433 protein-coding genes, 8 tRNA genes, 8 pseudogenes and 2 riboswitches (2 of these 451 running past the window's edge) are annotated in these 454562 nt (G+C 73.2%); of the genes and pseudogenes, 209 read left to right on the top strand and 240 right to left on the bottom strand.

The window, feature by feature from the left end:
* Positions 1–683, bottom strand: partial view of an aminofutalosine synthase MqnE gene (gene mqnE / locus AB0F68_RS02755; RefSeq protein WP_357332434.1) — the 5' portion only. 487 nt of this gene lie to the left of the window's left edge; 683 of the gene's 1170 nt are visible here — the first part of the coding sequence; the start codon lies at positions 681–683; its stop codon lies beyond the left edge, outside the window.
* Positions 684–924: 241 nt separating this feature from the next.
* On the opposite strand from mqnE, the gene AB0F68_RS02750 reads away from it, so the two are divergent.
* The 4 genes from AB0F68_RS02750 (at position 925) to AB0F68_RS02735 (ending at position 7042) form a co-directional block, all read left to right on the top strand.
* On the top strand, positions 925–2514 hold the full coding sequence (locus AB0F68_RS02750) for a C40 family peptidase (protein ID WP_357332431.1): 1590 nt from the start codon (positions 925–927) through the stop codon (positions 2512–2514).
* A gap of 109 nt (positions 2515–2623) precedes the next feature.
* On the top strand, positions 2624–4120 hold the full coding sequence (locus AB0F68_RS02745) for a hypothetical protein (RefSeq protein WP_357332429.1): 1497 nt from the start codon (positions 2624–2626) through the stop codon (positions 4118–4120).
* Positions 4121–4307: 187 nt separating this feature from the next.
* Entirely contained in the window at positions 4308–6302 is a 1995-nt protein-coding gene (locus AB0F68_RS02740) for a DEAD/DEAH box helicase (protein ID WP_357332427.1), read from the top strand.
* Between the two features lie 119 nt (positions 6303–6421).
* On the top strand, positions 6422–7042 hold the full coding sequence (locus tag AB0F68_RS02735) for a putative glycolipid-binding domain-containing protein (RefSeq protein ID WP_357332878.1): 621 nt from the start codon (positions 6422–6424) through the stop codon (positions 7040–7042).
* Positions 7043–7046: 4 nt separating this feature from the next.
* Here AB0F68_RS02735 and AB0F68_RS02730 read toward each other — a convergent pair whose 3' ends face one another.
* From AB0F68_RS02730 to AB0F68_RS02720, 3 genes are read right to left on the bottom strand one after another with little or no spacing between them, the layout of a single operon-like run.
* Positions 7047–8138: a PLP-dependent cysteine synthase family protein gene (locus AB0F68_RS02730; protein ID WP_357332425.1), complete on the bottom strand. Its 1092-nt coding sequence runs from the start codon at positions 8136–8138 to the stop codon at positions 7047–7049.
* A gap of 10 nt (positions 8139–8148) precedes the next feature.
* Positions 8149–8991 carry an SDR family oxidoreductase gene (locus tag AB0F68_RS02725; RefSeq protein ID WP_357332423.1) on the bottom strand — a complete coding sequence of 281 codons (843 nt, stop codon included), beginning with the start codon at positions 8989–8991 and terminating at the stop codon, positions 8149–8151.
* Positions 8992–9037: 46 nt separating this feature from the next.
* Positions 9038–9496, bottom strand: coding sequence for an Lrp/AsnC family transcriptional regulator (locus AB0F68_RS02720; protein WP_357332421.1), 459 nt, complete (start codon positions 9494–9496; stop codon positions 9038–9040).
* A 268-nt stretch (positions 9497–9764) separates the two neighbouring features.
* On the opposite strand from AB0F68_RS02720, the gene AB0F68_RS02715 reads away from it, so the two are divergent.
* On the top strand, positions 9765–10031 hold the full coding sequence (locus AB0F68_RS02715) for a BldC family transcriptional regulator (RefSeq protein ID WP_357332419.1): 267 nt from the start codon (positions 9765–9767) through the stop codon (positions 10029–10031).
* Positions 10032–10061: 30 nt separating this feature from the next.
* Here AB0F68_RS02715 and AB0F68_RS02710 read toward each other — a convergent pair whose 3' ends face one another.
* On the bottom strand, positions 10062–10706 hold the full coding sequence (locus AB0F68_RS02710) for a UbiX family flavin prenyltransferase (RefSeq protein WP_357332417.1): 645 nt from the start codon (positions 10704–10706) through the stop codon (positions 10062–10064).
* A 158-nt stretch (positions 10707–10864) separates the two neighbouring features.
* Here AB0F68_RS02710 and AB0F68_RS02705 point away from each other — a divergent pair, with 158 nt between their 5' ends.
* The gene (locus AB0F68_RS02705) at positions 10865–11830 is read left to right on the top strand and encodes a terpene synthase (RefSeq protein ID WP_357332877.1); all 966 of its coding nucleotides are present in this window, start codon (positions 10865–10867) and stop codon (positions 11828–11830) included.
* A gap of 9 nt (positions 11831–11839) precedes the next feature.
* On the opposite strand, the gene mqnP is transcribed toward AB0F68_RS02705, so the two are convergent.
* The 3 genes from mqnP to AB0F68_RS02690 all read right to left on the bottom strand — a co-directional run bounded on the left by mqnP (position 11840) and on the right by AB0F68_RS02690 (position 14952).
* A complete protein-coding gene (mqnP, locus tag AB0F68_RS02700; protein WP_357332415.1) occupies positions 11840–12751 on the bottom strand; it encodes a menaquinone biosynthesis prenyltransferase MqnP in 912 nt (303 codons plus the stop codon).
* Positions 12751–14211, bottom strand: a complete 1461-nt coding sequence (locus AB0F68_RS02695; protein ID WP_357332413.1) for a menaquinone biosynthesis decarboxylase — start codon at positions 14209–14211, stop codon at positions 12751–12753. The genes mqnP and AB0F68_RS02695 overlap by 1 nt, the downstream gene beginning before the upstream one ends.
* A gap of 180 nt (positions 14212–14391) precedes the next feature.
* Entirely contained in the window at positions 14392–14952 is a 561-nt protein-coding gene (locus tag AB0F68_RS02690) for a carboxymuconolactone decarboxylase family protein (protein WP_357332411.1), read from the bottom strand.
* A 64-nt stretch (positions 14953–15016) separates the two neighbouring features.
* On the opposite strand from AB0F68_RS02690, the gene AB0F68_RS02685 reads away from it, so the two are divergent.
* Complete coding sequence (locus AB0F68_RS02685) at positions 15017–15487, top strand: MarR family winged helix-turn-helix transcriptional regulator (protein ID WP_357332409.1); 471 nt, start codon at positions 15017–15019, stop codon at positions 15485–15487.
* A 5-nt stretch (positions 15488–15492) separates the two neighbouring features.
* On the opposite strand, the gene AB0F68_RS02680 is transcribed toward AB0F68_RS02685, so the two are convergent.
* From AB0F68_RS02680 to hemL, 7 genes are all read right to left on the bottom strand, one after another.
* On the bottom strand, positions 15493–16974 hold the full coding sequence (locus tag AB0F68_RS02680; protein WP_357332407.1) for an ATP-binding protein: 1482 nt from the start codon (positions 16972–16974) through the stop codon (positions 15493–15495).
* A 133-nt stretch (positions 16975–17107) separates the two neighbouring features.
* A complete protein-coding gene (gene ccsB / locus AB0F68_RS02675) occupies positions 17108–18091 on the bottom strand; it encodes a c-type cytochrome biogenesis protein CcsB (RefSeq protein ID WP_357332405.1) in 984 nt (327 codons plus the stop codon).
* Entirely contained in the window at positions 18091–19713 is a 1623-nt protein-coding gene (locus AB0F68_RS02670; protein WP_357332403.1) for a cytochrome c biogenesis protein ResB, read from the bottom strand. The genes ccsB and AB0F68_RS02670 overlap by 1 nt, the downstream gene beginning before the upstream one ends.
* Entirely contained in the window at positions 19713–20552 is an 840-nt protein-coding gene (locus tag AB0F68_RS02665; RefSeq protein ID WP_357332401.1) for a cytochrome c biogenesis protein CcdA, read from the bottom strand. Before AB0F68_RS02665 ends, AB0F68_RS02670 begins: the two co-directional genes overlap by 1 nt.
* A complete protein-coding gene (locus tag AB0F68_RS02660; RefSeq protein ID WP_357332399.1) occupies positions 20552–21118 on the bottom strand; it encodes a TlpA disulfide reductase family protein in 567 nt (188 codons plus the stop codon). The genes AB0F68_RS02665 and AB0F68_RS02660 overlap by 1 nt, the downstream gene beginning before the upstream one ends.
* The gene (locus tag AB0F68_RS02655) at positions 21118–21765 is read right to left on the bottom strand and encodes a histidine phosphatase family protein (protein WP_357332397.1); all 648 of its coding nucleotides are present in this window, start codon (positions 21763–21765) and stop codon (positions 21118–21120) included. Before AB0F68_RS02655 ends, AB0F68_RS02660 begins: the two co-directional genes overlap by 1 nt.
* Before the next feature lie 4 nt (positions 21766–21769).
* Entirely contained in the window at positions 21770–23107 is a 1338-nt protein-coding gene (hemL, locus tag AB0F68_RS02650; protein ID WP_357332395.1) for a glutamate-1-semialdehyde 2,1-aminomutase, read from the bottom strand.
* 150 nt (positions 23108–23257) lie between these two features.
* On the opposite strand from hemL, the gene AB0F68_RS02645 reads away from it, so the two are divergent.
* The gene (locus AB0F68_RS02645) at positions 23258–23590 is read left to right on the top strand and encodes an STAS domain-containing protein (RefSeq protein ID WP_091261368.1); all 333 of its coding nucleotides are present in this window, start codon (positions 23258–23260) and stop codon (positions 23588–23590) included.
* 89 nt (positions 23591–23679) lie between these two features.
* Here AB0F68_RS02645 and AB0F68_RS02640 read toward each other — a convergent pair whose 3' ends face one another.
* On the bottom strand, positions 23680–25272 hold the full coding sequence (locus AB0F68_RS02640) for an ABC transporter permease (protein WP_357332392.1): 1593 nt from the start codon (positions 25270–25272) through the stop codon (positions 23680–23682).
* Complete coding sequence (locus AB0F68_RS02635; RefSeq protein WP_357332390.1) at positions 25269–26171, bottom strand: ABC transporter ATP-binding protein; 903 nt, start codon at positions 26169–26171, stop codon at positions 25269–25271. The genes AB0F68_RS02640 and AB0F68_RS02635 overlap by 4 nt, the downstream gene beginning before the upstream one ends.
* 67 nt (positions 26172–26238) lie before the next feature.
* On the opposite strand from AB0F68_RS02635, the gene AB0F68_RS02630 reads away from it, so the two are divergent.
* The gene (locus tag AB0F68_RS02630) at positions 26239–26766 is read left to right on the top strand and encodes a MarR family transcriptional regulator (RefSeq protein ID WP_357332388.1); all 528 of its coding nucleotides are present in this window, start codon (positions 26239–26241) and stop codon (positions 26764–26766) included.
* A 4-nt stretch (positions 26767–26770) separates the two neighbouring features.
* Here AB0F68_RS02630 and AB0F68_RS02625 read toward each other — a convergent pair whose 3' ends face one another.
* Together AB0F68_RS02625 and AB0F68_RS02620 are read right to left on the bottom strand one after the other, a co-directional pair.
* Positions 26771–27328 (bottom strand): response regulator, encoded by a 558-nt coding sequence (locus AB0F68_RS02625; RefSeq protein WP_357332386.1) that lies wholly within the window; start codon positions 27326–27328, stop codon positions 26771–26773.
* Entirely contained in the window at positions 27325–31689 is a 4365-nt protein-coding gene (locus AB0F68_RS02620) for a HAMP domain-containing protein (protein ID WP_357332384.1), read from the bottom strand. The genes AB0F68_RS02625 and AB0F68_RS02620 overlap by 4 nt, the downstream gene beginning before the upstream one ends.
* A gap of 180 nt (positions 31690–31869) precedes the next feature.
* On the opposite strand from AB0F68_RS02620, the gene AB0F68_RS02615 reads away from it, so the two are divergent.
* Positions 31870–33942, top strand: coding sequence for a SpoIIE family protein phosphatase (locus AB0F68_RS02615; protein ID WP_357332382.1), 2073 nt, complete (start codon positions 31870–31872; stop codon positions 33940–33942).
* A 153-nt stretch (positions 33943–34095) separates the two neighbouring features.
* On the opposite strand, the gene AB0F68_RS02610 is transcribed toward AB0F68_RS02615, so the two are convergent.
* Positions 34096–35571 (bottom strand): FAD-binding oxidoreductase, encoded by a 1476-nt coding sequence (locus AB0F68_RS02610; protein ID WP_357332380.1) that lies wholly within the window; start codon positions 35569–35571, stop codon positions 34096–34098.
* A gap of 100 nt (positions 35572–35671) precedes the next feature.
* Between AB0F68_RS02610 and AB0F68_RS02605 the strand changes: the two genes are divergently transcribed.
* Positions 35672–37768, top strand: a complete 2097-nt coding sequence (locus AB0F68_RS02605) for a S9 family peptidase (RefSeq protein ID WP_357332378.1) — start codon at positions 35672–35674, stop codon at positions 37766–37768.
* A 34-nt stretch (positions 37769–37802) separates the two neighbouring features.
* On the opposite strand, the gene AB0F68_RS02600 is transcribed toward AB0F68_RS02605, so the two are convergent.
* A complete protein-coding gene (locus AB0F68_RS02600) occupies positions 37803–38744 on the bottom strand; it encodes a threonine/serine dehydratase (protein WP_357332376.1) in 942 nt (313 codons plus the stop codon).
* Between the two features lie 62 nt (positions 38745–38806).
* Between AB0F68_RS02600 and AB0F68_RS02595 the strand changes: the two genes are divergently transcribed.
* Entirely contained in the window at positions 38807–38971 is a 165-nt protein-coding gene (locus AB0F68_RS02595) for a hypothetical protein (RefSeq protein WP_357332374.1), read from the top strand.
* Positions 38972–38993: 22 nt separating this feature from the next.
* Here the strand turns inward: AB0F68_RS02595 and AB0F68_RS02590 are convergent, their stop codons facing one another.
* From AB0F68_RS02590 to AB0F68_RS02565, 6 genes are all read right to left on the bottom strand, one after another.
* Positions 38994–41111 carry a bifunctional polysaccharide deacetylase/glycosyltransferase family 2 protein gene (locus AB0F68_RS02590; RefSeq protein ID WP_357332372.1) on the bottom strand — a complete coding sequence of 706 codons (2118 nt, stop codon included), beginning with the start codon at positions 41109–41111 and terminating at the stop codon, positions 38994–38996.
* 2 nt (positions 41112–41113) lie between these two features.
* On the bottom strand, positions 41114–41530 hold the full coding sequence (locus AB0F68_RS02585) for a hypothetical protein (protein ID WP_357332370.1): 417 nt from the start codon (positions 41528–41530) through the stop codon (positions 41114–41116).
* 107 nt (positions 41531–41637) lie between these two features.
* Positions 41638–43161, bottom strand: a complete 1524-nt coding sequence (locus AB0F68_RS02580) for an ABC transporter permease (protein ID WP_357332368.1) — start codon at positions 43159–43161, stop codon at positions 41638–41640.
* Complete coding sequence (locus tag AB0F68_RS02575) at positions 43158–43859, bottom strand: ABC transporter ATP-binding protein (RefSeq protein ID WP_357332366.1); 702 nt, start codon at positions 43857–43859, stop codon at positions 43158–43160. The genes AB0F68_RS02580 and AB0F68_RS02575 overlap by 4 nt, the downstream gene beginning before the upstream one ends.
* Positions 43856–44392: a PadR family transcriptional regulator gene (locus AB0F68_RS02570; protein WP_357332364.1), complete on the bottom strand. Its 537-nt coding sequence runs from the start codon at positions 44390–44392 to the stop codon at positions 43856–43858. The genes AB0F68_RS02575 and AB0F68_RS02570 overlap by 4 nt, the downstream gene beginning before the upstream one ends.
* Before the next feature lie 75 nt (positions 44393–44467).
* Positions 44468–45034, bottom strand: a complete 567-nt coding sequence (locus AB0F68_RS02565; RefSeq protein ID WP_357332362.1) for a TIGR03086 family metal-binding protein — start codon at positions 45032–45034, stop codon at positions 44468–44470.
* A gap of 32 nt (positions 45035–45066) precedes the next feature.
* Here AB0F68_RS02565 and AB0F68_RS02560 point away from each other — a divergent pair, with 32 nt between their 5' ends.
* Entirely contained in the window at positions 45067–45900 is an 834-nt protein-coding gene (locus AB0F68_RS02560) for an AraC family transcriptional regulator (protein WP_357332360.1), read from the top strand.
* A 10-nt stretch (positions 45901–45910) separates the two neighbouring features.
* Here AB0F68_RS02560 and AB0F68_RS02555 read toward each other — a convergent pair whose 3' ends face one another.
* The 6 genes from AB0F68_RS02555 to AB0F68_RS02530 are packed head-to-tail and all read right to left on the bottom strand — an operon-like array spanning position 45911 to position 51506.
* Positions 45911–47449, bottom strand: a complete 1539-nt coding sequence (locus AB0F68_RS02555; protein WP_357332358.1) for a SpoIIE family protein phosphatase — start codon at positions 47447–47449, stop codon at positions 45911–45913.
* Positions 47450–47451: 2 nt separating this feature from the next.
* The gene (locus tag AB0F68_RS02550; RefSeq protein WP_357332876.1) at positions 47452–48780 is read right to left on the bottom strand and encodes a sensor histidine kinase; all 1329 of its coding nucleotides are present in this window, start codon (positions 48778–48780) and stop codon (positions 47452–47454) included.
* Between the two features lie 32 nt (positions 48781–48812).
* On the bottom strand, positions 48813–49826 hold the full coding sequence (locus tag AB0F68_RS02545) for an ATP-binding SpoIIE family protein phosphatase (protein WP_357332875.1): 1014 nt from the start codon (positions 49824–49826) through the stop codon (positions 48813–48815).
* Positions 49823–50242: an ATP-binding protein gene (locus AB0F68_RS02540; RefSeq protein ID WP_357332356.1), complete on the bottom strand. Its 420-nt coding sequence runs from the start codon at positions 50240–50242 to the stop codon at positions 49823–49825. The genes AB0F68_RS02545 and AB0F68_RS02540 overlap by 4 nt, the downstream gene beginning before the upstream one ends.
* Complete coding sequence (locus AB0F68_RS02535; RefSeq protein ID WP_357332354.1) at positions 50239–50649, bottom strand: STAS domain-containing protein; 411 nt, start codon at positions 50647–50649, stop codon at positions 50239–50241. Before AB0F68_RS02535 ends, AB0F68_RS02540 begins: the two co-directional genes overlap by 4 nt.
* The gene (locus AB0F68_RS02530; RefSeq protein ID WP_357332352.1) at positions 50649–51506 is read right to left on the bottom strand and encodes an STAS domain-containing protein; all 858 of its coding nucleotides are present in this window, start codon (positions 51504–51506) and stop codon (positions 50649–50651) included. Before AB0F68_RS02530 ends, AB0F68_RS02535 begins: the two co-directional genes overlap by 1 nt.
* A gap of 161 nt (positions 51507–51667) precedes the next feature.
* Here AB0F68_RS02530 and AB0F68_RS02525 point away from each other — a divergent pair, with 161 nt between their 5' ends.
* Complete coding sequence (locus AB0F68_RS02525) at positions 51668–52024, top strand: STAS domain-containing protein (RefSeq protein ID WP_091315546.1); 357 nt, start codon at positions 51668–51670, stop codon at positions 52022–52024.
* A 10-nt stretch (positions 52025–52034) separates the two neighbouring features.
* Here the strand turns inward: AB0F68_RS02525 and AB0F68_RS02520 are convergent, their stop codons facing one another.
* A complete protein-coding gene (locus AB0F68_RS02520) occupies positions 52035–53327 on the bottom strand; it encodes an MFS transporter (RefSeq protein ID WP_357332350.1) in 1293 nt (430 codons plus the stop codon).
* Between the two features lie 49 nt (positions 53328–53376).
* Between AB0F68_RS02520 and AB0F68_RS02515 the strand changes: the two genes are divergently transcribed.
* From AB0F68_RS02515 to AB0F68_RS02495, 5 genes are all read left to right on the top strand, one after another.
* Positions 53377–54060, top strand: coding sequence for an FCD domain-containing protein (locus AB0F68_RS02515; RefSeq protein WP_357332348.1), 684 nt, complete (start codon positions 53377–53379; stop codon positions 54058–54060).
* Positions 54061–54099: 39 nt separating this feature from the next.
* Positions 54100–54570, top strand: coding sequence for a large conductance mechanosensitive channel protein MscL (gene mscL, locus AB0F68_RS02510; protein ID WP_357332346.1), 471 nt, complete (start codon positions 54100–54102; stop codon positions 54568–54570).
* A 77-nt stretch (positions 54571–54647) separates the two neighbouring features.
* On the top strand, positions 54648–54896 hold the full coding sequence (locus tag AB0F68_RS02505; protein ID WP_357332344.1) for a hypothetical protein: 249 nt from the start codon (positions 54648–54650) through the stop codon (positions 54894–54896).
* Positions 54897–54925: 29 nt separating this feature from the next.
* Positions 54926–55291 carry a hypothetical protein gene (locus tag AB0F68_RS02500; protein ID WP_357332342.1) on the top strand — a complete coding sequence of 122 codons (366 nt, stop codon included), beginning with the start codon at positions 54926–54928 and terminating at the stop codon, positions 55289–55291.
* A 22-nt stretch (positions 55292–55313) separates the two neighbouring features.
* Entirely contained in the window at positions 55314–55589 is a 276-nt protein-coding gene (locus tag AB0F68_RS02495) for a hypothetical protein (protein WP_357332340.1), read from the top strand.
* Here the strand turns inward: AB0F68_RS02495 and AB0F68_RS02490 are convergent, their stop codons facing one another.
* Positions 55590–56798, bottom strand: coding sequence for a benzoate/H(+) symporter BenE family transporter (locus tag AB0F68_RS02490; RefSeq protein ID WP_357332338.1), 1209 nt, complete (start codon positions 56796–56798; stop codon positions 55590–55592).
* 59 nt (positions 56799–56857) lie between these two features.
* Between AB0F68_RS02490 and AB0F68_RS02485 the strand changes: the two genes are divergently transcribed.
* The 5 genes from AB0F68_RS02485 (at position 56858) to AB0F68_RS02465 (ending at position 61573) form a co-directional block, all read left to right on the top strand.
* A complete protein-coding gene (locus tag AB0F68_RS02485; protein WP_357332336.1) occupies positions 56858–57421 on the top strand; it encodes an XRE family transcriptional regulator in 564 nt (187 codons plus the stop codon).
* 93 nt (positions 57422–57514) lie between these two features.
* Positions 57515–58234: a protein phosphatase 2C domain-containing protein gene (locus AB0F68_RS02480; protein ID WP_357332334.1), complete on the top strand. Its 720-nt coding sequence runs from the start codon at positions 57515–57517 to the stop codon at positions 58232–58234.
* A gap of 50 nt (positions 58235–58284) precedes the next feature.
* The gene (locus AB0F68_RS02475; RefSeq protein WP_357332332.1) at positions 58285–59484 is read left to right on the top strand and encodes a GNAT family N-acetyltransferase; all 1200 of its coding nucleotides are present in this window, start codon (positions 58285–58287) and stop codon (positions 59482–59484) included.
* 39 nt (positions 59485–59523) lie between these two features.
* Positions 59524–60273, top strand: a complete 750-nt coding sequence (locus tag AB0F68_RS02470) for a ZIP family metal transporter (RefSeq protein ID WP_357332330.1) — start codon at positions 59524–59526, stop codon at positions 60271–60273.
* Between the two features lie 112 nt (positions 60274–60385).
* Complete coding sequence (locus AB0F68_RS02465; protein WP_357332328.1) at positions 60386–61573, top strand: hypothetical protein; 1188 nt, start codon at positions 60386–60388, stop codon at positions 61571–61573.
* A gap of 61 nt (positions 61574–61634) precedes the next feature.
* Here AB0F68_RS02465 and AB0F68_RS02460 read toward each other — a convergent pair whose 3' ends face one another.
* Positions 61635–62717 (bottom strand): NAD-dependent epimerase/dehydratase family protein, encoded by a 1083-nt coding sequence (locus tag AB0F68_RS02460; protein WP_357332326.1) that lies wholly within the window; start codon positions 62715–62717, stop codon positions 61635–61637.
* 36 nt (positions 62718–62753) lie between these two features.
* Entirely contained in the window at positions 62754–63053 is a 300-nt protein-coding gene (locus AB0F68_RS02455) for a hypothetical protein (RefSeq protein WP_357332324.1), read from the bottom strand.
* 181 nt (positions 63054–63234) lie between these two features.
* Here AB0F68_RS02455 and AB0F68_RS02450 point away from each other — a divergent pair.
* Positions 63235–63306: transfer RNA gene (locus tag AB0F68_RS02450), tRNA-Lys, on the top strand.
* A 523-nt stretch (positions 63307–63829) separates the two neighbouring features.
* Here AB0F68_RS02450 and AB0F68_RS02445 read toward each other — a convergent pair.
* Positions 63830–64495: a DUF4396 domain-containing protein gene (locus AB0F68_RS02445; protein ID WP_357332874.1), complete on the bottom strand. Its 666-nt coding sequence runs from the start codon at positions 64493–64495 to the stop codon at positions 63830–63832.
* A gap of 224 nt (positions 64496–64719) precedes the next feature.
* Positions 64720–64809: pseudogene (locus tag AB0F68_RS02440) on the bottom strand (IS6 family transposase); the annotation flags it as partial.
* A gap of 1162 nt (positions 64810–65971) precedes the next feature.
* On the opposite strand from AB0F68_RS02440, the gene AB0F68_RS02435 reads away from it, so the two are divergent.
* The 6 genes from AB0F68_RS02435 (at position 65972) to AB0F68_RS02410 (ending at position 70975) form a co-directional block, all read left to right on the top strand.
* The gene (locus AB0F68_RS02435) at positions 65972–66502 is read left to right on the top strand and encodes a GNAT family protein (RefSeq protein WP_357332322.1); all 531 of its coding nucleotides are present in this window, start codon (positions 65972–65974) and stop codon (positions 66500–66502) included.
* 196 nt (positions 66503–66698) lie between these two features.
* Positions 66699–67163, top strand: coding sequence for a hypothetical protein (locus AB0F68_RS02430; protein ID WP_357332320.1), 465 nt, complete (start codon positions 66699–66701; stop codon positions 67161–67163).
* A gap of 141 nt (positions 67164–67304) precedes the next feature.
* The gene (locus tag AB0F68_RS02425) at positions 67305–67733 is read left to right on the top strand and encodes a hypothetical protein (RefSeq protein WP_357332318.1); all 429 of its coding nucleotides are present in this window, start codon (positions 67305–67307) and stop codon (positions 67731–67733) included.
* Between the two features lie 232 nt (positions 67734–67965).
* The gene (locus tag AB0F68_RS02420) at positions 67966–69780 is read left to right on the top strand and encodes a protein kinase (protein WP_357332316.1); all 1815 of its coding nucleotides are present in this window, start codon (positions 67966–67968) and stop codon (positions 69778–69780) included.
* Positions 69765–70361: an FHA domain-containing protein gene (locus AB0F68_RS02415; RefSeq protein ID WP_357332314.1), complete on the top strand. Its 597-nt coding sequence runs from the start codon at positions 69765–69767 to the stop codon at positions 70359–70361. The genes AB0F68_RS02420 and AB0F68_RS02415 overlap by 16 nt, the downstream gene beginning before the upstream one ends.
* Before the next feature lie 131 nt (positions 70362–70492).
* Positions 70493–70975: a hypothetical protein gene (locus tag AB0F68_RS02410; protein WP_357332312.1), complete on the top strand. Its 483-nt coding sequence runs from the start codon at positions 70493–70495 to the stop codon at positions 70973–70975.
* Here AB0F68_RS02410 and AB0F68_RS02405 read toward each other — a convergent pair.
* Complete coding sequence (locus AB0F68_RS02405; RefSeq protein ID WP_357332310.1) at positions 70948–73332, bottom strand: glycosyl hydrolase family 65 protein; 2385 nt, start codon at positions 73330–73332, stop codon at positions 70948–70950. The two genes, AB0F68_RS02410 and AB0F68_RS02405, sit on opposite strands and share 28 nt — an antisense overlap.
* 136 nt (positions 73333–73468) lie before the next feature.
* Between AB0F68_RS02405 and AB0F68_RS02400 the strand changes: the two genes are divergently transcribed.
* Complete coding sequence (locus AB0F68_RS02400; RefSeq protein WP_357332308.1) at positions 73469–74098, top strand: phosphatase PAP2 family protein; 630 nt, start codon at positions 73469–73471, stop codon at positions 74096–74098.
* A gap of 21 nt (positions 74099–74119) precedes the next feature.
* On the opposite strand, the gene AB0F68_RS02395 is transcribed toward AB0F68_RS02400, so the two are convergent.
* Positions 74120–74827, bottom strand: a complete 708-nt coding sequence (locus tag AB0F68_RS02395) for a prepilin peptidase (protein ID WP_357332873.1) — start codon at positions 74825–74827, stop codon at positions 74120–74122.
* A gap of 657 nt (positions 74828–75484) precedes the next feature.
* Between AB0F68_RS02395 and AB0F68_RS02390 the strand changes: the two genes are divergently transcribed.
* From AB0F68_RS02390 to AB0F68_RS02335, 12 genes are read left to right on the top strand one after another with little or no spacing between them, the layout of a single operon-like run.
* Positions 75485–76051 (top strand): hypothetical protein, encoded by a 567-nt coding sequence (locus tag AB0F68_RS02390; protein WP_357332306.1) that lies wholly within the window; start codon positions 75485–75487, stop codon positions 76049–76051.
* Complete coding sequence (locus AB0F68_RS02385) at positions 76045–77013, top strand: hypothetical protein (protein WP_357332304.1); 969 nt, start codon at positions 76045–76047, stop codon at positions 77011–77013. The genes AB0F68_RS02390 and AB0F68_RS02385 overlap by 7 nt, the downstream gene beginning before the upstream one ends.
* 55 nt (positions 77014–77068) lie before the next feature.
* Entirely contained in the window at positions 77069–77731 is a 663-nt protein-coding gene (locus AB0F68_RS02380; RefSeq protein WP_357332302.1) for an SAF domain-containing protein, read from the top strand.
* Complete coding sequence (locus tag AB0F68_RS02375) at positions 77731–78564, top strand: ParA family protein (protein ID WP_357332300.1); 834 nt, start codon at positions 77731–77733, stop codon at positions 78562–78564. Before AB0F68_RS02380 ends, AB0F68_RS02375 begins: the two co-directional genes overlap by 1 nt.
* Positions 78554–80086: a CpaF/VirB11 family protein gene (locus AB0F68_RS02370; protein WP_357332298.1), complete on the top strand. Its 1533-nt coding sequence runs from the start codon at positions 78554–78556 to the stop codon at positions 80084–80086. Before AB0F68_RS02375 ends, AB0F68_RS02370 begins: the two co-directional genes overlap by 11 nt.
* Before the next feature lie 55 nt (positions 80087–80141).
* Positions 80142–81041, top strand: a complete 900-nt coding sequence (locus AB0F68_RS02365; protein WP_357332296.1) for a type II secretion system F family protein — start codon at positions 80142–80144, stop codon at positions 81039–81041.
* A 55-nt stretch (positions 81042–81096) separates the two neighbouring features.
* Positions 81097–81957: a type II secretion system F family protein gene (locus AB0F68_RS02360; protein WP_357332872.1), complete on the top strand. Its 861-nt coding sequence runs from the start codon at positions 81097–81099 to the stop codon at positions 81955–81957.
* A gap of 24 nt (positions 81958–81981) precedes the next feature.
* On the top strand, positions 81982–82191 hold the full coding sequence (locus tag AB0F68_RS02355) for a hypothetical protein (protein WP_357332294.1): 210 nt from the start codon (positions 81982–81984) through the stop codon (positions 82189–82191).
* Complete coding sequence (locus tag AB0F68_RS02350; RefSeq protein WP_357332292.1) at positions 82191–82679, top strand: TadE family protein; 489 nt, start codon at positions 82191–82193, stop codon at positions 82677–82679. Before AB0F68_RS02355 ends, AB0F68_RS02350 begins: the two co-directional genes overlap by 1 nt.
* Before the next feature lie 5 nt (positions 82680–82684).
* A complete protein-coding gene (locus tag AB0F68_RS02345) occupies positions 82685–83152 on the top strand; it encodes a TadE/TadG family type IV pilus assembly protein (protein ID WP_357332290.1) in 468 nt (155 codons plus the stop codon).
* A gap of 53 nt (positions 83153–83205) precedes the next feature.
* Complete coding sequence (locus AB0F68_RS02340) at positions 83206–83580, top strand: hypothetical protein (protein WP_357332871.1); 375 nt, start codon at positions 83206–83208, stop codon at positions 83578–83580.
* A 15-nt stretch (positions 83581–83595) separates the two neighbouring features.
* Positions 83596–84642, top strand: a complete 1047-nt coding sequence (locus AB0F68_RS02335) for a LysM domain-containing protein (protein ID WP_357332288.1) — start codon at positions 83596–83598, stop codon at positions 84640–84642.
* Between the two features lie 71 nt (positions 84643–84713).
* On the opposite strand, the gene AB0F68_RS02330 is transcribed toward AB0F68_RS02335, so the two are convergent.
* Both AB0F68_RS02330 and bluB read right to left on the bottom strand, forming a co-directional pair.
* Positions 84714–85565 (bottom strand): Rieske 2Fe-2S domain-containing protein, encoded by an 852-nt coding sequence (locus tag AB0F68_RS02330; RefSeq protein WP_357332286.1) that lies wholly within the window; start codon positions 85563–85565, stop codon positions 84714–84716.
* 51 nt (positions 85566–85616) lie between these two features.
* A complete protein-coding gene (gene bluB / locus AB0F68_RS02325; RefSeq protein ID WP_357332284.1) occupies positions 85617–86258 on the bottom strand; it encodes a 5,6-dimethylbenzimidazole synthase in 642 nt (213 codons plus the stop codon).
* A 34-nt stretch (positions 86259–86292) separates the two neighbouring features.
* Positions 86293–86492: riboswitch (cobalamin riboswitch) on the bottom strand.
* Positions 86493–86585: 93 nt separating this feature from the next.
* On the opposite strand from bluB, the gene AB0F68_RS02320 reads away from it, so the two are divergent.
* On the top strand, positions 86586–87350 hold the full coding sequence (locus tag AB0F68_RS02320) for a crotonase/enoyl-CoA hydratase family protein (protein ID WP_357332282.1): 765 nt from the start codon (positions 86586–86588) through the stop codon (positions 87348–87350).
* A 3-nt stretch (positions 87351–87353) separates the two neighbouring features.
* Here AB0F68_RS02320 and AB0F68_RS02315 read toward each other — a convergent pair whose 3' ends face one another.
* Positions 87354–88835, bottom strand: coding sequence for an FAD-dependent oxidoreductase (locus AB0F68_RS02315; protein WP_357332280.1), 1482 nt, complete (start codon positions 88833–88835; stop codon positions 87354–87356).
* A 93-nt stretch (positions 88836–88928) separates the two neighbouring features.
* Between AB0F68_RS02315 and AB0F68_RS02310 the strand changes: the two genes are divergently transcribed.
* Entirely contained in the window at positions 88929–90029 is a 1101-nt protein-coding gene (locus AB0F68_RS02310) for a serine hydrolase domain-containing protein (protein WP_357332278.1), read from the top strand.
* A 262-nt stretch (positions 90030–90291) separates the two neighbouring features.
* Here AB0F68_RS02310 and AB0F68_RS02305 read toward each other — a convergent pair whose 3' ends face one another.
* Complete coding sequence (locus AB0F68_RS02305; protein WP_357332276.1) at positions 90292–91218, bottom strand: phytoene/squalene synthase family protein; 927 nt, start codon at positions 91216–91218, stop codon at positions 90292–90294.
* Between the two features lie 63 nt (positions 91219–91281).
* Between AB0F68_RS02305 and AB0F68_RS02300 the strand changes: the two genes are divergently transcribed.
* From AB0F68_RS02300 to AB0F68_RS02260, 9 genes are all read left to right on the top strand, one after another.
* Positions 91282–92439, top strand: a complete 1158-nt coding sequence (locus AB0F68_RS02300; RefSeq protein ID WP_357332274.1) for a polyprenyl synthetase family protein — start codon at positions 91282–91284, stop codon at positions 92437–92439.
* Between the two features lie 29 nt (positions 92440–92468).
* The gene (gene crtI, locus AB0F68_RS02295) at positions 92469–94007 is read left to right on the top strand and encodes a phytoene desaturase family protein (protein ID WP_357332272.1); all 1539 of its coding nucleotides are present in this window, start codon (positions 92469–92471) and stop codon (positions 94005–94007) included.
* Complete coding sequence (gene idi / locus AB0F68_RS02290; protein ID WP_357332270.1) at positions 94004–94609, top strand: isopentenyl-diphosphate Delta-isomerase; 606 nt, start codon at positions 94004–94006, stop codon at positions 94607–94609. Before crtI ends, idi begins: the two co-directional genes overlap by 4 nt.
* Positions 94599–95546 (top strand): MerR family transcriptional regulator, encoded by a 948-nt coding sequence (locus AB0F68_RS02285; RefSeq protein WP_357332268.1) that lies wholly within the window; start codon positions 94599–94601, stop codon positions 95544–95546. The genes idi and AB0F68_RS02285 overlap by 11 nt, the downstream gene beginning before the upstream one ends.
* Positions 95547–95622: 76 nt before the next feature.
* A complete protein-coding gene (locus AB0F68_RS02280; RefSeq protein ID WP_357332266.1) occupies positions 95623–96417 on the top strand; it encodes a polysaccharide deacetylase family protein in 795 nt (264 codons plus the stop codon).
* Positions 96418–96572: 155 nt separating this feature from the next.
* A tRNA-Glu gene (locus AB0F68_RS02275) sits at positions 96573–96645 on the top strand.
* Positions 96646–96678: 33 nt separating this feature from the next.
* Positions 96679–96752, top strand: a tRNA-Asp gene (locus AB0F68_RS02270).
* A 75-nt stretch (positions 96753–96827) separates the two neighbouring features.
* A tRNA-Phe gene (locus AB0F68_RS02265) sits at positions 96828–96901 on the top strand.
* 364 nt (positions 96902–97265) lie between these two features.
* Entirely contained in the window at positions 97266–97418 is a 153-nt protein-coding gene (locus AB0F68_RS02260; RefSeq protein WP_357332264.1) for a hypothetical protein, read from the top strand.
* A 123-nt stretch (positions 97419–97541) separates the two neighbouring features.
* Here the strand turns inward: AB0F68_RS02260 and AB0F68_RS02255 are convergent, their stop codons facing one another.
* Entirely contained in the window at positions 97542–98231 is a 690-nt protein-coding gene (locus tag AB0F68_RS02255) for an HAD family hydrolase (RefSeq protein WP_357332262.1), read from the bottom strand.
* A 300-nt stretch (positions 98232–98531) separates the two neighbouring features.
* On the opposite strand from AB0F68_RS02255, the gene AB0F68_RS02250 reads away from it, so the two are divergent.
* From AB0F68_RS02250 to AB0F68_RS02215, 8 genes are all read left to right on the top strand, one after another.
* Positions 98532–99401, top strand: a complete 870-nt coding sequence (locus tag AB0F68_RS02250; protein ID WP_357332260.1) for a replication initiator — start codon at positions 98532–98534, stop codon at positions 99399–99401.
* Entirely contained in the window at positions 99398–99796 is a 399-nt protein-coding gene (locus tag AB0F68_RS02245; protein ID WP_357332258.1) for a replication initiator, read from the top strand. Before AB0F68_RS02250 ends, AB0F68_RS02245 begins: the two co-directional genes overlap by 4 nt.
* Entirely contained in the window at positions 99781–99924 is a 144-nt protein-coding gene (locus tag AB0F68_RS02240; protein WP_357332256.1) for an excisionase family DNA-binding protein, read from the top strand. The genes AB0F68_RS02245 and AB0F68_RS02240 overlap by 16 nt, the downstream gene beginning before the upstream one ends.
* Positions 99925–99990: 66 nt before the next feature.
* Positions 99991–100308, top strand: a complete 318-nt coding sequence (locus AB0F68_RS02235; RefSeq protein ID WP_357332254.1) for a hypothetical protein — start codon at positions 99991–99993, stop codon at positions 100306–100308.
* Positions 100309–100402: 94 nt separating this feature from the next.
* Positions 100403–101116, top strand: coding sequence for a site-specific integrase (locus AB0F68_RS02230; protein ID WP_357332252.1), 714 nt, complete (start codon positions 100403–100405; stop codon positions 101114–101116).
* 668 nt (positions 101117–101784) lie between these two features.
* Entirely contained in the window at positions 101785–102360 is a 576-nt protein-coding gene (locus AB0F68_RS02225) for a TetR family transcriptional regulator (RefSeq protein ID WP_357332250.1), read from the top strand.
* A gap of 50 nt (positions 102361–102410) precedes the next feature.
* The gene (locus AB0F68_RS02220; protein ID WP_357332248.1) at positions 102411–103199 is read left to right on the top strand and encodes an SDR family oxidoreductase; all 789 of its coding nucleotides are present in this window, start codon (positions 102411–102413) and stop codon (positions 103197–103199) included.
* 271 nt (positions 103200–103470) lie between these two features.
* Positions 103471–104370, top strand: a complete 900-nt coding sequence (locus AB0F68_RS02215) for a hypothetical protein (protein ID WP_357332246.1) — start codon at positions 103471–103473, stop codon at positions 104368–104370.
* Between the two features lie 9 nt (positions 104371–104379).
* Here the strand turns inward: AB0F68_RS02215 and AB0F68_RS02210 are convergent, their stop codons facing one another.
* Complete coding sequence (locus AB0F68_RS02210; RefSeq protein ID WP_357332244.1) at positions 104380–105642, bottom strand: hypothetical protein; 1263 nt, start codon at positions 105640–105642, stop codon at positions 104380–104382.
* 230 nt (positions 105643–105872) lie between these two features.
* On the opposite strand from AB0F68_RS02210, the gene AB0F68_RS02205 reads away from it, so the two are divergent.
* On the top strand, positions 105873–106388 hold the full coding sequence (locus AB0F68_RS02205; protein ID WP_357332242.1) for an SRPBCC family protein: 516 nt from the start codon (positions 105873–105875) through the stop codon (positions 106386–106388).
* A gap of 10 nt (positions 106389–106398) precedes the next feature.
* Here AB0F68_RS02205 and AB0F68_RS02200 read toward each other — a convergent pair whose 3' ends face one another.
* Together AB0F68_RS02200 and AB0F68_RS02195 are read right to left on the bottom strand one after the other, a co-directional pair.
* On the bottom strand, positions 106399–107106 hold the full coding sequence (locus AB0F68_RS02200; RefSeq protein WP_357332240.1) for a DUF2786 domain-containing protein: 708 nt from the start codon (positions 107104–107106) through the stop codon (positions 106399–106401).
* A gap of 55 nt (positions 107107–107161) precedes the next feature.
* Positions 107162–107551 (bottom strand): hypothetical protein, encoded by a 390-nt coding sequence (locus tag AB0F68_RS02195; protein ID WP_357332238.1) that lies wholly within the window; start codon positions 107549–107551, stop codon positions 107162–107164.
* A gap of 166 nt (positions 107552–107717) precedes the next feature.
* On the opposite strand from AB0F68_RS02195, the gene AB0F68_RS02190 reads away from it, so the two are divergent.
* The gene (locus tag AB0F68_RS02190) at positions 107718–109067 is read left to right on the top strand and encodes an ABC transporter substrate-binding protein (protein WP_357332236.1); all 1350 of its coding nucleotides are present in this window, start codon (positions 107718–107720) and stop codon (positions 109065–109067) included.
* 56 nt (positions 109068–109123) lie between these two features.
* On the opposite strand, the gene AB0F68_RS02185 is transcribed toward AB0F68_RS02190, so the two are convergent.
* Complete coding sequence (locus AB0F68_RS02185) at positions 109124–109867, bottom strand: enoyl-CoA hydratase/isomerase family protein (protein ID WP_357332235.1); 744 nt, start codon at positions 109865–109867, stop codon at positions 109124–109126.
* A gap of 60 nt (positions 109868–109927) precedes the next feature.
* The gene (locus AB0F68_RS02180; protein ID WP_357332233.1) at positions 109928–110776 is read right to left on the bottom strand and encodes a 3-hydroxyacyl-CoA dehydrogenase family protein; all 849 of its coding nucleotides are present in this window, start codon (positions 110774–110776) and stop codon (positions 109928–109930) included.
* Between the two features lie 165 nt (positions 110777–110941).
* Here AB0F68_RS02180 and AB0F68_RS02175 point away from each other — a divergent pair, with 165 nt between their 5' ends.
* Positions 110942–111229 carry a hypothetical protein gene (locus AB0F68_RS02175; RefSeq protein WP_357332231.1) on the top strand — a complete coding sequence of 96 codons (288 nt, stop codon included), beginning with the start codon at positions 110942–110944 and terminating at the stop codon, positions 111227–111229.
* 45 nt (positions 111230–111274) lie between these two features.
* On the opposite strand, the gene AB0F68_RS02170 is transcribed toward AB0F68_RS02175, so the two are convergent.
* Complete coding sequence (locus tag AB0F68_RS02170) at positions 111275–112051, bottom strand: class I SAM-dependent methyltransferase (protein WP_357332229.1); 777 nt, start codon at positions 112049–112051, stop codon at positions 111275–111277.
* Between the two features lie 113 nt (positions 112052–112164).
* Here AB0F68_RS02170 and AB0F68_RS02165 point away from each other — a divergent pair, with 113 nt between their 5' ends.
* Positions 112165–112542, top strand: coding sequence for a PPOX class F420-dependent oxidoreductase (locus AB0F68_RS02165; RefSeq protein WP_357332227.1), 378 nt, complete (start codon positions 112165–112167; stop codon positions 112540–112542).
* 96 nt (positions 112543–112638) lie between these two features.
* On the opposite strand, the gene AB0F68_RS02160 is transcribed toward AB0F68_RS02165, so the two are convergent.
* Together AB0F68_RS02160 and AB0F68_RS02155 are read right to left on the bottom strand one after the other, a co-directional pair.
* Positions 112639–112848: a BldC family transcriptional regulator gene (locus tag AB0F68_RS02160; protein ID WP_007073996.1), complete on the bottom strand. Its 210-nt coding sequence runs from the start codon at positions 112846–112848 to the stop codon at positions 112639–112641.
* Positions 112849–113104: 256 nt separating this feature from the next.
* A complete protein-coding gene (locus AB0F68_RS02155; protein ID WP_357332225.1) occupies positions 113105–113944 on the bottom strand; it encodes a hypothetical protein in 840 nt (279 codons plus the stop codon).
* Between the two features lie 176 nt (positions 113945–114120).
* On the opposite strand from AB0F68_RS02155, the gene AB0F68_RS02150 reads away from it, so the two are divergent.
* Together AB0F68_RS02150 and AB0F68_RS02145 are read left to right on the top strand one after the other, a co-directional pair.
* Entirely contained in the window at positions 114121–115203 is a 1083-nt protein-coding gene (locus AB0F68_RS02150) for a Glu/Leu/Phe/Val dehydrogenase (RefSeq protein WP_357332223.1), read from the top strand.
* A gap of 301 nt (positions 115204–115504) precedes the next feature.
* Entirely contained in the window at positions 115505–115723 is a 219-nt protein-coding gene (locus tag AB0F68_RS02145; protein ID WP_091315761.1) for a DUF3073 domain-containing protein, read from the top strand.
* Between the two features lie 142 nt (positions 115724–115865).
* On the opposite strand, the gene amcA is transcribed toward AB0F68_RS02145, so the two are convergent.
* From amcA to AB0F68_RS02120, 5 genes are all read right to left on the bottom strand, one after another.
* The gene (amcA, locus tag AB0F68_RS02140; RefSeq protein WP_357332221.1) at positions 115866–116102 is read right to left on the bottom strand and encodes a multiple cyclophane-containing RiPP AmcA; all 237 of its coding nucleotides are present in this window, start codon (positions 116100–116102) and stop codon (positions 115866–115868) included.
* Positions 116071–117174, bottom strand: a complete 1104-nt coding sequence (gene amcB, locus AB0F68_RS02135; protein ID WP_357332870.1) for a cyclophane-forming radical SAM peptide maturase AmcB — start codon at positions 117172–117174, stop codon at positions 116071–116073. Before amcB ends, amcA begins: the two co-directional genes overlap by 32 nt.
* 124 nt (positions 117175–117298) lie before the next feature.
* Positions 117299–118453 carry a phosphoribosylformylglycinamidine cyclo-ligase gene (purM, locus tag AB0F68_RS02130; protein WP_357332219.1) on the bottom strand — a complete coding sequence of 385 codons (1155 nt, stop codon included), beginning with the start codon at positions 118451–118453 and terminating at the stop codon, positions 117299–117301.
* A 59-nt stretch (positions 118454–118512) separates the two neighbouring features.
* Entirely contained in the window at positions 118513–120042 is a 1530-nt protein-coding gene (gene purF, locus AB0F68_RS02125; protein ID WP_357332217.1) for an amidophosphoribosyltransferase, read from the bottom strand.
* A 167-nt stretch (positions 120043–120209) separates the two neighbouring features.
* A complete protein-coding gene (locus AB0F68_RS02120; protein WP_357332869.1) occupies positions 120210–120533 on the bottom strand; it encodes a sterol carrier family protein in 324 nt (107 codons plus the stop codon).
* A 187-nt stretch (positions 120534–120720) separates the two neighbouring features.
* Here AB0F68_RS02120 and AB0F68_RS02115 point away from each other — a divergent pair, with 187 nt between their 5' ends.
* Positions 120721–122787 carry a carboxypeptidase regulatory-like domain-containing protein gene (locus tag AB0F68_RS02115; RefSeq protein WP_357332215.1) on the top strand — a complete coding sequence of 689 codons (2067 nt, stop codon included), beginning with the start codon at positions 120721–120723 and terminating at the stop codon, positions 122785–122787.
* A gap of 121 nt (positions 122788–122908) precedes the next feature.
* Here the strand turns inward: AB0F68_RS02115 and AB0F68_RS02110 are convergent, their stop codons facing one another.
* The 4 genes from AB0F68_RS02110 to purS form a co-directional block, all read right to left on the bottom strand.
* On the bottom strand, positions 122909–123658 hold the full coding sequence (locus tag AB0F68_RS02110) for a 2-phosphosulfolactate phosphatase (RefSeq protein WP_357332868.1): 750 nt from the start codon (positions 123656–123658) through the stop codon (positions 122909–122911).
* 10 nt (positions 123659–123668) lie between these two features.
* Positions 123669–126371: a phosphoribosylformylglycinamidine synthase subunit PurL gene (gene purL, locus AB0F68_RS02105; protein WP_357332213.1), complete on the bottom strand. Its 2703-nt coding sequence runs from the start codon at positions 126369–126371 to the stop codon at positions 123669–123671.
* A gap of 67 nt (positions 126372–126438) precedes the next feature.
* A complete protein-coding gene (purQ, locus tag AB0F68_RS02100; protein WP_357332211.1) occupies positions 126439–127122 on the bottom strand; it encodes a phosphoribosylformylglycinamidine synthase subunit PurQ in 684 nt (227 codons plus the stop codon).
* Positions 127119–127382 carry a phosphoribosylformylglycinamidine synthase subunit PurS gene (gene purS / locus AB0F68_RS02095; protein ID WP_030332194.1) on the bottom strand — a complete coding sequence of 88 codons (264 nt, stop codon included), beginning with the start codon at positions 127380–127382 and terminating at the stop codon, positions 127119–127121. Before purS ends, purQ begins: the two co-directional genes overlap by 4 nt.
* A 470-nt stretch (positions 127383–127852) precedes the next feature.
* On the opposite strand from purS, the gene AB0F68_RS02090 reads away from it, so the two are divergent.
* Together AB0F68_RS02090 and AB0F68_RS02085 are read left to right on the top strand one after the other, a co-directional pair.
* Entirely contained in the window at positions 127853–128536 is a 684-nt protein-coding gene (locus tag AB0F68_RS02090; RefSeq protein WP_357332209.1) for a DUF1986 domain-containing protein, read from the top strand.
* Positions 128537–128665: 129 nt separating this feature from the next.
* Positions 128666–129127 carry a YbjQ family protein gene (locus AB0F68_RS02085; protein ID WP_357332207.1) on the top strand — a complete coding sequence of 154 codons (462 nt, stop codon included), beginning with the start codon at positions 128666–128668 and terminating at the stop codon, positions 129125–129127.
* 10 nt (positions 129128–129137) lie between these two features.
* Here the strand turns inward: AB0F68_RS02085 and purB are convergent, their stop codons facing one another.
* The 4 genes from purB to AB0F68_RS02065 form a co-directional block, all read right to left on the bottom strand.
* The gene (gene purB / locus AB0F68_RS02080) at positions 129138–130559 is read right to left on the bottom strand and encodes an adenylosuccinate lyase (RefSeq protein WP_357332205.1); all 1422 of its coding nucleotides are present in this window, start codon (positions 130557–130559) and stop codon (positions 129138–129140) included.
* Positions 130560–130618: 59 nt separating this feature from the next.
* On the bottom strand, positions 130619–131383 hold the full coding sequence (locus AB0F68_RS02075) for a hypothetical protein (RefSeq protein WP_357332203.1): 765 nt from the start codon (positions 131381–131383) through the stop codon (positions 130619–130621).
* Positions 131380–131898, bottom strand: a complete 519-nt coding sequence (locus AB0F68_RS02070; protein WP_355664689.1) for a SigE family RNA polymerase sigma factor — start codon at positions 131896–131898, stop codon at positions 131380–131382. Before AB0F68_RS02070 ends, AB0F68_RS02075 begins: the two co-directional genes overlap by 4 nt.
* Positions 131899–131959: 61 nt before the next feature.
* Positions 131960–132208, bottom strand: a complete 249-nt coding sequence (locus tag AB0F68_RS02065; RefSeq protein ID WP_357332200.1) for a hypothetical protein — start codon at positions 132206–132208, stop codon at positions 131960–131962.
* Positions 132209–132363: 155 nt separating this feature from the next.
* Between AB0F68_RS02065 and AB0F68_RS02060 the strand changes: the two genes are divergently transcribed.
* Positions 132364–134682, top strand: coding sequence for a PKD domain-containing protein (locus tag AB0F68_RS02060; RefSeq protein WP_357332198.1), 2319 nt, complete (start codon positions 132364–132366; stop codon positions 134680–134682).
* 61 nt (positions 134683–134743) lie between these two features.
* On the opposite strand, the gene AB0F68_RS02055 is transcribed toward AB0F68_RS02060, so the two are convergent.
* Complete coding sequence (locus AB0F68_RS02055) at positions 134744–136036, bottom strand: acetyl-CoA C-acetyltransferase (protein WP_357332196.1); 1293 nt, start codon at positions 136034–136036, stop codon at positions 134744–134746.
* Between the two features lie 53 nt (positions 136037–136089).
* Here AB0F68_RS02055 and AB0F68_RS02050 point away from each other — a divergent pair, with 53 nt between their 5' ends.
* From AB0F68_RS02050 to AB0F68_RS02020, 7 genes are all read left to right on the top strand, one after another.
* Positions 136090–137448 carry a 3-oxoacyl-ACP reductase gene (locus tag AB0F68_RS02050; RefSeq protein WP_357332194.1) on the top strand — a complete coding sequence of 453 codons (1359 nt, stop codon included), beginning with the start codon at positions 136090–136092 and terminating at the stop codon, positions 137446–137448.
* Positions 137449–137774: 326 nt separating this feature from the next.
* Positions 137775–138665 carry a MaoC/PaaZ C-terminal domain-containing protein gene (locus AB0F68_RS02045; RefSeq protein ID WP_357332867.1) on the top strand — a complete coding sequence of 297 codons (891 nt, stop codon included), beginning with the start codon at positions 137775–137777 and terminating at the stop codon, positions 138663–138665.
* A gap of 85 nt (positions 138666–138750) precedes the next feature.
* Positions 138751–139503 carry an NUDIX domain-containing protein gene (locus AB0F68_RS02040; protein ID WP_357332192.1) on the top strand — a complete coding sequence of 251 codons (753 nt, stop codon included), beginning with the start codon at positions 138751–138753 and terminating at the stop codon, positions 139501–139503.
* Positions 139500–140483 carry a serine/threonine protein kinase gene (locus AB0F68_RS02035; RefSeq protein ID WP_357332190.1) on the top strand — a complete coding sequence of 328 codons (984 nt, stop codon included), beginning with the start codon at positions 139500–139502 and terminating at the stop codon, positions 140481–140483. The genes AB0F68_RS02040 and AB0F68_RS02035 overlap by 4 nt, the downstream gene beginning before the upstream one ends.
* A gap of 10 nt (positions 140484–140493) precedes the next feature.
* Positions 140494–141450: a hypothetical protein gene (locus AB0F68_RS02030; RefSeq protein WP_357332188.1), complete on the top strand. Its 957-nt coding sequence runs from the start codon at positions 140494–140496 to the stop codon at positions 141448–141450.
* Positions 141447–142697, top strand: a complete 1251-nt coding sequence (locus AB0F68_RS02025; protein WP_357332186.1) for an adenylosuccinate synthetase — start codon at positions 141447–141449, stop codon at positions 142695–142697. Before AB0F68_RS02030 ends, AB0F68_RS02025 begins: the two co-directional genes overlap by 4 nt.
* A 24-nt stretch (positions 142698–142721) precedes the next feature.
* On the top strand, positions 142722–143339 hold the full coding sequence (locus tag AB0F68_RS02020) for a DedA family protein (protein WP_357332184.1): 618 nt from the start codon (positions 142722–142724) through the stop codon (positions 143337–143339).
* Positions 143340–143348: 9 nt separating this feature from the next.
* Here AB0F68_RS02020 and AB0F68_RS02015 read toward each other — a convergent pair whose 3' ends face one another.
* The gene (locus tag AB0F68_RS02015) at positions 143349–143996 is read right to left on the bottom strand and encodes a response regulator transcription factor (protein WP_357332182.1); all 648 of its coding nucleotides are present in this window, start codon (positions 143994–143996) and stop codon (positions 143349–143351) included.
* Entirely contained in the window at positions 143993–145147 is a 1155-nt protein-coding gene (locus tag AB0F68_RS02010) for a histidine kinase (RefSeq protein ID WP_357332180.1), read from the bottom strand. Before AB0F68_RS02010 ends, AB0F68_RS02015 begins: the two co-directional genes overlap by 4 nt.
* Before the next feature lie 158 nt (positions 145148–145305).
* Here AB0F68_RS02010 and AB0F68_RS02005 point away from each other — a divergent pair, with 158 nt between their 5' ends.
* Positions 145306–145971 (top strand): DedA family protein, encoded by a 666-nt coding sequence (locus AB0F68_RS02005; RefSeq protein WP_357332178.1) that lies wholly within the window; start codon positions 145306–145308, stop codon positions 145969–145971.
* Here the strand turns inward: AB0F68_RS02005 and AB0F68_RS02000 are convergent.
* A complete protein-coding gene (locus AB0F68_RS02000) occupies positions 145946–146584 on the bottom strand; it encodes a TetR/AcrR family transcriptional regulator (protein WP_357332176.1) in 639 nt (212 codons plus the stop codon). The two genes, AB0F68_RS02005 and AB0F68_RS02000, sit on opposite strands and share 26 nt — an antisense overlap.
* 77 nt (positions 146585–146661) lie before the next feature.
* Between AB0F68_RS02000 and AB0F68_RS01995 the strand changes: the two genes are divergently transcribed.
* The 4 genes from AB0F68_RS01995 (at position 146662) to AB0F68_RS01980 (ending at position 151737) form a co-directional block, all read left to right on the top strand.
* Positions 146662–147114, top strand: coding sequence for an SCP2 sterol-binding domain-containing protein (locus AB0F68_RS01995; RefSeq protein WP_357332174.1), 453 nt, complete (start codon positions 146662–146664; stop codon positions 147112–147114).
* A 1-nt stretch (position 147115) separates the two neighbouring features.
* Complete coding sequence (locus AB0F68_RS01990) at positions 147116–148330, top strand: acyl-CoA dehydrogenase family protein (RefSeq protein ID WP_357332172.1); 1215 nt, start codon at positions 147116–147118, stop codon at positions 148328–148330.
* Positions 148331–148513: 183 nt separating this feature from the next.
* Positions 148514–150079 carry an AMP-binding protein gene (locus AB0F68_RS01985; protein WP_357332170.1) on the top strand — a complete coding sequence of 522 codons (1566 nt, stop codon included), beginning with the start codon at positions 148514–148516 and terminating at the stop codon, positions 150077–150079.
* 95 nt (positions 150080–150174) lie between these two features.
* Positions 150175–151737 (top strand): N,N-dimethylformamidase beta subunit family domain-containing protein, encoded by a 1563-nt coding sequence (locus tag AB0F68_RS01980; RefSeq protein ID WP_357332168.1) that lies wholly within the window; start codon positions 150175–150177, stop codon positions 151735–151737.
* Between the two features lie 112 nt (positions 151738–151849).
* On the opposite strand, the gene purD is transcribed toward AB0F68_RS01980, so the two are convergent.
* The 3 genes from purD to AB0F68_RS01965 form a co-directional block, all read right to left on the bottom strand.
* On the bottom strand, positions 151850–153097 hold the full coding sequence (purD, locus tag AB0F68_RS01975) for a phosphoribosylamine--glycine ligase (RefSeq protein WP_357332166.1): 1248 nt from the start codon (positions 153095–153097) through the stop codon (positions 151850–151852).
* A 38-nt stretch (positions 153098–153135) separates the two neighbouring features.
* On the bottom strand, positions 153136–154065 hold the full coding sequence (locus AB0F68_RS01970; RefSeq protein ID WP_357332866.1) for a type IV toxin-antitoxin system AbiEi family antitoxin domain-containing protein: 930 nt from the start codon (positions 154063–154065) through the stop codon (positions 153136–153138).
* 209 nt (positions 154066–154274) lie between these two features.
* On the bottom strand, positions 154275–155564 hold the full coding sequence (locus tag AB0F68_RS01965) for an adenylosuccinate synthase (protein WP_357332164.1): 1290 nt from the start codon (positions 155562–155564) through the stop codon (positions 154275–154277).
* Positions 155565–155686: 122 nt separating this feature from the next.
* Between AB0F68_RS01965 and AB0F68_RS01960 the strand changes: the two genes are divergently transcribed.
* The gene (locus tag AB0F68_RS01960) at positions 155687–156685 is read left to right on the top strand and encodes a diacylglycerol kinase family protein (RefSeq protein WP_357332162.1); all 999 of its coding nucleotides are present in this window, start codon (positions 155687–155689) and stop codon (positions 156683–156685) included.
* A gap of 74 nt (positions 156686–156759) precedes the next feature.
* Positions 156760–158748 (top strand): chromosome partitioning protein, encoded by a 1989-nt coding sequence (locus AB0F68_RS01955; RefSeq protein ID WP_357332160.1) that lies wholly within the window; start codon positions 156760–156762, stop codon positions 158746–158748.
* Positions 158749–158796: 48 nt separating this feature from the next.
* On the opposite strand, the gene AB0F68_RS01950 is transcribed toward AB0F68_RS01955, so the two are convergent.
* A complete protein-coding gene (locus AB0F68_RS01950) occupies positions 158797–159225 on the bottom strand; it encodes a DUF3151 domain-containing protein (RefSeq protein ID WP_357332158.1) in 429 nt (142 codons plus the stop codon).
* Between the two features lie 262 nt (positions 159226–159487).
* Between AB0F68_RS01950 and AB0F68_RS01945 the strand changes: the two genes are divergently transcribed.
* Positions 159488–160702: a hypothetical protein gene (locus AB0F68_RS01945; protein WP_357332156.1), complete on the top strand. Its 1215-nt coding sequence runs from the start codon at positions 159488–159490 to the stop codon at positions 160700–160702.
* 53 nt (positions 160703–160755) lie between these two features.
* Here AB0F68_RS01945 and fbaA read toward each other — a convergent pair whose 3' ends face one another.
* Positions 160756–161778: a class II fructose-bisphosphate aldolase gene (gene fbaA, locus AB0F68_RS01940; RefSeq protein ID WP_107077057.1), complete on the bottom strand. Its 1023-nt coding sequence runs from the start codon at positions 161776–161778 to the stop codon at positions 160756–160758.
* 131 nt (positions 161779–161909) lie between these two features.
* The gene (locus tag AB0F68_RS01935) at positions 161910–162293 is read right to left on the bottom strand and encodes a phage holin family protein (protein ID WP_262283517.1); all 384 of its coding nucleotides are present in this window, start codon (positions 162291–162293) and stop codon (positions 161910–161912) included.
* Positions 162294–162432: 139 nt separating this feature from the next.
* Between AB0F68_RS01935 and AB0F68_RS01930 the strand changes: the two genes are divergently transcribed.
* Positions 162433–162645, top strand: a complete 213-nt coding sequence (locus AB0F68_RS01930) for a hypothetical protein (RefSeq protein WP_262283518.1) — start codon at positions 162433–162435, stop codon at positions 162643–162645.
* Positions 162646–162679: 34 nt separating this feature from the next.
* On the opposite strand, the gene AB0F68_RS01925 is transcribed toward AB0F68_RS01930, so the two are convergent.
* Complete coding sequence (locus AB0F68_RS01925) at positions 162680–163729, bottom strand: LCP family protein (RefSeq protein WP_357332153.1); 1050 nt, start codon at positions 163727–163729, stop codon at positions 162680–162682.
* On the bottom strand, positions 163729–164211 hold the full coding sequence (locus tag AB0F68_RS01920; protein ID WP_357332151.1) for a SigE family RNA polymerase sigma factor: 483 nt from the start codon (positions 164209–164211) through the stop codon (positions 163729–163731). The genes AB0F68_RS01925 and AB0F68_RS01920 overlap by 1 nt, the downstream gene beginning before the upstream one ends.
* A 180-nt stretch (positions 164212–164391) precedes the next feature.
* Here AB0F68_RS01920 and AB0F68_RS01915 point away from each other — a divergent pair, with 180 nt between their 5' ends.
* From AB0F68_RS01915 to AB0F68_RS01900, 4 genes are all read left to right on the top strand, one after another.
* Positions 164392–165993 carry an LPXTG cell wall anchor domain-containing protein gene (locus AB0F68_RS01915; RefSeq protein WP_357332149.1) on the top strand — a complete coding sequence of 534 codons (1602 nt, stop codon included), beginning with the start codon at positions 164392–164394 and terminating at the stop codon, positions 165991–165993.
* Between the two features lie 116 nt (positions 165994–166109).
* Positions 166110–167555 (top strand): 3' terminal RNA ribose 2'-O-methyltransferase Hen1, encoded by a 1446-nt coding sequence (locus AB0F68_RS01910; RefSeq protein WP_357332147.1) that lies wholly within the window; start codon positions 166110–166112, stop codon positions 167553–167555.
* Entirely contained in the window at positions 167552–170074 is a 2523-nt protein-coding gene (locus AB0F68_RS01905; RefSeq protein ID WP_357332145.1) for a polynucleotide kinase-phosphatase, read from the top strand. The genes AB0F68_RS01910 and AB0F68_RS01905 overlap by 4 nt, the downstream gene beginning before the upstream one ends.
* 22 nt (positions 170075–170096) lie before the next feature.
* On the top strand, positions 170097–170936 hold the full coding sequence (locus AB0F68_RS01900; RefSeq protein WP_357332143.1) for a DedA family protein: 840 nt from the start codon (positions 170097–170099) through the stop codon (positions 170934–170936).
* A 180-nt stretch (positions 170937–171116) separates the two neighbouring features.
* Here AB0F68_RS01900 and AB0F68_RS01895 read toward each other — a convergent pair whose 3' ends face one another.
* The 15 genes from AB0F68_RS01895 to AB0F68_RS01825 all read right to left on the bottom strand — a co-directional run bounded on the left by AB0F68_RS01895 (position 171117) and on the right by AB0F68_RS01825 (position 184639).
* Positions 171117–171494 carry a metalloregulator ArsR/SmtB family transcription factor gene (locus tag AB0F68_RS01895; RefSeq protein WP_007073957.1) on the bottom strand — a complete coding sequence of 126 codons (378 nt, stop codon included), beginning with the start codon at positions 171492–171494 and terminating at the stop codon, positions 171117–171119.
* A gap of 57 nt (positions 171495–171551) precedes the next feature.
* Positions 171552–172091 carry an orotate phosphoribosyltransferase gene (gene pyrE / locus AB0F68_RS01890; RefSeq protein ID WP_355634566.1) on the bottom strand — a complete coding sequence of 180 codons (540 nt, stop codon included), beginning with the start codon at positions 172089–172091 and terminating at the stop codon, positions 171552–171554.
* A gap of 166 nt (positions 172092–172257) precedes the next feature.
* Positions 172258–173067 (bottom strand): SDR family NAD(P)-dependent oxidoreductase, encoded by an 810-nt coding sequence (locus AB0F68_RS01885; RefSeq protein ID WP_357332141.1) that lies wholly within the window; start codon positions 173065–173067, stop codon positions 172258–172260.
* The gene (locus AB0F68_RS01880; protein ID WP_357332139.1) at positions 173064–173834 is read right to left on the bottom strand and encodes a hypothetical protein; all 771 of its coding nucleotides are present in this window, start codon (positions 173832–173834) and stop codon (positions 173064–173066) included. Before AB0F68_RS01880 ends, AB0F68_RS01885 begins: the two co-directional genes overlap by 4 nt.
* 72 nt (positions 173835–173906) lie before the next feature.
* Positions 173907–174689 carry a hypothetical protein gene (locus AB0F68_RS01875; protein WP_357332137.1) on the bottom strand — a complete coding sequence of 261 codons (783 nt, stop codon included), beginning with the start codon at positions 174687–174689 and terminating at the stop codon, positions 173907–173909.
* 111 nt (positions 174690–174800) lie between these two features.
* Positions 174801–175814 (bottom strand): hypothetical protein, encoded by a 1014-nt coding sequence (locus tag AB0F68_RS01870; protein ID WP_357332865.1) that lies wholly within the window; start codon positions 175812–175814, stop codon positions 174801–174803.
* A 69-nt stretch (positions 175815–175883) separates the two neighbouring features.
* Complete coding sequence (locus tag AB0F68_RS01865) at positions 175884–177452, bottom strand: polyamine aminopropyltransferase (RefSeq protein WP_357332134.1); 1569 nt, start codon at positions 177450–177452, stop codon at positions 175884–175886.
* Positions 177449–178276 carry a hypothetical protein gene (locus AB0F68_RS01860; RefSeq protein WP_357332132.1) on the bottom strand — a complete coding sequence of 276 codons (828 nt, stop codon included), beginning with the start codon at positions 178274–178276 and terminating at the stop codon, positions 177449–177451. The genes AB0F68_RS01865 and AB0F68_RS01860 overlap by 4 nt, the downstream gene beginning before the upstream one ends.
* On the bottom strand, positions 178276–178698 hold the full coding sequence (locus AB0F68_RS01855) for a DUF350 domain-containing protein (protein ID WP_357332130.1): 423 nt from the start codon (positions 178696–178698) through the stop codon (positions 178276–178278). The genes AB0F68_RS01860 and AB0F68_RS01855 overlap by 1 nt, the downstream gene beginning before the upstream one ends.
* 33 nt (positions 178699–178731) lie before the next feature.
* Complete coding sequence (locus tag AB0F68_RS01850; RefSeq protein WP_107077381.1) at positions 178732–179157, bottom strand: DUF4247 domain-containing protein; 426 nt, start codon at positions 179155–179157, stop codon at positions 178732–178734.
* On the bottom strand, positions 179154–179645 hold the full coding sequence (locus AB0F68_RS01845) for a DUF2617 family protein (protein ID WP_357332128.1): 492 nt from the start codon (positions 179643–179645) through the stop codon (positions 179154–179156). The genes AB0F68_RS01850 and AB0F68_RS01845 overlap by 4 nt, the downstream gene beginning before the upstream one ends.
* Position 179646: 1 nt before the next feature.
* A complete protein-coding gene (locus tag AB0F68_RS01840) occupies positions 179647–180264 on the bottom strand; it encodes a DUF4178 domain-containing protein (RefSeq protein ID WP_357332126.1) in 618 nt (205 codons plus the stop codon).
* An 83-nt stretch (positions 180265–180347) separates the two neighbouring features.
* Positions 180348–180734: a hypothetical protein gene (locus AB0F68_RS01835; RefSeq protein WP_357332124.1), complete on the bottom strand. Its 387-nt coding sequence runs from the start codon at positions 180732–180734 to the stop codon at positions 180348–180350.
* Between the two features lie 101 nt (positions 180735–180835).
* Entirely contained in the window at positions 180836–183427 is a 2592-nt protein-coding gene (gene clpB, locus AB0F68_RS01830) for an ATP-dependent chaperone ClpB (protein WP_357332122.1), read from the bottom strand.
* Between the two features lie 108 nt (positions 183428–183535).
* The gene (locus tag AB0F68_RS01825) at positions 183536–184639 is read right to left on the bottom strand and encodes a hypothetical protein (protein ID WP_357332120.1); all 1104 of its coding nucleotides are present in this window, start codon (positions 184637–184639) and stop codon (positions 183536–183538) included.
* Positions 184640–184670: 31 nt separating this feature from the next.
* Here AB0F68_RS01825 and AB0F68_RS01820 point away from each other — a divergent pair, with 31 nt between their 5' ends.
* From AB0F68_RS01820 to AB0F68_RS01810, 3 genes are all read left to right on the top strand, one after another.
* On the top strand, positions 184671–185171 hold the full coding sequence (locus tag AB0F68_RS01820; RefSeq protein WP_357332118.1) for a TrkA C-terminal domain-containing protein: 501 nt from the start codon (positions 184671–184673) through the stop codon (positions 185169–185171).
* A 7-nt stretch (positions 185172–185178) separates the two neighbouring features.
* Entirely contained in the window at positions 185179–186387 is a 1209-nt protein-coding gene (locus tag AB0F68_RS01815; RefSeq protein WP_357332116.1) for a cation:proton antiporter, read from the top strand.
* 170 nt (positions 186388–186557) lie between these two features.
* Positions 186558–186986: a hypothetical protein gene (locus tag AB0F68_RS01810; protein WP_151465805.1), complete on the top strand. Its 429-nt coding sequence runs from the start codon at positions 186558–186560 to the stop codon at positions 186984–186986.
* Between the two features lie 61 nt (positions 186987–187047).
* Here the strand turns inward: AB0F68_RS01810 and AB0F68_RS01805 are convergent, their stop codons facing one another.
* The 5 genes from AB0F68_RS01805 to dnaK all read right to left on the bottom strand — a co-directional run bounded on the left by AB0F68_RS01805 (position 187048) and on the right by dnaK (position 191835).
* A complete protein-coding gene (locus tag AB0F68_RS01805) occupies positions 187048–187257 on the bottom strand; it encodes a hypothetical protein (protein WP_357332114.1) in 210 nt (69 codons plus the stop codon).
* A 181-nt stretch (positions 187258–187438) separates the two neighbouring features.
* Entirely contained in the window at positions 187439–187879 is a 441-nt protein-coding gene (locus tag AB0F68_RS01800) for a MerR family transcriptional regulator (RefSeq protein ID WP_357332112.1), read from the bottom strand.
* Between the two features lie 31 nt (positions 187880–187910).
* Positions 187911–189092 carry a molecular chaperone DnaJ gene (dnaJ, locus tag AB0F68_RS01795; RefSeq protein ID WP_357332110.1) on the bottom strand — a complete coding sequence of 394 codons (1182 nt, stop codon included), beginning with the start codon at positions 189090–189092 and terminating at the stop codon, positions 187911–187913.
* Between the two features lie 79 nt (positions 189093–189171).
* Positions 189172–189921 carry a nucleotide exchange factor GrpE gene (grpE, locus tag AB0F68_RS01790; protein WP_357332108.1) on the bottom strand — a complete coding sequence of 250 codons (750 nt, stop codon included), beginning with the start codon at positions 189919–189921 and terminating at the stop codon, positions 189172–189174.
* 48 nt (positions 189922–189969) lie between these two features.
* Positions 189970–191835: a molecular chaperone DnaK gene (gene dnaK / locus AB0F68_RS01785; protein ID WP_357332106.1), complete on the bottom strand. Its 1866-nt coding sequence runs from the start codon at positions 191833–191835 to the stop codon at positions 189970–189972.
* A 208-nt stretch (positions 191836–192043) separates the two neighbouring features.
* Here dnaK and AB0F68_RS01780 point away from each other — a divergent pair, with 208 nt between their 5' ends.
* From AB0F68_RS01780 to AB0F68_RS01740, 9 genes are all read left to right on the top strand, one after another.
* Positions 192044–193882 (top strand): ABC transporter, encoded by a 1839-nt coding sequence (locus tag AB0F68_RS01780; RefSeq protein WP_357332104.1) that lies wholly within the window; start codon positions 192044–192046, stop codon positions 193880–193882.
* A 17-nt stretch (positions 193883–193899) separates the two neighbouring features.
* Positions 193900–195558, top strand: coding sequence for a GTPase (locus AB0F68_RS01775; RefSeq protein WP_357332864.1), 1659 nt, complete (start codon positions 193900–193902; stop codon positions 195556–195558).
* Positions 195559–195625: 67 nt separating this feature from the next.
* A complete protein-coding gene (locus AB0F68_RS01770; protein ID WP_357332101.1) occupies positions 195626–196846 on the top strand; it encodes a hypothetical protein in 1221 nt (406 codons plus the stop codon).
* An 11-nt stretch (positions 196847–196857) separates the two neighbouring features.
* Entirely contained in the window at positions 196858–197508 is a 651-nt protein-coding gene (locus tag AB0F68_RS01765; protein ID WP_357332097.1) for a hypothetical protein, read from the top strand.
* A gap of 615 nt (positions 197509–198123) precedes the next feature.
* Positions 198124–199302 (top strand): pyruvate dehydrogenase (acetyl-transferring) E1 component subunit alpha, encoded by a 1179-nt coding sequence (pdhA, locus tag AB0F68_RS01760; RefSeq protein ID WP_357332094.1) that lies wholly within the window; start codon positions 198124–198126, stop codon positions 199300–199302.
* Positions 199302–200291: an alpha-ketoacid dehydrogenase subunit beta gene (locus tag AB0F68_RS01755; RefSeq protein WP_357332091.1), complete on the top strand. Its 990-nt coding sequence runs from the start codon at positions 199302–199304 to the stop codon at positions 200289–200291. Before pdhA ends, AB0F68_RS01755 begins: the two co-directional genes overlap by 1 nt.
* 5 nt (positions 200292–200296) lie before the next feature.
* Positions 200297–201742, top strand: coding sequence for a dihydrolipoamide acetyltransferase family protein (locus tag AB0F68_RS01750; RefSeq protein WP_357332863.1), 1446 nt, complete (start codon positions 200297–200299; stop codon positions 201740–201742).
* Positions 201743–201965: 223 nt separating this feature from the next.
* Positions 201966–202103, top strand: a complete 138-nt coding sequence (locus AB0F68_RS01745) for a hypothetical protein (RefSeq protein WP_165823299.1) — start codon at positions 201966–201968, stop codon at positions 202101–202103.
* 350 nt (positions 202104–202453) lie between these two features.
* A complete protein-coding gene (locus tag AB0F68_RS01740; RefSeq protein WP_357332089.1) occupies positions 202454–205204 on the top strand; it encodes a hypothetical protein in 2751 nt (916 codons plus the stop codon).
* 50 nt (positions 205205–205254) lie between these two features.
* Here the strand turns inward: AB0F68_RS01740 and AB0F68_RS01735 are convergent, their stop codons facing one another.
* Positions 205255–205830 (bottom strand): TIGR03086 family metal-binding protein, encoded by a 576-nt coding sequence (locus tag AB0F68_RS01735; protein WP_357332087.1) that lies wholly within the window; start codon positions 205828–205830, stop codon positions 205255–205257.
* Positions 205831–205917: 87 nt separating this feature from the next.
* On the opposite strand from AB0F68_RS01735, the gene AB0F68_RS01730 reads away from it, so the two are divergent.
* Both AB0F68_RS01730 and AB0F68_RS01725 read left to right on the top strand, forming a co-directional pair.
* Positions 205918–206568 (top strand): TetR/AcrR family transcriptional regulator, encoded by a 651-nt coding sequence (locus tag AB0F68_RS01730; RefSeq protein WP_357332085.1) that lies wholly within the window; start codon positions 205918–205920, stop codon positions 206566–206568.
* Positions 206569–206639: 71 nt separating this feature from the next.
* The gene (locus AB0F68_RS01725) at positions 206640–208472 is read left to right on the top strand and encodes an NHL domain-containing thioredoxin family protein (RefSeq protein WP_357332083.1); all 1833 of its coding nucleotides are present in this window, start codon (positions 206640–206642) and stop codon (positions 208470–208472) included.
* A gap of 16 nt (positions 208473–208488) precedes the next feature.
* Here AB0F68_RS01725 and AB0F68_RS01720 read toward each other — a convergent pair whose 3' ends face one another.
* Genes AB0F68_RS01720 through AB0F68_RS01710 form a run of 3 tightly spaced genes read right to left on the bottom strand, consistent with a single transcriptional unit; the run spans position 208489 to position 210756 of the window.
* Entirely contained in the window at positions 208489–209238 is a 750-nt protein-coding gene (locus tag AB0F68_RS01720; RefSeq protein WP_357332081.1) for a 5-oxoprolinase subunit PxpA, read from the bottom strand.
* Positions 209222–210148 (bottom strand): biotin-dependent carboxyltransferase family protein, encoded by a 927-nt coding sequence (locus tag AB0F68_RS01715; RefSeq protein WP_357332078.1) that lies wholly within the window; start codon positions 210146–210148, stop codon positions 209222–209224. The genes AB0F68_RS01720 and AB0F68_RS01715 overlap by 17 nt, the downstream gene beginning before the upstream one ends.
* Complete coding sequence (locus AB0F68_RS01710) at positions 210145–210756, bottom strand: allophanate hydrolase subunit 1 (protein ID WP_357332076.1); 612 nt, start codon at positions 210754–210756, stop codon at positions 210145–210147. Before AB0F68_RS01710 ends, AB0F68_RS01715 begins: the two co-directional genes overlap by 4 nt.
* Before the next feature lie 76 nt (positions 210757–210832).
* On the opposite strand from AB0F68_RS01710, the gene AB0F68_RS01705 reads away from it, so the two are divergent.
* Positions 210833–211510 carry a hemolysin III family protein gene (locus AB0F68_RS01705; protein WP_357332074.1) on the top strand — a complete coding sequence of 226 codons (678 nt, stop codon included), beginning with the start codon at positions 210833–210835 and terminating at the stop codon, positions 211508–211510.
* Positions 211511–211580: 70 nt separating this feature from the next.
* Here AB0F68_RS01705 and AB0F68_RS01700 read toward each other — a convergent pair whose 3' ends face one another.
* On the bottom strand, positions 211581–211871 hold the full coding sequence (locus tag AB0F68_RS01700; RefSeq protein WP_357332072.1) for a DUF6458 family protein: 291 nt from the start codon (positions 211869–211871) through the stop codon (positions 211581–211583).
* A 116-nt stretch (positions 211872–211987) separates the two neighbouring features.
* On the opposite strand from AB0F68_RS01700, the gene AB0F68_RS01695 reads away from it, so the two are divergent.
* A complete protein-coding gene (locus AB0F68_RS01695) occupies positions 211988–212524 on the top strand; it encodes a histidine phosphatase family protein (RefSeq protein ID WP_357332070.1) in 537 nt (178 codons plus the stop codon).
* Between the two features lie 26 nt (positions 212525–212550).
* Here the strand turns inward: AB0F68_RS01695 and AB0F68_RS01690 are convergent, their stop codons facing one another.
* The 4 genes from AB0F68_RS01690 to AB0F68_RS01675 all read right to left on the bottom strand — a co-directional run bounded on the left by AB0F68_RS01690 (position 212551) and on the right by AB0F68_RS01675 (position 216849).
* Entirely contained in the window at positions 212551–212820 is a 270-nt protein-coding gene (locus AB0F68_RS01690; RefSeq protein ID WP_013283345.1) for a DUF6458 family protein, read from the bottom strand.
* A 174-nt stretch (positions 212821–212994) separates the two neighbouring features.
* Positions 212995–214851 carry an acyl-CoA dehydrogenase gene (locus AB0F68_RS01685; protein WP_357332068.1) on the bottom strand — a complete coding sequence of 619 codons (1857 nt, stop codon included), beginning with the start codon at positions 214849–214851 and terminating at the stop codon, positions 212995–212997.
* Positions 214852–214991: 140 nt separating this feature from the next.
* The gene (locus AB0F68_RS01680) at positions 214992–216119 is read right to left on the bottom strand and encodes a PP2C family protein-serine/threonine phosphatase (RefSeq protein WP_357332066.1); all 1128 of its coding nucleotides are present in this window, start codon (positions 216117–216119) and stop codon (positions 214992–214994) included.
* Positions 216120–216219: 100 nt separating this feature from the next.
* Positions 216220–216849, bottom strand: coding sequence for a septal ring lytic transglycosylase RlpA family protein (locus AB0F68_RS01675; protein WP_357332064.1), 630 nt, complete (start codon positions 216847–216849; stop codon positions 216220–216222).
* A gap of 197 nt (positions 216850–217046) precedes the next feature.
* Here AB0F68_RS01675 and AB0F68_RS01670 point away from each other — a divergent pair, with 197 nt between their 5' ends.
* The 3 genes from AB0F68_RS01670 to AB0F68_RS01660 all read left to right on the top strand — a co-directional run bounded on the left by AB0F68_RS01670 (position 217047) and on the right by AB0F68_RS01660 (position 219246).
* Entirely contained in the window at positions 217047–217595 is a 549-nt protein-coding gene (locus tag AB0F68_RS01670) for a phosphoribosyltransferase (protein ID WP_357332062.1), read from the top strand.
* Positions 217596–217635: 40 nt separating this feature from the next.
* Positions 217636–218655 (top strand): hypothetical protein, encoded by a 1020-nt coding sequence (locus AB0F68_RS01665; protein WP_357332060.1) that lies wholly within the window; start codon positions 217636–217638, stop codon positions 218653–218655.
* Positions 218656–218811: 156 nt separating this feature from the next.
* The gene (locus AB0F68_RS01660) at positions 218812–219246 is read left to right on the top strand and encodes an ASCH domain-containing protein (protein WP_357332058.1); all 435 of its coding nucleotides are present in this window, start codon (positions 218812–218814) and stop codon (positions 219244–219246) included.
* Between the two features lie 4 nt (positions 219247–219250).
* Here the strand turns inward: AB0F68_RS01660 and AB0F68_RS01655 are convergent, their stop codons facing one another.
* Both AB0F68_RS01655 and AB0F68_RS01650 read right to left on the bottom strand, forming a co-directional pair.
* The gene (locus AB0F68_RS01655) at positions 219251–220129 is read right to left on the bottom strand and encodes an LLM class flavin-dependent oxidoreductase (protein ID WP_357332056.1); all 879 of its coding nucleotides are present in this window, start codon (positions 220127–220129) and stop codon (positions 219251–219253) included.
* A 49-nt stretch (positions 220130–220178) separates the two neighbouring features.
* Positions 220179–221234, bottom strand: a complete 1056-nt coding sequence (locus AB0F68_RS01650) for a MerR family transcriptional regulator (RefSeq protein ID WP_357332054.1) — start codon at positions 221232–221234, stop codon at positions 220179–220181.
* Positions 221235–221375: 141 nt separating this feature from the next.
* On the opposite strand from AB0F68_RS01650, the gene AB0F68_RS01645 reads away from it, so the two are divergent.
* Together AB0F68_RS01645 and AB0F68_RS01640 are read left to right on the top strand one after the other, a co-directional pair.
* Positions 221376–221696, top strand: a complete 321-nt coding sequence (locus tag AB0F68_RS01645; protein ID WP_357332052.1) for a helix-turn-helix transcriptional regulator — start codon at positions 221376–221378, stop codon at positions 221694–221696.
* A 50-nt stretch (positions 221697–221746) separates the two neighbouring features.
* Positions 221747–222835 (top strand): hypothetical protein, encoded by a 1089-nt coding sequence (locus AB0F68_RS01640; RefSeq protein ID WP_357332050.1) that lies wholly within the window; start codon positions 221747–221749, stop codon positions 222833–222835.
* Here the strand turns inward: AB0F68_RS01640 and AB0F68_RS01635 are convergent.
* Positions 222822–223382, bottom strand: coding sequence for an NUDIX domain-containing protein (locus tag AB0F68_RS01635; protein WP_357332048.1), 561 nt, complete (start codon positions 223380–223382; stop codon positions 222822–222824). The two genes, AB0F68_RS01640 and AB0F68_RS01635, sit on opposite strands and share 14 nt — an antisense overlap.
* Positions 223383–223413: 31 nt before the next feature.
* Positions 223414–224304, bottom strand: coding sequence for a LysR substrate-binding domain-containing protein (locus AB0F68_RS01630; protein ID WP_357332046.1), 891 nt, complete (start codon positions 224302–224304; stop codon positions 223414–223416).
* A 116-nt stretch (positions 224305–224420) separates the two neighbouring features.
* On the opposite strand from AB0F68_RS01630, the gene AB0F68_RS01625 reads away from it, so the two are divergent.
* The 12 genes and pseudogenes from AB0F68_RS01625 to AB0F68_RS01570 form a co-directional block, all read left to right on the top strand.
* Positions 224421–224777 (top strand): DUF1801 domain-containing protein, encoded by a 357-nt coding sequence (locus tag AB0F68_RS01625; protein WP_357332044.1) that lies wholly within the window; start codon positions 224421–224423, stop codon positions 224775–224777.
* A complete protein-coding gene (locus AB0F68_RS01620; RefSeq protein WP_357332042.1) occupies positions 224774–225160 on the top strand; it encodes a VOC family protein in 387 nt (128 codons plus the stop codon). Before AB0F68_RS01625 ends, AB0F68_RS01620 begins: the two co-directional genes overlap by 4 nt.
* Positions 225161–225246: 86 nt before the next feature.
* Complete coding sequence (locus tag AB0F68_RS01615; protein ID WP_357332040.1) at positions 225247–226245, top strand: aldo/keto reductase; 999 nt, start codon at positions 225247–225249, stop codon at positions 226243–226245.
* Positions 226245–226724 carry a GNAT family N-acetyltransferase gene (locus tag AB0F68_RS01610; RefSeq protein WP_357332038.1) on the top strand — a complete coding sequence of 160 codons (480 nt, stop codon included), beginning with the start codon at positions 226245–226247 and terminating at the stop codon, positions 226722–226724. The genes AB0F68_RS01615 and AB0F68_RS01610 overlap by 1 nt, the downstream gene beginning before the upstream one ends.
* Positions 226725–226805: 81 nt before the next feature.
* On the top strand, positions 226806–227531 hold the full coding sequence (locus AB0F68_RS01605; RefSeq protein ID WP_357332036.1) for a DUF899 family protein: 726 nt from the start codon (positions 226806–226808) through the stop codon (positions 227529–227531).
* Positions 227532–227562: 31 nt separating this feature from the next.
* Positions 227563–228339, top strand: a complete 777-nt coding sequence (locus AB0F68_RS01600) for a nucleotidyltransferase domain-containing protein (protein WP_357332034.1) — start codon at positions 227563–227565, stop codon at positions 228337–228339.
* Positions 228340–228436: 97 nt separating this feature from the next.
* Complete coding sequence (locus tag AB0F68_RS01595; RefSeq protein ID WP_357332032.1) at positions 228437–228853, top strand: hypothetical protein; 417 nt, start codon at positions 228437–228439, stop codon at positions 228851–228853.
* The gene (locus tag AB0F68_RS01590) at positions 228853–229437 is read left to right on the top strand and encodes a hypothetical protein (protein WP_357332030.1); all 585 of its coding nucleotides are present in this window, start codon (positions 228853–228855) and stop codon (positions 229435–229437) included. The genes AB0F68_RS01595 and AB0F68_RS01590 overlap by 1 nt, the downstream gene beginning before the upstream one ends.
* A 384-nt stretch (positions 229438–229821) precedes the next feature.
* Positions 229822–230418, top strand: a complete 597-nt coding sequence (locus tag AB0F68_RS01585; protein WP_357332028.1) for a Clp protease N-terminal domain-containing protein — start codon at positions 229822–229824, stop codon at positions 230416–230418.
* A gap of 348 nt (positions 230419–230766) precedes the next feature.
* On the top strand, positions 230767–231141 hold the full coding sequence (locus AB0F68_RS01580; RefSeq protein WP_357332026.1) for a hypothetical protein: 375 nt from the start codon (positions 230767–230769) through the stop codon (positions 231139–231141).
* Between the two features lie 689 nt (positions 231142–231830).
* Positions 231831–232403: a GNAT family protein gene (locus AB0F68_RS01575; protein ID WP_357332024.1), complete on the top strand. Its 573-nt coding sequence runs from the start codon at positions 231831–231833 to the stop codon at positions 232401–232403.
* Between the two features lie 47 nt (positions 232404–232450).
* Positions 232451–232673 (top strand): annotated as a pseudogene (locus tag AB0F68_RS01570) (site-specific integrase); the annotation flags it as partial.
* 165 nt (positions 232674–232838) lie between these two features.
* On the opposite strand, the gene AB0F68_RS01565 reads toward AB0F68_RS01570, so the two are convergent.
* The 4 genes from AB0F68_RS01565 to AB0F68_RS01550 all read right to left on the bottom strand — a co-directional run bounded on the left by AB0F68_RS01565 (position 232839) and on the right by AB0F68_RS01550 (position 236432).
* The gene (locus tag AB0F68_RS01565; protein WP_357332022.1) at positions 232839–234131 is read right to left on the bottom strand and encodes an IS110 family transposase; all 1293 of its coding nucleotides are present in this window, start codon (positions 234129–234131) and stop codon (positions 232839–232841) included.
* Positions 234132–234549: 418 nt separating this feature from the next.
* Positions 234550–235482, bottom strand: a complete 933-nt coding sequence (locus tag AB0F68_RS01560) for a GNAT family N-acetyltransferase (RefSeq protein ID WP_357332020.1) — start codon at positions 235480–235482, stop codon at positions 234550–234552.
* Positions 235483–235648: 166 nt separating this feature from the next.
* On the bottom strand, positions 235649–236104 hold the full coding sequence (locus AB0F68_RS01555) for a DUF3592 domain-containing protein (protein ID WP_357332018.1): 456 nt from the start codon (positions 236102–236104) through the stop codon (positions 235649–235651).
* Positions 236105–236358: 254 nt separating this feature from the next.
* A tRNA-Gly gene (locus tag AB0F68_RS01550) sits at positions 236359–236432 on the bottom strand.
* Positions 236433–236674: 242 nt separating this feature from the next.
* Here AB0F68_RS01550 and AB0F68_RS01545 point away from each other — a divergent pair.
* Positions 236675–237657, top strand: a pseudogene (locus tag AB0F68_RS01545) (zinc metalloprotease).
* 69 nt (positions 237658–237726) lie between these two features.
* Here the strand turns inward: AB0F68_RS01545 and AB0F68_RS01540 are convergent.
* Complete coding sequence (locus tag AB0F68_RS01540; protein ID WP_357332016.1) at positions 237727–238272, bottom strand: pyridoxamine 5'-phosphate oxidase family protein; 546 nt, start codon at positions 238270–238272, stop codon at positions 237727–237729.
* A 78-nt stretch (positions 238273–238350) separates the two neighbouring features.
* On the opposite strand from AB0F68_RS01540, the gene dcd reads away from it, so the two are divergent.
* Positions 238351–238929, top strand: coding sequence for a dCTP deaminase (gene dcd / locus AB0F68_RS01535; protein WP_355666607.1), 579 nt, complete (start codon positions 238351–238353; stop codon positions 238927–238929).
* A 60-nt stretch (positions 238930–238989) separates the two neighbouring features.
* Here dcd and AB0F68_RS01530 read toward each other — a convergent pair whose 3' ends face one another.
* Positions 238990–239970: an NlpC/P60 family protein gene (locus AB0F68_RS01530; protein ID WP_357332013.1), complete on the bottom strand. Its 981-nt coding sequence runs from the start codon at positions 239968–239970 to the stop codon at positions 238990–238992.
* Positions 239971–240038: 68 nt separating this feature from the next.
* Positions 240039–240176: riboswitch (cyclic di-AMP (ydaO/yuaA leader) on the bottom strand.
* 224 nt (positions 240177–240400) lie between these two features.
* Here AB0F68_RS01530 and AB0F68_RS01525 point away from each other — a divergent pair.
* The 3 genes from AB0F68_RS01525 to AB0F68_RS01515 all read left to right on the top strand — a co-directional run bounded on the left by AB0F68_RS01525 (position 240401) and on the right by AB0F68_RS01515 (position 247794).
* A complete protein-coding gene (locus tag AB0F68_RS01525; protein WP_357332011.1) occupies positions 240401–242434 on the top strand; it encodes a peptidoglycan recognition family protein in 2034 nt (677 codons plus the stop codon).
* A 287-nt stretch (positions 242435–242721) separates the two neighbouring features.
* Positions 242722–247179 (top strand): hypothetical protein, encoded by a 4458-nt coding sequence (locus AB0F68_RS01520; protein ID WP_357332009.1) that lies wholly within the window; start codon positions 242722–242724, stop codon positions 247177–247179.
* A 177-nt stretch (positions 247180–247356) separates the two neighbouring features.
* Complete coding sequence (locus tag AB0F68_RS01515) at positions 247357–247794, top strand: hypothetical protein (RefSeq protein ID WP_357332007.1); 438 nt, start codon at positions 247357–247359, stop codon at positions 247792–247794.
* Positions 247795–247859: 65 nt separating this feature from the next.
* Here AB0F68_RS01515 and AB0F68_RS01510 read toward each other — a convergent pair whose 3' ends face one another.
* From AB0F68_RS01510 to AB0F68_RS01490, 5 genes are all read right to left on the bottom strand, one after another.
* Positions 247860–248876, bottom strand: coding sequence for an NlpC/P60 family protein (locus AB0F68_RS01510; protein ID WP_357332005.1), 1017 nt, complete (start codon positions 248874–248876; stop codon positions 247860–247862).
* Between the two features lie 164 nt (positions 248877–249040).
* Complete coding sequence (locus AB0F68_RS01505) at positions 249041–250045, bottom strand: hemolysin family protein (RefSeq protein ID WP_357332003.1); 1005 nt, start codon at positions 250043–250045, stop codon at positions 249041–249043.
* Entirely contained in the window at positions 250038–251345 is a 1308-nt protein-coding gene (locus AB0F68_RS01500; RefSeq protein ID WP_357332001.1) for a hemolysin family protein, read from the bottom strand. The genes AB0F68_RS01505 and AB0F68_RS01500 overlap by 8 nt, the downstream gene beginning before the upstream one ends.
* 128 nt (positions 251346–251473) lie before the next feature.
* A complete protein-coding gene (locus AB0F68_RS01495; RefSeq protein ID WP_357331999.1) occupies positions 251474–253672 on the bottom strand; it encodes a (Fe-S)-binding protein in 2199 nt (732 codons plus the stop codon).
* 204 nt (positions 253673–253876) lie between these two features.
* Positions 253877–254140 (bottom strand): cell division protein CrgA, encoded by a 264-nt coding sequence (locus AB0F68_RS01490; RefSeq protein ID WP_091264673.1) that lies wholly within the window; start codon positions 254138–254140, stop codon positions 253877–253879.
* A gap of 230 nt (positions 254141–254370) precedes the next feature.
* On the opposite strand from AB0F68_RS01490, the gene AB0F68_RS01485 reads away from it, so the two are divergent.
* From AB0F68_RS01485 to AB0F68_RS01470, 4 genes are read left to right on the top strand one after another with little or no spacing between them, the layout of a single operon-like run.
* Positions 254371–255177, top strand: a complete 807-nt coding sequence (locus AB0F68_RS01485) for a DUF881 domain-containing protein (RefSeq protein WP_357331997.1) — start codon at positions 254371–254373, stop codon at positions 255175–255177.
* Complete coding sequence (locus AB0F68_RS01480) at positions 255174–256805, top strand: class E sortase (protein ID WP_357331995.1); 1632 nt, start codon at positions 255174–255176, stop codon at positions 256803–256805. Before AB0F68_RS01485 ends, AB0F68_RS01480 begins: the two co-directional genes overlap by 4 nt.
* Positions 256806–256808: 3 nt before the next feature.
* Positions 256809–257084, top strand: a complete 276-nt coding sequence (locus AB0F68_RS01475; RefSeq protein WP_357331993.1) for a hypothetical protein — start codon at positions 256809–256811, stop codon at positions 257082–257084.
* A gap of 5 nt (positions 257085–257089) precedes the next feature.
* Positions 257090–257740, top strand: a complete 651-nt coding sequence (locus AB0F68_RS01470) for an aminodeoxychorismate/anthranilate synthase component II (protein WP_357331991.1) — start codon at positions 257090–257092, stop codon at positions 257738–257740.
* An 82-nt stretch (positions 257741–257822) separates the two neighbouring features.
* Here the strand turns inward: AB0F68_RS01470 and pknB are convergent, their stop codons facing one another.
* The 7 genes from pknB to AB0F68_RS01435 all read right to left on the bottom strand — a co-directional run bounded on the left by pknB (position 257823) and on the right by AB0F68_RS01435 (position 266725).
* Positions 257823–259640 carry a Stk1 family PASTA domain-containing Ser/Thr kinase gene (gene pknB, locus AB0F68_RS01465; protein WP_357331989.1) on the bottom strand — a complete coding sequence of 606 codons (1818 nt, stop codon included), beginning with the start codon at positions 259638–259640 and terminating at the stop codon, positions 257823–257825.
* On the bottom strand, positions 259637–260983 hold the full coding sequence (locus AB0F68_RS01460; RefSeq protein ID WP_357331987.1) for a protein kinase: 1347 nt from the start codon (positions 260981–260983) through the stop codon (positions 259637–259639). Before AB0F68_RS01460 ends, pknB begins: the two co-directional genes overlap by 4 nt.
* A gap of 1 nt (position 260984) precedes the next feature.
* Positions 260985–262487 carry a penicillin-binding transpeptidase domain-containing protein gene (locus AB0F68_RS01455; protein ID WP_357331985.1) on the bottom strand — a complete coding sequence of 501 codons (1503 nt, stop codon included), beginning with the start codon at positions 262485–262487 and terminating at the stop codon, positions 260985–260987.
* Positions 262484–263866, bottom strand: coding sequence for an FtsW/RodA/SpoVE family cell cycle protein (locus AB0F68_RS01450; RefSeq protein WP_357332862.1), 1383 nt, complete (start codon positions 263864–263866; stop codon positions 262484–262486). Before AB0F68_RS01450 ends, AB0F68_RS01455 begins: the two co-directional genes overlap by 4 nt.
* A gap of 139 nt (positions 263867–264005) precedes the next feature.
* Positions 264006–265451, bottom strand: coding sequence for a PP2C family serine/threonine-protein phosphatase (locus AB0F68_RS01445; protein ID WP_357331983.1), 1446 nt, complete (start codon positions 265449–265451; stop codon positions 264006–264008).
* On the bottom strand, positions 265448–265933 hold the full coding sequence (locus tag AB0F68_RS01440) for an FHA domain-containing protein (protein ID WP_357331981.1): 486 nt from the start codon (positions 265931–265933) through the stop codon (positions 265448–265450). The genes AB0F68_RS01445 and AB0F68_RS01440 overlap by 4 nt, the downstream gene beginning before the upstream one ends.
* Positions 265934–265939: 6 nt before the next feature.
* Entirely contained in the window at positions 265940–266725 is a 786-nt protein-coding gene (locus AB0F68_RS01435) for a DUF3662 and FHA domain-containing protein (protein ID WP_357332861.1), read from the bottom strand.
* 209 nt (positions 266726–266934) lie between these two features.
* Here AB0F68_RS01435 and AB0F68_RS01430 point away from each other — a divergent pair.
* From AB0F68_RS01430 to AB0F68_RS01420, 3 genes are all read left to right on the top strand, one after another.
* A tRNA-Leu gene (locus tag AB0F68_RS01430) sits at positions 266935–267020 on the top strand.
* Between the two features lie 88 nt (positions 267021–267108).
* The gene (locus AB0F68_RS01425) at positions 267109–268200 is read left to right on the top strand and encodes an NAD-dependent epimerase/dehydratase family protein (RefSeq protein WP_357331979.1); all 1092 of its coding nucleotides are present in this window, start codon (positions 267109–267111) and stop codon (positions 268198–268200) included.
* Positions 268197–269003 (top strand): WecB/TagA/CpsF family glycosyltransferase, encoded by an 807-nt coding sequence (locus AB0F68_RS01420; RefSeq protein WP_357331978.1) that lies wholly within the window; start codon positions 268197–268199, stop codon positions 269001–269003. Before AB0F68_RS01425 ends, AB0F68_RS01420 begins: the two co-directional genes overlap by 4 nt.
* Positions 269004–269067: 64 nt before the next feature.
* On the opposite strand, the gene AB0F68_RS01415 is transcribed toward AB0F68_RS01420, so the two are convergent.
* Positions 269068–271077, bottom strand: coding sequence for a S8 family serine peptidase (locus tag AB0F68_RS01415; protein ID WP_357331976.1), 2010 nt, complete (start codon positions 271075–271077; stop codon positions 269068–269070).
* A 220-nt stretch (positions 271078–271297) separates the two neighbouring features.
* On the opposite strand from AB0F68_RS01415, the gene AB0F68_RS01410 reads away from it, so the two are divergent.
* A complete protein-coding gene (locus AB0F68_RS01410; protein ID WP_357331974.1) occupies positions 271298–271900 on the top strand; it encodes a hypothetical protein in 603 nt (200 codons plus the stop codon).
* Here the strand turns inward: AB0F68_RS01410 and AB0F68_RS01405 are convergent.
* From AB0F68_RS01405 to AB0F68_RS01395, 3 genes are all read right to left on the bottom strand, one after another.
* Entirely contained in the window at positions 271868–272269 is a 402-nt protein-coding gene (locus AB0F68_RS01405) for a hypothetical protein (protein WP_357331972.1), read from the bottom strand. The two genes, AB0F68_RS01410 and AB0F68_RS01405, sit on opposite strands and share 33 nt — an antisense overlap.
* A 154-nt stretch (positions 272270–272423) precedes the next feature.
* Positions 272424–272645 carry a DUF397 domain-containing protein gene (locus tag AB0F68_RS01400; RefSeq protein ID WP_357331970.1) on the bottom strand — a complete coding sequence of 74 codons (222 nt, stop codon included), beginning with the start codon at positions 272643–272645 and terminating at the stop codon, positions 272424–272426.
* The gene (locus AB0F68_RS01395; RefSeq protein WP_357331968.1) at positions 272615–273496 is read right to left on the bottom strand and encodes a helix-turn-helix transcriptional regulator; all 882 of its coding nucleotides are present in this window, start codon (positions 273494–273496) and stop codon (positions 272615–272617) included. The genes AB0F68_RS01400 and AB0F68_RS01395 overlap by 31 nt, the downstream gene beginning before the upstream one ends.
* A gap of 629 nt (positions 273497–274125) precedes the next feature.
* On the opposite strand from AB0F68_RS01395, the gene AB0F68_RS01390 reads away from it, so the two are divergent.
* Positions 274126–274413: a hypothetical protein gene (locus tag AB0F68_RS01390; RefSeq protein WP_357331966.1), complete on the top strand. Its 288-nt coding sequence runs from the start codon at positions 274126–274128 to the stop codon at positions 274411–274413.
* A 99-nt stretch (positions 274414–274512) separates the two neighbouring features.
* Positions 274513–274956: a hypothetical protein gene (locus AB0F68_RS01385; protein WP_357331964.1), complete on the top strand. Its 444-nt coding sequence runs from the start codon at positions 274513–274515 to the stop codon at positions 274954–274956.
* A 3-nt stretch (positions 274957–274959) separates the two neighbouring features.
* Here the strand turns inward: AB0F68_RS01385 and AB0F68_RS01380 are convergent, their stop codons facing one another.
* A complete protein-coding gene (locus tag AB0F68_RS01380; RefSeq protein ID WP_357331962.1) occupies positions 274960–275775 on the bottom strand; it encodes a PASTA domain-containing protein in 816 nt (271 codons plus the stop codon).
* A 101-nt stretch (positions 275776–275876) separates the two neighbouring features.
* The gene (locus AB0F68_RS01375; RefSeq protein WP_357331960.1) at positions 275877–276566 is read right to left on the bottom strand and encodes a PASTA domain-containing protein; all 690 of its coding nucleotides are present in this window, start codon (positions 276564–276566) and stop codon (positions 275877–275879) included.
* A gap of 115 nt (positions 276567–276681) precedes the next feature.
* Here AB0F68_RS01375 and AB0F68_RS01370 point away from each other — a divergent pair.
* Positions 276682–277560, top strand: a pseudogene (locus AB0F68_RS01370) (hypothetical protein); the annotation flags it as partial.
* Positions 277561–278288: 728 nt separating this feature from the next.
* Here AB0F68_RS01370 and AB0F68_RS01365 read toward each other — a convergent pair.
* Complete coding sequence (locus tag AB0F68_RS01365; RefSeq protein WP_357331958.1) at positions 278289–279767, bottom strand: glutamate--cysteine ligase; 1479 nt, start codon at positions 279765–279767, stop codon at positions 278289–278291.
* Between the two features lie 253 nt (positions 279768–280020).
* On the bottom strand, positions 280021–280602 hold the full coding sequence (locus AB0F68_RS01360) for a YceI family protein (protein WP_357331956.1): 582 nt from the start codon (positions 280600–280602) through the stop codon (positions 280021–280023).
* Positions 280603–280703: 101 nt separating this feature from the next.
* Here AB0F68_RS01360 and AB0F68_RS01355 point away from each other — a divergent pair, with 101 nt between their 5' ends.
* Positions 280704–281207, top strand: a complete 504-nt coding sequence (locus tag AB0F68_RS01355) for a MarR family transcriptional regulator (RefSeq protein WP_357331954.1) — start codon at positions 280704–280706, stop codon at positions 281205–281207.
* A 226-nt stretch (positions 281208–281433) separates the two neighbouring features.
* On the opposite strand, the gene AB0F68_RS01350 is transcribed toward AB0F68_RS01355, so the two are convergent.
* The 6 genes from AB0F68_RS01350 to AB0F68_RS01325 form a co-directional block, all read right to left on the bottom strand.
* Complete coding sequence (locus AB0F68_RS01350; protein WP_357331952.1) at positions 281434–284217, bottom strand: helix-turn-helix domain-containing protein; 2784 nt, start codon at positions 284215–284217, stop codon at positions 281434–281436.
* Between the two features lie 124 nt (positions 284218–284341).
* Positions 284342–285496 carry an acyl-CoA dehydrogenase family protein gene (locus AB0F68_RS01345; protein ID WP_357331949.1) on the bottom strand — a complete coding sequence of 385 codons (1155 nt, stop codon included), beginning with the start codon at positions 285494–285496 and terminating at the stop codon, positions 284342–284344.
* Between the two features lie 82 nt (positions 285497–285578).
* Complete coding sequence (locus AB0F68_RS01340) at positions 285579–287111, bottom strand: acyl-CoA carboxylase subunit beta (RefSeq protein ID WP_357331947.1); 1533 nt, start codon at positions 287109–287111, stop codon at positions 285579–285581.
* A 147-nt stretch (positions 287112–287258) separates the two neighbouring features.
* Entirely contained in the window at positions 287259–288179 is a 921-nt protein-coding gene (locus AB0F68_RS01335; RefSeq protein ID WP_357331945.1) for a hydroxymethylglutaryl-CoA lyase, read from the bottom strand.
* 148 nt (positions 288180–288327) lie between these two features.
* Positions 288328–289695, bottom strand: a complete 1368-nt coding sequence (locus AB0F68_RS01330; RefSeq protein WP_357331943.1) for a biotin carboxylase N-terminal domain-containing protein — start codon at positions 289693–289695, stop codon at positions 288328–288330.
* Positions 289696–289784: 89 nt separating this feature from the next.
* Complete coding sequence (locus AB0F68_RS01325) at positions 289785–290411, bottom strand: helix-turn-helix domain-containing protein (protein WP_357331940.1); 627 nt, start codon at positions 290409–290411, stop codon at positions 289785–289787.
* A gap of 113 nt (positions 290412–290524) precedes the next feature.
* Between AB0F68_RS01325 and AB0F68_RS01320 the strand changes: the two are divergent.
* Positions 290525–291661: pseudogene (locus AB0F68_RS01320) on the top strand (MFS transporter); the annotation flags it as partial.
* 82 nt (positions 291662–291743) lie between these two features.
* Here AB0F68_RS01320 and AB0F68_RS01315 read toward each other — a convergent pair.
* Positions 291744–292898, bottom strand: a complete 1155-nt coding sequence (locus AB0F68_RS01315; RefSeq protein ID WP_357331938.1) for an FAD-dependent monooxygenase — start codon at positions 292896–292898, stop codon at positions 291744–291746.
* Between the two features lie 104 nt (positions 292899–293002).
* Here AB0F68_RS01315 and AB0F68_RS01310 point away from each other — a divergent pair, with 104 nt between their 5' ends.
* Complete coding sequence (locus AB0F68_RS01310) at positions 293003–293578, top strand: TetR family transcriptional regulator (RefSeq protein WP_357331936.1); 576 nt, start codon at positions 293003–293005, stop codon at positions 293576–293578.
* A 75-nt stretch (positions 293579–293653) separates the two neighbouring features.
* On the opposite strand, the gene AB0F68_RS01305 is transcribed toward AB0F68_RS01310, so the two are convergent.
* The 3 genes from AB0F68_RS01305 to AB0F68_RS01295 form a co-directional block, all read right to left on the bottom strand.
* Complete coding sequence (locus AB0F68_RS01305; protein ID WP_357331934.1) at positions 293654–294556, bottom strand: sulfurtransferase; 903 nt, start codon at positions 294554–294556, stop codon at positions 293654–293656.
* A gap of 128 nt (positions 294557–294684) precedes the next feature.
* The gene (locus AB0F68_RS01300; protein WP_357331932.1) at positions 294685–295131 is read right to left on the bottom strand and encodes a hypothetical protein; all 447 of its coding nucleotides are present in this window, start codon (positions 295129–295131) and stop codon (positions 294685–294687) included.
* A gap of 4 nt (positions 295132–295135) precedes the next feature.
* Positions 295136–295906: an SGNH/GDSL hydrolase family protein gene (locus tag AB0F68_RS01295; protein ID WP_357331930.1), complete on the bottom strand. Its 771-nt coding sequence runs from the start codon at positions 295904–295906 to the stop codon at positions 295136–295138.
* A gap of 262 nt (positions 295907–296168) precedes the next feature.
* On the opposite strand from AB0F68_RS01295, the gene AB0F68_RS01290 reads away from it, so the two are divergent.
* Together AB0F68_RS01290 and AB0F68_RS01285 are read left to right on the top strand one after the other, a co-directional pair.
* The gene (locus tag AB0F68_RS01290; protein ID WP_357331928.1) at positions 296169–297716 is read left to right on the top strand and encodes a hypothetical protein; all 1548 of its coding nucleotides are present in this window, start codon (positions 296169–296171) and stop codon (positions 297714–297716) included.
* Between the two features lie 22 nt (positions 297717–297738).
* Positions 297739–299283: a PQQ-binding-like beta-propeller repeat protein gene (locus AB0F68_RS01285; RefSeq protein ID WP_357331926.1), complete on the top strand. Its 1545-nt coding sequence runs from the start codon at positions 297739–297741 to the stop codon at positions 299281–299283.
* Between the two features lie 80 nt (positions 299284–299363).
* On the opposite strand, the gene AB0F68_RS01280 is transcribed toward AB0F68_RS01285, so the two are convergent.
* Positions 299364–299690, bottom strand: a complete 327-nt coding sequence (locus AB0F68_RS01280; protein ID WP_357332860.1) for a hypothetical protein — start codon at positions 299688–299690, stop codon at positions 299364–299366.
* Between the two features lie 223 nt (positions 299691–299913).
* On the opposite strand from AB0F68_RS01280, the pseudogene AB0F68_RS01275 reads away from it, so the two are divergent.
* Together AB0F68_RS01275 and AB0F68_RS01270 are read left to right on the top strand one after the other, a co-directional pair.
* Positions 299914–300718, top strand: a pseudogene (locus tag AB0F68_RS01275) (helix-turn-helix transcriptional regulator).
* Positions 300709–300891 (top strand): DUF397 domain-containing protein, encoded by a 183-nt coding sequence (locus tag AB0F68_RS01270; RefSeq protein ID WP_357331924.1) that lies wholly within the window; start codon positions 300709–300711, stop codon positions 300889–300891. Before AB0F68_RS01275 ends, AB0F68_RS01270 begins: the two are co-directional and overlap by 10 nt.
* Before the next feature lie 23 nt (positions 300892–300914).
* Here AB0F68_RS01270 and AB0F68_RS01265 read toward each other — a convergent pair whose 3' ends face one another.
* On the bottom strand, positions 300915–301682 hold the full coding sequence (locus tag AB0F68_RS01265) for a class I SAM-dependent methyltransferase (protein WP_357331922.1): 768 nt from the start codon (positions 301680–301682) through the stop codon (positions 300915–300917).
* Positions 301683–301710: 28 nt separating this feature from the next.
* Positions 301711–302085, bottom strand: coding sequence for a VOC family protein (locus AB0F68_RS01260; protein WP_357331920.1), 375 nt, complete (start codon positions 302083–302085; stop codon positions 301711–301713).
* Between the two features lie 127 nt (positions 302086–302212).
* Here AB0F68_RS01260 and AB0F68_RS01255 point away from each other — a divergent pair, with 127 nt between their 5' ends.
* The 4 genes from AB0F68_RS01255 (at position 302213) to AB0F68_RS01240 (ending at position 305604) form a co-directional block, all read left to right on the top strand.
* The gene (locus AB0F68_RS01255) at positions 302213–303979 is read left to right on the top strand and encodes a proline--tRNA ligase (protein ID WP_357331917.1); all 1767 of its coding nucleotides are present in this window, start codon (positions 302213–302215) and stop codon (positions 303977–303979) included.
* A gap of 56 nt (positions 303980–304035) precedes the next feature.
* A complete protein-coding gene (locus AB0F68_RS01250; RefSeq protein WP_357331915.1) occupies positions 304036–304455 on the top strand; it encodes a CBS domain-containing protein in 420 nt (139 codons plus the stop codon).
* 70 nt (positions 304456–304525) lie between these two features.
* On the top strand, positions 304526–304951 hold the full coding sequence (locus AB0F68_RS01245; protein WP_357331913.1) for a SufE family protein: 426 nt from the start codon (positions 304526–304528) through the stop codon (positions 304949–304951).
* Positions 304952–304971: 20 nt separating this feature from the next.
* Positions 304972–305604: a DsbA family oxidoreductase gene (locus tag AB0F68_RS01240; RefSeq protein ID WP_357331911.1), complete on the top strand. Its 633-nt coding sequence runs from the start codon at positions 304972–304974 to the stop codon at positions 305602–305604.
* A 36-nt stretch (positions 305605–305640) separates the two neighbouring features.
* Here AB0F68_RS01240 and AB0F68_RS01235 read toward each other — a convergent pair whose 3' ends face one another.
* From AB0F68_RS01235 to AB0F68_RS01215, 5 genes are all read right to left on the bottom strand, one after another.
* Positions 305641–306189: a YbaK/EbsC family protein gene (locus tag AB0F68_RS01235; protein ID WP_357332859.1), complete on the bottom strand. Its 549-nt coding sequence runs from the start codon at positions 306187–306189 to the stop codon at positions 305641–305643.
* Positions 306190–306272: 83 nt separating this feature from the next.
* Positions 306273–306467 carry a hypothetical protein gene (locus tag AB0F68_RS01230; RefSeq protein WP_357331909.1) on the bottom strand — a complete coding sequence of 65 codons (195 nt, stop codon included), beginning with the start codon at positions 306465–306467 and terminating at the stop codon, positions 306273–306275.
* A gap of 37 nt (positions 306468–306504) precedes the next feature.
* A complete protein-coding gene (locus AB0F68_RS01225) occupies positions 306505–307284 on the bottom strand; it encodes an NAD(P)H-binding protein (protein ID WP_357331906.1) in 780 nt (259 codons plus the stop codon).
* A gap of 118 nt (positions 307285–307402) precedes the next feature.
* Positions 307403–308785: an MFS transporter gene (locus AB0F68_RS01220; protein WP_357331904.1), complete on the bottom strand. Its 1383-nt coding sequence runs from the start codon at positions 308783–308785 to the stop codon at positions 307403–307405.
* Between the two features lie 55 nt (positions 308786–308840).
* A complete protein-coding gene (locus AB0F68_RS01215; protein ID WP_357331902.1) occupies positions 308841–309101 on the bottom strand; it encodes a hypothetical protein in 261 nt (86 codons plus the stop codon).
* A gap of 225 nt (positions 309102–309326) precedes the next feature.
* Between AB0F68_RS01215 and AB0F68_RS01210 the strand changes: the two genes are divergently transcribed.
* Together AB0F68_RS01210 and AB0F68_RS01205 are read left to right on the top strand one after the other, a co-directional pair.
* Complete coding sequence (locus AB0F68_RS01210) at positions 309327–313889, top strand: HAD-IC family P-type ATPase (protein WP_357331900.1); 4563 nt, start codon at positions 309327–309329, stop codon at positions 313887–313889.
* Positions 313879–314667, top strand: coding sequence for an MBL fold metallo-hydrolase (locus AB0F68_RS01205; RefSeq protein WP_357331898.1), 789 nt, complete (start codon positions 313879–313881; stop codon positions 314665–314667). The genes AB0F68_RS01210 and AB0F68_RS01205 overlap by 11 nt, the downstream gene beginning before the upstream one ends.
* Positions 314668–314728: 61 nt before the next feature.
* Here AB0F68_RS01205 and AB0F68_RS01200 read toward each other — a convergent pair whose 3' ends face one another.
* Complete coding sequence (locus AB0F68_RS01200) at positions 314729–315148, bottom strand: CBS domain-containing protein (protein WP_357331895.1); 420 nt, start codon at positions 315146–315148, stop codon at positions 314729–314731.
* A gap of 119 nt (positions 315149–315267) precedes the next feature.
* Here AB0F68_RS01200 and AB0F68_RS01195 point away from each other — a divergent pair, with 119 nt between their 5' ends.
* A complete protein-coding gene (locus AB0F68_RS01195) occupies positions 315268–315726 on the top strand; it encodes a GNAT family N-acetyltransferase (protein WP_357331893.1) in 459 nt (152 codons plus the stop codon).
* Between the two features lie 4 nt (positions 315727–315730).
* Here the strand turns inward: AB0F68_RS01195 and AB0F68_RS01190 are convergent, their stop codons facing one another.
* Positions 315731–316678 carry an L-threonylcarbamoyladenylate synthase gene (locus tag AB0F68_RS01190; protein WP_357332858.1) on the bottom strand — a complete coding sequence of 316 codons (948 nt, stop codon included), beginning with the start codon at positions 316676–316678 and terminating at the stop codon, positions 315731–315733.
* A 74-nt stretch (positions 316679–316752) separates the two neighbouring features.
* Here AB0F68_RS01190 and AB0F68_RS01185 point away from each other — a divergent pair, with 74 nt between their 5' ends.
* The 3 genes from AB0F68_RS01185 (at position 316753) to AB0F68_RS01175 (ending at position 318570) form a co-directional block, all read left to right on the top strand.
* Positions 316753–317301 carry a hypothetical protein gene (locus AB0F68_RS01185; protein WP_357331891.1) on the top strand — a complete coding sequence of 183 codons (549 nt, stop codon included), beginning with the start codon at positions 316753–316755 and terminating at the stop codon, positions 317299–317301.
* Positions 317302–317353: 52 nt separating this feature from the next.
* On the top strand, positions 317354–318244 hold the full coding sequence (locus AB0F68_RS01180; RefSeq protein WP_357332857.1) for an aminoglycoside phosphotransferase family protein: 891 nt from the start codon (positions 317354–317356) through the stop codon (positions 318242–318244).
* Positions 318245–318312: 68 nt separating this feature from the next.
* Positions 318313–318570: a hypothetical protein gene (locus AB0F68_RS01175; RefSeq protein WP_357331889.1), complete on the top strand. Its 258-nt coding sequence runs from the start codon at positions 318313–318315 to the stop codon at positions 318568–318570.
* Here the strand turns inward: AB0F68_RS01175 and AB0F68_RS01170 are convergent.
* Positions 318564–319163 (bottom strand): helix-turn-helix domain-containing protein, encoded by a 600-nt coding sequence (locus AB0F68_RS01170; protein WP_357331887.1) that lies wholly within the window; start codon positions 319161–319163, stop codon positions 318564–318566. The two genes, AB0F68_RS01175 and AB0F68_RS01170, sit on opposite strands and share 7 nt — an antisense overlap.
* A gap of 63 nt (positions 319164–319226) precedes the next feature.
* On the opposite strand from AB0F68_RS01170, the gene AB0F68_RS01165 reads away from it, so the two are divergent.
* Entirely contained in the window at positions 319227–319817 is a 591-nt protein-coding gene (locus AB0F68_RS01165) for a dienelactone hydrolase family protein (protein WP_357331885.1), read from the top strand.
* 51 nt (positions 319818–319868) lie between these two features.
* Here the strand turns inward: AB0F68_RS01165 and AB0F68_RS01160 are convergent, their stop codons facing one another.
* Together AB0F68_RS01160 and AB0F68_RS01155 are read right to left on the bottom strand one after the other, a co-directional pair.
* A complete protein-coding gene (locus AB0F68_RS01160) occupies positions 319869–320369 on the bottom strand; it encodes a DinB family protein (protein ID WP_357331883.1) in 501 nt (166 codons plus the stop codon).
* A gap of 61 nt (positions 320370–320430) precedes the next feature.
* Positions 320431–320952, bottom strand: coding sequence for a hypothetical protein (locus AB0F68_RS01155; RefSeq protein ID WP_357331881.1), 522 nt, complete (start codon positions 320950–320952; stop codon positions 320431–320433).
* 200 nt (positions 320953–321152) lie between these two features.
* Here AB0F68_RS01155 and AB0F68_RS01150 point away from each other — a divergent pair, with 200 nt between their 5' ends.
* The 3 genes and pseudogenes from AB0F68_RS01150 (at position 321153) to AB0F68_RS01140 (ending at position 323770) form a co-directional block, all read left to right on the top strand.
* Complete coding sequence (locus AB0F68_RS01150) at positions 321153–322334, top strand: low temperature requirement protein A (protein WP_357331879.1); 1182 nt, start codon at positions 321153–321155, stop codon at positions 322332–322334.
* A gap of 169 nt (positions 322335–322503) precedes the next feature.
* A pseudogene (locus AB0F68_RS01145) lies at positions 322504–323403 on the top strand (low temperature requirement protein A); the annotation flags it as partial.
* A 121-nt stretch (positions 323404–323524) separates the two neighbouring features.
* Complete coding sequence (locus AB0F68_RS01140; RefSeq protein ID WP_357332856.1) at positions 323525–323770, top strand: hypothetical protein; 246 nt, start codon at positions 323525–323527, stop codon at positions 323768–323770.
* A gap of 326 nt (positions 323771–324096) precedes the next feature.
* Here AB0F68_RS01140 and AB0F68_RS01135 read toward each other — a convergent pair.
* From AB0F68_RS01135 to gyrB, 6 genes are all read right to left on the bottom strand, one after another.
* Positions 324097–324169: transfer RNA gene (locus AB0F68_RS01135), tRNA-Ala, on the bottom strand.
* A gap of 45 nt (positions 324170–324214) precedes the next feature.
* Positions 324215–324343, bottom strand: a complete 129-nt coding sequence (locus AB0F68_RS01130) for a DLW-39 family protein (protein ID WP_357331877.1) — start codon at positions 324341–324343, stop codon at positions 324215–324217.
* A gap of 43 nt (positions 324344–324386) precedes the next feature.
* A tRNA-Ile gene (locus tag AB0F68_RS01125) sits at positions 324387–324460 on the bottom strand.
* A gap of 150 nt (positions 324461–324610) precedes the next feature.
* Entirely contained in the window at positions 324611–325519 is a 909-nt protein-coding gene (locus AB0F68_RS01120; RefSeq protein ID WP_357331875.1) for a DUF3566 domain-containing protein, read from the bottom strand.
* A gap of 3 nt (positions 325520–325522) precedes the next feature.
* Positions 325523–328048 (bottom strand): DNA gyrase subunit A, encoded by a 2526-nt coding sequence (gyrA, locus tag AB0F68_RS01115; protein ID WP_357331873.1) that lies wholly within the window; start codon positions 328046–328048, stop codon positions 325523–325525.
* A 130-nt stretch (positions 328049–328178) separates the two neighbouring features.
* Positions 328179–330125, bottom strand: a complete 1947-nt coding sequence (gene gyrB / locus AB0F68_RS01110; RefSeq protein WP_357331871.1) for a DNA topoisomerase (ATP-hydrolyzing) subunit B — start codon at positions 330123–330125, stop codon at positions 328179–328181.
* Between the two features lie 527 nt (positions 330126–330652).
* On the opposite strand from gyrB, the gene AB0F68_RS01105 reads away from it, so the two are divergent.
* Complete coding sequence (locus AB0F68_RS01105; RefSeq protein WP_357331869.1) at positions 330653–331207, top strand: hypothetical protein; 555 nt, start codon at positions 330653–330655, stop codon at positions 331205–331207.
* On the opposite strand, the gene AB0F68_RS01100 is transcribed toward AB0F68_RS01105, so the two are convergent.
* Positions 331192–331683, bottom strand: a complete 492-nt coding sequence (locus AB0F68_RS01100; protein ID WP_357331867.1) for a MarR family transcriptional regulator — start codon at positions 331681–331683, stop codon at positions 331192–331194. The two genes, AB0F68_RS01105 and AB0F68_RS01100, sit on opposite strands and share 16 nt — an antisense overlap.
* 98 nt (positions 331684–331781) lie before the next feature.
* On the opposite strand from AB0F68_RS01100, the gene AB0F68_RS01095 reads away from it, so the two are divergent.
* On the top strand, positions 331782–332009 hold the full coding sequence (locus tag AB0F68_RS01095; RefSeq protein ID WP_357331865.1) for a hypothetical protein: 228 nt from the start codon (positions 331782–331784) through the stop codon (positions 332007–332009).
* A 3-nt stretch (positions 332010–332012) separates the two neighbouring features.
* On the opposite strand, the gene AB0F68_RS01090 is transcribed toward AB0F68_RS01095, so the two are convergent.
* From AB0F68_RS01090 to dnaA, 5 genes are all read right to left on the bottom strand, one after another.
* Positions 332013–332624, bottom strand: a complete 612-nt coding sequence (locus AB0F68_RS01090; RefSeq protein ID WP_357331863.1) for a DciA family protein — start codon at positions 332622–332624, stop codon at positions 332013–332015.
* Positions 332614–333747 (bottom strand): DNA replication/repair protein RecF, encoded by a 1134-nt coding sequence (gene recF, locus AB0F68_RS01085; RefSeq protein ID WP_357331861.1) that lies wholly within the window; start codon positions 333745–333747, stop codon positions 332614–332616. The genes AB0F68_RS01090 and recF overlap by 11 nt, the downstream gene beginning before the upstream one ends.
* 16 nt (positions 333748–333763) lie before the next feature.
* Positions 333764–334636: a phosphogluconate dehydrogenase (NAD(+)-dependent, decarboxylating) gene (gene gnd, locus AB0F68_RS01080; protein ID WP_357331859.1), complete on the bottom strand. Its 873-nt coding sequence runs from the start codon at positions 334634–334636 to the stop codon at positions 333764–333766.
* 40 nt (positions 334637–334676) lie between these two features.
* Positions 334677–335810, bottom strand: a complete 1134-nt coding sequence (gene dnaN, locus AB0F68_RS01075) for a DNA polymerase III subunit beta (RefSeq protein ID WP_357331857.1) — start codon at positions 335808–335810, stop codon at positions 334677–334679.
* Between the two features lie 760 nt (positions 335811–336570).
* Positions 336571–338406, bottom strand: a complete 1836-nt coding sequence (dnaA, locus tag AB0F68_RS01070; protein ID WP_357331854.1) for a chromosomal replication initiator protein DnaA — start codon at positions 338404–338406, stop codon at positions 336571–336573.
* Between the two features lie 575 nt (positions 338407–338981).
* Here dnaA and rpmH point away from each other — a divergent pair.
* From rpmH to AB0F68_RS01025, 9 genes are all read left to right on the top strand, one after another.
* A complete protein-coding gene (rpmH, locus tag AB0F68_RS01065; protein WP_117668129.1) occupies positions 338982–339119 on the top strand; it encodes a 50S ribosomal protein L34 in 138 nt (45 codons plus the stop codon).
* Positions 339120–339153: 34 nt separating this feature from the next.
* Positions 339154–339567, top strand: a complete 414-nt coding sequence (gene rnpA / locus AB0F68_RS01060) for a ribonuclease P protein component (RefSeq protein ID WP_357331852.1) — start codon at positions 339154–339156, stop codon at positions 339565–339567.
* A gap of 41 nt (positions 339568–339608) precedes the next feature.
* Positions 339609–339848 (top strand): membrane protein insertion efficiency factor YidD, encoded by a 240-nt coding sequence (gene yidD / locus AB0F68_RS01055; protein ID WP_357332855.1) that lies wholly within the window; start codon positions 339609–339611, stop codon positions 339846–339848.
* The gene (gene yidC / locus AB0F68_RS01050) at positions 339849–340850 is read left to right on the top strand and encodes a membrane protein insertase YidC (protein WP_357331849.1); all 1002 of its coding nucleotides are present in this window, start codon (positions 339849–339851) and stop codon (positions 340848–340850) included.
* A gap of 216 nt (positions 340851–341066) precedes the next feature.
* Positions 341067–341648 carry a R3H domain-containing nucleic acid-binding protein gene (locus AB0F68_RS01045; RefSeq protein ID WP_357331847.1) on the top strand — a complete coding sequence of 194 codons (582 nt, stop codon included), beginning with the start codon at positions 341067–341069 and terminating at the stop codon, positions 341646–341648.
* 419 nt (positions 341649–342067) lie between these two features.
* Positions 342068–342793: a 16S rRNA (guanine(527)-N(7))-methyltransferase RsmG gene (rsmG, locus tag AB0F68_RS01040; RefSeq protein ID WP_357332854.1), complete on the top strand. Its 726-nt coding sequence runs from the start codon at positions 342068–342070 to the stop codon at positions 342791–342793.
* Positions 342794–343040: 247 nt separating this feature from the next.
* Entirely contained in the window at positions 343041–344408 is a 1368-nt protein-coding gene (locus tag AB0F68_RS01035) for an AAA family ATPase (RefSeq protein ID WP_357331845.1), read from the top strand.
* A 27-nt stretch (positions 344409–344435) separates the two neighbouring features.
* Positions 344436–345491: a ParB/RepB/Spo0J family partition protein gene (locus AB0F68_RS01030; protein WP_357331843.1), complete on the top strand. Its 1056-nt coding sequence runs from the start codon at positions 344436–344438 to the stop codon at positions 345489–345491.
* Between the two features lie 2648 nt (positions 345492–348139).
* Positions 348140–348907 (top strand): hypothetical protein, encoded by a 768-nt coding sequence (locus AB0F68_RS01025; protein ID WP_357331841.1) that lies wholly within the window; start codon positions 348140–348142, stop codon positions 348905–348907.
* 2 nt (positions 348908–348909) lie between these two features.
* Here AB0F68_RS01025 and AB0F68_RS01020 read toward each other — a convergent pair whose 3' ends face one another.
* Positions 348910–349878, bottom strand: a complete 969-nt coding sequence (locus tag AB0F68_RS01020; protein WP_357331839.1) for a D-alanine--D-alanine ligase — start codon at positions 349876–349878, stop codon at positions 348910–348912.
* 37 nt (positions 349879–349915) lie between these two features.
* The gene (locus AB0F68_RS01015) at positions 349916–351229 is read right to left on the bottom strand and encodes a PLP-dependent aminotransferase family protein (RefSeq protein WP_357331837.1); all 1314 of its coding nucleotides are present in this window, start codon (positions 351227–351229) and stop codon (positions 349916–349918) included.
* Positions 351230–351519: 290 nt separating this feature from the next.
* Between AB0F68_RS01015 and AB0F68_RS01010 the strand changes: the two genes are divergently transcribed.
* Entirely contained in the window at positions 351520–352185 is a 666-nt protein-coding gene (locus tag AB0F68_RS01010; RefSeq protein WP_091265574.1) for a GNAT family N-acetyltransferase, read from the top strand.
* 12 nt (positions 352186–352197) lie between these two features.
* On the opposite strand, the gene AB0F68_RS01005 is transcribed toward AB0F68_RS01010, so the two are convergent.
* The 7 genes from AB0F68_RS01005 to murJ all read right to left on the bottom strand — a co-directional run bounded on the left by AB0F68_RS01005 (position 352198) and on the right by murJ (position 360558).
* Positions 352198–353358 carry an N-acetylmuramoyl-L-alanine amidase gene (locus tag AB0F68_RS01005; RefSeq protein WP_357331834.1) on the bottom strand — a complete coding sequence of 387 codons (1161 nt, stop codon included), beginning with the start codon at positions 353356–353358 and terminating at the stop codon, positions 352198–352200.
* A 180-nt stretch (positions 353359–353538) separates the two neighbouring features.
* Positions 353539–353862 (bottom strand): thioredoxin, encoded by a 324-nt coding sequence (gene trxA, locus AB0F68_RS01000; RefSeq protein ID WP_154229253.1) that lies wholly within the window; start codon positions 353860–353862, stop codon positions 353539–353541.
* A gap of 38 nt (positions 353863–353900) precedes the next feature.
* On the bottom strand, positions 353901–354854 hold the full coding sequence (gene trxB / locus AB0F68_RS00995; RefSeq protein WP_357331831.1) for a thioredoxin-disulfide reductase: 954 nt from the start codon (positions 354852–354854) through the stop codon (positions 353901–353903).
* A 178-nt stretch (positions 354855–355032) separates the two neighbouring features.
* Entirely contained in the window at positions 355033–356004 is a 972-nt protein-coding gene (locus AB0F68_RS00990; RefSeq protein WP_357331829.1) for a hypothetical protein, read from the bottom strand.
* A complete protein-coding gene (gene sigM, locus AB0F68_RS00985) occupies positions 356001–356672 on the bottom strand; it encodes an RNA polymerase sigma factor SigM (RefSeq protein WP_357331827.1) in 672 nt (223 codons plus the stop codon). Before sigM ends, AB0F68_RS00990 begins: the two co-directional genes overlap by 4 nt.
* 103 nt (positions 356673–356775) lie before the next feature.
* Positions 356776–358389 (bottom strand): protein kinase family protein, encoded by a 1614-nt coding sequence (locus AB0F68_RS00980; RefSeq protein ID WP_357331825.1) that lies wholly within the window; start codon positions 358387–358389, stop codon positions 356776–356778.
* A gap of 429 nt (positions 358390–358818) precedes the next feature.
* Positions 358819–360558, bottom strand: coding sequence for a murein biosynthesis integral membrane protein MurJ (murJ, locus tag AB0F68_RS00975; protein ID WP_357331822.1), 1740 nt, complete (start codon positions 360556–360558; stop codon positions 358819–358821).
* Between the two features lie 130 nt (positions 360559–360688).
* Here murJ and AB0F68_RS00970 point away from each other — a divergent pair, with 130 nt between their 5' ends.
* Positions 360689–362149 carry a CCA tRNA nucleotidyltransferase gene (locus AB0F68_RS00970; RefSeq protein WP_357331820.1) on the top strand — a complete coding sequence of 487 codons (1461 nt, stop codon included), beginning with the start codon at positions 360689–360691 and terminating at the stop codon, positions 362147–362149.
* A gap of 177 nt (positions 362150–362326) precedes the next feature.
* Positions 362327–364369: a S8 family serine peptidase gene (locus AB0F68_RS00965; RefSeq protein WP_357331818.1), complete on the top strand. Its 2043-nt coding sequence runs from the start codon at positions 362327–362329 to the stop codon at positions 364367–364369.
* A gap of 61 nt (positions 364370–364430) precedes the next feature.
* Here AB0F68_RS00965 and AB0F68_RS00960 read toward each other — a convergent pair whose 3' ends face one another.
* Genes AB0F68_RS00960 through AB0F68_RS00945 form a run of 4 tightly spaced genes read right to left on the bottom strand, consistent with a single transcriptional unit; the run spans position 364431 to position 368110 of the window.
* Positions 364431–365936 carry an SPFH domain-containing protein gene (locus AB0F68_RS00960; protein WP_357331816.1) on the bottom strand — a complete coding sequence of 502 codons (1506 nt, stop codon included), beginning with the start codon at positions 365934–365936 and terminating at the stop codon, positions 364431–364433.
* 27 nt (positions 365937–365963) lie between these two features.
* Positions 365964–366506, bottom strand: coding sequence for a hypothetical protein (locus AB0F68_RS00955; protein WP_357331814.1), 543 nt, complete (start codon positions 366504–366506; stop codon positions 365964–365966).
* Positions 366507–366524: 18 nt separating this feature from the next.
* The gene (locus AB0F68_RS00950) at positions 366525–367604 is read right to left on the bottom strand and encodes a hypothetical protein (protein ID WP_357331812.1); all 1080 of its coding nucleotides are present in this window, start codon (positions 367602–367604) and stop codon (positions 366525–366527) included.
* Entirely contained in the window at positions 367601–368110 is a 510-nt protein-coding gene (locus tag AB0F68_RS00945; protein ID WP_355636906.1) for a SigE family RNA polymerase sigma factor, read from the bottom strand. The genes AB0F68_RS00950 and AB0F68_RS00945 overlap by 4 nt, the downstream gene beginning before the upstream one ends.
* A 70-nt stretch (positions 368111–368180) precedes the next feature.
* On the opposite strand from AB0F68_RS00945, the gene AB0F68_RS00940 reads away from it, so the two are divergent.
* Positions 368181–368660: a methylated-DNA--[protein]-cysteine S-methyltransferase gene (locus AB0F68_RS00940; RefSeq protein WP_357331810.1), complete on the top strand. Its 480-nt coding sequence runs from the start codon at positions 368181–368183 to the stop codon at positions 368658–368660.
* A 64-nt stretch (positions 368661–368724) separates the two neighbouring features.
* Here AB0F68_RS00940 and AB0F68_RS00935 read toward each other — a convergent pair whose 3' ends face one another.
* Both AB0F68_RS00935 and AB0F68_RS00930 read right to left on the bottom strand, forming a co-directional pair.
* A complete protein-coding gene (locus AB0F68_RS00935; RefSeq protein ID WP_357331808.1) occupies positions 368725–369804 on the bottom strand; it encodes an inositol-3-phosphate synthase in 1080 nt (359 codons plus the stop codon).
* A gap of 24 nt (positions 369805–369828) precedes the next feature.
* Complete coding sequence (locus tag AB0F68_RS00930; protein ID WP_357331805.1) at positions 369829–370467, bottom strand: PadR family transcriptional regulator; 639 nt, start codon at positions 370465–370467, stop codon at positions 369829–369831.
* Between the two features lie 174 nt (positions 370468–370641).
* On the opposite strand from AB0F68_RS00930, the gene AB0F68_RS00925 reads away from it, so the two are divergent.
* The 3 genes from AB0F68_RS00925 (at position 370642) to AB0F68_RS00915 (ending at position 375760) form a co-directional block, all read left to right on the top strand.
* Positions 370642–371088, top strand: a complete 447-nt coding sequence (locus tag AB0F68_RS00925; protein ID WP_357331803.1) for a DUF5318 domain-containing protein — start codon at positions 370642–370644, stop codon at positions 371086–371088.
* A gap of 194 nt (positions 371089–371282) precedes the next feature.
* Complete coding sequence (locus tag AB0F68_RS00920; protein WP_357331801.1) at positions 371283–374108, top strand: transglycosylase domain-containing protein; 2826 nt, start codon at positions 371283–371285, stop codon at positions 374106–374108.
* 119 nt (positions 374109–374227) lie between these two features.
* Positions 374228–375760 (top strand): glycosyltransferase 87 family protein, encoded by a 1533-nt coding sequence (locus AB0F68_RS00915; RefSeq protein ID WP_357331798.1) that lies wholly within the window; start codon positions 374228–374230, stop codon positions 375758–375760.
* 13 nt (positions 375761–375773) lie between these two features.
* Here AB0F68_RS00915 and AB0F68_RS00910 read toward each other — a convergent pair whose 3' ends face one another.
* A complete protein-coding gene (locus AB0F68_RS00910; RefSeq protein ID WP_357331796.1) occupies positions 375774–377924 on the bottom strand; it encodes a hypothetical protein in 2151 nt (716 codons plus the stop codon).
* The gene (locus tag AB0F68_RS00905; RefSeq protein ID WP_357331794.1) at positions 377921–378703 is read right to left on the bottom strand and encodes a deoxyribonuclease IV; all 783 of its coding nucleotides are present in this window, start codon (positions 378701–378703) and stop codon (positions 377921–377923) included. The genes AB0F68_RS00910 and AB0F68_RS00905 overlap by 4 nt, the downstream gene beginning before the upstream one ends.
* Before the next feature lie 645 nt (positions 378704–379348).
* Here AB0F68_RS00905 and rpsF point away from each other — a divergent pair.
* From rpsF to rplI, 4 genes are all read left to right on the top strand, one after another.
* Positions 379349–379639, top strand: a complete 291-nt coding sequence (rpsF, locus tag AB0F68_RS00900) for a 30S ribosomal protein S6 (RefSeq protein WP_046563719.1) — start codon at positions 379349–379351, stop codon at positions 379637–379639.
* A gap of 80 nt (positions 379640–379719) precedes the next feature.
* Positions 379720–380253, top strand: a complete 534-nt coding sequence (locus tag AB0F68_RS00895) for a single-stranded DNA-binding protein (RefSeq protein WP_357331792.1) — start codon at positions 379720–379722, stop codon at positions 380251–380253.
* A gap of 41 nt (positions 380254–380294) precedes the next feature.
* Complete coding sequence (gene rpsR / locus AB0F68_RS00890; RefSeq protein WP_013289355.1) at positions 380295–380534, top strand: 30S ribosomal protein S18; 240 nt, start codon at positions 380295–380297, stop codon at positions 380532–380534.
* A gap of 14 nt (positions 380535–380548) precedes the next feature.
* Positions 380549–380995: a 50S ribosomal protein L9 gene (gene rplI / locus AB0F68_RS00885; protein ID WP_357331790.1), complete on the top strand. Its 447-nt coding sequence runs from the start codon at positions 380549–380551 to the stop codon at positions 380993–380995.
* An 85-nt stretch (positions 380996–381080) separates the two neighbouring features.
* Here the strand turns inward: rplI and AB0F68_RS00880 are convergent, their stop codons facing one another.
* Positions 381081–382625 carry a hypothetical protein gene (locus AB0F68_RS00880; protein ID WP_357331788.1) on the bottom strand — a complete coding sequence of 515 codons (1545 nt, stop codon included), beginning with the start codon at positions 382623–382625 and terminating at the stop codon, positions 381081–381083.
* Between the two features lie 393 nt (positions 382626–383018).
* On the opposite strand from AB0F68_RS00880, the gene dnaB reads away from it, so the two are divergent.
* Complete coding sequence (gene dnaB / locus AB0F68_RS00875; protein ID WP_357331786.1) at positions 383019–384422, top strand: replicative DNA helicase; 1404 nt, start codon at positions 383019–383021, stop codon at positions 384420–384422.
* Positions 384423–384586: 164 nt separating this feature from the next.
* Positions 384587–385357 (top strand): hypothetical protein, encoded by a 771-nt coding sequence (locus AB0F68_RS00870; protein ID WP_357331784.1) that lies wholly within the window; start codon positions 384587–384589, stop codon positions 385355–385357.
* Between the two features lie 17 nt (positions 385358–385374).
* On the opposite strand, the gene AB0F68_RS00865 is transcribed toward AB0F68_RS00870, so the two are convergent.
* The 5 genes from AB0F68_RS00865 to AB0F68_RS00845 form a co-directional block, all read right to left on the bottom strand.
* Complete coding sequence (locus AB0F68_RS00865; RefSeq protein WP_357331782.1) at positions 385375–386058, bottom strand: maleylpyruvate isomerase N-terminal domain-containing protein; 684 nt, start codon at positions 386056–386058, stop codon at positions 385375–385377.
* A gap of 81 nt (positions 386059–386139) precedes the next feature.
* Positions 386140–386514, bottom strand: coding sequence for a zf-TFIIB domain-containing protein (locus AB0F68_RS00860; RefSeq protein WP_357331780.1), 375 nt, complete (start codon positions 386512–386514; stop codon positions 386140–386142).
* A 23-nt stretch (positions 386515–386537) separates the two neighbouring features.
* Positions 386538–387170, bottom strand: a complete 633-nt coding sequence (locus AB0F68_RS00855; protein WP_357331778.1) for a phosphoribosyltransferase — start codon at positions 387168–387170, stop codon at positions 386538–386540.
* Positions 387171–387225: 55 nt separating this feature from the next.
* Positions 387226–388521: a glycosyltransferase 87 family protein gene (locus AB0F68_RS00850; RefSeq protein WP_357331776.1), complete on the bottom strand. Its 1296-nt coding sequence runs from the start codon at positions 388519–388521 to the stop codon at positions 387226–387228.
* Between the two features lie 62 nt (positions 388522–388583).
* Positions 388584–391106 carry a bifunctional diguanylate cyclase/phosphodiesterase gene (locus tag AB0F68_RS00845; RefSeq protein ID WP_357331774.1) on the bottom strand — a complete coding sequence of 841 codons (2523 nt, stop codon included), beginning with the start codon at positions 391104–391106 and terminating at the stop codon, positions 388584–388586.
* 600 nt (positions 391107–391706) lie between these two features.
* On the opposite strand from AB0F68_RS00845, the pseudogene AB0F68_RS00840 reads away from it, so the two are divergent.
* The 6 genes and pseudogenes from AB0F68_RS00840 to AB0F68_RS00815 all read left to right on the top strand — a co-directional run.
* A pseudogene (locus AB0F68_RS00840) lies at positions 391707–393932 on the top strand (BTAD domain-containing putative transcriptional regulator); the annotation flags it as partial.
* A gap of 8 nt (positions 393933–393940) precedes the next feature.
* Positions 393941–394660, top strand: coding sequence for a tetratricopeptide repeat protein (locus tag AB0F68_RS00835; protein WP_357332853.1), 720 nt, complete (start codon positions 393941–393943; stop codon positions 394658–394660).
* A gap of 245 nt (positions 394661–394905) precedes the next feature.
* The gene (moaC, locus tag AB0F68_RS00830) at positions 394906–395397 is read left to right on the top strand and encodes a cyclic pyranopterin monophosphate synthase MoaC (protein ID WP_357331772.1); all 492 of its coding nucleotides are present in this window, start codon (positions 394906–394908) and stop codon (positions 395395–395397) included.
* Positions 395394–395864, top strand: coding sequence for a MogA/MoaB family molybdenum cofactor biosynthesis protein (locus AB0F68_RS00825; RefSeq protein WP_357331770.1), 471 nt, complete (start codon positions 395394–395396; stop codon positions 395862–395864). The genes moaC and AB0F68_RS00825 overlap by 4 nt, the downstream gene beginning before the upstream one ends.
* Positions 395865–395913: 49 nt before the next feature.
* Positions 395914–397173: a molybdopterin molybdotransferase MoeA gene (locus AB0F68_RS00820; RefSeq protein ID WP_357331768.1), complete on the top strand. Its 1260-nt coding sequence runs from the start codon at positions 395914–395916 to the stop codon at positions 397171–397173.
* Between the two features lie 56 nt (positions 397174–397229).
* Positions 397230–397649 carry a molybdenum cofactor biosynthesis protein MoaE gene (locus AB0F68_RS00815; RefSeq protein WP_357331766.1) on the top strand — a complete coding sequence of 140 codons (420 nt, stop codon included), beginning with the start codon at positions 397230–397232 and terminating at the stop codon, positions 397647–397649.
* A gap of 3 nt (positions 397650–397652) precedes the next feature.
* Here AB0F68_RS00815 and AB0F68_RS00810 read toward each other — a convergent pair whose 3' ends face one another.
* A complete protein-coding gene (locus AB0F68_RS00810) occupies positions 397653–399089 on the bottom strand; it encodes a glycosyltransferase 87 family protein (RefSeq protein WP_357331764.1) in 1437 nt (478 codons plus the stop codon).
* Between the two features lie 204 nt (positions 399090–399293).
* Positions 399294–399839 carry a DoxX family protein gene (locus tag AB0F68_RS00805; RefSeq protein ID WP_357331762.1) on the bottom strand — a complete coding sequence of 182 codons (546 nt, stop codon included), beginning with the start codon at positions 399837–399839 and terminating at the stop codon, positions 399294–399296.
* Positions 399840–399974: 135 nt separating this feature from the next.
* On the opposite strand from AB0F68_RS00805, the gene AB0F68_RS00800 reads away from it, so the two are divergent.
* Positions 399975–400520, top strand: coding sequence for an N-acetyltransferase (locus tag AB0F68_RS00800; RefSeq protein WP_357331760.1), 546 nt, complete (start codon positions 399975–399977; stop codon positions 400518–400520).
* Between the two features lie 6 nt (positions 400521–400526).
* On the opposite strand, the gene AB0F68_RS00795 is transcribed toward AB0F68_RS00800, so the two are convergent.
* Both AB0F68_RS00795 and AB0F68_RS00790 read right to left on the bottom strand, forming a co-directional pair.
* Positions 400527–401762, bottom strand: a complete 1236-nt coding sequence (locus tag AB0F68_RS00795) for an ATP-binding protein (protein ID WP_357331758.1) — start codon at positions 401760–401762, stop codon at positions 400527–400529.
* Positions 401763–401896: 134 nt separating this feature from the next.
* Entirely contained in the window at positions 401897–402700 is an 804-nt protein-coding gene (locus AB0F68_RS00790) for a flagellar basal body protein FliL (RefSeq protein WP_357331756.1), read from the bottom strand.
* A gap of 86 nt (positions 402701–402786) precedes the next feature.
* Between AB0F68_RS00790 and AB0F68_RS00785 the strand changes: the two genes are divergently transcribed.
* Together AB0F68_RS00785 and AB0F68_RS00780 are read left to right on the top strand one after the other, a co-directional pair.
* Positions 402787–403794, top strand: coding sequence for an EamA family transporter (locus AB0F68_RS00785; protein ID WP_357331754.1), 1008 nt, complete (start codon positions 402787–402789; stop codon positions 403792–403794).
* An 11-nt stretch (positions 403795–403805) separates the two neighbouring features.
* The gene (locus AB0F68_RS00780) at positions 403806–404513 is read left to right on the top strand and encodes an A24 family peptidase (RefSeq protein WP_357331752.1); all 708 of its coding nucleotides are present in this window, start codon (positions 403806–403808) and stop codon (positions 404511–404513) included.
* 35 nt (positions 404514–404548) lie between these two features.
* Here the strand turns inward: AB0F68_RS00780 and AB0F68_RS00775 are convergent, their stop codons facing one another.
* The 5 genes from AB0F68_RS00775 to AB0F68_RS00755 all read right to left on the bottom strand — a co-directional run bounded on the left by AB0F68_RS00775 (position 404549) and on the right by AB0F68_RS00755 (position 411405).
* Positions 404549–407740, bottom strand: a complete 3192-nt coding sequence (locus AB0F68_RS00775; RefSeq protein WP_357331750.1) for a UvrD-helicase domain-containing protein — start codon at positions 407738–407740, stop codon at positions 404549–404551.
* A 94-nt stretch (positions 407741–407834) separates the two neighbouring features.
* Entirely contained in the window at positions 407835–409208 is a 1374-nt protein-coding gene (locus AB0F68_RS00770) for a metallophosphoesterase (protein WP_357331748.1), read from the bottom strand.
* A gap of 20 nt (positions 409209–409228) precedes the next feature.
* A complete protein-coding gene (locus AB0F68_RS00765) occupies positions 409229–409474 on the bottom strand; it encodes a MoaD/ThiS family protein (RefSeq protein ID WP_357331746.1) in 246 nt (81 codons plus the stop codon).
* Positions 409475–409477: 3 nt separating this feature from the next.
* Positions 409478–410494: a GTP 3',8-cyclase MoaA gene (gene moaA, locus AB0F68_RS00760; protein WP_357331744.1), complete on the bottom strand. Its 1017-nt coding sequence runs from the start codon at positions 410492–410494 to the stop codon at positions 409478–409480.
* Positions 410491–411405 carry a fructosamine kinase family protein gene (locus tag AB0F68_RS00755; RefSeq protein WP_357331742.1) on the bottom strand — a complete coding sequence of 305 codons (915 nt, stop codon included), beginning with the start codon at positions 411403–411405 and terminating at the stop codon, positions 410491–410493. Before AB0F68_RS00755 ends, moaA begins: the two co-directional genes overlap by 4 nt.
* 162 nt (positions 411406–411567) lie before the next feature.
* On the opposite strand from AB0F68_RS00755, the gene AB0F68_RS00750 reads away from it, so the two are divergent.
* Positions 411568–412695, top strand: coding sequence for a DUF4192 domain-containing protein (locus tag AB0F68_RS00750; protein ID WP_357331740.1), 1128 nt, complete (start codon positions 411568–411570; stop codon positions 412693–412695).
* Positions 412696–412700: 5 nt separating this feature from the next.
* Here AB0F68_RS00750 and fdhD read toward each other — a convergent pair whose 3' ends face one another.
* On the bottom strand, positions 412701–413555 hold the full coding sequence (fdhD, locus tag AB0F68_RS00745) for a formate dehydrogenase accessory sulfurtransferase FdhD (protein ID WP_357331738.1): 855 nt from the start codon (positions 413553–413555) through the stop codon (positions 412701–412703).
* A 65-nt stretch (positions 413556–413620) separates the two neighbouring features.
* On the opposite strand from fdhD, the gene AB0F68_RS00740 reads away from it, so the two are divergent.
* The 3 genes from AB0F68_RS00740 (at position 413621) to AB0F68_RS00730 (ending at position 415663) form a co-directional block, all read left to right on the top strand.
* The gene (locus tag AB0F68_RS00740) at positions 413621–414220 is read left to right on the top strand and encodes an NTP transferase domain-containing protein (RefSeq protein WP_357331736.1); all 600 of its coding nucleotides are present in this window, start codon (positions 413621–413623) and stop codon (positions 414218–414220) included.
* Positions 414217–414474 (top strand): DUF6457 domain-containing protein, encoded by a 258-nt coding sequence (locus AB0F68_RS00735; protein ID WP_357331734.1) that lies wholly within the window; start codon positions 414217–414219, stop codon positions 414472–414474. Before AB0F68_RS00740 ends, AB0F68_RS00735 begins: the two co-directional genes overlap by 4 nt.
* A gap of 88 nt (positions 414475–414562) precedes the next feature.
* Positions 414563–415663 carry a hypothetical protein gene (locus AB0F68_RS00730; protein ID WP_357331732.1) on the top strand — a complete coding sequence of 367 codons (1101 nt, stop codon included), beginning with the start codon at positions 414563–414565 and terminating at the stop codon, positions 415661–415663.
* 6 nt (positions 415664–415669) lie between these two features.
* On the opposite strand, the gene AB0F68_RS00725 is transcribed toward AB0F68_RS00730, so the two are convergent.
* Positions 415670–416626, bottom strand: coding sequence for a zinc-binding dehydrogenase (locus AB0F68_RS00725; RefSeq protein ID WP_357331730.1), 957 nt, complete (start codon positions 416624–416626; stop codon positions 415670–415672).
* A gap of 63 nt (positions 416627–416689) precedes the next feature.
* Positions 416690–417148 (bottom strand): Lrp/AsnC family transcriptional regulator, encoded by a 459-nt coding sequence (locus AB0F68_RS00720; protein ID WP_357331728.1) that lies wholly within the window; start codon positions 417146–417148, stop codon positions 416690–416692.
* A gap of 59 nt (positions 417149–417207) precedes the next feature.
* Between AB0F68_RS00720 and ddaH the strand changes: the two genes are divergently transcribed.
* On the top strand, positions 417208–418041 hold the full coding sequence (gene ddaH / locus AB0F68_RS00715) for a dimethylargininase (RefSeq protein ID WP_357331726.1): 834 nt from the start codon (positions 417208–417210) through the stop codon (positions 418039–418041).
* 60 nt (positions 418042–418101) lie between these two features.
* Here the strand turns inward: ddaH and AB0F68_RS00710 are convergent, their stop codons facing one another.
* Positions 418102–419331 carry an ABC transporter substrate-binding protein gene (locus AB0F68_RS00710; protein ID WP_357331724.1) on the bottom strand — a complete coding sequence of 410 codons (1230 nt, stop codon included), beginning with the start codon at positions 419329–419331 and terminating at the stop codon, positions 418102–418104.
* Positions 419332–419380: 49 nt separating this feature from the next.
* Complete coding sequence (locus tag AB0F68_RS00705; RefSeq protein WP_357331722.1) at positions 419381–420208, bottom strand: alpha/beta hydrolase; 828 nt, start codon at positions 420206–420208, stop codon at positions 419381–419383.
* Between the two features lie 84 nt (positions 420209–420292).
* Between AB0F68_RS00705 and AB0F68_RS00700 the strand changes: the two genes are divergently transcribed.
* Positions 420293–420895 (top strand): bacterial proteasome activator family protein, encoded by a 603-nt coding sequence (locus AB0F68_RS00700; RefSeq protein WP_357331720.1) that lies wholly within the window; start codon positions 420293–420295, stop codon positions 420893–420895.
* Positions 420896–420947: 52 nt separating this feature from the next.
* Here AB0F68_RS00700 and AB0F68_RS00695 read toward each other — a convergent pair whose 3' ends face one another.
* The 3 genes from AB0F68_RS00695 to AB0F68_RS00685 form a co-directional block, all read right to left on the bottom strand.
* Positions 420948–421760 carry an HAD family hydrolase gene (locus AB0F68_RS00695; protein WP_357331717.1) on the bottom strand — a complete coding sequence of 271 codons (813 nt, stop codon included), beginning with the start codon at positions 421758–421760 and terminating at the stop codon, positions 420948–420950.
* Entirely contained in the window at positions 421760–422581 is an 822-nt protein-coding gene (locus AB0F68_RS00690; RefSeq protein WP_357331715.1) for an HAD family hydrolase, read from the bottom strand. The genes AB0F68_RS00695 and AB0F68_RS00690 overlap by 1 nt, the downstream gene beginning before the upstream one ends.
* Positions 422582–422815: 234 nt before the next feature.
* Positions 422816–423559 carry a hypothetical protein gene (locus AB0F68_RS00685; protein ID WP_357331712.1) on the bottom strand — a complete coding sequence of 248 codons (744 nt, stop codon included), beginning with the start codon at positions 423557–423559 and terminating at the stop codon, positions 422816–422818.
* Positions 423560–423678: 119 nt separating this feature from the next.
* Here AB0F68_RS00685 and AB0F68_RS00680 point away from each other — a divergent pair, with 119 nt between their 5' ends.
* The 3 genes from AB0F68_RS00680 (at position 423679) to AB0F68_RS00670 (ending at position 425357) form a co-directional block, all read left to right on the top strand.
* Positions 423679–424107: an OsmC family protein gene (locus AB0F68_RS00680; RefSeq protein WP_357331709.1), complete on the top strand. Its 429-nt coding sequence runs from the start codon at positions 423679–423681 to the stop codon at positions 424105–424107.
* A gap of 88 nt (positions 424108–424195) precedes the next feature.
* Positions 424196–424540 carry a metallopeptidase family protein gene (locus AB0F68_RS00675; RefSeq protein WP_357332852.1) on the top strand — a complete coding sequence of 115 codons (345 nt, stop codon included), beginning with the start codon at positions 424196–424198 and terminating at the stop codon, positions 424538–424540.
* Between the two features lie 94 nt (positions 424541–424634).
* The gene (locus tag AB0F68_RS00670; RefSeq protein WP_089011966.1) at positions 424635–425357 is read left to right on the top strand and encodes an AIM24 family protein; all 723 of its coding nucleotides are present in this window, start codon (positions 424635–424637) and stop codon (positions 425355–425357) included.
* A gap of 43 nt (positions 425358–425400) precedes the next feature.
* On the opposite strand, the gene pheA is transcribed toward AB0F68_RS00670, so the two are convergent.
* The 5 genes from pheA to AB0F68_RS00645 all read right to left on the bottom strand — a co-directional run bounded on the left by pheA (position 425401) and on the right by AB0F68_RS00645 (position 428857).
* Positions 425401–426357 (bottom strand): prephenate dehydratase, encoded by a 957-nt coding sequence (gene pheA / locus AB0F68_RS00665; RefSeq protein WP_357331704.1) that lies wholly within the window; start codon positions 426355–426357, stop codon positions 425401–425403.
* A 10-nt stretch (positions 426358–426367) separates the two neighbouring features.
* Positions 426368–426889 carry a hypothetical protein gene (locus tag AB0F68_RS00660; protein WP_357331701.1) on the bottom strand — a complete coding sequence of 174 codons (522 nt, stop codon included), beginning with the start codon at positions 426887–426889 and terminating at the stop codon, positions 426368–426370.
* A gap of 82 nt (positions 426890–426971) precedes the next feature.
* On the bottom strand, positions 426972–427361 hold the full coding sequence (locus AB0F68_RS00655; protein ID WP_357331698.1) for an ACT domain-containing protein: 390 nt from the start codon (positions 427359–427361) through the stop codon (positions 426972–426974).
* 75 nt (positions 427362–427436) lie between these two features.
* On the bottom strand, positions 427437–427892 hold the full coding sequence (locus AB0F68_RS00650; RefSeq protein ID WP_357331695.1) for a hypothetical protein: 456 nt from the start codon (positions 427890–427892) through the stop codon (positions 427437–427439).
* A gap of 227 nt (positions 427893–428119) precedes the next feature.
* A complete protein-coding gene (locus AB0F68_RS00645; protein ID WP_357331692.1) occupies positions 428120–428857 on the bottom strand; it encodes a hypothetical protein in 738 nt (245 codons plus the stop codon).
* Between the two features lie 163 nt (positions 428858–429020).
* Between AB0F68_RS00645 and AB0F68_RS00640 the strand changes: the two genes are divergently transcribed.
* The gene (locus tag AB0F68_RS00640; RefSeq protein ID WP_357331690.1) at positions 429021–430232 is read left to right on the top strand and encodes an arginine deiminase; all 1212 of its coding nucleotides are present in this window, start codon (positions 429021–429023) and stop codon (positions 430230–430232) included.
* 48 nt (positions 430233–430280) lie between these two features.
* Here the strand turns inward: AB0F68_RS00640 and AB0F68_RS00635 are convergent, their stop codons facing one another.
* The 12 genes from AB0F68_RS00635 to AB0F68_RS00580 all read right to left on the bottom strand — a co-directional run bounded on the left by AB0F68_RS00635 (position 430281) and on the right by AB0F68_RS00580 (position 442318).
* A complete protein-coding gene (locus tag AB0F68_RS00635) occupies positions 430281–431165 on the bottom strand; it encodes a DUF5926 family protein (protein WP_357331688.1) in 885 nt (294 codons plus the stop codon).
* Positions 431166–431306: 141 nt separating this feature from the next.
* A complete protein-coding gene (locus tag AB0F68_RS00630; protein ID WP_357332851.1) occupies positions 431307–431723 on the bottom strand; it encodes an ATP-binding protein in 417 nt (138 codons plus the stop codon).
* Between the two features lie 65 nt (positions 431724–431788).
* On the bottom strand, positions 431789–433243 hold the full coding sequence (locus tag AB0F68_RS00625; RefSeq protein ID WP_357331686.1) for an ATP-binding protein: 1455 nt from the start codon (positions 433241–433243) through the stop codon (positions 431789–431791).
* Positions 433244–433319: 76 nt separating this feature from the next.
* Positions 433320–434111, bottom strand: a complete 792-nt coding sequence (locus tag AB0F68_RS00620; RefSeq protein WP_357331684.1) for a glycerophosphodiester phosphodiesterase family protein — start codon at positions 434109–434111, stop codon at positions 433320–433322.
* Positions 434112–434125: 14 nt separating this feature from the next.
* Complete coding sequence (locus AB0F68_RS00615) at positions 434126–434461, bottom strand: rhodanese-like domain-containing protein (RefSeq protein ID WP_357331682.1); 336 nt, start codon at positions 434459–434461, stop codon at positions 434126–434128.
* Between the two features lie 29 nt (positions 434462–434490).
* On the bottom strand, positions 434491–435408 hold the full coding sequence (locus tag AB0F68_RS00610) for an LCP family protein (protein WP_357331680.1): 918 nt from the start codon (positions 435406–435408) through the stop codon (positions 434491–434493).
* 208 nt (positions 435409–435616) lie between these two features.
* A complete protein-coding gene (locus tag AB0F68_RS00605; protein ID WP_357331678.1) occupies positions 435617–436825 on the bottom strand; it encodes an LCP family protein in 1209 nt (402 codons plus the stop codon).
* Positions 436826–437033: 208 nt separating this feature from the next.
* Positions 437034–438269 carry an LCP family protein gene (locus AB0F68_RS00600; RefSeq protein ID WP_357331676.1) on the bottom strand — a complete coding sequence of 412 codons (1236 nt, stop codon included), beginning with the start codon at positions 438267–438269 and terminating at the stop codon, positions 437034–437036.
* A 74-nt stretch (positions 438270–438343) separates the two neighbouring features.
* Positions 438344–439324 carry an NAD-dependent epimerase/dehydratase family protein gene (locus AB0F68_RS00595; RefSeq protein WP_357331674.1) on the bottom strand — a complete coding sequence of 327 codons (981 nt, stop codon included), beginning with the start codon at positions 439322–439324 and terminating at the stop codon, positions 438344–438346.
* Positions 439325–439398: 74 nt separating this feature from the next.
* Entirely contained in the window at positions 439399–441072 is a 1674-nt protein-coding gene (locus tag AB0F68_RS00590) for a cation acetate symporter (protein ID WP_357331672.1), read from the bottom strand.
* Positions 441050–441418, bottom strand: a complete 369-nt coding sequence (locus AB0F68_RS00585) for a DUF485 domain-containing protein (protein ID WP_107074910.1) — start codon at positions 441416–441418, stop codon at positions 441050–441052. The genes AB0F68_RS00590 and AB0F68_RS00585 overlap by 23 nt, the downstream gene beginning before the upstream one ends.
* A gap of 159 nt (positions 441419–441577) precedes the next feature.
* Complete coding sequence (locus AB0F68_RS00580; RefSeq protein WP_357332850.1) at positions 441578–442318, bottom strand: flavin reductase family protein; 741 nt, start codon at positions 442316–442318, stop codon at positions 441578–441580.
* Between the two features lie 291 nt (positions 442319–442609).
* On the opposite strand from AB0F68_RS00580, the gene AB0F68_RS00575 reads away from it, so the two are divergent.
* Both AB0F68_RS00575 and AB0F68_RS00570 read left to right on the top strand, forming a co-directional pair.
* Positions 442610–443395 carry a helix-turn-helix transcriptional regulator gene (locus AB0F68_RS00575; RefSeq protein WP_357331669.1) on the top strand — a complete coding sequence of 262 codons (786 nt, stop codon included), beginning with the start codon at positions 442610–442612 and terminating at the stop codon, positions 443393–443395.
* The gene (locus tag AB0F68_RS00570; RefSeq protein ID WP_357331667.1) at positions 443392–443601 is read left to right on the top strand and encodes a DUF397 domain-containing protein; all 210 of its coding nucleotides are present in this window, start codon (positions 443392–443394) and stop codon (positions 443599–443601) included. The genes AB0F68_RS00575 and AB0F68_RS00570 overlap by 4 nt, the downstream gene beginning before the upstream one ends.
* A gap of 30 nt (positions 443602–443631) precedes the next feature.
* Here AB0F68_RS00570 and AB0F68_RS00565 read toward each other — a convergent pair whose 3' ends face one another.
* From AB0F68_RS00565 to AB0F68_RS00520, 10 genes are all read right to left on the bottom strand, one after another.
* Positions 443632–444120: an SRPBCC family protein gene (locus tag AB0F68_RS00565; protein WP_357331665.1), complete on the bottom strand. Its 489-nt coding sequence runs from the start codon at positions 444118–444120 to the stop codon at positions 443632–443634.
* Positions 444120–445817 (bottom strand): ABC transporter permease, encoded by a 1698-nt coding sequence (locus AB0F68_RS00560; protein WP_357331663.1) that lies wholly within the window; start codon positions 445815–445817, stop codon positions 444120–444122. Before AB0F68_RS00560 ends, AB0F68_RS00565 begins: the two co-directional genes overlap by 1 nt.
* Positions 445802–446566, bottom strand: coding sequence for an ABC transporter ATP-binding protein (locus AB0F68_RS00555; protein ID WP_357331661.1), 765 nt, complete (start codon positions 446564–446566; stop codon positions 445802–445804). The genes AB0F68_RS00560 and AB0F68_RS00555 overlap by 16 nt, the downstream gene beginning before the upstream one ends.
* 85 nt (positions 446567–446651) lie before the next feature.
* The gene (locus AB0F68_RS00550; protein ID WP_357331659.1) at positions 446652–448292 is read right to left on the bottom strand and encodes a cation acetate symporter; all 1641 of its coding nucleotides are present in this window, start codon (positions 448290–448292) and stop codon (positions 446652–446654) included.
* Positions 448292–448738 (bottom strand): hypothetical protein, encoded by a 447-nt coding sequence (locus tag AB0F68_RS00545; RefSeq protein ID WP_357331657.1) that lies wholly within the window; start codon positions 448736–448738, stop codon positions 448292–448294. The genes AB0F68_RS00550 and AB0F68_RS00545 overlap by 1 nt, the downstream gene beginning before the upstream one ends.
* A 225-nt stretch (positions 448739–448963) precedes the next feature.
* Complete coding sequence (locus tag AB0F68_RS00540; RefSeq protein ID WP_357331654.1) at positions 448964–449626, bottom strand: DUF5701 family protein; 663 nt, start codon at positions 449624–449626, stop codon at positions 448964–448966.
* 81 nt (positions 449627–449707) lie between these two features.
* The gene (locus AB0F68_RS00535) at positions 449708–450469 is read right to left on the bottom strand and encodes a LytTR family DNA-binding domain-containing protein (protein WP_357331652.1); all 762 of its coding nucleotides are present in this window, start codon (positions 450467–450469) and stop codon (positions 449708–449710) included.
* Positions 450466–451689: a histidine kinase gene (locus AB0F68_RS00530; RefSeq protein WP_357331650.1), complete on the bottom strand. Its 1224-nt coding sequence runs from the start codon at positions 451687–451689 to the stop codon at positions 450466–450468. The genes AB0F68_RS00535 and AB0F68_RS00530 overlap by 4 nt, the downstream gene beginning before the upstream one ends.
* A 33-nt stretch (positions 451690–451722) precedes the next feature.
* Positions 451723–453234: a sugar transferase gene (locus AB0F68_RS00525; RefSeq protein ID WP_357331648.1), complete on the bottom strand. Its 1512-nt coding sequence runs from the start codon at positions 453232–453234 to the stop codon at positions 451723–451725.
* A gap of 325 nt (positions 453235–453559) precedes the next feature.
* The gene (locus AB0F68_RS00520; RefSeq protein WP_357331646.1) at positions 453560–454420 is read right to left on the bottom strand and encodes a DNA-formamidopyrimidine glycosylase family protein; all 861 of its coding nucleotides are present in this window, start codon (positions 454418–454420) and stop codon (positions 453560–453562) included.
* 80 nt (positions 454421–454500) lie between these two features.
* On the opposite strand from AB0F68_RS00520, the gene AB0F68_RS00515 reads away from it, so the two are divergent.
* Positions 454501–454562 carry the 5' end (the start) of a glycosyltransferase family 4 protein gene (locus AB0F68_RS00515; RefSeq protein WP_357331643.1) on the top strand. The gene runs 1204 nt beyond the window's last position, so only the first 62 of its 1266 coding nucleotides appear in the window; its start codon is at positions 454501–454503; its stop codon lies beyond the right edge, outside the window.

Raw genomic sequence — 454562 nt, 5'->3', positions numbered from 1 at the left:
ACCCGGTGCCGGGGCTCCTCGATGTGGCCGTACAGCATCGTCGCCGGGGTCTGCATGCCCTTGCTGTGCGCCAGGGCGTGGATCCGCGACCAGTCCTCCCAGTGGCAGGCGTGGTCGACGATGTGCTGCCGGACCTCCCAGTCGAAGATCTCCGCGCCACCACCGGTCAGCGACTCCAGGCCGGCGTCCATCAGCTCGTCGAGGAGCTCGTCGGCGCTCAGGCCGCTGATCTTCTCGAACCACTGCACCTCGGTCGCGGTGAAGCACTTGAGCTTGACGTTCGGCAGCGCCGCCTTGAGCTCGCGCAGCACCTTCGGGTAGTAGCGCCAGGGCAGGGTCGGGTGCAGGCCGTTGACGATGTGCAGCTCGGTGAGCTGCTCGTCCTCCATCTCCTTGGCCTTGCGGACCGCCTCGTCGATGCGCATCGTGTACGCGTCCTTCTCGCCCGGCTTGCGCTGGAACGAGCAGTACGCGCACGAGGCGGAGCAGACGTTGGTCAGGTTGAGGTGCCGGTTGACGTTGAACATCACCCGGTCGCCGTTCATCTCGGTGCGCTTGTGGTGGGCCAGCCGCCCCAGCCACGCGAGGTCGTCGCTCTCGTAGAGGGCGACCCCGTCCTCGCGGGTCAGCCGCTCCCCCGCGTAGACCTTCGCTTCGAGCTCGCGCTTGAGTCCGGCGTCCATCGAAAGCCACGTCCCTTCCACCTGCGGTCCCGGTCGAGCGTACGTCGCGCGTCGGACGAACCGGCGACCCGGTCGACCGCAGCGGCCTGTTCACCGGACTCCCGGGCGGTCGTCACCCTCCGCGCATCGACATAGCTGCGCTGGTGAGGTAAGACAGGATGGGGCGGAACACACACCGGTACCGTCCTGGCTCACCGCGCCCACCTCGCGCGGAACGCACCAGAACCGGACGGGGAGCGGAATGGTCGACAGCACCCAGGGCCGACGCCGACGAGGCCGGCATCCGGTCATCTCGCCGGTACTGCGTCCGGCGCTCTGGTCCGCCCTGCTCGGGGCGGTCGCGGCCGCGGCGCTGGCCACCCCGGCCTGGGCCGACCCGCTGCCCGACACCGTTCCCGACACCGGCTTGCGCCCCCGGGTCGTCGGCTCGCTCCAACTCCCCACCGTGCCCGGTGCCGTTCCGGGCCTGCCCGGCACGGTCAGCGGCACCCCGGGCCTCCCCGGCGCCACGACCGGCGCCACAACCGGCGTCACCAACCCGGCCGACGGCCCGCTGATCGCCCAGATCAACCAGGTCGACGCCCTGGTCGCCCAGCTCGGCGACCAACTGCTCAGCGTGAAGGGCGAGCGGGACACCGCCCGGGCGGACCTGACCCTCGCCGCCACCCGGTTGAAGGAGGCCCAGGACGCGCTCCTCCGGGCCCAGGAGAACGCGAAGACCGCCGCCGCCGACGCCGTCAAGGCCGACGCCGCGCTGCCGCCCGGCGAGTTCGGGGCCAACCTGCGCGAGCTGGCCAACCTCCAGCGGATCACCCGGGGCGACAAGGCCGAGGGGGCCACCACCGCGGTGACCGGCGAACTCGCCCGGGCCACTGCCGCCGAACAGGTCGCCCGGGAGGCGCACGCCTCGGCCCAGCGGCGGGCCGCCGAGAAGTCCGCGGAGTACGCCCGGGTCGAGACCGACCTGCACAAGCAGGAAGCCACGCTGCTCAAGCTCCGCAGGGACAACGCCGCCAAGCTGCTCGAAATCGAGCGCCGCGCGGACGCCGCCGAGCAGCAGCTCGGCAGCTCGTTCGTGGTCAACCAGAGCGTCAGCGGGCGGGTCGCCGACCCGAGGGCCCTGGCCGCGGTGCGGTACGCCCTCGCCCAGCTCGGCGACCCCTACCTCTGGGCGGCCGAGGGGCCGGACCGGTTCGACTGCTCCGGCCTGGTGCTCGCCTCCTACCAGGCGGCCGGCTACCAGGGGCTGCCCCGGGTCTCCCGGGACCAGTACTACGCGACCCGCTCCCGCACCGTCGACCCGAACGCGCTCCTCCCCGGCGACCTGCTCTTCTTCGCGTCGGGCAGCAGTTGGGCGAGCATCCACCACGTCGCCATGTACATCGGCAACGGCAAGATGGTCGAGGCGCCGCGGACCGGCGACGTCGTCAAGATCTCGGTGGTCCGGTGGTCCCGGCTCTATGCGGCCACCCGGGTGATCGGCGCGGTCCCCGCCCCGGCCACCCCGGCGCCGGCCCCGACGCAGGCGACCACCCCGCCGAAGCCCAGCCCGACGCCGAAGCCCACCAAGACGGCCACGCCCAAGCCGACCAAAACGGCCACGCCGAAGCCGACGTCGAGCACGCCCAAGCCGACGCCGAGCACGTCGAGCCCGACGCCCAGCCCGTCGACCCCGTCGACCTCGCCGAGCACCTCGCCGTCGCCGACGCCGAGCCCGTCCGACTCGCCGAGCCCGTCGCCGACCGAGGCCGCCAGCACCGCGCCGACCGCCGCCGACCCGTCGGGCAGCGCGGCCGAGAGCACCAGCGCCAGCCCGAGCACCACCGACTGACCAACCGTCCACTCCGACTGTGCTCCCGGGCCGGAATGTGGCACGGTGAGATCCAGGCACGCCCGACCGGCGCCACGGTCGGGGGCGAGCGTGGGCGCGGAGGGGCGAGATGGGCGAGCAGGACGTTCCGGCGGAGACGGTCCACCCCGGATCCGCGCCCGACGCCGCTGACCGGCCGGCCGGCGCCGCCGACGAGCCGGACCAGGCGGCCCCGGTGTCCGTCGCCCGCGCTCGGGTGAGCGTCGCCGGCACCGCCGTGCCGCCCCCGGCCGAGGAGCGGCCGAGCGGGCCGGCCGCCGGCACCACCTACCGGGCGGGTGGCCCGACGGACGCCGTCCCCGCGCTGGACCGGCGCCGGCCGGGTGCCTCCATCCCCCCGCCCTCGACCTGGTCCGCCTTCGCCGCCGCCGAACGCTCTTCCGACCCCGCCGACAGCGCTGCCTCGACGGGCGAGGCCGGCCTGGAAGCGGCGCCGGGCGTGAACGACGCCGTCCACGCCGGGCCCGAGTCCTCGGACCTCGGAGCGGGTCCGGTGGGCACCCCGTCGGCGCCTCGGGTCGCCGGGTCCGCGCGGGTCCCCGCGCCGGCCGCGGAGGCGGCTGCGGCGCCCGCGCTGCCCGCGCCGCGCGCGGAGGCGCCGGGTTCGGACGCCGGCCAGCCGCAGGTCATGAAGGCCCCGGTGCCCGCCCAGGGACACGCCCGGGCCAGCGCCTCCGTGCCCGGGCTGAGCCGCGTCTCGGCCGACGAGGTCGCCGCCGCGGTCGCCGGCACGTCCGGCAGCGCCAAGGTCTACCGGGCGGGCCCGGTCAACCCCGAGCCCCCCGAGCCGGCCCAGCCGCCGGAGCCGGCCCAGCCCCCGACGCCGCCCGTGCCGGAGCCCGAGCCGGCGCCGACCCCCGTACCGGGTCCGACGCCGCCCTCCCCGGCACCGCCCGTGCCGGCCCCGGAGCCCCCGTTCCGGCCGACGCCGCCGGTGCCCGCACCGCCGCCGGGCCCCACCCCGCCGGGGCCCGTGCCCCCGCTTCCGGGGCCGCCGGCGCCACCGCCCGGACCGCCGGTGCCCCCGCCTCCGCCGCCACCCGGGCCCGCGCCGGCGCCGCCGTTCCCGCCGCCGCCCGCCATGGCCGGCGCACCCGGTTCGACGCCGTTCACGGGCGCGGTTCAGCGGGGCCCGGCCGCCGCGCCGCCGCTCCCCACCGCGCCGTCGATGGTTCCGGGGCCGGCCCTGCCCACCTGGCCGCCGTCGGCCAACCCCACCGAATACCGGAGCGGGCCGCCCGGCCACGGCCCCGCGCCGAGCCACCCGGTGGGCCGCCAGCCGGGCGGTCCCGGCCCGGCCGGCAGCGGGTACGGCGGCACCGACGGGCCGGGCTTCGCCACGGTCTCCTTCCCGCAGGGCAACCCGCTGGAGAACTCCGGCTCGCTGACCGGGCACATCCTGGCCCAGGGCTGGGCCGAGGACGCCCCGGCCACCCGGTCCAGCAACACCAAGGTGGTGATCGTGCTGGCCGTCGCACTCGCGCTGCTGGTCTCGATCAGCCTGCTGGTGGTCTTCCTGGCCGACGACGCGCTGAGCGGCATCACCGGCACCGTCCTGACCAGGTGACGGGGGTGAGCCCGCCCACTACGCCCTCGCGCTGCGGTGGCAGGTTCGCCGCATCGCCGTACACTTGTGGAGATCACTGACCCGGCGCGCCCGTTGCGCGCCCATGGGCGATCTTGCGGGCGAATCGGCGGCGTGACCAAGCCGCGGCGGGCCATCGCGAAGATGCGCCCCGCTCGAAAGGCATTTCTTGACCACGTTCGCTGTCTCCGGCACGTCCCCGTCCGCCGACCCGACCATCGACATCCCCGACTTCGCCGCGCTCGGCCTGCCCCGGCAGCTGGTCGAGGCGCTCGCCCGGCAGGGCATCACCACCCCGTTCGAGATCCAGCGGGCCACCGTGCCCGACGCCCTCGCCGGCCGCGACGTGCTCGGCCGGGGTCAGACCGGCTCGGGCAAGACCCTCGCCTTCGGCCTGCCGGTGATCGCCCGGCTCGCCGACCGGAACCGCGCCCGGCCGCTGCGCCCGCGCGCCCTGGTCCTGGTGCCGACCCGTGAGCTGGCCATGCAGGTCAACGACGCGCTGATGCCGCTCGGCAAGGCGGTCGGCATCTTCCTGAAGACCGCCGTCGGCGGCGTCCCGTACGACCGGCAGGTCGACGCGCTGCGCCGCGGCGTGGAGATCGTCGTGGCCACCCCGGGGCGGCTCGGCGACCTGATCGAGCGGGGCGTCTGCAAGCTCGACGACGTCGAGATCACCGTGCTGGACGAGGCCGACCAGATGGCCGACATGGGCTTCCTGCCCGAGGTCACCGAGCTGCTGGCGAAGACGCCGGCGGACGCCCAGCGACTGCTCTTCTCGGCCACTCTGGACAACGACGTCGACTCGCTGGTCAAGCGGTTCATGACCGACCCGGTCACCCACTCGACCGCGCCAGCGACCGCCGCCGTGTCCACCATGGACCACCACCTGCTGCTGATCCCGCCGCACGACAAGTTCGCCGTCGCGGCGTCCATCGCCGCCCGCGAGGGTCGCACCATGCTCTTCGCGCGTACCCAGCTCGGCGTCGACCGGCTGGTCGAGCAGCTCGCCGCCGTGGGTGTGCGGGCCGGCGGCCTGCACGGCGGCAAGACCCAGCGGATGCGTACCCGGACCCTGGCCGAGTTCCGCGAGGGCCGGACGAACGTGCTGGTCGCCACCGACGTGGCGGCCCGGGGCATCCACGTCGACGGCGTGACGCTGGTGCTGCACGTGGACCCGCCGAAGGACCCGAAGGACTACCTGCACCGGGCGGGTCGCACCGCGCGGGCCGGGGAGTCCGGCGCGGTGGCGACCCTGGTGCTGCCGAAGCAGCGCCGGACCACGCTGGCCATGCTGGAGAAGGCGGGCGTCGAGCCGGCCGAGACCCGGGTCCGCGCCGGCGATGCGGAGCTGGCCGAGCTGACGGGCGCCCGCGAGCCCAGCGGCGTGCCGGTCCGCAACGAGCCGGAGCCGCGCCGGGGCGACCGCGACGGGCGCGGCGAGCGCCGCTTCGGCGACCGGCCGACCGGCCGGAGCTACGACCGGGGCGACCGCCGCGACGGCGACCGCCCGACCGGCGGCCGCGGCCACGACCGGCCCTTCGGCGAGCGGCGCTTCGACCGCGAGGACCGGGGCTTCGGCGAGCGGCGTCAGGCCGACCGGGGCGGGTTCGACCGGGACGGGCGCGGTGAGCGTCGCTTCGGCGACCGTGACGAGCGCGGCTCCGGCCGGCCCTCGGGCGACCGCCCCTTCGCCGAGCGGGCCGGGCGGGACCAGCACCGGCCGACCGGCGCGGGTCGCGGCTACGACCGGGACGCGCGTGGCGACCGGCGGCACGACGACCGGCCCACCGGCGGGCGCGCCTACGGCGACCGGCCCACGGAGGGCCGCGGCTACGGCGACCGGCCCACCGGGGGCGGCTACGGCGACCGGGACGGCTCCCGCCGCTACGGTGACCGGCCCACCAGCGGCCGCGGCTACGGCGACCGGGACGGCTCGCGGACCTACGGCGACCGGCCCACCGGCTCCCGCGGCTACGGCGACCGGGACGGTGCCCGCCGTTACGAGGACCGCCCGCAGGGCGAGCGGCGCTTCGGCGAGCGGGGCGAGTTCCGTCCGGCCGAGCGCCGGGGCGGTTTCCGGCCGGAGGCGCGGGGCCGCGAGGACCGGCCGCGCGACGACCGGCGCGGCTTCGGCGGCCGGCCGCCGGCCCGCACCCACTGACCGGGCCGGGTCCAGCCACGCGAACACCGACGCCGCCGTCGAGCCACCGCTCGGCGGCGGCGTTCGCGCATCCTCTGCCGGTGTCCGCCCGTTGGCGTAACGTCCGCTTCATGCCGACCATGCCGAAGTCGCTCTTCTGGACCCGGACCGACACCGCCGGCTCGGAGCACGTGCTGCTCGACGACCGGCAGGGCCTCACCGCGCAGGGCGTGGCGATGGCCGTCGACCCGATCCCCTACACCTGCCGCTACCAGCTGACCGTGGGAGCGGACTGGTCGACCAGCCGGCTGGAGGTCGCCGCCGAGGGCGCGGGCTGGGCGCGGAGCGTACGCCTGGAACGGGCCGGGGACGGGTGGCGGGTGCGCACCGGCGAGGAGGGCGACCTGGACGCGGCGCTGCGCGCGGCCGGGCATCCGCCCGCCGGGCTGCCGGGCACCGACGACCCCGGCCGGCTGGCCGAGGCGCTCGACGTCGACCTGGGCGGCTCGCCGCTGACCAACACCCTGCCGGTACGCCGGCTCAATCTGGCCAAGGCCCCCGCCGACCAGGGGCGGACCATCACCGCGGCCTGGGTGCTGCTGCCCGGCCTGGCGGTGCTCCCCGCCGAGCAGGTCTACACCTCGCTGGGCCCGGGCCGGGTCCGCTACGCCAGCGACTCCTTCACCGCCGACCTCGACGTGGACCCGGAGGGCTTCGTGGTGCGCTACCCGGGGCTGGCCGAGCGGGTCGGCCCGCGCTGACTCCTCAGGCCGGCCAGGCGCCGGTGGCGAGGAAGCGGTCGATGGTGGCCAGGTGCGGGGCGAGGTCGAGGCCCTGGCCGGCCACCCACTCGTCGGCGTAGTAGGTATCCACGTAGCGGTCGCCCGGGTCGCAGATCAGGGTGACCACCGAGCCGGTCCGGCCGGCGGCGAGCAGCTCCGCGATCAGCCCGAACGCGCCCCAGAGGTTGGTGCCGGTGGAGCCGCCCACCCGGCGGCCGAGCACCGCCGAACCGGCCCGCATGGCGGCCAGCGACGCGGCGTCCGGCACCTGCATCATCCGGTCCACCACGCTGGGCAGGAAGGACGCCTCGACGCAGGGCCGGCCGATCCCCTCGATCCGGGAGCCCTTGTCGGTGCGCACCGACCAGTCGCCGGCCTGCCAGGCCGGGTAGAACGCGGAGTTCTCCGGGTCGACCACGCAGAGCTTGGTGGGCAGGCGGCGGTAGCGGGCGTACCGGCCGATGGTGGCACTGGTGCCGCCGGTGCCGGCGCCCACCACGATCCAGGCCGGCACGGGGTGCCGCTCCAGGGCGAGCTGCGCGTAGATCGACTCGGCGATGTTGTTGTTGCCCCGCCAGTCGGTGGCCCGCTCGGCGTAGGTGAACTGGTCCATGTAGTGCCCGCCGGTGTCCTCGGCGAGCCAGCGCGCCTCGATGACGACCTTGGCCGGGTCCCGCACCAGGTGGCAGCGGCCGCCCTGGAACTCGATCTGGGAGATCTTCTCGGGCGAGGTGGAGGCGGGCATGACCGCGATGAAGGGCAGCCCGAGCATCCTCGCGAAGTAGGCCTCGGAGACGGCGGTCGAGCCGGACGACGCCTCGACGATCGTGGTCCGCGGGCCGATCCAGCCGTTGCAGAGCCCGTACAGGAACAGCGAGCGGGCCAGCCGGTGCTTGAGCGAGCCGGTGGGGTGCACCGACTCGTCCTTGAGGTAGAGGTCGATGCCCCACTCGCGGGGCAGCGGGAAGGGCAGGAGGTGGGTGTCGGCGGAGCGGTTGGCGTCCGCCTCGACCGTGGCGATCGCCTCGGTCACCCAGCTCCGGCTGGCCTCGTCACACCGGTCGAGATGAGTCACGACGGCAACGTTACAAGCGAGGCCGGCTCGCGTCGGGACGGACCCGGCGCGCCTGCCGGCGCTGCCCGGCCCGGCCGGCGGCCCGGACCACCGGGGTGAGGGCCAGGGCGAGCCGGGGGAAGGCGTCCAGGAGCCGCACCTGGGCGCCGCGCCAGCGCGGCAGGCTGACCACCGGCCGGGGCCGCCGGGCCAGCCGCACGGCCCGCGCGGCGACCCGTTCGGGGGTCAGCAGCGACCCGGTGAAGGAGGCCAGGGCACCGGGGTCGTCGAGCTTGTCGTGCAGCATCGGCGTCCAGATCCCGTCCGGGCAGAGGCACGACACGTGTACGCCCCGGACGCCCGCCATCCGCAGGTCGGCCAGGGTGCCGAGGCTGAACGCCAGCAGGGCGTGCTTGCTGGCCGCGTAGACGGTCTCGCCGGGGGCGGCGATCAGCCCGGCCAGCGAGACGACGTTGAGCACGTGGCCGTGGGCCTGCGCCCGCATCACGGTCAGGGCGGCGTGCGTGCCGTTCATGGCGCCCAGCGCGTTCACCTCGACCAGCCGGCGCCGGGTCGCCGCGTCGTGCGTCCACGACGCCCCGGTGGCCAGGATGCCGGCGTTGTTGACCCAGAGCCCGAGCCCGCCCGGCGACCCGGCCGCCTCGGCGGCCACCTCCGCACAGGCCGCCTCGTCGCGGACGTCGAGCGCGCGGGACCAGCCGCCCAGCGGCGCGGCCGCGGTGGCGACGGCTTCGGCGTCCACATCGGTGAGCAGCACCCGCCAGCCGTCGGTGTGCAGCGCGGCGGCGATCGCCCGGCCCAGCCCGCCGGCCGCCCCGGTCACCACGGCCGCGCCCCGCCCTGAGGTCGTCATCGGCGCACCGTAACGCCCGGCGCCGGCCGGGGCCAGAGCGTGGCGTTCAGGAGGCGGCGGGCACGAGCGGCTGGGGGCGGTTCTCCCACTTGGTCGACAGGGCGATGCCGGTGCGGGTGGAGGCCACCCCGGGGGTCCGGTTCAGCCGGACGATCAGCTGCTCCAACTCGGCGATCGTGCCCACCCGGGCCTTCAGCAGGAAGGACTCGACGCCCGCCATGAAGTAGCAGGACTCGATCTCGGGCATCTGCCGGAACGCCGCCAGCACGTCGTCGGTGTCCGCGGTCGAATCCTCCACGATGCCGATCAGCGCGGTGACCCCGAGCCCGACCGCCTCCGGCTCCACCTCGGCCCGGTACGCCCGGATGACGCCACCCGACTCCAGCTTGCCGACCCGCTCGTGCACGGCGGGAGCGGAGAGGCCGACCTGGCGGGCCAGCTCGGCGTACGACAGGCGGGCGTTGCCCCGCAGCAGCTCCACGAGGCTCAGGTCGATCGCGTCCACGGAGAGTGACCCTATCCTTTCGCACGTAACGCCGGACGGTCGGCATCAGTTGAACATGACGTCGCGTTGCCATTCACAAACGTGCCGTCACGGGGGTTCTGCGCCGGTAGCATTTACTAACTTCTGACTGTGTGCGTTTTTCGCGTTTGGCGGACACGCCAGGTCGCTGGTGCTGTAATTGCCATACGTCCCTCATGACGGCTCTGGGCTCGCACCGGCCGGGGGCAGTGTGTTCAGCCGGGGGCTTCGTCGACGCGAGGAGGGGGCTGTGGACACTGGAGATCGCCTGCTGACACCGGGTGAGGTCGCCGCGCTGTTTCGGGTTGACCCGAAGACCGTGACCAGGTGGGCAGCGGCCGGCCGGATCGGCAGCATCCGGACTCCAGGCGGGCATCGCCGGTTTCGGGAATCCGAGGTGCGGGCCCTGCTTGAGGGGGAGGGCATGCTGGACGAGGCGGAGGACATGGGCAGGCCGCGCAACATGGGCCCGACCGCCTCGACCGGCCCGGGGCCGGCGAACGCCGGAATGTACTGAGGCGCCACCGATCGGGACGCGGGCCGGCCCTCAGATCCGGTCCGCGTCCCGACGGGCCGCGGCCAGCTCACCGGACCAGCGCCGGAACAGGGTGTGCGGCACGCCGAGCGCGTCCAGCACCTTGCCGGCCACGAAGTCGACCAACTGCTGGGCGGAGGCCGCCGCCCCGGCCCCGTAGAAGCCGGGGCTGGCCGGCAGCACCACGGCGCCGGCGTCGTGCAGCGCGATGAGGTGCTCCAGGTGACTGCGGGTCACCGGGGTCTCCCGCGGCACCACGACCACCGGCCGCCGCTCCTTGAGGTTCACCTCGGCGGCGCGCTGCAGCAGATCCTTGGAGAGCCCGATCGCGATGCCGGCGCAGGCGGCCGTGCTGGCCGGGACGACGGCCATGCCGCGTACCCGGTAGGAGCCGCTGCTCGGGCCGGCGGCCAGGTCACCGGCGGGCCAGTGCCGCAGGTCCGCGCCGGACAGGTCGCGGCCCAGCCAGGCGGCCAGGTCCTCGGCCCAGTGCCCGTCCCGGAAGGCCCTTCCGGTCTCGTCGAGGATGGTCAGCCGGGCGGCCCGGGAGACGATCAGGTCCACCGCCTGGCCGGCGTCGAGCAGGCCCCGGACGACCGCGGCCGCGTACGGCGTGCCGGAGGCGCCGGAGACGCCGACCACCCATGGTTCGCGCATACCGTCCAGCCTGCCTGGTCGACCCGGGCGCCGGGCGGCCACCCCCGGCAGAGCGTCCCGCTTGTCCCGCGACCAGCGGCGTTGTCCGCCGGGTAGGCGGCCGTCCCGGGAACGTGCGATTCTTCGGTCGGCGATCCATGTCCATGGAAGGGACCGGTATGACGGCGGCGGTGCTGCGGGCGTTGCGCTCCGAGTGCCCGATCCCGCCCCGGCTCTCCCCGCACGCCGACGCCGTGCAGGAGTGGCTGATCGACCAGCTCGACCGACTCGGCCTGCCGCTGGACCCGGCCACGCGGGAACGGCTGGCCCGGGCCGGCTTCGCCCGCTACGCCGGCCGCCTCTACCCGGACGCCTCCGAGCCCGACCTGCGCGCACTGGCCGCCCTGTTCACCTGGTTCTTCCTGGTGGACGACGCCTGCGAGGGGCCGGACCGGCTGGCCCCGGCGCAGATCCGGGCGCTGCGCGACGGGGCGCTGGCCCTGCTCCGGGAGGGTCCCCGGGCCCGCCATCCCGGCTTCTCCGGTCCGCTGCGCCGGCTGCTGGTCCAGGCGTGGCGGGAGCCCCGGCGCCGGATGCCGGCCCGCTGGCGGCTGCGCTTCGCCGACGCCGTGGCCGACCACCTCGACGGCGCCTGGCGGGAGGCGGTCGCCACCTTCGCCGGCCGGCCACCGGGCGTCGCCGAGTACGTGGAGCTGCGCCGGGCCACCTCGGCGGCGTACGTGTCGTACCCCCTGATCGAGTTCGCCGCCGGGCGGCCGCTGCCCGACGCGGTCTACCACCATCCCGCGCTGCGCCGGCTCGCCGACCTCGCCAACGACCTGCTCTCCTGGTACAACGACCTGGCCTCGCTGGAGCGCGACCGGGCCGCCGCCGGGGGGCACAACCTGGTGCTGGCGGTGGCCGCCGAGCAGGACGTGCCGGTGCCGGCCGCGGTGGACCTGGTCGCCGCGCGCTGGCGCGCGGAGATGGCCCGCTTCATGGCGTTGCACGGCGCGGTGCCGTCGTTCGGCCCCGCGCTGGACGAGTCGGTCACCGCCCACCTCGACGGCCTGGCCAACGCGGTCCGGGGCACGGTCGACTGGACGCTGGAGAGCGCCCGCTATCCGACCGCCGCGACCGGCTGACCCGGCCGCTCAGGGGCGCAGGTCGAGGCGGACCACCAGATCCAGCAGGGCGAAGACGAACAGCGCGATGCCGACGAAACCGTTGGCGGTGAAGAAGGCCCGGTTGACCTTGCTCAGGTCGGTCGGGCTGACCACCAGGTGCTGGTAGCCGAAGGCGACCGCGGTGAACGCCAGCCCGATCCACCAGAGCCAGCCGAAGTCGACCAGCGCGCCGAACCAGATGAACAGCGCGAAGGTCACCACGTGCGCGACGGTGGAGGCGTGCAGCGCGAAGCGCCGGCCGTAACGGGCCGGGACGCTGTGCACCCCGATCTCCCGGTCGATCTCCGAGTCCTGGCAGGCGTAGATCAGGTCGAAGCCGCCGATCCAGAGGCCGACGGCCGCGCCGAGCAGCCAGGCCGGCCCGGAGCCGGCGAGGGTGCCGGTGACCGCCAGCCAGGCGCCGACCGGGCCGACCGCCTGGGCGATCGCCAGGATGGCGTGCGGCCAGTTGGTGAACCGCTTGCCGTAGGGGTAGACGACCAGCGGCACCACGGCGAGCGGGGCGAGCGCCAGGCAGAGCGGGTTGAGCAGGGCGGCGGCGGCCAGGAAGACCACCAGGGCGACGGCCGCGCCGGTCCAGGCCGTCCGCACGCTCACCGCCCCGGTCACCAGTTCCCGGTTGGCGGTACGCGGGTTCCGCGCGTCGATCCGCCGGTCGAGGATCCGGTTGGCGGCCATGGCGAACGTCCGCGCCCCGACCATCGCCACCGTGATCAGCAGCAGGTCGAGCCAGCGCACCCGCCCGCCGTCGACCTGCATGGCGGTCAGCGCCGACAGGTACGCGAACGGGAGCGCGAAGACCGAGTGCTCGATCGTGACCAGCTTGAGGAAGGACTTGACCCGTCCCGGGCGTTCCGCCGGGGCCTCCGTGACGGCCATCAGATCCCGTACTCCTTCCAGCGCTTGTCGACCAGCGAGACCACCTCGGGCGACATGGTCATCTCCTCGGGCCAACCCCGGGTGTAGCCCTCGGTGGGCAGCTTGCGGGTCGCGTCGAGGCCCGCCTTGCCGCCCCAGAACTGCTGGTACGAGGCGTGGTCCAGGTGGTCCACCGGCCCCTCGGTGATCAGCAGGTCGCGGGCGTAGTCGACGTTGCCGAAGGCGCGGAACGCGACCTCGTTGTAGTCGTGCACGTCGCAGTCCTCGTCGACGATCACGATCAGCTTGGTCAGCGACATGAGGTGCGCGCCCCAGATCGCGTTCATCACCTTCTGCGCATGCTTCGGGTAGCGCTTGCGGATGGAGACGATCGCGCAGTTGTGGAAGACGCCGGCGGCCGGCAGGTCGTAGTCGACGATGTCCGGGATCATCAGCTTGAGCAGCGGCAGGAAGATCCGCTCGGTGGCCTTGCCGAGGCCGTGGTCCTCCTGCGGCGGCTTGGAGGTGATGATCGAGTGGTAGACCGGGTCGCGCTGCATGGTCATGGTCTCGACGTGCAGCACCGGGAACGGCTCGACCGGGGTGTAGAAGCCGGTGTGGTCGCCGAACGGGCCCTCGGGCAGCCGTTCGCCGGGCTCCAGGTAGCCCTCCAGCACCACCTGGGCGTGCGCCGGCACCTGCAACGGCACGGTCAGGCAGTCGACCATCTCCACCCGCTCGCCGCGCAGGAAGCCGGCGAACAGGTATTCGTCGATGTCGCCGGGGAGCGGCGCGGTCGCCGCGTACGAGACGACCGGGTCGCAGCCGATGGCGATGGCGACCGGGAGCCGCTGGCCGAGTCGCTCGGCGACGGCGTGGTGCGCGGTGGAGTCCTTGTGGATCTGCCAGTGCATGCCGAGGGTGTTCCGACTGTGCTGCTGGAGCCGGTAGAGGCCGAGGTTGCGCTTGCCAGTCTCCGGGTGCCTGGTGTGGGTCAGCCCGAAGTTGTGGAAGATCCCGCCGTCGCCGGGCCAGACCTGGAGGCCGGGCAGCCGGTTGAGGTCGACGTCGTCACCGGAGTAGACCACCTGCTGGCAGGGCGCGGTCTTGACCTTGCGCGGCGGCACCGACTTGAGCTGCATGACCTTGCCCAGGCCCTCGCGGATGCCGGACCAGCCGACCGGCAGCTCCGGCTTGATCAGCCCGCCGATCCGCTCGCCGATCTCGTCCAGCGTCCCGACGCCGAGCGCCATGGCCATCCGCTTCTCGGTGCCGAACAGGTTGATCGCCACCGGCATCTCGCCGCGGGTGGGCCGCTCGAAGAGCAGCGCCGGGCCGCCGTCGCGGACGGTCCGGGTGACCACCTCGCTGATCTCCAGCGTCGGGTCGACCGGGACGCTCACCCGCCGCAGCTCGCCCGCGGCCTCGAGGGCCGCGAGGAAGTCCTTGAGATCGGTGTACGGGAAGCCACGAGCCGCCATGCCCGCCAGTCTCCCGCACGGCTTCCCGCGCTGCCCACGCCGGGTCGGCGTGACGGCTGTGGGCCTGCCCACGCGTCCCTCCCGTGGCGGCGCCCTCGCCGGCCGGCCGCCGACGGGCCGGCGAGGGCACGCGGGTCGCGGCCGTCCGGGGCGGGACGGCCGGCGAGTGCCGCCGGCCGCTCAGGCGGCCGGTGCCCAGGCGTAGCGCGCCAGCGGCGGGTCGAGCGGGGCGTCGGTGAGGCGGTTGGCGAAGGTCGAGATCGTGTAGGTGCCGACGCCGAGCACCACGTCCAGCGCGTGCCGCGGCTGCCAGCCGGCGGCGAGGAAGCCGTCCAGCTCGTCGTCCGGGACGGCGCCCCGGTGGTCGAGCACGGCGACGGTGAACCGGCGCAGCGCCTCCAGGCGCGGGTCGGGCAGGGCGGCGCCGGCCCGGAGCGCCTCGATCAGCACGGGCGCCGCGTCGTGCCGGGTGAGCGTCGCGGTGTGCATGGCCACGCAGAGGTGGCACTCGTTGCGGGTCGCCACCGTCAGCACGACCACCTCCCGGGCGATCGGGTCGAGGTCGGTGGACTCGAAGACGGCGTTGGCGGTGAGGAAGCCCTTGAGCAGCTCGGGCGACTCGGCCATCAGAGCCACCGCCCCGGGCAGGTGGCCGAGCTTACGGTGGACGGTGGCCATCGTGGAACGGGCGGCGGCGGGTGCGGTGTCGGGCGTGTGGGCGGTGAAGACCGAGCGGGACATGACGGGTACCCCTCACGTAAGATAGTCAACGTGGTTGACGAGATAGTAAACGGGGTTGTCGAACATGGCAACGCCTGATCGCCCGGGCTTCGCGCTCCCGCTGCTCCTGCTCGCCGGCTTCCGCACGCTCATCGACGACCTGCATGCCGAGCTGGCCCGACAGGGGCACCCCGAGCTGCGCCCGGCCCACGGCTTCGTGCTCCAGGCCGTCGGCCCCGCCGGCACCACCGCCTCCGACCTGGGCCAACGCCTCGGCGTCTCCAAGCAGGCGGCCGGCAAGACGGTCGACCGCCTGGTCGCGCTCGGCTACCTGGAACGCGCCGACGACCCCGCCGACGCCCGGCGCAAGCTGGTCCGCATGACGGCGAAGGGCCACGACGGGCTGCGGCGGTCGGCCGTCGTCTTCGACGAACTGCGCGACCGCTGGGCGGCCACCCTGGGCGCGGACCGGGTCGCCGCGATCGAGGACGACCTGCGCCGGATGGTCCCGGCCGACGTCTTCCGCCTCGACGTCCCCGGCTGGTTCGGCGGGTGAGCGCCTCAGCCGCCGTAGAGGCGGGCGGGATCGAGCAGGACCACGTCCGACCGGACCGAGGCCGCCTCGACCAGCGCGTCGGCGAAGCCCTGGCCGCTCGCCAGCAGCAACCGGGTGTCGGTCGTGTCGAATCCCGGCCTCCGTACGAGCAGCGCCCTGATCCTCTCCAACCGCTCCAGATCCGCCCTGCCCAACTGCCGGCCCCACTTGACCTCACCGATCGCCAGCAACGGGCGTGGCCCGTCCCCCAGCGGTGGTTCGCCGAGTGCGACCAGGTCAAGTTCGTGGCTCGTCCGGCTGGCCGGGTCGGTGAGCGTGGCGGCGCTCGCCTCCGCGACGAGCCCACCCAGCAGGTCGGGATCGGCGAAGCGCAGTGACCACTGTCGGACGATCTCCTCGAAGCGGGGGCCGAGGACCGCGCTGGCGTACCGCCGCTGGGACCGACGCCAGACGTCCCCGCCCCGGCGTTGCTCGAGTGCCGTCCAGGCCGGGCGCATGATCGCCTGGTAGAAGGTGATCAACGGTTCGGTGATCCGGTAGCTGCTGCGGCCGCTCCGGAGCGGATCCGGCTCTCGGAGCAGCAGGCCGGCGTCCTCCAGCACAGTCAGCGGATGCTGGAGATCGTTGGCCTTCCGCCCGATGTAGCCCGCGATGCCACCGCGGCTGGCGTTGCCCTCCGCGACGGCGGCGAGGACCGAGTGGTACAGCGCGGTGTCGCGGAGGTCCGGATCCTCCGCCAGCAGGTAGCGAGCCTCGCGGAACAGCGGACGGGCGGGATTCAACACCGCCCGCACGACCCAGTCGTCGAAGTCGTCCGGCCCGGCGGGCGCGTCGTCCTGGACGTACTCCCGTCGGTAGGCAGGGGTGCCGCCGACGATGGCGAAGATCCGGACCGCCAGCAGGGGATCCTCGATCTGCCAGAAGGCGGCGGCGGCCCGATAGTCCAAGGGCTGCACGGGCAGTTCCAGCCCGGCCCGTCCGCGAAGTGGCGCCGATCCGGCGAGCAGGCCACCCATGAATGAGAGCGCCGACCCGCAGAGCAGCAGCCGCGTGCGGGACTCCGTGCGCTCCGGACGTCCGGGGGTCAGCGCGTGCTGGATGATCGAGGGCAGATCACGGGCAGCACGCACCAGGTACGGAAACTCATCGAGAACGACGGTTACCGGGCGGTCCCGCCCCAGCGCGAGCAGAGCGTCGACCGCGCTTCCCCAATCGGCCAGATGGACCGGACCGGGAGCGTTCGTGTAGGCGCCCAGCGCTTCCCCGAGCCGGCGGAGCGACTCGGTCTCCGTGGCTTCGGTGGCACCGAAGTAGAAACCTCTGCTGGCCCGTGCCAGTTCGTAGAGCAGCAGCGTCTTGCCCTGACGCCGGCGGCCGCTGACCACGCCGAGGGTGGCCCCGGGCCGCTCATCGGCGATGAACCGGGCCAGCTCGCCCCATTCGACGTCTCGATCGAAGATCCGCGTCGGCTTGGTCGGAAGCGCCACGCTGTCACCACAATTCATAGAACTACAGTTCTTAGAAGTGTAGTCCTACATTCCGCGTCACCGAACGGTTGCCTACCAGATCACCCTGCGCGCTGACGGGTGCTGACCGGCCGGCGCCCCACCGGCTGAGTGGTCAGTTGACGCCGGCGTACGAGTGCAGGCCGGTGAAGAAGAAGTTGACCCCGAACAGGTTCATCAGCATGGTCAGGAAGCCCACGACGGCGATCCAGGTGGCCACGTTGCGCTTGACGCTCGGGGTGGCCCGGGCGTGCAGGTAGCCCGCGTAGACCACCCAGGAGATGAACGCCCAGGTCTCCTTCGGGTCCCAGCCCCACGCTCGGCCCCAGGCCGCCTCGGCCCAGATCGCCCCGGCGATCACCGCGAAGGTGAAGACCGGGAAGGCGAAGGCGTGCAGCGTGAAGGTCAGCCGCTCCAAGCCGGCCGCCGCCGGCAGCCGCCGGGCCAGGGTGTACGGGAAGCTCCGCTTCCCCCGCTCCCAGCCGGCCCGCATCAGGTACGCCACGGCCGGCACCACGCCGAACAGGAAGATGCCGGAGGCGAAGATGATCGTCGACACGTGGATGACGAACCAGTACGACTGCAGCGCCGGCATCAGCGGCACGACCTGGACGTAGAGCTTCAGCTCGGCGAACGCCAGCAGCAGCACCATGACCAGGGTCAGGAACAGCCCGAGCCGGCGCAGCGACGGCTGCTTCCAGAGCACCGCGAGCCAGGCGGCCGCCCCGATCCAGGTGACCGTCAGCACGAACTCGTACATGTTGCCCCAGGGCATCCGCTCGGCGGCGAGACCCCGGGTGGCCACCGCGCCGAGGTGCAGCGCGGCGGCGAGCGTGGTGATCCAGGCGGCGATCCGCCCGGCCAGCACGGCTCGGGCGGCGGAGCGGCCAGCGCGGGTGTCGGCCGGCGCGGCCGGGGTGACCGGCTCCTCGACCGTCCCGCCGGGGCCACCGACGCCGGCGCCGACCAGTTCCCGGGCCGGGGCGGCCGCCGGCACCTTCCGGGCGTTGCCCAGGGCGTACTCGACGGCGTGGCTGATCATCGCGACCAGGTACGCCAGGATCGCGAACGTGACCAGCTGGTCGGAGAGTGCGGACATCACTCGTCTCCTTCTCGCGCCTGCCGGTCGTCCCGCCCGTCGTCGCTGACCGCGGCGACGAGCTGCGCGAACTCGTCGGCGAACCCCGGATGCTCGGTGCGCGGCAGCCCACCGGCCTCCACCAAGCTACTACCGCTCGTCGGAGATCCACCGTCCGGGGGCGTCACCCGGAACCAGACCCGGCGCCGCCGGGCGAAGAGCGAGCCCATCAGGCCCAGCAGCAGCGTCCCGCAGGCGAACAGCATCATCGTCTGGCCGGGGGCGTGCCGGACCGAGATGGTGATGTACGGCTGGGTGCCCACGAACTCCAGCGTGCTGCCGTCGTCCAGGGTCCACTTCTCGCCGAGGCCCAGCTTTTTGTCGCCGATCTGCTTCAGCTTGCCGCTGGTGATCTGCCGCTGGTCGAGCTGGTAGACCGAGCCGGGGATGCCGGCGTCCAGCCCCAGGTTGCCCCGGTACGCGGCCAGCACCACCGCCGGGTTCCGCTCGGCGGGGAACCGGGACGAGACGAACGGCGCGCTGTCCGGGGCGGTCGGCAGGTAGAGCCCGTCGAAGGCGACCTGCTGGTCCGGGGCGCGCTTCCCGGTCTTCGGGTCGACGTTCGCGTCCGGGAAGGCGGCGACCCCCTCCTCGGTGGCGTTCGCGTCGCCGGTCCGCAGGAACGGCACCGTGCTGGTCTGGGTGCGGCCGTACCTGTCGGTGTACCTCAGGATCGGCGCGTACCCGTTGCCGAGCAGGTAGACGTTGGCCGGGCCGAGCCGCAGCGGCGAGTTGACCGAGAAGCCGGCGGTCCGCGTCGACCCGTCGTCCAGGTGGTCCACGGTCACCGTGGCCCAGTAGCGGGACGCCTGCCCGGACGCCAGGTAGTCCGCCTCGAACCGGTCCAGGGTGAGGCAGAACGGCGGCAGGTCGGCGCTGTCCACCCGCGGGCCGAGCGACGCCTCGGCGTACTGCTGCCGGGTGTTGCAGAAGGCGTTGTCCGCGCCCGACACCAGCAGCCGGTTGCCGTGCCAGCCGTACCAGGAGCCGACCGCGACCCCGAGCAGGACGGCGACCAGCGAGACGTGGAAGAGCAGGTTGCCGGTCTCCTTGAGGTAGCCCTTCTCGGCGGAGACCTCGTTGCCGCGGACGGTGACCCGCCAGCGACGCCGGCGCAGCACCGCCGCGATCGCCTCGGGGTCGGCGGCGGCCGGGGCCTCCAGCACCGCGTGCTGGGGCAACCGCTCCAGGCGCTTCGGGGCGGCGGGCGGCCGCATCCGCAGCGCGCGGACGTGGTCGCGGGCCCGGGGCAGGACGCAGCCGACCAGCGAGGTGAAGAGCAGCAGGTAGATCGCCGAGAACCAGACCGAGCCGAAGACCGCGAACATGCCGAGCTGGTCGAGCCGGGGCGCCAGGTCGGGGTGGTCGACGAAGTACTCGTTGACCTTCTCGGGGTTGACCCCTCGCTGCGGCAGCACCGAGCCGGGGATGGCGGCGATCGCGAGCAGGAAGAGCAGGATCAGCGCGGTACGCATGCTGGTGAGCTGCCGCCACGAGTTGCGCACCAGAGCCAGCACCGGGTTGACCCGTCGCCGGGGCGCTCCGGCGGGCGGCGCGGCCGGCCGGTCGTCCACGGTCGTCATCAGATGCTCACCTCGCCCACGCCCACGTGCGTCTGCAGCCAGATCACGAAGTCCTGCCAGCCGCCGGTGACCAGCGCCACGCCGATCAGGATCAGCAGCGCGCCGCCGATCCGGGTGACCCAGCGGCTGTTGCGCCGGACGGCGCGGAACACCCCGAGCAGGCGGTGGAAGCCCAGCCCGAAGACGACGAACGGTACCCCCAGCCCGAGGCAGTACGCCACGGCGAGCAGCACCGCCCGGTCGGTCCGCCCGTCGACGGTGGCCATGCCGAGCACCGCGCCGAGGGTCGGGCCGGTGCACGGCATCCAGCTCAGCGCGAAGACCGCGCCGAGCACCGGGGCGCCGAGCAGCCCGGCGGCGGGGAGCCGGTGGATGCGGAACTCGCGCTGCATCCCGGGGACCACGCCCAGGTAGCCGAGCCCGAGCACCACGATCAGCGCGCCGATGACGATCTCCAGCGTGCGCTCGTGCGCGAAGAAGAGCTTGCCGACGCCGGAGAAGAGGATCGCGGTGGCGGTGAAGACGGCGGTGAAGCCGGCGATGAAGAGCATGGTGCCGGCCAGCACCCGCCCCTTCACGGCGGCCGCCGGCCGGACCACTGGGGGCGCCGCGACCGCCACGCCGCCGCCGTTCGGCTCGTCCGCGACGGGCGCTGGGGCCTCCGTGCGGGCCCGACCCTCCAGGTCCGCCCCGGCCAGCCCGGTGACGTACGACAGGTAGCCGGGCATCAGCGGCAGGACGCACGGGGAGAGGAAGCTGACCAGCCCGGCGAGCGCCGCAGCCCCGACGGCCAGCAGCAGCGGACCGGACTCGGCGAGCTGGCGGAACGTCTCGCCCATCAGCGGGATCCGGGCTGCTCGGCCGCGACCCGCTCGACGACGGGCTGCAACTCGTCCCGGGTGATCGCTCGGCGGATCACCACGGCGACTCGGCCGTCCCGGTCCAGCACGACAGTCGCCGGGGTGGTGTTGGGCGGGATGTCGAAGTTGAGCGCCTGCCGGCTGGCCGGATCGAAGAGGCTCGGGTAGGTGACCCGGCCCTCCTCGAAGGCGATCGCCTTGTCCTTGCTGTCCTGCACGTTGATGCCGAGGAAGGTCACCCGTGAGGCCTTGGTGGCCTGGTAGGTGGCCTCCAGGTCGTCGACCTCGGCCCGGCAGGGCGCGCACCAGGAGCCCCAGAAGTTGACCACGACCACCTGGCCGCGGGCCTGGGAGACGTCGTAGCTGTCGCCGGTGAGCAGCTCACCGCTCACCTTCGGCGTCTTCGACCGCTGGTCGGGCGCGCAGGTGATGGTGACGCCGTCGCTCGCGCAACGGCTCTCCTCGCTGCCGGAGGAGCAGCCGACCAGCGCCGTACCGGCGGTGACGGCGGCGAGCAGGGCGGCGGCGAGCCTCCGGGTGCGCATCAGGCTCCCTTGGCCGTCCGAGCGGTCGGCGAGATCGCGATCAGGTGGGCCGCGGGCTCGGAGTAGCCGATGCCGACGATCTTGGCGCCGTCGAAGTGGAACGAGGTGAGGCTGGCCAGGCCGCACTGCCGCTTGCGCGGGTCGTGCCAGAGCCGCTTGCGCTCGACGTAGCGGCGCAGGGTCCAGATCGGGAGCTGGTGGGAGACGAGCACGGCCTCGCGCCCCTCGGCGGCGATCCGGGCGGCGTGCAGCGCCCCGAACATCCGCTCGGCGATCTGCCGGTAGGCCTCGCCCCAGGACGGGGTGACCGGGTCGCGGAGCACCCACCAGTTGCGCGGGTCGCGGAACGAGCCGTCGCCCGGGGAGACCTTCTTCCCCTCGAACCAGTTCGCGCTCTCGATCAGCCGCTCGTCCACCCCGACCGGAAGGCCGAACTGCGCGGCGATCGGCTCGGCGGTCTGCTGGGCGCGCTCGAGAGGGCTGGCCACCACGTGCACCACGGTCCGCTCGGCGAGCGCCTGGGCGGCCGCCTTGGCCATCTGCACGCCCAGCTCCGAGAGGCGGAAACCGGGCAGCCGGCCGTAGAGGACGCCGTTCGGGTTGTACACCTCGCCGTGCCGCAGCACGTGGACCACCGTCTCGCTCACGTTGTTACCCCCCGTGTCCTGCCGCTGCCGCCGCCGTCGCCGCCCCGCGCAGCGCCTCGGCGATCTGCTCCAGGGCGGCGTCGTCGATCGCCGCCGACACGAACCACGACTCGAAGGCGCTCGGCGGCAGGTAGACGCCGGCGGCGAGCATGGCGTGGAAGAACGCCTTGAACGCGGGCACCTGCTGGGTGCGGGCGCTGTCGTAGTCCGTTACGTCGGCGTCGGTGAAGAAGATCGAGAACATGTTGCCCGCGTACGACAGTCGGTGTGGGACCCCGGCGGCGGCCAGCGCCTCGGTGGCGAGCTTGCCCACCGTGGCGGCCGTCTCGTCGAGCCGGCGGTAGAGCGCGTCGTCGGCCAGCCGCAGCGTGGCCAGGCCGGCGGCGCAGGCGAGGGGGTTACCGGAGAGCGTGCCGGCCTGGTAGACCGGACCGACCGGGGCCAGCTTCGCCATGATCTCCGTGCGCCCGCCGAACGCCGCGGCGGGCAGGCCACCGCCCATGACCTTCCCGTACGTCCACAGGTCGGCGTCGGACGGGTCGAGACCGTGCCAGCCGGCGCGGGAGACCCGGAAACCGGTCATCACCTCGTCGACGATCAGCAGCGCGCCGTGCGCGTGGGCGATCCGGGCGAGCTGCTGGTTGAAGTCGTCGCGCGGGGCGATCACGCCCATGTTGCCGGCGGCCGCCTCGGTGATGACCGCCGCGATGTGCGGACCCTCGGCGGCGAAGGCCTCCTCGACCGCGCGCAGGTCGTTGTACGGCAGCACGATGGTGTCGCCGGCGGCCGCGCCGGTGACGCCCGGCGAGTCGGGCAGGCCGAAGGTGGCCACGCCGGAGCCGGCGGCGGCCAGCAGCGCGTCGGAGTGGCCGTGGTAGCAGCCGGAGAACTTGATGATCTTGGCGCGGCCGGTGAACCCGCGGGCCAGCCGGATCGCCGACATGGTCGCCTCGGTGCCCGAGTTGACCAGGCGGACCTGCTCGACCGGGGTGCGCGCGACGATCTCCGCGGCCAGGTCGACCTCGCCCGGGGTCGGCGTGCCGAAGCTGGTGCCGAGCGCGGCGGCCTCGCGCAGCGCCTCGACCACCGCCGGGTGGGCGTGACCGAGGATCAGCGGGCCCCAGGAGCAGACCAGGTCGACGTAGCGACGACCGTCGGCGTCGAAGAGCCAGGGACCCTCCCCCCGGACCATGAAGCGCGGGGTGCCGCCGACGGCACGGAACGCGCGCACAGGGGAGTTGACCCCGCCGGGCACGATGGCCTTGGCGCGGTCGAACAGGGCCTCGGAGGCCGGTGCGTCGGCCGGGTAGCGGCCGGATCCGGCGGAAAAGGTGTCGGTCACGATGCCGCCATTGTGTCAGCGCCGGGCGGCTGATCGGCAGGCACCCCGCAGCGGGGGTTACCCGGCTCACGCCTCGTCCGTTCGGCGCGGCGCACCGACCGGCGGGTTGCTCGACGGGCCCGTTGGTCGAGATCGCGATAGGCTGACCGGGTGGATCGTGCCGAACTGTCCATCACGCTACATCGGACCGGAGACGAAGCGGTGCTTCGCCTCGCCGGTGAGATCGACATGCTCACGGCCGCCCAGCTGTCGACAGTCGTCAACGAGGTGCTGGCCGATCCCCCGCCGCGCATCGTGCTCGACCTGGGCGGGGTCACCTTCTGCGACTCGCAGGGCCTCGGCACCCTCGTGGTGCTCAGCCGCAAGGCCAGCCACGCCCAGAGCCTGCTGGTCCTGAGCAACGTCGGCGACTTCCTCCTCCGCGTCCTGGACATCACCGGCCTCCGCTCAGCCCTGATGATCCGCAACGAAACCGCCCCCTGACCCCACCGCTCCGGCGATCATGAAGTTGACGGCGATGTGGATCTCCTCGGGTGCCGTCAACCTCATGATCGACCAGGGCTGGTGCGGGGTCAGGTGATCGGGACGTCGCGGCGGCGGAAGGCCGTCAGTCCGGCCGCTGCCAGGGCCAGGGCCAGGGCGGCGAGGGTCCAGAGCGGGGTGGCGCTCCAGGTGTCGCGGAGGACCTGGGGGGTGTGCGTGAACGGGGAGAGGTCCAGCAGCCACTGGTCGAGTTCGAGCACCGCGCCGAGCTGGCCGAGCAGCACGCAGACCGCCAGCAGCGCCCAGGCCACCGGGGCGAGCCGGGGCAGCAGGCCGTAGAGCAGCACGGCAAGACCGGCCAGCACCCAGGCGGCGGGCGCCTGGGCCAGCCCCGCGCCGAGCATCCGGGGCAGCTCCCGGGGCACGTCCTGCACGCTCAACCCGTAGGTCAGGCCGGTGGCCAGGCCGGTCACGGCGAGCACCACGACCGGGCCGAGCAGCGCGAACACCACGTGCGACAGCAGCCAGGTCGAGCGGTGTATGCCGGTGGCGAGCACCGGTTCGGCGTGCCCGGCGGACTCCTCGGCGCGCATCCGCAGCGCGGCCTGGATGCCGTAGCCGGCCGCGGCCAGCCCGGCCAGGCTGAGCGTGGCGCCCAGGTAGGCGTCGGCCAGTCCGGAGGCCCCGCCGATCCGGGACATGATCTGCTCCAGCTGCGGGTTCCCCTCGACCGAGCGGCCGGCCGCCTCCGCGGCGCCGCCGAGGATCAGCCCGAGCAGGCCGAAGCCGACCGACCACCAGAGGATCTGTCCCCGGTGCAGCCGCCAGGCCAGCCCGAACGGTCCGGCCAGCCCTCGGCCGGCGGTGGCCGGCCCGAGCCGGGGCGGCAGCACCCCCGCGCCCAGGTCGCGGCGCACCGAGACCGGGTACGCGACCGCGGCGAGCAGCGCCGACGCGAGCAGCGGCAGGGCCGGCACCCACCAGCGCTCCCCCTCGTAGGGCCGGATCCGGGGGGCCCAGCCCAGCGGGGAGAGCCAGCTCGGCCAGTCGTTGCCGGCCGTGTCCCCGACCATCCGCAGCGCGAACGAGGCGCCGAGGACGGCGATCCCGATGCCCCGGGCCCCGCCGGCCGTCTCGGTGAGCTGGGCGGACAGCCCGCCGAGGGTGGCGAAGACCACGCCGGTCAGCGCGGCGCCGAGGCCGTACGCGTACGAGCCGGCGGCGGGCAGCCCGGTGGACGCCAGCCCGGCCGCGGTGAGCAGGCCGAGCAGCAGGTCGGCCGCGTAGGTGACGAGCAGCGCGGCGGTCAGCCCGGCGTGCCGGCCGAGCACCCCGCCGCCGAGCAGTTCCCGCCGGCCGGCCTCCTCCTCGACCCGGGTGTGCCGGATGACCGTGAGCAGGCTGGCCAGCGCCACGATGACCAGCAGGAAGCCGCCGCGCTGGGCGGTCAGCGCGCCGACGCTCTCGCCGTAGACCGGGCCGAGCAGCGCGACGATCGAGGGGTTGCGGGCGGTGCCGGCGGCGTACGCGGCGCGCTCGGCGTCGGTGGGGAACAGCTCAAAGAAGCTGGTCGCGTACGTCATCGGCAGCACGGCGAGGACCAGCACCCAGAGCGGGAGCAGGACCCGGTCCCGGCGCAGGATGAGCCGGGCCAGGTGGCGGGTTCCGGTGAGCGTGCTCATCGGGTCAGCTCCTCGGGGACCGCCTCGTAGTGGCGCAGGAACAGTTCCTCCAGCGTCGGCGGCGTGCTGACCAGGCTGCGTACGCCCAGTTCGGTGAGGCGATGCAGGGCGGCGTCCAGCGCGGCGGAGTCGACGTCGAAGCGCACCCGATTGCCGTCCACCCGCAGGTCGTGCACGCCGGGCAGGTCGGCCAGCCCGTTCAGCGGGGCGGCGACCTCGGCGTCGATCGAGGTGCGGTGCAGGTGGCGCAGTTCGGTGAGGGTGCCGGACTCGACGGCCCGGCCGTTCCGGATGATCGTCACCCGGTCGCAGAGCGCCTCGACCTCGGCCAGGATGTGACTGGAGAGCAGCACGGTGCGGCCGTCCTGCTTGGCCCGGCGTACCCAGTGCTGGAAGACCTCCTCCATGAGCGGGTCGAGCCCGGAGGTCGGCTCGTCGAGGATGAGCAGCTCGACGTCGGAGGCGAGCGCGGCCACCAGGCCGACCTTCTGCCGGTTGCCCTTGGAGTAGGCCCGGCCCTTCTTGCGCGGGTCCAGCTCGAAGGACTCCAGCAGCTCGGCCCGGCGCTTCGGGTCGAGCCCGCCGCGCAGCCGGCCGAGCAGGTCGATCACCTCACCGCCGCTCAGGTTGGGCCAGAGGGTGACGTCGCCCGGCACGTACGCGAGCCGGCGGTGCAGGGCCACGGCGTCCCGCCACGGGTCGCCGCCGAGCAGCCGGACGGCCCCCGCGTCCGCCCGCAGCAGACCGAGCAGCACCCGGATCGTGGTCGACTTGCCGGCGCCGTTGGGGCCCAGGAAGCCGTGCACCTCGCCGGCGCGGACGGTCAGGTCGAGTCCGTCGAGCGCTCGGGTCCGGCCGAAGGTCTTCACCAGGCCGGACACCTCAATGGGAGTTTCCATACTTCGGAAGCTACGCTCGTTTCACAAACTTGTGAAGACAGTGAGATCTGAGAGACGATCGGACGCGATGAGCACCGAGGAGATGACGCCGATGACCCCGCCACCCCGCCCCGACGAGGAGGAGGTCCACCTCTTCGTCGAACGGATGGCGATGGCCTTCGCCGACGTCGGCTTCCCCCGGATGGCCGGCCGGGTGCTGTTCACCGTGATGAGCGCGGACGAGCCGCTGACCGCCGCCGAGATCGGCGAGCGGCTGGGGGTCAGCGCCGCGGCCGTTTCCGGCGCGGTGCGCTACCTGACCCAGTTCGGCATGCTGGTCCGCGAGCCGGTCAAGGGCTCCCGCCGGGACCGCTACCGGATGCCGGCCAACCCCTGGTACGAGGCCACCATCACCAAGACCGGCCTCTACAAGAACTTCATCGACATCGCCAACGGCGGGGTGGACGCGCTACAAGGGCGGAACACCCAGGCGGGCGAGCGGGTGGCCGAGATGCGGGACTTCTTCCTCTTCGTACAGGAGGAGATCGACGCCCTCGGCGAACGGTGGCGGGCCCGGCGCGCCGCGACGGGACACGGCGACCGGGCCGGCGCCTGAGCACTCAGGCGGTGTTGCCCCAGCGGGCCTGCTCCAGCAGGTCCACCGCCCGCTCCCGGGATTCCTGGTCGTCGTCGGCGCGCAGCAGCGCGGTCGCCTCGTCCACCGCGTCGGTGAGCACCCGCCACTGGGCGTCGCGCTCCCGCACCAGGTCCGACTGGGCGGCGAGCTGCCGGGTCTTCACCCACAGCTCGACGAAGACCGACACCTTGGCCCGCAGCACCCAGGGGTCGAAGGGCTTGGTCAGGTAGTCGACCGCGCCGACCGCGTAACCCCGCAGGGCGAGCTGGGCGTCCTTGTCCGCCGCGGTCAGGAAGATGATCGGCACGTGCCGGGTCCGCTCCCGCCGCTTGATGTGGGTGGCGGTCTCGAAGCCGTCCATGTCCGGCATCTGGGCGTCCAGCAGGATCACCGCGAAGTCGTCCACCAGCAGTTGCTTGAGCGCCGCCTCGCCGCTCTCCACAGCGACCGACTGCACCGGAAGCCCCTGGAGGATCGCCTCCAGAGCCATCAGGTTCTCCCGCCGGTCGTCGACCAGCAGCGCCTTGGCCATCTGGGTCACGGATTCTCCTCGCCTCGGCTCCGGCCGATCCAGGACGCCATCATCTCGATGAGCTCGTCCAGGTCCACCGGCTTGGTGATGTAGTCGCTGCCCCCGGCCGCGATCGCCGACTCCCGGTCACCGGGCATCGCCTTCGCGGTCAGGAACACGATCGGCAGGTCCGCGAAGCGGTGGTTGCGCCGGATCTGCGCGGTCGTCTCGTAGCCGTCCTGGTCCGGCATCATCGCGTCCATCAACACGATGTCCACCTCCGGATGCTCGGCCAGTTGGCGGACGCCGTCCGCCCCGTTGTCCGAGTACAACACGGTCATCCCGTGAAGTTCCAACGCAGAGGTCAGCGCGAACACGTTCCGGACGTCGTCGTCGATGATCAGAACGGTCACGCCCTCCAGCCGGCGGGTGGCCGGCGTCTCCTGCGGCTGCGGCAACTCCATGGGCATGAGCAGGGACGACGGCAGGCCCGCGCGCTGCGGCGAGGGCGGCGCCGGCGCCACCACCGCGTCCGGCGCCAGCACATCGGGTACGAAGAGGGTGAACGTCGACCCCTGCCCCGGCGCGGAGGCCACCGTGATCGTGCCGCCGAGCAGGCGGGCCAGGTCCCGGCTGATGGACAGGCCCAGGCCGGTGCCGCCGTAGCGCCGGCTGGTGGTGCCGTCGGCCTGCTGGAACGCCTCGAAGATCAGCGAGAGCTTGTCGTCCGAGATGCCGATGCCGGTGTCGATCACCGTGAACGCGATGACCTGCCGAGCGTTGGTCAGCGCCGGCACGTCGAAGACCGCGTTCTCGGCGGCCGGTGCGATGCGCAGGGTCACCGCCCCGTTGTCGGTGAACTTCACCGCGTTGGAGAGCAGGTTGCGCAGGATCTGCTGCAGCCGCTGGGCGTCGGTGACCAGCGCCGGCGACAGGTCCTTGCTGATCCGGACCTGGAAGTCGAGCCCCTTCTCCTCGGCCTGCGGCGCGAACGCCTGCTCGACGTAACCGCGGATCTCGGAGAAGTGGATCTCGGTGGGCTCCACGTCCATCCGGCCCGCCTCGATCTTCGACAGGTCGAGGATGTCGTCGATCAGGGAGAGCAGGTCCGACCCGGCGCTGTGGATGGTCCGGGCGAACTCGATCTGCTTCGGGCTCAGGTTCTGCTCCGGGTTCTCCGCGAGCAGCCGGGCCAGCAGGAGCAGCGAGTTCAGCGGTGTACGCAGCTCGTGGCTCATGTTGGCCAGGAACTCCGACTTGTACGCCGACGCCCGGGTGAGCTGCTGCGCCTTCTCCTCCAGGCCGAGCCGGGCCAGTTCGATCTCCCGGTTCTGCGTCTCGATGTTCGTCTTCTGCTCGGACAGCAGCTTCGCCTTGTCCTCCAGCTCGGCGTTGGTGCGCTGAAGTTCCGCCGACTGCTCCTGGAGCTCGTGCGCCAGCCGCTGCGACTGCGCGAGCAGCTCCTCCGTACGCCGGTTGGCCTGGATGGTGTTGACCGCGACGCCGATGGTGAGCACCAGCCGCTCCAGGAACGCCAGGTGCAGCTCGGAGAAGGTGGTCACACCGGCGAACTCGATCACGCCGAGCAGCTCGCCCTCGAAGAGGACCGGCAGCACCACCAGGTCGGCCGGGGGTGTCTCGGCCAGGCCGGAACGGAGCACCAGGCGCCCGTCGGGCTGGGCGTTGACCCGGATGGTCCGCCGGGACAGGGCGGCCTGACCGACCAGCCCCTCGCCGGGCCCGAAGGTCACGTCGTGCCCGCGGGCGACGTAGCCGTAGGAGGCGGTGAGCCGCAGCCGCACGCTCCCCTCGGAGCTGTCCGCCAGGAAGAACGCGCCGAGCTGCGCGTCGACCAGCGGGGTCACCTCCATCATGATCATGCGGCAGACCTCGCCGAGATCCCGCTGGCCCTGGAGCAGGCCGCCGATCCGGGCCAGGTTCGAGTCGAGCCAGCCCTGCTCGGCGTTCTTCTTGGTCGTCTCCCGGAGGGTGACGATCATCTGGTTGATGTTGTCCTTCAGCTCGGCGACCTCGCCCTGCGCCTTCACGCTGATCCGCTGGGTCAGGTCGCCCCGGGTCACCGAGGTGGAGACCTGGGAGATCGCCCGGAGCTGGGTGGTCAGGGTGGAGGCGAGCTGGTTGACGTTCTCGGTGAGGTCGCGCCAGGTGCCGCTGACCCCCTTCACCTGGGCCTGACCGCCCAGCTTGCCCTCGATGCCGACCTCGCGGGCCACCCGGGTCACCTCGTCGGCGAACGAGGAGAGCTGGTCGACCATCGTGTTGACCGTCGACTTCAGCTCCAGGATCTCGCCCTGCGCGTCCACGGTGATCTTCTGTGACAGGTCACCCTTCGCAACGGCGGTGGTGACCGAGGCGATGTTCCGCACCTGACTGGTGAGGTTCGACGCCATCGAGTTCACGTTGTCGGTCAGGTCACGCCACGTGCCGCTGACCCCCTTCACCTGGGCCTGACCGCCGAGCTTCCCCTCGGTGCCCACCTCGCGGGCCACCCGGGTCACCTCGTCGGCGAACGACGAGAGCTGGTCGACCATCGTGTTGACCGTCGACTTCAGCTCCAGGATCTCGCCCTGCGCGTCCACCGTGATCTTCTGCGACAGGTCACCCTTGGCCACCGCCGTGGACACCTGCGCGATGTTCCGCACCTGGGCGGTCAGGTTCGACGCCATCGAGTTCACGTTGTCGGTCAGGTCACGCCAGGTGCCGGCGACGCCGCGTACCTGGGCCTGGCCGCCCAGCTTGCCCTCGGTGCCCACCTCGCGGGCCACCCGGGTCACCTCGTCGGCGAACGACGACAGCTGGTCGACCATCGTGTTGACCGTCGACTTCAGCTCCAGGATCTCGCCCCGGGCGTCCACCGTGATCTTCTGGCCCAGGTCGCCCTTGGCGACCGCGGTGGTGACGGAGGCGATGTTGCGCACCTGGCTGGTCAGGTTCGACGCCATCGAGTTCACGTTGTCGGTCAGGTCACGCCACGTGCCGCTGACCCCCTTCACCTGGGCCTGCCCGCCGAGCTTGCCCTCGGTGCCCACCTCGCGGGCCACCCGGGTCACCTCGTCGGCGAACGACGACAGCTGGTCGACCATGGTGTTCACGGTGTTCTTCAGCTCCAGGATCTCGCCCTGGGCGTCCACCGTGATCTTCTGCGACAGGTCACCCTTGGCCACCGCCGTGGACACCTGCGAGATGTTCCGGACCTGGCTGGTCAGGTTGCCGGCGAGCTGGTTCACGTTCTCCGTGAGGTCGCGCCAGGTGCCGGAGACCCCGCGCACCTGGGCCTGACCGCCCAGCTTGCCCTCGATGCCCACCTCGCGGGCCACCCGGGTCACCTCGTCCGCGAACGACGAGAGCTGGTCCACCATCGTGTTGACGGTGTCCTTCAGCTCCAGGATCTCGCCCTGCGCGGCCACCGTGATCTTCTGGGAGAGGTCGCCGCGGGCCACCGCGGTCGAGACCTGGGCGATGTTGCGCACCTGGCTGGTCAGGTTCGACGCCATCGAGTTGACGCTGTCGGTCAGGTCCTTCCAGGTGCCGGCCACGTTCGGCACCTCGGCCTGGCCGCCGAGCTTCCCGTCGGTGCCCACCTCGCGGGCCACCCGGGTCACCTGCTCGGCGAAGAGCCGCAGCGTGTCGGTGAGCGAGTTCATCGTGTCGGCCAGCTCGGCCACCTCGCCGCGCGCGCCGACCGTGATCTTCTGCGACAGGTCGCCCTTCGCCACCGCCGTCGCCACTTGGGAGATCGACCGCACCTGGCCGGTGAGGTTCGACGCCATGGTGTTCACCGAGTCGGTGAGGTCCTTCCAGGTGCCGGCGACGCCCCGGACGTCGGCCTGGCCGCCCAGCTTGCCCTCGGTGCCCACCTCCCGGGCCACCCGGGTCACCTCGTCGGCGAACGACGAGAGCTGGTCGACCATGGTGTTCACGGTCCGCCCGATGCGCAGGTACTCACCGCGCAGCGGCCGGCCGTCGATCTCCAGCGCCATGTGCTGGGACAGGTCGCCGTCGGCCACCGCCACGATCACCCGGGCGATCTCCGTGGTCGGGCGGCCCAGGTCGTCGATCAGCGAGTTGACCGCCCGCTGCCCCTCCGCCCAGGAGCCGTCCAGGCCCTCGTCGTCGAGGCGCTCGGTCAGCCGGCCGTCACGGCCGACGACCCGGCTGATCCGGCGCAGGTCGAGGTGCTGCCGCTCCTGGAGCGACACCACGTCGTTGAAGGTGTCCGCCACCTCGCCGGCCAGGCCGGCCCGTCTGGGCAGCCGGACCCGGAGGTCGCCGCGACGTACCCGCCCCAGCGCCTCGACCAGCTCGCCGAGGAGCGCCTCGTGGTCGGAAGCGGACGGGTCCGCGGCTACCGACTGTTTCGCCGTGGTCATCATTCCTCGCTCAGCTCGGGGGCCATCCGGCTCGTTGCCGACACGCGGCCATCCCACCATTCTGCCGCGTGTCCCGTCGAGGCCCCGGACGTCGAGCCCCGCCGCGCCCGATCTGTCCCGCGCCGACCGGATCGGCGGAGCGGGTTGGCACCCGGGGTGGCGGCGGTGGAGGATACGAAGGTGTCAGCGGAGGCGGGGCCGGCTCTGAACGGCGGCTCGGACGAGCACGTCCGGCGGGTCCGCCTCCCCGCCGACCGGCGCACGCCCGCGGCGGCCCGGGCGCTGGTGCGGTCCGTGCTCGCCGAGGCGGACCTGCACGAACTGCTCAACGAGGCGCTGCTGCTCACCACCGAACTCACCACCAACGCGGTCGAGCACGCGCGCACCGAACTGGACATCGAGGTCGAAGCCGACCCGGAGGGGCTCACCGTCACGGTGACCGACTTCGCCTCCGGCCCCGTCGACGAACTGCTCGTCGGCGTCCGGAACACCACCTCCGACATCGCCGAGGTGGCCGAGCGAGGGCGCGGGCTGCTGCTGGTCGACCACTTCTCCAGCCGGTGGGGCACCACCTACCTGCCCACCGGGAAGGGCGTCTGGTTCCGGCTCGACCGGGCCGGCCGGGAGGCGGCCACCCCGGCGGCCGGCGCGGCCGAGACCCGCGCGGCCCTGGCCACCCCGGGCGGCACGGACGCGGGCACCCCGAGCGCCGCCGCGATGAGCGAGCTGATGCAGACCACCCCCGACCCGTACGCGGACGACCCGCTGCCCGAGTTCGCCGCCGGGCTGCTGACCCGGGTCGCCGAGATGGTCGGCGCGGCCGGAGGCGTGGTGCGGCTGGACCGCGGGGACGGGCAGGGCAGCCAGGTGCTCGCCCGCTACGGCCGGCAGCCCCGGGAGGGCAACGAACTGCTCCGGGTCCCGCTCGCCGTGCACCGCCCGTACGCCGGTGAGCTGGAGCTGGACGCGGCACCCTCGGCGTACGCCCGGCCGCTCGCGGTGCTGGCCGCCGAGCGGCTCTCCCTGCACCTGGAGAACGACCGGCTGCGCCGGGCCGACGTACGCCGGTCGGCCTGGCTGACCTTCCTCGCCGAGGCGAGCGAACTGCTCGCCCAGTCGCTGGACGTCGAACTGACCATGGCGCTCATCCCGCAGCTCGTGGTGCCCCGGCTGGGCCAGTGGTGCGCGGTGCACACCACGGACGAGTGGGGCCGGCTGCGGCTCGCCGCGGCCAGCCACGCCGACGAGGCGGTGCTGCCGCAGCTGCACCGGGTGCTCCAGGAGACCGGGCCGGACTCGATCCAGGCCCGGCTGCGGGAGGCGTCCCGGAGCGCGGCGCAGGTGCCGCTGAGCGGGCCGATGGAGGGCTTCGCCGTACCCCTGATCGCCCGCGGGCAGCGGCTCGGCACCCTGGCCGTCGGCCGCCACCAGCGGCACCGGCACGACCCCGACGAGGTCTCGGTGCTGGAAGACGTGGCCCGGCGGGCCGCGCTGGCCATCGAGAACGCCCGGATCCACGCCGAGCGCCGGCGGGTCGCGCAGACCCTCCAGCAGTCGCTGCTGCCGCCGGTGCTCCCGGTGGTCGAAGGCATCGGCTTCGCCGCCGAGTACGTCCCGACCGGCGACGACGCCGACGTCGGCGGCGACTTCTACGACGTGGTGCCGCTGCCGGACGGCCGGTGGCTGGTGGTGGTCGGCGATGTCTCCGGCAAGGGCGTCCAGGCCGCGGCGGTGACCGGCCTGGTCCGGGACGTCATCCGGGTGCTAGTCGGCGACGGCAAGCCGCTGCCGGAGGTGCTCGGTCGACTCAACGAGACGCTGGTCGAGCGGGGCGGCGGCCGCTACTGCACGCTGGCGCTGGCAGCGGTCAGGCCGGGCGACGGCGACCAGCTGGAGGTCTCCCTGCACCTGGCCGGACACGACCGGCCGGTGCTGCTGCACGGCGGCGGCGGGGCGGGCTTCGTCGGCACCGGCGGCACCGCGCTCGGCCTGCTCGACTCGATCGCCACCCCGACCGCCGAGATCGCGCTCAAGCCGGGCGACGCACTGATCTTCTACACCGACGGGGTCACCGAACGGCGGCGCGGCCGGGAACTGTTCGGCACCGACCGCCTGCGCGAGGCCGCGGCGCCCCTGGCCGGCTACTCGGCCGACGTGATCGCCGCCCGCCTCCGCGCCACCGCCATCGCCTTCTCGGTGGAACCGCCCCGGGACGACATAGCCGTCCTGGTCCTCCGCAACGACGCCCTGTAACCCGCCACCCGGCCTGCCTCCGCCCGGCGCGCCTCCACGCCGCGCCTCCGCGCCGTGCGCCTGCCCCGCGCGCCTGCCCGCGCCTCCGCCTGGCTTTCCCGACCCAAACTTCTTGATCAAGAACGGAGAGCGGCGGAGGGCGGTGGGGTGGGGTTAGAGGCCGCCGGGGAGGCGGCCGGGGGCCAGGCGGTGGTGGGGGTCGAGGTGGGCCTTGGCGGTGCGGAGGCAGGGCAGGGTGGGCAGCTCGCCCCAGAGGTCGACGGCGCGGCGGACCGCCGCGGGCGCGGACACCACCACGCAGCGGCCCTGCCGGGCCAGGAGCACGCCCCGGACGGCGGCGAGGATCGAGGCCACCCGCTCCGGGGGCAGCGAGCCGGGCAGCGCGGCGTGCACGGCGCCGATCCCGGCGGAGCCGCGTACCGGCACCGGGGTGCCGGCCGCGTCGCGCAGCGCGTAGACGGCGGCGTGCAGGTCGTTGATGGGCACCTCGATCCGCAGCGCGGTGTCGCCGGGGGCGAACGGGTAGCGGCCCCACCACTCGGGGGCGGCGTGGTTGACCACGGCCTCGGGGCCGAGCAGCGCGGTGAGGCGGCCGGCCCGCTCCGCCACGTCGGCGGGGCCACCTTCCAGCAGCACCACGAGGCTGCCCGCGGCGGCGGGTCGGGCCGGCCGCCCGGTCACCGCCGGGTGGTCGGGGCGACCGGCCACGGACGGGTGTGACGCGGGGATCCGCCGGCGCGGCAGCGCCACCGGGACGGGCAGGTCCAGCTCGACGGCCGCCGGGTCGAGCCGGGCGGCGAGCACCGCCCGGACCAGGTCGTGCACCTCCAGCGGGGTCCACACCGGACGGGACACCCAGACCCGGCCGGCCGGCACGGCCTGCACGCGCATGGTGGCCGAGACGAGCACCCCGAGGCCGCCCTGCGAGCCGCACAGCAGCCGGGCCACGTCGAGCCCGGGCACCTCGGCCCCGCCGAGGACGGCCGAGGCGCCACCGGGCGCCGCACCGCCACCAGGCCCGGCCGCCGCGCTCCCGCCCCGCCGGGCGGACGGGGCCGCCTGCCCGAACTGGGCCGTGCCGGGCACCCCCACGCTGACCAGCTCGCCGTCGGCGTCGAGGTAGCGCACCCCGACGAGCTGGGCGCACGGGCTGCCGTGCCGGTGCCGCAGCGGGCCGGCCTCGTCGGCGGCCAGCACCCCGCCGAGGGTCGCCCCCGGGGAGGGCGCGTCGACCGGGAGGCGCCGGCCGGTGCGCTCCAGGGTGGCCTGCACCGCCCGCAGCGGGGTGCCGGCGCCGATCTCGGCCACCCCGGAGCCCTGCGGCTCGTGCCAGACCCCGGCCAGCCGGCCGGTGTCGAGCATGATGTCGACCTGCGCCGGGGCGGCGCCCCAGTCGATCTTCGTGCCGGCGCCGCGCGGCACCACGGTCAGGTCGTGCGCCGCGGCCAGGCGGAGCACCTCGGCCGCCGCGTGCGGGCCGCCGGGCACTGCCACCCAGCGGGCCGCCCGGCCGGCCACCTCGTCGGCAGGGCCGGCGAAGCGGGCGAAGGGCCGGCCGCAGATCTCCGCCAGCTTCCGGGTTATCTCGAGGGCTCCTGGTCGATCGGTCGAACGCGCTGCAGCCGCCATGGCGGTTATCGTACACATGTTCGAAAGGCCTGGCGGCGAGTCGCCGGATTCCGGCGGCGCACGCCCGCGGCGGCGCCCCACCGGCCGGTAACGTGACGCCGTGACCACCGAGACCCCTGTCCCCGTCGCCAAGCGTGTTCCGGCTGACCGGACCCATCACGGCGACACGGTCGTCGACGAGTACGCCTGGCTCGCCGCCAAGGACGACCCGGAGACGATCGCCTACCTGACCGCGGAGAACGCGTACACCGAGGCGCGCACCGCGCACCTGGCGGGGCTGCGCGCCGAGCTGTTCGAGGAGACCCGCCGGCGCACCCAGGAGACCGACCTGTCGGTGCCGACCCGCAAGGACGGCTACTGGTACTACACCCGCACGGTCGAGGGCCAGCAGTACGGCGTGCACTGCCGCCGGGCCGTCCGCGACGGCGAGACCGTGCCGCCGGTCAGCGCTGACGGCGCCCCGCTCGACGGCGAGGAGGTGCTGCTCGACGGCAACCGGCTCGCCGAGGGGCACGACTTCTTCGCCCTCGGCGCGTTCGACGTCAGCCCGGACGGGCGCTGGCTGGCCTACTCCACCGACTTCTCCGGCGACGAGCGCTTCACGCTGCGGATCAAGGACCTGCAGACCGGCGAGGTGCTCCCCGACGAGATCCCGGACACCTTCTACGGCACCGCCTGGTCCAGCGACGCCTCGACGCTGTTCTACGTCACCGTCGACGAGGCCTGGCGGCCCAACCGGGTCTGGCGGCACACCGTGGGCACCCCGTCGAGCGCGGACGTGGTGGTGCACCAGGAGGACGACGAGCGGTTCTGGGTGGGCGTCGAGCTGACCCGCTCCGAGCGGTTCGTGGTCATCGACATCCACAGCAAGATCACCAGCGAGGTACGGGTCATCCCGGCCGCCAACCCGACCGGCGAGCCGGCGATCGTCGCGCCGCGCCGGCAGGGCATCGAGTACGCGGTGGAGCACCACGGGCACCGCTTCCTGATCCTGCACAACGACGGCGCGGAGGACTTCGCGCTGGCGTACACCTCGGCGGACGCGCCGGGCGACTGGACGCCGCTGATCCCGCACACCCCCGGCACCCGGCTGGAGGCCGTGGACGCGTTCGAGAACCACCTGGTCGTCTCGCTGCGCAGCAACGGGCTGACCGGGCTGCGGGTGCTGCCGGTCGGCGGCGGGGACAGCTTCGACATCGACTTCCCTGAGCCGATCTACAGCGTCGGGCTCGACGCCAACCCGGAATACCGCACCGCGGAGGTGCGGCTGCGCTACACGTCGCTGGTCACCCCGGACTCGGTCTACGACTACGACCTGGTCACCCGGCAGATGGTGCTGCGGCGGCGGAAGCCGGTCCGGCCCGGCCCGGACGGGCGGGCGTACGACCCGGCCGACTACGAGCAGCACCGGGACTGGGCGCTCGCCGACGACGGGACCCGGGTGCCGATCTCGCTGGTCTGCCGCACGGGCACCCCGCGCGACGGCTCGGCCCCCGCCGTCATCTACGGCTACGGGTCCTACGAGGCGAGCATGGACCCCTGGTTCTCGATCGCCCGGCTCAGCCTGCTCGACCGGGGCGTGATCTTCGCGGTGGCGCACATCCGCGGTGGCGGCGAGCTGGGCCGGCGCTGGTACGACGAGGGCAAGCTGCTGGCCAAGAAGAACACCTTCACCGACTTCGTGGCCTGCGCCCGGCACCTGGTCAAGGCCGGCTGGACGGCGAGCGACCGGCTGGTCGCCCGGGGCGCCTCGGCCGGCGGCCTGCTGATGGGGGCGGTGGCCAACCTGGCCCCGGACGCCTTCGCCGGGATCGTCGCGCAGGTGCCGTTCGTGGACGCGCTCACCTCGATCCTCGACCCGTCGCTGCCGCTGACGGTGACCGAGTGGGAGGAGTGGGGCAACCCGCTCGACGACCCCGAGGTCTACGCCTACATGAAGTCGTACACCCCGTACGAGAACGTGACCGCGGTGGACTACCCGGCGATCCTCGCGGTGACCAGCCTCAACGACACCCGGGTGCTCTATCACGAGCCGGCCAAGTGGATCGCCCGGCTGCGGGCGGTCGCCCCGCAGGGCGACTATCTGCTCAAGACCGAGATGGGCGCCGGCCACGGCGGCCCCAGCGGCCGGTACGACGCCTGGCGCGAGGAGGCGTTCGTCAACGCCTGGACCCTGGACCGGCTGGGCCTCGCCTGACCGGCGGGCGGAGGGGCCGCGCCGGCCCCTCCGCTCAGCCGAGCAGCGGCGCCAGCACGTGCGGGTCGGCGTTGCCGCCGCTGACCACCGCGACGGTACGCCCCGACGGCAGCTCGTCCCGGTGGAACAGCCGGGCGGCCAGCGCGACCGCGCCGCTCGGCTCGGCCACCAGCCGGGCCTCGCGGAGCAGCCGCCCCGTCGCCGCCAGGATCTCGTCCTCGGTGACCGTGACGATGCCGTCGAGCCGGTCCCGCAGGTGGGCCAGGGTCAGCTCGGACAGGCTGGTGCGCAGCCCGTCCGCGCAGGTCCGGTAGGTCCGTTCGACCTCCCAGACCACCACCTCCCCGGCCGCGAGGGAGTCCCGGGCGTCGGCGGCGAGCAGCGGCTCCACCCCGACCACGGCGGCGGACGGGCGCAGCGCCTTGACCGCGGTGGCCACGCCCGAGGAGAGCCCGCCGCCGCCCACCGGCACCAGCACCACGTCCACGTCGGGCAGGTCGGCGACGATCTCCAGCCCGACGGTGCCCTGCCCGGCGATGATCCACGGATGGTCGAAGGGCGGCACCAGCGCGGCCCCGGTGTCCACCACGACCTGCTCCGCCTCGGCGAGCCGGCGGGCCGGCGGGACGAGCCGCACATCGGCGCCGAGCGCCCGCATCCCCGCCACCTTGACCTGCGGCGCGCCCTCCGGCACGACCACGGTGCACGGCACGCCGAACGCCCGGGCCGCGTACGCCAGGGCCTGGCCGTGGTTGCCCGACGAGTGCGTCACCACGCCCCGGGACCGGGCGGCCGGGTCCAGCCGGGCCACCGCGTGGGTCGCCCCGCGCAGCTTGAACGACCCCACCGGCTGCAGGTTCTCCGGCTTGAGCCACAGCTCGTCGTCCCAGAGCGTCGGCAGCAGCGGGGTACGCACCACGGTGCCCGCGACGTCCTCGGCGGCGGCCCGGACGTCGGCGATCGAGACCAGCTCCATCGCCCCATCCTGCCGCGCCGCGGGACCGGCCGCCGCCCCGCGCCGGCACCTAGACTGCCCGGGTGGGCGAAGACGAGCAGCGGGCGGAGGCCGCACCGGGTGCGGCGCGCCGCGCGCCCGCCTGGCTGATCCTCGGGGTGGTCGCCTCCGCCCTGGTGGTCTGCTGCTGCTCCGCGCTGATCGGCCTGGCCGTCTCCTGGTCCGCCGGGCTGCTCGGCTCGCACTGACCGCCGGGCCGGAGCGGCCGGATCAGCGGGCCGGGGCCCCACCGACCAGGGCCGCCGCCTCACCGGTGCGGACCATCCGCTGCCAGCGCAGCCGGTTGCCGACCACCGCGGTCACCACCGACTGCACCACCACCAGGTACATCACCTGCCGGTAGACGAGCTGCTGGAGCGGCAGCGTCCAGAGCGGGCCGAAACGTTCCCGGTCCAGGCGCAGCGCGTACGCGGCGGTGCCGGCCTGGAGCAGGAGCAGGCCCAGCCAGGCCAGCGCCAGCTCGGACCAGGGCAGGAAGAGCAGCCCGTAGAGGGCGAAGATGTCGACGGCCGGCGCGGCCAGCGGCAGCACGATCTGGAACACGGCCAGGTAGGGCAGCCCGCGCCGGCCCAGCTTCCCGCCGGCGCCCGGCTCGCGCAACGCGTGCCGGTGCTTCCACATCGCCTGCATGGTGCCGTAGCACCAGCGGTAGCGCTGCCGCCACAGCTGGCGCAGCGACGAGGGCGCCTCGGTCCAGGCGATCGCGGCCTCCTCGTACACCACCCGCCAGCCGGCCCGGAGCACCTTCATGGTCAGGTCGGTGTCCTCGGCGAGGGTGTCGGCGGGCACGCCGCCGACCGCGAACAGCACCTGGCGGCGGAACGCGCCGATCGCGCCGGGGATGGTCGGCATGCACTCCAGCACGTCGTACATCCGGCGGTCGAGGTTGAAGCCGATCACGTACTCCAGGTGCTGCCAGCGGCCGAGCAGCCGGCGCCGGTTGGCCACCTTGGTGTTGCCGCTGATCGCTCCCACGGCCGGGTCGGCGAAGCCCTGGACCAGCCGGCACACGGTGTCCGGCTGGAAGACGGTGTCGCCGTCGACCAGCACCAGCAGGTCGGCGCGGGCGGCCCGGATCCCGGTGTTCAGCGCGGCCGGCTTGCCGGCGTTGGCCTGCCGGATGACGCGCACCCCGCGCAACCCCATCCGTTCGACGATGTCGGCGGTGCCGTCGCTGGACCCGTCGTCCACCACGATCACCTCCAGCGCCGGGTAGGCGCTGGAGACCAGGGACTGCACGGTGGCCGCGATGTTGGCGGCCTCGTTGTACGCCGGCACGATCACCGACACGGGCGCGACCACCTCGGGCAGCCGGCGCCGCGGCCGGCGTACCCGGCGGACGTGCCGCTGGGCGCAGACCACCTGCACCGCGAGGCGGACCACGCCGAGCACCAGGGCCAGCCCGAGCAGCAGGTTCATCGCCGAGGCCAGCCCGTCGGCCCCGGTCTGCGCCCAGCGCAGCGCGGTGCCGCTCCACCGGGCGCCGGTGGTGGCCGGGACCATCGACTCGGGCGCGCCGATCCCGGCCGAGACGGTCGTGAACCGGTAGCCCTGGCCGGCCAGCCGGGGCAGCAGCTGGTCCAGGGCGGCCACGGTCTGGCTGCGGTCTCCGCCCCCGTCGTGCATCAGCACCACCGCGCCGGCGCCGCCTTGCGGGGTGGCCGCCCGGACGATGGCCGGCACGCCGGGACGCTGCCAGTCCTTGGCGTCCCGATCGGCGAGCACCGCCACGTGACCGCTGCCGGCGGCGTCCCGCAGCGCCCGGTACTGGGCGTCCGTCGTGGCCGCGGTCGTCGACGAGAAGGGCGGCCGGAACAGCGTCACCTCGCGGCCGGTCACACCGGCGATCGCGTTGCGGGTCCAGGAGAGCTCGGCCCCGGCGCGCCAGCCCGGCGCGGTGGTCAGGTCGGCGTGGGTGAAGGTGTGCGACCCGATCTCGTGCCCCTCGGCGAGGATCCGCCGGACCAGTTCGGGGTGCTCGTCCACCCGTGCGCCGACCACGAAGAAGGTGGCGTGGGCGTGGTGCCGGCGCAGCACGTCGAGGATCTGCGGCGTCCAGCGTGGGTCGGGGCCGTCGTCGAAGGTGAGCGCCAGGGTGCGCGCCGGCAGCCGCCGGCTGACCGGCGTGGGGCCGTCCAGCCGCAGCACCGGCCCGCCGGTGGCGACCGCGCGCGGCGCGGGCGAGGCGGGCGCCCGGTCCGGGCCGGAGCCGCCGCCGACGGCGCTGACCAGGCCGTGGAAGCTCAGCGCGGCGAGCAGGGCGACGAGGCCCAGCAGGAGCAGCACCCAGTGCGCCCGAGGGTCGGGGCGGGCGACGTGTCTCGCCATGGTCAGGGCTTGCCCGGCGTCCTGCTCGGCTTGCCGGTGTTGCGCCGATCGTCGCCCTGCCCCGGCACGCTGCCGCTCGGGCGGGGCGCCGCCGAGGTGGTGACCCGGGCGGGGGCGGTCGTGCGGGCGGCGGCCGGCGCCGCCGACGGGCTGGTGCTGGTCACGGACGGGGGCCGGGGGCTCGGGCTGGTCCGCTCGTCCCGGTGCGGGGCGTCGACCCCGGCCTCGATCGGCGGCACCTTCGTGTCCGACCAGCCGGGGAGCGGCACCGTGGAGTCGAAGAACAGCCCGGCCAGGATCAGACCGAGGCTGGTGAGCAGGCCGAGGCCCATCGCCGTGCCGGCGATCACGGTCAGCCGGCGACGCCGGCCGGTCCGGTCGACGAACACCGGCGGCGCGCCGCCCGGCTGGTTCTGCATGGTGCTGGTCTCCTGTTGTCGCGCTCGCGCCGGCCGGTCCGCCGGCTCGGGAGACCCGCCCCAGGCCTCCCGAGGCAAACAGCGCCGGTGGCGCCCCCCGCGTCACGTCAGGTCGTGCGCAACTCCTCGACCGTCGTGCTGGCCCGCAGGAAAAGCAGGCCGAGACCGACGGTCAGCAGCACCGCGGCCAGCCCGCCGGCCGCGAACCAGGCCAGCTGCTCCCACGGTACGTCCGGCGGGACGATCACCTCGGGCACCCACTCCGTGCGGGTGTAGCGGGCACTGGTGGCCGGATCCCCGCAGAGCCGCTCGCCCGCGTCGCAGACCTCCTCTGCGTAGCCCCCGCCCCTCGGTGCCGAAAACAGGCCCCGGACGAGCAGGTAGCCGACGGTCAGCGCGAGGCCGATCGCGGGTACCGCCGGGGCGAGCGACTGCCAGAGCAGCGAACGGCCGATGGTGGCGCGGGGCACCCCGGTCGCCACCAGCGCCGCGTACGCCCGGCGCCGGGCGGTGATCCCCTCGACGACCGCCACCAGCAGCCCGCCGCCCGCGATCGCCAGGGACACCGCGACCGCCAGGTCGACCAGGTCCATCGCGCCTAGGTAGAAGGAGTCCGAGGCGGCCATCCCGGCACCGGTGCGGCGGTTCAGCTCGATGGTGGCCAGGAAGTCGGCGCGGATGCCGGCGGCGCCCGCGCCGAAGATCAGCGCCGCCAGCAGCGCCGCGAAGGTGCGGCTGCCCGCCCACGGATCGGCGGTCAGCCGGCGCGCGGCGAGCAGCGCGGCCGGGTGGCGGCCGTACCGGTGCAGCAGGCGGCCGGTGGCGTGGGAGAGCCAGCCGGTGCCGGCGACCACGCCGATCATGGCGGCCAGGGCGCCGAGGATCAGCAGCGTCGGCAGCAGCCAGGGCGGCGGCACGGCGTGCCGCCGCTCGTACCAGAGGCCCACCGGCCGGAACGCGACGAACAGGCCCAGCCCCACGAGGATCAGCAGGCCCGGCCACGGCCAGGGTGCCCGGGTCCGGACCCGGCGGACCACACCGAACGGGGTGGTGGTGACCCGGCGCAGCAGCACCGCGCCGATCAGGGCGGCGAGCAGCGGCAGGCCGAGCACCACGGCCAGCACGGCCGGTGGGGTCGGGTGGACGTCGGTGGGCAGCGACAGCCGCCCGTCGGGGCCGGGCCGATGCAGCAGCCGGTGGCCGGCCAGGAAGACGGCGAGGCCGCCGACGGTGCCGAGCAGGCCGGCCAGCCCGGTCTCCGCGGCCGCGATGCGGGTGACCTGACGCGGGGTGGCCCCGGCCAACCGGAGCGCGGCCAGCCGGCGGTCCCGGGCCGGCGCGCCGAGCCGCGCGCACTGCCCGGCCAGCCCGAGTACCGGCACGACGAGCAGCAGCAGGGCGAACGCCACGCCGCCACGCAGGCCCGGCTCGCGCAGCAGCCCGTTGGTGTACTGGAGGGACCAGCGGACGGAGTTGCCGTCGGTGGCCGGCGGGGTGGGTATGGCCAGCACGGTCAGCGCGGCCAGCACGGTCAGCGTGGCCAGGGCGGCGCTCAGCGCGGTCAGCGCGACCCGGGCGGTGTCGGTGCGGGTGCCGGCCCGGGCGAGGCGGAACAGCGCGCCGGGCCTCACCGGGGGCCACCGAGCACCGGCGCGTCCAGACCGAGGCCGGACTGGTCGACCGCCCCGTCGCGTAGGGTGACCTCACGGTCGGCGTACGCGGCGATCCGCGGCTCGTGGGTGACCAGCACGACGGTGGTGCGCTGCTCCCGGGCCAGCCGGACAAGCTGGGTGAGCACCTGCTCGCCGGTGAGCGTGTCCAGCGCGCCGGTGGGCTCGTCGGCGAAGAGCACCCGCGGCTCGGTGACCAGGGCCCGGGCCAGGGCGGAGCGCTGCTGTTGCCCGCCGGACATCTCGCCGGGCGGGACGTCGGCGACCTCGGCCACACCCAGCCGCTCCAGCCAGGTGAGCGCCGCCGTCCGCGCCTCTCGCCGCCCCGTGCCGGCGAGAAGCAGCGGCAGGGCGACGTTCTCCGCCGCGGTCAGCTCGGCGACGAGCTGGCCGAACTGGAAGAGCACCCCGAACTCGGTGCGCCGCAGCCGGGACCGGGCCGACTCCGACCACTCGTCGACCCGCTCCCCCCGCCAGGTGACCTGCCCGGCGTCGGGGCGCAGGATGCCGGCGAGGCAGTGCAGCAGGGTGGACTTGCCGCAGCCGCTCGGGCCGGTGACGGCGAGGATCTCGCCCTCGGCCACGTCGAGCGTCACGCCGCGCAGGGCCGGCGTCCTCCCGTACGCCCGGACCACGCCGCGCGCCTGAAGAAAGCTCACGAGTGCACCTCCCGGTGCCAGTCGGCGACCCGCTCGAGGGTGGTGTGCAGCCACCGCAGGTCGGCGTCGAGATGGGCGATGGCGAAGTCGGCCGCGACGACCTCGTCGAGGCCGGCCGCGGGGGCGGTCTTCACCGCGGTCAGCTCGCGCAGCCGCTCGGTGTGCGCCCGGCGCTGGGCGATCAGGTAGGCGCGGGCCCGTTCGGCATCGGCGACCATGAGCGCGACCACCACCTTGGCGAAGAGGGTGCTCGCCACGTACGGCATGGGCGGCTCGACGGTGGCCAGCCACCGGTCGAGCGTGGCCCGTCCGTCCGCGGTCAGCGCGTAGGCCGTGCGGTCCGGGCCGCCCTCGCGGGCCTGTCCGGCCGGGGCCACCAGGCCGTCCCGCTGGAGCCGGGCCAGGGTGGCGTAGACCTGCCCGAAGGCGAGCGGCCGGGCCCGGGGCAGCCGCTCGTCGTGGGCGCGCTTCAGCTCGTAGCCGTGCCGGGGACCGCCCGCGAGCAGCCCGAGCAGAACGTGCTGAGTGGACACGCGCCTCACTATTCATTGAGTGAATAGTGGTGTCAAGAGCGGCCGTACGGCGCGTCGCCGCACGGGCCGGTCGGGTCAGGGGGTCCAGGCGGGGTCGCGGCCGGTCCGGCCGAGCAGGGCGTCCAGCGTGGTCGGCTCGGCACTGGTCGGGACGGGCTGGCCGAAGGCACCCATCTTCTGCCCGGTGTCGCCCATCCGGTCCATGAAGCCGTGCCCCGCCGCCAGCACCGGCGGGTCGGCCTCCAGCCGCTGGCCGGTCGCCCGGGCCAGGTCCCAGCCGTGCACGACGAGGTCGATCAGGGCCATCCGGCCGACGGTCTCCTGGGGCAACCCCATGCCGGGCGAGACGCCCTCCAGCGCCGCCGGGTCCGACCACGCCTTCGTCAGGCGGACGGTCTCGGTCACGAACCGGTCCCGCCAGCCCTCGGTCAGGTGGTCGGTCTTGGCCGACCAGTCGACCTCCCGCCGGTGGGCCAGGTCCTGGAAGTTCACCACCACGTCGAAGAGGTGGTTGAGCAGGTCGCGCACCGTGTAGTCGGGGCACGGGGTGGGCAGGCCGAGCTGGTCGTCGGCGATGCCATGGACCACCGCCGCCGTCCGGGGCGCGGCGACGGCCAGCAACTCACTAGTCTTCGTGGTCATAGTGACCAGCGTATGAGGGCGGTCTTGAAGAAATGCGACACGAGCCGCGGCGGGACAACCGGGGGATCCTCGACCCCGGCCGGCTCCGGCGGCGGGTCGACTTCCGGCGCCGGCTGCCCACCCCGGCACTGCGCCCCTGGGTCGAGCATTACTGGCTGATCGACTGGGCGCTGATCGAGCCGTTCGACCAGCGGATCGTCCCGCACCCGGCGGTCAACGTGGTGTTCCAGGTCCAGGTCGGCGAGGCGGAGCACGGCGAGATCGCCGGCGTGGACACCGGCCTGTTCACGGTCACCCTGCACGGCACCGGCCGGGTCACCGGCGTGCAGTTCCGCCCGGGCGGCTTCCGTCCCTTCTGGAAACGCCCGGTCTCCGAGCTGACCGGCCGGCGGCTCCCGCTGCCGCCCGGGCCGCCACCGTCCGGCGCGGCCCTCACCGGACCGTTCGCCGCCGGGCCGGTCTGCGCGGGCACCGACGGGCAGCGGTGCCGCCGGCTGGACGACCTGCTCACCGCCTGGGAGCCGGTGCCGGACCCGCTCACCGCCGAGGCCACCGCCCTGGTCGAGGAGATCCGCACCGACCGGAGCGTGCTGCGCGTCGACGACTTCGCCCGGCGGCACGGGGTGTCCGCCCGGCGGCTCCAGCGGCTCTTCCTGGAGCACGTCGGCATCGGTCCGAAGTGGGTGATCCGCCGCTACCGGCTCCAGGAGGCGATCGAGCAGGCCGCCGCCGGGCCGCTGGACTGGTCCCGGGTCGCCGCCGACCTGGGGTACGCCGACCAGGCCCACCTGGTCCGCGAGTTCACCGCGGTGGCCGGGGTGTCGCCGGCCGCGTACGCCCGCTCGCTGGCGTCGCGCGGCGGGTGACCCCGGGGCTTCAGCGGCGGCGGACGGCGACCACCGCGACGTCGTCGTGGATCTCCGGCGGCGCCAGCTCGACCAGCAGCCGCTGGCAGAAGTCGTCGAGGTTGTCGTCGACCCGGGCGGCGACCGCCCCGAGCGCGGCCATGCCCTCGTCGATGGTGGCGTCCCGCCGCTCGATCAGCCCGTCGGTGTAGAGCACCAGCGTGGCCCCGGCCGGCAGCACGAACTCCAGGTCCGGCGGGCGGGGCGCGCGCACCCCGAGCAGCGGGGCGGGCTGCTGCACGAACTGGATCCGCCCGTCGCTGCTGATCAGGGCCGGCAGGTGCCCGGCGCTGGCCAGCCGGATCAGCCCGCTGCCCGGGTCGAGCAGCAGTACGCAGATGGTGGCCAGCTCGGCCGGCAGCAGGGTGCGCATCAGCTCGTTGACCCGGTCCAGGATCACCCCCGGCGGATGCCCCTCGACCGCGTACGCGCGCACCGCGTGCCGCAGCTCGGCCATCACCGTGGCCGCGTGCAACGAGTGCCCGGCCACGTCGCCGATCGCCACCAGCAGGTGACCGTCGAGCATCACCAGCTCGTAGAAGTCGCCGCCCACCTCGGTCTGGGCGCTCGCCGGCTCGTAGCGGACGGCCAGGTCGAGGCCGGCCACCTCGGGCAGCCGGCGGGGCAGCAGGCTGCGCTGGAGGGTCACCGCGATGCGGTGCTCCTGGTCGAAGGAGCGCTGGGCCTCGACCGCCGAGGCGACGGCCTGGGCGAGCTGCACCAGCACCGGGGTCCGCACGGTCTGGGTGGCGGTCGGCACCACCACGTAGAGCGGGGCCCGGTCCTCCCGTAGCCGGGCGGCGGCCACGGTCACCGTGTCGCCCGCGGGCCAGGCGGTCAGGTCCCAGGCGCCCGGTTCGTCGACCCTGACCCGGGTGCCGATCGGCAGCCCGGTGTCGTCCACCGACCACGGCACGATCACCGGCGGCGCCTCCGGGCCGGCGGTCACCCCGGCCAGGCAGTCGCCGTCGAACGTCTCCGCGACCACCGCGGCCGGGCTCTTGAAGATCCGCGCCGCGCCGGCCGCCGCCGCCTCCAGCAGCCGGACGAAGTTCGGCGCCGCGTGCATCTGCACGGTGGCGTCGGCCAGCGCGGCCAGCCGCTCGGCGAGCAGTTCGGCCCGCTGCCGGGCCTGGTAGTAGCGGAGCACGGCGTTGGCGGTGGCGACCAGTTCCTCGGGCTCGATCGGCTCAGCGAGGTACGCGTCGGCGCCCCGGGTCAGCCCCTGCGCCCGGTCCACCACATCCACGGCGTGCGCCGAGACGTGGATGACCGGGGTCGACGGGCGGGATTCCTTGATCAGCTCGCAGACCTCGGAGCCGCTCATGTCCGGCAGCCGCACGTCGAGCACCACCAGGTCGACCCGGTCCTTGCGCACCCGGTCCAGCGCCTCGGCGCCGTTCTCCGCCTCGATCGTCGCGAACCCGGCCCGGGTCAGCCAGCTCACCAGCAGGTACCGCTTCGGCCTGCTGTCGTCGACCACCAGCACGGTCGCCGGGCCGCCCTCCACCGTCAGGCTCCGCCCACGGGAAGGACAACGGTGAAGGTGCTGCCCCGGCCGGGTTCGCTGGTCAGCTCCAGCGTCCCACCGAGCAGCGTGACCAGCCGGCGCGCGTACGGCAGGCCGAGGCCGATGCCGCCGACCCGGGTCGTGCCGGGCACCTGGTAGAACTCCTCGAAGATCCGCTCGTGCAGCTCAGGCGGGATGCCCGCGCCGGTGTCGGTGACCGACAGCGACCAGAGGTCGCCCCGGCGTTCGGCCCGCAGCCGCACCTCACCCCGCTCGGTGAACTTCAGGCCGTTGTGCAGCAGGTTGCGCAGCACCTGGGCGAGCAGCACCTCGTCCGAGCGGAGCGTCGCCGGGGCCGGCGGCTCCTCCACGACCAGCTCCACCTCCGGCCGGGTGGCCAACGCGCGCAGCGTGCCGCGGAGCTGCCCGAAGAGCCCGCGCAGGTCCACCTCGACCCAGTTCGGCTCGAGCCGGCCCGACTCGGCCTTGGCCAGGTCGAGCAGCTCGTTGACCAGGCCGAGCAGGTCGGCCGCGGACGACCGGATCAGCCCCACCTGCCGGGCCTGCTCGGCGGTGAGCGGGTCGGAGGCGGAGTCGCCGAGCAGGCGGCCCAGCCCGATGATCGCGGTGACCGGTGCGCGCAGCTCGTGGCTCACGTTGGCCAGGAACCGGCTCTTCGACTCGCTGGCCGCGCGGAGCTGGGCGGACTTCTCGTCCAGCTCGGCGTAGAGCGCCACCACACCGCGGTTGGTCTCCTCCAGCTCCTCGGTGAGCTGGTTGTAGAGCGCCATCACGCCCCGGTTGGTCTCCTGGAGCTCGGAGTTGAGCACCTCCAGCTCGTCGCGATGGGTGCGCACCTCGTCGAGGGCGGCGATGAGCTGGGCGTTCTGCGCGGCCAACTCGTCCAGGGCGGTGCCCGGAGCGCTGCTCGCCAGCTCGGTCCGGAGCCGGTCGAGACGCTCCGGCGTCAGCGGCGGCGCGTGGGCCGGGACTCGTCGGGACATCCTCACGACCGTATCTTCCCCGTCGGTCACCACACCGAGCATGTCCACCAGACGCGCCACCGCACCGGACTGCGGCTCGTACCGGCCGTCGGGCAGGGGGCGGGCCGGGGCCAGGTCGACCCGGAGCACCGGCCAGCCGGTGGTGACCTCCCGATCCAGCACGAAGGCGACGTCCGCGCCGCCGACGATGCGCAGCAGGTCCCGGGCCACCTCGCTGAGCGCGGTGGCGAGGCGTACCTGGTCCTGGTGCTCCAGTCCGACGGCGCCGGCCACCTCCCGGCCGCGCTGCCGGACCAGGAAGATGTCGTGCTCCACCCGGAGCGCCATCTGCAGCAGCGGGTCGGTGGCGGACGAACCGGTCACGGTTCCGCCCGGGCGACCAGGACGCAGGCGTCGTCGCGGCGGACCCCGGCGTCGCGGAGCAGGGTAGCGGCGACCAGCAGCGGCGGGCGGCCGGTCAGGCCGGGATAGTCGGCCAGGTCCCAGCGGTCCACCACGCCGTCGCTGTGCATCACCAGGGTCGCCCCGGACGGGAACGGGTAGTCGTACTCCCGCACCGAGGGGCGCTGGTGTCCGGCGATGCCGGGCAGCGAGACGAGGCCCCGCCGCCGCTCACCCGCGGCCACGATCATGGCTGCGATGTTGCCCAGCCCGGCGTAGCGCAGCAAGCCCGACACGACGTCCGGTTCGGCCACCGCCAGCGCGGCGCCGCGGGTGTGCGAGATGGCCCGGTGCAGGTGCTGCACCACGGTGCCCGGCGGGCCGGCCGGCGCGGCCCGGAACGCGGCCAGCGCGGCCCCGGTGGCGGCGGCGGCCAGCGGGCCGTGTCCCAGGCCGTCGCAGACCAGCACCTGCCGCCGGCCGTCGGCCACCCGCACCGCGTAGCCGTCGCCGCTGACCTGCTCGCCGGTGATCGGCCGGGCCAGCGCGCCGGCCCAGTCGGGCTCGGGGGCCGGACCGTCCCAGACCTGGACGGCCAGCACCGTGCCGCGGCCGGGCAGGGAGTAGCCGTCGAACCGGCTCGCCTGCCGGGCGATCGCGCCCAGGCCGATGCCGAGCGTGCCGGTGGTGGAGTGCCCGTCCGCCGAAGAGAGCGCGAGGTCGGCCATGCCGGGGCCGGAGTCGATGGCCACCAGCTCCACCCCGGCCCGTCCGCCCCGGCGTACCGGGCGGAGCAGCAGGGTGCCCTCGCGGGCGTGCTTGACGAGGTTGCTGGTGATCTCGGCGGCGACGATGGCCAGGTCGGCGACCCGCTGCTCGCCGAGTCCCAGCTGCCGGCCGAGCCGCTCGGCGGCCCGGCGCATGCCGCTCGCCGTGGCGCCGTTCTCCAGCCGGAACCAGAGCCCGTGGTCGGTGACCACGTCGGCGTTCATCGGGACCACTTGGTGACGGTGATCCGGGTGCCCTCACCCACGGTGGTCCAGATGTCGAAGTCATCGACCAGCCGCCGGGCGCCGCTGAGCCCCAGGCCGAGCCCGCCGCCGGTGGTGAAGCCGTCGGTGAAGGCCTGGTCGAGGTCGGGGATGCCGGGCCCCTCGTCGGCGAAGACGATGCGGACCCCGCGCCGGCGGCCGTCCTCGACGGTGGTCACCTCGGCGCTGCCCCCGCCGCCGTAGATCAGCGTGTTGCGGGCCAGCTCGCTGGCGGCGGTGACCAGCTTGGTCTGGTCGACCAGCGAGAGCTTGGCCGCGACGGCGGTGGTACGCACCAGTTGCCGCACCCGGACCACGTCCTCGTCGCTGCGGATCGCCTGGGTCGCCGACACCCCCAGGTCGACGCCGGTGGTCATGACGTGGCCGTCGTCTCGGCGTCCTCGTCGACGTCCCCGTGGTCCCACTCGTCGCCGCGGGTCGCCGCGATCAGCTCCATGCCGCGCTCGACGTTCAGCGCGGTGCGGATGCCGTTGAGCGACAGCCCCAGCTCGACCAGGGTGATGGCGACGGCGGGACGCATCCCGACCACCACCGTCTCGGCGTCCAGCACCTTGGAGATGGAGGCGATGGTGGAGAGCATCCGGCCGACGAAGGAGTCGACGATGTCCAACGCCGTGATGTCGATGATCACACCGTGCGAGCCGGTGGCGACGATCCGCTCGGCCAGGTCCTCCTGGAGCTGGACCGCCGTCTGGTCGGACATGTCGACCTGGATGGAGACCAGCAGGATGTCACCGATCTTGAGGATCGGCACCCGCTCCATCAGGACTCCCGGCGGGCGCGACGTGAGGTCTCGACGCCGGTCAGGCGCAGGACGTGGCGCAGCGCGTCGGCCAGGCTCGCCTTGGTGGCGATGTCGCCGAACTCGATGCCGAGGGCGACGATCGTCTGGGCGATCTGCGGCCGGATGCCGGAGATGATGCAGTCGGCGCCCATCAGCCGGGCGGCCACCACGGTCTTGAGGATGTGCTGGGCGACCTGGGTGTCCACCGCCGGCACGCCGGTGATGTCGATGATCGCGTACGGCGAGCCGGTGTCGACCAGGGTCTGGAGCAGCCGCTCCATCACCACCTGGGCGCGGGCCGAGTCGAGGGTGCCGACCAGCGGGACGGCGACCACGCCCTCCCAGAGCTTCACCACCGGCGTGGAGAGCTCCAGCAGCTGCTCCGCCTGGTCGGCGATGAGGCCCTCGCGGGTGCGCACGAAGCTCTCGAAGGTGAACAGCCCCATCTGGTCGATCAGGGCGGAGAAGGCGACGAAGTCGCGGAGGGTGTCCGCGTCCTGGTTCTCCTCCATCAGCTCCAGCAGCGCGTCCTTCAGCGCGAATACGCTGATCGCGGTCTCGGTGGCGCTGAAGCCCTGCCGGGCCCGGCCCGTCGACAGCTCGGCCAGCACCGCGCGCAGCTCGCCGGCGTGCTCGTCGGCCAGGTCGCCGAGGCCGTTCCCGGCCGCGTCGGCCATGCTCCGGTGCAGCTCCCGCACCTGCCGGCTCAGCTCGGCCTGGCTGAGGCGGCCGCGCAGCGAGGCGACGATGATCTCCGTCCAGCGCTCGGTCAGCCGGTCGGCGTGCTCCCTCAGCAGGCGGGCGAACCGACCACTCTGTTCGGCGCTCAACGCCATGTTGACCTCCCTGAACTCCGGACGGGCGGACTCTATCACCGGGGCCGGCCGCACTAGTTGCCACGTAGCAACGGAATGAGCGACGCCACCCTTCTCGGCTCCCGTTCTGCACGCTGCCAGCTTTGTGGGATACCGTTCCACCGAACACAGGAGGTCGGCGAATGTCCCTGACGGTGCACACGGAACAGCGCGGCGACGTGGTCGTCGTGTCGGTCGCGGGCGAGCTGGACATGGCGACGGCACCGCAGCTCCAGGACCAGATCACGGACCTGCTGGACAAGGGGCGCAACCGCCTCGTGTTCGACCTGGCGGAGGTGTCGTTCTGCGACTCCACCGGGCTGTCGGTGTTCGTGCGCGCCAAGAACAGCTGCGACGAGGCCGGCGGCGTGGTCCGGCTGGCCGCCCCGCAGCGCGGGGTGCTCCGCATCCTCGAGGTCAGCGGCCTGGTCGAGGTGCTGCACACCTACCCGACGGTCGAGCAGGCCGTGGCGGGCGATCCCACGCCGGCCTCCTCCTGACCGTTTCCACTCAGCGCTCGTCCTCGATGTGGCGGGGACGGGCGATCACCATGCCCGCCGTCGTCTGCACGGCGAGGGCCACCAGCAGGAAGCCGATCGGCGCGGTCCAGCCCCCGGTCGCCTCGTAGAGGATGCCGACCAGCAGCGGGCCGAGGGCGGCGATCACGTAGCCGGTGCTCTGCGCGAAGGCGGAGAGTGCCACCGTGCCCTCGGCGGTCCGGGCGCGCAGCCCGATCGTGGTCAGGATCAGCGGGAAGGCGCCCTGGCCGAGGGCCAGCAGCAGCACCCAGAGCGGCGCGAGGCCGTGCGGGGCGAGCGCCAGGCCGAGGTACGCGGCCGTGGAGAAGGCGGTCAGCGACAGCACCAGCGGGCGCAGCGTGGGCAGCCGGCCGGCCAGGGTCGGCATCATCAGCGCCACCGGCACGCCGAGCGCGGTCACCCCGGCGAGCAGCAGGCCGGCCGCCTCCGGCGCGTAGCCGGCGTCCCGGAAGAGCTGGGCCAGCCAGCCCATGATCGCGTACCCGCTGAGCGACTGCGCCCCGAAGTACACCGCCATGGCCCAGCCGAGCCGGGTCCGCGCGGGCCGTACCCGCGCCGGCGCGGCGGCGGCCACCGCCGGGGCGGCCCTCCGTCGCGCGGCCCGGGTCCGCAGCGCCAGCGGCACCCACGGGAGTACGGCCACCGCGGCCAGCCCGGCCCAGACGCCGAGCCCGGCCCGCCAGGAGCCGAAGGCGTGGGCGACCGGCACCGCCGAGGCGGCGGCCACCGTCGTGCCGACGGTCAGGGTCATCGTGTACGCCCCGGTGACCAGCCCGGTGCGGTGCGGGAAGTGCTGCTTGACCAGCATCGGCAGCAGGATGTTGGCGACCGCGATGCCGGCCAGCGCGAGCGCGCTGGTGAGCACGAAGACCGCCGCCGAGTCGGTGACCACGCGGAGCACCTGGCCGACGGTGAGCGCGAGCATGGCCACCACCAGCAGCCGGGCGGCCGGCCAGCGGCGGACCAGCCACGGGGTGAGGGCGCCCAGCCCGGCGAAGGCGATGGTGGGCAGCGTGGTGACGACGCCGGCCATCGTGCCGGAGAGGCCCAGCCCGTCGCGGATCTCGTCCAGCAGGGCGCCCAGGCTGGTCACCGCGGCGCGCAGGTTGAGCGCGACGAGCAGCATGCCGACCAGGACCAGCAGCCCGCCGCGGGTCGCGGAAGCCGCGGGCGCCGGGGCGGCGGCCGGGGCCGGCCCGGGCGTCACGTCGGTGCTGGGCGCGTCGGTGACGGGGACCGCGGTGGACGTGGGTGGCGGGGTCATGACCTCGAACCTACAATCATGGGATGAATTTCGGCAGGAGGTGTAACCGGTGACACCCGCCGTCGATTCCGTCGCCGTGCCGCCGCGCGGTCACCGGGTCCGCCAGACCATCGAGCAGCTCCGGGCCCGGATCCTCGGCGGCGAGTGGCCGGTGGGCGCGAAGATCCCCACCGAGCCGCAGCTGGTCGCCGCGCTGGGGGTCGGGCGGAACACGGTCCGCGAGGCGGTCCGGGCGCTGGTGCACGCCGGGGTGCTGGAGTGCCGGCAGGGCTCCGGGACCTACGTGGTGTCGACCGACGAGCTGGCCCCGGTGGTGGCCCGCCGGCTCACCGACGACCGGATGGCCGAGGTCATCGAGGTCCGGCGCGCCTTCGAGGTGGAGGCGGCCCGGCTCGCCGCGCTGCGGCGTACGCCGGCCGACCTGGCGGCGCTCGACGGCGCGCTCGCCGCCCGGGAGGCCGCCTGGCGCTCCGGCCGGGTCGGTGGGTTCGTCGAGGCCGACGCCGCGCTGCACACCGCGGTCGTGGCCGCCGCGCACAACGCCATGCTGGCCGAGCTCTACGCCTCGGTCGGCGTCGCGCTGCGCAGCACCGTCGCGCAGGCGATGGGCGAGACCCTGGAACCCGAGCGGTACGTGGACCACGGCCGGCTGGTCGAGGCCATCCGGGATGGCGACCCGGCGCGGGCGGCGGTCGAGGCCGGTGCTTTCCTCGAGGCCCCCTCGGGGGCATAGGTTGTCCCGGACCGAGATTCGGACAGCACGGGAGTGTGGATGCTCAAGGGCTTCAAAGACTTCATCATGCGCGGAAACGTCGTCGACCTGGCGGTCGGCGTCGTCATCGGCGCCGCCTTCACCGGCGTGGTCACTCAGCTCACCAAGTCGTTCCTGGAACCACTGGTCCGGGTGTTCATCGCGCTGATCACCGGCAGCGAGAACGGCATCACCGGCTCGACGCCGACCTTCCGGAAGATCCCGTTCGACTGGGTGGCCTTCGTCAACGCGGCGATCACCTTCCTGCTCACCGCGGCGGCGCTGTACTTCCTGGTCGTCTACCCGATGAACAGGCTCGCCGAGCGGCGCAAGCGCGGCGAGGAGCCGCCGCCGAAGGCCCCGAGCGAGGAGGTGCGGCTGCTCACCGAGATCCGGGACGCGCTGCTCGCCGGCAACCACGCCACGCCGGGCCAGCGCGGCGCGCTGGACGACGTGCTCGGCCGTCGGCAGGAGCCGCCCGCCGGGCGCTGACGCCATAGCCGATCGGCCCCCGTGGGAATCCCGCGGGGGCCGACGCGTGTCGAACACATGTTCGATAGAGTCCGGGCATGGAGCAGCGCAGGCACTGGTGGAACGGGAAATGGGGGCGGCTGGCCCGGCGGGACGTCTTCCTCCGGGTCGACGGCGACCGCTGGCACGTCGAGCAGCGCGCCGGCGGCGCCGAGGGGGTCTCCCAGTTCTACGAGTACGCCAGCGTCGAGGAGGCCGAGGAGACGGTCCGGGCGCTGCTGGAGGGGACGGACACCTGGCGCGAGCTGTCCCCCCGCCCGCCGAGCGGCTGGGCCCCCTCCGTTTAGCGTCCGCGCGCCTCGGGAACCGCGCCTGTATGAGCCAGCAGCAGGACAGCGTCTCCCGGGTCACCACCGGAATGCGGGTGGTCGACTCCACCGGCGTCGAGGTGGGCACCGTGGATCTCGTCCAGCGCGGCGACCCGGCGGCCGTGACCGTGCAGGCGCCCGCCCCGGTGGACCCGGGCAGCAGCCTGGACGAGCTGATCGGGTCGGCGGCCGCCGAGGAGCCGGACGTCCCGGCCGACCTGGCCGCCCGGCTGCTCCGCGAAGGCTACCTCAAGGTCTCCACCGAGCTGGCCCGCACCGGCGCGGTCTACGTGCTGGCCGACCGGATCGCCGCGGTCACCGACGACGGCGTACGCCTCAGCGTCCCCGCCGCCGAACTGCCTCCGGAGGAGTGACTCCCCGCCTACGGTGGGCGGCATGTGGATGGTGATCGGAGAGCAGGGCGGCACACCGGCCGGAGCGGCGGCCCGGGCCGCCCAGTTCGCGCACATGGCCGAGGTGACCCGGCAGAGCCCGGGCTTCGTCCGGGGCTGGTGGGGCACGGACGAGGACGAGGCCGACCTGAGCCACGCGCTGGTCGTGCTCGACACGCTGGAGGACGCGCGGGAGTTCCGGCGGACGGTCGAGGAGAACGTCGCCGGCGTCCGCCTGCGGATCATGGAGATCGGCGTCGAGGCGGAGGGCGTCGCCTGATCAGCCCGTCCGGGCCGGGACGGCCGGTTCCGGCTCCGGCCCGGGCACCGGCGGCATGGCGGCGCGATGGCGGCGGAACAGCAGCAGCATCAGCCAGCCGGCGACCAGCCCCCAGAACGCGCCGCCCACGCCGAGCAGGCTCAACCCGGAGGCGGTGACCACGAGGGTGACCACCGCCGCCTCCCGGGCGTCCGGCTCGGCGACCGCCGCCGCGACCGCGCCGGCCAGCGCGCCGAGCAGCGCGAGCCCGGCCACCGCCTCGACCAGGACCGGCGGGGAGAGCAGCACCAGGGCGGTCGCCACGCCGGCCCCCAGGCCGAGCAGCGCCAGGCCGATCCCGGCGGTGACCGAGGCGATCCAGCGCCGCTCGGGATCGGGGTGGGCGTCCGGGCCGGCGGCCAGCGCGGCGGTGATCGCGGCCAGGTTCACCGCGTGCCCGCCGGCCGGCGCGCCGAGCGCGGTCGCGAGCCCGGTCACCCGGAGCGCGGAGCCCAGCGGGGCACGGTAGCCGTAGCCGGCCAGCACGGCGGTGCCCGGCACGTTCTGCGCGGCCATGGTGACCAGGAACAGCGGCAGCGCCAACCCGACCACCGCGGGCAGGGTCCAGGCCGGCGCGGTCAGCGCGACGGCCGGGGCGACGTCGATCCGGGCCGGCCCGGACGCGGTCAGCGCGATCGCCACCACCGCCACGGCGAGCGAGCCGGGCACCGCCCAGCGGCGGGCGAACCGGTGCAGCAGGAGCCAGGCGAGCACCACCGGCCCGGCCAGCCGGGGCACCTCGACCAGGGCCCGGACGGGCGCCGTGCAGAGCGGTAGCAGCACCCCGGCGAGCATGGCGCTGGCGATCGGCGCGGGGATCGCGGCGACCGCTCGGCCCAGTGCGGGAACGAGCCCGGCCGCGACGATCAGCAGGCCGGTGAGCAGGAACGCGCCGACCGCCGCCGGCCAGCCGCCGGGCACCGGCCCGGTGGCGACGAGCAGCGCGGCGCCGGGAGTGGACCAGGCGATGGCCAGCGGCAGCCGGTGCCGCAGGCCGAGCCAGACCGCGCAGCAGCCGCTGGCCATGCAGAGGGCGAGCAGCCCGGAGGCGGCCTGCGCCCGGTCCGCGCCGACCGCGCGCAGCCCGGCGAGCACGACCGTGAACGAGCTGGCGAAGCCGACCAGGGCGGTCACCACGCCGGCCAGCACGGGTTGCAGTCGACCGGCCATGGGCTCCCCCTCCTCGCCGTTCCGTTTACGGAACGCGCTGGTGTAGCACCATAGCCCCCATGGCAACTGCCTCACCAACCGGTGACCGGACCGGCGAAGCCGTCGGCCGGCGGATCCGCGCCCTCCGCGAGGAGCGGGAGATGTCGCTGTCCACGCTCGCCCGGCTGGCCGGCGTCGGGAAGGCCACCCTCTCCGGGCTGGAGAACGGCACCCGCAACCCCACCCTGGAGACCCTCTACGCGATCACCGCCCAGCTCGGCGTGCCGCTCACCGCCGTGCTCTCCGGGCCGGCCGGGACGCCGACCGTACGCGGCGCCGCGGTGGGCGCCACCCTGCTGGAGGTGTTCAGCGACACCGACGCGACCTACGAGCTGTACCGGATGCGGGTCAGCCCCGGCCCGGCGCAGCTCTCCCCCGCGCACCAGGCCGGCGTCACCGAACACGTCACCGTCTTCTCCGGCGTGCTCCGCGCCGGCCCGGTTGACGCCCCACTGACCGCGGGCCCGGGCGAATACCTCCGCTGGACCTCCGACGTGCCGCACAGCTACGCCGCCGTCGGCGACGAAATGGTCCGGGCGAGCCTGCTGCTGCGCTATCCCCGAAGGACCACTGTGGATGGTTGATACATACTGCGTGTGCAAGCCCGCGACATTTCTTTCAGCAGACCCAGCAGTGCGTAGAGACGCGGAGCGGGTGTTCTTGGCAAGCTTGTCTCCATGACGCTCATCCTCCGCTCGGCCATCCTGAACGACGTCGGCCTCGTCCGGACCAACAACGAGGACTCCGCCCTCGCCGGTGACCGCCTGGTTGCGGTGGCCGACGGCATGGGTGGCCTCCCCGCCGGCGAGGTGGCCAGCGAGATCGTCATCCGCATCCTGGACGAGCTGACCCCGCCGACCGTGCCGGACGAGGCCGCCGACGCGCTGCGCGCCGTGGTGAGCACCGCCAACCAGCGCATCCGCGCGGCCATCACGGTCGACCCGACGCGCGACGGCATGGGCACCACGCTGACCGCCGGCCTGCTCGCCGACGACACCCTCGTCCTCGCCCAGGTCGGCGACTCCCGCTGCTACCTGCTGCGGGACAACGAGCTGAGCCAGCTCACCCGGGACGACACCTTCGTGCAGGCGCTGGTCGACCAGGGCGCACTATCCCCCGACCAGGCCCGCCATCACCCGCAGCGCTCGCTGGTCACCCGGGCGGTGCAGGGCTCGGACGCGCCGCCGGCCGTCGGGGTGCTCACCGTGTTCGCCGGCGACCGGCTGCTGCTGTGCAGCGACGGCCTCTCCGACTACGTGGAGGACGCCGCCATCGCCTCGGCGCTGGCCACCTACGGCGACCGGCAGCAGTGCGGCGAGCAACTGGTGAAGCTCGCCCACCAGGCCGGCGCGCCCGACAACGTCACCGTGGTGGTCTCCGACGTCACCGAGGCCTGAGCCCGCCGATTCAGGTTGCGCCGCTCCGGGCGTCGGGTTGGGATGAACGGATGCGCATTCGCCGGTTGGCCGCCGAGGAACGCCTCACCACCAGCTTCCCGCTCCAGGCGTACGCCTTCGAGACATCGCCGATGGCGGCGTCGCGGACCGAGGAGTTCCGCGAGTACCTGCCGTACAACGCGGGCAACCGGACGCTGGTGGTGGAGGAGGACGGGGTCACCACGGCCGCCGTCTCCGCGGTCCCGATGCGGCAGAACCTGCGCGGCGCCGTGCTGCCCATGGCCGGCGTCGCCGGGGTGGCCACCCACCCGCTGGCCCGCCGGCGCGGGCACGTGCGGACGCTGCTGCACCGGCTCCTCGACGAGATGCGCGACGAGGGGCATCCGCTCACCGCGCTCTACCCCTTTCGCGCCTCGTTCTACGAGCGCTTCGGCTACGTCGGGCTGCCCCGCCGGCGTACCGCGGTCTTCGCCCCGGCGGACCTGGCCCCGCTGCTCCGCGCCGAACTGCCCGGCGAGGTGGTGTGGGAGCGGATCGGCGCCGGCTACGACCGCTGGCGGGCGTACACCGAGCGTTGCCTGCGCGGGCGGCACGGGTTCGCGATCTTCCCCGACTTCCGGGCGGCCGGGCTGCGCGACCGGGACGACCGCTGGCTGCTCACCGCCGTGCGGGACGGCGAGACGGTCGGCGCGGTCACCTACCGGATCGACGACCACGGCGGCGCGCTGATCGCCGACGACCTGCTGGCCGACGACCCGTACGCTCGGGCGTCGCTGCTCCAGTTCTTCGCCCGCCACGTCGACCAGGTGGAGCGGATCAGCGTCGAGCTTCCCGCCGACGAGCTGCCCGAGCTGTGGCTCACCGACCTCGCCGTGCACGTCGAGGCGCGGGTGGCCCGGCCCGGCTCGCCCGCCCCGATGGCCCGGCTGCTCAGCCTGGACGCGCTCGCCGGCCGGCCCGCCGGGACCGGCCGGACCGCCGTCGAACTGGTCGGCGACCGCTGGCTCGCCGGCACCCACCTGCTCGACGGCGCCACCGGCACGCTGGAGGTGCTCCCCGGCGACACCGCCGCCGCGGGCACCGTGCCGACCGCGCGGCTCACCGCCGCCGGGTTCTCCGCCTTGGCGTACGGGGTGCTCGACCCGGCCGAGGTGGCCGTGCGCGGCCTCGGCGAGGTGCCGGTGGACGCGGCCGCCGAGCTGCGCCGGATCTTCCCGCGGTCACTGCCCTACCTGTTCGCCGACTTCTGAGTCCGTTTTCCGTTCGCCCGCCGGGGGTAGGGTGCTGCGGTGCCAGGGTTGTGGGAAGCGGGATGGTGGGGTCTGCTGGCCGGGTCCGCTCTGCTGATCGGGGCGTTCGCCGGTTTCTCCGCGCAGGTGCCGCGCCGGATCACCGCCTCGGTCATGGCGTTCGGCGCGGGGGTGCTGCTCTCCGCCGTCTCCTTCGAGCTGATCGCCGACGCGCACGAGCGGGGCGGGCTGGCGCCGGTGGTGATCGGGGCGGCGATCGGGGCGCTCGCGTACACCGCGGCGAACGTCCTGCTGGCCCGGCGCGGGGCGCGGCACCGGAAGCGCTCCGGCGACGAGCAGCCCTCAGAGCAGGAGCAGCCCGGGTCGGGTGCGGCCATCGCGGTCGGCGCGGTGCTCGACGGCGTACCGGAGTCGGTGGTGATCGGGGCGAGCCTGCTGGCCGGCGGCCGGGTCAGCCTGGTCACGGTGCTCGCGGTCTTCCTCAGCAACGTGCCGGAGGGGCTGTCCAGCGCGGCCGGTATGCGCCAGGCCGGGCGGACCCGGCGCTACGTCTTCCTGCTCTGGACGGCGATCACCCTGGTCTCCGGCGCGTCGGCCCTGGCCGGGTACGCACTGCTCGGCGGCGCCCCGCCCGAGGTGCTGGCCGCCATCACCGCGCTCGCGGCCGGCGCGATCCTCGCGATGATCACCGACACGATGATCCCGGAGGCGTTCGAGGACGCCCACCTGCTGGTCGGCCTGATCACCGTGCTCGGCTTCCTGATCGGGTTCGCGCTGTCCCAGAGCTGACGCGGGTCGCCGGCAGGTGAGCCGACCACCGGCGCGGCCGGGTGGCTTAGCGGCGGGTTAAGGATCCCCTCCGGAGTCGTGCGGCGGCCCGCGGTCCTCCTAGCATCGGGCGGTGCGCGTGAAGTCCGCTGTCACCCTCCTCGTCCTCGGTCTCGCCACCGCGGCCCTGCCCGCCTGCGGAGGTGACCGACCGGCCGGCCCGCCCGCGCCGGTCGCCGCGACCGGCACCGCCGCCGGCCCGACGGCCGCCCCCGCCGGCAGCCCGAGCGCCCGGGCCGGTCTCGGCACCGCCAAGGCCAGCGCCGCTCCCTCGGCGGACGCGTTCCGCGCCGGCAACCCGGACGGCCACGCGGCCGTGCCCGCCGAGGCGCGGGCGGTGGACACCTCGCGCCCGACCCGTACGGTCGGCACCGGCACCCCGGCGAGCTGCACCTCCGAGGCGGTGGTGAAGGCCGTGGCGGCCGGCGGAATCATCACCTTCGACTGCGGCCCGGCCCCGGTGACCATCCGGATGAAGGCGACCGCGAAGGTGGTCAACTCGCACGGCCCGCGGATCGTGCTGGACGGCGGCGGCAAGGTCACCCTGAGCGGCGGTGGCGAGCGCCGCATCCTCTACCAGAACACCTGCGACCAGGCCCAGGGCTGGACCACCTCGCACTGCCAGAACCAGGATCAGCCGCAGCTCACCGTGCAGAACCTGACCTTCGCCGACGGCAACGCCACCGGCGACCGGACCGAGGGCGGCGGGGGCGGCGCGATCTTCGTACGCGGCGGCCGGTTCAAGGTGGTCAACACGCGCTTCGTGAACAACCGCTGCGACCGGACCGGCCAGGACCTGGGCGGCGCGGCGCTGCGCGTGCTCAGCCAGTACGAGAACCGACCGGTCTACGTGGTGAACAGCAGCTTCACCGGCGGCGTCTGCGCGAACGGCGCGGCGACCAGCAGCATCGGCGTCTCCTGGACGGTGCTGAACAGCGTCTTCCGCGACAACCGGGCGGTCGGCAGCGGCGCGAACCCGGCCCGGGCCGGCACCCCCGGCGGCGGCAGCGGCGGCGCGATCTACTGCGACGGCAACGAGTTCACCGTCCGGATCGCCGGCACGATCATCGAGGGCAACACGGCGAACGAGGGCGGCGGCGCCGTCTTCTTCGTCAGCAACAACCGCACCGGCACCCTGAAGATCGAAAGCTCGACCCTCCGCCGCAACCCCAGCAAGGGCTTCGAGACGAAGGGCTACCCCGGCATCTTCTTCCTCGGCGCCCACCCGCCCACGGTCACCGGCTCCCGCCTGTCGCGTTGATCAAGAAGTTTGCGTCGGAGTTGATCTCCCCCGGGACGCGAACTCCTCGATCGACTCGCCGTCAGTAGGGGTTGGGGTGGCCGGGGAGGCGGGCCTTCAGGAGGGCGGTGGGGCGGCCGGGGAGGGTCGGGTCCGCCGACATCGGCGGGGAACTGGTGCCGGTGCGGTGGGACATGCCCTCGAAGAGCTCCTTCAGGGCCGTGACGGCGTCGACCCGGGGCGTCCAGCCCAGTTCCGTCTCGGCGCGCTCGCTCGACATGAGCGGGGCGTTCAGCGCCAGGTCGACCCAGCCGGTGTCGACCGGTTGCAGCCGCGCCCGCCAGGTCAGCGCGGCCGCCGCGCGCAGTACCGGGGTGGCCACCGGCACCGTCCAGCCGTGGAAGTGCCGGGCCACCAGCTCCGGGGTCAGCACCGGGTCCGCGGCCATGTTGAAGGCGCCGCGCGCGTCACCCAGCACCGCCCTGGCGTACGCGTCGGCCACGTCGTCGGCGTGCACCGCCTGCATGCGCAGCCGCCGGTTCGTCGGGACCAGCGGGATCCGGCCGTAGCGCAGCAGCCGGACCGGCGCCAGCGGGCCCATGAAGTAGCGCCGGATCTCCGTGCCGGCGTCCCGCTGGAAGGTCAGCCCCGGGCGCAGCCGGACCACCCGCAACTCCGGCCGCTCCCGCTGCACGCCGTCCAGCAGCGCCTCCACCTCGGCCTTGTCCCGGCTGTACGACGACGTCTCCACCCCGGTCGCCGGCCAGTTCTCGCTCACCGGGTGGTCCTTCGGGCCGGGCGCGTAGGTGCCGACCGACGAGGCGTACACCAGGGCGGAGACGCCGGCCCGGACGGTGGCCTCGAACACCGCGCGGCTGCCCCCGACGTTGGTCCGGTGCAGGACGCGCTGGTCGTGGCTGGGCTGGATCTGCCAGGCCAGGTGCACCACGGCCGTCGCCCCCGCGAAGGCCGCGGCCAGCTTTTCGGCCCCGTCGGGCGCCCCCACGTCGCAGGAGTGCCACTCCACCCCGTCGTACGGCTCACCGGCGTCCGGCCCGGGCAGCCGGCGGGCCACCCCGACCAACTCCGCCCCGGACTCTCTTCGCAGCCGCCGCAGCAGCGCCGTCCCCACGTTGCCGCTGGCCCCCACGATCACGATGCGCATACCGGTGCGGTACCCGCTGAAGCGGACAGCAACCGCTCACGGACGGGGGTTCGTACGCTCCCAGCCCTTCTCCCCTTCGCGGCGACCCTGGGTGGCGGCCAGGCAGCGCGGGCAGACGTAGCCCTCCGGGTCGGCCTCGGTGAGCACGTCGGTGTCCGAGTAGTCGAAGGGCACGTGGGGGAAACGGCGCAGCCGGGTACGGCTGAGCTGGAGGCCGCAGACGGTCTGGTTCTGGCCCGGCAGCCAGGCGTGCACCTCGCCACCGGGGCGGCGCACGCCGTCGTCCCCGGCCACCTCGCTGGAGGCCGCCACGGCGGCCGTACTGCCCACCCTCATGCGTGTCCGATTCCCCACCGGGGCGTCGTCATGCGCGGCGGGTGCGGCGCCGGCTCGGCGAGGTGGCGGGGTCCGGACGGCTTTGACACCGCCAGGTCGGCGAGCTGGTGGCGAGTCTGAAGATCGACAGGTGGCGGAGGCGGAAGCCCGGCGCGAGCGGGTTCCGGTAGCCTGGGCGGACGGGCCGCTAGCTCAATGGCAGAGCTGTGGACTTTTAATCCATAGGTTCAGGGTTCGAGTCCCTGGCGGCCCACTCCTCCGCAGGCCGGCGGCCCTGATCAGGGTCGCTGCCGCCGTGATCGAGGCCGGTACAGCAGTAGGCGCTTCACCGGTCCAGCGCCTGGCCGAGCCGCTTGAGGGCGTCGCAGGTGGCCGCCGACGAGACCACCGTGTAGATCTCCATGGTGATGGCGAACTGCGCGGTCCGACGGCTGCCAGGCCGCGCCGGCGACGTCCCGGGCGGCGGTCTGCGCGGCGCGGCGGCGGCCGAGGGCCACGGTGCAGATGTCCGGCAGCGGCATGGTGGCGTCCGAAGCGGCCGTCTTCGTCTCCCGGTGCAGCAGCTCGGCATCGACCCGCAACGGCGACAGCAACGGGTAGTACGGGGACGGCCGCCGACCGCCGATCGCGGACAGTCGCCTGAGGTCGCGGATGTGGACGGACCTCGCCGGACGAAGTGCCCAGAACTTTACAAACGAGGGGTTGGGCAACGGCTTCAGGGGGCGGGCCTCATCCCACAAGAATCCAACCTGACCCAGATGCCAGTTGCCGGTCGACTATCGCGTGCGGTCTGGTCCGCGCCGTGGCGCTACTTTGATTCCGCGACGGACCAGCCAGGCGGTGGCGGGCCATGCGGCGACGAAACCACAGGCCAGCCCGATTTGGATGAAGAACCAGAACACCGGGCTAGTTGGATCCATTGATGGCTCCGCGGCAGTGACATTCCGTGAGATCGCCAACCAGATAAACAGAGCTATCTCGAAGGCGGTCACAGCGAGTAGATCAGCCTTGGCGACGGTCACCAATGCGTCCCACATCCTTTGCCGGCCCCTGCGAACCGAGGCGAAGTATCGGAACGTCACACCTACGGTAACCGCCCCTGAATAGTCACTGATGTAGCCGGCCCACAGCGTGTCACCCCCTATTCTGATGCCACTGACAGATACCACCACCTCACCGAGGATGACGCCAAGAGCGCAGTGGGCGCCGCATACACAAAGGCCGGTCAGAATGGCTATCTGCCGTGGCCGTTTCGGCGGCCTGCCGTGTCGCTGCTGCCACCGGGGTGACTGTGGCCTAGCCCAACGCCGGTACGCCGCGATGGCGACTGGGCCGAGATAGAGCCCGGTTACGGGCCAAACAAACTCGGTGATCTTGACCGGCTGGCGGTACCCGAGGACGCGGGTGTCGACGACGATCAAGGCTGAACTAACTAACCCCACACCGAGCGCGATCCACGACAGCAACTCCAGCAACGTAAGTTGCACGGCTGTCCCCTTCTTGTGCACGACGTAACGACGTAGCGCTAGCGCGGGCGTGTGGAACAAGCATGAGATAACGAAGCCACATGGGCTCAGGCTTTCCGGGTTTTACTCGGACCGCTGATGAGAGGCGCCGTTGCGTTGTGGGATCGGCGGATGTGTCGGACCGGTGTGGGGTCATCGCATCAGATCGCTTGGGCGAGTTCCGCGAACGCAGAGGCGGCCCGCAGAGCGGGCGGGGCGTCGATGGCGAGTTCGTAGTGTCCGCGGCGGAGGGCGCCACCGCGAAGCGGGAGCAGCCAGAAGGCAGCGAAAGCGCCAATAACCAATGGCGAGAGACGACACGGAAACGCGGCCGAGTGCTACGACGAGCACCAGCTGACACGAGCTGACATCTATTGATGACCGCGGGCGGCGTTCGCACCGAGGAGGTCACTGGTTCGACCCCATGTTGAAGGGTGTGTCAGGAATGACGGAACCATGCTCGGGCGGAGGCGGGAACCAGCACGAGCAGCGCCACCGATGCGCCGTACGCTATCGGTAGAAATCCGAAATTGCTGGACCCGAGGGAATTCAGCCCCGATAGCAGAACTAGCACGCCGAGCACCACGGCCACGATCCGGGACCCACGCCAACCGCGCCAAAGCCCGTACCCGATTGACGCGCAGACACCCACGCCGACCAAGGCGAGCAGTAGCACTGGCACCAGATTCCGGGCCTCGAACTCTGTCACCACCAGGACGAGCAACCCGAGTGGCACCAGCGCGCCAGCGGCAACGAGCAGTGCGGCGATGAGCACCGGCGCGGGTGGCCGGGACGAGACCCAGGCGCTCCCGTCCGGAGAGCTGCCAGTAGCAGCTCGACGGCGATCATTATCAATGCCCACACCGGACAAGCTATCCGACAAACGCGCGAGCGGCAGGCCCACGCACGGCGGGTGGTTGGAGTCGGTGCCTGAGCTGTCGACAGCAGCGGTCGTCACCCGCCTCGGGCCACCGTCCGGCGGTCCTCGCTGGGTGGCTCTGTCCGCGCCGGTTGCTGTCACTGCCGACGGACCCCGCCGGACAGAGCGCCCGGGACAAGCGGGGGGTCGAGCGGACGGTCCAGCTTCCGCCAGTGCATCAGAGCCACGTCCCGGACGTCGTCAGGCAAAGCCAAGGGCGAGTCGAGTATCCACGCGAGTAGCCAAGACGTGCATCCTGACGGACGCCCGGGCGCAAGCGCACTGAGAGGTGCTGGGCTCCGTTTGGGCGGACTGCCGGAGATCACCGTCAAGCAGGCGAGGATCAAGGTCATGGCGCCGATCCGTCCGATCTGAGTTGATCCACAGACCGCCAGAGGGGTTCAGGGTCCGACTCCCTGGCGGCCCACTCCTCCGCAGGTCAGCGGCCCCCGACCGGGGTCGCTGTTGCCGCGCTGGCCTGGGACTATGGGTGGGTGAAGATCACCCGACTCATTGCCTCGGAGGATGCGCCGGCCTTGGCCGAGTTGCTCCGCGTCAACCGTGAGTTTCTCGCGCCGTGGGACCCGATCCGGAGCGAGGACTACTTCACGGCGGACGGCCAGCACGCCGTCATCGAAGCCGACCTCCAGCAATACGAGCAGGGCTCGAAGCTGCCCCACGTCATCCTCGACGACTCCGGTCGCGTGATCGGCCGCATCACGCTCAGCGGCATAGTGCGTGGCCCATTTCAGTCATGCGCCATGGGCTACTGGGTGAGCGCCAGCCACAACGGCCGAGGGTTCGCGACGAAGGCGGTGCGCGAGATCGTGCGGGTGGCCTTCGATGAGTTGGGGCTGCACCGGGTGCAGGCAGAGACCCTGCTGCACAACGTCAGATCACAGCGGGTGCTGGAACGCAACGGGTTCGTGCGGTTCGGCATGGCACCGGAGTACCTCAACATCGCCGGCCGGTGGCAGGACCACGCCTTGTACCAGGTGGTGAAGCCGTCGTCAGCAACCGGCTGAATGCCATCGCCCACCCCAGTGCCTGAAGCGCACCGCCTCCGACCGGTGTAGCCGCTTGACCTCCGACCGAACCCCACCAGGAAGCCCCAGCCCCGCCCGGGTCCCGCCGGATCCGTGCCCCGGGTATGGACCTGTCGCGGACAGCGGGTCGGCTGCGGCGTGAGGACCGGTTATTGAGCGGACGGCATACGGCAGGTTGCCACCGTACGATGCGCCGGTAATCCAGCAGACGAAGGTCCGCCCGCCGCGCCCGGTGTTGGCTGCGCTGGCGGTCCTGATCGTGGGCTACGTCACGGTCGTCGCTTATGGACCTTGGACCGATGCCGTCAGTGTCACCGGCAGCCTGATCGTCACCGCCATTGGCGCCGCATTGATCTACGGCGTGTGGCGGGGTAACCCGTTGGCGCAGGGCGTCGTCGTCCTGGGGATGGCCGGCAACCTGATAGTCGGCTTTTTCGAGCCGGCCGGGATCGGCTGGCTGCGGGCCGGCAACATGGTGGCAGCCCTGGCCATCGCCGTACTGCTGATGGTGCCCGGGTCGTCACGGACGTGGTTCGCTGGCCCCTCTGACGACTCCGCCCCAGACCCCGTTTCTGCGAGCGACCAGCCGTTTGACCTCGAGGCGCTGTGGGCGGAGACGGACGCTGGCGAGCGTCGGTAGTTCGAGGCGTGGGCCGGCGGGTACGTCGTCGACGCCGGCTCGGCAGGGGAGCAAACCCTCCCCGCTTCGTCACCTGTCGGCCGCGCACCGACCCTGGTTGTCTCTCTGACGACGGGATCTTGAGAGAAAGCAGGGTTTCCCATGTCGATGCTCCGCCGTACCCTCGCCAGCGCGACCGTGGCCCTCGCCGCCAGCGCCGTGGCCGTGGTCGACGCGTCCCCGGCGCTGGCCAGCACCCCGGCCAGCTGCTCCAGCGTCCGCCAGATCGGCACGACCCGGGTGCTGACGGTCGGTGGCATGCAGGCCGCGTCGGTGAAGCAGTACTACGGCTGTGGCTACAACTACGCCTACATCTACGTCTGGGAGCAGTACCGGGCCAGCCACTCGAGCTGGGACCTGTACGTGCACGTCATCGACGAGTCGGACAGCGGCACCGACTACGGGGTGGGCGAGCTGAGCAACACCACCCGGGCGGAGCTGTGGGGCAGGCCAGCGAACACCGCCGCCCACTGCACCCACGTCACCGGCTACCTGAACTCGACGGGCGGGTCGACCAGCACGGTCTGCTGACCTTCGCCCGCCCGACGTCCCGGGTCGCGCCTGGGGGGCGGCTCGGGACACCCCTGGTTCCACAACGACCACCGATCCGCCGAAGGGGGGGCGGGGCCGGCCGACCGACCGGCCCCGGTGGCGACACTCGACGGTCCGTGCCCTGGCCGGGGCACGGCCCGTCGGCGTCGGCGCCGAAGGGTGCACCCGACCGCCGGAGGCCGTCCCGACCCGTCGGTAGCATTCAGTGGCGATGGTCCACAGCGAACAGCCGGTGACGCACCGGCCCGAGGCCGGCTCCGGCCCCGGCATCGACCTGGGGATCGCCGGGTGCAGCGACGCCCTCGAGGTCGGGCGGGGCGGGTTCGGCGTGGTCTACCGGGCCTGGCAGGCCGACTACTCCCGCTGGGTGGCGGTGAAGGTGCTCGCCGCCGACTGGGCCGGACCGTCGCGGGTCCGCTTCGAGCGGGAGCTGCGCACCCTGGGCCGGCTCTCCGACCATCCGCACATCGTCACGCTGCACCAGGCCGGCCGGACCGCCGCCGGCAATCCGTACCTGCTGATGGCGTACGAGGAGGGCGGCTCGCTGGGCGACCGGCTGCGCCGCGCAGGGGCGGGTGACTGGCGGGCGGCCGTCGCCGGCGGGATCGCGGTGGCCGGCGCGCTGGAGACCGCGCACCGGGCCGGCGTCCTGCACCGCGACGTGAAGCCCGAGAACATCCTGGTCTCCGCGTACGGGGAACCGAAGCTGGCTGACTTCGGCCAGGCCCGCCCCGGCACGGAGCGCCCCGGCATCCGCGGGACGGTGACCGCGAGCGTGCTGCACGCCGCTCCGGAGGTGCTGCGCGGCGAGCCGGCCTCGGTGGCCGCCGACGTCTACGCGCTGGCCTCGACCGTGCTGCACTGGATCCGCGGCGCCCCGCCCTTCGCCCCCGCCGACGGGGAATCCACCGACGCCCTGCTGCGCCGGATCGCCGCCGACCCGGTGCCGGACCTGCGCCCGCTCGGCGTACCCGACGGGGTGTGTGCGGCGCTGGAGCGCGCGCTGGCCAAGGATCCGGCGCGGCGGCCGGCGTCGGTCGCGGAGTTCGCCGGGGAGTTGCGGGCGGCGCAGGCGGCGGCCGGGCTGCCGGTGACCCCGTTCGTTCCCGGCGACGTGGCGGCGGACGCCGGGGCACGGCCGACACCGCCGGCCGGCCCGGCGCCGTCGCTGTCCGCCCGCCGCCGCGCGGCCCTCGCCCTCTCCGCCACGGTGGCGCGGCCCTCCGGGGTACGCCGGCGCGCGCTGCGCCGGACGCTCGGCCTGCTCGTGGCGGTGGCGGCGGTGCTGGCCACCGGGTACGCGCAGGCCCCGCCCCCACCCACCCCGGTGACCCTGCCCGAGCGGGTCGAGCTGGGCGAGCTGACCCTGTACGCGGAGTCGGCGGAGCGACCGGTGCGGGTGCGCAACCGCACCGGCCACCCGGTGGTGCTGGGCGGGGTGACGGTGGGTGGCCCGGCCCGGGGCGAGCTGCGGATCGTCGCGGACGGGTGCGGGTCACGCCGGCTCGCCCCGGGGGCCGGCTGCGAGGTACGGCTGGTCGCCGTGCCCCGGGTGGCCGGCCCGGTGCGGGCGGTGCTGGAGCTGACCGTGGCCGGCCGGCGGCTCACCACGCCGCTCGCCGGCACGGCCACGCCCCGCAAGGCCAGCCAGGACGACGCCCCGCCCGGCCGCTGCTACGCCGACGCCTACCAGATCGGCACCTCCGCCTACGGGTACGCGGGCGGGCTGCGTGCCATCTCGGTCAAGCAGTACTGGTCGCCGAGCTGCCGGGCCGCGATGGCCTACGTCTGGGTGTGGAAGCAGTACCGGGACAACGTGTCGGCCGGCGGCGGCACCTGGACCGTCGACCTGGCGGTGCGGGCGGGCGGGCCGCGGGCGCGGCAGCGCGCCACCGGCCAGCCGTACGAGCTGTGGACCGAGCCCTGGCCGTCGGCGGGGCGGTGCGTCACGGCCACGGCGACGGTGACCGCCACCCGCTCGGGCGCGGTGACCACGGCCACCACCGAGCCGTGGTGCGACCGGTGACCGGCGGCTGGTTCGAGGTGCACGGCACCGGGCCGGTGCGCCTCGTCCCGCTCAGCGTGGACACCCTGACCATCGGCCGGGCCCCCGGCAATGAGCTGCCCATCGACAGCCGGCTGGTCTCCCGGCTGCACGCGCTGGTCGAGCGCTTCCCGTCCGGCTGGATCATCCGCGACCTGGGCAGCACCAACGGCACCACGGTCAACGGGATGCCGCTGCGCAAGGCCCGCACCCTGCACGACGGCGACCGGGTGGAGATCGGGCCGGCGCGGCTGGTGTTCCAGGCCCCCGGGCAGCTCACCGGTACGTGCACGGTGGGCGTCGAGCCGCCGCCCGCCCCGCCGGCGCTGACCCGCCGGGAGCGGGAGCTGCTCGACGCGCTGTGCCGCCCGTATCTGGCCGGGGGCGACACCTTCCCGGAGCCGCCGGCGGTGCGGTCGCTGGCCGGCGCGCTGGGCGTCAGCGAGAGCGCGGTGAAGAAGCACCTGACCCGGCTCTACGACAAGTTCGGCTTGCTCAGCAACGACGACCGGCGCCGGTCCCGGCTGGCCGCCGAGGCCGTCCGCCGGGCCGCGGTGGGCTGACCGGGGCAGCGACCTCGCTCTGATCTGTAGCACTCTGGGCGACACACCGCTGACCTGTCGTGTCAATGATCCGGCTGCCGACGCCGTTCACCTGGTACGACGGTGGGACCAGCCGAGCCGAGGAGGTACCGATGACCAGTGGACGGGAGACCGTGGAGGTCGACCCGGTGGTGTTCCGCGCCGTCTACGACTCACCGGCCTCGCTGCCGGGCCGGCACCGCTGGACCACGCCGGAGTCGGACGTGCGCCGGCTGGAGAAGCTGCTGAACATGCCGGCGCGGAGCATCGGCGCCCCGTTGTGGGTCAGCGGCGATGAGCCGGACTGTCCGAAGTGCGGTCGCCGGGTGAACTGGTACGACATCGTCTCCTCGGCCCTGCACGGGGTGCACGACCGGGGAATGATCGCGCGGGTCATCCTCGGCGAGCGCAAGTACGTCAACACCGAGGTGCCGGCCGCCATCCCCGGCGTGCACTGCGCCGACTGTCGCACCCCGATCGAGGGGCTGCGCAGCTTCAAGTGCCACAACTGGGCGTACGCCTTCGAGGCGCTGGAGGAGATCGTCGAGCGGATGTCGGGCGTGCCGAGTCAGGCGGCGCCGCCCACGTCCGCCTGACCGCGCCGGGCCGGCCGGCGACCGGGCGGTGACGGCGGCTCGGGACCGGGGTCCGGCACCGGCGGCATCGGCCGGCTGACCGGCGTCGCCCCGGTCACCCGGAGCCGTTCGCCGTGGTGCCACAGCTCGACGGCGTCGGCCGGGCCGGCGTCCGGCAGCTCGTAACGGGCAGTGTCCGGGGTCAGCGTGACCTGCAGCCGGTGCCCGTGCCAGCGCAGGTGGAAGGCGAGCCGGGTGATCCGGCGGGGCAGCCGCGGGTCGAAGGAGAGCACGCCCCGGTCGTCGCGCAGCCCGCCGAAGCCCTGCGCCACCACCAGCCAGGCGCCGGCCAGCGAGGCCAGGTGCAGCCCGTCGGCGGTCTTGTCGCCGAGGTCCTCAAGGTCCTGCAACGCCGTCTCGGCGAACAGGTCGTACGCCAGGTCGAGGTGGCCGACCTCGGCGGCGAGGATCGCCTGCGCGGAGGCCGACAGCGAGGAGTCGCGGACGGTCCGGGCCTCGTAGTAGGCGAAGTTGGGGGCCTTCTCGTCGGCGGTGAACTCGCCGGGGCAGCGCAGCATCGCGAGCACCAGATCGGCCTGCTTGACCACCTGCCGGCGGTACAGCTCCAGGTAGGGGAAGTGCAGCAGCAGCGGGTAGTCGTCCTCGCCGGTGTTCGCGAAGTCCCACTCGGGCTGCTCGGTGAAACCCGCCGACTGCTGGTGCACCCCGCGCTTGCCGTCGTACGGGACGTGCACCGCGTCGGCGGCGGCCCGCCAGCCGGCGACCTCGGCCGGGTCGACGCCGAGGCGGGCGGCCGCCTCCGGGAGGCGCTCGGCGGCGTCGGCCGCGCCGCGCAGGTTGCGCCGGGCCATCAGGTTGGTGAACAGGTTGTCGTCGACCAGCGCGGAGTACTCGTCGGGTCCGGTGAGCCCGGTCAGGTGGAAGGCGCCGGTGTCGGACCAGTGGCCGTACCGGTGCCACAGCCGGGCGGTCTCCACCAGCAGCTCGACGCCGCACTCGGCCAGGAACCCGTCGTCGCCGGTGGCCGCGACGTAGCGCAGCACCGCGTCGGCGATGTCGGCGTTGACGTGCAGCCCGGCGCTGCCCGCCGGCCAGTAGCCGGAGCACTCCCGGCCGCCGAGGGTTCGCCACGGGAAGGTCGCCCCGGCCAGGCGCAGCTCCGCGGCGCGGTCGCGGGCCTCGGGCAGGTGCGCATGCCGCCAGCGCAGCGCCGAGCGGGCCAGCCCCGGCGCCAGGTACGTCAGCACCGGCAGCACGTAGCTCTCGGTGTCCCAGAGCACGTGCCCGTCGTAGCCGTTGCCGGTCAGCCCCTTGGCCGGGATGGTCCGGTCGCCGTCGGCCCGGCCGGACTGGATCAGGTGGAACACCGCGAACCGGACCGCCTGCTGGAGCTCCGGGTCGCCGTCCAGCTCGACGTCGGCGGTGGCCCAGGCGGCGTCGAGGGCGTTCCGCTGCGCGTCGAGCAGGGCGGCGAACCCCTCGGCCCGGGCCGCGTCCGCCTCCGCGACGACCAGGTCGGCCAGCTCGTCGGCCGGGGTGCCGTCGACGTGCGCGCACTCGTACGCGGCGAACCTGGTGACGTGGATCCGCTCCCCGGGGCGCAGCCAACCGCTGACCGCCAGGCGGAACCGGTCGGGGCTCAGTGCGGTGTCGGTGGCGACCTTCGCCGGCACGTCGAGCTGGTGGGCGACCGCGACGGCGACCCGCTGGGCGCTGCGCTCGGTGCGGTGCACGAGCACGCCGTCGATGCCGTCGTGCCGGCCGGTCTCGGCCGTGAGCGGGTCGTGGATCACCTCGGCGGCGCGCGGGTCGTCGGCGCGTTCCGGCACCCGCTCGTTGGCGAGCAGGTCGGCGCCGACGCGTACCTCGACGGGGCCGTCCAGCGGCTCGACCTCCCAGTCGACCGCGGCGACCGGCCGGCGGGGCAGCGAGACCAGCCGGGTGCTGCGGACCCGGACCCCCCGCCCACCCGGCGAGATCCACTCGGTCTCCCGGCGGACCACGCCGGCACGCAGGTCGAGCTCCCGCTCGTGCCGCCGGACCGTCCCGGTCCGCAGGTCCAACGGCTCACCGCCGACCCAGAGCCGAACCAGCGCCGCGTTGGGGGCGCTGACCACGCTGTCGCTCTGCTCGGGGAAGGCGTATCCGCCCTCGGGGTAGCTCACCTCGCGCTGCTCGTGGAACCCGTTGAGGTAGGTGCCCGGCATCTCGTACGGCTCGCCCTCGTCGAGGGTGCCGCGCCAGCCCACCCAGCCGTTGCCCAGCGCGAAGATCGACTCGGTCTCGCCGAGCCGGTCCAGATCCGTCGCGGTGCGGCGGATCCGCCAGCTCTCGTCGCCCTGAGGGCTGTGCGGCACGGGTCCTCCCGAGGTCGGTACGTCGCGGCTACCGAATCAGACCCGGCTGAGAGGCGCCTGTAACTTCGGTGCCCTGACAGTCATTCCCCCACCACCCTCCGGGTGAACGGAGTATGAACAGTTGGTGAGGTGATTCATGACCGACACCGTGGTGACCGACGTCCCGGATGTCAGTACCGACTGGTACCACGACATCGTCGAGTTCGCCGACCGCACGCCGGAACCGGTCCACTGGTTCGCCCTGCACTTCACCGAGGGGGCGGTCGTCCTGCTCGGGGTCCTGCTGGTGCTGGCCGCGCTGACCCGGCTGGTCGGCGGCGACCTCCGGGGCCGGGCGCTCGCCCTGGCCGCCCCGGTCGCGGTGGTCTGCGCGTACGCCTCCAGCGAGGGGTTGAAGACCCTGATCGCCGAGGACCGGCCCTGCCGCAGCCCGGCCGACCTGGTCATCGTGGCCGGGCACTGCCCGCCGGCCGGCGACTGGTCGTTCCCGAGCAACCACGCCACCATCGCGGGCGCGCTGGCCGCCACCGCGCTGCTGCTGCACCGCAGGATCGGCCTGGTGGCCGTCCCGCTGGCCGTGCTGGCCGCCTTCTCCCGCACCTTCGTCGGCGTGCACTATCCGCACGACGTGGCCGTCGGCCTGCTGCTCGGCGCGCTGGTCGGCACCCTGCTCACGCCGGTGCTGGCCCGCCCGGTGGCCGACGTGCTGCGCCGGCGGATCCGCCGCGCCGCCACCCGCCCGGACGTGCGACCCGCCCGGCGCTGACCCGCTCGCCGCCGGCGCCGCTCACGTCGTCAGGACGAGGGTGAGGGCGGTGCCGAGGATGAGGAACGGGCCGAAGGGCAGGTGGCTGGACCAGCGGACCCGCCGTGCCGCGAGCAGCGCGAGGCCGGCCACCGCGGAGAGGGTGACCGCGAGCACCAGACCCGCCACCAACACCGGCCAGCCGTGCCAGCCGAGCAGCGCCCCGGCACCCAGCGCCAGTTTGGCGTCGCCGAGGCCGAACCCGCGCCGGCCGAGCAGCAGCGTGGTCGCCGCGAAGCCCGCGCCGAGCGCGAGCCCGGCCGCGGTGGCGCGCAGCCAGGGCGCCGGACCGGACCCGGCCAGCCCGGCCGCCCCGAGCAGCGCCCACACCCCGGCGGCCGCGGGCCAGGTCAGCCGGTCGGGGAGCCGGTGCACCGCGGCGTCGACCAGGGCCAGCGGCACCGCCCAGGCGAGCCACCAGGCGGCCGCCGCCCGCGCGCCGGCCGGCCCGCCGGTGAGCGCCACGGCCGCCACCGCCGCGGCCAGCGCCACCTCGACCACCAGCGGCGCCGCGCCGACCCGCGCCCGGCAGGACGGGCAGCGGGCCGCCGGCCCGAGCGCCGGCAGCGGCCGGTCCAGGCCGATCGGCGCGCCGCAGCCGTCACACCCCGCCCGGTCCGGCAACCCCGGGGGTACGGCGTAGCGGGCGACCGCCAGCCGGAGCAGCGGTACGACTGCCAGGCCGGCCAGCCGCCGGACGACCGGACGGCGCGCGGGGACCGTCGGTGCCGTGGGGCGGACCCGTTCGGCGGTCACGCCGGCTCCCCCGGACGGTCGCGCACGGTTCCACTCTGGAGCACGCAGAGTGAAAGCCGCCCGACCGCCGTGTCGCGGATGGCGCGGAAAACGGCGGCCCACCCAGGGCGGGCCGGGCCGGGACCACCGACCACCGGCGACGGAAGGCCGGGCCAGGGGTCGGGGGGACGGATCGGACCAGAGGGGCCGTTGCCGCCCAATCCGCCGCTCGACGATCCGCGCCCGGGACACCCGGGGTCACGCGCGGGTGAGCGCACTCTTGCCGTCGGCCGACCCGCCCGCGGGCCGTTCGTCATCGTCCCGACACCCACCGGCCACCACCGCCTGTCATCACTGAGAGTGTTCGAATGAATTGCCTCTGTTGCATCGGCGGACGTCAGCCTATGCTCGCCCCTTGGGTACGACGCAACCCCCGGATCAATTGGCGTCGGAGGCCGACCGAAGACTTAACAATCCGCATTCTTTGAAGATCAGTACAGGTAAATGCGGCGGTAGCAGTTGTGGCCCGGCCGTACACATCCGGGCGTGCTTCCGCCTGCCCGGAGTGCGTTGACGCGACCACTCCGGGTCGCCACCGAGGAGGGCCCGGCGTTGCGCACACGGCAATCCCGCCGATGGGAAATCGGCCTGCTCAGCCTTGCTTTGCTGGCCGGATCCGTTGGCTGCGGCACCGAGCCGGAGGCGGCGGCCCGCCCGTTGGCCGGGCGCGCCGCGGCGCCCGCCGCGCATTCCACCGCCGAGGAGGAGAAGGCCGGAAAAGCCGCGCTCGCCGCCTATTCCGGCTATCTCGACGCGTCCCGAGCGGCAAGCGCACGCAGCGATCCCGGACATCCCGCACTGGCCCGATTCGTGGCGGATCCGCTGCTGACCCGGGTGCGGATGGCAATTCGTGACGCGAAGGAGCACGGCGCGATGCGTACCGGAAGACTTGTTTCCGATCCCACCGTGGTCTCGGTCGACCTGGCCGCCGATCCGCCCACCGTGGAGATCCAGGACTGCCTGGACGCCACCGGCTACCGCCTCGTCTACGCCAAGGACCGCCGGGTCGTCCCCGGCACCCGCGGCGGGCGCTACCTGGCCACCGCCACGGCGACCCGCTACCCCGACGGGCGGTGGCTGATCAGCGCCGGCGCCGGACACCAGGACCAGCCGTGTTGACCTGGGGAGGAAGGGGTGTCCCGGCCCGCCCGACCCGGGCCGGGACGCCCCGCCGGCTGCTGCTCACCGCCGCTCTGGCGCTCCTGCTGGCGCTGGCCGGCGCCCCCGCGCTGCTGCTGGCCGGCGCGCCGGCCCGGGCCGGCAATCCCGGCGGCGAGTGCCCGCCCGGGCAGAACGACTGCAACGTGTGGGACGACGAGCCGGGCACCCCGGGCGGACCGGGCGGTGGCGGCGACCCCGGCGGCGGAGGTGGGGACGGCGGCGGCGCCGCGAAGTGCCAGTGGAACGGCCGGGTCATCCCCTGCTACGACGACGTGCTCGGCTGGTTCAACAACGGCGACGGCTGCTACTACAAGCTGGCCGAACCCCAGCCCGAGGCGCCCGAAGGCAAGCAGTGGTACGTGCAGACCTGCAACGGCGGTGACCTGGGCGCGCAGACCGTCGTGCTGCGCGACGGGCCGCCGCCTGGCTACGGCGCGCCGCCGGACCCGGAGGAGCTGGCCCGCCGCGCGCTGGCCTCGATCTCACTGCTGCCACCCCGGGTCGCGGTCGCGCCGAGGCGCAGCAAGGGCCCCGGCCTGGTCGGCCTGCCGGTCTGGATGTGGGCCAGCGACGGGGCGTCCTACTTCGGACCGCTGCACGCCTCCGCCTCGGACCGGGGGGTGACCGTCGAGATCACCGCGAGGGTGACCCGGATCGTCTGGACCATGGGCGACGGCACCAAGGTCACCTGCACGGGACCGGGCACGCCGTACAGCGCCGACGGGCCCCGGGCCGGCCTGACCTCCCCCGACTGCGGTTACGACGCCGGCTACGGCAGGGCCGGCACCTATCAGGTCAGCGCCACCACGTTCTGGACCGTCGAGTGGTCCGGCGGGGGCGAGAGCGGCGAGATCGCCCAGAGCCGGGTGAGCGGGACGGTCCCGGTCGAGATCAACGAACTTCAGGTGGTGACGCGGTGAGCGCGAGGAGTGAGCCGGGTTTGCGAGCCCCGCAGTCGCGAACGGAGGTGGCGCAGTGAGTGTGGCGACCCGGAACGGGACTCCGTTGGACGCGCCGGTGGCGCCGCCCAAGGTGGTCCGGCAGCGGCGGATCCGCCCCGGCCTGCTCGGCCTGGCCGTGCTGCTGATCGCCCTCGGCGGGCTGGGCTCGGCCTTCGCGGTCACCTCGGTCCGCTCCACCGGCAGCTACCTCGCGGTGGCCCGGCCGGTTGAGGTCGGCCGGCAGCTCACCGCCGACGACCTGGTCCCGGTGCGGGTCTCCGGCGGGCGGGAACTCCAGCCCGTGCCGGCCAACCGGATCAAGGAGGTGCTAAGCCTGCGGGCCGCGGTCCGGCTCACCCCGGGCACGCTGCTGACCCCGGCCCAGCTCACCGACGCGCCGCTGCTCGGCCCCGGGCAGCAGCAGCTCGCGCTGGGACTGGAGCCGAGCCAGGTGCCCGCCCGCAAGCTGCATCCCGGCGACAAGGTGCTGCTGGTCAGCACCCCGGACACCAGCGCCGGCAGCGCCGACACGAGCCGCGGCGGCGGCACCCGGTTCGAGGCCACGGTGATCGACACCGCCGCGCCGGAGAACGACGACGTGGTGGTCTACCTGGCGCTGGCGGTCCGGGACGTGCCGGCCGTGGTGGCGCTGGCCGCGGACGACCGGATCGCGCTCGTGCTCACCGAGGCGGCCTGATGGCGATCATCGCCCTGGTCTCGGCGAAGGGCTCGCCGGGGGTCACCACGGCCGCGCTGGCCGCCGCGCTGAGCTGGCACCGGCGGCTGGTGCTGGCCGAGTGCGACCCGGCGGGCGGCTCGGTCCTCGCCGGCTACCTGGGCGGGGCGCTCGACGGCCCGCGCGGCCTCGGCGAGCTTGCCGTCGGGGAGCTGCGGGACGGCAACCTGGAGAGCGCCTTCTGGTCGCAGCTCGTCGACCTGGACGCGCCGAAGCGGGAGCGGCTGCTGCTGCCGGGCGTGGTGGACCCGGCCCAGGCGGGCAGCGTCAGCCCGCTCTGGCAGCGCTTCGCCGACTTCTTCACCAGCCTGGAGAACGGCGTCCCCCCGTACGACGTGCTGGTCGACTGCGGCCGGTTGCAGGTCGGCGGTCCACCGTGGCCGGTGCTGCGGGCCGCGGCGGTGGTGCTGCTGGTCACCCGTGCGCACCTGCCCGACCTCTCCGCCACCCGCGCCACGGTCAAGGCCATCGAGCGGGACTTCGCCGAACACCGGATCCCCCCGGGCACCCTGCGCCTGCTGGTGATCGGGGACGGGCACGGCGGCAGCGAGATCAGCAAGGCGCTGCGGCTGCCGGTGATCGCCCGGCTGCCGCACGACCCGCGTACCGCCGCGGTGCTCGGCCACGGCGGCACCGTACGCGCCAACCGGCCGCTGATGCGCGCGGCCGGCGCGCTGGAGGTGCCGGTCCGGGCGCTGCTGGACCGGCGGCGGGCCCGGCTGGCCTGGCCGGGAGCGCCGGCCCCGCGCGCCGTGACCGCGCCCAGCACGCCGGGGGTGTCCGGTGCGGTTTGAACCGGTCTCCCACGACCCGCGCGGGCAGCAGCCCGGCGCCACCTCCACCGTGCCGCCGCTGGTCGCTCCGAACGGTCGGCACCACGTGCCCCCGCCGCCCGCCGTGCCGGTCGCCCCGCCACCCCCGCCGCCCCGTCCCCGGGTCGACTTCGCGGTGGTCCGCGAGCTGCGGCGGGAACTCAGCGAACGACTCACCCTCTGGCAGCGCGGCCGGGAGTTCGACGCCGACGCCGAGGACGTCGAGCGGGCCCGACTGGCCGTCGCGGTGGTCTCCGCGTACGCGGACTCGGTGCGCCGGGCCGGCACGCCGATGGCCGCCGACGAGGAGCGGCTGCTGCTCGACCAGGTGACCGCCGAGCTGGTCGGCCTGGGCCGGCTCCAGACGCTGCTCGTCGACGACACCATCGAGGAGGTGCACATCCTCGGCTGCGACCAGGTGCGCATCACCCGGCACGGCGGCGGCGTCGACTGGGCCGAACCGATCGCCGACAGCGACGACGAACTGGTGGAGATCCTCCAGGCGGCGGCCCGCCGGGCCGGGGCGACCGAGCGCTCGCTCTCCACCTCCAAGCCGACGCTCGACCTGCAACTGCCCGACGGCAGCCGCCTCGCCGCGGTCTTCCTGGTCAGCCACCGCCCGTACGCGGTGATCCGCAAACACAACACGCTCGCGGTGAGCCTGGAGGACATCGCCGGTGGCCGGCCCGACCTGGACGAGATGATCGACCCGCTGCTGCGCGACTTCCTCTGCGCCGCCATGCGGGCCGGGCTGAACATCATGGTGGCCGGGTTGGCCGGGGCCGGGAAGACCACGGTCATCCGGGCGCTGATGGACGAGATCCCGGCCGACGAGCCGTACGTGCTGCTGGAGGAGAGCCGGGAGCTGCTGCCGACCCGCCGCGGGCACAAGCACCGGGCGGTGATGAGCTTCGAGTCCCGCGAGGGGCACGGCGAGCGTGGGCTGGACGGCCGGCCCGCCGGTGAGGTCAGCATCGCCGACCTGATCCCGGTGTCGCTGCGGATGGGCGTGCTGCGGATCATCGTCGGCGAGGTGCGGTCCCGGGAGATCGTGCCGATGCTCCAGGCGATGACCACCAGCCGCGGGTCGATGTGCACCATCCACGCGCGTACCCCGGCCGGGGTGGCCGAGCGGATCATCGAGCTGGCGCTGGCCCACGGCCGGGAGATGACGGTCGACCAGGCCCGCCGGATGGCCGGCAACGCGCTGGACCTGATCGTCTACGTCACGGTCGAGGACGAGACCGCGATCGGCGGCCGCAAGCACCGCTTCGTCTCGCACGTCGAGGAGGTCATCGGCGTCGGTGAGGGCAACCGGATCACCACCACCAGTGTCTTCGGCCCGGGGCCGGACGGCCGGGCGGTGCCCCGCCACCTCCCCGAGCGGATCCGCGATCAACTGCTGCGGGTCGGCTACGACGCCCGGCTGCTGACCCGGTTCATCGAGGCCGGCACGGGCGCGTGGCGGCGGCCGAGGCACACCCGGCTCGGGCGGCGACCGTGAACGCGAGGAGTGAGCCGGGTTTGCGAGCCCCGCAGTCGCGGACGGAGACCAGTTCATGACGACGATCGAGCTGATCGCGCTGGTCTCCGGGGCGGCGTGCGTCGCCGGGCTGGTGCTGGCGGTGGTCGCGCTGGTCGGCACCCGCCGGCCCGCCGGAGCCACGCCGGGCGCCGGGCCGGGGCTGAGCCGGCTCTGGACCGGCTCGGGGGCCAGCCGGCAGGAGCAGCGTCGCTACCAGCTGCTGCTCGGCGCCGCCGTGGTCGTCGGCGCGCTGGCCTTCCTGCTCACCGGGCTGCCGGTGGTCGGCCTGCTGGTGGCGCTGGCGGTGCCCGGGGTGCCGTGGCTCTTCGCGGTGGGCCGGGCCGAGCAGCGGGCCATCGCCCGGATCGAGGCGGTCGGCGAGTGGACCCGGCGGCTCAAGGACATCTCCGGCACCGGGCAGGGCCTCCAGCAGGCCATCATCGGCACCATCGCCACCGCGCCGGAGGAGATCCAGGAGGAGGTACGCACCCTGGCGGCCCGCCTCCAGGCCGGCTGGCTGGCGAGGTCCGCCCTGCTCGCCTTCGCCGACGAGATCGCCGACCCGGTCTGCGACCAGGTGGTGGCGGCGCTGATCCTGCACCTCACCGACCGGGGCGAACGCCTCGGCGACGTGCTCGGCTCGATCGCCACCGCCGCCTCGGCGGAGGTCGCCACCCGGCGGGAGGTCGAGGCGAAGCGGACGCAGCCCCGGTTCGCGGTCCGCTTCCTCACCGGGATGACGCTGGCCACGCTCGCGTACGGGCTGGTCAACAGCGACTACGTCCGGCCCTACGGGACGGTCTTCGGGCAGCTGGTCATGGCGGTGCTCGGAGCGGCCTTCGTCGGGCTGCTGGTCTGGGTGCGCTCGATGAGCCAGCCGCCCCGCCCGGCGCGCTTCCTGCCGGCGCCCGACCCGGAGGAGGCGATCGCGTGAGCGCGAGGAGTGAGCGCGCGAGCTCCGCAGTCGCGAACGGAAGGCGGGCACGATGATGGTCAACTGGCAGTTGGCGATCGCCGTGCTGGGTGGGGCGGCGGTCGGGCTCGGCCTGTTCCTGGTGGTCCGCGAGGCGCTGCCGGCCACCCCGGCGCTCGGCCCGGCGCTGCGCCGGCTGCACCAGCCGCCCGGTCAGGCCCCGGTGGCCGGGCGCGGGCCGGACTGGCTCGGCGGCGTCTCCCGCTGGCTGCGCCCGCCGCACCGGCAGCTCGCCCTGCTCGACCGGACCCCCGAGCAGTACGCCCTGTCGGTGCTGCTCTCGGCGCTGGTCGGGTTCGCCACCCCGGCGCTCGCGTCGGCCGTGCTCTTCCTGGGCGGGGTGGCGCTGCCGCTGGTCGTACCGGTGCTGGGGAGCCTCGGGCTGGCGCTGGTCGCCGGCCTGCTCGCGCACCGGGCGGTGCTGGCCAGGGCGGACGCCGCGCGGGACGAGTTCCGCCAGGCGGTCTGCACCTACCTGGACCTGGTGGCGTTGCAGCTCTCCGCGGCGCACGGCCCGGTGCAGTCGCTGGAGCGCGCGGCGGCGGTCTGTGACGGCTGGGTGCTCGACCGCATCCGGGAGGCGCTGCGGATCGCCCAGCTCCAGATGCACTCGCCCTGGGACGAACTCCAGGAGCTGGCCGACCGGATCGGCATCCCGGAGCTGGGCGACGTGGGGGCCATCATGCGTTCCTCCGGTAGCGAGGGCGCCCAGGTGCACGAGACCCTGCGCAGCCGCGCCGACTCGCTGCGCGACCAGATCCGGACCGACAACCTGGCCCGGGCCGAGGGGGTGACCAGCCGGCTGGACATCCCCGGCTCGCTGCTGGTCTTCGTCCTGCTCGGCTTCGCCGTCTATCCGTTCCTCGCCCGTCTGTGAACCCACCCCGAGAAGGAGAAGACCGTGCACCTCTACACCTACCTGTACGCCGCGGTGACCAGCCGCCTCGCTGAGCTGCGGCGGGACACCGAGCGGGGCGACAGCCCGGTGCCGACCGCGGTGATCATCTTCGGCCTGGTCGCGGTGGCCATGGCGGTCACCGGGCTCGCCCTGGCCAAGGCCAACAACTGGATGAACGCCATCCCGAACAACACGGCGCCCAAGGCCCCGTGATGCCTCGCCCCGCCCGCACCGATCGGAGCCGGCCGGCACCCGCCGGCCGGCCCACCGGCCGTGGCGGCCCGGGGCGGATCACCGCCGTCCTCCGGGACCGGCTCGCCGTGGGCGGGCCCGAGCGGGGGGCCAACCCGGTCGAGCTGGCGGTGGTGATGCCGGCGATCCTGGTGCTGCTCTTCGCCTCGATCCAGCTCGCCGTCTGGTTCGTGGCCCGGTCCACCGCCCTCAACGCGGCGCAGACCGGGGTGAACGCCCAGCGGGCGCTCGAGGCCCCGCCGGACGCGGGCCGGGACCGGGCCAGCACCTTCCTGCGCGCCGCCGGGGACTGGCTGGTCGACTGGCAGACCCCCGGCCCCACCTGCACGGCGACCGCCACCGAGGTCACCTGCACGGTCAGCGGGCACTCCCTGTCGGTGATTCCGGGCGTGCACTTCGCGGTCTCGCAGAGCGCGCACGGCCCGGTCGAACGCTGGACGACGGGGTGAGGCCGATGGCGCGGCCGCGGGACCGGGGTTCCGTCTCCATCGAGGTGGCGGTGCTCGCCCCCGCCTTCATCGGGTTGATGGTGCTGGCCGGGGTGGCCGGACGGACGGCCGTCGCCGACGAGGCGGTGGAGTCGGCCGCGCACGACGCCGCCCGGGCCGCCTCGATCGCCCGGGACGCGGACACCGGCGAGACCGAGGCCACCGACGCGGCCCGGCGCCAGCTCGACTGGTCGGGGCTGCGCTGCGCCGCCCCGCCGGCGCTGGACCTCCACGGCTCGGTGGGCGGCAGGGCGACCAGCTTCGTGGCCGCGTACCGCAGCGCGCCCGGGGTGCCGGCGACGGTCACCGTCACGGTGACCTGCACGGTCTCCTTCGACGATCTGCGGGCACCCGGGCTGCCCGGGGTGCCGGGTGGCAAGACCGTCTCGGCGAGCTTCACCTCCCCGCTGGACATCTACCGGAGCCGCCGGTGACCGGGCGACGCGCGTCGGAGAGCGGCCGGGTGAGTCTCTTCCTGGCCGTGGCCATGACCGGCGTACTCGTGATCATCAGCCTGGCGTACGACGGCGCCGGGCAGCTCCGCTCGTTGCAGCGCGCCGACAACCTGGCCGCCGAGGCGGCCCGCAGCGGCGGCCAGATGATCGACCGGGCCCGCGCCATCGAGGGCGGCCCGAAGCAGATCGACGAGGTGGCCGCCCGCAAGGCCGTCGCCGACTACCTGAGCGCCGCCGGCGGGGTCCGCGACCACGACGTCGACTTCCCGGTGGTCGCCGGCGAGCGGCAGATCCAGGTACGCGTCCGCATCACCTACCGCCGGGACCTGCTCGGCCTTTTCGGCTTCCGGAACACCGCCACCGTCACCGGTGAGGCCACCGCGCGGGCGCTCATCGGAGCCCCGTAGGAAGGGAAGGCAGCCATGGGTGCATCGCAACGCTCGGCCGTCCGGCGGACCGGCCAGGTCCTCACCGGACTCGGCGCCCTCACCGTGCTCTGCGCGGTGCTGTTCGGGGGGCCGATCGCCCTGCTGGCCTTCGCCGGCAACCCCCTCCCCGACCACCTGCCCACCCTGGCCGAGGTGGGTACGGCGTTGACCAGCCGCGACGACGGGCAGCTCTTCCTGCGCGCGCTCGCCGTGGTGGGCTGGTTCGGGTGGGCGACGTTCGCCTTCTCCGTACTGGTGGAACTCCTCGCGGCGACGCTGCGCCGGCCGGCGCCCCGGCTGCCCGGGATGCGCCGCCAGCAGCGGGCCGCCGCCGCGCTGGTCGGCTCGGTGGCGCTGATCCTGGCGGCCAGCCCGGCCGCGGCGAGCGCCGCCACCCTGGCCGCGCCGCAGCCGGTCGCCGCCGCGCCGGCGGTGGTCGCCCCGCAGGCCGGCCCCGCGCTCGCCGCGCCGCCGGTCCGGGCCGCCTCGGTGACCACCGACTCGGCGGTGTACCGGGTGGCGAAGGGCGACTACCTGGGCGGGGTGGCCGAGCGCTACCTGGACGACTTCGACCGCTACCGCGAGGTGGCCCGGCTCAACCGGCTCGCCGACCCGGACCGGATCCGCCCGGGGCAACTGCTCAAGCTGCCCGAGGGGGCGGTGGACGCCGGTGCCCGCCGGCACGCCACCGGCCGGCTCGTGGCCACCCCGGCCAGCCCGTCCCGCCCGGCTCCCGGCTCGGTGGCGAGGCCGGGCGGCGGCGCGTCCTCGACGCCGAAGGGCAGTCCTTCCCCGCACCCGTCCGCACGGGACACCACGCCCACCGTGGAGGCGCCGGCCGGGCAGGCGCCGGCCATGTCGGCGGGGGCCTCCCGGGCCACCGTCGACGACGGGATCAACCGCCCGCTGGCCATCTCTGCGGTGCTGGCGGTGGCGAGCATCGTAGGCGCCCAGATCGGTGCCGTCCTGGGCCTCCGCCGCCGCACCGTGCCCCGCACGACGGTCCGCGACCTGATGGTGGGCCGCCACCGCAAGGACTGACGCCCGCGACGACGATCTTGGACGGAAGTGGCCCCCGGAGGGGCCGATTCCGTCCAAGATCCTGCCGTGGGTCAGGGAAGGCGGGCTTCGAGGCGGCCGTTGACGACGCGGGTGGGCAGGACGACCTGGTCGTTGCCGGAGGGGCCGTGGACGACCTCGCCGCCGTTGAGGCGGAAGGTGCTGCCGTGCCAGGGGCAGACCACGCAGGCGTGGCCGTCGATCTCCTGCACCTCGCCCTCGCCGAGCGGGCCGCTCTGGTGCGGGCAGCGCTCCAGCATCACCGTGACGTCCTCGCCGTGCCGGTAGAGGATCACCGAGACGTCGTCGATCTCCCGGGTGACGAGCTGCCGCTGCGGCAGGGTCGACATGTCGCCGAGCGGGTGCCAGCCCTCGCTGACCAGATGCAGCTCGGAGATGCTCTGGCTGACCTGCGCCCCCTGCTTGTAAGCCAGGTGCCCACCCAGGTACGCCCCGGTGCTCGCCGCCGACAGCCCCAGGTAGGCCAGCGCCCGGCCCAGGTTGTGCCGCCCGTTGAGCCGGGCCGCCAGCGAGCTGGCGTAGAGGGTCACGCCGATGGTGTTCGCGGCGGCGTGCACGAGACCGATCCGGCGCTGGTCGCGGGAGAGGGCGGCCCAGTCGTTGAGCCCGGCCACCGCCGCCGGCAGCGCGCTGGCCGTACCGATGCCGACCAGCGCGGTCGCCGCCCGGCGCTGGCCGGGCATCAGGTCCACGATGGCGGCCGAGATCCAGGCGCCGACCGGCACCTGCACCATCGCCGGGTGCAGCGGGTGCCCCAGCCAGACGCCGTGCAGCAGGTCCCGGACCCGCTGGGCGCGCAGGGTGCCCTGGACGACGCGCTGCAACCGGTCACCGACCCGGTCGAGCCGGGTGTTCTGTTCGATCTTCGTCAATAGTTCGCGCACGTGGTCCGACTTCCCGGCAGGAGAGGTCCCAAACCGGGCGGGGACCACGGATCACCCCATCGGGTGGTTCCCGTCCGCCCGCCAACGGTCGGCGTGCACGGCGGCGGCCAGCGGTCGGGGCGTACGCCAGCCGTGCCGGACCAGGTCGGGGACGGTCTGGAGGTGGCTGACCGGACCCACGCAGAGCCAGGCGACCGGCCGGATGCCGGGCGGGATGCCGAGCAGGCCGGCCAGGAACGGCTCGCGGTAGAAGGAGACCCAGCCGACGCCGAGCCCCTCCGCGGTGGCGGCCAGCCAGAGGTTCTGGATGGCCAGGCAGACCGAGTAGAGGCCGGCGTCGGCGATGGCGTGCCGGCCGAGCACCGCCGGCCCACCCCGCTGCGGGTCGTAGGTGACCACGACCGACAGGGTCGACTCCAGCACCCCGTCGATCTTGATGCGGGCGAACCGCTCGGCCGCCGCGCCGTCCAGCGTGGCGGCAAAGGTGTCCCGCTCGACCTGGACGTGCGCGTGGAACCGGCGCCGGGTCTCCGGGTCGCGGACCAGGACGAAGTCCCAGGGCTGCGAGTTTCCGACGCTCGGTGCGGCGTGTGCGGCGGTGAGTATCCGCTCCAGGGCGTCGTCCGGCACCGGCTCCCCGGTGAACTCGGCGCGTACGTCGCGGCGGCGGTGGATGACGTCGTACAGGTCCACAGGCAGGCTCCCGCTGCACTCGGCCCACACTCCGGTGGGCGACTGAACGCGAGGCCGGTCTTCGGACTCCCGGATCGACGCCTGACCGTCCGCCTTCCCGGCCCTATGGCCAGTGGCTGCGCGTGACGCGCGTGGACGGGGACTCCCCGGTCACCGCGGCGGGCCCGTGCCGGATTTCCACCGGCTTCCCGATTCTCCCCGCGCACGCGGGGCACCTCACATGATCGTTGCCGCCGCCGATGCTAGCGCCGCCGCCGCACCGGCCGGCGGCCGGCACGCGAGCGGGGATCCTGGCGCGGCGGGCGTCGTGGAGGGCATGCTGGGCCGATGGGGGTACGCGTCGAGCACGCCGGGCCGGTGACCACGGTGATCCTAGACCGGCCGGAGGCCCGTAACGCCGTCGACGGCCCGACCGCCCGGGCCCTGGCCGACGCCTTCCGCGCCTTCGAGGCGGATCCGGACGCGGCGGTCGCCGTGCTGTGGGGCGCGGGCGGCACCTTCTGCGCCGGCGCCGACCTCAAGGCCATCGGCACGCCGCGCGGCAACCGCGTCGAACCCGAGGGCGACGGCCCGATGGGCCCGACCCGGATGCGCCTGTCCAAGCCGGTGCTCGCCGCGATCTCCGGGTACGCCGTGGCCGGCGGCCTGGAGCTGGCGCTCTGGTGCGACCTGCGGATCGCCGAGTCGGACGCGGTGCTCGGAGTCTTCTGCCGGCGCTGGGGCGTGCCGCTGATCGACGGCGGGACGGTGCGGCTGCCCCGGCTGATCGGCGAGAGCCGGGCCATGGACCTGATCCTCACCGGCCGCCCGGTCCCCGCCGACGAGGCGTACGCGATGGGTCTGGTGAACCGGCTGGTCGCGCCGGGTGCGGCCCGGGCGGAGGCCGAGCGGCTGGCCGCGGAGATCGCCCGGCACCCGCAGACCTGCCTGCGCAACGACCGGGCCGCGCTGCTGACCAACGCCGGCCTCCCCGAGCCGGAGGCGATGGCCACCGAACTCGCCTTCGGGATGGAGTCCCTGGTCACCGACGCGATGAAGGGCGCGGCCCGGTTCACGGCCGGCGCCGGCCGGCACGGCGCGCCGGCCGGGTGAGGCTCACCTCAGGTTGCGCAGGGCGTCCTCGATGGCGCGGTGGAAGGTCGGGTACGCGTAGATCATGTGCCGGAGCTGGCTGAGCGGGACGGCCGCGTGCACCGCCACGACGAGCGCGGAGAGCACCTCGCCACCGGCCGGGCCGACCGAGGTGGCGCCGATCAGCACGCCCTGGTCGGCGTCGACGACCAGCTTGATGAAGCCGGCGTTGCCGGCCTTGTGGATCCAGCCGCGGGTGGAGGAGGTCAGGTCGGTGTAGCCGATCTGGACGTTGATGCCGCGGTCGCGGGCCTGCCGCTCGGTGAGGCCGACCGCGCCCACCTCGGGATCGGTGAAGGTGACCCGGGGCAGCGCCCGGTAGTCGGCGACCGGCACGCTGCCCGGCGCGACGGTCGATCCCGTGCTCATCGCCCCGCCGACCGCGCTGACCGCGCCGGCCGCGCCGCCCATGACGCTGGCGGTGCCGCTGGGGTCCGGGCCGCCCTTGGTACGCCGCATGTGGTCGAGCAGGTCGGCGACGACGATGCCCGCCTGGTACATGGCGATGTGCGTGAACGCGCCCTCGCCGGTGAGGTCGCCGACCGCCCAGATCCCCTCGGTGACGTGCATCCGCTCGTCCACCGGCAGGTAGCGCTGCTTGGCGTCCACCTGCACGGTCTCCAGGCCCAGCTCCTCCAGGTGCGCCCGGCGGCCGGTCGCCACGAGCAGCTTCTCGCCGCCGAACGTGCGGCCGCCGCCATGGACGGTGAAGCTCGCGCCGTCGTGCTCGACCCGCTCGGCCTTGACCCCGGTGTGGATCTCCACCCCGTCGGCGCGCAGCGCCGTGGCGGCGATCTCGGACGCCTCCGGTTCCTCGAGGGCGAGCACCCGGTCGGCCGCCTCGACCACGGTCACCCGGACACCGAACCGGGCGAACACCTGGGCCAGCTCCAGCCCGATCGCGCCGCCGCCCAGCACCAGCAGCGACTCCGGCAGCTCCTCGACCTCGATGGCCTGGTGGTTGGTCCAGTACGGGTTGTCGGCCAGCCCGTCGATCGGCGGAACCGAGGGGCGGGTGCCGGTGCCCAGGACCACTCCGTACCGGGCCTCGAACACCTGCTCGCCGACGCGTACCCGGTTGCGGCCGTCGAGCCGGCCGGTGCCCCGGACGAACCGGCCGCCCTTGCCGGTGAACCGGTCCACCGCGACCTTGTCGTCCCAGGTGTCGGTGGCCTCCTCGCGGATCCGCCGGGCGACCGGCGCCCAGTCGGGTCGCACCTCGGCGCTGCCCGCGAGTTCGTTGACCCGGTGCGCCTCCGCGAGGGCGTTGGCCGCCCGGATCATCATCTTGCTCGGGATACAGCCCCAGTAGGGGCACTCGCCGCCGACCAGGTCCCGCTCGATCCCGACGACCGTGAGGCCGGCCTCGGCGAGTCGCCCGGCCACCTCCTCGCCGCCGACCCCGAGCCCGACCACGACCACATCCACCAGTTCCGGCTCCGCCATCCCGCCAGCATTCCGCACCGCCGGGACGTTCGGCCACCGGGTCGGGCCGGAGTTCCCGCGCCGGTAATCCTGCCGACCACCTACCGTGGCCGGATGCAGGCACGCTTCGCCCCGGTCCGGGACTGCTTCCACGACCTCTTCGCCGACGGCCGGGAAACCGGCGCGGCGCTGGCCGTCTGGTACGACGGCACAACCGTGGTCGACCTGGTCGGCGGCACCCGCGCCGCCGTCGCGCCCGGCACGGCCGTCCCACCCGTCGGGGTCGGGGATCCGTGGCGGCCGGACACCCTGGTCAACGTCTACTCGGTGGGCAAGCCGGTGGCCGCGCTCTGCCTCCTGCTCCTGGTCGACCGGGGCCGGGTCGACCTCGACGCCCCGGTGTCGGCGTACTGGCCGGAGTTCCGCACCCCGGCGACCGTGCGGCAGGTGCTCGACCACACCGCCGGGCTGCCCGCGTTCCCGGTGCCCCGGCCCGCCGCGGCGGTCGCCGACTGGGGGCTGCTCTGCGCCGACCTGGCCGCCGCCGAGCCCGAATGGGCGCCGGGCACCGTCGCGGGCGAGCACGCCTGGACGTACGGGCACCTGGTCGGCGAACTGGTCCGCCGGGTGGACGGACGGCCGGTGGGGCGGTTCCTGGCCGAGGAGATCGCCGGGCCGTGGCGCCTCGACCTGGCCTTCGGGCTGGACGCGGCGGACCAGCGGCGGTGCGCCGACCTGTCGTACGCCGACCCGGACTGGCCGGTACGGATGCTGGGCGAGCCGGGGTCGCTGCGCGCCCGGGCAATGGGGAACCCGACGGGCGGGCTGGACCTGGCGCTGGTGAACAGCCCGCTCTGGCGCGGCACGGAGTTCCCGGCGGTGAACCTGCACGCCACCGCGTCGGCCCTGGCCCGCCTCTACGCGGGCCTGCTCGCCGGCGGCACCCTCGACGGGGTACGCCGGTTCAGCCCCGAACTCGTCGCCGAGGCGACCCGGGTGCAGTACGAAGGACCGGACCTGGTGCTGGACCGGCCGGCGTGCTGGACGTTGGGCATGCAGTGGGAGCCGGACGGGAGCTGGGGCATGGGCGGGATCGGCGGCAGCAGCGCCTGGGCCGATCCGGAGCGCGGCTACACCTTCGCGTACGCGACCGCCCGGCTGGCCGACCATGCCCGGGTGGACGAGCTGGTGGAGGCGCTGCACTCCTGCCTGTGACGGGGACACCTACGCTGGCCCGGAGGAGGGCGCCGAGGCCCGCTGCGCCACCTACCGGTAGGCCCGGCGGACGAGCGCCCCGCACCACTACGTCGGCAGCGGCCAGCAGTTCTGCTTCACCACCTCCGACGGCCACCCCGGGTGGTTGCAGGTGGTGAACGAGGCGGGCGACGGCGGTGCCGTGATCAAGGTGACCGTCTGGCGGACGTGAGCCGTCAGCGCAGCCAAACGCGGGTCACCTCCACCGAGACGGTGCGGCCGATCACGCAGCCAGGGCGGGCTGGAGGGCCGGACCCGGGATCCGCACCGGCACGCCGGCCGGGGTGAGCAGGGCCCGCCCGGCCACCGCCACCCGCCGCCGCCCAGGTACGCGGGCCCGGCGGGTGAAGACGTCGAAGCCCTGGGCCGCCACCTCGTCGAGGATCCCGCCGTAGAGCGCGTACGCGGTGCGCATGCACGCCTGGGAGGCGGGCGCGAGCAGCGGGATGCCCGGCGCGGCGGCCGCGTAGTGGGCCTGCGCGCGGCTCACCTCGTACTCGATCAGCTCGCGGAGCCGCGGCGCGGTGCGGCCGGCGGCCCGGGCGGCGAGCAGGTCCTCCCGGGTGACGTCGAACCTGGCCAGGTCCTCGTCGGGCAGGTAGGTCCGCCCTCGGTCCAGGTCCTCGGCCACGTCCCGGATGAAGTTGGTGAGCTGGAAGGCGAAGCCGAGCTGGCGGGCGGGCTCCCGGGCGGCCGCCGGGTCGGAGCTGCCCAGGATCGGCAGCATCATGGTGCCGATGACCGCGGCCGAGCCCTCCATGTAGTCGAGCAGGTCGTCGTAGGTCGGGTACGACCGGACGGTCAGGTCCATCGCCATGCTGCGCAGAAACGACGCGAAGTCGTCGCGGTCCAGATCGAAGACCGCGATGGTGTGCAGCACGGCGGGCAGCAGCGGGTCGTCGACGGGCTCGCCGTGCAGGCCGGCGACGAAGCGTGCGGACCACTCCGCCAGCCGGGCCGCGCGCTCGGCCGGCGGGAGTTCCTCGGTGCGGTCGACGATCTCGTCGGCGTAGCGCGTGAAGCCGTAGAGGGCGTGAACGTGCCGTCGTTTCCACGCGGGCAGCAGCCGGGTGGCGAGATAGTAGGTACGGCCGTGACGCCGGTGCAGCTCGCGGCAACGCTCATAGGCAGCGGTGAGATCGGTGTCCACCGGCCCTCCTCGGTTCGACGCAGCAATCGACGCAACTCGTAACCCTAGGGTACGCTCACCCGCATGGCCAACGACGCAGTTGCCGGTAGCGCGCTCCGCCTCGTCGCGCCGGCTCAGCCCGGGGCGACGGACGATCCGGTCCGCGGCGTGCTGGCCGCCTTCACGAAAGACCTGGTGCAGGGCGTCGACGAGACCCTGGCGGGGTTCCTGGCCGCCGAGGTCGACGCGCTCGCCGGGATCGACGCGGCGATGGGCGGGTTCGCCGCCACGGCCCGCGACTGCGTGCTGGCCACCGGCAAGCGGGTCCGGCCGACCTTCGCGTACTGGGGCTGGCGAGGGCTGGCCGGTGGCGACGCACCGCTGCCCTCGGTGCTGCCGGCGCTCGCCGCGCTGGAGCTGCTGCACACCTTCGCGCTGGTGCACGACGACGTGATGGACGGCTCCGACACCCGGCGCGGCCGGCCGACCGCCCACCGGGCCGCCGCCGCGCGGCATCGGGCGGCCGGTCACACCGGCGACCCGGAGCGGTACGGCGAGGCGGTCGCCGTGCTCATCGGCGACCTCTGCCTGGTCTGGGCCGACCGGCTGATGGCGCGCGCCACCGTGCCACCGGCCCGGCTGCTCGACGTGCGCCGCTGCTACGACCAGATGCGGGTGGAGACCGTCGCCGGGCAGTTCCTCGACGTGCTCGGCGAGCACGACGCGGCGAACTGGTCGGTGGAGCGGGCGCTGCGGGTGGCCCGCTACAAGACGGCCGGCTACACCGTCCAGCGACCGCTGCTCTTCGGCGCCGCCCTGGCCGGGGCCGAGGCGGACGCCCCGCTGATCGCCGCGTACACCCGCTACGGGCTGGCCGTCGGCGAGGCGTTCCAGCTCCGCGACGACCTGCTCGGCGTCTACGGCGACCCGGCCACCACCGGCAAACCGGCCGGTGACGACCTGCGGACCGGCAAGCCGACCGTGCTGCTCATGCTGGCCCGGCAGCTCGGCGACCCAGCCCAGCGCCGCGCCTTGGAGCAGGCCGGCACGGTCACCGGGGCGCGCGAGGTGGCCCGGCTCGCCGACGTGGTCCGGGACACCGGGGCGGTGGCCCGGGTCGAGCGGATGATCGCCGACCGGGTGGCCGAGGCGCGGGCGGCGCTCGACGCCGCGCCGATCGACGGCACCGCGCGCAGCGCGCTGACCGGCCTGGCCACCGCTGCCACGCGGCGGCAGGCATGATGACCAACTTCGCGAGTAAGGAGGCCGGGATGCGCACCGTGAGCGGGCGTACCGACCGGGTGGTGGTCGTCGGCGCCGGGCTGGGCGGGCTGGCCTGCGCGCTGCACCTGGCCGGCAGCGGCCGGCAGGTGACCGTGCTGGAACGCGAGCCGGTGCCGGGCGGGCGCGCCGGCCGGCTCGGCGTTGACGGGTACGAGTTCGACACCGGACCGACCGTGCTGACCATGCCCGACCTGATCGCCGAGGCGCTCGGCGCGGTCGGCGAGGAGCTGACCGACTGGCTCGACCTGACCCCGCTCGACCCGGCCTACCGGGCGTACTACCCGGACGGGTCGACGCTCGACGTCATCACCGACACCACCCGGATGGCCGCCGAGATCGCCCGGGTCTGCGGGCCCCGCGAGGCCGACGGCTACCTGCGCTTCGTCGACTACGCGCGCGACCTGTGGCGCTGGGAGCGGGCCGACTTCATCGAGCGCAACCTCAACGCGCCGACCGACCTGCTCACCGGCAACCTGCTCAAGCTGCTCGCCAACGGCGCGTTCCGGCGTCTTCAGACGAAGATCAACCAGTTCTTCCGGGACCCGCGTACCCAGCGGATCTTCTCCTTCCAGGCCATGTACGCCGGCCTCGCGCCGCACGACGCGCTGGCCATCTACGCGGTCATCGCGTACCTCGACTCGGTGGCCGGGGTGTGCTTCCCGCGCGGCGGCATCCACGCGGTCTCCCGCGGGATGGCCGGCGCCGCGGAGAAGCACGGCGTGCAGATCCGGTACGGCACCACGGTGACCCGGGTGGAGACCGCGCACGGCCGGGCCACCGGCGTGGTCACCGCCGACGGCGAGTTCGTCCCGGCGGACGTCGTGGTGCTCAACCCCGACCTGCCGGTCGCCTACCGGGACCTGCTGCCAGCGAGCCGGCAGCGCAAGCTCACCTACTCGCCCTCCTGCGTGGTGCTGCACGTCGGTTCGACGCAGGGCTACGGCCGGATCGCCCACCACAACATCCACTTCGGGCGGTCCTGGAAGGGCACCTTCGACGAGGTGATCCGGCGGGGCGAGCTGATGACCGACCCGTCGCTGCTGGTGACGAACCCGAGCCGGACCGACCCGTCGGTGGCCCCGGCCGGGCGACACACCTACTACGTGCTCGCCCCCGTGCCCAACCTCGACCGGGCGCCCTTCGACTGGCCGGGCGACCTGACCCGCCGCTACACCGACCAGCTCGTGGCGACCCTGGAGGAGCGGGGCTACGTCGGCTTCGGCGACGGCATCGAGGTGCTGCACACGGTGACCCCGGCCGACTGGGCGGCGCAGGGCATGGCCGCCGGCACCCCGTTCGCCGCCGCGCACAGCCTCTTCCAGACCGGCCCGTTCCGCCCCCCGAACCTGCACCGCACGCTGGGCAACGTGGTCTTCGTCGGCTCCGGCACCCAACCCGGGGTGGGCGTGCCGATGGTCCTGATCAGCGGCAAGCTCGCCGCCTCGCGGATCACCGGTGGTCCGGTGAGCGCGAGGAGTGCAGCGAAGCGGAGCCCCGCAGTCGCGAACGAAAGGCTGGCACGATGACGGCCCGGGAGAAGCACCTCGTCGAGCTGGTCGACGACGGCGGGCACGTGGTCGGCGAGACCACGGTCGCCGCCGCCCACCAGCCACCCGGCCGGCTGCACCGGGCGTTCTCCGTGCAGCTGGTGGACCCGGAGGGGCGGATCCTGCTCCAGCAGCGGGCCGCCGTCAAGACCCGCTTCCCGCTGCGCTGGGCCAACGCATGCTGTGGCCACCCGCTGCCCGGCCAGTCGCTGGTCGAGGCCGCCAACCGCCGGCTCGCCGAGGAGCTCGGCGTCGAGCCGGTCGACCTCACCGAGGTCGGGGTGTACGTCTACTACGCCGAGGACCCGGCCACCGGTCGGGTCGAGTTCGAGTACGACCACGTGCTGCGCGCCGACGTACCGGCCGACCTGCCCATCCGGCCCGACCCGGACGAGGTGGCCACCCTGCGCTGGGTCGACCCGCGCGAGCTGGAGGACGACCTGGACGCCGATCCCCGCGCGTACGCGCCCTGGCTCGGCGGGGTGGTGAACCGGCTGCTGCGGCCGGCCCGTCCCGCCGCCGACGCGGCCCGGGCGGGCGCGCCGGCCGACGAGGCACCGGAGCGGTCGGGTGGCGGATGAGGCGCTGAGCGCGGGGGCCGTCGCGCGCCGGCTGGGGGTCGCGGTCACCACGCTGCGCACCTGGCACCAGCGCTACGGCCTCGGCCCCAGTGAGCACGTGCCGGGGCACCACCGGCGCTACACGCCGGCCGACCTCGCGCGCCTGGAGATCATGCGGCGGCTCACCGCGGAGGGGGTCACCCCCGCCGAGGCGGCCCGCTGGGCCCGGCAGGCACCGGCCGTTCTCCCGCCCGAGCAGCTCAGGACGAAGGGACGGGCCACCGCGGTCCGGGACGGCGGCGGGACGACCATCCCGGTCGGCCGGGCCGGACCGGTGGCCCGCGGCGTGGCCCGCGCCGCCATGCGAATGGACTCGGTGGCGATCGGCGAGACCATCGCGCACGCTCTCGCCACCGACGGCGTGGTGCCGACCTGGGACGCGCTGCTCCGGCCGGTGCTCGCCGGCATCGGCGAACGGCACGCCGCCACCGCCGGGTTGATCGAGGTGGAGCACCTGATGTCCCGGTGCGTCTCCGAGGCGTTCGCCACGGTGGCCCGGGCGCACCCCGTCGCCGGGCCGGCACGGATCCTGCTCTCCTGCGCCGACGAGGAACAGCACACGCTGCCGCTGGAGGCGCTGGGCGCCGCCCTGGCCGAGGCCGGGGTGGGCTATCGGATGCTGGGTGCCCGGATGCCGGTGGCCGCCCTGGTCGAGGCGGTCAACCGGACCGGCCCGGCGGCCGTGGTGCTCTGGTCGCACACCCCGGTCACGGCCGATCCGGACCAGCTCACCGCGGTGCTCGCCGCCCCGCGCCGGCCGCTGCTGGTGCTCGCCGCCGGGCCGGGCTGGCGGGCCGACACGCTGCCGGCCGGGGTGGTCCGGCCGGTGAACCTGGCCGAGGCACTCTCGCTGGCCGTGGCGGTGCGGGACTCCCTGGACCAGTCGACGACGGGGTGAGGGGCCCTCCCTATTCGGCGCGACGTCCACTACGGTCGGAAAGTCCGCCCGACCCGACCCCCTCTCGGGAGCGACGATGCGTCCACGCGCCGTGCTGGCGTTCGCCCTCGGCCTGGTGCTCCTCCTGACCGGCTGCGGCGAGCCCGGCAAGACCCCGGCCCAGGCCGCCGCCCCGCCGGCCGCCTCGGCCGTCCCCACGCCGACGCCGAAGCCCACCCCACGGCCCAGCCCGAGCCGCACCACCCCGCCGAAGCCGAAGCTGCGGCCGCTGCCGAAGACCCTGCCCGCCGGGCTGCACCGGGCCAGCGGCGACCGGGGCGTCGCGCTCACCTTCGACGACGGGCCGGACCCCCGGTTCACCCCGCAGATCCTCGACCAGCTCCGGGCGGCCCACGTCACGGCGACCTTCTGCCTGGTCGGCAAGCAGGCACAGCGCTATCCGCAGCTGGTGGCCCGGATCGCCCGCGAGGGGCATCAGCTCTGCAACCACAGCTGGCGGCACGACATCAACCTCGGCCGGCGGCCGATCGCCGAGATCCGGGCCGACCTGGTCCGGACCAACCAGGCCATCCGGGCGGCCGCGCCGCGCGCGCCGATCACCTGGTTCCGTCAGCCCGGCGGCCGGTGGACGGCGGAGGAGCTGACGGTGGCCCGCCAGCTCGGCCTGCGCCCCCTGCACTGGAGCGTCGACCCGCAGGACTGGGACCACCCGACGGCGAAGACGATCATCAAGCGGGTGGCCTCGGCGACCCACCACGGCTCGATCGTGCTGATGCACGACGCGGGCGGCGACCGGACCCAGACGGTGGCCGCCTGCCGGCACCTGATTCCCGAGCTCAAGCGGCGGTACGGGATCTCCCGGCTCCGGTGACACCGCCCCTGACCTGCGGTTTCACCCGGTTCCTCGCCCGAAGCCATACCGGTTTGGCCGACCGCGGAGGCATGGCATATGCTTCTCATGCCTCCGGCGGGGCCGGATGGGAGCAAGTCCGCTTGAAGTTGCGAGTATGCAATGATGGCGGGGCCGCCCTCATCGTCTAGCGGCCCAGGACGCCGCCCTTTCAAGGCGGTAGCACGGGTTCGAATCCCGTTGGGGGCACGGTCCGGTTCCGGCCGGATGCAACACCAGCTAGGTCCTGTGGAGCAGTTGGAGTGCTCGCCGCCCTGTCAAGGCGGAGGTCGCGGGTTCAAGTCCCGTCAGGACCGCAAGCGCTGACGCCGCGCCCTTCACGCGCGGCGTTCTGCGTATCGGCCTGTGCGGTAGCATGAGCCGAGCGGCACGGCCAGGTAGCTCAGTTGGTACGAGCGTCCGACTGAAAATCGGAAGGTCGGCGGTTCGACCCCGCCCCTGGCCACATAGCCTTTCGCCGGGCTACAGGAGCGCCGACCAGCGGAAACGCCGGTCGGCGCTCTGCTTTTCGCCCTGGAAACCCGTCTGTCCGGTCTGACCCTCGTTGACCCCGGAATCCCGCTGCTGACCGCCCCTTGTCGCACGTAGATCGCACGACCTCCTCGTCATGCGGGCGTGCTCCGGTCGGCCCGGGAGAGGGTCGCCGACCCCTGCCTTGCAAAGATCAAGACGCTTGTCGGGCGACGTCGGCCACGGCGGCTGAGCTGCTCGTCCCGTCGGCTCGCGTCCACGTATGACCGGCTCGATCTGCTGGCTTGGCTGTACGGATGGCTGTACAGCCACACGGCTGGGTCTGACATGATCACGACGTGCCCGACCCCGAGCCCGCCGACGGCAGTCCGCCGCCGGAGTCTGCGCCGACGGCGCGCAACGAACCACTCACGCTACTCGTGCTGCTGGTCGCTTCGGCCGTTCTGCTGGCGCTCTGCTTCGGCTGTGCCGCCCTCTGGCTGTACAACTAACTGACCGTCCGCGAGCTGGACCGGAACGTCAGTTTGGAAGAGCGCGTTCAGGCGGTCGCGATGTCCGAAACGCCTGCGGGCGGCACCGGTCCGGTTGCGTCTCGTGCCCGCTGCGCGCCACGGTTACTGGCCCACGGATGGCCCATGCTGGCCTTCGGAGGAGTCCTCGCCTCGCAGTACTTGGACAGCGGCCACGACGTCCGTGACGGTGCGGTCAGGCGGGGTGAGCTCCGCCGGCCAGTCCTTCCCTCGGCTGACCCAAAGGGTGGCAAGCCCTGCCGCGCGGCCACCCTCGACATCAAGCACAGGGCTGTCACCGATCGCCCAGCCCCCGCCCAGCAGATCGAGGCCGCACCCACGGGCCGCCGCCTCGAAGATCTCGCGTGCCGGCTTCCGGATGCCCAACTCCCCGGACACTGCCCAGGCATCGACGCATCGGTCCAGCCCAGTGCGCCTGATCTTGCCCAGCTGGTTGTCGGCCTGACCGTTGGTCACGATCGCGACCGTCCAGCCGTCGTCGCGCAGTAGTGTCAGCGACGCCAGCACCTCTTCGGGGCAGCTCACCAGTTCCGGCATCCGGCGTCGGTACTGCCTCCACGTTTCATCCACCGAGGCTGCCAGTCCGAAACGCTCCGTCACCTCGCCGAAGAACCAGTCTCGGGGCACGGACCCGTCCTGGTCCGTAGCGATCAGCCAGGCCAACGCGTCGTCCGGCAGTTGGCGATCGGCGCAGAACTCGACCGCCCAGCGCCGGAATGCCTCCGAACGGTCCACGAGCGTGTTGTCGAGATCGAAGAGCGCCAACCGCTGCATGGTCAACAACCGTACCGGGCGGGTAAAGCGGATCTCCTCGTCGGGCAGTCGTCAGACCGGCCTGCGCCAAGCGCGCCCGCAGGTTGCGGCAGCAGCAGATCCGCGAGGGCTGGCACCGCGACGACGAACCCGACCCCGGCCCCCGGCCCGCGACCGACGCCCAATCAACGGGCCCTGATCGTCGCCCGCGCTCATCTGGAATTCGCCCGCGACGAAGCCGCCCGCGCCTCCGAGTGGGATCAGGTCGCGGACCTGGACGACGCGATCGCGGAACTCGAAAGCCAGATCACCATCGACGGTATGCGCGGCCGGCCCGCCCCTCCCCACGCCACCCAGGACCAGGAGGACGACGACGGCAAGCGGCGGGTCCGGTCGACCAAGCGGCGGCAGGATGCCCCGGACCTGCCCCGCCTCCCGCTCGAGAATCGCACCGTTGGGCGGACCTTCGAGGGTCACGCCGGGCAGGTGTTCCGGCCGTCGATGTTCCTCACCCTTGGCTCCCACGGGCGCGTCCACTCCGACGGGACTCCGGTCGACCCGGACGCCTACGCCTACCGCCGGGCCGCCTGGGACGCCGTGCACTTCCCCCGGCTGCTGGATCGGTTCTGGCAGAACCTGCGCCGGGCGGTCGGCTGGAACGTCCAATACGCGGGCGCGGTCGAGCCGCAACGCCGCCTTGCGCCGCACGCGCACTTCGCCATGCGTGGCACCATCCCCCGCGCCCTCGTCCGTGAGGTCGCCGCCGCCACCTACCACCAGGTGTGGTGGCCTCGGGTCGACGAGCTGCTCTACGGACCGGGAAGGGCGCCGCAATGGGACTCCGCCGGCGGCTACATCGACCCGGAGTCGGGTGAGCTGCTGCCGTCGTGGGATGACGCCCTGGACCTGGTCGATGCCGACCCCGACGCCGAACCCGTGCACGTCGTCCGCTTCGGCAGTCAGGTCGACGCCAAGGGCGTCCTCGCCGGCACCAAGGACGCTGATCGGTGTGTCGGCTACATCACCAAGTACCTCACCAAGCAGGCCGCCGACTGCCACGACGTCACCACCGGCCGGCAACGGGCGCACCTCGAACGGCTCTGGCAAGAGCTGCGGCACGCCGTGCTCGGAGCGGTGCGCCAACTGGCTGCTCTACGGTGTCCAGCCGAAGAAGGCCCGGCCCGGGTTTGAAGCCGGGGAACTGCAAGAACAAGGTCCACAAGCGGGAAATTCCCGGCATCGGCGGCCAGCGCGTCCTCATCTCCCGCCAATGGTCCGGCAAACCCCTCGCCGACCACCGCGCCGACCGGCGCGACTGGGTCAAGGCTCTGCTCGGCGTCACCACCGACGCTGACACCGCCCCCGCCGGCTCCGACACGATCCGGCACGCGTGGGAACTCGCCAAACCCACCGACCCCGACGTCCCACCCCTCGGCCACCGCGTCCTACGCGCCATCTCCGAACGCATCCAATGGCGCGCCCAGCTCGACGCCGCGAGACAGGCCGCCAACTCGCCGTCCGATGTTTCGGCAACCGCAGACACGAACCCGACCGGGAAGGAGGCCACCGAGTGGAGAAGCTGCTGACGGTCAAAGAAGCCGCGGCTCGCCTCGGCACCACCGAGCGATTCCCCCGCCGGCTCATCGCCGAACGGCGCATCCGCTACGTCAAGCTCGGCGGCCACCGTCCGCATCCCCGAAACCGCCCTCGCTGAGTTCATCGCCGCCGGCACCGTCGAGCCGGTGACCGTCGCGTGGTCCGGCGGAAGGGCGGTGGAGTGATGGGCAAGCGTCGTCAGTTCGGGTACGTCCGCAAGCTCCCGTCGGGTCGCTTCCACGCCTCGTTCGTGCCGCCCGGTGGTGGTGCTCGACAGAACGCACCGCACACCTTCAAGACGAAGACGGACGCCAACCGCTGGTTGACGCTCGTGACGGCGGACATCTCACGTGGTGTCTGGTTGGACGATCGCGCGGCGGCGGAAACGTTCGGCAACTACGCGCGGGCCATCCTGCGGGACAGTCCGAAGATCGGCGTTCGGTGGCGGGAGACGTGCGAACGGAACCTCCGTCTACACCTGGGACCGCGTGCCGCTTCGTGAGCTCACGGCGAGCCGGGTCCGGGAGTGGCATGCTGCCGCCCTGCGGGGCACCGGTGGGCGTACCTCTATCTCCCAGTCCTACCGCTTCCTGCGCATGGTCATGAACACCGCCGTCCGAGAGGGCGTCATCGCCCGGAACCCGTGCCAGATCCCCGGTACGGGCACGGTCCCCGTCGCCGAACGGCCGGTCGCCACGCCCGCTCAGGTCGTCGCCCTGGTCGACGCCATCAACCCGCGTTACCGCACCGCCGTTCTCATCGCTGCCTGGTGCGGCCTGCGCCGTGGTGAGATCGCCGGCCTGCGCGTCTCGGACGTGGACCTGACCGAGCACACGATCACGGTTCGGAAGGCACGCGTCGAACCGCTGCACGCTCCTGACCGGGCCTTCGACAAGGATCCCAAGTCGGAGGCAGGGAAACGGACGATCGCCATTCCGCCCCACGTGGTGCCGCTGGTCCGGCTGCACTTCGAGCAGTACGCGGGTACGGATCGGCTGTTCGTGAGCCGCGACGGAACCCCACTACGGGGCAACACGTTGTATCAGGCGTTCGTCCGGGCGCGGAAGAAGGTAGGCCTGGATGATCTGGCCTTCCACGATTTGCGGCACACCGGGCAGACCCTCGCCGCGCAAACCGGCGCGACCCTGGCGGACCTGATGAAGCGACTCGGGCACTCGTCCATGGCGGCGGCACGCCGGTATCTGCACGCCGTCGACGGGCGTGACCGTGAGATCGCCAAGGCTCTGTCGGAACTCGCCGCGCATGGTGATGTCGCACGGCTACCCCGGCACATCACGATGCGGAGCTAATCGCATGACAGATCGCACGGTGACCTCTGGCGGTCCTCTGGCCTGCGGAAGTGCGGGCGCTTCAAAATTGGGAGGCTTCCGGCTCGACGCCGGAGGGAGGCACTCTGCTTCACCTCCCCTCGCGCCAGCTCTGGGCAGCTCCTTCGGGGCTGCTGAGGGGCCGGACAGTACCGCCGGCATGACCGGATTGGCTGACGTCACCTGTCGCCCCGGCTCCGCTGGGTTCGGTGCGCCCGGCGCCTTTGCGGCGCCGTACCGCCGCGGCTCCGGCCGCTCCCGCCGCAAGCAGCGCCGCCATCATTGGCCATCGGCGGCGACGACGAGTCGCGACTGGTTGCCGCTTCGGAGTACGACGACGAGCCGCGTCTTGCCTCATCTGCAGGAACCTCTGCGCTGTCATTTCCCCATTGTCGGCACCCACGCCGGCCCAGGTGGCGAAATCGATGACTGCAAAGGTCCGGCTGACAACCAAGAGCCGCCACGGAAGCTCTCGGCCGTTACTCGTGCGCCTGGCGCGTGATCACCGTCCAGCGCGTCACGTGCTGCCGCCTGGGTGGGGTCACCTGGTCAGGTTCGCGGGGAGCGGCGTCGGCCGCCGGTCGTGAGCCCATCGGGTGACCGCTCCCACAGTTGTGGACTGATCAGTTCCTTACCTTTATGGTTGTCGTATGGGTAGGCCAAGGACGTTCGACATCGACGCGGCGGTGGACCGTGCGATGGAGTTGTTCTGGCGTCAGGGGTTCGAGGCGACCTCGACGGAGGATCTCGTGGAGGGCCTCGGAATCGCCCGAGGCAGCCTGTACAAGGCGTTCGGATCCAAGGAGCAGCTCTATGCGCTGGCGCTTCGCCGTTACTGCCAGCGCCACGCGGTAGGGCTAATCGAGGTGTTGGACCGGGCGGAGCAGGTGCGTCCGGCGATCCGGGCGGTGCTCCTCGAGTTGGTGGAGGCCGACCTGGCCGATCCGGAGCGGGGCTGCCTGCTGGTCAACGCGGCCACGGAGCGCTCGGCGCACCCGGACACGGTGCAGCAGGTCTCGCGCACCATGGGTCAGATCGAGTCGGCCCTGGCCGGGGCGTTGGAGCGGGCACGGGTCCGCGGGGAGATCGCGTCGGACAAGAAACCGCAGGAGCTGGCCCAGTTCCTGACCACGTTCCTGCAGGGTCTGCGGGTGATGGGCAAGGCCCGCGCGGATCGACCATTCCTCGACAATGCCGTGGAGGTCGCCCTGGGCGCCCTCGACTGACTTTTTGCTGGCCGAATTAGGAACCGATCAGTCAACAACTGGGAGTGATAGTGGATCTCGAATTGCAGGGCAAGGTCGCCGTCGTCACCGGCGCGAGCAGGGGCATCGGTCTGACCACCGTGGCGGCGTTGCTCGACGAGGGTGCGCACGTGGTGGCGAGCAGCCGTACGAGCACGCCAGAGCTCGACACCCAGGCCGCGCGCGGCGCCACCGTGGTGCTGGCCGACATCACCGACGCGGATACCCCGCAGCGGCTCGTCGACGCCGCGCTGTCGACGTACGGGCGCCTGGATGTGCTGGTCAACAACGTTGGCACCGGCAGCGGCCGGTCAGGATTCCTCGACGTCAACGACGCCGAGTGGGCCCGCATGTTCGACGTGACGTTCTTCAGCGCCGTACGCACCAGCAGGGCGGCCCTGCCCGCCCTGTTGGACAACGGCGGGACGATCGTCAACATCAGCAGCATCAATGCCCGGCTGCCGTTCCCGATGGTGGTCGACTACTCCGCGGCCAAGGCGGCGATGTCCAACCTGACCAAGACCCTGTCGGAGGAGTTCGCGCCGCGCGGTGTGCGGGTCAATGCCGTCTCGCCCGGTCCGGTGCGGACCCCGTTCTGGACCGGGCCTGACGGTTTCGCGCACGCTGTTGCCGCTGGCGCGGGTGTCACCGTCCAGCAGGCGCTCGACGAGGTCGTGCCGCAAAGCATGGCGATCAGCACCGGCCGGATCACCGAGGCCAGCGAGGTCGCCGACCTGGTGCTGTTCCTTGCCTCCGCCCGCTCCGCCAACACCACCGGCGCCGAGTTCATCCTCGATGGCGGCCAGGTCAAGACGCTCTGACCACAGTTGCCCCTCAGGACTTGGACATGCCGCCAGGCGGACGACAGGAGAAGCAGCCGCCCATCACACCGATGGGCGGCTGTTCGTGCGCTGGCGACGCGGCTCACTCGCCCGCCCCTTCAGTCGATCAAGAAGTTTGCGTCGGTGGGAGGCCGTTTCCCGACGCGAACCTCTTGGTCAACAGGGCCGAAGGGTCAGGGTTCCGGGATCGGTGGCGGGTCGGGGTTGGTCCCGATGGTGCGGGGGCGGGGGACGGCCAAGACTGAGCCGTATGACGAGAGAGCAGCCGAAGATCCTCGCACCCTGGCGGTTCACCTACGGTGCCGAGAGCCGACGACGGCTCGCCTGGTCGGTGGTAGCCGTGCCGCAGGCGTTGGGCGCGCTGGGCCGGGCACCGAGTCGGTCCGGTCGGCTGCGGGCGCTGGGCGGGGCGCTGTTGGCCCTGCCGGTCGCGGTCGCCTCGTCCGCGCTCACCGCGGTGCTCGCCTTCCTGGTGCTGATCAACGTGCTGGCGTACCCGTTCCGCCCATTGCTCGGGCTCGGCGAGCAGACCGGCACCGCCTGGTACGCGAACGCCTGGGGCGGCCCGACCCTGGCCGGCGCCTGGGCCACCCACGCGGCCCTGATCCTGCTGCTGGTCGTGCCGCCGATGGTCTGGGCCGTCCGCGGGCTCACCGCCCTGCAGTGGCGGCTCACCGGCCACCGGGCGGGCACGCCCGGACCGGTCGCCGCGCCGTCCCACACGGTGCGTGACCGGCGGGCCAGTGCCGCCGAGCCCGTGGTCAGTCGGCCGACCGGCGCCGTCGAGCCGGTGACCGTCCGGCGGGCCAGCGCCGTCGAGCCGTCGACCGTTGGAACTGCCGCCGTCGAGCCGGTGGTTGGTCGGCCGGCACCGCCGGTGTCCGTCGCGGCGGTCGCCCGGCCCGTCCGGCCGGACGCCAGGGCGGCTCGTGGTTGGCGTCGTCGTCGGGTCGGGGCGGTGCTCGCGGCCGTGGGGCTGCTGGTGGCCTGCTCGCTCACCGCGCACGCCAACGGAATCGGTGACAACCTGCTCTGGGCGCCGCGCGACCTGACCAGCGCCGTCGCCCTCGCCCTGACGCTCGCGCCGGTCGCGGGGTTGCTGCTGCTCCGGCGTACGGCCTGGTGGCGGTCGCCGGCCCAGCCCTGCTGATCCTCCGGGCTACCGCTTCGGGCGGTGCTGGCCCATGCCGCTCTGGATCGCCTCCCAGACGCTCCGGCCGGCCTGCAACAGCGTCTCCCCGGCCTGGCCGGCGAGCTGGGCCGGCCCGGGCGGGCCACCCGGCACCTTCTCCTCCCCCTCCGGCTTCCCGGCGGGCGGTTTCCCCGGCTCCGCCCCCTCCCCGGCCCCCGGGGCCTTTCCCGCACCAGGTGGCTTTCCGGGGCCTGTGGCCGGCCGGCCGACACCCTCGCCGGACCGGCCACCCTCGCCCCCGGACTCCGCACCCTCGCGAGGCGCGCCACCCGCGCGGCCGGGCTGCCAACCCTCGCGAGACGGGCCACCCTCGCGAGACGGGCCACCCTCGCGAGACGGGCCACCCTCGCGAGACGGGCCACCCTCGCGAGACGGGCCACCCTCGCGAGACGGGCCACGCTCGCGAGACGGGCCACCCTCGCGAGACGGGCCGCCACCCTGGCCCGACGGGCCGGCACCCTGGCCGGACGGGCCACCCTGCCCGGACGGGCCACCACCCTGACCGGCAGATGGGCCACCCTCGCGGGGCGCACCAGGCCTCCCGCCGCCGCCCGCAGGACCGGACGGCGGCCGGCCACCACCACCGGCGGGCGGAGCGCCCGCCACGCCAGACGGCCGCCCCCCGGCGCCTGCCGGTGGCTTCGGCTGCCCCTGCTCGCCGGTCGGCGGTTCGGGAGCGCGCGCTCCGGCCGGGGTCGTCGGGGACGGCGGGGACGGCGGGGACGGCGATCCGGGTTGGCCGACGCCCTCCCGCAGTGCCCGGTCGGCCACCGCGCCCACCGTCCCGATCCGCTGCCCGCTCTCGTCGAGGACGGGCGCGCTGGCGAGCTGCTGGGCTGCCCGGTTCACGTCGTCGATGCCGCCCCCGACCGAGCGGGCCAGCGTTTCGATCAGGTGCGGGTTCCGGTCGATTGTGGTCAGTGCCCGGTCCAGGATCTGCACCAGCTTCTCCAGGCGTACCTTGAGCAGCGCCTCGGCGCTGACGCCGGTGACGTCCAGCTCCACGCCCTCCAGGTGCACCCGGACCCCGGCGTCGAGCTGGAGCAGGTTGGCGAGCCGGGCACGCAGCGACAGATCCGCGTCGAGCCCCTGGACGGACAGCCGGATCTGGTCGACCGTCACCTCCGGGATGTCGAGCAGGACGTCCGGCTCCGACTGCCCGGCGCCGCGATGAGCGCCCCGCTCGCTCGTCGGGTCCGGCTCCCGCCCGGTCGCTCCGCTCTGGCTCATGGTCCCCGCTCCCCGCTGGCCCCGTCCGCCGGGCCGGATCAGCCGCGGTTACCCGGTTTCCGGCCCGGCATCCCTGATGCTCCGGTACGCCGGCGGCGACGGCGGGCAACGCGCTTCGCCGCCCGCCGTTCCCCGGTCCGAGGCTGTCCGGGAGATCGCTCTCCCGCTGTCGGAAAGCGGGCGAACATGAAAGCTGCACAGCGGGGCATCAGCCGGTATGGTCCGGGCCTATGGGACAGGGGATGGCCGATCCGGATGAGGTCAGCCAGGAATTCGACCGTTTCTCCCTCCGCAGCACGCTCTTCGCCCCCGCCTCCGCCGACCGGGCGTACGCCGTGTTCACCGGGTCGCTGACCGACTGGTGGGTGCGCGAATACACCTGGTCGGGGCCGGAGGCGCTGGCCGAACTGGGCATCGAGCCCCGGGCCGGCGGCATGCTCTACGAGATCGGCCCGTACGGCTTCCGCGGCGACTGGGGCCGGGTGCTCACCTGGGACCCGCCCCGGCGTTTGGTCTTCACCTGGCAGTTGGGTCCGGACCGGGTGCCGGTGCCGGATCCGGCGCGGGCCAGCGAGGTCGAGGTCCTTTTCCAGCCCGAGGGGCCGGTGCTGACCCGGGTCGACGTGGAGCACCGCTACTTCGACCGGCACGGCGAGGCCGCCGAGGGCTACCGCAAGGCGCTCACCGCCGGTTGGCACGAGCTCCTCTGCCGCTACCTGGCCACGGTCGCCCGCACCACCGACTGAGCGCGGCGGGTCAGCCGCCGATGCCCCGGGCCGGGGTCCCGGCGCCGGAGACCCCGGTGCCGCCGAGGTCGGCCCGGCGACCCGCGGCGGAGCCCGGACCGAAGCCGCTGCCGGCGAGCCGGCGGCGCGGGGCGGTACGCAGCCGCGGATACACCTCGGCGAGCCGGCGCTGGACCCGGTCGGAACGGTCGGCGAGCACCAGCGCCATCGAGGGCGCTCCCGATTCGGCGACCGCGCCTGCCTCGGCCGTGCGCAGCCGCTCGGCGACCACGTGCGCGAAGCCGGCCAGCCAGGTGCGCCGGAACGCGGCCGGATGCTCCCCGGCCGGTACGGCGGCCCCGGCCAGCCCGTGCGCGGCCTGCACGAGCAGCGAGGTGAAGAGCAGGTCGACCCGTTCCAGGTCGCTGGCGAAGCCGAAGAGGTGCATATCGAAGCCGCTGCCCTGCCGGCGGCGTACGCAGCGGCAGCGCAGCGGGTCGGCGACCGCCGCGAGCAGGCCGGCCTTGTCGCGGGCGTACGGGGCGACCACCTCGACCACCCGGTCGCCCACCGGGTCGGTGGCCGGCTCGCGGGCGGCGAGCAGCGCCCGGTCGACGCCGTAGCGGGCGATCAGCTCGGTGGCCTTGGCCATGAAGGCGGCCGACTCGGCGGGCGTGCAGGCCGGGTCCTCGGCCTGGGCGAGCAGCTTGCGGACCTTGCTCAGCATCGCCTCGGACATGCACCAGAGCTACCACAGCGGTGGGACCGGGACGGGACGAGGCGGCGCCGGACGGTCAGTCCGCCCGGCTGCGCAGCGTGGCGACGGTCGAGCCGGCGAGGGTGAGCAGGCAGTCGGGGAGCAGCCCGTCGGCCGCCGCGGCCCCGAACAGCGCCTCGCCGGTGTCGGCGTCGTCGTTGGCGTACGCGCTGACGAAGCGGGCCACCCACCGGGTGTCGTAGTCGGCCTGGTCGATCCCGGGGAAGTCGAGCGCGGCGCCGCCACCGGGGGCGTCGCCGCCGACCATGGTGGCGGCCAGGCACCAGGCGACCCCGTAGGCGCCGGACAGCCCGGAGCGGTCGACCACGGCGTCGAAGGTGCCCACCACGCCGTCGCCGTCCCCGGCCAGCGCCGAGCGGAGCACGGCTGTCGCATCGTCCAGCGTCTGCTGTGCTTCGTCGGTCACCTGCCGAACAGTAGTTCCGGGGGTCAAGCGGTGACCCCGGAACGGCCCGGCCGTCACGCAGAGTGATACCGGCAGTCGGGGTGCCGACGGACCGACCTCCACGGTCCCGCGCGCCGCGCCGGCACGCTAGTGTGCGCAGCGGACCCTCGCCGGAGGAAGGACGACAATGCTCAGATCTCGCGCGTCGCGTGCGGCCCTGTCCACGGCCTGCGCGGCGCTCCTGCTCGCCACCAGCGCCTGCGGGAGCGACAAGCCCGAGGAGGCGGCCGCCACCCAGGTGCGCCTCTACGGCACCGACGGCAACATGCAGAACTCGTACGTCGACGCTCTGAAGGACCGCGCGGACCTTCTCAACGGCATGAAGGGCACCACCCCGCTCACGCCGCTGCCCGAGAGCTTCAAGGATCGGCTACGCACCGTAGACCCGAAGCTCAAGGACTACCTCTACTCGGCGGAGACCTACGACGCGATCGTGATAAGCGTGCTGGCCGCCCAGCTCGCCGGCACGACCGAGCCGGCCGCGATCGCCAAGCAGATCGTCGGGGTGACCACCGGCGGCCAGCGCTGCGAGGAGGTCACGACCTGCCTCCAGCTGGCCCGCGCGGGCCAGGACCTCGAATACCGCGGGGTGTCGCTGAACCGGGGCGGGTTCACCGACGTCGGCGAGCCGGCCGCCGCCAGCTACGCCACCCTGCACTTCGACGACCAGCAGCTCGACGACGGCAAGACCGAGTTCGTCGGCGCCGGGAACGAGTCGGGGGCGAGCACCAAGACGCCGCCGCGGGGCAAGAAGTCGCGTCCGGCCAAGTCCTACAAGGAGGACGGCTCCCCGCTGGTGCTCGGCGGCCTGCTGCCGAAGACCGGTGACCTGGCCCTGGCGTACCCGCCGATCGCGGCCGGCGCGGCGCTGGCGATCCGCGAAATCAACGCGGCGGGCGGCGTGCTCGGCGACCCGGTGGTCTGGATCGACGGCGACGACGGCACCGACCCGAAGGTGGCGAAGGCGATGGTGGCCTCGCACGTCCAGCACGGCGTGGACGTCATCATCGGTGCCGCGGCCTCGGGGATCTCCCGGGCCGTGCTGCCCGACGTGGTGGCCGCCGGCCTGATCCTCTTCTCCCCGTCGAACACCGACGCCGGGCTGAGCACGGTGGACGACAAGGGCCTCTACTTCCGCACGGCCCCGTCGGACATCCTCCAGGGTCGGGCGCTGGCCGACGTGATAATGCGCGACGGACCGCACAAGATCGCGATCGTCGCCCGTAAGGACTCCTATGGCGAGGGCCTCCAGGAGAACGTCCGCGCCGAGCTGGAGCGGGCCGGCATGGGCGCCGACAGGGTCAAGCTGCTCTCGTACGTGCCGCCGGACGGCGCGACGGCGCCGCCGGTGGACTTCTCCGCCGGGGCCAAGGAGATCAAGGACTACGGGGCGGACGCCGTCCTGGTGATCGGCTTCGGTGAGTCGGCACGGGTGATCACCGCGCTGGCCGACGCCGGGGTGCAGATCCGGCACTGAGACGACGACGAGGGCCGCACCGGGCGAACCGGTGCGGCCCTCGTCGTTTCCGCCGCTCAGTGGGAGCGGCGTCGCTCCAGGAACTCGGTCATCCGCCGGTGCTTCTCCTCGTCCTCGAAGAGCACCGCCTGGCTGAGCAGGTCGAGCTGCGGGTGGGCGGCCGCCGGCGCGTCCACCGCGAGCTTGGTCAGCCGCAGCGCCAGCGCCGAGCCCTTGGCCATCTCGTCGAGCAGCCCGTGCGCGGTGGGCAGCAGCTCCGCCGGCTCGGCCACCACCCGGTTCACCAGCCCGATCCGCAGCGCCTCCTCGGCGTCGACCCGCCGGCCGGTGAAGAGCAGCTCCTTGGCCCGGGCCTCCCCGATCAGCGCGGGCAACCGGTAGGTCGCGCCGGCGCCGGCCAGGATGCCCAACCGCACCTCGGGCTGGCCGAACACCGCACGCGCCGTGCACACCCGCAGGTCACAGGCGTACGCCAGCTCGGCGCCGCCGCCCAGCGCCGGGCCGTCCACGGCGGCCACGGTGGGCATCGGCAGGGCCCGGATCCGGGCGAAGGCCGCCTGGTTGATGGCGGCCAGCGCGTCCAGCCGGCCGCGCTCGCGGAGCTGGGCGATGTCCGCGCCGCCGGCGAAGATGCCCTCCGTCCCGCCGGTGAGCAGCAGCAGCCGGGGCCGCGCCTCCAGCTCGGCGCAGACGGCGTGCAGCTCGGCGATCAGGTCCGCGTCGATGGCGTTGCGCTTCTCCGGCCGGTCCAGGGTGACCACCAGCCGGTCCGGCAGCTCCTCGATCCGCAGCCCGCTCACCGTGCCCGCCTTCCGTTCGCGCCTTCGGGGCTCGCAAGCTCGCTCTTCGCGCTCACTGCTTCACCCGCCTTCCCAGGTGTAGAAGCCCTGGCCGGACTTCTTGCCCAGCCGGCCGGCGGCCACCATCTCCACCAGCAGCGGGGGCGGCGCGAACCGGTCCCCGTACGCGGCCTGGAGGGTGCGGGCGATGTCGAGCCGGACGTCCAGCCCGACCATGTCGGTCAGCTCCAGCGGGCCCACCGGGTGCCGGTAGCCGAGCACCATCGCCTTGTCGATGTCGGCCGGGCTGGCCACCCCGTCGGCGACCATCCGGATGGCCTCCAGGCCGAGGGTCACGCCGAGCCGCGAGGTGGCGAAGCCGGGCAGGTCGCGTACCACGACGGGGTCCTTGCCCAGCCGGCCGGCGAGCGCGACGGCCGCCTCGGTGGTCTCCGGCGCGGTGGCCGGGCCGACCACGACCTCGAGCAGCGCCATCGCCCAGACCGGGTTGAAGAAGTGCAGCCCGAGGAATCCGGCCGGCCGCTCCAGCCCCTCGGCCAGCTCGGCGATCGGGATGCTGGACGTGTTGCTGCCGAGCAGGGCGGGCCGCCGGCCCTCGGCGTCGGAGAGCACGGCCCGCTTGAGGTCGAGCCGCTCGGGGACCGCCTCCACGATCACGTCGGGGCCCTCGGCCACCTCGGCGAGCCCGGCCCGCAGGGTGACCCGCTCGCGGTTCGCCGTCGCCGCCTCGGCGGTCAGCTTGCCGCGCTGGACGCCGCGCTCCCACAGCTCGCCCAGCCGCCGCACGGCGTCGGCGCCGCGCGCCGGGTCCACCTCGACCAGCTCGACCGCGTACCCGGCGCCGGCCGCCACGTACGCGATGCCGAGGCCCATGGTGCCGGCCCCGACGACCACAAAACGTCCACTCATCGATGTCCCTTCGCCGCGGCCGGTGACGGGCGGGGTCTCCGCCGCGCCGGTGCGTCCGCTCGCTCGTTCCTGGGTGCGACCCTATGCAGGGCCGGCCCGCGGGGCATGCGTGGGGGCGCGCCGGATCGGGTACAGACGGCCGTCAACGCCGAGGGAAGGACCGAGATGAGCCAGGCACCGGAGAGCGCGGAGCGCAGCGAGACCGTGGAGACCCGCGGCGACGAGCGGGTGGACCTGCTCCGCGCGGACACCAACAACGACGGGAAGACCGACGTCTGGGTGGTGGACACCGACGGCGACGGGAAGGCCGACCTGTTCCAGTTCGACACCGACGGCGACGGCAAGGTGGACATCACCATGGTCGACATCGACGAGGACGGCACCCCGGACGAGGTGGTCGACGGCGACGGCGGCCTTCCGCCGGAGCAGACCACCCCCACCGTGCAGGTCTGACGGCTACGTCGGCGGGCTTCCAGGCAGTCCCGGGGGCCCGCCGGCTCAGGCCAGCTTCAGCGTGGCCAGGTAGTAGGGGTGGTCCCGGTCGTCCACGTCGACCAGTCGCCACGGCGAGCCGTCGACCAGGTCGGCGAACTCCTCGACCGAGCACACCAGATAGTCGAACCACTCGGTGCCGAGCATCCGGTAGCGCAGCCGCAGCCGGAGTTGCCCGCCGAGCCGCCCCCGCCGCCGGTTCAGCTCGTGGTAGCCGGTGTGCACCGGGTCGGTGGTGCCGTACGGGTCGGTGCCGTGCGCGATCACCTGGGCACCGGGGCGGGCCAGCGCGGCGAGCGCGGCCAGCAGGGCGGGTGCCCGCTCCCGCCCCTCGAACAGCCCCAGGTTGTTGCCGAGCAGCAAAAAGGTGTCGTAGCGCCGGCCGTCGGCGACGTGCTCGTCGACGGTGCCGAGCACCAGGTCGCGTACGCCCCGGTGCCGGCTGACCCGCAGCGCCCCGATCGAGGTGTCCAGTCCGGTGACCGGCACGCCGCGCTCCTGGAGGTGCAGCGCGATCCGGCCGGCCCCGACCCCGATGTCCAGCACCTGCCCGTGCACCCGTTCCACGGCCCGGTGGTCGTACGGCTGCCACCGCTCCGGCGGGTCGAGGTAGTGCGCGGCGGGGGCGCCATTGATCAGCCCGTCGTCGCGTTCGATGATCTCGATGACCGGCCGGGGCAGCCGCCCGCCGACCAGCGGCCGGGGCCCGATCCCGGTGGCGACCGCGTACGCGTCGCGGATCATCTCGCCGAACACGTCGCCGATCGTGGGTTCCCCGGTCACGGACCGGTCTCTGTTCGCGACTGCGGGGCTCGCAGACCCGGCTCACTCCTCGCGCTCACGGCGATCACGCTATCCGGGCTCGGCCGGCGCGTCACGGCCGTATCCTGAGCGGCGTGACCGACCTCGACCGCCTGGCGGCGGAGAAGTACGTGCTGCTCACCACGTTCCGCAAGGACGGGCGAGCGGTGCCGACTCCGGTGTGGGCGGTGCGCGACGGCGAGGCGCTGGCGGTGTGGACGGTGTCGGACTCCGGCAAGGTGAAGCGGATCCGGCGCGACGGCCGGGTCACGGTGGCCCCGTGCGACGTGCGCGGCCGGCCGCACGGCGAGGCGGTGCCGGGACACGCGACGATCAGCGGCCCGGAGAGCACCCGGCGGATCCGCAGCCTGCTCAAGCAGAAGTACCGGCTGATCGGCCGGCTGAGCCTGCTGGGCAGCCGGCTGCGCCGGGGGGAGGGCGGCACGGTGGGCCTGCGCATCGTGCTCGACTGAGCGAACCGACCCCGGAAACGATTGAGGGCGGCGGATCGTCGCATGTCGCGACGTCCCACCGCCCGCGATCGGAACGCCTGAGAAACGTCCGGGTCGTCAGTCCCCCTGGCGCTGCTGGGGAATCTGCCCCTGCAGCAGGGCCCGAACCTCCGACTCGCGGTAACGGCGGTGGCCGCCCAGGGTCCGGATGGCGCTGAGCTTGCCAGCCTTGGCCCACCGGGTCACCGTCTTCGGGTCGACACGGAACATCGACGCCACCTCGGCCGGTGTGAGTAGCGGCTCTGGTTCGTGCGTTCGCGATGCCATCGGGGTCACTCCTCCACATGTATAGACATCGGCCGGGGTCCCGCCGGCCGACGCGTCTCCCATGGTCCGGCTAGTCCCCGATGTCCGACATGGGCCGAACGGCTGAAGGTCCCTAGACGGACGGATGAACCATGCCCGATTTTTACGACTTTTATGCCGCAGAAACTACCTTATTCGGACTCATGATCACGGTTCGTGATGCGTCAACTACGAGACACTCTCGCATCGAGGGGTCTCAACCTGGGCAAACCCGGCCTTAGTTGCAACGCTCCAGCAGCTGCACGGCACGCCACCGGGCGACCAGCTTGTCGTACGCGGCCGAGGCCTCCTCCGCCTCGCCGCGGGAGAGCCCGGCCAGCCCGGCAGCGACCAGCTCGGTCGAGTCGTCGGCGGAGAGCGTCCCGTCCGGCAGCAGTTGCACGAGGCCGCCGTAGTCGAGTTCCACCACCGAGCGCGGGTGGAACTCCTCCAGCCAGCGGGCGGCCTCCTCGACCGCCTCAGTGATCGGGGCCTCGCCGACCGACTTGCGCAGCACCGACAGCGCCCGGGAGGACCGGCGGCGCGCCTTGGAGATCTCCGTCCGGTAGCGCAGCGCCCGCCGCTCCGGCTCGGTGACCAGGTGCCGCTCCTGCGCGTCGAAGAGCACGAACCAGCGCAGCGGCACACCCCAGGTGGCGATCTGCTCGTGCACCCGGGGCACCCCGTGCTCCAGCACCCGCGCCCCGCTGCGCCAGTCCTCCACGACCGCCTTGGCCTGGCCGGCCAGGACCGGCGGCACGAACGCGTCGGCCAGCACCGAGGGCACCCCGTCGCGGGCGCTCAGCGCCGCCTCGGCGACGCGGATCCGCAGGTTCCACGGGCAGACCAGCAGGGTGTCGTCGGTCTCCAGGACGTACGCCTCGTCGGGCAGGTCGGGCAGCCGGGTCCAGCCGGCGCCCAGCGCCTCGATCACCGCGGTCCGCTGCCGGACCGGCCCGTCCAGCGGGGCGACCGCCCGGCCCTCCTTCACGTAGCGGCGCCAGAACGACTGGCGGTCGCGATCGAAGGCGGTCAGCGGCTCGTACACGCGCAGGTATGAAGCGAAGAGCGACGGCACGGCGCGATCCTCCCACGAGACGGGACTTGTCCGCCGCCGCCGTCACGAGCCGCCGTGACGTGCGCGACAGTACGGCTGGGCCCCGATATTAGGCTCAGCAGCACCGGCACCATCCCGCCGGCGTGTCATCAGGTTTCCGCGCCCCACAAGGACGCACACCGAAACAGGAGTCAGCCATGGGCGTATTCGCCAGCACCGACGACCCGGGATCCACCGGTCACGAACAGGTCGTGTTCTGCCAGGACAAGCAGTCCGGCCTGAAGGCGATCATCGGGATCTACTCCACCGCGCTGGGCCCGGCCCTCGGCGGCACCCGGTTCTACCCGTACGCCAGCGAGGAGGAGGCCCTCGCCGACGTCCTCGACCTGTCCCGGGGCATGGCGTACAAGAACGCCCTGGCCGGCCTCGACCTCGGTGGCGGCAAGGCGGTCATCTGGGGCGACCCGGAGCAGATCAAGAGCGAGGCGCTGCTGCGCGCCTACGGCCGCTTCGTGGAGTCCCTGGCCGGTCGCTACTACACCGCCTGCGACGTCGGCACCTACGTGGCCGACATGGACGTGATCGCCCGGGAGACGAGCTACGTCACCGGCCGCAGCGTCGAGCACGGTGGCGCCGGCGACTCCTCGGTCCTCACCGCCTGGGGCGTCTTCCAGGGCATGCGGGCCGCCGCCGAGCACGTCTGGGGCGCTCCGACGCTGGCCGGCAAGCGGGTCGGCGTGGCCGGCCTGGGCAAGGTGGGCAAGTACCTCACCGGCCACCTCTTGGAGGACGGGGCCGAGGTCGTGGCGACCGACGTCAACCCGCGGGCCCTGGAGTGGGTGCGCACCACCCACCCGCAGGTCACCCTGGTCGACGACACCGCCGCGCTGGTCGCCTCCGACATCGACGTGTACGCCCCGTGCGCGCTGGGCGGCGCGCTGAACGACGACACGGTGCCGGTGCTGCGCGCGAAGGTGGTCGCCGGTGCGGCCAACAACCAGCTCGCCCACCCGGGCATCGAGAAGGTCCTCGCCGACCGGGGCATCCTCTACGCCCCGGACTACGTGGTGAACGCCGGTGGCGTGATCCAGGTCGCCGACGAGATCGAGGGCTTCAACTTCGAGCGCGCCAAGCTGCGGGCCACCCGGATCTACGACACCACGCGGGAGATCCTGCGGCTCGCCGATGACGAGGGCGTCCCGCCGGCGGTGGCCGCGGACCGGCTCGCCGAGCGCCGGATGGCCGAGGTCGGCCGGCTGCGCACGATCCACCTGCGCTGAGCGTCACCCGGGGGCGGGCCGCCCGGTCCGCCCCCGGGCCGCAGCGCCTCGGGCGCCGGCGCTAAGCTGGGCTTTGGGATGCTTTCTGCCGGTTTGACCGCTGTCACGGCCGTCCCGGTCTCCGCTCCTTACCGGGTACAATTTGTGACGGCCGGATCACTGCGACGCGCAGGGCCGGTTGACGGTAACCCGAGGTGCCGAACGGTGGCATCCCCATGTACCGTAAGAGCCACGAGAGATGCCTGACGTCATCGGGGCCCGCCTTCGGGCTGCCCCGCATTCTGTGCGAGGGGGTCGAGCCATGGGGCGCGGCCGTGCTAAGGCCAAGCAGACGAAGGTGGCCCGGGAGTTGAAGTACCACTCCCCGAACACCGACCTCACCGCCTTGCAGCGCGAGTTGGCGGGTGCTGGTGGGAAGTCTGAGCAGCACTTCGACGACGACTACAAAGAGTATGTCGACGACGATGATGAGGATCACGCGGACGACGACCCGGACACCTGGGTCCGTCCGACCCGCTGACCTCCGGTCGCATCTGAGCACGCGGTGACTCCCCGCGTGCTCACGCATGTGCCATCCGACGCGGCGCACCGACGATCAGGGGACCCACCGTCCCGGAGCCACTCCGGCAGACCGGCAGGCCCCTGATCGCGGCCGTGCACCTTCAGCGGGGTCGGTTGTTCCAGTTGTAGAACGTCGGGATGTTCTCGAAGTGGTTCCAGGCGCACACCGCGCTGGCCCCGTCACCGCCCGACACCTCCGCCCGCAGGATGCGCGCGGCCTCGGCCTCCTGGAGAAGTGCGGTCAACCCGACGGCGGCTTCCCGCACCCGGTCCGCGATCGGATCGGGGTCGGCTCCTCCGACGCGCTCAGGCTGCCGGTGACTCGTGGTCTCGGGCATGCTCCAACACTCCCTCCAGTAGGCGGATCTTGCTGTTGCGGCAGTGCTCGGTCTCCGTACCGTCGAAACGCCCCAGCTCGAAGTAGCGGTTGGCCGCGTGGCCCCCGCCGCAGAAGCCGAAGTAGGGGCAGGACGACCGGCACGCCTCCACGCCGGTGAGGAACTCGCCCACCCAGGGGGTGCGCCCCGCGCCGGCCAGAATCTCGGCCAGCGGGGTGGTCAGCACGTTACCGCTGCTGAAGTCGCCGTAGTGGGGGTCGGTGAAGCCGGCCAGCTCCGGGGAGAGCACCACCACCGAGCCGTCGTGGGCGACCGTGGGGATCGGGTCGAGCCGGCGCGGCAGCAGGTCCTCCGCCGAGCCGGCCAGCACGGCGCCGGCGTAGCGCAGCGACCACTCCACCTCGCGGAGGTGGATCCGGGGATCCCGGCGCCAGGCGCCGACCAGTTCCGCCCAGAACCCGGTCACCGCGGCCGCGTCCCGGGCGTTGGTGCGGGTGTTGACGCCCTCGGTCTCCTCGATGTTGATCCCCAGCACGTCGCAGCCGAGGTCGAGGAAGTAGTCGTAGAGCTCGGTGGCCAGCCCCGGCTCCGGCCGGGAGACCACGGCCAGCGCCGAGAACGGCAGCCCGTGCTGGCGCAGCGCCGCCACCCCGGCCACGATCCGGTCGTACGCCGGCCGGCCGCCCCGGGTGACCCGCTCGCCGTTGCGGCCCCGGGGGCCGTCCACGCTGACGCTGACCCGGATCCCGTGCTCGGCGAAGAACGCACACCAGGCGTCGTCGATCAGCGTGGCGTTGGTCTGGACGTGGTGCTCGACCGCCGGCCCGAACGGGGCCAGCAGGGCGGCCAGATGCTCACGGCCGGCCGCGAGCGGCTCCCCGCCGTGCCAGACCACCGAGAAGCGCCCGGAGGCCGCCCAGGGGTTCACCGAGGCCGCCACCGCCTCGGCGACCGGCACCGGCATCCGCCGGTCGGCCGCCCGCAGCGGCAGGTAGCAGTAGACGCAGTCGAGGTTGCAGAGCGTGGTGGGCTGCATCACCACGTACGAGGGGACAGCGGCGATGCCCCGCATTCCGGTGTGCGTACGCGCAGCCATCAACCCTCCCCCGCCTAGCCTGAACCGACCTTCAGGCTAGGCGGCGGTGGCTACTCGGGTGAACCCCCGATCAGGTGCCCGGATGATCACCGGAGAGTGATCACCCGCGGGTGTGCTGACCGATCATCTGCACGTTGCCGGAGCCCTCGATGATCTCGCCGGCCTGCCAGGCGTCGACGCCGCGGCCGGTCAGAGTGGCCAGCGCGCGGTCCGCGTCCTCGGCGGAGACGACGGCGAACATGCCGACGCCCATGTTGAACGTGGCCTCCATCTCCGGGTCCTCGATCCGGCCCTTGGACTGGATCAGGTCGAAGATCGGCTGCGGCTTCCAGGTGGAGCGGTTGACCACCGCGTCGACGTGCTCCGGCAGGACCCGGACCAGGTTGCCCGGGATGCCGCCGCCGGTGACGTGGGCCAGCGTCCGCACCTCGGCCTCGGCGATCAGCTTGAGGCAGTCCTGCGCGTAGATCTTGGTCGGGGTGAGCAGCTCCTCGCCGAGGGTCCGCTGCCGGCCGAAGTCGTCGATCACCACGTCGAGCCGCATCCGGCCGGCGCCCAGCAGCACGTGGCGGACCAGCGAGTAGCCGTTGGAGTGCAGGCCGGAGGAGCGCATGGCGATCACGACGTCGCCCACCTCGACCCGCTCCGGGCTGAGGATGTCGCTCTCCTCCACCACGCCCACGCCGGTGGCGGAGATGTCGTACTCGTCGGGGCGCAGCACGCCCGGGTGCTCGGCGGTCTCGCCGCCGAGCAGGGCGCAGCCGGCGTAACGGCAGCCGTCGGCGATCCCGGCGCCGATCTCGGCGACCTTGTCCGGGACGACCTCTCCGGTGGCGATGTAGTCGAGCAGGAAGAGCGGCTCGGCGCCGCAGGCCACCAGGTCGTCGACCACCATGGCGACCAGGTCGATGCCGACCGTGTCGTGGATGTCGAGCTGCTGGGCGATCACCAGCTTGGTGCCCACGCCGTCCGTGGAGGAGGCCAGGATCGGGTTCTTGTATTTCTTGGTGTCCAGCCGGAACAGGCCGGCGAAGCCGCCCAGGTCACCCATGACCTCCGGGCGCCGGGTCTGCCGGACCTTGGACTTCAGCAGCTCGACCGCGCGGTCGCCCGCCTCGATCGACACCCCGGCGTCAGCGTACGAGACCGAGCGTTTGCGCTGCGTACGGCCGGACCCCGCCGACCAGGGCTGGCGGTCGCCGCCGGCGTCCGTCGGGCTGGATCCTGCGCCGCTGCGCTCGGACACGTGCGTCACGGTTCTCCCCTTTGTGGTTCCCGCGGGACCGGTTTGCGGCCGGCTCCGCGTCGGTGGTGCTACGGGTGGTTGCTCGGCGTGGCGACGAGCGCGGCGGTGGTTACGGCGGTGGGCTCGGACGCCTCGGCGGCGACCCGGCGGCCCACTCCTTCGAGCACGTGCTTGCCGATCAGGTTCCCGGCCGGCAGCTCGATCGGGTATTCCCCGTCGAAGCAGGCCCGGCAGAGGCGGGTCTTCGGCTGCTCGGTGGCGGCGATAAGACCGGGGAGTGACACGTAGCCGAGCGTGTCGGCCCCGATCGAGCGCCGGATGCCCTCGTTGTCCAGCCCGTTGGCCAGCAGCTCGGCCCGGGTGGCGAAGTCGATCCCGTAGAAGCAGGGCCACCTGACCGGCGGCGAGGAGATCCGGACGTGGACCTCCAGCGCCCCCGCCTCGCGCAGCATCCGCACGATGGCCCGCTGGGTGTTGCCCCGGACGATCGAGTCGTCCACCACCACCAGGCGCTTGCCGCGGACGTTCTCCCGCAGCGGGTTGAGCTTGAGCCGGATGCCGAGCTGGCGCAGGGTCTGCGAGGGCTGGATGAAGGTGCGCCCGACGTACGGGTTCTTCATCAGGCCCTGGCCGTAGGTGATGCCGGACTCCTCGGCGTAGCCGATCGCGGCCGGGGTGCCGGACTCCGGCACCGGGATGACCAGGTCGGCCTCGACCGGGTGCTCCCTGGCGAGCTGGCGGCCGATCTGCACCCGGGCGGAGTGCACGTTCCGGCCGGCGATGGTGGCGTCCGGGCGGGCGATGTACACGTATTCGAAGAGGCAGCCCTTGGGCTCCGGGGCGGCGAACCGGCTGGACCGCAGCCCGTCCTCGTCGATGGCGATCAGCTCGCCCGGCTCCACCTCGCGGACCACGCTCGCGCCGACGATGTCCAGCGCGGCGGTCTCGCTCGCCACCACCCACCCGCGCTCCAGCCGGCCGAGCACCAGCGGGCGGACCCCGTGCGGGTCGCGGGCCGCGTAGAGGGTCGACTCGTCCATGAAGACGAAGCTGAACGCGCCGCGCAGCTGGGGCAGCACCTCCAGGGCGGCCGCCTCGACGGAGAGGTCGGGGCGGCTGGCCAGCAGCATGGTGACCAGCGAGGTGTCGTTGGTCGAGCCGTCGGAGTCCACGCCCCGCTCGGCCACCTCGCGCTGGAGCTCGGCGGTGTTGACCAGGTTGCCGTTGTGGGCCAGCGCGATCGTCGTGCCGGCGCTGGTGGCCCGGATGGTCGGCTGGGCGTTCTCCCAGGTCGACCCGCCCGTGGTCGAGTAGCGGGCGTGCCCGATGGCCACGTGCCCGCGCAGGCTGGCCAGGGTCGGCTCGTCGAAGACCTGGGCGACCAGGCCGAGGTCCTTGTAGACCACCACGCCCGAACCGTCGCTCACCGCGATGCCCGCGGCCTCCTGGCCGCGGTGCTGAAGGGCGTAGAGCCCGAAGTAGGTCAGGTTTGCGACCTCTTCCCCCGGCGCCCAGACGCCGAAGACGCCGCAGGCGTCCTGGGGGCCGGGTCGCTGGGGGTCAAGGTCGTGGCTCAGCCGGCCATCGCCTCGGGGCACCTGCCGCTCCCTCTTGCTGGGGTCTGGACTGGCCTGGCGGAGGTCGGGGGCAAGCTCCGCACGGTGGGCCGGGGACCGTCGTCGCCTCACAGTGTACGCGAACAGCAGTCGATACCGACAGTCACGATTCGCCCGCAGAGCGTGATCGTACGGGGCCGTCGCCGCAGCTAGAGCGGAAGGTGGTCGGACAGGTCCGCCCGGATGCCGGACACGCGTACGCGACCCTGGGTGACGGCCTCCGCCCAGCCGAGGCGGCCGGTGGCCAGCGCCAACCAGGTCGGCGGGTCCATTTCCACCACATTCGGAGGCGTTCCGCGGGTGTGTCGCGGCCCCGCCACGCACTGCACCGCGCCGTAGGGTGGAACCCGCACCTCCACCGATCGGCCGGGGGCGCGCTCCGCGAGGACGGCCAAGAGGGTACGGACCGCCTCCCGGAACACCGGCCGATCGGGCGTACGCCCCTCATCCAGCGCCGTCAACGTTGCCGCCACGGCGGCCGAATAAGTGTGCGGAGAGGACACGACGGGACGATACGACCCCGCTGCATCGCGCTCGACGCTGGCCCTGGGTAGAGATGATCCGGTCAGACAAGGCATAGTTGCCGACGGCGTATTCGTACCGTGAGTGATCACCCGGCCGGACCGGCCGGCGGGAGATCAGACCCGGAAGGCGGTGGACGTGTCAACACACCGACGTGCCTGGAAGCAGCGGGCCGGTGTGGTCGTAGCGCTGGTCTTCGGCGCGCTGCTCGCCGTCCCCGCCACACCCGCCCTGGCGGCTCCCAGCATCAGCAACGTGTCCGCCTCGCCGAACTCGGTGGAGGCCGGCGGCTCCGTCAAGGTGACCTACAACCTCAACTTCACCGACCCGCTGGCCAGTGCGGACGTGTCGGTCACCTCCAGCAACCCGAAGCTCAACTGCGTCGACGGCTGTTCGCGTGGCCGGGTCAACCAGAACGGCACCTTCGACGCCACCTTCCGGGCTGCCTCCGACGCGCCGAACAGCTCCGCCACGATCACGATCAAGGCGACGGATTCCAACGGGCCGAACAAGCAGGACGAGTCGGCCACGGTGATGGTGACCCTGGTCGCCAAGGCTCCTCCTACCCCGCAGACGGTCAAGTCGGTCTCCGGCAAGGTGGTCATCTCCGACAACGGCGAGCCCATCGCGGGTGCCCTCGTCATGCTTCGGGACAGCCAGAACAAGCAGCGCCAGACCAACACGGACGGCAGCGGCAACTTCAAGTTCACGGGCTCCGCCTCGGATCCCATCGCGCCGGGCCGGATCGACCTGGGCGCCTCCAAGGACGGCAGCACCCCCGGCACCAAGTCGATCAATGCCAGCGCCGGCCAGGCCCTGACCGGGCTCCGGATCAGCGTGCCGATCAAGGTCGAGGCCAGCCCGAGCCCCAGCCCGTCGGCCAGTGAGGAGCCCCTGCCCAGCGACGAGGCAACCGACGAGGCGACGGACGAGCCGGCCACCGAGGCGCCCGCCGCCCAGCAGCCGGCCGCCAACGAGGACTCGGGTGGCTTCGGTTCCTGGCTGCTGATCCTCCTCGGCGGCCTCTTCGTCGCCGTCGGTGTGGGCACCATCGTGCTGCTCTACATGCGCCGCAAGAACGAGGACGGCGACGGGGACGACCCGAACGGGCCGGTCGGCCCCGGTGGCCCAGGTGGCCCGGTCGGGGCGGCCGGCGCGGTGCCGGGTGCCCGGGGCGCCTACCGGGGCGCCGACGACCAGACCCGGGTGGTGAACGGCATGGGCGCCGGAGCGGCGCCGACCATGATCGGCGGCACCTCGCTCAGCGACGCGCCGACGATGATGCACCGCCCGGTCGTGGACGACGTCCCGCCGGACCCGTACGGCGCGCCCCCCGGACCCGGGTACGGCGCCGCGGCCGGCCAGGCCGGCTGGGCCGGCAACGGCTACGGCGACGAGGCTCCCGGTCAGGGCGGCTACGGCGGCAACAACGGCTACGGCAATGCCCCCTCGTCGGGTGGCGGCTACGGCACGGCGCCGTCCTCGGGTGGCGGCTACGGCAGCCGGGACTACGGCGCCGGCGCCGCCGGCTACCCGCCCGCCCAGCCCGGCGGCTACGGCAACGAGCGCTACGACGAGCCCACCGGCCGCTACACCGGTGACAGCACCCAGTACGCGCCGCCCGCCGACCCGTACCCGACCAGCACCTACCAGCCGGACCAGGGACGGGGCTACGACCAGCCCGGCCAGGCCCAGTACGGCCGCGGCCCGGAGCCGGCCGGCAACGGCTACGGCCCCGGTGGCGGCTACGGCGCTCCGGCCGGTGGCTACGACAACGCTCCCGCGGGCGGCTACGACGGCGGACCGAGCGGCGGCTACGACGGCGGACCGAGCGGCGGCTACGACAGCGGACCGGCCGCTGGCTACGACAGCGGCCAGACCGGTGGCTATGACAGCCGCCCGGGCGGCTACGACGCCGGCCAGCAGGGTGGCTACGACGGCGGCCAGCGGGGCGGCTACGACGGTTACGACCAGCGCGGCGGCTACGGCGGCGGCGACGGTTACGGCCAGCCCCAGCAGGGCGGCTACGGCCAGCAGGGCGGCTACGGCCAGGAGCAGCAGCCGCCCCAGCAGCGCGGCGGTGGCTATGACAAGCAGGGCCACGACCAGGGCGGCTACTACGCCGACCCGGCCGAGGCCGGCCGGGCCCGACCGGACGCCCCGCAGGAGCGCGGCGGTCGCCGCCTGGACTGGCTGGACGACTGACCGCCGGGGCGCGAGCGCCCCAGAGCACGACCGAGTGGCCGCCCGCTGAGCCGGGCGGCCACTTCGCGTAGGAGCGGGCATGGGGCTGCCCGGCGACATCGCGCGAGGGTTGTCAGCGGTTTCAGGCTGCGGCGAAGTAGCCGTGGCGCAGCACCGGCACCACGTCGGAGACGCCGACCTCGACGGCGACCTCCACGTCCTCGGCGAAGCCGCCCTCGACGAGTTCCCGGCCGGAGACGCACCCCCGGACCGCCGCCGGTACGTCGGGCGTGCTGGCCAGGGCGGCCAGGGCCATGGCCGCCTCCACGGAGAGCCCGCCCGGAACCCCGGAGAGGGCGTCCAGCACGCTGGCCGCCCCGAGCTGGTCCTCCACACCGGGGCGCAGCGACCCGTCCGGCCAGCGCTCACCGGCGGCCACCACACCCACGGGGGCGTCGTTCGAGCCGTACCCCTGGGCCCGGAGCCAGCGCCCGACGGCGGGCGCGTTCCGAAGGCACGCCGCGATCACCGGCACGCCGGTGGCGCTCGCGGCGGCGCTGATGGCCGAGCCGTTCGGCGACGGCAGCACCAGGTCGGCGACGACCGGCGCGGTCCGCAGCGCCGCCGGGGAGAGCGACCACGGGTGTTCCGGGGTCGTCTTCCGGCGGCCGACCGCGGCGACGGCGCCGACCCGGCGGGCGTAGTCGGCTGCCTGCTCGCCCCACGGGAACGGGTGCACGCGCATGCCGCGGCTGACCGCCACCTCCACGGCGGTGGTGAACGAGAGCACGTCCACCACCACCAGGGCGGCGCAGACCCGGCCGAGTTCCGCGGCCCCGCTCAGCCCCCAGTCGAACCGGGCACCGGCGCCGGGCTGGGCGAAGACCGCCAAGGCCAGGGCCTCAGCGCTGATCCGGGGCCGGGCGCTGGTCCGGGTCACCGGTGGCCGTCGCGGAGCCGTCCGGGCCGGACCCGTCCTCGGAACCGTCGGTCGTGGTGGCTGCGGCCTCCGGAGCCTCGTCCGCCGGGTCGTCGGTCACCGGAGCGTCCGTCACCTCCGCGGGCACGGTCGCCTCGGTCCCGGTCTCCGCTGCGGCGGAGCCGGCCCGCGCGATCGGCTCGGCGTCGACCTCGGCCGGGTCGACGTCGACCGGCTGCTCGGCGGTGGCCGGCAGGACGGTGGTGGTCCCGGTGCGGGTGGCCTCCACCTCCACCCGGGCCGCCTCCGCGCCGCCGAAGAGGCGCGGCAGGGTGGCGGTGTGCGCCTCGCGCAGCTCGTCGAGGCCGATCCGGAACTGGCCGTGCACCTCCAGGGCGCCGCCGGCCGGGTCGGTGACCCCGATGAACTCCCACGGCACCCCGCGCTCGGCGCAGAGGGCGGTGAACGCCTTCTCGCGCCCGCGCGGCACCGACACCAGCACGCGGCCGGCGGACTCGCTGAACAGGAAGACGAAAGGCATCGAGCCGTCGGCGAAGTGCTCCGGCAGCACGACCCGGGCGCCGACCCCGCGCCGCAGGCTCGACTCGACCAGGCTCTGGGCGAGACCACCGTCGGAGAGGTCGTGCGCGGAGCTGAGGTGCCCGACCCGGGCCGCGTCGGCGAGCAGCTCGGCGAGCTGCCGCTCGCGGGCGAGGTCGACCTGCGGCGGGATGCCGCCGAGGTGCTCGTGGGTCACCCAGGCCCACTCGGAGCCGGAGAGCTCGACGTGCGTCTCGCCCAGCAGGAAGAGCTGGTCGTGGTCGCCGGCCGGCCGCGGCACGAAGCCCATCGGCACCCGGTCCGCGACGTTGTCCAGCACGCCCAGCACGCCGACCACCGGGGTCGGGTGGATGGGCGCCGCGCCCGTCTGGTTGTAGAAGCTGACGTTGCCGCCGGTCACCGGGATGCCCAGCTCCAGGCAGCCGTCCGCCAGGCCGCGGACGGCCTCGGCGAACTGCCACATCACGCCCGGGTCCTCCGGCGAGCCGAAGTTGAGGCAGTTGGTCACGGCGATCGGCTTGGCGCCGGTCACCGCCACGTTCCGGTACGCCTCGGCCAGTGCCAGCTTCGTCCCGTGGTACGGGTCGAGGCGCGCGTACCGGCCGTTGCCGTCGACGGAGAGGGCGACGCCGAGGCCGGTCCGCTCGTCGATCCGGATCACGCCGGAGTCCTCCGGCTGGGCCAGCACGGTGTTGCCCAGGACGTACCGGTCGTACTGCTCGGTGACCCAGGTCTTGTCGGCCAGGTTCGGCGACGCGATCATGCGGAGCAGGGTCTCCCGGAGCGCCTCCGGGGTGCTCGGCCGGGGCAGCGTCTCGGCCCGGTCGGCCTGGAGCAGGATCAGGTCGGCCGGCTCGCGCATCGGGCGGGCGTAGACCGGGCCGTCGTCGACCAGCGAGCCCGGCGGCACGTCCACCACCAGCTGGTCGCGCCAGGTGATCAGCAGGCGGCCCGGCTGGCCGTCCGGCGACGGCGCGGTGACCTCACCGATCGCGGTGGCGAGCACGCCCCACTTCTCGGCGGTCTTGAGCACCGCCTCCAGCTTGTCCGGCGTGACCACCAGCAGCATCCGCTCCTGGGACTCGCTGGCCAGGATCTCGTGCGGCTCCATCGAGGGCTCGCGCAGCGGCACCCGCTCAAGCCAGACCCGCATGCCGGTGCCGGCCGCGGCGGCCGTCTCGGTCAGCGCGCAGGTCAGGCCGGCGCCGCCGAGGTCCTGGATGCCGACGACCAGCTCGGCGTCGTACAGCTCGAGGCACGCCTCGATGAGCAGCTTCTCGGTGAACGGGTCACCCACCTGAACGGCCGGGCGGCGCTGCTCGCTGCCCTCGTCGAAGGTGGCGCTGGCGAGCACCGACACGCCGCCGATGCCGTCCCGGCCGGTCTTGGCGCCCATCAGCACCACGACGTTGCCCGGCCCGGCTGCGGCCTTGTTCTGCAGCCGGGACACTGGCAGCACGCCGAGGCAGAGCGCGTTGAGCAGCGGGTTGCCCTGGTAGCTGGGATCGAAGACGAGCTCGCCGCCGATGTTGGGCAGGCCGAGGCAGTTGCCGTAGCCGCCGACGCCGGCCACCACGCCGGGCAGCACCCGGGCGGTGTCCGGGTGGTCGGCCGCGCCGAAGCGCAGCGGGTCCATCACGGCCACCGGGCGGGCGCCCATGGCGAGGATGTCCCGGACGATGCCGCCCACGCCGGTCGCCGCGCCCTGGTACGGCTCGACGAAGCTCGGGTGGTTGTGCGACTCGACCTTGAAGGTCACCGCCAGCTCGTCGGAGACCTGGACCACGCCGGCGTTCTCGCCGATGCCGGCCAGCAGCCGGTCGCTCGGCGGGGCCTTCTCGCCGAACTGGCGCAGGTGCACCTTGCTCGACTTGTAGGAGCAGTGCTCGCTCCACATGATCGAGTACATGGCCAGCTCGGCCTGGGTCGGCCGGCGGCCGAGGATGTGCCGGATCCGGTCGTACTCGTCGTCGCGGAGGCCCAGCTCGGCGTAGGGCTGGAGCTCCTCGGACGTGCCGGCGGCCCGGGGCACGGTGTCCACACCGAGGGCCCACTCGTCGGCGGGGCCGGCCTGCGGCACCACGCCCGGCGTCTCCCGCAGGGCCGGGTCCGGATGGGTGGTCATGACCTCTCCTCGCTGCGCTCGCCGCCGTGGCGGCGGGTGAGCCGACCGATGATGCCGCCGCGTACGGTCACGCCGGGGCTCCCACCAGGTGCTTGAGCACCGAGGTGAAGAAGCCGAGACCGTCCAGGGAGGGGCCGGTGAGCTCCTCCACCGCGTGCTCGGGATGCGGCATGATGCCGACCACGTTGCCGGCGTCGTTGGTGATCGCGGCGATGTCGCGCTGCGATCCGTTGGGGTTGCCGCCGACGTAACGGGCGACGACGCGGCCCTCGGCCTCCAGCCGGTCCAGGGTCGCCGGGTCGGCGACGTAGCAGCCCTCGCCGTTCTTGACCGGGACGAGCACCTCCTGGCCCGGCTGGAACGTGTTCGTCCAGGCGGTGCCGACGGCCTCGATCCGGAGGACCTGGTCCCGGTTGCGGAAGTGCAGGTGCTGGTTGCGGGTGAGCGCGCCGGGCAGCAGGTGGGCCTCGCAGAGGATCTGGAAGCCGTTGCAGATGCCGAGCACCGGCAGGCCGCCGCGGGCGGCGTCGACGATCGTCTCCATCACCGGGGCGAACCGGGCGATCGCGCCGCAGCGCAGGTAGTCACCGTAGGAGAAGCCGCCGGGCAGGACGACCGCGTCCACCCCGTGCAGGTCCGGGTCGCCGTGCCAGAGCCGGACCGGTTCGGCGCCGGCGATCCGGACGGCCCGGGCCGCGTCCCCGTCGTCGAGCGAGCCGGGGAACGTCACCACACCGACCCGGGCGGTCACGAGCGGGCGTCCGCGGTCTCGTCGGCCTCGACCAGGCGGACGGTGAAGTCCTCGATGACCGGGTTGGCGAGCAGCTTGTCGGCGATCTCCCGGGCCCGGTCCAGGTCCGGTTCACCGGTGAACTCGATCTCGATCCGCCTGCCGATCCGGACCGAGGCGACGTCGCTGACGCCGAGCCGGGGCAGCGCGTTTGCGACGGCCTGGCCCTGAGGATCGAGGATCTCGGGCTTGAGCATGACGTCGACGACGACGCGAGGCACGGGGCACTCCTGACTGTGTACGCAGTTGGGTGCCGGCCCACAACGGGCGAGCGGAGCCAGCCTACCTGGCAGATACCGTCCCGCCCGAACCGGCCGGGGCCGGGTCAGGCAGTGATCGGCGTGACCGCCTGCGGGGACGGAGGGCCGATGCGCGTTCGTTGCGGCGTCGATACGAATTCGTTGCCCGGCGTGGCGGCCAGGTCGGGGCGGAAGGGCTCTCACCTGGCATTTCGCCGCACCGCGCCGGCGGTCGGACCGGTTTCCGACAGGCGGGGCGGCGGACCGGCCCCGACCGGTGCGTAACATCGCTTGATTTCGATTTAACTCTTGTGACGAACATCCGCCCACCCTTAGCATGCATCGTCCGACGTCGATGAACTCATCGGCTCCCGCCGCTGGGTCCACCCCGCCCGGCGGCACCACGATCTGCCCGGCGATCCCGGGCCCCCCCCGCAGAAGGAGTCCCCGACATGCGTCTCCGTCCCCTGCTCGCCGTGCTGACCACCGCCCTCGCCGGCGTGCTGGCCACCGCCTCCGGCGCCGCCGCCGCACCGGCCGGCCCGCAGCCGATCATCGGCGGCAGCACCGTCTCGTCCGCCCCGTGGGCAGCCGCCGTGTTCAGCAACGGCTCCTTCACGTGTTCCGGCAGCGTGATCGCGTCCCAGTGGGTGCTCACCGCCCGGCACTGTGTCAGCGGCTCGATGTCGGTCCGGGTCGGCAGCGTCTACTACGCCTCGGGCGGGGTCACCCGCACCGTCTCCGCCTCCTACACCCGCTACGACCTGGCCCTGCTCCGGCTCTCCAGCGCGGTCAGCACCTCCGCCGTGACGCTGGCCAGCAGCAACCCGCCGGTCGGCTCCACCAACTCGATCTACGGCTGGGGCATGACCTGCTACAGCGGCTGCGGCGCATCTCCCCAGCTCAAGACCGCCACCGTGCAGGTGACCAGCACCAACGCCACCGACGCCTACGGTGGCCAGGCGATCCGCAGCACCCGGATCAACGGCAACGCCTGGCGGGGCGACTCGGGCGGCCCGCAGTTCTACAACGGCCGGCAGGTCGGCGTGGCCTCCACCGCCGACGGCTCCAGCATTCAGAACTACGGCAGTGTCGCGTACAACCGGGCCTGGATCACCTCGGTGGCCGGTGTCTGACGGTTAGCGCCGGTGCGGCGCGGATGGGTCGGTGGCATCCCGACCGTCCGCGCCGCGCCGTTTTGCAGCATCCGATCAGGTGAACACGGCTCACGAACCGGCCGCCCGGTGGCTGACAGCATCGGAAGCGTGCTGGTCGTGACGACGGATCAACTGCCCGGCTACGAGATCCGCCAGATCCTCGGGGAAGTGGTCTCCTCGATGGCGAGGACCCGCAACCCGTACCGCGAGGGGGTCAAGAACCTGCGCGGTGGCGCCTACGACCCGATGGCGCCGGACAACCTGACCCGCTGGCGTACGGACTCGGTGGCCCGGCTCGGCGAGGAGGCGCAGCGGCTCGGCGCGAACGCGGTGATCGGCATGCGCTTCGACAGCCGGGACTGCGGTGAGATGTGGATGGAGATCTGCGCATACGGGACGGCGGTGATCGTCGTACCCAAGATGCCCGACGTCATGCCGCCCGACCAGCCGATGGTCGCGGCCGAGACCGCCCACGACCCGGAGATCGCCTCCGCCCCCGGCGGCATCGCCGAACCGGCCAGCGCCCCCAACCTCCGAACCGCGGCCGAAACCCCGACCCCCGGCTCCTGACGGCCTGCCGTCAGAGGATGGGCGGCGGAGAGTAGGCGGCGGCCTCCGGGTGGGCCTGGACGATCTCGGAGATGCGGGCGGTCACCCGGTCGACCTGGGCGCCGGCGGCGCCCACGAAGGCGTTGCGATCGGCGACCAGGGCGTCGATCTCGGCCCGGGTCAGGCCCAGCCGACCGTCGGCGGCGAGGCGGTCGAAGAGGTCGTTCTCGGGGGCGCCCTTCTCCCGCATGGCCAGCGCCACGGCGACCGCGTGCTCCTTGATCACCTCGTGCGCGACCTCCCGGCCGACGCCCCGGCGCACCGCCGCCACGAGGATCTTGGTGGTGGCCAGGAAGGGCAGGAAGCGCTCCAGCTCGCGGTTGATCACCGCCGGGTACGGGCCGAACTCGTCGAGCACGGTGAGGAACGTCTGGAACAGCCCGTCGGCGGCGAAGAAGGCGTCCGGCAGGGCCACCCGGCGGACGACCGAGCAGGAGACGTCCCCCTCGTTCCACTGGTCACCGGCCAGCTCGCCGACCATCGACAGGTAGCCCCGGATGATCACCGCGAAGCCGTTCACCCGCTCCGACGAGCGGGTGTTCATCTTGTGCGGCATGGCGCTGGAGCCCACCTGGCCCGGCTTGAAGCCCTCGGTGACCAGCTCCTGGCCGACCATCAACCGGATCGTGGTGGCCAGCGACGACGGCGCGGCGGCGACCTGGGCCAGCGCCGAGAGCACGTCGAAGTCCAGCGAGCGCGGGTAGACCTGGCCGACGCTGTCCAGCACCCGGGCGAAGCCCAGGTGCTCGGCGACCCGGCGCTCCAGCTCGGCCACCCGGTCGGCGTCGCCGTCGAAGAGGTCCAGCTGGTCGGCGGCGGTGCCCACCGGCCCCTTGGTGCCGCGCAGCGGGTAGCGGTCGATCAGGTCGGTCAGCCGCTCGTACGCGATAAGCAGCTCCTCCGCGGCGGAGGCGAAGCGCTTGCCCAGCGTGGTGGCCTGCGCGGCGACGTTGTGCGACCGGCCCGTCATCACCAGGCCGGAGTATTCGTGGGCGTGCCAGGCCAGCCGGGCCAGGGTGGCGACGATCCGGTCCCGGATCAGCTCCAACGAGGCCCGGATCTGGAGCTGCTCGACGTTCTCGGTGAGGTCCCGGGAGGTCATCCCCTTGTGCACGTGCTCGTGCCCGGCGAGCGCGCTGAACTCCTCGATCCGGGCCTTCACGTCGTGCCGGGTGACCCGCTCACGCTCCGCGATCGAGGCCAGGTCCACGTCGTCGACCACCCGCTCGTACGCCTCGACCACCCCGTCCGGCACCGGCACGCCGAGGTCCCGCTGGGCCTTCAACACGGCGAGCCAGAGCCGCCGCTCCATACGCACCTTCTCCTCCGGCGACCAGAGGGCGACCAGCTCGGGCGAGGCGTAGCGGTTGGCGAGCACGTTCGGGATCGTCACGGCCCCATTCTCCCGTACGCGCCGACCAGCACTCCGGTCACCCCGAGCCGGCCGACCCGTCAGGGCAGGGAGAGCGCCGGGTCCAGGGCGATGGCGGTCATCTCCGCAGCGGTGAGCAGGAACTCCTCCGAACGGCTCATAGCGTCCACGCGCACCCGCGTCCCGTCCGGCCGGAAGACGTCGACCGTCCGGTCGCCGGGGCGGATGACCGGCTGGCCGGGAGCCTCGTACCGGGCCTCCAGCTCCATGACCCTGATTCGCTCACCGTTCGGCCCGAGTGACGTCCCGCAGGCCCGCTCGGGTCCCCGGCAGCCCACGGGCTCCGCCGGCTGGCCGGCCTTCGGCCTGCTGATCTCGATGGAGAGGCGGGCCCGGACGTCACCCCGGACCGCCACCCCGGCGCCGATCCACCCGGACGCGGACAGGTGCGAGAACCGGTTGACCGGCCAACTCGGCTCGGCCACGGCGGGTCCCGACCACTCCGCCATGTTGTTCTCCCGCCCGCCCCCGGGCAGCCACCGCAGCCCTGGCGCGGCGCGGTCGAGCGCGGCCAGCATCGCGGTCCTGACCCGCGCCTCGGGCGTCTGCTCGGCGACGCTCGTCCCAGGGGACCCGGCGATCACCGGGCCGGTGGCGGTCGGGCCGCCGGTGACGACCAGGCCGCCGCCCACCGTGACCGCGAGCACGGCTGCGGCGGACATCGCGTACGCCCCGGTGCGGCGGCGCCGGGCCCGCCGCGTCTCCCGCCCGATGATCTGATCGAGATCGATCGCCGGGGGCGGCGGTGCGCCGATCGCTTCATCGAGGATCTGCTGGTAGGTCATGCTCGCCTCCCGTACTCCATGGCCATCTCGTTCCCGGCGAGCAGGCGCAGGTGCTCCAGCGCCCGGGCGGCCTGGCTCTTCACCGTCCCGGTGCTGACGCCGAGGATCTCCGCGGTCTGCTCGACCGACAGGTCGCAGTAGAAGCGCAGCACCACCACCGCCCGACGCCGTGGCGCGAGCCGGCCGAGCAGGTCCCAGAGCAGCTCGCGGTCGGCCAGCGTCGGCTCCCCGCTTCCGGGGTCCGGCTGGTCGGGCAGGTCGTCGCTGCTGCGTTCCCGACGCCACGGCCGCCGGCGCTCGTCCAACCAGGCGTGGGTCAGCACCCCGCGGACGTACGCGTCGACGTTGTCCGCCGCCCGCACCCGCCGCCAGTGCCGGTAGAGCCGGCCGGCGGTGATCGACACCAGGTCGTCCGCCGTGTGCCAGTCCCGGCAGAGCAGGTACGCCGTCCGGCGCAGCGGATCCAGCCGGGCGGCCACGAACTCGCGGAACTCGTCCTCGTCGCGCCGGTTCACGCCGCGGAACCCGTTGCTCGCTTCATGGCCAAGGGACGTAAGCCGGCCCCCCTCGGGTTGCTCAGGGGGCGGGGCGGCCGGTGAGTGCGTGGTAGAGCCCCGCGCAGGCTTCCTCCTCGGTGTCGAAGTGCTCGCGAACGTCGCGCACCCCACGCTCGTAGAGGCCGATCTCCCAGCCACCGCCCGCGGTGTGGCGGAGGAACCAGAAGTCGGCCGGGACCGGCACGTGCTCGTGCACGTCCTCCAGCTCGAAGGCGTCCGGTGACAGTCCCGCCGCCAACAGGGCTCCGCGTACCTGGTGCCGGTCCACTCTCGACCTCCCTGATCCGGTCGCCGCCCAGGTCCTCCTCGACGAGTCTGTCCGATATGTCGCAGGGGTGGGCCGGTGACCGTCAGGTTGGGGCAGGATCTGATCCAACTGTCGCCGACTCCGTCGGCTCATTCTTCCCTCACTCGAGGACACGCATGCGCAAATCCTCCCTCGCCGGTCTCACCGCCCTAGCGATGACCGGCGGCACCCTGCTGGCCACCTCGGCGCCGGCGCACGCGGCAGAGGGGGAGACCCTCTACGTCAGGCAGCTCTCCAGCGCCTGTTCGGATCAGGGCCCCGGCACGCAGGCGCAGCCGTTCTGCACGATCGGGGCGGCCGCCGCCGCGGTCACCGACGGGCAGTGGGTCGACGTCGGCGCCGGCAACTACCGCGAGCGGGTCACCATCACCAGTTCCGGCACCGAGTCCATGCCGATCGTCTTCTTCGCCAGCGCCAGCGCGGTCCTCATCGGTCCGGACGCCGGCTTCGTCATCGACGGCCAGCACGACGTCACGCTCCAGAACCTTCGCGCCAACGGGGGCGGTGACCTGCCCGCCCTCGACATCCGCAACTCCTCGGGCATCCAGGTCCAGGGCGGGGGCTACGCGATGGCGGACGGCGCGACGGCACCCGCCGTACGGCTGGCCGGCGTCACCTCGTCGGCTCTGAAGCAGTTCACCGTCACCGTGCGGGGGCGCGCCAACGGGCTCGCCATGGACGCTGCCAGCACCGACGTGTACGTCTGGGACACCGACGTGACGAGCAGCGCCAGCAGCACCGAGGACCAGAGCGTGGGCATCCAGGTCGCCGGCTCCCGCAACACCGTCCTCGGCAACCGCGTCAGCGGCTTCACCGGCACCGCCGTCGCGGTCGAGCCCGGCGCGTCCGGCGCGCTGGTGGTCAACAACCAGATCGACGGAGGGCCCGGTCACGGCATCCACAACCGCGGCGCGACCGGCACGGCGATCACCAACAACACCGTTCGGGAGCGCTGCCTCGACGGTATCCGGGTCGACGGGGCCTCCACCGGGGTCTCCGTACAGAACAACGTCCTGACCACGAACGGCGCCGTCGGCCCGGGAAGCTGCTCCAGCGGCACCGGCGTGGAGCTGGGCGTGTACGGCGACGCGGTCCGGGACGTCGTGGTCGACTACAACAACGCCGATCACTACGAGTCCGCTTCGCCGAGGATCTACGCCTGGAACGGCACGCGGATGAGCCTGCCCGCGTTCCGCACCGCCTCGGGTCAGGCCGCGCACGACCGGGAGACGGCGAACGTCCGGGACGCCTTCGACTCGGCGAACTCGACGGCCCCCGGCTACCAGCCGCTCGACCGGATCGGCAGGGAGCGGATCGACGACCCGGCGGTACCGAACACCGGCGCCGGCCCCGTGACGTACGCCGACCGGGGCGCCGTCGAGACGATCCGCAGCCCGGTCGCCCGCACCGACGTCCGGCTGGACCTCACCGCGAGCTCCGTGACGGTGGACGCGTCCGCGTCCGAGCCCGGCACCTACCCCCCGATCACGTCGTACCAGTTCAGCTTCGGCGACGGCACGACCGTCACCCAGACCTCGCCGGTCGTCTCGCACCGCTACGCCAATCCGGGCGAGTACACGATCTCTACCAAGGTCATCGGCACCGACGGCAGGTCGGGAACCCGGACGGATTTCGTCAGCGTCCTCCGCCGGACCGCCACGGTCGGCCTGCTCGCGGTCAGCAACCTCCGGTACGTCGCCCCGTCCTCCACCGGGCCGAGCCTCCAGGCGAACCAGTTGGGCCTGACCGCGGCCGGGCAGTTCGACCTGGCGGACGCCGGCTCCGGCGCCGTCGCCATCGTGTCCCGGGCCACCGGGCGGTACGTCGCCGCTGCAACCATCGGTGCGGGCGTGACCACGGCGAGCCTCAAGGTCGGCGATCCCGAGAAGTTCACCGTGGTCCGGAACACCGACGGCAGCGTCAGCATCAAGTCGCTGGCGACCTACCGCTACCTGGGCGCCGCTTCCACCTACTCGTTCCATCTGATGCCGCAGGCGACCACGATCGGCACCGCGGAGAAGTTCTACCGGGTGATCGCCACGGATGCCGGCCGGTCGCTCAAGGCCGGCGCGAACAGCCGCTTCGTCACCGCGGACAGCGCCGGCGCCACGCCGCTGATCGCGAACAGCACCAGCGTCGGGACGGGGCAGCGGTTCGACCTGGTCGACCTCGGCAACGGTCAGATCGGCATCTTCGCCCGGGCGAACAACCTCTTCGTCTGCGCGGACGGCACCGGCACCAAGCCGCTGATCGCCAACCGCACCTCGGTCGGCGCCTGGGAGAAGTTCACCCTGATCCGCAACACCGACGGCACGGTCAGCCTCAAGGCAGCGGTCAACAGCCGCTACGTCACTGCTGAGAGCGGCGGCGCGAAGCCGCTCATCGCCAACCGCACCGCGATCGGCCCGTGGGAGAAGTTCACCCTCGGCAGCTGACCCACCGCACGACCAGCGACGCCCGCCCGGCACGAACCGGGCGGGCGTCGGTTGTTCGGGGTCAGCGCTCCAGGATTGCCGTCACGCCCTGCCCGCCCGCCGCGCAGATGGAGATGAGCCCTCGCCCGCTCCCCTTCTGGTCGAGGAGCTTGGCCAGGGTCGCCACGATCCGGCCGCCGGTGGCCGCGAACGGGTGCCCGGCGGCCAGCGAGGAGCCGTTGACGTTGAGCCGCTCGCGGTCGATCGAACCGAGCGGCGCGTCCAGGCCGAGCCGCTCCTTGCAGAACTCCGGCGACTCCCAGGCGGCCAGGGTGGCCAGCACCTGCGAGGCGAACGCCTCGTGGATCTCGTAGTAGTCGAAGTCCTGGAGGGTAAGCCCGGCGCGGGCCAGCATCCGGGGCACCGCGTACGCGGGGGCCATCAGCAGTCCCTCGTCGCCGTGCACGAAGTCGACCGCCGCCGTCTCGGACCAGGAGAACCAGGCCAGCACCGGCAGGTGGTGCTCGCGCGCCCACTCCTCCGACGCCAGCAGCACGGTCGACGCGCCGTCGGTGAGCGGCGAGGAGTTGCCGGCGGTCATGGTGGCCTGCCCGGCGTCCGGGCCCTTGGCGCCGAAGACCGGCTTGAGCGAGCCGAGCTTCTCCAGGGTGGTGTCCGGGCGGAGATTCTGGTCGCGGGTGAGCCCCAGGTAGGGGGTCATCAGGTCGTCGAAGAACCCCTTCTCGTACGCGGCGGCGAGCCGCTGGTGCGAGCGGAGCGCCAACTCGTCCTGGGCCTGCCCCTCGACGTTCCAGCGCAGCGCGGTCTTCGCGGCGTGCTCGCCCATCGACAGCCCGGTCCGGGGTTCGGCGTTGCGCGGGATCTCCGGCTTGAACGGCTGGAGCGGGCGGAGCTTGGCGGCGAGCTTCAGCCGCTCGCCGAGGGTCCGGGCGGAGTTGAGCTGGATCAGGGTCCGGCGCAGGTCCTCGTTGACCGCCAACGGCGCGTCGGAGGTGGTGTCGACGCCGCCGGCGATGCCGACCTCGATCTGCCCGAGGGCGATCTTGTTGGCGACCAGGATGGCGGCCTCCAGCCCGGTGCCGCAGGCCTGCTGGATGTCGTACGCCGGGGTGTGCGGGTCGAGCCGGGAGCCGAGCACCACCTCGCGGGTGAGGTTGAAGTCCCGGGAGTGCTTCAGCACGGCGCCGGCCACGACCTCGCCGACCCGCTGCCCGGCCAGCCCGAACCGGGCGACCAGCCCGTCCAGCGCCGCACCGAGCATGTCCGCGTTGGACGCGTGCGCGTAGCGGGAGTTGGACCGGGCGAAGGGGATGCGGTTGCCGCCGATCACCGCGACCCGCCGGACACTCTGCACGATCGGCCTCCTCAAGCTGTTGCCCGAACCCTACTGGCCAGTAGGCTACGCCTATGACCGACAGGTACGCGAGCTTCGTCCAGACGGGGGCCGGCCGGGCGCTGGTCAAGCGCCTCGGGCTGCCCGACCCGCCTCGCCTCCGCCGGCACACGCCGGGCGACCCGCTCGTTCCCGGGCCGGTCCTGCTCGGCTCGTCGACCGGCGGCCGGCTCGCCGAGCCGGTGGGCAAGACGCTGACCGCCGCCGGGGTCGAGCTGGCCGACCCGGCCGCCACCACCGACGCCACCACCCGCTTCGCCGCCCTGGTGTACGACGCCAGCGGCATCACCGACTCCACCGGGCTGCGCCAGCTCTACGACTTCTTCCACCCGCAGGCCCGGGCGGTGCTGCCCAGCGGCCGGGTGATCGTGCTGGCCACCCCGCCGGCCGAGTGCGGCTCGCCCCGGGAGGCGACCGCCCAGCGCGCGCTGGAGGGGCTGACCCGCAGCATCGGCAAGGAGTTCGGCCGGGGCGTGACGGCCCAGCTCGTGTACGTCACGAGGGACGGCGACGCCGGCACCCCGGTCAGCCTCGAGTCCACCCTGCGCTTCCTGCTCAGCGGCCGGTCCGCCTACGTCTCCGGCCAGGTGATCCGGGTCGGCGGCGGGACCGCCGCCGCGCCGGCCGACTGGGACCGGCCGTTGGACGGTCAGGTCGTCCTGGTCACCGGGGCCGCCCGGGGCATCGGCGCGGCCCTGGCCCGGGTGCTCGCCCGGGACGGCGCCACGATCGTCGCGCTGGACATCCCGGCCGCCGGGGACGAACTGGCCACCGTCGCCAACGAGGTCGGCGGCAGCGCCCTGCAGCTCGACCTGACCGCGCCGGACGCCCCGACCCGGCTGGCCGAGCACCTGGCGAGCCGGCACGGCCGGGTCGACGTGGTGGTGCACAACGCGGGCATCACCCGGGACAAGACGCTCGGCCGGATGGACGCCGACCGCTGGGACTCGGTGATCGACGTGAACCTCTCCAGTCAGGAGCGGATCAACGACGTGCTGCTGGAGCGCGACCTCATCCCGGCCGGCGGCCGGATCGTCTCGGTCTCCTCGATCGCCGGCATCGCCGGCAACCGGGGCCAGACCAACTACGCGACCAGCAAGGCGGGGGTGATCGGCCTGGTCGACTCCCTCGCCCCGGTGCTGCGCGAGCGGGGCATCAGCCTCAACGCGGTCGCGCCCGGGTTCATCGAGACCCGGCTGACCGCCCGGATCCCGCTGATGATCCGCGAGGCGGGCCGGCGGATGAACAGCCTCGCCCAGGGCGGCCTGCCGGTGGACGTGGCCGAGACGATCGGCTGGCTGTCCTGGCCGGCGAGCGGCGCGGTCAGCGGCAACGTGGTCCGGGTCTGCGGCCAGAGCCTGCTGGGGGCGTGATGGCGCGGCGGAAGCAGCGGCCGGAGGAGCCGGCCGAGGAGCTGTCGGTGCACGAGCTGATCGACGGTCCGACCCAGGACCTCACCTCGGCCCGCGCGGCGCTCGCCGCGCGCGGCGCCCCGGAGCCGTCGGTCGAGGCGACCCAGGACCTGTCCGCGCTGGCGGACGACCACACCCAGGACCTGTCCGCGTTGGCCGGCGACCGCACCCGGGATCTGTCCGCGCTGGCGGACGACCGCACCCAGGACCTGTCCGCGTTGGCCGACGACCGGACCCGCGACCCGTCCCGCGCGGCCGCGGCGGCCACGTCGGGCGGCGCGGCCACCCTGACCGCTCCGGAGCCGACCGAACCGGCCGGGCGCGTCCGCCTCGACCTGCCGCGGCTGCCGGCGGCGGGGGCGCTCTACCGGCGGGCCCTGCTGGGGGCGCTGCCCGGCATGGGCGGCCGGCGCCAGCAGGACGTGCCCGCGGTGGAGCTGGGCGTCACCGGGGTGACGGTCGACCCGGCCCACCTGGCCGACTACGACCGGGTCTGCGGGTTCCGGCTGGCCGACCGGCTGCCGGCGACGTACCTGCACGTGCTGGGCTTTCCGCTGTCGCTGCGGCTGATGACCGCGCCGGAGTTCCCCATCCCGCTGACCGGCGTGGTGCACGTGGCGAACCGGATCACCGTGCACCGGCCGGTCGAGGCCGGCGAGACGGTGGACTTCCACACGTACGCCGAGAACCTGCGCCCGCATGAGCGGGGCCGGCAGGTCGACGTGGTGCTGATCGGCTCGGTCGGCGGCGCGGAGGTGTGGCGGGGCGTCTCGACGTACCTCGGGCGGGAGCGCACGGCGGGCGGCGGCCCGCGGCGCGACCCGGGTGACCGCCCGACCCCGCCGGCCGCTTCGGCGCACTGGCGGGTGACCCCACGGGTGGGGACCGACTACGCCCGGGTCTCCGGCGACCACAACCCGATCCACACCTCGAGGCTGGGCGCGCGGCTGTTCGGCTTCCGGCGCCCGATCGCCCACGGCATGTGGAGCAAGGCCCGCTGCCTGGCCGCGCTGGAGAGCCGGCTGCCGGAGTCGTACACGGTGGAGGTGGCGTTCAAACTGCCGGTGCCGCTGCCGTCCACGGTGGCCTCCAGCGCCACCGCCTCCGGTGCGGCCTGGGATTTCGCGCTGCACGACGCGCGGCAGGGCCGACCGCACCTGGTGGGCACCGTCCGCTGAGAAAAGAGGGGCTTGGCGTCCCCTCTTTCATGCGCTAAGTTGTTCTCAGATTGAGTTATTCTCAGAAGGAGAGAGACGGAACGCCGTGAACGAGCAGGACTTCCTCGCCGCGTACGACCCCCGGGACTACCCGGCGGTCGCCGTCACCGTCGACGTGGTCGCGCTGACCATCCGCGACGGCGCGCTGCACCTGCTGCTGATCCGCCGGGCCGCCCCGCCCTACGCGGGGCACTGGGCGCTCCCCGGCGGTTTCGTCCGTCCCGACGAGGACCTGGCCGCCGGCGCCCGCCGCGAGCTGGCCGAGGAGACCGGCCTCGGCGGCGAGCGGCTGCGCCGGGTCCACCTGGAGCAGCTCGCCACCTACGGCGGGCCCGACCGCGACCCCCGGCTGCGGGTCGTCTCGGTCGCCCACCTGGCCTTCGCCCCCGACCTGCCCGACCCGGTGGCCGACACCGACGCCGACGACGCGATCTGGCTGCCGGTGACCGCGCTGACCAGCCGGCAGCTCGCCTTCGACCACGGCCGGATCATCGATGACGGGCTGGAGCGGGCCCGCTCCAAGCTGGAGTACACCCCGCTGGCCACCCGCTTCCTGGAACCCGAGTTCACCATCACCGAGCTGCGCGCCGTCTTCGAGACGGTCTGGGGGCACCCGCTGCACGCCGGCAACTTCCACCGGAAGGTGCTCTCCGTGCCCGGCTTCGTGGAGAGCACCGGCGCCAGCACCGAACGCGGCGGGGCGCGCGGCGGGCCCCGGGCCAAGCTCTACCGCGCCGGCGACGCCCGGCTGCTCCACCCGGCGCTGCTGCGCCCCGCCCGGGAGGAGACGGTGCGGTGAGGACCGAGGAGGCCATCCGGCTGGTCAGCGCCGCGCGCGGCGACGCCGACCTGTTCGGCACCGACGCGCCGGCCCGCCGCTACCGCGAGCTGGTCACGGCCCTGCACCCCGACCGGCTCGGCGCGGTCGACCCGGGGGTATGCGCCGCCGCGAGCGACGCGCTCAGCGAGGTCACCGCCCGCTGGCGGGCCGGCCGTGGTGGCCGCCTCGGCAACCTGCGGGGCTACCCGCTCGGCCGACTCGCCTACCGCGGGGACGTGGCCGACCTCCACGACGCCGGAGCGGACCGGTTGCTCAAGCTCCCCCGCGACCCGGCCGACAACGACCTGATGGCCCGCGAGGCACGCGCCCTGCGGCTGATCGCCGAGCGGGGCGATCCGCGCCACCTGCCCTACGTGCCCCGGCTCATCGACCACCTGCCGGCCCGGGACCCGGCGACCGGCGCCGAACGGCTGGTCAACGTGGTGGCCACGGCACCGGGGCTGCACAGCCTGGACGAGGTGCGGCGGGCGTACCCGGACGGGCTGGACCCGCGCGACGCGGCCTGGATGTGGCGGCGGCTGCTGGTCGCCCTCGGCCTGGCCCACCGGGCCGGGGTGGTGCACGGCGCGGTGCTTCCCCGGCACGTGCTGATCGAGCCGGACGCGCACGGCGTGGTCCTGGTCGACTGGTGCTTCGCGGTGGTCGGCGAGGGCGCCGTCCCGGCGCTGGTGCCCGGCCACGAGGCCTGGTACCCGGCCGAGGTGACCGCCCGGCGCTCCGCCGGCCCGGGCACCGACCTGGCCATGGCCGCGGGCTGCATGACCTGGCTGATGGCCGACCGGGCCCCGCGCGAGCTGCGCGCCTTCGCGGCCGGCTGCCGGCGCCCGAAGCTGGCCGCGCGTCCCGACGACGCCTGGCGGCTGCTCGGCGAACTGGACGAGGTGCTGGACCGCCTCTTCGGACCCCGCACCTTCCGACCCTTCACCCTCAATCCCTAGGGAGGCTGCCATGGGCAGCGGAATCTGGTCCACCGACGTGTACGACGCCGCCGACCGCTACCGGCGGGCCACCGGCGCAAGCGCATTCTCCTACAGCGACAGCGGGGCGCGGACCGTGCACCCCGCGCTCGATCCCCGCGGCGCGGCCCGGGAGAGCCGTGACTCCGACGAGCACCCGCAATCGACGCCCATCGCGGTGCTCTTCGACGTGACGGGCTCGATGGGGCACGTCCCCCGGGTGCTCCAGAGCAAGCTGCCGCAGCTGCTCGGCCTGCTGCTCCGCCAGGGTTACGCCCGCGACCCGCAGGTCATGTTCGGCGCGATCGGCGACGCCACCTGCGACCGGGTGCCGTTGCAGATCGGCCAGTTCGAGTCCGACAACCGGATGGACGACGACCTCGGCCGGATCGTGCTGGAGGGCGGCGGCGGTGGCCAGATGACCGAGTCGTACGAGCTGGCCATGTACTTCATGGCCCGGCACACGGTCACCGACAGCTGGTCGAAGCGGGGCCGGCGCGGCTACCTGTTCCTGATCGGCGACGAGCTGGCCTACCCCCGGGTGGATCGGCGGCAGGTGGCCCGGCTGATCGGCGACGACCTGCGCGAGGACGTGCCGCTGCGGCAGATCGTCGACGAGGTGACCCGCCGCTGGGACACCTACTACCTGCTCCCGGCCGGCAGCGCGTACGCGGGCAACCGCACGGTGCTCGACTTCTGGCGCGACCTGCTCGGGCAGCACGCGGTCGAGCTGGACGACCTGGACGCGGTCTGCGAGACCATCGCGCTCACCGTCGGCCTCGGCGAGCAGGCCATCGACCTGGACGCCGGGCTGCGCGACCTGGACCGGGCCGGCTCCACGGCCGGCCGGACCGTCTCCAGGGCGCTCGCCCCGCTGGGCGGCGGCCGGCGCGCGGTGGACACGCTGCCGTTCGCCCCGACCGACGGCAGCGGGGTCACCCGGCTGTGAGGCACGTGATGGTGATCGACCTCGGCTACGGCGACGCCGGCAAGGGCACCGTCGTCGACTGGCTCTGCGCGAGCCGGCCGGTGCACACGGTGGTCCGGTTCAACGGGGGCGCGCAGGCGGCGCACAACGTCGTGCTGCGCGACGGACGACACCACACGTTCGCGCAGTTCGGCGCCGGGACGTTCCGCCCCGGGGTCCGGACGCACCTGTCGCGGCACGTGGTGGTGGACCCGCTGGCGCTGGCCGCCGAGGCCGACCACCTCACGGCGGTCGGGGTGCCCGACGCGCTCGACCGGCTGACCGTGGACGGGGAGGCGCTGCTGGCCACCCCGTACCACCGGGCCGCCAACCGGGCGCGGGAGATCGCCCGGGGAGCCGACCGGCACGGCTCCTGCGGGCTGGGGGTGGGCGAGGCCGTCGCGTACGGCCTCGCCCACCCCGACGAGGCGCCCCGGGTGGCGGACTGCCACCACCCGGCGGTGCTGCGCCGCCGCCTCACCGCGCTGCGGGACCGGCTCACCGCCGAACTGGGCCCGCTGGACGCCCCGCCGGTCGAGGACTGCCTGCCCGCGTACGCCGGCTTCGCCGACCGGGTGGCGATCGTCGACCGGGCCTGGCTGTCCGGGGCGCTGCGGGCCGGGACCTGCGTCTTCGAGGGTGCGCAGGGGGTGCTGCTGGACGAGTGGCACGGCTTCCACCCGTACACCACGTGGAGCACCACCACCTTCGCCAACGCCGAGACGCTGCTCGCCGAGGCCGGGCTGGCCGGCACCGCGCAGCGGCTCGGCGTGCTGCGGGTGACCACCACCCGGCACGGCCCCGGGCCGCTGGTCACCGAGGACCCGGCGCTGCCGTTCGACGATCCACGCAACCCGACCAACCCCTGGCAGGGCCGGTTCCGGTTCGGCCACTTCGACGCGGTCGCCCACCGCTACGCGCTGGCCGTGGCGGGCGGGGTGGACGGGCTGGTCCTCACCCACCTCGACCTGGCCGGTCCGGGCCTGCGGATCTGCCGCCGCTACGACACCGTCGACCGGCTCACCCCCGGCCCGGCCGGCGACCTGGACCGCCAGGCCGCGCTCACCGCGCGGCTGCTCCGGGCCCGCCCGGTCCTCGACGAGGCGCCCACCGACTGGCCGGCCGCCGTGGCGGCCGAGCTGGGCGCGCCGGTGCTGCTCACCTCGCACGGCCCGACCGCCGAGGACAAGGCCCCCGCCCTCGCGGGCGCCGTTTCCGCTCCCCGCTGACACCGCAGCACCGAGCATGGGGGCATGGAGGACCTGCTCGACCTGCTGCGCCAGACGGCGACCTCGCCGTGGGTGTACCTGGTGATCATCGCGGTCACCGCGGTCGACGCGTTCTTCCCGGCGGTGCCGGGCGAGACCGTGGCGATCACCGCCGGGGTCTTCGCGGCCGGCGGGGAGCCGCACCTGGTCGGGGTGATCGTGGCCGCCGCGTTCGGCGCGCTTCTCGGCGACCACGTCTCGTACGCCATCGGGCGCGGCGGCGGCGCGCAGCGGCTGGCCCGGCTGCCCGCCGGCAGCCGGCGCCGGGCGGGTTCCGAGTGGGCCCACCGCGCGCTCGACCGGCGGGGCGGGATCATCCTGACCACCGCCCGGTACGTGCCCGGCGGCCGGACCGCCGTCACCCTGACCATGGGCGCGGTCCGCTACCCGGCCCGTTCCTTCCTCATGTACGACGCGCTGGCCTGCGGCAGCTGGGGAATCTACTGCGGGCTGCTCGGCTACTTCGGCGGGCTGGCATTCGCGCACAATCCGACCCAGGGCCTGCTCGCCGGCGTGGGCATCTCCGTGGCGGTCACCGGCCTCTTCGAGGCCGCGCGCTGGGCCCGCCGCCGCGCTCGCGCCCGGGCCACCGCGCGCCGCTGACCCGGGTTCTCACTCCTCCAGCAGGTCGGCGTCGTGGACCAGGATGGCGAGCTGGACCCGGTTGGCCACGCCGAGCTTGGCCAGCGCCCGGCTGACGTACGTCTTCACGGTCGCCTCGCTCGCGCCGAGCCGGCGGGCCACCTCGGCGTTCGCGTCGCCCCGGGCCACCTCCCGGACGATCGCCGCCTCCCGGTCGGTGAGCCGGGCCAGCCGCTGCCGGGCGGCTTCCCGCCGGGCCGGGCCGCGGTCGGCGAACGAGCTGATCAGCCGCCGGGTCACCGTCGGGGCGAGCATGGCGTTGCCGGCCGCGACGGTCCGCACGGCGGCCGCGAGTTCCCGGGGCGGGGTGTCCTTGAGCAGGAAGCCGACCGCGCCGGCGCGCAGCGCGGCGTGCACGTACTCGTCCCGGTCGAACGTGGTGAGCATGACGACCTTCGGCCCCTCGGCGACGATCCGGGGCGCGGCGGTCAGCCCGTCGGCGCCGGGCATGCGGACGTCCAGCAGCACCACGTCAGGCCGCAGCCGGACGGCGGCGACCAGCGCCTCGGCCCCGTCGGCCGCCTCGCCGACCACCACGATGTCCGGCGCGGCCTCCAGGATCAGCCGCAGGCCGGCGCGGACCAGTTGCTCGTCGTCGGCGATCAGGGTACGGATCATGGCCGGTCCGCCACCGGTACCAGCGCCCGCAGCAGGAACCCGCCGTCGGAGGTCGGGCCGGCCGACAGCCGCCCGCCGACCAGCTCGACCCGCTCGCGCAGCCCGACCAGGCCGAGCCCGGCACCGGGCAGGGCGGGGCCGGGCCGGGTGGGCGGGCCGTTGCGGACGGCGACCTCGATCCCGTCGGGCAGGTGCCGCAGGTGGACGGTGACCTCCGCGTCCGAGGCGTGCTTGCGCACGTTGGTCAGCCCTTCCTGGACCACGCGGTGCACGGTGCGGGCCACCGCGCCGGGCACCGGCCCGGGCGGCCCCTCGTCCCGCCGGTTCACCCGCAGGCCGGCCGCCCGGGACTCCCGGACCAGTTCGTCGACCGCGTCCAGCCCCGTGGGCGGAAGCGGGCTGCCGTCGCCGGCCCGCTGGCGCAGCACGCCGAGCACCGCACGCAGGTCGGTCAGGGCCGCCCGGCCGGTGGAGCGGATCAGGGTGGCCGCCTCGACGGTGGCCGGGTCGGCGGCGGTCACCTCCAGCGCCCCGGCATGCACCACCATGAGCGAGACCCGGTGCGCCACCACGTCGTGCATCTCCCGGGCGATCCGGGCCCGCTCCTCGGCCCGCACCCGGTCGGCGTGCGCCTCCTGCTCGCGTTCCAGCCGCTCGGCGCGGTCCCGCAGGGCGGCCAGGGTGTCCCGCCGGGCGCCGATCCACAGGCCGGCGACCAGCGGGAAGACCACCACCCAGGCGAAGAGCACCGCGGCGTTGGCGCCGGTGGCGGTGGTCAGCCGGCGCTCACCGCCGACCGCGACGCCGACGGCCACCCCGAGCAGGGCGACGACTCCCGCACCGAGCAGGTACGCGGCGAGGCGCCGGCCGCGCAGCGCGACCCCCGCCCGCCAGGAGGCCAGGACGGCGGCCGGGGAGGCGGCCAGGACGAGCCAGCCGACCGCCGCCGCGGCGACCAGCGGCCAGCGGCGGGCCGCGACGGCGGCGGCGCCCGAGACCAGCGCCACGAGCAGAACCAGCAGGCGGGGCAGCGGCGAGCGGACGCCCAGGGCGCCGGTGGCCGACGCCCAGGTGCTGGCGGCCACCAGCGCGGCGAGCAGGAGCGGCGTGTGCCGCTCGGCCCGCCGCAGCAGGGCGGCGCGGGTGGTCACCCGGCGAGCCTAGGCCGCGCGGGCGCGCGCCGGGACGTACCTCCGGGAGGGTTGGGGGCCGACCCTGACGGCCGTCGGGGTACGACGCGACGAAAGTGACCGCCGCCGGTCGACCGACGGCAGATGGCGGGGACGGGCGGCACGACCAGCATCGGGCCATGGATTCCGTGCTCGACCTGCTCCACCAGACCATGTCCTCGCCCTGGGTCTACCTGGCGCTGTTCGCCGTCGCGGTGGTCGACGGCTTCTTCCCGGTGGTGCCGAGCGAGACCGCCGTGATCACCGCCGGGGTGTTCGCCGCCACCGGCCAGCCCGACCTGCCGCTGGTGGTCGCGGTGGCCGCGCTGGGCGCGTTCGCCGGCGACCACGTCTCGTACGCGATCGGCCGGCACGGCGGCGGCCGGCTGCTGGCCCGGCTCCCGGCGGCCGTTGCGGATCGCGGCCCGGCGTCGGACGTGCCCTGCCGGAGCGGTCGTGGCAGCCGGCGGCGGGCCGCGGTGGAGTGGGCCGGGCGGGGCATCGCGGCGCGCGGCGGCCTGATCCTGATCGTGGCCCGCTACGTTCCCGGTGGACGGACGGCCGTCACCCTGACCATGGGTGCGACCCGTTTTCCCCGGCGGCGGTTCCTCGCCTTCGACGCGCTGGCCGCGATCTCCTGGGGGGTCTACTCGGCGCTGGTCGGCTACCTGGGCGGGCTCGCCTTCGAGCGGGACCCGGTCCGCGGGCTGCTGGTGGGGCTCGGGCTGGCGCTGACCCTGACCGTGGTCGTGGAGGCGGTGCGCTGGGCCCGGGGCCGGGTCAGCCGGCCGTTGGGCGCCAGGTGATCCCGCGCAGCAGCTGGTCGGCGCCGAGCCAGGCCACGTTCATCATCCGGGTGGCGGTCTTCTCCGGGTCCGCCTCCGGGTGGTCGGCCAGCCAGTCGGCCAGCGACTCGGTCGCGCCGACCAGGGCGTACGCGACGACCTCCAGGTCCGTGGCGCCGACCTCGCGTCCCTTGGCGCGCAGCGCGTGGTCGAGCATCCCGGCGACCACCTCGACCAGCCGGCCGCGCATGGTGGCCAGCTCGGCGGCGAACGGCTGGGAGCCGCGGGCCTGCCGGTAGAGCACCGCCCAGCCGTCCCGGTGCGCGCCGACGAAACCGAAGAAGGCGCGCAGCCCGCGCCACAGCCGCTCGTCGGCGGGCAGGTCGGGAGCGGCCGCCCCGGCGATGGCCTCCATCATCCGGGTGCCCTCCCGGTGCAGGCAGGCGACGAAGAGCTCTTCCTTCGTGCCGAGGTAGGCGTAGACCATCGGCTTGGAGATGCCCGCGTCCTCGGCGATCTCGTCCATGCTGGCGGCGTGGAAGCCCCGGCGGGAGAAGACCTTGACCGCCGCGTCGAGCATCTGCTGCTCGCGCACGGCGCGAGGAAGGCGCTTGAAGGTCGGTGTGCTGGACACCCTTGCGAGCATACCTACTCGTGCGTAGGGTTACGCCAGAGTAACCAAAGTCGGCTCGCCCGAGAGGTGCATCCCCCATGAGTGACTTCGACCCGGCCAACTTCGCGAACGTCGGCCCGAAGGAGTTCGCGCAGCTGGTCAAGTCCACCCCCGACGACAAGATCGCCGAGGTGATGTCCGGCGACCTGCGCGGCAAGATCTTGAGCGAGGTCTTCAACCGGATGCCGACGCTGTTCCGGGCCGACCGGGCCGGCTCCACCAACGCGGTCATCCACTGGAACATCACCGGTCGCCCCGACGGTGGCACCGACACCTACGAGATCGTCATCGAGAACGGCACCTGCACCGCCTCGGAGACCCCGGCTCGGGACCCGAAGCTCAGCCTCACCATGGGCCCGGTCGAGTTCCTGAAGATCGTCTCCGGTGGCGGCAACCCGGTCATGATGTTCATGACCGGCAAGCTGAAGGCCAAGGGCGACCTGGGCCTCGCCGCCAACATCGCCAACCTGTTCGACATCCCCAAGGCTTGAGATGGCCGAGTTCTCGCTCGACCTGAACGAGGAACAGCGGGACCTTCGCGACTGGGTGCACGGCTTCGCCGCTGAGGTCGTGCGCCCGGCCGCGGCCGAGTGGGACGCCCGGGAGGAGACTCCCTGGCCGGTCATCCAGGAGGCCGCGAAGGTCGGCCTGTACGGCTTCGAGTTCCTCGCCACCTGCTGGGCCGACCCCACCGGACTCTCCCTCCCCATCGCCAGCGAGGAGCTGTTCTGGGGTGACGCCGGGATCGGCCTGAGCATCTTCGGCACCTCGCTGGCGGTCGCCGCCATCTACGGCGCCGGCACCCCCGACCAGCTCGTCGAATGGGTGCCGCAGTGCTTCGGCGACGTCGACCAGCCCGCCGTCGCCGCGTTCTGCACCACCGAGCCGGAGGCCGGCTCCGACGTCGGGTCGATGCGGACCCGCGCGGTCTACGACGAGGCCACCGACGAGTGGGTGCTCAACGGGCAGAAGGCGTACGCCACCAACGGCGGCATCGCCGGGGTGCACGTGGTGACGGCCTCGATCGAGCCGGAACTGGGCTCGCGGGGGCAGGCCGCGTTCGTCGTGCCGCCGGGCACGCCCGGGCTCACCGCCACCCGCAAGCTGCGCAAGCTCGGGCTGCGCGCCTCGCACACCGCCGACGTCTTCCTCGACGACGTACGGGTGCCGGGGCGCTGCCTGCTCGGCGGCAAGGAGGCGCTCGACGAGCGGCTCGCCCGGGCCCGCACCGGCCAGCGCGCCTCCAGCCAGGCGGCGATGCGCACGTTCGAACTGTCCCGCCCGACCGTCGGCGCGCAGGCGCTCGGCGTGGCCCGCGCCGCGTACGAGTACGCCCTCGACTACGCCAAGGAGCGGGTCCAGTTCGGACGCCCGATCATCGAGAACCAGGCGGTCGCGTTCGCGCTCGCCGACATGAAGATGGAGATCGACGCGGCCCGGCTGCTGGTCTGGCGGGCCTCCTGGATGGGTCGCAACAACCGGCCGTTCAGCGCGGGCGAGGGCTCGATGTCGAAGCTCAAGGCCGGTGAGGTGGCCGTCTCGGTCACCGACAAGGCCGTCCAGCTCCTCGGCGGCGCCGGCTTCCTCCGCGACCATCCGGTCGAGCGGTGGTACCGGGACGCCAAGATCTACACCATCTTCGAAGGCACCTCCGAGATCCAGCGGTTGGTCATCTCCCGAGCCATCTCCGGTATGCAGATCCGCTGATCGCCGGCGGACCCCGACCCGACCCGCGACGGCACCGCCGTGCCGGGCGGTACCCCGTCGCGGGTCGGGCCGCCGGTCCACGTTCCGGGTGTCCGCGGACTGGGCGACTGATCACGTCGGCTGGGCCCCGCGCCGCCGCCGGTGCATGATCGGGAGACCACGAACGCGAAGGAGGGTTGCGACTTGGACCTGCCGTTCATCGTCGCCACGCTGACGCGACACGGACTGCTCAACCCGGGCCGCCCGATCCGGGTGGCCTCCCAACTCAACGCGCTGCGCCGGTGGGGCTGGAGCCTCGCCGGGGAGCTGCGCCAGGCCGCCGCCCGCGACCCCGGGCGCACCGCCGTCGTCGACGAGCACGGCGCCGCGCTGACGTACCAGGAACTGCTGGACCGGTCGGAACGGCTGGCCCGGTCGATGCGGGCCGGCCTCGGCGTGCAGGGCGGCGACCGGGTGGGTGTGCTCTGCCGCAACCACCACGGCCTGATCGAGGCGATTGTCGCCGCGATGCTGCTCGGCGCGGACGCCGTACTGGTCAACACCGGTCTGTCCGCGGCACAGCTGGCCACCGTGACCGAGGAGCAGGGCCTGCGCGTGCTCGTGCACGACGCCGAGTTCGCCGAGCGGGTCCTCGGCCTCCCCGCCGAGCTGCACCGGGTCGACGAGCGCCGCCAGGAGGAGCTGATCGCCGGCGCGCTGCCCGGGGACCAGCTCCAGCCGCCGGAGCGGGACGGCCGGACCATCGTGCTCACCTCCGGCACCACCGGCGCACCCAAGGGCGCCCGCCGACCCACGCCGCACGGCTTCGGCCCGCTCGTGTCCATCATCGACCGCATCCCGCTGCACGTGCACGACACCGTGCTGATCGCCGCGCCGATCTTCCACACCTGGGGGTACGCCGCCCTGCAGGTGTGCTTCGCGCTGCGCGCCACGATCGTGCTGCACCGGCGGTTCGACCCGGCCGCCACGCTGGCCGCCCTGGCCGGGTGGTCCTGCGACGCGCTCTTCGCCGTACCGGTGATGCTGCAACGGCTGATGGAGGTGCCGCCGCCCGAGCCCCGGCCACCGCTCAAGGTGGTCGCGGTCAGCGGCTCCGCCCTCCCCGGCGGCCTGGCCACCGCCTTCATGGACCGCTACGGCGACGTCGTCTACAACCTCTACGGCTCGACCGAGGTCTCCTGGGCCTCCATCGCCGGCCCGGCCGACCTGCGCGCCGCCCCCACCACGGCGGGCCGCCCGCCGCACGGCACCCGGCTCGAAATCGTGGACGACGCCGGCGAACCGATCCGGGACGGACGGGTCGGCCGGATCTTCGTGGGCAACGAGATGCTCTTCGAGGGCTACACCTCGGGGGCCGGCCGGGAGAGCCGCGACGGCCTGCTGGACACCGGCGACCTGGGCCGGTTGAACGCCGACGGCCTGCTCTTCGTCGACGGGCGGGCCGACGACATGATCGTCTCCGGCGGGGAGAACGTCTTCCCGTCCGAGGTGGAGGACCTCATCGCCCGGCTGCCGCAGGTCCGCGAGGTCGCGGTGATCGGGGTGCCGGACGCCGACTACGGCCAGCGGCTGGCCGCGTTCCTGGCCCTGCACCCCGGCGAGACACTCGACCCGGAGGCGGTCCGCGAGTACGTCCGGCACTACCTGGCCCGCTTCTCCGTGCCCCGGGACGTGGTGTTCGTGAAGTACCTGCCGCGCAACGCCACCGGCAAGGTGCTCAGCCGCGAACTGCGCCGCTACTACGGCTGATCCACAGGGGACGGACGGGCGAACGCCGCCGGTGGTACCTTCCCCCTGCGCCGGCGCTACCGGCGGAGTCTCTCACCCCACCGGGAGCCGCTCGTATGGTCCGGATCCGTCGGCGCTGGGCCCTCGGCCTTCTGCTGGGCGGCGTCTCCGCCACGGCGCTCGGCACCAGCGAGCCCGTGCTCAGCCGCCGCCGCGGCGACCCGCCCGTCCGCCGCCAGTCCCCGCCGGTCGAGGTGGAGAACCGCGCGGCCGGCGAGCCCTGGTGGCCGGACGACACCCGGGCCGCCGACGACCGGCGGCGGCAGATCCAGGGGTACGCCTCGACGACCAGCCTCGCCCCCGGCGAGTCCGTCGACTTCCACGTCGCGGTCAACCCGGCCGGCCGGTTCCGGATCACCGTGCACCGGCTCGGCTGGTACGACGGCGCCGGCGCCCGGACCATGCTGACCAGCCCGGAAATGGACGGCACGCCGCAGCCGGTGCCGGCCGCCGACCGGGCCACCGGGGCGATCGCCTGTCGCTGGCCGGTGTCCTGGACCCTCCGCATCCCCGAGGACTGGACCTCCGGCCTCTACCAGGCGGTCTTCACCTCCGCCGACGGCTGGCGCGCGTGCACCCCGTTCGTAGTGCGGGACGACCGGCGGGCCGCCGCGCTCTGCGTGGTGCTGCCGGTGACCACCTGGCAGGCGTACAACCAGTGGCCGCGGGACCGGCGGGCCGGCAAAAGCCTCTACAACGGCTACGCGGCCAGCGGGCGGCGCGATCCGGCGCTGCGGGCGCGCGAGGTCTCCTTCGACCGGCCGTACGCCGGCGCCGGCTTGCCGGCGCAGTTCAGCCGGGACCACGACGCCGTCCAGTGGCTGGAGCGCAACCGCTACGACGTCAGCTACGCGACCAGCTTCGACCTGCACTCCGGCCGGCTCGACCCGGCCCGGCACCGCGGGCTGGTGTTCTGCGGGCACGACGAGTACTGGTCGGCGGAGATGCGCCGGGCCGCCGAGGCCGGGCTGGCCGGCGGCACCAGCCTCGCCTTCCTCGGCGCCAACAGCGTCTACTGGCACATCCGGGTGCGTCCCGCCGCCGACGGCCGCGCCGAACGGGTCGTCGCCTGCGCCAAGGCCACCCCCGACCCGGACGAGGACGCCACCGGGCCGACGGTGACCTGGCGCAACCTCGACCTCCCCGAGCAGGCGCTGCTCGGCGTCCAGTACAACGGCATCGTCGTCACCCCGCAGCCGCTGGTGGTCCGGTCTGCGGACCACTGGGTGTGGGCCGGGACCGGGGTGGCCGACGGCGACCGCATCCCCGGGATCGTCGGCGGCGAGGCGGACGGCGTCCACCCGACCACCGCCCGGCCCGTCGGGGTCGACGACACCCTGCTCAGCGCCTCGCCCTACCCCGCCCAGCAGGGTGGGCGGCGGATACAGAACACCCACGTGTACGAGACGCCCGGGGGCGCGGTGGTCTTCGCCACCGGCACCCTCTCCTGGACCATGGCGCTGAACCGGCGCGGGAACCGCGACGAGCGGATCGAGCGGGCCACCGCCAACGTGCTCGACCGGATGATCGGCAGCGCGCCGGCCGACCGCCCGGAGCAGCCGGGCGGAACCGGCTCAAGCCTGGTGGATCGGCCCGGGGGCCCGACCGAGCACGACTAGCTGCGCCAAACCCTGCGCGGTCACCGCCGGCCGCTGGTTGTCGGTGACCAGCGACGCGGCCATCGTCTCGCCAACCACTCGGCCTGAGGCGAGGCCAGCCGGGGTCGCCCCGTCAGGCGGGAAGACCGATCCGGCCGTCCACGGCGGCTGCGGCAATGTCGGAGCGGTGGTGCGAGCCGGCCAGCTCGATGCCGCGTACCACCTCGTAGGCGGCATCCCGCGCGGCGGCCAGGTCGGGGCCGGTGGCCGTACCGCAGAGGACCCGGCCCCCGGCGGAGCGCAGCGTGCCGTCGGCGTCCCGGCGGGTGCCGGCGTGGATGACCCCGGCGCGGTCCACGCCGGTGATCACATCACCGGTACGCGGCGCCGCCGGATAGCCCTCGGCCGCCACCACGACGGTGACCGCCGCGCCGTCGCGCCAGCGCAGCGGCGGGTGCGCGGCCAGCGTGCCGGTGGCGGCGGCGTGCAGCAGCCCGCCCAGCGGCGTCTCCAGCAGGGCGAGCACCACCTGGGTCTCCGGGTCGCCGAAGCGGGCGTTGAACTCGATCACGCGCGGGCCGGCGGCGGTCATCGCCAGGCCCACGTAGAGCAGGCCGGCGAACGGGGTGCTCCGCCGGCACAACTCCGCCAGCGTCGGGTGCACCACGTCGCGCATCACCTCGTCGACCAGGCCGGGCGGGGCCCAGGGCAGCGGCGCGTACGCCCCCATGCCACCGGTGTTCGGCCCGGTGTCGCCGTCGCCGACCCGCTTGAAGTCCTGGGCGGGCAGCAGCGGCACGGCGGCCTCGCCGTCGGTGACCACGAAGAGGGAGACCTCGGGACCGGCCAGGTACTCCTCGATCACCACCCGGCCGCACTCCTCGGCGTGCCGCTCGGCGGTGGCGCGATCGTCGGTCACCACGACGCCCTTGCCGGCGGCCAGCCCGTCGTTCTTCACCACGTACGGCGCGCCGAACTCGTCCAGCGCCTTCCCGACGCTCGCCGCGTCGGTGCAGGTGTACGCCCGGGCGGTCGGCACGCCGGCGGCGGTCATCACGTCCTTGGCGAACGTCTTCGAGCCCTCCAGCCGGGCCGCCTCGGCCGACGGACCGAACGCCGCGATGCCCTTGGCGCGGACCGCGTCGGCAACCCCCGCCACCAGCGGCGCCTCCGGCCCGATCACCACCAGGTCGGCCGCCACCTCGACGGCGAGCGCCGCGACCGCGGCCGGATCGGTGGCGTTCACCTCCCGCAGCTCAGCCACCGCCGCGATCCCGGGATTTCCCGGAGCCGCCACCAGCGCCGAAACAGAGGGATCGCCGGCCAGCCCGAGCGCGAGCGCATGCTCCCGCCCCCCACCACCCACAAGAAGAACCCGCACGAGCGCATCCTACTGACCACCCCACCCCGCCCCGTCGATCATGAGGCGCCCCGCCCGGATGGTGGTCTCCGCGCGTTGACCGCCTGTCGGACCACCCAGGGGATGTAGTCGGGGCGGAGGGTGTCGGCCCAGGTGAAGCGCAGCACCGTCCAGCCGGCGTTGACCAGGCGATTCTGCCGGTGCCGATCGGCGTAGAGCGCGCTCGGCCCGCCATGCGCCCGCCGGCGGTCCGCCTCGGCGATGACCCGGGCGGCGCGCCAGCCCAGGTCACCGACGCCCAGCAGGTAGCCGTCGCCGTCGCGCACCTCCACCTGAAGGGCGTCCGGCGGGATCCGGCCGTCAACGCAGCGAAGCCGGGTACGCGTCTCCAGCGGCGACTGGGCCAGGCCGTTCGCCTCGGCGAGGTAGCCACGCGCGGCGACTGCGCCGCGTCGCCCGCGGAGCAGCGACGGGATCCGTTCGAGATCGCCCGGATCGAGCAGGCGTCGGTTCAGCGCGGAATCCAACAGCGAGACCGCCTGGTACCGGTCCTCCCGCAGCACGAGATCGGCCACCGTGCGCAGCGGACTGGTCGCCATGACCCCGGCCACACGCAGGACCTGCCCGGGCCCGATGACGAACTGGTGCACCGCCACCTCGGGATGGGACGCACGGACCGGTCGCGCCGCAGGGCCAGGCACCGACAGGTGGATCACGTCGCTGCGCGCCAGTCCCTCGATGCGGTGCAACTCGGCGGCGGTGCCGAGCACTGCCGTGGCGCCCGGACCGAACGAGGCGATTGCCGCTCTGATCCGCGCACGTCGGGGGATGTCGTCGTAGGCGTCCGCGTCAACCAGATAGCCGCCACGGGCCAGGGGACGCCACCGACCCGCCCGGCACATGCGCTGTACCTCGTGCACGCTGAAGCCGGCGGCACGCGCCTGAGCCAGCGTCACCACACCGTCTCGAGCCGCGGCAACCCGCCGCACGATCGCCAGAGCATCCACAACCCGGCACGATCCACCGCCCCGCCCGAACTTACGACCCCTGTGGACAACCCTGTGGACACAGACGACAACCGGCAGGGTTGATCATGAAGTTATTGCGACCGAACTCGGCGTGTCCGAGCAATAACTTCATGATCACCGGGGCCGGCCGACGCGGGCCGACGCGAGAGGGCCCGGGAGGGCGGGGCTGGTTAGGGGAGGAGGGGGTGGCGGATTACGTTTTCTTCGCGGCCGGGGCCTACGCCTACGATGCTGACCTTGGTGCCGCAGAGTTCCTCGATGCGGGCGATGTAGCGTCGGGCGTTCTCCGGGAGGTCTTCCTCGGTTCTGGCCTTGGTGATGTCTTCCCACCAGCCGTCGAGCTCTTCGTAGACCGGGGTGGCGTGGTGGAAGTCGGTCTGCGTCATCGGCATGTCGTCGAAGCGCACGCCGTTGATCTCGTAGCCGACGCAGAGCGGCACCTTGGGCATGCCGGTCAGCACGTCCAGCTTGGTGATGACCAGGTCGGTGACGCCGTTGAGGCGGCAGGCGTACCGGGCCACGACGGCGTCGAACCAGCCGGTGCGGCGCTCGCGGCCGGTGGTGGTGCCGTACTCGTGGCCGATCTTGCGCAGGTGCTGGCCGTTGTCGTCGAACAGCTCGGTCGGGAACGGGCCGGAACCCACCCGGGTGGTGTACGCCTTGCTCACCGCGATGACCTTGGTGATCGCGGTCGGCGGGATGCCGGCGCCGACGCACGCCCCGCCCGCCGTCGGGTTCGACGAGGTGACGAAGGGGTAGGTGCCGTGGTCCATGTCGAGCATGGTGGCCTGGGCGCCCTCCAGCAGGACGGTGTCGCCGCGGTCCAGCGCGTCCCAGAGCATGACCCGGGTCTCCGCGATGTACGGCGTGAGCCGCTCCGCGTAGCCCAGGTACTCCTCGATCGTCGCGTCGAGGTCGATCGCCTTGCGGTTGTAGACCTTGAACAGCAGCTGGTTCTTCTCGCGGAGCGCCAGCTCCAGCTTCTTGCGCAGGATGCCGGGGTCCAGCAGGTCCTGGAGCCGGATGCCCATCCGGGCGACCTTGTCGCCGTACGCGGGGCCGATGCCTCGGCCGGTGGTGCCGATCCGCGAGCTGCCCAGGTAGCGCTCGACCACCCGGTCCAGCGCCCGGTGGTGCGGCATGATGAGGTGCGCGTCACCCGAGATCCGCAGCCGCGAGACGTCCACGCCCCGCTCGGCGAGGCCGTCGATCTCCTCCAGCAGCACCTTCGGGTCGACCACCACGCCGTTGCCGATGACGATCATCGCGTTCGGCGACAGCGCGCCGGACGGCATCAGGTGCAGCGCGTACTTCTGGCCGTCCGGGGTGATCACCGTGTGGCCGGCGTTGTTGCCGCCGGAGTAGCGCACGACGTAGTCGACCCGCTCACCCAGCAGGTCGGTAACCTTGCCCTTGCCCTCGTCGCCCCACTGAGCGCCGATGAGCACGATCGCTGGCATCTTCTCCGCCTCCAGAAGGCTCGGGTGCCAGGTGGCGACCGGTCGGCGAGCCCGGGGTGTCAGGCTAACAAGTAGTGACGGCGGGACCGGCAGGGGTTCGTCGAGAAGCAGGAGGCTCCTTCGTGTACGACGTGGTGCTGCTCACCCTCGGCTCGGAGCGGGACGCTCCCGGCGGTGGCTGCGGCAGCGGTGGAGCCTGCTGCGGTGGTGCGTCCGAGGCGGCCGGCGAGCGGCCCGAGGAGCGCTGCGAGACGCCGCGCGTACCGGTGCTGGCCTGCGCGGACGCGCTGACCGCCCGGGGTGCGCGGGTGGAGACGGTGACCGCCCGCTCGGACGCGGAGATCGACGAGGTGCTGGCCCGCCTCGACGGCCCGCCCCGCGCCGACGGTCTCACCTGGCCCGACCCCGACTCCAAGACCCGGCTGGTCGTCGCCACGGCGAGTGATGGACAGTTGCGCGCCGTGCTACGCCGGCTGGTCCGGCGGTACGCTCCGCCGCCCAGCCGCCGCCCAGCCGACCTGGCCGACAACCGGACGGTGCCCGACCTGCCCCCGGTCGCCGTACTCCCGCTCGACCCGGCCCGGTCCGGGACGGCGCGTGATCTGGCCGCGCAGCTCGGCCTGCCCCGCGACCCGGCGGCGGTGGCCGCCGCGGTGCTGGACGGCACCGCCCGCCGGCTCGACCTGCTGCGCAACGACGGCGGCTCGGTGACGCTCGACGGCGCGCTGCTGGGCGCGGCCGACGACGCGGGCCGGCCGCTGCACTGGCGGGCCCGGGTCGAGGTCGACGGCACCCTGCTGAGCAACGGCGAGGAGCCGATCATGGCCTGCGCGATCGGCAACGCCGGCGGGTACGCGCGCCTGGACGACGTGACGCTGCTGGCGGACCCGGACCCGTCCGACGGCCGGGTCGAGGTGGCCGTGGCCGTGCCCGTGGTCACCCGGTCCGCGTTGGGCAGGAAGAGGGTACGGCTGGAGGTGCGCCGGGCCCGCGGCCGCGCGGCGGCGGTCGTACCCCGCGACGGGAAGGTGCCCTTCCTCGACGACGGCGTCGAGGGGGAGCTGGGCCGGAAGCGGTCCTGGTGGACCGAGCCGGGCGCCTGGGCGGTCTGGACGGTCTGACCTCCATCGATCCCGCTCGGGCCATCCGGCCGACCGGACGGCCTATCCTCGGGCGGGAGGAATGGGGAGGAACCGTGGTGCACGAGAATGCCGACCGGGCCCACGTGCCGGGTCAACCGCAGGTGCCGGAGCGGGACATCGAACCGCTCTGGCCGCCCGAGCAGACCGACCCGGTCGTCACCGCCCCGCCGTGGGCGGCCCCGGCCCAGCCGAACGCGCCGGCCTGGCCCGTTCCGCCCGCCGACGCCCCGCCGTCGACCCCGTGGCCGCGTCCGCCCGCTCCCGACGGGATGCGGACCGATGACGACGTGCCCGCGCCCCGCGCGGCGCAGCCCTCGGTCGACCTGAACCTGCCGTTCACCCTCGACCAACCGGACGGCATGCAGGGCACAGCCGGCCTGCACGGCGCGGCCGAGCCCGACGGCGCGGCCGGCGGCCCGGCGACGACCAACCAAGGACCGGCGGACGTGGTCCGGGCGGATGCCTCGACCGACGCCGGAACGCCCGGTGGAGCGGCGGAGAGCCCCGGCGACCGCGGGGCCGGCCCGCCGAACGGCCGGCCGGAGTCCCCCTGGGCGCAGCCTCCGCAGCGCGCGGCTGCCGACTCCGCCACGCCGGCACCGCAGACCGGACCAGTTCCGCCATCGGACCAGGTCGGCACCCCGGTCCACTCGCCCACCACCGGACCAGCGACCCCACCCGGCACCGCCGGCCCGACGCAGCCCACCACCGGCCCCACCGTTCCCGGGCCGGTGGCGGCCGAGGCCGGTGCCGCCCCACCGGCGCCGGACGATTCCCACGGCGGCCCCGAGAGCACCGGCGGGTCGCCCGAGGCCGCGGCGCCGCGGCTCGGCCCGTTCCCGCCCTCGCCAGGTGTGCCGCTCCAGCAGCCCTACGGCGACGGGACGGCGTACCCGCCGGGACCGGTCGGCTACGGGCAACCGGCGCCGCCGCAGGCCGGGACGGCCGGCTGGTATCCGCCCGCCTGGCCGCAGCAGGCCGGCCCGCCCCCGCAGCCGGGCACACCGCAGCAGCCGCCGGCGCCACAGCAGCAGCCCGGGCCGTCCCCGCAGCCGGGGCAGCGGCAGCCGGTGCCGGGCGCGTACCCGGAGCAGGGTTGGACGGCGGCGAGCGGTGCCCCGCCGACGGCGGAGGACTTCGCCCGGCGGCGGCAGGTCCGGCCGGCCGACCCGGTCGCCACCATGGGCGTCCGGGCGGTGGTCAACAAGATCGGGCTGGTCCGGCTCCCGCCGGGGCGGCAGGAGCAGGAGATGCGGCGCGACATCGAGATGGTGCGCCGCAACTTCGGCGGGCTGCGCCAGGTGACCGTGGTCAACCCGAAGGGCGGCGCCGGCAAGACGGTCGCCATCCTGCTGCTCGCCATGACCTTCGGCCAGAAGCGCGGCGGCTACGTGCTGGCCTGGGACAACAACGAGACCCAGGGCACCCTCGGGATGCGGGCCCAGCAGGACTTCCATTCCCGCACGGTCCGGGACATGCTGCGCGACCTGGCCCAGTTCCAGGGGCCGCACGGCCGGGTCGGCGACCTGTCGCAGTACGTCCGCTCGCAGGGCGAGGGGATGTTCGACGTGCTCGCCTCGGACGAGTCGGCGACCGGCGGCGAGATGTTGACGGCCGCGGCGTTCGCCGAGATCCGCGAGGTGGTCAGCCGCTTCTACAAGCTGATCTTCGTGGACACCGGGAACAACGTCCGCGCGCAGAACTGGCAGGCCGCCATGGACGCCACCGACCAGCTGGTGGTCACCATGTCGGCGCGGAACGACTCGGCCGAGACCGCCGCCCGGATGCTCGACCACCTGGAGCAGAGCGGCCGGCAGCGGCTGGTCCGGCAGGCGGTGACGGTGGTGTCGATGCCGCCGTCCCGCAAGGAGATCGACCTGCCGGCCATCCAGGAGCACTTCGCCGCGCGGACCCGGGCGGTGCTGCTGGCGCCGTACGAGCGGCTCATCGACACCGGCGAGCCGATCCGGTACGGCCAGCTCTCCTCGGCCACCCGGGACGCCTGGCTGAAGATCGCCGCATCGGTGGCGGAGGGGCTGTAGGACGGGCGCGACGGCCGGCTCCTCGCGGGGAACCGGCCGCCGGCCGGGTCAGTGGCTGGCCAGGGCGTCCCCGGCGGCCGGGTCGCAGTCGCGGAGGAACTGCGCGCAGCGCGCCGCCTCGTCCGCCTCGCCGATCTCGCCGGCCGCCCGGGAGAGGACGTAGAGGCAGCGGAGGAAGCCCCGGTTGGGCCGGTGCGACCAGGGCACCGGGCCGTGGCCCTTCCAGCCGCTGCGGCGGAGCTGGTCGAGACCCCGGTGGTAGCCGGTGCGGGCGTACGCGTACGCCGGGATGACCTGGCCCGCGGCGAGCGCCCGGGTGGCCAGCGCCGCCCAGCCCGCGCTGTAGGTGGGGAAGCGGGCCGCGACCTCGGCGAACGCCTCGTCGGTGTCCTGCTCGGCGGCGGCCGCCAGCGCGGCGTCGGCCTCCTGGTGCACGGGCAGGAGGGTGGCCGGTGGCTCAGGCAACAGGTTCTGCATCGCCCCATTCAACCCGCTTCGCCCTGGGCCACGCGAGGGGGTCCGGACAGTCGGTCGGCTGAACGGCTGAGGGTTTCGTCACGCCTGCGGCGTCCCGCCCACGTACCCGCGGCCCATGCCGCGGCGGAGCTTTTTCCACTACAACTACAGATCCGGAGCCTCCCCAGGACCGGGTAGTGCAGGAGCCCGGCGGCCTGGCCACCGGGCTCCTGTCCGTGCCGCCCGGGTTTGCCGGCTTGCCGCCCCGGGGCAGGATGACCTGGTGCCCACCCCACCGCCCGCGGACGTCATCGAGCCGCACGACACCAGCATCGACGAGATCGAGACCCGGACCGAGTTCGACCGGCGGCTGGCCGAGGGGAGCCTCGCCGGCCTGACCGTGCAGGGTCTCCGCCTCGACCTGGACCCGGTCCCCGACCTGCGCGGCGTCGAGGTCACCGGCACCCTCTTCGTGGGATGCCGGTTCGCCGACCGCGAGGTCGGCGCCGACCTGGTCCGGCGTGGCGCGAACGTCGTGCCGCCCTTCTCCGGGCTGCCCTACCCGACCCAGCCGGCCCACCTCTACACCGCCGACGACCTGGCCGCCGGCTTCGCCGAGGGCGGCTTCGCCGGGATGTACGACACCCGGGTGTACGCGCACTTCCGGGCGCACGGCGGCGCCCTGCCCGACGTGCGGGAGGCCCTCGGCCAGCGGCTGCACGACCACGGCGTGGACAACGCCCTGGCCGACGCCACCCGGGCCTGGCTGGCCGTGCACGGGCCGCAGTCCGTGGTGGGCGTGATGGGCGGGCACGCGGTGCCGCGCGGCAGCGCCGCGTACCGGATGGCGGCGGTGCTGGGCTGGGAGCTGGCGCGGGCCGACCGGCTGGTGGTGACCGGCGGCGGCCCCGGCGTGATGGAGGCGGCCAACCTGGGCGCGTTCCTCGCGGCCTGGCCGGCGGAGGAGCTGACCGCGGCGATCGACCTGCTGGCCGGCGCGCCCGACTTCACCGACCACGACCGCTACACGGACGCGGCGCTGCAGGTCCGGGCGCGGTACGCGGCCGGGCCGACCCTGCCCACGCCCCGCCCGGCGGCGGCCGGCACCGAATGGGCCCGCTCGGGCGGCCTGGCCATCCCCACCTGGCTGTACGGCCACGAGCCGGCGAACCTGTTCGCCGGGCGGATCGCCAAGTACTTCTCCAACGCCATCCGGGAGGACACCATCCTCCGGCTGGCCCGGGGCGGGATCGTCTTCGCGCCCGGCCGGGCCGGCACGGTGCAGGAGGTGTTCCAGGCGGCCACCAAGACCTACTACGGCACCGACGGGGCGAGCGGCGCGTACGTCTTCCTGGACCGGACCTACTGGACCACCGAGCTGCCGGTGGAGTCGCTGCTGCGGCCGCTCTTCGCGGCCTCCCCGTTCGGCGACCTGTCGGCCACGGTCCACCTGACCGACGACGTCCGCGAGGCGGTCCGGGTGCTCACCGCGAGCTGAGACGCGCGGAGGCCGGCACCCGATCGGGTGCCGGCCTCCGGCTCACGCGGTGGTCACTTCATCGTGGTGCCGGTGGAGCGCAGGTGCTCGCAGGCCTCCACGACGCGGGCGGCCATGCCGGCCTCGGCGGCCTTGCCCCAGACGCGCGGGTCGTACATCTTCTTGTTGCCGACCTCGCCGTCGACCTTGAGCACGCCGTCGTAGTTGCGGAACATGTGGTCCGCGACCGGCCGGGTGAAGGTGTACTGGGTGTCGGTGTCGATGTTCATCTTCACCACGCCGTAGTCCAGCGCCTCGCGGATCTCCGACAGCAGCGAGCCGGAACCGCCGTGGAACACCAGGCTGAGCGGCTTCTCCTTGCCGTACTTGGCGCCGACCGCCACCTGGATGTGGTGCAGCACCTCCGGGCGGAGCTTGACGTTGCCCGGCTTGTAGACGCCGTGCACGTTGCCGAAGGTCAGCGCCGCCATGTAGCGGCCCTTCTCGCCGAGGCCGAGCGCGTCGACCATGGCCAGACCGTCCTCGACGGTGGTGTAGAGCTTCTCGTTGATGGCGTTCTCGACGCCGTCCTCCTCGCCGCCGACGACGCCGACCTCGATCTCAAGGACGATCTTGCCCTTGGCGGCCTCGGTGAGCAGCTGCTCGGCGATCTCCAGGTTCTCCGCCACCGGCACGGCCGAGCCGTCCCACATGTGCGACTGGAAGAGCGGCTCCTGGCCGTTCTTCACGCGCTCCTGCGAGATGGCCATCAGCGGCCGGACGAACTTGTCCAGCTTGTCCTTCGGGCAGTGGTCGGTGTGCAGCGCGATGTTCACCGGGTACTTCTTGGCCACCTCGTGCGCGTACGCCGCGAAGGCCACCGCGCCGGTCACCATGTCCTTCACGGACGGGCCGGACAGGTACTCCGCCCCGCCGGTGGAGACCTGGATGATGCCGTCGCTCTCCGCGTCGGCGAAGCCCTTGAGCGCCGCGTTCAGCGTCTGGGAGGAGGTCACGTTGATCGCGGGGTACGCGTACCGGCCGGCCTTGGCCCGGTCCAGCATCTCCGCGTAGGCCTCGGGGGAAGCGATGGGCATGTCGAACGCTCCTTACTTACCGCTCTCGGCCGTGCAGGCCGCTCTCTTCCTTGGGTGCGCCGGACCGCGCTGTCCACCGCGGGAAGTATCCCGTAGGAGCGCGCGGCGGACACAACCGACCCGGGAACCGCTCACCGCTTCCCCAGCCTGTCCGGCACCACGACGCTGATCAGCCAGCTCACCACCGCCATCACGATGGCGCCCCAGAAGGCCGCCCAGAAGCCGTCCACGTGGAACGGCAGATCCAGCCCGCGGGCGATCCAGTCGGTGAGCAGGAACAGCAGGGCGTTGACCACGAGCGCGAACAGACCGAGTGTGAGCAGGTAGAACACGCAGCCGAACACCTTGATGACCGGCTTCAGCACGGCGTTGACCACGCCGAAGATGAGCGCCACCACGACCAGGGTGAACGCCGTGTTCGCCCCGTTGCGACCGGTCACCTCCACGCCGGGCACGATGAGTGTGGTGATCCACAGTGCGATCGCGGTGATCGCCAGCCGGATCAGGAACCCCACGCCATCATCCTGGCACCGGGTGCTCGCCCCGGAGGGGACAATCGCCGACTCCACCGTTCCACCCCGCTCCCGAGCGGGGACCCGGGTCAGCCCGTACGGTGTGGTGGGAACTGTCCGCACCGAGATCCAGGGAGGGAAGATGGGTCAGCCCGACGAGGACTTCGCCCCGAGCGACCACCTCGCTCCGGAGGAGCGGGACCTGGAGGCGGAGCCGGCCGACGCGGTCGAGCAGGCTGCGGCGGTCACCCCCGACGACGCCGACGGCGAGCCGCACCGGGGGCTGGAGGTCGGCGACTGGGACGCCATGGAGCAGGCCCGGGTGGTCACCGCAGACGAGGACGACTACCGCTGAGCCGCGCGGGCGGGGCCGGCTGGCCCCGCCCGCATCAGCGCAGGCTGGTGATCTGGTCCGGGTGGGCAGCGGTCCACGCACCGAGCCGGTCGCCGCGCAGCGCGTCGAGCAGGCCGGGGGCCAGCGCGGGGTCGAGCCGGAACCCGTACGGCTGCTTCTCCTGATACCGGACCGGCAGGCCCACGGCAACGGGCTCGGCGGTGGCCGCCTTCCCCGCCGCCGAGATCACGGCCGGCAGGGACAGCTCCCCGGTGTCGGTCACCAGGCCCGAACCGACCTTCGTGATCAGCCGGTTGAGCAGCACCGGGTTGGTCAGCACGCCCTGCTCCTCGACCCGGCGGAGCAGTCCGGCCGCGTACCGGCCGGCGTTCCGGTCCCGGTCCAGACCGCCGTCAGGCATGCCGTACCGCTGGCGGAGCACGTCCACCGCGGCGGCGCCGTCGAGCCGCTGGCAGCCGGCGGGATAGGCCCGCCGGGTGTGGTACGAGCGGATCGCCGTCGGCAGGCACACCGACACGCCGCCGACCGCGTCGGTGAGCTCGCGGGCCGCCCGGTAGGTGAGCACCGCGCCGGCGTCGATCCGTACGCCGGTGACCTGGGCGACCACCTCCCGGGTCGCCTGGTATCCGGCGGCCAGATCCTTCCCGGCCGGCCCGGCGCCGAAGGCGAAGGACGCGTTGAGCTTGTCGGTCCCCCGGCCTGGGATCGGCACCAGCAGGTCGCGCGGCAGGGAGACCAGGTAGAGCCGGCTGCGGTCCGCCGGGACGTGCACCAGCAGCACGGAGTCGGCGCGCCGGCCCCCGCCGGCCTGGTCCAGGCCGAGGAGCAGCACGTTCAGCGCGCCGGTGGGCGTCGGCGAGGGCCCGGCCACCAGGTCCGCGGTCTCCGGCTGACCCGGCGCGATGGCGGTGAAGCCGGCCAGCGCGGCGGCCACCACCGCCAACGCCGTGCCCGCCAGCCGGAGCCGGAGCCGGCGGCGCCGGCGGCGGACCACGACCCGGTCGATGGCGGCCCGGACCGGGCCGGTGGGCGGGGTGAGCGCTTCGCGCCGGGCGAACGCGGCCCGCAGGTCGTCCTCGATCATCAGCAGACCTCCACGTACTCGGCTCGGAGGGTGGCCAGGGCCCGGGAGATGCAGGAGCGGACGGTGCCGACGGCGCAGCCGAGAATCTCGGCGATCTCCGCGTCGGGCAGGTCCTCGTAGTAGCGCAGCACCAGCGTGGCCCGCTGGCGCCGGGGCAGCCGGGACAACCAGGACCAGACCTGGTCCCGGTCCACCGCGGACTGCGCGTGGTCACTCGGCGCCGGCACCGCCTCGTCCGGCTCGCCGCGCAGCAGCACCCGGCGCGCCCACGAGCCGCGCCGCCAGTCGACGAACTGGTTGGTGAGCATCCGGCGCACGTACCGCTCCGGCGCGTCGCTGCGGGCGACCCGGCGCCAGTTGAGCTGGACCCGGACCATCGTCTCCTGCACCAGATCCTGGGCCTGGTGCGGATCCCCGGTCAGCATGACCGCGTACCGCAGCAGGGCGCCCAGCCGCGCGTCGGCGAACTCCTCGTACGTCACTGCACCTCCCGGTGTCCCGCCCTGTTGACGGGTACGGGCCGGCGGAACATTGCACCGACTCTGATCAGCCGTTCGGTCAATATCTGCCGGTGAGAGCTCCCCGGGGCAGCGGGGCGACTTAACGGTTCTTTAAGCTCCACGGGCTCCACCTGATCAACCCCCCACGGAGGAACCCCCACCATGTTCACGAACTCCACTCGGCGCTGGCTCGCCGGGTTGGGCGTCGCAGGCGCGTTCGTCGCCGCCTCCGCCACTCCCGCCGTCGCCGGCGGATCCCAGATCAAGCTGGGCCTCTACTTCAGCGACACCACGATCGCCACGAACTCCGACGGCAAGATCGGGGACACTAGGATTTTCAGCTCCGCCCCGACCGTGCTGCACGACGTCGCCATTCGCTACGACTTCTCCGACCTGGCCGGCAAGGTGACCGTCGGCGAGGAATCTGGCAGCGACTGCAGCACGCCGTCGGAGTACGTGCTGCTCTGCACCAACCCGTTCGACGTCGAGGTCTACGAGTGGGGCTCGACCGGCTTCTTCGACGTGCAGCTCAAGACCACCAGCAAGGCGAAGGACGGTGACGCCGGCACGCTGAAGGTCACCATGACCGCGGCCGGCCAGGACCCGATCTCGCACGACGCGAAGATCCGGGTCGGCGAGGGTGTCGACCTGGCCGCCGGTCCGGAGATCACGACGTCGGCCGCCCCCGGTAAGAGCTTCACCGCTCCGGCGACGGTCAGCAACGCGGGCGAGACCGCCGCCAAGGGTGCCGTCGCGATCTTCTTCAACGACTACGGCATGAACGCGGCCAAGCACTTCAGCAACTGCACGTACGTGGGCGACGAGCTGCGCACCTGCCAGTTCGGCGAGGAGCTGCCCGTGGGCAGCACCTTCAGTGCGTCGCTGCCGTACGTCCTCGGCGCGGACACCTACGCCCCGAGCGCCAAGTACGGCGAGATCATCTGGATGACCCCGGCCGAGTTCGAGGACTTCCAGAACGATGTGGACTTCAACGAGGAGACGATCGGTCAGCCGGGCGCCGACGGCGAGCTGGCCCTCACTCAGGTCCCCGGCAAGGCGACCGCTCAGGGTTTCCAGGCCGACCGGCAGCCGGACAACAACGGCACGATCGTCACGGTGAAGGCGACCGGCGAGAACGGCACCGATCTCGAGGCGCTCGGCACCTCGGTGACCGGCACGGCCGGCGCCACCGTGAAGGCAACCTTCGGGCTGCGCAACAACGGCCCGGCGACTCTCGACCACAACCGGGCGGGCAGCTCCGTCACCTACCTGACCTTCGACGTGCCGCAGGGCACGACGGCGGTCGCGGTTCCGGAGAACTGCATCACCAGGAACGGCGACGAGTGGGGCGAGCCGGGTCAGCCGGGCCAGCGCAACTACTTCTGCTACTTCGGGACGGTGCTGAAGGCCGGCGACTCGGAGATGGTGGACTTCTCGCTCCGGATCGACAAGGTGATCGCCAACGCGACCGGACCGGTGAAGATCAATGCCACCTGCCAGTGCGATGGCGGCTTCACCCGTGACCTGAAGCCGGCCAACGACACCGCCAAGGTCGTGGTGAACGCCGCGCCGGGTGGCGACGGCGGCCAGGGTGGCGACGGCGGCCAGGGTGGCGACGGCGGCCAGGGTGGCGGTGACGGCGGCACGCTGCCGATCACCGGCTCCTCCACCGCCCTGATCGCCGGCGTCGGCGCGCTCCTGCTCGCCGCCGGTGCGGCCGGCTACGTGGTCTCCCGCCGCCGCAAGACCCGCTTCGTCGCCTGACCGAAGCCCCACCAGAACCACGAGGTGCCCCGCCGACCACTCCGGTCGGCGGGGCACCGCCGTGTCCGCCGGAAAACCGGACGACGCAAGATCGCCGGAGCTGACACCATCGACGGGTGCTGCTGACCCTGACCACGACCCACCGCCCCGCCACCGACCTCGGCCACCTCCTCGTCAAGCACCCGGACCGCGTGCAGAGTTTCGACCTGCCCGCCGGCGCCGCGCACGTGCTCTACCCCGAGGCGGACGAGGCGCGGTGCACGGCGGCGCTGCTGGTCGAGGTCGACCCGCTCAAGCTGGGCGGCGGCCGGGGCCGCCGGCAGGCGGCCACCCCGGACAGCTTCACCCTCGGGCAGTACGTCAACGATCGCCCGTACGCGGCGTCCAGCCTGCTCTCCTCGGCGCTGGCCAAGGTGTTCCGCTCGGCCCTGCGCGGCGAGTCCCGGGACCGCCCGGAGCTGGCCGCCACCGCCATCCCGCTGGAGGTGCGGGTGCCCGTGCTGCGCTGCCGGGGCGGCGCCGACCTGGCCGCGCGGGTGTTCGGCCCGCTCGGCTGGACCGTGACGGCCACCCCGATCCCGCTGGACGAGGCGTACCCGGAGTGGGGTGACAGCCGCTACGTCGACCTGACGCTCACCGGGACGCTGCGGCTCGCCGACGCGCTCAACCACCTCTACGTGCTGCTGCCGGTGCTGGACGACGCCAAGCACTACTGGGTGGCCCCGGACGAGGTGGACAAGCTGCTCCGGGCCGGCGCCGGCTGGCTGGCCGCCCACCCGGAACGGGGTCTGATCACCCGCCGCTACCTGGCGCACCGGCGCGCCCTCGCCGGGGCGGCGCTGGCCCGCCTGGCCGAGCTGCGCCTCGCCGACGAGCCGGCCGCCGACGACAGCGTCGAGATCGAGCAGCCCGCCGAGGCGCCCCGGGCCTCGCTGGCGGTACGCCGGCGCGAGGCGGTGCTGGCCGCGCTGCGCGACAGCGGGGCGTCCCGGGTGCTGGACCTGGGCTGCGGGGGCGGCGCACTGCTGACCGCGCTGGTCGCCGACCGGCGGTTCACCGAGGTCGTCGGCACCGACGTGTCCAGCCAGGCGCTCACCCTGGCCGCCCGGCGGCTGCGGCTGGACCGGCTGCCGGAGCGGCAGCGGGACCGGATCCGGCTCTGGCAGTCGGCGCTGACCTACCGGGACGACCGGCTACGCGGCTACGACGCGGCGGTGCTCATGGAGGTGGTCGAGCACCTCGACCCGCCGCGGCTGCCGGCCCTGGAGGACGCGGTGTTCGGTCACGCCCGGCCCGGCACGGTCGTGGTGACCACGCCGAACGTCGAGTACAACGTCCGCTACGAGGGGCTGGGGGCGGGCCGGTTCCGGCACGCCGACCACCGCTTCGAGTGGACCCGGGCCGAGTTCGCCGGCTGGGTCGACCGGGTGGCGACGGCGTACGGCTACACCGCCAGGATCGGTGGGATCGGCGACGAGGACCCGGAGGTGGGCGCCCCGACCCAGCTCGCCGTCCTGACCAGCACGGACACCAACACCCGGAAGGAGGAGACGACCCGATGACCGTCCTGGACATTCCCGAACTCGCTCTGGTGGCGCTGGTCGGCGTCTCCGGCTCCGGCAAGTCGACGTTCGCCCGCCGGCACTTCCGGCCCAGCCAGGTGCTCTCCTCGGACACCTTCCGCGGGATGGTGGCCGACGACGAGAACGACCAGTCCGCCTCCGGTGACGCGTTCGACGCGCTGCACCACGTGGCCGGGATCCGCCTGCGCCGGGGCCGGCTCACCGTGGTCGACGCGACCAACCTCCAGCCGCACGCCCGGGCCGCGCTGGTCAAGGTGGCCCGGGAGCACGACGTGCTGCCGGTGGCGGTCGTGCTGGACGTGCCGGAGGCGGTGGCCTGGGAGCGTACGCAGGCCCGGGTCGACCGGACGCACGGCCGGCAGGTGCTCACCCGGATGCAGCGCGACCTGCGGCAGTCGTACGGGCGGCTGGCCCGGGAGGGCTTCCGCAAGGTGCACGTGCTGCGCGGTGTCGAGGAGATCGAGGCCGCCGAGGTCCGTTACGAGCGGCTGTTCAACGACCGGCGCGAGCTGACCGGTCCGTTCGACGTCGTCGGCGACGTGCACGGCTGCCGCGAGGAACTGGAGGCGCTGCTGCTCCGGCTGGGCTGGTCACTGCACCGCGACGACGCGGGCCGCCCAGTGGACGCGGTGCACCCGTCGGGGCGTACCGCGGTCTTCGTCGGTGACCTGGTCGACCGCGGCCCGGACTCTCCCGGGGTGCTGCGCCTGGTCATGGGCATGGTGGCGGCCGGCCACGCGATCTGCGTGCCGGGCAACCACGAGCAGAAGCTGCTGCGCAAGCTGCGCGGCCGGGACGTGCGGCTCACCCACGGCCTGGCCGAGACGATGGCGCAGCTGGAGGCGGAGCCGGCGGAGTTCGTGGCCGAGACGGCGGCCTTCATCGACGGCCTGGTCAGCCACTACGTGCTGGACGGCGGCCGGCTGGTGGTGGCGCACGCCGGCCTCAAGGAGGCCTACCACGGAAGGGCGTCCGGCCGGGTGCGGTCGTTCGCGCTCTACGGGGAGACCACCGGCGAGACCGACGAGTACGGCCTTCCGGTGCGCTACCCGTGGGCGCGCGACTACCGGGGCTCGGCCATGGTCGTCTACGGCCACACCCCGACCCCGACCCCGGAGCCGGAGTGGGTGAACAACACCATCTGCCTGGACACCGGGTGCGTCTTCGGCGGGAAGCTCACCGCGCTGCGCTACCCGGAGAAGGAGCTGGTCGCCGTCCCGGCGGTCAAGGAGTGGTACGCACCGGCCCGCCCGCTGGTCGCACCCGCGCCGGCGCGGCCGGACACCGTGCTCGACCTGGCCGATGTGACCGGTCGGCGGCATCTCGCGCACGCGTACGGGACGCTGACCGTGCCGGCCGAGAACGCGGCCGCCGCGCTGGAGGTGATGAGCCGCTACGCGCTCGACCCGGGCCGGCTGGTCTGGCTGCCGCCGACCATGGCGCCCTGCTCTACCTCGACGGTCGAGGCTTTCCTGGAGCACCCGGCTCAGGCGTTCGCCGACTACCGGGCGGCCGGCGTCGACCGGGTGGTCTGCGAGGAGAAGCACATGGGCTCGCGGGCCGTGGTGCTGGTGGAGCGGGAGCCGGGGCGGTTCGCCGGCGGGGCGGTGCACACCCGCACCGGCCGGCCGTTCTTCGGGCCGCCGCTGGACGGGGAGCTGCTGGCCCGGGTCCGCGCGGCGGTCACCGCGGCCGGCCTCTGGGCCGAGCTGGACACCGACTGGCTGCTCCTCGACTGCGAGCTGTTGCCCTGGTCGGCGAAGGCGGGCGGGCTGATCCGCGAGCAGTACGCCGGGGTCGGCGCGGCCGGCCGGGCGGCCCTGCCGGCGGTGCTCGGCATGCTGGACGCCGCCGCCGGGCGTGGCCTGCCGGTGGGTGAGCTGCGCGGCCGGATGGCCGACCGGGCGGACGAGGTCGAGGCATACTCGGCGGCCTACCGGGCGTACGTGGGGCCGACCGACGGGCTGCGCGGAGTGACGCTGGCGCCGTTCGCCGTGCTGGCCGGGGCCGGGGCGAGCTATGCCGACCGCGACCACGGCTGGCACCTGGCGCTGGCCGACCGGCTCTGCGCCGCCGACCCGGAGTTCTTCACGCCGACTCGCCGGCAGGTGGTCGACCTGGCCGACGAGGCGGCGGTGGCCGCGGCGACCGACTGGTGGCTGTCGCTGACCGCGGCCGGCGGGGAGGGCATGGTGGTCAAGCCGTACGCCGGGCTGGCCGCCCGCTCGCCGAAGGGTTCGCTGCTCCAGCCGGGGATCAAGTGCCGGGGCCGGGAGTACCTGCGGATCATCTACGGTCCCGGGTACACCGGGCCGGGGCAGCTCACCGCGCTGCGTAAGCGGTCGCTGGGGCGCAAGCGCGGGCTGGCCCTGCACGAGCACGCGCTGGGCCTGGCCGCCCTGGACGCGCTGGCCGACGACGCCCCGCTCTGGCGGCGCCACGAGCTGGTGTTCGCCATCCTCGCCTGCGAGTCCGAGCCGGTCGACCCACGGCTGTGACCCGTCCGCCCGGTCCGGCGCGGTGCCGGACCGGGCCCGGGTACCCTTTGTGGCCGTGGACACAGCAGAGAAGACGCGGGTGCTCTCCGAGAGCGTGGCCCTGAACCCGCTCGATCCGAAGGACCTCATCCACACCTTCGGGATGATCGGCGTCTGGGCGATCCTCTTCGCCGAGACCGGCCTGCTGGTCGGGTTCTTCTTCCCGGGCGACTCGCTGCTTTTCCTTGCCGGGGTGGCCGCCTCGCCGGTGGCCGACGCGATCTTCGGCAGCGGCACCCGGCTGTCGCTGGCCGGGCTGCTGATCGGCGGCCCGCTCTGCGCGATCGCCGGCGCCCAGCTCGGGCACTGGCTCGGCGCGCGCTACGGCAAGCGGATGTTCGACCGCCCCAACTCCCGGCTGTTCAAGCGGGAGTACGTGGAGAAGGCCGAGTACTACTTCCAGAAGTTCGGCCCGGCGAAGGCCGTGGTGCTGGCCCGGTTCATCCCGATCGTGCGGACCTTCCTCAACCCGGTGGCCGGGGTGCTCGGCATGCCGGCCCGGCAGTTCCTCCTGTGGAACGTGGTCGGGGCGGTCCTCTGGGTGGACGGCATCCTGCTGATCGGCTACCTGCTGGCCGACCAGATCTACAACGCCATCGGCGACAAGATCGACCGGTACATCCTGCCGGTGGTCGCGCTGATCGTCCTGATCTCGGTGCTGCCGATCTTCTTCGAGTTCCTCCGCGACCGGCGGGCGCGCAAGCGTGGCGAGGCGGTCGCGGTGGTCGCCGCGGCCACCGCCGCCGGCGCCGCGGAGGCGGTCCGGGACGCGGTCGACGGTGACGACGACCAGCACCGGCGCGGCGGCCAGCACCGCCGCTGACCCCGGACACACCGAAGGCCGGCCCCCTCTCGGGGACCGGCCTTCGACTACGACCTGTCGACCTGCGGGTGGTACGGATGACGGACAGCCGTCACCGTCCGATGGTGACGCCACCCCTGGCACGCCACCCGTCGCCGCACCCCGAGGAGGCGGCCACCCAACGCTCGGACACGTCCGGATTCAGCGGGCCTTCTTGGTGGCCCGCTTCCGCGGCGGGGTGAGCAGATCCGCGATCGTCGCGATCGCGGTCGGCACCAGCCGGTAGTACGCCCAGACACCGCGCTTCTCCCGCTCCAGCAAGCCGGCCTCGGTGAGGATGCGCAGGTGGTGGCTGACCGTCGGCTGCGAGAGGCCGAGCGGCGCGGTGAGGTCACACACGCACGCCTCCCCCTCGGGAGCCGACTGGATCAGGCTGAGCAGCCGCAGCCGGGCGGGGTCGGCGAGGGCCTTGAGGACCCCCGCGAGCCGCTCGGCATCGGCACGTTCGATCGGCTCGCCGGCAAGCGGCGAGATCTGAGGCATGGTCATTTCAGCCAACGCAGTTCCCACGTATTCCATCCTTCCACCAGCAGCATCGATCCGCCTGCATATCAGCAGATCCGAATCGGCAAACTTTTACGCCACAAGGCCGAGGTCAGCCAACGTATAGGCCGCCCGATAAGGCAGTCCGGCGGCTCGCACCGCGTCGCCGGCGCCTCGATCAACAATAACCGCCACACCGACCACCTCGGCCCCGGCCTCGCGCAATGCCTCGACAGCGGTCAACACGCTGCCGCCCGTGGTCGAGGTGTCCTCGACCGCCAGCACCCGGCGCCCGGCGACGTCCGGGCCCTCGATCCGTCGCTGCAGGCCGTGCGCCTTGCCCGCCTTGCGGACCACGAAGGCGTCCAGCGGGCGATCGGTTCCGGCCGAGGCGTGCAGCATCGCGGTGGCCACCGGGTCGGCCCCGAGGGTCAGGCCGCCCACCGCGTCGTACGCCCAGTCGGCGGTGAGGTCCCGCATCACCCGGCCGATCAACGGTGCCGCCCGGTGATGGAGCGTGACGCGACGCAGATCCACGTACCAGTCCGCCTCCCGACCTGACGAGAGCACCACCCGGCCATGGACCACGGCCAGGTCAGTGATGAATTTACGCAGGTCGTCGTGGTCCCCCATGGCGATAGAGGGTACTTCGCAAGTCTGGGAGGCGGGCGTGGGGCCCACCCGGGTCAGCCCTGCGGGCGACCGACGGGTGGCGATGTCCGACTACGCTGTGCGACCGTCCAACCCGGTCAGCGCGCGGGCGTGCCGGCGGCGGGACGCCCGCCGGGCCGGCCCGCGGTCAGTGGCCGGCCCGGCCGACCCGGCCGCGGGTGTCCCGGGAGACGCCGCGCAGCAGCCGCCGGGGCGCGTGCCGCAGCCCCGCCACGGCCAGCTTGTACTTCCAGCTCGGCACGCTGACCAGCTTGCCTTTCCGCAGGTCACGCAGGCCTTCGTCGACCACGTCCTCGGTCCGCAGCCACATCCACGCCGGTGTACGCGACATGTCGATGCCGGCCCGCTCGTGGTAGCCGGTGCGGGTGTAGCCGGGGCAGAGCGCCATCACGCGGACGCCGAGCGGGGCCACGGACTGACCGATCGATTCACTGAAATTCGTCACCCAGGCTTTGCTGGCCGAGTAGGTCGATCCCGGCATGGGGACACCGAAACCCGCGACGGAAGAGACATTTATCACTGCCCCGTGGCCACGCTCGATCATCGGACCGAGGGCCGCGTGGGTCAGCCGGAGCACGGCCAGCACGTTGAGCCGGACCAGCCGTGCCTCGTCCGCGACGGCCGACCGGACGAACGGGGTGTTGAGGCTGATCCCCGCGTTGTTCACCAACAGCTCCACCGGCGGCTCGGCGGTCAGCCGGCCTTCGACCGCGGCGCAGCCGTCGTCCGTGGACAGATCCGCGGCGACGGTCTCGACGCGGTGGCCGTGCCGGTCGGTCAGCTCGGCCGCCAGGGCGTCGAGCCGGGCCGCGTCCCGGGCCACCAGGACGAGGTCCCAGCCGTCGGCGGCGAGCCGACGGGCGAACGCCTCGCCGATGCCCAGGCTGGCGCCGGTGATCAGGGCCCGGCGCGGGGAGGGGGATGCTGCGTCGGTCACGGGCGTTCCTCGGGGGGTGGGGTCGGCCCGGGCGGAGCCGACGGCGGGGTGGGGGGTGTGCCGGCCGGCGGCGGAGCCGACATCGGGCCGGCTGGCGGCGCCCAGGGCGAGGGGTGCCCGTAGGCCGGCGCGGCCGACGCGTAACCCGGACCGGCCGGGACCGGCCCGGCCGGCGGCCTCGGCCCGGCCGGCGGGCGCGGCGGGCGGCGGTGGAAGAAGGCGCCGGCCGCGGGCAGGGTGAGTAGGGCGGCCACCACCAGGTAGCCGAGGATCTGCGCCACCGACAGCGCCGCGTTCACCGGGATCCACCAGCCCGGGTAGGCGTCTCCGACCCGGGCCAGCAGGTCGGCGGTGACCCGGTCATCGGCGCCGAGCCGGAGCGGGGCGGCCCGCTGCCCGACCAGCACCGCCAGGCCGCAGCAGCCGCAGAACAGGCCCAGCCCGGCGACCACCCAGGTGGCAACCCGCGCGCCGGCGCGGCCGGAGAGCAGGCCGAGGCCGAGCCCGACCAGCAGCAGCGCGACCAGCACGCCGAGCACGGCGGAGAGCACCGTGGAGCCGCGCAGCAGCGCCGCCACCCCGTCGATCTCGCCGCCGCCCGCGCCGGTCGGCCGCGCCGCCGCCCGGAACCGGTCCACCGTGCCCGCCGTGACCAGCAGGTTGGCGACCGCGTACGCCACGGCGCCGACCGCCATCAGCAGCAGCAGCGCCGCCGCCGAGACCACCGCGCCGGGCCGGCGGGGCGGGGCCTGATGGGGGTACGACACGACAGATCCCTCCGGTAGGCGTCGGGTTGCAACCTACTCGGAGGGATCGTCGGCGTCGCTCTTATCCGGACGTCAACTTCCCGATGGCGGCTCGCCCTCCCGGCGCTCGCCGGACTCCGGCGGCCGGCCGGCCGGCCCCGGCTGCCCCGGCTGCCCCGGCTGTCCGGGGGCCGGCTGTCCCGGCTGCCCCGGAGCGGGCTGGCCCGGGTAGCCGGGCGTGGTCGGGTAGGCCGGGTTCTGCGGGTAGCCCGGCTCCGCCGGGTAGGCGGCACCCGGGACCGGCGGCTCCCAGGCCTGCTTCGGCTTGCGGAAGAACTCGTTGGCCTTCGGCAACGCCAGCAGGATCAGGGCGGCCAGCAGCGAGACCAGCCCGACCACACCGAGCACCGTGTTCACCGGCCCGAACCAGGACGGCAGGGCCTCGTCGAGGCTGCGCCGGATCTCCTCACCGGAGGGGCCGTCGCGCCCGGCGTTGCCACCGACGGCTCCGGTGGCGCCGCTGATCAGGCTGCCCCCGAGGCAGCAGATGAGAATGCCGCCCAGCACCCAGGTGGTGATCCGGGTGCCGTTGTTGCCGCGGTTGTTGAACAGGGACAGGACGACCAGGCACAGGGCGAGGACGAACAGCAGGGCGGCGGTGCCGATGGTGAACGCGACCACGATCGTGCCGACGTCCTGAGCACCCGTCGTCGTGCCCTCGTACGCCCGCTCGAAGCCCTCTCGCAGCCGGCTGCTGACGGCGATGGTCGCGATCAGAGCGATCAACTGGGTGAGCGCGAAGAGCAGCAACAGATAGGAGGACGCCGCCACCACGCCCGGACGCGCGCGGCCCGGCGCCGGGGAGGAATCGGTCATGACTCTCTCCTTCTCTAGATCGGGCCCACACAGTATCGGCCCCGACCCATCGATGCCGCCCGTTGAAGTCGTCGTCGGCGGCGCGCCGCAGCCGGACGCGCACCGGCCGGATCAGCGGGGGAAACCCGACGACGGAGCCGCTCGGCGCAACCGGCGGTGCTCGGCGGTCACCACGCCGAGCAGAGCGAGGTCGAGCGCGACCGCGAAGACCGCGCCGAACTGGTTGACCGTGAAGTTGAAGATCTGACCGAAGAGCAGGTCGACCAGCAGGGCCAGCTTGAACAGGCCGAAGGCGCCGGTCCGGTTCCGGTGCAGCAGCCACGCCGCCCGGACGCTGAGCACGGCGGTGATCAACGCGGCGACCGAGGTGCCGAGCACCGCGCCCCACTCCCGCTGCTGGTCCAGCTCGCCGGTGACCCCGTCGACGGCCACCGCGATCACGGTCCCCACCGGCTCGACCACCAGGTAGACGACCACCGGCCAGACCAGCCAGCGCCGGGCGGCCGCCCACGCGGCGAGGCGGCGGGCCCGGTCCGCCGCGCGTTGCCAGAACCGGACGGGGGGCGGCTCGCGCCGGGGCACGGCGTCGAGCAGTTGGACCATGGCCGCCTCGGTGGTCGGCCCGGTGCCCTGCACCAGGCGCAGCGCGGCGATCCGCCGTCGGTCGGTGAGCCCGCCGGGCAGCCCGCTGAGCACCAGGTCGAGGGCGTTCGCGGTGCGCTCCGCCGGGGTCAGCCGGGTCCGGCCGGTCCGGCCGCGGACCGCCTGGGTGAGCACCACGAGCAGGGCGAACGCGCCGTAGATGATGCCGGCGGCCGGGGCGTAGAAGTAGTCGGTGCGGGCGGTGACGAACTTGCCCACCTCGTCGATGAACAGCCCGAAGCCGATCCCGCCGATGATCGCCCCGGCGGTGCGCGGACCACCGCCGAGGAAGACCATCGCGACCCCCAGCCCGACCGCCAGCAGCAGGCCGCCCCAGAGCACGTGGGCGACGTGCAGCCCACCGCCGCCGAGCTGCGGGAACCCGGTGGCCTGGAGATACGCCCGCAGGGCCAGCACGGTGACCACGCCGGAGAGCACGAACGCCTGGAGGTACGCCGCCGCGTCGAGCGCCCTGGTCGGCACCCGGCGGCGCAACCAGTCGAGCCCCGGTCTCCATCGGCGGCGGGGCGATCCGGGCGGCATGTCCCGAAACTAGTAGCCGCGCCACTCCGCGCGGGCGTACTCCAGCACCCTGGGCTGCAACAGCGTGGAGGCGGGCACGTCCAGCCGGGCCCGGTCGGCAGGGAAGGTGGCCGCCGCCGCGAGCACTGACGGGGTGAGGAAGCGCAGCGGCGGCGCGTCGGCGGGCAGCCCCAGCGCGGGTGGCGTTCCGCCCGGCGCGGCGAGCACGAACCCCCAGTCGCCGAAGCTCGGCACGTCCACGTGGTACGGCACGGTGGCGAAGCCCGCCTCCCGGATCGACCGCTCGATCGACCAGTAGGACCGGGGCGCGAAGTACGGCGAGCCGGACTGCACCACGAGCCGCCCGCCGGGGGCGAGCACCGGCCGGATCAGCGCGTAGAACTCGACCGTGTAGAGCTTGGCGGTGGCCGTCTCGTCCGGGTCCGGCAGGTCGGCGACGACCACGTCGAAGCGTTCCGTGGCGGTCCGCAGCCAGCCGAACGCGTCGACGTTGAGCACCCGCACCCGGGGGTCGGCGAGCGAGTGGTGGTTGAGCTCCCGCAACTGCGGCTCGGATCGGGCCAGCCGCACCACGGCCGGGTCGAGGTCGACGAGGGTCACCCCGCGCACGTCCGGGTACTTGAGGATCTCCCGCAGCGCCAGCCCGTCCCCCGCGCCGAGGACCAACACGTTGCCGTGCGGCCCGCGCATCGCCGGATGGACCAGCGACTCGTGGTAGCGGTACTCGTCGATCGAGCTGAACTGGAGGTCGCCGTTGAGGAACAGCCGCAGGTCGGTGTCGGCGTGGCCGACCTCGCGCACCGACCGGGTCAGCACGATCTCCTGGTAGCGGCTGCGCTCGGCGTGCACCACCGGGTCGCGGTAGAGCTGCTGCCGCGCGGTCACCTCGAAGTCGTGCGCGGTGACCCAGGCGTACCCCAGGCAGAGGGCGACCACGACGGAGCCGGCGGCGAGCCCGACCCGGGCCCGGCAGCCGAGGTCGGCGCGGAAGACCGTGCAGACCAGGGCCAGGCCGGCGACGGCGTTCACCGCGCCCACCACGAGGGCGCCCTTGAGCTGGCCGAAGACCGGCAGCAGCAGGAACGGAAAGGCCAGCCCGCCGAGCAGCGCGCCGACGTAGTCGGCCGCGAAGAGGTCGGCCACGGCGCTGCCCGCGGACTGCTTGCGGATCCGTTGCAGCAGCACCATGAGCAGCGGGATCTCGGCGCCGATCAGCAGGCCGAGCACGAACGCGGTGCCGACCAGCGCCGGCCCGTAGAGGTCCAGCCAGGCGAACGCGGCGTAGAGGCCGAGCACCGAGAGGCCGCCGAGCAGGGCCAGGCTCAGCTCGATCGCGGCGAACGCGGCCGCCGCCCGGGACTGCAACGGCTTCGCGACCAGCGCGCCTACGCCCATCGCGAAGACCATCACACCGAGCACGATCGACGCCTGACCGACCGTGTCGCCGATCAGGTAGCTGCCGAGCGCGACCAGGGCCAGCTCGTACACCAGGCCGCAGGCCGCGCAGACGAAGACCGCGAGCAGGACCGCCGCGCGGGCCGGGCGCCACCGCGGCCGTGCGGGTGCGTCGACGCTCATGACTTCTCCCGGGTACGCCGGGCCTCGCCCGCCCCGGCGGGCTGCGCGGGCGCGGCCGCCCGGCGCTCACCACCACTCCGGCTCGGCGCGTCCGGCGCCGCGCCGCGACCCGGCGCGGTCGTCCGGCGGCGCTGCACCACGCCCACGGTGACGAAGAGCGCGGCGAGCAGGAGCAGCCCGAGGGTGGCGAGGAGCCAGCCCCACCGGTCCCGCAGGTAGTCGCTGCCGGCGTCGGGCAGCGGGGACGGGTTGGCCGCCACCGGGACCGGGGCGTCGGCCGGCTCGGCCAGACCGGCCTCGACGGCGAGCAGCGGCAGCATGACCGCGGCCCGGGTGACCGCCCAGCCAGGGTCGTCGACGAAGACGTCCTCGGTGAGCCCGAGCCGCTCCAGCCCGCGCTCGACCTGGCGGAGGTCCGCGGCGTCGATGTCCGGGGAGCCGGTCACCTGGATCCGGGCGAAGTCGTTGCTCTCGCTGCTCTCCGAGACGTAGCCGATGTTGGCCGTCACCTGCACCCAGCGCGGACAGCTCGAGTTCTCCTCGACCGCCACCCCGTCGCCCAGGTTCGAACCGACGTTCAGCGGGGCGCCGTAGTCGTAGTAGTCCACCAGCTCCCAGCCGTAGCAGAGGCCCTGTTCGGCGCTGGTGCGCTGGAGGATCGCCACGCTGTCGGCCCGCTCGTCGGCGGCCGGGGCCGGCACCGCAGTGTCCCCGTCGTTGCTGAGCACCCCGGCCGCGACGCAGCCGGCGACGACCAGGCCGATGGTCAGCCAGACGGCCCAGGCGGCGGTCTTCTTCCTGGCCGCCGGCTTGCCGGGCGCCATCAGCTGATCGCGGCGGCGATGATCGCCCCCGTCGCGAGGTGCACGACGGCGGAGACCCACACCGCGGGGTGCGGCTCCGGGTCGACCAGGAGCTCTCCGAGCTTGCCCGGGGTGGCCATGTCCAGCAGCAGGAACGACGCGGCCATGATGACCAGCCCGAGGATGCCGTAGGCGGCCGCGCCGACCAGACCGAGCGCGAAGTCGTCCGCGCTGGCGGCGATCGCCGCGACCACGATGATGCCGACGCCGGCCAGGTTCGAGGCGAGCAGCAGCGCGGCGTTGCGGTTGCGCTCCGACCAGATCAGCTCGTGCAGCTTGCCGGGGGTGGTGACTTCGACCAGCACGTAGCCGACGGCCATCAGGGCCACGCCGACCACACCGTAGGCGAGCGTGACGAGCAGATCGGTGACCAGGGTCTGCACAGGGGACTCCAGAATTCGTCGGGAGGGGTCAGGTCACTTGCCGGAGCCGGGGCCGCCGCCACGGACCGTGCTGCCCCGCCCCCAGCCCCAGTGGCTGCCCACCCGGGAGTGGTAGCGGGGGTAGGCGGTGGTCATCCGCTCCAGCAGGATCACCGAACCGGCGGCGAGCGGCAGGATCACCACCGAGTCGTCGTCATAGCGCAGGTAGACCCCGCTGCCGTCGACGTACTGGTCGGCCGGCTGCCAGGCGTCGGTGATCTCCTTCGACACCTGGCTCGGCGTCCGGTTCGACGTGTACGCGATCGCGTCGGAGCCGAGGTCCCGGCTGGTGGCCCGGGTGTAGCGGTCCTCCACGTAGCCGCGGGGCGAGAAGTTGCCGTAGAAGATCGCGAAGGCGGCGACCACGGCGCCGATGACGGCGAACGCCACCCCCACCACGAACCAACGTCGGTACGTCACAGCAGCACCACCGTCTCGGTCAGGACCAGTTCGTTCGTCTGGGGATACGCGTGCCAGGTACGCCAGGCCACCGAGCCGTCCGGCGGGTCGGGGCGGAAGGCGAGCGCGGTGACCGCGTCCTCGTCGCCGGGAAAGACACCGACCAGCGCGTACGGGTCGTCGGCCAGGTCGGCGCGGAGCGCGGCGACCCGGGTGCGCAGGCCGTCGCCCGCCGGGCGGAGCACCGTGGCGGTGAACCGGTAGCCGGCGGTCTCGTCGTGCAGGGCGTCCGGCAGGTGCGGGGGACGGCCGGGCAGGCAGGCGACCGTCTCGGTGAGGTCGCCGCAGACCACCTGATGCGAGGCGCCGAGCAGGCGCAGCCCCAGCCGCAGCCCGCCGGGCAGGGTCAGCTCGCGCACGTGCAGGGCGGGACGCTCGGGGCCGCCGAGGGCCAGGCTCAGGTCGGCGGCGCGGGTGTCGACGTACGGGGCCTCCAGGGCGACGAGCACGTCAGCCGCCCTGCGGGTAGATCATCACCTCGGCGCGGTGCACCTGCTCGCCGAGGTTCACCTCCCAGCCGGCCTCTCCGTACGCCTCGAAGGAGAGCCGGGCCCCGCCGGGCGCCTGGTAGTCGTGGTAGCGCATGGTGCCGCGCGGGTCGAGGCCGGTGCCCTCGGTGGCGGTGTACTTCGCCTGCCCGGACTCGTCCCAGTTGTAGCGGCGCCCGGCGATCTCCAGGGTCGGCGCGCCCGGGGTGACGGTGGCCGACGGCTCGCTGGTCCAGAGCACCAGCTCCAGGTCGGGCTCCGACTCGACGGAGAGCCAGCGCTTCACCCCGCCGGCGTCGTCGAGCAGGTGCTCCGCCCAGCTCCAGCCGCCCTCGACCAGGTGCACCGAGCCGCGCACGGTGTAGGGCACTCCGCGGATCTCCACGATGTCGCCGGGCTTGAGCGCGCGCGGGTCGCCGCGCAGCGCGTCGGCGTCCCGGTCCCGGAACGGGTCGCCGGGGGCGGCCTTCGGACGTGGCGCGGACCGGGCCCTGCGCAGCGCGATCACGGCGATCACCACGCCGGCCACCCCGACCAGGCATCCCAGCGTGGTCACCACGTACGCCAGCGAACCGTTCACGGCCGTCTCCCCCCAAGGTGCATCGGCGGTGACGGTAACAACCCGGCGCACGCGCGCCGAAGTGGCGTTCGTTGAGTGACCGGTCAGCTACCGTCAGGGCCGGCGAGGCGTTCGGCGGCGTACTCGCGCAGGGTGGCGCGGCCCATGATGCAGCCGCTGAACGTGGTGAACTCGCCGTCGTCGGCGCGCAGCCGCTCCCAGGCGGCCCGCCCCGCCGCCGGGTCGGCCGTCTCCAGCAGCGTGGCCGCGTACGCCTTCCCGGCCGGCGACCCGTGCTTCAGCAGCCGGTCGACCTTCTTCCGGGCCGCCTCGGGTTGCTCCCGCAGGGCCCGCTCCACGTGCCGGTACGCGTCGGTGGCCGGCAGGATCTGCCCGGCGATCCCCACCCCGCCGAAGGCGAGCGTGTCCGCCCGGGCGAGTTCCTCGGCGGCCGCATCCAACTCCCGGTCCTTCTTCCCGATCCCCAACATGTCCTCACTATTGCCCTGGCCGGCCGCCGTCGACCCTTCCGATCAAGAAGAGGATCGGCCCGGCCGGGCCCCGCGGAGGGCCGGCCGGGCCGGGGAGGTGGTCAGGCGGCGGTGACGGACAGGGCGTCCTTGGTGTCGGCCAGGTCGACCCGCACCGTGTCGCCGTCGCGGATCCGGCCGGCCAGCAGCGCCTTGGCGAGCTGGTCGCCGATCGCCGACTGCACCAGCCGGCGCAGCGGGCGGGCGCCGTAGATCGGGTCGTACCCGTGCTCGGCGAGCCAGGTGCGGGCCGCGTCGGTGATGTCCAGGCCGAGCCGGCGGTCGGCGAGCCGCTTCCGCATCCGGTCGAGCTGGATGTCGACGATGGCCCGCAGGTCCTCGCCCTGGAGGGCGGCGAACACCACGATGTCGTCGAGGCGGTTGAGGAACTCCGGCTTGAAGTGCGACCGGACCACCGCCAGGACGCCCTCCCGGCGCTGCTCCTCGGCCAGCGTCAGGTCGCTGATCACCGACGACCCCAGGTTCGAGGTGAGGATCAGGATCGCGTTGCGGAAGTCCACGGTGCGACCCTGTCCGTCGGTGAGCCGGCCGTCGTCGAGCACCTGGAGCAGCACGTCGAAGACGTCGGGGTGGGCCTTCTCCACCTCGTCCAGCAGGATCACGGAGTACGGCCGGCGGCGCACCGCCTCGGTGAGCTGGCCGCCCTCCTCGTAGCCGATGTAGCCGGGCGGGGCGCCGACCAGGCGGGCCACGGAGTGCTTCTCGCCGTACTCGCTCATGTCGATGCGGACCATGGCCCGCTCGTCGTCGAAGAGGAACTCGGCGAGCGCCTTGGCCAGCTCGGTCTTGCCGACACCGGTCGGACCGAGGAAGAGGAAGCTGCCGGTCGGGCGGTCCGGGTCGGCGACGCCGGCCCGGGCGCGGCGGACCGCGTCGGACACCGCGGTGACCGCCTCGGGCTGGCCGACGACCCGGGAGCCCAGCGACTCCTCCATCCGGAGCAGCTTGGCGGTCTCGCCCTCCAGCAACCGGCCGGCCGGGATGCCGGTCCAGGACGCGACGACGGCGGCGATGTCGTCCGCGCCGACCTCCTCCTTGAGCATCGCGCCGTCGGCCTGCAGCCGGGCCAGCTCCTCCTCGGCCTGCTTCAGCTCGGCCTGGAGCGCGGGGATCCGGCCGTAGCGCAGCTCGGCGGCGCGCTCCAGCTCGCCGTCGCGCTCGGCCCGCTCGGCCTCGCCACCGAGCCGCTCCAGCTCCTCCTTGGCGGTGGAGAGCTTGGTGATGTGGCTCTTCTCCAGCTGCCAGCGCTCGGAGAGCGCGGTGAGCTGCTCGCGCTTGTCGGCCAGCTCCTTGCGCAGCCGGGCCAGCCGCTCGGCGGAGGCGGCGTCGGGCTCCTTGGCCAGCGCCATCTCCTCGATCTCCAGCCGGCGTACCGCCCGCTCGATCTCGTCCACCTCGACCGGACGGGAGTCGATCTCCATCCGGAGCCGGGAGGCGGACTCGTCGACCAGGTCGATCGCCTTGTCCGGCAGGAACCGGTCGGTGATGTAGCGGTCGGAGAGGGCGGCGGCGGCGACCAGCGCGGCGTCGGTGATCCGGACGCCGTGGTGCACCTCGTAGCGCTCCTTGAGGCCGCGCAGGATGCCGATGGTGTCCTCGATGGTCGGCTCGCCGACCAGCACCGGCTGGAAGCGGCGCTCCAGCGCCGGGTCCTTCTCGATGTGCTCGCGGTACTCGTCCAGCGTGGTGGCGCCGACCATCCGCAGCTCGCCGCGGGCCAGCATCGGCTTGAGCATGTTGCCCGCGTCCATCGAGCCCTCGCCCTTGCCCGCGCCGACCACGGTGTGCAGCTCGTCGAGGAAGGTGATGACCTGGCCGTCGGAGTTCTTGATCTCCTCCAGCACCGACTTCAGCCGCTCCTCGAACTGGCCGCGGTACTGGGCGCCGGCCACCATCGCGCCGAGGTCGAGCGAGACGAGCTTCTTGTCCCGCAGCGACTCCGGCACGTCACCGGCGACGATGCGCTGGGCCAGGCCCTCGACGATGGCGGTCTTGCCGACGCCCGGCTCGCCGATCAGCACCGGGTTGTTCTTGGTCCGCCGCGACAGCACCTGGATCACCCGGCGGATCTCCGAGTCGCGGCCGATGACCGGGTCGATCTTCCCCTCGCGGGCGCTCGCGGTCAGGTCGACGCCGTACTTGGCCAGCGCCTGGTAGGTCTGCTCCGGGTCGGCCGTGGTGACCCGCCGGTCCCCGCCGCGCACGGTCGGGAAGGCCGCCACCAGGTTCTCCTCGGTGGCGCCCGCGTTGCGCAGCGCCACGGAGACCGCGCCACCCACCCGGGCCAGCCCGGCCAGCAGGTGCTCGGTGGAGGTGTAGTCGTCGCCCAGCGGCCGGGCGATCTGCTCGGCGGCGCCGATGGCGTTGACGAACTCCCGGGCCAGGGTGGGCTCGGCGATGCTGGAGCCACGCGCCGCGGGCAGGGCGTCGACCGAACGCTCGGCGACCCGGCGCAGCTCGCCGGGGTCGGCCCCGGCGGCGCGCAGCAGGCCGGCGGCGGTCGAGCCCTCGGTGTCGAGCAGCGACAGCAGCAGGTGCCAGGGCTCCACGGTGGCGTGGCCGCGCTGGTTGGCGAGCGCGACGGCACCGGTGATGGTCTCGCGGCTCTTGGTGGTGAGTCGTTCCGTGTTCATGGGCTCCCCCGGATCGGCGTGTCCACTGGAAAGGACACAACCAGAGTTGAGTCTATTCCGCTCAACTCCAACGGTGTGACGCCAGTCACCTCGATCGTCCGGCGCCGGTCACCCGCCGTCCAGCACCACCCTGACCCAGCGCCGGTTGGCGGTCCAGCCCGTGCCGAGCACCACGTCGTCCGGCGCCCGGGCGGCGATCGTGCCGTCGCCGAGCACCGTGAGGTCGTGCTCCCCGCGCAGCGGCCAGTCGACCCGGTAGTAGCGGCCTCCGGCCACCACGCCCACCCCGTCCGGGCTGGTCACCGCCACCAACTCGGCCCCGAGCGGCGCCACCGAGCGGGCCTGGGCGGGATGCCCGACGGCGCGGACCAGGGACCACTCCCGGCCACCCACCAGCCGCCAGAGCGCCGGGAAGCCCGTCCGGTCCGGGCGCTCCCCGACCAGCCACGCGCCACCGTCCGGTGCGATCACCACCCGCAGCACCCCGACCTCGTCGCCCCGCCAGGACAGCGGCGTCGACGTCCAGTGCCGGCCCGCGTCCCGGGACAGGGCGGCGTAGGGCCGGCCGTCACGCGCGCCGGCGGCCACCACCAGGTCGCCGGAGTGCCCCACGGTGTTCAGCCCGGGTACGGCCGGCTGGGCGGGCAATGGGCGCAGGGCGTGGCCGTCCCACTCGGCCACCGCACCGAGCGCCTCGGCCACCTGGAAACGACCCCGGGCCGCCACCAGCGCGGCCGGCTCCGCGCCGGTGGTGTGGACGAAGGTGGCCCCGCCGTCGGTCGAGGTGTACCAGCCGTACGGCTCGGCGAGCAGCACCAGCGCCCCCGGCACCGCGTAGAGCTGCTGGTCCACCGCCACCGGACGGGGATGCCGCAGGGCCTGCCAGGTACGGCCACCGTCCACCGTGCCGTGCAGCAGGGCGGTGCAGCCGCGGCCGGGCGGCCCGCCGTCGCAGGCGGCGAAGAGCGCGTACCCGTGCTCGGCGTCGACGAACTCGACGAACGGGCGGTCGTACCGTCGGTCGACGGTGATCCGGACGTGGCGTACCTCGTCGAAGCCGACCGCCCGCGACGGCGCCGGCGCGGTCGGCGCCGGCCGCGGGGGCGCGGACGACCGGTCGGGTGGGGGCCGGCGGACGTTCCCGATCGAGCAGGCGGCGAGGGCCGGCACCAGCAGCAGACCGATGGCCGGGAGTGATTTCCGACCGATCATGGGCCCTCCTCCGCACGGTAGCCTTGCGCGGGTGCGAGTACGTGTCGAACAGACTGCCCTACCGGGGATCGGCGTCCGTCACGATCTGATGACGGAATCCGGCCGCCGCCTCGGCGTGGTCTCCCACCGCAATGGCCGCCGCGACCTGGTCCTCTACGACCCGGAGGATCCCGACTCCTGCCAGCACGACATACCGCTGACCGACGACGAGGCGGAGGCGCTGGCGGACATCCTCGGCGCGTCGCTGATGCTCGGCCAGCTCGCCGGGCTGCGTGAGCAGGCCGCCGGGCTGCTCACCGAGCAGATCGTCATCCCGGCCGGCTCCGGGTACGTCAACAAGCGGCTCGGTGACACCAAGGCACGCACGCGCACCAGCGCCTCCATCGTGGCGGTGCTGCGCCACGGCGAGGTGATCGCCTCGCCCGATCCCACCTTCCGGTTCGCGGCCGGTGACGTGGTGGTCGTGGTCGGCACCCGGCAAGGCCTCGACGGGGTGACCGCGATCCTCGCCGAAGCCGACCCGGACGGCTGAGCCGCGGATGCACGAAACCACCACGCTGCTCGTCGAGGTCGGCGCGCTGCTGCTCCTGCTCGGCCTGCTCGGCCGGCTCAGCCGCCGCTTCGGTGTCTCACCCATCCCCCTCTACCTGCTCGCCGGACTCGCCTTCGGCCACGGCGGCCTGCTGCCGCTGAACGCCAGCGAGGAGTTCTTCGCCGTCGGCGCGGAGATCGGCGTCATCCTGCTGCTCGTCATGCTCGGCCTGGAATACAGCGCCAACGAACTGGTGGGCAACCTCCGCTCGGCCGCGCGGGCCGGCCTGATCGACGCGGTGCTCAACGCGCTGCCCGGCTTCGCCTTCGCCCTGCTGCTCGGCTGGGGCTGGGTGGCCGCCGTGGTGCTCGCGGGCGTCACCTGGGTCTCGTCGTCCGGCGTGATCGCGAAGGTGCTCGGCGACCTGGGCCGGATCGGTAACCGGGAGACCCCCGTGATCCTTTCCGTCCTGGTGATCGAGGACCTGGCGATGGCCCTCTACCTGCCGCTGGTCACCGCGCTGCTCGCCGGGGTCGGCCTGGTCAAGGGCGGCATCGCGCTCGCCGTCGCGGTGCTCACCGTGGTCCTCGTGCTGGCCGTCGCGATCCGGTACGGCCACATGATCTCCGCCGCGCTCTCCGCGAAGGACCCCGAGGCGCTCCTGCTCGGCGTCCTCGGCCTGACCCTGCTGGTCGCCGGGATCGCGGCCAAGCTCCAGGTCTCCGCCGCGGTCGGTGCGTTCCTGGTCGGCATCGCGCTGTCCGGGCCGGTGGCGCACCACGCCACCCAGCTGCTCTCGCCGCTGCGGGACCTCTTCGCCGCGGTCTTCTTCGTCTTCTTCGGCCTGGTCACCGACCCGCTGGACATGCCGCCGGTGCTGCTGCCGGCACTGCTGCTGGCCGTGGTCACCATGGGGACGAAGCTCGCCACCGGCTGGCTGGCCGCCCGCCGGGCCGGGATCGCCGAGCCCGGTCGCTGGCGGGCCGGCTTCGCGCTCACCCCGCGCGGCGAGTTCTCCATCGTCATCGCCGGCCTGGCCGTCGCCGCCGCGTACCCGGTCGAGCCCCGGCTGGCGGCGCTCGCCACCGCGTACGTGCTGATCACCGTGGTGACCGGCCCGATGTTGGCCCGCCTGCCCGACCTGCCCTGGTTCAAGCGGTGGCTGCGCCGGCGCAGCGCCCCCCCGCCACCGGCGCCGGTGGGCGTGGCCGACTGACCTCGGCCGGGCCGGGTCGACCGTACGGTGGACCCGGCCCGGCCAACGGTTGCCGAATTGATCCCGGGAAGGTCTACCGCCACCCCGCGAAACCGCGTTAACGTGTCGCCCCAGCAGCCAGGGTCCGCGGGTGGTCCGTGCCCCCGCCAGCGCAAGCGGAAGGTCGGCCGGTGAGCGTGCAGGAAGAGACGTTTCACGGCTTCGCCAACCCCGTTGACCCCTCGCCCGCCGAGCTGCGGTCGTGGGCCTACCAGCCCGACTCGGTCCCGCTGACCTCGATGCCCCCGGACTGGGACCTGCTGGTCGCCGGGGACCACCTGGTGCAGACGCTCTTCGACCTGGCCATGGACCCGGCCTGCCCGGCCCGCCGGTTCGCCCTGCACTGCCTCTACATCTACGCCGCCGACGGCATCCGGACGAACTTCCGGGCCCACCCGAAGCGCCGCTTCCGCAAGCTCGTCGAGCAGGCCGAGCGGGCCGGCGACGAACTGATGCGCAACTGGGCGCACAACAGCCGGGTGCTGCTCGCGCGGCCGGACCTCTTCGTCTACCGGGACTGGTGCGAGGGGGGCCTGGTGCGGGAGAACCGGCGGCTCTAGCTCTTGGGAGGCGAACGGGCCGGGACCCCCCGTGGGTCCCGGCCCGCACGTCGCGGATCGTTCAGCCGGTCGATCCGCCCTGCTTCCTGCGCCGCTCGTCGTCCCTGGCCCGGTCGACGCCGTGGTCCACCTGATCGCCGAAGCGACCTTCCTTGACCGTGTCGGCGAAGCCGCCCTTGGTGATCCGGTCGAATCGCTCCCGGACATTCTGGGCCACTTCCTCCAGCCGTTCCTCCGCCCGCTCCGCCACACTCTTCGCCGATTCCGCCATGGCTCCCCCTGCCAGTTCGGAGTCCGAATCGAGTCGATCGGCCGCATTCACAGGCTAGCGAACCCGACCCCTCTCGGGCTTCGCTTCTCCCGAACCGCCGCGGTGGGAGAGCCCCTGGGACGTGCGAAGGCCGGCGCGGCCCGGGGTGGGGCGCGCCGGCCTTCGGGTCGGCGGGGAGGGGTCAGCGGTCGGGGGTGCGGCGGGGGCGCCAGACGACGAGCGCGGTGGAGGTGCGGTTGGTGGGAACGAGGTCGCCGCGGGAGAAGCCGCCCAGCGACTCCAGCTCGGCGATCCGGCGGTACGCGGCGTCCAGCTCCGCCTCCAGCCGGGCCACCCGCTGCTGGGCCTCCTCGAGCAACCGTTCCAGATGGATGATCCGCTTGACCCCGGCCAGGTTGATCCCGTCGTCCTGGCTGAGCCGCTGCACCTCACGGAGCAGCACCACGTCCCGGACGCTGTACCGGCGACCGCCGCCGGCCGCCCGGCCGGCCTGCACCAGGCCCAGCCGGTCGTACTGGCGCAGGGTCTGCGGGTGCATCCCCGCCATCCGCGCCGCCACCGAGATCATCAGGACCTTGGCCTCGTAGGCAGGGTCACCCGAGCCGACGAACTCCTGCGACATCCCCGCTCACCTCCGCTGCCTCGTCACCCGGTCAACTGAATCGACGCACCCGCGCGTCGAGATGTTCCCGCGCGGCCGGCGGGGTCTGCTCCGCGAACGTCTCCAGCGCCGCCCGTGCCTCGTCCGACAATGTCGCGGGGACCACCACGTCGAGGGTGACCAGCAGGTCACCGGCGCGGCCGTCCCGGCGTACGACGCCCTTGCCCCGGGCGCGCAGCACCCGACCGCTGGGCGTACCCGGCGGCACCCGCAGGGTCACCGTGCCGTCCAGCGTCGGCACCCGCAGGTCGGTGCCGAGCACCGCCTCCGCGAACGTGACCGGCACGGTCAGGGTCAGGTCGTCCCCGGTGCGCCCGAACAGCTCGTCCGGGCGGACCTTCACGTGCACGAACAGGTCGCCCGCCGGGCCGCCCCGCTCGCCGGGCTCGCCCCGGCCGGCCAGCCGGATGCGCTGGCCGTCGGCCACTCCCGCCGGGAAGCGCACGTTCAGCGTGCGGGTCTTGGTGACCCCGCCGGTGCCCTGGCACTCCGGGCACTTCTCCTCGACGACGGTGCCCACGCCCTGGCAGTTGCGGCACGGCTCGGAGAAGCTGAACGACCCCTGGTTGCGGGTCGTCACGCCGGCGCCGTGGCAGACCGGGCAGGTCACCGGCTGGGTGCCGGGCTTCGCCCCGTTGCCGTGGCACGTCTCGCACACCCCGGGGGCGCGCAGCGTCAACGGCACGGTGACGCCGCGGACGGCGTCGGAGAAGTCGAGCGCCACCTCGGTCTCGACGTTCCGGCCCCGGGCCGGGCCACGCGCCCGGGTCGCCCCACCGGCACCCCCGCCGGTGAAGATCGAGCTGAACAGGTCGCCCAGGCCACCGCCGCCGAACCGGGCCTCGCCGCCGGCCGCCCCGCCGAACAGGTCGGAGACGTCGAACGGCATCCCGCCCGGCTGGCCCGCGCCGCGGGCGTTGCGCCGGAAGGCACCGGAGCCGAAGAGGGACCGCATCTCGTCGTACTCGCGGCGCTTCTTCTCGTCGCCGAGCACGGCGTACGCCTCGGAGACGGCCTTGAACCGCTCCTCCGCCTTCGGGTCACCGGGGTTGTGGTCCGGGTGCGATTCCCGAGCCAGCTTCCGGTACGACTTCTTGATCTCGTCCGAGGAGGCGGACTTCTCCACGCCCAGCGCGGCGTAGTAGTCCTTCTCGATCCAGTCCTTGGAACTCACCGGTCCACCCCCTTCCACGGGACGTACCCCGGTCGTCCCGCCCGCCCGGTGTGGGCGGGCGGGACGTCACGGGTCGGCACTACTCCGGTTCGGCGACCGCGACCAGGGCGGGCCGCAGCAGCCGTTCGCCGAGCTGGTAACCCCGGCGCATGACCTGCACGCAGGTCGGCTCGGTCACGTCGGCGGAGGTCTGGTGCGCCACCGCCTCGTGCCGGGTCGGGTCGAACGGGTCACCCTGCTCGCCGAACGCGGTCAGGCCGAACTTGCCCAGCGCGGCGGTGAGCTGTTCGGCCACGCTGCCGAACGGGCCCACCAGGTCGCCGTGCTCACGGGCCCGGTCCAGGTCGTCCAGGATCGGCAGCAGCGCGGTCAGCACCGTGCCGGTCGCCTGCTCCTGGACCAGGCTGCGGTCCCGGTCGACCCGCTTGCGGTAGTTGGCGTACTCCGCCGACACCCGCTTGAGGTCGCGGGTCCGCTCGTCCAGCTCGGCCCGGAGCGACTCCGCCTCGGCGCCGAGCGGCGCGGTCGCGGCGGCCTCCTCGCTCGGCTCGGCCGGGGCGTCCACCACCGGCGGGCCGGAGACCGCGGCCTCGGCCTCGATCTCGTCGACCACGACCTCGGCCTCCTCGACCAGCCCCTCGGCGGGCGCGTCGGCCGCGGCGTCGGCGGCCGACGTGTCGGTCGCCGCCTGCTCGGTGGTCTTGCTGATCTTGCGCTTGTCACGGATGACGACCCGCGGCTCCTCGCCGCCGCCCTGACCGGCGGTCGCGGAGCCACCCGACGCCGACCCGGTGGAGCCCGGGTCGGCGGCTCGTGGCTTCTCCGTCATGCGGCTACCTCATCCCTCTGCGGTGCGAAACGTGTCCGGAACCGAAGGTCACTTCTTGTCCTCGTCCACGATCTCCGCGTCGACCACGTCGTCGCCGCCGCCGGCCTGGGCACCACCGGTCGCACCCGCGCCCGGCCCGGCCGCGCCCGGAGCACCCTGCTCGCCCTGCTCGCCCTGCTGCTGCTGCGAGTAGAGCAGCGAACCGGCCTGCTGGGAGACCTGCGCCAGCTTCTCGTGCGCGGCCTTGATCTTGTCGATGTCCTGGCCGCCGAGCGCACTGCGCAGCTCGCCGAGGGCCTCGTTGAGCTGGTCGCGGTTCTCAGCGGGCAGCTTGTCGCCGCTCTCGGCGAGGAACTTCTCGGTCTGCCACTGGAGCGCCTCGGCGAGGTTGCGGGTCTCCGCCTCGTCACGCCGGCGCTTGTCCTCCTCGGCGTGCTCCTCGGCGTCCCGGCGCATCCGCTCGATGTCGTCCTTCGGCAGCGAGGAGCCGCCGGTGATCGTCATCTTCTGTTCCTTGCCGGTGCCCAGGTCCTTGGCGTGCACGTTGACGATGCCGTTGGCGTCGATGTCGAAGGTGACCTCGATCTGCGGCACGCCGCGCGGCGCCGGCGGGAGGCCGGTCAGCTCGAAGGTGCCGAGCTTCTTGTTGTAGGCCGCGATCTCCCGCTCGCCCTGGAACACCTGGATCAGCACCGACGGCTGGTTGTCGTCCGCCGTGGTGAAGACCTCGGAGCGCTTGGTCGGGATGGTGGTGTTGCGCTCGATCAGCTTGGTGAAGATGCCGCCCTTGGTCTCGATGCCCAGGCTCAGCGGGGTCACGTCGAGCAGCAGGACGTCCTTGACCTCACCCTTGAGCACACCGGCCTGGAGGGCGGCGCCGACGGCGACGACCTCGTCCGGGTTGACGCCCTTGTTGGGCTCCTTGCCGGTGAGCTGCTTGACCAGGTCGGTCACGGCCGGCATCCGGGTCGAGCCGCCGACCAGGATGACGTGGTCGACGTCCGACACCTTGATCCCGGCGTCCTTGACGGCCTGCTCGAACGGGCCCTTGCAGCGGTCCAGCAGGTCCTGCGTCATCCGCTGGAACTCGGCGCGGCTCAGGGTCACGTCGAGGTGCAGCGGGCCGGCCGAACCGGCGGTGATGTACGGCAGGTTGATGTTGGTGGTGGTGGCGGCGGACAGCTCGATCTTGGCCTTCTCGGCCGCCTCCTTGAGCCGCTGCATGGCCATCTTGTCCTGGGACAGGTCGATGCCGTGCTCGCCGCGGAAGGTCTTCACCAGGTGGTCGATGATCCGCTGGTCCCAGTCGTCACCACCGAGGTGGTTGTCACCGCTGGTCGACTTCACCTCGATGACGCCCTCGGCCAGCTCCAGCAGCGAGACGTCGAAGGTGCCGCCACCCAGGTCGAAGACCAGGACGGTCTGCTCCTTGGAGCCCTTGTCGAGGCCGTACGCCAGCGCGGCCGCGGTCGGCTCGTTCACGATCCGCAGCACGTTGAAGCCGGCGATCTCACCGGCCTCCTTGGTGGCCTGCCGCTGGCCGTCGTTGAAGTAGGCCGGCACGGTGATCACCGCGTCGGTGATCTGCTCACCCAGGTACGCCTCGGCGTCCCGCTTGAGCTTCATCAGCGTGCGGGCCGAGATCTCCTGCGGGGTGTACTTCTTGCCGTCGATGTCGACGGTCCAGTTGGTGCCGATCTCCCGCTTGACCGAGCGGATGGTCCGGTCCGGGTTGGTCACCGCCTGGCGCTTCGCGACCTCACCGACGAGCACCTCGCCGTTGCGGGCGAACGCGACGATCGAGGGCGTCGTCCGGGAGCCCTCCGCGTTGGCGATGACGGTGGGCTCACCGCCCTCGAGAACGCTGACGCAGGAGTTCGTCGTGCCGAGGTCGATGCCGACCGCACGTGCCATGTTCGCTTCCTCGCTTCGTAACGGTGAGCAGGTCAACGGGCCTGCCCGGCGGGTCGCCCGCAGCGACCGCACCACAAGTTGAGTGAACTTGACTCAATAGTGCCACGCGACCGGCAATCCGCAAGTCGAGGTTGAGCCGACCCGACGCAACCCGACCGTTATTACCGTCCGGTTGTCTTACCTTGCGTCGGTCGGGCACGCTTTAGCGGTGACGACGCACGGCGATCCCGCCACCCATGCCGGCGCGCCCGCCGTCGCAGCCCGCACCGGACCCGACGCCGGTCAGGATCCGCCCGCCGAGGCCGCGGCGGGTCTGCCCGCCGCGCTCACCGGCCTGCGGGCCGCGATCGGGGCGGCCGGGTTCCCGCTGGCCCTGCCCTCGGCCGAGCCGGCCCGGCGCACCGCCGCCGGCCTCACCGACCAGCTCGACGACTACCTGCTGCCCCGGCTCGCCCGCCTCGACGCCCCGCTCCTGGTGGTGGTCGGCGGCTCGACCGGGGCCGGCAAGTCGACGCTGGTCAACAGCCTGGTCCAGGCGCGGGTCAGCGCCGCCGGGGTGCTCCGCCCGACCACCCGCTCGCCCGTGCTGGTCTGCAACCCGGCCGACGCCGCCTGGTTCCGCCAGGGCGAGCTGCTGCCCGGCCTGACCCGGACCACCGAGCCGAGCGAGAACCCGGGCACCCTCCAGCTGGTCACCGCCCCGGCGCTCCCGGCCGGGCTGGCCTTCCTCGACGCGCCCGACATCGACTCGGTGGTCGACGCCAACCGGGCCCTGGCCGGGCAGCTGCTGGCCGCCGCCGACCTCTGGCTCTTCGTCACCACGGCTGCCCGCTACGCCGACGCCGTCCCGTGGGAGCTGCTACGCAGCGCCCGGGCCCGGGGCACGGCCGTCGCCATGGTCCTCGACCGGGTGCCCCCGGAGGCGGCGGACGAGATCGCCGCCCACCTGTCGGAGATGCTCGCCGCGCAGGACCTGGGCGCCGCGCCGCTGTTCGTCCTGCCGGAGACCTGGGTGGACGGGCAGGGGCTGCTCCCCGACAAGGTCACCGCCCCGCTGGCCGCCTGGTTCGCCCGGCTCGCCGGCGACGCCGAGGCCCGCTCCGCCGTGGTCCGGCAGACCCTCGACGGCGCGCTGGCCGCGCTGCACCCCACCGTGGACGCGCTGGCCGACGCCGCCGACGAGCAGGTGGCCGCCGCCGACGCGCTGGACGAGCGGGTCCGGGCGGCCTACCGGGGCGCGGAACGGACCGTCGACCAGGGCCTCAAGGACGGCCGGCTGCTCCGCGGCGAGGTGCTCGCCCGCTGGCAGGAGTTCGTCGGCACCGGCGAGTTCTTCCGCACCCTGGAGGCGCGGATCGGCCGGATGCGCGACCGGGTGGTCGCCGCGGTCACCGGCCGTCCGGCCCCGGCCGCCGAGCTGCGCAACGCCATCGAGTCCCAACTGGTGACGCTCCTGCGCGGGGTGGCCGCGGAGGCAGCGGAGAACGCGTACACCGGGTGGAAGGCGCACCCGGCCGGGGCGGCGCTGCTCGAACCGGAGCTGGCGCACGCCTCGGCCGACCTGCCCGAGCGCGCCGAGCGGCTGGTCCGCGACTGGCAGCGGGGCGTGCTGGAGCTGGTCCGGGAAGAGGGTGGCGACCGCCGCTTCGTGGCCCGCACCGCCGCGTACGCGGTCAACGCCACCGGCCTGGCCGTCATGATCGCGGTCTTCGCGGCCACCGCGTTCATCCCGACCGGGCTGGAGGTCGCCACCGGCGCCGGCACCACGGTCGCCGCGCAGGCGGTGCTCCAGGCCATCTTCGGCGACCAGGCGGTCCGCAACCTGGCCAGCAAGGCCCGGGTGGACCTGCTGAACCGGATCGGCGCGCTGCTGACGGAGGAGGCCGACCGGTTCCTCGCCCGCACCGCCGAGGCGCGCCCGGCCGCCGAGGCCGGCGCCGCGCTGCGCCGGGCGGCCGGCGAGGTGGAGAAGGCCCGGCACCGCGCCGGCCTCTCCGGTACGCCGGGCCCGGCGTTGCCCGCCGCCGACCAGGGCGGGCGCGCGTGAGCAACATCGTCGGCCGGATGCGGGAGGCGTTCCGCGGCGGGCAGCGGGTCGATCCCGACGTCCTGATCGCCCGCCTCCAGGCGGTCCAGCGCTTCCTCGGCGCGGTCGACGGCCAGGTGCCCGACGCCCAACTGGTCGCCGCGCACACCGTGGTCGAGCGGGCCGGCACCCGGCTCGCCCTCTCCGGCCACCACACCGTGGTCGCGCTGGCCGGGGCGACCGGCAGCGGCAAGTCGAGCCTGTTCAACGCCCTCGCCCGGCTGGACCTCTCCCCGGTCGGCGTCCGCCGGCCGACCACCGGGGTGGCGCACGCCTGCGTCTGGGGGCAGCTGGACGGCGCGTCCCGGCTGCTCGACTGGATCGGCGTGCTGCCCCGGCACCGGTTCGTCCGGGAGAGCCCGCTGGACGGCGACGACGAGTCCGCCCTGCACGGCCTGGTCCTGCTGGACCTGCCCGACTTCGACTCGGTGCAGCGGGGCCACCGGCTGGAGGTGGACCGGCTGCTCGGCCTGGTCGACCTGGTGGTCTGGGTGGTCGACCCGCAGAAGTACGCCGACCGGGTGATCCACACCAGCTACCTGCGCGAGTTCCACCGGCACAAGGACGTGACCGTGGTGGTGCTCAACCAGGCCGACCGGCTGCCCCCGGCCGAGCTGCCCCGGGTCCTCGGCGACCTGCGCCGGCTGCTCGACGCCGACGGGCTCGAGGGGGTGCCGCTGCTGCCCACGGTGGCGGTGGACCCGGCCGGGCTGGACGGGCTCCGCGCCGAGCTGGAGCGTACGGTCGCCGAGCGGCAGGCCGCCCTGCGCCGGCTGTCCGGCGACGTCGACGCCGTGGTGGCCGGGCTCGAACCGCTGGTCGGGCCGGAGCCGCCGCGTACCGGGCCGGGTGACGCCTCGGCACGGGAGCTCACCACGGCGCTGGCCGGCGCGGCCGGGGTGCCGACGGTGGCCGAGGCGGTCGAGGGCGCGTACCGGCACCGGGCCGTCGGCAGCACCGGCTGGCCGCTGGTCCGGGGCTGGCGGAAGCTGCGGCCGGACCCGCTGCGCCGGCTGCACCTGCCCGGCGGGGGTGCCGACGCGCCGGCCGAGAGCCTGGTCGCGGCCACCTCCGTACCCGATCCCACCGCCGCGCAGCGCTCGGCGCTCAACCTGGCCATCCGCGCGGTGGCCGATCGCTCCGCCGCCGAGCTGCCGGCGCCCTGGCCGGCCGCGGTGACCGCCGCGGCCCGGTCCCGGCTGGCCGACCTGCCCGACGCGCTGGACCACGCGGTGGCCGCCACCGACCTGGGCATGGACCGGCGGCCGACCTGGTGGCGGGTGGTCGGCGCGCTCCAGTGGCTGGTCACCCTCGCGGCGCTGGCGGGGCTGGCCTGGCTGGTGCTGGGCTACGCGCTGCGCATCCTCGGTCTGCCCGCCCTCGATTACCCGGAGCTCGGCGAGGTGCCCTGGCCCACCGTGCTGCTGCTCGGCGGTCTGCTGGCCGGGCTGCTGATCGCGGCGCTGACCCGGCCGGTGATCCGGTGGGCGGCGCGGCGCGCCCGGCGCCGGGCCGAGCAGCGGCTGCTCACCTCGGTGGGCAGCGTCGGCGAGAAGCACGTGCTGAACCCGGTCTGGGCGGTGCTGGCCCGCTACGCCGAGGCCCGTGAGGCGCTGCGGGAGGCGGCCCGGGGCTGAGTCCCGGCGCGGAATGCCCGGCGTGCTGACCGGTGTCGGGGCGGGCCGGGCGGCGTAGGGTCGGTGCATGGCCACGCCACAGACCCCCTACGAGGCGGTGCTGCACGCCGCTCGCGACGTGACGAGGCTCGACTCCGCCCTGGACGCGGAGATGCTCGGCGCCGCGCTGCTGGGCAGCGTCTACGCCGTTGCCGAGACCGACCGCGAGAACGCCGTCCGCGAGTTCGTGGCCGGCTTCCTCACCGCCACCTCGCGCCGCCGCAGCGCGGCCGCCACCACCATCCGCGCCGTCTTCGCCGCCCTGGTGCCGGACGCGGCGGGCGCCACCCGGGTCCGCCCCGGCGCGTACGCCCCGGCCTGGGCCGGCCAGCTCGGCCGGGTGCACCTCACCGGCGCCTGGTCGTACGGCGACGTGTTTGGCGACCAGACCTCCTACCTGGCCACCTTCGCCTACGACGACGACGAGGGCGGGGCGGAGCACGCCCTGGTGGCCCTCGTCGACCACAACATCGGGATCACCAAGGACGTGTTCGTGGGCGGCCCGGCCGCCCGGATCGTCGAGCAGGCCCGGGAGATCTGCACCGAGGACGAGTTCACCTGGTTCCGCACCGAGGACCCGGCCCGGATGCGTGCCGAGGTGAGCCGCCACCTGGCGGTCACCGACGACCTGGGCGAGCTGCCCGCGCAGGGGTCACTGGCCACCGACCGGGCGCTGGTGGGCGCCCGGCTGGGCGTGCTGCCCGCGCCGGCCCCGGCGGCGACGGCTGACGTCCCGCAGCTCACCGACGAGGCGCGGACCCGGCTGATCCGGGCCTTCCTCGCCTCGCCCGAGGCGGTCCGGTTCGGCCTGGACCGGGTGGCCGACGGGGAGCTGGCCTCGCTGCACTTCTGCCTGGGGCTGCTGCTGGACCACGCGGCGAGCTTCCCGGACGCCGACCCGATGCGGTGGAGCCCGACCGTCGCCGAGCTGTTCCTGCTCGACTGGGTGCACCGCCGGGCCGTGCTGGACATGGACGACGCGGCCATGCTGCCCCGGGTGCTGCGCGGCTGGGCGGCGTACGCGGCCCGCCAGCGGGGTCTGCCGGCGGCGGCCGCTGCCCGCACGGACGGGGCGATCGAGGAGATGATCCCCGAGTTCGCCCGGCTCTACAGCACCGGCGAGCGGCGCAGCCCGGCCACGGCCGCGGTCGCCCAGCTCATGGCGGACGGCGTCGACCCCGACGATCCGGCCGCCCTGGACGCCTGGATCGAGGCGAACCGGCACCGTCTGAGCGACGAGCAGGCCTGACCCGCCCGCCGGTGAGGTCCTACCGGCGGGCGGTGGCCGACGCCGTGGCGCTCGGGTGCGGGTCGTGGCTCGGGCGCGGACGCGGGCTGAGCGTCGGCGTGGGCGGCTCCGACGGCATCCCGGTGGGTGCCGGCGTGCCGCCCGGCGGCGCGGTCGTCGGGTCCGGTTCGTCGGTCGGTGACGGCTCGGTGGTCGGCCTCGGCTCCGTGGTCGGCTCGGACCAGGTGCCGGTGGGCTCTGCGGTCGGGCTCGGGGTCGGCTCCGGGGTGGCCGGGTCGGACGGGGACGGTGACGGCGAGGGCGGCGACGGGCGCGGCGGACCGACCGGTCTGGTCCGGGTGGGCGCCGGTGCGGGCACCGGCCTGGGGGCGGGCGGGCGGGACCGGTGCCGGGAGCCGAGGTCGCTGTCGTCGGGCAGGGCCGGCGCCGCGGGCGGCGCGGTGGTGGCCCCCGGGCCGGGAACGGGCGTCCGGGTGGGCGGCACCGGGGACTGGGTCCCCTCGGGCAGCGGGATCACGACCGGACCGACCGAGGGGGTCGGGATGAACGGGGTGCTGCTGTCCGGCAGGGCGCTGTTGCCCACGGTGGCCGACCCGGTGCTGATCGCGGCGAGGATCGGCATGGAGGCGGTGCCGGCCAGCAGCGCGACGGTGAACAGGTAGCCCCGGCTCGGGCCGCCGAGGCCGTGCGCGCGGTGCGCGCCGACCACCCGTCGGTAGGCCGATCGCGGCACCGCCCGGTGCCGGCCGAGGAACGGGGAACCCGGGGGACCCTCTGACGGCTCGGACACCGGCACACTCCTCGTACGCGTGGACAGGGCGGGATCCCGGCGCAAACTAAACGGACAAATGCCGCAGAGGAATCCTGCATCAGCTTGGACCAGTGACAGTCAGTTCACCAGCCGCCACAGCGTGTCGACACACACATTGTCCGTCCTCCGAGGACGACTCACCAGACAAATGCGTCTATCCGTCGTGAACGAGACGGAACGTCACCGGTGGAGGAGGCCATACTGTGGGCCCGCTCACCTCCTCTGCAATCATTCAGGCACGACGGCAACGCAGCCGCCACCTCCGCGCACCCCGCGGCTGGTGCGGTACGGCGCCGGCGCTCCCGGGTCGGGCTCCTCACGGGACCCGGCTCACGCCGCGCGGCAACCCTCACCGGGGCTAGGCGCGGCCGCCAGGGACCGACCCGGCACCAGCCGGATCGGGCGCACGATGTGCGCGGCACGGGTCACCCCCCGGCGCCGGCGCAGACCAGACAGGGAGAGACGGATGGCAAAGGGCGACCCCGGGGCCGCCACCCGCAGCAGGCGGGCGGCACCCCGTACCAAGCGCGCCGCCGCCACGGGCGAACCGGAGCTCGTGCAACTGCTCACGCCCGACGGCGAGCGGATCGAGAGCGCGCTCGGCCCCGACGGGACCGAGTACCGCGTCGACTTCACCGACGAGGAGTACCGCGGGCTCTACCGCGACCTCGTGCTGGTCCGGAAGCTCGACGCCGAGGCCACGGCGCTCCAGCGCCAGGGCGAGCTGGGCCTCTGGGCCAGCCTGCTGGGCCAGGAGGCGGCGCAGGTCGGCTCCGGCCGGGCGCTGCGCACGCAGGACATGGCCTTCCCGACCTACCGGGAGCACGGCGTCCTCTACTGCCGGGGCATCGACCCGATCATGCCGCTCGGCCTGTTCCGCGGCGTCGACCAGGGCGGCTGGGACCCGAACGAGTTCAAGTTCAACATGTACACGATCGTCATCGGGGCGCAGACCCTGCACGCGACCGGGTACGCCATGGGTGTCGCCATGGACGGCAAGACCGGCGGCGACGACGGCGAAGCGGTGATCGCCTACTTCGGTGACGGCGCCACCAGCCAGGGCGACGTCAACGAGGCCTTCGTCTGGGCCAGCGTCTTCAACGCCCCACTGGTGTTCTTCTGCCAGAACAACCAGTACGCCATCTCGGAGCCGCTGGAGCGCCAGACCCGCGTCCCGCTCTATCAGCGGGCCGGCGGCTTCGGCTTCCCCGGCGTGCGGGTGGACGGCAACGACGTGCTGGCGTCGTACGCGGTGACCCGGCACGCGCTGGACAACGCGCGGCACGGCCAGGGCCCGAGCCTGATTGAGGCGTACACCTACCGGATGGGCGCCCACACCACCTCGGACGACCCGACCCGCTACCGGATCGCCAGCGAGGTCGAGGCCTGGCAGGCCAAGGACCCGATCGCCCGGATGAAGGCGTTCCTGACCAAGCAGCAGATCGTCGACGAGTCGTTCTTCGCCGAGGTCGACGAGCAGGCCCGCGCCGAGTCGGTGCACCTGCGGGAGCGCGTGCTCGCCATGCCCGACCCGGAGCCGGTGACCATGTTCGACCACGTCTACCCCAACGGGTCCCCGGAGCTCGACGAGCAGCGGGCCCAGTTCACGAAGTACATGGAGTCGTTCGAGGGGAGCGCCCACTGATGGCCACGGAGACGCTCACCCTCGGCAAGGCCCTCAACGCCGGCCTGCGCAAGGCCCTGGAGAACGACCCGAAGGTCGTCATCATGGGCGAGGACGTCGGCAAGCTCGGCGGCGTCTTCCGGATCACCGACGGCCTGCAGAAGGACTTCGGCGACCAGCGGGTGATCGACACCCCGCTCGCCGAGTCCGGCATCATCGGCACCGCGGTCGGCCTGGCCATCCGCGGCTTCCGGCCGGTCTGCGAGATCCAGTTCGACGGCTTCGTCTACCCGGCGTACGACCAGATCGTGTCGCAGGTGGCGAAGATGCACTACCGCTCGCAGGGCAAGGTACGGATCCCGATAGTGATCCGCATCCCGTACGGCGGTGGCATCGGCGCGGTCGAGCACCACTCGGAGTCGCCCGAGGCGTACTTCGCGCACACCGCCGGCCTGAAGGTCGTCAGCTGCGCGAACCCGCAGGACGGCTACTCGATGATCCAGCAGGCCATCGCCTCCGACGACCCGATCGTCTTCCTGGAGCCGAAGCGGCGCTACTGGGAGAAGGGCCCGGTCGAGCTGGACGCCCCGCTCGCCGAGGCGTACCCGCTGCACGCCGCCCGGGTCGCCCGGCCGGGCACCGACGCCACCGTGCTGGCGTACGGCCCGATGGTGCGCACCGCCCTGGACGCGGCCACCGCCGCCGCCGAGGACGGCCGGGAGCTGGAGGTCATCGACCTGCGCACGCTCTCCCCGCTCGACCTGACCGCCGCGTACGAGTCGGTGAAGCGCACCGGCCGCTGCGTGGTCGTCCACGAGGCCCCGGGCAACCTGGGCCTCGGGTCGGAGATCGCCGCCCGGGTCACCGAGGAGTGCTTCTACTCCCTGGAGTCCCCGGTGCTGCGGGTCACCGGCTTCGACACCCCCTACCCGGCCGCCCGGGTGGAGGAGGAGTACCTGCCCGACCTCGACCGGGTGCTCGACGCCGTCGACCGCACCTTCGGCTGGTGAGCGGCATGTCACGGATCAAGGAGTTCAACCTCCCCGACCTGGGCGAGGGCCTGACCGAGGGCGAGATCCTCGCCTGGCTGGTCAAGGTGGGCGACGACATCGAGCTGAACCAGCCGATCGTCGAGGTGGAGACCGCCAAGGCGGCGGTCGAGATCCCGGCGAAGTGGGCCGGCCGGGTGCAGGCGATCTTCCACCCGGAGGGCGCCACGGTCGAGGTCGGCAGCCCGATCATCGCGATCGACACCGACCCGAACGCCGGGCCGATCGAGCAGTCGACGACCGGTGCGCCGGCCGCCGACCTGCCCACCCCGTCGGCGGCCTCGCTGGCCGCCGTCGAGGTCGCGCCGGAGGAGGGCATGGTCGAGCCGGGCCTGATCGGCGGCGTGGCGCCGGGCGGGCGTACCGCCGTGCTGGTCGGCTACGGCCCGCGGAACGCGCCGGCCAAGCGCCGCCCGCGCAAGGGCGGCGTCCCGGTCCAGGCCGCGGCGGCCCCGGCCGCTCCGGTCCAGCCCGCCCCGGCGCCGCCCGCGCCGTCGGTGAACGGCAACGGCCGGGCGACCGGCCCGGTGCTGGCCAAGCCGCCGGTCCGCAAGCTCGCCAAGGACCTCGGCGTCGACCTCGCCGCGCTGACCGGCTCGGGCCCGCTGGGCTCGATCACCCGGGAGGACGTACAGCGGGCGGCGGCGGCCCCGGCGGCGGCCGAGCCGCTGACGGTCGCGGCGCAGGCCCCGGCCGCCGCGAGCTTCGGCGCCGACCGCGAGCAGCGCATCCCGGTCAAGGGGGTACGCAAGCTCACCGCGGAGAACATGTCCCGCTCGGCGTTCACCGCCCCGCACGTCACGGAGTTCCTGACCGTCGACGTGACCCGGGCGATGAAGGCGCTGGACCGGCTCCGCGAGCGGCGCGAGTGGCGGGACGTGCGGGTCTCGCCGCTGCTGCTGGTCGCCAAGGCGGTGCTGCTGGCGGTCAGGCGCCACCCGATGGTCAACTCGACCTGGGCCGGCGAGGAGATCGTGGTCAAGGACTACGTGAACCTGGGCATCGCGGCGGCCACCGAGCGTGGCCTCATCGTGCCGAACATCAAGGACGCCGGCCGGCTCTCGCTGCGCGAGCTGGCGGACGCGATGACCGACCTCGTCCAGACGGCCAAGGCGGGGAAGACCTCGCCGGCCGACATGACCGGCGGCACGCTGACCATCACCAACGTCGGCGTCTTCGGCGTCGACACGGGCACCCCGATCCTGCCCCCGGGCGAGTCCGCGATCCTCGCCTTCGGCGCGGTCCGGGAGCAGCCGTGGGTGCACAAGGGCAAGGTCAAGCCGCGCCTGGTCACCACCCTGGGTCTCTCCTTCGACCACCGGATCATCGACGGTGAGCTCGGGTCGAAGTTCCTCCGCGACATCGGGGACTTCCTGGCCGATCCGGAGGCGGCGCTGCTCGCCTGGACCTGACGGGTCCATCGCACCAGGCCACGGCCGGTGTGCCACGGGTGAACGCCCGGCACACCGGCCGTTGCCGTTGGCGGACGAAACCTCGGCTCGCGACAGCCGTTGACCTACGATCCTTAGGTACGTGGTTCAGCTCACCTAATAATCGATGGAAGTTGGGGGCGTTCTGCGGTTGAATAGAGGCATCAAGGGGCTGACAACCGAATAGCCAGGAGGAGAGACCCAGATGAGCATGATCGAGCGAATCCGCAACCGCCGCGACGCCAACCGCCGCGCCCGTGCCATCGAGCACGCGCTGCGTTCCGCCAACTCGCCCGCGGTCCGCGAGGAGCTTCTCGCCATCGCCCAGCGTCACATGAGCTGACGCTCCCCTACTTTCCTCACCTCCTCCAGTTCGAAGACCCGCCCGGGGCGCACCGGGCGGGTCTTCGGCGTTTCAGGTCGATTGACACCGGGATTCCACCTCGCCGCACCGCCCGGTACGGTGGGTCTCGGTCGCCAACCGGCCGCCCCCGGACCGATCGCCTCGAAAGCAACCGATCGATATCGTCCGGTGACGGCCAGTGACGGCCGGTGCTCCCCCGGGCGCCTCCGGGCGGCCACCGGATACGGTGCGGGGAGCCCGCACGGCCGGTACCCGCCGGCGACGCCGGCAGCCATGCCGACGGTCCCGATCGGCATCGGCGGCCGACATGTGATGGAGGAGGCGCACCCATGACGTCCGAGGCCCCGCACCGCCCTGGCCAGGAGCCGGGCGAGGTGCCGCCGGGCGCCGGCGGACCGGTGCCGTACGGCGACCGCCCGGCGCAGCAGGACAACGGGTACGGCGCGCCCGATCTCGGCTGGGCCCCGCCCCCGCCGGCCGGTCGGCCCGCCCAGCCGGCCCCCGCCTGGGCCGCGCCGGACGACCAGCCCCCTGCCTGGACACCGCCGGGCGGCCAGCCCGCCGCCGGCCGGGCCACCGCCCAGGTGCCCCCGCCGGCCGAGCCGGGCGGCTGGGGCGCCGCCCCGCAGCCGACCTGGGCCGCTCCCGAGCAGCCCGGTCCGGCCTGGGGCGCACCCGACCAGGGAGCACCCGCCTGGGGCGGGCCCGAGCAGGCCGGCACCCACCGCACCGCCGAGTCGGGGCCGCCCGCCTGGGCCGCCGCCGCGCCGGGCAACCCCACCGAGCCGAACCCGCCGGCCTGGCCGAACGAGCAGGGCGCACCCGCCTGGGGCGCCGCCCCGGCCCCGTCCGGCGAGCAGCCGGCCTGGGCGCAGGGCGGCGAGCCGGGCCCCCGGGGCGCCGCGCACGTGCCCGCGCCCGCCACCGTGCCGAACGAGTCGTGGGCCACCCCGGCCGGGCAGGACGACCCGAACCGGTCCGGCGGGTGGAACCCGGCGACCGGGCAGCAGGACGACGATCCGGGCCGCTCCGGCGGCTGGCGCGCGGCGCAGGAGGACAACTCCGGCGGCTGGGCCGTCGGCGCCGCCGCCCAGCAGCAGGACGGCCAGCCCGCCTGGGGCCAGCAGGGCGAGCAGGCCGGCCCCGGCTGGTCGCCGGCCGAGCCGACCGCCCGCGCCGCCGCGAAGGTCTCCGTCCCGGGCGCCGTTCGGCCCGAGAGCACCTGGCCTGCCCAGGAGGATCAGGGCCGCGCGGGCAACTGGGAGAACGGCCCGGCCACCGGCCGGGACGACGACCCGGACCGCTCCGGCGGCTGGGCCGCGGGGCGCTCCGCCGGCGCCGCCGAGGCGCCGCAGCCGTCCGCCTGGGGCGCCCCGGAAGAGCAGCGTCCGGCCGGCGCGTGGAACGGCGCCGCGGCGGTGCCGCAGCAGCGCGAGCCGGAGCGGCCGGCGGACGAGCCGGGGCAGCCCGGCTGGGGTTCCGCCGCCGCACCCGCGCCGGCCGAAGCGCCCGCGCGGGCCAGCGCATCCGTCCCGTCCCCCGACTCGCCGCCCGCCTGGGCCGGCAACCAGGACAGCCCGGGCCAGTGGACCCGCGAGCGTCCGGGCATCCCGGAGGCCGAGCCGTGGGCGCCGGGCCAGGCGTGGGGCCGGGCCGCGGAGGCCCAGCCCGAGCAGTCCGCCTCGCCGGGCTGGGAGCCGGCCCGCGCCGAGGACGGGCCGAGCTACCAGCCGGCGCCGGGGCCGGGGATCTCCCCGGCCAACGCGGTGCCGCTGCCGCCGCAGGAGCAGCGGGTACCGGGCGCCGCCCTGGCCGCCGCGCCGCCCGTCGACTACGGGTCGTTCGAGCCGGGCGACCGGAACCCGCAGGCGTACGAGCCGGAGCAGGCCGCCGACGCCGGCTGGGGCACGCCCGCTCCGGCGCACGAGGAACCGCAGTCGCCGGCCGGGCCGGTGGTCCCCGGGCCGCGCACCTCGCCGGAGGCCGGTGCCGTCTCGGCCAGCGCCTCGGTGCCGATGGCCAGCCGGGTCGCGCCCCCCGACGACCAGCCGCTGCCCACGGCCGGCGTACCGGCCCCGCAGCCGCGGGTCTACGGCCGGCCCGCCCGTCCGGAGCCGGAGGAGGCGCCCGGGCAGGACGGCCCGAACGGCTTCCCCGAGCCGGGCCCGCAGTTCCGGGCGAACGAGGCGGACCGACCGCACGGGTACGCCGACGCGCCCCCGGTGCACTCGGCCCCGCCGTCCTCGCCCGCCGGTCCGCCGCCGTTCCCGCCCGGCGTGCCGTCCTTCGTGGACCCACCCGCCAACAACCGGCCGGCCAACGGGGTGCACCCGCACAACGGCGAGCGCCCGGGCGGGCCGCGCGACCCCTTCGGGGCCCCCGGCGGGCCGCACGACCCGTTCGGCGCTCCCGGCGGGCACCAGGACCAGTTCGGCGCTCCCGGCGGGCACCAGGACCAGTTCGGCGCTCCCGGGGGGCACCAGCACCAGTTCGGTCCGCCGAACGGTCACCACGACCCGTTCGGCGGCCCGGGGGGCGTGCCCGGCGACCCGTTCGGGGGGCCGGGCGGCGGCCGCGCCTCGGTCGGCGTACCCGGGCAGGGGCCGATGGGCGAGCCGGGCGGCTTCCCGCCCGCCTTCCCGCCGCCGCCCCAGCAGGCCCCGCCGGGCTGGCCGCAGGCGAGCCCGGGCGGCGACCCGGACCAGGGCCGCTTCGAGGCGTTCAAGCCGGACGCCGAGCCGAAGACCGAGGCGCCCACGCCGAAGGTGCGCAACGGCCGCGTGCTGGCCATGGTGCTGATCGCCGCGGTGCTCATCCTCGCCGTGCCGCTCGGCCTGCTCACCCTGCTCGGCAAGATCGGTGGGGACGACAAGCCGGCGGGCTTCGACCCGGCAGTGGGCTCCTGCGTCAAGCAGTCCGACGCGACCGCGGTGGCGGCCGACTGCGGCGAGCAGGGTGCGTTCACCGTGGTGTCGAGGGTCGACAGCAGAGACAAGTGCGCCGACCCGGCACAGCCCCAGGTGGTCCTGCCCGGCGACGGGACCAACCGGGTGCTCTGCCTCAAGCCGGCCGGCCAGTAGCAACTGCCACGACGGCGGGGCCACGGTGATCCGTGGCCCCGCCGTCGTCGTCACTTCTGCCAGTTCGGGTCGCGGCCGAGGTAGGCCAGGAGGGCGGCGACCGGGTCGCCGGGCTCGGCGGGCAGCGCGGCGGCGTACGCGAATCCGCGCAGCGGCTCGGCGGTCGCCCGCGCCGCCGGCATGAGCTGCTCGGCCAGTTCGGCGGTGAGCGGCGCCGGCTGCCCGGTGGCGACCGCGACGTCCCAGGCGTGGACCGCGGCGTCCAGCGCGCAGGTGGCGGCGGCGAGCTGCGGGTCCATGGTCGGCACGGGCGGCAGCGGCGTGCCGACCGGCTCGCCCGCCGCGTCGACCCGTGCCCACGTCGCGGCGGCCGCCTCGACCGCGCTCCGCACGACGCTCTGGACGCCCTCGTCGTGGCCCCGCGGCGGGTCGAACGGGTTGTACGCCGGGGGCGCGCCGGCTCCGACCGACGCCGCCCACGCGTGCTGGTCGCCGGCGGCGTGCATCAGCACCTGGCCGACGGTCCACCGGTCGCACGGAGTCGGGTCGTCGAGCCGGTCGGCCGGAACCCCCTCGGCGGCGCGGCGCAGGAGGTCGAGGGCGGTGGTGAGGACGGGGAAGCTCACGAGGCCGGTCTTTTCGGGGAACGGAATGTTTCGTTCCGTTCCAGATTAGCAGAACGGAACGATCCGTTCCACTGCTATGGTCGGCTCATGTCCGAACCCGACAGCGGCCCGCTCAGCGGCCGCCGGGCCGAGGCGGCCCGCAACGACGCCCGCATCCTCGACGCCGCCCGCGAGGTCTTCCTGGCCGACCCCGACGCGCCCGTCTCGGCCGTGGCCGGCCGCGCCGGCGTGGGCATCAGCGCCCTCTACCGGCGCTATCCCAGCAAGCAGGAGCTGCTACGCGCCCTCGCGGCCGACGGCCTGGCCCGCTACATCGCCGACCTGGAGACCGCGCTCTCCGCCGAGGCGCCGCCCTGGGACGCCTACGTCGCCTGCCTGCACCGGGTCGTCGAGGGCGGCGGCCAGGCACTCGCGCAGCGGCTGGCCGGCACGTTCGCCCCCACCCCGGAGCTGAGCCGGATGGCCGAGCGGGCGACGCGGCTCGCCGACACGCTCCTCGACCGGGTACGCCGGTCGGGTGACCTGCGCGGCGACGTCAGCGCGGCCGACATCGTGCTGCTGCTGGAGACCGTCATGCTGGTCGACCTGCCCGGCGCCGACCGGGGCGCCGCGCTGCGGCACCGCTACCTGACCCTGCTGCTCCAGGCGCTGCACAACCCCGTCGAGGCCCCGCTCCCCGGCGCCCCGGCTCAGCAGGCCGACCTGGTGGAACGCTGGCGGGGCCGGTCCGCCGGGTAGCCCGCGGAAGCGTGTCCGTCTTCACCGCCCCATCCGCCCGGCCGCCGACGGCGGTGCGGCACGATGGGGGCATGAGCGCACGAGTACGGGCACCCGAGCTGCGCGGCCGGGGCTGGCTGAACACCGGCGGCAAGGACCTCACCCTGGCCGACCTGCGCGGCAAGATCGTCCTGTTGGACTTCTGGACCTTCTGCTGCATCAACTGCCTGCACGTGCTCGACGAGCTTCGCCCGCTCGAGGAGAAGTACGGCGACGTCCTGGTCGTGATCGGGGTGCACTCGCCGAAGTTCGAGCACGAGAAGGATCCGGTGGCCCTCGCCGCCGCCGTCGAGCGGTACGGCGTGCACCACCCGGTGCTCGACGACCACGAGATGGACATGTGGCAGCAGTACGCGGCGAAGGCCTGGCCGACCCTGTCGGTGGTCGACCCCGAGGGCTACGTGGTCGCCACCATGGCCGGCGAGGGGCACGCCGAGGGGCTGGCCCGGCTGGTCGACGACCTGATCGCCACCCACGAGGCGAAGGGCACCCTGCACCGGGGCGAGGGCCCGTACGTGCCGCCGGCCGAGCCGGAGACCCCGCTGCGCTTTCCCGGCAAGGCCGTCGTGCTCGACGGCGGCAACCTGCTGGTCTCCGACTCGGCCCGGCACTCCCTGGTCGAGCTGGCCCCGGACGGGGAGACCCTGGTCCGCCGGATCGGCACCGGCAGCCGCGGTCACGCCGACGGCCCGGCCGACGGCGCCACCTTCTCCGAGCCGCAGGGGCTCTGCCTGCTGCCCCCGCACGTGGCCGAGGTGGCCGGCTACGACCTGGTCGTCGCGGACACCGTCAACCACCTGCTGCGCGGCGTGCAGCTGGAGAGCGGCGAGGTGGTCACCATCGCCGGCACCGGGCGGCAGTGGCGCTCGACGGTCGACGACCACGCGCACGACGCCCGCTCGGTCGACCTCTCCTCCCCTTGGGACGTCGCCTGGTACGACGACAAGGTCGTGATCGCCATGGCCGGCATCCACCAGCTCTGGTGGTTCGACCCGACGAAGCGGACCGCCGGCATGTACGCCGGGACCACGGTCGAGGCGCTGCGCGACGGCCCGCTGCCGGACGTCTGGATGGCTCAGCCCTCCGGCCTCTCCGTGTCCGCCGACGGGGCCCGGCTCTGGGTCGCCGACAGCGAGACCAGCGCGATCCGCTACGTGGAGAACGGCGTGATGGGCACCGCCGTCGGGCAGGGCCTGTTCGACTTCGGCCACGTCGACGGCCCGGCCGACCGGGCGCTGCTCCAGCACCCGCTCGGGGTGTGCGCGCTGCCGGACGGCTCGGTGCTGATCGCGGACACCTACAACGGCGCGGTGCGCCGCTTCGACCCGGAGACCGACCAGGTCGGCACGGTGGCCGACGGGCTGGCCGAGCCGAGCGACCTGGTGCTCACCGCCGAGGGCGAGGTGCTGGTGGTCGAATCGGCCGCGCACCGGCTCACCCGGCTGGCCCCCGGCGCGCTGACCGCGGCGGGCGCGAACACCGTCGACGGCCCGCGGCACAAGCTGGAGCGCAAGCCCACCGACGTGGCGGCCGGCGAGCTGACCCTCGACGTGATCTTCACGCCCGCGCCCGGGCAGAAGCTGGACGAGACGTACGGGCCGTCGACCCGCGTGGTGGTCTCGGCGTCCCCGCCGGAGCTGCTGGTCGAGGGGGCCGGGACGAGCACGGACCTGTCCCGCCGGCTGGTGCTCAGCGGAGACGTGGCGCAGGGCGTGCTCCAGGTGACCGCCCAGGCGGCCACCTGCGACGCCGACGTCGAGCACGCCGCCTGCCACCTGACCCGGCAGGACTGGGGCGTGCCGGTCCGGGTGGTGGCCGGCGGCACGACGCGCCTGCCGCTGGTGCTGCGCGGCCTGGACGCCTGACGGACCGGGCCGCCGGTCAGGTGAACGGGGTGACGACGACCCCGGCGTCGATGAGGGCGGCCCGGACCAGCTCGGCGCAGTGCACCGCGCCCGGGGTATCGCCGTGCAGGCAGATCGACTCGACCGGGCAGGGCACCACGCTGCCGTCGACCGCGACCACGGTCCGCTCGGTGGCCATCCGGACCGCCCGGGTGGCCACCTGGTCGGGGTCCTCGACCAGCGCGTTCGCGGCGCTCCGGGGCACCAGCTGCCCGTTGGGCAGGTAGTTGCGGTCGGCGAAGCCCTCGGCGACCACCCGCAGGCCGGCACCGACGGCGAGCTGGGCGAGCACCGAGCCGGGCGGGCAGAGCACCGGCAGCTCGTGGTCGTAGCCGCTGACCGCGGCGACCAGCGCGGCGGCCTGGGCCTCCTCGCCGGCGGCCGCGTGGTAGAGCGCGCCGTGCGGCTTGAGGTAGCGCACCCGGGTGCCGGTCAGCCGGCAGAAGGCGTCCAGCGCCCCGAGCTGGTAGATCGTCTCGTCCCGCAGCGTGGCGAAGTCGTAGGCGATGTGCCGCCGACCGAAGCCGGCGAGGTCCCGGTAGCCGACCTGGGCGCCGACGGCGACCCCGCGCCGCGCGGCGGCCGCGCAGACCCGGTGCATCGTGGACGCGTCACCGCCGTGGAAGCCGCAGGCCACGTTGGCGGAGGTGACCAGCCCCAGCAGCGCCTCGTCGTCACCGAGCCGCCAGATGCCGAATCCCTCACCGAGGTCAGCGTTGAGGTCCATGAAACGTCACCGTAGTGCCTGGGCGGGCCTGCGCGAGCGGGGTCACGTCCTCCACCACCCCGATGACCGGGTATCCACCGGTGGTGGGGTGGTCGGCCAGGAAGATCAGCGGTTGGCCGTCCGGTGGCACCTGCACCGCGCCCAGGACGAGGCCCTCGCTGGGCAGCTCGCCGGCCACCGCGCGGGGCAGGGCCGCGCCGACCAGTCGCGCGCCGACCCGGTTGCTGGCCGGACTGATCGCGTACGCGGTGCGGAACAGCAGGTCGAGCGCGGCGGGGGTGAACCAGTCCTGCCGGGGGCCGGGGCGCAGGGTCAGCCGCAGCCCGGCCGGCACGGCCGGAACGACGGTGAGGTCCACCGGGGCCGGCGGGCCGGTCGGGGCGCCCAGGGGCAGCCGGTCGCCGTCGCGCAGCGGGGGCGGGCCGAGGCCGGAGAGCGTGTCGGTGGCCCGGCTGCCGAGCACCGGCTCGACCGCGATCCCGCCGGAGACGGCGAGCCAGCTGCGCACCCCGGCGCGGGCCGGCCCGATCCGCAGGGTCGCCCCGGCGGGCAGCGACAGCGGCCGGCCCATGTCCCCGGGCCGGCGCTCGGCGGGCCGACCCGGGCCGGGCGGGTGCTTGGCTGGTCGGCCCGGGCCTGGCGGCGTGTCCGGGGCGGGCGGGTGCTCGATCCGCACGTCCGCCTCCGCGCCGGTGAGCGCCACGGTGACCGCCCGGGTGACGCGCAGGGTGCAGCCGGTCAGGGTGATCTCCAGGCCGGCGGCGTGCTCGGGGTTGCCGACGAGCCGGTTGGCCAGCCGCAGGGCGGCCGGGTCGAGGGCGCCGGAGCGGGGCACGCCGAGGTGGGCCCAGCCGGGGCGGCCCTGGTCCTGCACGGTGGTGAGGGCACCGGCCCGGAGCACCTCGATCACGGGCTCACCAGCCGGACCCGGGTGCCGGGAGTGAGCCGGGCCGGTGGGTCGGCGTACACGTCGAAGAGGACCAGGTCGGTCCGCCCGACCAGCAGCCAGCCGCCGGGCGAGGCGGTCGGGTAGATCCCCGCGTACGGGCCGGCCAGCGCCACCGAGCCGGCCGGCACCCGGGTACGCGGGGTGGCGAGCCGGGGCACGGCCAGCTCGGCCGGCAACCCGGTGAGGTACGCGAACCCCGGCGCGAAGCCGCAGAACGCCACCCGGAACTCGGTCCGCCGCAGCCGGTCCACCACGGCGGGCACGTCGACGCCCCAGTGCTCGGCGACGGCGGGCAGGTCCGCGCCGTCGTACACCGTGGGGACCCGCACCTCGGCGGCGCCGGTGGTGGCCGTGGCGCCGGCCGGGGTCCACCCGGCGATCCGCTCGGCGGCCGTCACCGGGTCCGGCACCCCGTCGACCAGGACGGTGGCGGCGGCCGGGACGATCTCGACGGCGCTCAGCTCGGCGGCTGCCCGGCGCCGCCACAGCTCGCCCCGCCACGCCTCGACCTGCTCGGGACCGTCGCAGTCGAGCAGCAGGGCGTGCGCGCCGACGGTCCGGATCCGCATCCCGTCATCCTCGCGTCGGCGACCGTGACGGTCCACACTACTTGCAAGTAACCTACGGTGTCGTAACCTGTTGAGCGTGACCACCTCCGCACCGCTCCGGCTCAAGCCGGTCGACATCGGGAAACCCCGGATGCGCGGCTGGCTGCACACCTATGCGTTCTTCGCCGCGCTGGTCTGCGGCATCGTGCTCTGCTCCATCGCCGCCGCCCGCCCCGGCTGGGCCCCGCTGGTGAGCTGCCTGATCTACAGCCTGACCGTGTGCGGTCTCTTCGGCACCAGCGCGCTCTACCACCGCCGGGTCTGGTCCGAGCGGGGCTACCAGATCATGCGCCGGATGGACCACTCGATGATCTTCGTGTTCATCGCCGGCACCTACACGCCGTTCTGCGCCCTGCTGCTGGACACCCGGCACGCCACGATCATGCTCGGCCTGGTCTGGGGCGGGGCGCTGGCCGGGGTGGCGGTCAAGCTGATCTGGCCGCACGCGCCGCGCTGGGTCTCCGCCCCGCTCTACCTGGCGCTCGGCTGGGTCGCGGTCGCGATGCTGCCGGAGATCCTGCATTCCGGCGGGGTCACCGCTCTGGTGCTGCTGGCCGTGGGCGGAGCGATCTACAGCGTCGGCGCCGTCTTCTACGCGCTGCGCCGGCCGAACCCGTGGCCCACCGTCTTCGGCCACCACGAGTTCTTCCACGCCTGCACCCTGGTCGCGGCGATCTGCCACCACGTGGCGATCTACTTCGCGCTGTTCGCCTGAGCGCCGGTCGGCCGCAGAGAAAGGCGAGGGCCCCGCGCCGTCGCGGGGCCCCCGACGTTCGCGGTGCCGGTCAGACCGGGTAGCCCGAGCCCGGGCGGCGCACCTCGCGGTACTCCTCGCGCACGACCCGGTCGTCCTGCACCGGCACGACCGGCTCGGCCACGACGCGCTCGCGCACCGGGGCGGCCACCACCCGGCGGCGGCTGTTCCAGAAGTAGAGCGTGGTGATCAGGCCCGCCACTCCGGCGAGCATGAGCACCCAGCCCACCACGTTCAGGTTCAGCCACCCCAGGTTGGCGTCGATGGCGAACGCGAAGATCGCGCCGAGCGCGATGAGGAAGATGCTGGCACCGATGCCCATGACGTCGCCTCCTTGGCGTCCTGCTGGCGTTTCCTGCCCGCCGCGGCCATGGATGAGGTAGCGGCACACGTCGACATACCCAGGCGCTGAGATCGCCAATCAGGCAAGCTGGGCGCATGACGGACGGCAGGAACCAGCAGCGGACGTTGGTGCTGCTGCGACACGCCAAGGCGGAGCAGTCCCAGGAGACCCCCGACGAGGAGCGGCCGCTGACCGCACGGGGCCACGCCGACGCGGCGGCGGCCGGCGCGTGGCTGGCCCGGCACACGCTCCTCCCCGACGTGGTGCTCTGCTCGCCGGCCCGGCGGACCCGGCAGACCTGGCACGGGGTGGCGCTGGGCGCGACCGGATCCCCGCCGGAGGGGGGCCCGGCCGGGTCGGCACCCGCCGTGCGCTACGAGCCGGCGGCGTACGAGGCGCACCCGGACGGGCTGCTGGAGCTGGTCCGGGCGGTCGACCCGGACGCCCGGTACGTGCTGCTGATCACCCATAATCCGGGCATCTCGCTGCTCTCCGCGCTGCTCGATCCGGAGCGGGCGGATCCGGACGGGCTGCGGACCACCGACCTGGTCGTGCATGGGCCGACCACCCGCTGGGCCGAGCTCGCACCGGGCGGCGCGCCCATCACCGCCCGGCACACCGCACGCGGCTGAGCCCACCGCACGGTGGGCTCAGCCGGTCAGGACGGTGGAGCGGTCGGCGGCGGCGGGTCCGGCGGCGGGGGCATCATCGCGGTCGGGTGGGAGAGCCGGTTCTCCTCCACGATGAGCGTGCGTGCCCGCTTGCGGCGGTCCTGCCAGAACCAGAGCGTGGTGAGCAACACGCCCAGCCCGGCCAGGATGAACACCCAGCCGACCGCACGCAGGTCGATCCACCAGACGTTGGCCCGGATGGCGAAGGTCATGATCGCGCCGAGCGCGATGAGAAAGATGGCGCTGCCAATGCCCATGTGCGCTGCACTCCCCTGTGCGGTGGCCCTTGGGCGTGCCCTGTCGTGGTCTGCGACGGTTACCCGCCAGGGGGCCCGCCTACCGGCCGGGGCGTGAAAACACGACCGCGGCCGGCGAGCTGTCCGCTCGCCGGCCGCCGGTCGGTCGTCAGGGTGGAATCACCCCGGCGGGGATCAGAACGCCTCCTCCGGGAGGTCCATGATCTCCAGGTCGGCGCCCTCGATGATCCGCCGGTCGGCGCCGATGCGCGGCAGCACCTCGCGGGCGAAGAACCGGGCGGCGGCCACCTTGCCGGTGTAGAACGCCTTGTCGGTGGCGGAGACGTCGCCGCCCAGCGCCTTCAGCGCCACGTCCGCCTGCTTCTGGAGCAGCCAGCCGACCACCAGGTCGCCGACCGCCAGCAGGAACCGGCGGCTGCTCAGGCCGACCTTGTAGAGGCCGCGGGCCTCGCCGCCCTGGGCCTCGGTCAGCCAGCCCATCATCACGCCGAGGATGTTCTGGATCTCACCGAGCGCCTTGCCGAGCGCCTGCCGCTCCTCCTTGAGCTGGCCGTTGCCGGCCTCGGAGGCGATGAACTCCTGGATCTCGCCGGCGACCGCCATGAGGGCCTTGCCGTTGTCCCGGACGATCTTCCGGAAGATCAGGTCCAGGCTCTGGATGGCCGTGGTGCCCTCGTACAGGGTGTCGATCTTGGCGTCCCGGACGTACTGCTCCAGCGGGTAGTCCTGGAGGAAGCCGGAGCCGCCGAAGGTCTGCAGCGACTCGTGGCCGAGCAGCTCGTAGGCCCGCTCGGAGCCGACGCCCTTGACCAGCGGGAGGAGCAGGTCGTTGACCCGCTTGGCCAGCTTGGTGGCCTTCTCGTCGCCGGCCGCCTCGGCAACCGCGACCCTGTCCTGCCAGGTGGCCGTGTAGCAGACCAGCGCGCGCAGGCCCTCGGCGTACGACTTCTGCATGAGCAGCGAGCGGCGCACGTCCGGGTGGTGGGTGATGGTCACCCGCGGGGCGGACTTGTCGGTCTGCTGGACCAGGTCGGCGCCCTGCACCCGGTTCTTGGCGTACTCCAGGGCGTTCAGGTAGCCGGTGGAGAGGGTGGCGATCGCCTTGGTGCCGACCATCATCCGGGCGTACTCGATGATCATGAACATCTGCCGGATGCCGTCGTGCTTCTCACCGAGCAGCCAGCCCTTGGCCGGCACGCCGTGCTCGCCGAAGGTCACCTCGCAGGTGTTGGAGACCTTCAGGCCCATCTTGTGCTCGACGTTGGTGGCGAAGACGCCGTTGCGCTCGCCCAGCTCGCCGGTCTCCTCGTCGAAGTGGAACTTCGGCACGACGAAGAGGGACAGGCCCTTGGTGCCCGGGCCGCCGACGCCCTCGACGCCGACCGGGCGGGCCAGCACGTAGTGGACGATGTTGTCGGTCAGGTCGTGCTCGCCCGAGGTGATGAAGCGCTTGACGCCCTCGATGTGCCAGGAGCCGTCGGGCTGCGGGACGGCCCGGGTGCGGCCGGCGCCGACGTCCGAGCCGGCGTCGGGCTCGGTCAGCACCATGGTCGAGCCCCACTGCTTCTCGATGAAGAGCCGGGCCCACTTCTTCTGCTGCTCGGTGCCCTCGACGTGCAGCACGTGCGCGAAGGACGGGCCGGAGGCGTACATCCAGATCGGGGCGTTCGCGCCGAGCACCAGCTCGGCGAGCGACCACCAGAGGGCGCGCGGAGCGTTGGTGCCGCCGAGGGCCTCCGGCAGGTCCAACCGCCAGAACTCCGAGTCCATGAACGCCTGGTACGACTTCTTGAACGACTCCGGCAGCGGCGCGGTGTGCGTCGCGGGGTCGAAGACCGGCGGGTTGCGGTCGCTGTCCGAGTAGCTGGCGGCCAGGTCCTCACGGGCCAGGCGGTCGACCTCGGAGAGGAAGCTACGGGCGGTGTCGACGTCCAGGTCCGTGTACGGCTCCTGGCCGAACGTCCGGTCCGCCCCGAAGACCTCGAAGAGGTTGAACTCGAGGTCCCGAAGGTTGCTCTTGTAGTGGGTCATGCTCGCTGGCCCCGCTTCCGGACAGGTGTTACCGATCAGTAACTCCAGACTGTATTACTCGCCGGTAGCCAACGACAAGCCGATCTCCAAAGTGACAGCGATTACACACTTCCGGTTCACCTGACGGAGTGACCGCCGGCTCAGCTCTCGGCCGCGCCGACCTCCCAGCTCGGCACGGGCGCGGCGGCGGCGCTGCGCGGCCCGGTGTACTCCATCAGGACCAGCGCGATGTCGTCGTCGAGCCGGCCGTGCACCCACTCGACCAGGGCGGTCTCCAGCGAGGCGAGGCCGTCGGCGACGGTGCCGTGGCCGAGCAGCCGCCAGGCCCGGTCGGCGGTCGGGAAGAACTCGCCGTCCCGGCGCGCCTCGCCCAGCCCGTCGGTGAAGAGCAGCAGCCGGTCGCCCGGCTCCAACCGCTCCACCCGGGGCCGGACCACCGGCATGAAGCCGAGCGGCGGCGCGGGCGCCGGCGGCTCCAGCGGGATCACCGCGCCCCGGCGCAGCAGCAGCGGCGGCGGGTGGCCGCAGTTGACGATGGTGAGGGTGCCGCCCCGCTCCTCGACCAGCGCGGCGGTGACGAAGTCCTCGTCGCCGACGTTGCGGGCCACCGCCCGGTCCAGGTCGGTCACCACCGCGCGCAGGTCCGCCCGCTCGTACGCCACGTGCCGGTAGGAGCCGAGCACGATGCTGGCCAGCCGGACCGCGTCCAGCCCCTTGCCGCGCACGTCGCCGATGATCATGCGGACGCCGTACGGGGTGTCCATCGCCTCGTACAGGTCGCCGCCGATCTCCGCCGTGGCCGTGGAGGAGATGTAGCGGGCGGCCACCGCCAGGGTGCCGACCTGCGGGCCGAGCGACCGGAGCACCGCCTGCTGGGCGACCGAGGCGAGCCGGGACAGCTCCGCGATCCGCTCGGACTGGCGCTGGCGTACCGCCGCCACGGCGCCGGCGATCGCGGTGGCCAGCGCGATGCCGGCCACGTTGACCGCGGTGACCAGCGACATGGTCTGCTCGGCGAGGGCGAACGCCGCCCCGATCCCGGTGGCGAGCACGCCCACCCCGAGCACCACCCGCCAGGACGCGAGCGCGGCGGCGAGGAACGGGGCGGCCACCATCAGCGCGATGTAGTGCGCGGGGCGCCCGTCGGCCAGTTCCACGGCGGACACGATCGCGAGCAGCGCGAGGGCCGCGCCGAGGCCGGCGCGGGATCCGGGGCTCAGCGGGCCGGGGCCCGACTGGAAAGGTTGCGTGCGTACATCGGACAGCATGCCTGATGGACGTGAACGGGTGAATGAACCTGGCCCGTCGTCCGAGTAGGTTCTGCCCGGCCGGATCCCGTCGCCGACCCGATCGCCGCCGGTCACCCGGTCAGCCGAGGACCTCGTACCTGACGGTCAGCTCGCCGAGGTCGGTCGAGGCGATCGCGGCGAAGGCGGCCCGGGACAGGTCGATGCACCGGCCGTCGATGTACGGGCCGCGGTCGTTGATCCGGACCACGACCGACTTGCCGTTGGCCGGGTTGGTCACCCGGACCTTCGTGTTGAACGGCAGGGTCTTGTGCGCGGCGGTCAGGGCGTCCGGGTTGAAGGTCTCGCCGTTCGCGGTCATCTGACCCTCGTCGTAGAAGGACGCGCCGCAGGAGCCGCTGTCCACGACCTTGGCGGCGGCGGTGATCTTCTTCGCGGTCGGCTTCGGGCTGGCGGTGCGGGTCTTGCTCCGGGACGCCGCCTGGGTCCGGGTCGCCGTCGGGCTCGGGGTGGCCTTCGGCGAAGGGCTGAGGCTCGGCGCCGCGCTCGGCGAGGCGGAGGGGGAGGCCGAGCTGGGGGCGAGGGTGCTGGGCAGCGCCTCGACCGCGGCCGGTGCGGCGGCGGGCTCGGCCGAGGTGAGCTGGACCGCGCCGACGGTGCCGCCGATGGCGAGCACCACGCCGACGGCCGCGGTGGCCGCGATGCCGGCGGGCGAGGAGAACTTGCGGGTACGAAGGTGCCTACCAGCCACCGCCCGGTCCTTTCGTCTGCTGAACAAATCGGCTCGGACCGTAACGAGAGAAGCACTTCGGAAGTCAACGTGATCATGGTGCTATGCCCGCATTTACCCTGGTACGTGTAGCCGATCAAGCCAGTGCCACTCCACCGAACGGAGGAATGAGCGCTGGCCGGGGCCGGTGCGGCCTCGCCTGGTGTCGGTGGCCCAGGATGGAGGGCGTGCTGAGCCGACGCCTGGTCGAGTTGTTCCGCTGGGTCGACCCCGGCCCGCGGAGCAGCCATCTGGTCAGTGACCTCTCCGGCTGGTGGGGGGATCCCGAGGTGCTGGCCGGGGTCGGGCCGGCCCTGGCCGGCCTCTTTCCCGCCGCCCGGCCGACCGTGGTGATCGCCCCCGAGGTGACCGGGCTGCTGCTCGGCCCGCTGGTCGCGGTGGCCGCCGGCGCCGGCTTCCTGCCGGCCTACAAGGACGGCGGGGAGCGGCGCCGGGTCGGGCCCATGCGCTGGGCCGAGACGCCCCCGGACTACCGGGACCGGCAGCTCCGGATCGGCGTGGACGCGCGCCGGCTCGGCCCCGGCGACCGGGTGCTGCTGGCCGACGACTGGGTGGCCACCGGGGCGCAGCTCGACGCGCTGCACCGCCTGGTCCGGGAGAGCGGGGCCGAGTTCGTCGGGACGGCCGCGCTCGTCGCCACCTGTCCGGCGCCGGTCGCCGAGCGGCTCCGGCTGCGCGCCCTGCTCACCGGGGAGCACCTTCCCTGAGGCTTGACTTGAAGGAAGCTTCAACTCCGATGATCGACGCATGGACGACGGCATCCTGGACGAGGCGTACCAACGGCTGCACCGGACCGGCCCGGAGTTCGAGGGCTGGCTCTCCAACCACGGGCCCATGGCGGTTGAGGCGCTGGTCCGCCACGGCCACGGCAGCCGGGTGCACCGCTGGCTCGACGACTACCTGCGCCGGCTGGACGAACTGCCCCGCGGGCTGCGGCCGATCGACGACTGGCGGGCCGCGCTGGGCGACCCGAAACGGGCCGGCGACTGGCTCGCCCACTTCGACCGCGAGCTGCGCGACCGCCCCTGGCGCGAGGTGCTCGGCGACTGGTGGCCGCGGCTGCTGCCGGGCATCGCGGCCGGGGCCACCCACGGGGTCATCCGGGTCGGCCACGCGGTGCGGGTGCTGCGGACCGACGGGGAGAACCCCCAGCGGCTGGCCGAGCTGGGCCAGGCGCTCGCCTACTGGGCCGCGCGCTGGCAGCCGGTGCCCGGCGCCGGCCCGCTGACCGGGCGGTCCGACGTGCCGGCCGCGCTCGCCGCGGTGCCCCGGATCCCGGCGCAGACCGGCGGGATCAGGGACCGGCTGGGCCGGCTGCCCGACCTGCCCGGATGGTCCGGCGCGGCGACGGGGCTGCGCCCGCCCGCCGACCCGGGTGAGGCCGAGCAGATTCTCACCGAACTGGTGCACCGGGCCGGCCTGGACTACCTGCGGTTCGGGCACGGCAACCCGGTGATGCTGGTGCACGCGGTGACCGCGCCGACCGCGGTGCTGCGTACCCTGCCGGCCCTGGACTCGGCGCTCTGGGCCCCGAGCGTCGCCGCGGCCTGGTCGGCCACGGCCGCCGTGACCTCGGTGTACGCCCCACCCACGCCGGCCGCCCCGCCGGCGGTCGCGGACGGCGGGCCGGCGGAGGTGTTCGCCCGGGCCGCCCGGCACGGCGACGAGCACGTGGTGAAGCTGGCCGACGCGGTGCTGGAGGCCCACGCGGCGACCGGGGACGCGCGGGTGCTGGCCGCCGCCGGCTACGCCGGCCAACTCATCTGACGAAGTCCTCGGCGGCGATGCAGACCCGGCCCAGCACCTCGGTGGAACGCACCGCCCGCCGATCCGTCATGCGGCCCACGCCGGTCCCGCCGGACGGTTCCGTGCAGCGGACGAAATCCCGCGACGGGCCGGCGGCCGGCGGTTAGCCTCGGCAGAATGTGGCCCCGCATCGGTGGACTCCGCACCCTCGCCCTCGGCACGCCCGGCGAGCTGCGCACCACCCTCAACACCCTCGTGCTCTCCGGCGTGAAGACCGCCACCGCCGGCCTGCTGACCGACGAGTACGCCACCGAGAACGAGGAGCTGGAACACGTCGGCGAGCGGCTCGTCCTGGTGGACGACGACGACAAGCTGATCGGCGTGGTCGAGGTGACCGGCGTGGAGGTGGTCCGCTTCGCCGACGTGTCCTGGGACTTCGCCCGCGCCGAGGGGGAGGGGGACCGGTCCATCGAGGAGTGGCGCGAGGGCCACAGCCGCTACTGGGCCCGGGTCGGCTTCCCTGTCGACGACGACAGCCAGGTGGTCTGCATCCGGTTCCGGCTGGTCTCCGCCGGCGACGGCGGGATCAGCACCGGCGACCTGGGCACCTGACCGGTCACGCCCGGCGCAGCTCCGGCAGCAGCTCCGCCGCCCGGACCAGCACCGCCTCGTCGCCCGCGTACCAGCTGCTGGCCCGGGGCCAGTGGGTCACCACGTCGGTGAAGCCCAGCCGGGCGGCCCGATCGACCTGCTCGGTGAAGAAGTCCGCGTTGCTGAGCGAGAAGACCGGCGCCGAGTCCAGCGACAGGTAGCGGTCGAGGGTGGCCGGGTCGCGCCCGGCCTCCGCCAGCGTCCGGTCGAGCCGGGCGGACAGCTCCGCCACGCTCGACCACCAGCTCTCCAGGTCGTCGCCGTCCAGCCCGGTGGTCACCCAGCCCTGCCCGAAGCGGGCGACCAGCCGCATCGAGCGGGGCCCGTTGGCGGCGACCACGAACGGCACCCGGGGCTGCTGGACGCAGCCGGGATTGTTCCGCGCGTCGACCGCCGCGAACCACTCGCCGCGCCAGGTCGTGCGGTCCTCCCGCAGGATCAGGTCGAGCAGCTCGGTGAACTCGGCGAACCGGTCGACCCGCTGCCGGGGCGGCAGGGTCTCTCCGCCGAGCACCGCCGAGTCGAAGCCGATGCCGCCGGCCCCGAGGCCGAGCAGCACCCGTCCCGCGGAGACGTCGTCCAGCGCGGTCACCTGCCGGGCGAACGCCGCCGGGTGCCGGAAGTTCGGCGAGGCGACCAGGGTGCCGAGCCGGATCCGGGAGGTCACCGTCGCGGCGGCGGTGAGCGTGGTCATCGAGTCGAACCAGGGGCCGTCGACCAGGTCGCGCCACCCGAGGTGGTCGTAGGTCCAGGCGTGGTCGAAGCCCCACTCGTCCGCCTGCTGCCAGCGTCGCCGGGAGTCCGACCAGCGCTGGTCGGGCAGGATCACGATGCCAATCCGCATGAGCGCCAGGGTACGACCCGGGTCGGACAGGCCGACCCGGGCCGTGAGGCTACGCCGCCACCAGGTCGGCGACCACGCAGGCGATGTTGTCGGGCGCGTCCGCCGCGTACGCGAGGTCGACGAGGCGCCCGACGGCGGTCTCCGGGTCGTCGGCTCCGGCGAGCGCCGCGTGCAGCGCCTCGGGGTCGACCACCGCGGCGAGCCCGTCGGAGCAGAGCAGGTAGCGGTCGCCGGCCAGGGCGGCACGCAGCGCCAGGTCCGCCTCGACCTCGCCGCCCGCCCCGAGCGCCCGGGCCAGCAGGGCCCGCTGCGGATGCAGCCCGGCCTCGGCCGGGCTGAGCTTCCCCTGGTCGACCAGCGACTGCACGTAGGTGTGGTCCTGGGTGAGCCGGGACAGCTCGCCACCCCGCAGCAGGTACGCCCGGGTATCCCCGACGTGCACCAGGGCCAGCCGGGTGCCGCGTCGCAGGATGGCGGTGAGCGTGGTGACCGGCTGGTGGGCGGCGGTGGCGTGCGCGCGTACCGCCCGGTCGGCGGTGACCACCGCGTCGGCCAGCGCGCCGAGCAGTTCGGTGTCCGGCCCGTCGGCCGACTCCAGCGGGCGCAGTGCGTCCACGGCGGCGGTGCTGGCGGCGGCCCCGCCCGGGCCCCGCATACCGTCCGCCACGGCGAGCAGCGTCCCACTGGCGTACGCGGTGTCCTCGTTGGAGTCCCGGACCGTGCCGGTCTCGCAGCGCACGGCGTACCGGAAGGTGGTGTCGGACATGGTGGTGCCCCTCTCGGCGAGCTGGTCGACGAGGAGCGCGACGGCGCGAGCGCGGGCCGCCGTGTCGGCGCTGACCCGGCGCCACCAGGCGTCCACGGCCTCGGCGGCGGCGTCCGGCGGCAGGCCGCAGACGGCTTGGATCTCGGCCAGCGGCATGCCGGCCCGGCGCAGCGCGGCGATCAACCGGGCCCGGTCGAGCTGGGCCGGCGCGTAGTACCGGTAGCCCGAGTGCGGGTCGACGGCGGCCGGTGGCAGCAGCCCCAGCTCGTCGTAGAGCCGCAGCGCCTTCGGCGTCAGGTGCGCCGCGCGGGCGAACGCCCCGATGGTCAGCAGCTCCACGGACCCATCCTCCTCGCGCCGGTCGCGTTCCTCGTGCCGGTCACGACGACCGGCACGGACCACGCTGGGCCTTGCCGCAGGGGCAGGGTCAAGGCGTTGACGATGTATCGATCACTTATATATGTTGGCGAGGTGACTCAGATGCGGGAGCCCACGTTCCTGATCCTCACCGCGCTCGCCGGCGGTCCCCGGCACGGCTACGGGATCATCCAGGAGGTCACCGCGCTCTCCGCCGCGCGCGTCACCCTGCTGCCCGGCACCCTCTACACCGCGCTGGACCGGCTCACCGCGCAGGGCCTGGTCGAGCCCGACCGGGAAGAGGTGGTCGACGGCCGACTGCGCCGCTACTACCGGCTCACCCCCGGTGGCCTCGACGCGCTCCGGGCCGAGACGGTCCGGCTGCGCCAGCTCGCCACCGCCGCCGAGACGCGGCTGCGCGCCCTGCGCCCCCGCACCACCTGACCCGCGTCCCGGGCCCCGGCCCACCATCGAACGACCTGAAGGGGACGGCCATGCCACCGACGGGGGACCCCCTCGCCCGCCGCTACCGACGGTTGCTGCTCGCGTATCCCCGCGCATACCGGCGGGAGCGCGGCGAGGAACTGCTCGGCCTGCTGCTGGACGGCGCGCCCGCCGGGCAGACCCGCCCCAGCCTGCGGGAGACGGCCGACCTGATCCGGGGTGGCCTGCGCTGCCGCCTCGGCCGGCCGGCCAGCAGCACGGTCGGTGTCTGGGCCGTCCTCACCGCGCTGATCTGCGGGCTGTTCACCGCCGCGCTGGCCAGCCGGGTCGCCTGGGAGACCTCCCGGCCGCAGCCGGACCGGGCCGAGTTCACGGCGGCCTTCGCCGAGGCGTTCCCCCGCCACCGGCTCGGCGACGACGTGTCGACCGCCCGCGCGCTCTTCGTCATCTACGGCCAGCCGCTGTCCCGGGAGTCCCTGCACAGCCTGCTGCTCGGCGACGGCGGCGAATATCAGGAGGGGGTGGCCGCCGGCTCGGCGGTCGGCCCCATGCCGACGGCCGAGGCGGAGACGCTGGCGACCGCGCGGCAACGCCTTCGGAACGCCGGCTGGCAGGTGTACGAACCGACCTCCGAGGTCCTCCAGACCTGCGCCGACCCGCGCTGCGACCCGGCGAGCCAGCCGGTCGAGACCGTCCTGGTGGCCCGTCGGGGCGACACCGTGCTCCGGGCCACCTTCGACGATCCCCGGACCTTCGGCTCGTACCTCGGCGTGGAGCTGCAGCGGGCGGCACCGCCGGCCGTGCTGCCGGCCGCCGTGCTGGCCGGGCTGGTCGGCGGCGCGCTGGCCTGGCTGGTCTTCGCCTGGGCGAGCCGGCGCACCGAGGACCGGCGGCGGGCGCCGGTGCTGCTGGGCCTCACCCTGTTCTTCTGGTGGGCGCCCGTGCTGCTCGCCACCGCGTCGCTGGCCGGGCACCACCTCGACGAGCCGCATCCCAGCTGGCACCCGCTCTGGGAGTGGCTCGGTCAGCCGACCCTCTCGCTGTTCTTCCTGGTCGGCCTGGCCGGCGCGCTGATCCTGCTGGTCACCGCGCTCACGCCCCGCCGGGACGCCCGCCCCCTGACCGTCAGCCTCGGCTGAGCTTCGCCAGCATCCGGCCGAGGTGCGGCTCGACCGTGCCCGGTGCGGCCTCGGCCACCTCTCGGGGCGTCCACCAGCGGACGCCCCGGAACTCCGCCGGGTCGGGGATCAGCTTCTGGTCGCGGCTGCCGGCCAGCACGTACCAGAGGCTGACGTCGGTGTGCCGCTCCTCCGGCGGGCCGACGGTCTCGGTCACCGTGAGGAAGGCCGGGCGCTCGCCGAGGGCCGGCGCGAAGACGGCGGGCACACCCAACTCCTCCACCATCTCCCGGCGTACGGTCTGTGCCGGGTGCTCGCCCGGCTCGACGTGACCGCCGCTGGGCAGCCACATCCCGGCGTTGCGGTGGTCGACCAGGAGCACGGCGCCGTCGGTCTCGTCGCGGATCAGGAAGTAGGCGACCAGGTGCGGCGAGGGAGTGCGCGGCTTCACCCGGCGGAAGATGTCCGCCGTGCCGGCCAGCCAGGCCAGCGCGGTCGCGCGGTGCCGCGCCTCCTGCTCGTCGCCCGGTGTGAGCGCCTCGACCAGCGCCCGGATCTCGTCCCGCACGCCGTCATGCTGCCAGCCGGGTCCGACAGCGTCAGTCCGGGGCGGGGTTTGCGTCGACCGCGGCGCGGACGAACTCGCGTACCCTGGTGGTGCTGTTGCTGGCCAGCCACACCGGACCGCGCCGGATCGGCGGCGCGTCGCGGATCGGCACGTAGGCCAGGTCGGGGCGGGCGTGGTAGTGCCGGGTCTGCTCGCCCACCGGCAGCACCCCGCGCCCCATCGCGACCAGGGCCAGCATCTCCGAGAACGTGCTGCCGGCCGGGCCCTGCGGCACCGGCCGCCCCGACGGCGTCCGGTCCGGGGTGCGGTCCCGCTTGAACGCGGCCGAGGTCACGGCCGGGTACTGGATCACCGGATGGTCGGCCAGCACCTCCAGCGACACCGACTCCGCGTCGGCCAGCGGATGATCCGCGGCCACCGCGAGCATCCGGCGCTCGTGCAGCAGCGCCGGGCCGTTCGCCATGCCGTCGAAGGGGTACGCGGCGATCAGCACGTCGATCGAGCCGTCCCGCAGGCTCGACCGGGTGGTGGCGAGCGGGGCCTCGTGGACGTGCACCACGCAGTCCGGGTGGCGTTCGGTGAACAGGCTGACGGCCCGGAGCAGCACCGGCGCGGTCGACTCACCCACGTACGCCACCCGCAGCTCGCCGGTGATCCCACGCCCGGCGTCGACGGCGCGCTGGACGGCGTCCTCGATGCCGGCCACCAGCGGGCGCAGGTCGTCGGCGAGCCGGGCGCCGATCGGGGTGAGCCGGACCACCCGGCTGGTCCGCTCGAACAGCGGCGCGCCGATCCGGCGTTCCAGCTTGCGCACCACGTGGCTGATCCGCCCCGTGGTCACCCGCAGCCGCTCGGCGGTCCGTCCGAAGTGCAGTTCCTCGGCGAGGGTCAGGAACGTCTCGACCTCGTACCGCTCCAGCACCCGCCGACCCCCACCGTTGAATCCTGGTCAACGATCGTAGTCCGATCGCGTCTTGGTCCGGACGGCGCCGCGGACGAGGGTGAACGGTGTTCCCGTCGCACCCAGGAGGACCACCGATGGATCCCGTCACCACCTATCTGACCGGCCTCGACGCGCCGCTGCGCGAGACCGGCGAGAAGCTGCGTTCCGTCATCGAGGCCGCGCTGCCGGAGGCCGCCGGCGCGATGTGGCACGGCCACCCGGTCTGGGGGCTCGGCGACCGGCCGGGGAAGACCCCGGTCTGCCTGGTCAAGGCCTACCCGGCGTACCTCACCTTCGGGCTGTGGCGCGGGCAGGACGTGGCGGACGACTCCGGGCGGCTCGTCCCGGGCGCGCGCCGGATGGCCTCGGTCAAGCTGCGCACGGTCGACGAGATCGACCCCGAGCTGTTCGCCGGCTGGCTGCGCGCGGCGTACGCGCTGGAGACCCGGTGAGCGCCGTGCGGGTGACCGGCTTCGACCACCTGGTCCTCGCCGTCACCGACGTCGAACGGTCCCTCGAGTTCTACTGCGGCACCCTCGGGCTGGCGCCGGTGCGCGTCGACCGCTGGCGCGCCGGCGAGGTGCCCTTCCCCTCGGTACGCGTCAACGCCGACACCATCATCGACCTGGTCCGCGGCGAGCCGGCCGGGTCGAACGTGGACCATTTCTGCCTGGTGGTCGAGCCGCTCGACTGGGCGGAGGTGATCGAGTCCGGGGCGTTCACCGTGCTGACCGGGCCGGTGCCGCGCTTCGGCGCGCGCGGCACAGCCACCTCGATCTACGTACGCGACCCGGACGGCAACACCGTCGAGCTGCGCTGGTACCCGACGTCGTGACGGGTGTTGACTTCGAGCCCGCTCTAAGCCGCAGAGTGTGACCCGGCAGGACGCAGGACGCACATTGCGGAAGCGGGGAGTGGATCATGAAGCGCACATTGGGACGGAGCGGGATCGAGGTCAGTGCGCTGGGCATGGGCTGCTGGGCGATCGGCGGCCCGTACGCCGGTGGCGCCAACCAGTACGGGTGGGGCCGGGTCGACGACGCCGAGTCGACCCGGGCCGTCCGCCGGGCCCTCGAACTCGGCGTCACCTTATTCGACACGGCGAGCAGCTACGGCGCCGGGCACAGCGAGGTGGTGCTCGGCCGGGCGCTCGGTGCCGACCGGGACCGGGTGGTGATCGCCACGAAGTGGGGGTTCACCTTCGACGAGCGGACCCGGGAGGCCGGCGGCACGGACAGCAGCGTCGCGTACCTGCGCAGCTGCCTGGACGGCTCCCTGCGGCGGCTAGGCACCGACCACGTCGACCTCTACCAGCTCCACCTCGGCGACCTGCCGGTCGAGGAGGCTCTCGACCTGATCGAGCCGCTCGAGGACCTGGTCGCCGCCGGCAAGATCCGGGCGTACGGCTGGAGCACCGACGACCCGGAGCGCGCCGCGGCCTTCGCCGCCGCCGGTCCGCACTGCACGGCCGTTCAGCACGACATGTCGGTGCTGGCCGACCGGCCGGCGATGATCGAGCTGTGCGAACGGGCCGGGCTGGCCAGCATCAACCGGGGACCGCTCGCCATGGGCCTGCTCAGCGGCAAGTACGCCGACGGTCGCACGGTGGCCCGGGACGACGTGCGGTCGCAGAGCTACGACTGGATGACCTACTTCCGCGACGGCGCCGGGGCGCCCGAGTGGCTGGCCCGGGTGGAGGCCCTGCGGGAGGTGTTCGCCACCGGCGGCCGTACGCCCACCCAGGGCGCGCTGGCCTGGCTGTGGGCGCGCAGCGCGACCACCGTCCCGATCCCGGGGTTCCGCACCGTCGCCCAGGTCGAGCAGAACGCCGGCGCGCTCACCCACGGCCCGCTGCGGCCCGACGAGTTCGCCGCCGTGGAGGACCTGCTGGCCGACCTCCGCGTTGCTACCGTCGCCTGATGCCTGAACTCGAACGGCTCGCCGCCCACCATGCGCCGGCGTTGCTCCGCTTCGAGCGGGTGAACCGGGCGTACTTCGCCCGGTTCGTACGGGACCGGGGCGACGACTACTTCGACGAGTTCGCCGACCGGCTGGCGGACCTGCTGATCGAGCAGGACACCGGCGGATGCCACTTCCACGTCCTGGTCGACGAGCACGGCACGGTGCTGGGCCGGTTCAACCTCGTCGACGTCGCCGACGCCAGCGCCGAGCTGGGCTACCGGGTGGCCGAGCGGGCCACCGGGCGCGGCCTGGCCCAGGAGGGAGTCCGCCGGGTCTGCGCGCTGGCCCGCGAGGAGTACGGGCTCCGCCGACTGGTCGCCTCGGCCGCGCTGGCGAACCCGACCTCCCTGGCGGTGCTCCGGCGGACCGGGTTCGTGCCGGTCGAGGAGGTGCTGCTCGGCGGCGAGCCCTGCCTGCGGCACGTCCTCGACCTCTGATCCCGGGCCGACCGATGAGAATCGGGGGCGGGGCAGGTCCATACCGGTGACCGACTCGGACGCCCGAAGGAGACCGCCCCGATGGCAACTCCCACCTTCCGCACCGCCCTGCCACCGATCGTCGACCGGGAGACCTGGCTGCGCGAGCGTGACCACCTGCTGGCCCGGGAGAAGGCGCACACCCGCGAGGGCGACGCGATCGCGGCCGCTCGCCGCCGGCTGCCGATGACCCCGGTGCCGCCCGTCACCGTGCAGGGCCCCGGCGGTGAGACGCCGCTGCTGGACGTCTTCGAGGGCCGCCGGATGCTGATGGCCTACTTCCACATGTGGCACGACGGCAAGCCGTTCGAGGACCAGTGCGAGGGCTGCACCTTCTCGACCTGCCACATGGAGATGCTGGACTACCTGCACGCCCGGGATGTCACCTACGCCGTTTTCTGCCAGGGCTCGTACGCCGAGAGCGCCCCGTTCGCGGAGTTCATGGGCTACCCGTTCCCCTGGTACTCGGCCCGGGACTCCGACCCGGCGCTGGTGGCCGGCCGAGACTTCGGGCTCATCGTCTGCTACCTGCGCGACGACGACCAGGTCTACGAGACCTACTGGACCACCGGGCGCGGCGTGGAGGCGCTCATGACCAGCTACCACGCCCTCGACCTCACCGTGTACGGGCGGCAGGAGCACTGGGAGGACTCACCGGAGGGGTGGCCGAAGGTCAGCGGACACCCGTGGCGTCTCGACGGCCGCCCGGTCGCCCAGTGGGGCCGCCCGGGCGTCGCGGCGACGGGGGGATCCTGCTGCGGGAAGTGATCGAGGGCTAGGCGCGGCTACCGTCAACGGAATGATCGAGGAGCTGACCCGGCGATATCTGCACACCGTCGACGAGGCCCTGCCCGGCTACGTGCGAGGGCTCTACGTCGTCGGGTCCGCCGCGCTCGGCGCCTGGCAGCCCGGCGCCAGTGACGTCGACACGGTGATCCTGACGTCGCGCCCGCCGACCGGTGACGACCTGGCCCAGCTCGCGCGGATCCATGCCGGAATGCCTCGGTCACCCCACTTCGACGGGGTCTATCTCGAACCCGCGCTGGCCCGGTCCTGGCCGACCGACGGCCGGGTCGTCCCGTACGTGGTCGATGGCGAGTTGCGGACCGACCAGCCGTGCGGCGAGCTGACCCCGGTTCTCTGGCTGACCCTGCAGCGCTACGGCATACCGGTGCGCGGCCCGGCCGTCGCCGAGCTGGGGGTACGGGTCGACCCGGAGCAGCTCCGCCGATACAACCTCGACAACCTGCGGGAGTACTGGCAGACCAGCGTGACCCTGTTCCGGGCGGAACTCGGCGGCGTGGCCCCCGCCACCGTCGTGGACGGCGGCATCGTGAGCTGGTTCGTGCTGGGACCCGCGCGGCTGCACTACACGCTGGCCCACGCCGACGTCATCTCGAAGGCCGCGGCGGGCGACCATCTCGCGGCGCTGTTTCCCGAGTACGCCCAGCTCGCGCAGCGGGCCGTCGGCTGGCGTGCCGGCGAGGCGGAGCAGTTCACCGCCGCCGATCTGGTCGTCGCGTGCGACAGCGTGAACGCGGTGGCCGAGGACGCCTGGCGTCGCTTCGGCGCGTGAGGCCGCCCGCAGCGGCCGGTGCGCCTCGGCCACCGGGCACACCCGACCGCGACGACAGGGGTTGCGGTGATCGCCTTCTAGAAGATCGAATGCCGGTGTGAGCAGGTCCGCGGAAGTCGTTGTGCTGGCCGCCGACGCCCATGAGGTCATGGCCCCGCTGACCCGGGACAACGACGGCACCCGGCCGTGGAACAACATCTTCGTGCCGATAGAGAGCGAGTGGCCAGGTACGTTCGGCCGCGGCTGGGCCGCTGAATTCACCCACCGGCACCATTGGGCGGAGCTGCTGGACTACCTGCAGGCTCTTCCCTGGCCGCGCCCCGAGTCGCTGCAGGTACTGATTCACGACGAGGAGGACGACTGCTTCGGCCTCTGGATGCTGTACGACGGCAAGCTCATCGAGGTACCCCTGCCCCACACCGAGCGACACACGAAGCCGAGACCGGGGCCGGGAAGCGATTCGCCGGAGATGAGCTACCTCCACCGGACAGACCTCACATCTTCGGAGGGTTGATGCGTGTCGTTCGGCTGATTCAGGTCACCCTCGTCGCCCTGCTCGCGATCGCCGTCGTCGCTGGCTTCCGTGATGCCCGAGACCAAGCGTCACGAGCCCGCGGCGAGCACGACCGCCCGCCGGAGCAGTTGGTACTCGGCCCGACTGGCATCGGCGAGCTGAAACTCGGCATGTCGAGCCAGGAAGCGACCGCCACCGGTGACCTTCGGTATCCCGTCGACTGGGCCGGCAACTCGACCTGCAGCATCCAGACCGCCGGCGGAGTGAGCATCCACTTCTCCCGACACCACGGCCTGGCTGTGCTCAGCGGGCCCGAACAGACGCGCACACCGGAAGGCATCCGAGCCGGCGCATCCGTGGCCGAGGTGTTCGCCGCGTATCCGAGGTTGACTCACCCTGAAGCCGGATCCCCGCAGGAACAGGTGCAGCTGGTCGGATACCTCGCCGCACCGGTGCCGACCAACCGGGACGCCGTCTACATCTTCATCTTCGCCCTCGGCGGTACCTCACCGGACACCGCCCGGCTCCAGCTCATCCTGCTCAGCCTGCGTGAGCAGGGCGAGGAGTGCACCCACGCCGGATGAGCAATTCGTTCTAGCGGCCTCTGGTGACCGCTGGCCCCGTCGTTCGGGCCCCACCCCTGCCGGCGATTGTGGGTGGAGCTATGACGGTCGTGCGACGGGAGCATTCGACTCGGATGCCTGCTCGCAGTCATCCGAGCACTTCACGTGTCAGCTGGTCGTAGTGGGATGTACTGCGACTTGCCGGCACCTCGCTGCCGGGACGGTGCCGCCGTTCGCGGACGACGACGCGGCGTGCGCTTTGCCGGGTTCAAGCCTGCGTCAGCTGACCCCGCTATGCAGCACAGTTCGCCAACTACTGGTTGCAGTGGCGGCTCGGCGTGGCGGTACTGGGTCGATGGAGAGCCGCTTGCGGCTGACACCCTCGGGCACGCCTACAGTGCAGCCGTGGCTCCCCAATTCGACCACTGGACGGACCACATCGGCGCAGTGGTCACCTCCGCCTTCGGTTCGGCAAAGGAGACCGGGCAACTCGTAGGCCCGTTCGATCTCACGGTTGCGCTTCTCATGTACGACCATGGCAACGTCGCGCGGTGGCGACGTGAATACGGCTTCGATGCCAGCCGGGCGATCGCAGCATTGGGCATCACGCCAGGGAACGGAACGTGGTCTTCCGAGGTGCGATTCGACAACCATGCGCGCCGGGTCCTAGCTGCGGCAATCAGACTCGCCGCCCGTGGCGGTGCGGGACACGTCGGCACCGAACACCTCCTCGCCGCACTGCTCGCACACGGACCCACCGCGGTGATCTCGGCATTCGAGGAGCAAGGCGTAACGGCGGAAACCGTCGCGCGGTACGTCACGAATTTGAACGGTGTGGCTGGCGCCGAAAGACTCATGGCCGCGCCCGGCTGGGGTGCTCGGCGGGCGTGGAGGCGCCTGGGTCGTTCCACAACACCGGGGAATTCGTGGCGAGGGGCCCTGTTTGCGGCCAGCACCGTCGTCGCGCTCGCGGTGATCTTCGTCGGCTGGAGCATGTTCTAGGCCAGGGGTACGGGACCCATCCTGCGGAGACCTCCTCGTCTCGGGCACGCCGTCGATCCTCTGGCTCGCGCAAGGCGGTCGTGGGTAAAGTCGCTCCCTTCAACAGGTGCGCCCGGGGCACCCGAGGCGTGAGCCGAACCGGTGGGAGTAAGAGGCGGCGTGGGGAGACCGCACGCGTGGCATGCGACCGGCGCCCTGAGTAGACCCCACCGGACCCGGCACCCTTCAAGGTTCCTCGTCCCGGAAGATGATCGGCGGGCGGTGAACTGCCGGTGAGCCCCTGCTGAGCTGCTGCAGCAATCCGCCGTCGTCCGAGTCCGTCCGTCGCGTGCACCGATCGTCACTCAGTTGGCCACCCATGTGCAGAACCAGAAGCGCCGCATCGCCGCAGGAACCCTCGCTGAGAATGGCGCCTACGCCCTGGACCTCTGGCCAGAGGCATTCATCGCTGCTGTCGATACTGCTCTTGACGCCTATGAAGCAGACGTACGTTCGTTCTCGTCACCGCCCGATGACAAGGTCTTCGCATCGGTCAAGCGGGTCGTCATGGCTCTCAACGCGATCGACGAGGAACACGGGAGCAGGATCGAGACGGGCGAGCGCGAGGAACTGTGTGAATACATCGATGATGTCCTGACAGATGCGGGCATTGATGCCGATGGTCTTACCTCCCGGCGAAACATCGACCGGGCAGAACTTACCGACGAATGGCGCGACTGGTGAGGCATTGATCCAGTCAGGGAAGCCTCGCCATCCCGTCGCCGTCGACCCGCCCTTGTGGAAGCGGGCCGCCGGGGCCCCACGTCAAGACAGCCTTGACGCACGGACGGACGCTGGCGGCCCCGGCTGTGGTCTGCTCGGCTCGTCCCGGGTCGGCGGCGGTGTGATGGCCTACCGCAACCACCCACGGAACCGCAGGCCGCCGACGGAGCCCCGGCCATCCTGAAGCCGGAGCGCCCCCGCCGGAGGCGCTCTAGCCGCCCGCGGCCGGCGTCCGCTCTCCCACACCGCGCGGGCTCGTGGCCGCGCGGCCCGGCCGGCTGTCGGCCCAACCCTCACCCGTCAACGGCCTGTCGTTCCGCGGCGGCCCACCGGGCTCTCCGCTGTCCGCGCCAGCCGCCGGGCATCAGGCGTGACGGCCGCAGAGCGACAGCGGCAGCGGCCGGCGCGCGCCCAGGCGGCGGCGCGCGCCCGTCAAGGCCGCCTTGAAGACGTACAGAACTTTGAACAAGTCGCCGGCAGCTGGCCGGTCGTACTCCGCGTGATGTGTTAGACGGTGGCTTCAGTTGATGGGCCGAAGGGGCCCTGCGCATGCCGGATAGGGACCGTGACGCCGAGTAAAGCCATTGCGAGTGGCCGGCATCGGATGTCTGGTTGATCGGCCACCAATCACAGGAGGGAAGGTGACGCCCATGTCGCTGCCCACCCCCACGCTGCACACCACTCGCCTTACGCTGCGTCCCTTCGACGACGCGGATGCGGACGATCTCTTCGCGCTGCACAGCAACGCCTACGTGCTGCGCTACTGGGACGCGCCGCCGTGGAACGATCGCGTGCGCGCCGAGCGGTTCATCACGGCTTGCCGGCAGATGGCAGAGGGGGGCACTGGGGCGCGGCTGGCCGTGGATCGTGTCTCGGACGGGGGGTTCATCGGCTGGTGCAGCCTGAGCCGGTGGAACCCGGACTACCGCAGCGCATCGCTGGGCTACTGCTTCGACGATGCAGCGTGGGGCCACGGCTACGCGACGGAGGCCGCGCGCGCCTTGCTGCGGTGGTCATTCGACACGCTGGACCTGAATCGAGTCCAGGCCGAGACCGATACACGCAACGTGGCATCTGCCCGCGTGCTGGAGAAGCTCGGGTTCGTGCGTGAGGGGACGTTGCGGGAAGACTGCGTCGTGAACGGCGAGGTCTCCGACTCGTGGGTCTACGGGCTGATCAGGCGGGAGTGGCGACCGTCGTCCGAGCCGGTGCCCGCCCGCTGAGTCCTCTCTCCCTCCCGCGACGTCGCCCGGCATCCGGGTGCTTCGCTTTTCACGACCTGCGGCACACCGGCAATACGCTGGCGTCCCAAACCGGGGCGACCCTGGCCGACCTGATGGCCCGGATGGGCCATGCCTCGACCCGGGCGGCGATGATCTACCAGCACACCGCCCGCGAGCGCGACGAGCACATCGCCGACGCGCTCAGCTCGCACATCAAGCAGAGCAGGTGATCGGGCACGTAGCGGGCACGGCCAGCGCAAGAAGCGGTAGCAACGACTGAGCCCCCAGCCAGGAAACCTGTCCTGAGCTGAGGCCTCGCGGTGGAGCGGGTGGCGGGAATCGAACCCGCACTGTCAGACCCGAAAATCCAACGGTGAGTGGGCAGGCGGCAGCACCCGGCGGAGCGTAGCGGAGCCGGGTTTGTAGGCGGGTGGGTCAGGCGGCTTCGGGTTCGGCGATGATGGCCTTGCCGTCGCGGATAGTGATCTTTTGACCGGTGACTGCCTGGAGTTGCGTGGCGAGGTTTCGGGCCCTGCGCTGTTTGTCGATGCGCGTGTCGAAGTGGTCGGCGCCGAGGTCGCGGAACCGGACCGCGGGGTCGGACAGCAGGTGGTAGACGATGACCAGGACCGCATTGCCGGTGGCCACGGTCGCCTTCTGTTTGCCGCGACGTTTGGCGATGCGTCGGTGTCGTGCGCCGAGGAAGGTGTCGGTCCGGCAGGCGCTGCCAGCGATGTTGCCCAGGGTGGCGGCCAGCCACGGGCTGCCTTTTGCTCGGCCCTTGTTCTTCTTCTTTCCGGCGGACTCGTGGGTCTGCGGGCAGAACTTGGCCCACGACACCAGGTGCGCGTCGGAGGGGAAACGGCTCATGTCCACGCCCACCTCGGCGATCAGTTCCTGCGCGGCGGTGGGGCCAACTGCGGTGATCTCACCCAGCTGCGCCACCTGATGAGCGAACGGGGCGACAGCCTCGGTGATCCTGGTGTCCAAAGCGGCGATCTGTGCGCTGAGCCGGTCGATGTTGTCCAGCATCATCGCCAGGATGGTGGCGTGGTGATCGGTAAAGAACCCCCGCAACGCCTCCTGCAGCTGCGCGATCTTGACGCGCAGCCGACCCCTGGCCATCTGAGCGAGGACCGTCGGGTCGCGCTGGCCATCGATGAGCGCTTGAAGTATCAACCGCCCGGATACCCCGAACACGTCGCTCACCACCGAGGTGATCTTGATCTGGGCGTCTTCGAGCAGTTTCTCCACCCGCTGCATCTCCCGGGTGCGGTCGCGGATGAGCGAACGCCGGTAGCGGGTCAGATTGCGCAGCTCCCGGATGGGTTTGGGGTGCACCAGCGACGGCCGGCACATGCCCCGCTCGGCGACCTTGGCCAACCACACCGCGTCGGCCTTATCGGTCTTGGCCCGCCCGGGCACGTTCTTCACGTCGCGGGCGTTAACCAGCCAGCACTCGAAGCCCTCGGCCTCGAGCAGATAGTAGACACCCTTCCAGTAGTCGCTGGTTGACTCCATCACGACCCGGGTGACGCCCCAGCGGCGGAACCAGTCCGCCATCTGCAGCAGCCTCGACGTGGTGGTGGCAAAGCCGCGTACCTCCTGCATGCGCCGGCCCGGCCTGGACTCGTGTGGAACCCGCACGCACGCCTCCAACACCGCCTTACCCAGATCGAGTGCGGCAACCCGCTCGACGTGTAAGTCCTGCTCGTCGACCTCTTCCATGACACTCTCCCGTGGGGGTTGGGACGGGGAAAGGGTCACCCGCGGGAGCCGGCGGGGAAGATGAAGAGTCGGACCCTCGTGCTCGTAGCAACAATGCGCAGCCCCTCGAAGCGGCTCCCAGCGTCAAACAGCTTGACGGCCTCACCTGCGCCATGAAAGTACCGACGTCGGCGGGCGACCACCTCGATTTTCCCGCATGCGCGGCGCCCCGAAGGGACCCGGAAACAGCTTGGGAACCGCACAAGATCGGCTGTAAAAGCAGCCGGACGCCTGCTCAACGCGGTCCCGCGCGGCCTGGTTTGACCCCCGATGACACCACCTTGCGGCCCGTGGATGGCCCGGCCTGCCCTCCAATCCGCAGCTTCGGCGAGGCGGTCCGAGCTCGTGCGTTGCAATGTCGGCACCGGCCTTTCCTCGTTTAGGGCTGGACGTCGTTGGAAAGGTTGATCCGGATCCCCGTGTTGCGGTATCCGGCGCGACCGAAAGCGGCCGCCATAGGCGCGTTACCCATGTCGGTGGTGGCGGTGATGCACGACTCCCCGTTGGTCGCGTGAAGGCGGGTGATCTCGGCGAGCACCTCGTCCACGTAGCCGCGCCCGCGGAACTCCGGCACCACCCCGAGATAGCCGACGTTCACGTTGTACGAGGTCGCGGAGGGAATCGCCATGCCCGCCACCTCACCCTCGCGCGTGTAGGCGATCCGCCACCACTCCCGCTTGCCCGGCGCCCTGAGATAGAAGTCCATCTCTTCGCGCGCGGTCGCGTCCACGCCCTTGGCGGCCAGGTTCGCACGGGTCTGGGCGTCCAGGCTGCCCTCGGCGATCCTCCTGAACACCGCGAGGAACTCCTCGTCGGAGGCCTCGGTGAACCGCAGCCTGCCGGCCACGGGGGGCATCCCGTCGGCGGGTGCCCACTCGAACTGCAGCCGCTCCACCTCCCGGGTGAGGCCCGCCGCATGCGCCGCCGCCCGCCGCCACTCCACGGCCGCCGAGGTGGCCGGATCGTCGCGCCAGCCACCGGTGACCTTGATCCTGTACTGCACCGGCTCCGGGAACCCGGCCAGCGCGGCCCTGATTAGCTCGGCGGCGACGGCGGCACGGTCGCCCACGGCAGGATCCACGTCGAGGCAGTCGAGCGCGACCGGATGCGGGCTGCCCTTCGGCCCCCACCACAATGCCCGTCCCACGACCTGGCCGTCGTGCTCGGCGATCCATGTCCATTCCGGCCGGTACATGTCCTCGGTCAGTTCGGCCAGGTAACGGTCGGCGGAGATCCACCCAACGGGCTCGGTCACGATCCACGGGGTCACGCGGTCGAGGTCTGCGGGGGCGGTAGCGCGGTAGGAGATCACGTGCAGAGGCTACGTCGCGAAGCTCAGCACCATGATTCGCACGGGCCGAGGGGGCTCCTCTCGCCCCACAGGTTGACGACCTCCTGCCGTCGACCACGAGTTGACGCCTCCCGTGCGGAGCTGCCGCCCCGACCCAGGGCTGGGGCGACACCCCGGTCCCGCCCACCTACTCGCGCCGGGGACCCCTTCTGAGCAGCGCGAGCGAGATCATGATCACGACGATGCCGAGGCCTTCCAGGAGGGTCGGCGCCTGCAGGAGCAGGTCCTCCGTCGCGTACCCGTCCGGCGTGGCAGCCCGGGTCGGATCCGCCCGGTCGACGCGTACCGCGAGTACGTCCCCGACGTGGAACTCACTCTCGTCGAGTTCGCTGGAGAACCGCTCCCGGTGCCGCACGCCGTCGAACGTGTAGTCCACGGTCAACCTCGTGGCGGCGAACGAACGGCTGATCTTGAACCGTTCGACGTGGACCACCCGGCCGGTCGTCTCGGCGCCGACGCGTACCCGCTCGTCGATCGCCGCAGTCAGCCGAGCGTCGAGCAGGATCCCGCCGCCGATCAGAAGGGTGCCCAGGACAACTGCCAGGACCAACCCCAGCTCCCGTCGGCCGAACGGGCTCGCCATTCCCGGCCCTCCCCGCGTCTCGGTTCGCATCGGTCAGTCGGTGGGTGGGACGAGTGCGTTGTAGAACGTCCCGACGCCGAGCGCAAGAGGGCCAAGAAGCCGGTGGCCGTCCCCTCGGACAAGGCCGAGGGCAAGGGCAAGGAGGCCGGTAAGAAGCGTGGCTAGTGGCCCGTGGATGGCCAATCGGGCGCAGGTGGCCCGTGGAACATCGAAGGCCCTGACCGGGATTGACGTCCTGACCAGGGCCTTTCGCGTGGAGCGGGTGACGGGAATCGAACCCGCACTGTCAGCTTGGGAAGCTGATGTTCTGCCATTGAACTACACCCGCAGGCGGCACCACTGTACCTGAGGTCACCGCCTCCCTGCACCCAGGTACCCCCGGAGCCGGATCACGCGCCGCAACCAGCCCGAAACGATCTTGCAACGGCCGGGGCGTCGACCAGCAGCAGAAAGTTTCACCACGGCAACATATGGTCGTTCTCAAATTCTTCGATGGGATGTAACGTCTCCCACACGTTTCCGACCCGGCGTGACACACCCCCTGGCACGCCGTTCGAAAGAGGTGGGCCCATGGGACTCCGTCCCAACCTGCTGACCCGGCGTACCGCCGGCGTCGCGTCGACGACCCTCGCGCTGCTGCTCAGCACCGCTGCCGTAGGCGTCGTCCCCGCAGCATCGGCCTTCTCGGCCGCCCCGTCCGGCTCCTGCGTCGAGCCGGCCGACGTCCACTCCGACGCCCGCGTGAAGAAGGGTGGACACGCCAAGCTGGACCCGAACGAGCTGACCGCCAAGCAGGTCCGCGAGCGCGACGCCGACCTGGCCGCGGCGCTGCGTGAGCGGGCCAACTTCCGCACCGGCGCCGGGGCCACCACGCTGGCGACGGTGACCATCCCCGTCGTCGTCCACGTCATCCAGCGGGACAGCACCCGGGCCGGCGGCAACATCCCGGACTCGATGGTCACCCAGCAGATCGACGTGCTGAACAAGGCGTACAGCGGTGCCACCGGTGGCGCCCCGACCGCCTTCAGCTTCCAGCTCACCAAGGTGCACCACGTCACCACGCCGCCTGGTACCCGATCGTCCAGGGTTCCTCCGCCGAGCGCTCGATGAAGACCTCGCTGCGCGAGGGCGGCAAGAACACGCTCAACATCTACCTGGGCGAGCTGAGCGACGACCTGCTCGGCTGGGCCACCTTTCCGCAGCGCAAGCTGAACAGCATGGACGGTGTGGTCGCGCTGAGCGAGTCGCTGCCGGGCGGCACCGCGACCAACTACAACCAGGGCGACACCGGCACCCACGAGATCGGCCACTGGCTGAACCTCTACCACACCTTCCAGGGTGGCTGCTCCGGCTCGGGTGACAGCGTCTCCGACACCCCGGCCGAGGGCTCGCCGGCCTTCGAGTGCCCGACGGGCCGGGACACCTGCACCACGGCGGGCCTGGACCCGATCACCAACTTCATGGACTACACCTACGACTCGTGCATGTACCAGTTCACCCCTGGTCAGGCGAGCCGCATGCTGACCGCGTGGAACGCCTACCGCGCGGCCTGACCGTCGCGCACCACAAGCTGGTGCCGGTTCCGTCCTCGGACGGGACCGGCACCAGCTTTTTGAGTAGGGCTAGGCCGCGGGGCGGCGGGTGTCGAAGCCGTGCCGGCCACGCCGGCCTTCCGAGGCCAGGGGGTCATGTCGGACCGGGGCGGTCGCCCGCGGGTCGAGCCAGACCCGCACCTCCGGCCGGCCGCCGGCGGGGCGAACCACCTGGTCGCGCCGGGTCAGCATCGCCACGTCGACGGTGAACTCGAACAGCCGCCAGTCGCCCTGGGGCGCGGCCCGGCCGATCCGGGCCACCCGCGCCACGGTCGCCGGATCGGTCACCGGGTGGGCCCGGCCGGCCACGTAGGCCTCGTCGTCGCTCTCCTCCGGCGGGAAGGAGTGCAGCGCGTAGCGGCCGTCGCGTTCGAGGTCGCGACGCTTGGGCGAGTCGATGACGAAGCACCAGAGTCCGTCGTCGGTGATGACCGGGGAGACCGGGTGCACTCGCGGGCCGCCGTCGGCGCGGACCGTGGCGAGGTAGCCGAAACCCGGCCCGTACTGCTGCAACAGGAGGCGGATCTCGTCGGCGAGTCGGGGCTCGTCGGCGGCGAATTCGGACCAGGAAGCCATGCGGACATTCTATCGAACAGGTGTACGAAGATGTAGTCCGACACGCAGGTCACCCGTACCGGTCGCTATGGTGTTCCGATGCTGCTCTCCGACCGCGACCTGGTCTCCGAGATCAAGGCGGGCACGCTCGCGCTGGAGCCCTTCGAGCCCACGCTGGTGCAACCGTCCAGCATCGACGTACGTCTGGACCGGCTGTTCCGGGTCTTCAACAACCATCTCTACACGCACATCGACCCGGCCGTGCAGCAGGACGACCTCACCTCGATGGTGGAGGTGCCCGAGGGCCAGCCGTTCGTGCTGCACCCCGGCGAGTTCGTGCTCGCGTCCACGCTCGAGGTGATCTCGCTGGGCGACCAGCTCGCCGGGCGCCTGGAGGGCAAGTCCAGCCTGGGCCGGCTCGGCCTGCTCACCCACTCCACGGCCGGTTTCATCGACCCGGGTTTCTCCGGTCACGTCACGCTGGAGCTGTCCAACGTGGCGAACCTGCCGATCACCCTCTGGCCGGGCATGAAGATCGGCCAGCTCTGCATCTTCCGGCTCTCCTCGCCGGCCGAGCACCCGTACGGCTCGGCGGTCTACGGGTCCCGCTACCAGGGGCAGCGCGGACCGACCCCGAGCCGGTCCTGGCAGAACTGGCGCACCTGGCCGACCCGCTGACGGAGCCGGACGCCGTGACGGCGCAGGGGCCCCCGCGACGCGGGAGCCCCTGCGGACCGGTCAGCCCGGGCGGCCGTAGCTGTTGATCTGGCCGTCGTCGACGCGTTTCATCGTGATCGGCTTGCCGGACTGGGAGGCGTGCACCACCCAGCCGTCACCGACGTACATGCCGACGTGGTGCAGGTCGCTGTAGTAGAAGACGAGGTCACCGGCGCGCAGCTCGCTCCGGCTCACCCGCCTGGTCACGTCGTGCTGCTGCCGGGCGTTGTGCGGCAGCGAGACGCCGGCCTTGGCCCAGGCCGCCATGGTGAGCCCGGAGCAGTCGTAGTGGTCGGGGCCGGCGGCGCCCCAGACATAGATCTTGCCAATCTGGGCGCAGGCGAACTTGACCGCGACGCCGGCCGGACCACCGGGGTAGCCGGCGGGACAGGGCGCGGGGCGCAGCGGACCGCCGCCGCCGTTGCCGTAGACCTTGAGACGGAGCTTCTGGAGCTTGACGATCTCGGCGTCGATCTGCTTCTTCTTCGCCGCGAGCTGGGCCTCGGTACGGGCCAGGTCGCTGATCATCTCGTCCAGCGGCCGCTTCTTGGCGGCCAACTGGTCGCGCAGCTCGGCGACGGTCCGCACCTGCTCCTGCTGGCGGTTCGCGAAGCGGTCGAGCAGTGCGAGGCCGTCCACCAGCTCGCTCGGCGACCGGCTGCCCAGCAGCGCGTTGACGGTGGAGAGGTTGTTGTCGCCCTTGTAGGCGTCGGCGGCGAGCCCGCCCACCTGACCGAGGGCGGCGTCCACCCGGGCCTGGAGCGGGGCGATCTGCTTGCCGAGCGCGGCGGCCTGCTTGCGCTTGACGGCGAGCTGCTCGCGGGTGGCGTTGACCTGTTCGATGATCGGTTCGAGCTTGTTCCAGTCCTGGTCGATCTGGCGCTCGATCTCGGTGACCGACGGTTCGGCATGGGCCGCCGTGGCGCCGCCGGTCAGGACGACGGCGGTGCCGGCCAGGGCGGCGAGGGCGGTGGTGAAGCGGGACCAGCGGGAACGCGGCACAGCCGTCGACCGGTCGACCGACCGGCTTGACGGTGGCCGCGGGGCATGGTGTGCCACCGGGCTTCCGTACTCCTTCTTCGTGCCCGCCTACCGAGTTAGCTGACGGGTTCGGGCGGGAAGGGAGCCGCCCTACCGCAGTGGCTGCGGATTCACCCCAGTTACCTGGGTCCCCGGCTCGCCCGAAGGCGACTCGGCGGTGTCGGACCGTCACCACCCGGGTTGGTCGGTGAAACAGTCGGCCGACGATTGACCAGAGTAGAGATGGCCGTTACCGATCCGCAACCCGAGACGCCGTGACACTCCGTATGTCGCCCCGATCGTGGATGAAGGTTTTCTTCATGCGAGATTACCTGCTGGAAAGGTATTGACCCGGAGGGTGGGTGGGGCGAGGGTGAGGACGCAGTGACCCCCATCCCTGTCTGGAGGTTCGATGCACCTCTCACCCCCGCCGTCGGGCAGACGGATGCTGCTGGCAGCCGCCGTCGCGGCGGCCACGGCCCTGGTGGCGACCGGCCCGGTGGCCGCCGAACCGCTCACCGCCCAACCCACCACCGACCGTCAGGAGCAGTACGCCGCCGCTGCGGCGGAGTACGGCGTGCCGCAGAGCGTCCTGCTCGGCGTGTCGTACCTGGAGTCGCGCTGGGACACCCACCCGGGCCAGCCGAGCACCAGCGGCGGCTACGGCCCGATGCACCTCACCGATGCCCAGCAGGTCCTCGCGACCCCGGCCAGCGGCCACGTGGACGAGAACGAGGACCCGCGGGGCGACGACTCGCGCCCGCTCACCCTCGACCCGGCCATCGCGGCCGCACCGGCGGATGACGTGCTGCCGCAGGCGTCCCTGCAGACGCTCGACGCCGCCGCGGCGCTCACCGGCCTCACCGAGGAGACGTTGCGGACCGACGCGGCCGCGAACATCCGGGGCGGGGCGGCGCTGCTTGCCTCGTACCAGAAGGAGCTGGGTGCGCCGGTCGGCGCCGGCAGCGACCCGGCGGCCTGGTACGGCGCGGTGGCCCGCTACTCCGGCGCGGACACCGAGGACGCGGCGGCGGCCTTCGCCGACGAGGTCTACGACCAGCTCGGCCTCGGCGCGGCCCGGACCACCGACGACGGCCAGCGGGTGACCCTGGCCGCCACCGCGGTGACGCCGGACCAGTCCGGGCTGCACAAGCTGGGGCTGCGCCGCGCCGAGCGGCCGGACGGCCTGGAGTGCCCGGTGCGGCTCGCCTGCGAGTGGATCCCCGCACCGTACGGGGAGTACTACATCCCTAAGACCCAGACCTGGGACTACGGCAACCACGACATCGGCAACCGGCCGGCACAGCAGAAGCTCGAGTACATCGTCATCCACGACACCGAGGGCTACTTCGGCCCCAGCGTGGGCCAGGTCCAGGACGTGACCTACCTGGGCTGGCACTACACGCTGCGCTCGGTGGACGGGTATATCGCCCAGCACATCAAGGCCAAGGACGTCGGCTGGCACGCCGGCAACTGGTACGTCAACGCCAAGTCCATCGGCATCGAGCACGAGGGCTTCGCCGGGCGCGGCACCTGGTACACCGAGGCGATGTACCGGGCCTCGGCCAAGCTGGTCCGCCACCTGGCGCTGAAGTTCCAGATCCCGCTGGACCGGCAGCACATCCTCGGCCACGACAACGTCCCCGGGACCACCGCCGGATTGGTCGATGACATGCACTGGGACCCGGGCCCGTACTGGGACTGGTCGCACTACTTCGATCTGCTGAAGGCGCCGCTCAAGTCCACCGGAACGCCGAACACCGGCCTGGTCACCATCGACCCGGACTACGCGGCGAACAAGCCGGCCTTCTACGGCTGCAACCAGCAGCCCCCGTTGCCACCGGGCCCGGTGCCCCCGGCTGAGCCCTGCCCGCTGCGCGGCTCGTCCTCGGTCATCCTGCGCACCGCGCCGAGCGCGACCGCCCCGCTGGTCAACGACCCTGGGCTGCGGCCGAACGGCACGCCGAACACCATGTACATCTCCGATCACGGCGCCCGCGCCTCCGCCGGCCAGACGTATGCGCTGGCGGACGTGCAGGGTGACTGGACGGCGATCTGGTACCTCGGCCAGAAGGCCTGGTTCTACAATCCGGCCTCGGCGCCCACGGCCAAGTGGGCGGCGGGCTTCGTGGTGACCCCCAAGCCCGGCAAGGCCACCATCCCAGTGTACGGGCGGGCCTACCCGGAGCAGGCGGCCTACCCGTCCTACATCCCGTACCAGACCATCTCGCCGCTGCAGTACACCTTCCCCGCTGGCCAGCGGTACGCGGTCGGCGGCGTCCTGCCGGGCGAGTACTACCGGGCGGTCTCGTTCGACGGTTCCGCCCCGGGTGACCGGACTGTCGTCCGTGGCGAGAACAAGTACGTGCAGGTCCAGTTCGGCCACCGGGTGATGTTCGTCAACCTCGACGACGTACAGATCCTGCCGGCCGCACAGACGTCCTGAGCACACCACTTTCGGCGATCGAGCAAGGGTTCCCGGTTCCACCCGGGAACCCTTGCCGCCGTTCTACGGCAAAAGGCTTCACCTCGTCACCGTCCGTGGCAGGTTCTTTACAGAGCCGCTTGCGAACGGTAAATTCCCATACGTCGATAGATCACGGGGGAGCATCTTCGACACCTGGCGAACCTGCTCGCCCGCGATCGACATGAACGACACCGTCGACGAGGGGAGACACGGTGCGTACAGGAATAGTGGAGGTGGTCCCACTCGCCCTGCTGGGCGTGGTGGCGATGACCGTGTTCATCCGGGCGAAGAGCAGACGCCGCTGGACGTATGTGGCCGGAGGCCTGCTGGCCGGCGCATGGCTGGCGTTGACCGGTGGAGCGGTGTGGGCGATGTCCAGCTCCATGGCCGCCGACCTGCCAGCAAAGGCTACCGAGCCGGGCAATCCGTGTGTATCAGGGGCGCCGGCACGCAGCTTCGACGTCTCACTGATCAACATTCCGATCTTCCTCAACCGCTTTGGCGACGTCGTTCCCGAAGGGCGCATGTATGTCCTCGACGAGAACATCACCACCGTCCGGGCCAACTTCGCCAAGGCCGCCGACCCCAATGACCAGGCGGACCTGATCGAGCCCCTGGTGCTGCGGGCGCACCGGGGCGACTGTGTGACGATCCGGTTCACCAACCGGCTCCACGAAGAAGCGCCGTCGTTTGTCCGGAACGATTCGATCTTCCTGCTTCCTGGCGAGCAGTTGGCGACTGCCGGCACCGTGACGCCGGAGCCGCGTCGATTCGCCCCGGCCCGGACCGTCCCGCACAACGACTTCGACCCAGCGGCCGCGCCGCCGGCGTCCATCCACATGGAGGGCCTGGCATTCGACCCGAAGGGCTCCGACGGCACGGCGGCGGGACTCAACCCCGACTCGACCGTATCCCCCGGCGCCACCGCCACCTACCGGTACTCGGCGGCCGTCGAGGGCGAGTTCCACTTCAACGACGGCGCCGACCTCACCTCCGTCGAGACCGGCGCGGGCAATTCCATCGGGTCGCACTCGTTCGGGGCCTTCGGCGCAATCGTGGTGGAGAAGCCCGGCACCAGTTGGGTGGATGCCCGAGATGGCACCCCGCTCGCTTCTGGGACGCGGGCGGTCATCAAGGACCCCGCGCCCGGCGCACCGGACCACCGGGAGCACGTGATCTTCATGCACGACGAGGTGGAGGCCGCTTCCGGCATCCTCACCCGGTTCTGCCGGAACGGGCAGGACGGGGTGGCCGAGGACCGGGCCAACGGGGAGTGCGTCGACCCGACAGCCGCCGAGCTCACCAAGCTGAAGCAGGGCACCCTGCCCGGCCTCTCCGGCGGGGATGCGGACGCGCTGGTGCAGGGCGAGGTGCCGGTCAAGCTGGAATGGTTCGCGTTCAACTACCGGGCCGAGCCGGGGTTCAACCGGGAGGAAATCGGCTGCCCGGCGGCGACCCGCAACGCGCAGGGGTTCGACGCGAAGGAGTGCCACGGCGAGGAGACCGCGCTGTCCTCCTGGGCGTACGGCGACCCGGGCGGCGGCGACCTGGTCTTCGCGAACTACCGCGGCGAGCCGATGCAGATCCGGCTGCTGCACGCCGCCGAGCGGGAGACGCACACCTTCCACTGGCACGTCAACCGGTGGCCCTTCGACCCGCAGGACGAGGGCGGGCTGGCCGAGGTGAGCAAGCCGACGCATCACATCGGCGTCACCAACATCCTCGATGTGCAGGCAGTCTCCCCGGGGGCGCACTACGCGCTCATACCGGAGGGCGGCGCCGGTTCCTCGCATGACAGCAAGCCGGCGACGTTCGGTGATGTGATCTTCCATTGCCACCTCTACCCGCATTTTGCCAACGGCATGTGGGCGTTGAATCGGACCCACGACAAGCTGGAGGACGGCACGCGGACGCTGCCGGACGGCACGACCGTGCCGGCCCTGCTGCCGCTGGAGGACTTCGACTACCAGCCAGCGGTCGCCGGGGTGAACCCACCGCCCGCGCCGACGGAGGCGAAGCCGGGCTACCCGCACTTCGTGCCCGGCAAGTTCGGTTTCAAAGCGCCGAAGCCGCCGCTCGGCGTGGCGAGCCGCCAGGCGAGCGGGGTGTTCCCGCCCACACAGAAGGAGAAGGACGCGGCTGACCCGGGCGCCCAGGTCCCGGGCGGCTTCTTCCAGAACCCCTGCCCGGCCACGCGATCCGACGGTCAACAGACTCCGGTGAAGAACTTCGACGTTGCCGCCATCCAGGTCGCGCAGTTCTACAACGAAGAGTTGAAATGGAAGAACCCGCAAGCCAGGATCTACGTCCTGCAGGACGATAAACAGGCGGTCCTCGGGGGGCGAAAACCGGAACCGTTCGCGCCGCTGTTCAACGTCGGCGACTGCGTGATCTACAACTTCACCAACGAGCTGCCGGAGAACTTCGGCGGCAACGTCTTCGATCGCGCCCAGGTCACCAACGAGGCGGGCATCCATCAGCACCTCGTCCAGTTCGACGTGCTGACCTCCGATGGCGCGGCCAACGGCTGGAACTACGACCAGGGCGCCGATCGCGGGCAGACCATCACCTACCGGTCGTTCGTGCACGAGGACCTCGCTACCAGCAGCTTCCACGATCACTTCTTCCCGAACGTGCACCAGGACAACGGACTGCTGGGCGGCGCCAGCGTGCATCCAGCCGGGTGCACATACCACAATCCCCAGACAGCGGAGCCGGTGCGGGTCGGAACGGTCGTCGACATCTACTGCGACCCAGGCACCGATTACCACGGCAAGGCGATCGACCACCAGGACTACCGCAACTTCTCGGTCTTCGTGGAAGACCATGTGCCGATGTTCAAGCCGGCCGACCCTAACGATCCGAATGACGACCAGTTCGTGACGCCCGACGGGGTGCCGATCTACCCGCCCAAGTTCCCGTCGAGCCCGGACGATCAGGGTGTGGTGGGACTCAGCTACCGGCTGGAGCCGTTCGAGGGCAGGAAGAATGCTGACCCCTCACGGGTGTACGACACCGATCCGCATGGCGGCCCGTATACAACTCACTTCTTGGCGCACGAGGGAGATCGGGTGAAATGGCGCATCTTCCAACTTTCGCAGGAGGAGTCCCACGGCTTCAGCATCGATCGGTTCCCCTGGAAATCCGAACCACGTGATCCCGAGTCAAACCTGGTTCAGGCCCAGCACCTCGGCGTCCTCGAATACTTCGACATGAACCTCGACCTGGGCGGTGAGTTCGGCTGGCAGGACTGGATACAGACGAGAACGTACGTCTACGGCCTGACCGGATCAGACGACCGGTTCCTGGGGGCCTGGGGACACCTCAGCGTCCTTGACTGCGACGACCCGAAGGGTGAGGGCAATACCGCCATCCAGATGCTTCCCGACACGTGGCAGACGGGTACCGGCTGCACCGGGCTCGGCGGCGGCGAGAAGATCTGCGACGGATCGGTTCCCGGCCCCGGTGTCAAGCAGTTCACGGTGGTGGCGTTCAACCACGACATCGTCTACAACAAGGCCGGCGACCATGATCCGAACGGTGCCATGTTCGCGCTTGAGGAGGACGTGGCTGCCATCCGGTCCGGCGCGAAGCCGGCAGAACCGCTCGTGCTGAGAGCCAATGCCGGTGACTGCATCCAGGTGACCCTGAAGAACCAACTCGATCCGGCCAAGATGAAGCCCTCTTGCTTCGAGGCCACCGAGCCCGGTCAGCTCGGCTGGCGACGAGGGAACGGCAACACCCTTCCGGGCTGCCTGGACCAGCCTCCGAAGGACGAGCGGAACGTGCCGGGCTTCAAGCCCTATCCGGTCAGTTCACGGGTGTCGCTCACGCCGACCCTGCTGAGCTACTACCTCGAATCGCGGGGGACCAACACCGGGGACGATGGAAGACTGCTCGGTGACCTGACCGTCGGAGTCGGCGAGCAGCGGAACTTCAGCTGGTACGCGCCGGAGAACATCACCGGTTTGGCCCTGCTGCAGGACCAGGCCGACCCACTGCACCACGGGCACCACGGGCTCTTCGGCGGCCTGGTCATCGAACCCAAGGGCACGAGTTGGCTCAACCCGAAGGACGGCACCAGCCTGAAATCCGGTACCCAGGCGGTCATCGTCGATCCCAGCGGGAAGGACTACCGGGAGAACGTCGTCCTGCTCAACAGCGACCTGGCCCTGTTCCGGGCCAACGGCACGGACGTCCCCGACAACGTCGACCTGGCGGTCGCGCCGAGCCGGGAGACCGACGACCCCGAGGATTCCGGCGAGGTCGCGGTGAACTACCGCAACGAGCCATGGAACCACCGGTACGCGGCAAGCGATGACGTCGCCACGATATTCAGCAGCTACCCGCACGGCGACCCGAGCACGCCGCTGCTGGAGGCGTACGCGGGCGACAAGACGGTCCTGTGGGTCGGTCAGGCGGTGGGCAAACCAAGATCGACAGGGTTCACCCTGCACGGCCACACCTGGCGGGCGGCACCGAAGGATCCGCAGTCGCAGATCAAGGCATTCCAGGGCGAGTTCAATCCGGGCACCGTGTATCCGGTGGTGCTCGACCCGGACGTGACCGGTGGTGCCGGCGGCCCACGTGCCGTACCCGGGGACTACCTCTACCGGTCCAACAGCCTCTTCCCGCATCTGACGGGCGGGCAGTGGGGGATCTTCCGGGTGTACGGGACGCCCCGAACCGGACTGATCCAGCTTCCGGACCATCCCGTCGGCTGACCGAGCACGGGTGCGGGCGGCCGCGTGGCCGCCCGCACCCCGGAGAGGAACCTCATGACAACTACCTCCAGATGGCGGCTCGTCGAGCCGGTGCCGGACGGACGGCGGCGGAGCCGTCGACCCCCTATGGCGCCGCCGAGGCGCCGGCCCGGATTCCTGGCCGGAGTCGCCACCGGCATGACCATCGCGGTGGCGGTCAGCGGCGTCGCCTTCCTGACCACCAGGCCGGAGGGGCGAGCCGAGGCGGCGGCATCGGCCACGGCACACCCCGACTCCAGCCGTCCGACCGGTTCGATTGCCGCGGTGCTGGACGTCAAGGCCCGACACGTGGGGAATCTGCAGGTACAGATCGAGGTGCAGGCGGTGAGCCCGGGGACGTACCAGCCGATCACGATGGCCCGGATGGTCGCCTGGACGGACATGATCGCCATGCCGACGTCCCACCGGCAGGGGCCGATCACGCTGATGGAGGTCCCCGGCAAACGGGGTACCTACAGTGCCCTCACCAACGTGCCGATGGTCGGGGAGTACGACGTCCGCATCGAGCTCCAGCAGCCGTTACCAGCGGAGGCCCACGAGCGGGTGGACGTGCAGACGGTGGGCCGGACGAGCTGACCCATCGATACGACGAAGGCCCCCGGTCCGCGCGGACCGGGGGCCTTCGTGCTGCTCGGGGTCGATCAGTACGGTCGTCGGTAGCCGGCGACCGGCATGTAGGCGATCTTGGCGACCTGGACCGGTTTGCCGGTCCGTGGCGCGTGCACCATCAGCCCGTTACCGAGGTAGAGCCCGACATGGTGCAGGTCGCTGTAGAAGAAGATCAGGTCGCCCGGTCTGGCATCGCTGGCGGAGATCTTCCTGCCCTCGTTCCACTGCGCGCCGGTGAAGTGGGTGAGGGAGATGCCCGCCGCCTTGTAGGCGTACTGGGTGAGACCGGAGCAGTCGAACGAGTTGGGCCCGGTGGCACCCCAGACGTACGGGTCACCGACCTGAAGGCAGGCCGTCTTGATCGCGGTCCGCGCGGCGCTGCTCACCACGCCGTCGATGGCCGGGCAGCCCTCCGGGCGGATCGAGGTCACCGGCAGCATCGCGGTCAGCCGCTTGATCTCGGAGTCGATCTGCTTCTTCTTCGCCGCCAGCTCGTTGCTCTGCTTGACCTCGGTGGCGATCAGCGCGTCCAGCTTCTGCTTCTGCCGGTTGTACTTGTCCCGGACGGCGAGCACGCCGGCGATCTGCCTGCGCTGGTCGTCGGCGAGCCGGTCGAGGATGACCAGCTGCTCGGCGAGCGTGCCGGGCTTGGTGTTCACCAGCAGGGCGCCGAGGTCCTGGGACGGGCCCTGGATGTAGTAGCGGGCGGCGATGTCGCCGACCTTGTTCATCGCCAGCGCCGACTCCAGTTCGAGCGGCACCATCTTCTTCTCGAGGTCGGCCGACTTCTTCTTGTTGGCCTTGAGCTGGGCGCGCACCTTGTTGTACTGCTCGATGGTGGGCTCGAGCTGCTCCCACTGCTTGTCGATCTGGGCGTCGATCTCGTCCACCGACGGCGCCGCGTGCGCCGGGGCCGCGAGCAGCCCGGCGCCGACCGCGACGGCGGCGACCACGGTGAGGAGACGGCGTACCACCCGGTGGAACCCGGCCGGTCGGCCGGGCGACTGGCTCGGGGCGTGACGAGGAGGGGGCATGGTTGCCACCGGCACGGACTCCTTTGCAACCGACCGCCGGGCGCCTCGCGAGAGGGAAGATCGAGGCAGACGACCCACAGCGGTCGGTGCCCCACATTAGGGAAGGCACCGGGGTGGAATCAAGGCGACCTTTGGTTCAATCACGTCTGCGCAACCGCTTGCGTACCAAGGGTATTCGTTCACTTGCCAACGATCGCGGTCAATACGTCGTCGAGGGTCACCACACCGAGCGGTCGACGCCCGTCGCTCACCAGCACCATGTGCCGGCGCTCCCGCCGCATCGAGAGCAGCAGATCAGCCAGCGTACGGTCGGGCGGCACCACGGCCAGCGGCCGGTAGACCTCGGCGGGCACCGGCGCCCGGCGGCCGGTGCCCGCGTAGCCGAGCACGTCCTTGACGTGCACGAAGCCGAGCACCCGGCGGGTGGACCGTCGCACCACCGGGAAGCGGGACCGGCCGGTGCGGGTGGCCAGCACCTCCAGCGACGCCGGTGAGACGTCCTCGGCCACCGTGGTCACCGTCGACCAGGGTTGCAGGGCGTCGGCCGCGGTGCGGCTGTGCAGGGCCAGCGCGCCGGTGATCCGGGCGTGCTCCTCGGCGTCCAGCAACCCCTCGGTACGCGCCTGCGAGACCAGACCGGCCAACTCCTCCGCCGTGAACACGGTCTTCACGGCGTCGGTCGCCTCGACCCGCCACAACCGCAGCACCTGCCGGGCAGACCACTTCATGGCCAGCAGCAGCGGCTTGGTGGCCAGGCAGAAGGCGAGCATGGCCGGGCCCAGCCAGAGCGCCGACGGCTCCGGGCCGGCCAGGGTGATGTTCTTCGGCACCATCTCGCCGACCACGGTGTGCAGGAAGACCACCACGCCCAGGGCGATCACGAACGCCACCGGATGCACCGCCGAGGCCGGCAGGCCGACCGCCTCGAACGGGGTCTCCAGCAGGTGGGCCAGCGCCGGCTCGGCGATCGCGCCGAGACCGAGCGAGCAGACCGTGATGCCGAGCTGCGCCCCGGCGATCATCAACGGGATCTGGTTCATCGCGGACAGCGCCCACCGGGCCCGCTTCGAGGTCGCCGCCAGCGGTTCGAGCACCGTCCGGCGGGAGGCGATCAGGGCGAACTCGCTGCCCACGAAGAAGGCGTTGCCGAGCAGCAGAACCAGGGCGATCAGCAGTTCACTCACCGTCGTCGGGCTCCTCCGGGCGGACCACCCGGACCTGCTCGATCCGGTGCCGGTCGACCTCCACCACGGTGAACTCGTACCCGGTCTCCTCGACCGTCTCGCCGGGCACCGGGATGTGCCCGAGCCGGGCCATCAGGAAGCCGGCGAGGGTCTCGTACGGCCCCTCGGGCAGCCGGAAACCGGTCTGCTCGACCAGCTCGTCCTCGCGGAGCACGCCGTCCACCAGCACGGTCCGCTCGCCGCCCGGCACGGTCAGCTCGACCGGGCCGAGGTCGTCCACCGCGGCCGGGTCGAACTCGTCGGCGATCTCCCCGACCAGCTCCTCGACCAGGTCCTCCACGGTCACCACGCCGTCGGTGCCGCCGTACTCGTCGACCACGATGGCCAGGTCGGCGCCGGCGTCCTTGAGCGCGGCCAGCACGCCGTCGAGGTCGAGACTCTCCGGGACGTACACCGGTTCGCGGGCGACCGCGGCGACCGTGGTGGCGGCCCGGCTGGCCAGCGGCACGCCGAGCGCGTCCGGCACCCCCGCCACGCCGGTGACCAGGTCCAGCGTCTCCTCGTAGACCGGGAACCGGGTCCGGCCGGTCTGACGGGACAGGTCCAGCAGCTCGGCGACGGTCGCGCTGGCGCGCAACGCGATCACGTCGACCCGGGGGGTCATCGCCTCGGCGGCCCGCTTGTCGCCGAACCGGATGGTGCGGCGCAGCAGCATCGCGGTGTCCGGCGGCAGCGCCCCGGCCCGGGCCGAGATGGCCGCGAGCAGGCCCAGCTCCTCCGGGGACCGCGCGCTGGCCAGCTCCTCCTGCGGCTCCACGCCGAGCCACCGGACCAGCCGGTTGGCCGAGTCGTTGAGCAGCCGGATCAGCCAGCCGAAGGTGCGGGAGAAGGTCCGCATCGGCCCCGCCGTGCCGAGCGCCGTGGGCATCGGCCGGGCCAGCGCGAGGTTCTTCGGCACCAGCTCGCCGAAGAGCATCGAGATCAGGGTGGCCAGCGCCAGGGCGAGCAGCCCGCTGAACCGTTCCGCCCCGCCGACCGGGCGCAGCAGCGGCGCGAAGAGCCGGGCCAGCGCCGGCTCGGCCAGGTAGCCGGTGAGCAGCGCGGTGATGGTGATGCCGAGCTGGGCGCCGGAGAGCTGGAAGGAGAGCTCGCGCAGCGCCCGGCGTACGGTGACGGCCTGCCCGTCGCCCTCGCCGGCCCGCCGGTCGATCTCCGCCCGGTCGACGGTGACCAGGGCGAACTCGGCCGCGACGAAGAACGCGTTGCCGGCGGTCAGCAGCACGAAGCCGACCAGGGGCAACAGCGTGGTAACCAGCAGGCCGTCGATGAGCGCGATTGTTCCACGGGGCGCCGGCCGGCACGAACCGGCGGCGGCACCCGGGTGGGTGCCGCCGCCGTCGTGGTTTCAGCTCTTGGCCGGGGTACGCCTCAGCCGGCGACCGACTCGGTCTCCTTCTCGCCCGCCGGGGCCTCCGGCTTGACCGAGCGGAGCAGCACGCTGGCCACGTCGACGACCTCGACCTGCTCGCCCGCGCCCTTGCCGTTGACCCCGTCGTTGAGCATCGTCGAGCAGAACGGGCAGCCGACCGCGATGGTCTTCGCCCCGGTGGACATGGCCTCCTCGACCCGGTCCACGTTGATCCGCTTGCCGATCTTCTCTTCCATCCACATCCGGGCGCCGCCGGCGCCGCAGCAGAAGGAGCGCTCGCTGTTGCGCGGCATCTCGGTCAGCTCGCCCTCGATGGCGTCGCCGAGCACCTCGCGCGGAGCGGCGAAGACCCGGTTGTGCCGGCCCAGGTAGCAGGGGTCGTGGTAGGTCACGCCGCCGTCGACCGGCTGCACCGGCGTGAGCTTGCCGGCGCTGACCAGGTGGGCCAGCAGCTGGGTGTGGTGCACCACCTCGAACTCGCCGCCGAGCTGGCCGTACTCGTTGCCCAGCGTGTTGAAGCAGTGCGGGCAGGTGGCGACGATCTTCCGCTTGCTCTTCTCCCGGCCCTCGAACGCCTCGTTCAACGCCTCGACGTTCTGCTGGGCGAGCATCTGGAAGACGAACTCGTTGCCGATCCGCCGGGCCGGGTCACCGGAGCAGGTCTCGCCCTCGCCGAGGATGGCGAAGGAGACGCCGGCCTCGTTGAGCAGCGTGGCCACCGCGCGGGTGGTCTTCTTGGCCCGGTCCTCGAACGCGCCGGCGCAGCCGACCCAGAACAGGTACTCGAAGTCGTCGACCTCGCCGACGCGCGGCACCTCGAAGCCGAGGCCCTTGGTCCAGTCCTCCCGGGTGTTCTGCGGGGCGCCCCACGGGTTGCCCTTGTTCTCCAGGTTGCGGAGCATGACGCCGGCCTCGGACGGGAAGCTCGACTCGATCAGCACCTGGTAGCGGCGCATGTCGACGATGTGGTCGACGTGCTCGATGTCGACCGGGCACTGCTCGACGCAGGCGCCGCAGGTGGTGCAGGACCAGAGCACGTCCGGGTCGATGACCCCGCCCTCCTCGGCGGTGCCGATCAGCGGCCGGTCGGCCTCGGCGAGGGCCAGCACGTCCATGTGGGCGAGCTGCGCGGCGGTGGCCTTCTCCTCGCCGGTCAGGTCCTTGCCACCGCCGGCCAGCAGGTACGGCGCCTTGGCGTACGCGTGGTCGCGCAGGCTCAGCACGAGCAGCTTCGGCGACAACGGCTTGCCGGTGTTCCAGGCCGGGCACTGCGACTGGCAGCGGCCACACTCGGTGCAGGTGCTGAAGTCCAGCAGGCCCTTCCAGGTGAACTGCTCGACCTGGGCGACGCCGAACTGGTCCTTCTCCGGGTCGGCCTCCTCGAAGTCGAGCGGCTTGCCGTCGCTCATCATCGGCCGCAGCGCGCCCAGGCCGGAGCCGGCCGCCTTCTCGGGCTCACGCTTGAAGAAGATGTTGGGGAACGCCAGGAACCGGTGCCAGGCGACACCCATGGTGACGTTCAGCGAGATCACGATGAGCCAGGTCATCGAGATGACGATCTTGATGAGGGCGGCCACGCTGACGCCGGCCGTCCAGGCCGGGAGCGCGGCGCCGACCGCGTGGCTGAGCGGGGTGGCCCAGACCGGGTACTCGAAGTGGTCGGTGGCGACCTTGAAGCCCCGGATCACGAAGCCGAAGATCAGGACCAGCAGCACGACCCACTCGACGAAGTAGCCCTGCCACATGGTCGAGCCGGTGAACCGGGAGCGGTTGCCCGGCCGGTTGGGCCGGTTGCGCAGCCGGATCGCCATCAGCACCACGATGCCGGCCAGGCCCAGGATCCCGATCCACTCGGTGGCCAGGCCGAAGACCGTCCAGTGCCCGATGATCGGCAGCCCGCCGCCGGGGGTCACCACCTCGAAGTACGCCTCGAGCACCAGCAGCGACAGCACGATGAACCCGACCATCACGAACCAGTGCGCCGCGCCCACCACGCCCCACTTGAGCATGCGGGTGTGGCCGGCGGTCTCCACCAGCATCTTCTTCGTGCGGGCGCCCTTGTCGCCGAACCGCTCCGGCGCGGGTTGCCCGAGCCGGATGACGGCCGTCATCTTCATGACCGCGCGCACCGCAAGCCACACCGCCACGGCGGTGATGGCGGCCGCGAGGATCGTGGTGACGATCTGGACGCTGCCCATCGAGTTGGCCTCCCGGTCTGCTGCTTGTCAGTGCAGCCTACGCGCAAGGTTACCCATCAGTAACGTGAGTCATCTCGCATCCGGCCACGCCGCCCTGCCGACACCTTAGGGGCAGCGGACGCCGGGCGCCGGTCAGGGGCGTCCCGGCGTGACGTACGTCCATGGCCGGAGGGCGGCGGAACCGGTCAGCGCGAGGCGACCGGGTCAACGCCAGCGGGAGAGCAGGATCAGCGAGGAGACCATCGCGCCGAAGCCGACCGCGAGGTTCCAGTACCCCCACGTCGCGACGGGGTACGCCTGCTCGGAGAGGTAGTAGACGACCAGCCAGCCGATGCCCACCACGATCAGCGCGACAGCGGTGATCGGCAGCCAGACCGGGCTAGGCTTGCGCGTCGCCGCCGTCGCCGTCGGACGTACGTCCGTCGGCGGGGTGTACACCTTCTTCTTGCGGACCTGAGACTTGGGCACGACGCTCTCCAGAGGGGGGTACGACCTCGTCCGGCCTGACAACCGGGCGCGGGGGCGACGGTCCATGGCCAATAATGTTCGACAGCTAGCGTAGTCCCGACGGACCGTCCAGGCCACGAATGGGGTCAGGCCGGTGCGAGGAGTGACCGAAAAGGGCGGGACTTTTCGGGTCGAGCAGACCGGTCCGCGCCCTCGCGGCCGGAACGAGACGACGGGAAAGGGAACGCCCGGTGGAGTACACGTCCGGCGCCGCCTCCTGGCAGAAGGTCCTCCGGCGCGCGGTGGTCGGCCTGCTGCCCCGGCGGCCGCGCCAGCGCCGACCGGGCTGGTCGATCGGCGTCCCCCTGATCGCCGCCGCGGCCGGGCTCCTGTTCACCACGACCGCGACCACCGCCGGCGGCACACCGCTGCGCGAGGACCGGCGCCCCCAGCTCACCCAGTTGATCGAGGACCGGCGGGAGCAGGTCGCGGCCAGCGAGGCGAAGGCGGCCCGGCTGCGCGCCGAGGTCGAGGAGCAGACCGGCGCCCTGGCCGGCGCCGACGGGCCGATCAAGGCGCAGCGGGACCGGGCCGCCGCCAGCCGGCAGGCCGCCGGGTTCACGGCGCTCACCGGCAGCGGCATCACCATCGAACTGAACGACGCGCCCCGGCGTGCCGACCAGAGCCTGCCCAAAGGTGCCAGCAACGACGACCTGGTCGTCCACCAGGGTGACGTCCAGGCGGTCGTGAACGCGCTCTGGGCGGGCGGCGCCGAGGCCATGTCAATCATGAATGTCCGCGTGCTCAGCACCAGCGCGGTACGCTGCGTCGGAAACACCCTGCTGCTGCACGGCCGGGTGTACTCCCCTCCTTTCAAGATCGTGGCAATCGGCGACCCTGCCGCCTTCCAGCGGGAGCTCGCCGCGTCTGAGGGAGTCCGGTTGTTCAGGGAAGCCGTCGACCACTACCAGCTCGGCTACTCCGAGACCGTCTCCACGGTCACGGTGCCGGCGTTCGAGGACTCGACCGCACTGCAGTCGGCGAAGGTGCCCAGGTGACACCGGACGTCCCCCGGGAGCGGGACGGGCGCCACCGCGACCAGGACGAGGACCCGAGCGCCTTCCTCCCGAAGGTCGACCGACCGGCGCCCGCGCCGCCCCGCCCCCCGCTCGACCTGCCCTGGCCGGACCGGGAGGCGCCACCCTCGGCCACCGAACAACGGCCGGCCCCGTCGCGCCCGCCCGCGTCCCCGCCGCCGGCCTGGCCCGGCGACCGGAGCCGCCAGCCGGCGCCCGCCGCCCGGCCGGTGTCACCGCCCCCCACCGGCGGCCCCCAGGCGGGGTGGTCCGACACGGCACCGCCGGTGCGCGGCGCCACACCGGAACGGCCCGCTGACGCCTGGTCCGAAGGACGCCCGCCCGCCACGCCACAGCGGCCCGCCGACGGCCCTGGTGGGCGGCTCGACGGGCGGCAGCACGGTCCCGGCACGCGCGGGCCGCAGCCGACCTCCGACGGACGGGCGGACCCGTACCAGCGCGGTCGCGGCCACGACGGACCCGACAGGATTCCCGACGAGCCCGGACGCCGGCTCGACGCACCGACCGCCGAGGTACGGCCGTCCGCTCCCGCTGACGCGCCGACCGCGTTCATCCCCCCGCTCGGCGAGCGGCCGGAGCGCCGCCCCGCCGGTGGACCGCTGCGTCCCGGCGCGCCGGGAGCCGGCGTACCCCGGCCGGAAGGGCCGGCCGGCGGCGGCGCGGCGCGTCCGGCGGACCCGGGGGCGACCGCGGTGATCCCGGCCGTCAGCCGCCCGGCGGCCGCTCCGGCGCTGGACTCCACCGCGCTCATGGGTGCCGTGCCCCCGGTCCGGGACACCGGCGGCGGTGGCGGCGACGAGACCACCCCCGCGGCCGAGCCGCCGAGTCCCCGCCGCGGGGAGCGGGTGGTGCGGCTCCGGCCGGAGCAGACCGGCGAGGGCTACAAGAGCGTCTACTCCGAGCTGACCCGCCCCACCGTCGGTTCCCGGCTGCGGACGATCGTGCGCGGCACTGGCGAGGTGCTGATCACCTTCGGCCTGGTGGTGCTGCTGTTCGCCGGCTACGAGATCTGGGGCAAGGCGGTGATCGTCGACGCCCACCAGAACGACCTGAGCAGCCAGCTCGCCCAGGAGTGGGGTGCGGACCCGACGGTCGGCCCGACCACCGGGCCGAGCACCAAGCCGAAGCCGCCGGCCGAGGGCAAGCCGGTCGCCGGGCTCTACATCCCAAAGCTCGACAAGCACTGGGTGGTGGTCGAGGGGGTCACGCCGGACGACATCCGGTACGCCCCGGGTCACTACCCGAAGAGCGCCATGCCGGGCCAGGTGGGCAACTTCGCCGTGGCCGGGCACCGCATCCGGGCCACCTTCTGGCGGCTGGACGAGCTGCGCGCCGGCGACGCCATCGTGGTCGAGACCCAGGGCGAGTGGTTCGTCTACAGGGTCTACCAGCAGCGGATCGTCAAGCCCTATCAGGTCGAGGTCGTCGCACCGGTGCCCGGCAAGCCGAGCGAGCAGCCGACCGAGAAGCTGCTCACCCTGACCACCTGCAACCCCAAGTTCGACAACTACCAGCGGCTGATCATCCACGCGCGGCTGGACCACGTCCAGGCCAAGGCGGCGGGTCGCCCGGCCGAGCTGGAGGGCTGAGGCGTGTACGGCTGGATCTGGCGGAAGCTGCCGCTCGGGCTGCCCGGGAAGCTGATCGGCTCGGTGCTGCTGGCCGCCGCGACGGTCGCCCTGCTCTGGTTCGTGGTCTTCCCCTGGGCGGAACCCCTCCTCCCCTTCGACGACGTGCAGGTCACCCAGGACTCCGGCGTGCCGGGGGACGACGGCGGGCTCACGGAGCCGAGTGAGCGGCCGTCCGAGGAGGAGATCCCCTACAGCACCGAGACGAACAACGCCCCGCCCTCCACCCCGAGCAGGTGACCCCGATGCGCATCCTCGTGATCGACAACTACGACTCGTTCGTCTTCAACCTCGTGCAATATCTGGGCCAGCTCGGCGTGGACTGCGAGGTGCGGCGAAACGACGAGATCGACGTCGCCGAGGTGGGCCGGGTGGGCGCCGCCGGGGTGCTGCTCTCGCCCGGGCCGGGCAGCCCGGACCGCGCCGGCATCTGCCTCGACGTGATCAAGGAGTACGCCGGCAGGCTTCCCCTCTTCGGGGTCTGCCTCGGTCACCAGGCCATCGGCGAGGCGTTCGGCGCGACGGTGACCCGGGCGCCGGAGCTGCTGCACGGCAAGACCTCCCTGGTGAGCCACCACGGGGTGGGGGTGCTGGCCGGCCTGCCCGACCCGTTCACCGCCACCCGGTACCACTCGCTGGCCGTCCTGCCCGAGACGCTTCCCGACGAGCTGGAGGTCACCGGCCGGACCGGCTCCGGCGTGGTGATGGCCATGCGGCACCGCACCCTGCCGATCGAGGGCGTCCAGTTCCACCCCGAGTCGGTGCTGACCGAGGGTGGCCACCTCATGCTGGCCAACTGGCTCGCCGTCTGCGGCTTCCCGCAGGCGCTGGAGCGGGCCCCGGAGCTCGCCGCCGAAGTCGACGCCCGCCGCCGCGCCGCGTTCGCTACGGCCTGAGGGTTCGTTTACGCCGGCTACGCGAAGTGGCGGCGTCCGGGTCGACCGGACACCGCCACTTCGCCTGCCTGGAGCTGTTCGGTCAGGGCTGGTCGAACCGGCCGGGCGGCGAGGTCGGGAACGGCAGGCCACCCCCGGTGCCGGGAGAGGTCGGCGTCGTGCTCGGCGTCGGGCTGCCCGGGCTGGCGCTCTCGGTCGGCTCCGGCAGGGGAATGTCGACGTAGATCGTCACCCGCTCATTACGAGCCAGCTTCGTGTTGCCCTTGGGAGTCTGCCGGCTCACCTTGCCGACCTTGTCGGGCGTCACCTCGTCGCCGTCCAGCGTCCGCACCCTGTAGCCGGAGTTCTCCAGCAGCCTTGTCGCCTCTTCCTTGGAGAGGCCGAGGACGTTCGGCACCTCGTTCACGTTGCCCCGGGACACCTCCACCTCGACCGTGGAGTTCTCGAGGACCTTGCTGCCGGACTTGGGGTCGACCTGGGTGACGGTGCCCTTCTGGGCGCTGCCGTCCACCTCCTTGACGTCGACCTTGAGGCCCAGGTTCTCCAGCTGTGCCTGGACGTTCTCAAGCGTGGAGTTGACCAGGCCGGGCGGGATGGTGACCTGCTTCGGGCCGCCACAGATCTGGACCGTGACCGCGCTGTTCTTCTCCACCCGCTGGCCGAACGGCGGGTTCTGGCCGACCACGGTGCCCTTGTCGCAGGTGCTGTTCTGCACGGGCTCGCCCGCCGTGAACCGCAGCCCGGCCTGGGTGAGCGCGGCCTGCGCGTCTGCCTGGGTTTGGCCCTGCAGCTGCGGCACGGAGACCTTCTCGGCGCCGGTCTGGTTGAGCCAGAGCGCGGTGGCCAGGGCGATCACCGCGAGCACGCCGAGCGCGGCGAAGGTGGCGATCACCCAGGCCGAACTCTTCCGCTTGCGCGCATCGCCGACCCGGGCCGGCGGCTGCTGGCGGGTCTGCGGGCCCATCACCTGGGTCTGCTGGTAGCCGCCGCCGGCCGCGGCCGGCCCCATCGGCATGGTCTCCTCGGCCGGCATGACCGGGGTGGCCAGCACCGGCCGGCCGGCGGCGGCGCGGAGCAGGTCCGCCCGCATCTCGCCGGCGCTCTGGTAGCGGTTCAGCGGGTTCTTCGACAGCGCCTTGAGGACGATGGCGTCGACGGCGGGGTTCACGTCCGGGTTGATGGTGCTCGGGGTGGGCGGCTGCTCCCGTACGTGCTGGTAGGCGACGCTGACCGGGCTGTCCCCGACGAACGGCGGGTGCCCGCAGAGCAGCTCGAACAGCACGCAGCCGGCCGCGTAGACGTCGGAGCGGGCGTCGACCGCCTCGCCGCGCGCCTGCTCCGGGGAGAGGTACTGCGCGGTGCCGATGACCGCGCTGGTCTGTGTCATCGTGGTGGCGCCGCTGGCCAGCGCCCGGGCGATGCCGAAGTCCATCACCTTGACCTGGCCGGTCTGGGTGAGCATCACGTTGCCGGGCTTGATGTCCCGGTGGATGATCCCGTGCCGGTGGCTGAACTCCAGCGCCGCGCACATGTCGGCGCAGATCTCCAGCGCCCGGCGCGGCTGGAGCCGGCCCTCGGCGCCGAGCACCTCCTTGAGGGTCCGCCCGTTGACGAACTCCATCACGATGAACGGCAGCGTCTCGCCGGTCGGGGCGGTCTCCTCGCCGGTGTCGTAGACCGCGACGATGGCCGGGTGGTTCAGCGAGGCGGCGTTCTGCGCCTCACGGCGGAACCGCATCTGGAAGGTCGCGTCCCGGGCCAGGTCGGTCCGGAGCATCTTGATCGCGACATCCCGACCGAGCCGGAGATCGCGACCACGGTGCACCTCCGCCATGCCGCCGTAGCCGAGCAGCTCGCCGACCTGGTACCTGCCACCGAGCAGGCGGGCCTGCGCTGTCATCGCGTCTCTCGTCCTTCGCTCGTCGTCGTCTCGCCGCCAGCCGGCTGGAGCCGTACCTCACGACGGTACGACGTGGGAGCCGGATAGTCGCCCCCGTGGACCCGCACCGCGCCGGAGGTCACGCTCACCGGAGCAAGCGCGCCGGGGTCACCGGCCGCTGCGTTGTTCCGGATCTGGTAGGAAATCACCCCGGAACAGACAAGGACCAGCACGGCCAACACGATGGCCAGCAGCCACCGCCCGGCGTGGGACCGGCGCGGGGTGGGCGCGACCGGCGGCCGGGCGTACCCGAGGGGGTTGTGCTGCCGGGGCGGCGGGACGGCCGCCGCGCCGCGCGGCGCCACCGGCGGGCGCGGCTGCGGGGCCGGCGCCACCGCGGTCGGGCGCGGCGCGACCGGCGGGCGGGCCGGCACCGTGGGTGGGCGGGGCTGCGGTCGCGTGGCCGTCGGGACCTGCGCCCGCGCGGCCGGCGCGGCCGGGGAGGCGGGTACGCCGGAGATTGGGTGGCCACCCCGGGCCTGCTGCGACAGGGCGAGCTTGGCCTGCCGGGCGACGCTCGCCAGGGCCGCTGCGCTGGGCCAGCGGGCCGCCGGGTCCTTCGCCAGGGCCCGCTCGACGATGGTCCGGACCTGCGGCGGGATGTCGGCCGGGAGCGGCCGGGGTGCCTCGCGCACGTGCTTCATGGCGATCTCGAGCGGGTTGTCCCCCTCGAACGGCCGCCGGCCGGCCAGGCACTGGTACGCGACCACGCCGAGCGCGTAGACGTCCGAGGCGGGCGTGGCGACCGCGCCGGTGGCCTGCTCGGGCGAGATGTACGACGCGGTGCCGAGCACCGAGCCGGCGGCGGTGAGCTGCCCGACCAGGTCGGAGCGGGCGATGCCGAAGTCGGTGAGCACCAGCGTGCCGTTCGGCCGGACCAGCAGGTTGCCGGGCTTCACGTCGCGGTGCACGATGCCCTTTTCGTGCGCGGCGTGCAGCGCGTCGGCGGCCTGGGCGAGCAGGGCCATCGTCCGGGCCGGGGTGAGCCGGCCGACCCGGCTGAGCGTCGAGGAGAGTGCGTCGCCCTCCACGTACTCCATGATCAGGAAGGCGATCTGCTGGTCGCTGCCGAAGTCGTAGACGTCGACCACGCCCGGGTGGTTGATGGTGGCCATGGTGCGCGCCTCGCCGCGGAAACGCTCGGCGAAGCCCGGCTCGTCGAGCAGGGCGGGGAGCAGGCTCTTGACCGCGACCGTCCGGCCCAGCACCTGGTCGGTGCCACGCCACACGTCACCCATGCCGCCGCTGGCGATCCGCTCGTCGAGGCGGTAGCGGTTGCCGAGCTGCACCCCCGGGCTGAGCATCTCAGCGGCCTTCCGCGATGGCCGCCGCCATGATCCGGCCGCCGATCCGGGCCGCCTCGGCGCTGCCGCCGCTGCCCGCCTGCTCCAGTTCCACACACACCGCCGAGACCGGGGTGCCGTTCTTGTCCAGCGCGAAGCCGATGAACCAGCCGTGGTCGGGGGTGCCCGGGCCGGACTGGGCGGTGCCGGTCTTGCCCCCGACGGTGTAGCCGCTGATGGCGGCCTTCTTGCCGGTGCCGTCCTTCACCACGTTGACCATCATGTCCCGCAGGTCGCCGGCGACCTGGCCGCTGATCGGCCGGCGCAGCTCGCGCGGCTTGGCGGCGTCGTAGACGGTGGTGCGGTCCGGCCCGAGCAGCTGCTTGACCAGGTACGGCCGCATCTGGCTGCCGTCGTTGGCGACCGTGGCGGCGATCAGCGCGCCCTGGAGCGGGGTCATCCGCACGTTATTCTGGCCGATCGAGGACTGGGCCAGCGCGGCCGGGTCGGTGCTGCCGTCCGGGTTCTGCATGTCCCCGGTGCGGCTGGCCGCCACCGGCAGGCCGCCCTTCTCGCCGGACTCGCCGACGGTGAGGTCCTCCTGCTCGAAGCCGAACTGACGGGCCTTCTCCTTGATCTTGTCCGCGCCGAGCCGGACGCCGAGCTGGGCGAAGCCGGTGTTGCAGGACTCGGTCACCGCCGTCCGCAGGGTGACCTGGGCCTGCGGGCAGATCGACGGCGCGGCGTTGCGGATCGGCGAGCCGGACGTGGGCGGGGTGTAGCTCGATCCGGCCGGGATCTCGGTCTGCTGGGTGACGCCGTTCTCCAGCGCCGCCGCGGCCACCACGATCTTGAAGGTGGAGCCGGGCGGCAGGGTCTCGGCGAGCGCCCGGTTGGCCAGCGGGCGGTCCTTGTCCTTGTCGAGCTTGTTGTATTCGGCGGTCGCCTCGGTGGTGTCGTGACTGGCCAGCGGGTTCGGGTTGAAGCTCGGCATGGAGACCAGCGCCTGCACCGCACCCGTGCGCGGGTCGATCGCGATGGCCGCGCCCCGGGTCGCCCCGACCTGGTTGTCGTTGAGCTGCTTGTACGCCGTCTCCTGGGCCCGCTTGGAGAGGGTCAGCAGCACGTTGCCGCCACCGGTCTGGTCACCGGTGAACATGTCCTTGATCCGGTTGGCGATGAGCTGGTCGCTGGTGCCGGCGAGGAAGTCGTTCTCCAGCCGCTCGATGCCGGTGTCGCTCAGGTTGACCGGCTTGTAGCCGAGCACGTGCGCGTACATCGCCCCGCCGGGGTAGGTGCGCTGGAACTTCAGCTCGTCGTCGGTCTCCTTGCTGAGCGCGACCGCGGTGCCGCCGACCTCGATGTTGCCGCGCTTGCGCTCGTACTCGGCGACCTGGACCCGGCCGTTGTAGTCGCTGTTGCGGTATTCGTCCGCCTTGTAGGCCTGGATCCAGTTCAGGTTGGCGAAGAGCAGCCCGAACAGGATCATGACGACCACGCCGACGCGGCGCAGGGGTGCGTTCACGGCCGGATCACCTCCGTGGGGGCACCGTGCAACTGCTCGGGCGGCCCACCCGACGGCCGGGCCGCCGGGCCGCCACCTCCGGTCACCGGCCGGCGGGCGCCGTCGGAGACCCGGAGCAGCACCGCGATCAGCAGCCAGTTGGCCATCAGCGAGGAACCGCCGGCGGAGAGGAAGGGGGTGGTCTGACCGGTCAGCGGGATGAGCTTGCTGATCCCGCCGACGATGACGAAGACCTGCAGGCCCAGGGTGAAGGCCAGGCCGCCGGCGAGCAGCTTGCCGAACGAGTCCCGCACCGCCAGCGCGGCGCGCAGCCCCCGCTCGACGATCAGCAGGTAGATCACCAGCAGCGCGGAGAGGCCGAAGAGGCCGATCTCCTCACCGATGCCGGCGAAGATGAAGTCGGTCTGCACCTCGGGCAGCAGGGTGGGCTGGCCGCCGCCCGGGCCGGCCCCGAACAGGCCGCCCGTGCCGAGCGTGAGCAGGCCCTGGACGAGCTGGTAGCCCCGGTCGTACGGCTCGGCGAAGGGGTCCAGCCAGATCTGCGCCCGGTCGTAGAAGTTGGCGAACGGGCCGCCCACCGTGCTGCCCAGCACGTAGGCCAGGTAGGCGCCGCCGAAGAACAGGATCAGGCCGATGAGCAGCCAGCTCACCCGTTCGGTGGCGATGTAGAGCGTCACCACGAACATGCCGAAGTAGAGCAGCGACGTGCCCAGGTCCTTCTCGAAGACCAGGACCAGGAGGCTGATCAGCCAGACCACGAGGACCGGGCCGAGGTCCCGGCCGCGCGGGAAGTCGACCCCGAGCACCCGGCGGCTGGCCAGCGAGAGCACCTCGCGCTTGCGGACCAGGTAGTAGGCGAAGAAGGCGAGCAGGGCCAGCTTGGCGAACTCACCCGGCTGGATCTGCCCCAGCCCGGGCACGATGATCCAGAGCTTCGCCCCGTTGATCTCGGAGAACCGCGCCGGCAGTACCGCCGGGATCATCACCAGCACGATGCCGGCCAGCCCCAGGGTGTACGCGTAGCGCGACAGCGAGCGGTGGTCCCGCATGATCACCAGCAGCACGGCGGCGAGCACCACCGCGCCCAGCGTCCAGGCGAGCTGCTGCCCGCCGGTGCCGGCGAAGGTGGCCAGGCTCTCCCGCTGCTCCGAGGCGGCCTTGGCCAGGTCGTAGCGGCGCAGGAAGCCCACGCCGATGCCGTTGAGCAGGGCGACCGCCGGCAGCAGCGCCGGGTCGGCGAACGGCGCCAGCCACCGGATCACGAGGTGCAGGCCCAGGAAGACCAGCCCCAGCGCGGCGGCCGGGATCCAGAAGTCCGGGGTGACCGTGTCCAGCACGTTCGCCTCGACCGTCGCCGCGTACGCCGCCACCAGGACCATGGCGAGCAGGAGCAGGGACAGTTCGGCGTTGCGCCGGGACCGGGCCAGGCGCACGCCGGACTGCTCGCCCGTCGAGGCGGGCGAGGCTGCCGGTGCGGCGGCTGCGGTCACGGATGCGTCCTCGGGGTCGAGCCGGCGCTCACTCCGGCGACCGGCAGCCGGCCGGGTCGACCGGCGGAACGGTGTCGGAGGGGACGGCGTCGGGCGTGGTGGTCGGCGTCGGGGTCGGGGTCGACCCCGCGGCGGCCGTGGCCGTGGCCGTGCCCGGCGGGACGGCGCTGCCGCTGACCGGTGGGGCCAGCGGGCTGCCGGTCGCCGACGGGGTCGGGCTGGCCGGCCCGACCGTCGGACTGGGCGGGCAGAGCGGCTTCAGGTTCGGGTTGGCCGGGTCGTCGCTGGTCAGCTCGGCCAGCCGGCGCTCGGCGTCCGGCTCGCTCTTGGCCTGGATGCCCTGCTTGACCTGCTCCTGAGCGGCCAGGGTGAGGTCGTCGAGCTCGGCCTCGCTGGTCGCGTGCACGCTGGACAGGTCGAGCCCGGCGACCTGACCCGGAACCCCGCGGAACACCGCGAGCTGCCCGTCGTCGGTGGCGCCGACGTAGTACTGCCGCTGGGTGTAGCTCCACCCGCCGAAGAGGCCGCCGCCGAGGATGACCAGCAGCGCCAGCAGCATCGCCGCGGTACGCAGCGGATGGCCGCCGCGCCGCTCGGACTCGTCGTCGCGGGTGTCCACCGGCTCCTCGGGCGCGGACGCACGGGGAGCGGAGAGCGCCGATGCGCGGGCCGCCGGCGTGGAGACGTCGGCCGAGGTGGCCATCCCGCGGTCCCGGGCGGCGGCGCCGCCGACGATCGGGGACGCCTCGACGATGTCCTGATCGGTGGCGTCGGCGATGATCACCGTGATGTTGTCCGGGCCGCCGCCGCGCAGGGCGAGCTGGACCAGGCGTTCCACGCACTGCTGCGGGTCGGTGTATTCGCGCATGGTGTCGGCGATGGTGTCCGCGCTGACCACGCCGGACAGACCGTCCGAGCAGATCAGGTAACGGTCACCGGGGAGCACCTGCCGGACGCTGTACTCCGGGTCGATGTCCCGGCCGTCGAGCGCGCGGGTGAGCAGCGAGCGCTGGGGGTGGCTGCTCGCCTCCTCCGCGCTGATGCGGCCCTCGTCGACGAGCATCTGGACGTACGTGTCGTCCTTGGTGATCTGGGCGAACTCACCGTTACGCAGGAGATAGGCCCGCGAGTCACCGATGTGGACCATGCCGAGCTTGCTGCCCGAGAAGAGGGTCGCGGTGAGCGTGGTGCCCATCCCCTCCAGCTGCGGGTTGGCGTCCACGGTGTCGCGGAGTTGTTGGTTGGCAGTGCCGACGGCGGAACGCAACGCGTCGACGAGGGCGTCCCCTGGGACGTCCTCGTCGAGCGGCGCCATGGCACCGATGACGATGTTGCTGGCGACGTCACCGGCGGCCATGCCGCCCATGCCGTCGGCAACGGCGAGCAGCCGCGGCCCGGCGTAGACGGAATCTTGATTACCGTCTCGGATCAGACCGCGGTCGCTGTGGGCCGCATAGCGCAGGGTCAGAGTCATGGCCGTAATTCGAGGGAAGTGCGGCCGATCCGGATCGGCACGCCGAGGGGGACGGGGGTTGGTCCGGTGACCTTAGCGCGATCCAGGTAGGTGCCGTTAGTCGATCCGAGGTCCTCGACGAACCACTGCCCGTCGCGCGGCACGAGCCGGGCGTGCCGCGCCGAGGCGTAGTCGTCGGTGATCACCAGCGTGGAGTCCTCGGCCCGACCGATGGTGATCTGGGCCTCGCCGAGGGTGATCCGGGTGCCGGCCAGTTGGCCGGCGGTGACCACCAGTTGGTGTGCCGCCCTGCCCCGCTTCACCTTCGCCGGCCTCGCCGCCTGCCCGGTCGAGGCCCCGACCGCGCGTGGCGCGGCCACCAGGCGACCCGACCGGGCTCCCGCGAAGAGGTCCCGGCGGATGACCCCGACCACCGTGAACACGAAGATCCACAGCAGGATGAGGAACCCGAACCGGGCGACGGTGATGACGAGTTCCGGCAACGCGGGTCAGCCGTCCACGCGGAAGGTCAGGGTGGTCGTGCCCAGCTGGATCATGTCGCCCGGGTTCAGGGCGACCGCGGAGACGCGCTGGCCGTTGACCATCGTGCCGTTGGTGGAGCCGAGGTCGGTCAGCACGACCTGGCCGCCGTCGAAGTCCAGCCGGGCGTGGCGCCGGGAGATGCCGACGTCGGGCAGGCGCAGGTTGGCCTGGTCGCCGCGGCCGATCACGGTCGAGCCCATCTGGAGCGGGTAGGTGCGGCCGTCGCCCGAGACCAGGCGGACGTTGCGGCCACCCTGCCCCGGCGGCGGGCCGTAGCCGCCGCCCTGGTCGTAGGCGGGGTAGGCGGGACCGGCGTCGTAGCCACCGGGCGCGGAGACCGGGGCGACGTCGCCGCCGGTGTAGACCTCCGCGGTGACCCGGAACATGCCGGTGTCCAGCCCCTCACCACGCTCGACCTCGACGATCACGTCGCCGTAGACCGTCCACGCCTGCTCGCCGATGAACTCCGCCTGCGACTGGGCCAGTTCCTGGGCCAGCGCGGCGGCGTACGGCGCCAGCCGACTGTGGTCGTACGGCGAGAGATCGATCACGTAGCGGTTGGGCACCAACGTGCGCCCACCGGCCAGGATCGCCTTGTGCGCCTCGGCCTCCCGCTGCATGGCGTTGAGGATCTCCACGGGGTGGACCACCCCTTTGAAGACCTTGGCGAAGGCCCCCTCGACCAGGCCTTCCAGACGCTTCTCGAAGCGTTGCAGCACGCTCACCGGCTCCTCCTCGGGTCCCGAGGCAATGATGGTATCCGGACACCGCCTCCGCAGCTCACACGCCGCTCGGCCGGCTGCCGGCAGCCCGTTCGTGACCAGCCCAGCGGTCGTGCTAAAGTTTCGTCCGCCACGAACGGTGATCGCTCGTGGCGATGACCGGTCACAGCGTAATATGTCCGGGCACCCGCCGCAGACGGCGGGAGCGGGATGAGATACGGTGTTGCAGGTCAAGCCACGGGGAAGTGGCGGAATGGCAGACGCGCACGGTTCAGGTCCGTGTGCCCGAAAGGGCGTGGGGGTTCAACTCCCCCCTTCCCCACCATCACGAGGGCTCCGCAATCCGCGGGGCCCTCGCGTCATATCGGGGCGTGCCGGACATCACGCTATGCTCCGATGGTTCCCCTGCCCCGATGGACCAGGAGTGGCGTGTGAGTGTCGCGTTGGTGACCGGTTCGGGCGGTCTGATCGGTTCCGAGGCGGCCCGGCACTTCGCCGGCCTCGGTCTCGACGTGGTCGGCATCGACAACGACATGCGGCGGTACTTCTTCGGCGAGGACGGCTCGACCGCCTGGAGCCTGGACCGACTCGCCGCCGAGCTGGGCCGCGCCTACACCCACCACGCCGTGGACATCCGGGACCGGGACGGCCTGGAGCAGGTCTTCAAGAAGTACGGCTCGGACATCGCCGTGGTGATCCACAGCGCCGCCCAGCCGAGCCACGACTGGGCCGCCAAGGAGCCGTACACCGACTTCGACGTCAACGCCGGCGGCACCCTCAACGTGCTGGAGAACACCCGCCGGCACGCCATCGACGCGGCGTTCATCCACTGCTCGACCAACAAGGTCTACGGCGACCGGCCGAACAGCCTGCCGCTGATCGAGCTGGAGACCCGCTACGAGCTGCCCGAGGGCCACCACTGGTACGACGGCATCACCGAGGACATGTCGATCGACGAGTCGCTGCACTCGATCTTCGGCGCCTCGAAGGTGGCCTCCGACGTGATGGTCCAGGAGTACGGCCGGTACTTCGACATGAAGACCGCCTGCTTCCGGGGCGGCACGCTGACCGGCCCGGCGCACTCCGCCGCCGAGCTGCACGGCTTCCTGGCGTACCTGATGCGCTGCGTGATGGAGGGCCGGACCTACAACCTCTTCGGCTACAAGGGGAAGATGGTCCGGGACGCGATCCACTCGCGCGACGTGCTCACCGCGTTCGAGGCGTTCTTCCGCGAGCCGCGCTCCGCGCAGGTCTACAACCTCGGCGGGGGCCGGCACTCGAACACCTCGCACATCGAGGCGTTCCGGATCGCCGAGGACATCACCGGCCGGGTGGCGAAGATCAACTATGTCGAGCAGGCCCGCACCGGCGACCACCAGTGGTACGTCAGCAGCATGGCCCGGTTCGAGGAGCACTACCCGAACTGGAAGATCACCTACGACGTGCCGATGATCCTCCGCGAGATCTACGAGGCGAACGTCGACAAGTGGGTGCCGAAGGCATGACCACCGGCACCAAGCGGAACGTGCTCGGCGTACTCGTCGACGCGACCGACTACGCCCGGGCGACCGAGGCCGTGGTGGCGGCGGCGCACGACCGCCGCCCACTGGCCCTCACCGCGCTGGCCGTGCACGGGGTGATGACCGGGGTGCTCGACCCGGCACACAACGCCCGCCTCAACTCGTTCGACGTGGTCACCCCCGACGGGCAGCCGGTGCGCTGGGCGCTCAACCTGCTGCACGGCGCCGGCCTCACCGACCGGGTCTACGGGCCGGAGCTCACCCTCCGGGTGCTCGCCCGCTTCGCGGACGAGGGGCTGCCGGTCTATCTCTACGGCTCCACCGAGGAGACGCTGTCCCGCCTGGTCCCGGCCCTGGAGCGGAAGTTCCCGGCGCTGAAGATCGCCGGTGTCGAGCCGTCCAAGTTCCGGTCCCTCCAGCCGGGCGAGGACGCCGAGATCGCCGACCGGATCAAGGCCAGCGGCGCCCGGCTCGTGCTGGTCGGCCTGGGCTGCCCCCGGCAGGAGATCTTCACGTACGCCATGCGGCCGCTGCTGGACATGCCGCAGATGGCCGTCGGCGCGGCGTTCGACTACCACGCCGGGCTCCTGCGCAACCCGCCGCCGTGGATGCAGCGGGCCGGGCTGGAGTGGCTCTGGCGGCTCGGCCTGGAGCCGAAGCGGCTCTGGCGCCGCTACGTCATCCTCAACCCGGCCTACCTGGCCCGCCTGGCCGCGCAGAAGACCGGCCTGTGGAAGGCCACCCCGCCGCCCCCGGCGACCGAGCGCCCCGCCACCTTCGACGTCTGACCCCGTCACGACGTCCGGCGGCCACCCCGAAGGGGACCGCCGGACGCCGGTGGGAGAGGTTGGCTCAGGAGACGTTCACCGCCGTGTCGTCGATGACGAACGACGTCTGGAGGCTGACGTCCTCCACGCCGGTGAACTTGATCTGCACGGTCTGGCCGGCGTACGCGCCCAGGTTGAACGAGCGCTGGGCGTAGCCGGTGTTCCGGTTCAGGTTCGAGTACGTGGCGAGCGTGGCCAGCACCGTCCCGGACGAGTTGAGCACCTGCACCCGCAGCGTGTCGTACGCCGTGCCGGTGGTGGTCTCGGCCGTGTCGATGTGCAGCCAGAAGCTCAGGCTGTACGAGGTGCAACCGGCCGGCAGGCTCACCGACTGGGCCAGCGTGTCGGTGTGCGAGCTGCCGTAGCCGTCGAGCCAGGCGTTCCAGGTGCCGGAGCGGGGCGGCTGGCCGGACGAGCCGTGCTGGCCGATCACCCCGGAGGTGGCGGTCCACCCGGCGCTGCCGGACTCGAAGCCCGGGTTGGCGAGCTTCTGGCCGGCTCCGGTGCACCCGCCCGAGCCGGTGACGGTGAGCGAGTACGTCGCCGTCTTCGTGCCCGACGCCGCGGTGCCGCTGATCGTCACCGCGTAGGTGCCGGCCGGCGTGCCGGCCGACGTGGTGATGGTGAGGGTTGACGAGCCGCCGGAGGTCACCGTGGCCGGGTTGAACGAGGCGGTGGCGCCGCTCGGCAGGCCGCTCGCGGAGAGGCTGACGGACTGCGCGGAGCCGTTGGTGGTGGCGGTGGCCACGGTGGCGGTCACCGAGCCGCCCGGCGCGGTCGAGCCGGAGGTGGGCGAGACCGAGACGGAGAAGTCGTTGGTCGGCGGCGGGGTGGTGCCGTTGACCATGTAGAGCAGCCGGTTCGGCGTGCCGGTGCCCACGTTGGTCACCACGTTCGGGGTGGCGTTGTTGACCAGGCTGTCCCGCACCTGCTGCGGGGTCCACGACGGGTTCGCCGACAGCACGAGCGCCGCGGCGCCCGCGACGTGCGGCGACGCCATCGAGGTGCCGCTGATCGTGTTGGTCGCGGTGTTGCCCGTGTACCAGGCGGAGGTGATGTTGACGCCCGGCGCCAGGATGTCGACGCAGGTGCCGTAGTTGGAGAAGCTCGCGGCGGCGTCGTTGTTCTGCGTCGCGCCGACGGTGATCGCCGACGCGACCCGGGCCGGGGAGTAGTTGCAGGCGTTCTGCCGGTTGCCCAGGATGTCGCCGTTGCCGGCCGCCACGGCGAACGTGATGCCGGAGTTGATGGAGTTGGTCACCGCGGTGTCGATCGAGCTGTTGGCCGAGCCGCCGAGGCTCATGTTCGCCACCGCCGGCTTCACCGCGTTCGCGGTCACCCAGTCGATGCCGGACACCACCTGGGCGTTGGTGCCGCTGCCCTGGCAGTTGAGCACCCGGACGCCGACGATCTGGACGCCCTTGGCCACCCCGTAGGAGGAGCCGCCCACCGTGCCCGCGACGTGCGTGCCGTGGCCGTTGCAGTCGTCGGCGGAGCCGCCGTCGACCGCGTCGAAGCCGGAGACGGCCCGGCCGCCGAAGTCGTTGTGCCCGAACAGCACGCCGGTGTCGATGATGTAGGCGCGCACGTTGCTCGCCGTGGTCGGGTAGGTGTAGGAGCTGTTCAGCGGCAGGTTCCGCTGGTCGATCCGGTCCAGGCCCCAGGACGGCGGGTTCGTCTGGGTGCCGGCGATGGAGACCGTGTGGTTCTGTTCCACGTACGCGACGGCGGGGTCGGCCGCGATCCGCGCGGCGGCCTTCGCGCCGACGGTGAGTTCGAAGCCGCGCAGCGCGGCGCGCCAGGTGCGGGCGACCGTGCCGCCGTGCCGGGCGGTGAGCCGCTGCGCGGTCTCGGTGACCCGGCTGGGGGCGACGGCGTTGTCCTTCAACACCACGATGTAGCTGTCGGCCACCGCGGTGGGACCACCGGCGGCGCGGATCGCGCCGGTGGGTTCGGCGGCCGCGGCGGGTGACGCGGCCGCGAGCATGGTCAGGGCGGCCACTCCGACGAGTACGGACCTGTGTGGGAGACCCATCTCCCTACCTCCCTCCGACCGGCACAGGACCGTCCGCCCGGTGAGGCACAGGCGAATCGACACTGACCGATCGTTAAGAGGCTAGGTCAACTGTCAGAACACTGTGAACATGTCGGATCCGCCATAACGTCGAAAGGATGACCCCTACGGGAGGGCGTACGGGAGGAACCGGGGTGCCGTCCCGGATTCGGGGAACGTCGATCCGGACCAGTCTGGGGTCATGGACGAGCATCTCACCGTGCTGCTCCCCGTCGCCGCCGTCTGGCTGGCCGCCGGTGTGGTGGCGGACGGCCTGCCCCGGTTGGACCGCGCCCGCGCGCTGCGCCGGCGTACCGGATGGTTGTCCGCGCTGGTGCTGACCGGCCTGGCGCTGACCGCGGCCGTCCTGGCGGTGGGCCTGCAGAGCGCCGGCACGACGGTGCTCGACCGGGCCGCCGCCGGGCTCACCCTCGCGGCGGCCCCGGCGCTGGTCGTGGCGGTCTGCACGGTACGCCGGGTCCGGTGGCTGCGGGCCGGCGCGGGCGCGTTCGCCACCGCGCCGGACACCCCGGCGCCGCCGGGGCTGCGGGCCGCCGCGGCGCACCCGCTGATCGGCCTGCCGCTCCAGGTGACCGCGCTGGCGGTGCTCGGCGGGGCGCTCCCGGCCGCGGGGGTCGACCTGTTCGCGCGACCGGCGGTCACCGGGCCCGCGATCACCGTCGCGGTGCTCGGCGTGATCGCGATCGGGGTACGCCACGCCCTGCGACACAACCGGCTCGCCGAGCGGGCGCTGCCACCGGCCGCCACGCTGTCAGCGCGTGCGGCCCGCCCCCTGCACGTATAGCAGTTCGAGGATCGCCCGGGTCGCCTCGAACCAGCGGTCCAGCCAGCCCGGCGGGGGCACGCTGCCCTTCGGCGGCAGCTCCATCAGCAGCCCGCGCAGCAGCGGATGGTCCACCAGGGACTCCTGCTGCTCCATCGGCCAGCCGGTCGGCGGGAAGGACGGCTCGGTGAGCGGGTTCGGGTCGAGCGACGGCAGGGAGAGCGGCGGGCCGGTCGGTTCCGGGGCGGGCGTGTCCCGGCCGCCGATCTCGCCCTCACCGGAGCCCACCTCGGTGAGGACGCTGTCCCGGCGCGCCCCGCGGTACTTGCCACCGAACCGCTCGGGCTTGCCCGGGCCGTTGGTCAGATTCTCTGAACCGATCGTCGTCATCCGTCTCGCCTGCCTCGCTCGGTTGCCGATCTGTGCGGTTCAACGACGCGGGACGAAACTGGCGACGGGTGGCCGGAGCCGGCCGGGGCGCGACGAAATGGTCCCGCCCGGCGACGCTGCCGGGCGGGACCACGCTCTGGGGGGCGTCGCCGGATCACTTCCCGGGGAACGCACCGTCCCTGGCGCCGGCGACGAAGGCGTGCCAGTCACCCGGGGCGAAGATCAGGGCCGGGCCCGTCTTGTCCTTCGAGTCCCGGACGCCGACCGCCCCGGTCACGTACGCGACCTCCACGCAGTTGTCACAGTTCGGCCCGCTCTTCGAGCTCTTGAACCATGTCGCCTGCGTCAGGTCCACGGGGAACTCCTTGGTCGCCATTTCCACAACGGCTCCTCTGCCAGTTTTGCGATGTGTGCGATGGATTCCTCCGGGCGAATGGCCGCTGCTCGAATGTGATCGAAGATGAAGCTGTACTTCTGTAGCTCGTCGCTCTTCTCGAGGAAGAGCCCGCCCGTGGCGTTCTCCGCGTACACGACATCGGGATCACTCGGTTCGGGGAAGCTGAGGATCGTGAAGGTCCCGTCCATGCCGGCGTGCGCACCCACCTCGAAGGGCAGGACCTGCAACGTCACGTTCGGCAGTTCGGCCACCTCCACCAGCCGTTTGAGCTGGCCACGCATCACCGCGTCGCCGCCAACCGGCCGGCTCAGCACCGCCTCATCGAGCACCACCCACAGATCGACCGGATCGTCCTGGGTCAACAACGACTGACGGCCCAGTCGGACACGCACCCGCTGTTCGACCTGTTCGGAGGTGAAGTCCGGCCGAGCGGCCCGGATCATCGCCCCCGCGTACTCCTCGGTCTCCAACAGGCCCGGCACGACCTGTTGTTCGTACGCCCGGATCGAGCTGGCCGCCGCCTCCAGTCCCACGTACGCCCCGACCAGCACCGTGCTGTACGGATGCCACCAGCCCTTCTGCCGGGCCTCGCGGGCGATCTGCACCAGCTCGTCGCTCTCGGCGCCGACCACCCCGTAGATGCGGAGCATGTCCCGCACGTCCCGCGGCGTCGCGGTGGTGTGGCCGGTCTCGATCCGGGAGATCTTGGACGCCGAACACTCCAGCTGCTCGGCGACCGTCTCGATGGTGATGCCGGCAGCTTCCCGCTGCCGGCGGAGTTCCGCCCCCAGGCGTCGACGCCGGATGGTCGGGCTGCGCCGCTCGCTCACGACGCCACCCCCGGGGTCGATGGACGGGCAATCCCACTCCTCGCACGCACCCGGCTACCTCCGGTCGGTCGCGCCCGGTTTCACACCCGCCGGGGGCGCGACCGGCGTACGGCGGGCGAGCGTTCGCGGCAACGGGTGGTGCCGGTCGTCGACCGGCCGCGACGGGCGAAACCGGCGTCCAGTGTGCCGCCCCGGGACCTGAGGCTTCAAGCGTCCCGTTCACGTGTCCTGCTCGCGTATCGGCAAAAGTCGACGTGCAACTTGCATGAAGCACGTCGCTGATGCACTCTGTCGGTATGGCACGGGTTACTCACCGTCTTCGCATGATCTCCGGGCGTGGTCGCACCACGGGCCGCGGGACGGCAGGAGGGGAGCCGTCCCGCGCCGCGCGACCTGCCCCGGGATGAAGACCCCGCCGCTGCACGCCAGCTTGGCTGTGGCGGCGGGAGCGGTAACCGGGAGCAGCCGGGTGATGGTCGGGTGGCGGTCCGCCACCGCGGGTACGGCCCGACCAGCACCGACCCACTGATCAGCCGGTCCACGAGGCAGATCCCCCGTCACCGGACCGAACCGTCCCCCCGAACAGCCCTCGCCGGCTCGCCCGCCGGCCGATCCTCCCAGGAGCCCATGTGCTTCCCCGCTCCGGTGACGTACTGCACGTGACACGCGCGGCGAGTGTCCAGTTCCTCCGACCGATCATGTTCCGGGTGATCCGGGTGCTCGACTGGCCGACCTACGACGGTTGGCTCTGGCTCGACGGCTACGAGTTGAACGCGGCGGGGGACGCGGTCAACCGGCGGTCGATCTTCGTACAGCAGGACGGGTTGCGGCAGCTCCAGGCCGCGCCGGCCCCGCGTCCGCACACCGTCCGGACGGCCCGCCGTCCGGTGACCCGGACCCCGGTCCGGGTCGGCTGACCTCACGAATCCCGGTCGAGGGGCATGCCACCGCCATAGAATTGGTACGCCCACCCCGGCAAACGCTCCACCCCGCGCGCTCCAGACCCTGAACCTGGGATGGTCATGGTCAATCTGCCCGCCGCGCGGCGGCACCACCGCTCCCGTATCCGCTACGCCCTCGGGCTCCTCGCGTTCCTCGGCGCCGCGACCGCACTGGCGCTCATGGTCCGCCACCCCGCCTTCTCCGCGACCCAGGAGTTGACCGAGCCCGTCCCGGCTCCGGAGATCACCGTGGCCGGAGAGGGCAACCGGGCGGCCACCGACCCGGCGGAGGACGAGCCCGACTGGGTCGACCCACCGGTGGCCGATGCGCCGGGCGACGACCTCGGCACCCCGTCGATCCCGGCCCAGGCCGGGGCCGGGGCCGGGGACGCCGCCTTGGTCGAGCCCTCGTCGGCCGCCACCGACCTCAGCCGGTCGCTGTTCTACTCGGGACTGCTCGGCCTCGCCATCTCGCTGGCCGGGCTGGGCCTGGTCGGCACCCGACGCCGCCAGTGGTGACGGTCAGGGCGTGGCCGTGGCCGTGGGCGGAGGCGTCGTGGTGGCGGCGGCCGTCGTCGGCTTTTCCGCGGGCTCGGCCACCACGATGGTGACCCGGTCCCTTTCGGCGATCGGCTCGCCGGCTGCCGGGTTCGTGTCGATCACGGTTCCGGGCGGTTGGTCCGACGCCCGGCGCCGCACCCGGTAGTCCACACCCAGCCGGTCGAGGGCCGCGCGGGCGGCGGACTCGGGCAGTCCCACCAGCGGCGGCATCGGCACCTCGGCGGCCGCCGTGGTGGTCGGCGGGCTACTCGGCGGAGAACTGCTCGGCGCGGCGCTGGTCTGCGGGGCGGTGCTCGGCACGGCCGAGGGCGACAGGCCCGGCTCGGCGCCGCGATCCGCCGCGCGGAGAGCCAGCCAGACACCCAGGCCGATCAACGCGATCAGCAGCAGCGCGAGCAGGCCCAGCAGGATCGGCATCCACCAGCGGCGACTCGCCTGCTCCTCGGTGTACCACTCGGTGGCGGGCTCCGGGTAACCGGCCGGCCGCGGTGGCGGCACTCCGGCACGGCCGGACCAGGCGGGACCGACCGGCTCCTGGCGGGTGGTGGCGTCGACCGGCCGTCGCGCTCCGGCACCACCGTCCCCGCGGGGAAGCGGGCGGGTCGCGTCGCCGGCCGGTTCCCGCGGCATCGCCCTGGTCGCTTCGACGTCCTCGGCGCCGGCCGGTTCCGGCGGTATCGCGCGGGTGGCGTCCGGGTCGGCGCCGCTCCGGTCGGGAGGCAGCGCCCTGGTCGCGTCCGGGTCTCCGGCGGGTGGCTCCTGACGATCGTCGCTCATCGCACGTCCTCTCCCCACCGGGACCGGGCGGCCTGGCCCTCGATCGTCCACGGTAGTGGTCCGCCCGGCCGTCGGCGGGCATCAGCGCGCCGGGCCGCCGGTCACTGGGCGGGGAGCAGGCTGGCGGTCGGCGCCGTGGTGCGCTCGTCGCCGCAGGTGAGAGCGACCGGGTCGTTCCACCGGACCGAACTGCCGGGGACCGGGTCCTGCGCGGTGACCGGACCCTGGCGACCGGTGCGGTAGCGGGGATACAGGCCCGCCGCCACCAGGTCGTCCGCCGCGTCGGCGCAGCTCTGGGCGAGCAGGTCGGGCACGGAGACGGCGGGCGGCGGCCCGGCGACCCAGAGGGTGACGGTGACGCCGCGCTTCACCGGCGTACCGGGGGCGGGCGAGGTTCGCTCGACGTTACGGCCGGAGCCGCTGCCGAACACCAGCCGCCAGCCGAGCCGCCGGTCCCGCAGTTCCCGCCGGGCCTGCTCGAAGTCGGTGCCCACCAGCGGCGGCACGGTCAGACCGGCGGGAGTGGTGGTGCGCGTACCGGTCGGCCGGGCGGCGGCGGTGCTCGGCGGCGCGGAAGTGGGCGCGGTGGCGGCCACGGAGGGTGTGGTGGGGGCCGCGGTGGGCGGTGGGGTGGGTCCGTCCGACTCCCCGGCCAGGACCCAGCCGCCGCTCGCCCCGATGACCGCCAGCAGGACCGCCGCCAGGCCGCCACCGAGGAGCAGCCTCGTCCGGTCCGGCGCCGGTTCGTCGCGTACCCCGGGCTGCCGGTCCGGGTAACCCTCGTCCGTCATCGCGTCCCCCGCCTCAATCACCGGCGACCGTATCCGGCGCCACCAAGCCGGCCGCGGCCGGTCCGGCCTTCGTCACCCCTCGCCGCGCCGACCCTGGGACGCTACGCTGCCCGGCATGGCCAGACGGGGCTGGGGAGGATCGACCGCCGCCGCACTCGGTGTCGCCGCGGGTACGGGCGCCGCGCAGCTCGGCTTCGGCTACGGGCTCGGCATCATCAACTGGGCGCCGGCCGGCGCCGCCCGGGTCGAGGCGGCCTGGGTGGCCAGCCTCGCCTGGGCCACCTGGATCTCCGCGACCTCGGTGATCGCCGGCGCGGTCTGCGCCCAACGACTGCGCCGCGCGAACGACGACGAGCCGGCGGGCAGCCTGCCCCGGCTCGGCCTCGCGCTCGCCGCCGGGGTCGGCGCGTTGATCACCGTACTGCTGGTGGCCGTGCCGGCGCGGGCGGCCCGGGTGCCGGACACGTCCTCGCCGCAGGCCGTGGCCGCCGCGTACGCCGCCGCCGGGCTGGTGCTCGGCGTGCTGCTGGCGACCTGGGCACTGCACACCCGGGCCGCGGCCACCAACCTCATCGCCACCACCGGCTGGCTCTGGCTGCTCGCCGTGGTCTCGGTGATCGACGGGGTGCTCTCCGGCCGTGGCCTGACCGCCGCCCAGCTCGGCATCTGGCAGATCAGCGCGGACAGCGGCCGGTTCTGGATCCGTGACTACTTCTACTGGCCCGGCGCGCTGCTCTCGCTCGGGTCCGCCCTGGTGATCGGGATCCTGGCCGCCCGGCGGGCGGTCCGCTCGCCCGAGCGACGGGTCGGGGCGGCGGCCTCCGGGGCGGCCGGTCCCCTGCTGGTCGCGCTGGCGTACCTGCTGGCCGTGCCGAGGCTCGCCGGGATCGCCGCCGAGCAGGTGTCGGCCCACCTGATCGCCCCGTACGCGGTGATCGCCGGGATCGGCGGCTCGGTCCTGGTCGCCGCGCTGGCCCAGCGGGCCGACCGCCGCGCCACCGAGCACGCCGACGTGCGGCTGCCCCGCCAGCGCACCGGGGAGCCGGACCAGCTCAACAGCGACGGGCCGGACCAGCCCACCGGCCCCGAGGTGAGCCTGCCCCGCCAGCGCACCGGGGAGCGGGGCCAGGTCCACAGCGACGGGCCGGACCCACTCACGGCGCCGACCGCCGGGCCCGCGGACGTGGTCGGCCCGGTGCCGGCGACGGAGCGGCCGGGCCGCCGGTTCCTGGGCCGGCGGGCCTCGGGTGCCGCGCCGGGCGCCGAGCGCGTGACCGGCGAGGCCGGACCGGCCCCGGCCACGTCGGTCGACCCGCTCGGCGAGCAGGTGACTTCCGCGGGCACGGTCCGCGAGTCGGCGACGGCAGGGCGGACCGTTGGCAGCGCTGCGCCGCTCGGCGCGGCGGCCGATGCCACGAGCGTCGCGGTGGACCCGAGCACCGCACCGGAGGGCGCCGCCGCCGGCCGGCGTGGCCGGGCTGTGCCACCGCAGCGGAGGCCGCAGTCGGGTTCGCCGGTCAGCGGTACGGCACGGACCGGCGGCGAGCCGGTCCTGCCGGGCCCCGCCAGTGACGAGCCGGGATCGGCGGCGGTGGAGGGGGCGGTCGGGAGCGAGCCGGTCGCCGCACCGGAAAGCGGTGCGAACGCGCCGACCACCGGACCGAAGGCCCGCCGCCGCAACCGCTGAGGCCGACGGCGCGCGGCTCGCGCTCGCGGCGAGGGTCAGTCGACCGGCCAGGTGTGCACCGGCTCGTTGCCGCGTTGCAGCTCGGCGTAGCGCTGGACCAGGTGGTGCAGCGCGGCCTTCCGGTCCATGCCCCGGTGCCGCTCGGCCGCCCACACCGTCTCGGTCTGCCAGACGGCGCCGTTGCGGCCGGTGCGGCAGCGCTCCTCGATCACCCCGAGGAGGCGGTCCCGTTCGGCCGGGGCGACGCCGAACCGGTCCAGCCCCTCGGCGGCGGTGGGCAGCAGCGTGTCGAGGACGAGCGTGGTGACCGGTACGTCGCCGAGTCGGGGCCAGTGCAGCACGGCGTCGATGCCGCGCCGGGCGGCGGCGTGGAAGTTCTCCTCGGCCGAGCTGAAGGTGAGCTGGCTCCAGATGGGCCGGTCCGCCTCGGCGAGGCCGCGGGCGAGTCCGAAGTAGAAGGCGGCGTTGGCGAGCATGTCCACCACGGTGGGCCCCGCCGGCAGCACCCGGTTCTCCACCCGCAGGTGCGGACGGCCGTCCATGATGTCGTAGACCGGGCGGTTCCAGCGGTAGACGGTCCCGTTGTGCAGCCGCAGCTCGCCGAGCTGGGGCACTCCGCCGGCGTGCAGGATCTCGACCGGGTCCTCGTCCTCGCAGATCGGCAGCAGCGGCGGGAAGTAGCGGACGTTCTCCTCGAACAGGTCGAAGATCGAGGTGATCCAGCGCTCGCCGAACCACACCCGGGGGCGTACGCCCTGGGCCTTCAGCTCGTCCGGGCGGGTGTCGGTGGCCTGCTCGAACAGGGCGATCCGGGTCTCCGCCCAGAGCTGCCGGCCGTAGAGGAACGGCGAGTTGGCGCCGATCGCCACCTGCACCCCGGCGATGGCCTGGGAGGCGTTCCAGTAGTCGGCGAAGCTGTCCGGCGCGACCTGGAGGTGGAACTGGAGGCTGGTGCAGGCGGCCTCCGGCGCGATCGAGTCGGTGTGCGTACGCAGCCGCTCGACGCCGCGGATGTCCAGCTCGATGTCCTCGCCCCGGGCCCCGACGATCTGGTCGTTGAGCACCCGGTAGCGCTCGTTGGTGGAGAGGTTGTCGGCGACCAGGTGCCGTTCGGTGAGGGTGGGCAGGATGCCGACCATCACGATGTTGGCGTCGGACTTGGCGGCCCGCTCGTCGGCGCGGCTCAGGCTGCTGCGCAGGTCCTGCGCGTAGTCGGCGAAGCCCTTCCCCTCGATCAGCCGTGGCGAGGCGTTCAGCTCCAGGTTGAACTGCCCCAGCTCGGTCTGGAAGAGCGGGTCGGCGATGTCGGCCAGGATCTGGTCGTTGCGCATGGCCGGCTCGGCGGCGGCGTCGACCAGGTTGAGTTCGATCTCCAGCCCGGTCATCGGCCGGTCGGCGTCGAAGCCGAAGTCGTCCAGCATCAGCGCGAAGACGTCCAGGCACCGCCGGACCTTTCGCCGGTAGCGGACCCGGTCCTCGCGGGAGAAGGCGCCCTGCTCGACGTCTCTGCCCATCTGTCCTCCCGGCGCCGGCGCCACGGAACCGTACCGTTCCGCAACGCATTGTGAACCATTCACGTTGAGTGCGTAAGTGCGCCTGGGCCGCCGGATCGGAGGTCGGGCGCAGGTCTGCACTCCTACCCAGCCGCCGTCCGCCGCACCACGGTCGACCTGAGAACAAGACGTGACAATTCGCACCCGTCGGCGTACGACGAACGGGCCCGCGCCGTCGGGTGACGGCGCGGGCCCGTGGGGTCGTACGCGGGGATCAGGCCTGGCGGACGGCCTCGCCCTCGATCTCGATCTTGATCTTCTTGCCGACCAGGACGCCACCGGTCTCCAGGGCGACGTTCCAGGTCAGGCCGAAGTCCTCCCGGTCGATCTCGGTCGACGCGTTGAAGCCGAAGATGTCCTGGCCGAAGGGGCTGCGGCCGACGCCCTCGAACTCGACATCCAGATCGACCGGACGGGTCACGCCCTTGATGGTGAGCTCACCGGAGAGGACGAACTCGTTGCCGTCGCGGGACTTCACCCCGGTGCTGCGGAACTCCAGGGTGGGGAACTGCTCGGCGTCGAGGAACTCCGGGCTGCGCACGTGCGCGTCGCGGTCGGCCTGAGCGGTGTTGATGCTGGCCGCCTGGATGGTGGCGGTCACCGAGGACTGCGTCGGGTCCTCGGCCACGGTGATGGTGGCGGAAGCCTCGGCGAACTCGCCGCGTACCTTGCTGACCATCATGTGCCGGGCGACGAACCCGACGCGCTTGTGAGCCGCGTCCAGCAGGTAGGTGCCGGCGGTCGGGATGGTGAGGCCGTCCCAGTCGCGGGTAACCGCTTCGGTGCTGCTGGTCATGGTGCTGTCCTCCAGGGGAGATTGTTTAGTAGCCCAACGACTGACTGAGCAACTATAGGCATAGCAATATTCCCTGTGTCAAGGACTGCTAGGATGGCAGCGTGGACCAGAACGTGTTCGACGATCCCCGGATCACCGCCATCGGCCTCCTCTTCGAGGCCAGCGCCGGGCTGTCGGCCCGGTTCGCCGCCCAGTTCGAGGAGCACGGCCTTTCCTCGGTCGAGTTCGAGGTGCTGATGCGGCTCACCCGGTCGCCCGGTCACCAACTGCGCATGACCGACCTCGCGGCGCAGACCTCCCTGTCCACCAGCGGGGTCACCCGCGTGGTCGACCGGATGGAGCGGGACGGCCTGCTCCGCCGCCGAGCCTGCCCCTCCGACCGGCGCAGCTCCTACGCCGTGGTCACCGCCGCCGGCCTGAGCCGGCTGGACGCGACCCTGCCCGGGCACCTGCGGATCATCGAGGAGTGGTTCACCGGCCAGCTGGCACCGGCCGAGCTGGAGGGGCTCCTGGACGGCCTGCGCCGGGTCCGCGACGCGGTGCACCCGGGGGCGACCGCCGGCAGCACCGAGCCCGCGCCTGCCGGGCAGTCCGCCGGCTGCTGACCCGCCGACGGGGTGCGGCGTACCCGCGGGTCACCGGCAGAAAGACCGGCAGAACCGCCCGAGCACCGGGATATACGCCCGCAATAGCCCCCAAATCACCCTTGCGGCCTGGATAGGCTTCCGGCAGCGGGGGGCACCGGGGGGTGCCGGCGCGAGCGATGAGCGAGGGGCAATACCAGGGGGCTTCTTCGCTCGCGCCACCCCCGCGCCTTCTTCTCCCGGCCGTTCAGTCGCGTGGGGCCGCACGTCCCCGGCGGGCCACCAGCGCGTAGAGCAGGGCCTCCTCCCGGGGCAGCAGCCTGATCCCGGTGGCCCGGCAGGCCTGCTCCAGCCGGTCCAGCACCGCCACGTCGGCGGTGCTCGCCGCCAGCCCGACCAGCGCCTCAACGAGCTCCCGCCGCTGCCCACCGACGGCACGATCGTCGGCCCCGGCCCGCTGTTTCCCGCCGGCGGCATGCTCGGCGGCCGTGGCTCGGTCCCGCTGTTCCCCGCCGGCGGCATGGTCGGCGGCTGCGGCGAACCATTCCGCCGCCAGCTCCCGGTCTCCCCGGTGCAGCGCGACATGGCCCTCGATCAACGCGCAGATCGCATCCTCCGGCGGGACGTCCCGGCGCTCCCGGCGCGGGTCCAGGCTCTCCACAACCGGCGGCCGGCGCTGTCCCGGCACCGGGTGCGGCGGCCGCAGCTCGGCCACCGCCTCCAGCGCCTCCTCCACCCGCCCGTCGAGGGCGAGCGCCAGCCCGACCGTGCCGATCACCTGGCGCCGCCGCCCCGGCTCGCCCAGCTCGGCCAGCGCGGCCGCCACCCGCCGGCCCTGCTCCACCGCGTCGGCGTAGCGTCCCTCCAGCCGGGCCACCTCGGCCAGGTCGGCCCGGGCCAGCAGGCGGAGGCGCTGCTCCCCGCACTGGGTGGCCAGCCGGTCGACCGTGGCCAGCCGGCGCCGCGCGGCGGCCAGGTCCACCACCCGTACGTCGTGCCAGGTGAGGTGCTGGTGGGCGACGGCCATCTCGCGTGCCCGACCGTGCCGGGTGGCCAGCTCCAGCGCCGCCTCGGCCTGCTCCCGGGCCTCGCCCGGAGCGCCGGCGGCGCGCAGCAGCACGCAGAGCACCGACCTGGAGGACAGCTCCCCGGTCACCTCCCCGGCCGCCTGAAAGAGGGCCAGCGCCTCCCGGGCGGCCGGCAGCTCCGCCCCGCCCGCGCCGTGCTCGGCGGCGAGCCGGGCCGCCCCGAGCAGCGCCCAGGCCCGCAGCACCGGCGGCGCGTCGGTGGTACGCGGGTCGGCCAGCAGCCGGCGCAGCCACCGACGCCCGGAGACATCCCGCCCGCGCAGCCGCCACCAGCGGGGCAGCGCCGCCGCCAGGAGCAGTGCGGTCACCGGATCGTCCTCGGCGGCGTGTGCCAGGGCGGCGGTGATGTCGCTGGTCACCTCGTCGAGCAGGTGCACGGCGGCGGGCAGTTCCGCGCCGATCAGGTTCGGGGCGGTACGCCGTACCAGGCCGGCGACGACCAGCGCGTGCCGGCGCCGGATCCCGGTCAGCTCCCCCTCGACGGCGGCCTGCTCGGCGGCGAAGTCGCGGACCGCGTCCAGCAGGCGGAACCGGAACGGGCCGGTGCCCCGGACGCTGAGCAGCCCGAGTTCCCGCAGCCGGTCCAGCAGTGGGACCGCGTCCCGCCGCTGGCCGCCGTCGGCGAGCAGGTCCTCGGCCAGCTCCACGGACCAGCGGTTGCGGAAGGCGGAGAGCCGGCGCAGCGCCGCCCGTTCGGCGGGCGCGAGCAGGTGGTAGCTGGTCGCCACCGCCTCGCGCAGGGTCACCGTGCCGGCGGCCGGGTCGGCGGGCTCCCAGCCGGGGCGTACGCCCGCCAGGTCGAGGACCCGGTCGCCGTAGCGGTCGAGCAGCTCGGTGACGTCGAGGATCCGGCCCCGCGCGGCCATCAGCTCGATGGCCAGGGGCAGCCCGCCGAGGAGGCGCACCAGCGCGGCGAGCGCCGGTAGTTCGGCCGGGCTGGGCGGCTCGCGGCGCGCCTGGGCGAGCCGGGTGGTGAACAGCGCCGCCGCCGGCCAGCGGGCCAGCTCCGCCGGATCGGCCGGCTCCTCGCCGACCGGCGGCACGTCGAGCGGTGCGACCGGCCGGACCAACTCGCCGGGAAGGCCGACCGGGCGGCGGCCGGTGACCAGCACCCGCAGCGCCGGCGCTGCCGCCACCAGGGCGCGCAACGCGTCGGCCACCGGCCCGGGCGCGCGTTCGACGGCGTCCACCAGCAGCAGCGCGGGCCGGCCGCCGAGCTGGCAGGGGAGGTCGGCCAGCCGGTTCACCCCGAGCACGGCGACCGCGGCGGCGAGGATGTCGGCGGTGTCCGAGCCCTCGCCGACCAGCACACCGGCCACGCCGGCCGGATGCTCGGCGGCCGCCGCGTGGGCGACGGTGAGGGCGAGCGCGGTCTTGCCGACGCCGGCCAGCCCGACCAGGCTCACCACCGGATGCGCGGAGAGCAGGGCGGCCACCTCCGCGACGTCCCGGTCCCGGCCGAGCAGCGGGACGGGCTGGGGCAGCGCGATCGGCGTACCCGAATCGGCGGCGTCGGAGCCGGTGACCGTGAGGTGCCCAGCGGCGGGGCCCGGTGCGGTGGCGGCATCAGGACCGCTGACCGGCAGGTGACGCGCGGCCGGGCCGGGCGCGACGGTCTGAGCGGCATCGGGGCCGCCGACGGGCAGGTAGCTCGCCGCTTGCCCGGGCACGGCGGTCTGCGCCGGGGTGGGCCGGGCGGCCGCGAGGAACGCCTGCCGGGCCGGACCGGTCAGGCCCAGGGCGTCGGCGAGCAGGTCGACGGTGGTGCGCTGGGGTCGGGTGGCGCGGCCCCGCTCCAGGTCGCGGACGGTCCGCACGCCGACACCGGCCCGGCCGGCCAGCTCGGCCTGGGTGAGGCCGGCCGCGAGCCGGTGCCCGCGCAACAGGTCGGGCAGCTGGGTACGACCACCCGGGCTCCGCGAACGATCATGATCGGGAGTCATGGGCACGAAGAGTACGGATCGGGTCGGACGCTCCACAGCCCATCGTCGGGCAGCCGACCGTCCACCGCCGATATCCGACAGACGGCTGACCCGCCCGGGCCCATCCGGCCCGGGCGGGCGTCGCTCACATGCCCAGGTCGCGGGCGATGACCATCCGCTGCACCTCGCTGGTGCCCTCGCCGATCTCCAGGATCTTGGAGTCGCGCCAGAACCGGGCCACCGGGTACTCGTTCATGAAGCCGTAGCCGCCGTGGATCTGGGTGGCCTCGCGGGCGTTGTCCACCGCGATGGTGCTGGCGTGCAGCTTGGCGATGGCCGCCTGCCGCTTGAACGGCTCGCCGGCGAGCATCCGGGCGGCCGCGTCGTAGTAGGCCAGCCGGGCGGTGTGCGCCTTCATTTCCATGTCGGCGATCTTGAACTGGATCGCCTGGTACGCGCCGATCGGCTGGCCGAATGCCTGGCGCTCCTTCGCATACTTGATCGACTCGTCGACGCAGCCCTGGGCGAGGCCGACCGCCAGGGCGGCGATGGCGATCCGCCCTTCGTCGAGGATGCGCAGGAACTGGGCGAAGCCCCGGCCGCGCTCGCCGAGCAGGTTCTCCGCCGGCACCCGGCAGTCGTCGAAGGTCAGCTCGTGGGTGTCCGAGGCGGTCCAGCCGACCTTGGAGTAGCCGGGCGCGACGGTGAAGCCCGGCGTGCCGGACGGGACGATGATGGTGGACAGCTCCTTCGAGCCGTCCGGCTTCGTGCCGGTGACCGCGGTGACCGTGACCAGCGTGGTGATGTCGGTGCCGGAGTTGGTGATGAACGCCTTCGAGCCGTTGATCACCCACTCGTTGGTCGACTCGTCCAGGACCGCCCTCGTCTGGGTGCCGCCCGCGTCCGAGCCGGTGCCCGGCTCGGTGAGCCCGAAGCCCGCCAGGGCCTCGCCGCTGAGCAGCTTCGGCAGCCACTGCGCCTTCTGCGCGTCGGTGCCGAACCGGTAGATCGGCATCGCGCCGAGGGAGATCGCCGCCTCGAGGGTGATGGCCACGCTGGAGTCGACCCGGGCCAGCTCCTCCAGGGCCAGGCAGAGGGCGAAGTAGTCGCCGCCCATGCCGCCGTGCTCCTCCGGGAAGGGGAGCCCGAACAGCCCCATCTTGCCCATCTGGCGGATGATCTCGTACGGGAAGGTGTGCTGCTCGTAGTGCTCGGCGATGGCCGGGGCGACCACCTCGCGGGCGAAGTCCCGCACGCTCTCCCGCAGCGCCTCTTGTTCCTCGCTGAGCCGGAAGTCCATCTGATCCTCCTGATGGGACGCCGTTGTGGACGGGCCGCCGGGCGCTCGTGACGCCGCGTCGGATGGTGCGGGTCGGGGCCGGTCAGACCGGGGTGACGCCGTGCCGGCGCCTTGCGAAGTGCCGCTCCTTGCCGCGAGCGGCGGCGAACCGGCGGACCAGGTCGGCGCGCAGTTCGTGCGGCTCGACGATGGCGTCCACCACCAGCTCACTGGCGAGCCGGACGATGTCGATGTCGCGCTCGTACTCCTCGCGCTTCGCGGCGACGAAGGCGGCCCGCTCGGCCTCGTCCTCGATCGCGGCGATCTTGTTGGCGTAGACGGCGTTGACCGCTGCCTCCGCGCCCATCACCGCGATCTTGGCGGTGGGCAGCGCGATGGTGGCGTCCGGCTCGAAGCCGGGGCCGGCCATCGCGTAGAGGCCGGCGCCGTACGCCTTGCGGACCACCACGCAGATCTTGGGTACGGTCGCCTCGGAGATCGCGGTGATCATCTTGGCGCCGTGCCGGATGATGCCCTGCTTCTCCACCACGCTGCCGACCATGAACCCGGGTACGTCGCTGAGGAACAGCAGCGGCACGTTGAACGCGTCGCAGAGCTGCACGAACCGGGTCGCCTTGTCGGCCGAGTCGACGAAGAGCACGCCGCCCTTGAACATCGAGTTGTTGCCGACCACGCCGACGACCTCGCCGTTCAGCCGGCCGAAGCCGATGGTCAGCTCCTTGGCCCAGAGCGCCTGGATCTCGAAGAAGCTGCCCTCGTCGAGCAGGCCCTTGACGTAGCGGCGCATGTCGAACGCCTGCCGCTCGCTGGCCGGGACCAGCGCGGCCAGGTCCGCCTTCTCCGGCGCCGGCGTCGCCTCGGCGGCCGGCGGGGCCTGGGTCCAGTTGGTCGGCAGGTAGGACAGGTAACGCTTGACCACGTCGAGCGCCTCGGCCTCGGTCTTGCAGAGGAAGTGCCCGACGCCGGACTCGACGCAGTGCACCTTGGCCCCGCCCATCGCCTCCAGCGTGGTCTTCTCGCCGGTGACCATCTCGACCATCCGGTCGGAGCCGAGGTACATGCTGGCGTTGCCCTCGACCATGGCGACCACGTCGCAGAACGCCGGGATGTAGGCGCCGCCCGCCGCGCTCGGGCCGAACAGGGCGCAGACCTGCGGGATCGAGCCCGAGGCGCGCACCTGGTTCCAGAAGATCTTGCCGGCGCCGCGCCGGCCGGGGAAGAGGTCGACCTGGTCGGTGATCCGGGCCCCGGCCGAGTCGACCAGGTAGACCATCGGCACGCTGGTCGAGTAGGCCCGCTCGATGATCCGGATGATCTTCTCGACGGTCCGCGCGCCCCAGCTGCCGGCCTTCACCGTGGAGTCGTTCGCCATCAGGCAGACCGGCCGGCCGTCGATGGTGGCGGTGCCGGTGACCACGCCGTCGGCGGGCAGCCCCTCGGCCATCGCGTTGGCGTAGAGCCCGTCCTCGACGAAGGAACCCTCGTCGACCAGGTACGCGACCCGCTCGCGGGCGAAGAGCTTGCCCTTGGCGGCGTTCGCCGCGTGGTACTTGTCCGCACCGCCGGCCTTGGCGCGCTTGCGCAGCTGCTCCAGAGCCTCACCGTCGAGCGTCACGCCGACTCCCGTTGCCACCGGCCACCCCACGGGCGCCCCAACCGACCTGAACGATCGTTAGGCTATCCCATCCCCACCCCCTCCGGCGACCCCACCGCCCCTGCCCACCCCTCCCGCCCGCGGCCGGCCTGGCCGGGGGGTGCCGGGTCAGGAGGGGATCGGGGTCAGGCGGGTGCGGGGGCCGGCGCGGAGGACGCCGGAGGGGAGCTTCTTGCCGACCAGTTGCTCGGCCAGCTCGGCGGCCTCGATCAGGGCGTCCAGGTCGATCCCGGTGTCGATGCCCATGTCGTGCAGCATGTGCACGGCCTCCTCGGTGGCCAGGTTGCCGCTGGCGCCCGGGGCGTACGGGCAGCCGCCGAGGCCGCCGACGCTGGCGTCGAACTCGGTAATGCCGAGCTCCATGGCGGTGAGCATGTTGGCCAGCGCGGTGCCCCGGGTGTTGTGGAAGTGCAGCAGCACCGGCACGTGGGCGTTGCGGTCGCGGACCGCGGTGACCAGCTCGCGGACCCGCCGGGGCGTACCCATGCCGGTAGTGTCGCCGAACGCCACCCGGTCGGCGCCGTCCCGCACCACCCGGTCGACGATGCCGGCCACCCGCTTCGGGTCGACGTCCCCCTCGTACGGGCAGCCGAAGCTGGTCGCCACGATCACCTCGGCGGTCGCGCCCGCGCTGTGCAGCAGGTCGATCAGCTCGGCGATGTCGTCGAGCGACTCCTCGGTGGAGCGGTTGACGTTGCGCCGGTTGTGCGTGTCGCTGGCCGACACCACCACCTCGATCTCGGTGAAGCCGGCCGCCATGGCGCGCTGGGCCCCCCGGCTGTTCGGCACCAGCGCCGAGTAGCGCACCCCGTCGGCCTTCACGGCCCGCTGCCACACCTCGTCGGCGTCGGCCATCTGCGGGATCGCCTTCGGGTGCACGAACGAGACGGCCTCGATCCGCCGCACACCCGTACGCGACAGCGCGTCGATCAGCCGCACCTTGGCGTCGGTCGGGATCGGCTCCTCGTTCTGGAGCCCGTCCCGCGGCCCGACCTCCCGGATGGAAACGACGTCCGGTAGTTCCGCCATAAGGGGTCACCTCACTGTGACGGTGTTACGTGATGGATGCCCCCAGCATCCCACCCCACCCCTTCCGCCCCCGCGATCATGAAGTTGGCGGCAGATTCTGCCCGTTCTGTCGCCGCCAACTTCATGATCAACCCCGGAAGGGGCGGGGTCAGCGCATGCGGGAGACGATGCCGGTGTCGTAGTCGCCCGACAGGAACTCGGGGTTCTCCAGCAGTTCGGCGAAGAAGGGGAGGTTGTTCTTGGGGCCGGCGATCTCGAACTGGGCCACCGCGGCCCGCGCCCGCTCGACCGCCTCGGTGCGGGTGGCGCCGCTGACGATCAGCTTGGCCATCAGGCTGTCGTAGAACGGGGTGACCGTGTTGCCGGCGACGTAGCCGGAGTCGACCCGTACGCCCTCGCCGGACGGCTCGTTCCAGGTGGTGATCGCGCCCGGGCCGGGCAGGAACCGCTTCGGGTCCTCGGCGTTGATCCGCAGCTCGATGGCGTGCCCGCGCGGCGCGAGCGCGTCCGGGTCGAAGGTCGGTGCCAGGCCGGCGGCCACCCGCAACTGCTCCTCGACCAGGTCGACGCCGTAGACGTACTCGGTCACCGGATGCTCGACCTGCAGCCGGGTGTTCATCTCCAGGAAGAAGAATTCTTCGGAGCCGGAGTTGTTCCCCTGGACGTCCCGCTGACGCGGGACCAACAGGCACTCGACGGTGCCCGCGTTGCGGTAACCCACCGCCTCGCCCGCGCGGACCGCCGCCGCCAGGAACCGCGCACGCAGCTCCGGGGAGACCGCCGGGGAGGGGGACTCCTCGACCAGCTTCTGGTTGCGGCGCTGCACCGAGCACTCGCGTTCGCCGAGGGCCACCACCCGCCCGTCCGCCAGGCCGAGGATCTGCACCTCGACGTGGCGTACCCGGGGGAAGTACCGCTCGATCAGCACCGAGCCGTCGCCGAACATCCGCTCGGCGAACGAGCGGACCTTGTCGTACTCGGTGCGCAGCGCGGCCTCGTCGGTGGCCACGCCCATGCCCATGCCGCCGCCACCGGCCGCGGCCTTGACCATCACCGGGTAGCCGATCTCCGCGGCGGCGGTGACCGCCGCGGCCAGGTCGGCGGCCGGGTCGGTGGTGCCGGGCGCGACCGGCACCCCGGCCGCCGCCATCAGGTTCCGGGCATTGATCTTGTCGCCCATCGCGGTGATCGCGTCCGCGCCGGGCCCGACCCAGATCAGGCCACTGGCCTCGACGGTACGGGCGAAGTCCGCGTTCTCGGACAGGAAGCCGTAGCCGGGGTGGATCGCCTGGGCGCCGGTGTCCTTCGCGGCGGCGAGGATCGCCTCGACGTTGCGGTAGCTGAGCGCGGGATTGGCCGGGCCGACGCAGACCGCCTGGTCGGCCTCGGTCACGAACGGCAGGCCGGCGTCGGCCTCCGAGTGCACCGCGATCGCACGGATCCCGAGCTTCTTCGCGGTACGGATGATCCGGCGCGCGATCTCGCCACGGTTGGCGATCAGCAGCGACTCGATCATGGTTTCCTCCAGCGTCCGGGGGTGGGGACGCTGTCAGGTAACCACGGCACACCGGTCGCCCACGAGCCGACCCGGGTTTCCCGGTGCGGTCAGGCGGGGTCGGTGGGGGCGAGCAGCGCGGCCAGCGTGGCACCCCGCAGCAGCTCGGCCCGGCGCCGGCGGTCCACCTCGCCGCCGAGGAACGGGGTGGAGTTCATCAGGCCGAACGCGGCGTGTGCGAGCACCCGCGCCTCGCCGTCTGGCAGCCCGGGGTGCAGCGCGGTCAGCACGGTCACCCACTCCTCGACGTACATCCGCTGGAGCCGGCGGATCCGGCGGCGCGGCTCGTCGGGGAGGCGGTCCAGCTCGTGCAGGTGCAGGGCGATCACCGCCGGGTTGGCCAGCGCGAAGTCGAGGTGGAAGTCGATCAGCGACTCCAGCGTGCCGCGCGGGTCGTCGGGGTGGTTGGTGGCGCGTTCCTTGCCGCCGGCAAGCAGCCCCTCGCTGACCGGGATCAGCGCGGCGGCCAGCATCGCCTCCTTGCCGGCGAAGTGGTGGTAGAGGGCCGGGCCGGTCACCCCGGCGGCGGCGCCGATGTCGTCCATCGACACGCCGTGGTAGCCGCGCGCCGCGAAGAGCCCGACCGCGATCTCCAGGATCTCGTCCCGGCGAGACCGGCGCCGGCCCGCACCCGTCGCACCGTTCGCCGCGCCCCGCGCCTGCTGTTCCACCGCCACCGGGCCAGCCTAGACCGCGTGCCCGGGCTGGTGGAGTCTCGGTTACCCGTCGGTCGCCTCACACTCCGCGCGGCTTGACCCTCGACCGGGTTCAGGCCGGAGGGTCCGTCGGCATGACCGCTTCCGCGCTCGGCCGCGACTACCGACTGCTCTGGTCCGCCGCCGTCTCGTCCCGGTTCGGCGACGCGCTGCGTACGCCGGCCCTGGCCCTGCTGGCCGCCACGCTCACCCGCGACCCCCGGGCGATCGCCGCGGTGACCGTGGCCGGGCAGCTCCCGCCGCTGCTGTTCGGGCTGCTCGGTGGCGCGTACGCCGACCGGTGGGACCGGCGCCGGACGATGGCGGCGGTGGACGGGGCGCGGGCCGCGGTGGTGGCCGCGCTGGCCGCGGTGGTGGCCACCGGCCGGGCCGGGGTCGCCGCGCTGGCCGCCGCCGCGTTCCTGCTCGCCACCCTGGGCACGCTCTTCGACGCGTCGGCCTTCGCGCTGCTGCCGTCGCTGGTGTCGCCGGCCGCGCTGCCCACCGCCAACGGCCGGCTCCAGGCCGGTACGGCCGTGGCCGGCGGCCTCCTCGGCACCCCGCTGGCCGGCCTGCTGTTCGCCCTGGCCGCGTCGCTCCCGTTCGCCGTGGACGCGCTCACCTTCGCCCTCGCGGCCCTCCTCGTCCTCGCCCTCCGTCCGCTCCCGTCGGTGCCGTCCCGGCCGGCGGGGCATGGGGTGTGGCGGGAGGCGTGGGCCGGGGTGCGGTGGGTGCGCCGGGACCGGGCGCTGTGGGGGGTCGCCCTCGCCTCGGCGGGGTCGAACCTGGCGATCAGCGGACTGATGGCGGTGCTGGTGCTCTACGCGCTCGGGGTGCTGCGGGTGCCCGCCTCGGCCTACGGGGTGTTCGCGGCGGGGGTGGTGATCGGCGGGCTGCTCGGGGCGCTGGTCGCCGGACGGGCGGCGGCCCGGTTCGGCACCCTGCCCGCGCTGCGCGCGGTGCTGCTCGGGCAGACCGTGGCGCTGGCCGGGTTCGCCCTGGCCCGCGGCCCGCTGACCGGGGGCCTGGCGCTGGCCGTGTTCGCCGCCGGCACGACCATCTGGAACAGCCTCTGGTCGGCGTACGGGCAACGGCACGTGCCGGCGGAACTGCTCGGGCGGGTCGGCGCGGCGCAGCGGGTGGTCGGCCTGGCCGCCGCTCCGCTCGGGGCGGCGCTGGCCGGGTTCGCGGGCGAGGCGTACGGGGTGGGTCCGGTGGTGGCCGCGGCGGCAGGCGTGTTCACCCTGGTCACCGTCGGCGCGTGGGGAACGCTGCGCGGGGCGCCTGATCGGGGCGGGGCCGATCCGGGGCGGGTCACCGGCCGGTGGGTTCGAAGCCGGCGAGCCGCACGGCGAGCCGCCGCCGGACCGGGGGCAGCCCCGACGCGGCCCGGAGCAGCAGGTCGCGAAGCGGACGGGCAGCCGGCGGGACGGCGGTGAGCCGGGTGAGCCCGGCGGAGAAGCTGAGCACCTCCTCGGCGAGCGGGCGGCGAGCGGCGGCGTACTCGTCGAGGAGCGTGTCGGAGCGCCCGGCGAGCACCGCGGCGAGGGTGTCGCCGAGGGCGACCGCGTCGCGGAGGCCGAGGTTCATCCCCTGCCCGCCCGCCGGGCTGTGCACGTGCGCCGCGTCCCCGGCGAGCAGCACCGGGCCCGACCGGTAGCTGCCGGCGATGCGGTGGTGGATCCGGAACCGGGAACTCCAGCGGATCTCGGTGACCCGGTCCGGCCGCCGGGCCGGCCCCCGCTCGTCCAGCAGCGCCTGGAAGTGCTGCGCCCGCGGTTCGCTCGGCGCGTCGGGCACCGAGGCGACCAGCCGGACGGTGCCGTCGGGGAGCGGCGCCCAGACCAGCGGCCCCTGCCGGGCCAGGAACAGGTTGACCTGGTCGCGGGGCAGCGCGCTGTCCACCCGGACGTCCGCGAGCAGGAACGACTCGCCGGGGTCGGCCGGCCCGCCGAACTCGATGCCGGCCAGCTCACGGACCGGGCTGCGCATGCCGTCGGCGCCGACCACCCAGCGGGCCCGGATCGTCTCCCCGCCGGCGAACTTCGCGGTGGCGCCGGCGGCGTCGAGGTCGAGGCCGCTCAGCTCGTACGGCCGGAGCACCCGCCCGCCGAGCGCGGTGAGCCGGTCGGCGAGCACCGCCTCGGTCTCCGCCTGGGAGACCAGCAGCGCGTACGGGTAGCGGGACGGCAACCCGTCGAAGGGGACGGTGAGCAGCACCCGGTCCCGGTCGCGGACGGTGAACCGGGTCGACGGCAGCCCGCGGGCGGCCAGCGGCGCGGCGACGCCGATCCGGTCCAGCACCTCCAGGGTGCCGGCGTGCACCACGGCCGCCCGCGAGGTGACCGGCGGGGTGGCCAGCCGGTCCACGACGGTCGCGGTCACCCCGTGCCCGGCGAGGGTCGCCGCCACGGCCAGGCCGGTCGGCCCGGCCCCCACCACGAGGACGTCGGTGCGCTCGGGAAGCATGGCCCCACCTCCAGGGTTGTCAACAACTGTTTGCCAACACTTGTTGACAACGGTAGGCGCGCCCCGACTTCTATGTCAACGCCTGTTGGCCTACAGTTGTGGGCATGACCGACACGGCACCCCGCGCCCGCCGCTCGGACGCCACCCGGGCGGCCATCCTGCGCGCCGCCCGGGAGCGCTTCGCCGCCGACGGCTACGAGCGGGCCACCATCCGGGCCATCGCCGCCGACGCCCGGATCGACCCGTCGATGGTGATGCGCTACTACGGCAGCAAGGAGGGGCTCTTCGCCGCGGCCGCCGAGTTCGACCTGCGCCTGCCCGACCTGAGCACCGTGCCACCGGACCGGCTCGGCGAGACGCTGGTGCGCCACTTCCTCGGCCGCTGGGAGGGCGACGAGACCCTCGCGGCCCTGCTCCGGGCCGCCAGCACCAACCCGGGAGCGGCCGAGCGGATGCGCCGCCTCTTCGCCGACCAGCTCGCCGCGGCGGTGGCCGGCTTCGGCACCGACCCGGCGACCACCGCCCGCCGGGCCGGCCTGGTCGCCAGCCAGACCCTCGGACTGGCCTTCACCCGGTACATCGTCCGGCTGCCGCCGGTGGTGGAGATGGCGCCGGAGGACCTGGTCGCCTGGGTCGCCCCGACGCTCCAGCGCTACCTGACCGGCCGGCCCGGAAGCTGACCCGCCCTGTTCCACCGCCCCCGGAACCGAAAGGTCCCCGCGGGCGGCACGCCACGCGGGGACCGGTCGGCCGGGTCAGCCGGCGAAGCTGCCCGGCTCCTCGCCCCGCACGACGGGAGCCCGGACCAGGTTGCCCCACTCGGTCCACGAGCCGTCGTAGTTGCGCACCCGCGGGAAGCCGAGCAGGTAGTGCAGCACGAACCAGGTGTGGCTGGACCGCTCGCCGATCCGGCAGTACGCCACCACGTCGTCGGACGGGCTCAGCCCGAGCTGGTCGACGTAGATGCCGCGCAGCTCGTCCACCGACTTGAAGGTGCCGTCGTCGTTCGCGGCGGCCTTCCACGGCTTGCTCACCGCACCCGGGATGTGCCCGCCGCGCAGCGCGCCCTCCTGCGGGTACGCCGCCATGTGCAGCATCTCGCCGGTGTACTCGCCCGGCGACCGCACGTCGACCAGCGGCCGGCCGGCGGTCACGTGCGCCATCACCTCGTCGCGGAACGCCCGGATCGGCGCGTCGTTCCGGTCCGGCACCGGGTAGTCGGCGCGCGGCCGGTTCACCGGGTCCTTGGACATCTCCCGTCCCTCGGCGGCCCACTTCATCCGGCCACCGTCGAGCAGCCGGACGTCGGCGTGGCCGAAGAGCTCGAACACCCAGAGGGCGTACGCGGCCCACCAGTTGAAGTTGTCGCCGTAGAAGACCACCGTGTCGCCACGGCCGATGCCCTTGGCGGCGCACAGCTCGGCGAAGCTCTTGGCGTCCAGGTAGTCCCGGGTCACCTGGTCGTTCAGCTCGGTGTGCCAGTCGACCTTCACGGCCCCGGGGATGTGGCCGGTGTCGTAGAGGAGGACGTCCTCGTCGGACTCGACCACCACGAGGCCCTCGTCGCCCAGGTGCTCGGCCAGCCACTCCGTGGTGACCAGGCGCTGCGGTTCGGCGTACGACTGGAGGTGGGGATTCGGATCACTCGGCACAGGCATGAGCCCCAAGGTACGCCGGATCGCCGGGTCGCGACCGGCGATCCCGATTCCGGTGCGGCACCCCACATTGGACCGGAGCCACCGACCGGACGTGGACCTGGATCTCCTGACCGGCGCCGGGCCGCCGGTCAGGCGCGGCGGTGCACCAGCCGCCCCGCCACCACCGTGGCCAGGCAGGAGCCGTCGGCGGCGAACACGGCCAGGTCGGCCCGGCCACCGACCACCAGCCCCGGTGGCCGGGCGGCGGCCAGCACCGCCACCTCGTTGCGCGCCGCAGCGGCCCGCAGGCCCGGGTCGGTGACGTGGTCGGCGAGCACCGCGGCGGCCCCGAGCCGGAACAGGGCGTGCACCCGCTCGCGCGGGGTCGGCGCGGGCGGCAGCGGCCCGTCGTGCACCAGCGCCGGCCCCAGGGTGCCGGCCCACCGCCGCACCCGCACCCCCGGGTACGCCCCGATCAGCTCGTCCAGCGGCGCGACGGCCTCGACCCGGTCGGCGGTCACCAGGACGGCGAGACCCGGCCGGGGCTCGTCGTCGAGGGTCAGCCGCACCAGGGACGCGGCGTGCAGGGTCCGCACGCGGTCAGTCGAAGGTGATCGGCCCGAGCACCGGCCGCTTGGCGGTGACGAAGTCACCGGAGGAGCGGCCGGTCAGCCGCCGCTTGACCCACGGGGCCAGGTGCTGGCCGGCCCAGCGCAGGTCGGCGGCCCGGGCGGCCAGCCACGGGGTGGGGGCCGGGTGCGGTGGCACCATCAGCCAGTCCTCGTCGCAGCCCACGCCGAGCGCGGTGAGCACCTGCCCGGCCACCCGCCGGTGCCCGGCCGCCGACAGGTGCAGCCGATCGGTGCTCCAGAGCATCGGGTTGAGGTAGGTGGGGTCGGCGTACAGGTCGACCAGGATGGCGCCGTGCCGCTCGGCGACCTCGCCGACCACCCGATTGAGCAGAGCCACCCGGGGGGCCACCAGCCGCTGCCCGGGCAGCCGGGCCATCACGTCGGCGAACCGGAACAGCACCACGTCGGCGCCGCCTGCGCGTAGCCGGCCGATCACCGCGTCGAAGCGCGGCACGAAGGCGTCCGGGTCGAAGGTGCGGCGCAGCACGTCGTTGCCGCCGGCCGCGAAGCTGATCAGGTCGGGCTTCATGGCCAGGGCGGCCGGCACCTGCTCGGCGACGATGTTGGGGAACAGCCGCCCCCGGATGGCCAGGTTGGCGTAGCCGAAGTCGGGGCCGGCCTCGGCGGCGAGCCGGGTGGCGACCAGGTCGGCCCAGCCCCGGTAACTGCCGTCCGGATACGCGTCGTCCATGCCCTCGGTGAAGCTGTCGCCCACCGCCACGAAGCTGCGCCAGCGCACTGCGCCTCCCTCTGACTGACCCGGCAGAGCTGCGTCGGCCAGTCTCGCACCGACCGGGCTGCGGCCGCCGACCCCCCGCGCGGGACGTGGCGGAGGTCATCGACGGTCGACCGTGAGCAGAGTCATCGGGACAAATGTCCCGCTTGATGGATCCGGGGCAGAATCCGTCCACCGGATTATGGATGATGATGCCCGTCATCCGGTCCGGGGGCGGGAGGCGCCCGCCACTGCGGCTGGTCACCTCCGCGCTGACGAGGAACGCATGACCCAGGGACACCCGGCCGCCTTCCCGGCCGACGGTCAGCCGCGCCCGCCGGGCCAGGCGTACCCGGGCCCGCCGCCGGGCTTTCCCGCCGCACCCGGCTACGGCCCGCCGGGGGCGTACCCGGGCGGACCGGGGCAGCCGGCCTTCGGGCCCTACCCGCCGGCCCCGCCGCCGCGACCGAAGTCCCGGCGCGGCCTCTGGATCGGGCTCGGCGCCGGGGTGCTGGTGCTGACCCTCTGCGCCGGCACGGCGATCGGCGTGGGTGTCGGGCTGAGCAACCGCGGCGGGGACGCGGCCCCGAAGGCCGCCGCCGCCGCGGCAAACGGGGTGACCGTCACCCAGCAGGAGCTGGACGACCTGCTGGCCCGGCACAGCAGGGCGCTGGCCGACAAGGACCTGAAGGGCTACCTGGCCCCCTTCGACCCGGCCCGCAAGGACCTGGTCGCCGGCCAGACCCGGCTCTTCAGCAACCTGGGCAAGCTGCCGCTGGCGGTCGGCCGGTACCGGACCGTCGCACAGCAGGGGCGGACCAGCGACAGCTTCGGTCGCGGCGTCACCTTCCAGCTCGACGTCTCCTTCGTGCACCAGTTCGAGGGCTACGACCTCGCCCCGGTCGCCGAGTGGTACCGCTGGACGGTCGTCCGGGAGAGCCAGGGCGCGCCGCTCAAGGTCACCGCCGTCACCGGGGCACCCGCCGCGCTCGGTAACTCGAAGACCGTCTACTACCCCGGCCCCTGGGACAAGTGGCGCGACATCCACGTCGAGCGCACCGCCCACACCCTGGTCATCACCGACGCCGCGCTGGCCGCCGAGGCGAAGCGGTACGCGCCGGTGGCCGAGGCGGCGGCGGCCGACGACTTCGCCGCCTGGCAGGCCGGCGGGGTCACCGCGAACGTCCCGAAGGGCTTCGTCATCAGCCTGGTCAAGGGCAAGCCGGACCTCGGCTCGCTCTACCGGATCAACAAGGAGAAGACCACCGAGGCCGGCGTCTCGATCGGCATGGTCTCAGCCGACCGGCAGGAGGGCGTCGACATCGGCGGCACCCGGATCGTGGTCGACGTGGCCGACCGGTCGTTCTTCGCCCCCGGCGACCGGCGGGGTCCGCAGGAGGTCTTCCGGCACGAGGTTGGTCACTCGCTGGTCGCGAGCCTGGAGGACGCCGACAAGCAGGACTTCTTCGACGGCATCGAGAACTGGATCGTGGAGGGCTTCGCGGAATACCTGGCCCACCGGGGCGAGCCGCTGCGGTCCAGCGACCGCACCCCGCAGGCCCGGTCGCTCGTCCGCTCCGGCGACTGGGACGGCACGCTGCCGAGCAACGTCGACTGGGACTCCCCGGGGCGGATCAGCTTCCACTACTGGCTCGGGCACGCGGCGATGACGCACCTGGCGGAGAAGTACGGCGAGCAGAAGCTGTTCCAGTTCGTCACCGCCCGCTACCAGGGCGCCACCGCCGACCAGGCCAGCCGGCAGGTGCTCGGCGGCGTTCCGCTGGCCGAGTTCCAGACGGGCTGGGCGGCGTACGTGCGGGCGCAGGCGCGTTGAGCGGGAACCCGAGGAGCGAACGATGACGAACCCGCAGTCCCCCTGGCAGCCGCAGCCCGGAGTGCCGGGCGGCTGGCCGGGCGGTCAGCCGGCCTCCCCGGTGGCCGTTCCGCCCGCGCATCCGCTGCCGGGGCAGCCGGCGTACCCGGGGCAGCCCGCGTATTCAGGGCAGACGGCGTATCCCGGGCAGCAGACGGCGTACCCGCCGCCGGGCTGGCCGGGCGTGGCCCCGACCCCGCCGGCGGCGCCCAGGCAGCGCGGGCGCCTGGCGCTGCTGCTCGCCGGCGGTCTGGTGGCCGTGCTGGCCGTCGGCGCCGGCACCGCCTGGGGTGTCTCCCGGCTGGTCGGCGGCGGCTCGGGCGGGGACGGTGAGCTGAAGACCGCCTGGGTGCTGGACTTTCCCGAGCGGCAGGACACCGGCCTGACCACCTACGACCAGCAGGACATGTTCGGCGCCTGGCTGGCCGCTGACACGGTGGTCCGCGCGCAGGGGGACGGGCTGCTCGCCTACCGGCTCTCCGACGGCGGGCAGGCGTGGGGCGCACCGGCGCCGAACGGCACCTCGCTCTGCGTCGCCGCGCAGGCGGTGACCGAGGGCCGGGGCGCGGTGGCGGTCGGCTCCGACCAGTCCTGCAACACGGTCGCCGGCTTCGACCTGACCAGCGGCAAGCTGACCTGGCAGGCCAAGTTCCCGGCGCCGGTCCGGGAGGACCGGGACGCGCTGGCCGCGCCGGACCTCTCGGTCGCCGGCCAGCAGGTGATCGTCCGCTCCGACGACACCATGATCGGGTTCTCCCTCGCCGACGGGAAGCAGTTGTGGCGCACCACCGGGGAGAAGTTGCTGCCCGGCCGGGACTGCGGCTTCAAGGACATGCGGGCCGCCGACGAACTCGTCGTGGTGACCTACGGCTGCTCCATCGGTGGTGAGGTGGACGCCCTCGACCCGGCCACCGGCAAGGTGCGCTGGCGGCAGCGGCTGCCGGAGGAGAAGGTCACCGACGGCGTGCTGAGCGTGCAGCCGCTGATCAGCCAGCCCGGGCTGGGGCACGAGCGCTACACGGTGCGGGACCCGAAGACCGGCCGGGAGATTGGATCGTTCACCGACCCGGTCGACGGCACCGAACTGTGGGACGTGCCGCCCAACCGGTCCAACGCGATCGACGGTCCGGCCGTCTACCAGTTCCTCGCCGACGACGACACGCTCTACCACCCGACGTTCCCGAAGAACGTCCCGGACTCGGGTCGGTCGGCCAACCAGGTCATCGCCATCGACCTGGCCACCGGGAAGCGGCGCTGGATTTCGTCCGGGCACAGCGCCAGCAAGGTCGAGCTGATCCGCCGCGACGAGCAGGGGTTGCTGGCCTGGGAGACCGGCGACCGGCGGAAACTGCCACCGCGGCTCGTCCGCATCGATCCGGCCACCGGCAAGGTCACCCCGGTGGCGGAGGGGCCGCTCTCGGCCGGCTTCGAGGGCGAGGAGGCCAAGATCATGGAGCGGGACGGAATGGTGGTGATCGTGCCCTGGAAGCACGTCGTGGCGGACCGGGCGATCACCGTGCTGCGCTGACCGAGCACGCGCCGCGAAGAGGGGCGGGCCACCGGTGGGTGGGCCGCCCCTTCCGCGTACGACGTGGTTGCCGGCCCGGATCACTGATCCTCGACGATCCCCCTCCGGTACGGCCCCCAGGCCACGAACCGGTCGAACAGCTCACGCGGCGTCGGGCCGTCGTGCGGGTTCAACCGGAACAGGTCGTGGGTCGCCTCGTGGTACAGCCCGGACAGGTAGACGGCCAGGTCGACGGGATGGTCGTCGTACTCGGCCTTGAGCAGCAGGCGCGCCTGGGCGCACGGCCACGGCAACCCGCAGGCCCGGCACACCCAGAGCGGCCGGATCGGCAGGTGCGCCGGCCGGTCCGGCGGATACGGGCGCGGCCGATCGGGGTACGGCCCGAGGCGCGGAACGGGGAGGCTAATGGCGAATTCCTTCTCCGGTACGAGGGTGGGGGCCGGCCCCGGCGATCGGGGGATTCGGGGACGGCCCCCGCAGCGGGCCGGACGGGAGACGGCTCGCTTCGTGACAGTCTGCTGAGGACACCACTACGCTCGGAAGCCGTCGAGGCGCTCCGTGGCGGCCTCCCGTCGGCGGTTGTCGGCGGACGGCGACGCCGGGGAGACGCCGGGAAATCGGGGAGGAAGCGTGGAGAGCGAACCGACCGCGGAGCTGATCCGGGCGCAGCTCCGGCGGCTGCGGCTGAAGGCCGAGCTGAGCCAGGAGGAGTTCGGGAAACTCGTCCACTTCTCCGGGTCGCAGGTGTCGGCGGTCGAGCTGGGCCAGCGGCCGCTGGACCGGTTCTTCCTGAAACGCGCCGACGAGGTGCTGGGCACGGGCGGGTTGCTGACGTCGCTGCTCAAGCTCGCCGAACGCGACGGCCAACCGAGCTGGTTCCGTCCCTGGCTGGAAGCGGAACGGGCACGCGCAGCAGTTGCGCTGCTATCAACCGAGCCTCGTCCCCGGTCTGCTGCAGACCGAGAACTACGCCCGCGCAATCATCCGAAGCGATGACATGCTCAGCGATGACGAGGTGGAGAAGCGGCTGGCAGTCCGACTCGATCGGCAGTCAGTCCTGACGCAGTCGGACTTGACCACGTTCGTAGCCGTGATCGACGAACTCGTTCTGAGGCGGGCGGACGAAGGCTTTCGAGGGATCATGCAACAACAGATTGCCCACCTGATCGAGTGCGTCGAACGGTCTCAAGTCAGCGTCCACCTCCTCCCCGCTGACGTAAGTCTCCATATCGGACTCGCCGGCCCGTTCAGCCTCGCTCGTGGTTCGGATGGTGGCTGGGTGGGCTACCTGGAGAACCAGCTCGGCGGGACGGTGATCGACAAAGATGAGGACCTAGCGGTCCTTCAGTCCAGGTGGGAAAGTGTCCGCAGCGAGGCACTGCCTCGGCGGCAGTCGGTCGAGCTGATGAAGGAAGTGATGACCTCATGGAGCTGATCGGCGCCACTTGGCGCAAGTCCACTCGGAGCGCCCAGAGCGACTGTGTCGAGGTGGCCGACAACCTGCCCGGCGTGGTCGGCGTCCGCGACAGCAAGGACCCGGGTGGACCGGTCCTCGCCTTCACCCCCGACACCTGGCGCGCCTTCATCGCCCACACCAAGCGTCCCTGACGGCTGCGGCTCGCCCGGACCGATTAGCGCGAAGCGGTGATGAGCACCGTTTGCTTGCTCACGCGGAAACTGCCTTCGGCATCGATCCGTGCCTGGACCAGATCACGCGCCGCTGACCGCTGCGCAGGCGTGAGCGGCTCGTCGGCCATGCTGGCCAGATAGGCGAGGACGGGCTCCACGGCGGGAACCGCCAGGTCGCACGGATAGGGCTCGACGGCCACCCCGGTGAAGCTGTCGGCCACGTACCCCGGTCCGGTCTCGGCCGTGAAGTCGTTCTGGCGGAAGCCGAGCACCAGATCGGGGCGGCCGATGGCGACCGCGAGGGCGTTGAGTTCCGCGAGGTGGTCGTTGCCGTTGACGGCGACGGCGATGCGGCCGCCGGGACGGAGGACCCGGGCGAACTCGCGCAGCGCGGCGGGCGGATCGTCCAGGTGGTAGAGCATGTGGTTGGCGACGACGGTGTCAAAGCTGGCATCGGCGAACGGCAGCTGGCTGGCGTCGCAGCGTTCGACGCGGGCGCCGGAAACTTCGCGCAGCCGTGCGCACATCGCCGCCGAGAAGTCGGTCAGGGTGAGCCGCAGCCCTCGGCCGCGGTGGTCCACCTGGCTCCACAGCTTCCCGGTGCCGGCGCCCACTTCGAGGACGTCCCCGGCGAGCGGCAACCGCTCGTCGAGCCAGGCGAACCAGCCCTGCGGGTTCGTGCCGTGGTCGTGCAGCGCGATCCGGGCCGTGAGGTTGCCGGTCGTCGTCGCGTACTGGCTGACGGCACGGGCCGACGGGGTCGTGGTCATGACGGCAGCGTAGGCCGCTCGCCGCGCGTCAGAGGTACAGGCAGAACGGGTGGCCGGCCGGGTCGAGGTGCACCCGCACGTCGTCCTGGGGCTGGAAGTCCGCCACCGTGGCGCCCACGGACACCGCGTACGCCGACGCCGTGTCGAGGTCGTCGACCTTGATGTCGAGGTGCGCCATCATCTGCGGCTCGCCCGGGCCGGCGGGCCAGACCGGCCGCACGTACGCCGGCTCGGTCTGGAACGACAGCCCGGCGCCGCCCCCGGCTGCGACGAGGGTGACCCAGTGCGGCTCGTCCTCCCCCCGTGACCACCCGAGCAGCCGTTCGTAGAACCCGGCCAGTTCCCGCGCGTCGGGAGCGTCCAGCACGGTCGCCGTCATCGTCAGCCGAGGCCTCTCATCCATCCCGCTCTCCTACCCACAGACAGGCGGACTCCAACGGGGACACCGGCCCGCGTCGGTGGAACGTCATGGAGGTCAAACGGGAGCGAATATGATCGCCCGCCGGCGCTGCCCGCCGTACGCTGCGGCAATGCTGCTGCGCATGTCGACTCTGCTGCTCCGGACCCTGCGCGAGGACCCGGCCGACGCGGAGGTGCCGAGCCACCGGCTCCTGCTCCGCGCCGGCTACGTGCGCCGCGCCGCGCCGGGCGGCTACACCTGGCTGCCGCTGGGCAAGCTGGTGCTGGACCGGGTCACCGACATCGTCCGCGCGGAGATGGCAGCGATCGGCGACCAGGAGGTGCAGTTCCCGGCGCTGCTGCCGGCCGAGCCGTACCGGACCAGCGGGCGGTGGACGGAGTACGGCGACGACATCTTCACCTTGGAGGACCGGAAGGGCGCCGAGCACCTGCTCGCCCCGACCCACGAGGAGATGGCCGCGCTGCTGGTGAAGGACTTGTTCAGCTCGTACCGGGACTTCCCGGTGACGCTGTTCCAGATCCAGACCAAGTTCCGGGACGAGGCCCGGCCCCGGGCCGGCCTGCTGCGCGGGCGCGAGTTCCTGATGAAGGACGCCTACTCCTTCGACCTGGACTCCGCGGGGCTCCAGGCCGCCTACGACCGGCACCGCGAGGCCTACCAACGGATCTTCACCCGGCTCGGGCTGGACTTCACCGTGGTGCACGCGATGTCCGGGGCGATGGGCGGCTCGGCGTCGGAGGAGTTCCTGGCCGCCACGCCGGTCGGCGAGGACAGCTACGTCGGCTGCACCACCTGCGACTACGCGGCCAACACCGAAGCCGTGGTGACCCGCGCGCCGGCCGCCGGCGACCCGGACGCGCACCCGGCGATCGAGGTGCACGACACCCCGGAGACACCCACCATCGCGTCCCTGGTCGAGCTGGCCAACGCCCGCGCGCTGGCCGGCCGGACCGACTGGACCGCCGCCGACACGTTGAAGAACGTGGTGCTCGCCGTGCGCCGGCCGGGCGCCGAGCGGGCCGAGCTGCTGGTGATCGGCCTGCCCGGCGACCGCGAGGTGGACCTGAAGCGGGTCGAGGCGGCGCTGCACCCGGCCACCGTGGCGGTCTTCGAGGACTGGCCGGCGCACCCGGAGCTGGTCCGCGGCTACCTCGGGCCGCAGATCCTGGCCAAGCACGACGTGCGCTACCTGGTCGACCCCCGGGTGGTCACCGGCTCCGCCTGGCTGACCGGGGCGAACGAGCCGGGCCGGCACGCCACCGACGTGGTGTGCGGGCGGGACTTCGTGCCGGACGGCACCATCGAGGCGGCCGAGGTGCGGCCGGGAGACCCCTGCCCGGCCTGCGACGGCGAGCTGACCATGCGGCGGGGCATCGAGGTGGGGCACATCTTCCAGCTCGGCCGCCGGTTCACCGACGCCTTCGCGGTCGACGTGCTCGGCCGGGAGGGCAAGCCGGTCCGGCCCACCATGGGCTGCTACGGCATCGGCGTCTCGCGGGCCGTCGCGTCGGTGGCCGAGCAGCACCACGACGACCGGGGGCTGGTCTGGCCGGCCGAGGTCGCGCCGTGCGACGTACACCTGGTGGCGGCCGGGAAGGGGCCGCAGCTCGACGCGGCGCTGGAGCTCGGCGGGCGGCTCTCCGCGGCCGGCCTGCGGGTGCTGGTCGACGACCGCACCCACGTCTCGGCCGGGGTGAAGTTCACCGACGCCGAGCTGATCGGCATCCCGCGGGCCGTCGTGGTCGGCCGCCGGCTGGCCGAGGGTTACGTCGAGCTGCGTGACCGGGCCTCCGGCGAGCGGATCGAGTTGCCCGTGGACGGTCTGATCGAGCGTCTGCTCGACGAGGCGCGCGGGGCGCGCTGCGACGGGGTGTAGCGGACGTGCCACGGGGTACCGCAGACGGATAGACCGAGGCGTTTCGGAGGGCTCTCATGTACCGGGTCAGCGACGTGATGACCAAGCAGGTGGTCTACCTGCCCGCGGAGACTCCCCTGGACGAGGCGGCCAGGGTGATGAAGGAGTCGGACATCGGCGATGTGGTGGTCACCGACGGAGCGACCCTCGCCGGCATGCTGACCGACCGCGACATCGTGGTCCGGGCGGTGGCCGAGCGGGCCGACCCGACGAGCACCACGATCGGCTCGATCATCACCCGCGAAGTGGTGATGATCGAGCAGCACTGCACCGCGGCCGAGGCCGCCGCGCTGATGCGCGAGCGCAACATCCGCCGAGTGCTGGTCTGCGACAACGACCGCAAGCTGGTGGGCATCGTCTCCCTCGGCGACCTGGCCATGCAGCTCGACCCGAACTCCGCGCTGAGCGACATCAGCGAGGCCGCACCGAACATGTGATCCGCCCGACCCGGTGTCCTCCCGGCCGACCCCCGAGGACGCCGGGGTCACCGGCGGTAGCCTGGCGGTCATGTCCGAGATGCCGAGCAAGCTGGCCGAGATCGTCGACGAGTTCGCCGCCGCCCCGCGCGACGTGGTGCTGGAGATGCTGCTGGAGTTCTCCGACGTGATCCCGCCGCTGCCCGAGGGGGTGGAGCGGGACGACCTGGAGCAGGTCCCGGAGTGCCAGACCGCGTTCTTCCTCCGCGCCGAGGTCAACCCGGACAAGACGGTGAGCACCATCTTCGACTGCCCGCCGGAGGCGCCGACCACCCGGGCGTTCGCCGGCATCCTCGCCGAAGGGCTGGCCGGGGCGAGCGCCGAGCAGGTGCTCGCCGTGCCGGACGACCTCTACCAGCGGATGGGCCTGGCCCAGGCGATCAGCCCGCTGCGGGTGCGCGGCGGCACCGCCATCCTGGCCCGGCTGAAGCGCCAGGTCCGGGAACAGATCTCCTGATCGAAGGGTTGTCGCTGGTCATGGAGATCGAGATCTACGCCGACATCGTCTGCCCCTGGTGCTGGATCGGCAAGCGCCGGCTCGAGCAGGCCCTGGCGCGCTACGACGGCGAGGTGACGGTCCGGTTCCGGCCGTTCCAGCTCGACCCGACGCCGGTGACCGAGCCGAAGCCGCTCATCGAGGCGCTGGGTGCCAAGTTCGGCGGCCGGGACAAGGCCGAGGGCATGGCCGCCCACGTCACCCAGGTCGCCGAGGGCGCGGGGATCGACATGCACTTCGACCGCGCGGTGGCCGCGAACACCTTCGAGGCGCACCGGCTGGTCCGGTTCGCCACCGAGCGGGGCAGGGCCGCCGAGCTGGTCGAGCGGCTCTACCGGGCGCACTTCCAGGACGGGATCGACGTCGGGTCGCTCGACGCGCTGGTCAAGCTGGCCGGCGAGGTCGGCCTGGACGAGACCGAGGCCCGCGATCACCTGGCGTCGAACCTCGGTCGCCGGGAGGTGGCCGCCGACCTGAGCGCCGCCCACCAGCTCGGCGTCTCCAGCGTGCCGACCTTCGTGCTGGCCGGGAAGTACGCGGTGACCGGCGCCCAGGAGCCGGAGACGCTGCTCGCCGCCCTCCGCGAGGTCGCGCAGCGCGAAGCGTCCGCGTGATGTTTCACGTGGAACAAGATCGATGCGAATGAGGGCCTAGGCGGGCCGGGCCAGGTCCTCCACCACCGTTGCCCCGGGCAGCGCGCCGAGCGCCGGCCCGGGCAACGCGATCTTGCTGTGCCGTACGCCGGATCCGATGATCACGTGCGGCGTGGCGATCACCCGCGAGTCGACCAGGATCGGCCAGTCCTCCGGGAGCCCGATCGGGGTGATCCCGCCGTACTCCATCCCGGTCAGCTCGACCGCGTCGGCCATCGGCGCGAAGCTCGCCTTGCGCACGTCGAGCAGCTTGCGGACCATGCCGTTCACGTCGGCCCGGGTGGTGGCGAGCACCATGCAGGCCGCGTACCGGGTCTCGCCGCCCCGCTTGCCGGCGACCACCACGCAGTTGGCCGACTCCTCGAGCCCCACCTCGTACGCCGCGCAGAACGCCGCCGTGTCGGCCAGCTCGGCGTCGATCGGGGCGACCAGCACGTCGTCCACGTCCACCGGCGCCTCGTCCGGCCACCGCTGGATCGCCGCGGCCACCGGCGCCGCCAGCAGGTCGAGTCGGGTACGGGCGGGCTCGGTCTTCAGCGTCCCCATCACGGGTGCGATCCTCGCACCCGCCACGCGGCTCCGCTCACCGACGTCCCGAGCGGCCCGGATCCCGGGAGACGGGAACGGGGTCAGCTACCGGTGAGGAAGGCGTTCTCGCGGGCGAACGTCCGGTCCTGGTGGACCGCCAACTCCTCGGCCCGCACCTGCTGGGCGCGGTGGGTCTCCACGTCCTCGATGCCGTGCCGGACCCCGAGCCGGATCACGCCGTAGAGGAAGACGAAGCCGAAGACGTACAGGATCACGGTGGTGAGGAAGACCAGCATGCGGCCACGGTAGGGCGGCCCGGAACCGCAAGAGGTTTCATCTCCGGCCGGTTCCCCCGTACGTGTCGGCCAGGTGGTCGGCCCAGGTGCGGGTGCCCGTCGGGGTGGCGGTCGTGGTGAGCCCGCCGGCGCGCAACTCGCGGCCGAGCCGCCCCGGAATCCGTACCGGCAGCAACGGACGCCGTGACCGCCGGGCCGCCCGCCAGGCGCGGACCGCCTCGTCGTAGCGGAGCACCTCCGGGCCGCCGAACTCCTCGATCCGACCCGACGGGCCCGCGTTCAGCATCGCGGCGAGGCGGTCCGCCACCTCGCCGGGGTCCACCGGCTGGGCGAGTATCGCCCGGTCCCCGAGCACCGGGCCGAGCCGGCTCGCCGCACGCAGCAGCTCGTCCAGGAACTCCGGGAACTGCGTCGCCCGCAGCACGCTCCACGGCACCCGACCGGCCGCCACCACCTGCTCGGCCGCCAGCTTGTGCCGGTAGTAGCCGAGCGGCACCCGGTCGACGCCGACGATCGACACGTACACCAGGTGGCCCACCGCGGCGTGCCCGGCGGCCAGCACCAACCGGCGGGTGCCCAGCACGTCGATCTCGTGGGTGCGCCGGTTGGGTGAGGAGGCCAGGTGCAGCACCGCCTCGACCCCGTCGACCGCCGCGGCCAGCCCTTCACCGGTGGCCAGGTCGGCCGCCAACCACTCCACTCCGGCATCGCTCCGGGGCCGGCGACTCACCGCGCGCACGGTGTGCCCCTCGTCGCGCAGCCGGGGCAGCGCCACCCGCCCGAGCCGTCCACTCGCCCCGGTCACCAGCACCCGCATCGTCGCTCCTCTCCCGCGTCCGTCCACCGGACGGGCCGGCGGGCCGGATCGTGACGCCCCTGCCCCGGTACCCCCGATCCTGCGGTCCCGGGCCGGGCGACGCGGGTGGATCCGGTGGTCAGGCGGCCGCGGGCGCCCGCCGCACCACGCGGCCCGCGAGCAGCACGCCGAGCAGTCCGCAGCCGGCCGCCACGGCCAGGGTGGTCGCGTAGCTCCCGCGGCCGGGAGCCGAACCGGCGGCCAGCACGGCCCCGGTCAGCGCCAGCACGGTGGCGGCGGAGAGCGAGTCGCCCAGTTGCAGCGCCGAACTGTTCCGGCCCTGCTCGGCGGGGGCGGACAGGTCCAGGGTGAGCACCGACAGCGACGGGTAGAGCAACCCCATGCCGAGGCCGGCCACCGCCCAGGCCAGCACCGCGAGCGCCACCGGCAGGGCCGGCAGGAGGGCCAGCGCGACGCCGGCCGTGCCGACGGCGATGCAGGTCAGCCCGGCCCGGGGCAGGGTGGCGGCGGACCGCGGGGTGGCGATCCGGCCCTGGATCCAGGAGCCCGCCGACCAGGAGACCGCGCCGACGGTCAGCACGAGGCCGGCCGCGGTCGGCGAGAAGCCCCGCTCCCGGGACAGCATCAGCGGGATCACCACCTCCGCCGCGGCGAACGCCGCCGAGGCCAGGCCGCGCAGGCCGATCACGGTCGGCAGCCCCCGCGCGGCCCGCAGGAACCCGGCCGGCAGCAGCCGCGGTACGCAGACCAGCAGCCCGACCAGCGCCGCGCCGACCAGGCCGGCGGCGAGCACGCCGCGCTGCTGCCCCCCGTAGTGCAGCAGTGCGGCGCTCGCCCCCGCCCCACAGGCCCAGCCGATCCGGGCCGCCGCGCCGGCCGGCGGCCGGGTCGGCACGGTCGCGCCCAACGCCCGCAGCCCCGGCTGGATCAGCAGCACGGCCGGCACCGCGACCGCCGGCACCGCGAGGAACACCCAGCGCCACCCCAGGTGCTCGACGATCAGCCCGGCCAGCGCCGGACCGACCAGCGACGGGACCACCCAGGCCGCGGCGAACGCGGCGAACACCCGCCGCCGCAGCTCCTCCGGGTACGCCTGCCCGACGATCACGTAGAGCGCGACGGAGAGCAGCCCGGAACCGAAGCCCTGCACGACGCGCCCGACGACCAGTACCTCCATCGTGGGCGCGGCGCCCGCCACCGCCAGACCCGCCACGAACCACGCCACCCCGTGCCACATGGCCTGCCGCGGCCCCCGGGCGTCGCACCAGATGCCGGAGGCGACCATGGCCACCACGCCGGAGGCGAACGGGCCACCGAAGGCGAGCGCGTAGAGGCCGAGCCCGTCCAGGGTGCGGGCGACCGTGGGCATCGCGGTGCCCACCGCGAGGGCCTCGAAGGCGAGCAGCGACACCAGGGCGACGCTGCCCACGGTCATCGCCCGCAGCCGCGGCGACCAGAGGTGTGCGGGCGGGGCCGGCGGTGCGGCCGTGGCGGTCGACATGGGCTCAAGCCTCCGACCTCAACCGCGATTGAGGTCAACGGTGAGCCCCGTCTCGTCAGGCCGACTCCAACGCCTCGCCCACCCCTTTCACGAGTCCCGAGTAGTGCTGGTCGGCCAGGACGTGCCCGGCGGTGATGACCAGGGCCAGCGGCCACTCGATGACCTGGAGCGCGGCGAGCACGCCGAGCCCCGCGTAGTAGGTCAACTTGTCCGGCGGGGGCACCGCCACCTCGCCCAGCATCGGGACCTGCACCCGCCGGCAGTACGTCTTCACCATCTCCCGCGACCCGCTGAGGTTGCGTGTCAGCGTGCTCATCCGCGCCTCCCCGGTTCCGACGACGACATCGCTGTCCGAGCGGCATTCCACCGGCCTCCCCGTCCATGCGCCGGGCACTGCGGAAACTTCCCCCGCCCGAGGGGCATAACGGACGCCGGGCTGGGAAGTCGGGCCGCCGGGACGAGGCGCGGGAGGCGAGATGGCGTACGGCGAGCGCGGCGGGAGTACCGAGGAGCGGGGCCGGCAGCCCGGTCGTACGCCTCGATGACCTCGCTGGGCCGCGTCGCCGGGCTGCTGCTGTCGCCGGCCGCCCTGCCGGACGCGGTGGCCCGGGCCGCACGCACGGTCGCCACCGCGGTGCCGGACACCGCCCGTACCGTCGGATCGACCCTGCCGGAGACGGCCAGGAACGCCGTGCCGGACAGCGTCGCCGAGGCGGCGGGGAGTGTGGGCGCCGCGGCGACCCGGCTGGCCCGCCTCGCCGGGCTGACCCGGCGCCGGGTCTGGTCGCGCGCCGGCCGGCACCACATCGAGGTGCACGGCGTCTGCCAGGACGGCGGGGACCAACTGGCCCGGCAGGTCGAGGCGGCGCTGGAGGCGCTGCCGGGGGTGGCCTGGGCCCGGGTCAACGCGCCGTCGGGCCGGGTGGTCGTGGCGGTCGAGGAGCCGAAGCCGAAGCTGCGCGACCTGATCGCCACCGTGGCGCGGGCCGAGCAGGTGTGCCCGCACGAGCCGGACCCGGAGATCCCGCCGCCGCATCCACCCGAGGAGGGGCCGCGCACCCCCCGCACCCTGGGCGCGCTGGCCTCCGACGCGCTCGGCCTCACCCTCTCGGCGGCCACCCGGATCCTGCCGTTCACCCCGGTCCCCGGCGAGGTGGCCGGCTTCCTCGCCGCGGTCGACCTGCACCCGAAGCTGCACGCGCTCGCCGACCGGGGCCTGCGGGCCGACCCCCGCGCCGAACTGGTCTTCCCGCTCGTCGAGGCGGTGGCCCAGGGGCTCGCCGGCGGCTGGAGCGGCATCGTGCTCGACGGCGCGCAGCGGGTGGTGCAGTGGGGCGAGGCGCGGGCCCAGCTCGCCGCCTGGGCGAAGGCCGAGCCGAGGCTGACCGGCGAGCCGGACCGCGCGGTCGCCCGGGTGCCGGACGGCGAACGGCCCTGCCCGGTCCCGGACGGCCCGGCCGAGCACTACGTCAGCCGGATGCTGGTGGCCGGCGCGGCCGCCGGGGCGGCGGCGGTGCCGGTGGTCGGCGGGAAGCGGGCCGCCGCGCTGGCCCTGTCGTCGCTGCCCAAGGCTCCGGGCAGCGGCCGCGAGGGGTACGCCGCCCAGCTCGGCCGGATGCTCGCCCGGCGCGGTGTGATCGCCATGGACCGCAGCGTGCTGCGCGAGCTGGACCGGATCGACACGGTGCTGCTGGACGCGGCCGTGCTCGGCTCCGACCGGGGCGTGCTGGCCGACCTGGCGCCGCTGCCCGGCGCGGACACCGGCCAGGTGGCCGCCCGGGCGTTCGCGCTCTTCGACCCGGCCGCCCCGGACGCCGTACGGAACGCCGACGGCTGGCGGCTCGGCCCGCTGGACCGGATGGACGCCGAGGACCCCGGGAACACGCCGGACAGCACGCGGCTGCGCGCGGACGGCGGCCGGCTGCTCGGGCTGGCCCAGGGCGGCCGGCTCGCCGCCGTGCTGCGGGTCGAGCCGGAGGCCGTGCCCGGGGTGGACGCCCTGGCGACCGCCGCCCGCCACGCCGGCCTGCGGCTCCTGGTCGCCGGCGACGACGACGGCCGGTACGACTTCGCCGACGCCCTCGTGCCCGGCGGTCCCCGGCTCGCCGACTCGGTCCGCGACCTGCAACGCGAGGGCGCGGTGGTGCTGGTGGTCTCGGGCGACCGGGCCGCGCTCGGCGCCGCCGACTGCGGGCTGGGTGTCTCCGCCCCGGAGGACCTGCCGCCCTGGGGCGCGCACCTGCTCGTCGGGGACGACCTGCGGATCCCCGCGCTGCTCATCGACGCGACCGGGGTGGCCCGGCGGATGACCGGGCAGAACATCCGCATCGCGATGGCCGGCACCGGGCTGGCGGCGCTCGGCGCGTTCACCGCCGACCGGGAGCGGTTGCCCGGCCGGGCCCTCGCCGCCGTGAACGGGGCCGCCGCCCTCGCCTTCGCGCACGGCGTCTGGCGGGCCCAGCGACTGCCGGACCGGACCCGTACGCCGGCGCCCGCTCTCACCGCCTGGCACCTCATGCCGGTGGAGACCGTCCTCGACCAGCTCGGCACCCGCCCCGAGGGGTTGACCGGCGAGGAGGCGGCCCATCGCCGGCGCGCCGTGACCGGGGACGGGCACGGCCCGACCGGGCTGCTCCGCGCGTTCGTGGACGAGCTGTCGAACCCGCTCACCCCGGTGCTCGCCGCCGGGGCGGTGCTCTCCGCCACGTTCGGCTCGCTGGTCGACGCGGCCCTGGTCGGGGGCGTGGTGGGCGGCTCGGCGCTGATCGGCGCGGTGCACCAGCACAACACCGAGCGTTCCCTGGCCGAGCTGCTGTCCCGCTCGGCGGTGACCGCCCGGGTGCTGCGCGACGGCGCGGAGCGGGTGATGGCCGCGGAGGACCTGGTGGCCGGGGACGTGGTGGCGGTGGGCCCCGGCGACGCCGTCCCGGCCGACTGCCGGGTGCTGACCAGCGACGGGCTGGAGGCCGACGAGTCGTCGCTGACCGGTGAGTCGCTGCCGGTGGGCAAGACCGTCGAGCCGGTGGTGGCCGCGGCGGTGGCCGAGCGGCACTCGATGCTCTACGAGGGCACCACGGTCGCCGCCGGCCACGGCACCGCCGTGGTGGTGGCCACCGGCGAGGAGACCGAGGCGGGGCGGAGCCTCGCCCTGGCCCGGGAGGCGCCCCCGGCCAGCGGGGTGGAGAGCCGGCTCGGGAAGCTGACCAGCGCGGCCGTGCCGCTGGCGGCCGGTTCGGCGATCGCGGTGGCCGGGGCAGGGCTGCTCCGGGGCGTACCCCTGGCGGAGACGGCGGCGACCGCCGCGAACCTGGCCGTGGCCTCGGTGCCCGAGGGGCTGCCGTTCCTGGTCAGCGCCGCCCAGCTGGCGGCGGCGCGGCGGCTGGCCGAGCACGGCGCGCTGGTCCGCAACCCGCGGACCATCGAGGCGCTGGGCCGGGTCGACGTGCTCTGCTTCGACAAGACCGGCACCCTCACCGAGGGAAAGCTGCTGCTGGCCGGGGTGGGCAGCGGCGACGACCGGTACGCCCCACCCGACCGGCTGGACGAGCCGCTCCGGCTGACCCTGGCCACGGCGCTGCGGGCCACCCCCGCGGCGGCCGACCCGGACGAGCTGCCCCAGCAGACCGACCGGGCGGTGCGCCGCGGCGCGCGCACCGCCGGCGTGCTGGAGCTGACCGGCGCACCGGATTGGACGGCGGTGGGCGGGCTGCCGTTCGAGCCGTCCCGGGGTTACCACGCCACTGTCGGTCGCACCGCCGACGGGCTGCTGCTCAGCGTGAAGGGCGCGCCCGAGTCGGTGCTGCCGCGCTGCGCGGCCCGGCGGACCGCCGGGGGCGACACGCCGCTGGATCCGGCCGGCCGGGACGCGTTGCAGGCGATGCTCGCCGAGCGGGCCGGGGCCGGGAACCGCATCCTGGCCGTCGCCGAGTGCCCGGTGGGCGCCGAGTCGGTGACCGACGAGCAGGTCGACGGGCTGGTCTTCGTCGGCTTCCTGGCCCTCGCCGACGGGGTGCGGGAGAGCGCGGCGCCCGCGGTGCGGCGGATCCGGCAGGCCGGTGTGCACACCATCATGATCACCGGGGACCACCCGGCCACCGCCGAGGCGATCGCCGCCACGATTAGCCCCGACCACGGGGAGCAGCGGGTGGTCACCGCCAGCGAGCTGGACCGGCTCGACGACGAGGCCCTCGCGGAGCGGCTCATGGGCACCGACGTGGTGGCCCGCTGCACCCCGGCGCACAAGGTGCGGATCATCCAGGCCCTGCAACACCGGGGCCGGACGGTGGCGATGACCGGCGACGGCGCCAACGACGCCCCGGCGATCCGCCTCGCCGACGTGGGCATCGCGCTCGGCCAGCGCGGCACCCCGGCGGCCCGCGCCGCCGCCGACCTGGTGGTCACCGACGACCGGCTGGAAACGATCATCGCCACCCTGGTGGAGGGGCGGGCCATGTGGTCGTCGGTCCGCCACGCGCTGAGCATCCTGGTCGGCGGCAACCTCGGCGAGATCGCGTTCAGCGTGCTGACCGCCGCCAGCACCGGCCGCTCGGCGCTCACCGGCCGGCAACTGCTCCTGGTCAACCTGCTCACCGACCTGGTGCCCGCGCTGGCCATCGCGGTCCGCCCGCCCGCCTCCCACGGGGCCGACCACCTGCTGCGGGAGGGACCGGACACCTCGCTCGGCGAGACGCTGACCCGGGAGATCGCACTCCGGGCCGGAGCCACCACGCTGGGCGCGACCGCCGGCTGGACGCTCGCCCGGTGGACCGGCCGGGAGCGCCGGGCGGGCACGGTGGCGCTCGCCTCGCTGGTCGGCACCCAGCTCGGCCAGACCGTGCTGGCCGGTGGCACCAGCCCCACCGTGCTGGCCTCCACCGCCGCCTCGGTCGGCGTCCTCATCGCCGTGGTGCAGACACCCGGGGTCAGCCAGTTCTTCGGCTGCACCCCGCTCGGCCCGGTGGGCTGGACCATCGCCGCCGGCTCCGCGCTCGGCGCCACCTTCGCCAACGGCGCGCTGACCCGGCTGGTCGACCGCCTCCCCCAGCGCGAGGCCCGTCGGCATGGCGGGACCGATCAGGGGTACGGCGAGGGGCATGACGCCTGAGGCGACCTTCATCGGTACGGCGACCACGGTGCTGCGGATCGGCGGGTTCACCCTGCTCACCGACCCGAACTTCCTGCATCGCGGGCAGCGCGCCTACCTCGGCAAGGGGCTCTGGTCGAAGCGGAGCACCGACCCGGCGCTGACCATCCCCGAGCTGCCCACGCTGGACGCGGTGGTCCTGTCCCACCTGCACGGCGACCACTTCGACCGGGTGGCCCGCCGCGAGCTGGACCGGGCGCTGCCGATCGTCACCACGCCCGCGGCGGAACGGAAGCTGCGCCGGTGGGGGTTCCGGGCGGCGGAGGGCCTGCCCACCTGGCGCTCGTACGAGCTGCACCGCGGGGACGAGACGCTGCGGCTGACCGCCCTGCCCGGCCAGCACGGGCCCGGCGTGCTGGACCGGCTGATGCCCGACGTGATGGGCACCCTGGTCGACCTGGAACGCGCCGGCGAGCGCCGGTTCCGGCTCTACGTCACCGGCGACACCCTGCGCCGCCCGCAGCTCGCCCAGATCCCCGAACGGTTCCCGGACATCGACGCCATGCTGATCCACCTCGGCGGCACCAGAGTCGCCGGCATCCTGCTCACCATGGACGCGCGGCAGGGCGCCGACGTGGTGGAGCTGATCCGGCCCCGGCTCACCGTGCCGATCCACTACGACGACTACCCGGTGTTCCGCTCCCCGCTGCGCCACTTCGTCGAGGAGGCCCGGCGGCGCGGCTTCATCCGGCAGGTCCGCACCATCCACCGGGGCGAGACCGTGCCGCTGACCCCCTGACGCGGCTCGCCGCCCCACTCGGCACGGGCCGGAGGGGCGGCGAGGGGTGCGTCGGTGGCGGTCATGCGCGCTCGGAGATCGCCTCGATCAGGTCGCCCACCGGGCGTTCCGGCAGCGAGCGGGCCACGTCGGCGACGGCCACGATGCCGACGAGCTCATGCCCGTCGATCACCGGCAGCCGGCGTACCTTGTGCTCGCCCATGGTGCGCAGGATCTCGGCCGCGTCGTCGTCCGCGCCGATGGTCACGGCCTCGCCCTGGGCCAGCTCACCGGCGGTCACGTCGCCGGGGTCCTTGCCCTGGGCCAGCACCTTCACCACGATGTCCCGGTCGGTCACCATGCCCTTGAGGCGGTTGTCGTCGCCGCAGATCGGCAGCGAGCCCACCCCGAGCTCGGCCATCCGCCGGGCGGCGGTCCGGAGGTCGTCCTGCTCCCGGACACAGCTCACGTCGTTGGTCATGATCTCGCGTGCGGTCGGCATTGGCATGACACCTCACTTTCGGGGGGTTGTTACCCGTACTCCTACCCCCGCCGGTCGCAGCCATGCGGCCCGCGCAAATGGGATCGATCGCGGGCCGGGTCGGCGGCTAGGGTGCCGCCGTGCCGTCACCTCGCCTTGAGCAGATCACCCCGGACAACGTCCTGGCCGCCTGCGCGATCGCCGTCCGTCCCGACCAGGAAGGGCTGGTCGCCCCGGTCGCCCGGTCGCTCGCCGAGGCGTACGCCCAGCCGGCGGTCGCCTGGCCCCGGCTGATCGTCGACGACGACCGGCCGGTGGGCTTCCTGATGGGCTTCCTCGACATCCAGTGGCGTCGAGACCCGATCGACGTCCGCTCCGGCCTGTGGCGGCTGAACATCGCCGCGGACCAGCAGGGCCGGGGCTACGGGCGGTTCGCCGTGGCGGCGCTCGCCGACGAGTTGCGCCGCCGGGGCGCGGACCGGATGTTCGTCACCTGGGCGCCCGGCCCGCACGGCCCGGAGCGCTTCTACCGCCGCCTCGGCTTCCGGCTCACCGGCGAGCTGAGCGGAGACCAGGTGGTCGGCGAACTGGCCCTCTGACGGGTCAACGCCAGGTGGCGGCGGCGCGCCGCAGCCGGTCGTTGATCGCCCGGCCGACGCCGACGTCCGGGACCGGCTCGGCGACGATCTCGGTCACCCCGGTCGCGTCGAGCCGGTGCAGGGCGTCGAAGAGCCGGGCGGCCGCCACGGTCAGGTCGCCCTCGGGCGACAGCACCTCCACCGCCGCCCAGTCACCCTGCGCCGGCGGCGCCCGGAAGGCCAGGAACCCGCGCCGGCCGCCGTCCCCGTCGGCCGCCGCGCCCAACCGCAACGGGGTACGCGGGGCGTAGTGCGCGGCCAGCGTCCCGGGCGCGACCGGCTGGCCCGAGCTGCCCGGGCGTACCTCGACCGGCCCGACCGCCTCGACCAGCGCCTCCACCGGCAGCGCGCCCAGCCGGAGCACCACCGGCCGCTCGCCCCGGGCGTCCACGATGGTCGACTCGATCCCGCACCGGGTCGGACCACCGTCGAGCACCACGTCCACGGCGGCGCCCAGCCCGGTCACCACGTGCTCCGCGCGGGTGGGGCTGAGCTGCCCGAACCGGTTGGCGCTGGGCGCGGCCACCGGCACCCCGGCGGCGGCGATCAACGCCCGCGCGGACGGCTCGTCCGGCACCCGGACCGCCATGGTGTCCAGCCCGGACGTGACGATCGGCGGGATCACCGCCGGCCGGTCCACGATCAGGGTGAGCGGGCCGGGCCAGAAACGCGCCACCAGCGCGGCCACCGCCGGCGGCACCGCGCCGACCAGCGCGGGCAGGTCGGCGGCGTCGGCCAGGTGGGTGATCAGCGGGTCGAAGCTGGGGCGAGCCTTCGCCTCGAAGATCCGGGCCGCCGCCCGGGCGTCCAGCGCGTTCGCGCCCAGCCCGTAGACGGTCTCGGTGGGGAAGGCGACCAGCCCGCCGGCACGCAGGACGGCGGCGGCCTCGCCGATGCCGCTCCCGGCCGGCAGGACGCGCGGGGATCCGGTGCTCACGGACCGACGCTAGCCTGCCGGGCACGCCGGCCCGGCACTACCCTGCCCCCATGGGCAGACGGCTGGCGCTGGCGGTGGCCGGCGTCCTCGTGCTGGTCGGCTGCCTCGGCCTGCTGACCGCCGTGCCGGCCGTCCAACGGGCCCTCTCACCGGACGCCGAGCCCACGCCCCTCCCGCTCCGGCTCTCCGGCCAGCGCTACGACAACCTCACCGTCGACGTCGACCCCGGCCGGTACGCCATCTGGGCCACCCGGCCGACGAGCGCCCCGGACCGTGACCGGTGCCGGGTGACCGGCCCGGACGGGCGGCCGGTGCCGGCGGGCGAGCCCGGGCACGTGGTCCGGTGGACCGAGGTGGCCACCGACGATACCCTCTGGACCTGGGTGTCGACCTTCGCCGCCCCGGCCGCCGGCCGCTACCGCCTCACCTGCCGGCTCGACCCCGACGTCGGCCAGCAGTACACGGTGACCCGGGAACCGGACCGCCGGCTCACCCTGCGCCTGCGGCTGGCGCTGTGGCGCGGACTGCTGGTGGCGGCGCTGCCGGCCGGCCTGGTGATCCTCGGCATGACGCTGACCTGGCGCCGCCGGGCGGACTGAACTCGGTTGCGTCCCGCACCGGGGCCGCTCCATGATCGTCGCCGTGAGCCGGATGAAGATGCACGCCGACGAGGTGCTGACCGACGTCGACCTGGTCCGCCGGCTGCTCGCCGGGCAGTTCCCGCACTGGGCCGACCGGCCGCTCCGCCTCGTTCGCTCGTACGGGACGGACCACGACGTCTACCGGCTCGGCGACGACCTGGCGGTACGGCTGCCCCGGATCGGCTGGGCCACCGAGCAGGCGGCTCGGGAGGCCGAGTGGCTGCCCCGGCTGGCCCCGCACCTGCCGCTCGCCGTGCCCGTGCCGCTGGCCATGGGCCGTCCCGTCGAGGGTTACCCCTTCGACTGGTCCGTCTACCGGTGGTTGCCGGGCGAGAACGCCAGCGCCGCCCTGTACGACCTGGACCGGGCGGCGGTCGACCTGGCCGGCTTCGTCGCCGCGCTGCGGCGGATCGACACCACCGGCGCGTACCCCCGGCCGCCCCGCTCCCGCGGCGCCGACCTCGCCGAACTGGACGAGGGGGTGCGCGACGCGGTACGCCGGCTCGGCAACCGGGTCGACGGTGACGCGGTGCTGCGCGCCTGGCAGGAGTCGCTGGACGCACCGGCCTGGGACGGGCCGGGACTCTGGCTGCACGGTGACCTGCTGCCCGGCAACCTGCTGGTGGTCGACGGCCGGCTCTCCGCGGTCATCGACTTCGGCGGGCTCAACGTCGGCGACCCGGCCTGCGACCTGCAACCGGCGTGGAACGTCTTCACCGGCCGCAGTCGCGCCCGGTTCCGTGCCGAACTGGCCGTCGACGACGCCTCCTGGCTGCGCGGCCGGGGCTGGGCGCTGCTCCAGGCGGTGATCGCCCTGCCCTACTACTGGGACACCAACCCGGGGATCGTCCGGCAGACCTCCCACGCGCTGCGCGAGGTGCTCGCCGACGCCGCCCGCTGAACCGCGCGCCGGCGGGTAGACACGGTCGTGGTGCTCCGCCGGCAACCGGCGGGCCCGAGGAGGGACGAATGACCGACGACGACCGCCCGCGTAAGCCCGTCGAGAGCGCCGACGACCTGGTCACCTGGCTGCAGTGGCTCGCCGATGACGTGGCCCGGGCACCGGACGCCGTGGTGAACCTGGAACTCGACCAGTTCCTGGCGGCCTGCGCCACCCAGCTCCGCGACCGGGTACGCCTCCAGCGCCGGGCCGGCCGACCGGGACCGGCCCAGCCGTCCTGGCAGCTCGTCGCCGACGTGCTCCACGACGCCGTCCACCACTACTGACCGTCGGGCCGGTCGGCCGGGTCGTGCTCGGTGTCCGGGAGGGTGGGCGCGTCGGTGGGGTAGAGGCCGGCGACGAAGCCGTACACCTGGTCGCCGGAGCGGGGGATCTGGGCGAAGCGGCGGGCGAGCTCCTGGACCTCCGCCCAGAACGCCCGCACCTCCTCGATCGGGATGCGCGCGTGCACGAGCGTGCACCGCAGGTCGTCGGCGGCGTGGGCCGCGGCGGCCTCGGCGGCCGCCTCGGCGAGGCCGTTGATGCGCGCCGCGACCTGCTTGTCCTCCGGCCGGTTGAGCACACCGACGTAGAAGGTGCGGGCGACCCGGCCGTAGAAACGCTCCTCGATAGCCCGGACCCGCCGGGTCCGCACCACCTGGAGCAGGCCGGCGTCGACCAGCAGGTTCACGTGGTAGGCCACGCTGCTCTTCGGACGGTCGACCGCCCGCGCCATCTCGTTGACCGTGGCGGCCCGCTCCAGGACCAGCTCCAGGAGGGTGGCGCGCAGCGGGTCGGCGAGGGCGCGCAGCTGCTCGGGCGTGGTGACCACGAGCATCTCGTCGAGGTCGTAATCCGGGATCTGCTGATTGACCGACATTTCTCGACCGTTCTACAATTCTGGATCATTCGATCGCTCTGGTTCGTTGACAGGAGTCTAGAGATGGCCGACATCGTTCTCTTCCATCACCTGCAGGGGCTCACCGACGGCGTACGCGCGTTCGCCGACCAACTGCGCGCCGGCGGGCACACCGTGCACACCCCCGACCTGTTCGACGGCGAGCGGCCGGCGACCCTCCAGGACGGCGCCGCCCTGACGAAGCGCATCGGCGGCGAGGTGCTCGACGACCGCGCCGACCGGATCGTGGCCGACCTGCCGAAGGATCTCGTCTACGCCGGCTTCTCCTGGGGTGCCGCCACCGCCCAGCGACTCGCCCAGACCCGGCCCAACGCCCGCGGCGCCCTGCTCTACGAGTCCTGCCTGCCGGTCACCGGCGAGTGGGCCGTCGGTCCGTGGCCGGACGGCGTCCCGGTGCAGATCCACGGCATGGACAAGGACCCGTTCTTCGCCCTGGAAGGCGACGTCGACTCCGCCCGCGAGCTGGTCGGCATCGTCGGACCCGAGCGGGGCGAGCTGTTCGTCTACCCGGGCGAGGCACACCTGTTCACCGACAGCTCGCTGCCGTCCTACGACGCGGACGCCACGGCGCTGGTGGTACGCCGCTCGCGGGAGTTCCTCGACCGCCTAGGCTGAACCGTCAGTGGCACGACCCGCGACGCCGGCGCGGCCGGCAAGGAGTTGGTGTTAGCGCGGCCCGAGGCCGGTGCGACCGTCGAGGAGCTCGCGCGCGACGTCGAGGTGGCCGAGATGCCGGGCGGTCTCCTCGATCATGTGGAGAACGATCGCGCGCAGATCGGCGACCTCGTCGTCCAGGTCACCGCCGTGTCGACCGACCGGCTTCGCGTCCAGCGGCGTGGTGGCCAGCAGGGCGTCAGCTCGTTCGCACTGCTCCCGATAGAAGGCGAACACCTCCGCCACCGGATGCGCCGCGGTCATCAGCCCCTCGTCGTCATCGGGCCATGGCACATCGACCGCGGTTCCGCGGAACACCCTTTGGAACCAGTGGCGCTCGGCATAACCCAGATGCTTGATCAGCCCGAGCGGCGTCCACCCCGAGGGCAGGATCGAGGTCCGCAACTGCTCGTCGGTGAGCCCGTCGAGGATCGCGAGCGCACTGGCCCGCTGGGCGTCGAGGAAGTGTTGCAGGGCAACGGCTTCCGCGGTCATCGTGCAGGTGGAGGTCATGGTCATCCTCTCGGGCAACGCGGCCGTCGTCATATGCCGGGGGACCAGCCGGGGCATGTCGTCATCTGTGGCAGCCAAGGTTTTCCCGACGGGGTGGAAAGCTGATCTCAATCACAATCTCCCCGTAGGTGAGTGGACCGGGCATAGCCCGCCCGTACCCGAGGAGCAGACGGACCTGTTGCCCGTTGATCACGCGGTCCGCGCAGAACAGGTTCGTCTGTCCTGGCTCTGGCGAGATTCTCCAATGACCCGCTGTCAGCAGGGTGCGGTAGTGGGTGAGAACCGGGTCCATCGTCGTGCCCGGCGGCAGGCCGATGTCCGCACTGACACGCCCCCATCGGTCGCTCTCATCGCCGCAGGGGAACTGTTCGATGCGGTCGAGGGTGGTGCCGGGCGGAGGCGAGGTCAGCACAGGATCTCGTGTCAACTGCTCGGCCAAGCGGTGATCGCTTTCTGTGCACGGGATCTCCTCAAGCGGGCCGGAATTCTGCGTAAGTTCGTGCACCCTCGGAGCACACAGGGCCACAACACCGACCAGCACCAGCCCGGCTACTGCGGCGCGGGCCAGGACCTGTTGCGGCATGGGCTGAGAGTAAGACGAATGCACGCGCTGGGTGGTCCCGGCGGAGCCCCGAAGCCTTCCGATCGCGGCCTCGACCGTCGCCCGTCCGTGTAACGCGGGTCGCTCGGTCCAGTCCACGGCAGCACGTCCGCGGTCACCGCCGCTACCGCATGTCAGAATCCCCCCAAACCTGGAGCAGAGCTGGCAGAACGGGCGAGCCGATGACGACGAGCAGCGCGGCCGAGCTGATGCGGAAAGCCGGGGATCCACAGCGGGCCACGTTCCTGGAACTCTTCTTCGACCTGGTGTTCGTCCTCGCGCTCTCTCAGCTCTCGCGCGGCCTGGCCGAGGATCTCGGGTGGAGCGGTGCCTTCCGGGCGCTGGTGCTGTTGGGGGCCATGTGGTGGGTCTGGTCCAGCACCGCGTGGCTGACCGACCGGACGGACCCGGAACGACCGGTAGTCCAGGCGCTGGTCATCGCGACCATGGTCGGCAGCCTGGTGATGGCGGCCGCGGTGCCCGAGGCATTCGGCGACACGGGCCTGTTCTTCGCAGGCGCCTACGTCGCCATCCAACTCGGCCGCGGGCTCGTCCTCGTGGCCGTTCTGCGTGGCCACGAACTGCAGCGCATCGGCATGCGCGGGCTGTTCTGGTACGGCCTGTCGGCGCTGCCGTGGATCGCGGGGGCGCTCGTGCACAGTACGGCGCGTGGCGCGTTGTGGGCACTCGCGGTGGTCCTTGACCACACGGCAGGCAGAATCGGCTTCCCCACCCCCGGGGCGGGCCGTACGCCCAAACAAGACCTTGTGATCTCGGGCGAGCATCTGTCCGAGCGCTACCGGCAGTTCTTCATCATCGCGCTCGGCGAGCTGATCCTCGTTACCGGACTGACGCTGAGCAGCGGCGGCTTCACGGCGGACAGGGTCGCCGCGTTCGCAGTGTCGGTCGCGACCACCGTGCTGCTGTGGCGGATCTACATCTACCGCGCCGGGCAGGTCCTGGCGGAAGCGATTGCCGTGTCTGCCGACCCGGTCCGCCTCGCCCGATGGGCGTCATACGCCCACCTGGTCATGGTGGCCGGCGTGGTCGCTGCAGCCGTCGGCGACGAACTCGTCATCGCCCATCCACTCGGGCACACCCCACCGGCCTGGATCGTCGTCATCCTCGGCGGACCCGCGCTGTACCTGGCCGGGCGCGCCCGCTTCGAGCACGCGGTATTCGGCCGCGTGTCCCGGTCCCGACCGATCGGCGTCCTTGCGCTGGCCGCCCTGACACCGGCGATGCTCCCCCTTCCGCCAGTCGTGGTCGCCACCGCTGCTGCCGTCGTCCTGACCGGGATCGCCATATCCGACGCAGCCCGCGCTCGCAGACGCCCGCCCGGGCCGCCGTCACCACCCGGCTAGCCGGAAGTGTCACCTGGTGCTGACGATCCGCCGACGACCAGAGACCGCCCGCAACCAGGACCACATAGCAACCAAGGCCAGCTGTCGTGCATGTGCTGGGACAGATCTGGGCGGGTTCAACCGGGCTGACACTTCCCTGCCTGTAGCACGCCGCCGCTCGACCCAGGCCATGGCAGCACATCCGCATCCACCACAGCCGTCGCATGGTACGACTGGTTCAAGAAGGACAATAACGGCAGAAGCGGGCGAGCCTTTGGCGATGAGTAGGGCGGGCGGGCCGCTGCGGAGACCGGGGCAGCCTCAGCAGGCAACGTTCCTGGAACTGTTCTTCGACCTGGTGTTCGTCCTCGCGCTCTTCCGGGTCACGCAGGGGCTGCTCCAGAATCTGACGTGGATCGGCACCATCCAGACGCTGGTGTTGTTGCTGGCCCTGTGGTGGGTCTGGTCCCGCGTTGCGGGGGCAACCGACACGTTCGATCCGCAACGACCGCCAATACAGCTGCTGGTCATCGCGTCCATGCTTGGCGTCCTGGTGATGGCCGCCGCGGCGCCTGAGGCGTTCCGCGAGCGGGGCCCATTCTTCGCGGGCGCGTACGTTGCCGTTCAGATTGGCTCCAGCGTCGTCCTCGCGCTCCTGGTGCGTGGCCACGAGGCGCAGCGCGTCTTCCTGCGGTTACTCTTCTGGTCCGGCGTGTCCGCCGTGCCGTGGATCGCGGGAGCCGTCGCGCACGATAGGGCGCGTCTGGCGCTGTGGGCGCTGGCGGTGGCCGTCGACTACACGACGACCGCACTCCGCTTGCCCACACCGGGGTTGGGTCGCCTTGCGCGATCGGAGCTTGCGATCCTGGGCGAGCATTTGGCCGAGCGCTTCCGGCAGTTTTTCATCATTGCGCTCGGCGAGTTGATCCTGGTCACGGGTCTGGCGTTCGGCACCAGTGGCTTCGGGGCCGAGCACAGCGTTGCAGCCTTGGTGTCGTTCACCACCACCGTGCTGTTGTGGCGGATCTATATCTACCGCGCCGGGGAGCTGTTGGCGGAAGCCATCGCAGCCGCCCCCGATCCGCTCCGAATCAGCATCTCGGCGACCTACTCCCACCCGATCATGGTGGCCGGCGTCGTCATCACCGCCAACTGGCGTCGATCACATCCTCGACCACCCGTTCGGACACGCAGAGCCGGTCTGGATCGCCATGATCCTCGGCGGACCCGCGCTGTTCCTGGCCGGGCGCGGCATCTTCGAGTACGCGGTCTTCGCCCGCGTTTCCCGAAACCGGCTGATCGGTGTCCTGGTGCTCGCCGCCATCTCACCGGCGATGATCCGGGCGCCGCGGCTGGTGATCGCCATCGCCGCTGCTCTCGTCCTAGCCGCGATCGCCCTATCCGATACAGCCCGCGCCCGAGGACGCCCACCCGAACCGCCGTCACCGCCCCGCTAGCCAGAAAGTGTCACCCAACGTTCCGAGACTCCCCTGTCACGGACGCCACTGCGAGGGAACCAACGGGTTGACCACGCTAATCACGAACCACGCGGAGCCACAGGAAGTGCAGCGGCTACTCCGGCACAAGACGCTGCAGACCACGCCGGAGACGTACGTGCACTGGTGGTCGAAGCCGAGCGCCAACGCGGCCTGGTGGGCTCGATCCTGCAAGCCGCTGCGAGGAAGCCGCGAGGCTGACAGGGCGCAAGATCAATGCTGGATTGTGCCGGATCTGTGCCGCTTGATCTTGCCTGGAGAAAACGCCTGGTCAGAGGCGGTAAGAGTGGAGCCCAGGGGACTTGAACCCCTAACCCCTGCCTTGCAAAGGCAGTGCTCTGCCAGTTGAGCTAGGGCCCCGAGGCGGGCGCATTCGCCCGGTGCTGGCAGTCGGAGGAGGCGCGGTCAGCGCAGGTCGGGCGCGGTGGTCGCCTCGTGCCAGAGAGCGCGCTCGTCGTTAGAGGCCTTGATCTTCTTGGCCACGACGGCGGCCACGCCGACGACGCTGGCCAGGATCAGGAGCTTCTTGAACATGGGCTTGACCCCTCGCGCTCGACTACCGTCGGACGATGTGCGGTGGGGCTAGCTGGAATCGAACCAGCGACCTCAGAGTTATCAGCTCTGCGCTCTAACCGACTGAGCTATAGCCCCGCGTAGCGACGAGCAAGGTTAACCCATCGCCGCCGTGGCCCCCAAATCGGGGGGCCGTGGCGGCGCGCTCACCCGCGCCACCATGAACCTACCCGGACATGCGACGCCGGGGCGACCGCTTTACGCGGTGCCCCGGCGTCGTCGTCAGGCTCAGTCCCGCTCGGCGAGCGTCAGCTCGATCCCGCCGACCAGGTCGGCGCAGACGTTGTAGACGAACGCGCCCAGCGTGGCCAGCGCGGTGAAGAGCACGACGTTGACCAGGCCGATCAGCGCGGAGCTGAGGATCACGCCCTTGGCCGTGATCCGGAAGCCGCCGCCGCCCTGGCCGCCGCCGGCGTTCACCAGGTCGGTGAGGCTGTCGTTGACGCTCTTGAACACGCCCATCGCGTCCAGGGCCAGGTAGAGCACCGAGGTGGCGACGACCACCACGATGAAGAGCACCACCGAGACCGCGAACGCGAACTTCATCACGGACCACGGGTCGATCCGCTTGAGGTTCAGCCGGGCCCGGCGCGGCCCGCGCGACGCGGCCGAGGTCACGGAGGTACGCGCGGCGCGTACCGCCTCACCCACCCGGGCGGCCCCCACGGCGGCGGCGCCGCTGATGCCCGGCGGCAGGCCGCCCCCGTTGGCGGGGCGGCCTGTGGCGCCCGGACGACCGCCGTCCGGCGACGGCTTCGGCGCGGTGCCCAGGCCGCCTCCGACGCGCGGCTGCGTGCCGGTGGTGCCGGGGGACGGCGCGGCGGCCGCGGCCGGCTTGGGCGGCTGCGGGGTCGTGGCGGGCTTCGCCGCGGCCGGGGCGGCCAGGCCGTCGGCCGACGTCGGCGCGTCGACCTTGGTCTCGGCCTGGTCGGACGGCCGCGAGTCCTCGCCGGGCGTCTCCGGCGGCGGGACCATGCCGGGTGCCCGGGTGAACTTCGGGGCAGGCGCGTCGGCGGGGACGGTGGCCCGGCCCACGGCCGCGCGGCCGGTCGCTGGTGTGCCGCCCTGTGCGGCCTCCTCGTCGACCGGGTTGGCCGAGGTCCCCTTGTTCCCCGACTTCGCCTGTGTCTCCGTCATCAACTAGTCCTGTTCGTCAGGCTCGTCGGCATTGCGAGCAATCGCCACGATAGTCACGCCGTCCGGGAGGTCCATCAGCTTGACCCCCATTGTGTTCCGGTCCCGCGTACGGCGTACAGGCTTCACCGGAGTCCGGATGACGCCACCGTTGCTGGTGATGGCGAACAGCTCGTCGTCCGGGCTGATCACCACCGCGCCGACCAGACCACCGCGTCGCTCGGTGATCTTCGCAGTCAGCACGCCCTTACCTCCCCGGCCCTGGACCGGGTATTCCTCGATCGGAGTACGTTTCGCGTATCCGCCGTTCGTCGCGACCAGCACGTCCATTTCCATGCCCTCGCGGACGACCTCCATCGCCAGCAGGACATCCTCCTCGCTGAACCGCATGCCGATCACGCCCGAGGTGGCCCGGCCCATCGGGCGGAGCGCCTCGTCGCTGGCGTTGAAGCGGATGGCCTGAGCGTTCTTGGAGACCAGCAGCAGGTCGTCGGTGGGTGCGACGAGGGCAGCACCGACCAGCTCGTCCTCATCGCGCAGGTTGATCGCGATGACTCCGCCGGAACGGTTGGAGTCGAACTCCTCGAGCCGCGTCTTCTTCACCAGGCCGTTCTTCGTGGCCAGTACCAGGTAGGGGGCCACCTGGTAGTTCGGAATTTCGATGATCTGCGCGATCTGCTCGTCCGCTTGGAAGGCGAGCAGGTTGGCCACGTGCTGGCCCTTGGCCACCCTACTGGCTTCGGGAAGCTCGTACGCCTTGGCCCGGTAGACCCGGCCCTTGTTCGTGAAGAACAGAATCCAGTCGTGTGTGGAGCATACGAAGAAGTGGCTGACAATGTCGTCCTGCCGCAGCGTCGCCCCGCTGACGCCCTTGCCGCCGCGCCGCTGCGAGCGGTAGAGGTCGACCTTGGTGCGCTTGGCGTAGCCGGTGCGGGTGATCGTGACGACCACGTCCTCGCGGGCGATGAGGTCCTCCATCGAGACCTCGCCGTCGAACGGCACGATCTTGGTGCGCCGGTCGTCGCCCCACTTGGCGACGATCTCGCCCAGCTCCTCGGAGACGATCCGCCGCTGCCGCTCGGGCTTGGCCAGGATGTCCTTGAGGTCGGCGATCTCCACCTCGAGCTTGGTCAGGTCGTCCAGGATCCGCTGCCGCTCCAGGGCGGCCAGCCGGCGCAGCTGCATGTCCAGGATCGCGGTCGCCTGGACCTCGTCGATGTCCAGCAGCCGGATCAGGCCCTGGCGAGCGTCCTCGACCGTGGGCGAGCGCCGGATCAGGGCGATCACATCGTCGAGGGCGTCCAGCGCCTTGGCCAGACCGCGCAGGATGTGCGCCCGCTCCTCGGCCTTGCGCAGCCGGAACGCGGTCCGCCGGCGGATGACCTCGATCTGGTGCTCGACGTAGTAGCGGAGGAACTGGGCCAGGTTGAGCGTGCGCGGCACGCCGTCGACCAGCGCCAGCATGTTGGCGCCGAAGGTCTCCTGGAGCTGGGTGTGCTTGTAGAGGTTGTTCAGCACCACCTTGGCGACCGCGTCGCGCTTGAGCACGAGCACGATCCGCATGCCGGTACGGCCGGAGGACTCGTCGCGGATGTCGGCGATGCCGGCGAGCTTCCCCTCCTTGATCAGCTCGGCGATCCGCTCGGCCAGGTTGTCCGGGTTGACCTGGTAGGGCAGCTCGCTGACCACCAGCGCCGGCCGGCCGCGCTTGTCCTCCTCGACCTCGACCACGGCCCGCATCCGGATCGAGCCGCGCCCGGTACGGTAGGCGTCCTGGATGCCGGCCTGGCCGACGATCAGGCCGTGGGTCGGGAAGTCCGGGCCCTTGACGATCTCCAGCAGCGCCTCGAGGGTGGTGGCCTCGTCGGCCTCCGGGTTCTCCAGGCACCACTGCACGGCCGCGCCGATCTCGCGCAGGTTGTGCGGCGGGATCTTGGTGGCCATGCCGACCGCGATGCCCTCGGAGCCGTTGATCAGCAGGTTGGGGATGCGGGACGGCAGGATGGTGGGTTCCTTGGCCCGGCCGTCGTAGTTGTCCTGGAGGTCGACGGTGTCCTCGTCGATGTCCCGGAGCATCTCCATGGCCAGCGGGTCGAGCTTGCACTCGGTGTACCGCATGGCGGCGGCCGGGTCGTTGCCCGGCGAGCCGAAGTTGCCGTTGCCGTCGACCAGCGGGTAGCGCAGCGACCAGGGCTGCGCCATCCGGACCAGCGCGTCGTAGATGGCCGAGTCGCCGTGCGGGTGGAACTGACCCATCACGTCACCGACGACACGGGAGCACTTCACGTAGCCGCGGTCCGGCCGGTAGCCGGAGTCGAACATGGCGTAGAGGATCTTGCGGTGGACCGGCTTGAGCCCGTCCCGGACGTCCGGCAGGGCCCGCCCGACGATCACGCTCATCGCGTAGTCGAGGTACGAGCGCTGCATCTCGACCTCGAGGCCGACCGGCTCGATCCGGTCGTGCGCCACGACCGCGGCCAGTGTCTCCGGGGTCTCCGGCTCGTTCGGGGTGGACTCGGGAGTATCGGTCACTGTTAACCCTTATCAGACTCAGAGTCGTTTTCGTGCTGTGGATAACGGCTGTGGAAACCGGCCAGGCTGTGGATAACTCTGTGGATCGCCGGGTCGGCCGGTGGATCACCGGCCGACCCGGCCCGGTCCGTCAGATGTCCAGGAACCGCACGTCCTTGGCGTTGCGCTGGATGAACGACCGGCGCGCCTCGACGTCCTCGCCCATCAACACGCTGAACAGCTCGTCGGCGGTTGCGGCGTCGTCGAGCGTCACCTGACGCAGGGTGCGGGTGGCCGGGTTCATCGTGGTCTCCCACAGCTCGGGGTAGTTCATCTCGCCGAGGCCCTTGAACCGCTGGATGTCGTCCGGCCGGGCGTTGGGCTTCTTCTGCTGGCGCAGCGCGATGAGCCCGTCCCGCTCGCGGTCCGAGTACGCGTACTGCGCGTCGTCGCCCTTCTTGTTCCACTTGATCTTGTAGAGCGGCGGGGCGGCCAGGTAGACGTGGCCCAGCTCGACCAGTGGTCGCATGAAGCGGAACAGCAGGGTGAGCAGCAGCGTCTGGATGTGCTGGCCGTCGACGTCGGCGTCGGCCATCAGCACGATCTTGTGGTAGCGCAGCTTCTCGATGTCGAAGTCGTCGTGGATGCCGGTGCCCAGCGCGGTGATGAGCGCCTGGACCTCGTTGTTCTTCAGCACCCGGTCGATCCGGGCCTTCTCCACGTTGAGGATCTTGCCGCGGATCGGCAGGATCGCCTGGGTACGCGGGTCGCGCCCCTGCTTGGCCGAGCCGCCGGCGGAGTCACCCTCGACGATGAACACCTCGGACTCGCGCGGGTCGGTGGACTGGCAGTCGGCCAGCTTGCCCGGCATCGAGCCGGACTCCAGCAGCGACTTGCGCCGGGCCAGCTTGCGCGCCTGCTGGGCGGCGATCCGGGCCCGGGCCGCCTGGGACGCCTTCTGAATGATGGTCTTGGCCTCGGCCGGGTTGCGGTCGAACCAGTCGACCAGCCACTCGTTGCAGACCCGCTGCACGAAGCTCTTCACCGGGGTGTTGCCGAGCTTGGTCTTGGTCTGACCCTCGAACTGCGGGTTGGCCAGCTTGACCGAGATGATCGCGGCCAGGCCCTCGCGGATGTCCTCGCCGGAGAGCTTCTCGTCGCTCTTGAGCAGCTTCTTGTCCGCGCCGTAGCGGTTGACCACGCTGGTCAGCGCGGCCCGGAAGCCCTCCTCGTGGGTGCCGCCCTCGTGCGTGTTGATCGTGTTGGCGAAGGTGTAGACCGACTCGCCGTACGACTCGTTCCACTGCATGGCGATCTCGACCGACATGCCCTCCTCCTCGGCGCCGAACTCGACCACCGTCTTGTGGATCGGGTTCTTCGAGGCGTTGAGGTGCCGGACGAAGTCGGCGATGCCGCCCTTGTAGAGGAAGGTCACCTCGCGGGGCTTGCCCTCCTCGCCCTCCTCGACCCGCTCGTCGAGCAGGTGGATGGTGAGGCCCCGATTGAGGAAGGCCATCTCCTGCAGGCGCCGGTAGATGGTCTGGAAGTCGAAGTCGACCGTCTCGAACACGTCGGCGTCGGGCCAGAAGGAGACCGCCGAGCCGGTGCGGTCGGTCGTCTCGCCCTTCTCCAGCGCGCTCGGCTTCGAGTTGTGGTACTGCTGCCGCCAGACGAAGCCGTCCTTGTGGATCTCCACGGCCATCCGGGTGGAGAGCGCGTTCACTACCGACACGCCGACGCCGTGCAGGCCGCCGGAGACCGCGTACGCCTTGCCGTCGAACTTGCCGCCCGCGTGCAGCACGGTCAGCGCGACCTCGACACCCGGCTTCTTCAGCTTCGGGTGGAGGTCGACCGGGAAGCCGCGCCCGTTGTCGGTGACCCGAACCCCGCCGTCGGCCAGCAGCACCACGTCGATGGTGTCGCAGTAGCCGGCCAGCGCCTCGTCCACCGCGTTGTCGACGACCTCCCACACGAGGTGGTGCAGGCCGCGTTCACCGGTGGACCCGATGTACATACCGGGCCGCTTCCGGACCGCCTCCAGGCCCTCGAGAACGGTGATCGACTCGGCGCCGTACTTCTTGTTGTCCTCCGCTGCCACCCTCGGCCACTTTCTCGCACCGACCGCGCCAGAGCGCGGGGCGCGGGTTCGGCGGACAGGACGCGACGTCGGCGCGCGCGGACCGGTCCGGAAGATCTCCAGGTCACGGAACGCGTACGCCGGTCGCCGCGGTTGCCCGCGGATCGCGATCGGCTCGACCCGATGCGGGACAATGATCAAGGGCCCTGGGGCCCCTGTCCGCCGCTCCGTGTCGGGTCTTTCGTCTCGCCGTCAATCTTACTCTGCGCAGCCGACCAAACCGCCACTCGGCACCCCCTGCGGGGCGGCTGAGATTGCCGTAGGGGGCCGAATCGCGCTGTCCGCGACTCCCCCTACACGCGAGGCCCTGATCGAGGGCGCGACCGGCACCGGATCGGCACCGGCAGGTGACCGACCGGGGGTCGCGGTGGGACCTGCCGTGCCGTACCTTTTGCGGCGCTGCCGCGGCGGTCTTGATCTTTCGTGGCCGGAACCGGGACGATCGACCCGATCGGTCGGACAACGTGCTTGCTGAGAGGTGACGCCAGATGGGGCTGGACAACGTCGCGGTGCACTGGCCGCGGACCGGCCGCTTCTACGATCCGGTCGCTCCGGCCGAGTTCGTCGACTTCGGCGAGATCGTGGACATGCCACGCATCTCGGCCCCGACCGCCGCGCTGGCCGAGTTGATCGCGAAGACCGGCACAGTGCGGGCGACCGCTTACACCGAGCTGGTCGACCTCATCCTCGGCCTGGAAAATGTGCTCTACGCCACGGAGAACTCGGCCGAGGACGAGGACCCGGTGATCGACCCGGACGGCTGCGCCTGGATCGCCGACGGCGTGGAGAAGTTCATCGCCCGGCACCGCCCGTTCGGTGAGTCGGTCACCTTCGAGTCGGTGAGCGAGGTACTGCGGTCGCTGCTCGGCGACGGGCGGCTGGCCGAGCAGCAGCTCCGCTGGCTGGAAAGCCGGCTGGACAAGCTGCGTGACGAGAGTGGCGAACCGCCGCAGTGGAACTTCACCTGTGCCGAGCTGAGCGTGCTCGCCGCCTTCTACCGGCGCTGCGCCGAGCGCGGCTTCGCGGTCTACGCCGACGCCTGACCAGGCTGCGCGGCGCCGGGCTCGGCCGTCGCGGCCCGGTTGGCCGCCGCGATCACCTCGGTCAGCACGGTGTGCAGGTGCCGCAGGTCCGCCAGCGGCAGGCCGAGCCGCTGCACGATCGCCGGCGGGATCCGCTCGGCCTGTGCCCGGAGGGCCTGACCGCTGGCGGTGAGCGTGACGGCCAGGCTGCGCTCGTCGGACGCGTCCCGCTCCCGCCGCACGTAGCCGGCGGCCTCCAGGCGCTTCAGCAGCGGTGACAGCGTGCCCGGGTCGAGCTGGAGCAGCCGGCTCAACTCCCGCACGGACAGCGGCGCGTGCTGCCAGAGCGCCAGCATGACCAGGTACTGCGGATGGGTGAGCCCCATCGGCTCCAGCAGCGGGCGGTAGACCGCGACGACGCCGCGCGCGGCGACGGAGAGCGCGAAGCACACCTGCTCCTCCAGCGCCAGGGGATCGCCCTCGATCCGGTCGGCCACCCACGTCCTCCTCGTCGTCGTTGCGATCGTAGCAATGATTGGTGTACCAATTATTGGTACACCAATTATGTGCGGTCGGCGAGGGAGATGGCAGACGGATGAGCGACGACGAGCAGGTGGGCGACGCTTCCGGCAAGGGCGGTCGCCTGATGGGCTGGGTGTTCCAGAACCTCGCCGGCCCCTCCCAGGTACAGGGCGCGGTGCAGGGCGGCTCGCGGCTGGCCCGCGAGGCGTGGAAGCAGGACCTGGAGCGACGCAAGCAGTGGAGCCGCGAGCAGCGGGAGCTCAAGCGCGCTCAGCGGGAGGCCCGCCGCGCCGACCGGTGACGGTCAGCCGTAGGTGTCGCGGGGGCCGCGGCCGCGCACCCGGCGTGGGCCGCGCGACCAGGAGGGCGCGGCCGGGCCGTGGATGTGCAGCTTGCGCACCACGTTGTGGCCCACCTCGCTGGCGATCTGCTTGAGCAGCGAGCCGGCGAGCAGCCGCAGCTGGGTGGCCCAGGCCGTCGAGCGGGCCTCCACGGTCAGCTCGCCGTTCTCCAGCTTCACCGGGCGGCTGTGCTGCGCCACCTCCGGCCCGACCACCCGCTCCCACGCGCCGAAGACCGTCGCCTCCGCCGCCGGCTGCTGCCAGCCGCGCGCCTTGACCAGCTTGTCCAGCACCGCGCCGAGCGGCTGCGGGTCGCGCGGGTCCGGCCCGGGGCCCGAGTAGCCGCGCAGCCGCTTCTCGCCGTCGCCGCGGACCGCGCTGCGCCGCCGGCCGCCCGCCGCCTGCCGGCGGGCCTTCGCCGCGTCCAGCACCGCCCGGGCCAACTCCGGCCCGGACGCCCCGTCCGGCAGGTCCGCGCCGGCCTCGCCGCCCGGCTTCGGTTCCGGTCCCTCAGGGGTACGCGCATCGCGTCCCGGCCCCAGCCGGGCGGGCGGGAGCTGCACCTCATCCGACACGACGTACCGTCCCCTCGCCCACCGCGTACCGGGTGCCCCGCAGGGTCGCCGGCACGTCGTCATCCACCGCGCAGGTCACCAGGAGCTGGCTCGCGCCGCCGACCAGCTCGGCCAGCCGCTCCCGCCGGCCGGCGTCCAACTCGGCGAAGACGTCGTCCAGCACCAGCACCGGCTCGATCCCGTCGGCGCGCAGCAGGTCGTACCCGGCCAGCCGCAGCGCCAGCGCGTACGACCAGGACTCGCCGTGGCTGGCGTACCCCTTGGCGGGCAGCGGGCCGAGGGTGAGCGCCAGGTCGTCCCGGTGCGGGCCCACCAGCGTGGTGCCCCGTTCGATCTCCGCCGACCGGTTCGCGGTCAGCGCCTCGGCGAGCGCCTCGACCAGCGCCGCCCGGTCGGTGGTCGACTCGGGCAGCTCCACCGACGGCCGGTACGCGATCCCCGCCGCGCCCCGGCCCGCCGCCACCGCGTCGTACGCCTTCGCCACGTGCGGGGTCAGCGCGGCGACCAGCTCCAGCCGGCCGGCGAGCAGCTCCGCGCCGTGGTGCGCCAGGTGGGTGTCCCAGACGGCGAGGGTGGACAGGTCCCCGCCCCGCGTGCCGCCCGTCTTCCGGGCCAGGTACGCCGTCCGCAGCAGCGCGTTGCGCTGCTTGACCACCCGCTCGTAGTCGGCGCGCACCCCGGCGTACCGGGGCTGGCGGGTGACCAGCAGGTCGTCCAGGTAGCGCCGGCGCTCGGCCGGGTCGCCGCGGACCAGTTCCAGGTCCTCCGGAGCGAAGAGCACCAGCCGCAGCGCGCCGAGCACGTCCCGGGCGCGGCGGGCCGGGGACCGGCCCAGCCGGGCCCGGTTGGCCTTGCCCGGGACGATCTCCAGCTCGATCAGGAGCTCCCGGCCCTCGTGCACCACCGCGCAGCGGATCACCGCCGAGGTGGCGCCCATCCGGACCAGCGGAGCGTCCGTGGCGACCCGGTGCGAATCCAGGGTCGCCACGTAGCCCAACGCCTCGACCAGGTTGGTCTTGCCGACGCCGTTCGCGCCGACCAGCACGTTCGGCCCCGGCTCCAGATCGACGCCGACCCGCTCGTACGAGCGGAAGTCGACCAGTTCGAGCCGGCGGACGTACACAGGCTGTGGATACCGCTCAGCGCTTGCGGACGGCGTGGCCGCCGAACTGCTGGCGCAGCGCGGCGACGGCCTTCATGGCGGGCGAGTCGTCCTGCCGGGAGGCGAACCGGGCGAACAGCGAGGCGGTGATGACGTTCAGCGGCACGGCGAGCCGGACCGCCTCGTCGACCGTCCACCGGCCCTCGCCGGTGTCCTCGGTGTAGCCGCTCAGCTCGGCCAGCTCCGGGTCCTCGTCCAGCGCCCGGTCCAGCAGGTCGAGCAGCCAGGACCGGACCACGGTGCCCTCGCGCCAGGACTTGAAGACGCCCGGCACGTTGGTCACCAGCTCGGACGCGGCCAGCAGCTCGTAGCCCTCGGCGTAGGCGTGCATCAGGCCGTACTCGATGCCGTTGTGCACCATCTTGGCGTAGTGGCCGGCGCCGACCGGGCCGGCGTGCACGAAGCCGAACTCGCCGGCGGGCTTGAGCGCCTCGAAGATCGGCATGAGCCGCCCGACGTGCTCCTGGGCGCCGCCGACCATCAGGGCGTAGCCGTTCTGCTTGCCCCAGACGCCGCCGGAGACGCCGACGTCGATGTAGCCGATGCCCTGCTCGTTCAGCCGCTCGGCGCGCGGGGCGTCGTCGCTGAACCGCGAGTTGCCGCCGTCGATGATGATGTCGCCCTCGCCGAGGACGCCGGCGAGCTCGTCGATGGTGGCGTCGGTGACGCCGGCCGGCACCATCACCCAGACCGCGCGGGGCGACTCCAGCTTCTCGGCCAGCTCCGCGAGGCTCGCGACGTCGCTCAGCTCCGCGTTGCGGTCGTAGCCGACCACCTCGTGACCGGCGGCGCGCAACCGCTCGCGCATGTTGCCGCCCATCCGGCCGAGTCCTACCAGGCCGAGCTGCATCTGCTCCTACCTCCGTACGTCTGGGTCGTGCTGCCGTCGATCAGCGGGACACGCGGATCGGCATGATGAGGTACCGGTACCCGGGGATGACCTCGCCATCCTCGCCGGCGGGGGAAATCACCGCGGGCTTGAAGGCGTCGACGAACGCCAGCTGGGCGTACTGCGCACCCAGGTTGGTCAGGCCGTCGATCAGGTACTGCGGGTTGAAGCCGATGGTCAGCGGGTCGCCGGTGAAGGTCGCCTCCATGGCCTCGCTGGCCCGGGCCTCCTCGGTGCCGCCGGCCTCGACCACTAGGCCGTCGGAGCTGAAGCTGAGCAGCACCGGGGTGGTCCGCTCGGCGACCAGCGCCACCCGCTTGACCACCTCGATGAGCGTGGCGACCGGGACCCGGGCCTCGGCGTTGTGGCTGGCCGGGAAGAGCGAGCGCACCGGCGGGTAGTTGGCCCCGTCGAGCAGCCGGCTGGTGGTCCGGCGGGTGCCGCCGGAGAAGCCGATCATGCCCTCGCCGGCGGCGCCCTGGGACAGCGCCATGGTGACGTGGCCGCCGAGCGGGCCGAGGGCCTTCGCGGTGTCGTGCAGCGTCCGGGCCGGCACCAGCGCGTTGAGGCTGATCTCCGGGTCGTCCGGGTTCCACTCCATCTCGCGCAGGGCGAGGCGGTAGCGGTCGGTGGCGAGCATTGCCAGCGTGCTTCCGGAGAGTTCGATCCGGACGCCGGTCATCATCGGCAGCGTCTCGTCGCGGCCGGCGGCCACGGCCACCTGGGCCACGGCGGCGGCGAAGGCAGCCGCGTCGACGGTGCCGGCGCTCTCCGGCATCTCCGGCAGGGTCGGGTAGTCCTCGACCGGCATGGTCGGCAGCGTGAACCGGGCGCTGCCGCAGACCAGTTCCAGGTGCGCGCCGACGGCGGCCATGTCCACCGGCTTGGCCGGGAGCGCCTTGGTGATCTCGGCGAGCAGCCGGCCGGAGACCAGGGCGGCGCCGTCGGCATCACCCTGCACCTCGACCGTGACCTGGCTGGAGACCTCGTAGTCGAAGCCGGAGACCTGGAGGTTGCCGTCGGTGACCCGGAGCATCACCCCGGCCAGCACCGGTACGGAAGGTCGGTTGGGCAGGCTCTTGGCGGTCCAGGCGACCGCCTCGGCGAGCGCGTCGCGCTCCACTCGGAACTTCATCAATGCCTCCGCGTCGACGTCAGCGACAACTCTCTCATGCCGACCGCTGCCACCCGTCCCGCCCGACCGTGCGGGTACCCATCGCACCTTAGGGCGCGTGGGCATCGGCTGTGCGTCCGACCCCGTGGATCCAGGTGCCCGGGCGACTGCCGGCGGCAGTGCTCCGGCCCGATCCACAGGAAGTCCAACGGTGATGATTGGTTTTTGTTGTTTAGAAGAGATAACTCATCGTCTTCATCGCACCTGTGCAAACTGTGGAGAACCGGCGTCCGCCCAGGTCAGACAGGTTATCCACCGGTGGTTTCGCTGTGGAGAACCAGGGGTACAACCCGTGTTCCGGTCCACAGCCGTCGCCAGCCGCCGGGTTGTCCACGGTTGTCCACCGGTTGTCCACCGCTAATCCACCGGGTTTCTCCCCAGTGTTGTGGACAGCGCCGACGGCGTCGACCGTTGTCATCCCCAGAACCTTCAACAGGTCGCCCACAGGCCGACCGTCGTCGGTGGACAACCCGCCCGTTGTCCCCAGGCGTCCACAGCATCGTCCCCAGGGGTTGTCCACAGTCTGTGGGTAACCGGGCGGGAACCGAGCGTGGTTTTCCACCGCCTGTGTCACAGGGGATGTGGACAACCGGGTCGAGGTGTGGATGAACACAACGCCGATCGTGGGCCCTCCACCGGGTCGAGGGTCAAGCTCCGGGTCTCCACAGGCACGAAAAAGCCCGGCCGGTGGGCCCGGCCGGGCGTCGCGTCGGCGTACGGATCAGGTGGTCTGCTTGATCCGGTTGGTCAGCTCGGCGATCTGGTTGTAGAGCGAACGGCGCTCCGCCATCTGCTGGCGGATCTTCCGGTCGGCGTGCATGACGGTGGTGTGGTCGCGGCCGCCGAACGCCTGGCCGATCCGGGGCAGCGACAGGTCGGTGAGCTCCCGGCACAGGTACATGGCCACCTGGCGGGCGTTGACCAGCACCCGGGACCGGGAGTGACCGCGCAGGTCCTCCAGGCTCACCCCGAAGTAGTCCGCGGTGGAGGCCATGATCTGGTCGGCGTTGATCTCCGGTCCGGCGCCGTCCGGCATGAAGTCCCGCAGCACCTCCTCGGCAAGCGACAGCTCCACCGACGAGCGCGTGAGGCTGGCGAACGCGGTGACCCGGATCAGCGCGCCTTCGAGTTCCCGGATCGAGTTCGACACCCGGGAGGCGATGAACTCCAGCACGTCCGGCGGGGCGTACATCCGCTCCTGCGCCGCCTTCTTCTGCAGGATCGCGATCCGGGTCTCCAGGTCCGGCGGCTGGATGTCGGCGAGCAGCCCCCACTCGAACCGGGTCCGCATCCGGTCCTCCAGGGTGGCGAGCTGACGCGGCGACCGGTCGGAGGTGATCACGATCTGCTTGTTCGCGTTGTGCAGCGTGTTGAAGGTGTGGAAGAACTCCTCCTGGGTCCGCTCCCGGTTCTCCAGGAACTGGATGTCGTCGATCAGGAGGATGTCCACGTCCCGGTAGCGGCGCTGGAAAGCGCTGGTCTTGTCGTCCCGCAACGAGTTGATGAAGTCGTTGGTGAACTCCTCGGTCGAGACGTACCGGACCGAGCGGGCGTTGCCCAGCGTCGTGGCGTAGTGCCCGATGGCGTGCAGCAGGTGGGTCTTGCCCAACCCGGAGTGGCCGTAGATGAAGAGCGGGTTGTACGCCTTCGCCGGCGACTCGGCCACCGCCACGCTCGCCGCGTGGGCGAAGCGGTTGGACGAGCCGATGACGAACGTCTCGAACATGTACTTCGGGTTGAGCCGGTTGCCGCCGCTCTCCGCCCCGCCGGCCAGCCGCCGGTCGGCCGGGCCGCCGGGACGGTGGTCGGGGGCGCCGCGGCCGGGGCCGCTGTCCGTGGCGCCGTCGCGGGGTAGGCCGCGCAGCGGCGGGGCGTCGGCCGGGCCGGGCGCCTCCCGGTAGCGGGGCTCGTAGCCGCCGGCGTCGCGGACGGGCGGCTCGACCCGGGACCGCTCGTCGAAGGCGCGGCGCTCGGGGGCGGCGGGCAGCGGCTCGGCGAAGGCGGCGCTGAACAGCGTGTCCTGCCCGTCCCTGCTGGCCGGGATCAGCTGGGGTCGGGTGCCGTCGGCGCTGCGCTGCCGGGGGGCCGGCTCCTCGGCCGGCAGCTCGGAGCGGGGATCGGCGTACGCGGGGGCCTCCGGCCGGGCCGGCGGGAAGCCCCGCTCGGGGAAGCCGGGCGCGGTGTCGGCCGGGCCGGGCTGGTCGAAGCCGGCGAGCAGGTCCGCGGGGCCGGCGGTCGCGGCGAGGGGCTCAGGACCGCTGCGGTAGACGGTGCCGGCCGGGCGGGCGCCCGGGTCCTCGGCGACCCGCACGGTGACGGCGACCTGGATGGGCCGGCCGAGCCGGCGGCTCAACGCCTCGGTGATGGCCGGGCGGAGGCGGGACTCGATCACATCCCGGGTGAACGCGTCCGGAACGGAGAGCAGCGCGGTGTCCTCGACTATCGCCCGCAGCCGGGTCAGCCGGAGGTACGCCCGCTGCTGCGCGGAGATGATCTCGTCGGCGAGCTCGTCGGTCGTCGCCGTCCACACCGCGGCAAGGTCGATCGCTCCGGTCACCGTCGTGCCACCCCCCTCGCCTCTCCTCACGCCCGCCCGGACGGCTGACCGGTCGTCATCCACAAGTTATCCACAGCCTGTGTGTACCGACCGATTGTGGCCGCCCACCGGACGCGGGTCGGACCTGCCCCCTGGTTCCCGGAGGCGCTGAAGCGGGTTCACCGTGCCGAACGATTCACTACCTTGTCCGGTCTTGCCGGTCAGCGACAAACCCGGACCCCCGACGCTGACCGCAATCGGGCACGCTAACAGCGCGGACCCCGCGCCATCAACCGTCGACACCGGGGCAGCCTTGTCAACATCAGTGAAAACCGCCCCTTCGGTCGCGGTTCCGGCGCTGGTCGGGGCCAGGGTGTGAGGTTTGACGGTCATTGCCCCCCTGCGTAGGCTGGAGCGGCTGCTCTGCCGCCCTCTGCTAGGGTGATGGGTGCTTGCTGTCCGCGTCGCCTCCCCGCATCGCCGAGGTCACGTGCCGCCGGGCAGCACCGATCGGAGGCCACCGCCGAGGTGGCCTGGACCACCACACGACCCCGGGCGATCCCCCGCGCGGGGCGTACGACAACGGAGAGCCTGACGTGAGCAAGCGCACCTACCAGCCGAACAACCGCCGGCGCGCGAAGACCCACGGCTTCCGGCTGCGCATGCGCACCCGTGCCGGCCGCGCCATCATCTCGACCCGTCGCAGCAAGGGCCGCACCCGCCTGTCGGCCTGAGGCCGACCGGTCCGGTCCGGGGACGTGGGCAGTCGTGCTGGCCGCCGCGCAACGACTGCGGCGCAGTAGCGACTTCGCCGCAGCGGTCCGGGGTGGCCGACGCGTCGGCCGAGGCGCCGTCGTGGTGCACCTGACCCTCCCCGAGCAGACCGGACCCACCGCGACAACCTCGCCGGAGCCGGCGCGGAGCAGCGGTGCGGAGCCCTCCGCACCCCGCCGCGCCGGCTTCGTCGTGTCCAAGGCCGTCGGCAACGCCGTGGTCCGGAACAAGGTCCGCCGTCGCCTCCGCCACCTGGTCCGCGAGCGGCTGGCCGACCTGCCCGCCGGCAGCACCCTGGTGGTACGCGCCCTGCCGCCGGCCGCCGACGCGTCGTACGCCCGGCTCGGGGGCGACCTGGACGCCGCCCTCGCCGCCGCGCGTTCCCCCCGGGGACGGCGGTCCCGGTGACCGAACACACCGCCGCTCCGCGGCCGACCGCCGGTGCCCGCATGCTGTTGGCACCCATCATCGCGTACCGTCGGTGGATAAGTCCGGCACTGCCGGCCCGCTGCCGCTTCTACCCGTCGTGCAGTGCCTACGCCGTCGAGGCGGTGTCCCGGCACGGTGCGCTGCGAGGAGCTTGGCTGACGGTCCGGCGGCTGTCGCGCTGCCACCCCTTCCACCCTGGTGGACACGACCCGGTGCCGGAGCCGGGCGGCCGCCGCCGTGCCGACGTGACTGGAGCCTGAGTGTTTAGTCTCGACTGGATCTACTACGCGATCTCGTGGATCCTGCTGACCTGGCACTCGGCCTGGGACGCCATCGGGGTCTCGGTCGACGCCGTGATCGGCACGAACTGGGCCTGGATCCTGTCCATCATCTTCCTGGTGGTCACGGTCCGGGTCATCCTGTTCCCGGTCTTCGTCAAGCAGATCAAGTCGCAGCGGGCCATGCAGGCGCTCCAGCCCAAGGTCAAGGAGCTCCAGGAGAAGCACAAGGGTGACCGGGAGACGCTCCAGAAGGAGATGATGGAGCTCTACCGGAAGGAAAAGGCCAACCCGCTGATGGGCTGCCTTCCGATGTTCCTCCAGATCCCGGTCTTCCTGGGCCTGTTCCACACGCTCAAGCGGCTCAACCCGGACAACCAGGGCAAGACCCTCTACGGCTGGACCGTCGAGCAGTTCCACAGCGCCTCCAGCGCGAAGCTCTTCACCGCCCCGATCTCCGGCCGGTTCGGCTCCACCCCCGACGAGCTGGCCAACCTGGGGGCGAACAGCGCGACGGTCAAGCTCGTCGCCGGCATCCTGGTCCTGATCATGATCGCCACCACCTACCTGACCAGCCGGCAGATGATCCTCAAGACCGGTTGGGCCGAGGACCCGCAGCAGCGCATGGTCCAGCGGCTGATGCTTTACGGCATCCCGGTCTCGCTGCTGATCTCGGGCTCGATCTTCCCGATCGGTGTGATCATCTACTGGGTCACCAACAACCTCTTCACCCTCGGCCAGCAGCAGTGGGTGCTGCGGAAGTTCCCGCCGCTGGTGCCGCCGAAGAGCACCACCGCCGGCAAGACCACGGCCGGCAAGACCGCCGCCCAGCCGGCCAAGACCGGTGGCCTGCTCGGCCGCAAGACCGTGCAGCCGGCCGCCAAGGCCCCGGCCGCCGCCCCCAAGGTGGCCGGCCCGAAGCCCGGTGCCAAGCCGGTCAACCCGAAGAAGAGTGGCGGCCGGCCCGCCAAGCGACAGGGCTGACCCCACCGGGCCGCCGCCGGAGACCCGGTGGCGGCCCGTTCCGGCCCCCGAGCTGCCAGCTGAGAAGCCGGCGCCGGGCCGGAACCGCCGCGCAAAGCGCGGCCACGGGCGAAACTGGCCCGTACAGACGTGCCCGAGGGCACCGGCGAACCTCCCGCCGGCCCCGGGAGACCAGCGGACCCGACGGTCCGGCCGAGCGAGTACGGAGATGAGACCGTGACCGACACCAGCATCCCCAGCGCCGACCAGTCCCTGGACGAGGAGACGGCGCCGGCCGCCACCACCGAGTCGGACGAGGAGACCCAGGCCGAGGCGCGGGAGAAGAAGGCCCCCGCCGACAGCGAGCTGTTCCGGCAGAGCGAGATCGCCGCGGACTACGTCGAGGGCCTGCTCGACATCCTCGACTACGACGGCGACATCGACGAGCTGGTCTCGGGCGGCCGTCCGGTCGTCGAGGTGGTCGGCGGTCGGCTGCAGAACCTGGTCGGTCAGCGCGGCGCCACTCTGGAGGCGCTCCAGGAGCTGGCCCGGCTGGCGGTGTTCCGTCAGACCGGTGCGCCGAGCCGCCTGCTGCTCGACGTCGGCGGCTACCGCGGCGCCCGGCGCAAGGAGCTGGCCGCCGTCGCCAAGAACGCGGTGGAGAAGGTCAAGGAGTACGGCGAGCCGGTGCGCCTGGAGCCGATGTCCGCCTTCGAGCGCAAGTGCGTGCACGACGTGGTCAACGCGATGAGCGGCGTGGAGAGCGAGTCCGAGGGCGTCGAGCCGAACCGCCGGATCATCGTCCGGCCGGCGGACTGACGTAGGTGGCCTCCGACGAGACGACGGCGGGTGCCGTGGCCGGCCCGGGTGGTACGCCGCCCGGGCCGTCGCCTGTTCGCCCCGACCCGACCGTCGACCCGGTCTTCTCCGCCGGCGACGCCCCGGCCGATCCCTCGGTGCCGGCCGGGCCCGCGATTCCGGCCGATCCGGCTTTCTCCGGCGAGCCGGCCGCGGAGCCGGTCGTTGCGGCGGACCCGGCTACCGAGGTGACGCCGGCTTTCGTCAGCGAGCCGTCGGTCGGTTCCACTATCCCGGAGGCGCCCGCCCCGGCTGGCGCCGTCGACCCGGTGTTCGCGGAGCCGACCGCCGCCGTCGCGCCGCCCTCCGGCGGGGAACAGTCCTTCGTGGACGGTGCGGAGCGGTCCGGCGATGAGCAGCCCTCCCCGGCGGGGGCGACGCTGCCGCCCGAGTTGGCGGAGGCCGCCCGTACCCTCTTCGGCGACCGGCTCGACCTGGCCGCCGCGTACGCCGAACTACTGGCCACGGACGGCGTGGTGCGCGGGCTGATCGGCCCCCGCGAGACGCCGCGTCTCTGGGACCGTCACCTGCTCAACTGTGCGGCGATGGCCGAGCGGATCCCGGTGGGCGCCAGCCTGATCGACGTCGGCTCCGGGGCCGGCCTGCCCGGCCTTGTGCTGGCCATCGCCCGCCCCGACCTCACCGTGACCCTGGTCGAGCCGCTCGCCCGGCGGACCGCCTTCCTGATCGAGGCGGTGCAGCAGCTCGGGTTGACGAGGTCCGTCCGGGTGTTCCGCGGGCGCGCCGAGGAGGCCGCAGCCGGATCCCGCGACCGGGAGCCGCTGGTCGCCGACATCGTCACGGCCCGCGCCGTGGCGGCGCTGGACCGACTCGCGGCCTGGTGCCTGCCGTTGGCGGCACCCGGCGGCCGCCTGATGGCGCTCAAGGGCGCCTCCGCCGCCGAGGAGATCGCCGAGCACGCAGCGGCGGTGGCCCGGCTCGGCGGTGGCGAGCCGGAGCTGCACCGGTGCGGAGTCGGCGTGATCGATCCGCCCGCCACGGTGATCGAGGTGGTCCGCGAGCGAGTGGTCGGCCCGGCCAGGAAGAAGGCACCGAAGCGCTCGCGGGGCGGCCGCCGCCGGGGTGCCCCAGGCCGCGATCGCTGACGCGACAAGGCTTTCCGGACGCCCATCCGGTCGTTGGACCGGGTGGGCGTGCTGATCGATCAGAACCCGACGTGGACCCGCTGCGCCCGTCGGCCGTAGGCTGGCCGCGCGTCGATAGTGTGGAACGGCGGTGCCGGGGGGTATCCGAATCCGACCGTTCCCACCGGGCCGGTGACGCCGCGCGGTGAGCGTGGGGGCCTGAATGACGGGGTGCGGACCGACCATCCGGAGCGGGCAGGGATGACAGGTGCATGACGACGGCAGGTACGACGATCCACGGGTGACCGGGCCAGGAGGGCGACCCTCCGCTACCGGCCCCGTTTCACGTGAAACCAACTCCAAGGGCTGGCCGGCGAGCGGCGAGCCCCACGACCCGTCCACCCTCCCCCCGGACTGCGATCCGTTGGTGCGCCGGGACGCGCCCTCGGCGGGTGCCGTGCGGCCGACCTCGTCCGTACCGGTGAACGTGCCGCCGGCGCGGGACCCGCACGACCCGAACGGCGGCCCGGTCAACGCGCCCGCCTCCCGTCCGGCCCCGGTACGCGGAAATGTGGCGGTCCCCGCGCGCTACGAGCCGCAGCCGCCGGTGGTGGCCGTGCCGCAGCAGCCCACCCCGGAGGCCGCGCCGGACGCGGCCACGGCTGCGACGGCTCCGGCCGACACGCCACCGGCCGCGGGCTACGCTGCCGAACCCCCGGCGAGCACGTACGTTTCACGTGAAACCCCGACGCGCGAAGAGGATGACCCACCGTTGGCTATGGAGGCTATGCGCGCCGTGCAGATCCTGAATCCCAGTGGTGAGGTCACCATGCCTCGCCCCGCACGGACCCGGGTGATGTGCGTCGCCAACCAGAAGGGCGGCGTGGGCAAGACCACGACCACGGTCAACCTGGCGGTGGCGCTCGCCCTGCACGGCAATCGGGTGCTCGTGGTCGATCTCGACCCGCAGGGCAACGCCTCCACCGGGCTCAACGTGCCGCACCACACCGGCGTGCCGGACGTCTACGACTGCCTGATCGACAGCGTGCCACTGGAGGAGGTGGCCCAGGCCGTCGAGGGCATCCCGAACCTGTGGTGCGTGCCGGCCACCATCGACCTGGCGGGCGCCGAGATCGAACTGGTCTCGGTGGTCGCCCGGGAGTCCCGGCTGGCCCGGGCTATCGCCGCCTATCCGGGGCACTTCGACTACGTCTTCATCGACTGCCCGCCCTCGCTCGGCCTGCTGACCGTCAACGCGCTGGTCGCCGCGCAGGAGGTGCTCATCCCGATCCAGTGCGAGTACTACGCGCTGGAGGGCCTCAACCAGTTGATCCAGAACATCAACCTGGTTCGGCAGCACCTCAACCCGAAGCTCGAGGTCTCCACCATCCTGCTCACCATGTACGACCGGCGTACCCGACTGGCCGACGCGGTGGAGCAGGACGTCCGGAACCACTTCGGGGACAAGGTGCTCGAGGCCGTGATCCCCCGGAACGTGCGGGTCTCCGAGGCGCCCAGCTACGGGCAGTCGGTGATGACCTACGATCCCGGTTCGCGGGGGGCCACGAGCTACTTCGAGGCCGCCCAGGAGATTGCCGAGCGAGGCGTCAAGGAGCCGGTGAGCCGGAATGCGTAGTGCGGAGAAGTCGCTGGGAGGCGTCGCATGAAGAACCGTCCTCGCGGCGGTCTGGGCCGGGGGCTCGGTGCCCTCATCCCCACCGGGCCCGTGCCGGGCAGCGGCCCGGCGCCCGCCGAACCCGAGAACGGTACGGCGGCAGCCGTCCCGGCCACCCCCCTGGGCGGTGCGGCGGCGGCCGCAGCCGAAGCGGGCGGCATCGGCGACGTGGCCGCCCCGGTCGCCCCGTCCGCGGAGCCGGAGCCGCAACTGAGCCCGGTCCCGGGGGCCCGCTTCGCCGAGATCCCGGTCGACAGCATCGTGCCGAACCCGAAGCAGCCCCGACACGTCTTTGACGAGGAGGCGCTGGAGGAGCTGAAGACCTCGATCCAGGAGGTCGGCTTCCTCCAGCCGATCGTCGTTCGCCAGCTCGACAGCGAGAAGTACGAGCTCGTCATGGGCGAGCGGCGCTGGCGCGCGGCCCAGGCGGTCGGCCGGGAGAGCATTCCCGCCATCGTCCGGGACACCAAGGACGACGCGATGCTCCGGGACGCGCTGCTGGAGAACATCCACCGGGCCAACCTCAACCCGCTGGAAGAGGCGGCCGCGTACCAGCAGCTGCTCGAGGAGTTCGGCGCGACCCACGAGGAGTTGGCCCGACGGATCGGCCGCAGCCGGCCGCAGATCTCCAACACCATCCGGCTGATGAACCTGCCCGCCCACGTGCAGCGCCGGGTCGCCGCCGGGGTGCTCTCGGCGGGCCACGCCCGCGCGCTGCTCAGCCTCGACGACGCCGAGGCGCAGGAGCAGCTCGCCAAGCGCATCGTCGCCGAGGGCATCTCCGTACGCGCCACCGAGGAACTGGTGGCCCTGGCGCTCGCCGACGGCCCGGCGAAGGCCCCGGCCGCGAAGCGCCGGCCGAAGCCGCACGCGCCCGCCCTGACGGACCTCGCCGATCGGCTCTCCGACCGCTTCGACACCCGGGTGAAGGTCGACATCGGCCGGAGCAAGGGGAAGATCACGATCGAGTTCGCGACGGTCGACGACCTGGAGCGGATCGTCGGGATCATCGGAGTGGGGCAGGAGGAGCAGCCCGGGGAGTGACGCCCCTGTCGGTCTTCGGCCGCGTGGCCCCTGCGGGGGCGACGCGGCCGAGTCGTTTTCCGGGGTGCTTCGGCCGAGGTGTTTCGGGACCTGGTCGGGGTCGGTTGGTTCTGGTCGGTGGTGCGGGGCGGGTCTTTTGACGCGGCGTGTCGGTCGCCTTGACGTTGCTCGGGGGAAGCTGGCTGCCGGCCTCGCTCCGCTGTGGGGCGCCGCATGGTGGCCCGTCGGTGTCGCGGGGCAGACGTGTTGGGCGGCCGGGCCGAACACCGTGGGCGACCGCCGGGAGGGTGTCACCGGCGTGGTCGTCACCGCCCGGGCCACCGCCCGGGCCACCGTCCGCGCCTGCCGGCCTCAGAACGGGACGCCGGGCTCTCGGGACGCAGAGTTAGAGCTTTGGGTGTTGGCGTTCGGCTTTGGAGGCTCTTGATGGCCGTCTGCGTCGCCAAGGATCGGCCGGCTCCTTGCGCCGCGGCCGTGCCGGCACCGCTGGCGCTGTTGCGCCGCGCCTGACCGCTGCCGCGCCTGACCGCTGCGGCCGCGCCCGACGCCGTCGTTGCCGGTCGCTGTCGTTGCCGCGTCTTGTAGTTGCCACCTCGCTGTGGTTGCCACGCTGACCCCGTCACGACCGGCCGTTCTCGCTTTAGCGTGCAGCGCGGTACAGCTGGCGCTGTTGTTGTCGTGCCTTGCCGTTGCCACGCCTTGCCGCGCTGCTGCCGCCCTCGCCCACCTCACCTCACCCTGCCCCGCATTGCCGTTGGCGCGCCCCCTCACCGCCGCCGACGACTCAGGCGAGCCTTGATCCGGCTGGCTGCACTGGTAAGCCGATGACTGCTCGACGGCGCTCCGGGCCGCGGGGTGTCGTTGAGTCGGATGCTGAAGACAGGCGTGTTTCACGTGAAACGGCGATGTGAGGCGCGGTGGGTGAGCCCTCGCAGCCACTTCTGCCGGTCGACCCCGTCGGCTCGTCCGCGGCGCCCCGGCGGCCGCCCCGACCACCGCGCCCTGCCGTTCCCGGGCGCGGCGCCCCGGCGGCCGCCCCGGCCACCGCGCCCTGCCGTTCGGATGGCAACGGTCCAGCAGCCTTCCCGTGGCGGCTCACTGTGCAGGCCACCCTCCGCCGACGTTTGCCCGCTGCCCCTCGCCCCGGCCCATCAGCCGCCTGCCCGTCGGCGCTCATTGTCGTCCTGCCCGCCGGCGCTCATAAGCCGTCCTGGCGCAGGCACCGATCTCGGCGGTCCTCAGCCGGCGCCGCCGCCCTGCGGGCGCTCGGCGGCATCCGTCCCTTAAACCCTCTGCCCCGCGCGGGGTGCCAGCTGCCCGTCACGCATGTCGGATTCTCTGCGGTGTCTCCTTCTCGGTCCGGCCGTCATCCAGGCTTGCGGATGCTGCCCCCGGGATCCGAAGCCGGACCCCAGGCCGTTCACCCGAAGGCTGTGTGCGCCTTGGAGCCGTCTGCCGTTCTTGCTGAGCCCCGAGTCGCCGCCGTGGGGTCGCAGTCCGGCTGTGGGGAACTGAGCGGGCCGCTCGACACTTCCAACCGGCCTCCGTGACCCGCACAATCCAGTGGCGGTCCGGGCGTTCGGAACGTGGGACCGAGAGCCGAGCCGTTGTCCGGGGGGTAGTCGGCCGGCGAGGTCCGTCACCAGGCCGACCGGTCCGGCAGCATCCTCGGTCTCGCGCCGCCGCGCGTAGCCCGATGCCCGCCTTGTGCCGCCCGGCTGGCTTCGCGTCGCCACCGCAGCACCGACGTGCCGCGGACGCCCCAGAGAAGGTCGCCCCCGCATCGCAACCCGAGTGCGCCGACCCCGCTGTTTCACGTGAAACAGCAATCCCCAGCCTTGTCTGCCTGACGACCCAGGTCCGTCTTTCGCCGGCCTATCGGGCCGGTCGCGTCGCCGCGCCGCCACCCTTGAATTCCCGAGGCCGCCGCCATGCGCCGCCAGCACGTTGCCACCGCGGGCCGCCGCGCTCGCCGGGTGACGTTCCCGAGCCCGGACCGGCGAGCCCGGACCAGCGAGCCCGGGCGGGGCGAGCCGGGCGGCCGGGCGGGGCGGGCCCAGCCGCCTCGACTTGCATCAGGCCGAGTGCGCCGGGAGAGACGCCGACGGGCCCCGCCGCCGAGAAGCGCCGACACACCCACCGCCGCCGCGAAGCGCCGACACACCCACCGCCGCCGCGAAGCGCCGACACACCCACCGCCGCCGCGAAGCGCCGACACAACCACCGCCGCCCAAGGACGCCGACACACCCGCACTCGGCGATCACCCGATCCGTCGCCGACGCTCGTTTCACGTGAAACACGAGTCCGCGCCAATCCACCGATCCACCGCCGGGCGCCCCCTCGCAGCCGAGCCGAGACCGGTGCGGATCGCCGACTCGCTCGTTAGGAAGGAAGGATCAAGGCGCCCCCGTGCCCCGTGTGCAAGCCACCCAGAGTTATCCACAGCGGTTTTCCACAGGCCCTCTCCGTTCCACGTGAAACAACACGCGGAAACCGTTGCTGAGCAGTGGATGACGCGGGGTGCTGGTGATCTCAGCGGCCTGTGGACAACCAGGTGGACAACCCGTTGTGGATCGACGGGGAAACGCTTCAGCGGCCCGGCGGTCAGGTAGGGACAGGCGTCGCCAACTCGGTTAGGGTCAGCGTCGTGCAGGACACCCCTCCCTCAGTCCCGGACTTCACCCAGTGGCCCTCCTTCCCCTTCGAGGGCGATCTCCACGTCAAGCAGCTCGACGAGCCGGTCCTCGTCGAACCTCCACGCCGCGGCGAGGGGAATCGGGAGTGCACGGCGTGCAACGCGCCGGACGAGGCGTACATCTGGGTGGGTGAGCGATGGCGGGTCCGGGCGATGGACCGGCCCACCGGCCTTCCGATGGTGCTGATCCTGGAGTCCCGGTCGCACCTCGACCTGGGCGACCTGCCGAACCTGCTCGCCGCCGAACTGGGCGTGATGACGGTACGGCTGGAGCGGGCCATCCGCTCACTGGACGGCGTCGCCCGGGTGCACGTCAACCGCTGGGGTGACGGCTCGGCGCACCTCCACATGTGGTTCCTGGCCCGGCCGTACGGGCGGCTGCAACTGCGGGGCACGTTCCTGTCCCTGTGGGACTCGATCCTGCCCCCGATCTCCGAGGCGCAGTGGCGGGAGAACCTGGCCATGGTGGCCGCGTGGCTGGCCGAGTTCGGTGGCCGTCCCCTGGCCGAGCCGCCCCGGATCCAGTGGCAGGCGCCGTCGAGCCTCACCGCCTCACCGGCCGGCGAGGTCGCCGAGGCGCCCGAGGAGGAGACCGCGTCGGTGATCGAGGCCGCGGACGAGATCCCGGAGAGTGAAGGGGCGGCGGAGCCGGGCACGCCGGCGAAGGCCGAGGAGTCGCAGGCGGCGGAGTCGGCGACGAAGGCGGCCGAGTCAGCCTGACGTCACGGGCGGCGGGCGGCGGCGCGGCTCACGAGCGTGCCGAGCGCCCGCCCGAAGTCCAGCCCGGCCGCCTGGACGGCCAGCGGCAGCAGCGACGTCTCCGTCATCCCGGGGGAGACGTTGACCTCCAGCACGTGCGGCTGCCCCTCCGCGTCGACGATCAGGTCGACCCGGGAGAGGTCGCGCAGGCCGAGCGCGGTGTGCGCGGCGAGCGCCACCTCGGCCACCCGCTCGGTCGTCGCCGGATCGAGCCGGGCCGGCGCGTGCCACGTGGTGCGGCCGGCGGTGTAGCGGGCGGCGTAGTCGTAGACGCCGTTGCGGGGCACGATCTCGACCGGGGGCAGGGCCTGCGGGCCCTCGCCGAGGTCGAGCACGGAGACCGCCACGTCCATCCCGGGCACGTAGCGCTCCACCAGGGCCGTCTGGTCGTACGCGAAACAGCCGACCATGGCGGCCGGCAGCGACGCGGCGTCCCGGACCACGGCGGCGCCCAGTCCGGAGCCGCCCTGCGCGGGCTTGACCATCAGCGGCAGGCCGAGCCGGTCGGCGATCCGGTCCAGGACGGCCACCGCGCCCAGCTCGGAGAAGCGGTCGTGCGGCAGCGCCACCCAGTCGGGCGTCGGAATGCCCGCCTCGCGCAGCACCGCCTTGGCGGAGGGCTTGTCCCAGGCGAGCCGGGACGCGCGGGCGTCGCAGCCGACGTAGGGCACGTCGCAGAGGTCGAGCACGCCGCGCAGCGAGCCGTCCTCGCCGGTGGCGCCGTGCAGGGCGATCACCACGGCGTCCGGCGGGTCGGCCGCCAGGGCGGGCAGCAGCGCCACGTCGGCGTCCCGCAGCTCGGCCTCCACGCCGACCGCGCGCAGGGCGTCGAGCACCCGCCGGCCGGACCGGAGCGAGACGTCCCGCTCGTAGGAGAGTCCGCCGGCGAGCACCAGCACGTGCAGTTCGTCGGTGGCGGCGGGTCCGGTCACGGAAGTGTGTGGAGCAGGGCTGACGGCCATGCGGGAATCATGCCAAGTCGGGACCGGGCGCGTCCGAGCCGCCCTGCCGGCGCCGCGGACCCGCGCCGCCGACCGCCCCGAAGACCTTGCGCATGGCGATCTCCTGCTCCATCACCCCGGCCAGCCGGCGGACGCCCTCCCGGATCCGCTCCGGGGGCGGGAAGGAGAAGTTGAGCCGCATGTTGCCGCTGCCGGTCCCGTCGGCGTAGAAGCCGGTGCCCGGCACGTACGCGACCCGGGCGGCGATCGCCCGCGGCATCATCGCCTTGGAGTCGAGGCCGTCCGGCAGGGTCGCCCAGACGAAGAGGCCACCGCCCGGGGTGGTCCAGCTGGTGCCCGCCGGCATCAGGTCCGCGAGCGCGTCCAGCAGCGCGTCCCGGCGCTCGCGGTAGACCTCCCGGTAGACCTTGAGCTGCTGCCGCCAGGGCATGGTGCCGAGGTACGTCGACACGGCGGCCTGCGCGTAGCCGCTGGGGCAGAGGATCTGCGCCTCGCTGGCGATGACCAGCTTGTCGCGGACCGCGTGGGGGGCGAGGATCCAGCCCACCCGCAGGCCGGGCGCGAAGGTCTTGGAGAAGGTGCTCAGGTAGAACACCCCGTCGCGCCGCCGGGCCCGCAGCGGCGCCGGCGCCTCGCCCTCGAAGCCGAGCTGACCGTACGGGTCGTCCTCCACCACGAGCAGCCCGGCGCGCTCGCAGATGTCGAGCACCCGCTCGCGCCGCTCTTCGCTCAGGGTCACGCCCGTCGGGTTCTGGTAGGTGGGGATGGTGTAGAGGAACTTCACCCGCCGACCGGCCCGGGCCAGGTCGGCGATGGCCGTCTCCAGCGCCTCCGGGATCAGCCCTTCGGAGTCCATCGGCACGTGCGCCACCTGGGCCTGGGCGGCCTGGAACACCCCGAGTGCGCCGACGTACGTCGGGCCCTCGGCGAGCACCACGTCTCCCGGGTCCAGGAAGAGCCGGGCCACCAGGTCGAGTGCCTGCTGGCCGCCGACGGTGACCACCACGTCCTCCGGCGAGGCGCCGCACGACGCGTCGATCCCGGACAGCGCCATCACCTCGCAGATCCGCTCGCGCAGCTCCGGGGTGCCCTGGCCGATGCCGTACTGGAGGGTGGTGGCGCCGTGCTCGGCGCCGAGCCGGCCGAGCATCTCGCCGACCGCGTCGAGCGGCAGCGCCGCGATGTAGGGCGCGCCACCGGCGAGCGAGACCACCTCCGGCCGGCTGGCCACCGCGAAGAGTGCCCGGATCTCGGAGGCCGTCATCCCCCGGACCCGCCGGGCGTACCGGTCGGTGTAGTCGTCGAGCGTCGTGCCGGTCATGACATCACCTCGATCGGGTGTCGGCGGGGCTGCCGCCCGGTGTGGTACCCGCGATGCCGGCAACCATGGCGGCGCGGGACGCCGGTTGGTCGATCGTAATCCGCGCGGGCCAGCACCGGGCCCGCCGTGTGGGTACGTCCACATCCCGGACCGGCCCTCCCCGGCTCGGGTGGGGGTTCGCGCGTCCACTCCCGTAGCGGCGGGCAGAAGCGTACGATCGCTCGTCGGGGGCCGAAAGTTGGCGGCGGACCGCGGTGGTCTTCGCCGGCGAGCCTATGGGTGGGGTGCTCATGTCGCGACGTCTGGTCAGTCTGACCCTGGACACGCTGGAGGACCTGCCCCGCTCCTGCCGGCAGTGCGTCTACTGGGAGCTGGACCCGGTCTCGGCCGAGCGCGCGTGCGCCGCCGGTGACCCGGGCCTGGAGAAGGAGGCCTGGGTCTCCCAGACGCTCCTGGAGTGGGGCTCCTGCGGCAAGCTCGCGTACGTCGACGGGATGCCCGCCGGCTTCGTCATGTACGCCCCGCCGGCCTACGTCCCGCGCTCGATGGCGTTCCCCACCTCGCCGGTCTCCGCGGACGCCGCGCTGCTGATGACCGCCCACGTGGTGCCCGCCTTCGCCGGCGGCGGCCTGGGCCGGATGCTGGTCCAGGGCGTGGCCCGGGATCTCACCAAGCGCGGCATCAAGGCGATCGAGGCGTTCGGCGACGCGAAGTTCGGCGACGACGGGGACGACCCCACCCGCGCCTGTCTCGCGCCGGCCGACTTCTTCCTCTCGGTCGGCTTCAAGACGGTCCGCCCGCACCCGCGCTACCCCCGGCTGCGCCTAGAGCTGCGCACCGCGTTGAGCTGGAAGTCCGACGTCGAGTACGCGCTGGAGAAGCTGCTCGGCTCGATGAGCCCGGAGACGCTGCTCCGCCCGGTCCGGCCGGCTCCGGCGACCCGCTCGATGAGCTGAGGGCCGGGAGGCTCAGTCCACCACCGTGCCGGCGGCCACCACGGCCCGCAGCTCGCTCACGTCGATCGAGCCGGTCGGCACGTCCCGCTCGATCGGGTAGTACATCCGCTGCACGGCGGCCACGATCGCCTCGACCACCCGGTCCCGGAACCGGGGGTCGACCAGCCGGCCCCGGTCGGCCGGCGAGGTCAGGTAGCCCACCTCGACCCGGACGGCCGGCATCCGGGTCAGCCGCAGCAGGTCCCACGTCTTGGCGTGGGTACGGCAGTCCCGCAGCCCGGTGCGGGCCACGATCTCCCGCTGCACCAGCCCGGCCAGCCGCTCCCCGGTGGCCGAGGTGACGCCGTTGTTCGTGCCGTAGTGGTAGGTGGCCACCCCGTCGGCCGCCGGGTTGGCGTGCCCGTCGGTGTGCAGCGAGATGAAGACGTCGGCGCCGAGGGAGTTGGCCAGCTGGGCCCGGTCCGCGTCCGGCAGGCAGGTCCGTGGGGACGGGCCCCGGGTGAGCTGCACGCGTACGCCGGCCGCGGCGAGCCGCCCCTCCAGGCGGCTGGCCAGGTCGTGCACGATGTCCGCCTCGGTCCAGCGCAGCGGGCCGTCGGGCACGACCATGCCCGGGTCGGTGCCGCCGTGCCCGGGGTCGATCACCACGGTCCGCCCGACCAGGGTCGGCCCGGCCTGCCGGATGGCGTCGGACTCGCGGAGCCACTGTGGCCGCCCACCGACCACCTTGCGGCCGAGGCGGCGCAGCGCGTTGATGGTGTGCGGGCCGCACGACCCGTCCGGTTTCAGCCCCATCTCCCGCTGGAACTGGGCGACCGCGCGGGAGGTCCGGATGCCGTAGATGGCGTCGGCGCGGCCCACGTCGTAGCCCATCTCCAGGAGTCGTTCCTGGAGTGACCGGACGTCCTCGCCGATCAGCGGCTCGGGGACCGCGTGGTAGAGGGTGCGCGCGCCGAACCGCCAGCGGGCCGCGTCGAGCGCCTGCCAGGTCTCCGCGCCCACCCGCCCGTCCACGCTCAGGCCGCGGGACTGCTGGAACGCGCGGACCGCGCGCTCGGTCTCCGCGTCGAAATCGTCGCCCCCGCCGCCGGTCGGAAGCAGCTCCAGGCCGGTGAGGACGGTACGGATCTCGGCCACCGCGGGTCCCCGGTCACCGGGTCGGATGGGACGCACGACGACCCCCTCTGCACGGACGCTGGCTGACCGGAGACTTCGAGGTGCTTCCCCGCCGGGGACGCTTACGGAGCGTACCGTGACCGGTCACCGACCGGCCCGGGTTCGCCGCAGGTGTGAACGGCGGAACCCCGTCACCCGGGATCGGGTGACGGGGTTCCGGCGGTGTCGGGCGTCGGCTCAGAGCGCCGACTCGATGAGCTTGACCAGCTCACCCTTCGGCTTGGCGCCGGCGATGGACTGCACCGGCTCGCCGTTCTTGAAGATGGTCAGGGTCGGCACGGACATCACCCGGTAGGTGCGCGCCGTCTCGGGGTTCTCGTCGATGTTGAGCTTGACGATGGTGACCTGGTCAGCCATCTCGCCCGCGATCTCCTCCAGCAGCGGCGAGACCTTGCGGCACGGACCGCACCACTCCGCCCAGAAGTCGACCAGAACCGGCTTGTCGGACTTCAGCACGTCGCTCGCGAAGCTCGCGTCCGTGACCGCCTTGGTTGCTCCCACTATGAACCCCTCCTCCGGGACCTTTTTGCGAAAATCTTTCAGCCTTGCAGGGTGGCGATGAAGCGCTCGGCGTCCAGGGCGGCGGCACAGCCCGTGCCGGCCGCCGTGATCGCCTGCCGGTAGGTGTGGTCGACCACGTCGCCGGCGGCGAAGACACCCGGGATGCTGGTCCGGGTGCTCGGCGCCTGCACCTTCACGTATCCCTCGTCGTCGAGTTCCACCTGGTCCCGGAACAGCTCACTGCGCGGGTCGTGGCCGATCGCCACGAAGACGCCGGTGACGTCCAGCACCTTGCTCTCGCCGGTGTGCACGTTGCGCACCCGTACGCCGCTGACCTTGCCGTCCTCGCCGAGGATCTCCTCGATCACGCTGTTCCACTCGACCTTGATCTTCTCGTTGCCGAGGGCGCGGGCCGCCATGATCTTGCTGGCGCGGAACGAGTCGCGGCGGTGGATGATCGTCACCGACTCGGCGAACCGGGTGAGGAAGCTGGCCTCCTCCATCGCCGAGTCGCCGCCGCCGACCACCACGATGTGCTGGTTGCGGAAGAAGAAGCCGTCACAGGTGGCGCAGGACGACACGCCGTGGCCCAGGTATTCCTGCTCGCCCGGCACACCCAGCGGACGCCAGGCCGAGCCGGTGGAGAGGATGACCGCCTTGGCCCGGTAGGCGGTCTCGCCCACCCAGACGGTGCTGACCGCCTCCGAGCCGGTGTCACCGGTGTCCTTCAGCTCGACCCGGGTCACGTCGTCGGTGAGGAACTCGGCGCCGAACCGCTCGGCCTGCTTGCGCATGTTGTCCATCAGCTCGGGGCCGAGGATGCCGTCGGCGAAACCGGGGAAGTTCTCCACCTCGGTGGTGGTCATCAGCGCGCCGCCGGACTGCACGCCCTCGATGACCAGCGGCTTGAGGTTGGCGCGCGCGGCGTAGACCGCCGCCGTGTAACCGGCCGGCCCGGAGCCGATGATGATCAGGTTGCGGACCTCGTCCACTGCCGTCTCCCGATGTGTGTGTTCGTCACCGGCGCGCACCGATGTCGATCCCGAGTGCCGACGGCTCAGCGGCGCCGGCGCCTGACTTGCAGAACGTCATCGTACGAAGCGGGGATTCCCGAGCCGGTCATCCGGTGGGTCACGTCACGTGGCAGGACACGCCCGGGTGACCGCGACCTCACCCTACCCGCGCGGTGTAGCGGGTGTCCGCGCCGGACCCGGGGACCCCGCACTCGGGTCCGCTCACCCAGGCCCACCGGGCGCCGCCCGCGTCCGTGAAGCTGACCACCAGCGCCGGGCCACCCCGGAACCGGGCGTAGTCGACCAGGTCGACGGTGAGCGGGCCGGCCCCGTGTTCGGCGCCGATCTCGGACAGGCAGGAGGCCAGCGCCTCGGGGCGGGCGAGCCGGTCCAGCCCGGCGGCGGCCGTGACCCGGTGCTCGTCCTGCCCCGTCGCCGGGCTCGCCTTGTCGCTCTCCACCGCCGTGGAGGGCCCGGCGTACGTGGCCGGCATGCGGGAGAGCGCGTCGGGGGTGTAGTCGGTGCCGCTGTGCCGGGGCGGCGCGGTGGTTCGGAACGGCGCGGCGGCCAGCGGGGCGGCCTCGCCGTCGACCCGACTGCCCGCGCTGTCGGCCGCCCCGGTGACCCGGCCGCCTCCCGCGTCGACGAGGTGGCTGACCCCGAACCCGACGGCGGTCACCGAGGCGGCGGCCAGCGCGACCGGACCGGCGAGCCGGGTCCAGCGCCGGGCGCGGCGTCCCGGTCCGGTGTTCCGGCCCGGCCGGCCCGTGCCGGCGGCCGGATGGGTGCCCCGGCTGGGCTGCGCCGGCACCGCGGCCGGTGCCGAGTCCGGGTCGGCGGGGTCGGACGCGAGGTCGCCGGTCGGGGCCGGGCCGGCGCCGGCGAGCGCCGCGGTGATCCGGTCCGCCACGGTGGGCGGCAGCTCCGGGGCGGGCTCGGCGGCCCAGTCGGCCAGGTCGGCGTGGACCAGCTCGACCGCCCGGGCCAGGACGGCGTACGCCTCGCCCCAGGCCGGGTCGTGTTCGACCAGCCGGGCGACGGTGTCCTGCTCCGGGGTGCCGTCCAGCGCCCCGCCGAGGTAGTCGGCGAGCAGGTCGTGGTCGACCTCGCTGAACTCCCGGGAAGTCACGTCTCCTCCTGGCTGGCATCCCGCCGGGACCATCCCGACGTGGATCCGACGCCCTCGGGCGGCCGCGGGTTCCCGCCGGTGACCCGGGGCACGTCCGCGACGTCGTCGGAGCCGGTCCGCAGGTGCCCGAGGAGGACGGCAAGCCGGGCGCGGCCCCGGGCGCACCGGCTCTTCACCGTCCCCTCGGCGACCCCGAGCATCCGGGCCACCTCGGCCACCGGGTAGCCCTGCACGTCCACCAGGACCAGCGCGGCGCGCTGCTCGACCGGGAGCGCGGCGAGGGCCTGCCGGACCACCAGGGCGGTGTCGTGGTCCCGGGCCGGCGCGGCCGGCTCCACCCCGCCGGTGTGCCGGCCGGGCTCCCCGTCGGTGTGCACCCCGTCCGGCAGTGGGACCGTGGCGTGTGTCTGGCGCCGCCGCATCCGGTCCAGGCAGGCGTTGACCACGATCCGGTGCAGCCACGTGGTGACCGCCGAATCGCCGCGGAACCGCGCCGCGGCGCGGTGCGCCGACAGCAACGCGTCCTGGAGGGCGTCGGCCGCCTCCTCGCGGTCGCCGAGCGTACGCAGGGCCACCGCCCAGAGCCGGTCGCGGTGCCGGTGGAACAGCTCGGTGAAGGCGTCCCGGTCACCGGCGACGTGCGCCCGCAGCAGGTCCAGGTCGGACATCCCGCTCGGCGGGCCGTCGCCGGTCGCCGGCCCGGGGGTTGCCCCACCGCGACCCGCCATCACCACGTCCGACGGAGGCGGTGCACCGGGCGCGGCGAACGGCTCACGAGCCCTGGACCGTGAGTTCCTGGACGCCGAGCTTCCAGCTGCCGCCGCTGTCCTTCTCGGGCAGCTCGGTGATCCAGAAGAGGAGGTACTGGTACTTCTCCTCCGGGTTGAACCCGTCGAAGGTCATCGTGGTGCCGTCGTGCTCCTCGAACGGCTGCCCGATCCGCTCGGTGTAGGCGGCGACGAGCTGCTTGTCGCCCGAGGAGTTGGACGGGTACTCGCGCTTGCCCGCGCGCAGCTCCGCCGAGGCGCCGGTGGACGACAGGGTGGCCTGGATCGACTTGACCGTGTGCGGGGCGCCGAGGTCGATCCAGATCCCCATGCCATCCTTCAGACCGCCGAACTTGCCGTTGTTCCGGTAGCTGGCGGTCTCCCAGCCCTCGTTCGGGTCGCCGTCGATCACCTTTTCGGCGTCCCGCACCTCGGCGCGGTCCCGGCTGTCAGGATCGATGATCCGGACGTCCTGGATGGTCAGCTTGCGGACCGGTGCGGCCGGCGCGCTGGTGCCGTTCCCGGCGGGCGCGCTGCTGGACGGTTGGGCCACCGGCTCCTGCCCCGGGTCCTTGTCGTCGCCGAGGGCGCTGATCCCGATGAGCAGCCCGACCAGGGCGACCGCCAGCAGGCCGGCGATGCCCAGGGCGACCTTGCGGCCGCCGGCCGCGGCCAGCGGCGAGGGCTCGTCCCCGGTGTCGGCGGTGAAGCTCAGCGGACCGGCCTGCTCCAGGAAGTGCTCGTCGGCGGGGATGTCGAGCCGGTTCAGCTCGGCCGACAGCACGTCCGACGAGGGCGGAGCGATCTCCGGGTCGAGCAGGTCCATGGTGAGGTCGTCGAGGTACGCCGGCACCCCGGCGCGCACCTGGCGGGGCGCGGCGATGGCGCCGCCGGCGTCCCGGACCGCGTCGGGGAGGGCGGCGCGGCCGTGACCGGCGGTGGCGCCGTGCAGCGGGGCCTCGCCGTGCGGCCAGTGGCCGGTCAGGGCGAAGTAGAGGACGCCGCCGACCGCCCGCAGGTCGTTCTCCTGGCTGTCCGCCCCGTCGGTGCGCGCGTCGGCCAGCACCACGCGGCCGTCGTCGCTGATCATCACGGTGCCGGGATGGACGTTGCCGTGCACCATGCCGGTGGCGTGCACGGCGGCGAGGGCGCTGGCGACGGAGCTGCCGATGGCCGTGGCCCGGGCCGGGTCCAGCGGACCGTCGGCGGTCACCAGCTCGCGCAGCGACTGCCCGTCCACCCATTCGCGGACCACGTAGGCCCGGTCGGCCTCGTCGATCGCGTCGTAGACGCCGACCAGGTTGGGGTGGATCACCCGGCTGGCCGCGACGGCCGCCTGGAGCATCTCGGTGGCGGAATCGCCACCCGGGTAGCGGAGGACCACCGCGACCGGACGGCGCAGCACGACGTCGACCCCGCGCCAGACCAGCCGGCCCGCGCTGTCGTTGTTGATGTGCTCGACCAGCTCATACCGCTCGGCCAGGACCTCACCGACCGCGGGAGCACCGAAGGTCACGACCGGCGGAGAGGTCTCCTCCGCCTCCTGACCCTCGCCGACCTGGGTCACCCGTCCTCCCTCGGTGATCGTGTCGATCGATGGACCCGTGCTGCTGGGCATGTGGCTTCCCGCTCTGCCTTGGCTGGAACCGGCAGACCGGTGTCGACGCCCGCGTCGGCACCCGCCGTGCCCGTCGAGAGTGACCTTACCCGGGATGCCCGGTTCTCCGACATGTCATCTTCCCGCCCGAGTCGGTGGGACGCCAGTGACCGTGGGGATCGGCCGGGTAACGGCCCGGTCGGGCCACGTCGCTGGGACACGCACGCCCAATCTAGATGTTGACGGCAAGTAGTCGGCGCAGGGGCGCACCGGTGTGGCGGCCTCCGTGACGCGGCTGGATTTCCCCTGCTCCGGCCGGTCAGCCTCAGCCGTACGGTTGGTTGTCCACAGGCCGAGAGGCCCATTGGGCGGGGGAACCCTGAGTTATCCACAGCCGTATCCCCAGGCTGGTGATCGTCGTTCACCGTCCGTCATGGGCGCTGGTCGAGGTCATCGCCCGAGCCGGCGGCGGACCATACCGACCACCTCGGTGATCTCGCCGATGCGCAGCACCATGGCCAGCCCGAGGTACGTCGCGCCGATCACCGCCCCGCCGATCACCAGCTGAACGGCGGCGGCGAGCCAGCTCAGGTGCGCCGGGTCGCCGGGGAGCAGCTTCACCACCAGCAGGCCGACCAGCGCCGCGCCCAGCGCGGCGATCACCACCCGGCCCATGGTCCGCATGATCCCGCCCAGCCCGATCCGGCCGACCCTCGGGCGCAGCAGCAGCGCCGAGATGACCGCCGCGGCCACGTACGAGATCGCGTTGCCGAGCATCATGCCGGCGGCCGCGAAGGTGGCCGAGAAGGCCAGGTAGAGGCCGACCTGGAGGAGCACCCGCAGGGCGACCACCGGGATGTTGACCAGCGCCGGGGTGCGGGTGTCCGGCAGCGCGTAGAAGGCGAAGGTGAAGAGCTGGCTGATCGCGAAGGGCACCAGGCCGATCGCCGCCACGAGCAGCACGGTCGAGGTGGCCACCGCGTTGTCGCCGGTGAAGGCGCCGTACCGGAAGACCACCACCGAGATCGGGCCGGCCAGCACCGCGTAGCAGACCGCGATCGGGGCGAGCACCGCGGTGACCATCCGGGTGCCCCGGGACAGGTCGGCGGTGACGTCCCGGAACCGGCCGTCCGCGGCGGCCGCGCTCATCCGGGGCATAAGCGCGGTGATGATCGAGACGGCGATGATGCCGTGGGCCATCATCAGCAGCAGGAAGACGTTGTTGTAGATCAGCAGACCGGCGCTGTCCTGGCCCGCCGCCCGGGTGAGCAGGTTGACCACCACGAAGAGGCCGAGCTGGTTGACCGCGACGTAGCAGAACATCCAGGCGCCGAGCTGGGCCAGCTCGCGCAGCCCCAGCTCTCGGAAGTCGAAGCGCAGCTTCCACCGGAAGCCGACCTTGCGCAGGGCCGGCAGCAGGCCGGCCGCTTGGACCGCCACGCCGAGCAGGGCGCCCCCGCCGACCAGCAGGATCTGCCCCCAGCCCATGTCCTCCGGCCGGATCGCCTCCGCGCCGTAGATCAGGATGTAGAGGCCGAAGGCGCCGATCACCACCAGGTTGTTGAGGATCGGCGCCCACATCGGTGCGGCGAAGTGCCCCCGGGTGTTCAGCACCGCGGCGATCAGCGCGCTCAGGCCGGTGAAGAACAGCATCGGGAGCATCAGGTACGACAGGTTGGTGACCAGGTCGGTGTAGTGCTCGTCCTTGCCACTGGCGTAGAGGGCGGTCAGCACCGGGGCGCCGGCCATCGCGATCAGCGCGGTGGCGGCCAGGGCGAGCACGGCCAGGGTCAGCAGCCGTTGGGCGTACGCCTCACCCCGGTCGGGGTCGGTCTTGCGGCGGCGGACCAGTACCGGGATCAGCACGCTGGTGAGCACGCCGCCGAGCAGGAACTCGTAGACCTGGTTCGGCAGGAACTGGGCGGTGGTGAACACGTTGCCGACCAGGTTGCCAAGCGCCGCGCCGACCATCAGGTTGCGGACGAAGCCGGTGCCCCGGCTGACCAGGCTGCCGATCGCCATCACCGCGCTGTTCGCCGCGGCGCTGGTCTCCGCGACCACCTCCTGGGGCGGCGCGGTGGCCTCGACCCCCGGCTGGTTCAGCGGCTCCGCCGAGATGAAGGTCGCGCCGTCGTCCGGCGGCAGACCGCCGCCGTGCGAGTTCGCGCTGCGGTAGAGCCCGCCGCCCATCTCCCAGCCTCCAAGGGGTACGCCAGAGCTGGGCCTCGCCGGCCCGCCCAACGAGACCTTAGTCAACCTCGGCCCGTTACCCGCGCCCGGCGCAGGAGATGCGGCCCCGGCCCGATAGGCTGGCGATCCCATGTCCGAAGCCTCCGCCTCCCACGCCGCCGACCGCCGCGACCTGACCGCCGCGCAGCGCAACGCCGTCGCCGAACTCCTCCGCGTCTCCCCGGTCGCCGACGAGCTGGGCCGGCGCTTCGCGCAGGCCGGTCATGAACTGCACCTCGTGGGCGGTTCGGTCCGGGACGCCCTGCTCGGCCGCCTCGGTGAGGACCTGGACTTCTGCACCGATGCCCATCCGGACGAGACGATCCGGATCATTCGCGGCTGGGCCGAGTCGATCTGGGAGACCGGCCGGGAGTTCGGCACCATCGGCTGCCAGCGCGACGGGCTCCGGCTGGAGATCACCACCTTCCGCGCCGAGGCGTACGACCAGGTCAGCCGGAACCCGATCGTCGAGTACGGGACCAACCTGGTCGACGACCTCAAGCGCCGGGACTTCACCGTCAACGCGATGGCGGTCAGCGTTCCCAAGCACCGGTTCACCGACCCGTACGGGGGCCTGGCCGACCTGGCCGCGAAGATCATCCGTACTCCCGGCACGCCGCAGGAGTCGTTCCGGGACGACCCGCTGCGGATGTTGCGCGCGGCCCGGTTCGCCGCCCAGCTGCGCTTCGCGGTCCACCCGGACGTCCGCGAGGCGATGACCCGGATGGCCGCCGACCTGGACCGGATCACCGCCGAGCGAATCCGGGACGAGTTCACCAAGCTGCTCTGCGGCGCCGACCCGATCACCGGGCTGCGGCTGCTGGTCGACACCGGGCTGGCCGAGCGCTTCCTGCCGGAGCTGACCGGCCTCAAGCTGGAGATCGACGAGCACGCCCAGCACAAGGACGTCTACGAGCACACGCTCACCGTGGTCGCCAACGCCATGTCGATGGAGGAGGGCGGCTGCGACTTCGTGCTGCGGATGGCCGCGCTGATGCACGACGTCGGCAAGCCGGCCACCAAGGCGGTCGGCGCGGACGGCCGGGTCAGCTTCCACCACCACGAGGTGGTCGGCGCCCGACTGACCAAGGCCCGGATGAAGGCGCTGCGCTATCCCAAGGACGTGACCGCCCAGGTGGTCAAGCTGGTCGGCCTGCACCTGCGCTTCTACGGGTACGGCCGCGGCGAGTGGACCGACTCGGCGGTCCGCCGCTACGTCACGGACGCCGGTGACCTGCTGTCCCGCCTGCACAAGCTGACCCGCTCCGACTGCACCACCCGCAACCGGCGCAAGGCGTCCCAGCTCGCCGCCGACTACGACGCGCTGGAGGAACGGATCGCCCGGATCGCCGCCGAGGAGGACCTGGCCCGGGTCCGTCCCGACCTCGACGGCAACGCGATCATGGAGCTGCTCGGCGTACCGCCGGGTCCCCTCGTCGGGCGGGCGTGGCAGTACCTGAAGGAGCTGCGGCTGGAGCGCGGCCCGCTGGAGCGGGACGAGGCCGAGGCCGAGCTGCTGCGCTGGGCCCGGGAGCAGGGCGTCGTCGGCTGACGCCGGCGGGCCGGCAGACGACGATACGCCGGCGTGTCGACCGAACGGTTGACGCGCGAAGGTCGATGTCTCCCGCATGATGTTGGTCATCACCGACCTCCCGATTCGAGGGTGAGGCGGTTCTGATCGCATCCGCCCGTCCGGTTCGGACGGTTCTGGACACGGGGAGAATCCTCAGTGAGAAACCACGGTGCGTTGCGCCGCGCTGCCCTGGTGGGGCTCGCCCTCACCTCGGCAACCTCCATCATGTGCGCCGCCACGAGCGGCCCCGCGCTTGCCGATCCGGCCGGCCCGAAGCGTGCCCCGGTCCGGGGCGCCGACGCGGCCGAGGCGGTCCCCGGCCGCTACATCGTCGTCCTGAAGGACGGCAAGGCCAGTGCCGCGAAGGTGCGGTCCGCCGCGTCGGCCCTCGCCGGCGAGCACGGCGGCACCGTCCGCCGGGTGTTCGGCAAGGCGCTGCACGGCTACTCCGCCAGCATGGACCGCCGGCAGGCCGAGCGCCTCGCCGCGGACCCGGACGTCGCGTACGTCCAGCAGGTGCAGCGCTGGTCGGCCACCGGCAGCCAGAGCGGCACGCCGTCCTGGGGTCTGGACCGGATCGACCAGACCACCGCGAAGGCCAACGGCGTCTACACCTACCCGACGACCGGGGCCGGCGTGACCGCGTACGTCATCGACACCGGCATCGACATCGACCACCAGGACTTCGGCGGTCGGGCCAGTTACGGCTACGACGCGATCGAGCAGGACGACGTGGCACAGGACTGCGACGGCCACGGCACGCATGTGGCCGGCACCATCGGCGGCACGAAGTACGGCGTGGCCAAGGACGTCAACCTCGTCGCCGTGCGGGTGCTCGACTGCGAGGGCAGCGGCAACAGCGAGCAGGTCATCGCCGGCATCGAGTGGGTCACCACGCACGCCACCGGGCCGGCCGTGGCGAACATGAGCCTCGGCTTCCCCGGCACCGACCAGGCGGTCAATGAGGCGCTCATCAACTCCATCGCCTCCGGCATCACGTACGCCGTCGCGGCCGGCAACAGCTGGGAGGACGCCTGCGGTGTCTCCCCGGCGAACGTGGGGGCGGCCATCACGGTCGGCGCCACCGACCAGGTGGACTTTCGGGCCTGGTTCTCCAACTACGGCCGCTGCCTGGACACCTTCGCGCCGGGCACCGGCATCGTCTCCGCGAAGATGGGCACCACCGACGGCTCGGTGGCGATGAACGGCACCTCGATGGCCTCCCCGCACGTGGCGGGCGCCGCCGCGCTGCTGCTGGAGGCGCACCCGGCCTGGACCCCGCAGCAGGTGCGCGACTCCATCGTCACCACCGGCGTCGGCGGCGCGGTGCACGACACCATGGGCTCGATCGACCGGCTGCTGCACGTCGGCACGGTCCCGACCGCCCGCGGCTCGTACGGGCTGAAGGCCCGGGTCAACGGCCGCTACGTGACCGCGGAGAGCGGCGGCGCCAAGCCGCTGATCGCCCGGGGCACCGGCATCGGGGCGTGGGAGAAGTACGACGTGGTCGACGCCGGCAGCGGCCTGGTCGGGCTGCGAGCCCGGGCCAACAACAAGTTCGTGACCGCGGAGAGCGCGGGCGCCAAGCCGCTGATCGCCCGCTCCGCCTCGATCGGCGCCTGGGAGAAGTTCCAGATCGTCGACAACACCGACGGCACGATCAGCCTGAAGGCGACCATCAACGGCCGGTACGTCACCGCGCCGAGCACCACCTCCCCGCTGATCGCCAGCAAGACCGCGATCGGCACCGCCGAGAAGTTCGACTTCGACGCGTCGGCCCCGGTCGTCGGCATCAAGTCCCTGGCCAACGGGAAGTTCGTCACCGCGGAGAGCAGCGGCACCCTGCCGCTGATCGCCCGGTCCGCCAGCGTCGGGGCCTGGGAGAAGTTCGAGATCGTCAGCGTCGGCGACGGCTTCTTCGGCCTCAAGGCGCTGGTCAACGGCAAGTTCGTGACCGCCGAGAGCGCGGGCGCGAAGCCGCTGATCGCCCGGTCCGCCTCGGTCGGTCTGTGGGAGACGTTCGACTTCCTCGACTACAACCCGGACGGCTCGATCTACCTGCGGGCGTACGTCGACGGGCAGGCGGTCACCGCCGGCAGCACCGGCGCCAGCCAGCTCATCTCCAGCCGCACCATCGACTGGGACAGCGAGACCCTGGGTCTCGGCATCGGCGAGAAGTTCGTCGTCGCGGTCATCTGACCGACCACATAACGGCGCCCGCCGGAATCCCCCCCAAGGGGAACCGGCGGGCGCCGTCGTGTCACGGGTTGACGGCGGTGCCGTCCACGGTGTTCCTGCCGTTGGTGTGCGCGCCGCCCAGCTTGGCGAGCAGCCCGGCCAGGTCGATGCCGGTGAGGTCGCTGCCGAGCTGGAGGCCCTGCGCCACGTTGCCGGCGACCGACTTGGTCAGCGACGAGGCGCCGTCGGTGGAGATGACGGTCATCTTGTCGATCGCGCCGATCGGGGCGCTGGCCGCCTCGACCACCTGCGGCAGCACCTTGACCAGCAGGTCGAGCACCGCCGCCTCGCCGTACGCGGCGAACGCCTCGGCCTTGCGGGCCATCGCGTCGGCCTCGGCCTGCCCCTTGGCCAGGATGGCCGCGGCCTCGGCCTGACCCTCGCGCTCGACCGCCTCGGCGATCGCGGAACGCCGGCGCTGCTCGGCCTCACCCTCCTTGGCGCCCTCGATCGCGTTCGCCTCGGCCAGCGCGGCCCGCCGGGCCCGCTCGCCCTCACCGGTGAGGCGGGCCTGCTCGGCGGCGGCCTGGGCGGCGGCGATGGTGGCCTGCCGCTGCGCGTCCGCGTTGAGCACCGCCGCGTTCCGGGACGCCTCGGCCTCCTGCTCGACCTTGTAGCGGGCCGCGTCGGCCGGCTTGCGCACCTCGGTGTCGAGCTGACGCTGCTTCAGTTCGGCGTTGCGCTCGGCCACCTTCTGCTGCTCGGACAGGATCGCCTGGTCCCGCTCGGCCTGGGCGAGCGGGCCGGCCGCCGCCGACCTCGCCTTGGCCGCGTCGATCTCGGCCTGGATGGCGGCCTGCTTGAGCGACAGGTTCCGGTTCGCCTCGGCGATCGCCTCCTCGGCGAGCAGCCGCTCCTGCTCGGCCTGCTGCCGAGCCCGTGCCTCGGCGATGGCCGCGTCCTTGAGCACCCGGGCCGCCTCGGGCCGGCCCAGGTCGGACAGGTACGACCCCTCGGCCAGGATGTCCTGGAGCTGGAAGGTGTCCAGCACCAGGCCCTGGTTGGTCATCGAGTGCTCGGCCTCCTCGGCGACCGCGCTGGCGAACGCGGCCCGGTCCCGGATGACCTCCTCGACGGTGAGCCGGCCGACGATCGAGCGCAGCGCGCCGGCCAGCACCTCGCGGGTGAAGTCCTCGATCTCGTCCTGCTGGTGCAGGAACCGCTGGGCGGCCGCGCGGATGGCGTCCTCGGTGCCGCCGACCTTGACGATCGCCACGCCGTGCAGGTCGGTGCGGATGCCCTGCTTGCTCACCGCGCCCTTGATGCCGACGTCGATCCGCCGGCTGGACAGGTCGAGGGACTGGAGCTTCTGCACCACGGGCAGCACGAAGACCGACGCGCCGAGCACGACCTTCTGCCCCGACATGTCGGTGGAGCGTCCGCCGTCGGCGGTCTGGGTGGTCCGGCCCTTGCGGCCGGTGACGATGAACGCCTCGTTCGGGCCGGCCACCTTGATCCGGGACAGCACGAAGAGGACGAGGACGACGGCGAGGAGGACCGCGCCGCCGATGGCGACGAGCAGGGGCATGGGAGTTCCCGTCTGTGCTGGGGGGAATCAGTAGGTCTCGACGTGCACGCTGGTCTCGCTGAGCGCTTCGACCACGAAGATCCGGGCGCCGACCGGGATCGGATGGTCGGCCCGGGCGTTGAGTTTGACCGGCTGGCCGGCGAGGCGTACCCGGACCTCGCCGTAGCCGTTGGCGGGGACCGGGGTCACCACCAGGCCGATCGCGCCGACCAGGTGGTCCCGGGTCGGCGTGGCGTCCGTGCGCATGTTCCGGGCCGCGCGGCTGAGCCGGGCCGCCAGCCAGCCGGTGGGCACGGCGGCGAACGCGCCGCCCGCCACCGCCGCCGCGATCATTCCGGGGGTACGCCCACCGAGCAGCTCGTTGACGATCGCGGCACCGAAGCCGAACGCCCCGGTGAACCCGGCGACCGCCTCGAGCGACACCGGCCCGTCGACGTCCGGATGGCCAAGGTGGAGCACGCCCGACCCGAGCAGGGCGAGCGTCAGCACGCCGACCCCGGCCCCGCCGATGATCAGGAAGATGAGCGTCCCCGTGGCCACGACCTGCACGGTATCGATGGTGTGCAACATCGACTACTGAGCGAACGGTCACCGCGGCGCGACGGTCACCTCCAGATCGACCAGCTGTTTCGGCAGCGGCTGGCGGACCAGTTCCCGGCCGGACGGATCGGCGAGCACGAAGTCCCGCGACCCGTGCGGCCGCCGGTAGAGCAGCCGGTCGTCGGTGACCCAGACGACGTCGGCGGTGGGCAGCGGATTCACCACCCGGCCGGTCGCCGTCTCGACCAGCAGCGGTTCCTGCTGGCCCTGCACGACCACGAGCCTGCCGTCCGGCGACCAGGCGTCCGGGCCGACCGGTCCGCCGGGCATGGTCACCAGCCGGGTGGGCCGGCCGGTGTCGACCGACAGGAGTTGTACGCCCTTGGCGAGATCCCGGGGCTGGCTCTCCGAGCGACGCTTGCTCAGCGTCAGCGCCACCTCCCGGCCGTCCGGCATCCAGGTGAATTCGCAGGAGTCTGCGCAGGGCCAGCCGAGGAGGCCCACCGGATGGACCTGTCTGGTGCCGTCCAGGTGCAGCACGATGAAGCCGAAGTGGTCCAGCTGGTGGGTGGTGAACAGCAGCCGCTGTCCGTCCGGCGACCAGCGCGGCGTGGAGAGTGCCCGGCCCACCTCGTACCAGTGGGTCTTTCCGCTGGCGAGGTCGAACAGGCCGATCTCCCGGGGTCGGTCGTCGTCGCGGACCGCGACGAGGGTGCCGGTCGGTGCCGGGAAGATGCCGTCGTAGCGGTCGGTGCTGAAGTAGCGACCCCGTTTCCGGTCGAGCAGGACTCCGGCGCCGGAGCCGCCGGTGGCCTGCGCCCGGGTCACCACCCGGTCGCCGGGCAGCACCAGCGGTTTCCCGGCCCAGTCCGCGCCCGGGGTGGGCCGCACCACCGGCGACGGGGCTGGCGTCGTCGGGGGCGGAGTGGGCCGGGGCCGGAACAGCACGAACGGCAGCGTCACGGCGACCACCGCGACGAGGGCCGCCGCGGTCGCGGCCACCCGCCGCCGGCGGCGCAGCCGGCGACCCCGGCCGAGCGCCCGGGCGGCCAGGTCCGGGGCGGGGCCGGCGCCGTCCGCGAGGTCGCGTACGGCCGCCCGGAGGGTCTCGTCCAGCGACGTGCTCATCGGGTCACCTCCGCTCGGCTGGTCCGCTCGTCCAGCCCCGGCACCAGTTGCCGGAGCTTGGCCAGGGCCTTGGCGCTCTGGCTGGCCACCGTGCCGGTGCGGCAGCCGAGCAGCGCCGCGGTCTGTTCGACGCTGAGATCCTCCAGGTAGCGCAGGGTCAGCACGGCCCGCTGCCGGGGCGGCAGCGCCCGCAGCGCGTCCCGCAGCAGCAGCCGCAGGTCGCTGTCCTCGCCGGCCGCCGGCCGCTCCGGCAGCTCCGCCAGCGGCACCTCCGGGCGCCGCGCCCGGCGCCGCCAGCCGGAGACCTGGTCGTGGTAGAGGATCCGTTTCACGTACGGCTCCGCGTCGCCGCGGATCCGGGGCCACCGGGCGTACGCCTTGGCCAGCGCGTTCTGGAGCAGGTCCTCCGCCGCGTGCTGGTTCCCGGCCAGCGCGTACGCGACGCGCAGCAGGGCCGCTCCGCGTTCGTTGACGAACGCGGTGAACTCCCCGTCGACCTCTGCCACCGCCCACCTCCGTAGCTCAGACGCCCGGGGCGGGAGGAACTTTGCCTCGTCGCGCGGAACAATGGGGGACATGCGTTGGACCGTGCTCGACTCGCCGATCGGGGAGTTCTCCGTCGGCACCGATGGGGAGGCCGTCCGCGGGGCGCACTTCGGCCGGGTGGCGTCGGCGACCGACGAGCCCGGCGACGAGGTCGCCCGGCTGGCGGTGGCCGAGCTGCGGGCGTACTTCGCCGGTGAACTGACCGGGTTCACCGTGCCGGTGGTGGCGCCGCGCGGCTCGGAGTTCGAGCGCGCGGTGTGGCGGGAGATGACCCGCATTCCGTACGGGGAGACGAAGACCTACGGCGAGGTGGCGAAGACGGTCGGCGACCCGGGGGCGGCCCGGGCCGTCGGGGTGGCCTGCAACCGCAACCCGATCCCGGTGCTCGTGCCCTGCCACCGGATCGTCGGGGCGGGCGGCAAGCTGGTGGGGTTCGGTGGCGGGCTGCCGCGCAAGGTGACCCTGCTGGAGCTGGAAGCCGCCGTGGCGCTGAGGCGCGCCTGGTCCTGACGTACGCCGAAAAGGAAGGCCGGGTCCGTACGGACCCGGCCTTCCTTCGGTTTCGGTCAGCGCGTCAGCGCTCGATCTCGCCCTTGATGAACGCCTCGACGGCGGCGTGCGCGTCGTGGTCGGCGTACTGCTTCGGCGGGGACTTCATGAAGTACGAGGAGGCGGAGAGGATCGGGCCACCGATCTTCCGGTCCAGCGCGATCTTCGCGGCCCGGACGGCGTCGATGATGACGCCGGCCGAGTTCGGCGAGTCCCACACCTCGAGCTTGAGCTCGGCGTTGAGCGGGGTGTCACCGAAGGAGCGGCCCTCCAGGCGGATGTACGCCCACTTCCGGTCGTCCAGCCACGGCACGTGGTCGGACGGGCCGATGTGCACGTCGCTCTTCTGCATCTCGTGCGGGATCTGGGAGGTCACCGACTGGGTCTTCGAGATCTTCTTCGAGACCAGGCGGTTGCGCTCCAGCATGTTCATGAAGTCCATGTTGCCGCCGAAGTTGAGCTGGTACGTGCGCAGCAGCTCGACCCCGCGGTCCTCGAAGAGCTTCGCCAGGGCGCGGTGCACGATGGTGGCGCCGACCTGGCTCTTGATGTCGTCACCGACGATCGGCAGGCCCGCGTCCTCGAACTTCTTCGCCCACGCGGGGTCGGAGGCGATGAAGACCGGCAGGGCGTTCACGAACGCGCAGCCCGCGTCGATCGCGGCCTGGGCGTAGAACTTGTCGGCCTGCTCGGAGCCCACCGGCAGGTAGGAGACGACCACGTCGACCTGCGCGTCGCGCAGCGCCTGCGCCACGTCGACCGGCTCGACGTCCGACTCCTCGATGATCTCGCGGTAGTACTGGCCCAGACCGTCGAAGGTCGGGCCGCGCTGCACGGTGACGCCGGTCGGCGGCACGTCGCACAGCTTGATGGTGTTGTTTTCGCTGGCCACGATGGCCTCGGCGAGGTCCATGCCCACCTTCTTGGCGTCCACGTCGAACGCCGCGACGAACTTCACGTCGGAGACGTGGTAGTCGCCGAAGGTGACGTGCATGAGACCCGGGACGCGGTCGTTCGGGTCGGCGTTCCGGTAGTACTCCACGCCCTGCACGAGGGACGAGGCGCAGTTACCCACACCGACGATGGCGACGCGGACGGAGCCCATAACGTCTGCCTCCTTCTTCTTTCATCACGGCCGCTCTTTCCTGGACTCTCCAGGCGTGGGCGGGCTGTCGTTTTCTCCTCGGCCGCCGGCCGTCCCGGGTTGGGGGACCGTCGGGGCCCGGCCGGAGCGCTCGTTGGCGATGAGCTCCTCCAGCCAGCGGACCTCGCGCTCACAGGCGTCGAGCCCGTGGCGTTGCAGTTCCAGGGTGTACGCGTCGAGCCGCTCGGCTGCCCGGCCGAGCACGTCACGAAGGCCTTCGCGACGCTCCTCGATCTTCCGGCGACGACCTTCCAGGATCCGGAGCCGGGTGGCCTGGTCGGTCCGGGCGAAGAACGCGAAGTGCACGCCGAAGCCCGTGTCGTCGTACGTCTCGGGTCCAGCCTGCGCTATGAGCTGGGCGAAGCGTTCCTTGCCCTCCGCGGTAATGGTGTAGACCACCCGACCGCGTCGGCTGGTCAGCGCGGGAACCTCCTCGGCGGTCGCGGGTGTCTCGGCGGCTTCGGTGATCCATCCCGCCGCCTGCAGCCGGCGCAGGGTCGGGTAGAGCGAGCCGTAGCTGATCGCCGCCCGGATCGCGCCGAGCTTGGCGGTCAACTCCTTGCGCAGCTCGTAGCCGTGCATCGGAGCCTCCTGCAGGAGTCCCAGGATGGCGAGTTCGAGCACGGGCCATCCCTTCTTACCCCTGGCGCGGAGTGGTAACCGCCGCGATGTATCGGACCGATACATCGCACGTTAGCGGAGACACATGATCAGGGCAAACCCCCGATTCTGAGGTCCTGTGGTCACGGATCGTGACGATGGTCGCCTCGTCCCGCCGGACCGCGTACCCTTTCCCGCATGCGTACGCAGCGCCAGGTCGTCGACTACTCGCTCCAGAAGCGAGCGGTGCTGCGTGAACTCCTCGCCGGACGGATCGGCACGTACGACGTCTGCGACGCCTCGCCGTACCTGAAGAACGCCGCTCGCTTCCACGGCGAGCCCACCGACGAGCGCTGCCCGATCTGCCGCAGTGAGAACCTGATCCACGTCCACTACATTTACGGCGACGAACTCAAGCAGTCGGCCGGCCAGGCGCGTACCCGGGCCGAGTTGCCGGTCCTGGCCATGACGCTGCGTGAGTTCCAGGTGTTCGTGGTGGAGGTGTGCCCCGGCTGCGACTGGAACCATCTCGTCGAGCAGTTCCTGCTCGGCCGGGACGGGCTGGCCGGTGGCACGGACGACGCGGCGGAGCAGGAGACGGCGAACGGCTCCGCCCCTCGACGAAGGCGAGAGGCGCAACGGTGAACCCGGCTGTCTCGATCGATCCCGGCCCGAACCCAGGGCGGGACGACCGACAGCTACTAGGTCTGATTGGTCCGAATAAATCGGATTTGACGCCTGCGCCCCGGCACGCCCGGGGTGTAGCGTCTCGTGTTCCAGCTCACGGCAACCCGGTGGTGGCGCGTCCGCGCCCCACCGCGACCGGCAGGGTGTGAGGAATGAACTACGGCGATTCCAGTTCTTCGCGTGGGCGGGCCCAGATCCCGGGCCCGAACGGCGACCCCGGTTCTCCCGGGAGCCCGCACGGGAACGGCTGGTCCTCCGGGCCGGAGGGCGCTGCCTCGGCCCGGGCCTCCGTGACACCGCGCGGCTCCGCGTCCGGTGGCCGGGCCTCGGTCGGCGGCGCGGCCCCGGCACCCCGTGGCGCCGCGGGCTCGGCCTCCGTGGGCCGCGCCGGTGGGGGACGGGCTTCAGTGCCGGTCTCCCCGGCGCCCGGCGGCGCCTCGGGTCGGGCCGGCGCCGGGCGAGCCTCCGTGCCGGTGTCCCCGGCCGGTCCCGCCGGGCGTGCGTCGGTCGGCGCGGCGAGCGTCGGCACGGCCGGGCGGGCGAGCGTCGGCTCGGCGGCCGTGGGCGGCCGGGCCGCAGTGGCCCGGGCCGGCGTGCCCGGCATGGCCGGTGGCGGCCCCGGCGGGCCGGGCGGCCCGACCGGCCCCGGTCGCGGTGGCCGAGGCGGGGGCGGGGACGACCCGGCGTCGCGGGCCCGGGCGAAGAAGCGCCGGCGGATCAACATGATGATCGCCGGGTTCGCCGTCTTCGTCATGCTCGCCGGCATCGGCGTGGTCGGCTTCACCTGGTACTCGACCAAGGTGGTACTCCCCGAGGACACCATCCCGCCGCTGTCGACGACCATCTACGACCGCACCGGCAAGACCACCATCGCCAAGGTCGGTGACCAGAACCGCCAACTCGTCACCATCGACCAGATCCCGGAGTGGGTTCAGCACGCCGTGGCCGCGGCCGAGGATCGCAACTTCTACCGACACTCCGGTGTGGACTACAAGGGCATCGCACGGGCCGCCTGGAACAACATCAGCGGCGGCGACAAGCAGGGCGCCTCGACGATCACCCAGCAGTACGCCCGCAACGCGTTCGACAACCTGAACCAGGACTCGTACGGCCGCAAGGTGAAGGAGGCGATCCTCGCCTCCAAGCTGAACGACAAGTACGACAAGCGCACGATCATGCAGCACTACCTGAACGTGATCTACTTCGGCCGCGGCGCGTACGGCATCCAGGCGGCCGCGCAGACGTACTTCAAGAAGGACGTGTCGAAGCTGACCGTGGCGGAGGCCGCCGTGCTGGCCGCGCTGATCAAGCAGCCCGAGCCGAGCACCACGCACAAGGGCTACGACCCGGCGATCAACCAGCCTGCCGCGCTGGACCGGTGGAACTACGTCATCAACGGCATGATCACCGAGAAGTGGCTCGATGCGCCGAACATGCCGGACCACCCCACCGAGTACCCGACCAAGACGCTCCAGAAGCCGTCGAAGAACAACGGCGGCGGCTTCGGCATCGACACCCCGTACGGCAACGTGGTCAACTACGTCTCGCAGGAGATGCGCGAGATGAATCTCTGCACCGACAACGAGGCCGAGGTCACGCTGAACAAGCCGCTCTGCTCGAAGGCGTTGAGCCGCGGTGGTTACAAGGTCACCACCACCATCGACACCAAGATCCAGACGGCGGCGCTCGAGGCGGCCCAGCGAGCCAAGAAGGGCTCCGAACTGGACGGGCAACCGCCGAACCTGATGGCGGCCCTGGTGTCGATCGACCCGAGCAACGGCGAGGTGCGCGCCTACTACGGCGGCGACAACGGCACCGGCACGGACTACGCCGGCAAGAACTACGACAACGGCGTCATCAGCGGCGGCCACTCGCCGGGGTCGAGCTTCAAGATCTACACCCTCGCGGCGGCCCTCAATGAGGGCATCTCCATCAAGTCGCGGTGGAAGGGCTCGGCATTCACCCCGAAGGACACGAAGTTCAAGGTCAGCAACGCCGGTGCCGACCGGGTCTCCTGCGGTGACTCCTGCACCCTTGAGGTGTCGACGCTGAAGTCGCTGAACGTGCCGTTCTACTACATCACCGAGCAGATCGGCCCGGACAAGGTGCTCGACATGGCCAAGCGGGCCGGGGTAACCACCATGTGGCGCACCGACACCAACCCGGCCAAGGCGTACGACCTCACCAAGGCGGACCCGAAAGACCTGGCTCCCGCGCCGTTCTTCCACGTCATCGGCTACGGCCAGTACCCGATCACGGTCCTCGACCACGCCAACGGCGTCGCCACCTTCGCCAACCAGGGCGTCTACAACAAGGCGCACTTCATCAAGAAGGTGGAGAAGCAGAACCCGAACACCGGCAAGTGGGACCTCGTCGGGTCCCCCAAGCTGAAGCCGCAGCAGCGCATCCCGAAGGACATCGTCGCCGACGTCACTTCGGTGCTGGAGCAGTACCCGGCCAAGTCGTCGCACCGTCCGCTCGACGACGGCCGAAAGGTCGCCGAGAAGACCGGTACCTGGGAACTCAACGAGAAGACCACTGATAACGGTGACGCCTGGATGATCGGCTACACGCCGCAGCTCGCCACCGCCGTCTGGGTCGGCAACAAGGGCGACCGCAAGGCGATCAAGGACGACGACGGTAACAAGATCAGCGGTGCCAAGATGCCCGGTGCCATCTTCCAGCGCTTCATGAACGAGGCCCTCAAGGGCAAGGACAAGCTGGACTTCCCGCCGGCCGCGCACGTCGGCAAGGACGACACCGGCAACGGCGAGGCGCCGCCGCCGGACCCGACGCTGCCGGGCCAGCAGCCGGGCTGTGACCCGCTGGGCCTGTTCTGCCCGGGCGGCAACAACGGCGGCAACAACGGCGGCAACACCGGAGGCGTCCCGACCGACCCGCGCGGGCCCGGCGGTGGCGGCAACGGCGGCGCTGGCGGTGGCCTGCTACCGACCACAGCACCACGCCAGACGTACTGACGGCAGCGCCCATCGACGGCGGTCGGGCTATCGGCCCGGCCGCCGTCGGCGTTCCGGGTACCGGAAATCTGCGCCCGGGACGGGACGCGAAGGCCCGACGTACGGCAGGATGCCTCTCCATGAGCACCCAGTCGACGGCCGGCATCGACGACGCCGGGCCCACCGACCACCCGTCCCGTTCGGACGGCTTCGTCCGCGGCACCTCAGAGCTGATCGGCGGCCCGCTGGGTGACCACGCCGTCGCCCTGGACCGGCCCGCCGGCCGGGAGGGCCGGTTCTGGACCGCGGCGCGGATCGTGCTGGCCCTGGTCTGCCTGACGCTGGCCCTGCACTGGGTGCAGAAGTCCCCCTGCCAGGACGGCGCCTGGCAGAACAACGTCCAGTACACCCGGATGTGCTACACGGACGTGCTGGCCCTCTACTACGCCGAAGGGCTCAACGAGGGCAAGGTCCCCTACGCCGACCACCCGGTCGAGTACCCGGTGCTGACCGGCTACTTCATGGGCGCGCTCGGCCTGCCGGTGCACGCCCTGGGCGCGGACAACCCCGGCATCAACCAGGGGCAGTGGTTCTACAACCTCAACGCGCTGGTGCTCAGCGCGCTCGCCGTCGCCACCGTCGCGGTCATCCTCCGCCTGCGCCGCCGACGACCGTGGGACGCGGCCCTCTTCGCGCTGTCGCCGGCCCTGGTGCTCACCGCCACCGTCAACTGGGACCTGCTCGCCGTCGGGCTGGCCGCATTCGGGCTGCTGGCCTGGGCGCGCTCCCGACCCGACCAGACGGGTGTCCTGCTGGCCGCTCTGGCCGGGGTGCTGCTCGGGCTCGGCGGCGCGGCGAAGCTGTGGCCGCTGTTCATTCTCGGGCCGCTCGTGGTGCTCGCGGTCCGCGCCGGGCGCATCCTGCCCGCCCTCCTGTCCGTCATCACGGCCGCGCTGACGGTGGTGCTGGTGAACCTGCCGGCGGCGATTCCCTATCCGGAGAGCTGGGGCCGGTTCTTCGATCTGAACACCACCCGGCCGATCGACTGGGGCACGCTCTGGTACATCGGCCGCTACCTGGACGGCAGGATCAGCCCGGCCGCGCCCGGTGACCTCGGGCCCTTCGAGTGGCTGAACGCAAACATCGCGACCCTCAACTGGCTGTCGTACCTGCTCTTCGCGCTGGCCTGCCTCGGCGTGGCCGCGCTGGCGCTGCTCGCCCCGCGCCGGCCCCGGCTCGCCCAACTGGCGTTCCTGGTGGTCGCCGCCTTCCTGATCTTCAGCAAGGTCTGGTCCCAGCAGTTCGTGCTGTGGCTGCTCCCGCTCGCGGTGCTCGCCCGGCCGCGCTGGGGCGCCTTCCTGGCCTGGCAGTTCGCCGAGGTCTGCTACTTCGCCGCCTTCTACGGCGAGCTGCTCGGCGCGGCCACCACCCGGCCGGTCTTCCCCGAAGGGGTCTTCGTGCTGGCCGCCAGCCTGCGCCTGATCACCGTGGCGGTGCTCTGCGGCTTCGTGATCCGGGACATCCTGCGCCCCGAGCGGGACGCGGTCCGGGACACCTACGCGGACGACCCGGACGGCGGAGTGCTCGACGGCGCCGAGGACGCGCCCTGGTACCAGCGCTGGCGGCACGGCCGCCCGGCCCTCGACCGCCCCGCCGAGCCGGCCACCGCCTGACCGGGGACCTCGGTCAGAGGCGGTAGACCACCGCGTCGCCGACCTCTTCCCGGGTCACGCCCAGCCCGTCGACCGGCCGGTCGAGCATCCCCTCCCACGGGGTGCCGCCGAGCCGGTCGCGGAGCACCACCACGTTCTTCACGCCGAGCCGACGCAGATAGTCGACGCTGCCGAAGTCGGGAAAGCTGACCGTGGCCTCGCGCACCTGGGCCTGCGAGTGCGGGGTGAAGCCGCTGCCGCCGTTGACCATCGGCTGGAACCGGTGGGTCGACCAGAGCATCACCGGCTGGTCCAGGTTCTGGCTGCTCGGCAGCACCAGCATGGGGCCGTCCACGGTCCGCATCACCGCCGGCTGTCGCGGCACCACCGGGTGCGGGGTGACGTTCAAGCCCTCCACCACGATCAGCAGCAGGGGCACCAGGGTGGCCAGCCGCAGCCACGGACCCGGCCACGGCGGGACCCGCTCGGCGGCGAGTTCGCGTACCCGGGCGCAGAACGCGGTGACCGCGCCGGCCGCGAGGAGGCCGAGCAGGAGGGTGGTCCAGAGCATCATCCGGCCCGGCGTCCGCAGCCCGTTCCAGCCCGGCAGGTGCTCGAAGAGCGGCACGTAGGTGAACCGGCCGTCGAGGAACCGGGTGCCCATGGCCAGCGCCATCGTCACCAGCACCCCGGCCAGCAGGAAGAGCCGGTGGCGAACCCGCCAGACCGAGAAGAAGAGCCCGCCGGCGGCCAGCGCGTAGAGCACGAAGCCCGGCAGCAACGTCATCTCCGGGTGCCAGGGCAGCACGGCCCGGGCGCCCTCGTGCAGCTCGCCCCAGATCCGCGACTCGGCCGGGGCAGTGAAGAACCCGCTGGCCGGCGGCGAGTAGAGCTGGATCTCCCCCAGCGTCCGCGCCGCGTTCGGGTGCAGCTCCGCGACCTTGAAGTACGGCACGGCCAGCAGCGCGCCCACCGCGGCGAAGACCAGCCCGCCGAGCAGGTCGGCGAGGAACAGCCGCCGGCCGAACGGGCGCTTCACCCGGCGCCGCCGCGCGAACCAGATGACCGCCGAGACCAGCACGACAGCGGCCAGCAGGTACGCGAAGGGCAGCCCGATGCCGAAGCCGAGGCTGAGCTGCCAGGCCGCCACCAGCCAGCCGGCGAACGCCCAGCCGGCGTGCCGGCGCCGTGGCCGGTAGCCGTACCGCAGCGACCAGCCGTGACCGCGGGCGAGCATGGCCAGCGCCAGCGGGATGCCGCCGTTGGAGATGACGTGCAGGTGCCCGGCCTGGGCCAGCAGCCACGGGGCGTACGCGTAGCTCGCCCCGGCCACCGCGCCGGCGATCCGGCCCGCGCCGAGCTGCCGCGCCAGCGCGTACGCCCCGAACGTGGCGAGCGCGTGGGCCAGCACGAACATGATGTTGTAACGCAGCAGGGCGTCCTCGGGGCCGGCCCCGATCATGCCGGCCGGGGCGTAGCCGAGCAGGGTGTCGGAGAAGGCGAAGCTCCACGGCTCCGGAAAGAACGTGTTCGAGGTCCACAGCTGCGCCGGGTCGGTCAGCAGGGTGTGCCCGGACCAGGCCATCTGCCACGACTGGAGGCTCGGGTCCCAGTAGTCCTGCGGCAGCGTGTAGCGCGGGTAGCGCAGCGTCGGCCAGGTCATCAGCACGGCCAGCGCCAGCGAGGCGACGGCCGCCAGGGTCCACTCGTGCACCAGGAACCGGCCCACCGCGCGGACCACCCGACGGGGCCGGGTGAGCACCGGGTCGGGGGCGGGACCGAACGCGGTCCAGGGGTCGCCGGGCTGCTCCCCGTCCTTGTCGCCGGTCTTGGCCTCGTCGCCGGTGCCGGCCTTGCCTGCCTCGACCTTGCCCGCCTCGGCTTTGTCGTCGGTGCCGGCCTTGTCGTCGGTCTCGGCCTTGTCGGGCTCGGCCTTGTCGGTCCCCGCCTTGCTGGCGGGCTCGGCGTTGTCGATGGTCGTGGCCTTGCCGACGGTGTCGGCCCTGCCGTTGGTTCGGGCCCTGTCGCCCCCTCCCGCGGCGTCGACGCCGTCCCGGCCGGACCGGGGGGCCGTGTCCCTGCTGCCCGCCGCGTTCGGCGTCGCGTCGGGCGGGGTGTCGCCGGTGGCCGGCTCCGGGTCGCTGTCGGCCCGGCCGTCGGTCACGTCGGACTGCTCGGTGGTCATGCCGCGGTGCCCAGCTGGCCGCGCAGGAAGGCGATGTCGGCCGCCTGGCCCTCGACGCCGCCCGGGGTCTCCACGATCACCGGCGCGCCCGCCGCCCGGATCACCGCGACCACCAGCTCCGGGTCGATGGTGCCGCCGGTGAGGTTGTCGTGCCGGTCCTGGCCGGAGTTGAACGTGCCCTTGGAGTTGTTCGCGTGGATCAGGTCGATCCGGCCGGTGATCGCCTTCACCCGGTCGACCAGCCCCAGCAGCTCCTCGCCCCCGGCATAGGCGTGGCAGGTGTCGAGGCAGAAGCCCACCTCGTAGTCGCCGAGCGCGTCCCAGAGCCGGGCCAGCGCGTCCAGGTGCCGGGCGCAGGCGTTGTCGCCGCCGGCGGTGTTCTCGATCAGGATCGGGAGCGGGAAACCGCCGGAGTCCGCCGCGTACGCGAAGGTCTTCCGCCAGTTGTCGAAGCCGACGGCGAGGTCGTCACCCGCGTTGACGTGGCCGCCGTGCACGATCAGCCCCTTGGCCCCGACCGCCGCTGCGGCGGCGGCGTGGCCGAGCAGCAGCTTGCGGCTGGGGATGCGGATCCGGTTGTTCAGCGTGGCCACGTTGATCACGTACGGGGCGTGCACGTAGAGGTCGACGTCGGCGGCCCGCAGGCGCTCGGCGTCCTCCCGCGGCTTCGGGGCCTTCCAGCCCTGAGGATCGGCGAGGAAGAACTGCACCGCTTCGGCCTCCCGGGCGGCCGCCTCGGCCAGCGGGTCGGTCGGATCGACGTGGGCTCCGATTCGCATGCAGGGCAGCCTACGTCGCGCCTCCGACGCACGGGGTTCCCGCGCGCGGGGGTTCGTCGGAACGGATCGCGTCACCACCCGGCCCGGCGTTCGTTGTCCGAGATGGGATCGATGGTCGACGCTCCGCTCGGACACGGGTCCAAAGCGCGTACGGGCGAAGGGAAGACCCCCGGCAACGGGACGCCCCGCCGTGCGGCCCGGCACGACGGGGCGGGATCCGACTCGTCACATCCGACGGCTGGTCACAGAACCAGCCGGGCGAATTCCTCCATTTCCCCCAAGAGGTGACGAGAGCCGTTGTATGGTCAGACCAGGTGACAACACGATAAAGCTCCGCGGGGCGTCCTCGATCCAACCTCATCGGTGTGGTCGTTCCTCCCCAGGTCCCACCCAAGGAATGCGGACGGGACGCCCCGCGGCCCTGTGGACAGGGGTCCACCGCCGGCACGCGACGCCGGAGGTGGGCCCCTGTCGCCGCGCCCGGACGCCGTGGACCACCGGCCCGGGCATGATCGTCCGGACCGGGTATCCTGGTCCGGTTGTCCACGTCCGGCCGGGTTCCCCCGACACCGGCGTGGGCCACGACGCACGACCTCCTGCCACGGAAGGACCGTGGCCGCTTAGCCCACAGGAGGTGAGCACGTCTTGCGTCATTACGAAGTAATGGTGATCCTCGACCCCAGCCTCGAGGAGCGCACCGTCGCCCCGTCGCTCGACACGTACCTGAACGTGATCCGGACCGCGGGTGGCTCGGTGGAGAAGACCGACGTGTGGGGCCGCCGGCGCCTCGCGTACGAGATCAACAAGAAGGCCGAGGGCATCTACGCCGTCATCGACCTCCAGGCGTCGCCGGAGGCCGTGGCTGAGCTGGACCGTCAGCTCCGACTCAACGAGTCGGTGCTGCGCACCAAGGTCATCCGCCCGGAGATGCGCTGAGCATCTAGACCCGGCACGTCCGGATCAAGCCTCATCGACGCTGTCGGAGGGCTCTGAGAGCCTGTAGGGCACAGAGATGAGTGCGCGAGGAGATGGTCATGGCAGGAGACACCACCATCACGGTCATCGGCAACCTGACCGATGACCCCGAGTTGCGGTTCACCCCCTCCGGGGCGGCGGTCGCCAAGTTCCGGGTCGCTTCGACGCCCCGCTTCATGGACAAGGCGTCCAACGAGTGGAAGGACGGCGAGCCGTTGTTCCTCTCGTGCACGGTCTGGCGACAGGCCGCCGAGAACGTCGCCGAGTCGCTGCAGCGTGGCGCTCGGGTGATCGTGTCCGGCCGGCTGCGTCAGCGGTCGTACGAGACGCGCGAGGGTGAGAAGCGCACCGTCATCGAGCTGGAGGTCGACGAGATCGGCCCGTCGCTGCGCTACGCCACGGCGAAGGTGCAGAAGATGTCCCGCTCGGGCGGCGGTGGCGGCGGCTTCGGTGGCGGTGGTGGTGGTGGCCAGGGTGGCGGCGGAGGCAACTTCGACGACCCCTGGGCCTCGGCTGCCCCGGCTCCCTCGCGCGGTGGTTCGGGCGGAAACTTCGACGAGGAGCCTCCGTTCTAATGGCGCCGAGCGCCCGCGATCGCAAACCAGGAGCAAGAGCAATGGCCAAGGCTGCGGCACTTCGCAAGCCGAAGAAGAAGGTGAACCCGCTCGACAAGGACGGGATCACCTACATCGACTACAAGGACACCGCGCTGCTGCGCAAGTTCATCTCCGACCGCGGCAAGATCCGCGCTCGGCGGGTGACCGGCGTTACCTCGCAGCAGCAGCGGCAGATCGCCCGCGCGGTCAAGAACGCCCGCGAAATGGCGCTCCTGCCGTACACGGCCACGACCCGCTGAGAGGAGGCACCGACATGAAGATCATCCTGACTCAGGAGGTGTCCGGCCTCGGTGCCCCGGGCGACATCGTCGAGGTGAAGGACGGCTACGGCCGTAACTACCTGCTGCCGCAGGGCTTCGCGATCGCCTGGACCAAGGGCGCGGAGAAGCAGGTCACGGTCATCCAGCGGGCCCGCGCGGCCCGGGAGATCCGCGACCTCGACCACGCCAACGAGGTCAAGGCCCAGGTCGAGGGTCTGAAGGTCAACCTGAAGGCCCGCGCCGGCGACGGCGGCCGGCTCTTCGGCTCGGTCACCCCGGCCGAGATCGTCGACGCCGTCAAGGCGGCCGGCGGTCCGATCCTGGACCGTCGTCGGCTCGAGCTGCCCAGCCACATCAAGTCGCTCGGCGCCTACCCGGTCAGCATCCGGCTGCACCCCGAGGTGACCGCGAAGTTCGACCTGAACGTGGTCAAGGGCTGACACCCGACAGCACGACGGAAGGGCCCGCACCGGCACCGGTGCGGGCCCTTCCGCATGTTCCGGAGGTTGGCCGCCGGTGGTGGCGTCAACCGATCGGCTGGCCCGTCACCGCGCTGATGATCACGGTGGAGAGGCCGCCGCCCACCACGGCCGCCGCCAGGGCCACCGTCGCCGACCGCCAGGTCGTGCCCACCCCACGCAGCACCATCGCCACCACGAGACTGCTCAGCAGCGCCAGCCCGAACCGCGGCGCCCCCGCCAGCAACGAGGCGACGGCGTGCGTCCGCGGCGAGTCACAACCGCCCCCGGTGATGTCGGTGACGCAACCCGCCGGGGGCTGCCCGTCGAGGAACAGCAGCCCGACGACGAGCAGCAACGCCGGCACCAGGTAGCACGCGGCCGTGTAGACCAGCGGTCGCAGCGGCCCGCCCGGATCCGGGTCGAGCAGGTCGTCCTCCAGCCGGCGGCTCCACGACCCGCCGCCGATCGTCTCCACCCGCCGCTGCAGCGTCGACGACGCGCCGGCCCGCGCCGCCCCCACCGGCTCGACCGGCCGGCGGCGCGGCGTCGGACGCGGCGCCGTGTAGGCGACCATCGGCGACCGCGGGGCCGACGGCGGCGTCTCGGTCCAGCGCGGATCGTCACCGGCCAGCCGCGTCCCGGACCAGAAGCTCTCGGCCTGCTCCGGCGATGCCCAACCCTCCCGGGCCGGCGCCGACGGAGCCGTCCGATCCCACGGGTCGACCTCCGCGTACCGGTCCCCGGCGCCGGTCTCCCGGACCCGGTCCCACTGACCCGTGTCGGCGTGCCGGTCCCACTGGCCGGTGTCCGTGAACCGGTCCCACTCGCCGGTCTGCTCCGTCCGGTCCCAGCGGCTCTCTGCCTGCTCCCACCGGCCCGCGGTGTCGGAACGACCCCACGCGTGCACGCCCGACGCGTCCCACGGATCAACCGCCGGCTGCTGCGCCGGATCCGGCTCGGCCGTCCGGCTGCGCTCCCACGGGTCCACCGCCGACGACCAGGAATCCGCCGCCGGGCGCCGACTGCGCCGGGTCGGCCGGCCGACGTTCCAACGGTCACCGTCGTCGCCCGCCTCGGGCGCGTCCTCCAGCCCCGACCAGGTCACCTGCGGCCGCCGGGTCGCCGCCCGACGCGGCCGGCTCCGCGGGGCCACCCTGGAGACCGGCTCGCCCTCGATCCCGTCGGCCCGCCGGCTCCCCACGTACCCCTGCTCCTGCGGGGTGTCCAGGGTCCACTCGGCGGTGTGCTCCGACGCCGAGCCGGCGCCGATGGCCCGCAGGTCGCGGCGGTCGTCCTCCCAGCGCCGGCCGGTGTCCGCCCGCCGGCCCGCACCCGAGCAGGGCGGCTCGACGTCCTCGCCGTCGTCGGGAGCGGCGTGCCGACCCCCGCCGTCCGCCCGGCGGATCCCGGAATCCAGCGCCCACCGGGGAAGATAGGCGTCGACCGGCTCGCCCTGGCCGCGCTCGACCGCGCGGCGCCGGCTCGGCGTGCGGTAGCGCTCGGGAGCGGACGACTCGACCGGGAGCGGATCGGCGGAAGCGTCCCAGGAGGGGCTCGGCCGGCGCTCGCGCGGGCTGCCCTCCCCGCTTCCCCAGTCCCGGTTTCTCACGGCCGGAGCGTGACCTTTCTCAACCGAAAGTGCAATCCGCTGTCCAGGTGTAGCCGTTCGCAGAGATAGTACGGGACGAACGGCGCCGAAGCTCGACCCGAAATCTTCCGTCCACAGGGTGGGGATTGCAAAACCGCTGGTCAGAGCCGAGTGAGCCGGAATTCCCCATCAGTTGTCCACACCCTGTGCACACCCTGCGCACATGCCTGTGCACCGGCGTCCACAGGTTGTCCCGAGGCTCGTCCACCGGTCCTGTTGAGCGGCTGACCTCGGTATCCGTATCGTGGCCCCCGACCGTCCGGGCGATGGCCCCCGATCGACCGGAGGGTCGTCGGAAGTTGTCACACCCCGGCGGTAGAGCTGGATCCGATCCGACGCAGCAAGGGGGGACCCGTGTCGGTCACCGACGAGACGCGCTCGGACCGGTCCGGGGGGCAACCGCCCGCACCGGCGCAGCGGGACGGCCAGTTCGAGAAGACCCCGCCCCAGGACGTGGCCGCCGAGCAGTGCGTCCTCGGCGGCATGCTGCTCTCCAAGGACGCCATCGCCGACGTCGTCGAGATCCTCAAGTCGAACGACTTCTACCGCCCGGTGCACGCCACCATCTTCGACGCGATCCTCGACATCTACGGCCGCGGTGAGCCCGCCGACCCGATCACCGTGGCCGCCGCGCTCGCCGACTCCGGCGACCTGGCCCGGATCGGCGGCGCGCCCTACCTGCACACGCTGATCGCCAGCGTCCCCACCGCCGCCAACGCGGCGTACTACGCCCGGATCGTGGGCGAGCGGGCGGTGCTCCGCCGGCTGGTCGAGGCCGGCACCAGGATCGTCCAGCTCGGCTACGGCACGGGCCAGGGCGGCAGCCGGGACGTCGACGACGTCGTCGACCTCGCCCAGCAGGCCGTCTACGAGGTGACCGAGAAGCGGGTCAGTGAGGACTTCGCCGTCCTGGCCGACATGCTCCAGCCGACGCTCGACGAGATCGAGGCGGTGGGCGCGCAGGGCGGGGTGATGACCGGTGTGCCGACCGGGTTCAGCGACCTCGACCGCCTCCTCAACGGCCTGCATCCCGGCCAGCTCGTGATTGTGGCTGGCCGGCCCGGTTTGGGAAAATCCACGGCATCTATGGACTTTGCTCGAAATGCTGCTATTCGCGCCAACCAGGCTGCGGCGATCTTCTCGCTGGAAATGAGCAAGGTCGAGATCGTCATGCGACTCCTCTCGGCCGAGGCCCGCGTACCGCTGCACGTGCTGCGCAGTGGCCAGCTCTCCGACGACGACTGGACCAAGCTGGCCCGCTGCATGGGCGAGATCAGCGAGGCGCCGCTCTTCGTCGACGACACGCCGAGCATGAACCTCATGGAGATCCGGGCCAAGGCGCGGCGGCTCAAGCAGAAGCACGACCTCAAGCTGATCGTGGTCGACTACCTCCAGCTGATGACCTCGCCGAAGCGCACCGAGAGCCGGCAGCAGGAGGTCGCGGACCTGTCCCGTGGCCTGAAACTGCTGGCCAAGGAGGTCCAGTGCCCGGTGATCGCGGTGAGCCAGCTGAACCGTGGCCCGGAGCAGCGCACCGACAAGCGACCGCAACTGTCCGACCTGCGTGAGTCCGGCTCGATCGAGCAGGACGCCGACGTGGTCATCCTGCTGCACCGCGACGACTACTACGACAAGGAGTCGCCGCGTGCCGGGGAGGCGGATTTCATAATCGCCAAGCACCGGAATGGCCCGACCGACACGGTGACCGTGGCGGCTCAACTCCACCTGTCGCGCTTCGTGGACATGGCCATCGTATGACCGGGGTTGGTCGCCGGCTGACTCCTGCCGAACGGGAGGAGATCCTCGCCCGTGCGACCAGCGGCGAGAGCATCACCGCCCTCGGCCTGCGCTACGGAGTGACCAGGCAGGCGATTCGGGGCATGCTCCGTCGCAACGGAGTACCGCCCCGCCGTGTGGGGACCTTGACGGACGCCCAGAGATCCGAGGTCGTCAGCAGATTTTTAGGCGGGGCATCGCTCAACCAGATCGCTACGGACTTTGGCGTGACGGCCCCGTCCGTTCGTGGTCTCATCATCCGCCGAGGCATCCAGATCCGTTCGGTATCACAGGGTCTGCGGCACGACGCCTTCGACAGCTTCGAGCCGGACACCTGTTACTGGATCGGGTTCCTGTTCGCCGACGGGTGTGTCAGCTACCGCCGGGGCCACATTCCCCAGATCTCCGTTGGCCTGGCCGAGCGGGACCGGGACCACCTGGTTGCGCTCCGGAATTATCTGGGCTGCGACAACAGCATCTCGCGTACGAGTCCGACCCACGGGTCATGCCAGTTCTCTGTGCGCTCGCATCGGCTGGCGGACCGGCTCGTCGAGTTGGGTCGGTACAAGCAAGCGCTCGACGAACGGCTGGTAGTCTCGCGCGACTTCTGGCGCGGCATCGTCGACGGCGACGGATCGCTCGGCATCTACCGGCGGCCTGCCCCGAGCACTCGGTCCTTTGCCCAGTTCAGAGTGGTGGGCCGGCGCCACGTGCTGGATGCCTTCGTAGCCTTCCTCGGACGCGAAGGGATAACCGGCCTGTCGGTGCGGCCGCACCGGAGCATCTTCACCGTAGGGACCACGTGTGGGCCGGCCGAGCGGATTGCCGCGCTGCTCTATGCGGGTGCCGCAACAGCTCTTGCTCGTAAGGCCGAGACCGCCGCGCGAATGATTGCGCGGCAGCACGAGGGCGCATGAATCGATAGCGTACGGCCTCAGCCGAGCAGCGGGAACCAGCCGGCGGCCTCGCCCAGTTCGAGCCGGTCGCGGTCGCTGAGCGGCACCCGGCCGGTGGCCTTGAGCAGGTAGTCCCGGTCGTCCCAGCCGGTCGGCCGGACCGCCTCGTCGCTCAGCAGTCCGTCCACCGTGGCCACCGCCACCCGGGTGGGAGCCTCGGCGGGCAGCGGCGCGTGCGGCAGGTTCACCACCAGGTCCAGGTGGTGGATGACCGCCTCGGTGGTCAGGGTGGCCAGGAAATCGGGTATGCGCAGCACGTGCCCCTGCGTCGTCACGTACCCGTCGGGGTCGGCGTTGGCGGCCGCCCGGGCGGCGGCGGGCGCGGTGTCGGACCAGAGCTGCACCACGCCACTCGGCCGGTCGAAGGCGGCGGCGGAGCGGCGGACCCACCAGGCGTGCTTCGCACTGACCTCGTCGGCGCCGCCAGGAGTGAACGCGCGCCAGTAGCTGACGTCGTCGACGTCGGCGGGGCCGGGTGCCGGGCTGGCGAGGGCGACCAGCGCCCGTTGCGCGTCGCAGAGCACGTGGAAGAGCAGGTCGGCGACGAGCCAGCCCCGGCAGCGGGTGGGTCGTTGCAGGCCGGCGTCGTCGAGTCGGGTGACGACGGCGGTGATGCCGTCGTACGCCTGCGCCAGCGCCTCGTGCTGCCGGATCGCGGTCATGCCGTGCAGCCTGCCACGGCGTGGCGAAGTCGGCACGCGGCGACGCCGGGCCGGTGGATCGCCGGCCCGGCGTGGCGACGGTCAGTCGAAGAGTTCGCCGAGGAACCCCTGGCGCTTCTTGCGGCGGTAGTGGCCGTGGTAGCCGTGGTGCTGGCCGCCGTACGCGGGCTGGGCGTAGCCGTGGCCGGGCGGCGGGGGCGGCGGGACGGCCCCGTAGCCGGGCTGGTGGGGAGCGGCGGCGGGCGGTGGCGGCGGGGGCGGGGTGTAGCCGCCGCCGGCCGGCGCCGCCTGCCGCGCGCCGTGCTGCTGGTTCCAGTTCGCCTCGGCCTCGAACAGCTTCTCGAGCTCGCCGCGATCGAGGAAGATGCCGCGGCATTCGCTGCACTGGTCGATGACTACTCCGCTGCGCTCGTACTGGCGCATCTCTCCGTGGCATTTGGGACAAGTGAGCTGCATGACACCGAAGGTACCCGGTGGAATCACGCGGTGGCGGTGAGCGCCTGCGTCACCTCGTCGTCGGAGACCTCGTGGAAGTCGTCGTAGTAGGCGCCGACCGCGGCGAAGTCGGGTGGGACCTGGGGGCAGATCACCTGGTCGGCCTCGGCGGCGAGCATGTCGTACGCCTGGTCGGAGCCGACGGGGACGGCCACCATCACGCGGGCGGCGCCGAGGTGCCGGGCCACCTGGACGGCGGCGCGAGCGGTGGCGCCGGTGGCCAGCCCGTCGTCGACGATGACGGCGGTGCGCCCGGTCAGGTCGAGCTGCGGGCGGCCACCACGGTAGAGCCGCTCGCGGCGGTCGAGTTCGGCCTGCTCGCGCCCGCGTACGTCGGCCTGCTCGTCCTCGCCGATGCGGCCAGCGACCATGTCGTTGAGCACCTGCACCCCGCCGGGGCCGAGCGCGCCGTACGCCACCTCGGGGGCCCAGGGCACGCCGAGCTTGCGGACCACCAGCACGTCCAGCGGCGCGCCGAGCCGTTCGGCGATCACCCGGGCCACGGGTACGCCGCCGCGCACCAGCCCGAGCACGATGACGTCGGGTCGTCCGGCGAGCTCGCCGAGCTGGTCGGCGAGCATGCGTCCCGCCTCGGCCCGGTCGCGGTAGGTGGTCATGCCTCAGGTCTACGCCCTCCGGGCGGGCCGTGCCGGGCAGTTGCCGGAAAGCCGGTCAGGGGACGATCTCGCGGCGGTGCTCGGCGAGTGCCAGGGCGGGGGCGGGAACCAGGAGGGCGATCGGGTAGAGCAGGTAGCCGAAGCGGGTCGAGGGCATCAGGAGGATCGCGGCGAGCAGCCCGTACCCGCAGATCAGGGCGGTGGCGGCGGCGGTGCGCGGCGGGCGGCGCAGCAGCCGGACGGCGATCGCCACCCCGACGGCGGCCAGCAGCGCGGCGGCGACCACCCGGCCGGCGGGCAGCGCGGTGGCGATGAGGTGGCCGGGGAACGGGGACTGCGCGGGGCTGGTCACCAGCCCGTGCCCGAGCGGGAAGCGCAGCACGTTCTCGACCAGGGCGTCGCGGTCGACCAGCAGCACGGGGAGCAGCGCGAGGAGCGGCAGGCCGAGGGCGCCCAGGGCGGCGCGCAGGCCGGCCCGGCGGGTGGCGGCCCAGCAGACCAGCACGATCGCCACCGGCCAGGCGAAGAGCTTCAACGCGCCGGCCGCGCCGACCGCGAGGCCCGCGCGGCCGGGCCGGCCGGCGGCGGCCAGGGCGAGGGCGAGCAGGCAGAGCGCGAGTACGGGCAGGTCGTCGCCGCCGGTGGCGAGGGTGAGCGCGCAGATCGGCAGGACGGTGGCTGCCTGCACGGCGCGCAGCAGGGCGGCGTCCCGCCGGTGTGCGGCGGGGCCGGCGGTGGTTCGCAGGGTGAGCACGGCGGCGGCGAGCACCAGCGCGGTGCCCAGGGCGAACCAGACCCGCGCGTCGGTCCACCAGGCGTCGACGGCGGCCCGGGGCAGCCCGAACAGCGCCATCCCGGGCTGGTAGGGGGTGTAGCCGAGCAGTTGCTCGCCGGCGGGCAGGGCGGCGATGGCGTCGTGACCGAGGTAGGGGGTGCCGTGCTCGGCGAGCCGCGCGCCGGCGTGCTCGACCACGATCACCTCCTCCTGCGCCCGGTCGGCCCGCCCGCCGGCTCGCTGGACGCTCTGCGCGACGACGGGCAGCAGGGCGGTGGCGGCCCAGGCGAAGCCGGTGACCGCCCAGCGGGCCGGCAGGCCGGCGAGGGGCGAGCCGGGATGCCGGTGTCGGGCCAGGAGTTGGACGGTCGCGGCGAGCGCCGCCAGCGCGTACCCGATGGTGGCGACTGTGCCCCAGCCGCGATGTGGCAGCAGTGTGGAGGTGGCGGCGGTGACCGCGGCGAACACCGCGGAGACGGCGTAGAGGCCGAGGTCGAGGGCGAGGCCGCCGGCCGCGGTGTCGACCGCCTGCCAGCGGCGGAGGGCGGGGGAGGTCCGGTCGGCGTGGGCGGTCACGCCGGCCAGTCTGGCAGACGTGGAGCGAGTTCCGACCTGCGGATCTTGGTGGGTGGCCGGGGTCAGGGAGCGGGGGTGGCGGTGCGGTTGCGGCCGCCGCCGGTGCGGCGGCCGGGCAGGCGGATCACCGCGCCCGCGTCGTGCAGGGCCGGCGCGAGGGCGCCCGGGCGGCCGCCGGCTCCCCGCTTGAGGGCCGCGAGCAGCGTGCCGGCCGGCAGCGGCCGGGCGAACAGGTGGCCCTGCCCGGCGGCGCAGCCCAGCTCCCAGAGCGCCCGCCGTTGCGGCTCGCTCTCCACGCCCTCGGCCACCACGGTCAGGTCGAGGCTTCGGCCCAGGTCGAGGGTGGAGCGGATGACCGCGGCGGCCTCGGCGGTGCTCTCCATCGCGGTGACGAAGCTCCGGTCGATCTTCAGCTCGTGCACCGGGATCCGGGAGAGCAGCGACAGCGAGGAGTAGCCGGTGCCGAAGTCGTCCAGGGCCAGCCGTACGCCGGAGTCGCGCAGCCGGCTGAGCACCCGGTCGACCACGTCGAGCTGGCTGAGCGTCAGGGTTTCGGTCAGCTCCAGCACCAGCCGGTCCGGCGGCAGGTCGTGCGCGCGCAGCCGGGCCAGCACCGCCCCGGGGAACCGGGCGTCGAGGAGGCTGCGTGGCGACACGTTCACCGAGACGGGCAGGTCGAAGCCGGCGTCCCGCCAGGAGCCGGCGGCGATCAACGCCTGGTCGAGGATCGCCTCCGCGAAGGCGGGCAGCAGCCCGGAGCGCTCGACCGCCTCCAGGAAGCGCAGCGGGTCGATCATGCCGTGTGTCGGGTGGTGCCAGCGGGCCAGCGCCTCCGCGCCGATCACCTCGCCGCTGCCCAGGTCGACGATCGGCTGGAAGTTGACGGTGAACTCGTGGTCGGCGACGGCCCGGGGCAGTTCGCCGCCGAGGGTGAGCCGGCCCAGGTCGGCGGTGTCGCGGGTCGGGGCGTAGGTGGCGATCCGCTGGCCGGCCCGCTTGGCCTGGTACATCGCCACGTCGGCGCGGCGCAGCAGCTCGGGCATCCCACCGCTGGCCGGGGCGACCGCGATGCCGCCGCTGGCCTCCACGCTGATCCGCATGCCGTCCAGGTCGAGCGGCTCGTGCAGCGCGGCCAGCAGCGCGTCGGCCCGGTGCGCGGCCACCGCCGGGGCGGGCAGGCCGCGCAGCAGGACGGCGAACTCGTCGCCGCCGAGCCGGGCCACCAGGTCGTCCGGCCGGGCCGCGTCGCGCAGCCGGTCGGCGACCTGCGTCAGCACCCGGTCGCCGGCGCCGTGCCCGAGGGTGTCGTTGACCTCCTTGAAGTGGTTGAGGTCGATCAGCACCAGGGCCGTGACGCCGTCGGCGTGCCGGTTGGTGAGTTGCTCGGTGCCCTCGTCGAGCAGGTGCCGCCGGTTGGAGAGCCCGGTGAGCGCGTCGTGGGTGGCGGCGTACGCGTGCTCGTCGGCGATGCGGGCCAGCTCGGCGTACGCCTGGGCGTTGCGGACCGCGGTGCAGAGCGCCGACGCGAAGGTACGTAGGGTGTACTGCTCCCGCTCGGACAGCTCGACCGGCCCGGCGAACCGCAGCCGCAGCACCCCGATGTCGGCGGTCTGGTCGTGCCCTTCGAGGCGGGTGGTGAGCACCGAGCCCTCGATTGCGCTGGGCGTGCCGGCCGATCCTCGGAGGGTGATGGCACCGCCGGCCCCGCGAACCAACCGCCGCTCCTCGCGAAGCTCGATGTCGACCTCGTCGGCGGAGAAGAGTTCGGTGGCCTGGGTGACCGCCGTGGTGAGCACCTGGTCGAGGTCGACCACGTTCAGCGCGTCGGTGGTGCGGGCCAGCCGCTGCCAGGCCTCCCGTTCGGCCCGGCTGCGCACCCGGCTGGAGTTGGCCAGGTGCAGGCTCAGCACGAGGGGCGGGACGACCACCAGGAAGGTCGGGTTGAGCCGGAGGATGAGCAGAGTGGACACGACCACCGAGAAGCGGGCGAGCACACTCGCTAGCCGGAGGTCGAGCTGCTGCCGGAAGCGGTTGAGGATCGGCGTCCCGGTGGCGAACGCGAGGACCGGGAACATGAGCAGCTCGTCCAGAACCACGACGGTCAGGTAGGCCAACACCAGGGCGGGCAGGGAGCGGCCGATCGATCCGGACCACGGCCAGGACCAGCCGGCGGCAACCAGGACCAGCCCGCCCGCGGCGGCGAGCGTCATCTCCTTGGCGATGCCGAAGGCCAGCTTGATGGGGGGCAGCCGGTTGATCGTGCGGGCGATCGCGACGCCCAGCCCGGTCGCGAGGATCACCCATGGCACCGGTGCGACCGCCAGCCCGACGACCGACGCCGCGTCCGTCCAGGAAATGCCGTGGGTGGTGGCCCGGATACGGATGCGGACATTGACGGTCGCGGCGACTGCGACGAGGAATGTCAGGGTGACGGCCCGCGTGATGTTGGCCTGGGTCACCAGGCCGTGGGTGCCGATCAGTCGGAGGCTGACCAGAGTCGAGACCCCGGCGGTAAACACGACGAGACCGACTAGCAGCAGCAGCCGCCGATCGGTCCCAGTGTCGCGTGCAGCGTCGCGAGTCACGTCATGGCCTCCACCGCGCTCATCCCGTAGCGGTGCGTGTACCAGTACTGTACGGCCCGCTCAGGCGGCCGGGAAGATCGCTCACATCCAGTCGTTGCCGCGCATCTGCTTAGCCCTTCGCTCGATCCTGCGGAGCCGTTGTCGTCGACCCCCACCGATGCAGGACAGCTTATGGCGTTTCGGCTGAGTTAGTAGCATTAGATGTCCATATGCGCATAATGCGCTAATGTCGCCGCCTCTTGTCACTCACTGTCTTTGCCTGAAGACTGAACGCGTATTCGGGGCGACGCTCTAATGGGATTATCGAGTCTCCTCCTGCGCGATGTCTCTAGTCGTTTGGGTACTGGGTCGCATCGCACGCCGCAGGTCCACGGACCGGAAAAATGTCGTCGCTCTCTGATATCTTTTGAAGCCGTGCGGTGGATCGCGCATTATCTTCCCTTAGGACGCCTTCCGGATATATTGGCAGGGAATGCAATGGTCATTTAAATTCGGTGGGGGAAGGATTTGGCGGAGGTCCGGCTCCTGGGGGCACTCGAGGCGTGGCACGGAGCGACCCGGCTTCCGTTGGGCACACCGAAACAGCAGGTCGTGCTGGCGATGCTCGCCCTACACGGCGGGCGGGTCGTCACGATCGATTCGCTCGTCGACGAGTTGTGGCCGGAACTGCCGCCGCGTTCCGCCGTGGCGAACCTGCGAACCTACGCCGGCAATCTGCGGCGGGCGCTCGAAAGGCACGGCGGCCCGACCATCGTCCGGCTCTCCGGCGGTTACCGGTTCGACCTGACCGACGAGCAGGTGGACGTGTCCCGCTTCGAGCGGCTGGTCGACGCCGCCGCGACGGCCTGGTCACGCGGTGCCGTCGAGAGCGCCGACGCGCTGCTCGCGCAGGCCGAGCGGCTGTGGCGGGGGCCTCTGGTGGCCGGGCTGCCGGTGGGCCCGCTCCTCGCCGCACGCCGGGCGGCTCTCGACGAGCAACACCTCTCCGCGGTCGAGCTCCGGGCCAGGCTGGAGCTTCAGCTCGGCCGGACCAGGTCCGCGATCGCCGCCCTCACCGACCACGTGGTGACCCATCCCTACCGGGAGCAGGCGCACGCCCTGCTCGCCCGCGCCCGCTACGAGGACGGTGATCCCGCCGGCGCGCTCGCCGCGATCCGCCGGGCGGAAGCCGTGCTGGCCGACCAGCTCGGCATCGAGTTGAGCAGCGAGTTGCGCACGCTCCACCGGGCCCTGCTCGACGGCGAGCCGATCGCGTCGGTGACGCCCCGCCATGAGGGGGAACTCGACGCGCCGGCCGGGCGGGTCGGACATGCGGCGGCGAACCGGACGGCCGGCAACCACCTGCCCCGGATGGCCGGCGACTTCGTGGGCCGGCGGGAACTCGCCGAGCGCCTGCTGACGGAGATCGCCGCCGCCGACGGGCGTACCTCACCGGTCCGGGTGATCGACGGGATGGCCGGCAGCGGCAAGACCGCCTTCGCCGTCCACCTGGCGTACCGGCTCGCCGGCCGCCACCCCGACGCGCAGCTCTTCATCGACCTGCGCGGGCACGCCGAAGGTGTCCCGGTGGATCCGGCGGACGCACTGACCGCGTTGCTGCGGCAGCTCGGGGTACCGGCCGGCCGGATCCCCACCGACCACGACTCGCGGGCCGAGTTGTGGCAGCGCGAGCTGCGGGGATGCCGCGCCGTCATCGTGCTGGACAACGCGGCGGGTGGAGAGCAGGTGCGACCGCTCCTGCCCGCCGCACCCGGATCGGTGGTGCTCGTGACCAGCCGGCGGCGGCTGTCGACCGGCGACCTCGGACCGCCGGTGCCGCTCCCCGTGCTAACCCCCGCCGAGGCGGTCCAGCTGCTGGCCCGGACCGCCGGGGAGGAGCGGGTCGGCAAGGAGCCGGAGGCGGCTGCCGAGGTGGTCCGGCGCTGCGGTCACCTGCCGCTGGCCATCCGGCTTGCCGGCGGGCGTCTCGCGCACCGACCCGCCTGGCGGGTCGCCGACCTGGCCGGCCGCCTGAGCGCCGGTGGCACGGTGCTCCGGCAACTCGCGGTCGAGCAGCAGACCGTCGCCAGCGCCTTCACCGCCTCGTACGAACCGTTGGCCGAGCCGGTCAAGCGACTGTTCCGGCTGGTCAGTGTCCACCCCGGCGACCGGTTCGACGCCCCGATGGCCGCCGCCCTCGCCGACCTGCCGCTGGACCGCACCGAGTGGATGCTGGACGACCTCCTCGACCAGCACCTGATCGAGGAGGTGGCCCCCGGTCGTTACCGGCTGCACGACCTGATGCGCCAGTACTCCGCCGAGCTGTCCCGCGAGCCGGCCGAGCGCCGCGACCGGGACGAGGCGGCCGGGCGACTTCTCGACCACGTGCTGCACGAGGTGGCCGAACGCACGCAGTCGCTGGACCCGCTGGCGCTGCGCCGGCACCTCCGCCTGGACCCGCCGCGCCGGCCCGACCTGCTGGGCCGCTGCGAGCCGCCGGACGTCGAGTGGCTGGAGCAGGAACGGTCCGACCTCGTGGCCCTGGTCCGCTTCGCCGAGCGGGCGGCGCTCGACGGGTACGGGTGGCGACTGGCCCGCGCCCTGTGGCGGTTCTACTACATCCGCGGCTACTTCGACGACATCCTGGTCACCCATCGCGCCGGGCTGTCCGCCGCGGAGCGGAGCGGCGACCGGGCAGCGCAGGCGGTCATGCACAACTATCTGGCCTCCGCCTACACGCGCACCGGTAGCTACCTGGACTCACTGCGCCACCTCGAGGCGGCGGTGTCCATCTCCCGCGACCTCGGCGACCACGCCAACGAACACCGTTACCGGGCGAACCTGGGCGTCGTCCACTGGCTGACCGGGGACCCGGCGCGGTCGGTCAGCCTGAATCGGGAACTCCTCCGGCCGAGTGGCACGGTGGTCGATCCGATGCTGTCCCTGCCCAACCTCGGCTTCGCCCTGACGACGCTGGGCCGGTACGCCGAGGCGATCGAGGCGCATCGCCAGCACCTGTTCCTGGGCCGCTGCCGGGGCAGCGGATACGACATCTCGAACGCCCTCGGTCACATCGCCTCGGTGGAGACCGACTCGGCCACCACGTCAAGGCGGTCCGGCTCATCACGGCGTCCCTCCGGCTCCGGGACCGCACCGGGCACCGGTTCGGTGAGGCGGAGGCGCGCAACGACCTGGGGATCGCGTACCGGCACCTGGGCCGGCTCGACGCCGCGCGGGAGCAGCACGAGCTGGCCCTCGACCTCGCGCGGGACTCGGGGGAGCGCCACGTGCAGGCCGCCATCCTGAACGATCTCGGCCACACGCTGGCCGGTTCGGGACGCACCGACGCGGCGGTCGCGAGCCATCGGCACGCTCTCGCGCTGGCCACCCGCATCGCCCACCCGTACGAGCAGGGTCGCGCCCTGGCCGCCCTGGCCGACCACCTCGGCGAGGACGAGCGGGAGGAGGCGCTCCGGTACCGGCTACGCGCCCTGGCGATCTTCCGTCGGATCGGTGCCCCCGAGCGGGTCGAGCTGGAACGACGCCTGACCGGAGGGGCGCCAGGTCCGGTCTGAACCGGCTTATCGATTTCTTATCGCCTCCGCCGCTAGCGTCGCCCCATGTCGGCCAACGGGGGCGGTCCACATCACGGGGGACCCGGTCGACGAGGCCCCCGCCGTCGAATTCCCCCCAGCGAATCGACGGCGGGCAGGTGCGGGAGGGGCGACCTGCCGGGCCGATCGGCACCAGCCACGGCGCCCCTCCCCACCGACGGCCCGAGGCGCGCGCCCGGTCGTACCGGCCGGATAGGCTCGCGGCCGTGACCGAACCCGTGCAGCTCACCCACGTCGACCCGGCCGGCGCGGCCCGGATGGTCGACGTCTCCGCCAAGCCGGTCTCCGGCCGGCTCGCGGTCGCCGCCGGCCGACTCCGCACCACCGCCGAGGTGGTTGAGTTGCTGCGCCGCGACGGCCTGCCCAAGGGAGACGCGCTGGCGGTCGGCCGGCTCGCCGGGATCATGGGGGCCAAGCGCACCCCCGACCTGATCCCGCTCTGCCACCCGATCGCCCTGCACGGCGTCACCGTCGACCTGCGCCTCACCGACGACAGCGTCGAGATCACCGCCACGGCGCGGACCGCCGACCGGACCGGGGTCGAGATGGAGGCGCTCACCGCGGTGGCCGTCGCCGGGCTCGCCCTGGTCGACATGGTGAAGGCGGTCGACCCGGCCGCCTCGGTGGACGCGGTCCGGGTGCTGCGCAAGGAGGGCGGCAAGACCGGCGAGTGGGTCCGGCCGGAGGACCGGCCGTGATCCGGGCCCGGGTGATCGTCGCCTCCAACCGGGCCGCCGCCGGGGTCTACGCGGACACCAGCGGCCCGCTGCTCGTCGCCGGCCTGCGGGAGCTGGGCTGCGAGGCCGACGAGCCGGTGGTGGTGCCCGACGGCGAGCCGGTCGGCGCGGCGCTGCGGGCGGCCCGCGACGAGGGCGTCGACGTGGTGCTGACCAGCGGCGGCACGGGCGTCACCCCGACCGACCGCACCCCCGAGGTGACCCGCCCGCTGCTCGATTACGAGATCCCCGGCATCGCCGAGGCGATCCGCGCGCACAGCCGCGCCGCGGTGCCGACGGCCGCCCTGTCCCGCGGCCTGGCCGGGGTGGCCGGCCGGATGCTGGTGGTCAACCTGCCCGGGTCGCGGGGCGGGGCCAAGGACGGGCTGGCCGTGCTCGGCCCGATCCTGCGGCACACCGTCGACCAGCTCCGCGGCGGCGACCACTGACGACGCGCCCTGGGCCCGTCGACCGCCGGGCCGGGGATAGGCTCGGCCGATGAGCACGGAAACCGCAGCCGCCGCGGCCGAGGTCGCCGCGCCGCCGCCGGCCGGGTGGGAGGAGGCCCGCTCCCGGGTGTACGCGGTGGGTCTCTCCGCCGCGCTCCCCGCGGTCAGCCGGCCGCTCGCCGACGCCGACGGGCACACCCTGGCCGAGCCGCTGACTCCGCGGACCGACCTGCCGGCCTTCCCGACCTCCAGCGTGGACGGCTGGGCGGTGCGCGGGGACGGCCCGTGGCAGGTGATCGGCCGGGTCCTCGCCGGGCACACCCCGCCCCCGCTGGAGGCCGACGGCAGCACCGTGGAGATCGCCACGGGCGCGATGGTCCCGGCGGGCGCGACCGCGATTCTGCGGATCGAGGAGTCGACCCGGACCGCCGACGGCCGGGTGGCCGGCACGCCCCGATCGGCGCCGGAGTGGCGGGAGCCGGGCGAGGAGGCGTACGCCGGGGAGGAGCTGCTGCCGGCCGGCACGCCGGTCGACCCGGCGGTGATCGGCCTGGCCGCCTCCTGCGGGCACGACACGCTGCGGGTCCGCCGCCGGCCCCGGGCCGCGCTGCTGGTCTTCGGTGACGAACTCCTGACGTCGGGCCCGCCGGGGGCCGGCCAGGTTCGGGACGCGCTCGGCCCGGCGGTGCCCGCCTGGCTGCGCCGGTACGGCTGCCAGGTGCGCCCCGCCGACGTCGTCGGCCCGGTGGCCGACACCCTCCCGGCCCACGTGGCCGCGCTGCGCGCCGCGCTCGCCGACGCCGACCTGGTCTGCACCACCGGCGGCACCATGCACGGCCCGGTCGACCACCTGCACCCGACGCTGGAGGCGCTCGGCGCCGACTACGTGGTGAACACGGTGGCGGTGCGGCCGGGCTTCCCGATGCTGCTGGCCCGGCTGGTCGACGGCGACGGCCGGGTGCGCTTCGTGGCCGGCCTGCCGGGCAACCCGCAGTCCGCCGTCGTCGCGCTGGTGTCGCTGGTCGCGCCGCTGCTCGCCGGCCTCCAGGGCCGGCCGATGCCGGTGCTTCCGCAGGTCACCCTGGCCGAGCCGGTTGCGGGGCGGGGCGACCACACCCACCTCGCCCTGGTGCGGTGGGACCGGGCGGCCGGCACCGGGCACCCGGTCCGCCACGTCGGCTCGGCGATGCTGCGTGGACTGGCCGGCGCGGACGGCTTCGCGGTGATCCGGCCGGGCACGAGCGGCGCGGCCGGCGACCGGGTGCCGCTCGTACCGCTGCCGCTCACCCCCGGGGAGCGGTCCTGGTGAGCGCGAGGAGTGAGCCGGTGTCGCGAGGCCCCGCGGTCGGGAACGGGGAAGGCATGGTGAGCCTGGTTCTTGGCGCGGTGAGCGACCGGCCGCTGGACCTGGCCGCGCACGAAGCGGCGGTCGCCGACCGGCGGGCCGGCGCGGTGGTCTCGTTCCAGGGCGTGGTCCGCGACCACGACCACGGCCGCACCGTCACCCTGCTGGAGTACGAGGGCCACCCGACCGCCGAGGCCGTGCTGCGCGAGGTGGCGGCCGAGATCGCCGCCGACCCCGAGGTGTACGCGGTGGCCGTGTCGCACCGGATCGGCCCGCTGGAGATCGGCGACGTGGCCCTGGTGGCGGCGGTCAGCACCGCGCATCGGGCGGCGGCCTTCACGGCCTGCGCGCGGCTGGTCGACGAGGTGAAGGCGCGGCTGCCGATCTGGAAGCGGCAGGTGTTCGCCGACGGCACCGAGGAGTGGGTGAACTGCCCCTGACGGTCAGCGCCGGGCGGCGAGCCGGGCCGTCCGGGCGAGCCGGTCGTGGTAGAACGCCGGCTCGGCGCCGGGGCGCCAGGGCAGCGCCGCGACCAGCACGATGAGGGCGATCGCCAGGGAGTTCTCCATCAGCGCGCCGAACAGGCCGTCCTGGTAGTGGGACACCTCGGGAAGCTGGTGCTCGTACGGCCAGATCGGCGAGATCAGGAAGAGCAGGTAGAGGCCCAGCGCGCCGACCCCGTGCCGGAGCCCGGTCAGGGTCGGGTACCAGATCGGCGGGCGTAGCGGCGGCACCCCGGTGGCCGGGGGCGGGCCGGTGAACCGGGCCGGCAGGCCGCGGCTCGCCTCGTGGCGGCGTACCGCGGCGTCGGCCAGCACGATGATCGCCGGGATGACCCAGACCAGGTGGTGCGACCAGGAGATCGGGCTGATCACGTTGGCGGTGAGCCCGACCAGGGTGAACGCGGTCAACTCGTCGCCGTCGGCGCGGGCACTGGCCGCCCGGGACAGCCCCAGCGCCAGCATCAGCACCGAGAAGGCCAGCCAGAGCAGGCCGGGCGTCTCGATCGAGTCGTAGAGCCGGGCCAGCAGGCCGGCGAGCGACTGGTTGGCGGTCATGTCCGCCGCGCCGACCCGTTCGGTCTGCCAGAGCACGGAGGTGAAGTAGGTCCGCGACTCCGTGCCGACCAGCCCGAACGTCGCGATGGTCACGCCGATGGTGGTGCCGACCGCGGTCAGCGCGGCCCGCCACTGCCGGGTGATCACCAGATATCCCACGAACAGCGCCGGGGTGAGCTTGACCGCGGTGGCCAGCCCGATGCCGACCCCCGCCCAGGTGCCACTGTAGAAGAACCGGGCCAGCGCCGAGTCGGCGGTCTCGTAGTGGGTGCCGCGCCTGGCCCGCCAGCGCAGGCCGACCAGGTCCGCCATGATCAGCACGAAGAGCAGCAGGTTGACCTGGCCGTAGCCGAGGGTCTCCCGGGACGGCTCGATGGCCACGGCCAGCGGGGTGGCGATGCCGACGGTGAACCAGAGCGACCAGCCCAGCCGGTCGACGATCGGGCGCAGCAGCGCGGCCAGCACGACGGCGAGCGCGGCGATGCTGGCCAGCGCGTTGAGCCAGCCGGCGGCGTCGACCGGCAGCCAGGACATCGGCAGCATGGCCAGAGCGGCGAAGGGTGGGTAGGTGAAGCCCAGGGTGGTCGAGGGAGCGATGAAGCTGTACAGCTCGTTGCCGCTCGCCCACCACACCACGGCACCGTGGTAGATCTTCATGTCGAAGAAGTTGTACGGCCGTCCGAAGGCGCCGATGGCGAGCCATGCGGCGTAGGCGACGGCGGCCACGATGCCGGTCCGTACGACGGTCCTGCGATCGATCCCACGCGTCACGCGGTGGATAGGAGCGAGGCGGTCCGTCCGTCTACCGACTGTCGTCGGCATGGCGTGGCCACCCCCGTACCAAGGTCGTCCTGCCCGTCCAGGTCCAGCACGGAGCCTAGAACGGCGCCTCACGTTGCTGCCTCCCGCGTTATGCGACCGTGTCCGATCCCACACGTGTTTTTGACATTTCCACCGCGTTAACGGGTGTCGGACGGTTCAGGTGATTGGTGGCCTTGCGGGGGGTGGTGGCCGTATTGATGCAGGTCAGCCGGGAATTCGGCGGGCGGTGGCCGCCGAGCGTACGGCGATCTTCGCCTCGCGGCGGGCGGTCCGGACCGCGCGCTTCACCGAGCGGCGCGAATGGTTGATCCGGTGACCGGTGCGCCAGCGCAACCCCGGCTTGCCCTCGGTGTCGGCGGCGGCGAGGAGGAGACCACCGAAGAGCCCGAGGTTCTTCAGGAAGTGGATCTGGTTGTTGTTCCGCGCCGCCGGGTCGTCGTTGCTCCAGAAGGGATGACCGGCGGCGGTGGTCGGCACCAGGGTGGCGGCGAGGACGAGCGCGGCCGGGCGGGTGAACTTGCCGGTCGCCAGCATCAGCCCGCCGATGAGCTGGGTGGCCGAGTTGGCCCGGACCAGCGTCGCGGTGTCGGTGGGGATGCGGGGGTTCAGGTTCTGGATCAGCGGCGTGACCTTGTCGGTGATCGGCTGCGCGGCCGGGACCAGTCGTCCCGGGTTCCGCAGATTGCGGGCGCCACTGACCACGAAGATGCCGCTCAACATGACGCGGGCGAGGGAGCGCACGGGCTTCATGGCTCAGTCATACCCCGTCGCGGCCCCCGCCACCCCTGCAACACTCGAAAGGGATCGGCCGACGTGGACGTCCGCGCGGTACCGATTTCAGCGACCGTCGCTGATGGACGGGCTCGGGGCGGTAAGGTCGCGCGGGTGACGACCCTGCGACTCCGACCCGAGGACCCGGCGGACGAGGCGCCGGTCGCCCGGGTGCTGGCCGCCGCGTTCGCCCGCCCCGACGTGGCCGTCCCGCCCGAGGTGGGGCTGGTCGAGGACCTGCGGCGCAGCGACGCCTGGATCCCGGAGCTGGCCATGGTCGCCGAGTACGGCGGTGAGGTGGTGGGCTACGCACTGCTCACCCGGGTGCAGGTGCGCACCGACGGCGGCACCTGGCCGGCGCTGGCGCTCGGCCCGGTGGCGGTCGCCCCGCACCGGCAGCGGATCGGGCACGGTGCGGCTGCGGTGCAGGCCGCCCTCGACGCCGCGACCGAGCTGGGCGAGCGGCTCGTGGTGGTGCTGGGCGACCCGGCGTACTACCGCCGGTTCGGGTTCGGCCGGGCCGACCGGCTGGGCCTGACCAGCCCGTGGTCCGGGTTGGGGGAGCCCTGGCAGGCGCTGGTGCTGCCGCCGTCCACCACGGACGAGCCGCCGCCCCCGGCCGGCGAGGTGGTCTTCCCGCCGCCCTGGTCGAAGGTCTGACCGCGGTCAGGCCGGCTGGGTGCGTAGGTAGCGGCCGAAGTGCGGGACGGTGAAGGCGACCGTCCCCCGCTCGCCGGAATAGATCAGCCCCTTCTTGATCAGGGCGTCCCGGGCCGGCGACAGGCTGGCCGGCTTGCGGCCGAGCGCCCGGGCGATCTCCGCGGTGGGCACCGCCGCATCCATGTCGTCGCGGCCGCCCTCCTCCCCGTCCACCAGCGCGAGTGTCGCCATGGCGCGCATGTACTCGCGCTCGGCCGGGGTGGCCCGCTCGAACCGCGAGCCGAAGAAGCCCACCGCCAGCTCCGCCTCCGCCTCGGGTGCGGCGACCCGGACGTCCGCGGCGGTGATCGGCGAGCGGGGGGCGTGGTCCCAGGTGGCCTTCCCGTACGCCTGGACGAAGTACGGATAGCCGCCGGACTTCTCGTAGAGCAGGTCGAGGGCCTTCTGCTCGTACTCGACCTCCTCCCGCTCGGCCGGCGCGCAGAGCGCCTGGTCGGCGGCGATCCGGTCGAGCCGGTCGATCCGCTGGTAGCGGAAGAGCCGCTCGGAGTACGACTTCGCGGCGCTCAGCACGGCCGGCAGGTGCGGCAGCCCGGCGCCCACCACGATCAGCGGCGCGCCGAGCTGGGACAGCTCGTGGCAGGCGGCGCAGAGCGCCGAGACGTCCTCCGGGCCGAGGTCCTGCATCTCGTCGATGAAGACGGCGACGCCGGTGCCCACGTCGGTGGCCACCGCGGCGGCGTCGGTGAGCAGCTCGACCAGGTCGATCTCGATGTCGCCGGAGTCGGCCCGGCCGCTGCTGGCCGGCACGTCGATGCCGGGCTGCCAGCGGTCGCGCAGCTTCGGGGCGGCCCCGCCGCGCCCGGCCGGTGCGGCGCGCTGGGCGAACGCCTTGAGCACCCCGAGGAAGGCGTCGATCCGGTCGGGGGCGCGGTGCCGGGGAGCCAGCTCGCGGACCGCCATGTGCAGCGCGGCGGCGACCGGCCGACGCAGCGACTGGTCCGGCCGGGCCTCGATCTTGCCGGTGCCCCAGAGGTGGTTGATGGCCTGCGAGCGCAGGGTGTTGAGCAGGACGGTCTTGCCGACGCCGCGCAGCCCGGTGAGCATCAGGCTGCGTTCCGGCCGGCCGCGGGCGATCCGCTCCAGCACCACGTCGAAGACGTCCAGCTCCCGCCCCCGCCCGGCGAGTTCGGGCGGGCGCTGACCGGCGCCCGGTGCGTACGGGTTGCGGACCGGATCCACGAATCGCACAGTATCGGGCCGTCTAGCGGCGAGGCTAGACATGCATAGATGCGACTACCGCGTGTCGGAGCCGTCGAGACAAAACTAGGGCTGTCTAGCCTGGACGCTAGACAGCCCTAGTTTTGCCTACCGTGTCACCGTCGCTTGAGGCAGAGCACGAAGTCGAGGGTGTCGAGCTGGCTGTCGAAGAAGTACCAGTCGGTGTAGCCCTCGACCTTGGCGCACTTCGACTCGGCGTCCTTCTTGCCGCTGGTCGACCCGTCGACGCGGCGCAGCACCTGGTAGGTCTTCGCGGCGCACTCGGTGATCACCAGCTTCGGCTGGGCCGAACCGCCCTCGTTGGCGACGCACTGGCCGGCCTTCACGAAACGCGGGTCGGTCGAGGAGGCCGGGGCCGGCGGGGTGGTCGGTGCCTCGGCCGGCTCGCTCGCCGCCCCGGTCGGGTCGGCGGCCGGCGCGGAGGAGGACGCCGTCCCGCCCTTGTCGCCCTCGTCGTCCCGGCCCAGCACCCAGTACGCCCCGGCGCCGCCGAGCAGCAGCACGGCCAGCACGACCAGCACCACGAGCAGTGGGCCCTTGCCGCGCTTGGGCGGCGTCGGCTCGGCGTACGGCGGCTGCCCGCCGTAGCCGGGGTCGGCCGGGTAGCCCTGGTAGGGCGGGGCGGCGGGCGGCGGTCCGGCGTTCCAGGCGGGGCTGGACTCGTAGCGCTGGGTCGACTGGTCGTAGCGCTGGGCGGGCGGCCCGTAGTGCTGGGTGGGTTGGTCGTAGTGCTGGGCGGGCTGGTCGTAGGGCTGCGCGGGTGGCTCGCCCCAGCCGCCCGGCTGCCCGCCGTAGCCCGGGTCGTAGCGCGGATCGGCCGGCGGGGCGTAGCCGTCGTCGGGGCGCCGTCCACCCCACGGCTCGGGGGAGCCGCCGCCCGGTGGTCCGAAGTTCGACATGAACGCCCTCCTGCGTACGCCAGTGCTGAGAGGCCGGCCACCAATGGGGGACGCCGACGCCGTGGTCACCGTAGCGTGGTCCACCGATGAGCTCACGCCCCACGAGTGCGACGCCCGCCGTCGACCACACCGCCGCCCCGGTCCGTTCCGCCCTGATCTGGACCGCGCTGGTCCTTGTCTACGTGCTCTGGGGCTCGACCTACCTGGGCATCCGGGTCGCGGTCGAGTCCCTGCCGCCGCTCACCTCCGCCGCGATGCGGTTCGCCGCCGCCGCGGTGGTGCTCGCCGTGGTGCTGCGGCTGCGCCGCGGGCCGGGGGCGCTCCGCGTCGACCGCCGGCAGCTCGGCTCGGCCGCGCTGGTCGGGGCGCTGCTGCTGGCCGGTGGCAACGGCCTCGTGGTGCTCGCCGAGTCCGGCCCGGAGGGCACCGCCCTGCCCTCCGGCATCGCCGCGCTGCTGGTGGCCACCGTCCCGCTCCTGGTGGTGCTGCTGCGGACGGTCGGCGGTGACCGCCCTCGGCAGTGGACCTTCGCCGGGGTGGCACTGGGCTTCGTCGGTCTCGTGCTGCTCGTGCTGCCGCTCGGCGGGTCGGGAAGCGTGCCGCTGGCCGGGGCGCTGACGGTCGTCGCGGGGGCGGTCAGCTGGTCCGTCGGTTCCTACCTCTCCGGGCGGATCCGGATGCCGGACGACCCGTTCGTGGCGACCGTCTACGAGATGGTCGCCGGCGCGGCGGCGCTCGCCGTGATCGCCACCGTCCGGGGCGAGCTGCACGGCTTCTCCCCCGCCGAGGTGACCGGCCGCTCCTGGGCGGCGCTCGCCTACCTGATGGTGGCGGGCTCGCTGGTCGCCTTCACCGCGTACGTCTGGCTGCTGGCCCACGCCCCGATCTCCCTGGTCTCGACCTACGCCTACGTGAACCCGGCGGTCGCCGTGGCGCTCGGCGCGCTGCTCGTCGCCGAGCCGGTGACCGCACAGGTGCTGCTCGGCGGCGCGGTGATCGTGGCTGGTGTGGCGGTGGTGGTGAGCACCGAGCGTCCGCGCCGGTCGGCGGCACGACCGGTCGACGGGGCGCTGCCGGAGCCGGCCCGCCGGTAACGTTCCGGCCCGTGTCGGCCGGGCTGGTTGCGGGTGTCGCGCTCCTCGGCGCGCTGGCCGGCCGCGCCGCCGTCCCGCTCGCCCGTCGCTTCATCGGGCCGCCCGCACCGCCCCGGGCGCTGGACTCCTCGGGCGTGCTGCCGCCGCCGAGGCCCGGCGAGGTCGCGGCCGTGGCGGCCACCTGCGTCGATCGAGCGGCCCTGCGGCACGGCGTGCCGCTGGTCGGTGCGGTGCTGTTCGCCGGGCTCGCCGCACGCGGCGCCGACTCGACACTTCCCGCCCTCCTGCTGGTCGCGGCGGTCGGGCTGGTTCTCGCGCTGGTGGACCTCATCTGCCTGCGGCTGCCCGACCCGCTGGTCGGCGCGGCGGCGCTCGGCGGCGGGCTCGGCCTGGTCGGGGCGGCGCTGGTCACCGGCACGCCGGGCCGGCTGCCGGCCGCCCTGGCCGGCGCGGCCGTCTCCTTCGCCGGCTACGTGCTGCTCGCCGTGCTCCCCCGCTCGCGGGTCGGCTTCGGCGACGTCAAGCTCGCCGCCGCGCTCGGCCTGCCGCTCGGCTGGCTCGGCTGGCCGGCCCTGGGCCTCGGGCTGCTCCTCCCGCACGTGCTGAACGGGGTCGTCGTCCTCGCCCTGCTCGCCGCCGGCCGGGTACGCCGCGACACCGCCGTCCCGTTCGGCCCGGCGATCCTGGCCGGCGCCTGGCTCGCCGTCCTGCTCGCCTGACCGTCCCGATCCGGGTGCCGCCGCCGGTCGCGAGCTCAGATGAGGCGTAGCTGGCGGTCCTTGGGGCGGCGGGGTTCGGCGTCGCCGAAGCGCTCGAACAGGCCCGGGTCGATCACGTCGAGGAACGGGGACGGCCGGCACTCACGCTCCGAGCCGTGCCGGGTACGTCGGGCGGCGTGGCTCACGTACAGCCGGTCCTGTGCCCGGGTCAGCCCGACGAAGAAGAGCCGCCGCTCCTCGGCCACCGCGTCGTCGTCCGGCTCCTGCCCGGGCCAGCGCAGCGGCAGCAGCCCGTCCTCGGCCCCGACCAGGAAGACCACCGGGAACTCCAGCCCCTTGGCCGCGTGCAGGGTGAGCAGGGTGACCGCCTCGGCGCGCGGGTCGAGGGCGTCCACCTCCGCCCCGGTGGCGAGCTGGGCGAGGAACAGCCCGAGGTCGTCGCCGCAGCGCCGGGCGAGCGGGGTGAGCATGTCGACCGCCGTACGGACGTCCTCGGGGCGTACCGCGCCGGAGCCGTCGAGCGTCGGCACGGCGAAGCGCTCCGCCAGGATCTGGCCGGCCAGCCGTACCCTGGCGGCCAGCGAACCGTCCAGCCCGGCGTGCCGCAGCTCGCGGGCGATGGCGGTCACGCCCGGGCGGTCGCGCAGCCGGTCGTGCGAGCGCTTCTGCACCGGGATGTTCGCCCGGGCCAGCGCGTCCACCAGGGGCGCGGCCTGCGAGTCGGTGCGGTAGAGCACCGCGATGTCGGAGAAGGACAGCGAGGTGGCCCGCCCGTCGATCCGGCCCGAGTCGAGCGAGCGGTGGGAGAGGCCGCCGACCAGGTCGTCGATGGTGCGTACCAGGAAATCGGCCTCGTCCGCGACGGAGGTCGCGGCGTAGCGACCGACCAGCGGGGCCTCCGGGTCGAGCCGGGCCGGGTCGAGGCGGCGGCCGCGGACCAGCGACGACGGCGCGATGGCCTGCACCGCGGCCGCGAGGATCGGCGCCGATGACCGGTAGTTGCGGTTCAGCCGGACCAGCCGGGCGTCGGTGAAGTCCTGGGAGAAGCGGAGGAAGTAGCCGACGTCCGCGCCTCGGAACGAGTAGATCGCCTGATCGGGGTCGCCGATCGCGCAGAGGTTGCCGTCGGCCGGGCTGAGCAGCCGGAGCAGCTCGTACTGGACGGCGTCGACGTCCTGGTACTCGTCGACGAAGATCCACTTCCAGCGTTCGCGGTACTCCTTGACCAGCTTCCGGTCGGCCTTCAGCAGCGCCACCGGCAGGGTGAGCAGCTCGTCCAGGTCGACCAGGTCGCGCTTGCGCAGCAGCGCGGTGTACCGCTCGTCGTCGTCGCCGGCCTCCGCGCGGGCGGCCGCCCGGTCGGCGTCGTCGGCGATCCGGAAGTCCGCCGGCAGCCCGACCGCCCCGGCGTGCTCCCGCAGGATGGCGAGGCCCAGCGAGTGGAAGGTGCCGACGGTGACGTCCTCGGCCACCGGGCCGAGCAGCCCGTCCAGCCGGTGCCGCAGCTCCTCGGCGGCCCGCCGGGTGAAGGTGATCGCCAGGCACTGCTCCGGGAAGACGTTCAGCTCCGCGCAGAGGTAGGCGATCCGGTGGGTCAGCGTGCGGGTCTTGCCGGTGCCCGGTCCCGCCACGATGAGCAGCGGGCCGCCCGGCGCGGAGGCGGCCACCCGCTGCATCGCGTCGAGCCGGTCCAGCAGCCCGGTGCCGACCTCCTCCATGCCGGCGAGCATCGGTTCGAACGGCTCGTGCGGGGAGGGCGCCGGCGCGATCGGTGGCGGGGGCGGCGGGGCCGGCTTGCGCTTCGGCTCCGCCTTGGCCGCCGCCGGGCGCCGGACCTTGGGCTTCGGCGCCGGCTCCGCGGGCTTCCGCTGCGCGGGCACGGGTACGTCGAAGAGGGTGTCCTGACCGGTGCCACCCCGCGACGAGCCCAGCTCGGCCGGGTCGAAGAGGGTGATCACGCCGTACTCGCCGTCGTAGCCGGGGATCCGGCGCACCTCACCGCGGCGCAGCCGGCCGATGCCCTCGGCGAGCAGCTCACCGCCGACCCGGCCGATCTCGTCCAGCGGGGTACGGGTCAGGATGTCCAGCTCCGGACCGAGCGCCGCGATCAGGTCGTGGAGCTTCCCCTCGACCTTCTTCGAGCGGGCGCCCACCCGGTTCAGCTCGCCGAGGATCTCGGCCAACGGCACCAGGTGGGTCACCTCCCGGGCGTACGCCGGCCGGTGCCCCTCGGGCCGGTCGGCCAGCTCCTCCACCCGGCTCAGCACGCCCACCGTCAGCGGCTTGCCGCACTCCGGGCAGCGCCCGCCGGCCTCCCGGGTGCGCTCCGGGGACCAGTTCACCCCGCAGAGCCGGTGCCCATCGGCGTGGTACTTGCCCTCCTCGGGGAAGAACTCGATGGTGCCCGCCAGCCCGTTGCCGGTGCGCAGCGCCTCACGCATGGCGAAGTAGTCGCGGGCCGAGTCGAGGACGGTGGCCTCCCGGGCCAGCGCCGGCGGCGAGTGCGCGTCCGAGTTCGACACCAGTTGGTAGCGGTCCAGGCTGCCGACCCGCCAGTTCATCCCGGGGTCGGAGGAGAGGCCGGTCTCCACGGCGAAGATGTGCTCGGCCAGGTCGGCGTAGCAGTCGGCGATCGCGTCGAAGCCGGACTTCGAGCCGAGCGCGGAGAACCAGGGCGTCCAGATGTGCGCCGGCACCAGGTAGCCGTCCGGGCTGGCCTCCAGGGTGATCTCCAGCAGGTCGCGGGAGTCCAGCCCGAGGATCGGCCGGCCGTCCGAGCCCAGGTTGCCGATCCGCCCCAGCGCGGCGTTGAACCGGGCCACCGAATCCAGGTCCGGAAGGTAGATGAGGTGGTGCACCTTCCGGGTCCGGTCGTCGCGCTTGTAGATCGTGGAGATCTCCACGCTGAGCATGAACCGAACCTGGTCCGCCTCCGCCTCGCTCGCCAGCCGGGGCGGCAGCCGCCGGGCGATGTCGCGCTCCGCCTCGGGGCTCAGCCGGTAGAGGCCGGGCTCCGCCGGGTGCAGGGTCTCGCGCAGGTGGTCGTACCAGGCGGGGTGGGTGAAGTCGCCGGTGCCGAGCACGCCGATGCCCTTGCGTCGGGCCCACCAGCCGAGGTTCGGCAGGGTCAGGTCACGGCTGCACGCGCGCGAGTATTTCGAGTGGATGTGCAGATCCGCGACGAACGGCGGGAGGCCACCGGGGGGTACGGCGCTGAACGGAGGCACGCCGCATCCTGTCACGCCCGGTCCCCCGGCCGCCCGCCGCCACGCGTACGGGTGACCTGAGCAATGCGGTGCTGGACCGGACGGCCGGGACGCGCTATGGGGCGCGCAACTCGACCAGGGTCACCTGCGGCGGCGCCCCGACCCGGACCGGCGGGCCCCAGAAGCCGGCGCCGTTGGTCACGTAGACCTTGGTGCCGTCCACCTCGCCCAGGCCGGAGACCACCGGCTGCTGGAGCTTCACCAGCAGGTTGAACGGCGCCATCTGACCGCCGTGGGTGTGCCCGGAGAGCTGGAGGTCGACGCCGAACTTCGCCGCCTCGTGCGCGGCCACCGGCTGGTGGGCCAGCAGCACCACGGGGCGGCTCGGGTCGCGGTCGCCGAGGGCGGCGGCGTAGTCGGCGGGGGCGGCCAGCCCGGTGCCGGTGGCGGTGACGTCGTTGACCCCGGCCAGGTCCAGCACGCCGCCCCGGGCCCGGATCTCCTGGCGCTCGTTCTGGAGCACCCGCAGGCCGAGCCGGTCCACCTCGCGCACCCACTCCTCCACACCGGAGTAGTACTCGTGGTTGCCGGTGACGAAGAAGCTGCCGTACCGGGAGCGCAGGTCGCGCAGCGGCTCCGCGGCCCGGCCCAGCTCGGCCACCGAGCCGTCGACCAGGTCGCCGACGACCGCCACCAGGTCGGCGTCGAGCCGGTTGATCATCGCGACGATCCGCTCGGTGTGCGCCCGGCCGCGCAGCGGCCCGAGGTGGATGTCCGAGACGGTGGCGATGCGCAGGCCGTCCATGCTGCGGGCGAGCTTGGCCAGCGGGATCTGCACCCGGTCCAGTCGGGGCGCTCCCATCGCGGTGCGTACCCCGTACCCGGTGACGCCGGCGGCGGTGAGCCCGGCGAAGATCGCGGCCCCCCGCGCGAGCAGCAACCGGCGGGACGGGTCGTGGTCCGGCGGGTCACCGGCGGGCCGGCCGTCAGCCGCCTGGGGAGGGCCGGCCGGACCCGCGGCTGGCGGCTCCCCGGCGGACTCCGTCGACGGCTCGGCCAGCGCGACGGGCGACGCGGACGCCGGACCGGCCGGCGCCGGTTCCGCGACGCCGGCGGCCGGGATGCCCGCCCGGCCGGGGCCGGCACCGCCCGCCGGCACCGGCGACGGCACGGCAGCCGCGCCGGTCGCGGCCCGCTCGCGGCGGCGCAGGACCAGCTTCGCCACCGCCATGGGCACTTCGAGCACCAGCAGCAGCACGAGCAGGTAGAACATCAGGGCCAGCCAGAGGTAGCCCGGCCAGGCCAGCCAGTCCGAGCCGCTGCGGGTGCCCACCATGGTGGCCGGCACCAGCAGCGCCAGGAGCAGCGCGACCACCCCACCGGCCTTCCGCCAGCGGCCCGGGCGGGTGGTGTCGCGGACCAGCCGCTTCCACAGGTAGAGGTGGATCAGGGCGGTGACGAGCACAGCGAAGCCCACAAACATCGCCATCGCCAACACGGGAGCCTCCCTCAGCCGCCCGCGAAGGGGGGCAGCACGTCGACCGTCGCCCCGGCCGGCAGCGGCGCCTGACGATCATGGCAGGCCATGCCGTCGACCAGGAAGCTCGCGGCCTTCAGCACCACGGCCAGGCGCTCGCCGTGCCGCTCGGTCAGCTCGTCGAGGAGTTCGTCGAGCGAGCGGCCGGCGGCCGCGGTCTCCTCGGCGCGGCCGGCCGCGGCACGCGCGCCGGCGAAGTAGCGGACGGTGAGCTGCACCGGTCAGCCTCCGATCGCCGACATCGGGCGGGCGGGTTGCAGGAAGGTGGGGTCGTCGATGCCGTGCCCGGCCCGCTTGCCCCACGTCGCGGCCCGCCAGCGCCGGGCCAGCTCCTCGTCGTCCGCCCCGGCGCGCAGCGCGGCTCGCAGGTCGGACTCCTCGGTGGCGAAGAGGCAGTTGCGGACCTGACCGTCGGCGGTGAGCCGGGTCCGGTCGCAGTCGCCGCAGAACGGCCGGGTCACGCTGGCGATCACCCCGACCCGCGCCGGGCCGCCGTCCACCAGCCAGGTCTCGGCCGGGGCCGCGCCCCGCTCGCCCGGGTCGGCGGTCAAGGCGAACTCGGCGCGCAGGGCGGCGAGGATCTCGTCGGCGGTGACCATGGTCGACCGGTCCCAGCCGTGCTGGGCGTCCAGCGGCATCTGCTCGATGAACCGCAGCTCGTAGCCGTGGGCCAGGGCGAACCGGAGCAGCGCGGGCGCCTCGTCGTCGTTGACCCCGCGCATCAGCACGGTGTTGATCTTCACCGGGGTCAGCCCCGCGGCCGCCGCGCCGGCCAGCCCGGCCAGCACATCGGCGTGCCGGTCCCGCCGGGTCAGCGTGGCGAACCGCGCGCGGTCCAGCGTGTCCAGCGAGACGTTGACCCGGTCGAGCCCGGCGGCGCGCAGGGTGGGCGCGAGACGGTCCAGGCCGATGCCGTTGGTGGTCAGCGAGATGCGCGGGCGGGGCGCCAACGCGGCCACCGCCGCCACGATGCGGGCCAGGCCCGGCCGGATCAGCGGCTCGCCGCCGGTGAAGCGGACCTCGGTGACGCCGAGCCGGTGCACCGCCACCCGGATCAGCCGGACGATCTCGTCGTCGTCGAGCAGCTGCGGCCCGGCCAGCCAGGGCAGCCCTTCAGCCGGCATGCAGTAGGTGCAGCGCAGGTTGCACTTGTCGGTCAGCGAGACCCGGAGGTCCCGGGCGACCCGGCCGTACCGGTCGACGAGGACCCCGTCGGTCGTTGTCGGGGCGGCGGTCACCCGTCGACCGTAGCGCGTCCGGCGCCGCGCAGCGCGGCGCGGGCGGCGGAGTCCACCGCCGCCCGGTACGCCGCCCCGAACAGCGCGGTGTGCACCAGCAGCAGGTGGAGCTGGTGCAGCGGCACCCGCTCCCGCCAGCCGTCGGCCAGCGGCCACGCCTCCCGGTAGGCGGCCGTGATCCGGTCGAGGTGCGCCGGGCCGCCGAAGAGGGCGAGCTGGGCCAGGTCGGTCTCCCGGTGGCCGCCGTGCGCGGCCGGGTCGACCAGCCAGACCCGGTCGTCGACGCCCCAGAGCAGGTTGCCGGGCCAGAGGTCGCCGTGGACCCGGGCCGGCGGCTCGTCGCCGCCGAACTCGGCGATCCGGTCGAGCAGCTCCTCGACCGGGCCGGCCTCCGCGGCGGTGAGCGCGCCGTTGTCGACCGACGTCCGCAGGTACGGCAGCAGCCGCCGCTGGGCGAACCACTCCGACCACGGGCCCGGGTCGGGGGTGTTGTCCTGCGGCAGGGTGCCGATGAACCCGGGCCACTCGCCGCCGAAGGTGGGGGCCCCGGCCCGGTGCAGCCCGGCCAGCTCGCGGCCGAACAGCTCGGCCGCCTCCGGCGTCGGCTCGCCGGTCTCGACCCAGTCGAGCGCTAGCAGCTCCGGCAGGGCCACGATCACCTCCGGTACGGCGACCGTGCCGGCCTCGCGCAACCAGCGCAGCCCGGCCGCCTCGGCGGCGAAGAAGCCCTCGGGCGCGGCCCTGTCGGCGCGCTCCGGCCAGGTCTTGGCGAAGACCGAGTGCCCGTCGTCGAGGGTGAGCCGGGACGCGGCGCAGCTGTCCCCGCCGGAGACCGGCGTCTCCCGGATCCGCTGGTGGGTCAGGAAGGTCGGCAGGTGCTCCGGGTGTGCCCGCAGGTACGCCAGGTCCATGAGCGCAAGGTAGCCGGTCCGCGGGACCGGCGCGGGCCATGCACGACTCCGGCGGGTGCCGTTCCTCGCCGACCTGGCCCGATACTCTCCGTATCTGTGGACAACCCGCGTGTCGTCCACAGGGCCTGTCGCACCGGCACCGGCCCGCCGCACGCTCCCGGCATGAACTCCACCGAGCGCCCCCGCCTCGCCGTCCGCTCGCCCGCCGACCTCGTCGCCGCCGTGCCGTACCTGCTCGGGTTCCATCCCGCCGACAGCGTCGTGGTGGTGGCGGTGCGCGGCCGGCGGGTCGTCTTCGCCGCCCGCGGTGACCTGCCCGGGCCGGGCACCGACCCGCGCCCGGCCGCCCGGCATCTGGCCGGGGTGGTGGCCCGGCAGGGCACCGACGCCGCCACCGTGATCGGCTACGGTCCGGCCACCCGGGTCACCGGCGCGGTGGACGCGGTCGGCGAGGCGCTGGACGAGGCCGGACTGCTCGTCCTCGACGCGCTCCGGGTGACCGAGGGGCGCTGGTGGTCCTACCTCTGCGCCGAGCCGGCCTGCTGCCCGCCCGAGGGCACCCCCTACGACGCGGCGGCCAGCGAGGTCAGCGCGGCGGCCGTCTTCGCCGGTCAGGTCGCCCTGCCCGACCGGGCCGCGCTGGCCGCGCAGGTGTCCCCGCTCGGTGGGCCGGTCCGGGTGGCCATGCGCCGGGCCACCGCCCGCGCCCGCCGCCGCCTTGCCGGCCTGGCCGGGGAGGCGAGCGGCCTGGCCGCAGAGGCGAGCGGCCCGGTCGGGGAGGCAGCCGACCTGGCCGGGGAGGCGACCGCCGGGGAGAGGACCGGACCGGCCGGGGAGGCGGCCGGGACGGGCCGTTCGGTCCGCTCGGCAGGGGCGGGGGCGGTGCGCACCGCGTTCCGCCGGCACCGGCGCGGTGAGCGGCTCGGCGACGACGAGGTGGCCTGGCTGACCGTGCTCCTCACCCACCTCCCGGTACGCGACCAGGCCTGGTCCCGCACCGACGGGCGGGACGCCGACATCAGCCTCTGGAACGACGTGCTGCGTCGGGCCGAGCCGGAGCTGATCGCCGCCCCGGGCAGCCTGCTGGCCTTCGCCGCCTGGCGGGCGGGCCACGGCGCGCTGGCCTCCGTGGCCCTGGAACGGGTGCTCGCCGCCCACCCCGGCTACTCACTCGCCGTGCTCCTCGACGACGCGCTCCGCCGTGGGCTGTCCCCGTCCGAGCTGGACGGCTGGCCGGCGACCGCCGGCCCGGCGGTGCTGCGTCGCCGCCGGCGCCGGCCCCGCCGGTGACCGGGTCAGCCGGGCACGCGTTGCGCGCCGGTGTAGACGTTCATGGTCCCGCCGCGCAGGAATCCGACCAGCGTCATCCCGGCCTCCTCGGCCAGGTCGGCGGCGAGTGTGCTGGGCGCGGAGACCGCGGCGAGCAGCGGCACGCCGGCCATCCACGCCTTCTGGGTCAGTTCGAAACTGGCCCGGCCGGAGACCAGCAGCACGTGCCCGGCCAGCGGCAGCCGGCGTTCCCGGACGGCCCAGCCGACCACCTTGTCCACCGCGTTGTGCCGGCCGACGTCCTCGCGCAGCACGACCAGCTCGCCGGCGGCGGTGAAGAGCCCGGCCGCGTGCAGGCCGCCGGTGCGGTCGAAGGCGCGCTGTGCCGCCCGTAGCCGGTCGGGCAGCCCGGCGAGCAGTTCGGCGGTCACCGCCAGCGGGTCCTCGCGTACGGCGAACTGCGAGCGGGTCCGGACGGAATCGATGCTCGCCTTGCCGCAGACTCCGCACGAGCTGGTGGTGTAGAAGTTGCGGGCCGGGTCGGTGACGGGCTCCGGCACGCCGGGGGCCAGCACCACGTCCACCACGTTGTAGGTGTTCGGGGTCTCCGCCCCGGCGCAGAGCTGCGCGGTGTGCACGTCGTCGGCCGACCGGATCAGCCCCTCGGTGAGCAGGAAGCCGATCGCCAGGTCCAGGTCGTCACCGGGGGTGCGCATGGTCACCGCGAGCGGCCTGCGACGGCCCGGCCCCGCCGGGCCGACCCGGATCTCCATCGGCTCCTCCACCGCCAGGGTGTCCTGCCGGCGTATCCGCGCCCGCCCGTCGGCCGCCGCGTCGAGGTCGATCCGGAGCACGCCGCGCCGGTCAGTCGCCCGTCCCATGCCGCCATCCTGCCCCGCGCCCCCGGGCACCCGCACGGCGACGTCCCCGCGGTTACGGTGGCCCGGTGACGGCGTACGCGGCGGTGGTGCTCTCGGGCGGCGCGGCCCGCCGGATGGGCGGGGTGGACAAGCCGGCCCGCCCGGTCGGCGGCCGGCCGATGCTGCACCGGGTGCTGGCGGCGGTGGCCGACGCGGGCACGCGGATCGTGGTCGGGCCGACCGGCCCGGTGCCCGCGGGGATCCGGGTGACCCGCGAGGAACCGCCCGGCGGCGGCCCGGTGGCCGCGACCGCGGCCGGGCTGGCCCTGCTCGATCCCGGCACGACCACGGTTGCCCTGCTCGCGGCCGACCTGCCGCTGCTCACCCCGGCGGCGGTGGCCGAGCTGCGGGCCGCCCTCGACGGCTCGGCCGCCGGGATGGCCTGCTACGTCGACGGCGACGGCCGGCGGCAGCAGCTCTGCGCGGTGTGGCGGGTGAGCGCGCTGCGGGCCGATCTCGACCGGCTCGCCGCCGAGCGCGGCGGCACGGTCGACGGGGCGCCGGTGCGCGCGCTGCTGGCCGGCACGACGGTGCGGGAGGTGTCGTGGTCCGGCTCCGGGCCGCCGCCCTGGTTCGACTGCGACACTGACGAGGACGTACGCCGGGCCGAGGAGTGGACGCGATGACGGTGATGGACGACTGGGTCACGGCGGCCTGCGCCGAGCTGGGGCTGGACCCGGCCGAGGTGTCGGTGCCGACCGTGCTCGACCTGGCCAAGGACGTGGCGCACCAGGTGCTGCGGCCGGGGGCGCCGGTCACCGCGTACCTCCTGGGGGTGGCCGTGGGGCGCGGCGCGGACCCGGCCGCGGCGGCCGCCCGGCTCAGCGCGCTGGCCGGCAGTTGGCCGGTGGAGCTGGACGGGACGGCCCCCGCCGACTAGCGCCTGCGGGCCCGCTGTCCGATCCCGGTCGGGGTGATTCGACCCCCACCGTCCGTGGGTAGGGTGGCGAGGACGGACGGAGGCGATCATGACGGCAGACCACCCCTCGGCACCGGCCGCTGAGCCCGCCGGCGCGACGCCGGAGCAGCACGAGTCGATCCTGCTGGACGAGCCGAGCACGGCCGACCTGCGGGCCAAGGTGACCGAGGCCTGGCGGGAGTTCGCCCGTGCGCTGGCCGAGCGGCTGCGCGGGCTGCCCGCCGGCGCGCACCTGGAGGTCACCCTCGACCCGACCGCCTCCGGCACCGGGGACGCCGTCTACTCGGTGAGCGTGGACGCCGGTGAGGAGGGCCGCCTCTCGGCCCGGGCGGTCGGCAACGCCACCCTGCCTCCGGGCTACCGGCTGGACCGGGCCGCGGTGGCCGACATGATCGCGCTCGGCTGGTCCCCGCCCGGTGTGGTGGCGGGCTCCGGCGAGCAGTTCGGCCTGGACTGCGGCACCGACGAGGCGACCCGGTTGTCGGCCGTGCTGTCCCGGACGCTGCGCGACGTCTACGGCGCTCCGCACCCCGCCTTCCTGGTCTACCTGGTGCACGACGCCGAGGGAGAGCCGCTGCCGGAGGAGCCGCTCGGTACCGCCCGCAGCGAGTTCGGCCCGGACCGCGACGTCGAGGCCGACCTCGACGAGGCGCTGGCGGCCGCCGCCACCAAGCAGGCCGGCGAGAACGACGTGCTGGCCCTGGAGGAGCGGGTGCGCACCGTCGTCTCCACCATGCTGAAGTCGAAGTCCGACCAGGTGCAGGTCGACTCGGACGGTGACATCAACATCCGCGCCGGCTCGGCGATGGTCTTCGTCCGGGTCCGCGACAACCCGCCCCTCGTCGACGTCTTCTCCCCGGTGCTGACCGAGGTCGAGCCGACCGAGCGGCTCTACGTGAAGCTCTCCGAGCTGACCAACCGGATGCCGATCGGCCGGCTCTACTGCGCCGACGACACGGTGTGGGCCTCGATCCCGGTGTTCGGCCGCAACTTCCAGGCCACCCACCTCATGCTCGCCGTGCAGGTGATGACCGGGCTGGCCGACGAGCTGGACGATCGGCTGCACGGGGAGTTCGGCGGCAAGCGCTTCTTCGGCGAGGGGGACAAGCCGGCCCGCCCGCAGGAGCACCGCACCGGCATGTATCTCTGACCCGCGTCAGCGGACGTCGAGGAGGGTCTTGCCGACCGTGGCCCGGGACTCGATGGCGGCGTGCGCGTCGGCGGCCCGGTCCAGCGGGAAGCGCTGCCCGATGAGCGGCCGCAGCCGGCCGGCGGCCCCCTCGGCGAGGGCCTGTTCGGCGAGGGCGCGCAGCTCGTCGGGCGTGCCGCCGGCGCGGAGCAGGGTCACCCCGCGGGCCGTGGCCTCCTCCTCGGGCAGGTCTGCCCAGGCGCCGCTGGCCAGCCCGAAGCTGAGCATCCGCCCGCCGCGGTCGAGCAGGTCGAAGGCGGCCCGGGCGAGCTGCCCGCCGACCCCGTCGAAGACCACGTCCACCCCGCCGACGGCGGCCCGGACCCGGTCGGTCCAGTCCGGCTCCCGGTAGTCGACCACCGGGTCGAGGCCGCGCTCGCGGAGCAGGGCGACCTTGCGGGGACCGCCGGCCGCGGCGACCACCCGAGCGCCGGCCGCGGTGGCGAGCTGGGTGAGCAGGCCGCCCACCCCGCCGGCCGCGGCCTCGACCAGCACCCGCTCGCCGGGCCGCAACCCGGCCGCCCGGGCCAGCATCAGCGCGGTCCGGCCGTCCGCGAGCAGCGCCACGGCCGCGTCCAGCGGCAACCCGTCCGGTACGGGGATCGGCGCGCCCTGGTCCACCACCACGCGCTCGGCGTACCCGCCGGAGCCGCCGGTGGCGCTGACCACCCGCCGGCCGAGCAGCAACGGGTCCACCCCGGCGCCGACCCCGGTGATCGTCCCGCCGACGCCGTTGCCGGGGATCACCGGCAGGGACGCGGCGAACGGGCCGAACCCGGTCGCCCGGAACATCGTCTCGACGAAGGTGATGTTCGCGTGCGCCACCTCGACGAGCACCTGCCCCGGACCGGGCACCGGATCCGGCGCCGGCCCCGGCACCAGCACCTCCGGCCCGCCGAACTCCCGTAGCCACACCGCTCGCACGTCGCCTCCCCGCTGTCCCCGCCGAACTCCGGTCCCAGTTGACGACCTGAAGTGGGCTTCAGGTCAAGCCGAGGAGGGGCCGACGCCGGGGGACTCGACCAGCCGGGAGAGGACGATGGTGCTGCGGGACGAGGTGACGAACGACTCGGCCCGCAGCCGCTCCAGTGCATCCTCCAGGTGCGCGATGTCGGCCGCCCGCAGGTGCACCAGCGCGTCCGCCTCGCCGGAGACGGTGTACGCCCCGACCACCTCGGGATGCCGCCTCGCGGCGGCGCCGATCTGGGCGGGGGTGGTCCGGCCGGCGCAGAACAGCTCGACGAACGCCTCCGTGGTCCACCCGACGGCGGCCGGGTCGACGACCGCGGTGAAGCCCCGGATGACCCCCGCCGATCGGAGTCGGTCGACCCGGCGCTTGACCGCGGGGGCGGAGAGTGACACCCGCGTGCCGATGTCCGCGTACGAGGCGCGGGCATCCGCCACGAGCAACGCAATGATTCGCTGGTCGACCGCGTCTATCTGCAACGTTCCGCCTCTGGGAAGCAATGGTTGTGGCTGTTACCAAAGTTGTACCGTACCTACTCTTGGTGACCGTGAACCAGCAGCGAGTCCCGCGAAAGCGGACATATCTCATGTGCTCGCCCGAGCACTTCACGGTCGAGTACGCGATCAACCCGTGGATGGACGTGACCGCGCCGGTCGACACCGACCTGGCGGTCAAGCAGTGGGACCGCCTGCGGGAGACCCTGGTCGGCCTCGGCCACGAGGTGCACCTGCTCACCCCCGAGCGCGGGCTGCCGGACATGGTCTTCGCCGCGAACGGCGCGTTCGTGGTCGACGGCACGGTCTACGGCGCCCAGTTCAAGCACGAGCAGCGGGCCGCCGAGGCCGCCGTGCACCGGGCGTTCTACGAGCAGAACGGCTGGCGGTTCATCGCGCCGAGCGAGACCAACGAGGGCGAGGGCGACTTCGCCTACCTGCCGGAAGCACACGGCGGGCTGGTCCTCGCCGGCCACGGTTTCCGCACCGAGCCGGCCGCGCACGCCGAGGCGCAGGAGGCGCTCGGCCGGCCGGTGGTCTCGCTGCGCCTGGTCGACCCGCGCTTCTACCACCTGGACGTGGCGCTCGCCTCGATCGACGACGAGAACATCGTCTACTACCCGGGCGCCTTTTCGACGGCCAGCCAGAAGGTGCTCGCCCAGCTCTTCCCGGACGCGGTGGTCGCGGACGACGAGGACGCCCTGGCCTTCGGCCTCAACCTGGTCAGCGACGGGCTCAACGTCGTGCTGAACAGCGAGGCGAGCCGGCTGGCCGGCAAGCTCAAGACGGCGGGCTACCACCCGGTCCCGGTCGAGCTGGCCGAGCTGAAGAAGGGCGGCGGCAGCGTGAAGTGCTGCATCGCCGAGCTGCGCCACTGACGTACGGGAACGGGCGGTCTCCCCGAGGGGAGGCCGCCCGTTTCGCGTACCCGGGGTGGATCAGCCGAGCGTGGCCAGCTCGCTGATCACGACGTTGGAGAGCATCCGGCCGTCGAGCTCGACCCGGCGCAGGTACCACTTCTGCTGCGGGGTGCGCGGCTGGTTGAACTGCCAGGCGCCGCGCGGGCTGTCGATCTGGCCGATCTTGCCGAGCGCCAGGTTGACCTGCTGTGGGGTCGGGTTCTCGCCGACCAGCCGGATCGCCTTGTCGAGCACCTGCGCGGCGTCGTACGAGGCCATCGCGTAGGTGGTCGGGGAGACGTTGTGCGTCTTGCGGTAGGCCGAGGCGAACACGCGGTTGGCGGTGTTGTTCAGGTCGGCGGAGTAGTTCAGCGCGGTCTGGATGCCGTACTTCTCGATCAGCGCCCGCTCCTCGCCCTTCTCCCCGTCGTCGAGCTGGCCGAGCACGGCGCCCTCGGTGAGGAAGCCCGGCGCGTAGATCGGGCCCTGGTAACCCTGGGCGTAGAGCTGCTTGATGAACTGCACCGCCTGCGCCCCGGAGTAGTGGCAGAAGACCGCGTCGGGGCCGGGCCGCCGGTCCAGGGCCTTGCGGATCGAGCCCGTGTAGACCCCCTTGCCGGGGTTGGCGAAGTCGGTGGTGAAGATCGGCTCCTCGGTGAGCCGGCGGCCGCCCTGCTCGTACCCGCGCCGGAGGCCGTCGATGACGTCGCGGCTGCTCTGGCCCTGGGTGGCGAAGATGGCGATCCGGCTGGAGTCGTCCAGGGTCTGCCGCAGGTACTGCCCCAGCGCCTCGCCCGGCTCGTCCAGCACGTACGAGGTACGCCAGATGTAGACGACGCTCTGCAGGCTGATGGGGGAGGCGTTGGAGCCGATCAGCGGGACCCGCGCCTGCTCCACGGCGTCCCGGATGCCGGTCATCACGGCGGAGCTGACCACGCCGGTGAGCGCCAGCACGCCCTCCTTGAGCAGCCCGTCGACGGCGGCCTGGCCGGTCTTGGCGGTGTCGCCCTCCTCGGCCGGCACCAGCGTCACCGGGTGGCCGCCGAGTTGCCCCTCGTTGAGGTTGAGGAAGAGCTGGAACCCGTTGGTGATCTCGTCCCCGATGAACTTGTTCGGGCCGCTGCCCGGAACGATCAGACCGATCTTGATCGGACTGCCGGGCTTCGCCTCGTCCGCGGAGTCGGTCCCGGAGCCACAGCCCGCCGCCAGCCCGGTGGTTCCCAGCGCGGCCAGCAGTTGTAGTGCCCGCCTGCGGTTCATCTGTGACACCAGTTTCCTTCCCGATGGAGCGTCCAGGGGTGCACGCCCCTCCGGCGTTCTACCTGCTCGACGACGCTGCGTCAATGCCCTGAAGATCATCGTGCAGGGACCGCAACCCGGCCACCACCTGCGGCCAGGCGGCCGAGTCCGGCGCGATCAGCCCGAAATGCTCGCATTCGGGCAGCTCGACCAGCGTGGCGGGGCTGCCGGCCGCCCGGGCGGCCGCCACCCAGGAGCGGCTGAGGGCGACCGGAACCTGCCGGTCGAGCAACCCGTGCATGACTACCGTGCGTACTCGGATCGGCACCAACGACGATGGATCGGCCGCCGCATACCGGTCGGGGAACTCGGCCGGGCCCCCGCCGAGCAGCGCGGCCACCGCGCCGGAGTCCAGGTCCAGCCGGTACGCCTCGGCGAGGTCCGCGACCGGCGCCAGCGCCAGCACGCCGCCGACCGTGGCCGGGGCGTGCGCGGCCACGTACAGCGCCAGGTGCCCGCCCGCCGAGTGACCGACCACGATCGGCGGATCGGCCGTCACCAGCCCGGGCAGCGCGGCCGCGGCCAGCCCGGGCAGCGCCGCCACCCCCGCCAGCACGTCGGTGAGGGTGTGCGGCCAGCCACCGCCCGGCTGGCCGGTGCGCCGGTACTCGACCTGGGCGACCGGGTGGCCGAGCGCGGCCAGCGCCGCCGCCATCGGGCCGGTGTGGGTGCGGTCGTACTCGGCCCGCCAGAAGCCGCCGTGCACGACGATCACCAGCCGCCGGGGCGGTCCGTCGCCGGCCGGGCGGCGGAGGTCGGCGCACTGGTCCGGGTGGTCGCCGTAGGCGACGGTGGCGTCCGGCGGCGGGGCCGGCCGGGTCAGCACGGCGCGCGGGTCTGCGGGCATGACGGCGACGGTAGCGCGCCCCGGCCGGGTGGTTCCGGCCCGGCAGCCGGTCCGGCCGCGTGCGCGTGGTGGGGGTGGGTAAAGATGGGTCCCATGACCGAAGCGCGCTTCGCCGGACAGGACGACGAACAGGGCAACGAACAGGGCAACGATGGCATCCCCGGCACCGTGGTGGTGGTCGGGCCGGACGGCCGGCCGGTCGGCACGGTGCAGACCGACGATGGCCAGGGTGAGGATCCGACCCGCCTGGTCGAGCAGCCCGCTAAGGTGATGCGGATCGGCAGCATGATCAAACAGCTGCTGGAGGAGGTCAAGGCGGCGCCCCTGGACGACGCCAGCCGGCACCGCATGCGCGAGATCCACGAGCGCTCGATCGTCGAGCTGAAGGAGGGCCTCGCCCCCGAGCTGCGCGAGGAGCTGGAGCGGATCTCGCTGCCCTTCACCGAGGACCAGGCGCCCAGCGAGAGCGAGCTGCGGATCGCCCACGCACAGCTGGTCGGCTGGCTGGAGGGGCTGTTCCACGGCATCCAGGCCGCGCTGGTCGCCCAGCAGATGGCCGCCCGCGTCCAGCTCGAGCAGATGCGCTCCGGCCGGCAGGCGCTGCCCAGCGGCCCGGGCGGGATGGTGCCGGGCATGCCGGGCATGCCGCAGACCAACGAGGGCCACGCACCCGGCCAGTACCTCTGACCGCCCCGGGGCGCGACACCACCGCTGACCGGCCGGGCGCCCGCCCGGCCGGTCAGGCCACCCCGAAGACCTGTTCCAGATACGCGGCCACGCCGTCCTCGCTGTTCGCCCCGGTCACCTCGTCGGCGATCGCCAGGACGGCCGGGTGCGCGTTCGCGACCGCCACCGCCCGGCCGGCCCAGGTGAGCATCGGCACGTCGTTCGGCATGTCGCCGAAGGCCAGCACGTCCCGCTCGTCGAAGCCGAGCCGCGCCGCGTACCAGGCCAGGCCGGCGGCCTTGGTCACCCCGGCGGCGGAGATCTCCACCAGCCCGCTGTACGACGAGTGGGTCGCCTCGGCCAGCCCCTGCAGGGCGCCGGCCACCACCCGGACGAACACGTCCGGATCCTGCTCCCCGGCCCGCGCCAGCAGCTTCACCGCCGGGACGGCGAGCAGCTCCTCCGGCGACTCGACGGCCCGGATCGCGTCGGCGTCGGCGTCCCAGCGCAGCGGGTAGTGCGCCTCGTGCCGCATCTGCCGGCTGTCCACGATCTCCACCGCGAAGCTCACCTCGGGCACCTCCGCCCGCAGCCGCCGGGCCACCTCGGCCAGCAGCTCGGGGGCGAGCGGGTCGGCCCGGAGCACCTCGTCGGTGACCGGGTCGTACACCACCGCGCCGTTCGCGCAGATCGCCGGCAGCGGCTCGGCGAGCTGGTCGTACACGAGCTGGAGCCAGCGGATGGGACGGCCGGTGACCAGCACGACGGGCGTGCCCGCCGCGGAGATCCGGGCCAGCACCGCCGCGGTACGCGGGCTGAGCGTCCGGTCGTCCCGCAGCAAAGTGCCGTCGATGTCGGTCGCGACGAGTCGAGGTGCCTCTCCCATCACCGGGAGAGTAGTCGGTCCAGGTAGACCGCGACGCCGTCGTCGTCGTTGCGCAGGGTGATCTCGTCGGCCGCGGCCAGCACGTCCGGGTGCGCGTTGGCCACCGCCACCCGGCCCCAGCCGGCCCACCCGAACATCGGCAGGTCGTTCGGCTGGTCGCCGAAGACCAGCACCTCGGCCGGGTCGACGCCGAGCCGCTCGGCGACCACGCTGAGCCCGGTGGACTTGTCCACCCCGGGCGGGCAGATCTCGACGAAGCCGAGCCCGGCCTGGGTGAGCGTGGCCAGCTCGGCCGGGACGATCCGGCGGGCCACCGCCAGCAGCTCGTCCACGTGATGGTCGGCGGTCCGCGCGAACGCCTTGAGCACGTCGCAGGAGAGGCACTCCGCGCGACTGCGCGCCTCGAACCGGTCCTGGTAGGGCCAGCTCGGGTGGTAGTCACCCCAGAGCGGCGCGTCGGGCTCGTCGGACGCCTCCACCATCACGGTGAGCGGGCCGACGGCGGCCTCCAGATCGGCGAGGATCCGGGTCAGCACCGCGCCGGAGAGGCGCTCGTCGCGCAGCACCAGGGGCCCCGCGGGGTCGCTCTGGTCGACCACCCGGCCCCCGCCGGCCATCACCAGGAAGTCGGCGGCGCGGATGTCGTTACGGGTCAGCTCGGTCAGCCGCGGCCCCCGGCCGGTGGCGCCGACCACCGGGATCCCCGCGGCCCGCACCCGGTCGAGCACCTCGTGGGTGTACGCGGAGACGGTCTCGTCGCTGCGGACGAGCGTGCCGTCGAGGTCGGTGGCGATCAGCTTGGGCAGGCCCGGGCGGGTCATGGTTCCTCCTTCGCCCGCCGCCGTCGCGTCGGCCGACCAGGTCCTCGGTGCCGCGGCCCCCGGACGGCGGGCAGCAACCGTATCTCGCGGAACGGGTCGCAACCATGGCTTTTCGGCGAATCGGACACCAACCCGCGGCGGCCGTCCGTGCCCCTCCGCGGCTCGGTCCGGCACGCCGGCACGCGGGCACGCCGGGGTGGTCCCGGGCGGGGCGACGGGCGCGGCCGCGCCCCGTCAGCGGGGCGGCTCGGGGTGGGCGAAGGGCGTCGTCGGCTGCACGCTCAGGTCGGCCGGGGCCGGGGGCAGCTCGTCCTCGACCGCCCGGCGCCGGCTCCGGCCGGACCAGCCGTCCGGCGCCCCGGCGGCCGGCTCGTCCCCGGGCTCGTCCGTCCGGTCGGCGGGCGCGCCGGCGGCCCGGCCGGACAGGTGCAGAGCGGCGGCCAGCAGCACGGTGGCGAGGAATGCGGTGACCAGGCCGCGTCCGTGCTCCACCTGCAACCGCTGCTCGGCGGGGAAGAAGAGGGCGCGCGGGCCCAGCTCCGGCAACGAGAAGGCGGTCGCGGTCAGCACCGCGAGCAGGGCCACCGCGACGCCGAGGCCGGCGAGCCGGGCGTGCTGCCGCACCGCCGGGGCGCCGCGCAGGGCCAGGGCCACGGCGGCCGCCAGCCCGAGCAGGCCCACGAGATACGCCACCCCGAAGCCGCCCACCTCCGCCACCCCGCTCGGCAGCCGGATCGGGCCGTTCGCCTCCGGGTCGCCGTTCGGCACGGTCATCACCAGCCACTCGCCGATCAGGGAGGCGACCGCGGCCACCGCGCCGAGCCCGGCGAGCACCGGCGGGAGGCGATGGTCCCGGCCCAGGCCGGCGAGGCTCCGGCCCATCCCGCCGGACGGGGCGGGTTCGGCGTCGCCCCACTCCACGACGGTCGTGCCGTCGGACCGGCTGTCCTGCCTGGGGATGGGACGATCCTGGGACATCGGCCACCCTTCCCGTACGCGGGCCTGCGTCGAATCATGACACAGGCGGCACCCGGTGACAGGGAGCGCAAGGCCACAGCTTGGTGCGGGGCGGACCGCTTTCGGTTAGCGTCGGTGCCATGCCTATCCGTACCGCTTCCGCTCGTTGGCAGGGCAACCTCACCGAGGGGTCCGGCACCGTCCGCACCGGCAAGGGCGGCTTTACCGGCAACTACTCCTTCAAGTCCCGCTTCGAGGAGGGCGAGGGCACCAACCCCGAGGAGCTGATCGGCGCCGCGCACGCCAGCTGCTTCTCGATGGCGCTCTCCAAGCAGCTCGCCGACGCCGGTGCCACCGACACCTCGGTGGACACCACCGCCACAGTGCACTTCGACAAGACCGACGCGGGCATGACCGTGACCCGGATCGACCTGGAGACCGTCGGCCAGGTCCCGGGCCTGGACGAGGCCCAGTTCACCAAGCTGGCCGAGGCGGCCAAGGAGAACTGCCCGATCTCCCGGCTACTCTCCCCGGGCGCGCAGATCACGCTGACCGCCCGCCTGGCCTGACCACGCCCGACCCGGCAAGGGTGCCCCGCCCCGGGCACCCTTGCCGCGCCGCGTGCCGATCGTGAAGGGGTGACCGGGCGGCGTGGCCGTGCAGATGAGCCGGGAACGGTTCGAGGAGCTCGTCGGCGAGGCGCTCGACGAGGTGCCCGAGGAACTGCTCGGGCTGATGAGCAACGTGGTCATCCTGGTCGAGGATGACCCGCCGCCGGGCGAGGACCTGCTCGGGCTCTACGAGGGGCACTCGCTCACCTCGCGGGGCTGGGACTACGCCGGCGTGCTGCCCGACCGCATCCTCATCTACCGCAACCCGATCCTGGGGATCTGCGACACCGAGGAGGACGTCGTGGACGAGGTGGCGGTGACGGTGGTGCACGAGATCGCCCACCACTTCGGCATCGACGACGAGCGCCTGCACGCCCTCGGCTGGGGCTGACCGGGCCCGCGTCGCGCCCCGCTCGGCCGATCCCCGCTGTTGCGTCGGTCCCCTAACCTCCGGTGCAGGCACACCCCGATGCAGGAGGAAACCCATGCGCAGCGCGCTGTTCTCCGCGGAGAACCTTGAGAAGGAGTCACAGCAGCCGGGCATGCGGCTGCAGAACTCCAAGATGCTGAAGATCGAGCTCAACGGCGAGGCGATGGCCCGGGTCGGGTCCATGGTCGCGTACCAGGGGCAGGTGCAGTTCCAGGCGCTCGGCTCCGGCGGCATCGGCAAGTTCATCAAGCAGCGGCTCACCGGTGAGGGCGTGCCGCTGATGAAGCTCTCCGGGCGTGGCGACGTCTTCCTGGCCGAGCTCGCCAAGGACGTGCACATCATCGACCTGGAGCCCGGCGACGCCCTGTCGATCAACGGTTCGAGCGTGCTGGCCTTCGACTCCACCCTCCAGTACGACATCAAGATGGTCGGCGGCGCCGGGATGGCGTCCTCGTCCGGCCTGTTCAACTGCGTCTTCACCGGCCACGGCCGGATCGCGATCACCACCAAGGGCACCCCGGTCGTGCTCAACGTCGACCAGCCCACCTACGTCGACCCGCAGGCCGCGGTCTGCTGGTCGGCCAACCTCCAGACCGGCTACCACCGGGCCGAGCAGCTCGGCCTGGGCACGCTGCTCGGCCGCAGCACCGGCGAGGCGTTCACGATGAGCTTCGCCGGCCAGGGCTTCGTCGTGGTCCAGCCGTCGGAGGAGCCGCCGGTGCAGGGCAGCGGCGCCCAGCAGCAGCAGGGCGGCCTGCTCGGCGGCCTGCTCCAGTGACCGCCCGGTGCGCGGGGCGCCCTCTCCGGGCGCCCCGGCACCGTCAGCTCAGCTCGCCGGCGCGCAGCCGGGAGAGCCAGGCCGCCGCGTCCGCGTAGTCGATGTCGGAGAGGCCCGCCGGAGCGGGGACCGGCCGGTCGCTCGCCGCCGGGCTCCAGCGGTGCCGGGGGTACGAGCCGAGGAAGCGTACGTCGGCGCAGACCCGGCGCAGCCCCTGCAACGCCTCGCCGAGACGTGCGTCGGCGACGTGGCCGGTGCAGTCGAGGAAGAAGACGTACCGGCCGAGCGCCTCGCCGGTCGGGCGGGACTCGATCCGGGTCAGGTTCACCCCGCGGGTGGCCAGCTCCATGAGCACCGACAGCAGCGCGCCGACCCGGTCGTGCGCGATGTAGACCGCCAGCGAGGTGACGTCGTCGCCGGTCGGGGGCGGGGGCGGGCCGGGACGGGAGAGCAGCGCGAACCGGGTCACCGCGTCCGGATGGTCGGCGATCTTGTCGGCGAGCACGGTCAGCCGGTGTCGGGTGGCGCCGATCGGGGCGCAGATGGCGGCGTCGTACTCGCCGCTCGCCGCACCCGCCGCGGCGGCACCGTTGGAGAGCACGTCGACCACGGTGGCGTCGGGCAGGTGGTCGCGGAGCCAGCCCCGGCACTGGGTGGACGCCTGCGGGTGGGCCGCCACGCTGCGCACCTCGGCCAGCGCGACCCCGGCGCGGCCGGCGAGCACGAACTCGACCGGCAGGATCACCTCGCGGGTGATCACCAGCGGGTCCCCCTCGGCCAGCTCGTCCAGGGTCACCCCGACCGCGCCGCCGATGGAGTTCTCCAGGGGCACCAGCGCCGCGTCCGCCTCCCCGGCCCGTACGGCGTCGAGCGCCTCGCCCACGCTGCGCGCCGGCGTCCGGTCCCCCCGCTCGGCGGCGGGGACGGTGCGCAGCGCCTGCTCGGCGAAGGTGCCCTCGGGACCCAGGTAGACGAAGCGGGTCGGCGGTGTTCCCGGCATGTCGACCAGACTACGCACCGGGGGTGCCGTCGCAGGCCAGGGTCCGAATGCCGGACGGGCCGGCGGCGCGTACCTCCACCCCGCACACGTCCGTGCCGGCGGTGACCAGCTCCAGCGCGGCGGGCCGGCCGCGGGTGACCACCTGGAGCTCCTCGTGCCCGCTCACCGCCAGCACGGTGTACTGCCAGTCCTCCGCGCAGAGCGGCCCGGTCCGCACGGTGACCCGGACATCCCGGGGCAGCACCCGGGCCGAGCCGCGCAGCAGGGCGACCACCCGGTCGCCGGACGGGCCGGACCGGCAGGGCGTGGCGGTCGGGTCCGGGGCGGGCGCCGTACGGGTCGGCCCGGTCGGGGTCACCGGCGCGGTGGGCGTCGCGCTCGGGGTGGGGGTGGCGGAGGCGGTGGGCGCGGTGGTCGCGGACGCGGCCGGGGCGCCCAGTTCGGGCGGCGCGCCGCAGCCGGCGAGGGGGAGCAGGGCGGTCAGCGCCACCGGGAGGAGTCGGCGGGCGGGGTGGGACGGGGTGCAGGGCACGGTGCGATCCTCGGCATCGAGGGACGTCGTCGCGGCCGGTCGGCCGAGCCCATCGTAGGAGGATCAACCGGTCGGGTGAAGGTCACCCGAGGACCCGGTGCCCGGCCCGCTCCAGCGCGGTCGTCGCCTCGGCCAGCCGCACGGCGGGCACCAGCACGTGGTCGGTGTCGTACGTGGAGAAGGCCACCACGTTGACCCGGGCCCGGGCGAGCGGGTCGACCAGCGCGGCGAGGGTGCCGGTGACCGCCGCGTCCAGCGGGCCGACCAGCCGCAGGCAGCGCCATTCGGTCTCCACGTCCGCCCCGGCGGGCGCCCGCTCGGTGGGGCAGATCACCGAGATGCCGTCGGCGGTCCAGCTCACCGTCACCACGTCGCGGCCGGCCAGCGCACCCCAGAGCCGTGGGGGCAGCACGGTGCCGGCCGGCAGGCGGCACACGGCGTACTCGCCCGGCAGCAGAGCGACATCGAGCATGAGGGCACCCTACGGCCTCGGCGCGGCGGTGCCCCAGCATCGCCCGGTGCGGCGATCGCCACAGGTCGCCGCAGGTCAGACGGCCGAGAAGAAGGTGAGTGAGCCGGCCACCTCGCCGTCGGTGAGCACCGGCGTGGAGATGGCGTCCACCGTCGTGACGGCGTCGGCGCCGGGCCCCTGGACCCGGAGCAGGCCCCGGGCCAGCCGGCCGGAGAGCAGCGCGAGCAGCGGCGGGATCTTGTCGGTCTCCTGCTCGGTCAGCTCGCTGGGGCTGGCGGTGAAGTCGACCAGGCGCAGGCCGCCCTCCAGCAGCGGCCGGCCGATGACGTCCTCGGGGGCACCGAGGGAGAGCAGGTTGCAGCCGGACGAGGAGATCGCCACCACGGTGGTGTCGGCGTCGATCAGCAGGCAGGGCTCGGCGGCTCGGGAGACCGTGCCGGACCACTGCCCGAAGTTGTCGGACTCCTGCTCGGTCGGTGTCCCCGCGTCGGGCACGAACACTTCCGAGAGCGAGAGTTCGACGTGGGCCACCGCGCCTCCTATGTACACCGACGGTCTGTCCACGCTAGCCGGTCGTCACGACGAGCGCCCGACCGCGCTGCGTCCGGTCACCGGAGCCGCACGGGGATCCGAGGGCTCGGCGGGGATCGGGGACAGGGGTCGGTGCGACGGGTGCCCGGTGTCGCGCGGCCGGCGACGGCGCGGGCCGACGGAACCACCGGGGCGGAGCCGCGGACCGCGTGGCGTCGCCGGTGACGTTACCGGCGGGCGGCCCGCTTGTCAGCGGCCGTTCGGCCCTCGTCGTACCACCGGTAGTCGGCTGCTGGACGGTACGTGCCGTTGAGCCAGGTCGACGGGGCCTGGGCGATCCGGGAGAGTTTCTCGGCGGTGGCCGGACTGATCCGGTTGCCGCCCGCCACGAGCAGGCGGTCCAGCTCCCGGTGGGTGGCCATGAGGCAGTCCTTGGGCAGGCCGTAGACGCTGATGACCCCGGAGCCGACGAAGGTCAGCACCGGGGTGACGGGGATCGGCAGGCCGACGGCGTCGGAGAGGGCCTTGCTGGCTCGCTTGGCGTCGCGGCGCGCCTCGGCCACATAGGGCGGACGCTTGCCGTTGATCTGCACGACGTCGCCCGCGACGAGCACCCGGGCCCGGCCGTGGTCGGCGATGGTGACCGCGAAGAGCCCGCTCGGGCCGATGGCGAGGAACCCGGCCCGCTCGTCCTGGGTGCGGTCGAGCAGGACGTCCGCGGCGTCCGTGCGGGGCCACTCGATGACGTGCCAGGCGGGACCGAGGTGGTCGAGTTGGCCGAGGGCCCGGGCCCCGGCCGCCTCCAACCGGCGGGCCCCCCGCTCGGCCCGCCGACGGCGGGCCCACTCCAGCGGAGTCGGTCGGGCCGGCTCGAGCACCGAGGTGGACTCGACCCGGGGGTGCGGCACCGAGACGGGCGGCAGTGCCCGGCTCGGTACGGCTCGGCGAGCGGGAAAGACAGTCATCGCGACCTCCGGCAAAAGGTCTCTCGAAGTTATGTCTCCACTACCCTACGTTGAATACCCCGGGGCTCGGCAAGTTGGAGCGCCGGAATGAGTGCGGATGAATGCCATATTCATTCGCACTTCTTTTCCCGGATGGTGCGGGAGCCTGTCCTACGCTGCGAAGGTGACCCACTACGTGGACAGCGAGGTCGGCCGGCTCGGCACGGTGCTGTTGCACCGCCCGGGGCCGGAACTCGCTCGGCTCACCCCTCGCAACAACGACTCGCTGCTCTTCGACGCTATCCCATGGGTGGGCAGGGCGCAGGAGGAGCACGACGGCTTCGCGGCGGCCCTGCGGTCCCGTGGGGTGGAGGTGCTCTACCTGGCCACGTTGCTGGCCGAGACCCTCGCCGTGCCGGACGCGCGGGCCGAGCTGACCGAGCTGGTGCTCCGCTCGCCCCGGCTGGGCGACACCCTGCGCCGCCGGGTCGCCGACCACCTCACGTACCTCGACCCGGCCGCCCTGGCCGACGTGTTCGTCGCCGGGCTCGCCCACGAGGAGCTGCGGATCGGCCCGGACCGCCCCGGCGGTCTGGTCTGGACGCTGATGGACCGGCACGACTTCGTCATCGACCCGCTGCCCAACCTGCTCTTCACCCGCGACTCGTCGGTCTGGATCGGGGACCGGGTCGGGGTGACCAGCCTGGCCATGCTGGCCCGCCGGCGGGAGACCACGCTGACCGACGCCATCTACCGCTACCACCCGCGTTTCGTCGGCACCGAGTTCGTCTACCACCCGGAGCTGGAGCACCTGGAGGGCGGCGACGTGCTGCTGCTCGCGCCGGGGGTGCTCGCCGTCGGGGTGGGCGAGCGGACCACCCCGGCCGGGGCCGAGCGGCTGGCCCGGCAGGTCTTCGCCGCCGGGCTCGCGCACACGATCCTGGTGGTGCCGGTCGCCCAGGAGCGGGCCACCATGCACCTGGACACGGTCTGCACGATGGTCGACGTCGACGCCGTGCTGATGTATCCGAACATCGCCAGCGAGCTCTCCGCGTACACGGTCATCGCCGGCGCGGACGGCGAGGACCCGCGGGTGGACGGCCCGGCGCCGTTCCTGCGGGCCGCCGCCGACGCCATGGACCTCGACCAGCTCCGGGTGATTGACACCGGCCTCGACCCGGTCACCGCCGAGCGGGAGCAGTGGGACGACGGCAACAACACCCTCGCCCTCGCCCCCCGGCTCTGCGTCGGCTACGAGCGGAACGTGGAGACCAACGCGCAGCTGGAACGGGCCGGCATCGAGGTGATCGCCATCGCCGGGTCGGAGCTGGGCTCCGGCCGGGGCGGCCCGCGCTGCATGTCCTGCCCGCTGGTGCGGGAACCGCTGCGGCGCTGAACGACGACGGGCCCCGGTCGGCGACCGGGGCCCGCGGCGAGGATCGGCTCAGCGCAGGGTGAGCTGGCGGCCGAGCAGTCCCTGGCGGGCGCGGCGGCCGGCGGCGTCCAGCGGCTCCCGCTCCTCCAGCGCCTCGGCGTACCGCTTGGCGAACCCGGTCACCGGCTCCTCCCAGTCGGCGGCCGGGACGTCCTCGGGCAGGTCCCAGACCGGCACCAGGCGGCCGTGCGCCCGGAACATGCCGGCGAACCGGGTGTCGTCGCCCAGCGTCAGCGTGCCGGCCGCGCCCAGTCGGGACAGGGCGTCCAGCGCCACGTCCTCGTCCTCCGGCAGCACCCAGCGCACGTGCGCCTTCTCCGGCACCTGGCACCAGTACGCGGCCCGCGCCGCGGCCAGCTTCACCGTCGGGTAGATCGCCGCGTTGGCCCGCTCCAGGGACGCCTGCACGTTCGGGTCGTCGGCGGCGCCCGGGTCGAGCCAGAACTCGAACCCGTCGTGCATGCTGATCTCCAGCGGGCCGTCCACCAGGATGTCCTGGAGGCGGGGGCCCGGCCCGGGCAGCGGCGGCACGCTCACCTGGCCGCCCGGCTCGGTCCGCAGCGCGCAGAGCAGCGCGTCGGCCAGGTCCCGGGAGACGTCGCCGGACTGCTGGTGCCGCTGGAGGCCGATGAAGACCCGCCCGTCCGGCTTGGTCATCGCCGGGGCGGCCATCGGCAGCACGGTGGCCAGGGTGACCGGCCGGTCGCCGTACTCCTCGACCAGCTCGGGGGTCAGCCGCAGCGGCGCGGAGGCGGCCGGCACCAGCTCGCGCAGGGCGATCCACTCCGGCTCGTCGACCAGCCCCTCGAACGGTCGGGGCACGAAGACGTCGCGCACCTTCTCCCGCTTCGGGGTGGCTTCGGCGGCCCGCTGGCTCTTTCGACGCTTGCTCATGCGCCCGCTCCGCTGCGCTCCGCAGCCGCATGAGGCTCCATGGCGCTGTGCCCGATGATTCGCTCGCTGCGCTCGCTCATGGCGAGACAGCCTAGATGCCGGACCGGACGGCCGTGGGCAGGACCCGCCTCCCCGGTCGGCTCAACCGGCCACGACCAGGTCCGGTCGGACCGACCCGGTCGGGTCGAACTCCGCCCAGACGCTCTGGCCAAGGCCGTCCCGCTCGACCCCCCAGCGGCTCGCCAGCCCGGAGACGATGTGCAGGCCGCGCCCGTCGATGGCGTCGGGGGCGGCGACCCGCATCAGCGGGCCGGAGGCGGAGCCGCCGTCGGTCACCCGGACCTGGACGCACTGCCCGCCGGTCGCCGCCCGCAGCCGCCAGGCCACCCGGACCACGCCCCCGGGCAGCGGGTCGGCGTGCCGCACGGCGTTGCCGACCAGCTCGGCGAGGACCGCGACCAGGTCGGCCAGCAGGGCCGGGGGTACGACGTCGGCCAGCTCGTCGGCGAGCCGGTGCCGGGCCAGGCGCGCGCCGGTGGCGTGGTGGGGCACCACCACGCACCATGATCGTTCGGCCGAACCCGTCGACACCGTCGTTCCTTCCACCCCCGTGCGGGCCGGGTTCATCCCCGTGGCAGCCGCACCTCTGCGACCGTACCCCCACCGACTCTCGGTCGGAGGGATACCCATCCATTCTGCTGTTCAACGATCTGCCGGACCAGATAGAGGCCCAGGCCGGCCCCCGGATAGCGACGCCGGTCACCGGACTCCCCCTGCCAGAACCGGTCGAACGCCCGCTCCACGTGCTCCGGCCGGATGCCGATGCCCCGGTCGGCGACCCGGAACGAGACGGTCCGCTCGTTCGCCTCGACGGAGATCTCGATCGGGGTGTCCGGCAGCGAGTACTTGCCGGCGTTGGTGCCCAGCTCGGTGAGCACGGTGGCCAGGCCGTGCCGGTCGCCGAGCGCCTTGGGCAGATCGGCCGGCAGATCGAGGACGATCCGGTGCCGGATGTCCGCCGGCAGGTCGGGCACCGCCGCCCGCAGCGCGTCGACCAGGTCGAACGGGGCGGCCGGCTCGCCGCCGGGGCGGTTCTCGGTGGCGGCCGTGAGCAGCCGGTCGACCAGCCGGGCCAGCTCGTTGGCCCGCTGCCCGATGATCCGGGCGGCCTGCCGCCGGTCGTCGTCGCTGAGCGACTCCCAGTGGTCGGTGAGGGTGTCCGCGTACCCCTTGATCACGGTGACCGGGGTGCGCAGCTCGTGGCTGGTCACCGCGACGAAGAGGTCGCGGTCGTGGTCGCGCCGCTGCTGGTCGGTGATGTCGCGGAAGGTGACCACGCGCAGCGTGCCCGGCCCGGGCAGCTCGCCGGAGGTGATCCGCAGCCAGCGGCCGTCCGGCAGCCGGTGGTCGAGCACCTGGCCGGACGGGGGGAGCGGGAACGGGAGCGGTCGGTTCAGCGCCTCGCCGGCCGGCCGGCCGGTCACCTGGGCGGCGGCCGGGTTCCAGAGCCGCACGTGGTGCTCGCGGTCCACCACCGCCAGGCCGTCGGCGAGCGCCGCCACCACCGGGCCGTCGCCGTGCACCGGCAGGCCGGTCTGGTCGCCGTACATGTGGGCGATGCAGGCGGCCACGTAGCCGATCACGGCGTGCTGGGAGGCGTCCAGCGGCTCGTCCTCCTTGTAGAGGGCGTGCAGGCTGCCCACCGTCAGGCCGCCGATCTCGGCGCGGGCCAGGATCATCCGGCGCAGCCCGCGCGCGGCGAGCTCCTCGGCGGGCGCGCCGGGGATCGCGTCGACCCCGACCTCGCGCACCGGCGGGCCGGAGAGCAGGCAGACGGTGGCCGGGTCGGTGGCCGGCAGTGGGCAGCCGGTGGCGAACTCGGCGCTGCCGGTCGCCGCGATCACCCGGCCGCCGGCGGGGGCGAACTCCACGAACACCAGGCCGGCCGCGCCGACGGCCGGCTCGACCTCGCGGAGCAGCCGGGTGAGCACGGGCAGGCCCGACTCACCCGAGTTGATCATTTTGATCACGCTGGTGTGGCCGGCGATCAGGGCGGTGAAGTCGGTTCGCTCCGGCATGTCCCGAGTGTGCCGCGCCGCCCGTCCCGGGGACACCCCCGGCCGGGCGATCGCCCACCGGTCGGACCGGCCGGCCTCACCGGCCCAACCGGGCCAGCGTCCGGGCGGGCCGGTCGGTGATCACCCCGTCCACCCCGGCGGCCAGCACCAGCTCCAGGTCCGCCGGCTCGTTCACCGTCCAGACGTAGACCTGGTTGCCGGCGGCCCGCAGCGTGGGAACGAGCTGCGGGCGGGCCCGGACCAGGCCGATCCCCGGCCCGGCGATCCGGGTGCCGAACGGCAGCCGGCCCAGCCGCAGCCAGCGCGGCAGCACCTCCAGCAGAAGCACCGTGGGCAGCGCCGGGGCGAGGTCGCGGATCCGGCGTACGGCCAGCGGGGAGAAGGACATAACGGTGACCCGGACCGGGGCGTCCGGACCGGGCTCGGCCAGCCCGTACCGGCGCAGCATGGTGACCAGGCGGCGCTCCACGTCCCGGCCGTAGCGGGAGGGGTGCTTGGTCTCGATCAGCAGCCGGAGCGGCCGGCCGGCGGCCAGCACCGCGTCGAGCAGCCGCTCCAGCGTGAGCAGCCGGAAGTGTGACTCGTCGAGCGGTTCGTCCCCGTCGGCCGCCGCCCCGCCGGGGTGCCACGACCCGAAGTCGAGCGCCTCCAGTTCGGCGAGGGTACGTGCGCTGACCAGCCCGTGACCGTTACTGGTCCGGTCCAGCCGGCGGTCGTGGACGCAGACCAGGTGCCCGTCCCGGGTCAGCCGGACGTCGCACTCCAGCCCGTCCGCGCCCTCGTCGAGAGCGCGCAGATAGGCGGCGAGCGTGTGCTCCGGCAGGTCGTACGAGGCGCCCCGGTGCGCGAAGACCAGGGGGGTGGTCATGGCCGCGGCGCGCCTCAGGCGACCCGGCCCGGCTGCCCGTCGTCGGTGACCACCGGGCGGCCGGCGGCGGCCCACTCGCCCATCCCGCCCTCGACGTTGCGCACCTGGTCCCAGCCGTTGCGCATCAGGTACGCGACCACCTGCGCGGACCGTCCGCCCGAGCGGCAGATCACGGCCACCTCGCGGTCGTCGGGCACCTCTGCGATCCGGGCGGGCAGCTCGGTCATCGGCAGGTGGTGGGCGGCCGGCGCGTGGCCGGCGGCCCACTCGTCGTCCTCCCGGACGTCGAGCAGGTAGCTGTCGTCGGGCACGGCCGACGCGGGCACGCTGGGAACCTGGGGTCCGAACACGGCTACCAAGCCTAGCGGGCCGCTCCCGGTCAGAGCCGGTTGACCCAGCGGGGATGGGCCCCGGCCCACTCCGGCATCCGGGTGCCCCGCAGCGCGTCGAAGAGCCCGCCGCCGCCGTTGTCCAGCACCACGTACGAGACCTGGTCGATGGTCTGCGGGTAGGAGGGGATCTGGACGCCGTGCAGGGCGTCCGCGGGCAGCCCGCGCAGCGCGAAGAGCAGGTCCTCCAGGGGTACGCCGTTGGTGTCCACGGTCAACGCGCCGCCGACCGCCCGGAGCACCCGGTCCAGCTGTACCGGGTCACTGCGCAGGTGGGTCTGGCCGGCCTTGTCGAGCACCGCCCGGAGCATCTGCTGCTGGTGCCGTTGCCGGTCGTAGTCGCCGCCGGGCAGGTCGTAGCGCTGCCGCACGTAGTCCAGCGTCCGGGCCCCGTTCATCTGCTGGCAGCCGGGCTCGAACCGGGTCTGCGTGTGGATCGACCGGACCGGGGTGTCGACGCACATCCGGATGCCGCCGAGCAGGTCGATGACCTGCTTGAAGCCGGAGAAGTCGACCAGCGCGGCGCCGTCGAAATGGACCCCCGTGAGCCGGGTCAGGGTGGCGCTGAGCAGCCGCGCTCCGCCCTCGCCCCCGCCGCCGTGCTCGTACGCCGCGTTGACCTTGTCCTGGCCGCCGCCGTAGCCGGGCGCCGCCGGGATGGCGACCAGCAGGTCCCGCGGGATGGAGATCAGGTACGCCTGCCGCAGCCCGGCCGGCAGGTGCACGATCAGGATGCTGTCCGAGCGCTGGTCCTCGGGGTTCGCGCCGGGCCGGTGGTCCGAGCCGATGAGCAGGTAGTTGAGCGGCCCGGCGAGGTCGGTACGGGACTGCCGCGCCGCAGGATCGAGCAGTTGTTCCTTGCTGACCGTGCGGTCGTACCGGTTGGTGAGCCAGTGCAGCCCGGCCACGCCGAGAGCGGCGAGCAGGAGCAGGGCGAGACCGGCGCCGAGCAGGAACCGGGACCAGCGGGCGGATCGGGCCCGCCCGCGTGCGTTCCGTGCTGGCCTGGACGTGACGTTCCCCCCGTAGCCGCGACATGAGACCCGCTCACGTCAGGCTACGGGGGGAACTGCCGGACGGTGCCGCTTTCGGCGCGGCTACCGGCCGTTCACCAGGTCATTTGCGGGTGGAGAGGACGTTCGGGTTCGCCACCACGAAGTCGGCGAGCTTGTCCTCCTTCACCGCCTTGAACATGTCCATGCTCAGCTCGTTGAGCGATTCCTTGCTGTGGTCCGCGTTCGGGCTGTAGGTGCCGCCGTTGGTGCGGAGGGTGACCAGGTCGTTCCCGCTGACGCCCTTGAGCGTGAAGATGAAGTCCGCGATCGGCACGCCGCCGGTGTCCAGGATGAAGGCCTTGCCGGCCGCCTTGATCAGCGAGTTCAGCTTGAGCGGGTTGGTCAGCATGCCCTTGTCGGTGGCCTTCTTCGCCATCGCCTTGATCAGCTGCTGCTGGTTCTGCTGGCGGTCGTAGTCGCTGTTCGGCAGTCCGTAGCGCTGGCGGGCGTAGTCGAGCGCCTCCCAGCCCTCCATTTCCCGGCAGCCCTTCTTGTGCACCACCGGGGTGTAGGACTTGCCGGTCTTCCTCGCGTCGGCGTTCCACATCGGCTTGCCGTCGACCATCGACATGTGGTGCGACTTGACCTCGTGGCTCACGCAGATCCGCACCGTTCCGAGCGCGTCGATCACGTTCTTGAAGCCGCCGAAGTTGATGATCGCCGCGCCGTCGAAGCTGATCCCGGTCATCGACTTGATCGTCTTGGCCATCAGCTGGGCGCCACCCTCCCAGCCGCCACCGTTCTGCGCCCCGAAGAAGAACGCCGCATTGATCTTGTCGGTGCCGCCCTTGTAACCGCTCTTCTCGAAGGCCGGGATGCGGGCCTCGGTGTCCCGGGGAATCGAGATCAGGTAGGCCTGGTCGTGGGTGGCCGGGATGTGCAGGATGATGATCGTGTCCGAGCGGACGTCGTCGGCGGCCCAGCGCTGCCGGGCGTCGACGCCGAGCAGCAGCATGTCGATCGGGCCGTCCAGGCTGTTACCGCCCTCAGCGTCGCTCTTGCCCGCCTCACCGAGCAGGTTGCCCTGGTCGATGCTGCTGGTCGCCTGGCCGATCACGGCCTTGCTGCCGACGATCGCGATGCCGCTGGTCATCATCAGGACGGCACCGAAGATCACGGTGAGCTTGGCCCAGAGCGGGTCCTTGCGCTTGGTGCGCTTCTTCCCGCCGCCGGGGCCGCCGGGGCCGGGCTGCGTCGGGATGATCGGGGGAACCCGCCCGGGTGCTCCGGGCTCCAGTGACTGAGGGCGACGGCTGGTCTGAACCGGCATGCGTGCTCCAGCTCGGGGATCGGGGGCGGGACCACTGTACGTATCTGTTCCCGTTCTCGCGACCTCGTGTGGTGGCTATTCCCGTCAATCTCGGCCATCGGCTGGGGGTTGTGCCCGAACGGCCAATTGAAAAGATCCGGTCGGCGGTTGGCTCACTGTGGGACGAGCCTTGACTGCCGACCGGATGTGCTGCCTCGCGGGGGCGGCGTCAGCCGCCGCTCCCGTCGCTGTCCGTCTTCTGGTTGGCCTTCACCCAGTCGGCCATCGTGTCCGCGACGATCGCCTTGTACATGGCCAGTGCCTTCTCCCGGTCGGAGACCACCACCGACTGGCCGTCGATGGTCTGGCCACCCAGGTTCGGGCTGGTGATGAAGGTCAGGTTCTCCCCGCGCAGGCTCCGGAACTGCAACGCCATGTCGGTCAACGAGAATCCCTGGTCGACCGTGACGGCGGCGGTGACCGCCTTCAGGAAATCGTTGAGCTTCTTGGGGTTGGTCAATGTCCCGCTGCTGGCCGCCTTGTCCATCAGCGCCTTGAGGAACTCCTGCTGGTGGCGCATCCGGGCGAAGTCGCCGTCGGGGAACTGCTTGCGCTGCCGGACCCAGTCCAGGGCCTCGGCGCCGTTCATGTGGTTCACGCCCTTGGTGAAGGTCCGGTACGGCTTGTGGATCGAGGTGATGGTCCGCTCCACCTTCAGGTCCACCCCGCCGAGGGCGTCGGTGACCTCCTTGAAGCCGGCGAAGTCGATGGCCATGACGTGGTCCATCCGGACGTCGCTGAAGCACTCCACGGTCTTGACCGCGAGCGGCAGCCCGCCGAATGCGAAGGCTGCGTTGATCTTGTTGCGTGAGCCCGAGTCGCAGGACGCGCCGGCGCTCTCCGGGATCGGCACGTACAGGTCACGCGGGATGGAGACCAGATAAGCCTGCTTGTGGTCGGCCGGGATGTGCATGACCATCAGCGTGTCCGCCCGCCACTTGCCGGCCGCGTCCACCTCGGCGTCCGGGTCCCGCGAGTCGCTGCCGACCAGCAGGATGTTCAACGCGCCCTCGACCTGCTTCGCCGGCCGTCCGCCGTTGATCTGGGAGAAGGGGTCGGTCCGGGCCAGGTCGTTGTTGAGGTTGCGGGCGTAGAGCCAGCCGCCGAGCAGCGCCAGCACCAGCACCGCGACGCCGGCCACCAGGCTGATCCGTCCCCAGCGCGGACGGGGACCACGCCGGCCGGGGCCGCCGGAACCACCGCCCGGGCCCTCCGGGCCGGTCGGTCCCCCCGGACCGCCGGGCCCGCCCGAGCGCGGCTCGTCGTCGTACGAGGGGTACCAGCGGGCGTCGGTCGGGCGGGCACGCCCAGTGGTGCCCCGGCCGGGGCCGGGAACCTGGGCGCGGCCCGCGCTCCGACTCAGGCGTGCGGGGAGCGGGACGCCGGCTGACGAGGTCGCTGACATGTAACCGAGGGTAGGTCGGTCGAGCCACCATCGCTCTCAGGCGCAGCCGGGTGTCAGGCTCCTCCCAGCGGGAGTCAGTACCCTAGCCGGCCGCGGAAGTAGTCGATCGTGCGCCGGAGGCCGTCTTCGGGCGTCACGGTCGGCTCGTATCCCAGCAGCTCACGGGCGAGGGTGAGATCGGGGCGGCGCATCTCCGGATCGTCCGCGGCCCGGGTGATGTAGCTCACCTCGGAGCTGCTTCCGGTGAGTGACACGATCGTCTCGGCCAGTTGCCGCATCGACATCTCGTGCTCGGTGCCGCAGTTGATCGGGCCGGTCTCGGTCGAGTCGAGCAGCAGCAGGATGCCGCGCACCAGGTCGTCGACGTAGCAGATCGACCGGGTCTGGTTGCCGGTGCCGTGCACCGTGATCGGCTCGCCGCGCAGCGCCTGCGAGATGAAGGTCGGGATGGCCCGGCCGTCGTCCGGCCGCATCCGCGGTCCGTACGTGTTGAAGATCCGGACGATGGCGGTGTCGGTGCTCCGGCTGCGGTGGTAGGCCATGGTGGCCGCCTCCGCGAAGCGCTTCGCCTCGTCGTAGACGCTCCGGATGCCGATCGGGTTGACGTTGCCCCAGTACGTCTCGCGCTGCGGGTGCTCCTTCGGATCCCCGTAGGCCTCTGAGGTGGAGGCCATCAGGAACCGGGCGCCGTCGGCGGTGGCCCGCTCCAGCAGGTGCAGGGTGGCCACCGACCCGACCCGGAGGATCTCCACCGGCAGCTTCTCGAAGTCGGTGGGGCTGGCCGGGGAGGCCATGTGCAGGATCGCGTCGAACCGCTCGGCCATCGCCGGGTGGTCGGTCGGCAGCCCCTCGGAGATGTCCGCCTCGATCAGCGTGAAGGTCGGCTTCTCGAGCAGGTGGGCGATGTTGTCCTTGGAACCGGTGACGAAGTTGTCCAGCACCACGACGGAGCACTCGCGCTCGATGAGCCGGTCGACCAGGTGCGACGGCACGAAGCCGGCGCCGCCGGTGACGAGGATGCGATGTCCGGAGCCGAAGCGGGGAGCGACCTTCATGCCGGCCAGCCTACTCAAGCCGGTGGGCCGGAGCCGACAACGGCTCCGGCCCACCGGGGGGGTGGGGGGTGTGTTCAGTGGGCGCCCGCGCCGGTGAGCGAGCGCACCTCCAGCTCGGCGTACTTCTCCTCGTCGTGCTCCTTGGACAGCAGGGTGCCGATCCAGCCGCAGAGGAAGCCGAACGGGATCGAGATGATGCCCGGGTTCGACAGCGGGAACCAGTGCCAGTCGTGGTCGGGGAACATGGCCGTCGGCGCCCCGGAGACCACCGGGGAGAAGAAGACCAGCACCACGGCGGCGAGCAGGCCGCCGTAGATCGCCCAGACCGCGCCGGAGGTGTTGAACCGCTTCCAGAACAGGCTGTAGAGGATCGCCGGCAGGTTGCCCGAGGCGGCGACCGCGAAGGCCAGCGCCACCAGGAACGCCACGTTCAGGCTCTGCGCGAAGATCGACAGCACGATGGAGACCAGGCCGATCACCAGGGCGGAGATCCGGGCGACGGTCACCTCCTGCCGCTCGGACGCCTGCCCGTTCTTCAGCACGTTGGCGTAGAAGTCGTGCGCCAGGCTGGACGACGACGCCAGGGTGAGCCCGGCGACGACCGCCAGGATCGTGGCGAAGGCGACCGCCGCGATGATCGCCAGCAGTGTCGCTCCGCCCAGGTCCCCGCCGAGGAAGTCGATGCCGAGCGCCTCGGCGAGCTGCGGGGCGGCCGTGTTGCCGGCCTTGTCCTGTGCGATGATCGCCGGGCCGCCGACCAGCGCTGCCGCACCGAAGCCGAGCGCCAGGGTGAGCAGGTAGAAGGTGCCGATGATGCCGATCGCCCAGAGCACGCTCTTCCGGGCCGCCTTCGCGGTCGGCACGGTGTAGAAGCGGATCAGGATGTGCGGCAGGCCGGCGGTGCCGAGCACCAGCGCGATGCCCAGCGAGAGCAGATCCATCTTGCTGTAAAAGGTCTTCAACGCGTCGCCGGGTGTCTCCACGCCGTAGCGCAACCCGGGTTCGAGGAAGGCGGCTCCCTTGCCCGATGCGTCGGCCGCGTCGCCGAGGAGCGAGGACAGGTTGAACTTGTACTTCGCGAGCACCAGCAGGGTCATCACGATCGCGCCGGTCATCAGCAGGAACGCCTTGACGATCTGGACGTACGTGGTGCCCTTCATGCCGCCCACGGTGACGTAGATGATCATCAGGGCGCCGACCAGGAAGATCGTGGCGGCCTTCGCGGTGCCCGCGTCCATGCCCAGGAAGGTGGTGCCCGGCTTGATGCCGAGCAGCAGCGCGACCAGTGCGCCCGCGCCGACCATCTGGGCCAGCAGGTAGAAGATCGACACCGTGATGGTGGAGACCGCGGCCGCGGTCCGGACCGGGCGCTGGCGCATCCGGAACGCCAGCACGTCGGCCATCGTGTAGCGGCCGGAGTTGCGCAGCAGCTCGGCGACGAGCAGCAGCGCCACCAGCCAGGCGACCAGGAAGCCGATCGAGTAGAGGAAGCCGTCGTAGCCGTACAGGGCGATGAGGCCGGCGATGCCCAGGAAGGACGCCGCCGACATGTAGTCGCCGCCGATCGCCATGCCGTTCTGGAAGCCGGAGAAGGACCGGCCGCCGGCGTAGAAGTCGGTGGCGGTCTTGGTCTGCCGGCTGGCCCACACGGTGATCGCCAGCGTGATCGCCACGAAGACCAGGAAGAGCGTGATGGTCAGGTTGCGGGCCGTGGTGCTGCCCGCCTCAGCCGCGAGAACCGTGTTCATGGGTCACCTCCCCCACCTCGGCGCGGAGCCGGTCGGCCACCGGGTCGATCCGGCGGTCGGCGAACCGCGAGTAGAGCCAGGCGATGACGAACGTGGAGACGAACTGGAGCAGGCCGAAGACCAGGGCGACGTTGATGTTGCCGACCAGCTTCGTACCCATGAATCCCCGCGCGTACGCGGAGAGGATGACGTAGAGCGCGTACCACAGGAAGAACGCGACGGTCATCGGGAAGACGAAGCCGCGCAGCGCGCGCCGCAACCCGGCGAACTCGTCCGACCGCTGAACGGCGAGGTACCGTTCCGCCGCCGACTCGGCGGGTGCGGACGCGGGTGTGTCCGTGGACATCTGTGGATCACCACCTTCGCAGGCGTGGGGAGTTTTCGCGCACGGTAGAGAGCGCGCTCCCCGCCGGGGAAGGCTCGGATCGGCCACGGTCGACGGCTGCGCCGAACGGCGGTCCGGCTGCGCCGAGTGACTCAGCTCACTCCGGTCAGCGGTCGGTGATCAGTCGGTGAGTCCCCGGTAACGGCCGCGGTAGTGCAGCAGCGGCAGCGTCTCCTCGGCCAGGTCGACCGCCTCGATGGTGGCCTCGACCAGCAGGCCCCAGCCGCACTCCCGGGCGGTCTCGAGCCGGCACCCGGCCCAGCCGCCCGCGTCGGCGGGCACCGGACCGTACGGGGTGTCGGTCCAGGGGTCGAGCGCGAAGAGGCCGCCGGGGGACGGGAAGAGGCCGGCGAACCGGTCGGCGAGCTGCCGGTGCTGCGGGCCGAGCGGCACGACCGCGAACCGGCCCGCCTCCTCGACCGCCGCCCACAGGTCCGACTCCGGGTCGACCAGACCGAGCAGCCGGTCCGGCTCCCCCTCGGCCACCAGGGTGGACGAGATGGTCAGCCCGGCCGGGCCGGGCGCGGTCCAGAGCGTCACCGGGGCGGCCAGCCGACCGCGGAGCCGGCGGACCGGCGAGCGCTGCCCGGCCGCCACGGCGAAGGGGTCGGTGTGGTGGATCTCGGCACCCGGCTCATGATTCACGTGAAACATTGTGCCGCCCCGTCCCCGCGCCCACCCCAGGAAGCGCGCGTGCAGGTCGCGGGCGCCCGGAAGCTGCTCGTTGGCCTCCGCCATGAGGCGACCCAGGTAGAGCAGCAGCGCGGTCCGGTCGGACCGGTACTCCGACAGCAGCGCGAGCCGCGCCGGCTGGCACGGCCAGTGCGCCCCGCACCCCCGGCACCGCCAGGCCGGCCGCATCGCCACGTGCGCCCGGCCGGGGCCCGGCTTCTTCCAGATCTTGGACGAATTTGGCCCCTCCAGGAGCCGTTTGCATCCAAGATCTCGGCGGTCGTCGCTCATCAGTGCCTCCCCGGGAAGGGGTCGCCCCGGCCGGGGGATGGCCGGGGCGACCCGTCGCAGGACCGGCCGCCGGGTCGTCGCCTCCACCAGCCGGGCCGCGTGTCTCCACCCTGGACTCGGCGGGGCCGGCGCGGGAGGATGCCAGGGCTTACTACGCAGCGCGATCACGTACTTACCGGAGAGGTAAGGATGAACATCGAGGTGTGGATCCGGGCGCTCAAGGCCGCCCGGGCCGGGGCGGACGTCTCCCAGGAGGCGCTGGCCGCGCTGATCAGGTGGAGCCCGTCCACGGTCGCCGCCATCGAGACCGGGCGTCGCCGGCCGACCATGGAGTTCGCCGTCGCCGCCGACCAGGCTCTCGGCACGGGCGGCCTCCTCGCCCAGTTGCTGAAGGCCGCCGACGAGGAGCGCGGCCCGTCGTGGTTTGTGCCCTGGCGGGGGTACGAACAGCAGGCTGTCCGGCTACGAGCCTTCGAGGCGTGCCTGGTCCCTGGCCTGCTCCAGACCGAGGCGTATGCCCGCGCCGTCATCTCCACCGGTGGCCTCCATCCACCCGGGACGGTCGATGAACTGGTGACTGTCCGGCTGGAGCGTCAACAACTGCTGCACCGCGACGAGCCGCCGCACTGCGTCTTCCTGCTGGACGAGACGGCTGTCCGCCGGCCTGTCGGTGGGCCGGCCGTGCTCGACGCTCAACTCGGGCGGTTGCTGGAGGTGGCTGAGCTGCCGGCGGTGCGGCTGCACATCGTCCCGCTCGCCGTGGGCGAGCATGCCGGGCTCGGTGGCGGCTTCGTGCTTGCCGAGTTGCCCGACTCCGAGCGGGTGCTCTACCTGGAGAATGCTGCGCGGGGACACGTCATCGACGACCCGGAGACGATCGGCTTGATCGAGCGGAAGTGGGATAGCCTCCTCGGCGAAGCGCTGTCCACGGGAGCCTCACTGGATCTGATCCGGAAGTTGGAGGTGACGCCATGACCACCGCCGGGCCCTGCTGGCGCACGTCGTCCCGATCGACCGACTCCGGTGGCAACTGTGTCGAGGTGGCGGACAACCTGCGCGGGGTGGTGCTGGTCCGGGACAGCAAGGACCCGTCCGGGCCGACTCTCGCGTTCACTCCCGACGCCTGGCGGAGCTTCGTGAGCGCGGATCTCCCGATCTTGGCGACTTCCCGTTCAAGGTGAACCGTAGATCGCCAAGATCTGCCGCTGGCGCTATCCCGCCAGGGAGCGGCGGGCGGCGGCCAGCACCTCCGGGTCGGCGCACCCGGCGGCGTACCCGGCGATCCGGCGGCGGATGTCCCGGCCGAGCAGCCAGACCCCGATCCGCTCGGCGACCGGGCGCAGGAACGCCGGCCGGCACCGGAAGTTGTACCGCCAGGTGGCCAGGGCCGTGCCCGGTTCCGGGCCCGGCGCGAACCGCCAGCCGCCGCCGAACCGCTCGAAGAACCACGGCCCGCGGACCATCTTCATGCCCACGTTCGTCGGCGGCGCCCACGAGACGTACTCGCTGACCATGACGAGGCCGTGCCGGGACCGGGTGTAGGTGCGCACGCCCTTGCCAGGGCGGGTCGCCCCGTCGACGAAGTGCTGCTCCCGGACGAAGGGATCCCAGCGGTAGCGGACCGGCGCCACGGTCTGCGACACCGCGAAGGCCAGCTCCGGTGGGACCGGAACGGTGGTCACCGCCTCGACGACCGGCATCAGCGCCTCGGGGTGACGGCGGCCAGCAGTTCCGGCTGGCGGCGGTCCAGCGCGTCCCCGGCCAGGTACGCGCCGAGCAGCGCGGCGCCCAGCCCGTACGCGAGACCGACCGGCAGGGCCAGCCAGAGCCAGACGTCGCCGAGCAGCGCGGCGGCCACCACCAGCGGCACGGCAGCCGCCGCGGTGGCCAGCATGGACAGCAGGGTGTACATGCTCTTCGCCATCCCGGCGCCGGTGTTCATGGCGAACGGGTTGCTCGTCTCTGGCAGCGAGTAGCCGCCGAGCACCGAGACGGACGCGTTGATCGCCAGCCCGCAGCCGTACGCGGCGAACAGCGCGCCGGCCATCACACCGACCCAGCCGGGCCGCCCGAGCACCACGGCCAGCACCACGGCGACCACACCGAGGATCGGCACCACGTAGAGCGAGAACGCGACCATCCGGGCCCGCAGCTCCACCCGCCCCGGCACGCCCGCCACCACGTTGGCCGCGTACGCGCTGCCGTCGAAGCCGAACTGGTTGGCCACGGTCACCGCGGCGAGCACCCCGACGAAGAGCATCGAGAGGCTGACCAGCACGGGCGACGAGTTGGCGGTGGCCTCGCCGAACGCTGCCCCGCCTTCGGTGACCAGCTGGGAGCCGCCCAGGTTGACCATCACCGGCACGAAGATGCCGACCACCGCCACGGTGATCAGGTTGGCCCGCCGCCGGGCGTCGCGCCACCAGTAGCGGCACTCCCGGGCGACCAGGGCGCCGAACCGGTCCCGCCGGGCCCAGCCGACGGCCCGGGGGAAGAGCTGCGCGACCGCCGCGCCGGCCACCGTGCCGCGCCGGTCCCGGGACGGCCCGGCGCTCGCCGCGCCCACCATCGCCGACTCCAGCGACCGCGACCACCACAGCAGGAGTACGCCGATCGCCGCCACGCCGATCAGCAGCTTCAGCACGGCCGCCCCGGCGTGCCCCTCGGCCACGTCGACGCCGGCCGTCCAGGGCGCACCGAACGGCGTCCAGCCGACCACCCGGGCCACGCCGGTGAGCCGGTCCCAGTCGGCCTGCTGGACCGCGCCGATCACCAGCAGTTGTAGCGGTCCCAGCAGGGCGGCGAGCACCGCGAGCAGCACGGCGGCCAGGTCGCGTACCCGACGTGAGCGGAGCATGGTGGCGAAGGCGCTGGTCACCGCGCGGGCGGCGGCCACGCAGAGCAGCAGGCCGAGGACCACCCCGAGCAGCCCGACCAGCGCGGCGAACCAGCCACCCAGCGCGCCGGCCGTGACCACCAGCCCGGCGGCTGCGAGCAGGGTCGACAGCGCCGGGACGCTGACCAGGGCGGCCGCGAACAGGCCGGTGACCAGGGTGCGGCGGGACAGCGGGAGCAGCGCGAAGCGGGCCGGGTCCAGGGTCTCGTCCACGCCGAAGTAGACCAGCGGCAGCAGCAGCCAGCCGAGGGTCAGCAGGCCGCCGCCGAAGGCGGCGGTCATCAGCGCGTAGCGGGACTCGCCGGCGAGGCCGGGCGCGGCGAGCAGGAAGAAGCCGCCGGCGGCGAACCAGAGCCCGAACAGCAGGCCGCCCACGAACAGCGCGATCCGCCAACCCTGACCCCGGAAGTTGTTGCGCAGCACCCGCAGTTTGAGCCGCACGAAGTGCCGGGGCGAGACGGCCCGGGTCGGCCGCTCGGCGGCGGTCACCGGGACAGCCACGACAGCTCCTCGCCGGTCGCGGTCCGCCCGCCGACCACCTCGACGAAGACCTCCTCCAGCGACCGCTCGCCGCGGACCTCGGTGAGCGTGCCGACTCGCATGATCCGGCCGTCGGCCAGGATCGCCACGTGCGAGCAGAGCCGCTCGACGACCTCCATGACGTGGCTGGAGAAGATGACCGTGCCGCCGCCGACCACGTAGCGGTGCAGGATGTCCCGGATCAGGGCCGCGGAGACCGGATCGACCGCCTCGAACGGCTCGTCCAGCACCAGCAGCCGGGGGCCGTGCAGCAGCGCGCAGGCCAGGCCGATCTTCTTCTTCATGCCGGCCGAGTAGTCGACCACCAGGGTGCGGCCGGCGTCGGTGAGTGCCAGCACGTCGAGCAGTTCCGCCGCCCGCTGGTCGACCACCGCCGGGTCCATGCCGCGCAACAGCCCGTGGTAGGCCAGCAGCTCGGCCCCGGTGAGCCGGTCGAAGAGACGTACGCCGTCGGGCATCACGCCGAGCAGCCCCTTGGCGCGTACCGGATCGGCCCAGACGTCGTACCCGAGCACCCGGGCCTGGCCGGCGTCGGGCCGCAGCAGGCCGACGGCCATGGAGAGGGTGGTGGTCTTGCCGGCCCCGTTCGGACCCAGCAGCCCGTAGAACGAGCCGGTCGGCACGTCGAGGTCGACGCCGGCGACCGCGACCTTGGTGTCGAACCGCTTGGCCAGGCCACGGAGGGACATTGCCGGGTGCTGATGGGTCATGCCTCCGACCGTAGTCCGGCCGGGCCAGCGACAGCTCCCGCCGAAGGACGATCTTCGAGTCCTACCTGAGCCGTACGGCCGGTCGCTAGAGGCGCAGCGTCTCCGGGGTGTGCAGGCGGAGCATCGTGACGCCCACGTCCCGGGGCAGGCGCCGCCGGGTGGCCATGGAGACCGCCACCATCACGGTGAACGCCAGCGGCACCGTCCACGCGGCCGGCTGGGTCGTGAGCGTGGCCGGCCAGCCGGACAGCGGCGGGCCGAGCACGGTGAGCAGCACCGCGCCGACCGCGGCGCCGCCGCCGACCAGCACCCCGGCGGCGGCGCCCAGGTCGGTCAAGCCACGCCACCAGATGCCGAGCACCAGCAGCGGGCAGAAGCTCGACGCGGCCACCGCGAAGGCCAGCCCGACCACCTGGGAGACGTCCAGCCCGGAGACGTTCAGCGCGAGCACCGCGGGCACCCCGCCGGCGATCACCGTGGCCAGCCGGAAGCCGCGTACCGAGCCGCGGCCGAGGACGTCGGTGGAGATCACCCCGGCCACGCTGGTGAGCAGGCCGGAGGAGGTGGAGAGGAAGGCCGCGAACGCCCCCGCGGCGACCAGCGCGGCGAGCAGCCGGCCGGTGGCGCCGTCGCCCAGCGCCGCCCCGGGCAGCAGCACCACGACCGCGTCGGTCTGCCCGGTGACCAGCAACTGCGGGGTGTAGATCCGGCCCAGCACGCCGTAGATCGTGGGCAGCAGGTAGAAGACGCCGACCAGGGCCAGCACCACCAGCGTGGTGCGCCGGGCGGCGGCGCCGTCGGGGTTGGTGTAGAAGCGCACGAGCACGTGCGGCAGGCCCATGGTGCCGAGGAAGGTGGCCAGGATCAGCGAGTACGTCGCGAACAGCCCCCGGTCGTCGTCGCCGGCGGTGTCCGGCAGCAGCCAGTCGGTGGCGGCGGTCGCCGCGCCGGAGACCTCGGGCACCGGGTCGCCGGCGGCGAAGTCGAGACGGTCGCCGGGGCGTACCTCGCGGATGTCGCCGTCGGGCAGGGTGAGGGTCGCGCGGTGCTCGACCACCACGGTGGTCGCGGTCCGGAACGCCGGCCCGTCGGGCGGGGTCACCGCCGGGCGGGCGTCGGCCTGCCACTGCAACGCCAGGAAGATCGCGGGTACGGCGAGCGCGGTGAGCTTCAGCCAGTATTGGAAGGCCTGGACGAAGGTGATCGCGCGCATCCCGCCCAGCGCGACGTTCGCGGTCACCACCACGGCGACCAGCAGCGCACCCACCGGGTAGGGCGAGCCGGCCACCGTGGCCAGGGTCAGCCCGGCGCCCTGGAGCTGCGGCACCAGGTAGAGCCAGCCGATGAAGATCACGAAGATGGTGGCCAGCTTCCGCAGCCGCCGCGAGCCGAGGCGCACCTCGCAGAAGTCGGGCAGGGTGAACGCCCCGGAGCGGCGCAGCGGGGCGGCCACGAAGAGCAGCAGCGCCAGGTAGCCGGCGGCGAAACCGACCGGGTACCAGAGCACGTCGACGCCGTACTTGAGGATCAGCCCGGCCACGCCGAGGAAGCTGGCCGCCGACAGGTACTCCCCGCCGATCGCCGCGGCGTTCCAGGTCGGGCTGACCGCCCGGGAGGCGACCAGGAAGTCGGAGGTGGTGCGGGCCAGCCGCAGCCCGTAGAAGCCGATCCCGACGGTGACCAGGGTGACCGCCACGATCGCGGGAACCACGTAGCCGTTGCTCATCAGCGCTCCGGCCGCTGGACCAGGTCGGTGAAGTCCTGCTCGTTCCGTTCGGCCAGCCGCACGTACGCCCAGCCGACCCCGATCAGGAACGGGAAGGCGGCCACCCCGAGCAGCAGCCAGGGCAGGTTGACGCCGAGCAGGGTGACCCGGCCGACCGAGGGTGCGATGGCGAAGAGCCAGGGCAGGCCGCCCAGCCCGATCAGCACGAGCAGGCTGAGCCGCAGGGCCAGCGAGAGCTGCGCGCGCATGAGGCCCTGCACCAGCGTCTCGCCGACCCGGGTCTGCTGGGTCAGTTCGGAGCGGGTGCGCTCGGCGCGGCTGCGTGGCCGGGAGACCTCGGCCAGCACGACGCGGGTCCGCCGGGGCGGCTGCGGGGCGCGCGGGGCGGGGACCGGAGCCGCCTGGTCGGGCCGCCCGGGCACGTCCTGCTCCTCCGCTCCGGTCATCCCCGGCAGTCTCGCCTGCTCAGCGGGAATGTCAAGAGCGCCGGGGACGGCCCTGTGCACAACTTGTGGATAACGCCTCACTCCTGTGGACAACCCGGTGGATGACGCCCCCCTCGTTGTGGATGACGGAGGATTCACCAGCTCGGCGTGGTGGCGGTGTCCGGGGCCAGCGGACACCGCCACCTCGGCGACCTGGAGTCGATCAAGTCCGCGCCGACCCCCGGTTCACGGCAGGCCGACCCGGACCGGGTGGGCCGTGGCCGAGCCGAGCCAGGTGTGCGGGTTGCCGAACCAGCACCAGCCCAGCTTCGCCGCGCCCTGGCTGATCCAGAAAGCGGGCACCCGCTTGTCGCCGCAGCGGGAGCCGACCAGTGAGAAGCACCGGTTGCTGGCCAGCGCCGGCGGGTGCAGGGTGACGAAGGCCAGGCCCTCGTCGATGGTGATCGGCAGCCGGCCCCCGGCGGTCATCTCCGCCAGTGCGGCGGACGGCGGCAGGTTCCGGTACTCCTCGCCCCGGTCGACGTCGAAGAGCAGGTACGCCGGCCCGGCCGGCACCTCCAGCTCCTTGATCGGGTCGAACCGCGGCAGGTCGTCGGCGGGGAAGTTCCGGTCGAGGATGCCGGTCTTCCACTTGCCGGCGAGCGTGGTCAGCGCGATCCGCTCCTGGACGGGCACCAGCTCGCGGGTGGTCACCAGCAGGAAGGGCACCCGCCCGTCGGTAGGCGCGGCCAGGTCGGCCGCCCCGGCGACCGCGGCCTTGCGCAGCGGGGCGAGCAGGTCGCGGAAGGCGTCCTCGTTCAGCCCGGCCAGGGCGGGATAGCCGAGCCGCACCAGGCGGTCGAGTTGTCGGTCGAATTCGGTCGCGGCGTCGTAGCGGCTGTCGGGCATGCGGCCTCCACCTTGTCGTACGGCGTGCCGTACAGCGTACGACGAGGGGCGCGTATTCCCGACGGGCGGAAGAATCTCGAATCAGCGGTTCCAGTCCTGCTTGGCCGCGCGGACCAGCTTGTCCTTCAGTTCCCGGGTGTGCCGGCGGCTCACCGGCAGCTCGGTCCCGTCGATCACCACCACGTAGCCGGAGTTGACCAGCCGCAGCTCGGCGATCAGCTTGAGCTGCACCAGGTAGGACCGGTGGATCCGGACGAACCCCGCGTCGGCCCAGCGTTCGGCGAGGGTGGCCAGCGAGACCCGGACCAGGTGCGAGCCGTCCGCGGTGTGCAGCCGGGCGTAGTCGCCCTGCGCCTCCACCCAGCGCACCGCCGAACGGGGCAGCATCCGGGTGGTGCCGGCCAGCTCGATCGGGATGGTCGGGTCCTCCTCGGCCCGGGCCAACGCGGCCGGGTGCGAGGGGACCACCCGCGAACCGATCACCCGGCGCAGCGACTCGGCCAGCCGATCGGCGCGGACCGGCTTGCGCACGTAGTCCGTGGCGCCCAGGTCGAATGCGTCCACCGCGCCGTCGTCGTAGGCGGTGACGAAGACGATCGCCGGTGGCCGGGCGAACCGGCGCAGCACCCGGGCCAGCTCCATGCCGTCCAGCCCCGGCATCCGGATGTCCAGGAAGACCACGTCCACGTCGCCGTCGCGGAGCACCCGCAGCGCCTCGGTCGCGTCGCCGGCCGTGTGCAGTCGGGCCACCCGGGGATCGGCCCGCAGGTGGTACGCCAGCTCGTCCAGGGCCGGCGGCTCGTCGTCGACCGCGAGCACGCGGAGGAAACCCGTGGCGTTCATGAGGTCGCCCGAACCCCGGGGTGGAACTTCGGCACCCGCATGCTGACCTTCGTACCCGAGCCCAGGCCGGTCTCGACGACCAGGCCGAACCGGTCCCCGAAGGCCGACCGGAGCCGCTCGTCGACGTTCGAGAGGCCGACGTGCTGGCCCGGGTCGTCGGCCGGGTCGCTGCCGGCGCCGGAGAGCTCGGCGATGCCGGCGGTCAGCGTCGTCGGATCCATCCCCACCCCGTCGTCCTCCACCGTGATGTGGCACTCGGCGCCCGCGTCCCGGGCCTCGATGCTCACCATGCCGGTGCCCGGCTTGCGGGACAACCCGTGCCGGACCGCGTTCTCCACCAACGGCTGGAGGCAGAGGAACGGCAGGGTCACCGGCAGCACCTCCGGGGCGATCTGGAGGCGCACCTGGAGCCGCTCGCCGAAGCGGGCCCGCTCGATGGTCAGGTAGCGGTCGATCGAGCGCAGCTCCTCGGCGAGCGTGGTGAACTCGCCGTGCGCCCGGAACGAGTAGCGGGTGAACTCCGCGAACTCCAGGATCAGCTCGCGGGCCCGCTCCGGGTCGGTCCGGACGAACGAGCCGATCGCGGTCAGCGCGTTGTAGATGAAGTGCGGGCTGATCTGGGCGCGCAGCGCGCGTACCTCGGCCCGGGCCAGGCGTTCCCGGGAGGAGTCCAACTCCGCCAGGGCGAGCTGGTCGCCGGCCCAGTGCGCGGTCTCCAGGGTCGCCTGCACCAGGCCCGGGGCCGGCCGCCCGTCGGCCACCGCCACCAGCGCCCCGACCGCCCGGCCGTCGGCGCTCAGCGGGGCCACCACCGCGCCCCGGACCGGGCAGTCCACCAGGTCGCAGTGCAGCTCCGACTCGCGCAGCACGGTCGAACGCCCGCTGTCGACCGCCTTCCGGGCCGCCGCCAGCAACTGGTCGCCGTGGTGCGCGCCGTGCCCGTCGAGGGCGAGCAGGGCGTCCCGGTCCGTCAGGGCCAGCCCGGCCGAACCCACCAGGGCTCGCAGATGGCGTACGGCCTTCGCCGCGCCCGCCGCGCTCAGCCCGCCCCGCAGCGGCTCGGTGGCGAGCCCGGCGGTGTGCAGCACCTCGTAGGTGGCCCGCTGGGTGGCCGTCGCTATGCCCCGCCGGGCGCGCAGCCGCAGCACCGCCCAGAGCGCCGCGGCCAGCGCGGTGACCAGCGAGACGACGCCGAAGACGGCCGAGAGGTTGCCACTCACGCCCGCGATCCTGACGGGTGGCGGCCCGGAGCGCTAGTACGCGCCCTTGCGGGCCAGCACCACCCCGACGGTCCGCCACAGGATGCTGAGGTCGTACGCCAGCGACCAGTTGTCGACGTAGTAGAGGTCGAGTCGGACCGCCTCGTCCCAGGAGAGGTCGGAGCGGCCGGAGACCTGCCAGAGCCCGGTCATGCCCGGACGGACCAGCAGCCGGCGCCGGACGTCGCCCAGGAAGTCACCGTCGTCGGCGGGGAGCGGACGCGGGCCGACCAGCGACATCTCGCCCCAGAGCACGTTGATCAGCTGGGGTAGCTCGTCCAGCGAGGAGGCGCGCAGGAAGCGGCCCACCGGGAAGACCCGCGGGTCCTGCTTCATCTTGAACAGCATGCCGTCGGTCTCGTTCTGATCGACCAGGCCGGCCAGCCGCTCCTCGGCGTCGACGTACATGGTGCGGAACTTCCAGACCCGGAAGGTCCGCCCCTCGTGCCCGACCCGGGGCTGCCGGAAGAAGACCGGCCCGGGGTCGGAGATCCGGATGGCGATCGCGATGGCGACGAAGAGCGGGACCAGCAGCAACAGGCCCAGCCCGGCGGCGACCCGGTCCATCAGGTTCTTGGCCAGCAGCGCCGGCCCGGACAGGGTCGGCTCCTCGACGTGCAGCAGCGGCAGGCCCTCGATCGGGCGGATGTGCACCCGCGGGCCGGCGATGTCGGTGAGCTGGGGCGCGACCACCAGGTCGACGCCGGAGCCCTCCAGCTGCCAGGCCATCCGGCGCAGCTCGCCCGGCTCGGCGCTGGCCGAGCCGCAGACCGCGATGGTGTCCCCGCCGACCTCCCGGACCAGGGCGAGCACGTCCCGGCCGGCGTACACCGGCACCGGGGTCTCGATGCCGCGGGCGGCGGCGTACCCGTCGGTGAGGTGGATGGCCACCGGGACCAGGCCGGCCCCGGGGTTGCGGGTGACCGCGGTGTAGACCTCCAGGCACTCCGGCAGGGTGCCGACCAGCACCATCCGGTGCCCGGCCTGGCCGATCCGGCGGCGGACGGCGTGCAGGGCGGCCCGGGCCACCATCCGGCCCAGCAGGATCAGCAGCAGCGCGCCGAGCAGGGCGAAGCCGACCGTCCACCGGGAGAGCATGGTCTTCGTGGCGAAGGCCAGGAACGAGACGGTGGCGGCCACCGCCACGCCGGCGCGGATCACCCGCTTGAACTCGTCGGGGCCGAGGCCCAGGTAGCGCCGGTCGTACGCCCGGTTGCCCCAGAGGATGAGCAGCCAGCCCAGCGGCAGCAGCCCGAAGGCGACCGTGTGGAACCAGGTCGGGTTCTCCTCGGCGCCGTAGAAGCCGGCGGACGCCTGCTCGAAGACGTTGATCGCGATGAGGCTGGCCAGGGCGGCGGCCCCGAAGTCCAGCACCAGCAGCACCAGGATGTAGGGACGGTGCCAGCGGGACACCCGGCGCCGGGCGCGGGCCCATGCCGACCGGGGTACGCCGTTGTGCGACGGCGGAGTCGGCGGCTGGATCTCGAAGCTGTCGACGTGCCGCACGCTCTTGCTCCGGCCTGTGTTGGTTACCGGGCGCTGGAGGCTTGTCGTCACCTCAACCAGTGTCCTCCCGCATGACACGCGCCCTCACTCGCCGTGAGGGCCCGGGTCGCCCACCGTCCCAGTCTCCCACGCGGGCCCGGCCCGGACCGCCCCCCGAAGGAGAAGCTGTCCGATGGTGCTCGTGGGGATCTGGCCGGCTTCGAGTCGGTTGTGAAGCCGGGGACCGAGCCACTATACCGATGGATGCCGGCCCCGGTAGAGGTGCCGAGTGGGACCTTCGGCGATCCCGGGACCATTCCGCTCCGTAATCGCGGAGTGCGATTACTCACCGTACGAGGCGGGACAACCGTCGGTCAGCCAGCGGCTTGCCGCCGGTCTGACAGGTGGGGCAGTACTGGAGGCTCGAATCGGCGAACGAGACCTCCCGCACCAGATCTCCGCAGACCGGGCAGGGCAGCCCTTTCCGGGCGTGCACCTTGAGCCCGGAGCGCTTCTCGCCCTTCAGCTCGGCGGCCCGCTGCCCCATCGAGCGCCGGACCGCGTCGCCGAGCACCGCACGGGTCGCCGCGTGCAGCGCGGCGAGCTGGTCGTCGGTCAGCCGGTCGGTGATCGCGAACGGGGAGAGCTTCGCCGCGTGCAGGATCTCGTCCGAGTACGCGTTGCCGATGCCGGCCAGCACCGACTGGTCGGTCAGCACCCCCTTGACCTGCCCCCGGCGGCTGCGCAGCTGGGCACCGAAGGTGGTCAGGTCGGCCTCGAGGGCGTCCGGGCCCAGCTTGCCCACCCCGGGCACCAGGGCCGGGTCGGTCACCAGGTAGGCGGCGAGCTTCTTCTGCGTGCCCGCCTCGGTCAGGTCGAAGCCGGAGCCGTCGTCGAGGCGTAGCCGCAGGGCGATCGGGCCCTTGCCGGGGCGCAGCGGGGCGGCCGACGGGAACGCCTCCCGGTAGTGCAGCCAGCCCGCCCGGGCCAGGTGGACCACCAGGTGCAGGCCCTCGTCGAACCGGACATCGAGGAACTTGCCGTACCGGCCCGCGCCGGTGACGGTCCGGCCGGCCACCGCGCTCGGCGGCGGGTCGTACGTCTTCAGCGCGCTGATCGCCGCGACCTCGAGCCGCTCGACCCGCCGGCCGACCGCCCGCTCACGCAGGTAGCCGGCGAGCGCTTCCACCTCCGGTAGTTCAGGCACCGTACAAAGGTAGCCTTCTTTCCCGTGAGCGCGAGGAATGAGCTTGCGAGTCCCGCAGTCGCGAACGAAAGGCGAGCTCTGTGAGAATCGTGGTGGCGCACAACCGGTATCGGGAAGCCCAGCCCTCCGGCGAGAACACCAT

Origin of the sequence: Micromonospora sp. NPDC023966 (assembly GCF_040639095.1) — a bacterium.
Classification (GTDB): domain Bacteria; phylum Actinomycetota; class Actinomycetes; order Mycobacteriales; family Micromonosporaceae; genus Micromonospora.
This window is presented reverse-complemented; position numbering and strand designations above follow the sequence as displayed.

Excerpts from the sequence above, each read along its gene's own strand:
- AB0F68_RS02350 (WP_357332292.1), top strand. The coding sequence starts at position 82,191 with ATGCCTCGCCCCGCCCGCACCGATCGGAGCCGGCCGGCACCCGCCGGC.
- AB0F68_RS00705 (WP_357331722.1), bottom strand. The coding sequence starts at position 420,208 with ATGCCCGCAGACCCGCGCGCCGTGCTGACCCGGCCGGCCCCGCCGCCG.
- AB0F68_RS02660 (WP_357332399.1), bottom strand. The coding sequence starts at position 21,118 with ATGCGCACCCGGAGGCTCGCCGCCGCCCTGCTCGCCGCCGTCACCGCC.
- AB0F68_RS00865 (WP_357331782.1), bottom strand. The coding sequence starts at position 386,058 with ATGACCGCGATCCGGCAGCACGAGGCGCTGGCGCAGGCGTACGACGGC.
- idi (WP_357332270.1), top strand. The coding sequence starts at position 94,004 with ATGACGGCCCGGGAGAAGCACCTCGTCGAGCTGGTCGACGACGGCGGG.
- AB0F68_RS01680 (WP_357332066.1), bottom strand. The coding sequence starts at position 216,119 with ATGCTGTCCGATGTACGCACGCAACCTTTCCAGTCGGGCCCCGGCCCG.
- AB0F68_RS01030 (WP_357331843.1), top strand. The coding sequence starts at position 344,436 with ATGAAGAACCGTCCTCGCGGCGGTCTGGGCCGGGGGCTCGGTGCCCTC.
- AB0F68_RS01750 (WP_357332863.1), top strand. The coding sequence starts at position 200,297 with ATGTCACGGATCAAGGAGTTCAACCTCCCCGACCTGGGCGAGGGCCTG.
- AB0F68_RS02075 (WP_357332203.1), bottom strand. The coding sequence starts at position 131,383 with ATGACCTACCAGCAGATCCTCGATGAAGCGATCGGCGCACCGCCGCCC.
- AB0F68_RS01640 (WP_357332050.1), top strand. The coding sequence starts at position 221,747 with ATGCCACCGACGGGGGACCCCCTCGCCCGCCGCTACCGACGGTTGCTG.
- AB0F68_RS01400 (WP_357331970.1), bottom strand. The coding sequence starts at position 272,645 with ATGGCGACCAAGGAGTTCCCCGTGGACCTGACGCAGGCGACATGGTTC.
- AB0F68_RS00545 (WP_357331657.1), bottom strand. The coding sequence starts at position 448,738 with ATGACCGGAGCGGAGGAGCAGGACGTGCCCGGGCGGCCCGACCAGGCG.
- AB0F68_RS01860 (WP_357332132.1), bottom strand. The coding sequence starts at position 178,276 with ATGGCGCCCGGCAAGCCGGCGGCCAGGAAGAAGACCGCCGCCTGGGCC.
- AB0F68_RS02485 (WP_357332336.1), top strand. The coding sequence starts at position 56,858 with ATGGCAACTGCCTCACCAACCGGTGACCGGACCGGCGAAGCCGTCGGC.
- AB0F68_RS01175 (WP_357331889.1), top strand. The coding sequence starts at position 318,313 with ATGACCGACGACGACCGCCCGCGTAAGCCCGTCGAGAGCGCCGACGAC.
- AB0F68_RS02320 (WP_357332282.1), top strand. The coding sequence starts at position 86,586 with ATGGGGGTACGCGTCGAGCACGCCGGGCCGGTGACCACGGTGATCCTA.
- AB0F68_RS01565 (WP_357332022.1), bottom strand. The coding sequence starts at position 234,131 with ATGGAAGAGGTCGACGAGCAGGACTTACACGTCGAGCGGGTTGCCGCA.
- AB0F68_RS02310 (WP_357332278.1), top strand. The coding sequence starts at position 88,929 with ATGCAGGCACGCTTCGCCCCGGTCCGGGACTGCTTCCACGACCTCTTC.
- AB0F68_RS01520 (WP_357332009.1), top strand. The coding sequence starts at position 242,722 with ATGACCGTGTTCATCCGGGCGAAGAGCAGACGCCGCTGGACGTATGTG.
- AB0F68_RS01425 (WP_357331979.1), top strand. The coding sequence starts at position 267,109 with ATGGACCAGGAGTGGCGTGTGAGTGTCGCGTTGGTGACCGGTTCGGGC.
- AB0F68_RS01895 (WP_007073957.1), bottom strand. The coding sequence starts at position 171,494 with ATGGAATACGTGGGAACTGCGTTGGCTGAAATGACCATGCCTCAGATC.
- AB0F68_RS02520 (WP_357332350.1), bottom strand. The coding sequence starts at position 53,327 with ATGACCCCGCCACCCACGTCCACCGCGGTCCCCGTCACCGACGCGCCC.
- AB0F68_RS01930 (WP_262283518.1), top strand. The coding sequence starts at position 162,433 with ATGGGTCAGCCCGACGAGGACTTCGCCCCGAGCGACCACCTCGCTCCG.
- AB0F68_RS01360 (WP_357331956.1), bottom strand. The coding sequence starts at position 280,602 with ATGACCAGCAGCACCGAAGCGGTTACCCGCGACTGGGACGGCCTCACC.
- AB0F68_RS02735 (WP_357332878.1), top strand. The coding sequence starts at position 6,422 with ATGCCGAAGTCGCTCTTCTGGACCCGGACCGACACCGCCGGCTCGGAG.
- AB0F68_RS02620 (WP_357332384.1), bottom strand. The coding sequence starts at position 31,689 with ATGACCACGGCGAAACAGTCGGTAGCCGCGGACCCGTCCGCTTCCGAC.
- AB0F68_RS01385 (WP_357331964.1), top strand. The coding sequence starts at position 274,513 with ATGGTCATGGTCAATCTGCCCGCCGCGCGGCGGCACCACCGCTCCCGT.
- AB0F68_RS02710 (WP_357332417.1), bottom strand. The coding sequence starts at position 10,706 with ATGCGCGAACCATGGGTGGTCGGCGTCTCCGGCGCCTCCGGCACGCCG.
- clpB (WP_357332122.1), bottom strand. The coding sequence starts at position 183,427 with ATGAACACGGAACGACTCACCACCAAGAGCCGCGAGACCATCACCGGT.
- AB0F68_RS01995 (WP_357332174.1), top strand. The coding sequence starts at position 146,662 with ATGAGTGACTTCGACCCGGCCAACTTCGCGAACGTCGGCCCGAAGGAG.
- pheA (WP_357331704.1), bottom strand. The coding sequence starts at position 426,357 with ATGCCGGGAACACCGCCGACCCGCTTCGTCTACCTGGGTCCCGAGGGC.
- AB0F68_RS01450 (WP_357332862.1), bottom strand. The coding sequence starts at position 263,866 with ATGGTCCTGGTGGCGGCGTACGCGGCGACGGTCGAGGCGAACGTGCTG.
- AB0F68_RS00595 (WP_357331674.1), bottom strand. The coding sequence starts at position 439,324 with ATGAAGGTCGCTCCCCGCTTCGGCTCCGGACATCGCATCCTCGTCACC.
- AB0F68_RS02340 (WP_357332871.1), top strand. The coding sequence starts at position 83,206 with ATGACCGGCGTACTCGTGATCATCAGCCTGGCGTACGACGGCGCCGGG.
- AB0F68_RS01825 (WP_357332120.1), bottom strand. The coding sequence starts at position 184,639 with ATGATCGGTCGGAAATCACTCCCGGCCATCGGTCTGCTGCTGGTGCCG.
- AB0F68_RS00590 (WP_357331672.1), bottom strand. The coding sequence starts at position 441,072 with ATGAACACGGTTCTCGCGGCTGAGGCGGGCAGCACCACGGCCCGCAAC.
- rpsR (WP_013289355.1), top strand. The coding sequence starts at position 380,295 with ATGGCCAAGGCTGCGGCACTTCGCAAGCCGAAGAAGAAGGTGAACCCG.
- AB0F68_RS02690 (WP_357332411.1), bottom strand. The coding sequence starts at position 14,952 with ATGTCCCGCTCGGTCTTCACCGCCCACACGCCCGACACCGCACCCGCC.
- AB0F68_RS02420 (WP_357332316.1), top strand. The coding sequence starts at position 67,966 with ATGGTCCACAGCGAACAGCCGGTGACGCACCGGCCCGAGGCCGGCTCC.
- AB0F68_RS01150 (WP_357331879.1), top strand. The coding sequence starts at position 321,153 with ATGACGACGAGCAGCGCGGCCGAGCTGATGCGGAAAGCCGGGGATCCA.
- AB0F68_RS02030 (WP_357332188.1), top strand. The coding sequence starts at position 140,494 with ATGGGCAGCGGAATCTGGTCCACCGACGTGTACGACGCCGCCGACCGC.
- pyrE (WP_355634566.1), bottom strand. The coding sequence starts at position 172,091 with ATGGGGGACCACGACGACCTGCGTAAATTCATCACTGACCTGGCCGTG.
- AB0F68_RS01725 (WP_357332083.1), top strand. The coding sequence starts at position 206,640 with ATGAGCGCACGAGTACGGGCACCCGAGCTGCGCGGCCGGGGCTGGCTG.
- AB0F68_RS02460 (WP_357332326.1), bottom strand. The coding sequence starts at position 62,717 with ATGCGCATCGTGATCGTGGGGGCCAGCGGCAACGTGGGGACGGCGCTG.
- AB0F68_RS01405 (WP_357331972.1), bottom strand. The coding sequence starts at position 272,269 with ATGACGACGATCGGTTCAGAGAATCTGACCAACGGCCCGGGCAAGCCC.
- AB0F68_RS02210 (WP_357332244.1), bottom strand. The coding sequence starts at position 105,642 with ATGAGCCAGAGCGGAGCGACCGGGCGGGAGCCGGACCCGACGAGCGAG.
- AB0F68_RS01305 (WP_357331934.1), bottom strand. The coding sequence starts at position 294,556 with ATGCCTGTGCCGAGTGATCCGAATCCCCACCTCCAGTCGTACGCCGAA.
- AB0F68_RS01380 (WP_357331962.1), bottom strand. The coding sequence starts at position 275,775 with ATGAGCGACGATCGTCAGGAGCCACCCGCCGGAGACCCGGACGCGACC.
- AB0F68_RS00670 (WP_089011966.1), top strand. The coding sequence starts at position 424,635 with ATGCGCAGCGCGCTGTTCTCCGCGGAGAACCTTGAGAAGGAGTCACAG.
- AB0F68_RS02630 (WP_357332388.1), top strand. The coding sequence starts at position 26,239 with ATGAGCACCGAGGAGATGACGCCGATGACCCCGCCACCCCGCCCCGAC.
- rplI (WP_357331790.1), top strand. The coding sequence starts at position 380,549 with ATGAAGATCATCCTGACTCAGGAGGTGTCCGGCCTCGGTGCCCCGGGC.
- AB0F68_RS01525 (WP_357332011.1), top strand. The coding sequence starts at position 240,401 with ATGCACCTCTCACCCCCGCCGTCGGGCAGACGGATGCTGCTGGCAGCC.
- AB0F68_RS01660 (WP_357332058.1), top strand. The coding sequence starts at position 218,812 with ATGTGGCCCCGCATCGGTGGACTCCGCACCCTCGCCCTCGGCACGCCC.
- AB0F68_RS01235 (WP_357332859.1), bottom strand. The coding sequence starts at position 306,189 with ATGGGGACGCTGAAGACCGAGCCCGCCCGTACCCGACTCGACCTGCTG.
- AB0F68_RS00575 (WP_357331669.1), top strand. The coding sequence starts at position 442,610 with ATGAACATCGAGGTGTGGATCCGGGCGCTCAAGGCCGCCCGGGCCGGG.
- AB0F68_RS01265 (WP_357331922.1), bottom strand. The coding sequence starts at position 301,682 with ATGACCACGACCCCGTCGGCCCGTGCCGTCAGCCAGTACGCGACGACG.
- AB0F68_RS02180 (WP_357332233.1), bottom strand. The coding sequence starts at position 110,776 with ATGAGTGGACGTTTTGTGGTCGTCGGGGCCGGCACCATGGGCCTCGGC.
- AB0F68_RS01730 (WP_357332085.1), top strand. The coding sequence starts at position 205,918 with ATGTCCGAACCCGACAGCGGCCCGCTCAGCGGCCGCCGGGCCGAGGCG.
- AB0F68_RS02160 (WP_007073996.1), bottom strand. The coding sequence starts at position 112,848 with ATGGCATCGCGAACGCACGAACCAGAGCCGCTACTCACACCGGCCGAG.
- AB0F68_RS01290 (WP_357331928.1), top strand. The coding sequence starts at position 296,169 with ATGACCCAGGGACACCCGGCCGCCTTCCCGGCCGACGGTCAGCCGCGC.
- AB0F68_RS01515 (WP_357332007.1), top strand. The coding sequence starts at position 247,357 with ATGACCATCGCGGTGGCGGTCAGCGGCGTCGCCTTCCTGACCACCAGG.
- AB0F68_RS02545 (WP_357332875.1), bottom strand. The coding sequence starts at position 49,826 with ATGAACGCCGACGTGGTCACCGACCACGGGCTCTGGTTCCGGCTGGAG.
- AB0F68_RS02175 (WP_357332231.1), top strand. The coding sequence starts at position 110,942 with ATGAGCCAGGCACCGGAGAGCGCGGAGCGCAGCGAGACCGTGGAGACC.
- AB0F68_RS02525 (WP_091315546.1), top strand. The coding sequence starts at position 51,668 with ATGTCCCTGACGGTGCACACGGAACAGCGCGGCGACGTGGTCGTCGTG.
- AB0F68_RS01315 (WP_357331938.1), bottom strand. The coding sequence starts at position 292,898 with ATGCTTCCCGAGCGCACCGACGTCCTCGTGGTGGGGGCCGGGCCGACC.
- AB0F68_RS02505 (WP_357332344.1), top strand. The coding sequence starts at position 54,648 with ATGGAGCAGCGCAGGCACTGGTGGAACGGGAAATGGGGGCGGCTGGCC.
- AB0F68_RS01220 (WP_357331904.1), bottom strand. The coding sequence starts at position 308,785 with ATGTCGACCGCCACGGCCGCACCGCCGGCCCCGCCCGCACACCTCTGG.
- dcd (WP_355666607.1), top strand. The coding sequence starts at position 238,351 with ATGCTGCTCTCCGACCGCGACCTGGTCTCCGAGATCAAGGCGGGCACG.
- AB0F68_RS01185 (WP_357331891.1), top strand. The coding sequence starts at position 316,753 with ATGGGCAGACGGCTGGCGCTGGCGGTGGCCGGCGTCCTCGTGCTGGTC.
- AB0F68_RS01720 (WP_357332081.1), bottom strand. The coding sequence starts at position 209,238 with ATGGACCTCAACGCTGACCTCGGTGAGGGATTCGGCATCTGGCGGCTC.
- AB0F68_RS02695 (WP_357332413.1), bottom strand. The coding sequence starts at position 14,211 with ATGGCGGCTCGTGGCTTCCCGTACACCGATCTCAAGGACTTCCTCGCG.
- AB0F68_RS02005 (WP_357332178.1), top strand. The coding sequence starts at position 145,306 with ATGGATTCCGTGCTCGACCTGCTCCACCAGACCATGTCCTCGCCCTGG.
- AB0F68_RS01555 (WP_357332018.1), bottom strand. The coding sequence starts at position 236,104 with ATGGCGAGCCCGTTCGGCCGACGGGAGCTGGGGTTGGTCCTGGCAGTT.
- AB0F68_RS02425 (WP_357332318.1), top strand. The coding sequence starts at position 67,305 with ATGTCGATGCTCCGCCGTACCCTCGCCAGCGCGACCGTGGCCCTCGCC.
- AB0F68_RS02560 (WP_357332360.1), top strand. The coding sequence starts at position 45,067 with ATGCGACACGAGCCGCGGCGGGACAACCGGGGGATCCTCGACCCCGGC.
- AB0F68_RS01270 (WP_357331924.1), top strand. The coding sequence starts at position 300,709 with ATGGAGCTGATCGGCGCCACTTGGCGCAAGTCCACTCGGAGCGCCCAG.
- AB0F68_RS01905 (WP_357332145.1), top strand. The coding sequence starts at position 167,552 with ATGACCGTCCTGGACATTCCCGAACTCGCTCTGGTGGCGCTGGTCGGC.
- AB0F68_RS02300 (WP_357332274.1), top strand. The coding sequence starts at position 91,282 with ATGGCCAACGACGCAGTTGCCGGTAGCGCGCTCCGCCTCGTCGCGCCG.
- AB0F68_RS01010 (WP_091265574.1), top strand. The coding sequence starts at position 351,520 with ATGTCGCGACGTCTGGTCAGTCTGACCCTGGACACGCTGGAGGACCTG.
- AB0F68_RS02550 (WP_357332876.1), bottom strand. The coding sequence starts at position 48,780 with ATGGCGCTCCGGGTGGAGCACGACATCTTCCTGGTCCGGCAGCGCGGC.
- AB0F68_RS02255 (WP_357332262.1), bottom strand. The coding sequence starts at position 98,231 with ATGCAGCGGTTGGCGCTCTTCGATCTCGACAACACGCTCGTGGACCGT.
- AB0F68_RS01805 (WP_357332114.1), bottom strand. The coding sequence starts at position 187,257 with ATGGCGGAATCGGCGAAGAGTGTGGCGGAGCGGGCGGAGGAACGGCTG.
- AB0F68_RS01375 (WP_357331960.1), bottom strand. The coding sequence starts at position 276,566 with ATGACGGACGAGGGTTACCCGGACCGGCAGCCCGGGGTACGCGACGAA.
- AB0F68_RS00970 (WP_357331820.1), top strand. The coding sequence starts at position 360,689 with ATGTCCGAAGCCTCCGCCTCCCACGCCGCCGACCGCCGCGACCTGACC.
- AB0F68_RS01835 (WP_357332124.1), bottom strand. The coding sequence starts at position 180,734 with ATGTTGGGGATCGGGAAGAAGGACCGGGAGTTGGATGCGGCCGCCGAG.
- AB0F68_RS02205 (WP_357332242.1), top strand. The coding sequence starts at position 105,873 with ATGGGACAGGGGATGGCCGATCCGGATGAGGTCAGCCAGGAATTCGAC.
- AB0F68_RS01105 (WP_357331869.1), top strand. The coding sequence starts at position 330,653 with ATGGGGCTGGACAACGTCGCGGTGCACTGGCCGCGGACCGGCCGCTTC.
- AB0F68_RS01310 (WP_357331936.1), top strand. The coding sequence starts at position 293,003 with ATGACCGACACGGCACCCCGCGCCCGCCGCTCGGACGCCACCCGGGCG.
- AB0F68_RS01155 (WP_357331881.1), bottom strand. The coding sequence starts at position 320,952 with ATGCCGCAACAGGTCCTGGCCCGCGCCGCAGTAGCCGGGCTGGTGCTG.
- AB0F68_RS01470 (WP_357331991.1), top strand. The coding sequence starts at position 257,090 with ATGCGCATCCTCGTGATCGACAACTACGACTCGTTCGTCTTCAACCTC.
- ccsB (WP_357332405.1), bottom strand. The coding sequence starts at position 18,091 with ATGTCCGCACTCTCCGACCAGCTGGTCACGTTCGCGATCCTGGCGTAC.
- AB0F68_RS02565 (WP_357332362.1), bottom strand. The coding sequence starts at position 45,034 with ATGACCACGAAGACTAGTGAGTTGCTGGCCGTCGCCGCGCCCCGGACG.
- AB0F68_RS01410 (WP_357331974.1), top strand. The coding sequence starts at position 271,298 with ATGGACGAGCATCTCACCGTGCTGCTCCCCGTCGCCGCCGTCTGGCTG.
- AB0F68_RS00790 (WP_357331756.1), bottom strand. The coding sequence starts at position 402,700 with ATGTCGAACTTCGGACCACCGGGCGGCGGCTCCCCCGAGCCGTGGGGT.
- AB0F68_RS02600 (WP_357332376.1), bottom strand. The coding sequence starts at position 38,744 with ATGGAGCTGGTCTCGATCGCCGACGTCCGGGCCGCCGCCGAGGACGTC.
- AB0F68_RS01755 (WP_357332091.1), top strand. The coding sequence starts at position 199,302 with ATGGCCACGGAGACGCTCACCCTCGGCAAGGCCCTCAACGCCGGCCTG.
- AB0F68_RS01925 (WP_357332153.1), bottom strand. The coding sequence starts at position 163,729 with ATGATCGAGGACGACCTGCGGGCCGCGTTCGCCCGGCGCGAAGCGCTC.
- AB0F68_RS00625 (WP_357331686.1), bottom strand. The coding sequence starts at position 433,243 with ATGCCGGAGCGAACCGACTTCACCGCCCTGATCGCCGGCCACACCAGC.
- AB0F68_RS00600 (WP_357331676.1), bottom strand. The coding sequence starts at position 438,269 with ATGTCAGCGACCTCGTCAGCCGGCGTCCCGCTCCCCGCACGCCTGAGT.
- AB0F68_RS01230 (WP_357331909.1), bottom strand. The coding sequence starts at position 306,467 with ATGCTGGTCTTCCTCACCACCGTGATCCTGTACGTCTTCGGCTTCGTC.
- AB0F68_RS00700 (WP_357331720.1), top strand. The coding sequence starts at position 420,293 with ATGGGTCCCATGACCGAAGCGCGCTTCGCCGGACAGGACGACGAACAG.
- AB0F68_RS00820 (WP_357331768.1), top strand. The coding sequence starts at position 395,914 with ATGAGCACGGAAACCGCAGCCGCCGCGGCCGAGGTCGCCGCGCCGCCG.
- AB0F68_RS01255 (WP_357331917.1), top strand. The coding sequence starts at position 302,213 with ATGCTGCTGCGCATGTCGACTCTGCTGCTCCGGACCCTGCGCGAGGAC.
- AB0F68_RS00580 (WP_357332850.1), bottom strand. The coding sequence starts at position 442,318 with ATGCGGCCGGCCTGGCGGTGCCGGGGGTGCGGGGCGCACTGGCCGTGC.
- AB0F68_RS00695 (WP_357331717.1), bottom strand. The coding sequence starts at position 421,760 with ATGGGAGAGGCACCTCGACTCGTCGCGACCGACATCGACGGCACTTTG.
- dnaN (WP_357331857.1), bottom strand. The coding sequence starts at position 335,810 with ATGAAGTTCCGAGTGGAGCGCGACGCGCTCGCCGAGGCGGTCGCCTGG.
- AB0F68_RS02590 (WP_357332372.1), bottom strand. The coding sequence starts at position 41,111 with ATGGCGAGACACGTCGCCCGCCCCGACCCTCGGGCGCACTGGGTGCTG.
- AB0F68_RS02225 (WP_357332250.1), top strand. The coding sequence starts at position 101,785 with ATGGGTAGGCCAAGGACGTTCGACATCGACGCGGCGGTGGACCGTGCG.
- AB0F68_RS00785 (WP_357331754.1), top strand. The coding sequence starts at position 402,787 with ATGAGCTCACGCCCCACGAGTGCGACGCCCGCCGTCGACCACACCGCC.
- AB0F68_RS01200 (WP_357331895.1), bottom strand. The coding sequence starts at position 315,148 with ATGCCGACCGCACGCGAGATCATGACCAACGACGTGAGCTGTGTCCGG.
- amcA (WP_357332221.1), bottom strand. The coding sequence starts at position 116,102 with ATGCCCGAGACCACGAGTCACCGGCAGCCTGAGCGCGTCGGAGGAGCC.
- AB0F68_RS00955 (WP_357331814.1), bottom strand. The coding sequence starts at position 366,506 with ATGTTGCACACCATCGATACCGTGCAGGTCGTGGCCACGGGGACGCTC.
- AB0F68_RS01015 (WP_357331837.1), bottom strand. The coding sequence starts at position 351,229 with ATGACCGGCACGACGCTCGACGACTACACCGACCGGTACGCCCGGCGG.
- AB0F68_RS00750 (WP_357331740.1), top strand. The coding sequence starts at position 411,568 with ATGAACTCCACCGAGCGCCCCCGCCTCGCCGTCCGCTCGCCCGCCGAC.
- AB0F68_RS01415 (WP_357331976.1), bottom strand. The coding sequence starts at position 271,077 with ATGGGTCTCCCACACAGGTCCGTACTCGTCGGAGTGGCCGCCCTGACC.
- AB0F68_RS01700 (WP_357332072.1), bottom strand. The coding sequence starts at position 211,871 with ATGGGCATCGGTGCCAGCATCTTCCTCATCGCGCTCGGCGCGATCTTC.
- AB0F68_RS01170 (WP_357331887.1), bottom strand. The coding sequence starts at position 319,163 with ATGTCGGTCAATCAGCAGATCCCGGATTACGACCTCGACGAGATGCTC.
- AB0F68_RS01575 (WP_357332024.1), top strand. The coding sequence starts at position 231,831 with ATGTCGCTGCCCACCCCCACGCTGCACACCACTCGCCTTACGCTGCGT.
- AB0F68_RS02585 (WP_357332370.1), bottom strand. The coding sequence starts at position 41,530 with ATGCAGAACCAGCCGGGCGGCGCGCCGCCGGTGTTCGTCGACCGGACC.
- AB0F68_RS01225 (WP_357331906.1), bottom strand. The coding sequence starts at position 307,284 with ATGCGGGTGCTGGTGACCGGGGCGAGTGGACGGCTCGGGCGGGTGGCG.
- AB0F68_RS02705 (WP_357332877.1), top strand. The coding sequence starts at position 10,865 with ATGACGGCGGCGGTGCTGCGGGCGTTGCGCTCCGAGTGCCCGATCCCG.
- AB0F68_RS01330 (WP_357331943.1), bottom strand. The coding sequence starts at position 289,695 with ATGATCGAGTCGCTGCTGATCGCCAACCGTGGCGAGATCGCGCGCCGG.
- AB0F68_RS01770 (WP_357332101.1), top strand. The coding sequence starts at position 195,626 with ATGGCCACGCCACAGACCCCCTACGAGGCGGTGCTGCACGCCGCTCGC.
- AB0F68_RS01865 (WP_357332134.1), bottom strand. The coding sequence starts at position 177,452 with ATGAGCGTCGACGCACCCGCACGGCCGCGGTGGCGCCCGGCCCGCGCG.
- AB0F68_RS00980 (WP_357331825.1), bottom strand. The coding sequence starts at position 358,389 with ATGCCCAGCAGCACGGGTCCATCGATCGACACGATCACCGAGGGAGGA.
- AB0F68_RS02475 (WP_357332332.1), top strand. The coding sequence starts at position 58,285 with ATGCGCATTCGCCGGTTGGCCGCCGAGGAACGCCTCACCACCAGCTTC.
- crtI (WP_357332272.1), top strand. The coding sequence starts at position 92,469 with ATGCGCACCGTGAGCGGGCGTACCGACCGGGTGGTGGTCGTCGGCGCC.
- AB0F68_RS01210 (WP_357331900.1), top strand. The coding sequence starts at position 309,327 with ATGACCTCGCTGGGCCGCGTCGCCGGGCTGCTGCTGTCGCCGGCCGCC.
- AB0F68_RS00685 (WP_357331712.1), bottom strand. The coding sequence starts at position 423,559 with ATGTCCCAGGATCGTCCCATCCCCAGGCAGGACAGCCGGTCCGACGGC.
- AB0F68_RS00810 (WP_357331764.1), bottom strand. The coding sequence starts at position 399,089 with ATGCCGACGACAGTCGGTAGACGGACGGACCGCCTCGCTCCTATCCAC.
- pdhA (WP_357332094.1), top strand. The coding sequence starts at position 198,124 with ATGGCAAAGGGCGACCCCGGGGCCGCCACCCGCAGCAGGCGGGCGGCA.
- AB0F68_RS02315 (WP_357332280.1), bottom strand. The coding sequence starts at position 88,835 with ATGGCGGAGCCGGAACTGGTGGATGTGGTCGTGGTCGGGCTCGGGGTC.
- AB0F68_RS01095 (WP_357331865.1), top strand. The coding sequence starts at position 331,782 with ATGAGCGACGACGAGCAGGTGGGCGACGCTTCCGGCAAGGGCGGTCGC.
- AB0F68_RS01695 (WP_357332070.1), top strand. The coding sequence starts at position 211,988 with ATGACGGACGGCAGGAACCAGCAGCGGACGTTGGTGCTGCTGCGACAC.
- AB0F68_RS02535 (WP_357332354.1), bottom strand. The coding sequence starts at position 50,649 with ATGGAGCGGGTGCCGATCCTCAAGATCGGTGACATCCTGCTGGTCTCC.
- AB0F68_RS00925 (WP_357331803.1), top strand. The coding sequence starts at position 370,642 with ATGCGTACGCAGCGCCAGGTCGTCGACTACTCGCTCCAGAAGCGAGCG.
- AB0F68_RS00770 (WP_357331748.1), bottom strand. The coding sequence starts at position 409,208 with ATGGCGATGTTTGTGGGCTTCGCTGTGCTCGTCACCGCCCTGATCCAC.
- AB0F68_RS00915 (WP_357331798.1), top strand. The coding sequence starts at position 374,228 with ATGAGCACCCAGTCGACGGCCGGCATCGACGACGCCGGGCCCACCGAC.
- purL (WP_357332213.1), bottom strand. The coding sequence starts at position 126,371 with ATGACCACCCATCCGGACCCGGCCCTGCGGGAGACGCCGGGCGTGGTG.
- AB0F68_RS02230 (WP_357332252.1), top strand. The coding sequence starts at position 100,403 with ATGGTCATGAACACCGCCGTCCGAGAGGGCGTCATCGCCCGGAACCCG.
- AB0F68_RS02215 (WP_357332246.1), top strand. The coding sequence starts at position 103,471 with ATGACGAGAGAGCAGCCGAAGATCCTCGCACCCTGGCGGTTCACCTAC.
- AB0F68_RS02530 (WP_357332352.1), bottom strand. The coding sequence starts at position 51,506 with ATGGCGTTGAGCGCCGAACAGAGTGGTCGGTTCGCCCGCCTGCTGAGG.
- AB0F68_RS01285 (WP_357331926.1), top strand. The coding sequence starts at position 297,739 with ATGACGAACCCGCAGTCCCCCTGGCAGCCGCAGCCCGGAGTGCCGGGC.
- AB0F68_RS00655 (WP_357331698.1), bottom strand. The coding sequence starts at position 427,361 with ATGCTCGATGTCGCTCTGCTGCCGGGCGAGTACGCCGTGTGCCGCCTG.
- amcB (WP_357332870.1), bottom strand. The coding sequence starts at position 117,174 with ATGCGGGGCATCGCCGCTGTCCCCTCGTACGTGGTGATGCAGCCCACC.
- AB0F68_RS00620 (WP_357331684.1), bottom strand. The coding sequence starts at position 434,111 with ATGACCACCCCCCTGGTCTTCGCGCACCGGGGCGCCTCGTACGACCTG.
- AB0F68_RS02480 (WP_357332334.1), top strand. The coding sequence starts at position 57,515 with ATGACGCTCATCCTCCGCTCGGCCATCCTGAACGACGTCGGCCTCGTC.
- AB0F68_RS02015 (WP_357332182.1), bottom strand. The coding sequence starts at position 143,996 with ATGATCCGTACCCTGATCGCCGACGACGAGCAACTGGTCCGCGCCGGC.
- AB0F68_RS01345 (WP_357331949.1), bottom strand. The coding sequence starts at position 285,496 with ATGGACTTCCGGCTCAGCGAGGAACAAGAGGCGCTGCGGGAGAGCGTG.
- AB0F68_RS00905 (WP_357331794.1), bottom strand. The coding sequence starts at position 378,703 with ATGCGAATCGGAGCCCACGTCGATCCGACCGACCCGCTGGCCGAGGCG.
- AB0F68_RS01745 (WP_165823299.1), top strand. The coding sequence starts at position 201,966 with ATGAGCATGATCGAGCGAATCCGCAACCGCCGCGACGCCAACCGCCGC.
- AB0F68_RS01260 (WP_357331920.1), bottom strand. The coding sequence starts at position 302,085 with ATGGATGAGAGGCCTCGGCTGACGATGACGGCGACCGTGCTGGACGCT.
- AB0F68_RS02360 (WP_357332872.1), top strand. The coding sequence starts at position 81,097 with ATGGTCAACTGGCAGTTGGCGATCGCCGTGCTGGGTGGGGCGGCGGTC.
- AB0F68_RS02725 (WP_357332423.1), bottom strand. The coding sequence starts at position 8,991 with ATGACGACCTCAGGGCGGGGCGCGGCCGTGGTGACCGGGGCGGCCGGC.
- AB0F68_RS00555 (WP_357331661.1), bottom strand. The coding sequence starts at position 446,566 with ATGACCCATCAGCACCCGGCAATGTCCCTCCGTGGCCTGGCCAAGCGG.
- AB0F68_RS02610 (WP_357332380.1), bottom strand. The coding sequence starts at position 35,571 with ATGGCGGCTGCAGCGCGTTCGACCGATCGACCAGGAGCCCTCGAGATA.
- AB0F68_RS01140 (WP_357332856.1), top strand. The coding sequence starts at position 323,525 with ATGATCCTCGGCGGACCCGCGCTGTTCCTGGCCGGGCGCGGCATCTTC.
- AB0F68_RS01615 (WP_357332040.1), top strand. The coding sequence starts at position 225,247 with ATGAAGCGCACATTGGGACGGAGCGGGATCGAGGTCAGTGCGCTGGGC.
- AB0F68_RS01335 (WP_357331945.1), bottom strand. The coding sequence starts at position 288,179 with ATGGCGGAACTACCGGACGTCGTTTCCATCCGGGAGGTCGGGCCGCGG.
- AB0F68_RS00805 (WP_357331762.1), bottom strand. The coding sequence starts at position 399,839 with ATGAAGCCCGTGCGCTCCCTCGCCCGCGTCATGTTGAGCGGCATCTTC.
- AB0F68_RS02280 (WP_357332266.1), top strand. The coding sequence starts at position 95,623 with ATGCGTCCACGCGCCGTGCTGGCGTTCGCCCTCGGCCTGGTGCTCCTC.
- AB0F68_RS01460 (WP_357331987.1), bottom strand. The coding sequence starts at position 260,983 with ATGCTCAGCCCGGGGGTGCAGCTCGGCAACCGCTACCGCCTCGACGAG.
- AB0F68_RS01245 (WP_357331913.1), top strand. The coding sequence starts at position 304,526 with ATGTCCGAGATGCCGAGCAAGCTGGCCGAGATCGTCGACGAGTTCGCC.
- AB0F68_RS01540 (WP_357332016.1), bottom strand. The coding sequence starts at position 238,272 with ATGGCTTCCTGGTCCGAATTCGCCGCCGACGAGCCCCGACTCGCCGAC.
- AB0F68_RS02410 (WP_357332312.1), top strand. The coding sequence starts at position 70,493 with ATGACCAGTGGACGGGAGACCGTGGAGGTCGACCCGGTGGTGTTCCGC.
- AB0F68_RS00940 (WP_357331810.1), top strand. The coding sequence starts at position 368,181 with ATGCGTTGGACCGTGCTCGACTCGCCGATCGGGGAGTTCTCCGTCGGC.
- AB0F68_RS01365 (WP_357331958.1), bottom strand. The coding sequence starts at position 279,767 with ATGGGCAGAGACGTCGAGCAGGGCGCCTTCTCCCGCGAGGACCGGGTC.
- AB0F68_RS01655 (WP_357332056.1), bottom strand. The coding sequence starts at position 220,129 with ATGCGGATTGGCATCGTGATCCTGCCCGACCAGCGCTGGTCGGACTCC.
- AB0F68_RS02050 (WP_357332194.1), top strand. The coding sequence starts at position 136,090 with ATGACCGACAGGTACGCGAGCTTCGTCCAGACGGGGGCCGGCCGGGCG.
- AB0F68_RS00860 (WP_357331780.1), bottom strand. The coding sequence starts at position 386,514 with ATGCAGCTCACTTGTCCCAAATGCCACGGAGAGATGCGCCAGTACGAG.
- AB0F68_RS02090 (WP_357332209.1), top strand. The coding sequence starts at position 127,853 with ATGCGTCTCCGTCCCCTGCTCGCCGTGCTGACCACCGCCCTCGCCGGC.
- AB0F68_RS01420 (WP_357331978.1), top strand. The coding sequence starts at position 268,197 with ATGACCACCGGCACCAAGCGGAACGTGCTCGGCGTACTCGTCGACGCG.
- gnd (WP_357331859.1), bottom strand. The coding sequence starts at position 334,636 with ATGCAGCTCGGCCTGGTAGGACTCGGCCGGATGGGCGGCAACATGCGC.
- AB0F68_RS02200 (WP_357332240.1), bottom strand. The coding sequence starts at position 107,106 with ATGTCCGAGGCGATGCTGAGCAAGGTCCGCAAGCTGCTCGCCCAGGCC.
- AB0F68_RS00565 (WP_357331665.1), bottom strand. The coding sequence starts at position 444,120 with ATGCCGGTCGTCGAGGCGGTGACCACCGTTCCGGTCCCACCGGAGCTG.
- AB0F68_RS01775 (WP_357332864.1), top strand. The coding sequence starts at position 193,900 with ATGCGGGAGGCGTTCCGCGGCGGGCAGCGGGTCGATCCCGACGTCCTG.
- AB0F68_RS00755 (WP_357331742.1), bottom strand. The coding sequence starts at position 411,405 with ATGGACCTGGCGTACCTGCGGGCACACCCGGAGCACCTGCCGACCTTC.
- grpE (WP_357332108.1), bottom strand. The coding sequence starts at position 189,921 with ATGACGGAGAAGCCACGAGCCGCCGACCCGGGCTCCACCGGGTCGGCG.
- AB0F68_RS02365 (WP_357332296.1), top strand. The coding sequence starts at position 80,142 with ATGACGACGATCGAGCTGATCGCGCTGGTCTCCGGGGCGGCGTGCGTC.
- AB0F68_RS00690 (WP_357331715.1), bottom strand. The coding sequence starts at position 422,581 with ATGACCCGCCCGGGCCTGCCCAAGCTGATCGCCACCGACCTCGACGGC.
- AB0F68_RS00535 (WP_357331652.1), bottom strand. The coding sequence starts at position 450,469 with ATGAACGCCACGGGTTTCCTCCGCGTGCTCGCGGTCGACGACGAGCCG.
- yidD (WP_357332855.1), top strand. The coding sequence starts at position 339,609 with ATGCTGTTGGCACCCATCATCGCGTACCGTCGGTGGATAAGTCCGGCA.
- AB0F68_RS01980 (WP_357332168.1), top strand. The coding sequence starts at position 150,175 with ATGGTCCGGATCCGTCGGCGCTGGGCCCTCGGCCTTCTGCTGGGCGGC.
- AB0F68_RS02745 (WP_357332429.1), top strand. The coding sequence starts at position 2,624 with ATGGGCGAGCAGGACGTTCCGGCGGAGACGGTCCACCCCGGATCCGCG.
- AB0F68_RS01215 (WP_357331902.1), bottom strand. The coding sequence starts at position 309,101 with ATGAGCACGCTGACACGCAACCTCAGCGGGTCGCGGGAGATGGTGAAG.
- sigM (WP_357331827.1), bottom strand. The coding sequence starts at position 356,672 with ATGTCCGACCTGGACCTGCTGCGGGCGCACGTCGCCGGTGACCGGGAC.
- AB0F68_RS00645 (WP_357331692.1), bottom strand. The coding sequence starts at position 428,857 with ATGACTGTCTTTCCCGCTCGCCGAGCCGTACCGAGCCGGGCACTGCCG.
- AB0F68_RS01740 (WP_357332089.1), top strand. The coding sequence starts at position 202,454 with ATGACGTCCGAGGCCCCGCACCGCCCTGGCCAGGAGCCGGGCGAGGTG.
- AB0F68_RS00935 (WP_357331808.1), bottom strand. The coding sequence starts at position 369,804 with ATGGGCTCCGTCCGCGTCGCCATCGTCGGTGTGGGTAACTGCGCCTCG.
- AB0F68_RS02400 (WP_357332308.1), top strand. The coding sequence starts at position 73,469 with ATGACCGACACCGTGGTGACCGACGTCCCGGATGTCAGTACCGACTGG.
- mscL (WP_357332346.1), top strand. The coding sequence starts at position 54,100 with ATGCTCAAGGGCTTCAAAGACTTCATCATGCGCGGAAACGTCGTCGAC.
- AB0F68_RS01685 (WP_357332068.1), bottom strand. The coding sequence starts at position 214,851 with ATGACCCACTACAAGAGCAACCTTCGGGACCTCGAGTTCAACCTCTTC.
- AB0F68_RS02250 (WP_357332260.1), top strand. The coding sequence starts at position 98,532 with ATGCGCGGCCGGCCCGCCCCTCCCCACGCCACCCAGGACCAGGAGGAC.
- AB0F68_RS01600 (WP_357332034.1), top strand. The coding sequence starts at position 227,563 with ATGATCGAGGAGCTGACCCGGCGATATCTGCACACCGTCGACGAGGCC.
- AB0F68_RS02020 (WP_357332184.1), top strand. The coding sequence starts at position 142,722 with ATGGAGGACCTGCTCGACCTGCTGCGCCAGACGGCGACCTCGCCGTGG.
- AB0F68_RS00855 (WP_357331778.1), bottom strand. The coding sequence starts at position 387,170 with ATGACCACCTACCGCGACCGGGCCGAGGCGGGACGCATGCTCGCCGAC.
- AB0F68_RS02335 (WP_357332288.1), top strand. The coding sequence starts at position 83,596 with ATGGGTGCATCGCAACGCTCGGCCGTCCGGCGGACCGGCCAGGTCCTC.
- AB0F68_RS00730 (WP_357331732.1), top strand. The coding sequence starts at position 414,563 with ATGACGGCAGACCACCCCTCGGCACCGGCCGCTGAGCCCGCCGGCGCG.
- AB0F68_RS02540 (WP_357332356.1), bottom strand. The coding sequence starts at position 50,242 with ATGACCACCGGCGTCGACCTGGGGGTGTCGGCGACCCAGGCGATCCGC.
- AB0F68_RS01670 (WP_357332062.1), top strand. The coding sequence starts at position 217,047 with ATGGAGGGCGTGCTGAGCCGACGCCTGGTCGAGTTGTTCCGCTGGGTC.
- AB0F68_RS01990 (WP_357332172.1), top strand. The coding sequence starts at position 147,116 with ATGGCCGAGTTCTCGCTCGACCTGAACGAGGAACAGCGGGACCTTCGC.
- AB0F68_RS01965 (WP_357332164.1), bottom strand. The coding sequence starts at position 155,564 with ATGCCAGCGATCGTGCTCATCGGCGCTCAGTGGGGCGACGAGGGCAAG.
- AB0F68_RS00920 (WP_357331801.1), top strand. The coding sequence starts at position 371,283 with ATGAACTACGGCGATTCCAGTTCTTCGCGTGGGCGGGCCCAGATCCCG.
- AB0F68_RS01590 (WP_357332030.1), top strand. The coding sequence starts at position 228,853 with ATGCGTGTCGTTCGGCTGATTCAGGTCACCCTCGTCGCCCTGCTCGCG.
- pknB (WP_357331989.1), bottom strand. The coding sequence starts at position 259,640 with ATGACAGCGCAGGCCCGCCTGCTCGGTGGCAGGTACCAGGTCGGCGAG.
- AB0F68_RS01665 (WP_357332060.1), top strand. The coding sequence starts at position 217,636 with ATGGACGACGGCATCCTGGACGAGGCGTACCAACGGCTGCACCGGACC.
- AB0F68_RS02150 (WP_357332223.1), top strand. The coding sequence starts at position 114,121 with ATGGGCGTATTCGCCAGCACCGACGACCCGGGATCCACCGGTCACGAA.
- AB0F68_RS02495 (WP_357332340.1), top strand. The coding sequence starts at position 55,314 with ATGTGGATGGTGATCGGAGAGCAGGGCGGCACACCGGCCGGAGCGGCG.
- AB0F68_RS00540 (WP_357331654.1), bottom strand. The coding sequence starts at position 449,626 with ATGCCCGACAGCCGCTACGACGCCGCGACCGAATTCGACCGACAACTC.
- AB0F68_RS00605 (WP_357331678.1), bottom strand. The coding sequence starts at position 436,825 with ATGCCGGTTCAGACCAGCCGTCGCCCTCAGTCACTGGAGCCCGGAGCA.
- AB0F68_RS01180 (WP_357332857.1), top strand. The coding sequence starts at position 317,354 with ATGAAGATGCACGCCGACGAGGTGCTGACCGACGTCGACCTGGTCCGC.
- AB0F68_RS01445 (WP_357331983.1), bottom strand. The coding sequence starts at position 265,451 with ATGACTCTGACCCTGCGCTATGCGGCCCACAGCGACCGCGGTCTGATC.
- AB0F68_RS02190 (WP_357332236.1), top strand. The coding sequence starts at position 107,718 with ATGCTCAGATCTCGCGCGTCGCGTGCGGCCCTGTCCACGGCCTGCGCG.
- AB0F68_RS02665 (WP_357332401.1), bottom strand. The coding sequence starts at position 20,552 with ATGGGCGAGACGTTCCGCCAGCTCGCCGAGTCCGGTCCGCTGCTGCTG.
- AB0F68_RS00735 (WP_357331734.1), top strand. The coding sequence starts at position 414,217 with ATGACGGTGATGGACGACTGGGTCACGGCGGCCTGCGCCGAGCTGGGG.
- AB0F68_RS01350 (WP_357331952.1), bottom strand. The coding sequence starts at position 284,217 with ATGACTCCCGATCATGATCGTTCGCGGAGCCCGGGTGGTCGTACCCAG.
- AB0F68_RS02640 (WP_357332392.1), bottom strand. The coding sequence starts at position 25,272 with ATGAGCACGCTCACCGGAACCCGCCACCTGGCCCGGCTCATCCTGCGC.
- AB0F68_RS01120 (WP_357331875.1), bottom strand. The coding sequence starts at position 325,519 with ATGACGGAGACACAGGCGAAGTCGGGGAACAAGGGGACCTCGGCCAAC.
- AB0F68_RS01165 (WP_357331885.1), top strand. The coding sequence starts at position 319,227 with ATGGCCGACATCGTTCTCTTCCATCACCTGCAGGGGCTCACCGACGGC.
- mqnP (WP_357332415.1), bottom strand. The coding sequence starts at position 12,751 with ATGGCCGTCACGGAGGCCCCGGCGGAACGCCCGGGACGGGTCAAGTCC.
- AB0F68_RS01605 (WP_357332036.1), top strand. The coding sequence starts at position 226,806 with ATGGCAACTCCCACCTTCCGCACCGCCCTGCCACCGATCGTCGACCGG.
- AB0F68_RS01950 (WP_357332158.1), bottom strand. The coding sequence starts at position 159,225 with ATGCAGAACCTGTTGCCTGAGCCACCGGCCACCCTCCTGCCCGTGCAC.
- AB0F68_RS02750 (WP_357332431.1), top strand. The coding sequence starts at position 925 with ATGGTCGACAGCACCCAGGGCCGACGCCGACGAGGCCGGCATCCGGTC.
- AB0F68_RS01710 (WP_357332076.1), bottom strand. The coding sequence starts at position 210,756 with ATGCGGATCCGGACCGTCGGCGCGCACGCCCTGCTGCTCGACTGCGAC.
- AB0F68_RS01205 (WP_357331898.1), top strand. The coding sequence starts at position 313,879 with ATGACGCCTGAGGCGACCTTCATCGGTACGGCGACCACGGTGCTGCGG.
- AB0F68_RS02235 (WP_357332254.1), top strand. The coding sequence starts at position 99,991 with ATGGGCAAGCGTCGTCAGTTCGGGTACGTCCGCAAGCTCCCGTCGGGT.
- AB0F68_RS02490 (WP_357332338.1), bottom strand. The coding sequence starts at position 56,798 with ATGGCCGGTCGACTGCAACCCGTGCTGGCCGGCGTGGTGACCGCCCTG.
- AB0F68_RS02345 (WP_357332290.1), top strand. The coding sequence starts at position 82,685 with ATGGCGCGGCCGCGGGACCGGGGTTCCGTCTCCATCGAGGTGGCGGTG.
- AB0F68_RS02500 (WP_357332342.1), top strand. The coding sequence starts at position 54,926 with ATGAGCCAGCAGCAGGACAGCGTCTCCCGGGTCACCACCGGAATGCGG.
- AB0F68_RS01610 (WP_357332038.1), top strand. The coding sequence starts at position 226,245 with ATGCCTGAACTCGAACGGCTCGCCGCCCACCATGCGCCGGCGTTGCTC.
- AB0F68_RS02455 (WP_357332324.1), bottom strand. The coding sequence starts at position 63,053 with ATGAGGGTGGGCAGTACGGCCGCCGTGGCGGCCTCCAGCGAGGTGGCC.
- dnaK (WP_357332106.1), bottom strand. The coding sequence starts at position 191,835 with ATGGCACGTGCGGTCGGCATCGACCTCGGCACGACGAACTCCTGCGTC.
- AB0F68_RS01690 (WP_013283345.1), bottom strand. The coding sequence starts at position 212,820 with ATGGGCATTGGCAGCGCCATCTTTCTCATCGCGCTCGGCGCGATCATG.
- AB0F68_RS01495 (WP_357331999.1), bottom strand. The coding sequence starts at position 253,672 with ATGGGCAGCGTCCAGATCGTCACCACGATCCTCGCGGCCGCCATCACC.
- AB0F68_RS00585 (WP_107074910.1), bottom strand. The coding sequence starts at position 441,418 with ATGTCCACGGACACACCCGCGTCCGCACCCGCCGAGTCGGCGGCGGAA.
- AB0F68_RS02375 (WP_357332300.1), top strand. The coding sequence starts at position 77,731 with ATGGCGATCATCGCCCTGGTCTCGGCGAAGGGCTCGCCGGGGGTCACC.
- fbaA (WP_107077057.1), bottom strand. The coding sequence starts at position 161,778 with ATGCCCATCGCTTCCCCCGAGGCCTACGCGGAGATGCTGGACCGGGCC.
- AB0F68_RS00635 (WP_357331688.1), bottom strand. The coding sequence starts at position 431,165 with ATGAGCAAGCGTCGAAAGAGCCAGCGGGCCGCCGAAGCCACCCCGAAG.
- AB0F68_RS01130 (WP_357331877.1), bottom strand. The coding sequence starts at position 324,343 with ATGTTCAAGAAGCTCCTGATCCTGGCCAGCGTCGTCGGCGTGGCCGCC.
- AB0F68_RS01240 (WP_357331911.1), top strand. The coding sequence starts at position 304,972 with ATGGAGATCGAGATCTACGCCGACATCGTCTGCCCCTGGTGCTGGATC.
- fdhD (WP_357331738.1), bottom strand. The coding sequence starts at position 413,555 with ATGGGACGGGCGACTGACCGGCGCGGCGTGCTCCGGATCGACCTCGAC.
- AB0F68_RS00950 (WP_357331812.1), bottom strand. The coding sequence starts at position 367,604 with ATGAGCACGTCGCTGGACGAGACCCTCCGGGCGGCCGTACGCGACCTC.
- AB0F68_RS00910 (WP_357331796.1), bottom strand. The coding sequence starts at position 377,924 with ATGACCACCGAGCAGTCCGACGTGACCGACGGCCGGGCCGACAGCGAC.
- AB0F68_RS01625 (WP_357332044.1), top strand. The coding sequence starts at position 224,421 with ATGGATCCCGTCACCACCTATCTGACCGGCCTCGACGCGCCGCTGCGC.
- AB0F68_RS01875 (WP_357332137.1), bottom strand. The coding sequence starts at position 174,689 with ATGACCGATTCCTCCCCGGCGCCGGGCCGCGCGCGTCCGGGCGTGGTG.
- murJ (WP_357331822.1), bottom strand. The coding sequence starts at position 360,558 with ATGGGCGGCGGGCTCTACCGCAGCGCGAACTCGCACGGCGGCGGTCTG.
- AB0F68_RS02670 (WP_357332403.1), bottom strand. The coding sequence starts at position 19,713 with ATGACGACCGTGGACGACCGGCCGGCCGCGCCGCCCGCCGGAGCGCCC.
- AB0F68_RS01160 (WP_357331883.1), bottom strand. The coding sequence starts at position 320,369 with ATGACCTCCACCTGCACGATGACCGCGGAAGCCGTTGCCCTGCAACAC.
- AB0F68_RS02685 (WP_357332409.1), top strand. The coding sequence starts at position 15,017 with ATGGCAACGCCTGATCGCCCGGGCTTCGCGCTCCCGCTGCTCCTGCTC.
- AB0F68_RS01815 (WP_357332116.1), top strand. The coding sequence starts at position 185,179 with ATGCACGAAACCACCACGCTGCTCGTCGAGGTCGGCGCGCTGCTGCTC.
- AB0F68_RS00960 (WP_357331816.1), bottom strand. The coding sequence starts at position 365,936 with ATGCCCCTGCTCGTCGCCATCGGCGGCGCGGTCCTCCTCGCCGTCGTC.
- AB0F68_RS01915 (WP_357332149.1), top strand. The coding sequence starts at position 164,392 with ATGTTCACGAACTCCACTCGGCGCTGGCTCGCCGGGTTGGGCGTCGCA.
- AB0F68_RS02145 (WP_091315761.1), top strand. The coding sequence starts at position 115,505 with ATGGGGCGCGGCCGTGCTAAGGCCAAGCAGACGAAGGTGGCCCGGGAG.
- AB0F68_RS02635 (WP_357332390.1), bottom strand. The coding sequence starts at position 26,171 with ATGGAAACTCCCATTGAGGTGTCCGGCCTGGTGAAGACCTTCGGCCGG.
- AB0F68_RS02060 (WP_357332198.1), top strand. The coding sequence starts at position 132,364 with ATGCGCAAATCCTCCCTCGCCGGTCTCACCGCCCTAGCGATGACCGGC.
- AB0F68_RS00570 (WP_357331667.1), top strand. The coding sequence starts at position 443,392 with ATGACCACCGCCGGGCCCTGCTGGCGCACGTCGTCCCGATCGACCGAC.
- AB0F68_RS01250 (WP_357331915.1), top strand. The coding sequence starts at position 304,036 with ATGTACCGGGTCAGCGACGTGATGACCAAGCAGGTGGTCTACCTGCCC.
- AB0F68_RS00680 (WP_357331709.1), top strand. The coding sequence starts at position 423,679 with ATGCCTATCCGTACCGCTTCCGCTCGTTGGCAGGGCAACCTCACCGAG.
- AB0F68_RS01800 (WP_357332112.1), bottom strand. The coding sequence starts at position 187,879 with ATGTCGCAGGAGTTCGTCGGCTCGGGTGACCCTGCCTACGAGGCCAAG.
- AB0F68_RS00550 (WP_357331659.1), bottom strand. The coding sequence starts at position 448,292 with ATGAGCAACGGCTACGTGGTTCCCGCGATCGTGGCGGTCACCCTGGTC.
- AB0F68_RS01645 (WP_357332052.1), top strand. The coding sequence starts at position 221,376 with ATGCGGGAGCCCACGTTCCTGATCCTCACCGCGCTCGCCGGCGGTCCC.